418 protein-coding genes, 6 tRNA genes, 1 other RNA gene, 15 pseudogenes and 4 riboswitches (1 of these 444 running past the window's edge) are annotated in these 437,640 nt (G+C 60.1%); of the genes and pseudogenes, 192 read left to right on the top strand and 248 right to left on the bottom strand.

Going from position 1 to position 437,640, the window contains the following annotated elements:
* Positions 1-59: 59 nt before the first annotated feature.
* Positions 60-1,148, top strand: a complete 1,089-nt coding sequence (locus tag K9B32_RS02755) for a citrate synthase/methylcitrate synthase (RefSeq protein WP_224560343.1) — start codon at positions 60-62, stop codon at positions 1,146-1,148.
* A gap of 57 nt (positions 1,149-1,205) precedes the next feature.
* Here the strand turns inward: K9B32_RS02755 and K9B32_RS02750 are convergent.
* The 5 genes and pseudogenes from K9B32_RS02750 to K9B32_RS02730 form a co-directional block, all read right to left on the bottom strand.
* Positions 1,206-1,674, bottom strand: a pseudogene (locus K9B32_RS02750) (SRPBCC domain-containing protein).
* Between the two features lie 73 nt (positions 1,675-1,747).
* Positions 1,748-3,376 (bottom strand): CTP synthase, encoded by a 1,629-nt coding sequence (locus tag K9B32_RS02745; protein ID WP_224560342.1) that lies wholly within the window; start codon positions 3,374-3,376, stop codon positions 1,748-1,750.
* A 140-nt stretch (positions 3,377-3,516) separates the two neighbouring features.
* A complete protein-coding gene (gene secG, locus K9B32_RS02740; protein WP_224560341.1) occupies positions 3,517-4,029 on the bottom strand; it encodes a preprotein translocase subunit SecG in 513 nt (170 codons plus the stop codon).
* 107 nt (positions 4,030-4,136) lie between these two features.
* Positions 4,137-4,907, bottom strand: coding sequence for a triose-phosphate isomerase (tpiA, locus tag K9B32_RS02735; protein ID WP_224560340.1), 771 nt, complete (start codon positions 4,905-4,907; stop codon positions 4,137-4,139).
* 194 nt (positions 4,908-5,101) lie between these two features.
* Positions 5,102-5,986 (bottom strand): alpha/beta hydrolase, encoded by an 885-nt coding sequence (locus K9B32_RS02730; protein ID WP_224560339.1) that lies wholly within the window; start codon positions 5,984-5,986, stop codon positions 5,102-5,104.
* A gap of 216 nt (positions 5,987-6,202) precedes the next feature.
* On the opposite strand from K9B32_RS02730, the gene parE reads away from it, so the two are divergent.
* Positions 6,203-8,275, top strand: a complete 2,073-nt coding sequence (gene parE / locus K9B32_RS02725; RefSeq protein WP_224560338.1) for a DNA topoisomerase IV subunit B — start codon at positions 6,203-6,205, stop codon at positions 8,273-8,275.
* Positions 8,276-8,280: 5 nt separating this feature from the next.
* On the opposite strand, the gene K9B32_RS02720 is transcribed toward parE, so the two are convergent.
* Together K9B32_RS02720 and K9B32_RS02715 are read right to left on the bottom strand one after the other, a co-directional pair.
* The gene (locus tag K9B32_RS02720) at positions 8,281-8,736 is read right to left on the bottom strand and encodes an OsmC family protein (RefSeq protein ID WP_224560337.1); all 456 of its coding nucleotides are present in this window, start codon (positions 8,734-8,736) and stop codon (positions 8,281-8,283) included.
* A gap of 3 nt (positions 8,737-8,739) precedes the next feature.
* A complete protein-coding gene (locus K9B32_RS02715) occupies positions 8,740-9,357 on the bottom strand; it encodes a GntR family transcriptional regulator (protein ID WP_224560336.1) in 618 nt (205 codons plus the stop codon).
* Between the two features lie 206 nt (positions 9,358-9,563).
* Here K9B32_RS02715 and K9B32_RS02710 point away from each other — a divergent pair, with 206 nt between their 5' ends.
* Positions 9,564-10,742, top strand: a complete 1,179-nt coding sequence (locus tag K9B32_RS02710) for an AI-2E family transporter (RefSeq protein ID WP_411969672.1) — start codon at positions 9,564-9,566, stop codon at positions 10,740-10,742.
* Here the strand turns inward: K9B32_RS02710 and K9B32_RS02705 are convergent, their stop codons facing one another.
* The gene (locus K9B32_RS02705) at positions 10,743-11,201 is read right to left on the bottom strand and encodes a GNAT family N-acetyltransferase (protein ID WP_224560335.1); all 459 of its coding nucleotides are present in this window, start codon (positions 11,199-11,201) and stop codon (positions 10,743-10,745) included.
* Between the two features lie 120 nt (positions 11,202-11,321).
* On the opposite strand from K9B32_RS02705, the gene K9B32_RS02700 reads away from it, so the two are divergent.
* Complete coding sequence (locus tag K9B32_RS02700) at positions 11,322-11,732, top strand: hypothetical protein (protein WP_224560334.1); 411 nt, start codon at positions 11,322-11,324, stop codon at positions 11,730-11,732.
* Here K9B32_RS02700 and K9B32_RS02695 read toward each other — a convergent pair.
* The 3 genes from K9B32_RS02695 to K9B32_RS02685 form a co-directional block, all read right to left on the bottom strand.
* Complete coding sequence (locus tag K9B32_RS02695) at positions 11,729-12,865, bottom strand: DUF2336 domain-containing protein (RefSeq protein ID WP_224560333.1); 1,137 nt, start codon at positions 12,863-12,865, stop codon at positions 11,729-11,731. The genes K9B32_RS02700 and K9B32_RS02695 overlap by 4 nt on opposite strands.
* Positions 12,866-12,965: 100 nt before the next feature.
* Positions 12,966-13,568: a flavin reductase family protein gene (locus K9B32_RS02690; protein WP_224560332.1), complete on the bottom strand. Its 603-nt coding sequence runs from the start codon at positions 13,566-13,568 to the stop codon at positions 12,966-12,968.
* Positions 13,568-14,152 carry a nitroreductase gene (locus K9B32_RS02685; protein WP_224560331.1) on the bottom strand — a complete coding sequence of 195 codons (585 nt, stop codon included), beginning with the start codon at positions 14,150-14,152 and terminating at the stop codon, positions 13,568-13,570. Before K9B32_RS02685 ends, K9B32_RS02690 begins: the two co-directional genes overlap by 1 nt.
* Positions 14,153-14,265: 113 nt before the next feature.
* Here K9B32_RS02685 and K9B32_RS02680 point away from each other — a divergent pair, with 113 nt between their 5' ends.
* Positions 14,266-15,363, top strand: coding sequence for a hypothetical protein (locus K9B32_RS02680; RefSeq protein WP_224560330.1), 1,098 nt, complete (start codon positions 14,266-14,268; stop codon positions 15,361-15,363).
* Between the two features lie 86 nt (positions 15,364-15,449).
* Here the strand turns inward: K9B32_RS02680 and thrS are convergent, their stop codons facing one another.
* The 5 genes from thrS to K9B32_RS02655 all read right to left on the bottom strand — a co-directional run bounded on the left by thrS (position 15,450) and on the right by K9B32_RS02655 (position 19,076).
* Positions 15,450-17,435, bottom strand: coding sequence for a threonine--tRNA ligase (gene thrS, locus K9B32_RS02675; protein WP_224560329.1), 1,986 nt, complete (start codon positions 17,433-17,435; stop codon positions 15,450-15,452).
* 122 nt (positions 17,436-17,557) lie between these two features.
* A complete protein-coding gene (locus K9B32_RS02670; RefSeq protein WP_224560328.1) occupies positions 17,558-18,082 on the bottom strand; it encodes a DUF1697 domain-containing protein in 525 nt (174 codons plus the stop codon).
* Positions 18,079-18,216, bottom strand: a complete 138-nt coding sequence (locus tag K9B32_RS02665; protein WP_224560327.1) for a hypothetical protein — start codon at positions 18,214-18,216, stop codon at positions 18,079-18,081. The genes K9B32_RS02670 and K9B32_RS02665 overlap by 4 nt, the downstream gene beginning before the upstream one ends.
* On the bottom strand, positions 18,213-18,617 hold the full coding sequence (yidD, locus tag K9B32_RS02660; protein ID WP_224560326.1) for a membrane protein insertion efficiency factor YidD: 405 nt from the start codon (positions 18,615-18,617) through the stop codon (positions 18,213-18,215). The genes K9B32_RS02665 and yidD overlap by 4 nt, the downstream gene beginning before the upstream one ends.
* 12 nt (positions 18,618-18,629) lie before the next feature.
* Positions 18,630-19,076: an iron-sulfur cluster assembly scaffold protein gene (locus K9B32_RS02655; protein ID WP_224560325.1), complete on the bottom strand. Its 447-nt coding sequence runs from the start codon at positions 19,074-19,076 to the stop codon at positions 18,630-18,632.
* Between the two features lie 307 nt (positions 19,077-19,383).
* On the opposite strand from K9B32_RS02655, the gene folE reads away from it, so the two are divergent.
* The 3 genes from folE to K9B32_RS02640 all read left to right on the top strand — a co-directional run bounded on the left by folE (position 19,384) and on the right by K9B32_RS02640 (position 21,575).
* Positions 19,384-20,004: a GTP cyclohydrolase I FolE gene (folE, locus tag K9B32_RS02650; RefSeq protein WP_224560324.1), complete on the top strand. Its 621-nt coding sequence runs from the start codon at positions 19,384-19,386 to the stop codon at positions 20,002-20,004.
* Positions 20,005-20,030: 26 nt separating this feature from the next.
* On the top strand, positions 20,031-20,489 hold the full coding sequence (hisI, locus tag K9B32_RS02645; RefSeq protein ID WP_224560323.1) for a phosphoribosyl-AMP cyclohydrolase: 459 nt from the start codon (positions 20,031-20,033) through the stop codon (positions 20,487-20,489).
* A gap of 114 nt (positions 20,490-20,603) precedes the next feature.
* The gene (locus K9B32_RS02640; RefSeq protein ID WP_224560322.1) at positions 20,604-21,575 is read left to right on the top strand and encodes a patatin-like phospholipase family protein; all 972 of its coding nucleotides are present in this window, start codon (positions 20,604-20,606) and stop codon (positions 21,573-21,575) included.
* A gap of 15 nt (positions 21,576-21,590) precedes the next feature.
* Here K9B32_RS02640 and K9B32_RS02635 read toward each other — a convergent pair whose 3' ends face one another.
* Positions 21,591-22,025 carry a CBS domain-containing protein gene (locus K9B32_RS02635; protein WP_007793817.1) on the bottom strand — a complete coding sequence of 145 codons (435 nt, stop codon included), beginning with the start codon at positions 22,023-22,025 and terminating at the stop codon, positions 21,591-21,593.
* A gap of 103 nt (positions 22,026-22,128) precedes the next feature.
* On the bottom strand, positions 22,129-22,893 hold the full coding sequence (locus tag K9B32_RS02630; RefSeq protein ID WP_224560321.1) for a rhomboid family intramembrane serine protease: 765 nt from the start codon (positions 22,891-22,893) through the stop codon (positions 22,129-22,131).
* Between the two features lie 296 nt (positions 22,894-23,189).
* Between K9B32_RS02630 and K9B32_RS02625 the strand changes: the two genes are divergently transcribed.
* The 7 genes and pseudogenes from K9B32_RS02625 (at position 23,190) to K9B32_RS02595 (ending at position 29,491) form a co-directional block, all read left to right on the top strand.
* A complete protein-coding gene (locus K9B32_RS02625) occupies positions 23,190-23,831 on the top strand; it encodes a PAS domain-containing protein (protein ID WP_224560320.1) in 642 nt (213 codons plus the stop codon).
* A 90-nt stretch (positions 23,832-23,921) separates the two neighbouring features.
* Positions 23,922-24,533: a PilZ domain-containing protein gene (locus K9B32_RS02620; RefSeq protein ID WP_037082881.1), complete on the top strand. Its 612-nt coding sequence runs from the start codon at positions 23,922-23,924 to the stop codon at positions 24,531-24,533.
* Between the two features lie 56 nt (positions 24,534-24,589).
* Positions 24,590-25,538: pseudogene (gene pip / locus K9B32_RS02615) on the top strand (prolyl aminopeptidase).
* 388 nt (positions 25,539-25,926) lie between these two features.
* Positions 25,927-26,532, top strand: coding sequence for a transglutaminase-like cysteine peptidase (locus K9B32_RS02610; RefSeq protein WP_224560319.1), 606 nt, complete (start codon positions 25,927-25,929; stop codon positions 26,530-26,532).
* Between the two features lie 234 nt (positions 26,533-26,766).
* Positions 26,767-27,516, top strand: a complete 750-nt coding sequence (locus K9B32_RS02605; RefSeq protein WP_224560318.1) for a hypothetical protein — start codon at positions 26,767-26,769, stop codon at positions 27,514-27,516.
* Between the two features lie 115 nt (positions 27,517-27,631).
* On the top strand, positions 27,632-29,101 hold the full coding sequence (locus tag K9B32_RS02600) for a serine hydrolase (protein WP_224560317.1): 1,470 nt from the start codon (positions 27,632-27,634) through the stop codon (positions 29,099-29,101).
* A 111-nt stretch (positions 29,102-29,212) separates the two neighbouring features.
* The gene (locus K9B32_RS02595) at positions 29,213-29,491 is read left to right on the top strand and encodes a hypothetical protein (RefSeq protein WP_007793839.1); all 279 of its coding nucleotides are present in this window, start codon (positions 29,213-29,215) and stop codon (positions 29,489-29,491) included.
* Here the strand turns inward: K9B32_RS02595 and K9B32_RS02590 are convergent, their stop codons facing one another.
* Together K9B32_RS02590 and K9B32_RS02585 are read right to left on the bottom strand one after the other, a co-directional pair.
* The gene (locus K9B32_RS02590; protein WP_007793840.1) at positions 29,492-29,929 is read right to left on the bottom strand and encodes a DUF1489 family protein; all 438 of its coding nucleotides are present in this window, start codon (positions 29,927-29,929) and stop codon (positions 29,492-29,494) included.
* Between the two features lie 59 nt (positions 29,930-29,988).
* Positions 29,989-31,395: an L-serine ammonia-lyase gene (locus tag K9B32_RS02585; protein WP_224560316.1), complete on the bottom strand. Its 1,407-nt coding sequence runs from the start codon at positions 31,393-31,395 to the stop codon at positions 29,989-29,991.
* A gap of 185 nt (positions 31,396-31,580) precedes the next feature.
* Between K9B32_RS02585 and K9B32_RS02580 the strand changes: the two genes are divergently transcribed.
* Together K9B32_RS02580 and K9B32_RS02575 are read left to right on the top strand one after the other, a co-directional pair.
* Positions 31,581-32,345 carry a DUF599 domain-containing protein gene (locus K9B32_RS02580; protein ID WP_224560364.1) on the top strand — a complete coding sequence of 255 codons (765 nt, stop codon included), beginning with the start codon at positions 31,581-31,583 and terminating at the stop codon, positions 32,343-32,345.
* The gene (locus K9B32_RS02575) at positions 32,346-33,332 is read left to right on the top strand and encodes a heparan-alpha-glucosaminide N-acetyltransferase (protein ID WP_224560315.1); all 987 of its coding nucleotides are present in this window, start codon (positions 32,346-32,348) and stop codon (positions 33,330-33,332) included.
* On the opposite strand, the gene K9B32_RS02570 is transcribed toward K9B32_RS02575, so the two are convergent.
* Entirely contained in the window at positions 33,333-33,725 is a 393-nt protein-coding gene (locus K9B32_RS02570) for a MerR family transcriptional regulator (protein ID WP_007793852.1), read from the bottom strand.
* 77 nt (positions 33,726-33,802) lie between these two features.
* The gene (gene mgtE, locus K9B32_RS02565; protein ID WP_263490463.1) at positions 33,803-35,215 is read right to left on the bottom strand and encodes a magnesium transporter; all 1,413 of its coding nucleotides are present in this window, start codon (positions 35,213-35,215) and stop codon (positions 33,803-33,805) included.
* A gap of 167 nt (positions 35,216-35,382) precedes the next feature.
* Here mgtE and K9B32_RS02560 point away from each other — a divergent pair, with 167 nt between their 5' ends.
* Positions 35,383-35,877, top strand: coding sequence for a peptide deformylase (locus tag K9B32_RS02560; RefSeq protein ID WP_224560314.1), 495 nt, complete (start codon positions 35,383-35,385; stop codon positions 35,875-35,877).
* A 275-nt stretch (positions 35,878-36,152) separates the two neighbouring features.
* Complete coding sequence (locus K9B32_RS02555; protein ID WP_224560313.1) at positions 36,153-36,521, top strand: hypothetical protein; 369 nt, start codon at positions 36,153-36,155, stop codon at positions 36,519-36,521.
* Positions 36,522-36,583: 62 nt separating this feature from the next.
* On the opposite strand, the gene lipB is transcribed toward K9B32_RS02555, so the two are convergent.
* Positions 36,584-37,303: a lipoyl(octanoyl) transferase LipB gene (gene lipB, locus K9B32_RS02550; RefSeq protein WP_224560312.1), complete on the bottom strand. Its 720-nt coding sequence runs from the start codon at positions 37,301-37,303 to the stop codon at positions 36,584-36,586.
* A gap of 170 nt (positions 37,304-37,473) precedes the next feature.
* Between lipB and K9B32_RS02545 the strand changes: the two genes are divergently transcribed.
* The 10 genes from K9B32_RS02545 to K9B32_RS02500 all read left to right on the top strand — a co-directional run bounded on the left by K9B32_RS02545 (position 37,474) and on the right by K9B32_RS02500 (position 47,020).
* Positions 37,474-37,558, top strand: a tRNA-Leu gene (locus tag K9B32_RS02545).
* Between the two features lie 526 nt (positions 37,559-38,084).
* Positions 38,085-38,963, top strand: a complete 879-nt coding sequence (locus K9B32_RS02540; protein ID WP_224560311.1) for a DMT family transporter — start codon at positions 38,085-38,087, stop codon at positions 38,961-38,963.
* Positions 38,964-39,060: 97 nt separating this feature from the next.
* Entirely contained in the window at positions 39,061-39,768 is a 708-nt protein-coding gene (locus K9B32_RS02535) for a hypothetical protein (protein WP_224560310.1), read from the top strand.
* Positions 39,769-39,852: 84 nt separating this feature from the next.
* Positions 39,853-41,862 carry an acetyl/propionyl/methylcrotonyl-CoA carboxylase subunit alpha gene (locus K9B32_RS02530; protein WP_224560309.1) on the top strand — a complete coding sequence of 670 codons (2,010 nt, stop codon included), beginning with the start codon at positions 39,853-39,855 and terminating at the stop codon, positions 41,860-41,862.
* A gap of 97 nt (positions 41,863-41,959) precedes the next feature.
* Positions 41,960-43,228 (top strand): hypothetical protein, encoded by a 1,269-nt coding sequence (locus K9B32_RS02525; protein WP_224560308.1) that lies wholly within the window; start codon positions 41,960-41,962, stop codon positions 43,226-43,228.
* Positions 43,229-43,362: 134 nt separating this feature from the next.
* Positions 43,363-44,490 carry an S-(hydroxymethyl)glutathione dehydrogenase/class III alcohol dehydrogenase gene (locus tag K9B32_RS02520; RefSeq protein WP_224560307.1) on the top strand — a complete coding sequence of 376 codons (1,128 nt, stop codon included), beginning with the start codon at positions 43,363-43,365 and terminating at the stop codon, positions 44,488-44,490.
* 104 nt (positions 44,491-44,594) lie between these two features.
* Positions 44,595-45,173, top strand: a complete 579-nt coding sequence (gfa, locus tag K9B32_RS02515) for an S-(hydroxymethyl)glutathione synthase (RefSeq protein WP_224560306.1) — start codon at positions 44,595-44,597, stop codon at positions 45,171-45,173.
* Between the two features lie 100 nt (positions 45,174-45,273).
* The gene (locus tag K9B32_RS02510) at positions 45,274-45,741 is read left to right on the top strand and encodes a YaiI/YqxD family protein (RefSeq protein WP_007789639.1); all 468 of its coding nucleotides are present in this window, start codon (positions 45,274-45,276) and stop codon (positions 45,739-45,741) included.
* Positions 45,738-46,571 carry an S-formylglutathione hydrolase gene (gene fghA, locus K9B32_RS02505; RefSeq protein WP_224560305.1) on the top strand — a complete coding sequence of 278 codons (834 nt, stop codon included), beginning with the start codon at positions 45,738-45,740 and terminating at the stop codon, positions 46,569-46,571. Before K9B32_RS02510 ends, fghA begins: the two co-directional genes overlap by 4 nt.
* Before the next feature lie 134 nt (positions 46,572-46,705).
* Positions 46,706-47,020: a DMT family transporter gene (locus K9B32_RS02500; protein WP_224560304.1), complete on the top strand. Its 315-nt coding sequence runs from the start codon at positions 46,706-46,708 to the stop codon at positions 47,018-47,020.
* 44 nt (positions 47,021-47,064) lie between these two features.
* Here the strand turns inward: K9B32_RS02500 and K9B32_RS02495 are convergent, their stop codons facing one another.
* The 7 genes from K9B32_RS02495 to crcB form a co-directional block, all read right to left on the bottom strand.
* Positions 47,065-47,460, bottom strand: a complete 396-nt coding sequence (locus tag K9B32_RS02495; RefSeq protein WP_224560303.1) for a DoxX family protein — start codon at positions 47,458-47,460, stop codon at positions 47,065-47,067.
* Between the two features lie 126 nt (positions 47,461-47,586).
* Positions 47,587-49,119 (bottom strand): acyl-CoA carboxylase subunit beta, encoded by a 1,533-nt coding sequence (locus K9B32_RS02490; protein ID WP_224560302.1) that lies wholly within the window; start codon positions 49,117-49,119, stop codon positions 47,587-47,589.
* Positions 49,120-49,151: 32 nt separating this feature from the next.
* Positions 49,152-49,607, bottom strand: a complete 456-nt coding sequence (locus K9B32_RS02485; protein WP_224560301.1) for a hypothetical protein — start codon at positions 49,605-49,607, stop codon at positions 49,152-49,154.
* Between the two features lie 70 nt (positions 49,608-49,677).
* Positions 49,678-50,463, bottom strand: coding sequence for an ATP12 family chaperone protein (locus K9B32_RS02480; RefSeq protein ID WP_224560300.1), 786 nt, complete (start codon positions 50,461-50,463; stop codon positions 49,678-49,680).
* An 8-nt stretch (positions 50,464-50,471) separates the two neighbouring features.
* Entirely contained in the window at positions 50,472-51,125 is a 654-nt protein-coding gene (locus K9B32_RS02475) for an HAD-IA family hydrolase (protein WP_224560299.1), read from the bottom strand.
* The gene (locus tag K9B32_RS02470; RefSeq protein ID WP_224560298.1) at positions 51,122-52,117 is read right to left on the bottom strand and encodes an RluA family pseudouridine synthase; all 996 of its coding nucleotides are present in this window, start codon (positions 52,115-52,117) and stop codon (positions 51,122-51,124) included. The genes K9B32_RS02475 and K9B32_RS02470 overlap by 4 nt, the downstream gene beginning before the upstream one ends.
* 90 nt (positions 52,118-52,207) lie before the next feature.
* Complete coding sequence (gene crcB, locus K9B32_RS02465) at positions 52,208-52,585, bottom strand: fluoride efflux transporter CrcB (protein WP_224560297.1); 378 nt, start codon at positions 52,583-52,585, stop codon at positions 52,208-52,210.
* 119 nt (positions 52,586-52,704) lie between these two features.
* Between crcB and K9B32_RS02460 the strand changes: the two genes are divergently transcribed.
* The 5 genes from K9B32_RS02460 (at position 52,705) to K9B32_RS02440 (ending at position 58,062) form a co-directional block, all read left to right on the top strand.
* Entirely contained in the window at positions 52,705-52,974 is a 270-nt protein-coding gene (locus K9B32_RS02460) for a hypothetical protein (protein WP_224560296.1), read from the top strand.
* 111 nt (positions 52,975-53,085) lie between these two features.
* Positions 53,086-53,173: riboswitch (glycine riboswitch) on the top strand.
* 3 nt (positions 53,174-53,176) lie between these two features.
* A riboswitch (glycine riboswitch) is annotated at positions 53,177-53,257 on the top strand.
* A 74-nt stretch (positions 53,258-53,331) separates the two neighbouring features.
* Entirely contained in the window at positions 53,332-54,468 is a 1,137-nt protein-coding gene (gcvT, locus tag K9B32_RS02455; RefSeq protein WP_224560295.1) for a glycine cleavage system aminomethyltransferase GcvT, read from the top strand.
* Between the two features lie 24 nt (positions 54,469-54,492).
* The gene (gcvH, locus tag K9B32_RS02450; protein WP_224560294.1) at positions 54,493-54,855 is read left to right on the top strand and encodes a glycine cleavage system protein GcvH; all 363 of its coding nucleotides are present in this window, start codon (positions 54,493-54,495) and stop codon (positions 54,853-54,855) included.
* A complete protein-coding gene (gcvP, locus tag K9B32_RS02445) occupies positions 54,855-57,719 on the top strand; it encodes an aminomethyl-transferring glycine dehydrogenase (RefSeq protein WP_224560293.1) in 2,865 nt (954 codons plus the stop codon). The genes gcvH and gcvP overlap by 1 nt, the downstream gene beginning before the upstream one ends.
* A gap of 70 nt (positions 57,720-57,789) precedes the next feature.
* Positions 57,790-58,062 (top strand): DUF982 domain-containing protein, encoded by a 273-nt coding sequence (locus tag K9B32_RS02440; protein ID WP_224560292.1) that lies wholly within the window; start codon positions 57,790-57,792, stop codon positions 58,060-58,062.
* Positions 58,063-58,126: 64 nt separating this feature from the next.
* On the opposite strand, the gene K9B32_RS02435 is transcribed toward K9B32_RS02440, so the two are convergent.
* The 9 genes from K9B32_RS02435 to K9B32_RS02395 form a co-directional block, all read right to left on the bottom strand.
* Complete coding sequence (locus K9B32_RS02435) at positions 58,127-58,909, bottom strand: alpha/beta fold hydrolase (RefSeq protein WP_224560291.1); 783 nt, start codon at positions 58,907-58,909, stop codon at positions 58,127-58,129.
* A gap of 330 nt (positions 58,910-59,239) precedes the next feature.
* The gene (locus K9B32_RS02430; protein ID WP_224560290.1) at positions 59,240-59,857 is read right to left on the bottom strand and encodes a LysE family transporter; all 618 of its coding nucleotides are present in this window, start codon (positions 59,855-59,857) and stop codon (positions 59,240-59,242) included.
* Positions 59,858-59,991: 134 nt separating this feature from the next.
* A complete protein-coding gene (gene sufA / locus K9B32_RS02425; RefSeq protein ID WP_224560289.1) occupies positions 59,992-60,384 on the bottom strand; it encodes a Fe-S cluster assembly scaffold SufA in 393 nt (130 codons plus the stop codon).
* Between the two features lie 135 nt (positions 60,385-60,519).
* Entirely contained in the window at positions 60,520-60,900 is a 381-nt protein-coding gene (locus K9B32_RS02420; protein WP_224560288.1) for an SUF system Fe-S cluster assembly protein, read from the bottom strand.
* 11 nt (positions 60,901-60,911) lie between these two features.
* Positions 60,912-62,153, bottom strand: coding sequence for a cysteine desulfurase (locus tag K9B32_RS02415; RefSeq protein ID WP_224560287.1), 1,242 nt, complete (start codon positions 62,151-62,153; stop codon positions 60,912-60,914).
* A 12-nt stretch (positions 62,154-62,165) separates the two neighbouring features.
* Positions 62,166-63,440 (bottom strand): Fe-S cluster assembly protein SufD, encoded by a 1,275-nt coding sequence (gene sufD, locus K9B32_RS02410; protein ID WP_224560286.1) that lies wholly within the window; start codon positions 63,438-63,440, stop codon positions 62,166-62,168.
* A gap of 23 nt (positions 63,441-63,463) precedes the next feature.
* Positions 63,464-64,219, bottom strand: coding sequence for a Fe-S cluster assembly ATPase SufC (gene sufC, locus K9B32_RS02405; RefSeq protein ID WP_088694461.1), 756 nt, complete (start codon positions 64,217-64,219; stop codon positions 63,464-63,466).
* Between the two features lie 72 nt (positions 64,220-64,291).
* Positions 64,292-65,761 carry a Fe-S cluster assembly protein SufB gene (sufB, locus tag K9B32_RS02400; RefSeq protein ID WP_224560285.1) on the bottom strand — a complete coding sequence of 490 codons (1,470 nt, stop codon included), beginning with the start codon at positions 65,759-65,761 and terminating at the stop codon, positions 64,292-64,294.
* 143 nt (positions 65,762-65,904) lie between these two features.
* Complete coding sequence (locus tag K9B32_RS02395; RefSeq protein ID WP_224560284.1) at positions 65,905-67,071, bottom strand: cysteine desulfurase family protein; 1,167 nt, start codon at positions 67,069-67,071, stop codon at positions 65,905-65,907.
* A 203-nt stretch (positions 67,072-67,274) separates the two neighbouring features.
* On the opposite strand from K9B32_RS02395, the gene K9B32_RS02390 reads away from it, so the two are divergent.
* A complete protein-coding gene (locus K9B32_RS02390; protein ID WP_007789602.1) occupies positions 67,275-67,952 on the top strand; it encodes an alpha/beta hydrolase in 678 nt (225 codons plus the stop codon).
* Here K9B32_RS02390 and K9B32_RS02385 read toward each other — a convergent pair.
* A pseudogene (locus tag K9B32_RS02385) lies at positions 67,949-68,471 on the bottom strand (GNAT family N-acetyltransferase). The gene K9B32_RS02390 and the pseudogene K9B32_RS02385 overlap by 4 nt on opposite strands.
* Positions 68,471-69,583 carry an anhydro-N-acetylmuramic acid kinase gene (locus K9B32_RS02380; RefSeq protein WP_224560283.1) on the bottom strand — a complete coding sequence of 371 codons (1,113 nt, stop codon included), beginning with the start codon at positions 69,581-69,583 and terminating at the stop codon, positions 68,471-68,473. Before K9B32_RS02380 ends, K9B32_RS02385 begins: the two are co-directional and overlap by 1 nt.
* Before the next feature lie 116 nt (positions 69,584-69,699).
* Between K9B32_RS02380 and tyrS the strand changes: the two genes are divergently transcribed.
* Positions 69,700-70,956: a tyrosine--tRNA ligase gene (gene tyrS / locus K9B32_RS02375; protein WP_224560282.1), complete on the top strand. Its 1,257-nt coding sequence runs from the start codon at positions 69,700-69,702 to the stop codon at positions 70,954-70,956.
* Positions 70,957-71,008: 52 nt separating this feature from the next.
* On the opposite strand, the gene K9B32_RS02370 is transcribed toward tyrS, so the two are convergent.
* Entirely contained in the window at positions 71,009-74,398 is a 3,390-nt protein-coding gene (locus K9B32_RS02370; protein ID WP_224560281.1) for a DUF3971 domain-containing protein, read from the bottom strand.
* Positions 74,399-74,517: 119 nt separating this feature from the next.
* Here K9B32_RS02370 and K9B32_RS02365 point away from each other — a divergent pair, with 119 nt between their 5' ends.
* The 5 genes from K9B32_RS02365 (at position 74,518) to K9B32_RS02345 (ending at position 79,282) form a co-directional block, all read left to right on the top strand.
* Positions 74,518-74,991: a peroxiredoxin gene (locus K9B32_RS02365; protein ID WP_224560280.1), complete on the top strand. Its 474-nt coding sequence runs from the start codon at positions 74,518-74,520 to the stop codon at positions 74,989-74,991.
* On the top strand, positions 74,988-75,812 hold the full coding sequence (locus K9B32_RS02360) for a ferritin-like domain-containing protein (RefSeq protein WP_224560279.1): 825 nt from the start codon (positions 74,988-74,990) through the stop codon (positions 75,810-75,812). Before K9B32_RS02365 ends, K9B32_RS02360 begins: the two co-directional genes overlap by 4 nt.
* Positions 75,813-75,909: 97 nt before the next feature.
* Entirely contained in the window at positions 75,910-77,208 is a 1,299-nt protein-coding gene (locus K9B32_RS02355) for a M23 family metallopeptidase (protein ID WP_224560278.1), read from the top strand.
* A gap of 106 nt (positions 77,209-77,314) precedes the next feature.
* Positions 77,315-78,853, top strand: a complete 1,539-nt coding sequence (locus tag K9B32_RS02350; RefSeq protein ID WP_224560277.1) for a DEAD/DEAH box helicase — start codon at positions 77,315-77,317, stop codon at positions 78,851-78,853.
* A 6-nt stretch (positions 78,854-78,859) separates the two neighbouring features.
* Positions 78,860-79,282 (top strand): NUDIX domain-containing protein, encoded by a 423-nt coding sequence (locus K9B32_RS02345; protein ID WP_224560276.1) that lies wholly within the window; start codon positions 78,860-78,862, stop codon positions 79,280-79,282.
* Between the two features lie 4 nt (positions 79,283-79,286).
* Here the strand turns inward: K9B32_RS02345 and K9B32_RS02340 are convergent, their stop codons facing one another.
* From K9B32_RS02340 to K9B32_RS02310, 7 genes are read right to left on the bottom strand one after another with little or no spacing between them, the layout of a single operon-like run.
* Positions 79,287-79,604: a TfoX/Sxy family protein gene (locus K9B32_RS02340; protein WP_224560275.1), complete on the bottom strand. Its 318-nt coding sequence runs from the start codon at positions 79,602-79,604 to the stop codon at positions 79,287-79,289.
* Between the two features lie 3 nt (positions 79,605-79,607).
* A complete protein-coding gene (locus K9B32_RS02335) occupies positions 79,608-81,242 on the bottom strand; it encodes an NTP transferase domain-containing protein (RefSeq protein WP_224560274.1) in 1,635 nt (544 codons plus the stop codon).
* Complete coding sequence (locus K9B32_RS02330; RefSeq protein ID WP_224560273.1) at positions 81,239-81,943, bottom strand: XdhC family protein; 705 nt, start codon at positions 81,941-81,943, stop codon at positions 81,239-81,241. Before K9B32_RS02330 ends, K9B32_RS02335 begins: the two co-directional genes overlap by 4 nt.
* Positions 81,943-82,272 carry an XdhC family protein gene (locus K9B32_RS02325; RefSeq protein WP_007789581.1) on the bottom strand — a complete coding sequence of 110 codons (330 nt, stop codon included), beginning with the start codon at positions 82,270-82,272 and terminating at the stop codon, positions 81,943-81,945. The genes K9B32_RS02330 and K9B32_RS02325 overlap by 1 nt, the downstream gene beginning before the upstream one ends.
* On the bottom strand, positions 82,269-83,531 hold the full coding sequence (locus K9B32_RS02320) for a vWA domain-containing protein (RefSeq protein ID WP_224560272.1): 1,263 nt from the start codon (positions 83,529-83,531) through the stop codon (positions 82,269-82,271). The genes K9B32_RS02325 and K9B32_RS02320 overlap by 4 nt, the downstream gene beginning before the upstream one ends.
* Before the next feature lie 3 nt (positions 83,532-83,534).
* Positions 83,535-84,464, bottom strand: a complete 930-nt coding sequence (locus tag K9B32_RS02315; RefSeq protein ID WP_224560271.1) for an AAA family ATPase — start codon at positions 84,462-84,464, stop codon at positions 83,535-83,537.
* Positions 84,465-84,486: 22 nt separating this feature from the next.
* Positions 84,487-84,981 (bottom strand): flavin reductase, encoded by a 495-nt coding sequence (locus tag K9B32_RS02310; RefSeq protein WP_037081966.1) that lies wholly within the window; start codon positions 84,979-84,981, stop codon positions 84,487-84,489.
* A 170-nt stretch (positions 84,982-85,151) separates the two neighbouring features.
* Here K9B32_RS02310 and K9B32_RS02305 point away from each other — a divergent pair, with 170 nt between their 5' ends.
* The 4 genes from K9B32_RS02305 (at position 85,152) to purB (ending at position 88,832) form a co-directional block, all read left to right on the top strand.
* Positions 85,152-86,234 carry a branched-chain amino acid ABC transporter substrate-binding protein gene (locus K9B32_RS02305; protein WP_224560270.1) on the top strand — a complete coding sequence of 361 codons (1,083 nt, stop codon included), beginning with the start codon at positions 85,152-85,154 and terminating at the stop codon, positions 86,232-86,234.
* Positions 86,235-86,272: 38 nt separating this feature from the next.
* On the top strand, positions 86,273-86,953 hold the full coding sequence (gene rpe, locus K9B32_RS02300) for a ribulose-phosphate 3-epimerase (protein WP_224560269.1): 681 nt from the start codon (positions 86,273-86,275) through the stop codon (positions 86,951-86,953).
* Positions 86,925-87,461 carry a hypothetical protein gene (locus tag K9B32_RS02295; RefSeq protein ID WP_224560268.1) on the top strand — a complete coding sequence of 179 codons (537 nt, stop codon included), beginning with the start codon at positions 86,925-86,927 and terminating at the stop codon, positions 87,459-87,461. The genes rpe and K9B32_RS02295 overlap by 29 nt, the downstream gene beginning before the upstream one ends.
* A 63-nt stretch (positions 87,462-87,524) precedes the next feature.
* The gene (purB, locus tag K9B32_RS02290) at positions 87,525-88,832 is read left to right on the top strand and encodes an adenylosuccinate lyase (RefSeq protein WP_224560267.1); all 1,308 of its coding nucleotides are present in this window, start codon (positions 87,525-87,527) and stop codon (positions 88,830-88,832) included.
* Positions 88,833-88,838: 6 nt separating this feature from the next.
* On the opposite strand, the gene K9B32_RS02285 is transcribed toward purB, so the two are convergent.
* On the bottom strand, positions 88,839-89,327 hold the full coding sequence (locus tag K9B32_RS02285; protein WP_224560266.1) for a low affinity iron permease family protein: 489 nt from the start codon (positions 89,325-89,327) through the stop codon (positions 88,839-88,841).
* Positions 89,328-89,396: 69 nt separating this feature from the next.
* Positions 89,397-90,200, bottom strand: a complete 804-nt coding sequence (locus K9B32_RS02280; protein ID WP_224560265.1) for a DUF2189 domain-containing protein — start codon at positions 90,198-90,200, stop codon at positions 89,397-89,399.
* A 159-nt stretch (positions 90,201-90,359) separates the two neighbouring features.
* Here K9B32_RS02280 and K9B32_RS02275 point away from each other — a divergent pair, with 159 nt between their 5' ends.
* The 7 genes from K9B32_RS02275 to K9B32_RS02245 all read left to right on the top strand — a co-directional run bounded on the left by K9B32_RS02275 (position 90,360) and on the right by K9B32_RS02245 (position 96,330).
* Positions 90,360-90,917, top strand: coding sequence for an RBBP9/YdeN family alpha/beta hydrolase (locus K9B32_RS02275; RefSeq protein WP_224560264.1), 558 nt, complete (start codon positions 90,360-90,362; stop codon positions 90,915-90,917).
* Between the two features lie 455 nt (positions 90,918-91,372).
* Complete coding sequence (locus K9B32_RS02270) at positions 91,373-93,667, top strand: putative bifunctional diguanylate cyclase/phosphodiesterase (protein WP_224560263.1); 2,295 nt, start codon at positions 91,373-91,375, stop codon at positions 93,665-93,667.
* 231 nt (positions 93,668-93,898) lie between these two features.
* Positions 93,899-94,663 carry a phosphoribosylaminoimidazolesuccinocarboxamide synthase gene (purC, locus tag K9B32_RS02265; protein ID WP_007532892.1) on the top strand — a complete coding sequence of 255 codons (765 nt, stop codon included), beginning with the start codon at positions 93,899-93,901 and terminating at the stop codon, positions 94,661-94,663.
* Positions 94,664-94,696: 33 nt separating this feature from the next.
* Complete coding sequence (gene purS / locus K9B32_RS02260) at positions 94,697-94,939, top strand: phosphoribosylformylglycinamidine synthase subunit PurS (protein WP_007789552.1); 243 nt, start codon at positions 94,697-94,699, stop codon at positions 94,937-94,939.
* Positions 94,940-94,958: 19 nt separating this feature from the next.
* Positions 94,959-95,204, top strand: a complete 246-nt coding sequence (locus tag K9B32_RS02255; protein ID WP_224560262.1) for a hypothetical protein — start codon at positions 94,959-94,961, stop codon at positions 95,202-95,204.
* Between the two features lie 8 nt (positions 95,205-95,212).
* Positions 95,213-95,884 (top strand): phosphoribosylformylglycinamidine synthase subunit PurQ, encoded by a 672-nt coding sequence (gene purQ / locus K9B32_RS02250; protein ID WP_224560261.1) that lies wholly within the window; start codon positions 95,213-95,215, stop codon positions 95,882-95,884.
* Between the two features lie 47 nt (positions 95,885-95,931).
* The gene (locus K9B32_RS02245) at positions 95,932-96,330 is read left to right on the top strand and encodes a hypothetical protein (protein ID WP_224560260.1); all 399 of its coding nucleotides are present in this window, start codon (positions 95,932-95,934) and stop codon (positions 96,328-96,330) included.
* Here K9B32_RS02245 and K9B32_RS02240 read toward each other — a convergent pair whose 3' ends face one another.
* Positions 96,331-96,537: a DUF1127 domain-containing protein gene (locus tag K9B32_RS02240; RefSeq protein WP_224560362.1), complete on the bottom strand. Its 207-nt coding sequence runs from the start codon at positions 96,535-96,537 to the stop codon at positions 96,331-96,333.
* Between the two features lie 139 nt (positions 96,538-96,676).
* On the opposite strand from K9B32_RS02240, the gene K9B32_RS02235 reads away from it, so the two are divergent.
* The 4 genes and pseudogenes from K9B32_RS02235 to K9B32_RS02215 all read left to right on the top strand — a co-directional run bounded on the left by K9B32_RS02235 (position 96,677) and on the right by K9B32_RS02215 (position 101,281).
* Positions 96,677-98,095, top strand: a complete 1,419-nt coding sequence (locus K9B32_RS02235) for a PLP-dependent aminotransferase family protein (protein WP_224560361.1) — start codon at positions 96,677-96,679, stop codon at positions 98,093-98,095.
* A gap of 118 nt (positions 98,096-98,213) precedes the next feature.
* Positions 98,214-98,670: pseudogene (locus K9B32_RS02230) on the top strand (acyloxyacyl hydrolase).
* Positions 98,671-98,793: 123 nt separating this feature from the next.
* The gene (gene purL / locus K9B32_RS02220) at positions 98,794-101,028 is read left to right on the top strand and encodes a phosphoribosylformylglycinamidine synthase subunit PurL (RefSeq protein WP_224560257.1); all 2,235 of its coding nucleotides are present in this window, start codon (positions 98,794-98,796) and stop codon (positions 101,026-101,028) included.
* A gap of 19 nt (positions 101,029-101,047) precedes the next feature.
* The gene (locus tag K9B32_RS02215; protein ID WP_024312746.1) at positions 101,048-101,281 is read left to right on the top strand and encodes a BolA/IbaG family iron-sulfur metabolism protein; all 234 of its coding nucleotides are present in this window, start codon (positions 101,048-101,050) and stop codon (positions 101,279-101,281) included.
* A 22-nt stretch (positions 101,282-101,303) separates the two neighbouring features.
* On the opposite strand, the gene K9B32_RS02210 is transcribed toward K9B32_RS02215, so the two are convergent.
* Positions 101,304-102,455: a hypothetical protein gene (locus K9B32_RS02210; protein ID WP_224560360.1), complete on the bottom strand. Its 1,152-nt coding sequence runs from the start codon at positions 102,453-102,455 to the stop codon at positions 101,304-101,306.
* Between the two features lie 285 nt (positions 102,456-102,740).
* On the opposite strand from K9B32_RS02210, the gene grxD reads away from it, so the two are divergent.
* The 3 genes from grxD (at position 102,741) to K9B32_RS02195 (ending at position 105,741) form a co-directional block, all read left to right on the top strand.
* On the top strand, positions 102,741-103,076 hold the full coding sequence (gene grxD / locus K9B32_RS02205; RefSeq protein WP_007532908.1) for a Grx4 family monothiol glutaredoxin: 336 nt from the start codon (positions 102,741-102,743) through the stop codon (positions 103,074-103,076).
* A 143-nt stretch (positions 103,077-103,219) separates the two neighbouring features.
* Entirely contained in the window at positions 103,220-104,425 is a 1,206-nt protein-coding gene (locus K9B32_RS02200) for a multidrug effflux MFS transporter (RefSeq protein WP_224560359.1), read from the top strand.
* Between the two features lie 35 nt (positions 104,426-104,460).
* Positions 104,461-105,741 carry a multidrug effflux MFS transporter gene (locus K9B32_RS02195; RefSeq protein ID WP_224560256.1) on the top strand — a complete coding sequence of 427 codons (1,281 nt, stop codon included), beginning with the start codon at positions 104,461-104,463 and terminating at the stop codon, positions 105,739-105,741.
* Between the two features lie 82 nt (positions 105,742-105,823).
* On the opposite strand, the gene K9B32_RS02190 is transcribed toward K9B32_RS02195, so the two are convergent.
* From K9B32_RS02190 to K9B32_RS02145, 10 genes are all read right to left on the bottom strand, one after another.
* Positions 105,824-106,420 (bottom strand): LysE family translocator, encoded by a 597-nt coding sequence (locus tag K9B32_RS02190; RefSeq protein ID WP_224560255.1) that lies wholly within the window; start codon positions 106,418-106,420, stop codon positions 105,824-105,826.
* Positions 106,421-106,659: 239 nt separating this feature from the next.
* Positions 106,660-107,484 carry an inositol monophosphatase family protein gene (locus tag K9B32_RS02185; RefSeq protein ID WP_224560254.1) on the bottom strand — a complete coding sequence of 275 codons (825 nt, stop codon included), beginning with the start codon at positions 107,482-107,484 and terminating at the stop codon, positions 106,660-106,662.
* Between the two features lie 29 nt (positions 107,485-107,513).
* Positions 107,514-108,398, bottom strand: coding sequence for a tRNA 2-thiocytidine(32) synthetase TtcA (gene ttcA / locus K9B32_RS02180; RefSeq protein WP_224560253.1), 885 nt, complete (start codon positions 108,396-108,398; stop codon positions 107,514-107,516).
* A 59-nt stretch (positions 108,399-108,457) separates the two neighbouring features.
* The gene (locus K9B32_RS02175; protein WP_224560252.1) at positions 108,458-109,387 is read right to left on the bottom strand and encodes a glutaminase; all 930 of its coding nucleotides are present in this window, start codon (positions 109,385-109,387) and stop codon (positions 108,458-108,460) included.
* Between the two features lie 170 nt (positions 109,388-109,557).
* Positions 109,558-110,175 (bottom strand): 30S ribosomal protein S4, encoded by a 618-nt coding sequence (gene rpsD / locus K9B32_RS02170; RefSeq protein WP_007789529.1) that lies wholly within the window; start codon positions 110,173-110,175, stop codon positions 109,558-109,560.
* 265 nt (positions 110,176-110,440) lie between these two features.
* The gene (locus K9B32_RS02165) at positions 110,441-111,955 is read right to left on the bottom strand and encodes an ATP-binding protein (protein WP_224560358.1); all 1,515 of its coding nucleotides are present in this window, start codon (positions 111,953-111,955) and stop codon (positions 110,441-110,443) included.
* A 93-nt stretch (positions 111,956-112,048) separates the two neighbouring features.
* Positions 112,049-113,176, bottom strand: a complete 1,128-nt coding sequence (locus K9B32_RS02160) for an MFS transporter (protein ID WP_224560251.1) — start codon at positions 113,174-113,176, stop codon at positions 112,049-112,051.
* Positions 113,177-113,283: 107 nt separating this feature from the next.
* A complete protein-coding gene (gene murI, locus K9B32_RS02155) occupies positions 113,284-114,084 on the bottom strand; it encodes a glutamate racemase (RefSeq protein ID WP_224560250.1) in 801 nt (266 codons plus the stop codon).
* Positions 114,065-114,895: an RNA methyltransferase gene (locus K9B32_RS02150; protein ID WP_224560249.1), complete on the bottom strand. Its 831-nt coding sequence runs from the start codon at positions 114,893-114,895 to the stop codon at positions 114,065-114,067. The genes murI and K9B32_RS02150 overlap by 20 nt, the downstream gene beginning before the upstream one ends.
* Positions 114,896-115,062: 167 nt before the next feature.
* Positions 115,063-115,593 (bottom strand): hypothetical protein, encoded by a 531-nt coding sequence (locus tag K9B32_RS02145; protein ID WP_224560248.1) that lies wholly within the window; start codon positions 115,591-115,593, stop codon positions 115,063-115,065.
* Positions 115,594-115,779: 186 nt separating this feature from the next.
* Here K9B32_RS02145 and K9B32_RS02140 point away from each other — a divergent pair, with 186 nt between their 5' ends.
* The 3 genes from K9B32_RS02140 to K9B32_RS02130 all read left to right on the top strand — a co-directional run bounded on the left by K9B32_RS02140 (position 115,780) and on the right by K9B32_RS02130 (position 118,244).
* Positions 115,780-116,991, top strand: a complete 1,212-nt coding sequence (locus tag K9B32_RS02140) for an NADP-dependent isocitrate dehydrogenase (RefSeq protein WP_007789520.1) — start codon at positions 115,780-115,782, stop codon at positions 116,989-116,991.
* 78 nt (positions 116,992-117,069) lie between these two features.
* Complete coding sequence (locus K9B32_RS02135; protein ID WP_224560247.1) at positions 117,070-117,516, top strand: GNAT family N-acetyltransferase; 447 nt, start codon at positions 117,070-117,072, stop codon at positions 117,514-117,516.
* A 107-nt stretch (positions 117,517-117,623) separates the two neighbouring features.
* Entirely contained in the window at positions 117,624-118,244 is a 621-nt protein-coding gene (locus tag K9B32_RS02130; protein WP_224560246.1) for a glutathione S-transferase family protein, read from the top strand.
* 11 nt (positions 118,245-118,255) lie between these two features.
* Here the strand turns inward: K9B32_RS02130 and K9B32_RS02125 are convergent, their stop codons facing one another.
* From K9B32_RS02125 to recA, 4 genes and pseudogenes are all read right to left on the bottom strand, one after another.
* Positions 118,256-119,107 carry a GyrI-like domain-containing protein gene (locus tag K9B32_RS02125; protein ID WP_224560245.1) on the bottom strand — a complete coding sequence of 284 codons (852 nt, stop codon included), beginning with the start codon at positions 119,105-119,107 and terminating at the stop codon, positions 118,256-118,258.
* A 200-nt stretch (positions 119,108-119,307) separates the two neighbouring features.
* Positions 119,308-119,822 (bottom strand): annotated as a pseudogene (locus K9B32_RS02120) (IS110 family transposase); the annotation flags it as partial.
* Positions 119,823-120,217: 395 nt separating this feature from the next.
* Positions 120,218-122,878: an alanine--tRNA ligase gene (gene alaS, locus K9B32_RS02115; protein ID WP_224560244.1), complete on the bottom strand. Its 2,661-nt coding sequence runs from the start codon at positions 122,876-122,878 to the stop codon at positions 120,218-120,220.
* Positions 122,879-123,032: 154 nt separating this feature from the next.
* Positions 123,033-124,121: a recombinase RecA gene (gene recA, locus K9B32_RS02110; protein WP_224560243.1), complete on the bottom strand. Its 1,089-nt coding sequence runs from the start codon at positions 124,119-124,121 to the stop codon at positions 123,033-123,035.
* Positions 124,122-124,362: 241 nt separating this feature from the next.
* On the opposite strand from recA, the gene K9B32_RS02105 reads away from it, so the two are divergent.
* Entirely contained in the window at positions 124,363-125,307 is a 945-nt protein-coding gene (locus K9B32_RS02105; protein WP_224560242.1) for a carbohydrate kinase family protein, read from the top strand.
* Between the two features lie 28 nt (positions 125,308-125,335).
* Positions 125,336-126,262: a pseudouridine-5'-phosphate glycosidase gene (locus K9B32_RS02100; protein WP_224560241.1), complete on the top strand. Its 927-nt coding sequence runs from the start codon at positions 125,336-125,338 to the stop codon at positions 126,260-126,262.
* A gap of 29 nt (positions 126,263-126,291) precedes the next feature.
* Here the strand turns inward: K9B32_RS02100 and K9B32_RS02095 are convergent, their stop codons facing one another.
* Together K9B32_RS02095 and cckA are read right to left on the bottom strand one after the other, a co-directional pair.
* Positions 126,292-126,708 (bottom strand): hypothetical protein, encoded by a 417-nt coding sequence (locus K9B32_RS02095; RefSeq protein WP_224560240.1) that lies wholly within the window; start codon positions 126,706-126,708, stop codon positions 126,292-126,294.
* 79 nt (positions 126,709-126,787) lie between these two features.
* Positions 126,788-129,388: a cell cycle histidine kinase CckA gene (cckA, locus tag K9B32_RS02090; RefSeq protein WP_224560239.1), complete on the bottom strand. Its 2,601-nt coding sequence runs from the start codon at positions 129,386-129,388 to the stop codon at positions 126,788-126,790.
* 287 nt (positions 129,389-129,675) lie between these two features.
* Here cckA and K9B32_RS02085 point away from each other — a divergent pair, with 287 nt between their 5' ends.
* Positions 129,676-130,689 carry a flagellar biosynthetic protein FliO gene (locus tag K9B32_RS02085; protein ID WP_224560238.1) on the top strand — a complete coding sequence of 338 codons (1,014 nt, stop codon included), beginning with the start codon at positions 129,676-129,678 and terminating at the stop codon, positions 130,687-130,689.
* A gap of 72 nt (positions 130,690-130,761) precedes the next feature.
* Here the strand turns inward: K9B32_RS02085 and dksA are convergent, their stop codons facing one another.
* The gene (gene dksA / locus K9B32_RS02080; RefSeq protein WP_024312771.1) at positions 130,762-131,181 is read right to left on the bottom strand and encodes an RNA polymerase-binding protein DksA; all 420 of its coding nucleotides are present in this window, start codon (positions 131,179-131,181) and stop codon (positions 130,762-130,764) included.
* 272 nt (positions 131,182-131,453) lie between these two features.
* Here dksA and K9B32_RS02075 point away from each other — a divergent pair, with 272 nt between their 5' ends.
* The 4 genes from K9B32_RS02075 (at position 131,454) to K9B32_RS02060 (ending at position 135,343) form a co-directional block, all read left to right on the top strand.
* Positions 131,454-131,951, top strand: a complete 498-nt coding sequence (locus K9B32_RS02075) for a SixA phosphatase family protein (RefSeq protein ID WP_224560237.1) — start codon at positions 131,454-131,456, stop codon at positions 131,949-131,951.
* Positions 131,952-132,029: 78 nt separating this feature from the next.
* A complete protein-coding gene (locus K9B32_RS02070; protein WP_224560236.1) occupies positions 132,030-133,505 on the top strand; it encodes a YcjX family protein in 1,476 nt (491 codons plus the stop codon).
* Complete coding sequence (locus K9B32_RS02065) at positions 133,502-134,581, top strand: YcjF family protein (protein WP_224560235.1); 1,080 nt, start codon at positions 133,502-133,504, stop codon at positions 134,579-134,581. The genes K9B32_RS02070 and K9B32_RS02065 overlap by 4 nt, the downstream gene beginning before the upstream one ends.
* Before the next feature lie 210 nt (positions 134,582-134,791).
* Positions 134,792-135,343, top strand: coding sequence for a hypothetical protein (locus tag K9B32_RS02060; RefSeq protein WP_224560234.1), 552 nt, complete (start codon positions 134,792-134,794; stop codon positions 135,341-135,343).
* Positions 135,344-135,394: 51 nt separating this feature from the next.
* On the opposite strand, the gene folK is transcribed toward K9B32_RS02060, so the two are convergent.
* The 3 genes from folK to folP are packed head-to-tail and all read right to left on the bottom strand — an operon-like array spanning position 135,395 to position 137,143.
* Entirely contained in the window at positions 135,395-135,913 is a 519-nt protein-coding gene (gene folK, locus K9B32_RS02055) for a 2-amino-4-hydroxy-6-hydroxymethyldihydropteridine diphosphokinase (RefSeq protein WP_224560233.1), read from the bottom strand.
* Positions 135,906-136,274 (bottom strand): dihydroneopterin aldolase, encoded by a 369-nt coding sequence (folB, locus tag K9B32_RS02050; protein ID WP_016554164.1) that lies wholly within the window; start codon positions 136,272-136,274, stop codon positions 135,906-135,908. Before folB ends, folK begins: the two co-directional genes overlap by 8 nt.
* Positions 136,271-137,143, bottom strand: a complete 873-nt coding sequence (folP, locus tag K9B32_RS02045; RefSeq protein WP_224560232.1) for a dihydropteroate synthase — start codon at positions 137,141-137,143, stop codon at positions 136,271-136,273. The genes folB and folP overlap by 4 nt, the downstream gene beginning before the upstream one ends.
* Positions 137,144-137,234: 91 nt before the next feature.
* Here folP and K9B32_RS02040 point away from each other — a divergent pair, with 91 nt between their 5' ends.
* Positions 137,235-137,861 carry a DUF922 domain-containing Zn-dependent protease gene (locus K9B32_RS02040; protein ID WP_224560357.1) on the top strand — a complete coding sequence of 209 codons (627 nt, stop codon included), beginning with the start codon at positions 137,235-137,237 and terminating at the stop codon, positions 137,859-137,861.
* 292 nt (positions 137,862-138,153) lie between these two features.
* On the opposite strand, the gene K9B32_RS02035 is transcribed toward K9B32_RS02040, so the two are convergent.
* Positions 138,154-138,474 carry a 2Fe-2S iron-sulfur cluster-binding protein gene (locus K9B32_RS02035; RefSeq protein ID WP_007792212.1) on the bottom strand — a complete coding sequence of 107 codons (321 nt, stop codon included), beginning with the start codon at positions 138,472-138,474 and terminating at the stop codon, positions 138,154-138,156.
* Positions 138,475-138,670: 196 nt separating this feature from the next.
* Positions 138,671-139,039: an Hpt domain-containing protein gene (locus K9B32_RS02030; RefSeq protein WP_224560231.1), complete on the bottom strand. Its 369-nt coding sequence runs from the start codon at positions 139,037-139,039 to the stop codon at positions 138,671-138,673.
* Between the two features lie 467 nt (positions 139,040-139,506).
* Between K9B32_RS02030 and K9B32_RS02025 the strand changes: the two genes are divergently transcribed.
* On the top strand, positions 139,507-146,001 hold the full coding sequence (locus tag K9B32_RS02025; protein WP_224560230.1) for a hypothetical protein: 6,495 nt from the start codon (positions 139,507-139,509) through the stop codon (positions 145,999-146,001).
* A gap of 148 nt (positions 146,002-146,149) precedes the next feature.
* On the opposite strand, the gene K9B32_RS02020 is transcribed toward K9B32_RS02025, so the two are convergent.
* The 5 genes from K9B32_RS02020 to K9B32_RS02000 form a co-directional block, all read right to left on the bottom strand.
* Positions 146,150-147,465 (bottom strand): IS1182 family transposase gene (locus K9B32_RS02020; RefSeq protein ID WP_224560229.1). Its coding sequence is split into 2 segments (ribosomal slippage): positions 146,150-146,208 and positions 146,208-147,465, totalling 1,317 coding nucleotides; the frame shifts between segments, so codons are not numbered across the junction.
* A 142-nt stretch (positions 147,466-147,607) separates the two neighbouring features.
* Positions 147,608-148,216 carry an ABC-type transport auxiliary lipoprotein family protein gene (locus tag K9B32_RS02015; protein WP_224560228.1) on the bottom strand — a complete coding sequence of 203 codons (609 nt, stop codon included), beginning with the start codon at positions 148,214-148,216 and terminating at the stop codon, positions 147,608-147,610.
* A gap of 22 nt (positions 148,217-148,238) precedes the next feature.
* A complete protein-coding gene (locus tag K9B32_RS02010; RefSeq protein WP_224560227.1) occupies positions 148,239-149,609 on the bottom strand; it encodes an MCE family protein in 1,371 nt (456 codons plus the stop codon).
* Positions 149,610-149,618: 9 nt separating this feature from the next.
* On the bottom strand, positions 149,619-150,464 hold the full coding sequence (locus K9B32_RS02005; RefSeq protein WP_224560226.1) for an ABC transporter ATP-binding protein: 846 nt from the start codon (positions 150,462-150,464) through the stop codon (positions 149,619-149,621).
* A 9-nt stretch (positions 150,465-150,473) separates the two neighbouring features.
* Positions 150,474-151,643, bottom strand: coding sequence for an MlaE family lipid ABC transporter permease subunit (locus K9B32_RS02000; protein ID WP_224560225.1), 1,170 nt, complete (start codon positions 151,641-151,643; stop codon positions 150,474-150,476).
* Positions 151,644-151,742: 99 nt separating this feature from the next.
* Here K9B32_RS02000 and dgcA point away from each other — a divergent pair.
* Positions 151,743-152,725: pseudogene (gene dgcA / locus K9B32_RS01995) on the top strand (N-acetyl-D-Glu racemase DgcA).
* Here the strand turns inward: dgcA and K9B32_RS01990 are convergent.
* Together K9B32_RS01990 and K9B32_RS01985 are read right to left on the bottom strand one after the other, a co-directional pair.
* A complete protein-coding gene (locus K9B32_RS01990; RefSeq protein ID WP_224560224.1) occupies positions 152,677-153,897 on the bottom strand; it encodes an MFS transporter in 1,221 nt (406 codons plus the stop codon). The pseudogene dgcA and the gene K9B32_RS01990 sit on opposite strands and share 49 nt — an antisense overlap.
* Before the next feature lie 160 nt (positions 153,898-154,057).
* Complete coding sequence (locus K9B32_RS01985; RefSeq protein ID WP_224560356.1) at positions 154,058-154,864, bottom strand: UDP-2,3-diacylglucosamine diphosphatase; 807 nt, start codon at positions 154,862-154,864, stop codon at positions 154,058-154,060.
* Between the two features lie 246 nt (positions 154,865-155,110).
* Here K9B32_RS01985 and K9B32_RS01980 point away from each other — a divergent pair, with 246 nt between their 5' ends.
* Both K9B32_RS01980 and K9B32_RS01975 read left to right on the top strand, forming a co-directional pair.
* Positions 155,111-157,423 (top strand): NADP-dependent malic enzyme, encoded by a 2,313-nt coding sequence (locus K9B32_RS01980; RefSeq protein ID WP_224560223.1) that lies wholly within the window; start codon positions 155,111-155,113, stop codon positions 157,421-157,423.
* Positions 157,424-157,554: 131 nt separating this feature from the next.
* Positions 157,555-158,631, top strand: coding sequence for a DUF2865 domain-containing protein (locus K9B32_RS01975; RefSeq protein ID WP_224560222.1), 1,077 nt, complete (start codon positions 157,555-157,557; stop codon positions 158,629-158,631).
* On the opposite strand, the gene bluB is transcribed toward K9B32_RS01975, so the two are convergent.
* Both bluB and K9B32_RS01965 read right to left on the bottom strand, forming a co-directional pair.
* On the bottom strand, positions 158,591-159,328 hold the full coding sequence (gene bluB / locus K9B32_RS01970; RefSeq protein WP_224560221.1) for a 5,6-dimethylbenzimidazole synthase: 738 nt from the start codon (positions 159,326-159,328) through the stop codon (positions 158,591-158,593). The two genes, K9B32_RS01975 and bluB, sit on opposite strands and share 41 nt — an antisense overlap.
* Positions 159,329-159,367: 39 nt before the next feature.
* Positions 159,368-159,550, bottom strand: a riboswitch (cobalamin riboswitch).
* Between the two features lie 25 nt (positions 159,551-159,575).
* A complete protein-coding gene (locus K9B32_RS01965; RefSeq protein ID WP_224560220.1) occupies positions 159,576-160,409 on the bottom strand; it encodes a TolB family protein in 834 nt (277 codons plus the stop codon).
* Positions 160,410-160,638: 229 nt separating this feature from the next.
* On the opposite strand from K9B32_RS01965, the gene K9B32_RS01960 reads away from it, so the two are divergent.
* From K9B32_RS01960 to K9B32_RS01950, 3 genes are all read left to right on the top strand, one after another.
* Positions 160,639-162,552 carry an LTA synthase family protein gene (locus K9B32_RS01960; RefSeq protein ID WP_411969671.1) on the top strand — a complete coding sequence of 638 codons (1,914 nt, stop codon included), beginning with the start codon at positions 160,639-160,641 and terminating at the stop codon, positions 162,550-162,552.
* Between the two features lie 81 nt (positions 162,553-162,633).
* Positions 162,634-163,158: a DUF1003 domain-containing protein gene (locus K9B32_RS01955; RefSeq protein WP_007792901.1), complete on the top strand. Its 525-nt coding sequence runs from the start codon at positions 162,634-162,636 to the stop codon at positions 163,156-163,158.
* Positions 163,159-163,290: 132 nt separating this feature from the next.
* A complete protein-coding gene (locus K9B32_RS01950; RefSeq protein WP_224560218.1) occupies positions 163,291-164,166 on the top strand; it encodes a hypothetical protein in 876 nt (291 codons plus the stop codon).
* Positions 164,167-164,344: 178 nt separating this feature from the next.
* Here the strand turns inward: K9B32_RS01950 and K9B32_RS01945 are convergent, their stop codons facing one another.
* A complete protein-coding gene (locus K9B32_RS01945) occupies positions 164,345-165,718 on the bottom strand; it encodes a class II 3-deoxy-7-phosphoheptulonate synthase (protein ID WP_224560217.1) in 1,374 nt (457 codons plus the stop codon).
* A 290-nt stretch (positions 165,719-166,008) separates the two neighbouring features.
* Here K9B32_RS01945 and K9B32_RS01940 point away from each other — a divergent pair, with 290 nt between their 5' ends.
* Positions 166,009-167,337, top strand: a complete 1,329-nt coding sequence (locus K9B32_RS01940; protein WP_224560216.1) for a TadE/TadG family type IV pilus assembly protein — start codon at positions 166,009-166,011, stop codon at positions 167,335-167,337.
* 6 nt (positions 167,338-167,343) lie between these two features.
* On the opposite strand, the gene gor is transcribed toward K9B32_RS01940, so the two are convergent.
* The 3 genes from gor to rpiA form a co-directional block, all read right to left on the bottom strand.
* Entirely contained in the window at positions 167,344-168,729 is a 1,386-nt protein-coding gene (gor, locus tag K9B32_RS01935) for a glutathione-disulfide reductase (protein ID WP_224560215.1), read from the bottom strand.
* A gap of 109 nt (positions 168,730-168,838) precedes the next feature.
* A complete protein-coding gene (locus K9B32_RS01930; protein ID WP_224560214.1) occupies positions 168,839-169,426 on the bottom strand; it encodes a DUF2059 domain-containing protein in 588 nt (195 codons plus the stop codon).
* Between the two features lie 17 nt (positions 169,427-169,443).
* Entirely contained in the window at positions 169,444-170,142 is a 699-nt protein-coding gene (gene rpiA, locus K9B32_RS01925; RefSeq protein WP_224560213.1) for a ribose-5-phosphate isomerase RpiA, read from the bottom strand.
* Between the two features lie 191 nt (positions 170,143-170,333).
* Between rpiA and K9B32_RS01920 the strand changes: the two genes are divergently transcribed.
* Positions 170,334-171,035 carry an HAD family hydrolase gene (locus K9B32_RS01920; protein ID WP_224560212.1) on the top strand — a complete coding sequence of 234 codons (702 nt, stop codon included), beginning with the start codon at positions 170,334-170,336 and terminating at the stop codon, positions 171,033-171,035.
* A gap of 58 nt (positions 171,036-171,093) precedes the next feature.
* On the opposite strand, the gene K9B32_RS01915 is transcribed toward K9B32_RS01920, so the two are convergent.
* Positions 171,094-172,968 carry a murein L,D-transpeptidase gene (locus K9B32_RS01915; protein WP_224560211.1) on the bottom strand — a complete coding sequence of 625 codons (1,875 nt, stop codon included), beginning with the start codon at positions 172,966-172,968 and terminating at the stop codon, positions 171,094-171,096.
* A 399-nt stretch (positions 172,969-173,367) separates the two neighbouring features.
* Between K9B32_RS01915 and fumC the strand changes: the two genes are divergently transcribed.
* Together fumC and K9B32_RS01905 are read left to right on the top strand one after the other, a co-directional pair.
* Positions 173,368-174,759: a class II fumarate hydratase gene (gene fumC, locus K9B32_RS01910; protein ID WP_224560210.1), complete on the top strand. Its 1,392-nt coding sequence runs from the start codon at positions 173,368-173,370 to the stop codon at positions 174,757-174,759.
* Positions 174,760-174,918: 159 nt separating this feature from the next.
* Entirely contained in the window at positions 174,919-176,526 is a 1,608-nt protein-coding gene (locus K9B32_RS01905) for a fumarate hydratase (RefSeq protein ID WP_224560209.1), read from the top strand.
* A 7-nt stretch (positions 176,527-176,533) separates the two neighbouring features.
* Here K9B32_RS01905 and K9B32_RS01900 read toward each other — a convergent pair whose 3' ends face one another.
* Positions 176,534-176,749 (bottom strand): hypothetical protein, encoded by a 216-nt coding sequence (locus tag K9B32_RS01900; RefSeq protein ID WP_224560208.1) that lies wholly within the window; start codon positions 176,747-176,749, stop codon positions 176,534-176,536.
* Positions 176,750-177,097: 348 nt separating this feature from the next.
* On the opposite strand from K9B32_RS01900, the gene K9B32_RS01895 reads away from it, so the two are divergent.
* A complete protein-coding gene (locus K9B32_RS01895) occupies positions 177,098-178,168 on the top strand; it encodes a GGDEF domain-containing protein (protein WP_224560207.1) in 1,071 nt (356 codons plus the stop codon).
* 120 nt (positions 178,169-178,288) lie between these two features.
* Here K9B32_RS01895 and K9B32_RS01890 read toward each other — a convergent pair whose 3' ends face one another.
* Complete coding sequence (locus tag K9B32_RS01890) at positions 178,289-178,900, bottom strand: pyridoxamine 5'-phosphate oxidase family protein (RefSeq protein ID WP_224560206.1); 612 nt, start codon at positions 178,898-178,900, stop codon at positions 178,289-178,291.
* Positions 178,901-178,949: 49 nt separating this feature from the next.
* Positions 178,950-179,903, bottom strand: coding sequence for an alpha/beta hydrolase (locus tag K9B32_RS01885; RefSeq protein ID WP_224560205.1), 954 nt, complete (start codon positions 179,901-179,903; stop codon positions 178,950-178,952).
* A gap of 45 nt (positions 179,904-179,948) precedes the next feature.
* Between K9B32_RS01885 and K9B32_RS01880 the strand changes: the two genes are divergently transcribed.
* A complete protein-coding gene (locus K9B32_RS01880; RefSeq protein WP_224560204.1) occupies positions 179,949-180,416 on the top strand; it encodes a MarR family winged helix-turn-helix transcriptional regulator in 468 nt (155 codons plus the stop codon).
* Positions 180,417-180,418: 2 nt separating this feature from the next.
* Here K9B32_RS01880 and K9B32_RS01875 read toward each other — a convergent pair whose 3' ends face one another.
* Entirely contained in the window at positions 180,419-181,609 is a 1,191-nt protein-coding gene (locus K9B32_RS01875) for a low temperature requirement protein A (RefSeq protein WP_224560203.1), read from the bottom strand.
* Between the two features lie 23 nt (positions 181,610-181,632).
* Positions 181,633-182,007: a gamma-butyrobetaine hydroxylase-like domain-containing protein gene (locus K9B32_RS01870; RefSeq protein WP_224560202.1), complete on the bottom strand. Its 375-nt coding sequence runs from the start codon at positions 182,005-182,007 to the stop codon at positions 181,633-181,635.
* Positions 182,008-182,141: 134 nt separating this feature from the next.
* Between K9B32_RS01870 and moaA the strand changes: the two genes are divergently transcribed.
* Entirely contained in the window at positions 182,142-183,188 is a 1,047-nt protein-coding gene (gene moaA, locus K9B32_RS01865) for a GTP 3',8-cyclase MoaA (RefSeq protein WP_224560201.1), read from the top strand.
* A 21-nt stretch (positions 183,189-183,209) separates the two neighbouring features.
* On the opposite strand, the gene K9B32_RS01860 is transcribed toward moaA, so the two are convergent.
* Entirely contained in the window at positions 183,210-183,980 is a 771-nt protein-coding gene (locus tag K9B32_RS01860; RefSeq protein ID WP_224560200.1) for an SDR family oxidoreductase, read from the bottom strand.
* Positions 183,981-184,183: 203 nt separating this feature from the next.
* Here K9B32_RS01860 and K9B32_RS01855 point away from each other — a divergent pair, with 203 nt between their 5' ends.
* The 6 genes from K9B32_RS01855 to K9B32_RS01830 are packed head-to-tail and all read left to right on the top strand — an operon-like array spanning position 184,184 to position 187,031.
* Positions 184,184-185,092 (top strand): DMT family transporter, encoded by a 909-nt coding sequence (locus K9B32_RS01855; protein WP_224560199.1) that lies wholly within the window; start codon positions 184,184-184,186, stop codon positions 185,090-185,092.
* 7 nt (positions 185,093-185,099) lie between these two features.
* Complete coding sequence (mobA, locus tag K9B32_RS01850) at positions 185,100-185,732, top strand: molybdenum cofactor guanylyltransferase MobA (RefSeq protein ID WP_224560198.1); 633 nt, start codon at positions 185,100-185,102, stop codon at positions 185,730-185,732.
* Positions 185,732-186,247: a molybdopterin-guanine dinucleotide biosynthesis protein B gene (mobB, locus tag K9B32_RS01845; protein ID WP_224560197.1), complete on the top strand. Its 516-nt coding sequence runs from the start codon at positions 185,732-185,734 to the stop codon at positions 186,245-186,247. The genes mobA and mobB overlap by 1 nt, the downstream gene beginning before the upstream one ends.
* Before the next feature lie 21 nt (positions 186,248-186,268).
* On the top strand, positions 186,269-186,601 hold the full coding sequence (locus K9B32_RS01840) for a hypothetical protein (protein WP_224560196.1): 333 nt from the start codon (positions 186,269-186,271) through the stop codon (positions 186,599-186,601).
* A gap of 59 nt (positions 186,602-186,660) precedes the next feature.
* Positions 186,661-186,807: a hypothetical protein gene (locus tag K9B32_RS01835; RefSeq protein ID WP_224560195.1), complete on the top strand. Its 147-nt coding sequence runs from the start codon at positions 186,661-186,663 to the stop codon at positions 186,805-186,807.
* The gene (locus K9B32_RS01830; RefSeq protein WP_224560194.1) at positions 186,789-187,031 is read left to right on the top strand and encodes a GNAT family N-acetyltransferase; all 243 of its coding nucleotides are present in this window, start codon (positions 186,789-186,791) and stop codon (positions 187,029-187,031) included. Before K9B32_RS01835 ends, K9B32_RS01830 begins: the two co-directional genes overlap by 19 nt.
* Before the next feature lie 105 nt (positions 187,032-187,136).
* On the opposite strand, the gene K9B32_RS01825 is transcribed toward K9B32_RS01830, so the two are convergent.
* Positions 187,137-189,389, bottom strand: a complete 2,253-nt coding sequence (locus K9B32_RS01825) for an OmpA family protein (protein WP_224560193.1) — start codon at positions 189,387-189,389, stop codon at positions 187,137-187,139.
* 322 nt (positions 189,390-189,711) lie between these two features.
* Here K9B32_RS01825 and K9B32_RS01820 point away from each other — a divergent pair, with 322 nt between their 5' ends.
* From K9B32_RS01820 to K9B32_RS01805, 4 genes are all read left to right on the top strand, one after another.
* The gene (locus K9B32_RS01820; RefSeq protein WP_224560192.1) at positions 189,712-190,488 is read left to right on the top strand and encodes an ABC transporter substrate-binding protein; all 777 of its coding nucleotides are present in this window, start codon (positions 189,712-189,714) and stop codon (positions 190,486-190,488) included.
* Between the two features lie 113 nt (positions 190,489-190,601).
* Positions 190,602-191,405 (top strand): ABC transporter permease, encoded by an 804-nt coding sequence (locus K9B32_RS01815; RefSeq protein ID WP_224560191.1) that lies wholly within the window; start codon positions 190,602-190,604, stop codon positions 191,403-191,405.
* Positions 191,402-192,232 carry an ABC transporter permease gene (locus tag K9B32_RS01810; RefSeq protein ID WP_224560190.1) on the top strand — a complete coding sequence of 277 codons (831 nt, stop codon included), beginning with the start codon at positions 191,402-191,404 and terminating at the stop codon, positions 192,230-192,232. Before K9B32_RS01815 ends, K9B32_RS01810 begins: the two co-directional genes overlap by 4 nt.
* Positions 192,233-192,390: 158 nt before the next feature.
* Entirely contained in the window at positions 192,391-192,657 is a 267-nt protein-coding gene (locus K9B32_RS01805) for an usg protein (RefSeq protein WP_224560189.1), read from the top strand.
* 18 nt (positions 192,658-192,675) lie between these two features.
* Here the strand turns inward: K9B32_RS01805 and K9B32_RS01800 are convergent, their stop codons facing one another.
* Positions 192,676-193,398: a DUF2270 domain-containing protein gene (locus K9B32_RS01800; RefSeq protein WP_224560188.1), complete on the bottom strand. Its 723-nt coding sequence runs from the start codon at positions 193,396-193,398 to the stop codon at positions 192,676-192,678.
* A 125-nt stretch (positions 193,399-193,523) separates the two neighbouring features.
* Here K9B32_RS01800 and K9B32_RS01795 point away from each other — a divergent pair, with 125 nt between their 5' ends.
* The 4 genes from K9B32_RS01795 (at position 193,524) to K9B32_RS01780 (ending at position 196,076) form a co-directional block, all read left to right on the top strand.
* Positions 193,524-194,339 carry a class I SAM-dependent DNA methyltransferase gene (locus K9B32_RS01795; RefSeq protein ID WP_224560187.1) on the top strand — a complete coding sequence of 272 codons (816 nt, stop codon included), beginning with the start codon at positions 193,524-193,526 and terminating at the stop codon, positions 194,337-194,339.
* A gap of 239 nt (positions 194,340-194,578) precedes the next feature.
* Positions 194,579-195,262: a glutathione S-transferase family protein gene (locus tag K9B32_RS01790; protein ID WP_224560186.1), complete on the top strand. Its 684-nt coding sequence runs from the start codon at positions 194,579-194,581 to the stop codon at positions 195,260-195,262.
* Entirely contained in the window at positions 195,259-195,591 is a 333-nt protein-coding gene (locus K9B32_RS01785; RefSeq protein WP_224560185.1) for an ArsR/SmtB family transcription factor, read from the top strand. The genes K9B32_RS01790 and K9B32_RS01785 overlap by 4 nt, the downstream gene beginning before the upstream one ends.
* 8 nt (positions 195,592-195,599) lie before the next feature.
* Positions 195,600-196,076: an SRPBCC family protein gene (locus tag K9B32_RS01780; RefSeq protein WP_224560184.1), complete on the top strand. Its 477-nt coding sequence runs from the start codon at positions 195,600-195,602 to the stop codon at positions 196,074-196,076.
* 293 nt (positions 196,077-196,369) lie between these two features.
* Here K9B32_RS01780 and K9B32_RS01770 read toward each other — a convergent pair whose 3' ends face one another.
* Positions 196,370-197,185, bottom strand: a complete 816-nt coding sequence (locus K9B32_RS01770; RefSeq protein ID WP_224560182.1) for a class I SAM-dependent methyltransferase — start codon at positions 197,183-197,185, stop codon at positions 196,370-196,372.
* A gap of 111 nt (positions 197,186-197,296) precedes the next feature.
* Here K9B32_RS01770 and K9B32_RS01765 point away from each other — a divergent pair, with 111 nt between their 5' ends.
* The 4 genes from K9B32_RS01765 to K9B32_RS01750 all read left to right on the top strand — a co-directional run bounded on the left by K9B32_RS01765 (position 197,297) and on the right by K9B32_RS01750 (position 201,477).
* Positions 197,297-198,430 carry an ABC transporter substrate-binding protein gene (locus K9B32_RS01765; protein WP_224560181.1) on the top strand — a complete coding sequence of 378 codons (1,134 nt, stop codon included), beginning with the start codon at positions 197,297-197,299 and terminating at the stop codon, positions 198,428-198,430.
* Between the two features lie 97 nt (positions 198,431-198,527).
* The gene (locus K9B32_RS01760) at positions 198,528-199,664 is read left to right on the top strand and encodes an ABC transporter substrate-binding protein (RefSeq protein ID WP_224560180.1); all 1,137 of its coding nucleotides are present in this window, start codon (positions 198,528-198,530) and stop codon (positions 199,662-199,664) included.
* Positions 199,664-200,731, top strand: coding sequence for a FecCD family ABC transporter permease (locus K9B32_RS01755; RefSeq protein WP_224560179.1), 1,068 nt, complete (start codon positions 199,664-199,666; stop codon positions 200,729-200,731). Before K9B32_RS01760 ends, K9B32_RS01755 begins: the two co-directional genes overlap by 1 nt.
* Positions 200,725-201,477: an ABC transporter ATP-binding protein gene (locus tag K9B32_RS01750; RefSeq protein WP_224560178.1), complete on the top strand. Its 753-nt coding sequence runs from the start codon at positions 200,725-200,727 to the stop codon at positions 201,475-201,477. Before K9B32_RS01755 ends, K9B32_RS01750 begins: the two co-directional genes overlap by 7 nt.
* Positions 201,478-201,509: 32 nt before the next feature.
* Here K9B32_RS01750 and K9B32_RS01745 read toward each other — a convergent pair whose 3' ends face one another.
* The 4 genes from K9B32_RS01745 to K9B32_RS01730 all read right to left on the bottom strand — a co-directional run bounded on the left by K9B32_RS01745 (position 201,510) and on the right by K9B32_RS01730 (position 205,467).
* The gene (locus K9B32_RS01745; RefSeq protein WP_224560177.1) at positions 201,510-202,334 is read right to left on the bottom strand and encodes an ATP-binding cassette domain-containing protein; all 825 of its coding nucleotides are present in this window, start codon (positions 202,332-202,334) and stop codon (positions 201,510-201,512) included.
* A 10-nt stretch (positions 202,335-202,344) separates the two neighbouring features.
* Positions 202,345-203,181: an aliphatic sulfonate ABC transporter permease SsuC gene (gene ssuC, locus K9B32_RS01740; protein ID WP_224560176.1), complete on the bottom strand. Its 837-nt coding sequence runs from the start codon at positions 203,179-203,181 to the stop codon at positions 202,345-202,347.
* Between the two features lie 114 nt (positions 203,182-203,295).
* The gene (gene ssuD / locus K9B32_RS01735; RefSeq protein ID WP_224560175.1) at positions 203,296-204,471 is read right to left on the bottom strand and encodes an FMNH2-dependent alkanesulfonate monooxygenase; all 1,176 of its coding nucleotides are present in this window, start codon (positions 204,469-204,471) and stop codon (positions 203,296-203,298) included.
* A 30-nt stretch (positions 204,472-204,501) separates the two neighbouring features.
* Complete coding sequence (locus K9B32_RS01730; RefSeq protein ID WP_224560174.1) at positions 204,502-205,467, bottom strand: aliphatic sulfonate ABC transporter substrate-binding protein; 966 nt, start codon at positions 205,465-205,467, stop codon at positions 204,502-204,504.
* A gap of 250 nt (positions 205,468-205,717) precedes the next feature.
* On the opposite strand from K9B32_RS01730, the gene K9B32_RS01725 reads away from it, so the two are divergent.
* On the top strand, positions 205,718-206,587 hold the full coding sequence (locus K9B32_RS01725; protein ID WP_224560173.1) for an NAD(P)-dependent oxidoreductase: 870 nt from the start codon (positions 205,718-205,720) through the stop codon (positions 206,585-206,587).
* Positions 206,584-207,285 (top strand): DNA alkylation repair protein, encoded by a 702-nt coding sequence (locus K9B32_RS01720; protein WP_224560355.1) that lies wholly within the window; start codon positions 206,584-206,586, stop codon positions 207,283-207,285. Before K9B32_RS01725 ends, K9B32_RS01720 begins: the two co-directional genes overlap by 4 nt.
* A gap of 69 nt (positions 207,286-207,354) precedes the next feature.
* Here K9B32_RS01720 and K9B32_RS01715 read toward each other — a convergent pair whose 3' ends face one another.
* Entirely contained in the window at positions 207,355-208,344 is a 990-nt protein-coding gene (locus K9B32_RS01715) for a substrate-binding domain-containing protein (RefSeq protein ID WP_224560172.1), read from the bottom strand.
* A 51-nt stretch (positions 208,345-208,395) separates the two neighbouring features.
* A complete protein-coding gene (locus K9B32_RS01710; protein WP_224560171.1) occupies positions 208,396-209,376 on the bottom strand; it encodes an NAD-dependent epimerase/dehydratase family protein in 981 nt (326 codons plus the stop codon).
* A 131-nt stretch (positions 209,377-209,507) separates the two neighbouring features.
* Here K9B32_RS01710 and K9B32_RS01705 point away from each other — a divergent pair, with 131 nt between their 5' ends.
* Positions 209,508-210,332 carry an ATP-binding cassette domain-containing protein gene (locus tag K9B32_RS01705; RefSeq protein WP_224560170.1) on the top strand — a complete coding sequence of 275 codons (825 nt, stop codon included), beginning with the start codon at positions 209,508-209,510 and terminating at the stop codon, positions 210,330-210,332.
* Positions 210,333-210,371: 39 nt separating this feature from the next.
* On the top strand, positions 210,372-211,367 hold the full coding sequence (locus K9B32_RS01700) for an ABC transporter permease (RefSeq protein ID WP_224560169.1): 996 nt from the start codon (positions 210,372-210,374) through the stop codon (positions 211,365-211,367).
* A gap of 17 nt (positions 211,368-211,384) precedes the next feature.
* On the opposite strand, the gene K9B32_RS01695 is transcribed toward K9B32_RS01700, so the two are convergent.
* The 3 genes from K9B32_RS01695 to K9B32_RS01685 all read right to left on the bottom strand — a co-directional run bounded on the left by K9B32_RS01695 (position 211,385) and on the right by K9B32_RS01685 (position 213,121).
* Entirely contained in the window at positions 211,385-211,873 is a 489-nt protein-coding gene (locus K9B32_RS01695; RefSeq protein ID WP_007533095.1) for an Lrp/AsnC family transcriptional regulator, read from the bottom strand.
* Positions 211,874-211,940: 67 nt separating this feature from the next.
* Positions 211,941-212,591 (bottom strand): uracil-DNA glycosylase family protein, encoded by a 651-nt coding sequence (locus tag K9B32_RS01690; protein ID WP_224560168.1) that lies wholly within the window; start codon positions 212,589-212,591, stop codon positions 211,941-211,943.
* Positions 212,585-213,121, bottom strand: a complete 537-nt coding sequence (locus K9B32_RS01685) for a thermonuclease family protein (protein ID WP_224560167.1) — start codon at positions 213,119-213,121, stop codon at positions 212,585-212,587. Before K9B32_RS01685 ends, K9B32_RS01690 begins: the two co-directional genes overlap by 7 nt.
* A gap of 106 nt (positions 213,122-213,227) precedes the next feature.
* Between K9B32_RS01685 and K9B32_RS01680 the strand changes: the two genes are divergently transcribed.
* The gene (locus tag K9B32_RS01680; RefSeq protein WP_224560166.1) at positions 213,228-214,763 is read left to right on the top strand and encodes a sensor histidine kinase; all 1,536 of its coding nucleotides are present in this window, start codon (positions 213,228-213,230) and stop codon (positions 214,761-214,763) included.
* A 184-nt stretch (positions 214,764-214,947) separates the two neighbouring features.
* Here K9B32_RS01680 and K9B32_RS01675 read toward each other — a convergent pair whose 3' ends face one another.
* Both K9B32_RS01675 and cobT read right to left on the bottom strand, forming a co-directional pair.
* Positions 214,948-215,328, bottom strand: a complete 381-nt coding sequence (locus K9B32_RS01675; RefSeq protein ID WP_224560165.1) for a diacylglycerol kinase — start codon at positions 215,326-215,328, stop codon at positions 214,948-214,950.
* Between the two features lie 118 nt (positions 215,329-215,446).
* The gene (cobT, locus tag K9B32_RS01670) at positions 215,447-216,463 is read right to left on the bottom strand and encodes a nicotinate-nucleotide--dimethylbenzimidazole phosphoribosyltransferase (RefSeq protein WP_224560164.1); all 1,017 of its coding nucleotides are present in this window, start codon (positions 216,461-216,463) and stop codon (positions 215,447-215,449) included.
* Positions 216,464-216,602: 139 nt separating this feature from the next.
* Here cobT and K9B32_RS01665 point away from each other — a divergent pair, with 139 nt between their 5' ends.
* From K9B32_RS01665 to K9B32_RS01655, 3 genes are read left to right on the top strand one after another with little or no spacing between them, the layout of a single operon-like run.
* Entirely contained in the window at positions 216,603-217,385 is a 783-nt protein-coding gene (locus tag K9B32_RS01665) for an adenosylcobinamide-GDP ribazoletransferase (protein ID WP_224560163.1), read from the top strand.
* An 18-nt stretch (positions 217,386-217,403) separates the two neighbouring features.
* Positions 217,404-217,619 carry a DUF1289 domain-containing protein gene (locus K9B32_RS01660; protein WP_224560162.1) on the top strand — a complete coding sequence of 72 codons (216 nt, stop codon included), beginning with the start codon at positions 217,404-217,406 and terminating at the stop codon, positions 217,617-217,619.
* Positions 217,616-218,317 carry a TIGR02281 family clan AA aspartic protease gene (locus tag K9B32_RS01655; RefSeq protein ID WP_224560161.1) on the top strand — a complete coding sequence of 234 codons (702 nt, stop codon included), beginning with the start codon at positions 217,616-217,618 and terminating at the stop codon, positions 218,315-218,317. Before K9B32_RS01660 ends, K9B32_RS01655 begins: the two co-directional genes overlap by 4 nt.
* A gap of 30 nt (positions 218,318-218,347) precedes the next feature.
* Here the strand turns inward: K9B32_RS01655 and K9B32_RS01650 are convergent, their stop codons facing one another.
* The 3 genes from K9B32_RS01650 to K9B32_RS01640 form a co-directional block, all read right to left on the bottom strand.
* Positions 218,348-219,109 carry an ABC transporter permease gene (locus tag K9B32_RS01650; RefSeq protein ID WP_007799433.1) on the bottom strand — a complete coding sequence of 254 codons (762 nt, stop codon included), beginning with the start codon at positions 219,107-219,109 and terminating at the stop codon, positions 218,348-218,350.
* Positions 219,106-220,032, bottom strand: a complete 927-nt coding sequence (locus K9B32_RS01645) for an ABC transporter ATP-binding protein (protein WP_224560160.1) — start codon at positions 220,030-220,032, stop codon at positions 219,106-219,108. The genes K9B32_RS01650 and K9B32_RS01645 overlap by 4 nt, the downstream gene beginning before the upstream one ends.
* Before the next feature lie 388 nt (positions 220,033-220,420).
* Complete coding sequence (locus K9B32_RS01640; RefSeq protein WP_224560159.1) at positions 220,421-221,752, bottom strand: extensin family protein; 1,332 nt, start codon at positions 221,750-221,752, stop codon at positions 220,421-220,423.
* A gap of 287 nt (positions 221,753-222,039) precedes the next feature.
* Between K9B32_RS01640 and K9B32_RS01635 the strand changes: the two genes are divergently transcribed.
* Both K9B32_RS01635 and K9B32_RS01630 read left to right on the top strand, forming a co-directional pair.
* The gene (locus tag K9B32_RS01635) at positions 222,040-223,086 is read left to right on the top strand and encodes a sensor domain-containing diguanylate cyclase (RefSeq protein WP_224560158.1); all 1,047 of its coding nucleotides are present in this window, start codon (positions 222,040-222,042) and stop codon (positions 223,084-223,086) included.
* A gap of 110 nt (positions 223,087-223,196) precedes the next feature.
* Entirely contained in the window at positions 223,197-223,616 is a 420-nt protein-coding gene (locus K9B32_RS01630) for a DoxX family protein (protein ID WP_224560157.1), read from the top strand.
* Between the two features lie 58 nt (positions 223,617-223,674).
* Here the strand turns inward: K9B32_RS01630 and K9B32_RS01625 are convergent, their stop codons facing one another.
* The 6 genes from K9B32_RS01625 to K9B32_RS01600 all read right to left on the bottom strand — a co-directional run bounded on the left by K9B32_RS01625 (position 223,675) and on the right by K9B32_RS01600 (position 229,838).
* Complete coding sequence (locus K9B32_RS01625; protein WP_224560156.1) at positions 223,675-225,084, bottom strand: pyridoxal phosphate-dependent decarboxylase family protein; 1,410 nt, start codon at positions 225,082-225,084, stop codon at positions 223,675-223,677.
* Positions 225,085-225,229: 145 nt separating this feature from the next.
* Positions 225,230-225,472: a hypothetical protein gene (locus K9B32_RS01620; protein WP_224560155.1), complete on the bottom strand. Its 243-nt coding sequence runs from the start codon at positions 225,470-225,472 to the stop codon at positions 225,230-225,232.
* A gap of 72 nt (positions 225,473-225,544) precedes the next feature.
* Positions 225,545-225,739: a hypothetical protein gene (locus K9B32_RS01615; protein ID WP_224560154.1), complete on the bottom strand. Its 195-nt coding sequence runs from the start codon at positions 225,737-225,739 to the stop codon at positions 225,545-225,547.
* Between the two features lie 161 nt (positions 225,740-225,900).
* Positions 225,901-226,059: a hypothetical protein gene (locus tag K9B32_RS01610; protein WP_007799420.1), complete on the bottom strand. Its 159-nt coding sequence runs from the start codon at positions 226,057-226,059 to the stop codon at positions 225,901-225,903.
* A gap of 128 nt (positions 226,060-226,187) precedes the next feature.
* Positions 226,188-227,849 carry an alpha/beta hydrolase gene (locus tag K9B32_RS01605; protein ID WP_224560153.1) on the bottom strand — a complete coding sequence of 554 codons (1,662 nt, stop codon included), beginning with the start codon at positions 227,847-227,849 and terminating at the stop codon, positions 226,188-226,190.
* A 168-nt stretch (positions 227,850-228,017) separates the two neighbouring features.
* On the bottom strand, positions 228,018-229,838 hold the full coding sequence (locus K9B32_RS01600; RefSeq protein ID WP_224560152.1) for a methyl-accepting chemotaxis protein: 1,821 nt from the start codon (positions 229,836-229,838) through the stop codon (positions 228,018-228,020).
* Positions 229,839-230,157: 319 nt separating this feature from the next.
* On the opposite strand from K9B32_RS01600, the gene K9B32_RS01595 reads away from it, so the two are divergent.
* The 4 genes and pseudogenes from K9B32_RS01595 (at position 230,158) to K9B32_RS01580 (ending at position 231,702) form a co-directional block, all read left to right on the top strand.
* Positions 230,158-230,544: an acyl-CoA thioesterase gene (locus tag K9B32_RS01595; RefSeq protein WP_007799415.1), complete on the top strand. Its 387-nt coding sequence runs from the start codon at positions 230,158-230,160 to the stop codon at positions 230,542-230,544.
* Between the two features lie 85 nt (positions 230,545-230,629).
* Positions 230,630-230,860: pseudogene (locus K9B32_RS01590) on the top strand (hypothetical protein); the annotation flags it as partial.
* Between the two features lie 70 nt (positions 230,861-230,930).
* Complete coding sequence (locus K9B32_RS01585; protein ID WP_224560151.1) at positions 230,931-231,377, top strand: SRPBCC family protein; 447 nt, start codon at positions 230,931-230,933, stop codon at positions 231,375-231,377.
* Complete coding sequence (locus K9B32_RS01580; protein ID WP_224560354.1) at positions 231,370-231,702, top strand: ArsR/SmtB family transcription factor; 333 nt, start codon at positions 231,370-231,372, stop codon at positions 231,700-231,702. The genes K9B32_RS01585 and K9B32_RS01580 overlap by 8 nt, the downstream gene beginning before the upstream one ends.
* Before the next feature lie 28 nt (positions 231,703-231,730).
* On the opposite strand, the gene K9B32_RS01575 is transcribed toward K9B32_RS01580, so the two are convergent.
* The 3 genes and pseudogenes from K9B32_RS01575 to K9B32_RS01565 all read right to left on the bottom strand — a co-directional run bounded on the left by K9B32_RS01575 (position 231,731) and on the right by K9B32_RS01565 (position 233,044).
* Positions 231,731-232,084 (bottom strand): DMT family protein, encoded by a 354-nt coding sequence (locus tag K9B32_RS01575; protein ID WP_224560150.1) that lies wholly within the window; start codon positions 232,082-232,084, stop codon positions 231,731-231,733.
* Between the two features lie 153 nt (positions 232,085-232,237).
* A pseudogene (locus tag K9B32_RS01570) lies at positions 232,238-232,402 on the bottom strand (MBL fold metallo-hydrolase); the annotation flags it as partial.
* A gap of 23 nt (positions 232,403-232,425) precedes the next feature.
* Positions 232,426-233,044 (bottom strand): annotated as a pseudogene (locus K9B32_RS01565) (MFS transporter).
* Between K9B32_RS01565 and K9B32_RS29015 the strand changes: the two are divergent.
* Entirely contained in the window at positions 232,958-233,179 is a 222-nt protein-coding gene (locus K9B32_RS29015) for a hypothetical protein (RefSeq protein ID WP_224560366.1), read from the top strand. The pseudogene K9B32_RS01565 and the gene K9B32_RS29015 sit on opposite strands and share 87 nt — an antisense overlap.
* A 65-nt stretch (positions 233,180-233,244) precedes the next feature.
* Here K9B32_RS29015 and K9B32_RS01555 read toward each other — a convergent pair whose 3' ends face one another.
* Both K9B32_RS01555 and K9B32_RS01550 read right to left on the bottom strand, forming a co-directional pair.
* Entirely contained in the window at positions 233,245-233,571 is a 327-nt protein-coding gene (locus tag K9B32_RS01555) for a hypothetical protein (protein ID WP_224560149.1), read from the bottom strand.
* Between the two features lie 82 nt (positions 233,572-233,653).
* Positions 233,654-234,312 (bottom strand): annotated as a pseudogene (locus K9B32_RS01550) (dihydrofolate reductase family protein).
* A gap of 178 nt (positions 234,313-234,490) precedes the next feature.
* Here K9B32_RS01550 and uvrB point away from each other — a divergent pair.
* Positions 234,491-237,346, top strand: coding sequence for an excinuclease ABC subunit UvrB (gene uvrB / locus K9B32_RS01545; RefSeq protein ID WP_224560148.1), 2,856 nt, complete (start codon positions 234,491-234,493; stop codon positions 237,344-237,346).
* 395 nt (positions 237,347-237,741) lie between these two features.
* Here uvrB and K9B32_RS01540 read toward each other — a convergent pair whose 3' ends face one another.
* Positions 237,742-238,068 carry a hypothetical protein gene (locus K9B32_RS01540; protein ID WP_224560147.1) on the bottom strand — a complete coding sequence of 109 codons (327 nt, stop codon included), beginning with the start codon at positions 238,066-238,068 and terminating at the stop codon, positions 237,742-237,744.
* Positions 238,069-238,213: 145 nt separating this feature from the next.
* On the opposite strand from K9B32_RS01540, the gene K9B32_RS01535 reads away from it, so the two are divergent.
* Positions 238,214-238,417 (top strand): hypothetical protein, encoded by a 204-nt coding sequence (locus tag K9B32_RS01535; protein WP_224560146.1) that lies wholly within the window; start codon positions 238,214-238,216, stop codon positions 238,415-238,417.
* 432 nt (positions 238,418-238,849) lie between these two features.
* A complete protein-coding gene (locus tag K9B32_RS01530; protein WP_007533154.1) occupies positions 238,850-239,062 on the top strand; it encodes a cold-shock protein in 213 nt (70 codons plus the stop codon).
* Between the two features lie 473 nt (positions 239,063-239,535).
* On the opposite strand, the gene dusA is transcribed toward K9B32_RS01530, so the two are convergent.
* The gene (dusA, locus tag K9B32_RS01525; RefSeq protein WP_224560145.1) at positions 239,536-240,564 is read right to left on the bottom strand and encodes a tRNA dihydrouridine(20/20a) synthase DusA; all 1,029 of its coding nucleotides are present in this window, start codon (positions 240,562-240,564) and stop codon (positions 239,536-239,538) included.
* Between the two features lie 164 nt (positions 240,565-240,728).
* On the opposite strand from dusA, the gene K9B32_RS01520 reads away from it, so the two are divergent.
* Both K9B32_RS01520 and K9B32_RS01515 read left to right on the top strand, forming a co-directional pair.
* Positions 240,729-241,424: a fumarylacetoacetate hydrolase family protein gene (locus tag K9B32_RS01520; protein ID WP_224560144.1), complete on the top strand. Its 696-nt coding sequence runs from the start codon at positions 240,729-240,731 to the stop codon at positions 241,422-241,424.
* A gap of 11 nt (positions 241,425-241,435) precedes the next feature.
* Positions 241,436-241,963 (top strand): gamma carbonic anhydrase family protein, encoded by a 528-nt coding sequence (locus K9B32_RS01515; RefSeq protein WP_224560143.1) that lies wholly within the window; start codon positions 241,436-241,438, stop codon positions 241,961-241,963.
* A 35-nt stretch (positions 241,964-241,998) separates the two neighbouring features.
* Here the strand turns inward: K9B32_RS01515 and K9B32_RS01510 are convergent, their stop codons facing one another.
* Genes K9B32_RS01510 through K9B32_RS01500 form a run of 3 tightly spaced genes read right to left on the bottom strand, consistent with a single transcriptional unit; the run spans position 241,999 to position 244,131 of the window.
* Positions 241,999-242,397, bottom strand: coding sequence for a Fur family transcriptional regulator (locus K9B32_RS01510; protein WP_224560142.1), 399 nt, complete (start codon positions 242,395-242,397; stop codon positions 241,999-242,001).
* On the bottom strand, positions 242,394-243,209 hold the full coding sequence (gene znuB / locus K9B32_RS01505; protein WP_224560141.1) for a zinc ABC transporter permease subunit ZnuB: 816 nt from the start codon (positions 243,207-243,209) through the stop codon (positions 242,394-242,396). The genes K9B32_RS01510 and znuB overlap by 4 nt, the downstream gene beginning before the upstream one ends.
* Positions 243,202-244,131: a metal ABC transporter ATP-binding protein gene (locus tag K9B32_RS01500; protein ID WP_224560140.1), complete on the bottom strand. Its 930-nt coding sequence runs from the start codon at positions 244,129-244,131 to the stop codon at positions 243,202-243,204. The genes znuB and K9B32_RS01500 overlap by 8 nt, the downstream gene beginning before the upstream one ends.
* Positions 244,132-244,232: 101 nt before the next feature.
* On the opposite strand from K9B32_RS01500, the gene znuA reads away from it, so the two are divergent.
* On the top strand, positions 244,233-245,219 hold the full coding sequence (znuA, locus tag K9B32_RS01495; protein WP_224560139.1) for a zinc ABC transporter substrate-binding protein ZnuA: 987 nt from the start codon (positions 244,233-244,235) through the stop codon (positions 245,217-245,219).
* Between the two features lie 77 nt (positions 245,220-245,296).
* On the top strand, positions 245,297-246,502 hold the full coding sequence (zigA, locus tag K9B32_RS01490; protein ID WP_224560138.1) for a zinc metallochaperone GTPase ZigA: 1,206 nt from the start codon (positions 245,297-245,299) through the stop codon (positions 246,500-246,502).
* Between the two features lie 220 nt (positions 246,503-246,722).
* Here zigA and K9B32_RS01485 read toward each other — a convergent pair whose 3' ends face one another.
* The 10 genes from K9B32_RS01485 to K9B32_RS01440 form a co-directional block, all read right to left on the bottom strand.
* Entirely contained in the window at positions 246,723-247,034 is a 312-nt protein-coding gene (locus K9B32_RS01485; RefSeq protein ID WP_224560137.1) for an RcnB family protein, read from the bottom strand.
* Positions 247,035-247,199: 165 nt separating this feature from the next.
* The gene (locus K9B32_RS01480; protein ID WP_224560136.1) at positions 247,200-248,813 is read right to left on the bottom strand and encodes a glycoside hydrolase family 43 protein; all 1,614 of its coding nucleotides are present in this window, start codon (positions 248,811-248,813) and stop codon (positions 247,200-247,202) included.
* 99 nt (positions 248,814-248,912) lie between these two features.
* Positions 248,913-249,944: an L-glyceraldehyde 3-phosphate reductase gene (gene mgrA, locus K9B32_RS01475; protein WP_224560135.1), complete on the bottom strand. Its 1,032-nt coding sequence runs from the start codon at positions 249,942-249,944 to the stop codon at positions 248,913-248,915.
* Positions 249,945-250,011: 67 nt separating this feature from the next.
* On the bottom strand, positions 250,012-251,145 hold the full coding sequence (locus tag K9B32_RS01470) for a Gfo/Idh/MocA family protein (RefSeq protein WP_224560134.1): 1,134 nt from the start codon (positions 251,143-251,145) through the stop codon (positions 250,012-250,014).
* Between the two features lie 8 nt (positions 251,146-251,153).
* Complete coding sequence (locus tag K9B32_RS01465) at positions 251,154-251,915, bottom strand: sugar phosphate isomerase/epimerase family protein (RefSeq protein ID WP_224560133.1); 762 nt, start codon at positions 251,913-251,915, stop codon at positions 251,154-251,156.
* 42 nt (positions 251,916-251,957) lie between these two features.
* Positions 251,958-254,423: a beta-mannosidase gene (locus tag K9B32_RS01460; protein WP_224560132.1), complete on the bottom strand. Its 2,466-nt coding sequence runs from the start codon at positions 254,421-254,423 to the stop codon at positions 251,958-251,960.
* Positions 254,424-254,545: 122 nt separating this feature from the next.
* Positions 254,546-255,631: an ABC transporter ATP-binding protein gene (locus K9B32_RS01455; protein ID WP_224560131.1), complete on the bottom strand. Its 1,086-nt coding sequence runs from the start codon at positions 255,629-255,631 to the stop codon at positions 254,546-254,548.
* Positions 255,632-255,634: 3 nt separating this feature from the next.
* Complete coding sequence (locus tag K9B32_RS01450) at positions 255,635-256,570, bottom strand: carbohydrate ABC transporter permease (protein ID WP_224560130.1); 936 nt, start codon at positions 256,568-256,570, stop codon at positions 255,635-255,637.
* Positions 256,563-257,465, bottom strand: coding sequence for a carbohydrate ABC transporter permease (locus K9B32_RS01445; RefSeq protein ID WP_224560129.1), 903 nt, complete (start codon positions 257,463-257,465; stop codon positions 256,563-256,565). The genes K9B32_RS01450 and K9B32_RS01445 overlap by 8 nt, the downstream gene beginning before the upstream one ends.
* A 214-nt stretch (positions 257,466-257,679) precedes the next feature.
* The gene (locus K9B32_RS01440) at positions 257,680-258,915 is read right to left on the bottom strand and encodes an ABC transporter substrate-binding protein (protein WP_224560128.1); all 1,236 of its coding nucleotides are present in this window, start codon (positions 258,913-258,915) and stop codon (positions 257,680-257,682) included.
* Positions 258,916-259,369: 454 nt separating this feature from the next.
* Between K9B32_RS01440 and K9B32_RS01435 the strand changes: the two genes are divergently transcribed.
* Together K9B32_RS01435 and K9B32_RS01430 are read left to right on the top strand one after the other, a co-directional pair.
* Positions 259,370-260,410 carry a LacI family transcriptional regulator gene (locus tag K9B32_RS01435; protein WP_132592874.1) on the top strand — a complete coding sequence of 347 codons (1,041 nt, stop codon included), beginning with the start codon at positions 259,370-259,372 and terminating at the stop codon, positions 260,408-260,410.
* Positions 260,411-260,491: 81 nt separating this feature from the next.
* Positions 260,492-261,049 carry a cysteine hydrolase family protein gene (locus tag K9B32_RS01430; RefSeq protein ID WP_224560127.1) on the top strand — a complete coding sequence of 186 codons (558 nt, stop codon included), beginning with the start codon at positions 260,492-260,494 and terminating at the stop codon, positions 261,047-261,049.
* Between the two features lie 60 nt (positions 261,050-261,109).
* Here K9B32_RS01430 and gndA read toward each other — a convergent pair whose 3' ends face one another.
* A complete protein-coding gene (gene gndA, locus K9B32_RS01425; protein ID WP_224560126.1) occupies positions 261,110-262,561 on the bottom strand; it encodes an NADP-dependent phosphogluconate dehydrogenase in 1,452 nt (483 codons plus the stop codon).
* A gap of 125 nt (positions 262,562-262,686) precedes the next feature.
* On the opposite strand from gndA, the gene K9B32_RS01420 reads away from it, so the two are divergent.
* The 3 genes from K9B32_RS01420 to K9B32_RS01410 all read left to right on the top strand — a co-directional run bounded on the left by K9B32_RS01420 (position 262,687) and on the right by K9B32_RS01410 (position 264,306).
* Entirely contained in the window at positions 262,687-263,475 is a 789-nt protein-coding gene (locus K9B32_RS01420; RefSeq protein WP_224560125.1) for a helix-turn-helix domain-containing protein, read from the top strand.
* Positions 263,476-263,544: 69 nt separating this feature from the next.
* Positions 263,545-263,943, top strand: a complete 399-nt coding sequence (locus tag K9B32_RS01415) for an SRPBCC family protein (protein ID WP_224560124.1) — start codon at positions 263,545-263,547, stop codon at positions 263,941-263,943.
* Between the two features lie 9 nt (positions 263,944-263,952).
* Entirely contained in the window at positions 263,953-264,306 is a 354-nt protein-coding gene (locus K9B32_RS01410) for a VOC family protein (protein WP_224560123.1), read from the top strand.
* On the opposite strand, the gene K9B32_RS01405 is transcribed toward K9B32_RS01410, so the two are convergent.
* The 13 genes from K9B32_RS01405 to K9B32_RS01345 all read right to left on the bottom strand — a co-directional run bounded on the left by K9B32_RS01405 (position 264,307) and on the right by K9B32_RS01345 (position 276,480).
* Positions 264,307-265,026: a PAS domain-containing protein gene (locus K9B32_RS01405; protein ID WP_224560122.1), complete on the bottom strand. Its 720-nt coding sequence runs from the start codon at positions 265,024-265,026 to the stop codon at positions 264,307-264,309.
* A gap of 185 nt (positions 265,027-265,211) precedes the next feature.
* Positions 265,212-266,147 carry a lipid A biosynthesis lauroyl acyltransferase gene (locus tag K9B32_RS01400; RefSeq protein WP_224560121.1) on the bottom strand — a complete coding sequence of 312 codons (936 nt, stop codon included), beginning with the start codon at positions 266,145-266,147 and terminating at the stop codon, positions 265,212-265,214.
* 4 nt (positions 266,148-266,151) lie between these two features.
* Positions 266,152-267,180: a zinc-binding dehydrogenase gene (locus tag K9B32_RS01395; protein WP_224560120.1), complete on the bottom strand. Its 1,029-nt coding sequence runs from the start codon at positions 267,178-267,180 to the stop codon at positions 266,152-266,154.
* A 54-nt stretch (positions 267,181-267,234) separates the two neighbouring features.
* Positions 267,235-268,521 carry a beta-ketoacyl-ACP synthase gene (locus tag K9B32_RS01390; RefSeq protein WP_007788356.1) on the bottom strand — a complete coding sequence of 429 codons (1,287 nt, stop codon included), beginning with the start codon at positions 268,519-268,521 and terminating at the stop codon, positions 267,235-267,237.
* An 11-nt stretch (positions 268,522-268,532) separates the two neighbouring features.
* Complete coding sequence (locus K9B32_RS01385; protein ID WP_224560119.1) at positions 268,533-269,729, bottom strand: beta-ketoacyl-ACP synthase; 1,197 nt, start codon at positions 269,727-269,729, stop codon at positions 268,533-268,535.
* Positions 269,726-270,208 (bottom strand): 3-hydroxyacyl-ACP dehydratase FabZ family protein, encoded by a 483-nt coding sequence (locus tag K9B32_RS01380; protein ID WP_224560118.1) that lies wholly within the window; start codon positions 270,206-270,208, stop codon positions 269,726-269,728. The genes K9B32_RS01385 and K9B32_RS01380 overlap by 4 nt, the downstream gene beginning before the upstream one ends.
* A gap of 114 nt (positions 270,209-270,322) precedes the next feature.
* On the bottom strand, positions 270,323-270,601 hold the full coding sequence (locus tag K9B32_RS01375; RefSeq protein WP_007533215.1) for an acyl carrier protein: 279 nt from the start codon (positions 270,599-270,601) through the stop codon (positions 270,323-270,325).
* A gap of 171 nt (positions 270,602-270,772) precedes the next feature.
* On the bottom strand, positions 270,773-271,753 hold the full coding sequence (gene cbiB / locus K9B32_RS01370) for an adenosylcobinamide-phosphate synthase CbiB (protein WP_224560117.1): 981 nt from the start codon (positions 271,751-271,753) through the stop codon (positions 270,773-270,775).
* Positions 271,750-272,751 carry a threonine-phosphate decarboxylase CobD gene (gene cobD / locus K9B32_RS01365; RefSeq protein ID WP_224560116.1) on the bottom strand — a complete coding sequence of 334 codons (1,002 nt, stop codon included), beginning with the start codon at positions 272,749-272,751 and terminating at the stop codon, positions 271,750-271,752. Before cobD ends, cbiB begins: the two co-directional genes overlap by 4 nt.
* Positions 272,748-274,055, bottom strand: coding sequence for a cobyrinate a,c-diamide synthase (locus K9B32_RS01360; protein WP_224560115.1), 1,308 nt, complete (start codon positions 274,053-274,055; stop codon positions 272,748-272,750). The genes cobD and K9B32_RS01360 overlap by 4 nt, the downstream gene beginning before the upstream one ends.
* Positions 274,052-274,894: a uroporphyrinogen-III C-methyltransferase gene (gene cobA / locus K9B32_RS01355; protein ID WP_224560353.1), complete on the bottom strand. Its 843-nt coding sequence runs from the start codon at positions 274,892-274,894 to the stop codon at positions 274,052-274,054. Before cobA ends, K9B32_RS01360 begins: the two co-directional genes overlap by 4 nt.
* Before the next feature lie 141 nt (positions 274,895-275,035).
* The gene (locus K9B32_RS01350; protein WP_224560114.1) at positions 275,036-275,986 is read right to left on the bottom strand and encodes a nucleoside hydrolase; all 951 of its coding nucleotides are present in this window, start codon (positions 275,984-275,986) and stop codon (positions 275,036-275,038) included.
* Between the two features lie 74 nt (positions 275,987-276,060).
* Positions 276,061-276,480, bottom strand: a complete 420-nt coding sequence (locus K9B32_RS01345) for a cobalamin biosynthesis protein (RefSeq protein ID WP_224560113.1) — start codon at positions 276,478-276,480, stop codon at positions 276,061-276,063.
* Positions 276,481-276,608: 128 nt separating this feature from the next.
* On the opposite strand from K9B32_RS01345, the gene K9B32_RS01340 reads away from it, so the two are divergent.
* Positions 276,609-277,364 carry a TSUP family transporter gene (locus K9B32_RS01340; protein WP_411969673.1) on the top strand — a complete coding sequence of 252 codons (756 nt, stop codon included), beginning with the start codon at positions 276,609-276,611 and terminating at the stop codon, positions 277,362-277,364.
* Between the two features lie 141 nt (positions 277,365-277,505).
* On the opposite strand, the pseudogene K9B32_RS01335 reads toward K9B32_RS01340, so the two are convergent.
* The 5 genes and pseudogenes from K9B32_RS01335 to cobU form a co-directional block, all read right to left on the bottom strand.
* Positions 277,506-277,691 (bottom strand): annotated as a pseudogene (locus K9B32_RS01335) (transporter); the annotation flags it as partial.
* A complete protein-coding gene (gene cobO / locus K9B32_RS01330) occupies positions 277,688-278,320 on the bottom strand; it encodes a cob(I)yrinic acid a,c-diamide adenosyltransferase (protein WP_007788375.1) in 633 nt (210 codons plus the stop codon). The pseudogene K9B32_RS01335 and the gene cobO, both read right to left, overlap by 4 nt.
* A gap of 1 nt (position 278,321) precedes the next feature.
* A complete protein-coding gene (cobN, locus tag K9B32_RS01325; protein WP_224560111.1) occupies positions 278,322-282,089 on the bottom strand; it encodes a cobaltochelatase subunit CobN in 3,768 nt (1,255 codons plus the stop codon).
* A 9-nt stretch (positions 282,090-282,098) separates the two neighbouring features.
* Positions 282,099-283,148 carry a cobalamin biosynthesis protein CobW gene (gene cobW, locus K9B32_RS01320; RefSeq protein WP_224560110.1) on the bottom strand — a complete coding sequence of 350 codons (1,050 nt, stop codon included), beginning with the start codon at positions 283,146-283,148 and terminating at the stop codon, positions 282,099-282,101.
* 5 nt (positions 283,149-283,153) lie between these two features.
* Positions 283,154-283,678 (bottom strand): bifunctional adenosylcobinamide kinase/adenosylcobinamide-phosphate guanylyltransferase, encoded by a 525-nt coding sequence (gene cobU / locus K9B32_RS01315; protein WP_224560109.1) that lies wholly within the window; start codon positions 283,676-283,678, stop codon positions 283,154-283,156.
* Between the two features lie 128 nt (positions 283,679-283,806).
* A riboswitch (cobalamin riboswitch) is annotated at positions 283,807-284,204 on the bottom strand.
* Between the two features lie 247 nt (positions 284,205-284,451).
* Between cobU and K9B32_RS01310 the strand changes: the two genes are divergently transcribed.
* Positions 284,452-286,242 (top strand): chloride channel protein, encoded by a 1,791-nt coding sequence (locus K9B32_RS01310; protein WP_224560108.1) that lies wholly within the window; start codon positions 284,452-284,454, stop codon positions 286,240-286,242.
* On the opposite strand, the gene K9B32_RS01305 is transcribed toward K9B32_RS01310, so the two are convergent.
* On the bottom strand, positions 286,239-287,693 hold the full coding sequence (locus K9B32_RS01305) for a cobyric acid synthase (protein ID WP_224560107.1): 1,455 nt from the start codon (positions 287,691-287,693) through the stop codon (positions 286,239-286,241). The two genes, K9B32_RS01310 and K9B32_RS01305, sit on opposite strands and share 4 nt — an antisense overlap.
* A 567-nt stretch (positions 287,694-288,260) precedes the next feature.
* Here K9B32_RS01305 and K9B32_RS01300 point away from each other — a divergent pair.
* Both K9B32_RS01300 and K9B32_RS01295 read left to right on the top strand, forming a co-directional pair.
* Positions 288,261-289,259, top strand: a complete 999-nt coding sequence (locus tag K9B32_RS01300; RefSeq protein WP_224560106.1) for a glycine betaine ABC transporter substrate-binding protein — start codon at positions 288,261-288,263, stop codon at positions 289,257-289,259.
* A 146-nt stretch (positions 289,260-289,405) separates the two neighbouring features.
* Positions 289,406-289,753, top strand: coding sequence for a hypothetical protein (locus tag K9B32_RS01295; RefSeq protein ID WP_224560105.1), 348 nt, complete (start codon positions 289,406-289,408; stop codon positions 289,751-289,753).
* 7 nt (positions 289,754-289,760) lie between these two features.
* Here K9B32_RS01295 and K9B32_RS01290 read toward each other — a convergent pair whose 3' ends face one another.
* Both K9B32_RS01290 and K9B32_RS01285 read right to left on the bottom strand, forming a co-directional pair.
* Positions 289,761-289,916 (bottom strand): entericidin A/B family lipoprotein, encoded by a 156-nt coding sequence (locus tag K9B32_RS01290; RefSeq protein ID WP_007788385.1) that lies wholly within the window; start codon positions 289,914-289,916, stop codon positions 289,761-289,763.
* Between the two features lie 93 nt (positions 289,917-290,009).
* The gene (locus tag K9B32_RS01285; protein WP_183721624.1) at positions 290,010-290,951 is read right to left on the bottom strand and encodes a LysR family transcriptional regulator; all 942 of its coding nucleotides are present in this window, start codon (positions 290,949-290,951) and stop codon (positions 290,010-290,012) included.
* A gap of 72 nt (positions 290,952-291,023) precedes the next feature.
* Here K9B32_RS01285 and K9B32_RS01280 point away from each other — a divergent pair, with 72 nt between their 5' ends.
* From K9B32_RS01280 to K9B32_RS01265, 4 genes are all read left to right on the top strand, one after another.
* Positions 291,024-291,185, top strand: coding sequence for a hypothetical protein (locus tag K9B32_RS01280; protein WP_224560104.1), 162 nt, complete (start codon positions 291,024-291,026; stop codon positions 291,183-291,185).
* Positions 291,186-291,270: 85 nt separating this feature from the next.
* A complete protein-coding gene (locus K9B32_RS01275; RefSeq protein WP_224560103.1) occupies positions 291,271-292,083 on the top strand; it encodes a class I SAM-dependent methyltransferase in 813 nt (270 codons plus the stop codon).
* 336 nt (positions 292,084-292,419) lie between these two features.
* Positions 292,420-292,647, top strand: coding sequence for a hypothetical protein (locus K9B32_RS01270; protein WP_224560102.1), 228 nt, complete (start codon positions 292,420-292,422; stop codon positions 292,645-292,647).
* A 183-nt stretch (positions 292,648-292,830) separates the two neighbouring features.
* Positions 292,831-293,985: a glycosyltransferase gene (locus tag K9B32_RS01265; protein ID WP_224560101.1), complete on the top strand. Its 1,155-nt coding sequence runs from the start codon at positions 292,831-292,833 to the stop codon at positions 293,983-293,985.
* 721 nt (positions 293,986-294,706) lie between these two features.
* Here K9B32_RS01265 and K9B32_RS01255 read toward each other — a convergent pair.
* A complete protein-coding gene (locus K9B32_RS01255; protein WP_224560100.1) occupies positions 294,707-294,880 on the bottom strand; it encodes a hypothetical protein in 174 nt (57 codons plus the stop codon).
* A gap of 483 nt (positions 294,881-295,363) precedes the next feature.
* Here K9B32_RS01255 and K9B32_RS01250 point away from each other — a divergent pair, with 483 nt between their 5' ends.
* On the top strand, positions 295,364-295,561 hold the full coding sequence (locus K9B32_RS01250; protein ID WP_224560099.1) for a hypothetical protein: 198 nt from the start codon (positions 295,364-295,366) through the stop codon (positions 295,559-295,561).
* Between the two features lie 295 nt (positions 295,562-295,856).
* Positions 295,857-296,876 (top strand): GlxA family transcriptional regulator, encoded by a 1,020-nt coding sequence (locus K9B32_RS01245; protein WP_224560098.1) that lies wholly within the window; start codon positions 295,857-295,859, stop codon positions 296,874-296,876.
* A 15-nt stretch (positions 296,877-296,891) separates the two neighbouring features.
* Here K9B32_RS01245 and K9B32_RS01240 read toward each other — a convergent pair whose 3' ends face one another.
* The 7 genes from K9B32_RS01240 to K9B32_RS01210 all read right to left on the bottom strand — a co-directional run bounded on the left by K9B32_RS01240 (position 296,892) and on the right by K9B32_RS01210 (position 307,150).
* A complete protein-coding gene (locus K9B32_RS01240) occupies positions 296,892-298,223 on the bottom strand; it encodes a diguanylate cyclase (protein WP_224560097.1) in 1,332 nt (443 codons plus the stop codon).
* Positions 298,224-298,407: 184 nt separating this feature from the next.
* Positions 298,408-299,238 (bottom strand): response regulator, encoded by an 831-nt coding sequence (locus K9B32_RS01235; RefSeq protein ID WP_224560096.1) that lies wholly within the window; start codon positions 299,236-299,238, stop codon positions 298,408-298,410.
* 146 nt (positions 299,239-299,384) lie between these two features.
* A complete protein-coding gene (locus K9B32_RS01230) occupies positions 299,385-301,898 on the bottom strand; it encodes an FAD-dependent oxidoreductase (protein WP_224560095.1) in 2,514 nt (837 codons plus the stop codon).
* Between the two features lie 207 nt (positions 301,899-302,105).
* Entirely contained in the window at positions 302,106-302,369 is a 264-nt protein-coding gene (locus K9B32_RS01225) for a hypothetical protein (protein WP_224560094.1), read from the bottom strand.
* A gap of 121 nt (positions 302,370-302,490) precedes the next feature.
* Positions 302,491-305,031, bottom strand: a complete 2,541-nt coding sequence (locus tag K9B32_RS01220) for a mechanosensitive ion channel family protein (protein ID WP_224560093.1) — start codon at positions 305,029-305,031, stop codon at positions 302,491-302,493.
* An 80-nt stretch (positions 305,032-305,111) separates the two neighbouring features.
* Positions 305,112-305,669 (bottom strand): DUF924 family protein, encoded by a 558-nt coding sequence (locus K9B32_RS01215; protein ID WP_224560092.1) that lies wholly within the window; start codon positions 305,667-305,669, stop codon positions 305,112-305,114.
* Between the two features lie 41 nt (positions 305,670-305,710).
* Positions 305,711-307,150 (bottom strand): MFS transporter, encoded by a 1,440-nt coding sequence (locus tag K9B32_RS01210; protein ID WP_224560091.1) that lies wholly within the window; start codon positions 307,148-307,150, stop codon positions 305,711-305,713.
* 345 nt (positions 307,151-307,495) lie between these two features.
* On the opposite strand from K9B32_RS01210, the gene K9B32_RS01205 reads away from it, so the two are divergent.
* Positions 307,496-308,608, top strand: coding sequence for an acetate/propionate family kinase (locus K9B32_RS01205; RefSeq protein WP_224560090.1), 1,113 nt, complete (start codon positions 307,496-307,498; stop codon positions 308,606-308,608).
* An 11-nt stretch (positions 308,609-308,619) separates the two neighbouring features.
* Here K9B32_RS01205 and K9B32_RS01200 read toward each other — a convergent pair whose 3' ends face one another.
* Positions 308,620-309,276: a CBS domain-containing protein gene (locus tag K9B32_RS01200; protein ID WP_224560089.1), complete on the bottom strand. Its 657-nt coding sequence runs from the start codon at positions 309,274-309,276 to the stop codon at positions 308,620-308,622.
* 288 nt (positions 309,277-309,564) lie between these two features.
* Complete coding sequence (locus tag K9B32_RS01195) at positions 309,565-310,719, bottom strand: amidohydrolase (RefSeq protein ID WP_224560088.1); 1,155 nt, start codon at positions 310,717-310,719, stop codon at positions 309,565-309,567.
* A gap of 165 nt (positions 310,720-310,884) precedes the next feature.
* Between K9B32_RS01195 and K9B32_RS01190 the strand changes: the two genes are divergently transcribed.
* On the top strand, positions 310,885-311,670 hold the full coding sequence (locus K9B32_RS01190) for an IclR family transcriptional regulator (RefSeq protein ID WP_224560087.1): 786 nt from the start codon (positions 310,885-310,887) through the stop codon (positions 311,668-311,670).
* 226 nt (positions 311,671-311,896) lie between these two features.
* The gene (locus K9B32_RS01185; RefSeq protein WP_007788424.1) at positions 311,897-312,256 is read left to right on the top strand and encodes a response regulator; all 360 of its coding nucleotides are present in this window, start codon (positions 311,897-311,899) and stop codon (positions 312,254-312,256) included.
* An 86-nt stretch (positions 312,257-312,342) separates the two neighbouring features.
* On the opposite strand, the gene K9B32_RS01180 is transcribed toward K9B32_RS01185, so the two are convergent.
* The 10 genes from K9B32_RS01180 to K9B32_RS01135 form a co-directional block, all read right to left on the bottom strand.
* Positions 312,343-314,004: a phosphoethanolamine transferase gene (locus K9B32_RS01180; RefSeq protein WP_224560086.1), complete on the bottom strand. Its 1,662-nt coding sequence runs from the start codon at positions 314,002-314,004 to the stop codon at positions 312,343-312,345.
* Positions 314,005-314,175: 171 nt separating this feature from the next.
* A complete protein-coding gene (gene glpK / locus K9B32_RS01175; protein WP_224560085.1) occupies positions 314,176-315,690 on the bottom strand; it encodes a glycerol kinase GlpK in 1,515 nt (504 codons plus the stop codon).
* A gap of 150 nt (positions 315,691-315,840) precedes the next feature.
* Positions 315,841-317,565 (bottom strand): ABC transporter substrate-binding protein, encoded by a 1,725-nt coding sequence (locus tag K9B32_RS01170; protein WP_007788432.1) that lies wholly within the window; start codon positions 317,563-317,565, stop codon positions 315,841-315,843.
* A gap of 78 nt (positions 317,566-317,643) precedes the next feature.
* On the bottom strand, positions 317,644-317,925 hold the full coding sequence (locus tag K9B32_RS01165; RefSeq protein WP_007788434.1) for a DUF2160 domain-containing protein: 282 nt from the start codon (positions 317,923-317,925) through the stop codon (positions 317,644-317,646).
* 16 nt (positions 317,926-317,941) lie between these two features.
* Positions 317,942-318,769 carry a carbohydrate ABC transporter permease gene (locus tag K9B32_RS01160; RefSeq protein ID WP_007788435.1) on the bottom strand — a complete coding sequence of 276 codons (828 nt, stop codon included), beginning with the start codon at positions 318,767-318,769 and terminating at the stop codon, positions 317,942-317,944.
* A gap of 14 nt (positions 318,770-318,783) precedes the next feature.
* A complete protein-coding gene (locus K9B32_RS01155; RefSeq protein WP_224560084.1) occupies positions 318,784-319,650 on the bottom strand; it encodes a carbohydrate ABC transporter permease in 867 nt (288 codons plus the stop codon).
* Positions 319,651-319,652: 2 nt separating this feature from the next.
* A complete protein-coding gene (locus K9B32_RS01150; RefSeq protein WP_224560083.1) occupies positions 319,653-320,723 on the bottom strand; it encodes an ABC transporter ATP-binding protein in 1,071 nt (356 codons plus the stop codon).
* 11 nt (positions 320,724-320,734) lie between these two features.
* On the bottom strand, positions 320,735-321,811 hold the full coding sequence (locus K9B32_RS01145; protein ID WP_224560082.1) for an ABC transporter ATP-binding protein: 1,077 nt from the start codon (positions 321,809-321,811) through the stop codon (positions 320,735-320,737).
* A 41-nt stretch (positions 321,812-321,852) separates the two neighbouring features.
* Positions 321,853-323,370, bottom strand: coding sequence for a glycerol-3-phosphate dehydrogenase (glpD, locus tag K9B32_RS01140; protein WP_224560081.1), 1,518 nt, complete (start codon positions 323,368-323,370; stop codon positions 321,853-321,855).
* Between the two features lie 212 nt (positions 323,371-323,582).
* On the bottom strand, positions 323,583-324,401 hold the full coding sequence (locus K9B32_RS01135) for an AraC family transcriptional regulator (RefSeq protein WP_224560080.1): 819 nt from the start codon (positions 324,399-324,401) through the stop codon (positions 323,583-323,585).
* A gap of 109 nt (positions 324,402-324,510) precedes the next feature.
* Here K9B32_RS01135 and K9B32_RS01130 point away from each other — a divergent pair, with 109 nt between their 5' ends.
* On the top strand, positions 324,511-325,722 hold the full coding sequence (locus K9B32_RS01130; RefSeq protein WP_224560352.1) for an MFS transporter: 1,212 nt from the start codon (positions 324,511-324,513) through the stop codon (positions 325,720-325,722).
* Positions 325,723-325,904: 182 nt separating this feature from the next.
* Here K9B32_RS01130 and K9B32_RS01125 read toward each other — a convergent pair.
* Positions 325,905-326,012: pseudogene (locus tag K9B32_RS01125) on the bottom strand (IS630 family transposase); the annotation flags it as partial.
* Between the two features lie 212 nt (positions 326,013-326,224).
* On the opposite strand from K9B32_RS01125, the gene K9B32_RS01120 reads away from it, so the two are divergent.
* The 3 genes from K9B32_RS01120 to K9B32_RS01110 are packed head-to-tail and all read left to right on the top strand — an operon-like array spanning position 326,225 to position 327,633.
* The gene (locus K9B32_RS01120) at positions 326,225-326,698 is read left to right on the top strand and encodes a DUF1348 family protein (protein ID WP_224560079.1); all 474 of its coding nucleotides are present in this window, start codon (positions 326,225-326,227) and stop codon (positions 326,696-326,698) included.
* Positions 326,699-326,701: 3 nt separating this feature from the next.
* Positions 326,702-327,283 (top strand): TetR/AcrR family transcriptional regulator, encoded by a 582-nt coding sequence (locus K9B32_RS01115; RefSeq protein WP_224560078.1) that lies wholly within the window; start codon positions 326,702-326,704, stop codon positions 327,281-327,283.
* Entirely contained in the window at positions 327,280-327,633 is a 354-nt protein-coding gene (locus K9B32_RS01110) for a helix-turn-helix domain-containing protein (RefSeq protein WP_224560077.1), read from the top strand. Before K9B32_RS01115 ends, K9B32_RS01110 begins: the two co-directional genes overlap by 4 nt.
* Before the next feature lies 1 nt (position 327,634).
* Here the strand turns inward: K9B32_RS01110 and K9B32_RS01105 are convergent, their stop codons facing one another.
* From K9B32_RS01105 to K9B32_RS01065, 9 genes are all read right to left on the bottom strand, one after another.
* On the bottom strand, positions 327,635-328,402 hold the full coding sequence (locus K9B32_RS01105) for an SDR family NAD(P)-dependent oxidoreductase (RefSeq protein WP_007788449.1): 768 nt from the start codon (positions 328,400-328,402) through the stop codon (positions 327,635-327,637).
* A 405-nt stretch (positions 328,403-328,807) separates the two neighbouring features.
* Positions 328,808-330,067: a glycerate kinase gene (locus K9B32_RS01100; protein WP_224560076.1), complete on the bottom strand. Its 1,260-nt coding sequence runs from the start codon at positions 330,065-330,067 to the stop codon at positions 328,808-328,810.
* A 36-nt stretch (positions 330,068-330,103) separates the two neighbouring features.
* A complete protein-coding gene (locus K9B32_RS01095; protein ID WP_224560075.1) occupies positions 330,104-331,759 on the bottom strand; it encodes a GMC family oxidoreductase in 1,656 nt (551 codons plus the stop codon).
* A gap of 12 nt (positions 331,760-331,771) precedes the next feature.
* Positions 331,772-332,551: a 3-ketoacyl-ACP reductase gene (locus K9B32_RS01090; protein WP_224560074.1), complete on the bottom strand. Its 780-nt coding sequence runs from the start codon at positions 332,549-332,551 to the stop codon at positions 331,772-331,774.
* Positions 332,548-334,053 (bottom strand): GMC oxidoreductase, encoded by a 1,506-nt coding sequence (locus K9B32_RS01085; protein ID WP_224560073.1) that lies wholly within the window; start codon positions 334,051-334,053, stop codon positions 332,548-332,550. The genes K9B32_RS01090 and K9B32_RS01085 overlap by 4 nt, the downstream gene beginning before the upstream one ends.
* A gap of 19 nt (positions 334,054-334,072) precedes the next feature.
* Positions 334,073-335,188 (bottom strand): ABC transporter ATP-binding protein, encoded by a 1,116-nt coding sequence (locus K9B32_RS01080; RefSeq protein ID WP_224560072.1) that lies wholly within the window; start codon positions 335,186-335,188, stop codon positions 334,073-334,075.
* A 4-nt stretch (positions 335,189-335,192) separates the two neighbouring features.
* Complete coding sequence (locus K9B32_RS01075) at positions 335,193-336,137, bottom strand: carbohydrate ABC transporter permease (protein ID WP_224560071.1); 945 nt, start codon at positions 336,135-336,137, stop codon at positions 335,193-335,195.
* Entirely contained in the window at positions 336,134-337,087 is a 954-nt protein-coding gene (locus K9B32_RS01070; protein WP_224560070.1) for a carbohydrate ABC transporter permease, read from the bottom strand. Before K9B32_RS01070 ends, K9B32_RS01075 begins: the two co-directional genes overlap by 4 nt.
* Before the next feature lie 80 nt (positions 337,088-337,167).
* The gene (locus K9B32_RS01065; RefSeq protein ID WP_224560069.1) at positions 337,168-338,427 is read right to left on the bottom strand and encodes an ABC transporter substrate-binding protein; all 1,260 of its coding nucleotides are present in this window, start codon (positions 338,425-338,427) and stop codon (positions 337,168-337,170) included.
* A gap of 347 nt (positions 338,428-338,774) precedes the next feature.
* Here K9B32_RS01065 and K9B32_RS01060 point away from each other — a divergent pair, with 347 nt between their 5' ends.
* Complete coding sequence (locus K9B32_RS01060) at positions 338,775-339,818, top strand: LacI family transcriptional regulator (RefSeq protein ID WP_224560351.1); 1,044 nt, start codon at positions 338,775-338,777, stop codon at positions 339,816-339,818.
* Positions 339,819-340,017: 199 nt separating this feature from the next.
* Here K9B32_RS01060 and K9B32_RS01055 read toward each other — a convergent pair whose 3' ends face one another.
* Genes K9B32_RS01055 through K9B32_RS01035 form a run of 5 tightly spaced genes read right to left on the bottom strand, consistent with a single transcriptional unit; the run spans position 340,018 to position 345,965 of the window.
* Complete coding sequence (locus tag K9B32_RS01055) at positions 340,018-341,529, bottom strand: aldehyde dehydrogenase family protein (RefSeq protein WP_224560068.1); 1,512 nt, start codon at positions 341,527-341,529, stop codon at positions 340,018-340,020.
* On the bottom strand, positions 341,523-342,302 hold the full coding sequence (locus K9B32_RS01050) for an enoyl-CoA hydratase/isomerase family protein (RefSeq protein WP_224560067.1): 780 nt from the start codon (positions 342,300-342,302) through the stop codon (positions 341,523-341,525). The genes K9B32_RS01055 and K9B32_RS01050 overlap by 7 nt, the downstream gene beginning before the upstream one ends.
* Complete coding sequence (locus K9B32_RS01045) at positions 342,295-343,908, bottom strand: acyl CoA:acetate/3-ketoacid CoA transferase (RefSeq protein WP_224560066.1); 1,614 nt, start codon at positions 343,906-343,908, stop codon at positions 342,295-342,297. The genes K9B32_RS01050 and K9B32_RS01045 overlap by 8 nt, the downstream gene beginning before the upstream one ends.
* 9 nt (positions 343,909-343,917) lie before the next feature.
* On the bottom strand, positions 343,918-344,922 hold the full coding sequence (locus K9B32_RS01040; RefSeq protein WP_224560065.1) for a Gfo/Idh/MocA family protein: 1,005 nt from the start codon (positions 344,920-344,922) through the stop codon (positions 343,918-343,920).
* Complete coding sequence (locus K9B32_RS01035; protein WP_224560064.1) at positions 344,919-345,965, bottom strand: LacI family DNA-binding transcriptional regulator; 1,047 nt, start codon at positions 345,963-345,965, stop codon at positions 344,919-344,921. The genes K9B32_RS01040 and K9B32_RS01035 overlap by 4 nt, the downstream gene beginning before the upstream one ends.
* A 258-nt stretch (positions 345,966-346,223) precedes the next feature.
* Between K9B32_RS01035 and K9B32_RS01030 the strand changes: the two genes are divergently transcribed.
* Positions 346,224-347,390 (top strand): dihydrodipicolinate synthase family protein, encoded by a 1,167-nt coding sequence (locus tag K9B32_RS01030; protein ID WP_224560063.1) that lies wholly within the window; start codon positions 346,224-346,226, stop codon positions 347,388-347,390.
* A 1,233-nt stretch (positions 347,391-348,623) separates the two neighbouring features.
* On the opposite strand, the gene K9B32_RS01025 is transcribed toward K9B32_RS01030, so the two are convergent.
* Both K9B32_RS01025 and K9B32_RS01020 read right to left on the bottom strand, forming a co-directional pair.
* Positions 348,624-348,700 (bottom strand) — tRNA-Arg (locus K9B32_RS01025).
* 50 nt (positions 348,701-348,750) lie between these two features.
* Positions 348,751-349,056: an ETC complex I subunit gene (locus tag K9B32_RS01020; protein ID WP_224560062.1), complete on the bottom strand. Its 306-nt coding sequence runs from the start codon at positions 349,054-349,056 to the stop codon at positions 348,751-348,753.
* A gap of 337 nt (positions 349,057-349,393) precedes the next feature.
* Here K9B32_RS01020 and K9B32_RS01015 point away from each other — a divergent pair.
* Together K9B32_RS01015 and K9B32_RS01010 are read left to right on the top strand one after the other, a co-directional pair.
* Positions 349,394-349,470 (top strand) — tRNA-Pro (locus K9B32_RS01015).
* A gap of 224 nt (positions 349,471-349,694) precedes the next feature.
* Positions 349,695-350,333 (top strand): outer membrane protein, encoded by a 639-nt coding sequence (locus K9B32_RS01010; protein WP_224560350.1) that lies wholly within the window; start codon positions 349,695-349,697, stop codon positions 350,331-350,333.
* A gap of 59 nt (positions 350,334-350,392) precedes the next feature.
* Here K9B32_RS01010 and K9B32_RS01005 read toward each other — a convergent pair whose 3' ends face one another.
* Together K9B32_RS01005 and K9B32_RS01000 are read right to left on the bottom strand one after the other, a co-directional pair.
* A complete protein-coding gene (locus K9B32_RS01005; protein ID WP_224560061.1) occupies positions 350,393-350,872 on the bottom strand; it encodes a DUF192 domain-containing protein in 480 nt (159 codons plus the stop codon).
* Entirely contained in the window at positions 350,872-351,450 is a 579-nt protein-coding gene (locus K9B32_RS01000; RefSeq protein WP_007535143.1) for a cold-shock protein, read from the bottom strand. The genes K9B32_RS01005 and K9B32_RS01000 overlap by 1 nt, the downstream gene beginning before the upstream one ends.
* Positions 351,451-351,645: 195 nt before the next feature.
* Here K9B32_RS01000 and K9B32_RS00995 point away from each other — a divergent pair, with 195 nt between their 5' ends.
* The 3 genes from K9B32_RS00995 (at position 351,646) to K9B32_RS00985 (ending at position 353,571) form a co-directional block, all read left to right on the top strand.
* The gene (locus K9B32_RS00995; protein WP_224560060.1) at positions 351,646-352,086 is read left to right on the top strand and encodes a VOC family protein; all 441 of its coding nucleotides are present in this window, start codon (positions 351,646-351,648) and stop codon (positions 352,084-352,086) included.
* A 156-nt stretch (positions 352,087-352,242) separates the two neighbouring features.
* On the top strand, positions 352,243-353,301 hold the full coding sequence (locus K9B32_RS00990) for a YcbK family protein (protein WP_224560059.1): 1,059 nt from the start codon (positions 352,243-352,245) through the stop codon (positions 353,299-353,301).
* A gap of 195 nt (positions 353,302-353,496) precedes the next feature.
* Positions 353,497-353,571: transfer RNA gene (locus K9B32_RS00985), tRNA-Glu, on the top strand.
* 98 nt (positions 353,572-353,669) lie between these two features.
* Here the strand turns inward: K9B32_RS00985 and K9B32_RS00980 are convergent.
* Complete coding sequence (locus K9B32_RS00980; RefSeq protein ID WP_224560058.1) at positions 353,670-353,870, bottom strand: hypothetical protein; 201 nt, start codon at positions 353,868-353,870, stop codon at positions 353,670-353,672.
* A 229-nt stretch (positions 353,871-354,099) separates the two neighbouring features.
* Between K9B32_RS00980 and K9B32_RS00975 the strand changes: the two genes are divergently transcribed.
* The 3 genes and pseudogenes from K9B32_RS00975 to K9B32_RS00965 form a co-directional block, all read left to right on the top strand.
* Positions 354,100-354,648: an alpha/beta fold hydrolase gene (locus K9B32_RS00975; protein ID WP_224560057.1), complete on the top strand. Its 549-nt coding sequence runs from the start codon at positions 354,100-354,102 to the stop codon at positions 354,646-354,648.
* A 117-nt stretch (positions 354,649-354,765) separates the two neighbouring features.
* A tRNA-Glu gene (locus K9B32_RS00970) sits at positions 354,766-354,840 on the top strand.
* 179 nt (positions 354,841-355,019) lie between these two features.
* Positions 355,020-355,563, top strand: a pseudogene (locus tag K9B32_RS00965) (dihydroxyacetone kinase subunit L); the annotation flags it as partial.
* A 29-nt stretch (positions 355,564-355,592) separates the two neighbouring features.
* Here the strand turns inward: K9B32_RS00965 and K9B32_RS00960 are convergent.
* From K9B32_RS00960 to K9B32_RS00950, 3 genes are all read right to left on the bottom strand, one after another.
* Positions 355,593-356,924: an NAD(P)/FAD-dependent oxidoreductase gene (locus tag K9B32_RS00960; RefSeq protein WP_224560056.1), complete on the bottom strand. Its 1,332-nt coding sequence runs from the start codon at positions 356,922-356,924 to the stop codon at positions 355,593-355,595.
* A 108-nt stretch (positions 356,925-357,032) separates the two neighbouring features.
* Positions 357,033-358,259 carry an adenylate/guanylate cyclase domain-containing protein gene (locus K9B32_RS00955; RefSeq protein ID WP_224560055.1) on the bottom strand — a complete coding sequence of 409 codons (1,227 nt, stop codon included), beginning with the start codon at positions 358,257-358,259 and terminating at the stop codon, positions 357,033-357,035.
* A gap of 121 nt (positions 358,260-358,380) precedes the next feature.
* Positions 358,381-359,145: a TIM barrel protein gene (locus K9B32_RS00950; RefSeq protein WP_224560054.1), complete on the bottom strand. Its 765-nt coding sequence runs from the start codon at positions 359,143-359,145 to the stop codon at positions 358,381-358,383.
* Positions 359,146-359,363: 218 nt separating this feature from the next.
* On the opposite strand from K9B32_RS00950, the gene K9B32_RS00945 reads away from it, so the two are divergent.
* Positions 359,364-360,305: a lytic transglycosylase domain-containing protein gene (locus K9B32_RS00945; RefSeq protein WP_224560053.1), complete on the top strand. Its 942-nt coding sequence runs from the start codon at positions 359,364-359,366 to the stop codon at positions 360,303-360,305.
* Between the two features lie 295 nt (positions 360,306-360,600).
* On the opposite strand, the gene K9B32_RS00940 is transcribed toward K9B32_RS00945, so the two are convergent.
* From K9B32_RS00940 to K9B32_RS00930, 3 genes are all read right to left on the bottom strand, one after another.
* Positions 360,601-360,852 (bottom strand): hypothetical protein, encoded by a 252-nt coding sequence (locus tag K9B32_RS00940; protein WP_224560052.1) that lies wholly within the window; start codon positions 360,850-360,852, stop codon positions 360,601-360,603.
* A gap of 93 nt (positions 360,853-360,945) precedes the next feature.
* Positions 360,946-361,470: a DUF992 domain-containing protein gene (locus K9B32_RS00935; RefSeq protein ID WP_224560051.1), complete on the bottom strand. Its 525-nt coding sequence runs from the start codon at positions 361,468-361,470 to the stop codon at positions 360,946-360,948.
* A 286-nt stretch (positions 361,471-361,756) separates the two neighbouring features.
* Complete coding sequence (locus tag K9B32_RS00930; protein WP_263490459.1) at positions 361,757-362,140, bottom strand: substrate-binding domain-containing protein; 384 nt, start codon at positions 362,138-362,140, stop codon at positions 361,757-361,759.
* A gap of 47 nt (positions 362,141-362,187) precedes the next feature.
* Here K9B32_RS00930 and K9B32_RS00925 point away from each other — a divergent pair, with 47 nt between their 5' ends.
* Positions 362,188-362,817, top strand: coding sequence for a Gfo/Idh/MocA family oxidoreductase (locus K9B32_RS00925; RefSeq protein WP_224560050.1), 630 nt, complete (start codon positions 362,188-362,190; stop codon positions 362,815-362,817).
* Positions 362,818-362,913: 96 nt separating this feature from the next.
* On the opposite strand, the gene K9B32_RS00920 is transcribed toward K9B32_RS00925, so the two are convergent.
* Entirely contained in the window at positions 362,914-363,180 is a 267-nt protein-coding gene (locus tag K9B32_RS00920) for a hypothetical protein (protein WP_224560049.1), read from the bottom strand.
* 683 nt (positions 363,181-363,863) lie between these two features.
* Between K9B32_RS00920 and K9B32_RS00915 the strand changes: the two genes are divergently transcribed.
* A complete protein-coding gene (locus tag K9B32_RS00915; RefSeq protein ID WP_037452364.1) occupies positions 363,864-364,295 on the top strand; it encodes a hypothetical protein in 432 nt (143 codons plus the stop codon).
* Between the two features lie 57 nt (positions 364,296-364,352).
* On the opposite strand, the pseudogene K9B32_RS00910 reads toward K9B32_RS00915, so the two are convergent.
* The 8 genes and pseudogenes from K9B32_RS00910 to K9B32_RS00875 form a co-directional block, all read right to left on the bottom strand.
* Positions 364,353-364,717 (bottom strand): annotated as a pseudogene (locus K9B32_RS00910) (IS5 family transposase); the annotation flags it as partial.
* Between the two features lie 510 nt (positions 364,718-365,227).
* Positions 365,228-365,303: transfer RNA gene (locus K9B32_RS00905), tRNA-Lys, on the bottom strand.
* A 124-nt stretch (positions 365,304-365,427) separates the two neighbouring features.
* Positions 365,428-366,339 carry a PhzF family phenazine biosynthesis protein gene (locus K9B32_RS00900; protein WP_224560048.1) on the bottom strand — a complete coding sequence of 304 codons (912 nt, stop codon included), beginning with the start codon at positions 366,337-366,339 and terminating at the stop codon, positions 365,428-365,430.
* A 65-nt stretch (positions 366,340-366,404) separates the two neighbouring features.
* Positions 366,405-367,154: an NUDIX hydrolase gene (locus K9B32_RS00895; RefSeq protein WP_224560047.1), complete on the bottom strand. Its 750-nt coding sequence runs from the start codon at positions 367,152-367,154 to the stop codon at positions 366,405-366,407.
* On the bottom strand, positions 367,151-368,260 hold the full coding sequence (locus tag K9B32_RS00890) for an endonuclease/exonuclease/phosphatase family protein (RefSeq protein ID WP_224560046.1): 1,110 nt from the start codon (positions 368,258-368,260) through the stop codon (positions 367,151-367,153). Before K9B32_RS00890 ends, K9B32_RS00895 begins: the two co-directional genes overlap by 4 nt.
* A 68-nt stretch (positions 368,261-368,328) precedes the next feature.
* On the bottom strand, positions 368,329-369,357 hold the full coding sequence (locus K9B32_RS00885; protein ID WP_224560045.1) for an ABC transporter ATP-binding protein: 1,029 nt from the start codon (positions 369,355-369,357) through the stop codon (positions 368,329-368,331).
* Positions 369,345-371,039 carry an ABC transporter permease gene (locus K9B32_RS00880; RefSeq protein ID WP_224560349.1) on the bottom strand — a complete coding sequence of 565 codons (1,695 nt, stop codon included), beginning with the start codon at positions 371,037-371,039 and terminating at the stop codon, positions 369,345-369,347. Before K9B32_RS00880 ends, K9B32_RS00885 begins: the two co-directional genes overlap by 13 nt.
* Positions 371,040-371,045: 6 nt before the next feature.
* On the bottom strand, positions 371,046-372,023 hold the full coding sequence (locus tag K9B32_RS00875) for an ABC transporter substrate-binding protein (protein WP_224560044.1): 978 nt from the start codon (positions 372,021-372,023) through the stop codon (positions 371,046-371,048).
* Between the two features lie 161 nt (positions 372,024-372,184).
* Here K9B32_RS00875 and K9B32_RS00870 point away from each other — a divergent pair, with 161 nt between their 5' ends.
* Positions 372,185-373,243 (top strand): aldo/keto reductase, encoded by a 1,059-nt coding sequence (locus tag K9B32_RS00870; RefSeq protein WP_224560043.1) that lies wholly within the window; start codon positions 372,185-372,187, stop codon positions 373,241-373,243.
* Positions 373,244-373,268: 25 nt separating this feature from the next.
* Here K9B32_RS00870 and K9B32_RS00865 read toward each other — a convergent pair whose 3' ends face one another.
* Both K9B32_RS00865 and K9B32_RS00860 read right to left on the bottom strand, forming a co-directional pair.
* Entirely contained in the window at positions 373,269-374,489 is a 1,221-nt protein-coding gene (locus K9B32_RS00865; RefSeq protein WP_224560042.1) for a PLP-dependent aminotransferase family protein, read from the bottom strand.
* A gap of 196 nt (positions 374,490-374,685) precedes the next feature.
* Positions 374,686-375,156, bottom strand: a complete 471-nt coding sequence (locus K9B32_RS00860) for a YidB family protein (RefSeq protein ID WP_224560041.1) — start codon at positions 375,154-375,156, stop codon at positions 374,686-374,688.
* Positions 375,157-375,307: 151 nt separating this feature from the next.
* On the opposite strand from K9B32_RS00860, the gene K9B32_RS00855 reads away from it, so the two are divergent.
* Both K9B32_RS00855 and K9B32_RS00850 read left to right on the top strand, forming a co-directional pair.
* Positions 375,308-375,565 carry a GlsB/YeaQ/YmgE family stress response membrane protein gene (locus tag K9B32_RS00855; RefSeq protein WP_224560040.1) on the top strand — a complete coding sequence of 86 codons (258 nt, stop codon included), beginning with the start codon at positions 375,308-375,310 and terminating at the stop codon, positions 375,563-375,565.
* A 92-nt stretch (positions 375,566-375,657) separates the two neighbouring features.
* Positions 375,658-376,245: a class I SAM-dependent methyltransferase gene (locus K9B32_RS00850; protein WP_224560039.1), complete on the top strand. Its 588-nt coding sequence runs from the start codon at positions 375,658-375,660 to the stop codon at positions 376,243-376,245.
* Positions 376,246-376,294: 49 nt separating this feature from the next.
* Here the strand turns inward: K9B32_RS00850 and ilvC are convergent, their stop codons facing one another.
* The 3 genes from ilvC to K9B32_RS00835 all read right to left on the bottom strand — a co-directional run bounded on the left by ilvC (position 376,295) and on the right by K9B32_RS00835 (position 379,072).
* On the bottom strand, positions 376,295-377,314 hold the full coding sequence (gene ilvC, locus K9B32_RS00845; RefSeq protein ID WP_224560038.1) for a ketol-acid reductoisomerase: 1,020 nt from the start codon (positions 377,312-377,314) through the stop codon (positions 376,295-376,297).
* Positions 377,315-377,362: 48 nt separating this feature from the next.
* Entirely contained in the window at positions 377,363-378,013 is a 651-nt protein-coding gene (locus tag K9B32_RS00840; RefSeq protein WP_007802125.1) for a TetR/AcrR family transcriptional regulator, read from the bottom strand.
* A 153-nt stretch (positions 378,014-378,166) separates the two neighbouring features.
* Positions 378,167-379,072 carry an AraC family transcriptional regulator gene (locus tag K9B32_RS00835; protein ID WP_224560037.1) on the bottom strand — a complete coding sequence of 302 codons (906 nt, stop codon included), beginning with the start codon at positions 379,070-379,072 and terminating at the stop codon, positions 378,167-378,169.
* A gap of 186 nt (positions 379,073-379,258) precedes the next feature.
* Here K9B32_RS00835 and K9B32_RS00830 point away from each other — a divergent pair, with 186 nt between their 5' ends.
* Complete coding sequence (locus K9B32_RS00830; protein WP_007802131.1) at positions 379,259-380,305, top strand: NAD(P)-dependent alcohol dehydrogenase; 1,047 nt, start codon at positions 379,259-379,261, stop codon at positions 380,303-380,305.
* 39 nt (positions 380,306-380,344) lie between these two features.
* Here the strand turns inward: K9B32_RS00830 and K9B32_RS00825 are convergent, their stop codons facing one another.
* Together K9B32_RS00825 and K9B32_RS00820 are read right to left on the bottom strand one after the other, a co-directional pair.
* Positions 380,345-381,616 (bottom strand): NAD(P)/FAD-dependent oxidoreductase, encoded by a 1,272-nt coding sequence (locus K9B32_RS00825; protein WP_224560036.1) that lies wholly within the window; start codon positions 381,614-381,616, stop codon positions 380,345-380,347.
* A 131-nt stretch (positions 381,617-381,747) separates the two neighbouring features.
* A complete protein-coding gene (locus K9B32_RS00820; protein WP_224560035.1) occupies positions 381,748-382,212 on the bottom strand; it encodes an Lrp/AsnC family transcriptional regulator in 465 nt (154 codons plus the stop codon).
* A 160-nt stretch (positions 382,213-382,372) separates the two neighbouring features.
* Here K9B32_RS00820 and K9B32_RS00815 point away from each other — a divergent pair, with 160 nt between their 5' ends.
* From K9B32_RS00815 to K9B32_RS00800, 4 genes are all read left to right on the top strand, one after another.
* Positions 382,373-383,092: an aspartate/glutamate racemase family protein gene (locus tag K9B32_RS00815; RefSeq protein ID WP_224560034.1), complete on the top strand. Its 720-nt coding sequence runs from the start codon at positions 382,373-382,375 to the stop codon at positions 383,090-383,092.
* Positions 383,093-383,157: 65 nt separating this feature from the next.
* Complete coding sequence (locus K9B32_RS00810) at positions 383,158-384,075, top strand: helix-turn-helix domain-containing GNAT family N-acetyltransferase (RefSeq protein WP_224560033.1); 918 nt, start codon at positions 383,158-383,160, stop codon at positions 384,073-384,075.
* Between the two features lie 60 nt (positions 384,076-384,135).
* Positions 384,136-384,753 carry a TetR/AcrR family transcriptional regulator gene (locus K9B32_RS00805; protein ID WP_224560032.1) on the top strand — a complete coding sequence of 206 codons (618 nt, stop codon included), beginning with the start codon at positions 384,136-384,138 and terminating at the stop codon, positions 384,751-384,753.
* 70 nt (positions 384,754-384,823) lie between these two features.
* On the top strand, positions 384,824-386,053 hold the full coding sequence (locus K9B32_RS00800) for an MFS transporter (RefSeq protein ID WP_224560031.1): 1,230 nt from the start codon (positions 384,824-384,826) through the stop codon (positions 386,051-386,053).
* Here the strand turns inward: K9B32_RS00800 and K9B32_RS00795 are convergent.
* Entirely contained in the window at positions 386,039-386,455 is a 417-nt protein-coding gene (locus K9B32_RS00795; protein WP_224560030.1) for a winged helix-turn-helix transcriptional regulator, read from the bottom strand. The genes K9B32_RS00800 and K9B32_RS00795 overlap by 15 nt on opposite strands.
* Before the next feature lie 117 nt (positions 386,456-386,572).
* Between K9B32_RS00795 and K9B32_RS00790 the strand changes: the two genes are divergently transcribed.
* On the top strand, positions 386,573-387,460 hold the full coding sequence (locus K9B32_RS00790) for an SDR family oxidoreductase (RefSeq protein ID WP_224560029.1): 888 nt from the start codon (positions 386,573-386,575) through the stop codon (positions 387,458-387,460).
* Positions 387,461-387,505: 45 nt separating this feature from the next.
* Here the strand turns inward: K9B32_RS00790 and K9B32_RS00785 are convergent, their stop codons facing one another.
* Positions 387,506-388,270, bottom strand: a complete 765-nt coding sequence (locus tag K9B32_RS00785) for a pyridoxine 5'-phosphate synthase (RefSeq protein WP_224560028.1) — start codon at positions 388,268-388,270, stop codon at positions 387,506-387,508.
* A 425-nt stretch (positions 388,271-388,695) separates the two neighbouring features.
* Between K9B32_RS00785 and K9B32_RS00780 the strand changes: the two genes are divergently transcribed.
* Positions 388,696-389,385, top strand: a complete 690-nt coding sequence (locus K9B32_RS00780) for a MerR family transcriptional regulator (RefSeq protein WP_224560027.1) — start codon at positions 388,696-388,698, stop codon at positions 389,383-389,385.
* Positions 389,386-389,401: 16 nt separating this feature from the next.
* Here the strand turns inward: K9B32_RS00780 and K9B32_RS00775 are convergent, their stop codons facing one another.
* On the bottom strand, positions 389,402-390,529 hold the full coding sequence (locus tag K9B32_RS00775; protein ID WP_224560026.1) for an ATP-dependent RecD-like DNA helicase: 1,128 nt from the start codon (positions 390,527-390,529) through the stop codon (positions 389,402-389,404).
* Between the two features lie 146 nt (positions 390,530-390,675).
* Here K9B32_RS00775 and K9B32_RS00770 point away from each other — a divergent pair, with 146 nt between their 5' ends.
* Genes K9B32_RS00770 through K9B32_RS00760 form a run of 3 tightly spaced genes read left to right on the top strand, consistent with a single transcriptional unit; the run spans position 390,676 to position 392,361 of the window.
* Positions 390,676-391,056, top strand: a complete 381-nt coding sequence (locus tag K9B32_RS00770; protein WP_224560025.1) for a hypothetical protein — start codon at positions 390,676-390,678, stop codon at positions 391,054-391,056.
* A gap of 10 nt (positions 391,057-391,066) precedes the next feature.
* Positions 391,067-391,582, top strand: a complete 516-nt coding sequence (locus K9B32_RS00765; protein ID WP_224560024.1) for an RNA polymerase sigma factor — start codon at positions 391,067-391,069, stop codon at positions 391,580-391,582.
* The gene (locus K9B32_RS00760; protein ID WP_224560023.1) at positions 391,579-392,361 is read left to right on the top strand and encodes an anti-sigma factor family protein; all 783 of its coding nucleotides are present in this window, start codon (positions 391,579-391,581) and stop codon (positions 392,359-392,361) included. Before K9B32_RS00765 ends, K9B32_RS00760 begins: the two co-directional genes overlap by 4 nt.
* A 3-nt stretch (positions 392,362-392,364) precedes the next feature.
* Here the strand turns inward: K9B32_RS00760 and K9B32_RS00755 are convergent, their stop codons facing one another.
* The 3 genes from K9B32_RS00755 to nthA are packed head-to-tail and all read right to left on the bottom strand — an operon-like array spanning position 392,365 to position 394,014.
* The gene (locus K9B32_RS00755) at positions 392,365-392,736 is read right to left on the bottom strand and encodes a nitrile hydratase accessory protein (RefSeq protein WP_224560022.1); all 372 of its coding nucleotides are present in this window, start codon (positions 392,734-392,736) and stop codon (positions 392,365-392,367) included.
* Positions 392,723-393,382, bottom strand: coding sequence for a nitrile hydratase subunit beta (nthB, locus tag K9B32_RS00750; RefSeq protein WP_224560021.1), 660 nt, complete (start codon positions 393,380-393,382; stop codon positions 392,723-392,725). The genes K9B32_RS00755 and nthB overlap by 14 nt, the downstream gene beginning before the upstream one ends.
* Positions 393,379-394,014, bottom strand: a complete 636-nt coding sequence (gene nthA / locus K9B32_RS00745) for a nitrile hydratase subunit alpha (protein ID WP_224560020.1) — start codon at positions 394,012-394,014, stop codon at positions 393,379-393,381. Before nthA ends, nthB begins: the two co-directional genes overlap by 4 nt.
* A 99-nt stretch (positions 394,015-394,113) precedes the next feature.
* Here nthA and K9B32_RS00740 point away from each other — a divergent pair, with 99 nt between their 5' ends.
* Positions 394,114-395,394, top strand: coding sequence for an SDR family oxidoreductase (locus K9B32_RS00740; protein ID WP_224560019.1), 1,281 nt, complete (start codon positions 394,114-394,116; stop codon positions 395,392-395,394).
* Positions 395,394-395,870: a DUF2269 family protein gene (locus K9B32_RS00735; RefSeq protein WP_224560018.1), complete on the top strand. Its 477-nt coding sequence runs from the start codon at positions 395,394-395,396 to the stop codon at positions 395,868-395,870. Before K9B32_RS00740 ends, K9B32_RS00735 begins: the two co-directional genes overlap by 1 nt.
* Here the strand turns inward: K9B32_RS00735 and K9B32_RS00730 are convergent.
* Positions 395,862-396,455: a LysE family translocator gene (locus tag K9B32_RS00730; protein WP_224560017.1), complete on the bottom strand. Its 594-nt coding sequence runs from the start codon at positions 396,453-396,455 to the stop codon at positions 395,862-395,864. The two genes, K9B32_RS00735 and K9B32_RS00730, sit on opposite strands and share 9 nt — an antisense overlap.
* A gap of 161 nt (positions 396,456-396,616) precedes the next feature.
* Between K9B32_RS00730 and K9B32_RS00725 the strand changes: the two genes are divergently transcribed.
* The gene (locus K9B32_RS00725) at positions 396,617-397,465 is read left to right on the top strand and encodes an aldo/keto reductase (protein ID WP_224560348.1); all 849 of its coding nucleotides are present in this window, start codon (positions 396,617-396,619) and stop codon (positions 397,463-397,465) included.
* A 33-nt stretch (positions 397,466-397,498) separates the two neighbouring features.
* On the opposite strand, the gene ilvN is transcribed toward K9B32_RS00725, so the two are convergent.
* A complete protein-coding gene (gene ilvN / locus K9B32_RS00720; protein ID WP_016554457.1) occupies positions 397,499-398,071 on the bottom strand; it encodes an acetolactate synthase small subunit in 573 nt (190 codons plus the stop codon).
* A gap of 26 nt (positions 398,072-398,097) precedes the next feature.
* A complete protein-coding gene (locus tag K9B32_RS00715; protein WP_224560016.1) occupies positions 398,098-399,891 on the bottom strand; it encodes an acetolactate synthase 3 large subunit in 1,794 nt (597 codons plus the stop codon).
* Between the two features lie 345 nt (positions 399,892-400,236).
* Between K9B32_RS00715 and K9B32_RS00710 the strand changes: the two genes are divergently transcribed.
* Positions 400,237-402,327, top strand: coding sequence for an ATP-binding protein (locus K9B32_RS00710; protein WP_224560015.1), 2,091 nt, complete (start codon positions 400,237-400,239; stop codon positions 402,325-402,327).
* Positions 402,328-402,341: 14 nt separating this feature from the next.
* Here the strand turns inward: K9B32_RS00710 and miaA are convergent, their stop codons facing one another.
* Positions 402,342-403,232, bottom strand: coding sequence for a tRNA (adenosine(37)-N6)-dimethylallyltransferase MiaA (miaA, locus tag K9B32_RS00705; RefSeq protein WP_224560014.1), 891 nt, complete (start codon positions 403,230-403,232; stop codon positions 402,342-402,344).
* A 1-nt stretch (position 403,233) separates the two neighbouring features.
* Between miaA and serB the strand changes: the two genes are divergently transcribed.
* Positions 403,234-404,124: a phosphoserine phosphatase SerB gene (gene serB, locus K9B32_RS00700; protein ID WP_224560013.1), complete on the top strand. Its 891-nt coding sequence runs from the start codon at positions 403,234-403,236 to the stop codon at positions 404,122-404,124.
* Complete coding sequence (locus K9B32_RS00695) at positions 404,121-404,687, top strand: GNAT family N-acetyltransferase (RefSeq protein WP_224560012.1); 567 nt, start codon at positions 404,121-404,123, stop codon at positions 404,685-404,687. Before serB ends, K9B32_RS00695 begins: the two co-directional genes overlap by 4 nt.
* Before the next feature lie 124 nt (positions 404,688-404,811).
* Here the strand turns inward: K9B32_RS00695 and K9B32_RS00690 are convergent, their stop codons facing one another.
* The 5 genes from K9B32_RS00690 to K9B32_RS00670 all read right to left on the bottom strand — a co-directional run bounded on the left by K9B32_RS00690 (position 404,812) and on the right by K9B32_RS00670 (position 410,084).
* The gene (locus K9B32_RS00690; RefSeq protein WP_007802189.1) at positions 404,812-406,407 is read right to left on the bottom strand and encodes a DegQ family serine endoprotease; all 1,596 of its coding nucleotides are present in this window, start codon (positions 406,405-406,407) and stop codon (positions 404,812-404,814) included.
* A 188-nt stretch (positions 406,408-406,595) separates the two neighbouring features.
* Positions 406,596-407,525 (bottom strand): protease modulator HflC, encoded by a 930-nt coding sequence (hflC, locus tag K9B32_RS00685; protein ID WP_007802191.1) that lies wholly within the window; start codon positions 407,523-407,525, stop codon positions 406,596-406,598.
* Positions 407,526-407,528: 3 nt separating this feature from the next.
* Positions 407,529-408,608 (bottom strand): FtsH protease activity modulator HflK, encoded by a 1,080-nt coding sequence (gene hflK / locus K9B32_RS00680; RefSeq protein WP_224560011.1) that lies wholly within the window; start codon positions 408,606-408,608, stop codon positions 407,529-407,531.
* Between the two features lie 153 nt (positions 408,609-408,761).
* On the bottom strand, positions 408,762-409,277 hold the full coding sequence (locus K9B32_RS00675; RefSeq protein WP_224560010.1) for a dihydrofolate reductase: 516 nt from the start codon (positions 409,275-409,277) through the stop codon (positions 408,762-408,764).
* Between the two features lie 12 nt (positions 409,278-409,289).
* Positions 409,290-410,084: a thymidylate synthase gene (locus tag K9B32_RS00670; protein WP_224560009.1), complete on the bottom strand. Its 795-nt coding sequence runs from the start codon at positions 410,082-410,084 to the stop codon at positions 409,290-409,292.
* 260 nt (positions 410,085-410,344) lie between these two features.
* On the opposite strand from K9B32_RS00670, the gene cmoA reads away from it, so the two are divergent.
* From cmoA to K9B32_RS00640, 6 genes are all read left to right on the top strand, one after another.
* Positions 410,345-411,106: a carboxy-S-adenosyl-L-methionine synthase CmoA gene (cmoA, locus tag K9B32_RS00665; protein WP_224560008.1), complete on the top strand. Its 762-nt coding sequence runs from the start codon at positions 410,345-410,347 to the stop codon at positions 411,104-411,106.
* 14 nt (positions 411,107-411,120) lie between these two features.
* On the top strand, positions 411,121-411,867 hold the full coding sequence (locus tag K9B32_RS00660) for a methyltransferase family protein (RefSeq protein WP_224560007.1): 747 nt from the start codon (positions 411,121-411,123) through the stop codon (positions 411,865-411,867).
* A gap of 57 nt (positions 411,868-411,924) precedes the next feature.
* Positions 411,925-412,294, top strand: a transfer-messenger RNA (tmRNA) gene (gene ssrA / locus K9B32_RS00655).
* Positions 412,295-412,420: 126 nt separating this feature from the next.
* Positions 412,421-412,930 carry an SspB family protein gene (locus tag K9B32_RS00650; protein WP_224560006.1) on the top strand — a complete coding sequence of 170 codons (510 nt, stop codon included), beginning with the start codon at positions 412,421-412,423 and terminating at the stop codon, positions 412,928-412,930.
* Between the two features lie 50 nt (positions 412,931-412,980).
* Positions 412,981-413,175, top strand: a complete 195-nt coding sequence (locus K9B32_RS00645) for a DUF4169 family protein (protein WP_224560005.1) — start codon at positions 412,981-412,983, stop codon at positions 413,173-413,175.
* A 97-nt stretch (positions 413,176-413,272) separates the two neighbouring features.
* A complete protein-coding gene (locus tag K9B32_RS00640; protein ID WP_224560004.1) occupies positions 413,273-413,491 on the top strand; it encodes a ribbon-helix-helix domain-containing protein in 219 nt (72 codons plus the stop codon).
* Positions 413,492-413,685: 194 nt separating this feature from the next.
* On the opposite strand, the gene K9B32_RS00635 is transcribed toward K9B32_RS00640, so the two are convergent.
* The 3 genes from K9B32_RS00635 to K9B32_RS00625 all read right to left on the bottom strand — a co-directional run bounded on the left by K9B32_RS00635 (position 413,686) and on the right by K9B32_RS00625 (position 420,169).
* On the bottom strand, positions 413,686-417,429 hold the full coding sequence (locus K9B32_RS00635) for an AsmA-like C-terminal region-containing protein (RefSeq protein WP_224560003.1): 3,744 nt from the start codon (positions 417,427-417,429) through the stop codon (positions 413,686-413,688).
* Between the two features lie 184 nt (positions 417,430-417,613).
* Positions 417,614-419,026: an FAD-binding oxidoreductase gene (locus K9B32_RS00630; RefSeq protein WP_224560002.1), complete on the bottom strand. Its 1,413-nt coding sequence runs from the start codon at positions 419,024-419,026 to the stop codon at positions 417,614-417,616.
* A gap of 108 nt (positions 419,027-419,134) precedes the next feature.
* Positions 419,135-420,169 (bottom strand): aldo/keto reductase, encoded by a 1,035-nt coding sequence (locus K9B32_RS00625; protein WP_224560001.1) that lies wholly within the window; start codon positions 420,167-420,169, stop codon positions 419,135-419,137.
* Positions 420,170-420,265: 96 nt separating this feature from the next.
* Between K9B32_RS00625 and K9B32_RS00620 the strand changes: the two genes are divergently transcribed.
* Together K9B32_RS00620 and K9B32_RS00615 are read left to right on the top strand one after the other, a co-directional pair.
* Positions 420,266-421,168 carry a LysR family transcriptional regulator gene (locus tag K9B32_RS00620; RefSeq protein WP_224560000.1) on the top strand — a complete coding sequence of 301 codons (903 nt, stop codon included), beginning with the start codon at positions 420,266-420,268 and terminating at the stop codon, positions 421,166-421,168.
* Positions 421,169-421,332: 164 nt separating this feature from the next.
* Positions 421,333-422,427: an AbrB family transcriptional regulator gene (locus K9B32_RS00615; RefSeq protein WP_224559999.1), complete on the top strand. Its 1,095-nt coding sequence runs from the start codon at positions 421,333-421,335 to the stop codon at positions 422,425-422,427.
* On the opposite strand, the gene K9B32_RS00610 is transcribed toward K9B32_RS00615, so the two are convergent.
* Entirely contained in the window at positions 422,387-423,274 is an 888-nt protein-coding gene (locus K9B32_RS00610) for an AraC family transcriptional regulator (protein ID WP_224559998.1), read from the bottom strand. The genes K9B32_RS00615 and K9B32_RS00610 overlap by 41 nt on opposite strands.
* A 33-nt stretch (positions 423,275-423,307) precedes the next feature.
* Between K9B32_RS00610 and K9B32_RS00605 the strand changes: the two genes are divergently transcribed.
* Positions 423,308-423,715, top strand: coding sequence for a DUF2000 family protein (locus tag K9B32_RS00605; protein WP_224559997.1), 408 nt, complete (start codon positions 423,308-423,310; stop codon positions 423,713-423,715).
* Positions 423,716-423,765: 50 nt separating this feature from the next.
* Here the strand turns inward: K9B32_RS00605 and K9B32_RS00600 are convergent, their stop codons facing one another.
* The 4 genes from K9B32_RS00600 to K9B32_RS00585 all read right to left on the bottom strand — a co-directional run bounded on the left by K9B32_RS00600 (position 423,766) and on the right by K9B32_RS00585 (position 430,189).
* A complete protein-coding gene (locus K9B32_RS00600; protein WP_037084427.1) occupies positions 423,766-424,431 on the bottom strand; it encodes an OmpA family protein in 666 nt (221 codons plus the stop codon).
* Between the two features lie 194 nt (positions 424,432-424,625).
* The gene (locus tag K9B32_RS00595) at positions 424,626-425,621 is read right to left on the bottom strand and encodes a flagellin (RefSeq protein WP_224559996.1); all 996 of its coding nucleotides are present in this window, start codon (positions 425,619-425,621) and stop codon (positions 424,626-424,628) included.
* Positions 425,622-425,870: 249 nt separating this feature from the next.
* Positions 425,871-429,026 (bottom strand): efflux RND transporter permease subunit, encoded by a 3,156-nt coding sequence (locus K9B32_RS00590; protein WP_224559995.1) that lies wholly within the window; start codon positions 429,024-429,026, stop codon positions 425,871-425,873.
* Positions 429,023-430,189, bottom strand: a complete 1,167-nt coding sequence (locus K9B32_RS00585) for an efflux RND transporter periplasmic adaptor subunit (protein WP_224559994.1) — start codon at positions 430,187-430,189, stop codon at positions 429,023-429,025. Before K9B32_RS00585 ends, K9B32_RS00590 begins: the two co-directional genes overlap by 4 nt.
* 411 nt (positions 430,190-430,600) lie before the next feature.
* Between K9B32_RS00585 and K9B32_RS00580 the strand changes: the two genes are divergently transcribed.
* Positions 430,601-433,081 carry an ATP-dependent helicase gene (locus K9B32_RS00580; RefSeq protein WP_224559993.1) on the top strand — a complete coding sequence of 827 codons (2,481 nt, stop codon included), beginning with the start codon at positions 430,601-430,603 and terminating at the stop codon, positions 433,079-433,081.
* Between the two features lie 105 nt (positions 433,082-433,186).
* Here the strand turns inward: K9B32_RS00580 and K9B32_RS00575 are convergent, their stop codons facing one another.
* Both K9B32_RS00575 and K9B32_RS00570 read right to left on the bottom strand, forming a co-directional pair.
* Complete coding sequence (locus K9B32_RS00575; RefSeq protein WP_224559992.1) at positions 433,187-433,534, bottom strand: hypothetical protein; 348 nt, start codon at positions 433,532-433,534, stop codon at positions 433,187-433,189.
* Positions 433,535-433,624: 90 nt separating this feature from the next.
* Entirely contained in the window at positions 433,625-434,026 is a 402-nt protein-coding gene (locus K9B32_RS00570) for a DUF488 domain-containing protein (RefSeq protein ID WP_224559991.1), read from the bottom strand.
* A gap of 343 nt (positions 434,027-434,369) precedes the next feature.
* Between K9B32_RS00570 and K9B32_RS00565 the strand changes: the two genes are divergently transcribed.
* The 3 genes and pseudogenes from K9B32_RS00565 (at position 434,370) to pncA (ending at position 436,751) form a co-directional block, all read left to right on the top strand.
* Positions 434,370-435,842 carry a sensor domain-containing diguanylate cyclase gene (locus K9B32_RS00565; RefSeq protein ID WP_224559990.1) on the top strand — a complete coding sequence of 491 codons (1,473 nt, stop codon included), beginning with the start codon at positions 434,370-434,372 and terminating at the stop codon, positions 435,840-435,842.
* 5 nt (positions 435,843-435,847) lie between these two features.
* Positions 435,848-436,008 (top strand): annotated as a pseudogene (locus K9B32_RS00560) (glucose/galactose MFS transporter); the annotation flags it as partial.
* Positions 436,009-436,124: 116 nt separating this feature from the next.
* Positions 436,125-436,751 (top strand): bifunctional nicotinamidase/pyrazinamidase, encoded by a 627-nt coding sequence (pncA, locus tag K9B32_RS00555; protein ID WP_224559989.1) that lies wholly within the window; start codon positions 436,125-436,127, stop codon positions 436,749-436,751.
* On the opposite strand, the gene K9B32_RS00550 is transcribed toward pncA, so the two are convergent.
* Positions 436,752-437,000, bottom strand: a complete 249-nt coding sequence (locus K9B32_RS00550) for a DUF2164 domain-containing protein (protein ID WP_224559988.1) — start codon at positions 436,998-437,000, stop codon at positions 436,752-436,754. It lies immediately after the preceding gene.
* A 132-nt stretch (positions 437,001-437,132) separates the two neighbouring features.
* Here K9B32_RS00550 and K9B32_RS00545 point away from each other — a divergent pair, with 132 nt between their 5' ends.
* Positions 437,133-437,640 carry the 5' portion of an AzlC family ABC transporter permease gene (locus tag K9B32_RS00545; protein ID WP_224559987.1) on the top strand. 209 nt of this gene lie beyond the right edge of the window, so only the first 508 of its 717 coding nucleotides appear in the window; the start codon lies at positions 437,133-437,135; the stop codon falls past the right edge of the window.

Raw genomic sequence — 437,640 nt, 5'->3', positions numbered from 1 at the left:
GAGGAAAAGCCCGCAAATGCTGGTGTTTACCCCTTGTGTTCTTTCATTGGAGAAGCACCATGAAGAACGGTTTGGAAGATGTCATCGCGGCTGAAACGCAACTCTCCGATGTGGACGGCGAAGCGGGCCGCTTGATCATCCGCGGTGTGTCGCTCGATCATCTCGTGTCTACAGCAACCTATGAAAGCGTTGTCGCCCTCTTGCTCGACGGACTAACGGAGCGGCACTTTGCTCTAGCAGATCTCGACCGGCGGTTGGGCGAAATGCGGGAGCGCCTGTTCGCGCACGTGACGACGCTCGATTCGGAGTTGTTGGCTTTGCCGCCTGTGGAAGTCATGCGGGCTCTCATCGCTCGCCTGCAAGATGGCGAGGATTTCGAGGCCGCCCTTCGATTGCTGGCTGCGCCTGCCGTCTTCCTGCCGGCGATCCTCCGTCTGCAGGCTGGCAACGGCCCGGTAGCGCCGGACGGCTCCCTTTCTCAGGCGACCGACATCCTGCGCATGCTGACCGGCCAATTGCCGAGCGCGGAACAGACGGCTGCACTCGATGCCTATCTGGTGACCATCTCCGACCACGGACTGAATGCCTCGACCTTCGCATCGCGCGTCGTCGCCTCGACGCGCGCCGGCCTGACCTCATCGGTGCTTGCGGCGCTGAGCGCCCTCAAGGGACCGCTGCATGGCGGCGCCCCTGGCCCTGTGCTCGATATGTTCGACGCGATTGGAACCAACGAGAATGCACGCGACTGGCTCGGCCAGGCACTGGACCGCGGCGAACGCCTGATGGGCTTCGGCCACCGCATCTACCGGGTGCGTGATCCGCGCGCCGATGCCCTGAAGCAGGCTCTTCGGTCGCTCGTCTTGGCCGCGCAGGTCGATCGCGAGCGGATCGACCTTGCTGAAGCTGTCGAGCACGCGGCGCTCGCAATCCTCAAGGAGCGCAAGCCGAATCGTCCGCTTGATGTTAATGTCGAATTCTACACGGCGTTGCTGCTCGATGCGCTTGGATTTCCGCGAGAGGCCTTCACCGGCGTATTTGCGATCGGCCGGACGGTAGGGTGGATCGCGCATGCGCGCGAACAGGCACTCGAAGGTCGGCTTATCCGGCCGCGTTCGGTTTATATCGGGCCGCTGCCGCGAGCGGCGTGATGGTCGACACAACATAGCCCGGCGGCCCTGCCTGCTGAGCTGTCGTCGCAACACATTCTATCCCGTCACATATGCCGCCAGTTGCTCCAGTGTCTGGCGGCAGCCCATTTCGTTGTCTTCCAAGCATATTCTAATCGGAATGTGCTCGGTGACCATGGTACCTCTGTGCCGTCCGCGGTCGGTCGCATATGGGTGCGGATCGTCATTTCGCCTGGAAGGCCGAATCGTCGGAATTGAATACCGTCTTCCAGACGACGGGAGAGTTCGAGATGAGCTGCGCAATTTTCTCGCGGAACAGGTCGGTCTTCTCCGAGGTTTTGCCCTCCATGTCGGTCTCTCCGTCCGGATAGACGAGCGACAGGCTCAAGGCGCCGCCTTCCCTGCCCTCGAGCTCATGTACAATGCCGCGCATCTCGCCTGGCGGCAGCCATATAGCCACGGCCTTGGCATCGAGGAAGGCCGCATAGACCGCGCTGGGCGGTGCGTGAATGATCTGGGAAACAGTCGGTCTGCGATCTTGGCTCATCCGACGCAAGATACCGACGGCACGCCAATTGAAAAGACCGCCGCGCCGATATGGCGAGGCGGTCTCTTATTGATCAGACCAGGCGACTCTGCTCGGTCGCCGCTTCGATGAAGCTTGCGAATAGCGGATGCGGATCGAGTGGGCGGCTCTTAAGCTCAGGATGGTACTGGACGCCGATGAACCAGGGATGATCCGGATATTCGATCGTCTCTGGCAACACGCCGTCCGGCGACATTCCCGAGAAGACGAGACCGCAGTCTTCCAAACGATCCTTGTAATCGATATTGACTTCGTAGCGGTGGCGATGGCGCTCGGAAATATCGGTCGAGCCATAGATCTCGGAGATCTTGGTGTCCTTCTTCAGCGTAGCCTTGTAGGCGCCAAGGCGCATCGTGCCGCCGAGATCGCCCGATGCCGTGCGCGTCTGCAGCTCATTGCCCTTCACCCACTCGGTCATCAGGCCGACGACCGGCTCCTTCGTCGGGCCGAATTCGGTCGAAGACGCGCTATCCACGCCGGCAAGGTTGCGGGCTGCTTCGATGACGGCCATCTGCATGCCGAAGCAAATGCCGAAATACGGCACCTTGCGTTCGCGCGCAAAGCGAGCCGCATGGATCTTGCCTTCCGAGCCACGCTCGCCGAAGCCGCCGGGAACGAGAATCCCGTGGACCTTCTCAAGGTAAGGCGCCGGGTCTTCCTTTTCGAAGACCTCCGATTCGATCCATTCGAGCTTCACCTTGACGCGATTGGCGATGCCGCCGTGATGCAGCGCTTCGATCAGCGACTTATAGGCATCCTTGAGGCCGGTGTACTTGCCGACGATCGCGATCGTGACTTCGCCTTCCGGCGTGCGGATCCGGTTGCAGACCTCTTCCCACGGATCGAGGCGCGGTTTCGGTGCCGGCTCGATGCCGAAGGCTGCCAGCACTTCGTTGTCGAGGCCTTCCTTATGGTAGGCGATCGGAACGTCGTAGATGTTGGCGACGTCGAGCGCCTGGATGACGGCGGACGGGCGGACATTGCAGAACAGCGAGAGCTTACGGCGTTCCGCTTCCGGAATTTCGCGGTCGGCGCGGACCAGCAGGATGTCGGGATGAATGCCGAGTGCCTGCAGTTCCTTGACGGAATGCTGCGTCGGCTTGGTCTTCAGCTCGCCTGCGGCCGGAATATAGGGCATCAGCGTCAGGTGGACGTAGATCGCCGTGCCGCGCGGGAGGTCGTTGCCGAGCTGGCGGATCGCTTCCATAAAGGGCATGGCCTCGATATCACCGACCGTGCCGCCGATCTCGCAGATGACGAAGTCGTAGTCGTCATTGCCTTCGGTGACGAAATCCTTGATCTCGTTGGTGACGTGCGGAATGACCTGAACGGTTGCGCCGAGATAGTCGCCGCGGCGTTCCTTGTCGATGATGTTCTTATAAATGCGGCCAGTGGTGATGTTGTCGGTCTTGGTCGCCGAACGCCCGGTGAAGCGCTCGTAGTGGCCGAGATCGAGGTCAGTTTCGGCACCGTCATCGGTGACGAAGACTTCGCCGTGCTGGGTCGGGCTCATGGTGCCCGGGTCCACGTTCAGATAGGGGTCGAGTTTGCGAAGCCGCACCCGGTAACCACGGGCCTGCAGCAACGCTCCGAGTGCCGCGGCCGCAATTCCTTTACCGAGAGAGGAAACCACGCCGCCAGTGATGAATACGTATCGCGCCATGGGATTCACCGGATACCTTTTCAAAAACGATTCCACCAGCCCAAAAATTCATTTCCAGAATTTTTGGCGCCAGCGTGGAATCTGAACAAAAGAAAACCGGCAGACCCGAAGGCCTGCCGGCGGTTTATGCTGTCTGCCGCTTACTGTCCGCTTGGGACGGTGGCGGGCGCCGGAGCGGCAGGCGTGGTGGCCTGCGGTGCTGCCGGAGCAGTTTGAGTGGACGGGGCCGTTTCGGCAGGTGCCGGGGCTGCGGGCGCGGTTGCTGCCGGAGCCGGAGCGGATGCGCCGCCCGTCGGAACGCCGTTGTTGCTCTGCGGGGCCGGAGCTGGTGCGACCGGAGCGGTGTTGCCGTTCTGGCCGCCGAGCGAATCGAGGATGCCGTTGCCCTGCCCGCTCGTCGCCGGAATACGGTTCAGAATATCCGTCGGACGGCTCTCATAGCGGTTGAGGATGCCGAGACCAAGCGATGTGATGAAGAACAGCGCCGCCAGGATCGCGGTCGTGCGCGTCAGCGCATTGGCCGTGCCGCGGGCAGACATGAAGCCCGAACCGCCGCCGATACCGAGGCCGCCGCCTTCGGAGCGCTGGATGAGCACGACGCCTACAAGCGCCAGCACGATCATGAGATGGATGACAATCAAAACGGTCTGCATGGGTCCAGTCCTGCCCACACGCGCGGCGGGCATAAAGTAAAATTCTGGCGCTCTTTACATGAGGTCATCCGCTATTCCAAGCCCTTCGGCTCGGAATATACACGGCTCTAAGCAAGCAACGCTTCGTATGCGCCGTAAATGGCGAGGAAGTCGGTCGCTTTCAAGCTCGCGCCGCCGATCAGGGCGCCATCGACGTTCGCGACGCCCATCAATTCTCTCGCATTGCTTGGCTTGACCGAGCCGCCATAGAGGATACGGATCTCCTTGCCGGCATCGCCAAAGCGGGCGACGAGCTCGGAACGCATGAAGGCGTGAGCCTTCTCGACGTCTTCCACGGTCGGCGTGACACCGGTGCCGATCGCCCAGACGGGCTCGTAGGCAATGACCGTATTCACCGGTGTCGCGGTATCCGGCACCGAGGCGGAAAGCTGACGCTTGATAATGTCGAGGGTCTGGCCGGCCTTGCGCTCGTCAGCCGTTTCACCGATGCAGACGATCGCCGTTAGTTCCGCGGCGAAGGCAGCCTCTGCCTTGGCACGAACAAGATGGTCGGTCTCGGCGTGGTCGGTGCGCCGCTCCGAATGCCCGACGATGACGTAGGTGCCGAAGCAATCCGCAATCATCTCGGCCGAGATATCGCCGGTGTGGGCGCCCGACGGATTCTGGTGGCAATCCTGCGCGCCGATTGCGAGCGGGCTATCTGTGCAGAGCGCCGTGGCCACATAAAGCAGCGTCGCCGGAGGGCAGATCAGCACCTCCACCTTCGCGGAAAGTTGCCCCTCAACACCTTCAGCGATCGCCTTGATCTGGTCGAGGGAGGCACGCGTGCCGTTCATTTTCCAGTTTCCCGCCACGAGCGGGCGCACGTCAGGTGTCATGCCAGCCTTCCAATCTTCCACGTATCGAGCGGCCTTAGCAAAAGCAGGGATCAATGAAAAGGTTTCGCCCCTTTCGTTAAAGGAAATAACGGCTTTTTGTCGCGCAGATGCTTAAAATTTGGGGCTGATGTTGCTGAAAATCATAAAGCGGGACGCGGTGTATGTCATCCGGCCTCCTGTCTTCGGAGCGACCGTCAGGAACCCAGTATCCAGTTTAGCGTACGGCGCCAATCGATCATGCGGATCGGCGTTCCGTGATTGCCGGTCTGATAGAGCGTGAAATGCGTAGGGTAACCTGCCTTCAGCAACTTCTCGAAGAGCGTCTGCTGGTCTGTCGCCGCATAGACGGGATCGCGGCTGCCATGCGCGAACCAAAGCGGCAGCCTGGCCTTGAAGAAAGGACTTTTGGCAAAATCCGGATCGGCAACGCCACTCAGGATCACCATCCCCTTGAGGCGCTTTGCGCTATCCGGATCGCGGCTGATACCCCAGCAGACCTGGCTGCCCATGGACGCACAGGCCAGGATGACCGGCTTACCGGGCGATTGTTTGGAAACGTAACCGATCAGACCTTCAATCGCGGCCACTCCATCGCTGTCGAAGCTCTTGACCGACGGCGAGTAGTAGACGCCGCCGTTGCCGGCCACTAGGTTCTTCAAGCGATTGAAGTTTCCGCCGAAGCTGTAGTCGTTGGCGCCGAGACGCCGGTCGCCGTTGCGTCCGTGAACGAAGATGACCGTAAATGCGGCTCCCGAGCTTTGTCCCACCCGGGTGACATCGAGCCGTTGGCCGCCAAGCTGCAACGTCTCATCCGATTGCTGCTTTCTGATGCCGAGAGACACGTATTTTTGTTGGGCACGTTTTTGGGGTATCTGATCGCGGCCGTTGATGTCGCGCATCTCGTCGTACTCGATGACATCGAGCGAGCCACCGTTGCTCGTCTCCAGCACATTTTGTGTGGAAAAGAGATCGTCCTTAAAGGGCGGCAGCCGCTCAGCGGCCTGGCCGCTTGTTGACGCCGCTAGGAAAAAGGCCGCAATTGCGGCGATAATGGAACAATGACTTGTGGACATTCGCATGCGCATGGTTCCCTGAGCCTTGTGGCCGCTTGCCATTCCACGCCCATCAACGCAAACCAATTCCTGAGAAAGTCCGCCGGATGGGCGGCGTCGCGTAACAAGGCGCTTTCTGGCAGAATCTGCCTGATTCGCAAACGTGACATCAAATGCGGTGATTTTGGGTCAGGCATGGCATAAGCCGCCTGCCCTAAACAGGACGAAGATCTGAACGACCCCATGGACGATAGCAACGACCTCTTTTCCGGACTGCCCCTGACACCGAAGCAGGAGGAGGCTCCAAAGCCTGCCGAGCCGCCAAAGGCAGCGCCCGCCGAGGCCGCTGCTGCGGTTTCGCGTCCGGCGCCCGTGAGCTCGACATCCGACGACTACGGTGCGTCCTCGATCCGCGTTCTCGAGGGACTCGAGCCCGTTCGCATGCGTCCGGGCATGTATATCGGCGGCACCGACGAAAAGGCCCTGCACCATCTGTTCGCTGAGGTGATCGACAACTCGATGGACGAAGCGGTCGCCGGCCACGCCAACTTTATCGAAGTGTATCTCGACCGCGAGGGCTATCTGACAGTCAGCGACAACGGACGCGGGATACCCGTCGAAAACCATCCGCAGGTTCCGGGCAAGTCGACGCTCGAAGTCATCATGACCAAGCTGCACGCTGGCGGCAAGTTCGACGGCAAGGCATACGAGACATCCGGCGGCCTCCACGGCGTTGGCGTTTCTGTCGTCAACGCGCTTTCCGACGTGTTGGAAGTCGAGGTTGCGCGTAACCGGAAGCTATACCGCCAGCGCTTCTCCCGCGGTTTGCCGCAGGGCGAACTGGAGGAACTCGGCGACGTCCATAATCGTCGCGGCACGCGTGTTCGCTTTCACCCCGATCCGCAGATTTTTGGCGAGCACGCGAAGTTCGACGCGGGGCGCGTGTTTCGTATGGCACGCTCCAAGGCTTACCTCTTTGGCGGCGTGGAAATCCGCTGGAGCTGCGAAGAAGGTGTGCTTCCGCAAGGCTCGGAGATACCTGATAAGGCGGTCTTCCACTTCCCCGGCGGCCTGAAGGATTACCTGCAGGCGACGATGGGCAAGGAATTCACTGTCACTCGCGAGATATTCGCAGGCAAGACGGAGAAAACCAGCGGTCACGGCTCGCTGGAGTGGGCGATCACCTGGTACGGTGGCGATCCTCAGGTCCATTCGTACTGCAATACCATCCCGACACCCGAAGGTGGCACGCACGAGGCAGGCCTTCGTATCGCGCTGACCAAGGGCCTGAAGAACTATGCCGATCTGACGCAGAACAAGCGCGCCGCCCAGATCACCACCGATGACGTGATGATCTCGGCCGTCGGTATGCTGTCGGTATTCATTCGCGAACCTGAATTCGTTGGCCAAACGAAGGACAAGCTTGCGACCGTTGAAGCTCAGCGCATCGTTGAAAACGCACTTCGCGATCCGTTTGACCACTACCTCGCCGACAATCCGAACGAAGCAGCCAAGCTGCTCGATTGGGTCATCGAGCGCGCGGAGGAACGCCTGCGCCGTCGCAAGGAAAAGGAAGTCAACCGCAAGACGGCCGTGCGCAAGCTGCGTCTGCCCGGCAAGCTTGCTGATTGCGCACAGAACACCGCCCAGGGTGCCGAACTCTTCATCGTCGAAGGCGACTCGGCAGGCGGCTCGGCCAAGCAGGCGCGTAACCGTGCCAACCAGGCGATCCTCCCGCTACGCGGCAAGATCCTCAACGTCGCCAGTGCCGGCCGCGAAAAGCTTGGCGCCAACCAGCAGCTGGCTGACCTCGTGCAGGCGCTCGGCTGCGGCACACGCTCGAAGTATCGCGAAGAAGACCTTCGCTACGAACGCATCATCGTGATGACCGACGCCGATGTGGACGGCGCTCACATTGCATCGTTGCTCATCACGTTCTTCTATCAGGAGATGCCCGAGCTGGTCCGTGGCGGTCACCTCTTTCTTGCCGTGCCGCCGCTTTACAAGATCACCCAGGGCGCGAAGTCGGCTTATGCCCGCGACGACGCGCACCGGGCCGAGTTGATGGAGACCGAGTTCAAGGGCAAGGCCAAAGTCGAAATCAGCCGCTTCAAAGGTCTCGGCGAAATGCTGCCGGCGCAGCTCAAGGAAACTACCATGGACCCAAGCAAGCGCACGCTGTTGCGCGTGGTGATTGACGAGGTGGATTTCGAGGGCACGCGCACGGCGGTCGACGACCTGATGGGAACGAAGCCGGAAGCTCGATTCCGGTTCATTCAGGATCGTGCTGCCTTTGCGGAAAACCTAGATATCTAGAACGTCTAGTCGAGGCGTACGGTAATCTCCGTCTTCACGGAGTTGGCGAGGAAGCACAATTCGTGCGCCTCGTGATGCAGTTTTTCTTCGAGTTCACGGCTCGGATTGTCGCTTGAGTAAGTGACCTGCGGCCGAAGCTCGACACGGCTCACCATCGTTCTGCCCTGCACGGTTTCCATGAGGCCGGTTGCTGCATCGACATAGCTGTCGACCATGATGCGCTTCTTGGAAGCAAGCCAGAGGTAGAACAGCATGTGGCAGCTCGACAGCGACGCAACGTACGCCTCTTCCGGATCCACATTCTCAGCCACGGCATAGGGCAGCGGCACATTGTGTGGCGAAGCGGAGGCGGCGACGGTGGCACCGCCGTCGAAGCTCCATGTGTGTCCGCGGCTGTATCGTCCGTCGATAAAACTTGCCGCGCCCCGCTCCCACGCAACCTCTGCGGAAAACGTCGTCATCTGTCATTCTCCTTCGCGCGTCAGGCGCGCCGTTGTCATTTGCAAATGATCCGACAATGCTTGCAGCGCTGCGGCTTCGTCGCGACGTGCGCAGGCTTCGATGATGGCGTGATGCTCGGTATGGAGGATGACGCGCTCATCGGAGCCTTTCGGCTGCCTCGAGTAGGCGCGACGCGATTCACGTCGCAGTTCGTCGATCATAGAAAGAAGGCGGGCATTGCCGCATCGCCCATAGAGCGTTCGATGAAAAGCGACATCCAGCTCTTCCAGGGTAGCAGGGTCCTCCTCTTCAACCAGATCTTCATTGAGACGCTGCGCCTTGCGCAAGTCGCTATCACCGAGGGTCGGCAGCGCTCCACGCAGTGCCATACTTTCCAACGCCGCGCGGATATCGGCGAGCTCGCGCGCCTGCTCTTCCGTCAAACCGGCGACAGCTAGGCTTCGATCCGGCCGCCGGTCGAGCAGGCCCGACGCCAGCAGTCGATCAAGCGCCTGACGCACCGGCTGCCGGCTGACACCAAATCGCTGCGCCAGGAGCTCTTGCTTCAGGACTGTTCCTGGCTGCAGGCGCCCGCCTTCTATTTCACGCCGCAGCGCCGTTGCAATCGTGTTTGTATCCATGGATCCAAACTATCTGGTGAAATGAATTTTGGCAACGCTGTTGCAGGATTTCTGTCATATTGATTGCGGAGAATGGGGCTAAGGAGCGTAGTATAGATCGCCGGGGATCTCGGGTGCGCCAGTCGACGGCATAAATCCGTCATTGTGCTTGCGCGCGAGGGACGCATGGCCCATATCCATAGTCAAAACAGGGGGAAAAGAACGACGTGAGCCTTCCGAACAACAATATCCAGCGCGAGTCGCGATGGCTCGGCCCTTCGGGCCCTGCCCGCACGCCGTTAATTCCCTCGATCTCTGCAGCGCGCTGGCTGCTGGTTCTCGTTGTCGCGGCTGGCGTTTACTTCTTCTACGGCTTTGCCGTCCCCGTGCTTGCGGCGCTAGTCATCGGTTTTGCGAGCTGGCCGCTTTACCGCCGATTGCTCGAGCGTGTCGGCGGAAACACAACAATCGCTGCCACCATCGCGATTGTACTGATCGTCACGTTCTTGGTTTTGCCCATCGTTTTTGCCGTGACCTACACGACAGGCGAGGTGCGGGAATGGGTCGCCTGGGCTGTGCATGCAAACAGATCGGGCGCGCCGACGCCGCAGTGGATCATCGCCCTGCCCTTCGCTGGCCCTTATCTCGACGAGTTGTGGACCAAATACATCGGCAGCCCCGGCTCCATGGGTGAGGTCATCCAGGCTGTCAGCGGCGCCAACATCGGCAACATCTATCGGGCGATTCTCGCCGCAGGCGGCGGCGCCTTCCACCTGCTGCTGACGCTGCTTTTTATGCTGATTGCGCTGTTCTTCGTCTACCGCGATGGTTCCGCCTTCTCGCAGCAGATCGATATGCTTGGCGAGCGCATCCTCCCCAACCGCTGGGAGCGGATATCCCGGGTCGTACCGGCAACGATCAGCTCGACCGTTATGGGCATGACACTGATCGCTATCGGCGAAGGCATCGTGCTTGGCGTCGCCTATTGGATCGCCGGTGTCCCTTCACCTGTCACGCTCGGCGTCCTGACTGGCATCATGGCCTTGATACCGGGTGGTGCGCCGCTTTCCTTTACGCTGGTGTCCGTCTATCTGCTCGCCAGTGGCTCACACGTTGCCGGCGTCGGTCTTTTTGTTTGGGGAACGGTCGAGCTGTTCATTGTCGACAAGACGCTGCGCCCCAAGCTCGTCGGCGGCCCGATCAAATTGCCATTCCTGCCCACGTTCTTCGGCCTCGTGGGCGGCGTGAAGACCATGGGCTTCCTCGGCCTCTTCATCGGGCCGGTTCTGATGGCCCTGATTGTCGCGATCTGGCGAGAGTGGATGCACGAGGTTCACGATGCGGAAACCGGGCCACAAGTGATGATCGACGAACAGACCCCGCCAGCGTCTCGCGCGGCTGAGTGATCAGGCGAGCCGCTTTTCCATGAACAGGCTGAGTGGGTCCGGCAGGTAGCTGCCGAACGGCTCGATGTCGACATAGCCATATTTGCGGTAGAGAGCGATTGCCTCCGGCTGGTAGATGCCAGTTTCGAGCCGAACGGCCCAAAGTCTCTTTTCAGTTGCGGCTGCTTCGAGCTCCTTCATCAGCTTGCTTGCCACCTTCAAGCCACGCGCGGCCGGGTCAACGAACATGCGTTTGATCTCCGCCGTTCCGTCGCCAACCTCGACCAGCGCGCAGCAGCCGACGATTGCGTTATCGTTGCGGGCGACGAAGAAGCTGACGGTCGGCCTTTCCAACGTCGAGATGTCGACGAGGTGGTTGCTCTCTGGTGGATACAGCGACTGCGCATAGGTGTCGGACATGTCGAGGAGACGGAGCACGCCTTCCTGGCGCGGTGGTTCCAGAGCAATCGTGATGGACACGGGATTTTCCTGTCTTGGCGCGCGCTCCCGCATGACGAAAAGTTAATGCTGGGGCGCCTTCATTCCGTTGGAATTACAGTCTCTAAGAGGCAGAGTTTTCAATATTCATAAGGCGATATTATGCAAGCGGTATTGGTTGCAATGACCATCTTAGGGTGCAACGACTCGGTTACAAAATGCAACTTCATCGCCACGGTCGAGAAACAGTGGCAGACAGTTGCGATGTGCGACGCTGACTCGGAGAGGCAGCTGAAGCACTTTACAAATATAAGCTACCCAACAGTCATTGCCGTTTGCGAGCCGCCGAAACCCGCTACGCCCCCGGACACACGAAGGGCTGTCGTAGAAAACATACCAAAACCGCCCGCACCAGCTGAAACACAAGGCCGGTTGTCGGTCTTCGCTGATCGGGTGGCAGGCCAGGTACGTGCACATCTACCATCCGGCAGCGATATGAAAACAGTGCTGGTTTCACCCGTCCATTTTGTCTCGGGAGGCTATTCCTGGGTCGCGAAACGGCTTTACCCCTAGGCCGCCGCGAGAGATGCTACCTGAGCGTACGTGCGCGCATGCTGCCGCTGCTCCGCCATGTGCAGCCTCTCGACCATCTCGAGAAGTTCTTGGGCAGCACCGTGCGTGCCATGCCAACGGAACTTCTCGAGCAGCTTGCCGCAGACGTCGCCCAGCATGGCGGCGGAAAGATTCTTCGAAGCTTCCCGCCACAGCAGCGTTGCCTCGACGAAAATCACGCTGATTTCGCGGGTAAGGCCGGCCGATTCGTAGAGGGCACGCACGGCGTGCATGCGCCCGGTTGCAAGGATGGAGCGAACGCGTCGCTCGTCACAACCCGTAAGGTTGACAATTGCGGCCGCGAAGAACTCCACCTTGCCGGAGCAGAGGGCGTGTATCAGAAAGGACGGCGTCAGCTGGCCGCTTACCCGCAAATGTTCGACAAGGTCTGAAATCTCGCGCGGCGTAAGCTCGCCTGCAATCGAGACGACAGCGGCTTCGTTGGCCTCCCGGCTGATCCGATGCCGCCGGCTCGGATCGATCGTCGCTTGCGCCAATGGTAGATTGACGAGGGCGACGCTGACATGCTGCGTCAACAACTGGCGAGCGTCCGCAGTCAAATCCCCACGATCCAGCAGCAGATTGCGGATCTCGCAATGGTGGCCGAGACGCTCGGCGATTCTCTTGAGCGAGTAAGGTGCGATCGCAGCTCCTTCGTTTTCGAGAAGGCAGATGATGGTCTCTTCTTCGCCAATTTCAGCAAGTGCGGCGGCGACTGGCCGTGAGATCGTGCCACGCGCTGCAATCAGCATTCGCGTAACGTCGCTACCGCCGGCAGCAAAATCCACCAGATCGGAATCCGACAGCAAGGGCGAGCATGTGACGGCGTGGCATGCAATTTCGGGCTGATCCGCTGCGAGCGAGAGAATAACGGCGCGCGGTGCATCCGGCGACCACGAGATCGCCTCGGCAAGAGCCAGCCTGACCTTGGGGGACGGGTCGTCGAGCAGGAAAGTCATGGCCATCTCGGCGGCCGCGCGTTCTGCTGCAGCCATCTCGGACTGCAAATAGGCTCTGCCGAGGGCATTGGCCGCACGGGCCCTGTCTCCGGCCTTGGCGGTTTCCGCCCAACGAAGAAATGCTTCTACGATCACCCGTGTGCCCCATGCCCGAATGCGATTCTCTCGCACTCCAATCAGTGAGATTACGCTACGGGCAAAAAGTTTATGATTGGTTCACCATGTTCGTTAAGCTTCAAAGCTGCGGCCGAAACATTTCGAATACGTCGCAGCCTTCGCTGTAGTCCATGTAACCCATGCGCGCGATCGGCCTAGCGATCGTCATATCGAGGCGGCCGTCGCGAATGATTGTTTCGTCGATTCGGATGCCGATAACCTGGCCGAAGACCATGATGTTCTCGGAATCCCCGCCGGTGAGTGACTTCGGCACAAGGGTTTCCGTTACCTTGCATTCGAGAACGGCAAAGGCTTCGGCGACATAGGGCGCATCCACAAGATCACCCCTCCTTGCCGTCAGACCGGCAAGCGCAAACTCGTCGACGCCGTAGTCGACGGCCGCCGACGAAACGTTCATCTTCTCCACCAGGTTCCGGCTCACGAAGTTGCAGGTGAACTCGCCGGTTTCGATCGCATTCCTCTGGCTGTGCTTGAGACCGGCAGAGGAAAACATCACGAGTTTCGGGCGGTCGGAGATCGCATTGAAGAAAGAGTACGGCGCGAGATTGATCGAGCCATCACTTCCCTTGCTGCCGATCCAGCCGATTGGACGCGGCGCGACAATCGCCTTGAAGGGATCATGCGCCAGACCGTGCCGGTTCGTATCGGTGTTATAGAACATCAGTCCTCTCCGCCAACCCAGGTGACCGTCTCGGTCAACTCCGGACGCGGGCGTTCGATGGCAGGAAACGTCGTCGAGCCCATGTGAATAAAGCCTGCGATCTTCTCGCCCGGCCCGACGCCGAGGAGCTCGTAGGCGCGTTCGTCGTAGGCGAACCATTCGGTCAGCCAATTGGCAACCCATCCATGGGCATTGGCGGCAAAGATGATGTTGAGGCAGACTGCGCCGGCAGACATCAACTGCTCCCACTCGGGGATCTTGATGTGCGGGCCGGCCTTGCTGACGACGGCAACGACGACAGGAGCGCGCGTGAAACGGGTACGTTCCACTTGTATCATTTCATCAGAAAGCTCTGGCTTGGCCTCGAGTGCAAGCTTCAGAAGCTCTTCGCCGATCCGGGCACGCTCTTCGCCGCGATAGACGATAAAGCGCCAAGGCGCGAGCTTGCCGTGATCAGGCACACGGGACGCCAGGCGCAAAATCTCTTCGATCTCGGCCTTGTCGGGCCCCGGCCCGCACATCTGAAACGCGGGAATAGAACGGCGGACACCGAGATAGTCGATCAGCTTGATATCGGATTTCATGCGGGAGAGGCTTCCATTTTCATGACAGCATTTCGGATGGGTCTTGAATTTGCCATCGCGTTGGTCTTGAAGTGGCCTCTGTGATTTCAGATGTCAATTGGTTCGCACGACACATGGTTGGCATTTCGCCATATGCACGCATAAGCCTGGCCTTGGCTTTCACCGCTCTACTGCCTTTAAGCAGCCAGGCGCAGGATGCCTTCCAGACCTTCAAGCAGTTGGATACGACGGCGAAGATGCCGAAGCTGAATGCCTTTATCGCGCCGGGTACGGCGCCGCAGGGTTCGAAGCTGCACGAGGTCGCCCTTGAGGCAAAGCTGACGGCCAATGGCGATGCGGTTCAGGACGGACTATCCTGGTATGTGTTTAGCCCCATGACGGGCTCCGATGGCAAGCTGCCGCTGATCGCATCCTCACAGGGTGGCTCGGCGGACTTCCAGCTCGCGCCAGGAGATTATTTCGTCAATGTTTCCTTCGGCCGCGCTGGTGTTACCCGCAAGCTAACGGTTCCCGAAGACGGTCAGGTCGACAAGCAGACGATGGTGCTGGAAGCCGGTGGCTTGCTGTTGAACGCCGTATCGGGCTCAGACGTGCGCATTCGGCCGGATCAGCTCAGTTTCTCGATTTATTCCGCTGAGGTGCGTGAGGACGGCGAGCGCGGTCTTGTCATGGCTGACGTGCCGCCCAACACCGTAGTTCGTCTCAATGCCGGGACCTACCACATCGTCTCCGAATACGGCGACACCAACGCATCGATCCGTGCTGACATCCAGGTGGAGGCCGGCAAGCTGACAGAAGCAACGATCCAGCACAAAGCCGCGCAGATCACCTTCAAACTCGTATCCGATGCTGGTGGCGAAGCGATTGCCGATACTGCCTGGTCGATCCTGACCGCCGCTGGTGATAGTGTCGGCGAGAGCGTTAGCGCCTTCCCGACGATGGTCCTTGCCGAAGGCGAATACTCTGCCGTCGCTCGAAACAAGGACAAGATCTACCAGCGCGATTTCAAGGTTGAGGCTGGCAAGAACACCGATGTCGAAGTGCTGATGAAGGACGTACAACCCGAAGCGCCGACCGAAGCCGCTAAAACGGTGCAGGTTCAGCCCGATCAACAGCCGCCAACGGGTGACGCCTCGCCGAGGACGCAAGCGCCGCTGCCCTCCTACGACCAATTGCAGAGCGGCGCCGGCACCGGCGACGACGTGGAGTAATCGGCTTTCAGAGTATCGCAGACAAAGAAAAACCGCCCTGTCCTGTTAAAGACCGGGCGGTTTTGTATTTTAGGGCTGGAGGCAGCTCAGGCTGCCTTGGCCTTCCTGGCTTCCGCCTTCCGGCGGATGTCTGGTGGCGTGGCTTCGAGCCCGAGGCTTGCAATCGCCTCGTCAAGCGACATCGAAGTCTGCTCCTGGCTGCCGAGACGGCGGATATTGACGGTGCGCTCTTCCGCTTCCTTCTTGCCGCAGACGATGATGACCGGAACTTTCGTAACGGAATGTTCGCGGATCTTGTAATTGATCTTCTCGTTACGGAAGTCAGTCTCGACCGTCAGGCCGACGTCGCGAAGTGCTGCCGCAACTTCGACGCCATAGGCATCGGCCTCGGAGGTGATCGTCGCAACAACCACTTGCTGTGGCGATACCCACAGCGGCAGGTGTCCTGCGAAGTTCTCGATCAGGATGCCGAGGAAGCGTTCCATCGAGCCGCAGATGGCGCGGTGGATCATGACCGGCTGCGTCTTTTCCGAGTTGCTGTCGATGTAGAACGCACCGAAGCGTTCCGGCAGGTTGAAGTCGACTTGCGTCGTGCCGCACTGCCATTCCCGGCCGATCGCGTCCTTCAGCGTATATTCGAACTTCGGACCGTAGAACGCGCCCTCGCCCGGCAGGATGCCGGTCTTGATGTTGTTCGACTGCTGCTGGATCGTCTCCAGCACATCAGTCATCACGCTTTCGGCGCGATCCCAAAGGCCGTCCGAACCAACACGCTTTTCGGGGCGCGTCGAAAGCTTGATGGTGATCTCGTCGAAGCCGAAGTCCTTGTAGACGGACAGGATCAGATCGTTGATCTTCAGGCACTCGGCTGCCATCTGCTCGTCGGTGCAGAAGATGTGCGCGTCGTCCTGCGTAAAGCCACGCACGCGCATCAACCCATGCAGAGCGCCCGACGGCTCGTAGCGGTGAACGGTACCGAATTCCGCAAGACGGATTGGCAGTTCGCGGTAAGACTTCAGGCCGTGCTTGAAGATCTGCACGTGGCCGGGGCAGTTCATCGGCTTCAGCGCGAAGACACGGTCGTCATCCGTATCGTCGCCGGCAACCGTGACCTTGAACATGTTGTCGCGGTACCAGCCCCAGTGGCCGGAAGTTTCCCAGAGTGACTTGTCGAGCACCTGCGGCGCGTTGACCTCCTGGTAGTCTTCAGCGAGGCGGCGGCGCATATAGGCGACAAGCGTCTGGAACATGCGCCATCCCTTACCGTGCCAGAAAACGACGCCCGGACCTTCTTCCTGGAAGTGGAAAAGGTCCATTTCGCGGCCGAGGCGGCGATGATCGCGCTTCTCGGCTTCGGCAAGCACGTGCAGGTAATTGTCGAGATCTGCCTGCTCGGCGAATGCCGTGCCGTAGATGCGGGTCAGCATCGGATTGTTGCTGTCACCGCGCCAGTAGGCGCCGGCCACTTTCATCAGCTTGAACGCCGTGCCGATCTGGCCGGTGGACGCCATGTGCGGCCCGCGGCACAGGTCGAACCAGTCGCCCTGGTAGTAGATCTTCAGATCCTGGCCTTGGGGAATCGCATCGACGAGCTCGACCTTGTAGCTTTCACCCTTGGCGGCGAAAACTTCCTTGGCCTTCTCGCGCGACCAGACTTCTTTCGTGAACGGCGCGTTGCGAGCGATGATCTCCTTCATCTTCTTTTCGATCTTTGGCAGATCGTCCGGTGTGAAGGGCTCGTTCTTGGCAAAGTCGTAGTAGAAACCGTTCTCGATGACCGGGCCGATCGTTACCTGCGTGCCGGGCCAGAGCTCCTGCACGGCTTCCGCCATCACGTGGGCTGCGTCATGCCGGATCAGCTCCAGCGCGCGGCCGTCGGTGCGGGTAATGATTTCAATCGCGCCTGCCGTCACCGGATCGGAAAGGTCGCGGACCTGGCCGTCGATCGCAATCGCGACTGCCTTCTTGGCAAGTGACTTGGAAATGGATTCTGCGACATCGTTACCGGTTGCGCCAGCATCGTAGCTGCGCACGGAACCATCGGGAAATGTCAGGGAAACGGATTGGGACATCTAGAATTCTCCTTGTCCAGTCCCGCCAACGAATGCGGGTGGTTGCAATGAAGCGCTTCGTCCGCACGAATGCGCCGCCGCCTGATACCGAGATTTGCCGATTGAGTAAAGAAGAAGCCGGTTCAGCCGATCATTTCCGCAAGGCCGCGAACCGTGTTCCAGTTTCGCAGCGTGCCGACGCCCATGCGCTTGGTCGTCAGTGCCGAAAGCAGCTTCCATTCGCTTGGCTTTCCGGCAAAATCGATCCAGAGATCACCGCCGGTGAGCGCCAGACGCTGCCTCGGATCGGCATAAGGGCGAAGCGCCTCGATGGTGGCGGGGTCGAGCGGTTTGCGCATCACACGGACGATCACCTGGCTGCCCTCACCGTCCAGAAATGGATTGGACTTTGCAAGTTTCAACCAGTCGGTACCTTCGCGCACGATAATATCGACGGGCTTGCCGAACCTCGCTTTGAACGCGGCTTCCAGCCTTGCCTCAATGCCCGCCAGTGGCAAGGCGTCCGCCTCGAACACGATATTGCCGGTCGAAACCAGCGTCCTCGGATCTCGGTAACCGATATTTTTGGCCATGTCGCGAAGGTCGGACATCACCACGCGGCGACCGGGCGCAAGCACGATACTATGCAGCAGCGCAACGTAGATCATGCTTTCCAGAACTCCGCGTCGCCGCTCTTAGGAAGATCGTCAAGGTTATGCTTGAGGGCTGCATCGATGCGCTTGTGGAAGGCATCGGCGACATCGTGACGACCGCGAAATACCCGAGATGCGCCCTGCGTCATCTCTCTGCTGCCTTGCGCCCCAACGCGAGGTAGCGCCACGGTGTCCACCAGTGTAAGTGCTCGCCGAGCTTCTCGGGAACCGGGTCGAGTCCGCTGGTGCCTCCGGGTCCACAACGCCCGACGCGAAACAGTGTCATCCATCCACCGCTCCACAACCCGTGGCGCGCAACTGCCTCATAACCGTACTCAGAGCAAGTCGGAATGTGGCGGCATGAATTCCCGATGAAACCAGAGAGCGTCAGCTGATAGGCGCGAATAAAGCCCACTCCGACCAACCTCCCCGGTGTCTTGCGGAACGGGCCGGAGTAATTGCGGGAGTAGGAGCGTGCGGGTCTACGGGGCGCGGCGGCGCCACCCTCGTCCTCGTCGTCATCGCGATTGATCGAACAGAATTCGCACATCGGCTATGCCGCTCAGGCCTCGACCGTTTCGGCGCGCTTGGCCTCGATCTGGCCAATTGCGTCAACAACGGCATCGAAGGTCAACATTGTGGAGGCATGCCGCGCTTTGTAGTCCTTGACGGGGCGGAGATAGCGCATGTCCTCGAAACGGCCTTCCGGCCCCTCGCCGTCCGCCTTCAACATCGCCAGCATATCCTCTCGCGCCTTGCGTAGCTCACTCGCATCGGCGCCGATTACATGGCGCGCCATGATCGAAGAGGATGCTTGTCCAAGCGCGCAAGCTTTGACGTCATGCGCAAATCCGGTCACGGTGCCGCCGTCCATTTTCAGCCAGATTTTGACCTTGGAGCCGCAAAGCTTGGAATGCGCCTGGGCGCTGGCGTCCGCGTCCGGCAGGCTGCCGATCAGTGGAATGTTGCCCGCAAATTCGAGGATTTTGCTGTTGTAGATATCGTCCATCGTGGATTCCGCTCCAGAATTCATGCGGATCGGCGCCTCAAAACTCATTGTAGCACAAAAGAAAAACACAGCGTGTCGTGCCGGGAGACTTACATAAGGATGCCGTTTTCCTATATGTATGTCGGTCGAAGGCCAGAAAAATGCAATGGCCTCGGCTAAGTTTGATTGGGAAACCGTGCCGGACGGGCAGCAATTCAAGCCCTGAAAGCCCCGGAGCCTGCCAAAGGTGCATGAATTCCCTTGAGTGGAATTGCCAGTGGCTAGTCCGAAAGACGGTCCGCAAAAGCGGATCAGGAGACTGTTGCATATGGACGCCATCATAAAGAATTTTCCGCAGGCCCCCGCCGATCTAGAAGCCGATCGGCCAAGCCAGAGAGAAGCCGAGGACGCCGTCCGCACGCTCCTGCGTTGGGCTGGCGACGATCCGTCGCGTGAAGGCCTGCTGGATACCCCGGCGCGCGTGGCAAAAGCCTATCGCGAACTTTTCGCCGGCTATGATATGGACCCGGAAGACGTGCTTGGCCGCACCTTTGAAGAGGTTGCCGGCTACGACGACATGGTCCTGGTCAGAGACATTCCCTTCTTCTCCCATTGCGAACACCACATGGTTCCGATCATCGGCAAGGCGCATGTCGCTTACATTCCCGACGGCAAGGTCCTTGGCCTTTCGAAGATCGCGCGGGTCGTCGAAATCTACGGTCGCCGCCTGCAAACGCAGGAAACCATGACCGCCCAGATCGCAAAGGCCATCGACGACACGCTCGCTCCCCGCGGCGTCGCCGTCATGATCGAGGCCGAACATATGTGCATGGCGATGCGCGGTGTACAAAAGCAGGGCTCGACCACATTGACGACAACATTTACCGGAACGTTCAAAACTGAGCCGGCTGATCAAGCCCGATTCATGTCTATGGTCCGGGGCCGCTGAATACGGCTTCGATTAAGAAAGCCGCGATGATGCCGTTTGCGTTCAATACACCGTCCGACGATAAATCAGAACTCGAGGACGCGGGCGATTTCACGCCGCGGTTTGACGATCGGGGTCTGATCACCGCGATCGTCACCGATGCTACCGATGGCGAATTGTTGATGGTGGCGCATATGAATGCACAGGCTCTCGCCCTGACCATCCAGACCGGCAAGGCGCATTATTTCAGCCGCTCGCGGGGTAAGCTCTGGATCAAGGGCGAGACTTCTGGCAACACCCAGATGGTCAAGGAAATCCGGACGGATTGCGATCAGGATGCCATCTGGCTGAAGGTCGAGGTCGCTGGCCACGATGCCACCTGTCATACCGGCCGCCGGTCCTGCTTCTATAGAACCGTCAACCTCGAAGAGGGCAAGCCGATGCTCGAGATTGTCGATGATGAGCTCCAGTTCGATCCCAATGAAGTTTACGGAAAAGACTCTTAAAAGCCGAAAATTGCCTCTTATTGGGCCAAAATCTACGCCTATATACGAATTGGAAAGGGACGCGGGCCACTAATATAGTTCGTTTTTGATTGTTTGCCGGGAGGGAGGCGAGCCATGCTGAATTGGGGTTTGTACCGCCAAAGCTCCGAGGTAGGCACGTCCAACACCAGCACCCCGACAGCGCCAGACATGACCGCTCCCGCCATTCCCGCGCCTGCGCCCAAAAAAACCAAACTTGCCCTTGCACTGGGAGGAGGTGCCGCGCGCGGTTGGGCGCATATAGGTGTCCTACGCGCCTTGGACGAGGAAGGCATCGAGATCGGCATGGTCGCCGGAACCTCGATCGGAGCCTTGGTCGGCGGCTGCTATCTAGCCGGCAAGCTTGATGAACTGGAAGGATTTGCACGTTCGCTGACAATGCGGCGCATTGCCAGCCTGCTCGACCTGACGATCGGCGGCAGCGGCTTGTTCGGCGGCATGCGGCTGACAAAGCGCATGCAGGAACATCTGGAGGGCCTGAACGTCGAAGATCTGGACCGGCCGTTCGTGGCCGTCGCTGCCGAGGTCAACACCGGGCACGAGGTCTGGATCGCCAATGGATCGCTGATCACGGCGCTTCGCGCCTCCTATGCCCTCCCCGGTATCTTCGAACCCATTCGCAGCAACCAGCGGACGCTTGTCGACGGCGCCTTGGTCAATCCGGTTCCCGTTTCCGTATGCCGCGCCTATGAGCAGCCGCTCGTGGTTGCGGTCAACCTGAACTACGATCTCTATGGTCGATCAGCCGTCGTCCGGCACAATGCCACCCTCTCGCCATCCGAAGTGCACCGGCGCGAAGAGGCGCCCTATGCCAGGCTCGGCATGACCGGTGTGATGGTGCAGGCGTTCAACATTATCCAGGACAGGATTGCGCGTGCGCGCCTTGCAGGCGATCCGCCGGATATATCGATTCAGCCGCGCCTCGGCGATATCGGCTTGTCAGAGTTCCACCGCGCCGGAGAAGCGATCGAGCGCGGCTACGAGGAAGCTAAACTGCGGCTTCCTGAATTGAAACGTATGCAGGAAATATTCGCCGGCTCTCTCTAGGCGCCGGCGAAGCGTTCAGCCGGCGATGTAGGCCTTGATCTGCTCTGCTTCCAGTTCGACTTCCGCGATCCGGGTTTTCACGACGTCGCCGATCGAGATGATACCCGCGAGCTTGCCATTCGTCTCAACGGGAACGTGGCGGAACCGGCGGCTTGTCATCAGCCCCATCAGATCGTTCACGGTTGAATCTTCATGGCACCGGTAAACCTTTGCGGTCATCAACGAGCCAACGGGCTGATCGAGACAGGCGGCTCCCCCCTTGGCGATCGCGTGCACCACGTCGCGCTCCGTGAAAATCCCGGAAATCTTGTTCTCCATCCCAACAATGACAATGGCGCCGATCTTTTTCTTGCTGAGAATCACAGCCGCTTCGGAAACGGTCGTGTTCGGCCCGGCGGTTACGACATCCCTGCCTTTTGTATCGAGTATGGCTTTGACTGTATTGGACATTTTGAACCTCCTATGTCGAAAGTGAAGCACTTCTACTGATCACAGGCATCCGCGGCGGTTTCTCCTCCCATTACGGATCAGTTCGAATGGTGCACTCCAACTCTCAAGATTGCAATATATCCGATGTTTCTGAAGTTGGCGGCTCCTCGGGCGGCTTCCGGTCAAAAAGACTGAAGAGAATGAAGCCGAAAATGAACCCTCCGATATGGGCGTCCCAGGCGATTGCCTGCGACCCGTCGCCGATCAGCGGGACGCCGACGGCAATTAGCAGATTGCCCACGAACCAGAAGAGAATGAATGCGACGACCGTGCGGCTGTGAAACGCTTCGAGCATCGAAAGACGCGCATTGAGATGCGCCGGTCGGGCAATCCGCTGTTCCGGTGGGAATGCAAAGCGGCAGGCGGCGCCCATCAGGCCGGACACCACGCCGGACGCGCCGATCAGCAATGTGGCCTCCCCCCAATTCAAGGCCGCATGGAGAGCGGCCGACGCGATCGCGGATAGCACCCAGAAGGTGACAAATCGGAACGCGCCAATTCGGCGCGCCACCGGCGTACCAAAGGCCATCAGCCATAGCCCGTTGAAAACGATATGCTCTATGCTGCCGTGAAGGAGCGAATAGGTGATCGGCGTCCAGAGAAGTTGCGGGCCCTGCTCCGACAACGGCGTGATGTACCGCAACGGAATGAAGCCGAAATTGAAGAACAGCCAGTCGAGACCGTTGCCAGATAGAAACAGTGATTGAACGGCGTATATCAGCCCCAATAGCGCAAGTGCTGCGAGCACCGAGCCTGGAAGGTTGAAGATGGGTGACCGCGGTGCCGGAGGCTCCATCGCCGCTTGCGGCTCGACCGAGTGCTCGTTCATCTTCGTCCTCGCTTGATTGCGGCACAGCCTTACAGGACGAAAGGTCAAAAAAAAAGCCGTCCGGCAAAGACCGAACGGCCTTCGAGCGTCTAGGGATAGACCCGTGCCCGACAGTCCGTGCTGAACTTCCCGAAGGCAGGAAGCGATGAGGAAACACTGCCACGGCACGGCTGGCGGCTCAATCGAAACCCTTCCTTAACCTTAACCGCCGCGAGTTGGCACGAAATACGCACGGCATCAGACTGCACGGCCATGACGGCTGTGTTTTGATCCAAAGTGAAACAGCCGGTGCCGTAATGCGTCTCAAAACCACGATCGACCTATTCGAATATTGGAATCGCATCCGCGGCCAAGACCTTGCGCCGTTGAGATCGCAGGTCGAGCCAACGGATTTGCGGCAGATTCTATCAAGTGTGTTTCTCCTCGAAACAACCGACACAGGTCGCGTCGCGTTCCGTCTTGCCGGAACGCGTATTTGCGATCTCTTTGGCCGCGATGTCGGTGGCGCCCCGTTTTCCGAGCTCTGGGCGTATGGGAATGACGACATCGAGCCCACAGCGGTCGGCGTCATGACGCACGCGATCCCCGCGCTGCTCAACGCCACGGGTTTCACTGCGGCCGGTCATCGTGCCTGCTTCGAAGTGATCCTGCTGCCGCTACGCTCCGACAACGGCGAATGCGACAAGCTGCTGGGTGCCATCGCTCCTGCGGCCGCGTTAAGCTGGCTCGAAGTCGTGCCGCTCCAGTTCCTCGCTCTCGATCGCAGCAGATTGCTGCACGAACGGCTTGGCGGCGATGAGGAGCCTAATGACACGGAGCTTGAGGACAAGCACACGCTATACGCGCGTCCACCCTCGATCGCCGATACAATGCGACGCGTCATGTCTGGTCTATTTGTTGAAGCCGACACTCCCAGTGTTCCGGTTCGACACAACTGATTGCGTGTGTAGAGGACGAACCTGAACAACCTTCTGTTAAGGGATTGCGGGTAATGATCGGGCGGTTGTATTTTATGAAGAAGCCCTTTGATGCACGCGTTCCAGCAAGTTCAGACGCAACGGACTGCGCCTCGCCTCGAACAAGGTGCCTTTCAACGCGTACCTATTAACATGCAGGGCCGGTTGATGCTGGCGAATTACGAGGAATTTGAGTGCCTGGTGATCGACATGTCGCCGGGCGACATGTACGTGACTTGCCAGGGACGTCCGCGCGCCAGCGAGCGTGTTGTAGCCTACATCGACCACCTCGGACGCGTCGAAGGCTATGTGCAGACGGTCGATGGTCGTGGTTTCTCCATGTCGATCCATGCGACCGAACGCAAGCGGGAGAAGCTCGCGGCGCAGCTCACCTGGCTTGCAAACAAGCATGAACTCGGTCTTCCTGAAGACCGGCGTCACGATCGCCTGACGCCGCGCGAGACCAAAACCGAAATCACGTTGGAAGACGGCGCCCGCTACAGCTGCCGCATCATGGATTTGTCGCTCTCCGGCGCCGCAGTCGATGTCGAGGTGCGTCCGCCGATTGGTACACCCCTTCGCCTCGGCAACATGCGTGGCCGCGTCGTCCGTCATTTCGTAGAAGGCGTCGCGATCGAGTTCCTGTCGATCCAGTCACGCGAAACGCTTCGCGAGTTTCTTTGATTGCTGTCATCAGTGCGTCGCGCACATGATGCGTGGGGCTGCCGGAAGGGTGGCGCATGACGAGTCTCTATCCTGAAATAGAACCCTACGACCACGGCTTTCTCGATGTGGGCGACGGGTAGTGGATCTATTGGGAGGCCTGCGGCAATCGGAATGGTTTGCCGGCGCTCTACCTGCATGGAGGCCCCGGCTCCGGCTGTTCGAGGTTCGCTCGTCGCTACTTTGATCCCTCTTTCTATCGCATCGTCCTCTTTGACCAGCGCAATTGCGGCCGTAGTCTGCCAAGCGCTGCCGATATTATATGAGCACCGAACTTCACGCGAACGCCACCTGGCACTTGGTCGAGGACATCGAGAGGCTGCGAAATCATCTCAGGGTGACACGCTGGTTGCTGCTCGGAACCTCCTGGGGGTCGACGTTGGCACTTGCCTATGCTGAGAGCTATCCCGCGAGCGTTCGCGCGATGGTGCTTGCAGGGGTTACCACCACGCGGCGACTGGCTCGTGCATGGAATGGGCAGGCTCTTTCCCGCGGAGTGGGACCGCTTGCTGAACGCACTTCCTGCCGATTTCAGGGAACTCGGCGTACTTGAGGGGTATCACCGTCTTCTCAACTCGCCCCGGATAGACGTCCGCCTTGAGGCCGCGCGCAATTGGCACGACTGGGAGGCGGCTTCGATCCTCCTCGCTGATCCCAAGGGGCTCCCTCGCCGCTGGCAAGATTCCCAGCTACCTGCTGATACGGGCTAGGATCATTACACATTACTTCCGCAATCTCGCCTGGCTGGACGACGGCGTCCTGCTGCGTGATGCAGAAAGACTGGCGGGCATACCTGGTGTGTTTGTTCAGGGGCGGCTAGACCTAGAGGCGCCACTCGTAACGGCATGGGAGCTCTGGAAAGCCTGGCCGCAAAGCACGCTTGTTGTCGTGGAGAATGCCGCCCATTCGGCATCGCACGAGGATTTGGCGGGCACAATCGTCGACGCGACAGACGCTTTTCGCTAAATTTCTCAAAAATAATTCTGGCACCGAAGCTGAAATCGCTGGGGCAATCGGCCACTTTTGGCGCTAGTTCCTCGGTTTCAATCGAAGCGCAGGCCAGCACCGCGACCGGCTTGGATGGTAAATAAAGTCCTCCAGAAACCTCCAGTCTGGTCGCGCCGTTAATAATTTGTCCCAGAACGCTCCGATCACACGCCGGACGCCTTTCCGGGGAAGGAACAATTTTAATCAAAATTAGCGCGAAACCGGTTCGAATTTTAGGTGTATTCGATTTTGTTTTTAGTCGATTTCTCTGCGTGTTTGAATAAACTAAGCCATTAATTTAACTGCGTAATTTTGCGCTGAATAAAAGCGTCTGTGTCAGGTTCTTCTCACAACGGGGAGACGACAAATGACGATAGCAACTTTCATCAAAGGCAGTTTGGCCGTCGGTGCGATATTGATTGCGATGGCGGGTTCGGGACAAGCGAGCCCCCTCAACATGACGGTCCTTGGAAATGCGAGCCCGCCGATCGGCGCCTATCAATTCTGCAAGGAGATGCCCGCCGATTGCGCCAATGCGGCCGGTGATCAAGGCGAACTCCTTCTGACGGAAGAGCGCTGGAAGACGATCCTTAAGGTGAACTACCAGGTCAATTCGTCGATCACGCCGCTGACTGACAAGGAAATCTACGGCGTTGAGGAGCGCTGGGCCTACCCTCGCACGGCTGGCGATTGCGAGGACTATGCGCTGCTGAAGCGCAAGATGCTGATCGAGGCCGGCTTTTCGCCTTCCGATCTATTGATGACCGTGGTCCTGCAGCCGAATGGCGAAGGCCATGCGGTGCTGACGGTCCGCACCGACCGCGGCGATTTCATTCTCGATAACATGCGCAACAAGGTCATGCTTTGGGCCGACACAGAATACACGTACCTGAAACGTCAGTCCGCCGACGATCCGACTCGCTGGGTCAAGCTGCAGGATGGTCGCGCAGTAGCGGTCGGTAGCGTCAAGTAAGCATGCTGTCGCCGGATAGATGGCGACAACCATACGGTTCCGGTCGTCCCCCGCATCCCCGTCCCTGACCGGCGCCATAGAACCGCTCCCGCTGTCCCGGGAGCGGTTCATTTTTATCCGGCTTCATGTGCGTTTAACTATCTGTTAACTGTGATGGCCGGATCATTGCCGAAATAATCAACGGCACCGGCGACTCCTGTTCTTTTCGCGGCGGTCTGACATCCGAAGGCCGCCATGAACCATACAGGTACTGCCCACGAGATTGAGGAGTCGCCGCTCCTTTCGACGCGCTTCATCGTCCGTCTTACTGTCGTTGTCGCCTGCATTGCGGCATTGACGCTGATCATCAGTTTCGGTGGTCGCTGGTTTGGGGGCCGCATTTCCCTCGCCGGCAATACAGATTCGACCGCTCCGATCACCCTGACGATCGGCCGCGATACCCTCAGGCTTCCCGAAAACACACTGCGCTTCCCCAGCCAGCGGAAAGACGGCCTATCCGAACGCGCGGACCTCTATCTCACATGGCCGGAAATGCAGGGCTACAGCAAGGAGCATCGCGAGCGTTTCGACGACATTGCCCGGTCGTCGGGACTGATCTTCCTCCGGATCGCGCAGAGCACGATGTCGCGAGATATGTCCGGACGCCTCGAGCCGATCTACTCGCATCTGATCGAGGGTGACGGCGTGCCCTTTGCCAATGGCATGACGCTGCACCGCCTGCGCGCAGACGCAGGCTATGCTGGCGAAGTTCTGTTGACCGCGCCACGCGCCGGCGCTCCGGATTACGTCGTGCGTTGCGCCTTGCCAGCGACGCCTCAAATGGCCACCAGCGGCGATTGCCAGCGCGATATAAAAGTCGGTCGCGATTTAACTGTGCTTTACCGCTTCTCAAGCGCGCATCTGCCCGATTGGGACCATATTGACGCCGCTATTCGCCATTTTGTGGAGGCGCGACTTGTGAACGCTTCTGCGACACGTCGCTAGAATGATCCGATGTGGCGAAAGAAACGATTAATCATAACGGATTGGTAACCCCGGACGGATAATTTGCGGAGAGAACGATCGCGCCGGGAGGCGGGCGATCTTTCCAGTATCCGAAATGCAAGCGAAGAGTAGAATAGTGCTAAGGTCAGTCTCCTCCGTATCTCCATCGCGATCCCGCAATTTTCTGATAAGAGCGATTACGGCGCTGTCTCTCGCGGCCGGTATCGTCATGGCCGACTCGATCGATGCCGATGCGGAGGCTGCCAATTCGAAATATGCGGGCATCGTTGTCGATGCAAAGACCGGCAATGTTCTCTACAGCGAGAATGCGGATCGTCTGCAGTATCCGGCGTCCCTCACCAAGATGATGACCCTCTACCTGACGTTCGAAGCGTTGGAACAGGGTCGCATCCGTCTGGACACATCGGTTCCCTTTTCCGCACACGCTTCCGCTCAGGCGCCGACAAAGCTTGGTGTGCGCCCCGGCGGTGCGATCACCGTGGAACAGGCAATTCTTGGCCTCGTGACGCTTTCCGCCAATGACGCTTCTACGGCGCTTGGCGAGTTGCTTGCCGGCTCGGAAGAGCGCTTTGCACAGGTGATGACGGCCAAGGCGCACGCCCTTGGCATGACACGCACGACCTATCGCAATGCCAACGGCTTGCCGAACACCGCCCAGATGACGACCGCGCGCGATCAAGCCCGCCTCGGTATCGCACTTCGCCAGCATTTTCCGCAGTATTACGGCTATTTCTCAACGCAGAGCTTTAAGTTCGGCAACCGTGTTATCCGTAGCCACAACCGTCTCGTTGGTTCCGTGCGCGGCGTCGATGGCATCAAGACCGGCTATACACGTGCCGCTGGTTTCAACTTGGTGAGCTCCGTTCAGGTCGATGGCAAGTCGATCGTTGGCGTTGTTCTCGGCGGTGCTTCGACCCCTGCCCGCGACAATCAGATGCGCAAGCTCATTGCAGCCTATCTGCCGAAAGCATCCAGCCGCGGCGGCTCCTCCGATCTGATCGCCCAGACCGTGCCGCAACCTGTAGCGCCTGTCGCTGAAACAGGCGTTGCTTCAGCTGCGCCTGAAGTCAGCCTGCCGCACACCGCACCGACCCCGGACACTCGCTACCAGCCGGCCTCCGCGCAGGTCGCCTATGCCGATGTTGCCAAGTCAAAGTCCGACAATCCGCTGCTCCAGCAGGAAATGCCGGCCCCGAAGAAGGTCAAAACCCAGGCTATCAAGCAGGCATCTGTCGCCACGCCGACGCCGGCACCTGCCTATGTGCCGCCGGAACAGGGCGACACGACTGTCGACGAACTGACGACAGCATCGACCAAGGAGCCGCAGCTGGCTGGCTGGGCCGTCCAGATTGGTGTTTCCGCCAGCAAGGAAGGCGCAATGGATCTGCTCGACAGCGCCAAGAGCAAGGGTGGCAAGGCCCTTCGTTCCGCGAAGCCTATCGCGGTCGCTAACGCCGGAAGTTACCGTGCACGCTTCGGCGGCTTTGATGACCAGCGTGCTGCTGTGAACGCCTGCAATGCCCTGAAGCGGGCTGGTGTGAAATGCTGGGCCACGGCCCAATGATCAAAAGGACTGCCGCCTGACATGCACGGGCGGCAGTCCAAGACGTCGTGATCGGTGTGTTTGATCCGACGGAGTTCTGAGACTCGGTTTGTAATGCGTACGAGGATGAGAATGGCGATCAACGAGAATATTCCGGAGTTTCCGCCACACGGCCGGGTAACCGGCAAGAATCCGCGAGCCGGTTTGCACCCGCTACATGAAGCGGCCTTGCGACTGGCGGAAGTGGGGTTGCAGCGGCAGAAGCCAAAAACGGCAAAGACCAAAGATCTAATTAACCTGCTGCTGTGCCATGGCGCGCGGGCGTGGCGCTGCTCGCAAGCGGAAGCCAATATCCACCTTCACGTCACCTGCCCGGAAGGACGAGCACCGGTAACACTGCGCCTGCGCTGATCAGAGCAGGCCGAGTTCAGAAAGCTCGCGGCGAAGGTCTGCGGGCATTTCCGCAATTCCCTCGCCCAGGCTGTTCAGATCGCGCGGCACGTCCTCTTGCGGATAATAGCGCCAGCCCTGGAACGCTCGTTTCGGCTGTACGGCCGTTTCGATGACTTCAGGCCCCAGGACAAGATGGCATCGTGAGATTCCTTCGCCATCTGTAAAAGTCTGGATGTCGAGCAATTTCTGGCGCGCCTGAACCTGCCCCTTGATGACCCAATAAAGTGAACCGCCTTCGAGCAATTCCTCGACCCGCTTCGGGACCATCCTCGTCGTATGGACGGAATGAGGCTCAAGCCCGGCCGCGATCGCCCGCAGAGAGCGTTCGGCGACCCATTCGCGCAGATCGTCAATCGAGTCCGCGCCTACGCATAATTTAATGAGATGCAATGCCATGCCGCCGTTGAAATCCTTTTATCGGGCAGCGTCAAGCGGCAAGTCGCATGTCCACAAAGTCAACATTCCACGACGTTGACGGCAAGCCCGCCAGTGGATGTCTCCTTGTACTTCTCGCTCATGTCGTTGCCGGTCTGCCGCATGGTCTCGATGCAGGCATCGAGCGGAACGAAGTGCTTGCCGTCTCCCTTGATCGCCAGCGACGCGGCCGTAACTGCCTTGACTGCGCCGAGAGCATTTCGTTCGATGCAGGGAACCTGCACGAGGCCAGCGACGGGGTCGCAGCTCATACCGAGATGATGTTCCAGCGCGATTTCGGCGGCGTTCTCGATCTGCTCGGGCGTACCGCCCATGACGGCGGCGAGGCCGGCAGCTGCCATTGCGGCTGCAGACCCCACCTCTCCCTGACAGCCGACTTCCGCGCCGGAAATAGAGGCGTTGTGCTTGATGATCCCGCCGACAGCGGCGGCGGTGAGCAGATAGTCGCGGATACCGTTCTGGTCCCAGTCGTCGTGGAAATGCTCGTAATAACGGATCGTTGCGGGGATGACGCCCGCGGCACCATTCGTCGGCGCCGTCACGACGCGACCCCCCGCGGCATTTTCCTCGTTCACGGCCATGGCGTAGACGCTCAGCCAATCGTTTGCGAGTAGCGGGTTGATGCGATTGCTGCGCCACTCTTCCTGCAGCTTGTCATGAATCGCGCGGGCGCGGCGGCGAACGTTCAGTCCGCCCGGCATGATACCATCGACCTTGAGACCGCGTTCGATGCAGGAACGCATTGCTTCCCAGATGCGATCGAGGCCGGCGTCCAGTTCCTCGCGGCTCCGCTGCGTTTCCTCGTTGGCACGCTTCATCTGCGCGATCGAGAGGCCGGAGCGCGCAGCCATATCGAGCATCTGCTTGGCTGACGCAAAAGGATACGGAACCTTGAGTGAATCAGAGGGCGTCTTCTTCTTCGCGCGCATCTGCTCGAGTTCGGTGTCAGTCACGACGAAACCGCCGCCGACGGAATAGTAGATGCGCTTGATCAGCATCCGACCGTCTTTGTCGAAGGCGGAGAAGGACATACCGTTGGCGTGTCCGGGCAGCGGCTGCTTCTTGTCGAAGATCAGGTCGTTCTTCGGTTGGAAGCCATAGCTCGGATGGCCGGGCGGCGAGATCCGGCCGGTACGCTCCACCTGATCGATGATGCCGTCCATCTTGTCCGGATCGACGCTGTTAGGCTGCTCGCCCATCAGTCCGAGAATGACGGCCCTGCCCGTTCCATGTCCGATCCCGGTATGCGCGAGCGAACCGTGCAGGCTAACCTTCATGGACGCAACCTGAGCGCCCGAGGTCGGCCGCGGCCAATCGTTGGAGAGAATCAGATCGAGGAACCGATTGGCGGCAGTCATCGGACCCATCGTGTGCGAGCTGGAAGGCCCGACACCGATCTTGAAGACGTCGAAAACGGAAAGGAACATGACTGCGTCCTGTAAAGTTGTTGCGCAAACCTACGCCACCGGCCCTCGCGATCCCCGCGATGGACCGACATAGCATTTCACGCGTGCGACATCTGTAAAACGAAGCGCGGCGGCTTGCCAGTCATTGCAGCATGCGCCCGCATCTGTAGAGTGGCGCGGCGACGGGAACCTGATTCAATATAATGATGACGACAGCGGATTACATTGCACTGGTGTTCTTTGCGGCGATCTGGTTCTGCTATGCGCGCCTGCTGCAAAGCTCGAGCTTCTTTGGCAGGACCAGCCTCACGCACGCCATGCGGGAGCGCCGGCGCGAGTGGATCTACAATTCGCTGCGGCGCGACCTGAAGATGATCGACACTCAGATCATGGCCGGCCTGCAGAATGGCACCGCTTTCTTCGCCTCGACGTCGATCTTCGCCATCGGCAGCTGCTTTGCGCTGCTGGGCGCAACGGAGAAGGTCGACGCGGTCTTCGCCGACCTGCCTTTCGTCTTTCATAGTGGGCATGCCGTCTTCGAAATGAAGGTCGGCGGCCTTGCAGCGCTTTTCGGATATGCCTTTTTTAAGTTCGGCTGGTCGTATCGCCTCTTCAACTACTGCACGATCCTTTTCGGCTCGATCCCGATGATGCGCGACACCGAACAGGATGTGATTGCCGCCGAGCGGGCGGCGGAACGCGTCATCCGCATGAACATCATTGCGGCGGGTCATTTCAACGAGGGGCTGCGCGCGATCTTCCTCTCGATCGGTTACCTCGGTTGGTTCATCAACCCCTATGTTTTCATGCTGACGACGACGATCGTGATCGTCGTCCTGACCAGGCGGCAGTTCTTCTCTGAGGCGCGTCTGGCGATTATGGACGCCAAACCGCCATCAAATCTCCACCTTTCTCCTATTCCCCGCGCCAAGCCGTCGAACGATGGCAACGACTCATCCGAGGGATTGTGAATGAAGGCTCCGGCGACGGAAACACATGCGAGCGTCAAGCCGCCTCGCATCGGCTTGCTGGATACGGCACGCGGTGTCGCCCTGATGGCGATGGCGACCTATCATTTCACCTGGGATATGGAGTTTATGGGCTACCTTACCCCAGGCACCGCTGAAACCGGCTGGCTAAAGCTCTATGCCCGCGCGATCGCATCGACATTCCTGTTCATCGTAGGGGTCAGCCTGGTCCTCGCCAACACGCCGGAAATTCGCTGGCGGTCGTTCTGGAAGCGGTTTGCGATGATCGCCGCGGCCGCGCTTGCGATCTCCGTCGTGACGCACTTCATCTTCCCGAATGAATGGATATTCTTCGGTATTCTGCATTGCATCGCCACTCTCAGCCTGCTTGGCCTTGTCTTCCTGCGTCTACCACTGCCCGTCACCATCGTTGCGACGGCCGTCGTGACTGCAGCATGGGTGGTGGATACCTGGATCGCGCCGGATCTATTGCGTTCGCCGATCTTCAATCCGCGTTACCTCGCCTGGATCGGCTTGGCCGAGATGCCGCAGCGATCGAACGACTATGTGCCGATTTTTCCCTGGGGCGTGCCCTTCCTGCTTGGCATGACGGCGACCCTGCTTGCCATGAGGACGGGGCTGCTTGAGAGGCTTGCCGGGGTTGGTACAGGGTCAAGCTTGCCGGCGAAGGCCGGGCGCCATAGCCTCGCCTTCTACCTGGTTCACCAGCCGGTGCTGATCGCGATTGCCTACGGGCTGTCCTTGGTAATTCCACCTGCGAAACCGGATCCCGTCGAAAGCTACCTGAAGCAATGCAATGCTTCATGCACGATGCAGGAAGGCGTAGCGCTATGCCGCAGCTTCTGCCAGTGCACGCTTGATAAGCTGCAGAAGGAAAATCTCTTCACGGAATTCCAGTCCGGTGCCGTCAAGCCGGATGACGGGCGAATATTGGCACTGGCGAGCGAGTGCAGCGTCGATGCGCAATAATCAGGTGCCGACGCCGATGTCGGCGAGACGCCCGAGGCAGGCCTCTTCGATGTTGTCGAGTTCGGTCAGAGTGTCGTCGATATCCTTGCGCTTCTGGCGCAGATCTTCGCGCTTCTCATCGACGCGCTTCATCAGGAGCTTGAGCTGGCCCAATTCGCCCGGCGGCTCTTTATAGACCTGAATGATCTCGCGGATTTCCGCGATGGTGAAGCCGATACGCCGGCCACGCAGGATTTCCTGGATTAGACGGCGATCCGCCGGACGGAACAGCCGCGTGCGTCCACGCCGCTCGGGATGGATCAACCCTTCGTCTTCGTAGAACCTGAGCGTACGCGTCGATACACCAAACTCGCGCGTCAATTCGGTTATGCTATAGTACTTGCTGACCGGCATGGGCTCCCCACCATTAAGGAAGGTGATAATATTGACTTTTACGTAATAGTCAATTTCTGCAGCGAAATTCGAGCCGGCTAAATTCCAAACCACCATGTGGCGATGCCGAGAAAAGCAAAGAAACCCGTGCAATCGGTCACGGTCGTCACGAAAACAGACGACGCAATGGCGGGGTCTGCGCCAACCTTATCCAGCAGCAATGGCAGCAGAATTCCGGCGAGTGCAGCCGCAAAGAGGTTGATGATCATTGCCGCGCCGATCACGAAACCAAGCTGGTAATTGTGGAACCACGTTGCGGCAATCATGCCCATGATGACCGAGAAGAGCGCGCCGTTGGCGATGCCGACCCCTGCCTCCCTGCGGATGATGCGCCCGGCGTTGTAGATATCGATGTCACCAGTTGCCAATGCGCGGACAGTGACCGTCATCGTCTGTGTTCCCGCGTTGCCGCCCATGGAAGCAACGATCGGCATCAGTACCGCGAGCGCGATCATCTTCTCGATCGATTCGTCAAATAGCCCGATAACGCTTGCAGACAGCAAAGCCGTTCCAAGATTGATTACGAGCCAGAGAAAGCGCGAACGTACAGTCGAGAGCACATTGTCGGACAACTCTTCGTCGCCGACGCCGCCGAGGCGCTTGATGTCTTCGTCGGCTTCCTCGTGAATAACGTCGACCACGTCATCGATCGTGAGTACGCCCACAAGCCTGTCGTTCTCGTCAACGACGGCGGCGGAGAGAAGATCATACTGTTCGAAAAGCTGGGCGGCTTCTTCCTGGTCCATCTCCGCAGGGATCGGATGGTTCGTCTCCCGCATGATGGATTCGATTTTGGTCTGTCGCTTTGTCCGCAGGATCTTGTCCAGATCGACGGCGCCCAGCAGTTTGAATGTCGGGTCGATGACGAAGATCTGCGAGAAGGAGTATGGCAAGTCTTCCTCGTCGCGCATGTAGTCGATCGTCTGGCCGACTGTCCAAAACGGTGGCACCGCGACGAATTCCGTCTGCATACGGCGTCCAGCCGAGCTTTCCGGATAGTCGAGCGCGCGCCGCAGCCGCACGCGTTCTGTAAACGGAAGCTGCGCAAGGATCTCTTCGCGGTCCTCGGTGTCGAGATCCTCAAGGATGTAAACAGCGTCGTCGGAATCGAGTTCGCCGATTGCCGCTGCAATCTGTTCGTTCGGCAGCTGGTCGACGATCTCACGGCGAATCGTCTCGTCGACCTCGGTCAGCGCCGTCATGTCGAATTCGTCGCCCAGGAGGCGAACGAGCGCGAGGCGCTGGTCTGGCTGCAGCGATTCGAGAAGGTCGCCTATTTCGGATTCGTGCAGGCGGGCAACGTGTTGGCGCAGGAAGATGGTATCGCGATCGGCGATCGCTGCGCCAACCAGTGCGAGGAAATCGCCTCTGACGTTGCCGTTTTCATCATAGATGTCGGCGTCGCCGCTGTCTGGCCGCGGGCGGACGAGCTCTTCTGCGTCGTTCGTCATGATTTGCCGCCCTCGCATCCGGTTGAAGTTCAACGACTAAGCGCCGAAACATGTAGCTTCGTGCTAGCTGAAAGCTCGAAGCCCGTCCAGCCGCAAAAGCCTCGCCTGAGTGACAATGCGCGTGCGCGGCGATAGTTTCGGCGCATCTGAAATCAGGAACCTCGCCAGTGGCTGTCCGCCCCATATTGCGCTTCCCCGACGTCGGTCTCAGAACCGTTTGCGAGCCCGTCGAAGTCTTTGACGAACGATTATACAAACTCGCAAATGACCTGTTGGATACTATGCGGGCCGCTCCCGGTGTCGGTATCACCGCCGCACACATCGGCGTGTTCCTTCGGGTCGTCGTGATCGAGTTCAGCCGTGACGACGGGCCACGCTATTATGTCAATCCGGAGATCATGATTGCGTCCGACGAGACGATTCGCCATGTTGAAGGAAGCATCTCTATGCCTGGCATGACCGACGAGGTCGTGAGGCCCAAGGCAATCCGTGTGCGATACCGTGATTTGACCGGCGCCGAGCATGAGGAAGACGCGCAGGACTTCCTCGCAGTCTGCATCCAGCACGAGATCGATCAACTCGACGGTGTCTTTTGGACACAGCGCCTTTCCAGGCTCAAGCGGGAGCGGCTGGTCAAACGGTGGGACAAGTCGCGCAACTAACAGCGGCATGAAGGCTTTTTAGAACATCCCGGTTTAAGCTCTTAATGTCTCGTCTTTTGATTGCACAAATACCGACGCCACCCGTCCTGGAATAGGAAACAATGTTCCATCACAAAATTGTCAAATCCGGTCGCGTATCTGTGATTTCATTTGATAAAACGCCGGCAGTTGTGTGATTTTTTTGCCCGCATTCTTGCCGCAATTCGAGCGCGAACTCACTCTTGCCGAGGGTCTGGTGTCGTTGTCATTGCAATGACGAATTGAGGAGATTTACCATGCGCTTCAGATTTGCTGCCGCCGCTTCCATTCTCGCCCTCGGCCTGGCAAGCGCCGCCTTCGCCCAACCGCAGTACTCAACCGACTACAGTAACGATAGTGACGGGTTTGCGCCGGTCCAGATGGTACCGAAAAAGCCGGTCCACTATGTCAATCGCAAGGCGCCGGAATACTCTTCCGACTACACGAATGACAGTGATGGATTCGCCCCGAGCCGGATGTCGTCGGCCGTCGACAGGACGACAACAGCCAGCATCAAGTCGCTGCCCGACTGCGATTACATGAAGACGAACTCCAAGGTGCATACGGCCGGTGGGGATAGCGGAGCGTCACATTCGGACGCCTGCCGCGACATCGGTGACAAATAGCAACCTAACTACAAAGGGCCGGTCACCCGACCCTTTGTGCTCTCCTCGCGAGGGCTTTTGCGTCAGCTATCGTTGACCATATCGCCGAAGACCGATTCGAACGCCTGCCGGAGCTGGATGTCGACGTCAGCCATCATGACCGGCAGGCCGAGATCGACGAGGCTTGTAACGCCATAGGCCGAAATTCCACATGGAACGATTCCACTGAAGTGGTCGAGATCGGGTTCGACGTTCAGCGACAGCCCGTGAAATGTTACCCACTTCCGCAGCCGGATGCCCAGCGCCGCAATCTTGTCTTCAGCCATCGTGCCATCGGGCAGAGCCGCTTTGTCCGGCCTGCGCACCCAGACGCCAACACGGTCCTCGCGCCGCTCGCCGCGGACGTTCATCGATCCCAGCGTACGAATGACCACCTCCTCAAGCGCGGCGACGAAGGCGCGCACGTCCTGGCGCCTGCGCTTCAAGTCCAGCATGACGTAAGCAACGCGCTGGCCAGGCCCGTGATAGGTATATTCGCCGCCGCGTCCCGTGGCGAAGACGGGGAACCGATCGGGCTGCACAAGGTCTTTGGCATCCGCGCTGGTTCCCGCAGTATAGAGAGGCGGATGTTCCACGAGCCAGACGAGCTCGTCGCCGCCGTCTGCAATTGCCGCGACCTCGCGTTCCATGTTTTCCACAGCCTCCGCATAGGGCACGAGGCCGTCGGCGATCCGCCATCGGATCGGCCGCGAGCCTTCATGGGGCAACATGGAGAATTCAAGATCGGTACGTAGCATGGCCATTCCTTGTCGCTTCTGCTCGATAGCAGCATTGCGAAGGCTATATGGCCCCGTTTTAGGGGCGATTCAAATGCTGTGATCTGTTTTGAAAAAATCTGTCATATCGCCCTTGTGTACCCCAAACGCTTTTGCTACATGCTGCCCCGCCGGCACAAATCGGCGCCTACCACGATGCGGTCGTGGCGGAATTGGTAGACGCGCAGCGTTGAGGTCGCTGTGGGGCAACCCGTGGAAGTTCGAGTCTTCTCGACCGCACCAACCATCCCTGCGATGGTTATTAAGAGCTCTTCTCTTTCATCTTCGACAGGAGATAATCTCGAGCGCACTATTGAAGCGACTTGTGGAAGAGCCCTCCCCAGCGCGAAGCTGGCATTCGCTTCACCCCCCATTCGGTCGAGGCTCGCTTCATGACTGCCGAGTGTTCGAGCCGGCGCTGCTGAGCGCGATGTCCCTGACGACCTTGTTGTTGGCCGCTTGATGCTTTCGCCGATGTTGGCACCACGCTCCATTTCGCAGGCCTTCAACAGCGAATCAATGAACACTTATCGGCGCTGCCCCTAAAGCGCGCGGAAGGCTAACTTCGTCCTCGCTGATCCGGTCACTTCGAAATCCCGGGCAGACCAGCGCAACGTTCGCATCCGCAAATTGCTGCTCCTGGCTGCAGGGCTTCTTGCGCCCCTTCACCCGAACCGTGACTTTCTGTATAGCCCCTTGGACCTGATATAGAATCTCACCGATGCGCAATCCTCCCGAACACCAAAATCCTCTCCAGGGAATGGCCCTCATGGCGGGTGCCATGCTCGTGCTGCCGGCGATGGATGCAATCGCGAAATACATGGCGACCTTCGAGGCCATGTCGCCGGGACAGGTGACATTCTACCGCTTCTTCTTCCAGCTCGTCTGCACGCTGCCGTTTCTGTTCGTGATCTTCGGCCGCAAGGCGCTTCATGCCAAACGCCCCTGGATGAATCTGTTGCGCGGGGTCCTCCACGGAGCGGCGAGCCTGCTCTTCTTCGTTGCCGTGAAATACATGCCGCTCGCAGACGTGTTTGCGATCTATTTCGTCGAACCCCTCATGCTCACCGCGTTGTCGGCGATCTTCCTCGGCGACAAGGTCGGCTGGCGCCGGTGGATGGCGATTGTCGTCGGGTTCGGTGGCGCAATGATCGTCATCCAGCCGAGCTACGAGATCTTTGGTCTGAAGGCGCTCTTGCCCGTTTTTTGCGCCTTCCTGTACTCGCTCTATCTCTTTTTGAACCGGGCGATCGGCGATGCCGATTCACCGCTGACGATGCAAACGATGGCGGGTATTGGCGGTACGGCCTTCATGGCGGCCGCATTGATCGTGGGAAATGGGATTGGCGTCGGTGATTTCCACCCCTCCTTGCCTTCCTCTGCGTTGGCGCTCGCTCTGCTGCTGATTCTTGGGACGATTTCGGGCTATGCCCACATGGTCATCGTACGCGCTTTCCGGCTGGCACCTTTGTCGCTGCTGGCACCGTTCCAGTATTTCGAGATCATTTCCGCAACTGTGCTCGGCTACGCGCTCTTCGGCGATTTCCCGAACTTCTCCAAATGGATCGGTATCCTGATTATCGTCGCGTCCGGTCTCTTCATCATCTGGCGGGAGCGCGTGCAGACGCGATCGTTAAAAACGTCGTGACCGGTTGAGTGCGCCGTTAACACTGCTTCTTGAGGGATCATAAATTCGCTCGCGCTAGAACGACCTTCGGCCTCATGATGAGGTCTGGAGACAAAAGATGAGCGAATTCCGTCTCGCTTTTCCGGCATGTGTGATCGCCGGAAAGCATCGGCTGACGGCCGAAGATATCAGTCTGCTGCGCAAGCACACCTTCCCGGAAGGCATCCGGACCGCGGACGACGTGGTCGCCATGCTGGCGCTGAACAATTCCTGCCCCGAAAAATGCCCGGAATGGAGCTCCTTCTTTGTGGAGCAGCTCGCTGGTTTCATCGTCAACTACACCTATCCTCAAGGGTCACTTGACGAGATAAACGTGGCCTGGCTCATGCGTATGGTCGCGACCGACGGCGTGGTCAACTCGGCGCTAGAGCTCGAATTGGTCCTGCACGCAATGGAGATCTCGGCGAACGTGCCGGATGAACTGCGCGCCTTCGCACTCGACCAGCTGCGTCTTGCGCTAACAGAAAACGTCGGCGGCTACAGGCTGTGTCGCGCAGTGGATCGAAAGGGCATCACGCGCCAGGATATCGATTACGTCATGCGGGTTCTGCGCGGCCTTAGCGATGCCGGCGTCATCAACGCACCGCCCCTCACCTGGAGCGTTATGATGCTGATTGCGGAGGAAACGCTGCCAGCCGCAAATCATCCACGTTGGGCCGCTATTCTCTCAGCGCTTCAGCTCGTGGACTATGCCGAGGCCCCACGTCGCAGCCGGTGGCTCAGGATCGTGGATGACAGCTTCGGCATTGAAACCGCGGTCGCCTGACACCCCCCGATATTCTTTCGGCTGATTGTGCGTTCCGGTGTTTATGCGTAAAACTCCGGAACGCATGTTTTGGGTGGAGTCTCCATGTTCAAGAAAATCCTGATCGCGAATCGCGGCGAGATCGCTTGCCGCGTTATCAAGACCGCGCGCCGTATGGGAATTGTGACGGTAGCGGTCTATTCAGATGCGGATCGGGATGCACTCCACGTGGAAATGGCTGATGAGGCTGTTCACATCGGCCCTGCGGCAGCCGCCGAAAGCTATCTCGTCGCGGATAAGATCATCGCAGCCTGCAAGCAGACCGGCGCCGAAGCGGTCCATCCCGGCTACGGCTTTCTCTCCGAGCGAGCGTCGTTTTGCGAGGCACTGGAGAAAGAAGGCATTGTCTTCATCGGTCCGAAGCCGAAGGCCATTATGGCGATGGGCGACAAGATCGAATCGAAGAAGTTTGCCAACGCCGCCATGGTCTCCACCGTCCCCGGTTATCTCGGCGTCATCGACGATGCGTCTCACGCAGAAAGGATCGCCGCCGAGATCGGCTATCCCGTTATGATCAAGGCGTCTGCCGGCGGCGGCGGTAAGGGTATGCGCATTGCGTGGAACGAAGCGGAAGTGCACGACGGTTTCAACCGGGCACGTTCCGAGGCGAAGAGTTCCTTTGGTGACGACCGTGTCTTCATCGAAAAATACGTTGTCGAGCCCCGCCACATCGAGATTCAGGTGCTCGCCGACGCGCACGGAAACGTCGTTTATCTCGGCGAACGCGAATGCTCGATCCAACGCCGCAATCAGAAGATTGTCGAAGAAGCCCCCTCACCCTTCCTCGATGCCAACACCCGCGCGGCGATGGGTGAGCAATCGGTCGCGCTTGCCCGAGCTGTGGAATATCAAAGCGCCGGCACGGTCGAATTCATCGTCGATCGTGACCGCAATTTCTATTTTCTGGAAATGAACACGCGCCTGCAGGTCGAGCATCCGGTTAGTGAACTGGTCACGGGTATCGACCTCGTGGAGCAAATGATCCGCGTTGCGGCCGGCGAGAAGATACCGTTCGTGCAAGGTGACATAAAGCTGAACGGCTGGGCGATTGAGAGCCGGTTGTATGCCGAGGATCCCTATCGCAATTTCTTGCCCTCAATCGGTCGTCTGACGCGATATCGGCCGCCTGCGGAAGGCAAGTCCGGGAGCGCCATCGTGCGCAACGACACCGGCGTTTTCGAAGGCGCCGAGATTTCGATGCACTACGATCCGATGATTGCGAAGCTCTGCACCTGGGCACCGACGCGCCTGGAGGCGATCGAAGCGATGGGCGAGGCCCTCGACGGTTTCGTTGTCGATGGAATTGAACACAACGTCCCCTTCCTTGCCGCGCTGATGAAGCACCCCCGCTGGCGCGAGGGACGTTTATCGACCGGTTTCATCGCCGAGGAGTACCCGGATGGCTTTGCGCCGATGGTGCCCGATGCAGACCAGCAAGCGATTCTCGCGGCGGTCGCCCTTTCGGCGTCCGTCATCGAGGCCAACCGTCGAGAGCGCTTCGCCGACCGCTTGCGCACTCCCGGCGGTGCGACACGCGATGGTTGGACCGTCAGGCTCGGTGACAGCTACGTCGATGCGCGTTTGGTTGACGGGCTAGTGACGATCCCTTTCGATATGGACATCGAGATCGGCGGCAAGATTTCCAACGTTGTCACCGATTGGAGACCTGGCGACGCCGTTTGGCGCGGCAAGGTCGCGGGCCAAAACGTGATTGCGCAAATCCGCCCGGTTCTCAACGGTCTCCGGCTGGACTGGCAGGGAATATCCCTGAAAGCCAAGGTGCTGACGCCGCGCCATGCCGCGCTAGAGAAGCTGATGCCGGTCAAGCTTCCGCCGGATACATCGAAGCTGTTGCTCTGCCCTATGCCTGGTCTCGTCGTTTCGATTGCAGTGGTCGAGGGCCAGGAAGTCAAAGCTGGTGAAACGCTTGCCGTGGTCGAAGCGATGAAAATGGAGAACGTGCTGCGCGCCGAACGCGATGTTGTCGTCAGCAAAATCAACGTCAAGCCCGGAGAGAGCCTTGCCGTCGACGCCGTGATTCTCGAGTTCGCCTGACGACCGCCGACGCTTCTTGCCGTCCCGCCGGTTAGGTTTTGTTAACGGCTGACTGCCTATCGTGAGCCGCCTGGCAGGATGCCGGTGGAGGTAGCAAATGACGACGCTGCAATCGGCGATCCTCTTGCTGGTCATAAATCTCGGCCTTCTCTGGCTTTTCTTGCGGGTTCCGTTAGGGCGCAGAACCATTTGCCTTAGCCAAACCTATCGATGCACCCCCGATACACTCTGGAAGGCGATGAATCCCGCCGGCCCGGATGCGTCCTGGCACCACTCGGTCATCAGCAGTCGTGCGCTTGCCGATCGGTGTGGTGTCGTGGAGCAGGCCTACCGACATCTCGACAAGAACGGTGCGCCCTCGCGCCGGCTTCTTGCATTGGACCCGTTGCCATCAATGGCGAGTAATGTCCACGGCTTCCAGGCTCGCATCATCGATGACAGCACGCTGGATCCCACATTCTGGAACCACTACCGGGAGCGGCGCATCATTCGGCCAACACCGGATGGTGCTCTGCTGGAGGTCGAACAGACGGACCGGTACCGCGGGCTGGCTTTCCTCATGTTTCGCTATTTCGTTCTGCGCCGGGAAATGAAGACGCTTGATGGATGGTTGAAGACAGGCGAATCGCTGCCACAGGGGTACTTTGAGCGACCGCTGGTCCAAGGCGGTCTTGCAGTGTTGTCGACGCTGCTGCTCTGGCCCTTCCTTGGGCTCGATGCAGGTGGCCTGATGCTCTCGACGTTCCTGACGCTTGTCATTGTATTGCATGAACTGGGGCATATGGCGGCCTATCGCATGTTCGGTCATGCATCGGTCAGGATGATCTTTGTACCTCTGCTTGGTGGCATCGCTGTCGGCGGGAGGCCGTACCGGTCGGTATTCGAGGTGGCAACTTGTGCCCTGATGGGCGCGGGAATGTCGGCCTTTATGGTCCCGATCCTTGCGGTCACCACGCAGCTTTCGGATGTTGGCCTGCTGCCCTCGGCGTCACGCGGACCTCTGCTTATTTTCCTGTTGATCCTCGGCACTTTCAACCTGCTGAACCTACTGCCGATGCACCGTTTCGATGGAGGTCAGGTCCTCCGGCAAATCTTTCGCACGCGAAGGTCGCAGATGGCGGCCAGTTTCGTTGTGACGCTCTGCATTCTCGGCATTGGATTCGAGATCGGTTTGCCCGCGAACATGCTGACGGCGGGCCTGTTCGTCTTCGTGCTTGTCAGCCTCGTCAGTGGCGGTTCGGTGAAGCCGCGCCAGATGCTTGACGAGATGAAGGATGGCGAGCGTATGCTCGTTGCCTTTGGCCTCTACGCGGCTATCGCAGTACATGGCTATGCCATTATTTTCGCAACCGAAAAGCTCTTCTGACGCAAGCCGCACAGCGACCGGCGCAATCAGTGTGTTCGGGGCGGAAATTCAAACTGTCAGGCGGTTTTTTCTTGAGCCGCAGACGCAGTGCGTGCAATGGTCCGCGCAAATCAAGTCATTAGGAGGAATTCGACATGGACGTTCGCGCCGCCGTTGCCGTTGAGGCCGGAAAACCGCTCGAAGTGATGACCGTTCAGCTGGAGGGGCCACGGGCCGGCGAAGTGCTGGTCGAGGTCAAGGCGACGGGCATCTGCCACACCGACGATTTCACTTTGTCGGGCGCCGATCCGGAAGGCCTGTTTCCGGCCATCCTCGGCCATGAGGGCGCCGGCATCGTCGTCGATGTCGGCCCGGGTGTGACCTCGGTGAAGAAGGGCGACCATGTCATTCCGCTCTATACGCCGGAATGCCGTGAATGCCCGTCCTGCCTGTCGCGCAAGACCAACCTGTGCACCGCGATCCGCTCCACGCAAGGGCAAGGCCTGATGCCGGATGGCACCTCGCGCTTCTCGATCGGCAAGGACAAGATCCACCACTACATGGGCTGCTCGACCTTCGCCAATTACACGGTGCTGCCGGAGATTGCCGTTGCCAAGGTCAATCCGGACGCCCCTTTCGACAAGATCTGCTACATCGGCTGCGGTGTCACCACCGGCATCGGTGCGGTGATCAACACCGCCAAGGTGGAGATCGGATCGACCGCCATCGTCTTCGGTCTCGGCGGCATCGGCCTCAACGTCATCCAGGGCTTGCGGCTTGCCGGTGCCGACATGATCATCGGCGTCGATCTCAACAACGACAAGAAGGCCTGGGGCGAGCGCTTCGGCATGACGCATTTCGTCAATCCGAAGGAGGTCGGCGACGACATCGTGCCCTACCTCGTCAACATGACGAAGCGCGGTGCCGACCAGATCGGTGGCGCCGACTACACCTTCGACTGCACCGGCAACACCAAGGTCATGCGCCAGGCGCTGGAAGCCAGCCATCGCGGCTGGGGCAAGTCGGTGGTCATCGGCGTGGCCGGCGCCGGCCAGGAGATCTCCACCCGGCCGTTCCAGCTGGTCACCGGCCGCTCCTGGATGGGCACCGCCTTCGGCGGCGCCCGCGGCCGCACTGACGTCCCAAAGATCGTCGACTGGTACATGCAGGGCAAGATCGAGATCGATCCGATGATCACCCACACCTTGCCCCTCGAAGACATCAACAAGGGCTTCGAGCTCATGCATTCGGGGACAAGCATCCGAAGCGTGGTACTTTATTGAGGAGAAGACGACGGAATGCGGCACGACTTTGAAATGGCCTGCGGCTTTTTCGCAAATTGATCCTGATTTGGGAGCCGTGGGCAGCTAAAGAGGAGGAGCTGAACATGCCAAGTCAAGTATCGATACACCCCGCCCTCGACGGCGGCGTGAAGAAAGGCCAGGCAAATTTCAATGGCGGCACGCTGGTCTGCGCTTGCACCGACCGCGCCGTGAAGGTCGCGATCAGGGGCACCATCGCCCACAATCACGCCTGCGGCTGCACCAAATGCTGGAAGCCGAAGGGAGCGGCCTTTTCAGTCGTCGCCGTGACCCCGCATGAAAACGTCACCGTGCTGGAGAATGGCGACAAGCTGCAGATCGTCGATCCGGATGCGCTGATCCGGCGCCACGCCTGCAAGGCCTGCGGCGTCCATATGTACGGACCGGTGGAGCGCGAACATGCGTTCAAAGGGCTCGACTTTATCCATCCGGAACGCTTCCAGGAAGGGGGCTGGCCGGAGCCAACATTCGCGGCCTTCGTCTCGTCGATCATCGAATCGGGCACCCCGCCTTCGGCGATGGCAGGTGTTCGTGGTCGCCTGAACGAACTCGGCCTCACGCCCTATGACTGCCTGAATCCGACGCTGATGGATATCATCGCAACCTGGGTGGCCAAGAAGGCAGGCACGCTGAAGGAAGTCTGATGTCTTGAACGAAGGGCAGCCGTCGGACTATGAGACCCGAACGAACCGCCGCTACGCGCCCCTCAGGGCCGCGTAGCGTTTCAGCCAAAGATTGAGATTCATGATTTATGTCGATGCAGACGCCTGCCCCGTGAAGCCGGAAATCCTCAAGGTCGCCGAGCGCCACGGCATCGAAGTGACCTTCGTGGCCAATTCCGGTCTGCGCCCTTCGCGCGACCCGATGGTGCACAATGTCATCGTCTCGGCCTCGTTCGATGCCGCCGACAACTGGATTGCCGAACATGCCGGCGCCGGTGATGTGGTCGTCACCGCCGATGTCCCGCTAGCGGTCCGCTGTGTGGCGACCGGCGCCCTTGTCAGCGGTCCGACGGGTCGCGTCTTCGACAACACGAATATCGGCATGGCTAGCGCCATGCGCGATCTCGGCGCTCACTTGAGAGAGACCGGCGAAAGCAAGGGTTACAATGCTGCCTTCGGCCCGAAGGATCGCTCCCGCTTCCTCGAAACTTTCGATCGCCTGTGCCGCCGGGCAAAGGCGCCTACTCCAAGAACGGACGATAGAGAATGAACATCATTTCACAGACGACCGCCTTCGGCGGCATGCAAGGTGTCTTCACGCACCAATCCGACGCCTGCAAGTGCGACATGACCTTTTCAGTTTTCGTTCCCCCAAAGGCCATCAAAGAGCCCTGTCCTGTTGTCTGGTACCTCTCTGGCTTGACCTGCACGCATGCGAACGTCATGGAAAAGGGCGAGTATCGACGCATGGCTGCCGAACTCGCCTTGATTATCGTCTGCCCGGACACAAGCCCGCGCGGCAATGACATACCGGATGAGCTCACCAATTGGCAGATGGGCAAGGGTGCGGGTTTCTATCTTGATGCGACCGAAGAACCATGGTCGCAGAACTACCAGATGTACACCTACATCACCGAAGAGCTCCCGGCCTATGTCAGCCAACACTTCCGCATGGACATGAGCAGGCAGGGCATCTTCGGCCACTCGATGGGCGGGCATGGCGCAATGACCATTGCACTCAAGAATCCGGATCGGTTCAAGAGCTGCTCGGCGTTTGCGCCGATCGTGGAACCCTCGACTGCGGACTGGTCGGCTCCGGCGTTTGAAAAATACCTCGGAGCTGACCGCGCAGCCTGGCGCAAATACGATGCCTGCGCCTTGGTAAGCGACGGAGCACGTTTCCCTGAATTCCTGATCGACCAAGGGAAGGCTGATGGTTTCTTGGAGAACGGGCTGCGTCCCTGGCTGTTCGAAGACGCCGTCAAGAATACCGATATCAAGGTCACACTGCGCATGCATGAGCGCTATGATCATTCGTACTATTTCATCTCGACCTTCATGGACGATCACCTGAAGTGGCATGCCGAGCGGCTTGCCTGAGGCACGCGCAAGAAACGGGTGGTAGGTCCGCCATGACGTTTCCTACGTGAGTTGAAGCGTTCCCAAAGTCCCGGGCGCTTGATCTGGCCCCTGGCGCATCGGGAACGTCTTCGCTCTGAGGATAGAGACTTACGATGGCTTGGACTCTGCTTTTTCTTGCCGGACTTTTCGAATGTGGCTGGGCGATCGGTTTGAAATATACCGACGGTTTCACGCGTCTGGTACCGACCACTTTGACCGCCATTTCCATGATCGTCAGCGTCGTGCTGTTGGGCATTGCCGTCAAAACGCTGCCGATTGGGACGGCCTACGCTATTTGGACGGGTATCGGTAGCGTTGGCACCGTGTTGCTCGGTATCTGGCTACTCGGTGATGCCGCCACTACCCCACGTCTGCTCTGCATTTCAATGATTGTTGCGGGGATCGCCGGCTTGAAGGCCACAGCATGAGCCGCAGCCGCGGCCGGTAAAACCGGTCGCGGCATTTATCGCTGTTAGGCGGCCGCCTTGCGCTGGTCGATCGACAGAGCACCAGCTCCGGCGAAGAAGATGAATAGGAAGATGAAGCAGAATAGAATTGCAGCGTCGCCACCATTCAGTGCCGGCCAGAACGCCTTTGGTCCGTGCGCCATGAAATAGGCGACCGCCATCTGGCCCGACAGGATGAAGGCGACCGGCCGTGTGAACAGACCGATCAGCACCATAAGGCCACCGACGACTTCGAGCAGAGCGGCGACCAGCATCAAGGGCGGCAGCGGGCCTTCCATTTGTGCAGCTGGGAACGCGAAAAGCTTCATCGTTCCGTGCTCGATAAAGAGCAGTGCCGTAATAACGCGCAAAGCGGCGAGCGCATAAGGCTGATATGCGCTCAGCCGTTCAAAACTCGACATGTAGACTCTCCTTTTGAGTAAAGACAGCGGAGCGTTAGCTGCTTCGCCAAAAGGAATGAAGACACGGATCGCTGACAGACGATCACGTCTTCTTGATTTTCCTTAGCTTTCCCCAATATAGTCTCCTCAAAGCGGAATATTGTCGTGCTTCTTCCAGGGATTGCTCAGGTCTTTGTTGCGAAGCATCTTGAGGCCGCGCGCCAAGCGGCGCCGCGTAGAATGCGGCATGATCACCTCGTCGATATAGCCTCGCTCAGCTGCCACAAATGGTGAAAGGAATCGGTCCTCATACATCTTCGTGTGTGCAGCGATCTTTTCGGGATCGGCGATATCCTTCCGGAAGATGATCTCGACTGCACCCTTGGCACCCATGACCGCGATCTGAGCCGTTGGCCAGGCATAGTTCAAGTCGCCCCTCAGATGCTTGGATGCCATGACGTCATAAGCTCCGCCGAACGCCTTGCGCGTAATCACCGTCAGCTTCGGCACCGTCGCCTCTGCATAGGCGAATAACAGCTTTGCGCCGTGCTTGATCAGTCCGCCATATTCTTGAGCGGTACCCGGCAGGAAGCCGGGCACATCCACGAACGTTACGATCGGAATGTTGAAGCAGTCGCAGAAGCGGACGAACCGTGCCCCCTTTCGCGACGCATCGCTGTCGAGCACACCGGCCAGCACCGTTGGCTGGTTTGCCACGAAGCCGACGGTCGAGCCCTCGATCCGACCGAAGCCGCAGACTATGTTTTTGGCGAAGCTTGCCTGGATCTCGAAGAAATCACCCTCGTCCACTGTCTTCTGGATCAATTCCTTGATGTCATAGGGTTTGTTCGCGTTGGCCGGCACCAGCGTATCCAGCGATGCATCGATGTCTGTCACCGGCTGGTAACATTCGATTTCCGGCACTGGCGAGGTGTTCGATTGTGGCAGAAGGTCAATAAGTCGGCGAACCTGCAGCAACGCCTCGACATCATTGTCGTAGGCGCCGTCGGCAATCGAGGACTTCGTCGTATGCACAGAAGCGCCGCCGAGCTCTTCTGCGGTGACGGTCTCGTTGGTGACTGTCTTCACCACGTCCGGGCCGGTCACGAACATGTACGAAGTGTCGCGGACCATGAAGATGAAATCAGTCATTGCGGGCGAATAAACGTCGCCGCCGGCGCATGGTCCCATGATAACCGAGATTTGGGGAATGACGCCCGACGCGAGCACGTTGCGCTGAAATACCTCAGCGTAGCCGCCAAGCGCAGCGACGCCTTCCTGGATGCGAGCACCGCCGGCATCGTAGATGCCGATGATCGGCGCCCTGTTTTTGAGCGCCATATCCTGCACCTTCATGATCTTCTCGGCATGCGCCTCGGAGAGCGAGCCGCCGAACACCGTGAAATCCTTGGCGAAAACGAAGACGGTTCGTCCGTTCACCGTGCCCCATCCGGTGACGACGCCGTCGCCGGCAATCCGCGTCTTGTCCATGCCGAAGTCGCTCGATCGATGCTCGACGAACATGTCGAACTCCTCAAAGGAGTCCTCGTCGAGGAAAAGATCAATTCGCTCGCGCGCCGTCAGCTTGCCGCGCTGATGCTGCGCGTCGATACGCGCCTTGCCGCCACCGAGCCTTGCAATCCCTCGGCGACGTTCGAGTTCTTCAAGAATTTCCTTCATAGATACTCCTCACCGCGGATATCGCGGCCGGTTCAAGCGCGTCCGGCGCTTAGCGAGAAAGCCGAACGAATGCGGGCGGCGATGTCCTCGGCAAGGATTTCGTCGGCGGCCGCGGGACTGTTGGAGAAGCTCGTGACCTCGAACGAGCTAACGGCAATGACCGATCCGTCTTCGACCGAAGCGGCATCGATGCTGACCTTCGCGACATTCCGGCTCTTATCGAGGCCCTGGCCCTTTTCGACGAACAGGATGCGGATCGTCAGCACGACGCGTGGATAGACTTCGGTCCGCACCGTAGCGTTGATCGCCGCATTTACCCGATCACCGACACCGGCAAGGATTGCCGGCGGTATCTTCTGCGGGCTGACAACGACAGCGCTTCGGACGTCATAGACTGGGCCGGGTTGCTCCTTTGCGAAGAGCGAGCAGGACGCCAGGGCGATGCAGATCAGCGCAACCCGAAAAAAGCACGACTTGAGCCAGTTCATTAAAAAAATCCGCATCCGCCCCCGATAGAGTCGCAGATTTTCGCGATAACTGACATCAAAGCAATATGTTTCAGCCCTTCATGGCCAAAAAAACGTCCGCAGCGGCCTTGAAATCCTCGAAGCGCTTCTCCCGCCGTTCTTCGGCCTCTTCGTCGCTGCCCCAATGCTCGATTGTCCAGTCTTCGTCGAGATGTGCGAGCGACCAGACTTTCTTCGCCGATAGGACACGTTCGGCGAAGGCAAGCGCCAGCAGCGCCGAGCCGGTCAGCGTTGTGATGGTATGTAGGGCGGCGAGGACCGTGGCCGTGTCGTGCCGCCTCAACGCCGCGGAAAACGCGGAGATGGCTTCCGGTGGTTGATCGTGATGCATGACACCCTCGATCAGAATGAAGCGCGCGCCGAGCGAATTAGCGGCCCAATCGAGCACTGGATCCCAAAGCTCTTTCTGACGCTCGACGAGTTCCTGCGGTGCATCGGCGCGATAGCAGAGAAGATCACTTGAGGAGAAGCGCAGAATGTCTTCAAAGACGGCCTGCGTATCGGTTGCAACCCCGTCGATAGCGGTGTTGACGAGCCGGGTCACGGGCATGGTTGAAGGGTCGATGAGCTCGGCTTGTGCCTCCCATTCTCGCAAAAGAAGTTCTGCAAGCGGCTTCGTCGCGACAACAAGCAGCTTGCGGGCTGGCGTCCGGATTGCCTTGCCATCCAGTTCGATCGAGAATCCTTCGTCGAGTTCCCGGATTGTGACTGTCTTATAGAAGCGCTTCGGCAATGGCTTCTTCATCTGGATCTGGGCGCGACGGATTGGGTCTGGATGACTCAATCCTTCAGCTTGGTCGTTCAACAGATCACGCATGCCTCACCTCAGGAAAAGTGCTTCAAAATATCGCTCGGGTGGCGAACAATGCTGTCGGCACCCGCAGTCACCAGATCGTCCACGCTGGCATAACCCCACGACACACCTACCGCCTTCGCGCCCGCGGCCTTCGCCATCTGCATATCGTAGATAGCATCACCGATGACGATGGCATCGGCGGGATTCATGCCGGTCTCGCTGCAGCACTCCATTACCATAGCTGGATGCGGCTTCGATGGGCAGTCGTCCGCAGTACGCGAAACGATAAAATGTGGTGCAAGACCATGTTTTTCGAGAATGTGGATAAGACCGCGACGCGACTTGCCGGTTACCGCGCCGATCAGAATGTCATCGTTCCGCGCCAATTCATCGACCAGCGGCTTGATGCCGTTAAAGAGCGGCACGTCCATTCCAGGTTCGTCACGGACACCGGTATAGATCGTCCTATAATGCGCCGTCATCGCGATCGCCTCATCGTCGACATCAGGCTTTCCACGCATCCGCGCAATCGCGATATCCAGCGTCAGTCCGATGATCGACTTCGTCGACGCGACACCGGGCCTGTCATAGCCGAAATGCACGAACGTCCTTGCCATCACCTCATGGATCAGCGCGGCGCTGTCGACTAGCGTTCCGTCGCAATCGAAAAGTGCCAGTTTCATTCGTCATTGGCTCCGTCGGCAGAGCGCTCATCAAATCCCAGCAGGTTCCAGGTCTGGACCATATGCGGAGGCAACGGCGCGGTTATGCGCAAGCGTCCACCGGACGGATGCGGGATATCGATGTGACGTGCGTGCAGGTGCAGTCGCTTTTGAACGCCGCCGGGAAAATCCCAATTCGGATCATCGTCGAAATATTTCGGGTCGCCGATGATCGGATGACCAATATGAAGGGCATGAACGCGAAGTTGATGCGTACGGCCGGTATAAGGCTCCATTTCGAGCCAAGCCAGCCGCTGCGCCGCCGTCTCAATGACACGGTAGTACGAGACGGCATGGTCGGCACCGTCCTCCCCGTGCTTCGCGATCCGCATCCGGTCGCCGTCTGGCGTCGCTTCCTTGACAAGCCAGGTCGAGATCTTGTCCTCCTGCTTACGCGGGACGCCCTTTACCAGCGACCAGTAGGTCTTTTTGGTATCGCGCTCCCGAAAGGCGGCCGTGAGCTTTTGTGCAGCGCCGCGGGTACGTGCCACGACGAGCACACCCGATGTGTCCCGGTCCAGACGATGCACCAGACGTGGCTTCTCGCCTTTCGGACTGGTCCAGGCTTCGAGCATCTTGTCGATGTGGCGCGTCACGCCCGAGCCACCCTGAACCGCGAGGCCGGCGGGCTTGTTGAGGACAATGACCTTGTCGTCCTCGTGCAGCACCATCCGCGACAACAATTCGAAATCGCCGGAGTGCTTGAGATCGCGGCCAGCGATCGGTCCGGTTTTCACCTTGGCGTCGACATCAAGCGGCGGCACGCGCACCATCTGTCCGGGCTGCACGCGGGTATCGCTCTTCACACGCCCGCCGTCAACGCGGACCTGCCCGGATCGGAGAAGCTTCTGAAGTGGGCCGAAGCCGAGGCCCGGGAAATGCACCTTGAACCAGCGGTCGAGCCGCATGCCCGCCTCATCAGGCTCCACTTTTATGTGTTCGATACCCGCCATACGTCATCTTTCGGAAAATGGTCTTCCGCGCACTGCGCGGCCTTTGCGGCTGGCTTTAGAGCATTTTTTCCGAAAACGGAAACCGTAATCTCACAAGATTGCGCGCATGAGCGCCAGTCCGGCGATTACCCCGGCCAGCGACAGGCCGACGCTTGCGACGATATAGACAGCGCCCGAGACAACTGCTCCACGCTCGAAGAGCGAAATGGCATCGAGCGAGAATGCCGAGAAGGTCGTGAAGCCACCGAGAAAGCCGGTGATCAGCAGCAGGCGCAATTCCGGCGATGCATCGAAGCGTCGAATGATCATTTCGGCGAAGACGCCAATGACAAAGCAGCCGACGACATTGACGATCAGTGTTCCCCACGGAAAGGCCGGGCCTGCGAGCCTGAGAGCCCACTGGCCGACGTAGTACCTGAGGACGGAACCGATTGCGCCGCCAACGGCGACAAGTATGGCCTGAATCATGAGTCGTCTCTGTTTTACCGCGCCGGAAATTCCAATCATCTCCGGACAAGATCAAGATGCATAAAATGCCAGCGGTTAATTTAGCCAGTTAGGAACGTGCGACGCCTTATTCTGACCGTATGACAGTCTTGATAGGCACGATAGCTGCGAGCACCGCAGCCGCAGCGTTTGATACGCTCCGGATTCCGCAGCGCGTGTCCGCAAGCACCGCTGCGAAGGAAGCTCGCCGCGCAGCAGACCGCCAGATGAGGACGGCCAGCGGCCAAGACATCGAAGAAGCGGCCAACATCATTCAATCGACGGAAGTTGCGCTGGATCTAATGACGATGGGGCAACGGCAGCCACAGGCTGGGTTGAAGCAGGCATTGAAACTCTACAGCGACAGCTGAGCATCGCCTGCTTCCTCCCTCCGTCGCGCTATACTCAAGTCCACGCGACAAAAATTTGTTCGGCGGCGACATTCCCCCTTGCCAAGTACAGCCCTGGCCAGATAATTGCCCTCGACCTTGTTGGGAGAAGCTGGTCGTCTACGACCGGTGCCGAAGGAGCAACCGCCCCGGAAACTCTCAGGCCAAAGGACCAGCAAGGGGCAGACGGAACTCTGGAGAGAAGCGTTTTCGAAACGCTCGCCGAAGGGATAACAATCTCAGGCACAGGGACAGAGGGGGCTCGAAATGCAAGGCGCAACCGCGTCTGAAGATTTGAGCCCGCGCATGGAATTCCAGGCGCAAACCCCGGAGGCGTCGTTGGACGATACTGCTGCCCTCAAGAAAACTCCGCTTCACACGCTGCATCTGTCGCTTGGCGCCCGCATGGTGCCCTTCGCAGGCTATGACATGCCGGTACAATATCCGGCCGGCGTCATGAAGGAGCACATCCAGACCCGCACGTCGGCCGGTGTCTTCGATGTGTCCCACATGGGCCAGGTCGTCATCAAGGCAAAGTCCGGAAAATATGAGGACGCCGCGCTTGCGCTCGAAAGCCTCGTTCCGGTCGATATCCTCGGTCTTGCCGAAGGTCGCCAGCGCTACGGTTTCTTCACCGATGGCAACGGCGGCATTCTCGACGACCTGATGATCACCCATCTCGACGACCATCTCTTCGTCGTCGTCAACGCCGCCTGCAAGGATGCCGATCTTGCTCACCTGCAGAAGCATATCGGCGACACCTGCGACATCACGTTGCTCGATCGTGCGCTGATCGCCCTGCAAGGACCGCGCGCCGTCGAAGTGCTTGCGGAACTCTGGGCCGATGTCGCGGCAATGAAGTTCATGGACGTGCGCCATTGCCGGCTGCATGACGTTTCCTGTCTCGTCTCCCGCTCGGGCTATAGCGGCGAAGATGGCTTTGAAATCTCGATCCCGGGAGACAAGGCGGAGGATGTCACCAAGCGGTTGCTTGAGCATCCGGACGTGGCGCCGATCGGCCTCGGTGCCCGCGACAGCCTGCGCCTCGAGGCAGGCCTCTGCCTCTATGGCAACGACATTGACACGACCACCACGCCTGTGGAAGCTGCGCTCGAATGGGGTATGCAGAAGGCGCGCAAGACGGGCGGCACCCGTGCAGGCGGTTTTCCTGGCGCAGACCGCATCTTGGCCGAGCTTGAAAAGGGTGCTGCCCGCCGCCGTGTCGGCCTGAAGCCTGAGGGTAAGGCTCCGGTTCGCGGCCACGCCAAGCTCTTTGCGGATGCCGAAGGCAAGACGGAGATCGGCGAAGTGACCTCGGGCGGCTTCGGCCCCTCGGTCGAGCATCCCGTCGCAATGGGCTACGTCACGGTCGCCCAGGCGGCCGTTGGAACCCAGGTCTATGCCGAAGTGCGCGGCAAGTACCTGCCGGTCATCGTCAGTGCCCTCCCCTTTATTACACCGACCTACAAACGCTGAAACATTTTTCCGGAGAGAACAATCATGCTGAAGTTTACCGAAGAACACGAGTGGCTGAAGATCGAGGGCGGCGTCGCGACGGTCGGCATTACCACCTACGCCGTTGAACAGCTCGGCGACCTCGTCTTCGTGGAATTGCCGGAAGTCGGCGCCACCTTTTCCAAGAATGACAATGCCGCAACCGTTGAGTCCGTGAAGGCTGCTTCTGACGTCTATTGTCCGCTTGACGGCGAGATCACCGAAGTCAACCCGGCGATCACCGCCGATCCGTCGCTGGTCAATTCCGATCCCCAAGGCGCTGGCTGGTTCTTCAAGCTGAAGCTCAAGAATGCCGCTGATGCCGACGGCCTGCTCGATGAAGCGGCCTACAAGGAGCTCACTGCGTAATGACGACGCCGACCGAATTCCAGTTTACCGACTACCAGCCCTACGACTTCGCCAACCGTCGCCACATCGGCCCGTCCCCGGCCGAAATGTCGGATATGCTGGAGGTGATCGGCTACGGCAGCCTCGACGGGCTGATCAACGCCACAGTACCACCCTCCATCCGCCAGAAGGCGCCTCTCGTCTGGGGTGCGCCGATGACGGAACGCGAGGCGCTCGACAAGCTACGCGAGACCGCCAACAAGAACAAGGTGCTCGTCTCACTGATCGGCCAGGGCTATTACGGCACCATCACGCCGCCGGTCATCCAGCGCAACATCCTGGAAAACCCGGCCTGGTACACGGCTTACACGCCCTACCAGCCCGAAATCAGCCAGGGCCGCCTCGAGGCGCTGCTGAACTACCAGACGATGATCTGCGACCTCACCGGCCTTGACGTCGCCAACGCCTCGCTGCTCGATGAAGCGACCGCAGCCGCAGAAGGCATGGCGATGGCCGAGCGCGTCTCAAAGTCGAAGGCGAAGGCCTTCTTCGTCGACGCCGCCTGCCATCCGCAGACGATCGAACTGATCAAGACCCGCGCCGAGCCGCTGGGCTGGAGCGTCATTGTCGGCAACCCCTTCACCGATCTCGATCCGGTCGACGTCTTCGGTGCCATTTTCCAGTATCCGGGCACGCACGGCCACGTGCATGATTTCACCGGTCTGATCTCGCGCCTGCACCAGACCGGCGCCATCGCCATAGTCGCTGCTGACATCCTGGCCCTGACGCTGCTCAAGTCGCCCGGTGAAATGGGCGCCGACATTGCCATCGGCAATTCGCAGCGCTTCGGCGTTCCTGTCGGATACGGCGGCCCGCATGCCGCCTACATGTCGGTCAAGGACGCACACAAGCGCTCCATGCCCGGCCGTCTCGTCGGCGTCTCCGTGGACGCGCGCGGCAACCGTGCCTACCGCCTGTCGCTGCAGACCCGCGAACAGCATATCCGCCGCGAGAAGGCCACGTCGAACATCTGCACCGCGCAGGTCCTGCTCGCCGTTATGGCCTCGATGTACGCCGTATTCCACGGTCCCAAGGGCATCAAGGCGATCGCCCAGCAGGTCCACCAGAAGGCCGTGCTGATGGCCAAGGGCCTGGAAAAGCTGGGCTATACCATCGAGCCCGAGACCTTCTTCGACACGATCACTGTCGATGTCGGTCACATGCAGGGCGTCATCCTGCGCGCCGCAGTCGCCGAAGGCGTAAATCTGCGCAAGGTCGGCGCTACGAAGATCGGCATGAGCCTCGACGAGCGCACCCGCCCGGCGACGCTGGAAGCCGTCTGGCGCGCCTTCGGCGGTAACTTTGCTGTGGGCGATTTCGAGCCGAGCTATCGTCTGCCGAAGGGCCTCGCCCGCACCAGCGAGTACCTGAGCCATCCGATCTTCCACATGAACCGCGCCGAAAGCGAGATGACCCGCTATATCCGCCGGCTGTCCGACCGCGATCTGGCGCTCGACCGCGCGATGATCCCGCTCGGCTCCTGCACGATGAAGTTGAACGCGACGGCGGAAATGCTGCCGATCACATGGCCCGAGTTCTCGGATATCCACCCATACGTTCCAGTGGATCAGGCGCTCGGCTATCGCGAGATGATCGACGACTTGACGGTGAAGCTCTGCGCCGTGACAGGCTATGATGCCTTCTCCATGCAGCCGAACTCCGGTGCGCAGGGCGAGTATGCCGGTCTGCTGACGATCCGTAACTATCACATCGCCAATGGCAATGGTCACCGCGACGTCTGCCTCATCCCGACCTCCGCGCACGGCACCAACCCTGCCTCCGCTCAAATGGTCGGTATGAAGGTCGTGGTCGTCAAAGTTCGCGAGAACGGCGATATCGACATGGATGATTTCCGCGCCAAGGCGGAGCAGTATGCGGAAAACCTCTCCTGCTGCATGATCACCTACCCCTCGACGCACGGCGTCTTCGAGGAAACCGTCAAGGAAATCTGCGACCTCGTGCACGAGCACGGCGGCCAAGTCTATCTCGACGGCGCCAACATGAACGCCATGGTTGGCCTATCCCGGCCCGGTGACATCGGCTCGGACGTTTCGCACCTCAACCTGCACAAAACCTTCTGCATCCCGCATGGCGGCGGCGGTCCCGGTATGGGCCCGATCGGCGTCAAGGAGCATCTGGCACCTTTCCTGCCAGGACACCCGGAAACGGATGGCCGTCCGGGCGCGGTCTCCGCGGCTGCTTTCGGCTCTGCCTCAATCCTGCCGATCTCCTGGAGCTACTGCCTGATGATGGGCGGCGAAGGCCTGACGCAGGCGACCAAAGTGGCGATCCTCAACGCCAACTACATCGCGGCCCGCCTGAAGGGTGCCTACGACGTGCTCTACAAGTCCGAAGCCGGCCGCGTGGCGCATGAGTGCATCATCGACACCCGCCCGCTGGTGGACAGCGCTGGTGTTACGGTCGACGACGTCGCTAAGCGCCTGATCGATTGCGGCTTTCACGCGCCGACCATGAGCTGGCCGGTTGCAGGTACGCTGATGATCGAGCCGACGGAATCGGAAACCAAGGCCGAGCTTGACCGCTTCTGCGAAGCGATGCTGGCGATCCGTCAGGAGGCCCGCGACATCGAGGAAGGCCGCGCCGACAAGGCCAACAACCCGCTGAAGAACGCGCCCCACACCGTCGAGGACCTTGTCGGTGAGTGGGATCGTCCCTACAGCAGAGAACAGGCCTGCTTCCCGCCCGGCGCCTTTCGCGTCGACAAATACTGGTCGCCGGTCAACCGTGTCGATAACGTCTTCGGCGACCGCAATCTGGTCTGCACCTGCCCGCCGGTCGAAAGCTACGCGGAAGCCGCTGAATAATATGCAAACGGCCTTCCCCTTTTCAGGGAAGGCCGTTTCACGAATATCTGAGAATGAAGGTCTGCGCGCAATGCCAAAAGACGACAGCGATTCTGTGACGCAGGCTCCGTGGCCAAGGCCGGTTCTGCTCGCTCTTGAAGTGCCGGGCAAATACGTGACCATCGCAACCACACAGGCCGCCTCCTGGGCGATGATCGAGGATTGGCCGACCGAAGACGGTCCGGCACTCGACAAGGCATTATTGGTGTGCGCCGACGTCATCAAGGGCAAACGCACCAACGACGACGCTCGCAAAGCCTTCATAGCCGCCGCTGTCGAGGCCGGCATCGACATCAAGAGCTGACCGCTCGCCCGCTCGGGCGGGCTTTCATTGTGTCGGCGTAAAGACCGAGCAGTGGAGATTTCTGCTATGCCCTCTGCTGCCCTGCGGCTTCCAGGATCAAGCTGGCAATGGCGTCCGGGTGCGAAATCAGTGACAGATGGCTCGATTTCAGTTCGACGGTCTTGGCGCCCATCCGCTTGGCCATGAAGCGCTCGAGGTCGGGATCGATCGTTCGATCTTCGGTCGACACGGCATACCAACTGGGCTTCGAGCGCCATGCAGCCTGTGTCGTCTTACCCGCGAGAAGCGCCTTGTGGAACGGTTCCTGCACCGCATAGAGCACTTTCGCCTTCGCCTCAGGGAGATCTCCGGCGAAATCACGCAGGAATGCCGCTTCGGTCAGTCGTCCCTCGTCTCCATCGAAGACGATGCCCGCTGAAGCCGGCGGTGTCGGAAATGTCTTGGCAAGGGCCGTATAGTCTTCGCCGGCGTCAGGCGCACGCGCGGCCACATAAACAAGCGCCGATACGCTCGGATGCACCCCCGCTTCGGTAACCAACATGCCGGAGAACGAATGCCCGACCAGAACCGTCGGACCATCTTGTCGGTCGAGTACGCGCTGCACGGAGGCGACGGCTTCGGGCAGTGTCGTTAGAGGATTCTGCACGGCCGTCGCATTGAGCCCCGCAGCCTGCAGCCGAGCAATGACCTCGGTCCAGCAGGAACCATCGGCAAACAGTCCGTGTGCCAAAACGACGTTTCGCGCTTTCACCGGGGCAGCAGGCGCGGCGATACCACGGGTAGAGATGAGGGAAGCTGCCGCGCCTGCGACGAGTGCTGCTGAGAATGTCCGTCTGTTCATCATCATGATCAGTGCTCCCTGAGCGTTGAATTGTCCGCAAAGCAGGCGCGCGTCAGCTCTGGCTGCGCATGCAACCATGCGGCCTGCAAAACTCGTTTGAAGTGGCTTTTCTTGTCGATGCCGCACCAGCACCGTTGGCGCTGGACAACTCTTCGAAGGGGCCTTTGCGAAGCGCATCGTGCGATGCAGCCCGTTCGCAAATGAACCTATTCAGGAAGCGCCAACCGGTCAACCTACCCTGCACTACACATAGGTATAGATCACGCTGCCAAGGCTGACAGATTCGCTCTGCGCGGCCACAACGGCACGCAGGATCAAGCGCCCTGCCATGACGCTTTAAAGTAGCGAGTAGACTGCTGAGGCGAGTGCGACAAACCCGAAAAGGATCAGAAGATAGCTCGTTCCTCGCGCGACCTTCGTTGTGAAATCCTTGGGCAGTTTTTCCCTAGCAAGGTTCACCGCGCTGCTTAGAAAGAACCACCAGCCAAGTGATCCGCAGAATACTCCACCAACGATGACTGCCGAGCTGAAACGCCGTGTCTCCTCTGTCAGCCCAAAACCGGCAAAGAGAGCGCCGAAGGAGAGGATGGTCGCCGGGTTGGAGATCGTAAGCAGGAAGGTCGCCAGCGTCGTGCCGATAAGTCCGCTTGCCCTCACATCTGCGGCCTGAACTGGATCGTGGGTCAATCCGCGATAGCCGAGCCCGAGCAATAGCAGCCCTCCGCCGAATGCCAATGGCAGGGTGGCGGCCGACATCAACTCTTCAAAAACGGCAATGCCGGTTACCGCGACAAGGGCGTAACTGGCGTCGCCGACCGCCGTCCCGAACCCGCAAGAGAAGCCTGCCAGAAAACCGCGCTCGAGCGTGCGGTTGATGCACAGCATCCCGATCGGCCCAAGTGGCGCGGTGATGATGACGCCCAGCAGAGCGCCTTTCAGGAACAGCAGTAGCATTCTTTCGTCGATTCCCTTCCGCTGGCGCGTTTCACGGGCCCTCCGTACCGGGCCTTAAAGGGCAGTCGCGACGAGGTAAAACAAAAAGCCGCCAAAGCCGGCGGCCTCATCAACAATTCAGGGGATTGTGACAATCAGTGTGCCGGTATGACGGCGTTGCCTTGGGCGGCAAGCGCCGCGAGGTCCGCTGGCTTCAACTCGACGGATTCGCCACAGCCGCAGGCTGACGTCTGGTTTGGATTGGTAAAGGTGAAACCGGAGCGTAGCGTTGTGCTCTCAAAGCCCATTTCGGTGCCGAGAAGGTAGAGCACGGCGGACGGTTCGACCCAAACCTTCGCGCCATCGCGCTCGATCAGGTCGTCCTTCGCATTCGGTTCCGTCACGAGGTCGATGGTATACTCCATCCCTGCGCAGCCGCCCTTCTTGATCCCGACGCGAATGCCCTTGGCCTCCGGTCCGGAGTTTTCGAGGATCGCTTTCACGCGGTTCGCGGCGGCTTCCGTCATACTCATTACTGCAAAGCCCATCGGCTTCTTCTCCTTCCGCGCGCGGATTCAAGGTCCGGCGTTTCACGATTCAAATGTAGTGCCAGCAGCTTAACCGATCAATACCAGCCTGCCGTATGATCCTGTCCGAAAAGTCTGCAACTTTCCGGGATCATGCTAGTACCAGCCGACGGCGACCTGCGCCTCTTCCGACATTCGGTCCGGTGTCCACGGCGGATCGAAGGTCATTTCGACCGCGACGCCGGATACGCCCTCGACCGCACCGACAGCATTTTCGACCCAGCCGGGCATCTCTCCGGCGACCGGGCAGCCGGGCGCCGTCAGCGTCATCATGATCTTCACCATGCGGTCGTCTTCGATGTCGATCTTGTAGATCAGCCCGAGCTCGAAGATATCGGCAGGAATCTCAGGATCATAGACCGTCTTGAGCGCCGAAATCACATCATCGCTGAGGCGCGCCAGTTCATCGGCCGGAATGCTGGAATGCACGATGCCTTCGCGCACGTCGATCTTCTGTTCGCTTTCGTCCAGGCTCATACGGACACTCCTTAAGCAAAGAACTTGCGCGCATATTCCAGCGCATCGGCCAAGGCGTCGACCTCGGCGCGTGTATTGTACATCCCGAAGGACGCCCGGCATGTGGAGGTGACGCCGAAGCGTTTCAAGAGCGGCATGGCGCAATGGGTTCCCGCGCGCACCGCAACCCCCTGACGGTCGATCACCATCGACACATCATGCGCATGCAGACCAGCAAGCTCGAAGGAGAAGATGCCGCCCTTGCCCGGCGCGGTGCCGAAAACGCGCAGCGAATTCACCGCCTGCAGGCGCTGCGCGGCGTAAGTGGCAAGATCCGCCTCATGGCGCGCGATCGCCTCGCGGCCAACCTTCTCCATGTAGTCGAGCGCGTAGCCGAGCCCGATCGCCTGCACGATCGGCGGCGTCCCGGCTTCGAAGCGATGCGGCGGATCATTATAGGTCACGGTATCTTCCGTCACCTCGAAGATCATTTCGCCACCGCCCTGGAAGGGCCGCATCTCGCGAAGCCGCTCTTTCTTGCCGTAGAGCACACCGATCCCGGACGGGCCATAGAGCTTGTGGCCGGTCATCACGTACCAGTCGCAATCGATGTCCTGCACGTCGACAGGCATATGGACGGCGCCCTGTGACCCGTCGACCAGAACCGGAATGCCGCGCCCGTGCGCGATGCGGCAGATCTCCTTCACCGGAACCACCGTGCCGAGCGCATTCGACATATGCGTGATGGCGACGAGCTTGGTGCGGTCGGTCAGGCTTCTCTCGAAGTCCTCGATATGGAAGGCGCCCTCGTCATCAACAGGCACCCATACCAGCTTGGCGCCCTGCCGTTCGCGGATGAAATGCCACGGCACGATGTTGGAGTGATGCTCCATGATCGAGATGACGATCTCGTCGCCCTCTCCAAGCTTCGGCATGCCCCAGCCATGGGCGACCGTGTTGATTGCCTCGGTCGAAGACTTCGTGAACACGATGTCGTTGACATCGGGCGCGTTCAGGAAGCGCCGGACCTTTTCGCGCGCGCCCTCATATGCGTCGGTCGCAGCGTTCGAAAGGAAATGCAGACCACGGTGAACGTTCGCATATTCGTTCGAATAGGCGTGCGAAATCGCGTCTATGACTGCCTGCGGCTTCTGAGCGGAGGCGCCGTTGTCCAGATAGACCAGCGGCTTGCCGTAGACTTCCCTCGCAAGGATCGGAAAATCCTTGCGAATGGCTTCGACGTCGTATGTGGTGGCCGGAACTATCTTGTCCATGACGCTATCCGATCAGGCGTGCTTTTCGAGCCAGGCCGAGATGACGCCTTCCAGCGACGCGACCAGCGCTTCGTCTTCCAGTTCTTCAACGATCTCGGCAACGAAGGCGTTGACGAGCATTGCGCGCGCCTTGTTCTCCGGAATGCCGCGCGCCATCATGTAGTAGAGATGGTTGTCGTCAATGTCGGCAACGGTCGCGCCGTGACCGCACTGAACGTCGTCAGCGAAGATCTCCAGTTCCGGCTTCACCGAAAATTCGGCGTCGTCGGACATCAGAAGCGTATTGCAAGCCATCTTGGCGTCGGTCTTTTGCGCGTCCGGAGCAACGCGGATCATGCCTTGGAAGACGCCCTTGGCGCGGTCGAAGACGACGTTGCGGATCACTTCCGTGGAGCCCGTATGCGGAACGTTATGGCCGAGAACCATGGTAACGTCCGTATGCGTTTCACCGCCAAGCAGGTTGATGCCGCGAAGCGTCAGATCGGCGCCCTCGCCCGTTACCTTGATGTGCAGCTCCTGGCGAACGAGCTTACCGCCGGCATTGATAACGAAAAGCTTCAGCTTGGCATCGGCACCGAGATCGACCCGGATCTGGCCGAGGTGCGTATCCTCTGCCCCCTGCTGCTGGATAATGATCCAGGTGAGCTCCGTACCTTCTCCAACCGTGATGTCACTGACGTGCGACACGAAAGCGGCCTCGGAGGTCACCGCAAGGTGACGTTCGATGACCGTCGCTTTCACGTTTGCGCCGAAGCTAATCGGCAGGCGGGTATGCGTTTGGCCGCCAGCATGAACGAACTGGATTTCTAGCGGTTCCTCAAGCGCAGTTTCAGCGGCGACGTCAATGACGTAGCCATCCCGCACGAAGCTGCCGTTGATGCGGCCGATCGCGTCATCACTGCCGAATGCGCCGAGGCCGGTGGCAGCCGTGCCGTTTGAAAGCTGAGCCGCATAGCTCGAAATATCGAGGCCATCGACCGAAGCCTTGAGATCCGGCACACCCTGAATAACCGAAAGAACCGAGGATTCTTCAACCAGCGGGTCGCGGGCTTCCGAGCCAGCGTCGCCGGCCTGTTCCGGAATGGCGCGCAACAGCGTCTTGAGATCAGTATAGTGCCAGGCCTCGATGCGGCGCGTCGGCAGGCCGGCCTTCTTCAGGTCGTCAAGCAGCCTGTCCCGGATGGCGATGACCGAACCGTCTCCCGGTAGCTCGCCGACCTGGTTGTTGAAAGCCTCGATGAGCGCCGCTTCCACGGCGGTCTGGCGGCTCGTCGTCTGCATGTTCATGAGACCCGTCCTTTCCGCCTAAATCAGGCTGCCGCACCGATGATGTCGGCGTAGCCGTTGGCTTCCAGCTCATGCGCCAGCGTCTTGTCGCCCGACTTGATCACCTGCCCCTTGTAGAGAACGTGAACGGTATCCGGAACGATGTAGTCGAGCAGACGCTGGTAGTGCGTGATGACGACGACGGCGCGATCCGGCGAACGCAGCGCGTTGACGCCATCGGCAACGATCTTCAGCGCGTCGATGTCGAGACCGGAGTCCGTCTCGTCAAGTACGCAAAGCTGCGGCTGCAGCAGCGCCATTTGCAGGATTTCGGCGCGCTTCTTCTCACCACCCGAGAAGCCAACGTTCAGCGGGCGCTTCAGCATTTCGGTGTTGATCTGCAGCTTGCCGGCAGCGTCCTTGACGAGGCGCATGAAGTCGGGGGTCTTCAGCTCTTCTTCGCCGCGCGCCTTGCGCTGTTCGTTCATCGCAACCTTGAGGAACTGCATGGTGGCCACGCCCGGAATTTCGACCGGATATTGGAAGGCCAGGAAGATGCCCTTGGCCGCACGCTCGGCAGCGTCTAGTTCCAGGATGCTCTCGCCGTTGTAAAGGATGTCGCCTTCAGTGACTTCGTAGTCTTCGCGCCCCGACAGGACGTATGAAAGTGTCGACTTGCCGGAGCCGTTCGGACCCATGATGGCAGCAACTTCACCGGCCTTCACCGTGAGGTTCAGTCCGCGAATGATCTCGGTGCCGTCTTCAGCGATGCGGGCGTGCAGGTTCTTAATTTCAAGCATGGTTTTGTCCCATAAAAAGCAATCGGAGAAAGGCGCGATCCGCGCGCCCTCGCGCATTCATGTCGTATTGCGTCAGCCGACGCTGCCTTCGAGCGAGATGCTGATAAGCTTCTGCGCCTCGACGGCGAATTCCATCGGTAGCTCCTGCAGGACTTCCTTGACGAAGCCATTGACGATCAGCGCGATCGCCGCTTCCTCTGGGATGCCGCGCTGCAGGCAATAGAAAAGCTGGTCTTCCGAGATCTTCGAGGTGGTTGCCTCGTGCTCGAACTGCGCCGTGGAGTTCCTCGCCTCGATATACGGAACCGTATGGGCGCCGCACTTGTCGCCGATCAGCAGCGAATCGCACTGGGTGAAGTTGCGAGCGTTGGACGCCTTGCGGTGCGCCGATACCTGGCCGCGGTAGGTGTTCTGCGATACGCCGGCCGCAATACCCTTGGAGATGATGCGGCTCGACGTATTCTTGCCGAGGTGGATCATCTTCGTGCCGCTGTCGACCTGCTGGTGGCCGTTCGAGACGGCGATCGAGTAGAACTCGCCGCGGCTGTCATCACCGCGCAAGATGCAGGACGGGTACTTCCAGGTGATCGCGGAACCGGTCTCGACCTGCGTCCAGGAGATCTTCGACCGGTCGCCACGGCAATCGCCACGCTTGGTGACGAAGTTGTAGATGCCGCCCTTGCCCTGGGCATCGCCTGGATACCAGTTCTGAACGGTCGAATATTTGATCTCGGCATCATCGTGAGCAACGAGCTCAACGACGGCGGCATGCAGCTGGTTTTCATCGCGCTGCGGCGCGGTGCAGCCTTCGAGGTAGGAAACGTATGCACCTTCCTCGGCGATGATCAGCGTGCGCTCGAACTGGCCGGTGTTCTTCTCGTTAATGCGGAAGTAGGTGGACAGCTCCATTGGGCAGCGAACGCCCTTCGGAACGAACACGAACGAACCATCGGTAAAGACGGCCGAGTTCAGCGTCGCATAATAATTGTCGGTCGTCGGAACGACGGAGCCCAGATATTTCTGCACCAATTCCGGATGCTCGCGGATTGCCTCCGAGATCGACATGAAGATCACGCCGGCCTTCTTCAGCTCTTCCTTGAAGGTCGTGACGACGGAAACAGAATCGAAGACGGCATCGACGGCGATCTTCGGCCTCTCGACACCAGCCAGGATTTCCTGCTCCTTGAGCGGAATACCGAGCTTTTCGTAGACCTTGAGAATTTCAGGATCGACTTCGTCAAGCGACTTCGGGCCAGGCGTGCTTTTCGGCGCGGCGTAGTAGTAGATGTCGTTGAAATCGATCTTCGGATAGTCGACGCGCGCCCAGGTGGGTTCTTCCAGCGTCAGCCAACGCTTGTAGGCCTCGAGACGCCATTCGAGCATCCATTCCGGCTCCTGCTTCTTGGCGGAAATGAACCGGATGATGTCTTCGGACAGGCCCTTGGGTGCCTTGTCCATTTCGATGATGGTCTCGAAACCGTATTTATACTGATCGACGTCAATCTCGCGGACGCGATCAACCGTTTCCTGGACGGCGGGCATGTCATTCTCCAATCTCGCCGGAGAAAAGGTCCGGCAGCTTGTCGTTCGGGCAGTATCGTTTGCCCCGTATGTAGGTGGCCAAAAGGGACTTTTCAGCCCGAATGGCAAGCGGAAAATTGCGTTTCCGCAAATTTATGAAGCGGTCACGCCGCCTGCCCGGCCAGCTTGCGCCGAGCGGCTATTTTCGCAAAGACCGAAATCGCCTTGTCGATCTCGTCCTCGGTCGTTGCAAAGCCCAACGAAATGCGCAAAGCACCGAGCTTGGGGTCACGCCCCATGGCAACCAGAACATGGCTTTCGCCGACCTTGCCGGACGAGCAGGCGGACCCGGCAGAGAGCGCCACACCTTCGAGATCGAAGGCGATCTGGCCAGTCTCGGCCTTCAGCCCTGGAAGCGTGAAAAAAGTCGTGTTCGAAACACGTTGGCCTTCGGCGCCGTAGATGACCACGTCAGGCGCAGCGCCTCGCATTCCGGTTTCCAGTCGATCACGTAGAGCCGACGCGGCTTCATTGCGCGCATCTAATTCCGCAACAGCTGCGTCGGCAGCAGCGCCGAAGCCAATCACCGAAAGCGAATTCTCTGTCCCCGAGCGGTGACCCTTCTCCTGGCCGCCGCCATGGATCAGCGGCCGCGGCATCAGGACTTCGCCACGGGTGATCAGCGCACCGGCGCCTTTCGGGCCGCCGATCTTATGCGATGAGACGATCATGAAGTCGGCGCCAAGCGCGTTGGTATCGAGCTTAAAACGACCGGCCGCCTGCACCGCATCGACGACAAGCAGGCCACCATGCGCCTGCACGATTTTCGCAACGTCAGCGATCGGCTGAACGATACCGGTCTCGTTGTTGACCAGCATGACCGCGACCATCGCCAGCCCGGTCGCCTTGTTATGCGCCGCAAGCAGGGCGCCAAGCGCATCGAGATCGACGACGCCCGCCTCTGTCACCGGAATTTCCGTCGTCCGTTCCTTCGGGAACCGCCCACCTTCGCGAACTGCAGGATGCTCAACCGCGGAATAATAGAGCTGACCGATTGCCAGCGACGTCCGCCCCATCCTAAATTCCGGCGTCAGCACCATATTGGCCGCCTCGGTGGCGCCGCTCGTGAAGATCACATGCGCAGGATCGGCGCCCGCAAGCGTTGCCACTTGGCGCCGCGCACTTTCTATGGCTGCGCGGACAGCCCGGCCCTCGCCATGCACCGAATTCGGATTGCCGAACAGATCCATCGCACGCAGAACCGCGTCGCGCGCATGCGGATGCAGCGGCGAAGTCGCGTTCCAATCGAGATAAAGGCGTGGCGGCGCCATGATCTTTGTCCTGCGCTTTAAGCTTGCACGACGCCTCGGCTCATTTTCCTTGAAATTTCGGCCGGGCTTGCCTTATGACACATCCCACAATGCGTGGATCGCCATGCAAGTTTCGAATTGTTCTAAACTGCGTTTTAGAAAAGCTGACAACGTTCGTCAAGTCTGCGCAGCGTGAACGCGAAGAAATAAACGCCGGAGTACCGATGCCCGAAGTCATTTTCAACGGCCCCGCAGGCCGCCTTGAAGGCCGCTACCAGCCCTCCAAGGAAAAAAGCGCGCCGATTGCCCTCATTCTGCACCCGCATCCCCAGTTCGGTGGCACGATGAACAACCAGATCGTCTACCAGCTCTTCTACATGTTCCAGAAGCGCGGGTTCACGACATTGCGCTTCAACTTCCGGGGAATCGGCCGCAGCCAGGGTGAGTTCGACCACGGCGCCGGCGAGCTTTCGGATGCCGCCTCCGCGCTCGACTGGGTGCAGAGCCTGCATCCCGATTCGAAGACGTGCTGGGTTGCCGGCTATTCCTTCGGATCGTGGATCGGCATGCAGCTCCTGATGCGTCGTCCTGAAATCGAAGGCTTCATGTCGATCGCGCCGCAGCCGAACACCTATGACTTCTCGTTCCTTGCGCCCTGCCCGTCTTCCGGCCTCATCATCAATGGCGAAGCCGACAAGGTCGCGCCCGAGAAGGATGTAAACGGCCTGGTCGAGAAGCTGAAGACGCAGAAGGGCATCTTGATCACGCACCGCACGGTGCCCGGTGCCAACCACTTCTTCAACGGCCAGGTCGAGACCCTGATGAGCGAGTGCGAGGACTACCTCGATCGCCGCCTGAATGGCGAACTGGTGCCGGAGCCAGCCGCCAAGCGCATCCGCTAGGCTGACCGCATCCCGGCGGTCAATTCGAACGTCGGGCAAGACAATCCGTCGATGATCATTGGCATGCGGCTTCGCATGCCGATTTTCGTTAGGACATGCTGGGATGCGGCATTGTCCGGATGGGTGAACGCGATGAACTGTTGCGCGAAGTTCCGTCCAAAGAACCAATCGGCAAGCCCGCCGGCAATCTCCGTCGCATAGCCCTTGCCCCATTCCTGCTGCCGAAGCGAATAGTCGAGTTCGAAATCCTGCCGTTCGCCGCCAAATAGCGAGAACCCCGCGCGGCCAATGAAGCGGCCGTCATCGCGACTGAGATTTGTATTTCGTGGTTGCGTCCCGCGCCTGCTCGCCGAACCAGCCGCGCAACCGCTCCTCAGCCTTTTCACGCGACCACGGAGCAGCACCCGAAAGATATCGCGTCGTCTCGATCGTCGAGTGAAGCTCCTGGAGCAGACCCGCATCGTCAGGGTCCCACATGACCGCGACCAGGCGCGGTGTCTCCAGAATGACCTGTTGCATCACGGTTTCACCACGACACCGCCGCTGACAGGCGCATGCACACCCGTCGTCCCCGGAAACGTCAACGGCAGGCCATCCAACGACCTCACCGCCAGATAGGCCCAGGCTTCGGCCTCCATGGAGTCGCCGTTGAAGCCCGCCTCCTCCGCCGTTATCACCTTCGCGCCATGAGCAATGTCTTTCAAATCCTGCATCAGCACGCGATTGAGGCGACCGCCACCGCAAACGACATAAAGCGTCGGCGTCACCGGGAGGTGACCGGCGGACTTGATGATCGAAGCGGCAGCGACGTAAGCAAGCGTGCGCGCACCGTCGGCAAGTTCTGCATCTGCTCCCGATGGTGGCGGAAAGTCATTGCGGTCGAGTGAGCGTCGTTTCTCCGTGGTAAAGAACGGGCTGTTCAAATATCGATCCGCCAGTTCCGCGACAATCCGACCTTCCGAGGCAATCATGCCGCCCTGATCGAACGGTACGCCCGCATGCGTCTCCACCCACTGGTCAATCAGCGTATTCCCAGGCCCGCTATCGTATCCGACGATGAGACCGTCCGCGCCGATATAGGTCAGGTTGGAAATCCCGCCGATATTGACAAAGCAGACCGGCAAAGCCGCGTTCGTGACGTTGGCGGCAAGTGCTGCATGATAGACCGGAACCAGTGGCGCACCCTGGCCACCATGCACCATGTCGTTGACACGCAGATCGAAGGCCACCGGAATGCCCGTCTCGCGCGCCAACAGCGCCCCATCGCCGATCTGCACCGTCAGCGCCTCGTCCGGACGGTGCAGCACCGTCTGCCCGTGAAAGCCGATGACATCGATCGAAGCCGTATCGAGCGTATTCGCAGCCAGAAATTCCCTGACGGCAACTACATGACGTAACGTCAGTTCACACTCGATCGCGGCGAGATCACCCGGCCTTTGCTCACGTTGGGTAATGGTCTTCGCTTGCTCCAGTACCAGCTTCAACCGATCACGGAAGGCTGGCTCATAGGGAACGCCGAGAAACGGCCCGCGCTCGACGACGGCCCGGCCATCGGTACGTAGCAGCGCCACGTCGATACCGTCCATCGATGTTCCGCTCATCAAGCCGATCGCGGTCCTGATCTTCTCCATGACGCCTCGCTGGAAGATTCCTGCCAAATGGTGACTGTTTGGCAAAACAGTGCTAAACGCGCCGCGTCACTTCAACAATAGCCAATCCGAAAATCCGCACCCGAGAGCAAAAGGTCATGTCCGAGTTCAAATCCGATTTCCTCCGTACGCTGAAAGAGCGCGGCTTCATTCATCAGATCTCCGATGAATCGGGCCTCGACGAACTCTTCGCCAAGGAAACGGTAACGGCCTATATCGGCTTCGACCCGACTGCGCCCAGCCTGCATGCGGGTTCGCTCATCCAGATCATGATGCTGCACTGGCTGCAGGCAACTGGTCACCGCGCTATTTCACTGATGGGCGGTGGCACAGGCATGGTCGGTGACCCCTCCTTCAAGGACGAAGCCCGCCAGCTGATGACGATCGATACCATCGAGAACAACATTGCTTCGATCAAGCGGGTCTTCTCAAACTATTTGACCTACGGCGAAGGTCCCAAAGATGCACTGATGATCAACAACGCCGAGTGGCTGCGTTCCATCAACTACCTGGAGTTTCTACGAGATGTCGGCCGGCATTTCTCGGTCAACCGCATGCTGTCCTTCGACAGCGTCAAGATGCGGCTTGATCGCGAGCAGTCGCTGTCGTTCCTCGAATTCAACTACATGATCCTGCAGGCCTACGACTTCGTCGAGCTCGCCAAGCGCTACGACTGCCGTCTGCAGATGGGCGGTTCCGACCAGTGGGGCAACATCGTCAACGGTATCGACCTCGGTCACCGCATGGGGACGCAACAGCTCTACGCCCTCACCTCGCCGCTGCTGACGACGTCTTCGGGTGCCAAGATGGGCAAGTCCGCGACCGGCGCCGTCTGGCTCAACGCCGACATGCTCTCGGCCTATGATTTCTGGCAGTACTGGCGCAACACCGAAGACGCCGACGTCTCGCGCTTCCTGAAGCTCTACACGACGTTGCCGATGGACGAGGTCGCACGCCTCTCGGCGCTCGCCGGCTCCGAGATCAACGAGGTCAAGAAGATCTTGGCGACTGAGGTCACCGCGATCCTGCATGGCCGCGCGGCGGGCGAACAGGCCGCCGAAACCGCCCGCAAGACCTTCGAGGAAGGTGGCCTTGCCGAAAACCTTCCGTCGGTCGAGGTGCCGGCTGCCGAGCTCGACGGTGGCATCGGTCTGCTGTCGCTGATCGTCCGCGCCGGCCTTGCCGCCTCGAATGGCGAGGCCCGTCGTCACGTTCAGGGCGGTGCGGTGCGCATCAACGATCAGGCTGTCAGCGACGAGCGCAAGGTTGTCGGCAGCGGCGAGATCACCGCCGATGGCGTCATCAAGCTCTCGCTCGGCAAGAAGAAGCACATCCTGATCCGCCGCGCGGCATAAGTTCTAGCAACATCAGAAAGGGAAAGCCGGCCTCGCGCCGGCTTTTTCGTGCCTATTGGAATTCGAAGATGTTGCGGAACACGCCGGGGGCGATGATCGACAGCGGATTGACGATCAGATCGGGCGCTTCCAATTTCCCTGTCAGCTTGAACGTGATGCCGATCAGTCCGCGATCGGTGCCGTTGCCTAGGATGATACCGATCAGGGGTAATTCGGCAAACAGCCTGTTGAGGCCATAGGCAGGCATGAAGGTGCCCGTCATGTCCATCCTGCCGCGCGGGTCACGTACTATACCCTGGAACACGGCACCGACCTGATCACCGCGCACCACGCCGTTCTCAATGCCGATCACGCCGTTTTGCGAAACAATGCGGGCGAAGCCGCGTTGGAAGCGCTGTGCCGAGGTGTCGATGTTCCGCTTGACCGCCGAATTCAGGCTCCGCTGCTCCTGACCGACCGGCGTCGAGACGATTGAATGCAGGCGCTGCTCGTTGACCAGAGAAAAGCGCCTAATGTCGATAGAGCCATCCCAGCGGTCGCCTGCGCCGAGGCGGATCTGCAGATTGAGCAAGCCACCCATCATATGCTGATAGAGGTCGGCGAAGCGCGAAACAGAGCCCGCATCCCCGCTGGTGACATTGATAACGCCATTGCCCTTGGTCTGGGCAACGAACGCCTCGCCGCTGTCGGTGACACCGGTAAAATTCAGTGCCTGTAACCTGCCATCTGCGGAAACGTACAGCATGTCAGCATTCCGCATCTTCTCGTCGTTGAAGCCGATGATGCGACCGAGCTTGGCCCGAACCGATACGCTACCGCTGCTGTCGGTGTCGCCTCCTCCACCGCTGGACTTCAATCTGGCGATGATCGGGCGAGCATCGGCGCTGTTGCCTGATACGGAGACATCAAGCCCGCCCTTGCTGCGCTTCACCGAAACGGCAAAGTCATCCAGCGACGACAGTTTGACACTGTCGAAATCCGCCTTCATGAGATTGCCCTTGCCAATGACAAGCGAGCCATTTGCTCCGAAGCCGTCGCCCTTGAGGACGAAGTTCTTCAACTCCGTGTTGTCGACGGGCCCGGATGCCTCGAACGTAGCAGTCGCGCCGATACCGCTTCCCTTGGACCAACCGATCCATGGGAGAGACAACCGCGCCCTTCCAAGATCGACCGAGACCTGCTGTCGGTCGTGATCGATGCGGTTGAGCTCGATGTCTATGCTGCCATCGATGATTTCGTTGAGACCGGGCAGCACCTTTTCTCGCTGATCGTTGTTGAGCGTGGCGGTAATGGTCTGCTGTGGCCGAACGTCCGAAGATTTGTCCGTCGGCTCGACAAGCTTGATGCCGGCGGGAATGCCGTCGATCAGCCCCTTTCCGTCAACGCTCACCTGCTTCGGATCGGCGTTAAGCACCCCGCCAAGATCCGTGATCTTGCGGCCCGAAATCGGTTTGGCGATATCGAGATCCTGCAGTTGCAGCACAGCCTTCCATTCGGCCGGCGGAGGATTCTGCGACGAGATCAGCCCGAGGCGCGCCTGCACGTTCGCCGACACCTTGCCCTTGAGGTCCTCAGGCACGAAGCCCGCGCGCTGCAGTATCTGTACTGGCTTATAGGTCAGCAATTCGCCGACCGCGTCGGCCGCGCCGGAAATGGGAAGATTGAGTTCGGCCATGAGCGGCTTGTCATAGGTCGACGGCAGGACAAACGTTCCCTCGCCGACGTTTACCGATCGTCCCGAGGGGAAGAACGCCGTCCCGCTCTTGATGGAGATCGTCGCACGCGGACCACTCAAGTCAAAATGCGCATTCGTATCACGGATCGGCGGGATGTCGCCGGCCACATTCATTCGCGTGCCAGCGATGTCGAAGGCGATGCGGATTTGGTGCTCGTCGAGTTTTAACCCCTTGCCGACAGCCTCGTCCAAGCGTCCAGATGGAATGAAGACGGAAATCGACGCGTCACTGACGGTTCCCCCGAAGAGGTTGCGTTCAACCCATTCGCGGCCCTTCGACGCCATCCAGAATGGCCACAACTGCTTGACCGCCGTTGTCTGCAACTGTTGCGACTGACCGGCGAAGCTGATCTCCGGTGACGCGTCGCCGAAACGGACGTGCAACGAGCCGAAGAGGCCGCCGGCTGGGCTCGAAACCTGCATGTTCGCAAATTGCAGTTCGCGGCTGTCAACGAGGTAACGACCAGTCGCCTTTATGTCGAAGGCAAGTGGTTGCTCTCCGGATCCAACTGGCGCTGCGGTGCCGCCGCTGACGAGCAGATCGATGCCGAAGCCCTTTCCTGCGGAGGCATCGATCTTGTCCAGGTCTATGAGGGCACCGCTGAGCGGCACGGATGTTGGACCGAACTGAACACGCGACTTGGCAATCTCCAGCGTCTGCTTCGAGAAGTCATAAGCGAGGTTGATGCGGCCGCCGCTCAGTTCCTGCTGGTCGCCATCCATATAGAACTGTCCCGGCTTCAGTTCGATCGAGGCGCCTAGCGCCGGTGGGGCCTGATCGCCGGTACGAACGGCCGAGATCGTCAAGTCACCAGAGCCATCGATGCCTTGCCGGATCTGGCCCTCGACGTTCCGCTTGAGCGTGAACGGTCCCAGATCGACGCCCGCGACCTGCCCCGTCAACTTCGAGGTGCGTCCGCTGGCCCGTTCTGTGACGACGCTGAGCGTTGCCGGCCTGCCGTTGATCGCGATCTCGCCATCCAGCGCCAGCGCGCCCTGGCGTGTCCTCGAGAGGGCCAGGTTGTCAACCACGATCGAGAGCGGACCGTTTGCGGTATCGGCGAGCTTGATGTCGATGCCCGAGAGCTTGACTGACCGCGTTCCGCCGCGCTCCACGAAACTGTCGATCATGTCGAGCTGAGCAAATGCAGCTTCCATCGCGGCCGGGATTTCGTCGATCCTGACATCATCGAGCTTGAGCGGTTTTCCGGACGGCAGAAACGCCGTGTCGAGCGCGATATCCTCCGCCTCGATCTGCGCGATCGCTATGCGACCACGAAAGAGTTGCAGCGGGTCGAGCGCCATGCGCAATGCATGCGTCGTCGACAGGTGCTGGCCACTCTCTTCGTCGATCATGTTGACGTCGCGCGCCTCAAGCGCAAGGCGCAGGTTCGATGTGAAACGGATGACCGTAGAGCCGACCTCGGCCCGATAGCGCGGTCCGATGGCCGAGTTGAGCGCAGCCTGCGCTTGTCGCGAAAGCGGCGCGTCGAACATGCCGCTTTCCACCGTGAAGATAATTGCCGCGAGCACGAACAGAATAACGGCAACGCAGCCACCCGTGACACCGGCCGTCCTGCGCATGCGCGAACGTGTCGGCGGGCAACTGACGATGATGGGATCTTCGGCCTGCGCCGAGGGAAGCTCATGCAGTGCGACGATATCTTTCTTGCGGAATGTAATTTTCTCGCCGCGGATCGCCGACATGCGTCTCGCCTAACTCCCTAATTTGTGGTCTGGACCAGACTGGCTGGACGATTGTTCGTCCAATATATATCTGGCAAATCACCTGTTATCCATAAACCCGGCAAAAGAAAGGTCTCTCCATGACGGATATCAGCATCGGTACGACGGCGCCTGACTTTGATCTCCCGCGTGATGGCGGAGGGCGCATTTCGCTTCGTGATTTCCGTGGAAAACCGCTGGTGCTTTTCTTCTATCCCAAGGACGACACGACGGGATGCACGGCGGAATCGCTCGCCTTCACAGCACTTGCGGATGAGTTCGAAAAAGCTGGCGCTGGCGTCATCGGCATGTCTCCCGATTCCGTGAAATGCCACGACCGATTCATCAAGAAGCACAACCTTACGGTTGTCTTGGCGTCTGATGAAGAAAAGACGACGCTTGAGGCCTATGGCGTGTGGAAACAGAAGACCATGTATGGGCGCAATTTCATGGGCGTGGAGCGAACGACCTTTCTAGTTCGCGAGGATGGGACGATCGGCACGATCTGGCAGAAGGTGAAGGTGCCCGGCCACGCAGAAATCGTGCTTGCAGCCGTTCAGAACCTGTCGCGATGACGCCTCGCTCCATCACATCCCTGCGCGGCGGCGCGATCGACGCTATCCGCGCGACCGATCTCAATGAGAAGACGACGCTTGCTCAGGAGACTGCCACGCGTTGGTTTGATCGCAAGCTGTCTCTGCGTTCGCCCCTCGACGCGCCGTTGCCGGACAGACCGGGCCGTCCGCACAAGCCAGATCTGATACCGCCAACGCAGGTCGAAAAGCGTTCCTTGCATACGGTCAAGGGCCGCATCGCGCTGCTGCATGCTATTGCCCATATCGAACTCAACGCTGTCGATCTGGCGCTAGATATCGTTGCGCGATTCGCCACCCAGCCGGTGCCGAACTCTTTCTTCGACGGTTGGATGCAGGTTGCCTTCGAGGAAGCAAAACATTTCCGCATGGTGCGCGCCCGCCTGGGAGACCTCGATGCAGACTATGGTGACCTGCCCGCCCACGACGGCCTGTGGCAGGCGGCGCACTCCACAAGAAATGACCTGACGGCGCGCCTCGCCGTTGTCCCGCTCATCCTCGAGGCCCGCGGGCTGGACGTCACTCCGTCGCTACAGGCCAAGATGCGCGAAACCGGCGATCTGGAGAGCGCAGCCGTACTCGATGTCATTTACAACGATGAGAAGGGTCACGTCGCGATTGGCGCCAAATGGTTCCGTTTTCTCTGCGCGCGCGAAAGGCGAGATCCGGCACGAACATTCCACGAACTGGTACGCGCCAATTTCCGCGGTCCGTTAAAGCCTCCCTTCAACGACATCGCGCGGGCCGAAGCCGGCCTGACGCCGTCCTTCTATCGGTCGCTGACATCGACGAGCAACGCCTGATCTCATAGCGACAGCCATGCTGACCTAAGTAAATATTAACCATAATCATGCGTAATTGCGGCAATTGAGGCATCGGCCGTCAATTGGGAGATTCTCCGTGACGCATGCACAGCACAGCCGCGTATTCGGTCAGAAAAAACAAGAGCATATACTGATCCTGGCAAGCGGTGACCGGGTCCGCCACCTGACTGTCAGGCCGTGGATGGCGGCAATTGCCTTCTGCTTCGTCGGAGTCTTTGCGATCGGCTATCTCCTGGCGACCTCTTATCTCGTCCTGCGCGACGACCTGATCGGCGCGACAATGGCAAGGCAGGCGCGCATGCAGCATGACTACGAAGATCGCATCGCCGCTCTGCGCGCTCAGGTCGACCGGGTTACGTCACGTCAATTGCTCGATCAGCAAGTTGTCGAAGACAAGGTCGACAAACTGATGGAGCAGCAGCTGGCGCTTACCTCACGCCACGGCAAGCTCGGCTCGCTTCTTGATCGCGCAGAGAATTCAGGGCTGGGCGGCAAAGAGACGACGACGCTTCAGTCTTACGCTTCCGAAGCAAAAGACAAGCACGCCTCGCTTTCCGGTGCCGTTCAGGCAATCGAAAATCAGCTTGCCGGAGCTGACAAGCCGGCCGACGTAACGACCGACAACGCTACGCTCGCCGATGTCCCGGCACAGGAAACCGTTGGCGATCGCGCCGACCGCGTTTTCTCCAAGGTGACGCTGTCGTTGAAAGACATCGAGCAGAAGCAGCGCAATCGCATCGCGCAATTGACGAGTGACGCGGGTGGTGCTGCCAATGCCATATCGAAGGTCCTGACGCGTTTCCGCATTTCGGTACCGGCCGAGCGCACGAAGCAGGATGACAGCGCAGTCGGCGGACCGTATGTCGAGCCTGCAGGCGCGGATGATTTCGATAGCTCTTTATCACAGCTTGACGATGCCCTCACCCGCCTGGAGATCGTACGGAGCACGGCGGAATCGCTGCCATTCCAGAACCCGGCCATTGGCAAGGAGATCACCAGCTCGTTCGGCAACAGGCGTGATCCGTTCCTCGGGCGGCTGGCACTGCACTCCGGCATTGACTTTCGTTTTGCGCCCGGTGAGAAGGTTCGCCCGACAGCGCCTGGCAAGGTGATCGCGGCCGGCTGGACCGGCGGCTACGGCAACATGGTTGAGGTTGACCACGGCAACGGCATCTCCACCCGTTATGGTCACATGTCGGAAATCCTGGTGAAGGTCGGCGACAAGGTCGACCGCAATGACGTGATCGGCCTCGCAGGCAGCACCGGCCGGTCTACCGGTACGCATCTGCACTATGAGGTCCGCCAGGACGGTCGGGCAGTCGACCCCATTTATTTCATGAATGCGGGCTTGAAGCTTGCCAGTTACATGAAGTAACTACGTGCACTAACCACGTCTTTACCTGTGCACTAGCCGCAAGGCCTGTATTCCTTGACTTAAGGGCAGTTTCGGCTTATGTCGCGCTGCATTGCGGCACGCAATCATGCCGACTCAATCAGAGTACGGCCGAACCGGAACGGAAACAGTTTTCCCTTTGACGACATTTGCTGATCTTGGCTTGAGCCAAAAAGTGCTTTCCGCTGTGACCGACGCGGGCTACACGACGCCAACTCCCATCCAGGCTGGTGCGATCCCTTTTGCGCTTGAGCGACGCGATATTTGCGGGATTGCGCAAACGGGAACAGGCAAGACTGCATCCTTCGTTCTGCCGATGCTGTCGCTGCTGGAAAAGGGCCGTGCCCGCGCTCGTATGCCGCGCACGCTGATCCTCGAGCCGACCCGCGAACTCGCGGCGCAGGTTGCGGAGAACTTCGAAAAGTACGGCAAGAATCACCGGTTGAATGTCGCGCTGCTGATCGGCGGCGTGTCTTTCGAAGATCAGGATCGCAAGCTTGAGCGCGGCGCCGATGTTCTGATCTGCACGCCCGGCCGCCTGCTCGATCACTTCGAGCGCGGTAAGCTTTTGATGAGCGCTGTCGAAATCTTCGTTATCGACGAGGCCGACCGCATGCTCGACATGGGCTTCATCCCCGATATCGAGCGTATCGCAAAGCTCATTCCGTTTACCCGTCAGACGCTGTTCTTCTCGGCGACCATGCCGCCTGAGATCCAGAAGCTTGCGGATCGCTTCCTGCAGAACCCGGAACGCGTCGAAGTCGCCAAGCCGGCGTCGACGGCAAAGACCGTAACGCAGCGTTTCGTCGCCTCGCACGGCAAGGACTACGAGAAGCGCGCCGTTCTGCGCGACCTTATCAAGGCGCAGACCGATCTCAAGAACGCGATTATCTTTTGTAACCGCAAGAAGGACGTTTCCGAGCTCTTCCGGTCCCTGGACCGCCACGGCTTTTCCGCCGGCGCTCTGCACGGCGACATGGACCAGCGCTCGCGCATGGCCATGCTGCAGAACTTCAAGGACGGCAACCTCCAGCTTCTCGTGGCTTCCGATGTCGCCGCTCGCGGTCTCGACATTCCTGACGTCAGCCACGTTTTCAACTTCGATGTTCCGATCCATTCCGAGGATTATGTTCATCGCATCGGCCGCACCGGCCGCGCGGGCCGTTCCGGCGATGCATTCACCATCGTTACCCGCCACGACCAGAAACACGCCGACGCGATCGAAAAGCTGATCGGCGAGAAAGTCGAGTGGTTGAACGGCAACCTTTCCGCCTTGCCGCCTCCTGAGCCCGGCCGCGAGGACGATCGTTCCCGCCGCAAGGGTCGAGACAAGGACCGCAGTCGCAGCAAGGGCCGTGGAGGTCATAAATCTGATATCGCCGTCGCAGATAATGACGTCGAGACGATGGAAACAGCAGCACCAGCAAAGGTCGAAAGCGTGAAGCAAGAGCGCAAAGCAGAACAACACAAGCCGCAGCACAGCACGCGCGCCGCTCGTCCTTATCCGGCAAACGATGACAATCGCGACCGCCGCCGCTACCGGGACCACGACGACGGCCCGACGCCTGTCGGTTTTGGCGATGAGATTCCAGCCTTCATGCTGATCACGGCCAACGCCAAGATCTAACGAATCATGGGCACGCCGGGCATCGATTTTCCGGGCGTTGGCGTTGGTCTAGTGATTTTGCGTGATCGCAAAATCCTCCTTTACAAACGTATCCGCGCGCCCGAGGCCGACCACTGGAGCATTGTGGGCGGCAAGGTCGATCATATGGAGCCGGCCGAGCAGGCGGCGCGACGTGAAGCGGAAGAAGAAACCGGCCTATCGATCGGCCGCGTCAGTCTCCTTGGCCCAGCAGAAGTCATTAGCAAGGCGGATGAACAGCACTGGGTCTCCTTGCTCTATATTGCGTCCGAGTTCGACGGCGAACCGAAGCTCACTGAGCCGGAAAAGCTCTCGGACTTCGGCTGGTTCAGCCGCTCCGACCTCCCGCAACCGCTCTCCGCGTTCGCGGCCGCCGCCATGGACAGGCTGAAAGCCGACGAACTCCTCTAGGGTTTCACTCCGCCCGGAGCGCTGCCTCATAGGCAAGCCGCACCCATCGCGCCATGAGGTCGGGGTCGTCATAGGCATCGTCCGGGATCGACCAGTATGGCATCTTCACCGGACTTCCCTTCTTGCCTTCGTAGGCCCATTGCGTCGCCCCGGCTGCAGCGAATTCGGCCGCGCTCTGCTCGTCGGCTTTCAGCAGCATCTCGCCGCGCACCTCGACCGCAACAATCCGCCCCATATGGTAGATGCCCTTGCCACCGAACATCCGTTTGATCGTGACGGGGCCAAGCCCCTGAAACATTTCTTCGATCGCCGCCGCATCCATCCCTTAGCCCTTCAAAACTCCGCCCGCCGCGATGACGGCCTCCGGCGTATCCACATCCAGATGCGCAGCATCACCGATTTCGATGTCGGCCACAGGCACGCCCGATGTCTCAATGATGTGCCGCGCACCGACGTCACCCTCCAGCCGCAAGACCTCATCGTACAGCGATTTCGGTATAATCACAGGATTGCCGCGCTTACCGTGCGACACGGCACGGATGATCGACTGGCCATGCGATCGTCGGAACGCCAGGATCAGCTTATCGAGATCGCTGCTAGAAACGCCCGGCATGTCGGCCAACATGACTAAAGCTCCATCCGCGTCCCGCGCTTGCTCGACGGAAAATCCTGTCGCGAGCGACGAGGCCATGCCAGAGGCGTAGTCCGGATTGTGAACTGTCATCGCATTCAGCCCGGACAGCGCCGCTTCGATGTCGTTTTTGCGATGTCCCGTCACGACGATGACTGACGACGCCCGACTGCCGATCGCCGTCCTCACCGATCGCCTGACAAGCGGCACACCGTCAAACTCCGCGAGCAGCTTGTGTGGCCGGCCCTCGCCCATTCGGCTGGCCTTGCCGGCGGCAAGAACGATGGCCACGACGTTATCCGCGGGGACCAATCGCGCCTCCTGTTCACGAAGGCTTGGCCGTGCCTGGATTTCCATCAGAAGACCTCCGACACCCATGCCGCTGATGTCGAGTGCACTTGGCTCTTCACCCGCCAGGATCCGATCGAGCACCCAGTCGAAACCATTCTCTTTCGGGCTGCGCGCGCATCCCGGCGCCCCAATCACCGGGATATCGCCGATGCGGCCGAGAACGAGCAAGTTACCGGGATCGACAGGCATGCCGACCTGCACTACCTCGCCTCCAGCCTGTCGAATCGCCTCGGGAATCACGTCCTTCGCATCGATCACGGCAGACGCGCCGAAAAGAATGATCAGCTTCGGTGCTTTGTCGGGCGCACCCGATGCGTCTCGGAGTGCCTCTGCAACCGGCTCCACACGATGAGCAACCCGCACCTCTCTAACGAGATGACTGCCGGATGCGATGAGCCGGCGGGAAAGCACACGCGCCGTCTTGTCCATCACCGCCGGCTTCAGCGACGGCAGCTCCGTCGCAATCAATGAGACAGATCTGCCGGCAAAGGGTTTCACCTCGAATGCCGACGTCGCCCGCAGCACTTCGCATGCGGCATTGAGTTTCCCGCCTGAGACAGCGAGCGGAATGATCTTGAATGTTGCGACCATGTCGCCGTTCCGGACAGGCAAATGGTCGTTGAGGCAGGCGAGCGTTATGCCGGGATCGATCCTGTTCAGACGATCGACGGCACTTCGGCTTGCGACGAACAGCCCGTCGACCGTCGAATACACGTTTACGCGCCCTGTGGACGCCTCCGAGAAGCGCAGGTGGTCGGGAGTGACAGCCCTCGCAAGTCGTCCCGCCGCGTCGTCCTCACCGACGTCCCCCGGCTCGATGCGCGCCGCAATGACATGTTCTATACCCTCGCGGCGGAGCCTGTCGATGTCAGCGGTGGCGATCCTGTGCCCTTTGGGCAAGCTGCCGTCTGCAAGCTTCACCGCATGCCCGAGGACCACACCGTCGGCATCATCGATCGAAAAAGACCCAAACTTCATTTCCTGTCACCAGCCGGTGAAATGTCGCGGGTTCGCAACGTCTGTACGATTTCCGCGAGAATGGCGACCGCGATTTCTGCCGGGCTCGCCGCACCGATATTGAGCCCGATCGGTGCACTGATCCTGGCAAGCGCGGCTTCGTCCACACCATCGGTACGCAACCTCTCCAGGCGCGTTGCATGCGTTTTGCGGCTACCGAGCGCACCGACGTAGAAACAACCGATCCGCAACGCCTCGGCAATCGGGAAATCGTCGATCTTCGGGTCATGCGTAACCGCGACCAGCGCCGTATAGGCATCCAGCGGACGATCCTTGAGTACGTCCACTGGCCAATCCGCCGTCAGATCGATGCCGAGGAATCGTTCGGGTGTAGCGAAAGCCGTGCGCGGATCGATGATCCGAACATCGAAGCCGGCAAGAGAGGCCATCTGTGCCAGAATTTGGCTGATGTGGACGGCGCCGATGATCACGATATGGGCCGGCGGCAGATGCGCGTTCAGAAAATAGCGGTACCCATCGACCTCGATCGACGTCGATCTGCCCGAGCGGAACGCAGCTTCAACGGCAGGCACCAACCAAGGCTTCACGGAATCTCCCTCTAGGACGACGCTATCGTTGCCGTTCTCAAGATCAGTCAGCAGTATCGCGGCCCGGCGAGCGCGTCGGGCGCCATTGAGACGCGCAAGATTTGCGGCATCCATCAATCGAGCCTTTCGACATAGACGCGAATGCGGCCACCACAGGAAAGGCCGACCCGCCACGCGGTTTCATCCGCGACGCCAAACTCGAGCATCTTCGCCTTGCCGTCGGCGATCACGTCCAGGGCCTCGGCAATGACGGCACCTTCGACGCAGCCTCCTGACACGGAACCTTCGAAATTGCCGTCTCGGTCGATCACCAGATGGCTCCCCGCCGGTCGTGGCGCCGATCCCCACGTCTCGATCACCGTGGCAACAGCCACGTCTCGCCCGCCTTTCCGCCAGCCTTCTGCCGTCATCAGCGGATCAAGGTCAAAAGATGTCCCTGTCATGCGATGCCTTTCAATGTTTCGAGGTACCGGCGCGGGTCGTACGTGGTCGACCTAGTCGCGCCGAGTGCTTCCACGAGGTCGCTCAAGGATGATAGATTGTGAACCGGTCTGAATTCGTCAACATGCGGCAGCATTGCGCGCACACCACGTGCTCGCGGCTCGAAGCCATCGAAGCGCAGCAACGGATTGAGCCAGATCAGTCGCCGGCAGGAGCGGTGCAGGCGGTCCATCTCGGCTGCGAGCAGCTCCGTTCCCTCGCGTTCCAGGCCATCGGTGATAAGCAGCACCACCGCGCCCTGCCCCAGCACGCGCCGGGCCCACAGGCGATTGAATTCCTTTAACGTTTCACCGATCCGCGTTCCTCCCGACCAATCCTTTACGGCCGTAGCGCATTCATCCATCGCCTCGTCAGGGTCCTTGTGTCGCATTTGGCGGGTGACGTTCGTGAGGCGCGTCCCGAAGAGGAAGGTATGCACCCGTCGACGCTTCTCCGTCAGCACATGCAGAAAATGCAGAAAGATGCGCGTGTACTGGCTCATGGAGCCGGAAATATCGGCGAGAACGACCAAGGGCGGCTGGACCTCCCGGATTTCACGGTATCGCGGAAGAATGAGATCGGCCCCGCCGCGCAATGCCGCCCGCATCGTCCCGCGCGGGTCGACATGCGAATGAACGTGCGACGGCCGAAAGCGCCGAGTGCGCACCTTGTCCAGAGGCAACTGCAGTTTCGTGAGCGCCTTCTTGGCGGCGGCAATCTCCATCGCTGACATTTGGGCGAAGTCCATCCGCCGGAAGACCTCGCTGCCCGACATGGTGAAGCGTGCGTCTATCTCGATGTCGGGCTCATCACGCGGCCGCCTATTGTCCCTTCGTTCGCCGAGCAAGGCGTCGGCGGCGCGGCTTTCACCGGGCCTCGCCTTTTCCTTGTCGCGCGTGTCCGGCACGCGTGGTGACATCATCGCGATCATCTTTGCGACGAGATCTCGCGACTGCCAGAAAAGCCGAAAGGCCTCGTCGAAGACCGCCTTGTCTTCATGCCGCTTGACGAAGACGGACGAGAGTGCGGCGTGAAATTCCTCCCGCGACCCCATGCCGATTGCCTCGACCGCCTCGATCGCGTCGACGATCGCCGCCGGCCCGATCTTCATGCCGGCCTTCCGCAATGCTCTTGCAAAGAAGACGATATTGTCTGCAAATCGACCGTGGCCGACCGGAGGCGGTGGAACGGAGATCCCATCCTGTCCGCTTCTCGGATCCATGCGTTATCCTGCCGCCTGCAGCTCGCTCTTGACATCTGCCAGCACCTTTGCGCCGTCGCTGCTTTGAATGCGCGCAATGTCGTCCTGGTATTTCAGCAGTGTTCCGATCGTGTCGGAGATGGTTTCCGGATCGAGCGCCAGCCGGTCGAGTTCCGTCAGCGCTGTCGCCCAATCGATCGTCTCGGCAACGCCCGGGTTCTTGAAAAGATCCAGTGTCCGAAGCTTCTGCACATAGGCGACGATCTGTGTGGACAGGGCGGCATTGCAGCCCGGCACCTTGCGTCGAATGATTTCCAGCTCCTGCGCGGCATCGGGATAATCGACCCAGTGGTAGAGGCAGCGCCGCTTTAGCGCGTCGTGGACCTCGCGCGTCCGGTTCGTGGTGATGATGACGATCGGCGGCTGGGCGGCCCGGATCGTGCCGAGCTCGGGAATCGTTACCTGAAAGTCGGAAAGAACCTCCAAAAGGAAGGCCTCGAATGCCTCGTCGGTACGGTCTAGCTCGTCGATAAGGAAGACTGGTGACCGGCCATCCAGGCTCGATAGAGCCTGAAGCACCGGCCGGCGGATCAGGTAGCGTTCGGAGAAGATGTCCGACTCGATCCTGTCCCGGTCGGTAAGCCCGGACGCCTCGGCGAGGCGGATTTCCAGCATCTGCGCCGGGTAATTCCATTCGTAGACGGCCGAGGCAATGTCCAAGCCTTCGTAGCATTGCAGGCGGATCAACGGCCGCCCCAGGGCTTTTGATAGGACCTTGGCGATCTCCGTCTTCCCGACACCGGCCTCACCCTCCAGGAAGAGAGGACGCCTCATCTTCAGGGCGAGAAAAAGCACCGTGCCAAGTGCCCGCCCCGCCAGATAGTCCTGATCGCCCAGCATCGCGATCGTCTCGTCGATCGACGACGGCAGCGGCAGATGCGCTTGATCCGACATGTCTTCTCCCTTTTTCAGGAAGTTATAGCGTGTGATAGTCGCGGTTCATATAGAGAAGCGCGGGCTTGGCCTCGTTGTAGCGGACCGCCACGACCTCACCGAAAATGATATGGTGCGTCGACATTTCCTTGATTTCGCTCACGCGGCAATCGAAGGAGGCAAGGGCGTCGTGAAGAATGGGTGCACCGGTGACGAGCTTGTCGAACCGGCCCGTCGCGAAACGTTCGTCGTTGCTGAGCTGGGTGCGGCCGGAAAAGGCATCGGCAAGCGCCTGATGATGCGCGCCCAACGTGTTCAGGGCGAAGATGCCGCTCCGGAAGAAGATGTCGTTCTTAGGATTGCTGTTGTTCAGGCACACAAGAACGGTTGCAGGGTCATCAGAAACGGAGCAAGCGGCGGTGATCGTCACGCCGCGGCGCTCCTCGCCGATTGCCGTCGTCACGAGCTGCACATGGCCTCCAAAGCGGCTCATCGCATCTCGGTAGAGGCGCGGATCGATCGGTTGTTTATTCAACAAAGGCATTCTCCATCCGGCGTCACCGGCTTGCTGTTTCCTGTAATATGAAGGTGATCGGTTACCTTTTCTACAAAAGCCAGGCGAAAAGCTTCCCGATTGTGCGTTTTTCTTTGACGATCGATGTCGGACGGATAAAAGAGCAGGACAAACGACAGGGACCTGCAGCTTTTATGAATACTTTGCGTGGCCTAGCACTTCTGCCGATGCTGCTCCTTGCGGCCGCAGAATGTCATGCCGCGGGTCTGATAGTCGGTGTCGTAGCGCCACAGAGTGGCAACCTCGCGCCAATCGGCGCGCAGATCATTGCCGGCGCGACTGCCAAGGTCCAGCAGGACGGTAACACGATTGTCACGGTCGGAGAGACTTGCGAGGAAAACAGCGGCGCGGCAATCGCCGACGCACTGATCAATGCCAAGGTCCAGGTGGCAGTCGGGTTTCTCTGCAGCGAAACGCTCGAAGGCGCGCTGCCGAAGCTCAAGGACGCAAATATCCCCGCGATCACGGTCTCCGTGCGTTCACGCATTCTCATGGAAGATGCCCTGAAGAATGGCTGGCCGCTCTACCGGATGGCGCCAGCCGATGGCGCCGAAGCGGAAAAGATCATCGAGGCGATCGTGAGCGAGTGGGCAGCCTCGCCGATCGCGCTGATCGAGGATGGCACCATCCATGGTCGGGAGCTTACGGAAACGATCCGCAACGCACTCGAGGAAAAAGGCCTCAAGCCGGTCTTCACCGACACCTATCGACCAGGCCAGGAGCAGCAGGTCGCTCTCGTGCGACGACTGAAGAAAGCCGGGGCAACAAAAGTCTTTGTCGGCGGAGATCGTAGCGACGCTGCCATCATCGCACGCGATGCCGCGGCGGAAAAAGTTCACCTCGATATTCTTGGTGGCGACGCCATGCGCGCTGCCGACCAGCCGCTTGCACTCGCGGATGGCGTTCTCGCCGTTGTTCTGCCTGATTATGCCGCGCGCCCGGAAGCGAAGCCGGTGGTCGACGCGTTTCGCGCGAGTGGCGTCGAGCCGGAGGGCTATGTGCTGCCTGCCTATGCGGCGGTGGAAATCGCCACGAAGGCAGCCCAGGATGCCGGCGCGGACGACAGGCCCATCGCGCAGCACATCGGCGGCAGCTCCTTTGAGACGGTCATCGGAAAAATTGCCTTCAACGCCGGCCATGAACTGGCCGACAATCCCTACCGCATGCTGCAGTGGCATGCCGGTTCGTTCGTGCCGCCAAGCACCCCGATCGAATAGATCTGACCCTGCGGCATGCGTTCTACGGAGAGACTTCAATGACTACGCCCATTCGCATCGCGCCATCCGTCCTTGCTGCCGATTTTGCTAAACTCGGCCAGGAAGTGCGCGACGTAACGGCCGCCGGAGCCGATTGGATTCACCTCGACGTCATGGACGGTCACTTCGTGCCGAACATTTCCTTCGGCCCTGACGTCATCAAGTCGCTGCGTTCTTATACGGATGCAGTGTTCGATTGCCATCTGATGATTGCGCCGGTCGACCCGTACCTTGAGGCCTTCGCGAAAGCCGGCTGCGATCGCATTACCGTCCATGCTGAAGCCGGGCCACATCTACACCGCTCGCTTCAGACGGTGCGCGGGCTGGGCAAGAAGGTCGGCGTTACCATTAATCCAGCAACGCCGCTTTCGGCGATCGAGAACGTGCTCGACGACATCGACCTGATCCTCATCATGTCGGTGAACCCCGGTTTCGGCGGGCAGAAGTTTATCCCTGCGATGGCGGACAAGATCGCCGCAGCGCGCTCACTGATCGGTGACAGACCGATCGACCTTGAAGTGGACGGTGGAGTGACGGTTGAAACCGCACCGATCATCGGCAAGGCTGGCGGCAATGTTCTCGTGGCCGGTTCGGCGATTTTCAAAGGCGGTTCGCTCGAGGCCTACAAGACAGCGATCAGCGCTCTGCGAAATGCCGCCGAAGGTCAATCCAAGTCGTGATGAAAGCAGGCCGCCCTTGATTTCCGAGCGCCTCCGGGCGGCTCGCCCGCCCCTCCCCGACCTTTTCGTGGGCGCCATTCTCTGGGGCACCCAGATGCTGGCATCGGCAATGGCCGCGCTCTATCTCAGAAATGGGATGGAGACGGCACATGTCCGCGATCTCGCAATGCTTTATTTTGCGGGCGGTTTGCTGGCCTGGCCGTTCATGTTGCCCTTGGGCCGTTTCCTTGCGCATCGACGATCCCTGAAGACACGCTTTGCAGCATTCTTCGGTGCACTTGCCGCCGGGACCATCTTGATGACGGCCTTTCTCTTCGCCATGGACTACCGGGTCTTCTACTCCGCGTGGCACGCCTCTTTTGGATCCCCCACATGGGTGCTCCAATTCGTCTTTACCGGAGCCAGCGCGGTCTATCAGTTTGCCGTGCTGGGAATTCGCCTGTTTCTTCCGCTCGGCCTTCTCTGCCTTTTCGGCACGAGTATTGCGCTTGCCAAACGCATGCGTTGAGATTGCCGCCTGTCTTTGCTACAGGGGCGCCAGCATTCTTTTTATGAACGAAAGCAGGAAGCCATGATCCCGCGCTACTCCCGACCAGAGATGGTCGCCATCTGGTCGCCCGAAACCAAATTCCGCATCTGGTTCGAGATCGAGGCTCACGCCTGCGATGCACTCGCCGAACTGGGCGTCATCCCGAAATCCGCTGCAAAGACAATTTGGGAGCGAGGCGGCGCTGCGACGTTCGACGTTGCGCGGATCGATGAAATCGAAGCCGTCACCAAGCACGATGTGATCGCCTTCCTAACGCACCTTTCGGAAATCGTCGGCCCCGATGCCCGCTTCGTCCACCAGGGGATGACCTCTTCAGACGTACTCGACACGACGCTGAACATCCAGCTCGTCCGTGCAGCCGACATTCTGCTTGCCGATATGGACCGCCTGCTTGCGGCACTCAAGGCACGCGCCTTCGAATACAAGGACACCATCCGCATCGGCCGTAGCCACGGCATTCACGCCGAGCCGACGACGATGGGACTGACGCTGGCTCGCTTCTATGCCGAGATGAGCCGCAACCGCGCGCGTCTCGTGGCTGCGCGTACCGAAATCGCCACCGGTGCGGTTTCGGGCGCCGTCGGCACCTTTGCCAATATCGACCCACGCGTCGAGGAACACGTCTGCGCCAAGCTGGGCCTGATCCCGGAGCCCGTTTCGACCCAGGTCATTCCGCGCGACCGCCATGCGATGTTCTTCGCGATCCTCGGCGTCATCGGCTCCTCCATCGAAAACGTCGCGATAGAGATCCGCCACATGCAGCGGACTGAAGTGCTGGAAGCCGAGGAATACTTCTCGCCTGGCCAGAAGGGTTCTTCTGCCATGCCGCACAAGCGCAATCCGGTTCTGACCGAAAACCTCACCGGCCTAGCGCGCCTGGTGCGCATGTCGGTCGTTCCGGCCATGGAGAACGTCGCCCTGTGGCACGAGCGCGACATCAGCCATTCCAGCGTTGAGCGCGCCATCGGTCCCGACACGACGATCACGCTCGACTTCGCCCTCAACCGTTTGGCCGGCGTCATTGAGAAGCTTGTGGTCTATCCGGACAACATGATGAAGAATCTCGACAAGTTCCGTGGCCTCGTGCATTCGCAGCGCGTACTTCTGGCGCTGACGCAGGCTGGTGTTTCGCGCGAGGATGCCTACCGGCTCGTTCAGCGCAACGCGATGAAGGTTTGGGAACAGGGCAAGGACTTCCTCGAGGAATTGCTCGCCGACGCAGAGGTCCGTGCCGCGTTATCCGAAGAAGAAATCCGCGAGAAGTTCGATCTCGGATACCATACCAAACACGTAGATACGATCTTCCGGCGCGTTTTCGGCGCTGCCTAAGTTGGACTACCGGGACGGCGCCTTTGTGGGCGCCGTTTTCCGTTTCGGCTTCCGGGGCTTCGCCGATGTCCTCTTTTCGTTCGTCTCATCAGTGGAATTTGTCGCTTTCGGCGTTCCGTTTGTCCGACCCTCGCGCACTCCCTTTGCGGCCTTGGCGACAAGGCGGTCCAGGTGCTTCAGGTCCTCGTCATCGAGGTGCTCGATCCCGATGAACTTGTTCTCGGCGTGGCTCGTCAGAATAATCTCGTCGAGCTTGGCCTGGACAGCGCGAGCATCCCTCGTCTGCGCATTCTGCAACACGAACACCATCAGGAACGTAATAATGGTCGTTCCCGTATTGATGACCAACTGCCAAGTCTCTGAGAAATCGAAAAGTGGCCCCGTCGCTGCCCATATGGCGACGAGCGCCACGGCGAGGACGAAAGTCGCTGGCTTCCCTGCCCATTCAGACGTCTTGCTGGCAAAGCGGGTAAACAGATGTTGCGGCGCAGCCATATGTGACCTCCCTGGGGTATCCCCTCAGGGAAACTCCAAGGGAGGTGGTGCAGTTCCAGTCCGTAGCCGTCAGACAACCGGTGGTGCCACGAGCTTCCTATAGAGGTGCCAGCTGGCATGGCCGAGCACCGGCATGACCAGGGCAAGCCCGACGAACAGTGGGATCGTGCCAACCATGAGAGAAACGGCGATGATCAGCCCCCAGCAGAAGACCGGCACCGGGTTGGCGACAGTCGCCCTGACCGATGTCTCCATCGCGCAGACGAGCCCGACGTCCCGATCCAGCAGCAAGGGAAAGGTCACGACGGTCGTGGCCAGAACGATGATGGCAAAGCTTAGACCAAGCAGATGCCCCCATATGATCAGTTGCATCCCCTCAGGCGTGCCGAAGATCTCCGAGAGGAATACTGAGATCGACCGCGGGAAAACATCCCCAAAGACGTTAGAATAAAGCGTCTGCGCAGCGACGAGCCAGACGACGAAGAATCCGAACAGCAGCAATCCGCCGGCAATGATCGATGGGAACGCCGGCGATCTCGTCACCTCAAGAGCATGTCGCCACGAGGTGTCCATACCGGCTTCACGCCTGCGGCTGATTTCGTAGAGCCCGATCGCTGCGATGGGGCCGATCAGCGCGAAACCTGATATCAGCGGGAAAATCATCGGCAGGAGGTTGGCACTTGATGTTGCGAGCGCAAGAAAAATGCCGGCAATCGGATACATCAAGCATAGAAATACATAGTGGGATGGTTTTTCTCGGAAATCGTCGAGCCCGCGCCGTAGCGCATCGAGGACATCCGCAACGCTGATCTTGTTAACGACCGGGCGTGTATAGACATCGCTTGCACCCGACATGACATGGAATGCCGTCATGGCTTTCTCCTCCTCAGCCAAGATAGCCGGCAGCGAAAGGATCGGCGACAACGCCGCTACGAGACGCAACCGGCACTGCGGAAAAACATAACAAATTTCCCGGCCTTGTCCCACCCCTCCCTTGACATCGCCGCCAGGCTTTCTCACATCCGCGCCATCATGAAAGCTTCAGACGCCGAAATCCTCATCATCCCCGGTTATACGAATTCCGGTCCCAACCATTGGCAAAGCCGCTGGGAGGCCAAGCTCAGCACCGCTCGCCGTGTCGAACAGGCCGAATGGTCGAAGCCGGTCCGCGACGATTGGGTAAAGCGCATCGCCGAAGAGGTGAACGCTGCGACGCGACCAGTCATACTGGTCGCGCATTCGCTTGGCATTCCGTCTGCCATCCATGCCATTCCCCATTTCCGCAACAAGGTGGCAGGGGCATTCTTCGTTGCACCGCCCGATGTCGCCAATCCCGCGATACGGCCAAAGCACCTGATGACATTCGGCCCGTATCCACGAGATCCATTGCCTTTCCCGACGATCACGATCGCGAGCCGCAATGATCCTTTCGGCAGCTATGAGCATGCCGACGACATCGCTGCCAGCTGGGGATCGCTCCTCATCGACGCCGGTGAGGCCGGGCACATCAACAGCGAGTCCGGCCACGGACCATGGCCGGAAGGAACAATGGTGTTTGCCCAGTTCCTGAGCCGCCTAAAGCCCTCCTAGAGGCGCTCGATCCTCGCCACCAGCAACCTCGCAGCATCGCCGCTAAGCAGGATGCCGGCTCGACCGCCCGTGCCGCGAAAAGACAGAAACCAGACAAAAAGGTCAAGACCAGTCGACCACCACTCCCTGGAGATCCGCTGACTGTTTGCGACTATCCGTTAGTCGCCCTCGCCGCGAATAAAGAGGACGCCCGCTAAGCCCACAAGAACTATGCATTGCAGTATGAACATTGGCCATTCTGGAGACATGTTGGTCCTCCCCCAATCAACGCGATATAGGGCGCAGTCAGCCAAGTGTATGCACGTTGCGGAAAAGTTACACGCATATAGAGCGACACACAAAAGTCGATAGAGGCTACGTGTTTGTTTTTAATAGAATATTATTTTTATGACATTAAGGGCTATTTAATTCAATGAATGCAAAATACATACACGCTAGAAGAGCGAGTATGCAGATTGAAGCAAGCGACTCCCGATAAGCGGGTTAAATCGAAGACCAAGGTCGAAGCCGCAGCGTTTGACGGCGACACGGCGCCACTGAACGGTGCCGAACTCTTGGAACGAGAGAGCCGCTGGAATTATGCGCTTGTCGGATCGGGTCTCGGCGTCTGGGACCACAACCTTCGTCTTGGCAAACGCTATTATTCCGATACCTGGAAGATCATGCGCGGCATGGCGCCCGACGAGGATGCAGACGGCGACTACGACACGTGGATCGAACTCATCCACCCCGACGACCGGGACTTTGTCGTAAAGGCCGTCGATCGGCAAAATGCCGGCGATCCCGACTATCAGATCTTCGAGTATCGCGAGCGCCACAGGGATGGCCACTGGATCTGGATCGAGTGCCGGGGCGCGTGTGTTGAATGGGACGAAAACGGTATCCCTGCCCGGCTCGTCGGCACCGATACCGACATCACCGCGCGTAAGGGGGCGGAGGAACGGCTTGCGCACGTGTCGCGGCGCCTCGATCTCGCCCTTGATATCTCCGATATTGGGGTTTTCGAGGCTGACATCGAGAATGGAACGGTCGATTGGGACGACCGCCTTCTGGCGATCTACGGCATTACCGACACGTCGCCGGCCAACACTGGCAACGCCTGGGAGGCCTCGCTGCATCCCGACGACAGGGACCGCGTACTGGCAACGATCGGTGAGTGCGTCACCAATAACACCGATTTCCAGCACGAATTCCGCATCATCAGGCAGGACGGCATCGAGCGCGTCATTCGCGCAAAAGCGGCCTTCTTTCTTGATAGCGACGGGCGTCGCAAGCTGATTGGCGCGAATTGGGATGTTACCGCCGAAGTTAGGCTCAATCACGAACTGCAGCGCGCCAAGGATCTCGCGGAAGCCCGAAACAGGGAGCTCGAAAGCGCCAAGGAGAACATCGAGCACCTGGCGTTGCACGACTATCTCACTGGCTTGCCTAATCGCCGATACCTGGACCGTATGCTGGACGAATGTTCCGACGAATGTCGCCGGAACGGCCTGTCGCTCGCGATCCTCCACATCGATCTCGATCGCTTCAAGCAAATCAATGACACTCTCGGCCACCGCGCCGGTGACGCGATGCTGAAGCATGCAGCGAAGGTGCTGAAGGAAAGTGTCCGTTCGACCGATTTTGTCGCCCGTATTGGTGGCGACGAATTCGTGGTCCTCTGTACACTCGATGTCACGCCGAAGAAGATCTCCAATCTGGCGGAACGCATCATCCGCGAGCTCTGCAGGCCCATTCGCTACGAGGGGCATGATTGCCGTTTCGGGGCCAGCATCGGCATTGCCACAGAAAGCAGTCCGGCGCTCGATGCCAAGCAACTTCTGCTCAATGCGGATATCGCGCTCTACCGCGCAAAAAGCGGCGGACGCAATCGGCACGAATTCTTCTCGACCGATGAGCGACGCCGCATCATCGCCAGCAAGCATTTGGCGGACGAAATCCTACTGGGGCTGGAACGGGGGGAGTTTGTTCCGTTCTACCAGTTGCAGTTCCATGCCCGTACGCTCGATGTTGCCGGCGCCGAGACGCTGGCTCGCTGGCAGCACCGGGAGCACGGTTTGCTGGCGCCCGATCGTTTCCTGGCGATCGCCGAGGATCTGGATGTCGTCTCCACGATCGACGGACTCATCCTCGAGCAAGCGCTGGCTGACCGGAAGCGATGGGAGGATGAGGGGCTCCTCATCCCGAAAATTGCGGTCAACGTATCGTCGCGTCGCCTTGGAGATCCAAACCTGGCGAAGAAGCTTCGCGGCTTGAAGATCGAACCACGCGCGATTTCGTTCGAGTTGCTTGAATCGATCTCGCTGGACGATTGCGACGACGCCGTGATCGCCAATCTCCGACACCTGCGCCGCCTTGGCATCGACATAGAAATCGATGACTTCGGCACGGGCCATGCGTCCATTGTCAGCCTTTTGAAGCTGAGTCCGAAAACCTTGAAGATCGACCGCGAACTGATCCGCTTGCTACCCCATTCAGCAGAGCAGCGGAAACTGGTCCGCTCGATCATCGATATCGGCCGTTCGCTCAACATTCTGGTCACGGCGGAGGGGGTCGAGACGATGGACCACGTCCGTATTCTTTGTGACCTCGGTTGCGATATGCTTCAGGGCTACGCGCTGGCCCGTCCGATGCCCGCGCTGCAGATAGCGCCTTTTGTACGCGCCGCGTCTTGGCGGGGCGTGGAAGGCCCTGCCCGCGGTCTCCAGCAGGATCTGCGTAAGTCGGTCAACGGCTCCGGCCAGAGATAAAGGCCTGCATGACGTTCCCGACAGGGACGCCTCACATTCCGTTGATCGCAAAAAACCTGTAGACTGCTTTGCAGAAAGTCTTCGATTCTCTTAGCGGCACTCCGGCAATCCCGGATTCCGGGGAAGGAGTGACAGGCGGATTGTGAAACCCTCGCTTTTCCTTTAAGGGGACGCCACGAGATCGATCCACTCGCGCTATCCCAAGAGCGCCAACGATAGAGAACAATTGCAATGAACCGTCGCCGCCGTATTTACGAGGGCAAGGCAAAGATTCTGTATGAGGGCCCGGAACCGGGCACGCTGATCCAGTTCTTCAAAGACGATGCCACCGCCTTCAACAAGAAAAAGCACGAAGTCATCGATGGTAAGGGCGTTCTGAACAACCGCATTTCGGAATATATCTTCAGCCATCTGAACAAGATCGGCATTCCGACACATTTTATTCGCCGCCTCAACATGCGCGAGCAGTTGATCCGCGAAGTGGAAATGATTCCGCTCGAGATCGTTGTACGCAACGTTGCCGCCGGCTCTCTGTCCAAGCGCCTGGGCATCGAGGAAGGCGTGGTTCTGCCGCGCTCGATCATCGAGTTCTATTACAAGTCCGACGCGCTCGATGATCCGATGGTCTCGGAAGAGCACATCACGGCATTCGGCTGGGCAAATCCCGCCGAGCTCGATGACATCATGGCGCTCGCCATTCGCGTCAACGACTTCATGACCGGCCTTTTCCTCGGCGTCGGCATCCAGCTTGTCGATTTCAAGATCGAATGCGGCCGCCTGTATGAAGGCGACATGATGCGCATCATCCTCGCCGATGAAATTTCGCCGGACTCCTGCCGTCTGTGGGATATCGATACCCGCGAGAAGATGGATAAGGACCGCTTCCGCCGTGACATGGGTGGACTTCTCGAAGCCTATTCGGAAGTTGCGCGCCGCCTCGGTATCATCAACGAGAACGAACCTGTGCGCGGCACCGGTCCGGTGCTCGTGAAGTAAGACATTCAGGCCAAGCAAGACAGGGAAGATAAAGTGATCAAGGCTCGTGTAACCGTCACGCTGAAGAACGGCGTTCTCGATCCGCAGGGCAAGGCCATCGAGGGCGCCCTCGGCGCGCTCGGATTCGATGGTGTCGGCCATGTCCGTCAGGGCAAGGTTTTCGACGTCGAACTCGAAGGCGCCGACAAGGCTAAAGCGGAGAGCGACCTTAAGGCAATGTGTGAGAAACTCCTCGCAAATACGGTGATCGAGAACTATAATATTTCCGTCGACTAATCTGGTCGTGGAGCGCCCGATGGCTGAATCGACGCAAGAGCTCATGCTTGAGTTGTTGACGAAAATGCACGAGCACATCGACACACTGGATGCGTCGCTTGACGACATCCGGAGCGAAATGCATTGCATGCGCGACACAATGAGCTCGATGCAGCAGGAAATACACAGTATTTACGGTGTCCTCGGCCGGCACGAAGGCCGGCTGGAGCGTATTGAAAAGCGTCTCGTCCTTCGAGAACTTGCAGAAGCACAAACAAGGTTTTAGCCGCAGTCATGAAATCAGCCGTCGTTCAACTTCCGGGTCTCAATCGCGATCGCGACATGATCGCTGCACTGACGAAAATCTCCGGTCACGCACCGGTGACGATCTGGCAAACGGAAACGGACATTCCGGACGTCGACCTCATCGTCATCCCTGGTGGCTTTTCCTATGGCGACTACCTTCGTTGTGGTGCCATCGCCGCGCGCATGCCTGTGATGCAGGCAATCATCGAAAAGGCGAACAAGGGCGTCAAGGTTCTGGGCGTATGCAACGGCTTCCAGATCCTCGTCGAGGCAGGTCTGCTGCCCGGCGCGCTGATGCGCAACGCCTCGCTTAAGTTCGTCTGCCGAGAGATCAAGCTCGAAGTCGTCAATGCCGACACCGATTTCACCCGTGCCTACTCCAAGGGCCAGGTTATCCGCTCACCCGTTGCGCATCATGATGGCAACTATTTCGCCGACGCCGAAACCCTGGCGAAGATCGAGGGCAATGGTCAGGTGGTCTTCCGTTACGCGGAGGGCACCAATCCGAACGGCTCGATCAACGATATTGCTGGCGTCCTGAACGACAAGGGCAACGTCCTCGGCATGATGCCGCACCCCGAAAACCTCATCGAAGCAGCACACGGCGGTTCCGACGGCCGCGGTCTGTTCGCTTCTGCCCTCGAGGTAATTGCTGCTTAACCTTCGGCACGTAAGAGGCCATTCATCCGGTCCATTGGAGCAAGTTGATGCGCCCTCGCCTTACGACGACACGTGCTTTCGCGATTGCCGCAACGGCGGCGCTGGTCGCCTCCTGCCAGTCAAACACGCCGGCGAAGGGGCCTGATCGCAGCGCGCTTTCCACCATGGAGCGCGTTGCTCTTGGTGCGAACGCCTGCTGGTTCAAATCGGGCGATGCCGCCTTCGCAGCCTACAAGTTAGCGCCGGAGCTGAATTCCTTCTCCGGTCGTCCGCGCATTCTCGTCGTGCACAAGGGAAGCCCGGAGAGCCGTCCATTGCTCGTCGTTCAGGCTGAAGGCACCCCCTCCAAGCTCGATGCCTTTGGTCCGATGATGCAAAGCGCCACGGGACCGCGGATCGTCAAGGACGTCACCCGTTGGGCATCCGGCGGCAAAGCTTGTAGCTGATCAATCCCAGAAGAATGACTTATTGGCTTCCCTGCGTGCATCCGCACGCGTAACGCCGATGTCTATTAGCTCGGCGTCTGTCAAATCGCGCAACACCCTGCGGCTCTGGCGCTTCTGATGCCACGACAATAGCCGATGCCATACGGACTGCAGCAAGGCTTGAGCGCGCGATGCGCCGCCTGAGTCTTGCCGAACGCGGTATTGCATCGATTGCACCTGAGAAGACAAAGGTGCAATCGGGGACTCGCTCTCTGGAACGGCAGACATATCATTCTCCAAACGGAATTGTATCTGTCATTCAGATAATCTTGACGAATGAAGGGTGACAATATAGAGAATTGTCATGATGACAACTTGGCTCCCAGACGTTTCGCGTGGTTCCGGCCCGGTTTACCTCCGGATTGCGGACAGCATTGAATCTGCCATCGCCAGCGGCACATTGCCTGCAGGCAGCAAGTTGCCGCCGCAACGAAACCTCGCCTACGACATTGGCGTAACAATCGGGACAATCGGCCGCGCATACGCGCTGGTGCACGAGCGCGGCCTCGTCGCCGGAGAAGTTGGCCGCGGAACCTATGTGTTGGATCGCGCCGAAACCGCACCCGGCAATCAGCCGGACCCGTTGACCATTGCCCTTGGCGGTACGCGTGCGATCGATGCTCCCGCTGGCAAGATACGCTTTGACACCACGGCGGCTCCGGATCTCGGTCAGGGTAAGATCATCGGCAGGGTGCTCGCCGCGATTGGCGAGGAGCAGCTTTCTGAAATCTCGTCCTATTCCCGTGTCTTCCCGCAAAATTGGTACGAGGCTGGCCGGCGTTGGCTCGCCAGAAACGATTGGACGCCTGAAACGGAAAACATCGTCCCTACCCTTGGGGCGCATGCGGCGGCTGTTGCGGTCATCTCGGCTGTGTCATCGCCTGGTGACAAGATCGTATTCGAAGACCTGAGCTACACGCAGGTCAGTCGCAGCGCGCGCATTCTCGGTCGCCGCACCATCACTGTCGAGTCCGACGAGAATGGTGTGATCCCCGATGACTTCGAGCGCCTCTGCCTTCAGCAGCATCCGAAACTTGCGTTCCTGATGCCAACCGCACACAATCCTACGCTGGCGACGATGCCCCGCGACCGCCGGGCACGCATCGCGGAAATTGCGCGCCGGCACGGGGTCTGGCTGATTGAAGACGATCTCTATGGTGGCATGACTGGAGACGAAAATCCCCTGCTTGCGTCGCTCGCACCCGATCGCACATTCCTGATCAGTGGCCTTTCGAAATCGGTGGCTGCCGGAGTGCGTGGCGGCTGGGTTGCCTGCCCACCACATTTTGCCCAGCGGATCAAGGTGACGCACAAGATGATCACTGGCGGGTTGCCTTTCATCCTGGCTGAGGCTTGCGCGCGTCTTGTTGAAAATGGCCAAGCACACGAGATCCGCAAGGCAAGCACGGCGGAATTGTCGGTCCGCGAGGGCCTCGCACGGGAGCAACTGCGAGGATACGACTTCGTATCGCATCCGCATGTGCCTTTCCTATGGCTAAAGCTGCCGGATCCCTGGCTCTCCGGAACGTTCAAGAACGCCGCCTACAGAGATGGCGTGTTGATCGATGACGAGGACGAGTTCAAGGCGGCTCGAGCCGAGAAAGTCTATCACCGCGTACGCATAGGCTTCTCCTCGCCCCGTAACCGCGAAGACTTGGTTGCGGGATTGATGATATTGCGACGCCTGCTAGAAAGCGGCGGTGCCGGGTATGATGGCGAGATTTGAGACTGCAGCAGATGGGCCGCAGGGCAAAGACGACGACGGCAGGCAAAAGCCGCTGACGATGATCGATGGTACGAAATTCGGACTATGAATCTGGCGTGAGTCGGACGAGGTAATCTGAATGGCGATCGAATTTCGGAAGACTATACCGAGTTCATCAATTGCACTTCTGGCGGCAGTTGCCAGTATCTCTGCCATTCCGGCTCATGCTGGAGGGCAAGTCTTTGACGAGTTGCGTTCGGAGCATCCGCATCAGTACAAGGCGGTGGTGAATTGGCACATCAGGAGAAGCCACTCAAGTCTTTGCGGGTCTCTCTGGACGACGAATTTCAACGAGAAGGTCTTTGCCGAAGCCGGTTTTGGCGGCGCCTGGCACAACGGGGAACTGGAAGGCAACACGGATGGCGCCAACCTCGGCTGTCGGTCCTTTCTCACGAATATTTAGGCGCCGGTTATCGTTTCGATCAGCATTGGAACGTGATCGCCCAAGTCGTCCATTCGTCCCATGCCAATCTCTGCGACGGTCCGAACAACGGCCTGACGCGCGCCCCGGCATTCAGGTCGGCTACAAGTTTTAAGCGGCGCAGTTGGCTCCCTGCATACCCGCTGTCTGTTAACAGCGGCCATTTTCCTGTCGCGCGTTTCATTCACTTAGGCTAAAGACACCGCAATCGCGCAACGGCAGGGACTTCCGAGAGCTCATGACCATTTCCAATACCCGCCCGATCACCCCCGAACTGATCGCCGCCCATGGCCTGAAGCCAGACGAATATCAGCGGATATTGGACCTGATCGGCCGCGAACCGACCTTCACGGAGCTCGGCATCTTCTCGGCCATGTGGAACGAGCACTGCTCCTACAAATCCTCCAAGAAGTGGTTGCGCACGTTGCCGACCAAAGGCCCACGCGTCATCCAGGGACCCGGCGAAAACGCCGGTGTCGTCGACATCGACGACGGTGACTGCGTCGTCTTCAAGATGGAGAGCCACAACCATCCCTCCTACATCGAGCCGTATCAGGGCGCGGCGACGGGTGTCGGTGGCATTCTGCGCGACGTCTTCACCATGGGCGCCCGCCCGATCGCAGCGATGAATGCGCTGCGTTTCGGCGAGCCGGACCATCCGAAGACCCGCCACCTCGTCTCCGGCGTTGTGTCCGGCGTGGGCGGCTATGGCAACTCCTTCGGCGTACCGACCGTCGGCGGCGAAGTCGAATTCGATGCCCGCTACAACGGCAACATTCTGGTCAATGCCTTTGCCGCAGGTCTCGCCAAGTCCAACGCGATCTTCTTGTCAGAAGCCAAGGGCGTCGGTCTCCCGGTCGTCTATCTCGGCGCCAAGACTGGCCGCGATGGCGTTGGCGGTGCGACCATGGCGTCGGCTGAATTCGACGAATCCATCGAGGAAAAGCGTCCGACCGTACAGGTCGGCGACCCGTTTACCGAAAAGTGCCTGCTGGAAGCCTGCCTTGAGCTGATGCAAACCGGGGCCGTCATCGCCATTCAGGACATGGGCGCCGCAGGCCTCACCTGCTCGGCCGTCGAGATGGGCGCCAAGGGCGATCTCGGCATCCTGCTCGATCTCGACACCGTACCAGTGCGTGAAGAGCAGATGACGGCCTACGAAATGATGCTGTCGGAGAGCCAGGAGCGCATGCTCATGGTCCTGGAGCCCGAGAAGGAAGCCGTCGCAAAGGCGATCTTCGTCAAGTGGGGCCTCGATTTCGCGATCGTCGGCAAGACCACCGACGACCTGCGCTTCCGCGTCGTGCACCAGGGCGAGGAAGTCGCCAACCTGCCGATCAAGGATCTCGGTGACCAGGCGCCGGAATACGACCGTCCGTGGCGCGAGTCAGACAAGCGCGCACCGCTGCCCGCCAACCTCGTTGCCGCACCGGCTGACTACGGTCAGGCGCTGTTGCAGCTCGTTGGCTCTCCCAATCAATCGAGCCGCCGCTGGGTTTACGAACAATACGATACGCTGATCCAGGGCAACTCGCTTCAGCTTCCGGGCGGTGATGCCGGCGTCGTTCGTGTCGAAAACCATGCGACCAAGGCTCTCGCTTTTTCCTCTGACGTCACGCCACGCTATGTCGAGGCAGACCCGTTCGAAGGCGGCAAGCAGGCGGTCGCGGAATGCTGGCGCAATATCACGGCAACCGGCGCAGAGCCACTGGCAGCCACCGACAACCTGAACTTCGGCAATCCCGAGAAGCCCGAGATCATGGGCCAGTTCGTCCAGGCCGTGAAGGGCATCGGAGAAGCCTGCCGGGTTCTCGATTTCCCCATCGTGTCGGGCAATGTCTCGCTCTACAATGAAACCAATGGTGTTGCGATCCTGCCGACACCGACGATCGCCGGCGTTGGCCTTCTGCCCGACTGGAAGAAGATGGCGCGTATCGGCAGCGCTTCGAATGGCGACAAGGTGATCATGATTGGTGCGGACGGCAGCCATCTCGGTTCCTCGGTCTACCTGCGCGATGTTATTGGCAGCACTGAAGGCCCCGCTCCGGAAGTCGACCTCTTTGCAGAGCGCCGCAACGGCGACTTCGTGCGCTCGGTCATCCGCAACGGCCAGGCAACGGCCTGCCACGACATCTCTTCGGGCGGCCTCGTACTCGCTCTCGCCGAAATGGCGATGGCCTCCAGCAAGGGCCTCAAGATCAGCCTCGGTGAATGCAGGGGCGCGCCGCATGCGCTGCTGTTCGGCGAAGATCAGGCCCGGTACGTTCTGACGGTGCCGGCGGATGTCGCAAACTTCGTCTGCGCCAATGCCGAAGGTGCGGGCATAGCCTTCCGCCGTCTCGGCACGGTCGAGGGTAACAGCCTTGTCGTCGACGATCTGCTGTCGCTGCCGATTCAGCAATTGCGCGACGCCCATGAATCATGGTTCCCTGATTACATGGAAGGCCATGGCACGCTCGCTGCCACGGAATAATGCGCAAGGAGTAACGATCATGCCTATGAAACCCGGTGACATCGAAGACATGATCAAGGCCGGCATCCCCGGCGCCAAGGTAACCATTCGCGATCTCGCCGGCGACGGCGACCACTATGCGGCGGAAGTGGTCGCAGAAGCCTTTCGCGGCAAGAGCCGCGTGCAGCAGCATCAAATGGTCTATGAAGCCCTCAAGGGAAACATGGGTGGCTTACTGCATGCCCTGGCGCTGCAGACATCGGCACCTGATTGATCTCGAATGCAAAATTGCCCGGTCACAAGCCGGGCATTTTGTTGTAGCCGAATTCGGCAAAGACTGAGCCCGACCGTGGACCGGCGGTCAGCAGCGTGAAGTCGAAGGGAGCCCGCAAGTCCGGCCCCAGGACGTACTGCCGATGCACGCGCAGGAAATCCTTCTTGATCTTCCGGTAATGCTCAACAGTCAGCATCTGCTTAACGCGGATGAAGACCATCTTGGCTGGGCGTAGATCGCCATGCCCGCAAACGGCCACCACCGGCACTTTATAGAAATGGATTGCGTCAGTCAGGCACTGGACATCGAGCCAGTAAACGTTGTCGCATCGCGCAATCAGGCCCACCCGTAACCGCAACAATTGCGCGGGACGTAACAAAGCACACTGAAGGATTGCTGACCCGAGCGTCGCAAAGATCACCCTCTTGCCGGAGAAAATATCCGGATGTCGCTCGAGCAGTGTGCCGATCACATGCGCAGCAACGCTGGAGCCCATGCTGTGAGATGAGATGACATACTCGTCCGCCGTCTCCGACAAGGCTGCCCGGGCGGCAGTGGCGCAATGATCGAGCCATTGATTGAATTCTGGATGGCTCATCCGAGCAAGAGCCACCGCCATGCGCCAGTCCGCGAAAAGATGCAATGTGTAGAAACGTTCGGCAAAAGGCAGAAACGCAAAGATGAAGAAACACAACGCCAGTGCCACGCTCCACAGAAGATGAAGGGCGGGCAACTCCGTACCGATCGGTATAACAGCGATCGTCGCACTGAGCGCAAAGCCCAGTATCATCATCAGAAACGGAAAGATGAAGAACAATCCGAATCGCCAGGCATGCCTGAAATAGCCCGCCATCCCCCCATATGCGATGACCTGCAAAGCGCTCCGAAAACCTGAGAGGATCTGTGCCGCCCGGCTGCCAGCTCTAAGCTTTTCCACGAGAGCGTCGTGGTCGAAGACATGGATACGGCTGTTGGTTTCCCAGCCATCTGCGCTCGCCCTCACCTTGAAGCTCGTTGAATCCGGTCCGTACTCCGGTTCAGCTGTCAGCACCGAGAAATCCCAAACAGCCGCACTTTGCTTTGCTGAGCGTTCGTAGCGAGCGATGTGAGCACGCCCGTCAAGTGGCTCGAACCCCGGAAAATGGAGAACGACCCTTTTCGAAATCACTGTCATTATTCTCTTTCTTTGCCGCGGGCACGGCAGATAATTGCTGCGCCGCCATCGGTGAGAATTGTGGCGAAATCCGGGTGATTTCCCGTGACAAACGCGCGCCACTCGTACCTCGTCGTATCGCTTCAGTAGAGGGCGTAACGCAAGCGCAACAATCCGCCGTCTGCAAACCGATAGGGTGCTCTTTTTTTGCCGGCGCCTGCTGGAATTCCGGCGATCACATGCTATCTAAGCTTAACGATTGAAACGGCGGGCCTTTAACTCGCCTGTGGAAAGGATTAGGTCCCTATGAGCGGTATCAACGAATTCATCGACAACGAAATCAAGAGCAACGACGTCGTCCTGTTCATGAAGGGCACGCCGCAGTTTCCGCAGTGCGGATTCTCCGGCCAGGTCGTGCAGATTCTCGATTACATCGGCGTCGACTACAAGGGCATCAACGTGCTCGCTGACTCCGAAATCCGCCAGGGCATCAAGGATTATTCAAACTGGCCGACGATCCCGCAGCTCTACGTGAAGGGCGAGTTCATCGGCGGCTGCGACATCGTCCGGGAAATGTTCCAGGCCGGTGAGTTGCAGCAGCACCTGCAGGAACACGGCGTCACCGTTCGCGGCGCCGCCTGACCTGTCCGGTCACCGGGCGTCCGCCCGGTTTCCAAATCTTGTATTTTGAGTCCGAGGCGCTGTGCTGAACAGCGCCTTGGCCCGTTTATGGGAATTCCATTGTGACAGATTCATCACAAGCCGCGCACGCGGGCCAATTGCCCATGGGCAAAGGGGAGTTCATTGCGCTCGCCGCCTTCCTGATGGCGGTCAATTCGCTTGCGATCGACATCATGCTTCCGGCGCTTCAGCAGATCGGCGCAAGCCTCGGCGTCGAAAGCGAAAATCACCGTCAATTCGTCGTTTCTGCCTATCTGCTTGGTTTCGGCTCGGCGCAACTCTTCTACGGCCCCCTCTCCGACCGCTTCGGCCGTCGCCTGCCGCTCCTGATCGGCCTCGTCATCTATATCTGTTCCGCGCTCGGGATCGCGCTGGTTCCGTCCTTTGCGGGGCTGCTTGCGCTTCGTTTCGTTCAGGGCATTGGTTCGGCCGCCACCCGCGTCATCACGATCTCCATCGTTCGTGATATCTACGGCGGCCGGCAGATGGCGGAGGTCATGTCGCTGATCATGATGGTCTTCATGATCGTCCCCGTCATCGCGCCGGGCAGCGGCCAGATCATCATGTTCTTCGGCAGCTGGCATCTGATCTTCGTATTCATCGCTGTCATGGCCGCACTGATTTCGGGCTGGGCCTATCTTCGCCTTCCCGAAACCCTGCATCCCTCGAACGTTCGCCCCTTCACCGCCCGTTCGGTGATCGGTGGCTTCAAACTCGTGCTGACAAACCGGATCGCACTCTGCTACACGATCGCCAGCACCTTCATCTTCGGCTCGCTGTTCGGCTTCATCAATTCCGCGCAGCAGATTTACGTCGGCATCTACGGTCTAGGCGTCTACTTCCCGTTCGCTTTTGCCGGCGTCGCCGTCTTCATGTCGCTCTCGTCATTCCTGAACTCGCGGCTTGTCGGGAAGTTCGGCATGCGGCGGCTGTCGCATGGTGCATTGGCCGGCTTTATCACGATCAATACCATCTGGCTTCTGGCCCTTCTGCTGGGCCCGCACCCGATGCCCTTCCCGCTCTTCATCGGCTTCTTCGGCCTGGCGATGTTCCAGTTCGGCTGGATTGGCTCCAACTTCAATTCGCTTGCCATGGAACCGCTCGGCCATGTTGCGGGAACGGCTTCGTCCGTCCTCGGCTTCATGAGCACGGTCGGGGGCGCGCTGATTGGCGCCGGCATCGGCCAGGCTTTCAATGGTACCGCGCTGCCGATGGTCGCAGGGTATTTCACGGTCTCGATCATCGGCCTGATCTTCGTTTTGATCGCAGAAAAGGGGCGTCTCTTCCAGCCGCATAATCCCGCGGTCTGATCGGGTCACCCGCCTCGTATTTCAGGATTTCCATTATGACGCCACTGCATAAACCACATGTTGAAAATCAGGGCTCCGGCCGAATAGGCATGGGCTTCGTCGAATTTGTCATCACCATCGCCATCATGACCGCCAGCGTCGCCATGGCGATCGATAGCATGTTGCCGTCCCTGCCCGCGATCGGCCATTCATTCGGCGTTATCAACGCCAACGACGCGCAGCTCGTGATCGGCGTCTTCTTCCTTGGCTTCGGCGTTTCGCAGATCATCTTCGGCAGCTTGTCGGATACGTTCGGCCGCCGGAACATCCTGCTTGGAGGCTTGGCGGTCTACGTGCTCGCCATGTTCGCCGCTGCTGCCACAGGCAGCTTTGAAATGCTGTTGGTCATGCGTTTCGTTCAGGGCCTCGGCGGCGCAGCCGTCCGCATCACCACGATGGCGATCGTCCGTGACTGCTTCGGTGGCCGCGAAATGGCGCGCGTGATGTCCTACGTCATGATCGTCTTCATGATCGTTCCGATCGTGGCACCTTCCGTCGGTCAGTTGATCATCACCTATGCCAACTGGCACTGGATATTCATCCTGCTCGGCCTCGTTGGCGCCATCCTGTTTCTCTGGGCACTATTGCGTCTCAAGGAATCTCTCCCGAAGGAAGAACGTATCCCCCTGTCGGTCGGCTCCGTCGTCGACGGCTTCAAGACCGTCCTGACCAACAAGATCACCTGCGGCTACATGATCGGCCTGACCATGTTCACCGGCGTCATCAGCGCCTATGTGATCTCGGTCCAGCAGGTCTTCGGCGAGGTCTATGGTCTCGGCGACTGGTTACCGATCGCCTTTGCGGCGACGGCGGGAGGTATCGCGGTAGCAAACTTCGCCAACGGCTTCTTCGTCCGCAAGTTCGGCATGCGCCGCATCTCGCACGTCGCCATGATCCTGTTCACGATCGTTTCAGCGATCGGCTATGTCAAAGCACTCGGCGGTCGCCCCGATTTCGCCTTCGCCTATGCGCTCTTCACGATCTTGCTGATGATGTTTGCGGTCATAGCCACCAACTTCACGGCGATCAGCCTGGAACCGATGGGCAATCTGGCCGGCACGGCAACCGCCATCACCGGCTTCGTGTCGACGACCTTCGGCGCGATCCTCGGCGGCACCGTCGGCCAGCTGTTCAACGGCACGGTCCAGCCGCTCTTCGGCGGCTTCGCAGCGTTCGGTGCGATCAGCATCGCGGCAACGCTCTGGGCGGAAGGCGGCAAGCTCTTCACGCATCCTGGCGACAGCCCGCAGCTCGATCCCGGCGCCGGCCACTTCTAGAAGCCAACCGGTCTGTCTCTCCCCTTTGAACGCATAGCGTATCGCCCGCAACATGCCGTTGCGGGCGCCACTGCCTCAGGAGTTAGCGCCACACCAGAACAACCGATACAGCCAGCGCTGATGCCATGGCGATATTGAAAAGCTTGGCCGAACGTTGTGCCCGGAGAAGTTGGGCCATGAGTGCGCCCAGGACAAGCCATAGCAGCCCGGCCGGAAAAGCCGCAGCAGCAAACAGAGTCCCCATCCATAGGACGCCGCTGGTTTGGGCATGCTCCTGGGACACAAGATAGGTGCTGCCCGCACTCACGGCGACCAGCCACCCTTTTGGGTTCAACCACTGGAACAGAAAAGCCTGCAGAAATCCCGCCGCCTGTGCCGGGCTATCCGCCTCAAAAGTGCCGGCATTGACGATCTTCCAGGCAAGCCACAGCAGGAACAGAGATCCTGCCACCTTCATCGCCGTTACGATCGTTGGTACAGCGGCGACAATTTCTCCGACACCGAAGGCACTTAAAACGATCATCACTCCCATGCCCAGTGACGCACCGAGCGGACAGCCAATGCCTCTCAAAGTGCCGACGGTCGCACCGGTGGACAGGATCATGGTGTTGCTTGGCCCCGGCGTGACCGCCGCGATGAATGCAAACAGCAGGAAGGCCAGCGCCTGAGCGGTATCCATCGTCCCTCTCCACCTGGTTCTCGAAAGACGAAAAAACCTCTAGGCCTGGCGCACACTCTTGTCTTGTATGTTTGTGTGCATGCTAGCGGGCCAGCTTCTCATAAGGAAACCGAATAGAGCGACGGCAGCCGATATGATGCGGCGCACCGTAAGTCCAAGCGCGCAGACTACCTGCCACTTCTGCACAAGACGTATTTCACGTCTTCTCCAAGGGAGTCGCGAGGTTCGCTAGCCTGGCGCTAGACCGTGAAAACCTCACGCCGGAGGATATCCCAGCTCTGCTTGTCAGGCGCAATCAGCAAACCACCGCTGATGTGATGCGGCAGGTAGGGCGAGCCGTCAAAACGCGCTGCATAAGCACCGGCCTCGATGCTGACAAGCGTGCCTGCAAGATGATCCCAGGGCATGAGCTTGTTATACATGAGATAGTGCACATGACCGCTCGCAAAAGCACGGTATTCGTGGGCCGCGCAGCGATAGTTGGCAAGAAACCGAACCTTGGCGAGGTTGCCAAGGATCTCGCCACGCTTGGGTTTCGGCAGGAATCCGGTCGATGCCATACCGACCATCTCCTCCAGCGCGACAGGTGCTGCAACCGAAAGCCGTTCCGCCTCCCCGTCAGGACGCCGAAGCCATGCGCCACTGCCCTTCTCTCCGATCACCCAATCGTCGCCCATCGGGTCGTAGATGATGCCGGCAACCGTTTCGCCCTTGGACACCACGGACGCCATGACACCGAAGGCTGGAATGCCCGATGCGAAATTGAACGTCCCATCGACGGGATCCACGACGATAGCAAGATCCGCTCCCTCGAGCTTGCCGAGCAGCGACGGATCTGCGGCGACCGACTCCTCGCCGATGAACAGGGCATCTGGCCAGAGCGTGGCTGCTTCCGCCTTGATCATCCGCTCGGCCTGCAGGTCGGCCTCCGTCACCAGATCCGTCGCCTCGCTCTTGGCGCGCACGTCATCGCTCCCAAGTCGACGGAAACGCGGCAATATCTCTGCCTTCGCCGCCCGCCTCAGAAGATCGGCAAGCGTCGCTACATCTATCGTGGAACTCATGGGCTTTCCTTCTTTGGCGTGAGCGCCGACTATTCGCTCTTCGGCGCGGTCTCTCCGGCCATCAGGCCGGCGAAATCGAAAAGCTTGGGATCAAGCAGATGCGACGGGTTCACATGCGCGAGCGCCCGCAGCATCGTATCCTTGCGGCCCGGCATGCGCCGCTCGATATCGGCGAGCATCTCCTTCATCGCATTGCGCTGCAGCCCGTCCTGGGAGCCGCAGAGATCACAAGGAATGATCGGGAACTGCATGGCCGCCGCAAACTTCGCCATGTCGTCTTCGGCGCAATAGGCGAGCGGGCGCAAAACCATGAGATTGCCCTCATCATTCAGCAGCTTGGCCGGCATCGAGGCGAGCCGCCCGCCATGGAAGAAGTTCATGAAGAACGTCTCGAGAATATCCTCGCGGTGGTGGCCGAGCACCAATGCGTCACAGCCCTCCTCCTTGGCGATCCGGTAGAGATTACCCCGCCGCAGACGCGAACAGAGCGAACAATAGGTCGCGCCCTCCGGAACCTTTTCCTTCACGATCGAATAGGTATCGCGATACTCGATGCGGTGTTTGACACCGATCTTCGTGAGATAGTCAGGCAGGATATTCTTGGGAAAGTTCGGCTGCCCCTGGTCGAGATTGCAGGCGACCAGTTCCACCGGAAGCAGGCCGCGCCACTGCAGGTCGAGCAGAAGAGCCAGCAGCCCATAAGAGTCCTTGCCGCCAGAGAGGCCGATCAGCCAACGCTTCTGGCCCTTCAGCATCGCAAAATCGTCGAATGCCTGCCTGACGTTGCGCAGCAGCCGCTTGCGCAGCTTGTTGAACGACACCGAGTTCGGCGCATCGGCAAAGAGTGCGTGTGCGACGGCGCCGTCCGCGGTCGGCGTTTCCAGCTCATCGACGATGTTGGCTGCGATGTTCATTCTCTCGTCCAATCAGAGTCTGCCTCCGCCTTAGCAGAAAGCGCCACGACAACCCAGCATCAATCGCCGAAAACCGACCATCCAGTCCGGGCAGCCAGCATTTCGAGCGCGACAGCGCCGAGCTGCGAGTTACCGACCTCGTTGAGACCCGGAGACCAGACCGCAATCGAGGCAATTCCGGGCGCCACCGCAAAGATGCCTCCGCCAACACCGCTCTTGCCGGGAAGGCCGACATGGTAGGCGAAGTCGCCGGAGCCGTCATAATGACCGCACGTCAGCATGAGCGCATTGATGCGCCGGGCCCGCTTCGGCGACACGACCGAGTGGCCGGTCATCGGATTGCTGCCACGTGCAGCGAGGAATAGCCCCGCCTTCGCCAGCTGTTCGCAGGTCATCGACAGGGCGCATTGATGGAAATAGACGCCGAGTACGTGATCGACTGGATGGTCGAGATTGCGATAGGCCCGCATGAAGTTGGCGAGCGCAAAATTGCGGTATCCCGTCTGCGTCTCGGACTTTGCGACACGGTCGTCAATCGTCACCGACTCATCATCCGCGAGATAGCGAACGAAGCGCAGCAACTCGCCGATCGCCTCGCGCGGCGCATGGCCGGCCATGACGACATCGGTCACGGCGATTGCGCCCGCGTTGATGAAGGGATTGCGCGGAATACCCTGCTCATGCTCGAGCTGGACGATCGAGTTGAACGCCGAGCCCGAAGGTTCGCGGCCGACGCGCTTCCACAGTCCCTCACCGACCTTGCCAAGTGCAAGCGTCAGCATGAAGACCTTTGAGATGCTCTGGATGGAGAACGGGACATCCGCATGGCCGACGCTGTAGACCTTGCCGTCTATCGTCACCACGCTCAGGCCAAACTGACTCGCGTCGACCTTGGCGAGTTCCGGAATATAGTCCGCAACCTTGCCCTCGCCGATACGGGGTGCCAGCTCCTTGTGGATGCCGTCGAGAACTGCCTGCAAGTCCGTCATCGTATCTCCCCAGATAACAAAAAAGCCGCCCCAAGAGGCGGCTTTTCCGTATGCGAAAACGCCTCGCATCCTACTGCGCCACACGTCGAAGACGCGTAAAGGACGCAGTAGCCCTTAAAGAGACGCATAAGCCTTTCCGACAATCGAAACTCGATTGTCGGGGCTATGCGTTAACGCGAATAGAATTCGACCACCAGATGCGGCTCCATGACGACCGGATACGGAACGTCGGAGAGCGAAGGAACGCGGGCGAAGGTAGCAACCATCTTGTTATGGTCGGCTTCGATGTAGTCCGGAACGTCGCGTTCAGCCAGAGCAACCGATTCCAGAACGGAAACGAGCTGCTTCGACTTCTGACGAACTTCGATGACGTCGCCAGCCTTGCAACGATAGGAACCGATGTTGACGCGGACGCCGTTCACGGTCACGTGGCCGTGGTTCACGAACTGGCGGGCAGCGAAAACGGTCGGAACGAACTTGGCGCGATAAACGATCGCGTCCAGACGGGACTCCAGAAGACCGATCAGGTTTTCCGAGGTGTCACCCTTGCGGCGGGCGGCTTCAGCGAAGATTGCACGGAACTGCTTTTCGCGCAGGTCACCGTAGTAGCCCTTGAGCTTCTGCTTGGCGCGCAGCTGCACACCGAAGTCTGAAAGCTTGCCCTTGCGGCGCTGACCATGCTGGCCCGGGCCGTATTCGCGGCGGTTCACCGGGGACTTCGGACGGCCCCAGATGTTTTCGCCCATACGGCGGTCAATCTTGTACTTAGACGATTCGCGCTTGCTCATCGTATTTCCTTTCAGAAAGTTAGAACGGTCTGCTACCAAACCGCATGAAGGAAACACGCCCTCCTTTGATCTTCTTTCGAAGATCCGACAGGATCATCCCATTACGCGAACGGGACAAATCCACGGGACATGTTAAATGAAACACCGGACATCTCTGCCCGGTGCTGGCGCGGTGTTTAGGGCGAAGTCGCTGGAATGTCAATCACAATCCATACCCAGCAGCTTGCTTTCTGACAGGCGCAACGTCTCACCTCGAGCAGCGTCGCTATTCCGCCGCGGGACGGACGTCATCGGCGTCGGCCGCATTTGCATCGCCAGGCGCCGTTTGGCAGTTCATGTCGGGAAAGGCGACAATCCGTTTGCCCGAGAAATCCGCGTGCACCACAATGGTGCCTTGCTCCTCGAAGTACCCCAGCAGACGCCTTGCCCGCCGCGCCGAATGGGTGCCGTAGGCTCGCGCAATCCGGGCGTCCGACGGGCATGGCTCACCGCAGACGGCAGCCTTTGCAATCATCAGAAAGACGCCCTGCAGATCGTCGGTGACACTGGCCGAAAGCGACAGTGCTGTCGCCCAGGCTTCCGTTTCGGCCGTTGCAGCGTCCACCCCGGAGCGCGAAATCGCGACGCGGCGTCGGAACTCAGGAAGAGACATCGGAGAACCCGCAACGCGGCGCATACGAAGCCGCACGAGGAAGTCCTGATACAACACCGAATCCGTTCGAAATCCGGACCCCGGGTCGTCCAGGATCTCGTGGAGCACAGCCGTCAGCCGCTCCTCGCGCTCTTGCGTCGATAGCTCGGGCTGAGCTGCGCGAGTCTCGGAGGGAGGAGCCGAGGCGGCAGGCGCCGAACGCGACAATTCGGCGAGAATATCTGTAGTTGGCCGTGGCGCTGCCGGAGCGCGACGAACGATTGGCCTCTGAAACTCTTCTGGATCCGGGGTGAAGATCAGATCCTCGACGTCCTGTGGCGCATCCGGCAGCGGCATGAGCTTCGGGCTTGACGAGCGTGCCGAAGTCTCGACGTTGCCGATCTGGATCGGCAACGGGCGACGCGACAAGGCCGGCCCGAGCGCAACGAAATTACCACGCTTCAGATCGCGGAACATTTCCGCCTGACGACGGTCCATGCCGAGGAGATCGGCCGCACGCGCCATGTCGATATCGAGAAAGGTGCGGCCCATCAGGAAGTTCGAGGCTTCCGCGGCAACGTTCTTCGCAAGCTTTGCCAGACGCTGCGTTGCGATCACTCCGGCAAGACCACGCTTGCGGCCGCGACACATCAGGTTCGTCATGGCGCCGAGTGACATCTTGCGGGCATCTTCGGAAACATCGCCGCCGACCGAAGGCGCGAACATCTGCGCCTCGTCGACCACGACAAGAACCGGATACCAGTATTCGCGGTCGGCATCGAACATGCCACTGAGGAAAGCTGCCGCCGCCCGCATCTGCTGCTCGATATCCAGCCCCTCAAGCGTTAGAACGCAGGAGACGCGATGCTGGCGGATACGATTGGCAATGCCGGCCAATTCGGCCTCGGTCCGCTCGCCATCTACGACGACGTGGCCGAACTTGTCCGACAGTGTCACGAAATCGCCTTCAGGATCGATGATGACCTGCTGCACCCACTGCGCCGATTGCTCCAGAAGCCGGCGAAGCAGATGCGACTTACCGGAGCCGGAATTGCCCTGCACCAGAAGACGGGTAGCCAGAAGCTCCTCGATATCGAGCGTGGCCGGATTGCCTCCCGACGCCGTTCCCATATCGATACCAACCTGCAATGTCACATTCCTCTTTCAATTCGAACACGGCGTCCTAGCAGGTTTGGCCGTGTCTTTGGCAACACGCCCGCACAAACCCACAGGAGAAAAACGTCAGAACCTAGCCTTCAGCATCCGCGTGAACACCAGGCTGATCGCGAGCGGCACCAGCAACACCGCCAACCCGACGCGCAACCCCGACGCCTCCGCGATGAATCCGATCAGAGGCGGTCCGATCAGAAAGCCGGTGAGCGCCATGAAAGACAGGATCGCGACATTGGCAGCCGCCGGCCGATCCCGGAGGCTCGCCGCAGCGGTAACCGCCAGCGGAAAGCCGACCGACGCACCGATCCCGACCAGCGCAAAGCCAGCCAGCGTCACCAGGCTATGCCAAGCAAAGACGACAATCAGCATGCCCGCAAGAGCAGCCGCCCCGCAGCCTCGGGCTAGTGAAATCGCGCCAAAGCGCTGCTTCAGATGGTCGCCGCTGAAGCGCCCGGCCGCCACCATAAGGGCGAAGATCGTATAGCCGATACCGGTCATCATGCCATCGGCCTGGAAGACATCCTTGAGATAGACCGCCGACCAGTCCGCAATCGCCCCTTCGGTCATGGTAATGCCGAAGACGAAGGCACAGATCCCAAGCAGGGTCACACTCGGCGGTTTGAACGGCGCGTGCGGCGGAGCCGAACCGGCTTCGCGATCCGGCGGCAGGCGCAGACTTGCCGCGACAGCAAACGGCAGCACGATAAAAGCCGCCGCCAGGATTGCCCATTCGGCCGGCGCGGCAACCGCTACCATCGCGGAACCAAGCAGGCTGCCCACCATGATGCCAAGGCTCCAGAAGCCATGGCAGCGGTTCATAATGATCGAGCCGGTATCCTTTTCGGCACGATCCGCCTCGACATTCAGCCCGAGCTCCAGCGTCGACATCGCAACGCCAAGCAAGGCCAGCGCGATGAACAATTCAACCGGCGTGCGCGAGAAGGCCGGAAGGCAGACAATTACCGAGAAGACGAAAAATCCCGCAATGACCGCAGTCTTGCCCCCAATGCGAGAGACCACTCTTCCCGCAAAAGGCAACGTCGACAGAATGCCTACCGGCATGCCGAGCAGAGCCAGCGCAAGATCGGCCGGACCGAGCTCCAGACGAGCCTGGATTTCGGGGATGCGCGGCAACCAGCTGCCGAATGCGATCGGCTGCAGGAAAAAGATAGCCATAACGAGCTTTTGGAAGGACATGCGGAGCCTGGCGGGACGAATCACATCTCACAGTCTGCGCAGTCGCTTGGTTTTGCGATAGCCCTTGTTGCATCAAGACAAGACCGGCGTCGCGCGTGCGCCTGATGTCAAGCCTTGAGGCCAAATCCCTGCATCAGTCGCCGCGTCGCAAAATCGGGATTGCCTGACGTGAAGACCGCGAAGTCGAAACTGTCGGGGTGCAGGCCATCGGCGACCTGGGGCACAAGGCTGCGGGCACGCCGCGCGATTGCCTCCGCGGGATCGAGCCAATCGACTGGCCAGGGTGCGAGCCGCCGGAAGACATTGGCCATGAAGGGATAATGCGTGCAGGCAAGCACCACGATATCGGTCTTCGAACCGTCCTTCTCCACGAAGCATTGGTCGATCTCGGACAGCACGGCCTCGTCGGATACCGCATCGCCGCGGATATAAGCCTCCGCCATCCGCGCCAGATTTTCGGACCCGACCAGGCGCACGTGACACTGCTGCGCGAAGGATTGGATAAGGTCGCGCGTGTAGGCACGCCTCACCGTACCAGGGGTCGCCAGGACGGAGACGAGCCCCGAGCGTGTCCGCTCGGCGGCCGGCTTGATCGCCGGCACCGTGCCGACGAACGTCACCTGCGGAAAGGCCGCACGCAGATCGGCGCCAACCAGCGTAAAGGCCGTGTTGCAGGCTATGATGCAAATCTCAGGGGCATAATCCACAAGCAGCCTGGCGAACAGGCCGATGATCCGCTCCTTCAGCGCCTGCTCTTCCCAGCCGCCATAGGGAAAGCCGGCATCATCGGCGATGTAGATAAAACCGCGCTCCGGCATGAGCACGCGCGCTTCGCGCAGCACGGTCAGCCCTCCGATGCCGGAATCGAAGACCAGAACCGGTTTCAGCTCATTCGGCGCGGCTGTCATCTTCCGACTGTTCCTTGACGTCTACGGGTGGCCGGCTCCCGCGCGGATATTTCCGCGAGAAGCGGTCGAGGGAGGAGATCACACCGCGCAACACACTGATTTCCTGCTCTGTGAAGGCGCGGCGGGACAGGACTGCGCGCAGGTTGTCCACCATTTTCGGCTTTTTCGCGGGCGGATGGAAATAATTGCGCGCCTCCAGTGCCTCTTCCAACTGGTCGTAGAGCCCGAATAGCTGTTCCTTGGTGGATTGCGTCTGCGACATCGCCTGGAAGGGAACGGCCGCGACATCCTCCATGCCCGACTTCATCCACTCGTAGGACATCAACAGCACGGCTTGAGCGATGTTGAGCGACGCGAAAGCGGGGTTGACCGGAAAAGTGACGATCTCGTCGGCAAGCGCCACCTCCTCGTTATTGAGCCCCCAACGTTCACGTCCGAACAGGATGCCGGTGCCCTCGCCCGCGCGGAATTTTGCTCGTAGCGTCTCTGCTGCGACAACAGGCGAGCGAACTGGTTTGAAGCCGTCCCGCTCGCGCGCCGTCGTCGCGTAGACGAAGTTCAAGTCGGCAATCGCCTGCTCCAGCGTCTCGAATACTTTGGTGCCTTCGATCACATGATCCGCCTTCGAAGCGGCAGCCTGAGCTTTGTCATTCGGCCAGCCATCGCGCGGATTGACAAGCCTGAGATCCGCCAGGCCGAAATTCGCCATGGCGCGCGCCACCATTCCGATGTTTTCTCCCATCTGCGGTTCGACGAGAATGATAACCGGGCCTTCTGTGAGAAGTCGCCGCTCGCTGTTCGTGCCTGCCATGACGCTGGATCCTTTTGCTACGGGCGGAATAGCCAAGCCAGGCTGAAACGGCAAGGGTCAAGCGTCCCGGCGACGTTAGGACATCCCTCGGGCTCGTCGGCGCACAATGTCCAAGGCTGGCGCGAAGGCCATTTCCGGGAAGGGTGCCCGGCCGAGCGTCACCGCCATCACTGACCCTTGGCGATCTGCACCATCGTGTTCTTGAGCGAGTTCGGTGGTTGCCCAGGATCCCCCTCAGTGACGATGTCATCGATCACAGCCTTGCCGGTCTCGTCGAGCATCTCGAACCGCACGGTGGTCACTGCTTGCTTGTCCGACCCGTCGTCCATGCATGTCGCCTTCTTGAAAGTGACAATCACTTCCGTCGCTCCGTCGGCGGCCTGCTTTGGCGTGTAAGTCAGATCCTCGAGAGGACATGCATCCTCGCCGTTGACGATCACGTCGTAGTCGAAAGGCGAAATGCCGTCCTCATCGGCAGCCGGGTTTTGGATGGCTGCCTGGTATTTGGTCACGAAGTCCTTGCTGTATAGCCGCGAAAGCTTGCTCGGATCGAAGATGTCGATCCAGTCGCTATCCGCGCCCGACCAGTTTTTGATCGTCGCGTCCATGATCTCCTTGACCGGCGCCGTGACGTCGCCAGCAAGCATCGGCGAGGTCGAACCGACAAGGACCGCTAGGACAAGGGAAATCTTCTTCATGACGAATATCCGGGCAATGGTTTTGCGGCGGAGACTAGCCATTTTCCGCCGCTTGGCAATGCCCGCAAAAACACCGCCCTCTCCTGCTTCCGGCTTTGCACTCCCGGCGCACAATGCTATAGCGCTCGGGATTTCACATCACCCACCCGGGACACCGGTCCCTTCTTAGCTTAACGAGGCAGATACATGAAGAAGATCAAGGTCGCCAATCCCGTCGCCGATCTCGACGGCGATGAAATGACTCGCATCATTTGGCAGCTCATCAAGGATAAGCTGATCCATCCGTATCTCGACCTTGAGATCGATTATTTCGACCTTTCCGTTGAAAACCGCGACGCCACCAATGATCAGGTGACGATCGATGCAGCCAACGCCATCAAGAAGCACGGCGTCGGCATCAAGTGCGCGACGATCACGCCTGATGAAGATCGCGTCAAGGAATTCAACCTGAAGCAGATGTGGAAGAGCCCGAACGGCACGATCCGCAACATTCTCGGCGGCGTCATCTTCCGCGAACCGATCATCTGCCAGAACGTTCCGCGCCTGGTTCCCGGCTGGACGAAGCCGATCGTCGTCGGCCGTCATGCCTTCGGCGACCAATACCGCGCCACCGATTTCAAATTCCCCGGCAAGGGCAAGCTGACGATCAAGTTCGTCGGCGAAGACGGCCAGGTCATCGAAAAGGACGTGTTCGACGCCCCAGGCGCTGGCGTTGCCATGGCTATGTACAACCTCGACGAGTCAATCCGCGAGTTCGCCCGCGCCTCGATGATGTACGGCCTGATGCGCAAATGGCCGGTCTACCTGTCGACCAAGAACACCATCCTCAAAGCATACGACGGCCGCTTCAAGGACATCTTCGAAGAAGTCTATCAGACCGAATTCAAGGATCAGTTCAAGGAGTTAGGCATCACCTACGAACACCGCCTGATCGACGACATGGTCGCTTCGGCGCTAAAGTGGTCGGGCGGTTACGTCTGGGCGTGCAAGAACTACGATGGCGACGTCCAGTCCGACACGGTTGCCCAAGGCTTCGGTTCGCTCGGCCTCATGACCTCGGTACTGCTGACGCCGGATGGCAAGACAGTCGAAGCCGAAGCCGCGCACGGCACGGTTACCCGCCACTACCGCCAGCACCAGAAGGGCCAGGAAACCTCGACGAACTCGATCGCCTCGATCTTCGCCTGGACACGCGGCCTCGCGCACCGCGCCAAGCTCGATGACAATGCCGAACTCGCAAAGTTCGCCGCAACGCTCGAGAAAGTTTGCGTCGATACGGTCGAAGCCGGATTCATGACCAAGGATCTGGCTCTGCTCATCGGTCCCGATCAGCCGTGGCTCTCCACCACCGCCTTCCTCGACAAGATCGATCAGAACCTGCAGAAGGCGATGGCATAAGCCAGAAACAATAACGGAATGGGCGGCGGGGATTTCCCCGCCGTTTTCGTTTCAGCGACAAGTAGGGGAACAACAAGCATGACCACAGCAATTCGTCCGCTGCAGCCATCCGACCGGGCCGCCTGGGAACAGCTGTGGGCCAGCTATCAGCGCTTCTACGAGGTCGTCATTCCGCCGGAGACGACGGATCTGACTTGGGGTCGTTTCCAGGATCCGGCCGAAGATATGCACGCGCTCGGCGCCTTCGACGAAGGCGGCCGCCTCGTCGGCATCGTCCACGCCATCTTCCATCGCTCGACCTGGCTCCCGAAGTGGACCTGCTACCTGCAGGACCTCTATGTGGACGACACACAGCGCGGTTTCGGCACCGGCGCGGCTCTCATCGATGCCGTCGCCGATCTCGCCCGTGAGAATGGAGCTGGCCGGCTCTACTGGATGACGCACGAAACCAACACCACGGCGCGAAAACTCTACGACAGGATCGCCGAGCGATCCGGCTTCATCCAATATCGCAAGGCACTTTAAATAGTTGCGGACTTTGCCCTGGACCTCTCTGTCCTATCTTCCTGATGGCCGGCCTTAATACACCGCGTTCAGATCCCGGAGCGTAAAAAGAAAATGAGGAGGAGTGCATGGCAGACGAACTGGTATTTTATACGAACCCCATGTCGCGTGGTCGCATCGCTCGCTGGATGCTGGAAGAGACAGGCGTACCCTACAAAACAGAGATCCTGACCTTTGGCGGAACCATGAAGTCGCCGGAGTACCTTGCCGTCAACCCGATGGGCAAGGTTCCCGCGGTCCGGCACGGCAAGACGGTCGTGACGGAGTGTGCGGCGATCTGCGCCTATCTCGCTGACACCTTCCCCGAAGCAGGCCTCGCTCCAAGGTCGGATGAACGCGGCAGCTACTATCGCTGGATGTTCTTTACCGCCGGACCGCTCGAAGCCGCAGCGACCAACAAGGCGTTGGGCTTTGAAACCCCGCCCGACAAGGCCCGAATGGCGGGATACGGCAGCTTCGCCGATGTGATGAACACGCTGGAGAGCGCCGTCAGTGCCACACCTTACGTTGCCGGAGATCGCTTCACGGCAGCCGACGTCTACGTCGGCTCACATATTGGTTGGGGCCTGGGATCCGGCACCATCGAGAAGCGCCAAACCTTTGTCGACTATCTCGGCCGCGTCACCGATCGCCCGGCCTACAAACGGGCCGTCTCAATCGATGACGAGGCCATGAAGGCCGCAAAGTAGCGACCAGAGGCTTAGGCAAGCGGCATGTGGATGTCGGTCAAGAGTTCGGTCGGCGGTACATCGCGTGGGTTGTTGAGATACTCCTCGAACATCACGCTGTCGCGAAGCTGCCGGCCTGAAGCGGGCAGCCATTCCGCATAGAGCCACTGATAGGCCCTGTGCATGTCGGCATAGGGCCCCCTATGACGCAGCACGGCATATTCCCCACCGTCGAGCGTACGATGTTCGAATGGCGGTGCAGCGGCGATCTCGTCTTCCATCGTCACGCACGCGATCGATCGCAGCCTTTCGGCCGGCACGAGATCGGGATCATCGAGATAGACACCGATCATCCGCATGGTGGGCTTGGCAAGCCCGCGCGCATACAGCGTGCCAAACAAGGTCTCGAACGCCTTGCCGATCTGCATGTACGAGCCGATGTGCGGCACGCCAAGCAACTGAATTTGCTCAATCTTCCGTAAGGTAACATCAAACATGGCTGCAGTCTTTCCGTTAGGTGAGGGTTCGAAGGCTTTATGGCTTCCCTCTTTCCGGTATTGAGCTGGTGGCATGCCGTAGACCGATTTGAAGATACGGTTGAAGGACTGGAGGTTGGGATAGCCTGATCGCTTTGCGATTTCCCCGACAGAAAGACCCGTGCGCACGATGTCGCCGGCGGCGCGATGCAAGCGCAGCCGCTTGACGGTCGCCGCGAGTGTTTCGCCGTAAACCGCCCGATAGATCCTGTGCCAGTGGTAGCTCGACATGCAGGCAATCTCGGCAAGCCTGTCCATGTCGAGCTCTTCGTCGAGATGATCATGGATATAGGCCGATACCCGTCGCAGACGGTCCTCGTAAAGGGCCCATGCCGTTTCGCCATTCATGTCTGAACCTCGTGCAAATCGATCGGCTGCAGAAAACCATACTGCGATTTGACAAATCTTGCGGACTTGACGAATCCGCAATCGGCATAGGGGGCGATCTTATTGATCGCTCCCCTGCCACACCACCCGGCATGCGGGTCCGCACCGGGCGGTTCGAGGGATTGAGGTTATGCGAGCCTGGGCATTCCGAGTTGGTCGGCCGGCAGCGACTGGTCTCCCGCTATTCGCTCCAATAGTGGTTCGATCCTGCTCATCCCAGAGGCTGCGACGATGCCAAATTCCATACCAAACCCGCGAATGGCATTGGCGAGCTGTGTCCGGTGGCGAATAAGTCTCTCTCGCATGCCGACCAGCATCAAGGCTGCCTGCTGGTCGGCGGTTTTCACCGGAACGAACCGCATAGTGGGGCGGCTCATCGCCTCGCACAAAGCTTCGGCATCCGCCGCGTCATACTTGCCGCGTTTCACATACGGCTTCGCCAACTGAGGCGCGATCAATTTTACTTCGTGCCCGAAGGAGCTTAATAACTCGCCCAATGATGAGAGCCTCCGCATGCTTCAAGTGCGATGGTCGTGGGCGCCGCCTTCCCGAAGAATTTCACCATCTCCTTACGCGAAAGCTTCTTGCGCAGGATTGGTTGCTCGACTGCATTCACGCCATGCAATTGGAAAACGTTCTTTGACGTATCCATGCCAATTCGGATAATCTGCTCCACGGACGGTCTCCCTCGATTAAGCTTTCAACGAACTCACCCTGGCACATCGCGATGCCGTTGGGAGCCGTCCACCCCAACAGGTAAGAACGCACTCCTTCACTGCACGACCGCCGGATTTACGCCGCCGACCCTTGGTCATAAGAGCTTCGCGGTTCATTGCCCGCTCGCCCTGGTCGGCACCGCCTCATATCCGGTTCTTGTTCATCGGCCCGCAGTTGCGATCCACGCTTCCTCCCCACGGTCGTTCGCCCTTCCGCAGTTGCGCTTCTCTTCGCTCGCCATGACCAGCTTACGGTGGGACTTCCACCCACAAGAGTGCGGTCATGCTGGGCGCACAACGAAAAAGCGGGGACCAGCCCCGCCTTCCAAAGAGTTTCGCGCGAACTCTAGTTCGCTCAGCTTGCCAGCGCGACCGCCACAGCCTCGATCGCCTCGTCGGCCTTTGCCCCATCCGGCCCGCCCGCCTGGGCCATATCGGGACGACCGCCGCCGCCCTTGCCGCCAAGTGCAGCCGACGCGACGCGAACGAGATCGACGGCACTGAACCGGCCCGTCAAGTCCGGGGTCACCGCAACGACTGCGCTCGCTTTGCCGTCCTCGCCCACGCCGATCAGTGCGACGACGCCGGAACCGAGGCTCGCCTTGCCATCGTCGGCAAGCCCCTTGAGATCCTTGGGATCGACGCCCGAGATCGCCTTGCCGAGGAACTTCACACCAGCGACCTCACGGACCGAATCGGCAGAACCGCCCTGCCCGCCGCCCATTGCAAGCTTGCGCTTGGCGTCCGCCAATTCGCGCTCGAGCTTGCGGCGTTCATCCATGAGCGCCTCGACGCGAGCGAGAACATCGGCCGGCTGCACCTTCAGCGACGTCGCGAGCGACTTGATGCGCTCATCCTGTTCCGCCAGGTATTCGCGCGCGGACTCGCCGGTGACCGCTTCGATACGGCGCACGCCGGCGCCAACTGCGCTTTCGCCCAAAACGCGGATCAGACCGACCTGACCGGTCGCGCCGACATGCGTGCCGCCGCAAAGCTCGATCGAATAGGGCTTGCCCGCCTTGGCGCCACGCACACCCTGGCCCATGGCGACGACGCGCACTTCGTCGCCGTATTTCTCGCCGAACAATGCCATGGCGCCTTCGGCAATCGCGTCGTCGACGCTCATCAGGCGGGTCGTGACCGGCGAGTTCTGCAACACGATCTCATTTGCCATGTCCTCGACGACCTTCAGCTCATCAGCCGTCATCGGCTTCGGATGCGAAACGTCAAAGCGCAGACGCTCGGGTGCAACCAGCGAGCCCTTCTGTGCGACATGCGTACCCAACACTTCGCGCAGCGCCTCGTGCAGAAGGTGTGTGGCCGAGTGGTTTGCACGCAGGCGCGAGCGACGCGCATGGTCGACCGTCAACGCAACCGGCTCGCTCGCCCTCACCGTGCCCTCGACAACGGTGCCGATATGGACGAACAGGCCCTCGCCCCTCTTCTGGGTATCCGTGATCTCGATCTTGGCCGTATCAGAGGTAATGACGCCCGTGTCACCCATCTGGCCGCCGGACTCGCCGTAGAACGGCGTCTGGTTGACGACAATCTGAACCTTATCGCCAGCGGACGCAGAAGCGACAGAAGCACCGTCCTTCACGATGGCCTGAACGACGCCTTCTGCAGTCTCGGTGTCGTAGCCAAGGAATTCCGACGCGCCGTGCTTTTCCTTGAGTTCAAACCAGATCGTCTCTGTGGCCTTGTCGCCGGAACCAGCCCAATGCGAACGCGCCTCGGCCTTCTGCCGCTCCATCGCGTCGGTGAAGCCTGATATGTCGACGCCGATTTCGCGGGCGCGAAGCGCATCCTGCGTCAGGTCGAGCGGGAAGCCATAGGTGTCGTAGAGCTTGAAGGCCGTCTCGCCGTCGAGCATGTCGCCCTTGCCGAGCGTCGTCGTGGCATCCGAGAGCAGTGACAGGCCACGCTCAAGCGTCTTGCGGAATCGGGTTTCCTCAAGCTTCAGCGTCTCGGAGATCAGCGATTCCGCGCGTACGAGTTCGGGATAGGCGCGACCCATCTCCTGAACGAGCGTCGGCAGCAGTTTCCAGATCAGGGGTTCCTTCGCGCCCAGCAGCTCGGCATGCCGCATCGCGCGGCGCATGATGCGGCGAAGCACGTAGCCGCGGCCTTCGTTCGAGGGCAGCACGCCGTCGGCAATCAGGAAGGCAGAAGAGCGCAGGTGGTCGGCAATGACACGGTGGCTCGCACGACGCTCGCCCTCAGCCTTTACGCCCGTCACTTCCTCGGAAGCCTCGATCAGCGCGCGGAACAAGTCGATGTCGTAATTGTCGTGCTTGCCCTGCAGAACAGCCGCGACGCGCTCCAGCCCCATGCCCGTGTCGATCGACGGCCGCGGAAGGTCGATGCGCTCCTCCTTCGTGACTTGCTCGTACTGCATGAAGACGAGGTTCCAGATCTCGATGAAACGGTCGCCATCTTCCTCAGGCGAACCGGGAGGGCCGCCCCAGATATGATCGCCGTGGTCATAGAAGATTTCCGAGCATGGGCCGCACGGGCCCGTATCGCCCATCGCCCAGAAATTGTCGCTGGTCGGGATGCGGATGATCTTTTCGTCCGACAGCCCGGCAATCTTCTTCCAGAGGTTAAAGGCCTCATCGTCCGTATGGTAGACTGTGACCAACAAGCGCTTGGCGTCGATAGCAAATTCCTTGGTGATCAGGTTCCAGGCAAGCTCGATCGCCCGCTCCTTGAAGTAATCGCCAAACGAAAAATTGCCGAGCATCTCGAAGAAGGTGTGATGGCGCGCGGTATAGCCGACATTATCTAGGTCGTTATGCTTGCCGCCGGCGCGGACACATTTCTGGGCGGTCGAGGCCGTCTTGTACGGCCGCTGCTCCAGGCCGGTGAAAACGTTCTTGAACTGCACCATGCCGGCATTGGTGAACATCAGTGTCGGATCGTTGCGTGGCACCAACGGGCTCGACGGAACGATTTCGTGGCCGTTCTTCTTGAAGTAGTCGAGGAAGGTCGACCGGATATCATTCACACCGCTCATGCTATGCCCTTCAATGCTGCCGGAAGGCAGGTCAAAACTTAAATCCAGTGGCTTTTATCGCTCGCCTTAACCACTGTCCAGCAGACAAACAAAACCGGCCGCATTCTGATCAAGGAATGCGGCCGGTTTTGAACTGTTTGAAACCTTCAGACGATTAGCCGTCTGCGGCCTCGTCTCCGTCATTGGCATCAGGGCCGCCATTTTGCAGGAAGCGGTCCGCAATCAGACCGGCATTCTGACGAAGCGCTGTTTCGATTTCACGCAGCAGATCCGGATTGTCGCGTAAGAAAAGCTTCGCGTTCTCACGGCCCTGGCCGAGGCGCTGGCTGTTATAGGAGAACCAGGCGCCCGACTTCTCGACGATACCGGCCTTGACGCCGAGGTCGACCAGTTCGCCGGTCTTCGAAACGCCTTCACCATACATGATGTCGAATTCGACCTGCTTGAAGGGAGGCGCCATCTTGTTCTTGACGACCTTGACGCGGGTCTGGTTGCCGATGACCTCTTCACGCTCCTTGACCGCGCCGATGCGGCGAATGTCGAGGCGAACGGAAGCGTAGAACTTCAACGCGTTACCGCCGGTCGTCGTTTCCGGCGAGCCGAACATGACGCCGATCTTCATGCGGATCTGGTTGATGAAGATGACCATGGTGTTCGACTTCGAGATCGAAGCCGTCAGCTTGCGCAGCGCCTGACTCATCAATCGCGCCTGGAGACCCGGCAGGTTGTCCCCCATCTCGCCTTCGATTTCAGCGCGCGGCGTCAGCGCAGCCACGGAGTCGACGACGAGGACATCGACGGCACCGGAGCGGACCAATGTGTCGGTGATCTCAAGTGCTTGCTCGCCGGTGTCCGGTTGCGAAATCAAGAGGTTCTGCAGATCGACGCCAAGTTTGCGGGCATAGACCGGATCGAGCGCATGTTCTGCGTCCACGAAGGCGCAGATGCCGCCCTTCTTCTGTGATTCCGCAATGGTCTGCAGCGCGAGCGTCGTCTTGCCCGAGCTTTCCGGTCCGTAAATCTCGATGATGCGGCCCTTCGGAAGGCCGCCGATGCCGAGCGCGATATCCAACCCGAGAGAACCTGTCGAAACCGTTTCGATCTCGATGACATTCTCGTTCGAGCCGAGCTTCATGATTGAGCCCTTGCCGAACGACCGCTCGATCTGTGAGAGTGCCGCTTCAAGTGCCTTGCTTTTGTCCACCGATTTGTCCTCTACAAGCCGCAATGTATTCTGTGACATTCGATCCACCTTTAGGTTATTGAAGCCGCTCAAGCAATGTCGCCGCCGATGTCGATTTTGTACCGCATTTGTTCTCATTGTGCAAGCACCGTTCAAACAGTTGAAAGAAAAAGGTAAAATAGCCTGTGTTCTACTTTTGTTTTAGTAATGGAAAGCAACGGCTTAAAGATAGGGCGCTCGCCGCCAACCTGCTAGCGACGGCGGGACGATTCGTGTCTTTTGGCGGATGCAGGGCGATTAAATGAAGCAGAAGATTCTTGTCCTCGGCGGAGCCCATATCGACAGGCGCGGACGCATTTCCGGCGACACGGTGGCCGGTGCCAGCAATCCGGGGTCATGGTTCGAGGAGCCAGGCGGCGGCGGCTTCAATGCAGCGCGCAACCTGGCCCGGTTGGGCTTCGACGTGACGATGATTTCGCCCCGTGGCGGCGATCCGATCGGCGAGACGGTCAGCGAGGCGGCCGATTTCGCAGGCGTTCATGACCGCCCCTTCGTTTTCCTGGATCGGAAGACGCCCAGTTACACTGCAATCATCGAGAACGATGGAAACCTGGTGATCGCGCTTGCCGACATGGATCTCTACCGCATGTTCATGCCGCGCCGGCTCTCGATCCGTGCCGTCCGCGATGCCTTTGCTGCGACTGATTTCATCCTCTTTGACGCCAACCTGCCGGCAGAGACGCTGGCATCGATCGTCGAGCGCGCTAAGGCTCTCGGCAAGCCGGTGGGCGCGATCGCAATCTCGCCGGCGAAGGCGATCAAGCTGAAACCGTGCATCGACGGGATAGACTATCTTTTCCTCAATGAGGCTGAGGCCACCGCATTGACTGGCGAACGGCCCAATGACCCGTCGCATTGGCCGTCACTGCTGGGTGACATCGGCCTGCGTGGCGGCGTCGTCACGCGCGGTCAACGCGAGATGATCGCCTTTGCTGATCACCGCGTCGTTGCCCTGCAGCCGGTAAACCTCGAAGGCGTCGCAGATGTCACGGGCGCCGGCGACTCGCTCGCGGCCGGCGTTATTTCCGGGCTTATGCGCGGAATTCCCCTGGCCGATGCCGTCCGGGAAGGCGCCGCTGCCGCAGCTCTTACGGTACAGTCCCCGCACGCCGTCAATGAAAACCTCTCCCCGGACTTGGTGAGGGAGACACTTTCCCTTGTTCCACCGGCGAGAATTTTGCATTGAAGGCAATACCGACGAAATGGAAGAGACAATGACGAAACCGACCTCCCCCCTCCTGCCGATCGCCTATTCCAAGGAAGTCGCAAGCGCCAAGCAGCGCGGCGCGCCGATTGTGGCGCTCGAATCGACCATCATCACGCATGGCATGCCCTACCCCGGCAATATCGAGATGGCCCGCAGCGTCGAGGCGATCATTCGTGAGCAGGGTGCGGTCCCGGCAACGATCGCGGTCATTCACGGGACGCTGCATATCGGCCTCGAAGCCGAGCAACTGGAGCAGCTGGCGCAGGCCAAGGATGTCCTGAAGGTCTCGCGCGCCGATCTCGCCTTCGCGATCGCCGAGCGTCGTCATGGTGCGACGACCGTGGCAGCTACGATGATCGCCGCCGAGCGTGCCGGCATCAAGGTCTTCGCCACCGGTGGCATCGGCGGAGTCCATCGAGGCGCCGAAGAAAGCTTCGATATCTCCGCTGACCTCGAGGAACTCGGCCGCACCGGTGTCATCGTCGTTTGCGCCGGCGCCAAGGCAATCCTGGATATTCCGAAGACTCTCGAGGTGCTGGAAACCGCGGGCGTGCCTGTTGTCACCTACGAGAGCGAGGAATTCCCCGCCTTCTGGTCGCGGGCGTCGGGATTGCGCAGTCCGCTGACGCTCAACAGCCCTGCCGCAATCGCCAATTTCCAGACGGTGCGCGAGCAGCTCGGCATCGAGGGTGGCATGCTGATCGCGAACCCCGTTCCGGAGGCCGACGAAATCCCCCGGGAGGAAATGGAGATCTACATCGAGCGTGCGCTCGACAGCGCCGAACGCGACGAAATAAGCGGTAAGGAGGTGACCCCTTACCTGCTCAGCACGATCTTTGACCTGACCGACGGCCAGAGCCTGAAGACCAATATTGCCTTGGTCGAAAATAATGCGAGATTGGCGGCAGAAATTGCCGTCGCGCTGGCGGGATGATCGTTTGAGGGGGGCGTTCCAGCGCCTCCCTAACGGCCGACTCCGCAATCGTCATTTGAGCATTTCGCCCTTCGCATGACGGGCAAGAGCCAGCCACTGAAAGAAGTAGAAGCTCCACAAAGGGCGGAATAAGCGAACAATAGAACAACCATTTTTTTCGCGGACAGCAGGTCGGTATTCGCGCTGTAAAAGACTGACAAGCGGACAAGGAAAACTGCCAGCCACAAGCAGATCCAAACCAAGTACAATCGTGAAAACCACGACCAAAATTGCTCGCTGAGGAGCTGGCGTTCGAAAGCGTAATGCAAAACGCCTATTGTGGCGAAAAGACCGATGCATGCATCGCCGACCATCCTGAATTGCGATCGCGGCACGCCATCAAAGCCGGTCAGGATCGCCCAGACATACGACACGGCCACTAGGATGGCAAAGAGCTTCCAGCGCATTTTCTCCTCCAGGTTGCGATTTCGTACCAAACAATCGCTGAGGATGCGTTCAAAAAATGGCTAAAACTCTAGGTATCGACTAGCTGTCGAGCGTCTCCTTCACGACGACGGCAAGCTGCTTCAGGGAGAACGGCTTCGGCAGGAAGCCGAACTTCGAATCCGGCGGCAGGTTGCGTGCAAATGCATCCTCGGCATAGCCCGAAACGAAGATGAACTTCAGGTCAGGATAATTCTTGCGCAATTCGCGCAGCAGCGATGGACCATCCATCTCCGGCATCACCACATCCGAAACGACGATGTCGACCTTACCTTCGAGCTCGTCCATGATATCGAGCGCTTCGACGCCAGATCCGGCCTCGTAAACCGTGTAGCCGCGGGTCTCGAGCATGCGCTTGCCGCCGCGACGCACTGCTTCCTCATCCTCGACCAGCAGAATGACGGCAGATCCGGTCAGATCCTCGGGTTGCTCCGCCGGGGCTGGCGCCTGTTCGGCGCGCGCGCCGATAGCAGGCGTGACGGCATCACCTTCCGCGGCAACGGCTGGCTCGACAATGTGGCGCGGCAGGAAGACGCGGAAGGTCGTACCCTTGCCGACTTCCGACTCCGGCTGAATATAGCCACCCGACTGCTTGACGATGCCGTAAACCATCGCGAGACCAAGGCCCGTTCCCTTGCCGACCTCCTTCGTCGTGAAGAAGGGCTCGAAGATCTTGTCCATGATCTCAGGCGCAATGCCGGTCCCGTTGTCCGAGACCTCGACGAGGACCATGTCCTCGTGCGGCATATAGGAGTAATTGAATGCTGCGACCTCTTCCGCCGTCACGTTCTTCGTGCGAAGCGTCAGCTTGCCGCCCTGCGGCATGGCATCGCGCGCGTTGACGCAGAGGTTGATGAGCACCTGCTCGAACTGCGACAGGTCAGTCTTAACAGGCCAGAGATCGCGGCCATACTCGACGTCAAGCTTCACATTCGTTCCGGATAGCAGCCGGTCGACCAGCATCCTGAGGTCGCCCACCACATCGGTCAGGTTAAGCACCGTCGGCCGCATCGTCTGCTTGCGCGAGAACGCCAGCAGTTGCCGAACGAGCACGGCGGCACGATTGGCATTGCGTTTGATTTCCATCAGGTCGGCAAAGCCGGGGTCCGCGGGCCTTGCCTGCAGCAGCAAATGATCGGACGATAGCAAAATGGCCGTCAAAACATTGTTGAAGTCGTGCGCAATGCCGCCGGCCAGCGTGCCAACCGCGTTCATTTTCTGCGTCTGCGCCATCTGCGCTTCGAGCGCCTTCTGCTCCGTCACCTCCACGGCATAGACGATCGCTGCCTCTTCCGGCGCCTCGTCGCTCTGGTCGATCACCGCATTGACGTAGAAGCGGAAATGGCGGGCTTCGTCCGTTGGCGTGCGCGAGTCGATCGGCGGGATATCGCCCTGCCGGTCCTTTGCCGCCGCAAGCGCCTGCTGCAGCTTCGACTTGTCGCTGTCCTGAACAATGACTTCGAGCAAAGCGCCGTTCTCCACGTCATCGCGAGAGACGATGCCGGAAAACAGCTTCAGGAACGGCGCATTGGTCCGCAGGATGCGGCCTTCGCCGTCCACCGAGGCAATCGCCATCGGCGTGTTGTTGAAGAAACGGGTGAACCGCATCGCGGCCACCGAGGCTGACTGATCGCTCTCGCCGCTCTTCTGACGCGTAAGCACAATCGAGCGGCTTTCTCCGGGCGCACCATCGCGCATCGACGTCACGCTGTGGACGATCTGCGCCGGCAGGCTCTGACCGTTCATCTTTTTCAGGTCGAGATCAAGCGTCACGGTCTTCTTCAAGCCCGGATCGGCCTGCACCGATTGAATGAGCGCAAGTCCCTCACCCGCAACGAAGTCGCCGATCGTTACCGAACCGGGGACGAATTTGGTGAGATCAATGCCGAGCCATTCCGCCAACGTTGCGTTGAGATAGAAAATCTCACCTTTGCGCCCGGCGGAAAAGAACCCGGCCGGCGCGTGGTCGAGATAGTCGATCGCATTCTGCAATTCCTTGAAGAACCGCTCCTGATCATCGCGCTCCGAGGTGATGTCGCTGATCTGCCAGATGTGGAGCGGCTTGCGTCCAATCTCCTCGCTGTGGAGAGCCCGCGCTTTCAGGCGATACCAATGCGCCCCGGCGCCGTTCGTCGAGGGGCCAAGCGATCGCAACAGGCGGAATTCCTCGCTGCCCTCCCGACCCTCACGCAGGCCGTTGGAGAGACGATAGAGCGCCTCGTTCGACTCTCGATGACGCGACAGGAGCGCTTCAAGTGTCTGAACCTCCGTCGACTTGCGAGCACTGGTCAGTTCGCCGTAGGCCGCATTCGCATAAACGATGCGACCCTTCTCATCAGTGATGAGCGACCCATCGGGGTGGCTGTTTAAGAATGCGCGCGCCAGGCTGTCGGACTGCCGCTGCGGCATGACTTCGATAAAACCGATCACCGACGACACGAGGAAGAAGATCCCGACCATGGCAAGCACGCCGAGAACGCCGAGCACCATTTCGTTGTCGAGGGAACTTTTGAATACAACGAACGCAGCGGCTGCGCCGATCAGCACAAGCGCAAGCAGAATGATCCGCAAAGCCGTGCCCGTGCGGCCCCCGCGGTCCAAGAGCGGTTCGCTATAATCGTCGGCCTGACGCGGTCTCGTCATCTATTCCCTCGCATGGCCTGCCGGGCTTCACTCATAACAGGGAGACAAAGCAGGAATCAGGCGCCTTTTCCTTCTTACCAATTTGCAGTCTCTGCAAAAACACCGGTCTCTGTGAAGACTGATTGAATTCACAACGAAGAGCGCCAATTTCGCCATTAAAATGCGTTGTTAAGAAAGCATGTTCGAATTCCACTTCGGGTTGGCATGACTGGACAAGGCCATCGGGACTTGTCTACGAAGTGGTGAAGTCGCCATGTGGTTCAAAACCGCGAAGGGAGTAAGCCAAGATGTTCGATGATCTCATGGGAGCCTATGGGAGCCGCTTCCTTCTCGCCGCCGGTGGCGTCGGCATAGCTCTATTGCTGCTGATTGTCGTGCTCTGGATCATGCGCAGCCGCGCGCCTTCGCCCTTTGTGCGCGGCGGCCGCAATCGCCAGCCGCGGCTGCAGGTTCTTGATGCGGCGGCTGTCGATGCACGCAGACGCCTCGTCCTCGTTCGCAGAGACGACGTCGAACACCTTATCATGATCGGCGGACCGACCGATATCGTCATCGAGAGCCGGATTGGCGAAGCTGCCGACAAGCTTGCATCGCCCGAGACGGCGAATCAATCAGCTTCGGCTCCGGCCCCAGTTCCTGTCCCCGTGATACCGCCGCAGCTCGAAGCGACGCCCGAGGCGCCAGCGCCTGTTCGCATCGCACCGGCTGAGCCCCAGCATGCGCTGCCGGCCCACATCCACCCGCCGGTCGAACCCTACGTGCCCGAACGCGCGCCGATCGAAGCCCGCCCCGAGCCGGTTATCGTCGCCACGCCGCCCTCGACTCCGCCTGTTTTCAACGAACGTGAACGTGCGCCGCGCCCGGCGCCGTCCTTCGAGCCCCGACCGGAACCGCGTCACACGCGTGCGCCGATCGAGGCCTCGGTTGCCGCAGACATCCTCGATTCCGCCCGCCAGCGCGTGTTGCCGCAACAGCGAATCGAACCGCAGGACACCCCGCCCTCCGTCCGGAGCACGCCCGCGCCCGTACAACCCTCGTCGGCATTCGTGGAAGTTGGCACGCTGACACCTGCTGCGCAGCCGAGCGACTTCCAGCGCATTCTCGAGGAAGAAATGACGAGTACACTTGCCGCCGAGCGCATCGTGCCGGCGCCACAGGCGCCTGCCGCAAGACCCGCTCCGCCGCCCGGGAACCTGCCGCGCCGGGACCCTGAGATGGCGCCGCTTACCGGAGCCGATGCCGCCCTTCAAAACGAGGTTGCACGCATCTTCGGCGAGATGAGCGTTAATCGCGATAAATAGTGGACCAACTGAACAAAGCGAAAGGGCACCGCAGCTTCCGCGGTGCCCTTTTTGTTGTCAGCATGTCGGGACTCATTCGTCCCGGTAGACCTTTTCTCGGCGCTCGTGCCGTTCTTGGGCCTCGATCGAGAGCGTTGCGATCGGTCGAGCATCAAGCCGCTTGAGGCCGATTGGCTCGCCGGTCTCCTCGCAATAGCCGTAGGTGCCGTCTTCGATACGTTGCAGTGCTGCGTCGATCTTGGAAATCAGCTTTCTTTGGCGGTCGCGGGCACGCAGTTCGATAGCCCGGTCGGTTTCGGACGATGCCCTGTCGGCAAGATCCGGGTGGTTTGCGCTTTCCTCCGCCAGGTGGTCGAGGGTTTCGCGCGCCTCTCTGAGAATATCATTCCTCCAGGCGACCAGCTTGGCTCTGAAGTAAGCCCGCTGATTGCCGTTCATGAACTCTTCCTCTTCCGAGGGTACATAGTTGCTAAGATCGATCTTCTCACTCAACGCGATTCTCCTGAAGAACATCTCATCTGGCGGGTGTATATCGCGAGCACTACCGATGATTCAAGCCAAATACGCTAGGTAAACAGTTTTTTAAATCTGTCATATTTTTGAGCTAACAGACTATTTTCTCACCATTATTCCGCCGGGCGCATATTCCCCTCCTGGTAACCCCGCACTTTCCTACCTCGGATTTGGCGGCAACACCTGCCGCCACGGTTGACGCGCGGGCCGCTCACCCGCTACTGAAAAAGTCCCTTCGACGTGGATTTCCTATGGCCGCAATCACGCCTCCGCCCTCCCGGATTTATCTGCTGCGACACGCCGAAGCCGCCTGGGCCGCGCCCGGCCAACGTGATTTCGACCGCCCCCTGAGCCAGAAAGGCTATGCGGACGCCGAGATCGTCTCCGACAAGGCGGCCGACAAGGGTTATAGGCCGGATCTGCTTCTGAGTTCGACAGCGGTGCGTTGCCGGGACACGGCCGATGCGGTGCACCGGGCGATGGGCTCGACGCTCGACCTCCGATTCGTCGACGAACTTTACAACGCCTCACCGGACATCTATCTCGAGATCATCGATGCGCAAGAAGCGGTCGGCTCGGTGATGCTCGTCGGCCACAACCCGACCATGGAGCAAACGCTGGAAGCGCTGATCGGCCACGAGGCGCTTTGTCAGGCACTGCCGACCGGCTTTCCGACAGCCGGTCTTGCGGTTTTGGACTATGACGGCAGGTTGGCAGGCTGGCGCCTCGTTGATTTCGTGATCGACTAAGGTCTTTTCGCGGAACGTCTTTTCGCGTCGACTTGCGGTTCCTATATGGCTTGTCACGATTAGAACCGGAATTCCGCCTTGGCACCCAGCCTGACCTCCTTCTCCGACGACGCACGCATTGCCCTGGACAATCTTGCGGACCGGGCATCGGGCCTTATCAATCCCACCGTGCGCCTTGGCGTCACCGGCCTCTCGCGTTCCGGCAAGACCGTCTTCATTTCCTCTCTGGTGCACAATCTTCTGCACGGCGGCCGCCTGCCGCTCTTCGAGCCTGTGCAGTCCGGTCGTGTCTCGGCGGTGCGGCTTGAGCCGCAACCGGATGATGCCGTGCCGCGCTTCCAATACGAAGATCATATCCGCTCTCTCGTGAAAGATCGCGTATGGCCCGATTCCACCCGGGCGATATCCGAATTGCGCATCACGCTCGAATATCAAAGTGCCAGCGGCTGGAACCGTCTCTTCTCGCCGGGTCGGCTGTCGATCGATATCGTCGATTATCCCGGCGAATGGCTGCTTGACCTGCCTTTGCTCGGAAAGAACTACCGCACGTTCTGCGAGGAGACGATCGCCTTGGCGGGGACGGGCATTCGTGCAGAACTCTCGCGTAATTGGCTAGCCCTCACCGGCGCCACGGACGTTAACGCTCCGGCAGACGAAATGCGCGCCCGCGACCTCGCGACTTCTTTTGCCGATTACCTCAAGGCCTGCAAAGCCGACGAACGCTCGCTCTCCACACTTCCGCCTGGCCGCTTTCTGCTGCCCGGCGATCTTGATGGCTCGCCCGCCCTTACCTTTGCGCCGCTCACGCCTCCGCCGGAGGCCAAACCACAAAAAGGATCGCTTTGGGCGATGATGGAGCGGCGCTACGAGGCCTATAAATCGGTCGTGGTGAAGCCTTTCTTTCGCGAGCATTTCGCCCGCCTCGACAGACAGATTGTGCTCGTCGATGCGCTGCAGGCCATCAACCGTGGCCCAGAGGCAGTACAGGACCTCGAGCGAGCCCTGACGGACGTTTTGGCGTGCTTTCGTCCGGGCACGAATTCCTGGCTGTCGTCATTGCTTGGTCGCCGTATCGATCGCGTTCTCGTCGCGGCAACGAAGGCCGACCACCTGCACCATGAAAGCCATGACCGGCTCGACGCCCTTACCCGCCGCCTGGTCGATCGTGCCGTGCATCGCATTGGTATTGCAGGCGCAGGCATTGACGTCATGGCACTTGCCTCGGTCCGCGCCACGCGCGAAGCGACCGTGAAACACGACGGCCATGAGCTCCCGGTTATTGTCGGTATACCGATGAAGGGCGAGGCCATCGGCGGAGAATACTTTGACGGCCTCAAGAAGACGGCGATATTTCCCGGCGACCTGCCGGAAGATCCGGAGAGCCTGTTCGAGCGCATAGAATCTGGAGACCGTAACGTCGCCCTGCCCGATGTCAGTGTCGTACGCTTTCGCCCGCCACATCTTGAAGAGACGGGCGGTGGCATAAAGCTTTCGGTCCCGCATATTCGCCTCGACCGTGCCATGCAGTTTCTGTTCGGAGATCGCCTCGCATGATCAAGCCACCATCCGAACATCCAGTACACCGCGCGCCAGCCGCCTTTTCCTATGAGGAGGACGCACCGGCGCGGCCGACGAGCGAAACCAACCGTGGTCAACGAAGACCGGGTAGCTTCACGGACGATATCGTGTTGACCGCTGACGAGGACGATCCTTTCCTCTATCCCGACAAGGATGTCCCTCCAATTCCGGTCGCGGTCCCGCGCAAGCGCGGCACCTCGTTTGCGAAAATCGCGGCGGCCGCGTTCGGCATTCTCTTTTCGCTTGCCTTCGGCCTTTGGACCGACAGCCTTATCCATAATCTCTTCAGCCGCGCGGATTGGCTGGGCTATGCCGCCCTTGCAGCCCTTGCAATCGGCATTCTGGCGGTGATCGCCATCGTTATCCGTGAGACAGCCGGGATAATGCGCCTGACTGCCGTGCAGGCGATTAAGACGGAAGCTGAGGCCGCCATGGTGGAGACCAAGCCGGCGAAGGCGCGCGCGCTGGTCAAGCGGCTGGAAACCCTGCTCTCCGGCAAGCCCGAGACGGCCAAGGGCCGCGCGACGCTGAAAGCGACAGAGGGCGATATCATCGACGCGCCGCATCTCATCGCGCTCGCGGAACGGGAGCTTCTGGCACCGCTCGATCGGCAGGCGCGGGCCCTCATCGTCAATGCATCGAAACGGGTATCCATCGTCACCGCCGTCAGCCCGCGCGCCATCGTCGACCTGCTTTACGTACTTTATGAAGCTGCCCGACTCGTTCGCGCGATGGCGGAACTCTACGGCGGTCGGCCGGGTACGCTCGGCATGGTCAGGCTCATGCGAGACGTTCTGGCGCATCTTGCCGTGACCGGCTCGATCGCGGTTGGCGATAGCCTCGTGCAACAAGTGCTTGGCCATGGACTGGCGTCGAAGCTGTCGGCGCGCCTCGGCGAAGGCGTCATCAACGGCCTGATGACCGCCCGCATAGGAATCGCTGCCATGGATCTCTGCCGCCCCCTTTCCTTCCATGCCCTCAAACGTCCGGGAATCGGCGACTTCATTGGGGATCTCGCGCCGTCCATGACATTACGTGATAAGAATTCCTGAGAATTGACAGTTTTGTCGCGCTTACCATGCGCCAAACGACATGTGGAAATACTTCCCATGAATTCAACGCGCTAGCGCCATGGTCTCGCCCTCCGCCAGCTGAGAAACACCCTGCCATTCAGCGCTTTTTGGCTAGCAGGAAACCAACCATTAACCATTATTCGGCAAAACTTGGCAGCAGTTAAGCGATGGTGTCGCTAGGGAAAATCCATGTACTCGCGCAAGTTTCTTCTTCTTTTCGGGCTCGCTGCGGTGGCGCTGTCACCGGTCGCCGACATGGCTCCGTCCGCAACAGCGGCAACACGGGACAAAGCCTTCTTCGAGTCTGTCGCCGGCACCTGGCGAGGCCCCGGCGAGATCGTTGCCGGCAAGTATAAAGGCACGAAATTCACCTGCAATCTCGTAGGCGAACCGGTGGGCGGGGGCGGTGCGGGCATCAAGCTCGACGGAAGCTGCAGGGTCGGCGTCTTCAAACAACCGATGACCGCGCTCATCACCCAGTCGGGCAACTCCTACAAGGGCAAGTTCCTTGATGGCGCCGATGGTAAAGGACTCGACGTCGTATCGGGTGCCGTGACGCAGGATACCGTGGTCGTCGGGCTCAACCGCTCCAAGCTGAACGGGGCCATGATCGCTCGTGTACGAGACGACAAGACCATGAACGTTACCGTTTCGGTCAAGGTCGAAAGTCAGATGATCCCTGTTATTGGCCTTACGCTCACGCGCCAAGTCGACGAAATCACCGTCGGCTCTGTCGAATAGGTTCTCAAGACTGATTTCCGGAAGCGGCGGATTTCCCGCCGCTTTTGCTTTTCAAGCCGTACGCCACCAGTCAGTGCTTAGCTCGGCCACGTCGATCCCCTGCACATCAGCCTTGGCAAGCCAGTCGCGAATGGTTGCGCCGTCGACCAGCAGATCCGGCGCGAAGTCGGCCAGCGGCATCAGCACGAAACCGCGATCCGTCATCCGCGGGTGAGGAAGCTCCAGCCGCGGCGCGGACTGCACCGCATCGGCATAGGTCAGAATATCGATGTCCAGCGTGCGCGGCCCCCACCGCTCGCTGCGCTCTCGTTTCATCCCCCGTTCGATGTCCAGACAGACATCGAGAAGCGCCTCCGGGTCAAGCGTCGTCTCGACGGCGGCGCAAGCGTTGAAAAAATAGGACTGATCGGTCTTGCCCCAAGGCGGCGTACGGTAGAGCCGCGACACGGCTACCACCCGGCAATCGGATCGCTGGTCGAGCGCTCTCAGTGCGACGGCCATCGCATGGACAGGCTCGCCGAGATTGCCGCCAAGGCCAAGCGTTGCGGTCTTGAAAAGGGACTCACGCAAAGTGTTCGACGCTCACCTGGACGAAATCCAGAACGCCCGGCACCGGCGCGTTCGGCTTGCGGACCGTGATTTTTGCACGCCTGATCTGCGGAAACGTCGAACAAAGTCCTTTTGCGATATCAAGCGCAAGGGCCTCGATCAGGTAGCGACGCTTGCCCGTGACGATCTCCTCGATCACGGTGAAGGCAATGCCGTAGTTGACCGTGTCATTGATGGAATCGCTCTCCAGGGCATCGCCGGCGACGACGTCGAGTTCGGCATCGACAAAGAAACGCTGGCCGAGGAACTCCTCTTCATCATGAACGCCGTGGCGGGCAAAGAAGGCGCAGTTCTGAAGCGTGATTGTGTAAGTGGTGCTCATGGCGAGTGTCCTTGCTCCAAGCTATAGCGCGCCGCGAGCATAGCATCAGCGATGGCCAGAGCGTCCCTGTTGATTGCGACATCGTGTACACGAAAAATGACCGCTCCGGCGAGACGCAGCAGCACGGTCGTCGCTGCCGTTCCCCCGTCCCGATCGGCGGCTTCTCTGCCCGTGACGGCGCCGACAAAACGCTTGCGTGATGTCCCGGCAAGCAGCGGTAGTCCAAGGCGGTGAAGTTCGCCGAAACGCGCCATCAGCTCGATGTTCTCGTCAGTATCTTTCGCAAAGCCGAAGCCCGGATCCAACACGATGCGATCCTTCGCAACACCTGCGGCCGCTGCGATTTCGAGCGAGCGCTCAAGGAAGAAAAACTGGTCGGCGATCACATCGGGAAGCTTCTCCCTTTCTCGGCCGGTATGCATCAGGCACAGGCCTGCACCGGTATCGGCAGCGATCTTTCCGATCTCCGGTTCCTTCTGCAGCCCGAACACGTCGTTTATAACATGCGCTCCCGCGCTGACAGCAAGCCGGGCCGTCTCGGCCCGATAGGTGTCGATCGAGATCAATGCATCCGCCTTGCCGCGTAGCGCCTCGATGACCGGCAACACCCGTGCCTGCTCTTCCAGGGGAGTGACGACATCGGCGCCGGGACGTGTCGATTCGCCACCGATATCGATGATCTCGGCTCCCTCCTCAGCCGCCTGGAGCGCATGCGCAACGGCGGCATCAACCGTCTCGTATCGCCCGCCGTCCGAGAAGGAGTCCGGCGTCACGTTGACGATTGCCATGATCACCGAACGTGCACCCAGCTCGATCTCACGACCATGCCCGACGCGCCAGAAACTGCTCCGAAGCTGTGCCAACGGCATTCATCCTATCGATCGAAAAAGCGTCAACGATATTGCGCTAGGGGTGCCTATGCCCCAAGCTCCAGCAAACTTCAACATGAGTATCTGTAGAATGCTTTCCGTACCGCGTTATATGCCCCTCCTGCTCGGCTTTTCCATGGCCGTCTTGGTGTGCGCGCCGGCCTCTGCCGCCGTCATCGCGACCAAGAGCTACTCCTACTTCACGATCGGGGGCAAAACCGCAGATCAGCTGGATCAACAGCTGAGTTCCAACGGACCGACGGCTAGCGGGTCGTCGGCCCGCCATCCCGGCGCGACCAAAATCCGCTTCGGCGGCGATGCCACCTATGTCCAGACAGAGGGCAAGTGCAAGGTTGGCAATGCCAAGGTGACGGTCCATACGCAGATCATCCTACCGCGCTGGACCAGCCGCAAAGGTGCCAGCAAACAGCTCTCTATGATCTGGGATGCACTCTCGAGCGACATCAAGCGCCACGAAGAACGTCATGCCGAGATCGCGCGAAACCAGGCGCGCGTCATGGAAAAGCAGATTCTCGCCCTGCCTCCACAACCCAATTGCGAACGCATGCAGGAGCTCGTTACCGAGGTATCGACGCGTGGCATCGAGGAACACGATCGGCTGCAGGCCCGATTCGACCGAGTCGAAGCCGCCAATTTCCAGAATCGCATGATGAGGTTGCTCGACCACCAGCTAAAGAAATCCAGCGGCGCAAGGTAGCTGATTCTTAGGTCAAAAACGATCACAGAAGTTTATCCGCGTAACAAAACTTGTGTGAAACTGCAGTCGCCCCAGTGTTTTAGTGGTTATTTCTCGGTCTAGCTAAATCAACTACAACGCGGTAATATTCAAACATTCGAAAGTTCAGGTCCGTAAGCCCGAACTTTCGCTCCTGGGTTCTCCTGGCGCGTTGCGAAGCCGCGGATGATCCTCCCTCGTCCGTAGGTAATGCGCCTACCTCGCCTCGCTCGTCTAACGGCCAGCGAGGCTTTTTTTTGGGAAGTGCAGTGGATCAGGCCTGCCGCTCGGGCACGTGAACGATGAGCCCATCCAGGGCTGCCTTCATTCTGATCTGACAGGAGAGCCGCGACGTCGGACGCACGTCAAACGCGAAATCGAGCATATCTTCTTCCATGGCCTCAGGCGGACCGACGCGCTCCGTCCACTCGTCGTCGACGTAGACATGACAGGTCGCGCAGGCACAGGCGCCGCCGCATTCGGCCTCGATGCCCGGCACCGAATTGCGCACGGCATTTTCCATAACGGTCGATCCCTGATCGACATCAAGATCGAAGCGCGTGCCGTCGAAGGCGACAATGGTCAGTTTGGGCATAATGATTTCCGGTAGTCGTCAGTGGGAGGGTCTGGATTTTTCTTCCAACAAATCGTCGAGGCAGTCAACATCGACCGCCCGATACCTTTCATTCCAGATTGGGAAGCAACGCGCTTGTCAAAATGCGCCATGCCGACAGTCACAAAAAGACCCGCTGCCCCGAAATGGATCAGCGGGTCTCGTATGACCCTACGGCTCAGCGGCAAAGCTTGAGGATAAAGTTCTCGGCTTCGATCACCGCGATACCGACCGCTGCCATCCTGGCCGCATCGCCACAATTGCCCTCGAGCGCCTCCGCAGCTGCATGAACGCGAAACGCGCCCACGGCGCCGGCGGCACCCTTGAGGCGGTGCGCTGCGGCCTCGACGATTTCCGCGTTACCGGACGATATCTCCTGCAGGCAAGCTCGTGCCTGCCGTGCAAACATCTGCAGAACTTCGATTTCCAGGCTCTTGTCGCCCATTGTCTGGTTTGCCAGATGCACCAGATCTACCGGACGCTCCTGCGAAGGGCGTGGACCCTTGCAATTGTCGGGTGCCGCAAACGCAATACTGACTGCTGCCATGTGCCAATTCTCCCGTCGTCTATCCCGCCGTTTCATCATCGTGCGGGTGCTGGGTGGGCATCGCGTTAAATTCCGGCACATTCAGGGCGGATTTCTCGGGTTATGGTTAACGTCCGTTAAACACCCCTAACTCTTTGGTTTTTAAAGCCACACATTTATTAAATGATGTTAACAAGATATTAATGCTAGGGGATTTGACCGGTTGCGTTAATTGTCTAGCAGTCCCGGATGTGTCACTACGATACTACTGGGCGAGCTCTCTGGCACCTGCCTTTGCTCGCCAAGTGGATAATGGTAATGTTTTGATACCGTCTGTATGAAAAAGCAGCTATCCACTCTGAAATGATATGCTTATCCGTCCTCGGCAATGTGGGCGGGCGAGCTCAGAGGCTAAGGTTTTGTTCGGGCTCGGCGGGAAGCCCGGATGCGTTGTTGAACCGGCTGGGATGTAACGAGGCGTAACGTAAATGGCGAACAACAAGTACAACGAGTCGATCGAGGACAAGGCGTTCAAGGCGTTGGACGAAGCGCTCCAGATCGACTTCGCAGAAGACGATACGCTGTCTCGCAACGGCAAGACCGACGCCCCGGAGGCCAAATTGTCCGAAACACCAAGTGCCCGCAGTCAGCAAGCCTCCAAGGAAGCCAAGCGCGCGCGCCCTGCCAACACGCCTCGCCAACCCGAACAGCCGTCCCGTGCGCCGTCCTTCGCCGCCAATGACGCCAACCGCGTATCTCCAGCTTCGCTGCTGAAGTCCTTGGAGAACGGATCCAGCCGATCAGCTATCCGCAACGCAACCATCGTGTCGCTTCTCTGGATCGTCGCAGGGCTTGGCCTGATGGCCCTGCTCTATTCGCCCCAGATCTGGCAGATCCGCTCCCTGGCCGATCTTCTGGCGCTTCCGGGCGTCATCGCCGGCTTCATCGGCATCATCGTGCCGGTGCTGCTGTTTTATGCCTTTGCCGTCATGATGGCCCGTGCCCAGGACATGCGCAACGCAGCACGCTCCATGGCCGAGGTGGCACTTCGCCTATCTGAACCGGAGACTGTCGCTTCCGAACGCATCATGACCGTCGGCCAGGCCGTTCGCCGCGAAGTCTCGGCGATGAACGAAGGCATCGAGCGTACGATCGCGCGCGCTTCGGAGCTTGAGACCCTGGTCCATTCCGAGGTCAACGCGCTCGAGCGCAGTTACGCCGACAATGAATTGCGCGTGCGCGGCCTCGTGCACGAGCTTGGCTCGGAGCGCGAAGCGATCGTCAACCACGCCGAGCGTATCCGCACGTCCATCGCCGGCGTGCACGACCAGCTCAAGGAAGACTTGTCGCTAGCGACGGAAGAAATCGCTGTACGCCTGGCAACCTCGGGCGAAGCTTTCGCCTCGATGATCGACACGCGCGCGGCCGCCATCACCGAAAAGTCGGAGTCGGCGATCCAGTCGCTCGGCACGCTTCTTGCTGCAAAGACGGATTCGCTGCTGCAAACGCTGACGTCCTCAGGATTCGCGCTCACCAACGAATTCGATACGCGGCTGGATTCACTCACGTCGAGCCTCAGCGAACACGGAGATCAGATCCTTCGGCAGTTCGAGACGCGTGCGTCGACGATGGACAGCAACGCCGAGAAGCTCAACGCCGCGCTGAACGACCGCGCCCGTCAGCTGAACGAGATCCTGATCGCCCGCACCCGCGAGATCAACGAGAGCCTGACCGGGGGCGAACGCACGATCAGTACCACGCTGGACGACGTTCTCTCCAAGCTCAACAGCGCGCTTGACGAGAAGGGCTCTAGCTTCCGCCAGAGCCTGCAGTCGAGCGTCGACGACACCATCATGGACCTCGATCTGCGCTCCGGCTTTTTTGACGAGAGGCTGCAGGCAACCGTCGCGCAGCTCTCGACCTCGTTCGATGAGCGCGTCGCGGAATTCGCCAATGCCTTCGACAAGCGCGCCGGCTCGCTCGACACCAAGCTCATGGAGAGCCTCAACCGCATCAACGACACGATGACCGGCGGTTCAGACTCGCTGAACGGCATCCTGAGTTCGAGCATCGAGCGCCTTGGCGCGTCGCTCACCGACCAGTCCTTCGCACTGGCCACCGCCCTCGCCACCAGTCAGGAAGTTATGGAAAGCTCGCTGGCGGGCAAGGTTTCCGAGGTCACCGAGGCCATCCATACGCAAACGACGGGTATGACGTCGGCGCTCAGCCATGCCACTTCCGAGATCTCGCTGGCGCTCGCCTCGGGTACGTCGGAACTGCACAACAATCTCGCCGCACGCGCGACGGAATTCCGCGACACGTTGCTGTCTACGACCTCCGATCTAAGCTCTGCGGTCTCCGCGGGAACCGAGCAGATCACCTCGGCCTTTGGCCGTGCCGACGAACTGAATGCGATGATCTCCAGGCGAGCGGCCGATATCACGCAGGCGCTCGACTCCGCGCATGAGCGGATCGACGGCGTGATGGCCGATCGCGGCGGTGCGCTGACTGCTGCCCTCGCCGACAACCAGGACCGTTTCGAGAGCACGCTTGCAAGCCGCTCGGAAGCAATCATCAGCGCGGTCTCCGGCAGCCATGAGCGGCTTGCCGACACGCTCGACGACAAGGCAATGACGCTGGCCATTTCGCTCGATGAGAGCCAGAACCGCTTCGAGGATACGATTGCCAAGCGTGCCGAAGCGATTGCCGCTTCGATCGCCAGCGGCCACGAGAAGCTTGCCGACACTCTTGATGACAAGGCAATGGCACTCGCAATTTCCCTCAATGAGGGGCAGGCCCGCCTTGCCGATACCTTAGGCCTTCATGTCGACGCAGTCGCAAACCAGCTCGCCGGCAGCCACGAAAAGCTCAGCGAAGTGCTTGACGACAAGACGGTGGCGCTCGCCATTTCGCTCAATGAAGGCCAAACGCGGCTTGCCGATACCCTTGGCCATCATGCCGAGACGATCGCGAACCAGATCGTCGGCGGCCACGAGAAGCTCACAGAGGCTCTCGACGATCGGGCCATGGCACTTGCCATTTCCCTCAACGAAAGCCAGACCCGTCTCGAAGACACGCTCGGCCACCACGCCGAAACGATCAGCAACTCGCTTGCCGGCGGACATGACCGGATCACCGAGGCGCTCGACGACCGCGTCATGGCGCTCGCCGTATCCTTGAACGAAGGCCATAGCCGCATCGAAAATGCGCTTGCCCGCCGCGTCGATACCATCGCGAATTCGATTGCCACGGTTCAGGACCGTCTTTCGGACACGCTCGACGAGAAGGCGATGGCGCTCGCTATCTCCTTCAGCGAAAGCCAGAGCCGCTTTGACGACGCGCTGGAAGCGCGCACCAACGCGTTGCTCGACACGGTGGCCGGAGCCGAATCCCGCGTTGCCGGGGCCCTCGTCGACAAGTCGGATGCAATTCGCAGCGCCTACACGGAGAGCCAGGAACGCCTCGAGCGTTCGCTGAGTGACCACGCATCGACGCTTGCTGGCACGCTCTCGAGCGGTGGAGACCGCATCGAGCAGCTGACCGGCAACGCCGCTGCCCGCATCGAGTCCAGCCTGAGCAATGCGCATCAGCGACTGGAGACATTGCACGGCGATGCTGCATCCCGCATCGAAGGCGGCCTTGCCGCGGCGCATGATCGCTTCGAAGCGCTGACCGGCAATGCGGCCACACGCATCGAAAGTGGTCTGGACTCGGCTCACGAACGCATCCGTGCGACGCTGACCGATCGCGAACAGGCGATCAATCTCGCGCTCAGCGACGCTCACGCCCGTATCAGTGACACGCTTTCCGACCAGGCAACAACAATCGGAGCGTCGATCGCCACCAGCGTCGGCATGTTGGAAATGTCGCTGGAAGACCACGAGGTCTCGCTTCGCCAGACGATCGACAACAGCGGCCGCGCTCTCGAAGACCGCCTACGTGACAGCACCGGCCATATTGCCGGCCGCTTCCAGGAGGCTGCAGGCGAGATCTCACGCTCGGCAGAAACCTTTTCCTCGCAGCTCGACCAGTCGATCGAAGGCATGACCGGTCGCTTTGCGGAAACCGGGTCGCGTGTCGAGGCCGGCCTTGCCGCCCTCGAAAACCGCATTCGTGACGGCGTCGGCGGCGTAGCCGAGCAGGTCGACGCCGCTGGCGGTCGCCTCTCCAACACTTTGTCCGACGGTATTTCGCGCCTTGGGACGCTCGGCGAAGAGGCTACGGGTCGCATCGCGGCAGCGCTCGACCACAGCGCCGCAAAGTTTGCGGAGACGATCGATGGCCGCACGGCCAATCTGACTTCGGGCATTGACACCCGCACAGCGAGCATTGGCGAGGCAATGGAGCGTGGCAGCGCCCGCATCGAGGAGCGCCTGTCGACGATGGACCGCGCTCTGACCGTTGGTCTCGATGCAGTCAATCGCACGATTGAAGGCAAGGCTGCCGGCCTCGCCGCTTCGCTGCGCAGCGCCGTCGCCGAGACAACGCAGGGCATGGACGACGAAGCGACCCGCGCCGCCGAAAACCTCGGGCGTACCGGACAGCAGTTTGCCGAAGGCCTCGAGGCCAAGAGCAACGAGTTCAGCCGTGCAATCGAGGAGCGGTCCGAACAGATCGTCGGTCGCGTTTCCGAGGCACAGAACCGCCTCGCCGGCCAGGCAGCGGCCGTCGCTCAAACCTTCTCGGAGGCAGGCAACGCAATTATCAACAAGGTCGCGGAGGCGGAAACCCTGGTCAGCGGTCAGGTTGGTGCCATTTCCCGCGCCCTTGGCGACGCCCAGGCGACCTTCGAAAGTCATGGCGCGGGCATCCGCACGACGATTTCCGATGCAAGCCAGGAAATCACCTCGACCATGGCAGAGGTCGAACGTGCTCTAGAAGCTCGCGGCAATGCCATCCGTTCAAGCATCGAGGACCGCACACGCGAAATCGACTCGACGCTGACCGATGTCGATAAGGCGCTCGAAGCGCGCGGCAGTGCAATCCGCACGACGCTCGACGACCGGACCCGCGAACTCAATTCGATGCTTGCCGGCCGCTCGACAGAGCTGTCGCGCATTCTCGACGAAACGGCACGGCCGCTGATCGACCGTTATGCCGAGGCTGGCAAAGACGCCGCCGCGCGCATCACGGCGGCGACCGAGCGCAGCACCGAACGCCTGCGCAGTGAGAACGAGGCTCTGATCAGCGCGATCGCCGCACGCACAGAGAGCGCATCCTCGGCCGTCGACGCGATGGAGAACAGCCTGCTTGCCAACGTCAACAAGCTGATCGAACGCCTGTCGGATAACAGCTCCGCCATGGGCCAGATGATGAGCCGTGCGGCCGAAGATCTGGCGGCGGTCGATGGTCGCCTCGGCGATACGACGTCGCGCTTCACCGAGTCCGCATCGAAGGCCGCCGAAATGGTTTCCGCCTCGACCCGCCTGCTCGAAGGCAAGGTCGATCGCCTGTCCGATATTTCCGGCCAGACGCTTGCCCAGGTCGGCGGCATCATCGGGCGGTTCGACGAGCATTCAAAGGTGCTCAGCCAGGCATCCGGTCTGCTTGCCGCGGCTCAATCGAACCTTGTCTCGACGCTTGAGGATCGCGAAACCGCACTGCAGAATCTTTCCGTTGGCCTCGTCCAGCGCTCGGAGGAGATCGAAAAGACCATGCGTTCGCTGGGAGGCATGGTCGAATCCGCCTTCGACCGCGCCGAGCAGCGCTCCAACCAGGTCAGCGGTACGCTGCGCGAAAGCGTGCAGTCCTCGTTCTCCGACATCGGCCGGGTTCTTTCCGAAACCGAAAAGCGTGCAGAGGAAGCGGCCGCGACCATGCGCGCCGCGCTCGTCAAGGCCGGAGAAGAGGCCAACGCGACAATCGACGGTGCTTTCGGCAATGCGGAGCGTCGATCCGGCGAGCTCTCCAACCGCTTGCGCGGTGGCCTGACAGCATCTCTGTCGGACGTGGAGCGTATGCTGGGCGAGGCAGGTCGCGCATCCGACGGCGCCGCCCAGACCATGCGCGAGTCGCTTCGCGAGGCAGTCGAGGAGGCGGTATCCCGCTTCTCCGGTGCGACCGAGGAGATCCGCCGCTCGGCCGGCGACATCCGCAAGGAACTCGATATGACCCGCAGCGAGCTGAAGCGCGGTGCATTCGACCTTCCCGAGGAAGCCAAGGAGAGCGCCGCTGCCATGCGTCGCGCCGTCGCCGAGCAGATCAAGGCCCTGCAGGATATCTCGCACATCGTTGGCCGTTCGACACAGCAGCTCGAAATCTCCGAACCCGCGCCGCGGGCCATTCCTCAGCCTCAACCCGCGCCACGTCCGGCCCAGCCGGCCATTACCCAGCAGGTACCCCAGCCCACCCCTCCGGCAGCACCCGCCTCGGCACCGGCCGTAACACCCTCGCCGATCGAAAACTTCGGCCTGCGCGGCTCGCTGACGCCTCCGACACCTGCGGCCGCGACGCCGCAGCGGGCGCCCGTTGCCGCCCCGGCTCCAGCCTCGCCTGCAACCGGCGGCTGGATCAGCGACCTCCTGCGCGGAGCATCGCGCGAAGAGGCTGCCGAAGAAGCTCCGGCCAGGCAACCAGCGCCCCGCGCTGAGGCTGCCGCGGCAGCACCGGCCCGCACGACCGATAGCCGCAACCCGCGCCATGTCGTCGAGTCCCTGAACTCGCTTTCGGTGGATATCGCTCGCGCGATCGATCATGATGCGTCGGTCGACCTGTGGCGTCGCTATCAGCGCGGCGAACGGGACGTGTTTACGCGCCGCCTCTACACGCTGAAGGGCCAGCAGACCTTCGACGAGATCAAGCGCAAGTACGATCGCGAGCCGGAGTTCCGCACCGCCGTCGATCGCTACATCACCGACTTCGAGAAGCTGCTTGCCGACGTCTCTCGCGGCGACCGCGACAAGACGATCACGCAGTCCTATCTGACCTCCGATACGGGCAAGGTCTACACGATGCTTGCTCATGCCGCGGGACGACTGAGCTAAGACGCCTAGGCAAAAAAGAAATGGCCGCCCAAAGGCGGCCATCAGACTGCTGACAAACCCGTCGATATTTTCGGCGGGTTTTGTTTTTTGGAGGTTGGTTGTTTTAAGTTGGGTTCTGAGGCGGGGCGAAGTTGGCGACCTCTGGCCCTCATGCCATGGCTGGTCTGGGTGGCTTGGTGAGCGCCATGGCGATCTTCTTGATGTTTGGGCGGCTGCAGCCAGCAGGCACTGGCATGCGACGCGGGTGAGACTTCGAAAGCGGGCATAGCGGTGGCCGTGAAGCTGCTTGGCATCGGCAAAGGAGCGCTCGACCGTCTCCTTGCGACGCTTATAGATTGCCTTGCCCCAAGGCGTCAGTCGATGGGCATCGGTGCGCTCGCGGGCGTCGGCCCAGACATGGCGGGTGATGGTGCGCACTGCCTTGGTGTTTGATGTGCAGGAGGCGAGCAGCGGACAGGTTTGGCAGATCGCCGGGTCGGATGTGTAGTGCCGATAGCCATGGCGGTCGGTGGTGGTATAGGCGAGCAACTGCCCCTCGGGGCAGCGATAACCGTCCGTCTCAGGCTCGTAGACGAACTTGGACTTGCGCATCATGCCATCCAGCCCCTTGGCGATGCCGGATGTGGCATAGCCGGCATCCAGGCCAACCGCGCCGACCTCGAAGCCAAACCGCTCACGCTGGCGGTCGAGCCGGTCGAGATAGACGATACTGTCATGCACATTGGCGGGCGTCACATGGGTGTCGGTGATGATCGCAAGCTTGCCATCCACCGTGCGGTGATCGAGGTAGAAGAAGCCCTTCGGCTTGCCGTCGCGCACCATATAGCCGCTGTCGGGATCGGTGCGCGACACCTTCGTTTCCTTCACCTGCGGCTCACGCTCTTTGTCCTTCAGCGGCTTTTGCCCGTGCAGCGTCCGCTCCGCCTCGATCGCCCGGTCGAGATCGGCCCAATAATCGGCCCGCGACTTTTCAATCATCGCAAGATCGTATTTGCCCTTGTTGGCATTCGCCTTCAGATGCGTCGAGTCGGTATAAAGCACCGTGCCATCGACCAGCTGGTGGGCGATCGCCTGGCTGACGATATGATCGAAGATATCCTGCGCCACACGCGTGTCGTTGAAGCGCCGCCGGCGGTTCTGCGACAGCGTCGAGGCGTCAAACACACCATCCGTCAGCTTCAGCCGCAAGAACCAGCGATAGGTGACGTTGACCTCGATCTCGCGCACCAACTGACGTTCCGAGCGTACTCCGAACAGGTAACCGATGAACAGCGCCTTGAACATCAGCGTCGGGTCCAGCGGCGGGCGACCGTTGTCGGCGCAGTAAAGCCCGGCAACACGATCATGGATGAAGGAAAAGTCGATCACCGCATCGATCTTGCGAAGCAGGTGATCCTTCGGAACAAGCTGATCGAGCCTCACCATCTCGAGAGCCGTCTGGCCGGGAGCAGGTTTCTTCAGCATGCCCAAATGAATCATAAACCCCTGGGCGAAGCCAGGGGTTTGTCAGCAGTCTGATGGCCGCCCAAAGGCGGCCATTTTCGTTTCAGGGCACTGTTTATGCTCGCATCCCATTGAAGCGCCACGCCAACCCCGACATGGACGATCAGATCGACTGCAGCGTCCAGTTGACGATCTCGGCCGATACTCCTGCGAACGCGCGATCGAGGCCCTTCACAAGACCATCGTTCGATCCATCGACAGACACCTCTTGTCTGAACACCTTCTGAGCTCTTACAGAACCGTTGCGGTCGTTCAGGATCTTGGCTGAAATCTCCACCACCGCGCGGCTGCCGCCGGTCGTGTCGATCTCGAAGGAGCGGATATCTGTCACGAGCTGATAATCGATCGCAAGCCCCTGGCCGGGGACGCCGACGCCACCGAGCTTGCCGGAGTTCTCATAGGCCTCGACCAGTTTCGCCTGAACCATGCGCGGCAGCTTGTCGCCCCATTGCGCCTTAGAAAGGTACTGTATTTGCGACGGAGCCACCCGAATGACAATCTGCTCGCTGTCGATCGCCTTCAGCGCGGTCGGTTGCTGCACCAGGATCTGCCGGCCCTTTGCCGCCGGTCCACTGCCGGTCGCCGACGCTGAGAGATCGTAAGTGTCGTTCTTCGCAGTCGTCCCACAGCCCGCAAGGCCTGCCAATAGCGGCAACGCGATCGCGGCTATCAATACCCACGAACGGCGCTGCAACACATCCGATACGGCCATATGCGCTCCCCTAATATCCCTGTTAACGCCGCGTCCGGCCGTCATATTGCTTTACAGTATCCCCGCCGAAGATCAGCCGCTGCGGATTGCGGTCGAAATCGCTGATCGCATTACTAAGGTTTTGCACGGTGGAGCGCGTGTCGTTGATGAGCGACTGCATGTCGCGCAGCCCACCGCTGGAAAATTTCTGCAGATTGTCGGCAATCGGGCCAATCCGCGAGTTGAGGTTGTCGGCAACCTTCTTGAACGAGGTAAGCGTGTCACGCGCCTGCGCAAAAAGCGACTGCGTATTATCTGTCCCGAGCAGTGCATCCAGCTTGATCAGAATACCGTCGACGCGGGTGGACGCCGAGTTCAGCTTGTTCGCCATCTGCGAAACGTCCTGGATAGTCTGATCAATGTCCTTTTGCCGAGCCGAAACGGTGTTCGCGACATCCTTGATCGATGCGACGGCAGCGCGTGCATCTTTCGTCGCCTGCGAGATGTCGTCGACGGATCCCTTGACCTTCGCCGGGTCGATTTGTGCTACCAGTGTGTCCACCCGATCGAGCGTCGCCTGTGCCCTCTTGCCGAGGTCGTTGTAGGTCGTCGCTGTCTCCTGGAACTTCTGGATCGCCCCCTTGAAGTCGCCCGACGCATCGGCGACATCGCGGCTGACCTTCTCGGCATTGCTGAGAATGGTATCGATCTTCTTCGCATCGACGGCCTTCACGAGGGCTTCGATCGCCTCCAGCGTCGAGTCGACACGACCCGAGACCTTGCGAACCGTATCGGACAGTTGCCCGACACTTTGTAGGAATGAATCAATGTTGCCGGAGTTCTTTGCTAACGCGTCGGAGAACGTCTCGGCGTTCTGTAATGTCTTCGTCAGCGGCCCACGCGCGTCCTTCACAAACCCCTGAACCTGCCCGATGGCATCGTTGGCGCGGTCGAGAATCTTGTCCGCCGTCGCCAAAAGGTTCGTGACACTCGATTGATCCGCGACGATCACCGCTCGCTTTCCGGTGTCGAGCGATTGCTGAAGAATATTCTTTTCGCCGATCTTGCCGCCCGACAATTCGATGTAGGCCGCACCCGTCAAGCCCTGGATTTCAAGGATCGCTTTCGTCGACGGATAGATCGGTGCATCGACCCGCACCTCCGTGAACGCCAGCGAAAAACTTGGATCGTCCGCATCAATCGACAGCGATTTGACCGAACCCACCTGAATACCGTTAAACCGCACAGGCGAGCCGACGCTCAATCCGTTCGCGGAGCCCGGAATGCGGACGATCAGCTCAGCCATGGGCCCGCCACGCCCATATTCGGCCATCCAGTAGACGAAGCCGAACGCTGCCGCGATAACGAGCACCGTGAAAAAGCCGACAATCGTGTAGTTCGCTTTTGTTTCCATCGTATCCGCTCACTTCCCGCGGCTATCTTGCGCCAGGCTGTCGTCGCCGGAATGGCCGTTCTGGGGCACGATCGAACGCGCCCGCTTGCCCTTGAAATAAGCCTGAACCCACGGATCATCGAAGGTCAGCATGTCGTCGATCGTTCCCTCGACCAATACCCGCTTCTTGCCAAGCACGGCAATGCGGTCGCAGACGGAGAAGAGGCTGTCGAGGTCGTGGGTGACCATGTAGACGGTCAGACCGAGTGTGTCCCTAAGCCTCGCGATGAGCTCATCGAACTCCGCTGCCCCGATCGGATCGAGGCCCGAGGTCGGCTCGTCGAGGAACACCAGTTCCGGGTCGAGCGACAGGGCGCGCGCCAGCGCCGCGCGCTTGATCATGCCGCCCGAAAGCTCCGACGGGTATTTGTCGGCGGCATCCGCCGCGAGCCCGACCAGCCGGATCTTGAGTTGAGCCAGTTCGTCCATTAGCGATTGGGGCAGGTCCAGATACTCACGCATCGGCACCTGGATATTCTCCTTCACCGTGAGCGAGGAGAATAGCGCGCCTTGCTGGAAAAGCACACCGAGCCGCATGTCGAGCGCATTGCGCTGCGGCTCGTCCAGTTCATCGAAGTCCTGACCGAGGATCTTGATATTACCCGAGCGGCGCGGCAGCAACCGAAGCACTGTCCGCATCAGGACCGACTTGCCTGTTCCCGACGCGCCGACAAAACCGAGGATTTCGCCGCGATAGATATCGAGGTTCAGATTATCGAGAACGACCTTCGACCCGAAACCCACGGTCACGCCGCGCGCAGACAGCACGACATCCCGTCCTTGATCGTTTCTGGTCTCTGTCTGCTGTCCGTCCACGTACGATCCCTAGAAATTGATGGCCGCATAGAACATGGCAAAAAGCCCGTCCATGAGGATAACGACGAAAATCGCCTTCACCACCGACGCGGTCACGTGCTGGCCAAGCGACTCAGCACTGCCGCCTACCTTTAAGCCTTCAACCGCCGCAACGATACCGATAACCAGCGCCATGAATGGCGCCTTGATCATCCCGGACAAGACCGTCGATAGCGTGATCGCTTCATGCAGGCGTGCGATGAAATTCGCGAAGGTGATGCCGGAATAAGCCCAAGCGACCACGGCTGCGCCGGCGAGCGAAGCAAAGTTCGCAATCACAGTCAGCAGCGGCAATGCGACGGTCAGGGCAACCAGGCGCGGGAAGATGAGCACCCCAACAGGATTGAGCCCCATCACCTTCAGCGCATCGACCTCCTCGCGCATCTTCATCGAGCCGATCTCGGCGGTGATGGCGCTGCCGGACCGGCCGGCGATCATAATTGCCGTCAGAAGCACGCCAATTTCGCGAAGCTGCAGGATGCCGACGAGGTCGACGACGAAGACTTCGGCGCCGAAATAGCGGAGCTGAAAGGCGCCCTGTTGCGCAATGATCGCGCCGATCAGGAACGACATCAGCAATATGATCGGTACCGCGCGTACACCCATATGGTCGATCTGGTTGACGATCGACGCCGGCGAGACGCCGCTGCCGCGCCCGAATTTCATCTGCGCGCCGCGCACAGCGGACCCTAGGATATACATGGCGGCGGCGAGATTGTTCCAGATATCGAAGGTGATCTTGCCGATCGGGGCGAAGATCTTTTCCTGCCAGGTTGCCTTTTGCTGAGGTTCCTGCTCCCCCTGCGGGGGCTCCTCGGAAAACTCGGCAATCATTTCGTCGATATGCGAGTTGCTGCCTTCGAAGTGCACGGTGCCGCCGGCGCCCTCTACCTGCTTCTTCAGGCGGCAGAGCAACCAGACACCCGCCGTGTCGATATCCGTCACGCCTGACAGGTCGAGGGTCACCTCGCCTCTTCGACCGGCAGTGAGCTTCTCGAAGTCGCGCAGAACGAGGTGCAGATTAGCGCTTCGCCAATTTCCCTCGAGCTGAACGTGCTGGCCCGAACCATCGGCGTGATCGTCCACATGCAGAGAGGCAGCGCTACGGGTTTCCGACTTCAAAACGCTTGTGTCTTTCAAGGCTTACGGCGACATTGCCGACTCGCGAACTAACGGTTCGCCGCTTCGGATCAATATACCCAAGCCACACCAAATTTCCATGCGCGCAGGATTGCAAATATGCCACGGTCACTTGAAATTCAGACGGAATCCTTTCCCATATCAGGCACATTCACGATCTCGCGCGGCGCCAAGACATCGGCGGAGGTGATCCTGTGCACCATACGCGACGGCGGCGCGGTCGGTCGGGGCGAGTGCGTTCCCTATCGCCGCTATGGAGAGACGCTGGAAAGTGTCGCCGCTCAGATCGAAGCTGTAAGGCCACTAATCGAAGGTGGCCTGACTCGCCCGGAACTGCAGCGCGCAATGCCCCCGGGAGCCGCGCGCAACGCACTCGATTGCGCCCTTTGGGATCTGGAAGCCAAGCGCTCCGGCAACTCGGTCGTCGCTGCACTGCGTCTTGCAGCGCCACAGCGGTTGACGACAGCCCCACGATATCGCTCGGCGAACCCGATGTCATGGCCGCCCAGGCGCGTGCAAACGCCGATCGCGCCTTGCTGAAGGTCAAGGTGGGCACCGGCGACGATGAGAGCCGTATCCGCGCCGTTCGTCTTGCCGCACCCGATGCGGCCATCATTCTCGATGCCAACGAGGGCTGGCCGGAAGACACGCTGGAGCATCATCTCCGTGTCGCAGCCGAAGCTGGCATAGCCCTCGTCGAACAGCCGTTGCCGGCCGGCAAGGATGAGCTCCTCGCCGAAATCCGCCGCCCGCTGCTCGTTTGCGCCGACGAAAGTGTCCACCACACCGGCGACCTCGCAAGCCTTCGCGATCGCTATGACGCGATCAACATCAAGCTCGACAAGACAGGCGGACTCACCGAGGCGTTGGCAATGAAGAAAGAGGCGCAGCGCCTTGATTTCGAAATCATGGTCGGCTGCATGGTCGGCACATCGCTGGCGATGGCGCCGGCTGTACTGCTGGCGCAGGGCGTCGATTTCGTCGATCTCGACGGACCGCTGCTGCTTGCGCGCGACCGTGAACCCGGTCTGCGCTACGCCGCCTCTCTTGTCTGGCCGCCGGACGCCGCGCTTTGGGGCTGAAGATAGTAGGCGACGATGACAAGGCCTAGCCCGGCCAGCGCCACCAGCGCCATCACATAATAGCTTGCGAGCCCGAGCAAGGCGTAGACGTAGCCGGAAGCAATCGTCATCAGCCCCATGAACATGCCGTTGTAGAAGAAATAGGCGCCCTGCGCCGACGACTCCTGGGTCTCTTGCACGCAGGCCACGATCCGCCGTTGGACGCCCGTGTGCACGAAGGCATAGGTGCAGGAATGCATGCACTGGAGCAGAAAGAAACCCCAAAATCCCCAATGCATCGGAAACAGGATCCAGCGACAGACGCTGACCGCCGCCCCAAATCGAATGAGCGTCCAGGCACTGAATCGACGGCTGAGCCGCCGGGACAGAAAGAACACGGTCACCTCCGCAGCGACGCCGGCGCTCCACAGGACCGCGATCTGTGTGCCGGAGAAGCCGAGATCGCGCCAGTAGAGCGACGCGAAGGCCTGCAGAACCGCGTGGCTCGACTGCTGGATCGCGACGCCGATCAGCAAGGCCAGCAAATGCGGCTGTCGCAGCGAACTTCCTGTCGCAGCCGAGATATCGACGGGTGTGCCACGCCGGCGCGTCGGGCCTATCCGCGGGCAATAGATCGCCATCACCACGGTCATTATGAAGCCGAACGTCATCACAGGGAGCACCATCTCGCCACCCCAATAGCCGATCAGTTCCCCGCCGATCAGGGTGGAAACGATAAACGCGATCGAGCCCCAGACCCTCATCGAGCCATAATCCAGACCCCAGCGCCGGACGCCCGAAATCACGATCGATTCGACGACCGGGACGTAGCAGGCGAAGGTCGCTCCCTGGATCGTATAGACGATCAGCACCGGCCAGAATGTGTTCGTCCAGTAGAGCGCGATCGCCGTCAGCAGCGATAGGCAACCTGAAAACAACAGCACATCCGCCCGCTCATTCATCCGGTCGGCATACATCGCGACGATCGGAGCGACGAGGACACGCACGACCATCGGCACGGCTAGGATGACGCCGATCTCATGGTCGTTGAACGCGTGCAGCGCAAGCCACATCGGGAAGAACGGCAAGGCCACGCCATTGACGAGCAAAGGCGCACAGTAGGACAAAGCACTGAGAAGCCGGAAGCGCGGTGGCGCCCCCTCACTTGCTGGAGGATTTTGAGCGGGAATCATGGGGTGACCTGCAGGAAACTGAACGTTGCCTATCACGTCAACCTAAGGGCGACTATGGCAAGAAATTGCCCATCTGAAACGTTTTAGAAAATAAACAGGCCTGTCGCAAAGACACAACGGGCTAAACTGATCCATGGAATTGGGGATCGAAAGGCCGCGTTCAGGCGGCCTGCTGCGCCACGTCCTTTTCGTGATGGCCGATCGCCATCGGGATCGGCTGCATGCCGCTCGTTGCACGCCACTCGATCAATTCAAACGTGCCGTCCTGATGCTCGGCAATCGCCGTGCAGCTTTCGACCCAGTCGCCGGTATTGATGTAACGGATGCCGTCCATTTCCTCCATCACCGCGTGGTGGATATGGCCACAGATCACGCCGTCGGCACCGTGCTTGCGAGCTTCTTCGGCGACGACCCGCTGGAACTCGCCGATGAAGTTGACTGCGTGTTTGACCTGCAGCTTGGCCCATGCGGAAAACGACCAATAGGGCATGCCCATCCGGCGGCGGATGGCTGCCAGGCCGACATTGATCATGATCGCCATGTCGTAGGCCCAGTCGCCGAGATAAGCGAGCAGGCGCGCGTTGCGGACGACGACGTCGAACTCGTCGCCATGCAACACGAGGTATTTCTTGCCGTCGGCCGCCTCATGCATCATCCGCTCAGCAACCTCGATGCCGCCGAAATGGGTGCCCGGAAAATCGCGAAGGAATTCGTCGTGATTGCCCGGGATATAGATGACCCGCGTGCCCTTGCGCGCCTTACGCAGCAGCTTCTGGACCACATCGTTGCAATCCTGCGGCCAGTACCAGCTACGCTTCAACCGCCAGCCGTCGACGATATCGCCGACAAGAAAGATGGTATCCGCCTCGTGATGCTTGAGAAAATCCAGCAGGAAGTCCACCTTCGCGGCCTTAGAGCCGAGATGCACATCGGAAATGAAAAGCGTACGGAAGTGCCGCGTATCCATATTGTCCCTCACAAGCATCCTGCTCATGTCCCATCGTTCACCTGCCCTTCCAAAACCAGAGTCGTGTTTCAGGAAGATGACATGTCGGCGCTACGGTTGATTTTCCCGGTTTCCATCGAGCCTCGCCGCGGCCGCGGCAGATTTGCGCTGTTTTCGCATTTCGAACGGAAATTCCGACTGTTCCGCCACCCCGTTTGATGTATTGAAGGCAGTTCAAAGACAGCATGCGGCAGCCCGGAGGCGATGATGGATCATCAGGAAAAGTCCAAGACGGAAAAGAATCTGGCAGGTGGAAGTCTCGACGAGCAGGCGCTCTACTTCCATCGCTATCCGCGTCCGGGCAAGCTCGAAATCCAGGCCACCAAGCCGCTCGGCAACCAGCGCGACCTGGCACTCGCCTATTCTCCGGGCGTTGCAGCGCCCTGCCTGGCGATCCGCGACAATCCCGAGACGGCCGCCGACTATACGTCTCGCGCAAATCTCGTAGCGGTCATTTCCAACGGTACGGCCGTTCTCGGCCTCGGCAATATCGGCCCGTTGGCATCGAAGCCGGTCATGGAGGGCAAGGCCGTCCTCTTCAAGAAGTTCGCCAACATCGACGTCTTCGACATCGAGGTCGATGCATCGAGCGTCGAGCAGATGGTGTCGACCGTCGCCTCGCTTGAGCCGACCTTCGGCGGCATCAATCTCGAGGACATCAAGGCGCCGGAATGTTTCGAGATCGAGCGTCGGCTGCGTGAAACCATGAAGATCCCGGTCTTCCACGATGACCAGCATGGCACCGCCATCATCGTTGCCGCCGCCATCCTCAATGGTCTGGAACTGGCGGACAAGAAGATCGACGAGGTCAAGATCGTCGCCTCGGGTGCCGGTGCTGCCGCCCTTGCCTGCCTCAATCTCCTCGTCACGCTCGGCGCCAAGCGGGAAAACATCTGGGTCCATGACATCGAGGGCCTCGTCTACGAAGGCCGCACCGAATTGATGGACGAATGGAAGAGCGTCTACGCGCAGAAGAGCGACACACGCACGCTCGCCGAAAACATCGGCGGTGCCGACGTCTTTCTTGGACTTTCCGCCGCCGGCGTGCTGAAGCCGGAACTGCTGGCGCAGATGGCCGAAAACCCGCTGATCATGGCGCTCGCCAACCCGACGCCCGAGATCATGCCCGATCTCGCCCGCGCCGCGCGCCCCGATGCCATGATCTGCACCGGCCGCTCCGACTTCCCGAACCAGGTGAACAACGTTCTCTGCTTCCCCTATATTTTCCGCGGCGCGCTCGATTGCGGCGCAGTGACGATCAACGAAGAGATGAAAATGGCGGCCGTGCGCGCCATTGCAGCACTTGCGCGCGAGGAGCCTTCCGACGTCGCCGCACGCGCCTATTCGGGTGAAACGCCGGTCTTCGGCCCGAACTACCTGATTCCCTCGCCTTTCGACCCCCGCCTGATCCTGCGCATCGCCCCGGCCGTCGCGAAGGCAGCCGCCGAGAGCGGTGTCGCCCTGCGCCCGATCAGCGACTTCGACGCCTACCTCGACCAGCTCAACCGTTTCGTCTTCCGCTCCGGTTTCATCATGAAGCCGATCTTTGCCGCGGCGAAGAATGCCGAGCGCAAGCGGGTGATCTTCTCCGAAGGCGAGGACGAGCGGGTGTTGCGCGCCGCACAGGTCCTGCTGGAAGAAGGAATTGCCAAACCGATCCTGATCGGTCGCCCGCAAGTCATCGAGACTCGCCTAAAGCGCTACGGCCTACGCATTCGTCCATTGGCCGATTTCGATGTCATCAACCCGGAAGACGATCCACGCTTCCGCGAATATGTCGATCTCTACTTCTCGCTCGTTGGACGTCGCGGCGTCATTCCGGAGGCAGCGCGTACCATCGTTCGTACCAACACGACTGTCATCGGCGCCCTGGCCGTGAAGCGGGGTGAGGCAGATGCGCTCATCTGTGGGCTGGAAGGCCGCTACGAGAAACATCTGCGCGACGTTCGCCAGATCATCGGCAAGCGACACGACGTGTGCGACTTCTCGGCGCTCAGCCTGCTGATCTCGCAGCGCGGTGCCACCTTCTTCACCGACACCTACGTCACCTTTAATCCGACTGCGGAAGAGATTGCGGAGTCCACGGTTCTTGCCGCCGAGGAAATCAAGCGCTTCGGCATCACGCCGCGAGCTGCCCTCGTATCCCATTCGAATTTCGGTTCGCGTGAGTCCGAGAGCGCGACGAAGATGCGGGCCGCTCTCAAGCTCGTGCGTGAGGCGGCGCCGGATCTCGAAGTCGACGGCGAAATGCACGGCGAAAGCGCGATCTCCGACGCCCTGCGCAAGCGCGTCATGCCCGACACGACCCTGCACGACGAAGCGAACCTCCTGGTTTTCCCGAACCTCGATGCAGCCAACATCACGCTCGGCGTCGTAAAGTCGATGATCGACGGGTTGCACGTCGGGCCGATCTTGCTCGGTGCAGCCCTGCCCGCGCACATTCTGGCGCCGTCCGTCACTTCCCGCGGCGTGGTCAACATGGCCGCCCTCGCTGTCGTGGAGGCTTCACAGCCGGCGTGATTTGCCGCAGATCGAGAAAATGCGGTAGGATTCCGACCGCAGCTCGTTAAGACAAACGAGCTAGCAATGAAGGCGCGGCGAAAAAGCCGCGCCAGACGACCCTGCTATTTGCTCATCGATGGGACGATGCCTTGAACCGCTGGATTCTGTCACTCATAGCCGCATTTACTTTGACCGGCCCGAGCTACGCCCAGATGCCGGCAATCTGTGGTGATCTGCGCGCCCGCCTTGCCGACCTGCCGCAGATCATCGGCAGCACGCCCGAGGTGCGCAAGTACGCCAGCGCTATCGCAGAACAGAACCTTGAGCTTCGCAAGGTGCGCAGCGATCTGCGCCAGAGCGGCTGCACGAGCGGCAGCATGGTGGTGATCGGCGACGACGACGGATACTGCGGGGAACTCGAGCGTGCAGAATCCAAGATGGTCGACAATATCCGCTATCTCCAGCAGCGTCGCGACGAGCTGCGCGGTCAAAGCGAGGATGTCCGCACGAGGAACGAACTTCTTGCCGCGCTCGATGACAATGGCTGCAACGAGGAACAATGGCCCGCCGACAGCGCCGAAGGATATGCGCCGCCACCAAGTATCGAAGATCAGGCGCTGCGAAGCGACACGTTCATTCCGTTGGGTGGTGATCCCAGCCGGCGCCGCGATGGTCTCCCGGGCATGTCGCCGCTCTCTCATCTGAACACCGTCTGCGTGCGAAGCTGTGACGGCGGCTTCTTTCCGTTGAGCTCGAACGCAACATCCCAGGACTTTGCCCGCGATGCCGACACCTGCTCGAAGATGTGTCCCGGCATCGACACCGAGCTCTTCTATCACGACGTCTCCAGCACCGAGACATCGCAGATGATCTCCGCGGCGACAGGCGCGCCCTACAGCGCCATGCCGAATGCCTTCGCCTACAAGAACCGCAAGCCCGGCGAAAAATCGTCCTGCAGCTGCGATCTCAACGCCTACTACGAGCGGATGCGAAAAAGCCAATCCATCAGCGAACCGCCGCAGGGGTCGATCACCACGATCGAAACCAAGAAGCCCGAGACCAAGAGCCCGACCGCCGCACTCGCGGTTCCGCAGCCACAGGTGCCTGACAGGCCTTACGACCCGGCAAACAAGGTCCGTCAGATCGGCCCGCAGTTCCTGGCGGGCGACCAAGGCACGATCGACCTCAAGAACCCGGCAAAGCCAGGTCCCCAACCGCAGCAATAGTAGCCGCCCAGTCTGCAGACTTGCCCCAACGATCCATAAACACAAGCTCCTCCAGCGGTAGGCGCTGGCGCCAACCTTTGACCGCCAGTTCCGGTTGGTCATAGAGCTGATCGACGTAGCCTAGGCACAGCCAGGCAACGATCTCCACCCGCTCGGGAACGCCGAGAATCCCCTTGATATCGGACTCGTGAAAGATGCTCACCCAGCCGACCCCGACACCTTCGGCGCGCGCTGCCAGCCACAAATTCTGCACGGCGCAGACCGTTGAGTAGGAGTCCATTCGCCGGTTGTGGGTTCGTCCGAGAACGACATCACCGCAGCGATCGGGATCACAGGTGACGCAAATGCTGAGCGGTGCGGCTCGGATGCCCTCCAGCTTCAGCGACCGGTAGAGCTGCTGTCGCTCCCCCTGAAACATCTCGCCGGCCTCGCGATTAGCGCGATCGAACGCCTGCCAAACCGCCTCCTTCATCCGCTGATCGCGCACCAGGATGAAGTTCCAGGGCTGCATGAATCCGACAGACGGCGCGTGGTGCGCAGCCGTCAAAAGCCTGCTGACGACGTCGTCGGGTATGGGATCCGGGAGAAACTCCGAACGCACGTCACGGCGCGTCGAAATCGCCCTGTAGACGGCGTCACGGTCCTCGGTCGAAAAGGCTGCAGCTCCCGACAGGGAGCTTGAATGGTCTGGTCGCATCGTCAATCCCCAACAACACAACCGCCCGCCGTCCACGCGGGTCAGTCTATGATGTCGGGCCGGTCTTCTGACTTGGCGTCATCCGACTGCCGCGCCTTCCCGGTACTGGACCAGTGGCGTGTTGCGGCAGTCGTCAGCCTTACAGCGTTGGGCACGTTTCGGTCTCTCACCGAATTCCCGATTCTCCCGCCTGAGACGGGCACCCGACGGACGGTCTATGCCGGCAAAAATCACGCGATGCAATCCCTCAAGAAGAGACCGGGTAGTAACGCACATAGGCGAACTCATCGCCCGACGGCGACCAGTTCGGCACGTTGATCGTTCCCTGCCCGCCGAAGAGATCGAAGAGTGTTGTCAGGTTGCCCCCATCCATGTCCATCAGCCGCAGCCGTACATTGAGATCGCGCGGGTGGTCGAAGACGTCGGGATCGTAGGAAAGGACCAGGACTTTATCGTTGTTGGGCGAAGGATGAGCAAACCAATTCCCATAATTGTCGCTGGTGATCTGCTCGAGGCCGGTCCCATCCGGGTGAATGCGCCAGATCTGCATGAGGCCTGTGCGGCTGGAATTGAAGTAGATCCATTGGCCGTCAGCGGAGTAGTCCGGCCCGTCATTGCGCCCCTCGCCGTGCGTCAATCGCTTTTCTTCGCCGCCATCCACGGAAATCGTGTAGATATCGAACAAGTCGTTGCGGATGCCGCAATAGGACAGTTGCGTCCCGTCGGGCGACCAGCCGTGCCAATAGGATGGCTGATTTTGCGTCACCAGACGCGGCGCGCCGCCTTCGGCGGGTAACACATAAATCGTCGACTTACCGAACTCAATCTTATCGGAAATGACGATCTGACGGCCATCAGGCGAAATGCCATGATCATTGTTGCAGGCCGTGGCAAAGCCGGTATCGACCTTTTCGACCTTGCCCGAACCGTCAAGCGCCAGACGGTACAGAAGACCGTCACCGTTCAGCAGAAGATAGCTACCATCGGGTGAAAAGTTCGGCGCCTCCACGAGTTGCGTGGTTTGCCAGACGACGCGCGCCTCGCGTGTCGTGATGTTGTAGATCTCGACGGAACTGCGCAATCTGAATCCTCCTGACATCGACCTCCGTCAGACCTACGACGGCCCGCCACGCAGCACAAGCAAATGCACCACGCCAGCTTCCACTGGACGTGTCTCTTGGGCGATCGGCGCCTTATCCACCACTCACAAATGCGGGAAACCTAACGGTTCATCTAGCATTCATGACGAGGATGTGACAGTTCGGTGAAGCTTTTATGACGTTGGAGTTTTCCGGTTGATCGCGTTGGTAATGAGGTCTGCAGCGGCAGCGCGCTTTGCGTCGCTTTCCACCGATTTCGGAGGAAGCGTCCGGTCGCCTGCTATACGCACAGCGCTCGGCGTCGCTCTTTGCGCCCTGCTTGCTCTCTTTGCTACGGCCGCGGTCGAGATAATTGCCCGCGATGGGCTGACCGACGTGCGCGAATTCCTGACATCGCCGGCGCGTCCCGGAATGACGACCGTTGTGATGTTGACTGTCCTGATGCTGTCGCTCGATGCCGCCTTGGGAAGACAATTCATTTCGGCGTTGATCGTTCTACCGCTGGTCTTCGTTCCCGCCATTGTCTCCAACCAGAAGCAGCATTACCTCACGGACCCCCTTTATCCATCCGACGTTCTTTTCGGGCGCCAGATCATGGAACTGCTTCCTGTCATGGTGCGCGACCGCCCCTGGACTGCTGTTGCGATGGTTGTCGGCATTGCCCTTTCCGCTGGCGCGATTGTCATCCTCTGGCGCTTCGCCTGGCGCAACTTCCCGAAACTCTCAAGGACCTCTCGCCTCCGCCACCTGTGCGTCGGCCTCCCCGTTATCGCGGCTTTCGGGTCATTAATGGACTATTCCCAGTATTCCTTCATCCGCGACCGCCTTCAGGTGGTTCCGATGATGTGGGACCAGAAGGAAAACTACCGCAGCAACGGCTTCATCCTCGCCTTCATCTTCAATATTCCGATGGCCGACGTTGCAGCACCGGCCGGCTTCGGTACGCAGGCGCTTGATGCTATCCCCGGCCGGAACTACGGCTATCTCAGCGGCCCACGAGAAAAGCCCGACGTGATCATGCTGATGAGTGAATCGTTCTGGGATCCGACCCGACTGAAGACGCTGAGCCTGTCGCCCGATCCCATGCCGACTATTCGCGCCGAGCAGTCTGGCCATGTATTCTCACCGGAGTTCGGCGGCATGACCGCCAACGTCGAATTCGAGGCGTTGACAGGCTTTTCCAATGCCTTCCTACCATATGGCAGCATCCCCTATCAGCAATACATTCGTCGCGATGTTCCCTCGCTCGCCACGTTCTTCCGCGGCGAGGGCTATGCGGCGCGCGCGCTGCATCCATTCAGCGGCTGGTTCTGGAACCGCAACGAAGTCTACAAGGACTTCGGTTTCGAGCAGTTCCGCTCTGAAGAAACCATGCCTGCGATGGAAAAGAGGGGTATCTTCGCTTCGGATGAGTCGCTCATGAAGGAGATCATGCGCGAGGCCGACGGTATTGATCGTCCGTTCTTCTTCTTTGGTGTCACCCTGCAGGGACATGGTCCCTACGAGCCGAACCGTTACGTACACAACACCGTCGACATCAAGGGCAACCTGAACGATGCGGACCGGGCCACGCTGGCCACCTACACGCAAGGGATCAAGGAAGCCGACGACAGCCTCAAGATGCTGATGAATTGGGCCGAGAAGCGCGATCGCGAGACGATCATCGTCCTCTGGGGCGATCACCTTCCGCCGCTCGGCAACGTCTATATGGCGACCGGCTACATGCCGGACCAGGTTGCCACGCGTAAGGCATCGGTCAGCGTCATGAAGCAGGAACACGAGACGCCGCTCGTCATCTGGTCCAACAAGAAAGGCAGCAAGAAGGACGTCGGCACGATCAGCCCATCGCTGCTGCCCTACCATCTCTTGAAGTTCGCAGGCTTCGAGCATCCCTACTACACGGGCTTTCTCGGCCGCGTGCGGAAGAAGTACAGCGTCATCGATCGCTACCAACTAATTGCGCGTGACAACACGCCGTCGCCCGATTGGGTCCTGAAGCCGAAGAACCTCGATCCTCTCGTACGGGACTATCGATATCTCCAGCACGACATCATGTTTGGCAAGGCTCAGACGCTCGGTCGCTTCTTCCCACAGCATGCCTGGCTGTATGCGCAAGGCACGTAAGAGAGCGGCACAAGCCCGCATTGCAATTTGAAAACATTACGGAATACTGGCGCCCGAGCGATCTAGCATTCGGAGTTAGCCATGCATAATCTATCGGACTTCATCCACCATCACTTCGACAAACCTGTTGACGAACTCGGTGAGATCGAGAAGCGCGTTCTCGCAAAAGCCCATGAGCGTAAGATAATCTCGACCGATATCAATGCGGCCTTGCAGGCGGAATCATCCACCGGACAGCGCCTGGCGGATTCGATTGCCCGCGTCGGCGGCTCATGGTCGTTCATTGTCGCCTTCTTCCTGTTCCTGGTCTTCTGGTGCGTCGTAAACACGGTCGTACTACTCACACGCGCCTTCGATCCCTATCCCTTTATCTTCCTCAATCTCGTGCTCTCGATGCTTGCCGCAATCCAGGCTCCCATCATCATGATGTCGCAGAACCGGCAAGCAGAGCGCGATCGCTTCGAAGCGGCGAAAGACTACGAAGTCAATCTCAAAGCTGAACTGGAAGTTCTTTCTCTACATCAGAAGATAGATATGCGCGTGCTCACCGAAATTGCAGCACTGCGCGAAGACATCGAGCGACTGAATCAGCGTCTGCCCAGTTGATGGAACGATCGGGGATCGCTTGAATTTAACTATACCGACCGATTAACGATCCGCTAGCCAAGTCTCGCATTGAAACACCATCACAAATGTAAGAGGAGCAATTGGAACCAATCCGACCGACCGTACGAGACGATGCTCACTGGCCGACTGCATACACGCGATGAAATTCTTCATCATCCCCTGTTTCTGTCGATCGAACGCCAGATAGCGCGCCATCTTATCGGCATTCACAAGCGCGCTCCTCGTCTTGCCCGCCTCGCCGCCTCGCATCAAAAGTGGCTGCTGACACAAACGCTGTTCGCCATGCATACCGGACGCGATCGAGGCAATCCCGTTTCAGGGCTCACGGCCGGTCGCATGATGCAGGTCGCCAAGGAATTTGACCTAGCCAGCAAAAATACCGCGGCCTCGTTTCTTGCCGAACTCATCGCCTACAAATTTCTACGGGATGCTCCTGATGAAACGCCCGATCGGCGCCTCCGTCGCCTCGAAACGACCGAACTCAGCGAGGAGGCCATGGCCTCCTGGTTCCAGGGGCATATGGCCTGCCTCGACCAACTCGATGGCGGCAATCGTGCAAACCTGACTGCAGACACCCCCCGGCTCTTTCATCTCGCGCAGCCGCGTGCTGCGCGTGCTCTCATCCAGGAGCCGATCTGGAAGGAGCCACGGAGCAGTATCGGCCACTTTCTTTGGTCCGATGTCGGCGGCCTCGTGCTGCACGATCTAATCAGTCGCCTCCCCGACGACGCGCGGGAACACGACCGCATTCTGCTCAAAGGCGTGAGCATCAGCGAAATCGCCAATGAATTCGGCATCTCCCTCACCAACCTGAAGCGGATGTTCAAGAAAGCCCAAACCGATAACCTGCTTGGCTGGGAAAGTCCCCGCAACCGCGGTGCATTGTGGCTCTCGCGCACATTCATCGAAGACTATTTCCACTGGCAGTCCGCGAAGTTCGCCGAATTGGACAGCGCCATCCACTGGGCGGCCGGCCAAATCCCCTAGCACACACCACCAATAGTCGCATAGCTGCCGATGCCAGATGGCGGTCTGGCCGCAGACGCTCGGCATCAAGACCGGCGAGGCCGACGTGCGTGCTACCTGACGCCTTCTGCCAACAATCAGTCCTTGCCCAATAAAAAAGCCCGGCATCAGCCGGGCTTTTACCGTCCATCTTGTCTGATCAGCCGTTGACGGCCATCCGCTTTTCGTCGCGGCCACCCTTCATGCGCTCGGCCAGCAGGAAGGCAAGCTCCAGCGCCTGATCGGCATTGAGACGCGGGTCGCAATGCGTGTGGTAGCGATCGTGCAGATCCTCAGCCGTCACCGCGCGGGCGCCGCCTGTGCATTCGGTCACATCCTTGCCGGTCATCTCAATGTGGATGCCGCCCGGATGCGAGCCCTCGGCGCGATGGATCTGGAAGAAGCTCTCGACTTCCGACAGGATCCTCTCGAACGGGCGGGTCTTGTAGTTGTTCAACGTGATCGTATTGCCGTGCATCGGATCGCAGGACCACACGACCTTGCGACCTTCCCGCTCGACTGCGCGGATGAGACGCGGTAGATGCTCGGCAACCTTATCGTGGCCGAAGCGGCAGATCAGCGTCAACCGGCCCGCTTCATTCTGCGGATTGAGGATGTCGATCAGGTTCAACAGATCGTCGGCCTGCAGCGACGGGCCGCACTTGAGGCCGATCGGGTTTTTGATGCCGCGGCAGTATTCGACATGCGCGTGATCGGCCTGACGCGTACGGTCGCCGATCCAGATCATGTGGCCTGACGTCGCGTACCAGTCGCCGGATGTAGAGTCGACGCGGGTCAATGCTTCCTCGTAGCCAAGCAGCAGCGCTTCGTGGCTGGTGAAGAAATCCGTCTCGCGCAGACTCGGATTGTTTTCCGAGGTGATGCCGATGGCCTTCATGAAGTCCATCGTTTCGCTGATGCGGCCGGCAAGCTTGCGGTAGCGCTCGCCCTGCGGGCTATCCTTGACGAAGCCCAGCATCCACTGATGCACATTCTCCAGGTTGGCATAGCCACCCATCGCGAAGGCGCGCAGCAGGTTCAGCGTGGCAGCCGACTGGCGATATGCCATGGCCTGACGCTCCGGGTTCGGGATGCGTGCTTCCTCAGTGAACTCGATGCCGTTGATGATGTCGCCGCGGTAGCTCGGCAGCGATACGCCGTCCTGCGTCTCAATGCCGGAAGAGCGCGGCTTGGCAAACTGGCCGGCGATGCGGCCAACCTTGACGACCGGCAGCTGCGCACCGAACGTCAGCACGACGGCCATCTGCAGGAAGGCACGGAAGAAATCGCGGATATTGTCTGCACCATGCTCGGCGAAGCTCTCGGCACAGTCCCCGCCTTGCAGGAGAAAACCGTTGCCTTCAGCAACGTTGGCGAGATGCTTCTTCAACCGGCGTGCTTCACCTGCAAAGACGAGCGGCGGATAGGATGCGAGCTGGGCTTCCGTTGCTGCCAGCGCCATCTGGTCCGGATAGTCCGGAACCTGCTGGATCGGTTTTTGCCGCCAACTGCTCGGAGTCCAATTCTGTGCCATCTCACTCACCTGTTTCCGCATCCGGTCCGTCCGGATGTTCCGTCCTAAAAATGTTGCGCGGCTTATAAACCTTTAGCGCCATCTTGCATAGCGGCGTTCCGCTCTTTGGCGTTACTGATTCAATCGACCAACAACAGGCGATATAAAGGAATTCCGCGGCGCGTTTTCAAACAATAGGCGCGCAATTTAACGGTCGAGAAACCAAGACAGTTTGTATCTAATTTAGGCTTATACCTTAGAAACACCCTCAATTTTGATGGCGCGTCATGATGACTCCCGCTTGAGCACCGATGGCATGGTGGAACCGTGGGATTGATTTCGTGCGCAGCTTGTATCGTTTCTGCACTGACCGTTCCGGCAATTTCGGTCTATTGACGGCTATTCTGATGGTGCCGCTCATCGGCTCCGCGGGCGTGGCCGTCGACTTCGCCCATGCGCTGAGCTTGCGCACGCAGCTCTACGCGGCCGCCGACGCCGCAGCGGTCGGCGCAATCGCGGCAAAGTCAGCCGCAACAACCGCCGCAATGAAGATGACAAGCGATGGCCCGATCTCGGTCGGAAAAGACGATGCGCGAAACATTTTCGTCGCGCAGATGCAGGGTGAACTGACGGCAAGCGATGTAGCCGTTGACGTTCAGGTGAGCCGCGCGTCCAACAAGCTCAACTCCTCTGTGACCTTCACCGCACAAGTCCCGACGTCGTTCATGCAGATCTTTGGCCGGCAAAGCGTAGAAATATCTGGCACCGCCACGGCCATGTTTCAGACGGCTTCCTTCATGGATTTCTACATCCTGCTCGACAACACGCCGTCGATGGGCGTCGGCGCGACACCGGCTGATGTCGCTATCATGGAACAGAAGACTCCGGATACCTGTGCCTTTGCCTGCCACATCGTGTCGGAAGCTGGTGTCGAGGACAAGAACAGCTATTACAATATCGCCCGCAACAATGGCGTCACCTTACGCGTCGACGTGGTTCGCCAAGCTACGCAAAAACTGACCGAAACGGCCAAAAACGAACGCCAGTCCGACAACCAGTTCAGAATGGGTGTCTACACGTTCGGCAAGAAGGCGGAAGACGCGACCCTGACCACAATTTCAGCGCCGATTACGGACCTCGACAAGGTCGCGACATACACGAACGCTGTCACTCTGATGTCGATCCCGAGACAAGGCTACAACAACGATCAGCAGACGAGCTTCGACAACTCGCTGACACAGATGAACAAGATCATTTCAACGCCGGGAGATGGCAGCACCGAGGCCCAGCCGCAGAAGATTCTGTTCTTCGTGTCCGACGGCGTCGGCGACAGCAAGAAGTCGAACTGCACGAAACCGAAGACCGGCGAGCGTTGCCAGGAGCCAATCGACATTTCCTTCTGCAAGTCGCTGAAGGATCGGGGCGTCAAGATCGCAGTACTCTACACTACCTACCTGCCGCTGCCGAAGAACAGCTGGTACAACACGTGGATCAAGCCTTTCCAAAGCGAAATCCCGACGAAGATGCAGAGCTGCGCTTCGCCCGGTCTCTATTTCGAAGTCACGCCTACACAGGGGATCACGGACGCCATGCAGGCGCTGTTCCTGAAGGTCATCCGCATGCCCCGCATCACCAGCTGATCGGCGTTAAACGCGAACGCCGTCCCGAATGCGATAGTTCGGCGCATACATTGTGACGAGCTCTTCGGCTGCCGTCGGATGCACCGCCATCGTCCGGTCGAAATCGTCCTTGGTGCAGCCGGCCTTCAAAGTGATGCCGAGGATCTGAGCCATTTCTCCGGCATCGTGGCCGAGGATGTGCGCACCGACGACCTTGCGACTGGAAGCGTCGACAATCAGCTTCATGATCATCTTCTCGCCCCGCCCCGACAGCGTTGCCTTCAGCGGCCGAAACTGCGCCCGATAGACCTCGAGCTCCTTGTAGCGCTTGCTCGCCTCTTCCTCGGTCAACCCGACGGTACCGATCTCTGGCTGCGAGAATACCGCCGTTGCGATCGTCTCGTGATCCGGCTTGGTCGGGTTATCCTTGTACTCGGTCTCGATGAAGCACATCGCCTCGTGGATCGCCACCGGCGTCAACTGTACCCTGTCGGTGACATCGCCGAGCGCGTAGATATTCGGGACGCTGGTGCGCGAATATTCGTCGACGACCACCGCCCCACGCTCGTCGGTCTTCACGCCGGCGGCTTCCAGGCCAAGGCCTTCCGTGTTGGGGATGCGCCCAAGCGCCAGCATGACGACGTCAGCCATCAGCGTGCCGTTCTTCAACGTCTCGACCGAAAGACGGCCGTTCTCTTTCGAAACCTTCTGCAGCGCGTCGTGGCAGAGAATGCGAATGCCCTTGGCGGCCATCGCCTCGTGCAGCCCCCTGCGAAGGTCCTGATCGAAGCGCGACAGGATCTCGGCGCCACGGTAGATCAGCGTCGTCTCGACGCCGAGGCCGTGGAAGATATTGGCAAATTCCACCGCGATGTAACCGCCGCCGGCGATCACGATCGACTTCGGCAGTTCTTCCAGATGGAAGGCCTCGTTCGACGAAATGCAGAGGTCATTCCCCGGCAAGGCCGCATGCGGGTTCGGCCGGCCACCGGTCGCGATCACGATCGTCTTGGCGGTCACCGTCTTGCCGGTGTTGATCAGTCGAACCGTGTGGGCATCGACCAGCTCGGCGCGCGTTTCCAGGATCTCGGCGTTGGCGCCCGCAAGCCCCTTCTTGTAGAGCCCTTCCAAGCGCGCGATCTCGTTGTCCTTGGCGGCAATCAGCTTCTTCCAATCGAACGAACTCTCGCCGACCGTCCAGCCGAAACCGGCGGCATCCTCAAAGTGCTCGTGGAACTGAGCCGCGTATACGAAAAGCTTCTTGGGCACGCAGCCACGGATCACGCATGTTCCGCCGTAGCGGTACTCCTCTGCAATCGCGACCTTCTTACCAAGCGAAGCTGCAACGCGGGCGCTTCGCACGCCGCCTGAGCCCCCGCCAATGACAAAGAGATCGTAATCGTAGGATGTCATGAAAAACTCCGGCTGGAATCGGCTGTGAGGTGAAGGTGATATAGTATCGACTGTCGCAAAAACAAAAGCCCGGACGATGCCGGGCTTTTTAACACTTATCGACGTCCGCTTACGGCTTCGGCTTTGCAGCCGGCGTCGCAGCCTTCGGCGCGGCCGTTGCGGCTGGGTTGGCCGGATCAGCTGCCGGTGGCGGCGCCTTGATGACCTTGCTAAGCTCGGTGCTCGTCTGCTTCTGCAGGTCGCGAGAAATTCCCTGCGCCCAGATGTCGGCAGCCTTGACCGTCTCGCGCGATGCGATCGGGCCATCCTTCAGCAGCTTCTTGCCAACCGGCGAGTTGTAGAACTCGGCGATCGCGTTGAGTTCCTCGACAGAGAATGCCTTGGCATAGGTCAACGCGGCTTCCTTTTCGAGGTCGGCGCGACGCGGAGCAAGGGCAAGGGCCTGCTTGTCGACCTCAGCGGTGATCGCGTCTTGGTAGTTCGGCGAATCCTGGATGAGATCGGCCTTCAGACGCTCGGCGAGACCCGGCAGGATGTTGTCGAACTGTGCGGTGGCGCCGATCGCATCGATGGCAGCGCGCGCCGCCTTCAGCTGCTCCGGAGAAGCCTCCTGCGCGTGTGCAGCAGAGCCGAATGCGACGCCCGAAAGAATAACGGTCGCAGCAGCAAAACGGCCAAGACCTGCAAATTTAATCATGAGTTTCAATGCTCCTGTTACCTGTTCGCCCGCAGCGTGCGTGCACCTGCTGGACCCGCAATGATCGCAAGTGCCGCTATATTGAGAAAAAGCCCGTGTTCAACGACTCCGGGTATTGAATTCAGCTCGTTGGAAAGCGCCTCTGCATCAGGAATGCGGCCAAAAGATGCATCGATGATGTAGTGGCCGCCGTCCGTCATGAAGTCTTCGCCACCTGATTGGCGCAGCGTCAGGCTGCCGCTCAACCCCAGTTTGGAGGCCTTCTTTTCGATTGCCATGCGTGTGGAGACCAACCCAAACGGATTTACCTCGATCGGCAGTGGAAATGCGCCGAGCGTCGCGACCAGTTTGCTTTCGTCGGCAATGACGATCATGCGCTGAGATGCCGCAGCAACGATCTTCTCGCGCAGTAGCGCACCACCACCACCCTTGATGAGCGTCAGGTCAGAATCGACCTCATCCGCGCCATCGATCGTCAGATCGAGTTCCGGCAGTTCATCGAGTGACTTCAGCGGCACGCCGAGCTCGACGCAAAGCCTTGCCGTGCGTTCGGACGTTGGCACTCCTTCGACCTTGAAACCGGCTGAAACCTTCTCCGCGAGCAGCCGAACGAACTCCTCGGCAGTGCTCCCGGTTCCGATTCCAAGTCGCATGCCGTATTCGACATGAGCGAGTGCGGCCTCAGCGGCCTTGATCTTCATTTCGCGGGCATCCATGCGCCGCTGACTCCGATTATTGCGTTGGATGTGCTGTTTACACGGCTCGCTTGCCAAACGAAAGCCAAAATAGCGTAATGATTTTCGAAAAGCCGTGGGCATCTGCAACTGGTCGTCTTTGCCGCGAAACGTTGCTTTTGCCGTCCTCATCACCTACTGCCTGATAACATCATTTCTGAAAGGCGGAATCCTTGACCCCTGCCCTCGTTGTATTCGATCTCGACGGAACACTGCTCGATACTCACTCCGATCTGGTCGAAAGCATAAACCATACGATTGCCGAGCTCGGCATGGCGCCAGTCAGCTATGACGACCTGACGCACCTGGTCGGATACGGTGCCAAGGTCATGATCGAGCGGGCTTGCAACCTTCGGGGGCACGCGTTGCAGCCTGAGCAACTCCCATCTCTACTCGACCGGTTCATCACTCACTATTCCAACAACATGCCTGGACACACGGCGCCCTACCCGGGCCTAGTCGACGCAATGGACCAACTGAAGAGCGCCGGCTGCAAGCTTGCCGTTTGCACCAACAAGCTCGAAGGTCTGGCGCGCAGCCTGATCGAGAAGCTTGAACTCACCCACTATTTCGACGCCATCACGGGCGGCGATACCTTCACGGTCAGAAAGCCAGACGCCCAGCATCTCCTCGGAACCATCGAGCGCGCCGGCGGCGAAGCCGGCAACACCGTCATGATCGGCGACAGCGCCAACGACATTCTCGTTGCCCGAAATGCCGGCGTGCCCTCGATCGCCGTGCCGTTCGGCTATTCTGACGTCCCCGTCGAGACACTTGGGCCGACCCGTGTGATCACACATTTCAAGGAGCTCACGCCTGCGCTCGTGGACGAGTTGATCGCGGATGCTGCGAGACCGACTGCCGCAGTAGGCTGACACAAACGAAGAAAGGCGGCTCAACGGCCGCCTTTCTCGTATCGTCCTCTCGGCGCGGTCAGATCTGCGCGCCACGGGCTTTCGTCGTGGCATCGAAGGCCTTTTGCACATAGGCGTCACGGCCGTACACATCGTCGAAATATTGCACGACGCCATCCTTGTTCGGCCAGGCCGTGAAGTAGGCCACGTAGACCGGTATCTTCTGCGGAACCTGCAAGGCGTGGTTCTTGCCGGTCGCGATTTCCTTGCCGATCTGGTCCACCGACGTGTTCAAGACAGCCGCTGCCATCGCACGCGGCTCAGCAAGACGGACGCAACCATGGCTGAGGGCCCGCATGTCGCGCTTGAAGAAGCTCTTCGAGGGCGTGTCATGCATGTAGATGGCGTGGGCGTTCGGGAACAGGATCTTGAGTTCGCCAAGCGCATTGTCGTCGCTCGGCGGCTGGCGCACGGAGACGTTGGTCGTCGACCCGTACCAGTCGACGCTGGACGACGCCACGGCGCGACCGCCAACGGTTACCTCATAACCCATCCGGTCCAGATAACTCGGATCCGAGCGCAGACGTGGCAGCATCTCGTTGATGATGATCGACTGCGGCACGCCCCAGAACGGGTTAAACTCGACTGTCTCGATCTGATCCTGGAAGAAAAAGGTCTGGTGCGACGGCTGACCAACGACGACCCGCATCGACAACTGTTCCTTGTTGTCGTTGTGGTAGTAAACCATGTAGGCAGGCTGGTTGATGAAGACGTAACGCGAGCCGAGATCGGCTGGCAACCAGCGCGCCTGCTCCATGGCGACGATCAACTTCTCGACCTTTGAAGCATTGCTGTCGCCGCCGATCATGATGCGAACCGTCGCTTGGCCGACGACGCCGTCCGGCTTCAGTCCATGTTCCTTTTGGAAACCTTCGACGAGCGCAACGATCTCCGGCGAATACTCGGTGCTACCCGCATATGCGGCAAGCGTTGCCGCATGCTCGGCCTTCAGCGCAGCCGAACCGTGCTTGTCGATCGCCTTCACGATGTTCGGGATTTCGGAAGAGTTGTCGCCGGGACGAAGCAACCCATTCAGGGCGATATCGATGCGGTCGTCACCTGCGTCTTCGGCCCTCAGCTTCGTCAATTCACTTTCGAGCGCAACAAACTGCGGACCATCCGGCGTGCGGCTTCTGAGATAAGCGGCGGTATCCGGGCTCATACGGGCGAGCTTGAGAACGGGGGCAAGGTTCACGTCCTTGCGCTTGAAATCATGATAGCCGGACAGCTTGTTCGGATCGACGCGGCCGCGAATGGTGTCCTGCACATACGCGAGCACCTTGGCAGAAAGCTCCAGCTCGAACTGCGTCAGGGCGCGGTCGCGGATTGCTGGATCCGGATTGGCCGGATCCTCAGTCGGCACCTGCAACGCGTAGTCAGCCGGGTCAAGACCAACCGACGCCGCATCCGCCAATACGGCCATCGCCGCCTTGGCGCGATTGTTGACATCTGTTCCGGTGAGCCAAACCAGCGGGTTCTTCACGTCGCCGTAATAGACCTCAACGGCCTTGGCAACTTCGACAGGGGCGCGCACCTTTGCCTCGATGAGGAAGCGGCGCTGGACCGATGGCATGGTCTCGGTCGCAGCCGACGCGTCGGCGACTGCTCCGGTGACGACAGGATCCGTGAATTTGCCGGTATCGACGAGGCGCATCGCATCGGGCTGGTAGGTATAGTAGCGCGGGCTCGATACCTTCGGCAGAGGTGCATCCGGCGCCGACTGAAGGAACGAGGGAATGGACGGCCTCGGATTGACAATCGTGCTCTGGGTCCGAGCGCGATCCCCGCGGATCATATCCATCAACGTGTAGGCATGCGCGGGCGCGACACCCATCGCAGCCATACCGCAGGAAAGCGCGAGTGCGGAAGCCGCACCTTTCAAAAGGAATGTCATGCTTTTATCCAGTCCCAGTGTCATGCTGTCTTAAAATCGCGGGCGAGACCCGCCTCAGAACTCGTTTCATCCGGCGCGAGCGTCACATGGCAGAAAGCAGGCGCCGCCGCCAGCCTCAGCCAACTCAACCTACAGTAACGCGACAAACTCTTCCGTTGATCCGCAGCTCACACAAAATTATGAAATTATTGGTTAATTTTTTACTTTATTTTCGGCTTCAGACACAGTGGCCAAAAAGCCGCTGAAAGATAAAAAATCAGCCGTGTCTAAAAGATCACTGATCCTAGCAAATAATATGAATTGCCCATTCATGTTTTCATTTCTGGACGGTTTTCTTCGGCCCGTTTCGGACCTATAAGACCGCATCTTTGAGAGGCACCGCGACAGAAAGGCATGGCCATGACCTCCACCCGCACCGAAACAGATACGTTCGGCCCGATCGAAGTGCAAAATGACCGATATTGGGGTGCGCAGGCGCAACGCTCGCTCGGCAATTTCAAGATCGGCTGGGAAAAGCAGCCACTTTCGATCGTCCGCGCCCTCGGCATCGTGAAGCAGGCAGCGGCCCGCGCAAACATGGCGCTCGGCCAGCTCGATCCTGCGATCGGCAACCCTATTGGGGATGCGGCACAGGAGGTTATCGACGGTAAGCTCAACGACCATTTCCCTCTGGTCGTCTGGCAGACGGGCTCCGGCACGCAGTCGAACATGAATGCCAACGAGGTGATCTCCAACCGTGCGATCGAATTGCTGGGCGGCGTGATGGGCTCGAAGAAGCCGGTGCATCCGAACGATCACGTCAATATGAGCCAGTCGTCGAATGATACTTTTCCGACGGCGATGCATATCGCCTGCGCAGAGCAGATCGTGCGCCACCTGTTGCCGAGCCTGAAGCACCTTCATGCCGCGCTCGACATGAAGGTCACCGAGTTCAGCCACATCATCAAGATCGGCCGCACGCATACGCAGGACGCAACGCCACTGACGCTTGGCCAGGAATTTTCCGGCTATGCGGCGCAGGTTGGCTCCGCGATCAAGCGCATTGAATTGACGCTCCCCGGTCTTTGTGAACTGGCCCAGGGCGGCACCGCGGTCGGGACGGGCCTCAACGCGCCGATCGGATTTGCTGAGAAGGTCGCCGACGAGATTGCCGAGATCACCGGCCTGCCCTTCGTCACCGCCCCGAACAAGTTCGAGGCGCTCGCCGCTCATGACTCGATGGTCTTCAGCCACGGCGCGATCAATGCGGCCGCCGCCGCTCTCTTCAAGATCGCCAACGACATCCGCCTCTTGGGCTCCGGCCCGCGCGCCGGCCTCGGCGAACTCGCCCTTCCCGAAAACGAGCCCGGCTCCTCCATCATGCCCGGCAAGGTCAACCCGACGCAGTGCGAGGCTCTCACCCAGGTTTGCATTCATATCTTCGGCAACAATGCTGCTTTGACCTTCGCCGACAGCCAGGGCCACTTCGAACTCAATGTCTACAATCCGATGATGGCCTACAATTTCCTCCAGTCGGTACAGCTGCTCGGTGACGCCGCCGTCTCCTTCACCGATAATTGCGTCGTCGGCATCGAGGCGCGCGAGGATAACATCAAGGCTGGCCTCGAGCGGTCGCTGATGCTGGTCACGGCGCTCGCCCCGAAGATTGGCTATGACAATGCTGCCAAGATCGCCAAGACTGCGCACAAGAACGGTACCACCCTGAAGGAAGAAGCGCTGGCAAGCGGCCTCGTCACCGTCGAGGAATATGACGCGATCGTCCGCCCCGAAACGATGATCGGCCCGAAGTAAATCCGCGGTCGAGCCTGATCGAAATAGCTGACACCGCCGCACTCACGGCGGTGTTTCCACAGGTTTCATGACCAAAACAGACAAGTTTTAGAATTATTGCAATTGCGAAGATGCCCGAATAGACCATCTGCGATTTCGGTCCGCATGAAAGGTCCTTCGATGGCTGACGATCTTTTCCCCCTCAGCGAAGACTCCACTCCATACCGCAAGATCAGCAGCGACTATGTCTCTGTCGACAGCTTCAAGGGACAGGACGTCCTGACCGTCGAGCCAGAGGGCATTCGCCTGCTTGCCGAAACAGCCTTCGCCGACATCAACCATCTCTTGCGGCCCGGCCACCTCAAGCAGCTCGCCTCGATCCTCGATGATCCGGAAGCAACCGACAACGACCGCTTCGTCGCCTACGATCTCTTGAAGAACGCCAACATCGCGGCCGGCGGTGTGCTGCCGATGTGCCAGGATACCGGCACGGCGATCATCATGGCCAAGAAGGGCCGCCGCGTCTGGACCGAAGGCGGGGACTATTCGGCCCTGGCCAAGGGCGTCATGGACGCCTACGAGAAGAAAAACCTGCGGTATTCACAGCTCGCGCCCATCAAGATGTTCGAAGAGAAGAACACCAAGAACAATCTCCCGGCGCAGATCGACATCTATGAGGAAGGCACCGATACCTATGATTTCCTGTTCGTCGCCAAGGGCGGCGGCTCTGCCAACAAGACCTTCCTTTACCAGGGTACGCCGTCGCTGTTGACGCATGACCGCATGATCGACTTCCTCAAGGAAAAGATCCTTACGCTAGGTACGGCAGCCTGTCCCCCCTACCATCTGGCAATCGTCATCGGTGGCACATCCGCCGAGATGAACCTTAAGACCGTCAAGCTCGCCTCGACACGCTATCTCGACGATCTGCCGACCGAAGGTTCGGAAAGCGGCCATGCGTTCCGCGATGTCGCGATGGAGAAGGAAATCCACAAGCTGACGCAGCAGATGGGCGTCGGCGCCCAGTTCGGCGGCAAATATTTCTGCCACGACGTGCGCGTCGTTCGCCTGCCGCGCCACGGCGCTTCGCTGCCGATCGGCCTTGGCGTCTCCTGTTCCGCCGACCGCCAGGCGAAGGGGAAGATCACCCGCGAGGGCATCTTCATCGAGCAGCTGGAGACGGATCCGTCGAAATATATGCCTGAGATAGACGAGTCGAAACTGTCGGAATCGATGGTCCGTATCGACCTCAACCAGCCGATGTCCGGCATTCTCGCCGAGCTCAGCAAGCATCCGGTCAAGACGCGTCTGTCGCTTACGGGAACGATTATCGTCGCACGCGACCTCGCCCACGCCAAGATCCGCGAGCGGCTGGAAAAGGGCGAAGGCATGCCCGACTACATGAAGAACCATCCAGTCTATTACGCCGGTCCGGCCAAGACCCCGGCAGGCTATGCCTCCGGCTCCTTCGGCCCGACCACAGCCGGTCGCATGGATTCTTATGTCGACCAGTTCCAGTCTTTCGGCGGCTCTATGGTGATGCTTGCCAAGGGCAACCGTTCCCGCGCTGTGCGCGAAGCCTGCAAGAAGCACGGCGGCTTCTACCTCGGCTCCATCGGCGGACCGGCCGCGCGGCTGGCTCAGGACTGCATCAAGAAGGTCGACGTGCTGGAATATCCGGAACTCGGGATGGAAGCCGTCTGGAAGATCGAGGTCGAAGACTTCCCGGCTTTTATCGTTACCGATGATAAGGGCAACGACTTCTTCCAGGAATTCAACCTCGGCTGACCCGACCTCAATGGATCGCCGCGGTTGCCCCATGGTCGACCGCGGCGTTATCGCTTTGGCTCTCGGAGCCCGCAGTACTGAATACCTCCTCTGCCGTCACACTAGCGCGGATGTCATTGCGGAAGACCCCATCGAAGAAGCCGTTCTGCTGAATCAGCGCCACAGACCCAGCGATAACGGCGGCGGCGAGTACGATGGGTGAAGTGTGACTGGACGTTTCCATGCTCTCTGGCCTTCCAGTGGAGCCCCGGGTTCCGCTGGGAAGGAACGTGCGCCTTTTCAGCGACGCACAACAGAGCTTCCAATCGACACCGACTGTCAACAATTTGGAGACGATCAAAAGCAACCAAAACGGCTTGCGGGATTTTAATTTCGCGTTATTCGCGCATAAGGCGCAACGGTCGTTACATCGACAAAAATTCTCAGATAAAATCAATGCGATAAGCAAATATGGAGAAGATCGGCCAAATCTCACATGTAATCATTGGTATATCCCCCCTTAATCATTTCCCAATATTTGTAAGCTAACAAATTAAAGACTGCATTTGACATTCAATTGAGGAGTAGTCGCATGACGACGGCCGCAGCGCCAACGAGGGCGCAGGTTCCTGACGTGGCAGGTCAGATCACGTTCGCCATGCGCTCCATGGGCGTTGCGCCAATCCCGCGCAATTACGAGCTCTTCTACGAAGCCTACATCGGCTCTAACCCGGCGCTGACGCGGGACCTGGCAGCCCTCGGCAGCCAGGCAACGCAGGAGGAATTGGACGCCCTCGGTGCGCAATATTTTGCGCACAGCCCCGCCCGCGTGTTTGATGACGCCCATGGCCGCATCGCCGCCGAGCTAGAGACGCTGCTGCGCGTCCTGCGCCAGGAGCAGATATCGCTGGAAAGCTACAACAAGCTGCTTGGCGAAACCTACAAGCGGATCAGTTCGAAGAACCACACAAGCGTAGAGCTTATCGAGAACGCGCTCACCCTGCTGACCGAGGCAACTGGCGACACAATGGCGCACGGCGAACGCACGGTCGAAAACGTCGTCCAGCGTTCACAGGAAATGGATCAGGTCCGCAAGGAACTCGACGAGTACAAGCGCATCGCCAACACCGATTCGTTGACGCGCCTGTCGAACCGTCGCGCCTTCGACGACCGCCTGTCGGCCGTCTTCAACAATCCGACCATGCGCCCAGTCACCGCGCTCGTGCTTGCCGACATCGACAACTTCAAGAAGATCAACGACACCTATGGTCATCCGGTCGGTGACAAGATCCTTGCGACCGTTGCCTCGGTCATCCGCGCCAACGTGCGCCGCGACGTTTTCGTCGCCCGCACCGGCGGCGAGGAATTCGCCCTGATCATTGAGGGCAACACTTCCGAGGAAGTGATGGGCACGGCCGAGCGCATCCGCCGTACGCTGGAAACGACCCCCTTCACGAACTCGCGCACGAGGATCAATTACGGACCTGTTACCGTGTCGGTCGGCGTCTGCATGGCATCCTACGCGGAGGACGCCGGCGAGCTTTACCATAAGGCCGATGTTGCGCTTTATGGCGCCAAGAATTCGGGCCGCAACTGCAGCGTCCTCTTTGAAGACGGCATGCAGAAAGACTTCACCAAAAGCTGGCTGATCTACAAGGGATAGGTCTTGGGCGACACTGCCCTGGCCTTCCCGGTCACAGTCGATTGTCCCGATCACTCGTCGCTAACGCAGGCAACAGCGATCGATGGCCTGCATGCGAGCCCGTTGGAAGACCTACTGAAGTTACCACATCGTCTTGGCCGCACGCTCCGGCCATTCGCGATCATAGGTCTCGTAGTCGAAATCCCCCGTCGCCGCCTTCAGCATCAGTCCCGGCGTCGGCAAGCTCTTTGGATCAACGAAGGTTTCCGGATTCCAAAGCTCGGAACGGATCAGCGCGCGGGCACACTGGAAATAGACCTCGTCGATTGTGATGACGATCACCGTCCGCGGGTACTTGCCGTCCATCACAAAGCTGGACACGACCGCTTCGTCGTTCGTCACAACGCCGCGCCCGTTGACGCGCATCGTGATATTCGAGCCGGGAATAAGAAACATCAGCGCCAGGCGTGGGTCGCGTACGATGTTAGAGAGCGAATCGACGCGGTTGTTGCCGCGCCAGTCAGGCAGATGCAGCGTTCTGTCATCAATGATGCGCACGACGCCGCCGATATCGCCTCGCGGCGAACAGTCGAGCCCCTCGGGTCCCACCGTCGCAAGCGCCACAAAAGGCGAGGCCTCGATCATCTCTCGGTATAGCGGCGTCAGGTAGTCCGTCACCTTGGCCACGGACGCCCGCGTCAGCCCGCCAGCATAGATGGCCGCGAGTTCTTCCAGGGTTTCGATGATTTTCATGATTGACCTGCCGCGTTGTTGTCGCAGCCTTTAGCTGCCTAACGTGACGCTACAATGACGTGCGCCGTGCGGAAAGGTCGAAAAGTGGAATGATCTCAGCATCTTTGCCGGAAGTAGCGCTGGCAAGAAAGTCTGTGATCGCCTCCAGAACGGGCGCCGCGCTGACAATCCGGCGATGGCCGAACCCATTCGCCCAGTGGAGCCTGACGTCATTGCTCGCCGCCGCGTAGCGGCGCGCATGCTTGGCGCCCACTTCCTTGTCGTCCTCCGCATGGACGACCAGCACCGGACGCCGGATCGCTCCGGCCGCCCTGCCCGCATCGAATTCCTCAAGTCTCCGGCCGGCGACACAACGTACCTCGTTCTCCAACGCTTGCTGCGCGGGCTTCGCAAGCCCGATCATCTTGCCGAAATCCTTGAAGAGCCAGTGCATCTCGCTCGGCGAGCCGATGAGCACCAGCCTTTCCGGCAGCACGGCGGCAGTCCCGGGCAGCATGCCAGACGCAGCCACCATCAGCGCAGCGCCACCGAAGGAATGGCCGAGTGTGGCGTCGAATGCACCGAAGCGACGTTCAGCCGCAGCGATCGCCTTCACCGCCATGCCCATATGGAGGGACCGCCCTGGCGCGCGTCCGTGTCCGGGAAAATCGACGACGATCACCTCGGCGCCGGTCGCCACCAGCGTCTCGACAAGGTCGGCCATGTATTCGCCGCTCGATCCCCAGCCGTGCGTCACGAGGTAACGCGGCCGGCGTCCCAGCGCACCGCCATTCAGCCGATACGCATGGGCCCGGCCGCCGCCGGCAAGGGGAAGCACGAATCGCTCTGCGCTGGCAAGCTTTGCCGCACCGGCTGCATGCGCCGCCTTCGCCTTCTCGCCCTTAGGTCTGCGCGACGGCGTCAGGCAGAACAGTCGAAACGCCGCCTTTCCAGCCATGCGCGGCGAAACCGACTGCAGCAGGGAAAATCCGAGGCGGGTGACCTTCAGCGTAAAGTTTGTCATAGTGGGAATCCAACAATGTTCAACACTGAACAATAAAGTACAACGATGAACAAAAATCAATCCCTACCCTGGGATCATCCCCGTTTTCGCAGCTGGATCGCCGTCGCCCGCGCCTGCCAGCTCATGCAGCAGTCACTCGGTCGCTCGCTATCTGAACTCGATATCAAGACCCCGCATCTCGATATTCTGATCAACCTCTACCGCTTTGAAGGCATCTCGCAGCAGGAATTAGCCCGCAAACTGCTGGTCGGCCGCTCGAACATGAGCATGCTGCTGCCGCAGATGGAAATGCGCGGGCTGATCGAACGGCGTGGCGATGCGAAGGACAAGCGTGTGCTGCGGCTCTTCCTGACTCAGGAAGGCCGCGAAGTCACGGAGAAGGCCATGGTCATTCAGACCGACCTTATCGAGCGCGTGCTGTCACCAGAACCGATCGAGCAATGCATGGCGATGGCCGATTCGATGGAGCGGATTATCCGCGTGCTGCAGCACGACCTTATCGACGAAGACTGACCCTAGTGCACGGTATGGCCAACCGAATGCCCCGCTAGGGACTTGTACTCCCAGGCGGCCACCACGATCAGTACCGCCGTCGCGAGCATACCGGCGAGGTAGACCTCGATGAACGGCGCAATGAAGGCGAGCAGGATCAGGAGGACAAGGCCGGCCAGATGCGAGAGCGGCAAGCGCCCGCTGGTCGCCCCCTTGAACCAGAGGTTGCCGGCGAGAAATAGCCCGGAGCCACCAAGCACCGAGGCCATGACGCCGAGATTGCCGGTCTCGTGCGGATGCGAGAACATGAACTCGACTGTGACGGCGTGAACGATGATGCCTGCCAGGATCGGGATATGGGCATAGGTAAAGGCCTGCCGCGCCAAGCTTCCCGGCGTTTCGTCGTGTTCGATCCGATGCGCCGCCCTCTCGTGGCCGAAGCGGAAATAGAGCCACCACATCGCCACCGTTCCGACAAATCCGGTCCCGAAGACGACTGCGGTCAACGGCGAAAACGGCATTTCCGAGAATGTCCGGCCCGAAACCAGCACCGCTTCGCCAAGGCAGATGATGACGAAGAGCGCGCAACGCTCGGCCATATGTGCCCCGGATACATCCCAGTCGGAAGCAGTGGACTTGCCGAGCCCCGGTACGGCAAAGCCGCTCGCCGGCCCCGCATACTCGATCGCAAGAGCGACCAGCCACGCAATCATCCGCGCTTCATGTTCCAGGAAGCCACCGGCGATCCAGAATATGCCGGAAACGATCAGCCAGGTACTGATGCGGAGAAAATTGCGGTAGTTGGAAGCGCTCGCCTCCTTGACGGCATATGTGGTGAAGAGCGAGCGACCGACCTGCATCAGCACGTAGGCGCCCGCAAAGAGCAGCCCCTTGTCGCCGAAAGCCTCGGGGATGGAGGCAGATAGAACAAGGCCGAGCAGCATCAGCACGACGAGCATGCCCCGAACGGGCATCTTGTCGGGATCGAGCCAGTTCGTCACCCAGGCCGTGAAGATCCAGACCCACCAGACCGCAAAGGTCATCAGGCCAGCCTCAAGAGCGCCGAGTGGAGTATAATGGGCCGCAAGCGCATGCGAGAGCTGCGAGATCGAGAAAACGAAGACGAGATCGAAAAACAGTTCAAGAAAGGTGACCCTGCTCCCGCCTGGACTGCCCTTCGCGCGCAGCCAGTTTCGTTTGTTCATTCCCGCCATGCTTCCCCCTGCGCAGTTGTCGTTCAGCGTGGTTTTTCTGAGGTGTCGCGGTTCATGCCCTTCTCGCGCAGCTCTTCTTCATAGGCAGCAAACAGCTCTTGGCCACGCTCGCCAAGTTCGCGCAGATAGGTCCAGGTAAAGATGCCGGTATCGTGCATATCGTCGAAACCGATGCGCACCGCATAATTGCCGGTCGGTGTCAGAGAGAGGATCGCGACATTGCGCTTGCCAGGCACCGTCACCCTCTGTCCCGGCCCGTGCCCCTGCACCTCCGCGGATGGAGAAAGCACACGCAGCATCTCGGCGGAAAGATCGAAGCTCTGCCCATCGTTGAACGTGACAACGAGGTGCTGCCGGTCTTTCGAAACTCTGAGTTCAGTCGGCCATATATCGCTCATGATCCCATTCCCCTTCAAAATCACGAGTAGGCAATGCAGCGTGGCGAGGCAAGTTCAATTTGCCGTGCCGAAGAAGCGTTTCCCTTGACGCGGCAATAACCTATACGCACATTAGTAGCATTGCGGAGGCATTCGTGAACAGCAACGTCGGAACGACAGGCAGCGCATCGCCACTGGTCGCAGAGGCAAAACCAATGGTCGACCCCTTCAAGCGGGCCGTGACCTATCTGCGTGTCTCCGTCACCGACCGCTGCGACTTCCGCTGCACCTACTGCATGGCCGAGCACATGACCTTCCTGCCGAAGCAGGAGCTTCTGACGCTCGAGGAACTGCACCGGCTCTGTTCCGCCTTCATCGCCAAGGGTGTGCGCAAGCTCAGGCTGACCGGCGGCGAGCCGCTGGTGCGCAAGAACATCATGTATCTGGTGCGCGAGCTCGGCAAAGAGATCGGCTCGGGCCTCGACGAACTGACACTGACCACCAACGGCTCGCAGCTCTCTCGTTTTGCCGACGAGCTCTACGATTGCGGCGTGCGCCGCATCAACGTCTCGCTCGATACGCTTGATGCGGACAAGTTCCGCCAGATCACCCGCTGGGGCGACTTCCACAAGGTGATGGAGGGCATCGAGGCGGCCCAGAAAGCCGGCCTCAAGGTCAAGCTCAATGCGGTGGCGCTGAAGGATTTTAACGACGTCGAAATGCCCGAAATGATCCGCTTCGCGCATGGCCGCGGCATGGATCTGACCGTCATCGAAACCATGCCGATGGGCGAGATCGAGGAAGACCGCACCGACCGCTACCTACCGCTGTCGAAGCTGCGCGCCGATCTCGAACGGCAGTTCACCTTCTCGGAGATCGGGTACCGCACCGGCGGCCCGGCCCGCTATGTCGAAGTCATGGAGACCGGCGGTCGGCTCGGCTTCATCACGCCGATGACGCATAATTTCTGCGAGAGCTGCAACCGCGTGCGGCTGACCTGCACCGGCACGCTCTACATGTGCCTTGGCCAGAACGACGCCGCCGATCTGCGCGCTGCCTTGCGCGCCACGCCAGACGATGGGCTGCTCTATGCGGCGATCGACGACGCGATCTTGCGCAAGCCGAAGGGCCATGACTTCATCATCGACCGCACCCACAATCGTCCCGCCGTTGCCCGCCACATGAGCGTCACCGGCGGGTGACGCTCACCGGATTCGTGCAGCTTACGTCCGGTTGATCGAAACCCCGCCATCCGCCAGCATGGACGTTCCTGTTACGAAGCTCGCCAGATCCGATCCCAGGAAAAGCGCTGCCGTGGCGATCTCCTCCGGCTGCGCCAGGCGCTTGAGCGCATGCAGCCCATGGATGAAGGCGACGAGCTCCTTATCGGGATTCTCGAAGTTGGCCGGATTCATCGCCGTATCGGTTCCGCCGGGCAACAGCGCGTTGACACGGATATTCTTCGGACCCAGCTCCGCCGCAAGCACCTGCACAAGACCGGTCAGTCCCGCCTTACTGGCCGCATAAGCACCCATGCCGGGCATCCCTGCCGTATGTCCAACGAACGTCGACGTGAAGACGATCGATCCGCCGCCGCGCGCGATCATCGCCGGTACCTGGTACCTCGCCGCCAGAAAGGCGCTGGTCAGATTAACCGCAAGCATCTCATTCCAGCCGTCGAGCGAGAGCTCGGCCACCGGTGCGGATTCGCCGGTGCTGCCGGCATTGTTGAAGGCGACATCAAGCCCGCCGAAGCGCTCCACCGCCACCTCGACCAGCCGCCTGTTCAAGGCCTCCTCGCGCACGTCGCCGGCGACCGCAACCGCCTCGCCGCCCGCATCCCCGATCTCTTCCACCAGCATCCCGAGTTTGGCCTCGCGTCGCGCCGCGACGACCAGCCGCGCGCCTTCCGCGGCGAAGAGCTTAGCCGCTGCCCGGCCGATGCCGGAACTCGCGCCTGTGATGATCGCAACCTTGCCATCCAGATATCTCATGTCGGAACCTCCACTTGTTGTTGGCGGTATTCCAAATTTCAGACATCGGGGCTGGCAGCCACCCGTTTCCCGCCGCGTTGGCGCACGCATGGTCTGCATTATTGTGCACTGCGCAATCGAATTATCTCGACTGTGTCTTCCGTTCGATTCCCATCTCGCCTGGCACCCTCTAAAAGGACGTGTACGAGAATCGGAATATCGACATGCCGCGGTCCCGCAATACCCAGGGCGCCATCTACATGAGTTCGGCCATGGCCGGATTTTCCTGCAGCGACGCACTTTCCAAGTCAGTCATTACCTACATGAATGCAGGCCAGATCATGTGCCTGCGCGGCCTCTTCACCAGCATCTTTGTCTATGTCATCGCGCGCTACATGGGTGCATTGCGGTCGTGGCGCATTGTGCTCAAGCCGATGGTCATCGTCCGCGTCATTTGCGAGATACTGGCAGCGGCCACTTACATTACGGCACTTGGCATGATGCCGATCGCGAACGCGTCCGCCATCCTGCAATCGCTGCCGCTGGTCGTGACCTTCGGTGCGGCGCTGTTTTTCTCGGAACCGGTCGGCTGGCGTCGCTGGTCGGCCATTCTTGTGGGACTGCTTGGCGTGCTGATCATAATTCGACCGGGACCGGACGGCTTTACGGCGGCGGCACTTCTCTGCGTCGGCAGCGTCCTCACCACGGCCGGCCGCGACCTAGCCACACGCGGCATCGGCTCCGAGATCCCTTCGCTGATGATCACCGTGGTCACCGCCGTCTCCGTCACGATCGTCGGCGCGTTGCTGACGCCGTTGCTTGGCGGATGGGAGCCAGTCAGCCTGACTTCGCTTTCGCATCTGCTGCTTGCCGCCATTCTCGTCCTGATCGGCTACCAGTCCGTCATCATGGCGATGCGAACGGGCGAGATCTCCTTCGTGGCGCCGTTCCGCTACACAAGCCTGATCTTCTCGACATTGCTGGGCTTCGTCTTCTTTGCGGAACTCCCCGATCTCTGGACACTCACCGGCGCTGCCGTCGTCATCGCGTCCGGCCTCTATACGTTCTATCGTGAGGCCAAACGCCATGTACCGCCGGTCGCCCAGGAGTCCGAGCCGAGAACACCTGTCTGAGGCAATCATGAACGATTTTTCGCTGGATAGATCCAATATACCAGGCGTCGTCCTGGCCGGGGGGCGCTCGTCGCGGATGGGCCGCGACAAAGCCTCCGTGCGGCTCAGCGGCCGCACTTTGCTGGAGCGTGTCGTCGAACAGCTTGAGCCGCAGGTGAGTACCCTTGCCGTCAACGCCGACGCGACGCCGGAAAATTGCCGCCACCGGTTCATTCCTGATATAGTTCCCGGCAAAGCGGGACCGATGGCTGGCATTCATGCCGCGATGGCCTATGGCGCGACGCTCGGAGGTGTTACGCACGTGGCAACGGTATCGGTCGACAGTCCATTCTTCCCCCGCGACTTGGTCGATTGGCTCGCCGCCGCTATCGATGCGCCCGAGAAGATTGCCATCGCCGCCTCGGAAGGCCGCAGCCACCCGGTGTTCGGCTTGTGGCCCGTCGATCTTGCCGATGATCTGAAAGCCTGGATCGCTACCGACGAGAAACGCCGTGTGCGAGACTTCCTCTTACGGCATGACGTTACGGAAGTTACCTTTCCGCTGCGCCCGACGCGGGCGAGCCTTCTCGATCCGTTTTTCAATGTCAACACGCCGGATGATCTCGCCGAGGCGGAACGCTGGCTGAAGGTGCTCGTCTGATGGAAAAACCGAAAATCTTTGGCATCGCAGGCTGGAAGAATTCGGGCAAGACCGGCCTGGCCGTCCGCCTCGTCGAGGAGTTTACCCGCCGCGGCTATAGCATTTCGACGATCAAGCACGCCCATCATGATTTCGATATCGACAAGGTCGGCGCCGACAGCTACCGCCACCGACAGGCCGGCGCACACGAAGTCACCATCGTTTCAGGTACACGCTACGCCATCATGCACGAATTGCGCGGTGCCCCCGAGCCGACATTCGAAGAAATCCTTGGCCGGATTGCACCTTGCGACCTCGTGCTGATCGAAGGCTACAAGCGCGAGCCGATCCCGAAGATCGAAGCCCGGCGGCTGGAAGCTGCCAGCCAGGAGCCTCTTGCATCGACGGATCCCTTCATCGCCGCCATCGCGGCCGATCACCCGATTGCCGAAGGCTTTCTGCCGGTATTCAATCTTGATGATACACAGGCGATCGCAGACTTCATTTCGGGGATGGTGGAACTGCCTGCAAAGTAGGAAAGCTGTTGCGAGGGAGCAATGACCTACTATGGCACCGAAAAACAGCAGCGACTGCAGCGCCAATCCGACGAGGCACAGGCGAGGATTGCGGCCACACCTGGTCTCGTGCAGGCAGGTCGGTTCTTCTCGGTCGACAATTTCGACCTCATTGACTGGGCTTTTGTCGATGAACGTCTCGCGAAGGACGGCGTCTTTGGCTTTCGCATGATGCCGACGACGCGCATCGAAGACATCCGTCAGAAGCTCGGATCGGACTACCGTGTTGACGTGTGGAACGTCTGTAGGCGGACCGCACGATGGCAGTCGCCGCTTGCACCCCAATCCGCGCTGCCGACCTACCCAATGGGCTAATGTGCCTCGGGCTTTCGGATCGGCACGAGGACAAGACGATTCGGCGTATACAGACCTGCATGACGGACAACGGTATCGCGCCGCTCTCCGCTTACATGCTCCTTGGCAAGATCGTGCCGGCCGTGACGGTCGCCCTCGCAGACGGAGATGGCAATATCGTCGCCACAGCTCACGCGAATATGCGGCATTGGCCTGGGTCGGCTTGATAACGGTAACGGCAGATCAGCGTGGAAAAGGGCTCGGCCGCCTTGTCAACGCTCTGGCGATCATGGCCGCATTCGAAACGCTGGGCGCAGATGAAGTGGTTGAGTTCGTTCGTGCCGACAACGCAGTTTCGCGCCGCATGATAGAATCCTGCGGCCTGCAACTCGATCCGACGATCCTTTGCGGCCTCGCAACCCCGGCCGTTGACGCCCGTTTTACGACCTAGTGTTAGAGCTTCGGTCATGCCCGCATGGGCCCACGGCGAAGACAGTATCCGCAATGAAAAAGCCGCCGGTCTTCCGGCGGCTTTCGATCAGTTCGGCCTCTCGGTTCAATTGCGCGAGGCGACTGGGCGTACGAGTGCCGTCACGCGACGGATGGTAACACGGCGGTTTTCCTGGTTCGGCCCCTGCGTGTTGACCTTGAGGTAACGCTCGCCGTAGCCCTGTGTTGCCAGGTTTTCAGGCGGGATGCCGTAGACGTCAGTCATGACGTTCGCCACCGACTCTGCGCGCTGGTCCGACAGGACGAGGTTGCTCTGGTCGGAGCCGACAGCGTCCGTGTGACCTTCGATCAGGAAGGTTTCCGACGGGTCCTTGCGCAGCACCTCGTTGATCGCATCGGCAACTTTGCGCAGACTGCGCGCCTGGCTCATCGGGATCTCGGCACTACCCGTCGCAAAGGTGATCGTATCGAGGTCGATACGACGAACCTTGTCGCGGATACGGGCCGAATACTTCACCTCATCCAACGAGTAGACACGCTCCACCGGCTCCACAGGTGGTTCGCGCAGGAAGTCGTAATAGTCGCGGTCGTCGTCGCTGCTCGTGTCCATGATGTAGTCATCAAGCGGAATGCGCAGGCGCATCGGCGGCAGATCGCGGCCCGGATCCTCGAAGTAGCCGCGGTCCGGATCTTCATAGAGATCGGGCGAATAGTAGAGCACGGACTCACGCCCGCGATTGTCGACGCGCGACCGCTGAATGATGTCGCCATAACGGTTACGGATCGTCACGATCTGATAGCCGTCACGGTCGATCGTCTCGCGGTAACGGTCCCGCGGCAGCTGCTCGTAGATCGGACGTTCGCCATCCCGCAGGAAGCGCCGGTCGTCATCACCGCGAATGATCGTCTGGTTGTTGATCTGGATGATCACGCGATTGTCGTCGCCGCGCTCGCCGAAACGTGCGCCTTCCGGCTGTTCGAACTGCGGACGCCTGTCGAGACGCCGGCCCTGTTCGCTGGTGACGGCTTCGATCCTGATCGGGGCGGCCTTGGCGCCTTCTGTTATGATCTGGGCGTCAGCATCGGATTTCGGAACGCGGAAATTCTGCTCCTGGCCACGCTGCCTGTCACGATCGCGACGGGACTGGATGCCACCGGAGCGGTCGGCGTCCTTGTCGCTATCGAGAACGGCGGCACCGTTCTCAACCGGCAGAACGACGGTCTCCGTGCTCTTGCTCGGATCCGCGGCAATTTCCTTGCGACGCTCGAGTTCCTTGGGCGTGATCTTCTCCGGTGCCGGGATAGCCTGCTCGGCCTGGCCCGTTGCCGGCTGATCGGTTGGTGCGCCGTTCGGCTGAGCCGGGATTTGTTCGCCCTGCTGGGCCGGAGCTTGCTCCCCCTGCTGAGGTGCGGGCACCTGCTCGCCTTGCTGCTGGGTCGGCTGTGTGCCACCAGGCTGGGCCTCTCTCGCAGGCTCCTGTGCGGGAACTGGCGGCTTTTCGGCTGTCGGAGCTTCCAGTGGCTTCGGAGCCTTTTCGGGCGCCGGCGATTCCTGTGGAACGGGTGTCTGTTCCGCTGTCGGCTTCTGCGTTTCCTGCTGCTGCGTTTCAGCGGCGGCCGGCTTCCTGCGGGGCTTTACCGGCTGTTCGGAACCTTCAGTCGCCTGCTGTTTGCCTCCCTTACCCTTGGGCTGCGACTGTTCACCCTGTGGCTGAGCCTGCTCCTGCCGCGGGGCGACCTGTTCTGTCTGGGGCTGCGGCGCGGCCTCCTGTTGCGATGGCTGTTTGTCGCGCTTATTTCGACGCGGCTTTTCCTGGTTGTCCGCGGGCTGCTGTTCCTGGGCCGGAGCTACCTGTTCCTGCGGAGCGGCGGGCTCTGCCTGCTCGGCAGCGGGCTGGCGCTTCTTGCGCGGCTTTTCGACGGGAGCTTCTTCCTGCTGCTGAGACTGCTGTTCGGCGGCAGGTTCTTGCTGGCGGCGCGGCTTCTCGGCCGGTGCTTCCTGTTGCTCGGGCTGCGCCTCGGCTGCCGGCTCAGGCTGCTTGCGGGGCTTTTCGGCAGGCGCTTGCTGCTGTTGCTGCGGCTGCTCGGCAGGGGCTTCCTGTTGTTGTGGCTGCTCCTGGGCCGCCGGCGCCTGTTGCTCGCCGCCACCATCGTGTTGTTTCCGCCGCTTCTTCAGAATCTCTTCGTCCGAAGGTGCCGCATCCTGCGCAACCTCGAAGCCGCCCGCGACTGCCTCCGACGCCGTGCGAACCTGCTCAACGCTGGCAACCGCGGCAAAAGAATGCACCGGGGGCATTACAAGCGACAGCGACAACAGCGGAAAGGCGGCACTGGCAAACAATCTGGATTTCATTCCCATAGGAGCTCCTCGTTGACTTTATGTTCTTGAGACGCAGTCGTGGCCACGTCCGATTTTGAGGCAATCACCCGCGGCGAGAACCGCGCGAGGACTGCATTTGTTCCACGAGTTTTAGGAACTGGACTATTAACCCGGTATGAATGTGGCAGTGCGGCATTGTTCATCTTCGCCATAGTTGACCCTTCGCCGCGCCCCTCCGATTCCAGTTGCAATTCCATTGAAAAAGGGTTGAGTATCGCGTCAAGGCAGTGCCCAGCACCGCCCTGCTCAGCCGCCGTCCAAAAGAAGAACACGAGCGGCAGCACCAACAGAGAGGACTAACATGCGTATCTCCACCCGTATTCTCGCCGCCGCTTCCGTCGCCGCGATGTCTCTTTTCGCAGGCGCCGCTATGGCTGATGGCGAGAAGTATGTCATCGGCACAGACTCGACCTATCCGCCCTTCGAATATGTTGATGCCAGCGGCCAGTTCCTGGGCTTCGACATGGACATCGCCCGCGCGCTCTGCGCCGAGATGAAGGCCGAATGCACCATCGTCAGCAGTGACTGGGATGGCATCATTCCCGCGCTGCAGGCCAAGAAGTTCGACATGATCATCTCGTCCATGTCGATCACGCCGGAGCGCTCGAAGCTCGTCGACTTTACCAACAAGTATTACAACACCCCGCCGGCAATCGCCGTACCGAAGGATTCGACCGTCACCGACGTTGCCGGCCTGAAGGGCAAGACGATCGGCGCGCAGACCTCCACCACCCACTCGAACTACGCTGAAAAGCACCTGCCCGATACCGAGCTGAAGCTCTACCCGACAGCAGACGAGTACAAGCTCGACATCGCGAACGGCCGCGTTGACGCCGTCATCGACGACATCGTCGTTCTGTCACAGTGGGTCAAGTCGGATGCCGGCGCATGCTGCAAGATCCTGACGCCGCTCCCGGTCGACAAGGAAATCAACGGCGTGGGTGCAGGCATTGCCGTGCGCAAGGGCGACGACGCACTGCGTGAAAAACTAAACACGGCGATCGCTGCGATCCGCACCAGCGGTGAATACAAGAAGATCCAGGACAAGTACTTCGACTTCGACGTTTACGGCGAATAAGAAAAGCTGTAGGTCGCCCATAAAGCTGATGGCGGAAGGCTTGCTCTTCCGCCATTTTTGTTTGACAAGAATGGAAAGATCAAAGCGGTACAAACCGCGAGGGGAAAACTGGCATGGGCGGATTATTTTCCGCGCTAGGCTCATTTTGGGCCTGGATTGGTTACATCTTCGATCCGCTTTGCGGACCCGCAGGACTCTTCACCTGGTTCGGTTCTTCGACGATCCTGGCCTGTGGCGACACTGGTTGGGGCGATGAGATCGCCGCCGGTCTGAAAGTCACCGTTGCGGTCGCTCTGGTTACCCTGCCAATTGGACTTATCATCGGCTTTCTCGTGGCGCTGGGCCAGCAATCGGAAGAGAAATCGGTCCGTCTTGCTGCCGGCATCTACACCACGATCTTCCGCGGCCTGCCTGAACTGCTGACGCTGTTCATCATCTATTACGGCATGCAGATTCTGATCCAGTCCATCCTCGCCTCCATGGGCTACGACGGCCGCATCGAAATCAACGCCTTCTTCGCCGGGATGATCGCCCTTTCGGTCGTATTCTCCGCCTATTGCTCGGAAGTGTTGTTGTCGGCGTTCCGCGCCATTCCGAAAGGCCAGTACGAAGCCGGCGACGCGCTGGGCTTTCATCGCGGCCGGACCCTGCTCCTGATCGTGCTGCCGCAACTGGTGCGCATCGCCCTTCCCGGCCTCGTGAACCTTTGGATGATCCTGCTCAAGGACACATCCTATGTCTCGATCATCGGCCTTGCCGATATCCTGCGCCAGACGGGTGTGGCTGTTAAGGTCACCAAGCAAGCGTTTCTGTTCTACGCGGTCGCCTGCGCTCTCTATCTCGGCCTTGCCGTCATTTCCTCCTTCGGCCTCAGCTACATCGAGCGGTGGGCCAGGCGGTCGGAGATCAGTCGATGAGTCACGCCCAGACCCTCATTCCGGCACAGCCGGCGCCGAAGCAAGCGCACAAGCCGATCACGGCCACACGCGTCACCGGCTACGCTGTCATCGCTCTCTGGATCGTGCTCGCCGCCGCGCTGATCGCAATGGTCGTCAGTGGCTGGGATCCAGAGAAGTTCATGCGCTATGGCCCTCGCTATTTGCATGGCCTGTACACGACGATTGCACTGGTAGTGATCTCAGTATTCTTCGGCGCGATCGTGTCGTTGCCGTTGGCCTTTGCCCGCATGTCCAAGAACAGGTTCATCAACGGCATCGCCTACTGCTACGTTTATGTGTTCCGCGGCACGCCCCTGCTAGCCCAGCTCTTCCTCATCTATTATGGCCTTGGCAGCTTCCGTCCGCAGCTGGAAACCGTCGGACTATGGTGGTTCTTCCGCGATGCCTGGTATTGCGGCCTGTTTGCAATGACCATCAATACGGCCGCCTATCAGGCTGAAATCCTACGTGGCGCCATCCAGAGCGTCGCGCGCGGCCAGCACGAAGCCGCAGCCTCGCTCGGCATCCACAAAGTCATCGCCTTCCGCAAGATTATCTTGCCGCAAGCTCTGATCGTCGCCTTGCGACCCTACGGCAATGAGATCATCCTGCTGATCAAGGGCTCGGCGGTCGTCGCCATCATCACCGTCCTCGACCTGATGGGTGAGACGCGTTACGCCTTCTCGCGCACCTTTGACTATCAGACCTACCTCTGGGCGGCGATCTTCTACCTCAGCATGGTCGAAGCATTGCGCCACCTCTGGGGCTGGATCGAGCGTCGCCTCACCCGCCACCTGAAACGCTGAGAACCTAGCAGCACTCACCAACGATAGCTGCTAACGATTTGAAATTATAAAACAAATCCATAAACCGCTGGCAATTCGTCAAGCTTCGGTTAAGCATGTGATGGTTCCATTTCCAAGATCGCTAATAGCGATCGTTTGGAACCAGAAGCGAGACGACGATGCACAAGGACATGGAAAGGCAGCTTCAGGGCTACGGCCTCACGACGGCTCAAATCATCTACCGGATGCCGGATCACCAAGCGATCCTTCAGACCTACATCTGGCAGGACTACGATCTTGCTCCAGACTTTCCCGAGATGCGCGGCTTCCTGAAATTTTGGCAGGAAAAGCTGGACGGGCCGTTGCACTCGGTGCGCTACATACACCGAAAACTCATCTCGGCCACCGAATGGCGCGCCCTGAGAGGCGAATTCATCCTAAACTGACTGCGTAGCAAACGCCGGTCAGACATGAGCCTCCCCCTGGACGAATTCGTCTTCGTCCATCTCGCGATGCAGTGTGCCGTACAGGATGCCCACATAGGCCAAGCTCACAATGCAAAGTACGGCCCAACCCGGGATCGGGCCAAGCGCCGCGTTGTCGATGACATAGCTCCATGAATGCGCCTGCGTCAGCGGATTTCCTTCGGTTTGGAGTTTGGGTGTCGTAATCTTCAGGCACCATGCGAGAAGCAGGATGAGGTACATCCAGCAATAATTTCTCCGCAGTCGGCGTTTCACCGCCCCGGGATAGCTCAACAGAAACTGCGGCTTGCGCAAACTCTTGGCGATGGCCCCGGCCCAATCGGGCCTGGCGTCACCATTCGGCGCAAGAACCTGCGCGAAATAGCCCCGCTCCAGCTTGCGTACACGGGAGCGATAAATGTCGAAGAAGCGGTAGCGGCGCGCTTCGATGAGCAACAATAGGGTTATCAGCATCATCCCGAAAAGCAGCACGCCATGGTGTGACGTGGGCGTTGACAGAGAGACTGAAAGCAGTGCCGCCGCGACTGTGATTGCCCAATTCGATGTTCGGTCGATGCGATCCCGCCAGCTTATCATGCGGCCGAGCTCGCCGCGATAATAATGGCTGAGCGTATTGGTGATCTCGCCTGGAGTGGCCGGGAGCGTCGGTCGCGGACTATCCATCTCCTTCTCAAAACTTGCCTTGCTGATTTCGGCGACCATGGCATTTCCTCCATTTTGTTCTTATCCATTAGGGGATGCTTATTCTGCGCCTCGGACGTCGCCATTGCAAAAGACATTCAGTCGCCTTAGACGCAGCTCTGGAATAAAAACGATGGTGAATTGCTATGGCCAAGAAGATCGACGAAGACGCACTCGCGGAAGCCTACGAACGGGCTCTTGCCCTTGAGAAGGCAGGTGATGTCGATGCAGCCGTGAAGGCCTATGAAGAGGTTCTTGCCATCGATCCCGACGATCATGGCGGTGCGGCCGTGAGGATCGCCTCCATGGGACGCGGTGAGACCCCGACCAAGGCGCCAGACGCCTATGTCGAGACCTTGTTCGATCAGCATGCCGAGGTCTTCGAGGACGTTCTGGTGGAACAGCTCGGCTACCACGTGCCGATGATGGTCCGCCAACGCCTGCAGGACCTGAACCTCGGTCCCTTCAAGCGTATGCTCGACCTCGGCTGCGGCACCGGCCTTACCGGCAGCGCGCTCGGCGATCTCTGCGAGGACATGACCGGCATCGATATCTCCGAAAACATGGTCGAGATCGCCCACGAGAAGGATCTCTACGAAACGCTCTTCGTCGCAGAAGTCGAAGACTTCCTCGATGACAATGACGAGGATCCATTCGACCTCATCACCGCAACGGACGTCCTGCCCTACCTCGGCGCACTGGAGCCGCTGTTCTTCGGCGCGGCAGAGAACCTCAATCCTGGTGGCCTCTTCATTTTCTCCTCGGAGGAACTGCCCGAGGCATCTGCGAAAGGCGAACCCTACATAGTCGGCCCCCACCAGCGCTTCCTGCATTCGGCGGCTTACATTCGCGAAAGGCTCGCGGCGACCGGATTCGAACAAGTCGAGATGAGGGAGATCAACGTCCGCATGCAGGAAGGTCATCCGAGCCCGGGCCATCTGGTGATCGCGCGCCTCGGCTGATGTCTGCAGCGAAAGAGTTCCGCGACGCATCAGTTGCAAACGCAATCAATGATTGCGTTGCGTTGCGTTGCTAGACGAATGACGTGGGATCTTGGCAATCGTTCGAAGCGGCTGGGCAACGGGCCAATACCTCCTCCGCCGATAGTTAACCAATGACGCAACTTTTCCATTGAACCCACATCGACGAGCTGATACTTAGCCAATCACGCAAGTTTTTAACAACGTGAAAGGCTGGCCGCATGTCGCTTTCCCTCCACAGTCACCCGCTTGCTTCCTTCTGCCACAAAGTCTTGATCGCGCTTTACGAGAACGCCACCCCCTTCGAGGCCGTTCATGTCGATCTCGGAAACGAGGCATCGAGGGCAGCGTTCCTCAGCATCTCGCCACTCGGGAAGATGCCAGTGCTGCGCGACGAGGCGCGCGACCGCACGATCCCCGAAACGACAATCATCATCGAGTATCTCGATCAGTACTATCCGGGCAGGACGGCCCTCATCCCAGACGATTTCGACAAAGCGCTCGAAGTCAGGCTGTGGGATCGTTTCTTCGACCTGCATGTGCAGGATCCGATGCAGCGAATCGTTGGCGAACGCCTGCGTGGCGACGGCGATCCAGCCCGTGTAGCCGAGGCTGAGACGGCGCTTCGCAAAGCCTACAGCATGATCGAGCGGCATCTCGGCGAATACCCATGGATTGCCGGGGACAGCTTCACCATGGCCGATTGTGCCGCAGCGCCTGCCCTCTTTTACTCCGAGACACTGGTTCCCTTCGTGGACCAACCGAAGCTGCAAGGCTACTATAACAGGCTTCTGACGCGCCCTTCCTTTGCGCGCGTCCTGGAAGAGGCGCGCCCCTACTTCAAGTTCTATCCCTACCGCGAACGCCTGGCTGCGCGCTTCCGGCCGGACGAAGCCGCCGAATGATGCACGAACCCGCCGCGCTCGATCAGATGTTCCACGCGCTGTCGGACCGCAGTCGGCGCGGCATGGTCGATCGCCTCGGCCAGGGGCCCGCCTCGGTATCGGAGCTCGCGGAACCTCTATCGATGGCGCTTCCGACCGTTATGAAGCACCTCGCGGTTCTGGAAAAAAGCGGCCTCGTCCACTCGGAAAAGAGCGGCCGTGTGCGCACCTACCGCCTGCAGAAAGATGCACTGGCGCAGATGGAGCACTGGCTTGCCGCGCGCAAGGCGAGCTGGAACAAAGCCTTTGACCGCCTGGACCAGTTCCTGGCAGACGACCAACCGGAGTGACGACCGAGATGATGAAATATTCCGCCATGCACGAAACCTTCTCGATCGAGCGAAAGATGCGCGCGCCGGTCTCACGCGTCTTTGCCGCTTGGGCCGATCCGGAAGCCAAGCGCCAGTGGTTTGCCTGCCACGACGAATGGGTGCCCCTCGAATACAGCCTCGACTTCCGTGTCGGCGGCCGGGAGCGGAACCGCGTCGCCGACAGCGACGGCGTTCCGCATGCCTATGAGGCGTGCTATCTCGATATCGTGCCGCAGGCCCGCATCATCTATGCCTATGACATGAGGCTCGCCGAGACGCGCATTTCGGCATCGCTGGCGACAGTTACATTCGAGGCGACTCCATCGGGAACAACCATGCTCTTCACCGATCAGGTCGTTTTCCTCGATGGCTACGCCGACGGCGGCTCACGGCGGCAAGGAACCGAGATTCTGGTCGATCGCATCCAGGCCCACGTCGAGCGAGACGGCAGCGCCGCACACTAAATATTGGACCGCTTTCATGCTATAGATTGGCGACTTAACAATCCCACGGCTGCAAGTGAGGCGGTATGGCTGCTGAGAAGCGATCTTCACAAGGTGGAACCGCACTAAAGCGTCGGCACAAATTCAATCCCAAGCGCGGCCCCAGACCACAAGTCCTGGCCAATGCCAACCGCACGGTTGCTTGGGCAGCTTCATTGGTCGTCGCTGCTTTTGTCGTGCTCGTCACCCTCAACGCATTGCTGTTCTAGCCGCCTCACGAAACTGTGCCCGCTGTTGCGGTTGCTTGGCTGTCTTCAGCCGGCCGGTTTACGCGCGCTGATGGCAAAGCGATGCTGGATTCCGCGCGACAGCGCCTTCAGATAATTCCAGTGCTTCGCCTGGCTCCTGTGGATTTCGCGCAGGTTCGCGTCGATCGTCATCCCTTCGAAGCCGGCGTCGCCGAGCATGCCTGCGACCAGATCCGCCCGTGCCCCTTCCGAAAAGTGAACGCGCGAAACGATGTCACTGTGATTTTTCATGAGCTCGGGCGGTGCATGCGGCGGATCGGCCTTGAGCAAGCCTGCCCTCTCCATGGTCCTCGCGAGTGCCTTCAGAACGCGTTCTACCCGGCTGACATTCACGAAATCCCCATCGACGATCAGGATCGTTCCGCCCGGTTTCAAAACACGCATCCATTCGGCGAAAGCCGCCTTCGGATCCACCAGCGTCCAGACCAGATGGCGCGTTATGATGACGTCGTAGGTCTCGTCGGGCTCCATCGTGTTCTCGACATCGGCCATTCTAAACGAAATCGAGCGCCCCCTCGCCTTTGCCTTGGCGCGCGCTCGCTCCAGCATCGGCTCGGCCCAATCAAGCCCCGTCACCTTGAACCCCAGATCGTCCATCAGATGGGAAATCACGCCGGTACCGCTGGCGAGGTCGAGCGCCAGCCTGCCGTCGCCCGGCCCCAGATGCTTCAGAATCAGGCGATGCCAGGCAAGGCGCTCTGGCTCGGAGAAAATCTCGTGCCCGGGAGACAGATCGAAGGTCGCCGCGCGTGCTGACCAGTAAGCCTTGATCTCTTCGCGAAGTCCATAATTGTGCCCGCCTGCAATTCCCGTTTCACTCATGCTGATGCCAATCGCCATTTCAGTTTGAAATCGTTCTAATAGATATAACTTGACTACTTAAGTCATAAAATAATAGACGACGAAAAGTTTTCCGCGGGGGTATACTTTTCGATGCGACTTACAGGCAAAACAGCAGCGCTTGCAATGGGCTTTCTCATCTCCGCGGTCCTGCCCGCCCTGGCCGACAAGATCACGATCAAGGACGTGACCGGCCGAAGCATCGAAGTGAACGCGCCCGTCAACCACATGATTCTTGGCGAGGGGCGGCAGATCTACTTCCTGGCTGCTCTCGACAAGGAGGCGCCTTTCGAGCACGTCGTCGGCTGGCGCGACGACCTGCCCAAGGCAGATCCCGAATCCTACCAGGCCTATCTGGCGAAGTATCCTGACATCGCCAAGTTTCCGACCTTTGGCGGCATGAAGGACGGCACCTTCGATGTCGAGCAGGCCGTGGCGCTCAAGCCCGACGTCATTTTGATGAACGTCGATGCCAAGACGGCAACCGAAGAAGCCGGCTATATCGAGAAGCTCGCCAAGGTCGGCATCCCGCTGGTCTACATAGATTTCCGCGAAAAGCCGATGGAAAACACCGAGCCCAGCATGCGCATCATGGGCCAGCTGATGGGCAAGGAGGCCGTTGCCGAGGACTTCATCAAGTTCCGTGCCGACAGCATCAAGCGCGTCACCGACGTCCTCGAAAAGAACACTCCGGCCAAGCCTGTCGTGTTCGTCGAGCGCGCCGGCGGCTACTCCGACGATTGCTGCATGTCCTTCGGTGACGAGAATTTCGGCAAGATGATCGAGATTTCAGGCGGAAAGAACATGGCCAAGGACATTATTCCGGGCACGTTCGGCACCGTCAATCCCGAGCAGATCATCGCCTCCAATCCAGACCAGATCATCATTACCGGCGGCAACTGGGACAAGTATGTTCCGGGCGGCGCCTGGGTCGGCGTTGGCTATGGCGCTAACCTCAAGGAAGCGCACCGCAAGCTCGAGGCCCTGACCAAGCGCCCTGCCTTCACCGACGTCAAGGCCGTCGAAGACAAGAACGTTCACGCCATCTGGCACCAGTTTTACAACAACCCCTACCAGTTCGTGGCAATCCAGGAGATCGCAAAGTGGCTGCATCCGGATCTCTTCGCCGATCTTGATCCCGAAGCGACGTTCAAGGAACTGCACGCGCGCTTCCTGCCGCTGGAATACAAGCCGGGTTACTTCGTTTCGTTGAAGGACGACCAGTAAGATGCGACCGGCGGGACCACCGAAGGTGCGCCGGCATAGCAAGACGGGGCCGCACGTATGCGGCTCCGTTATTTCTTTTTCAGATTGAGAGGTGTCCATGCGGCTCACGACACTCCGGCACATTACCGTCCTTGCGCTTGCGCTCCTGACCACGCCCGCCCTGTCTGCGGAAATCACCGATGTCACCGGTCGCACGGTCGAGATTGACCTGCCAGCCAAGCGCGTCATCGTTGGCGAGGCGCGTCAGATCCATGTGATTGCAGCGCTCAAGGGTGAGCAGACCTTCGATACTATCGTCGGCTGGCGCGACGACCTCATCAAGAAGGACCCTGATAGCTACAAGGCTTATGCCGAACGCTTCCCGCAGATCGAGAAGCTGCCGCGTTTCGGCTATGTGCCGCAGGGCGATTTCAGCCTCGAAACAGCGATCTCGCTCTCACCGGATGTGATTACGCTCAATCTCGAGGCGGAAAAGTCCGCGAAGGAGAGCGGATTCGAAGAGAAAGCGGCAGCCGCCGGCATCAAGGTGATCTACCTCGATTTTCGCATCGATCCCGACAGAAACAGCGAGACTTCCATGCGGATTTTAGGCCAGCTCTTCGGCGCGGAGGAGCGTGCAAAGGAGTTCATCGCCTATCGCCGCGCCGAGATTGCGCGCGTGACCGACAGGCTTGCGACCGTCAAGGATCTCAAGCGAGCGAACGTCTTCATCGAACGCGCGCCTGGCATTTCCGGCGAGAACACGTGCTGCCGCACCTTCGGCCCGGTCAATTTCGGCGCCATGGTCGAACAGGCGGGCGGCCACAACGTTGCCGCCGACGTTATCAAGACAACGTTCGGCGATCTCAATCCCGAACAACTTGTCGTTTCGGATCCGCAGCATGTCATCGTCACCGGATCGAACTGGGCAGCCGAGTCCGACATCAACCAGTTCGTGCCCGTCGGGCGCGGCGCCGATATGACGCTGGCCCGCGAGCGGCTGGCAAATCTCATGACCCGCACGCCCTTTCCGGAACTGAAAGCTGTTAAGGACGGCAACGTGCATGGCGTCTGGCACCAGTTCTATGGTGCGCCTTACGAGTTCTTCCCGATTCAGCAATTTGCCAAATGGTTTCAACCGGATCTCTTCGCTGATCTCGATCCCGAGGCCAACTTCGCAGAATTCCACAAGAGGTTCCTGCCGGTGACGTACCAGCCGGGATATTTCGTTTCTCTCGAAAAGGGCTCCAACTGATGGCCTCATTCAGTCAGGTCCGCGTTGAAGCGACAGGGCGCGAGCAATATCGCGCCCTTGCGTTTCGCCGTATCCTCATCCTCGTCGGGCTAACCGCAGCGCTCTGTTTCAGCATCTCGGCCGATATGGCGCTCGGGCCTGCCAACTATGCGCTTTCGGATGTGCTTTCGGCTCTCTTTGACCCTGCAGCGGCTGCCAACCAGCTTCGCGTTATCATCTGGGATATCCGCATGCCGATCGCCTTGATGGCGGTGACCGTCGGTGCTTCGCTTTCCGTGGCTGGTGCTCAGATGCAGACGATCCTTTCGAACCCGCTGGCTAGCCCCTTCACGCTCGGCATTTCCGCCGCCGCGAGCTTCGGCGCCGCCCTGGCGCTTGTCGGCGGCGTTGCGATCTTTCCGGGCGCGATCGAATACATGGTGCCGTTGAACGCATTCCTGATGGCGATGGCCGCTGCGCTCTTCATTCACTTCGCCTCGACGATGCGCGGCGTGAGCGTCGAAACGATCGTACTGCTCGGCATCGCCCTCGTCTTCACCTTCAATGCCGCGCTGTCGCTATTGGAATATCTCGCCTCTGAACAGGCCTTGGCCGCCGTCGTCTTCTGGACCATGGGCAGCCTGACCAAGGCGACTTGGGCAAAGGTCTATTTCACTGCTGCCGTGCTCGTCGTCACCGTGCCGCTCTTCATGCGGCAGGCCTGGGCGTTGACGGCCCTGCGGCTCGGCGACGACAAGGCGGCCAGCCTCGGCATCAACGTCCGCCAGCTCCGTCTACAAACCATGATGATCGTCAGTCTTCTGGCCGCCATCCCAGTGTCGTTCGTCGGCACCATAGGCTTCGTCGGGCTCGTCGGCCCGCATATCGCCCGCATGGTTGTTGGCGAGGATCAGCGCTTCTTCCTGCCGGGTTCGGTCATCTGCGGTGCTCTTCTCCTGTCGGTGACATCGGTCGTCAGCAAGATCCTGATCCCAGGTGCGATCCTGCCGATCGGCGTGATTACGGCGCTCGTCGGCGTACCGTTCTTCTTCGTTCTCATCTTCAGCAATAGGAGGCGCGCATGGTAGCCCTGGCTCTCGCAGATGTCGGGGCCTCCTACGGGCGCACGACCGTTCTATCGAACGTGAGCATCGACGACCTGAAAGGCGGCAGCGTCACGGCCATCATCGGCCCCAACGCGGCCGGCAAATCGACGCTGTTCAAGCGCATCGCGGCGCTGGTGAAAGGTCCGGGACTGGTCGAGCTTTCCGATACCGAACGTGGATCACGGACGATCTGCTACATGCCGCAAGATACAGGCGTCAATGCCGTCCTGACCGTCTACGAGTCGATCCTTCTGTCAGCCAAGCAAGGCAGCAGCTGGCGGGTTGCCGACGACGAGCTTGACGGCATCGATGAAATCCTGAAGGCCCTCCGTATCGAAAATCTGGCCTTCCGTGGTCTCGGCGAACTCTCCGGAGGCCAACGCCAACTCGTGTCTCTCGCGCAGGCGCTGGTACGCAGGCCCGAGGTCCTGCTGATGGACGAGCCGACCTCCGCGCTCGACCTCCACAGGCAGATCGAAGTGCTGAGCTTTATCGCCGACCTTGCCCGCCGCAACGGGATGATCGTGCTCATCGCGCTCCACGACCTCAATCATGCGCTGCGCTATTGCGAGAATACGATTGTCATCGCCAATGGAGCAATGGTGGCGAGCGGACCAACATCAGACGTCATCACCGACGCCATGCTTCGCGACATCTACAAGATCGACGCCCGCATCGAGCGCTGCTCGCAGGGCACGCCGATGGTGATCGTCGACGGCGCAATCTGAGATCGCCCGTCGCATATCATGACCGGCGCCGTTCAGTGGGCGGTTTCCGTCCCCAAGATCGCCGCCAGCAGCCGCCCTTCGAGCTCTGCCAGCGCAGGGTTGCCATGTCGGCGCGGGTGCGGGTAGGGAATCGCCAGATCAAGCTCGACGCGCCCCTCTTCCAGCACGATCACACGATCGGCGAGATGCACCGCCTCGCTGACGTCGTGCGTGACCAGAACTGCCGTAAAGCCTAGCTCCCGCCAGACGCGATTGAGCAGTTCCTGCATGCTGATCCGTGTCAACGCGTCGAGCGCGCCGAGCGGCTCGTCCAGTGCCAGCACGCCGGGCTTGCTGATGAGTGCCCGCGCCAGCGCCACGCGCTGCCGCTGCCCGCCTGAAAGACGCGCTGGCCATTCGTTCGCCTTTTCGGCAAGCTGCACCTCGCCGAGCACAGCCTGGGCCTCCCTGAGGGCAACGCGCTTATCGACCCCATCGCCAAGGCCGACTACTACGTTTTCGGCGACGCTCAGCCAAGGGAGCAGACGAGGCTCCTGAAACACGATCCTCGCGTTTGCTTCGGCATCAGCGCCATCGGCGTTCTCGAAATGCAGTTCGCCGCTCGTCGGCTCGTCGAGCCCCATCAGAATGCGCAACAGCGTACTCTTGCCGCAACCGCTCTTGCCGATGACCGCGACGAACTGCCCGGCAGGAATGTGGAGGTTGATTCCGCGCAGCACGCGATTGCTGCCGAAACTCTTCTCAAGTCCCTTCAGCGTGATCGCAGCAGCCCCACTGCCAGCCGGCGTCGCACGATCGGTCTCGTATTCGAGCTCATCCGCAGCCCCTTGAAAACGCTCATGCGCGATGATGGTCATGGCGCCTCTCCTACTTCTGGTAAACCGGGTTCCATTTGAGCGCCCGGCGCTCCAGCGCACGGGCAACGACATCGGCAAGCTTGCCGAGAATGGCGTAGATCACCAGCGCCAGCACGACGATGTCAGTCATCATGAACTCGCGGGCGTTGTTCGCCATGTGACCAATACCTGATGAGGCCGCGATTGATTCCGACACAATCAAGGTCAGCCACATGATGCCGAGCGCATAACGCAGCCCGACGAAGATCGACGGCAGCGCGCCAGGGAAGATCACCTTCCTGAATAGGGTCCAGCTTCCCATGCCATAGACGCGACCCATTTCGATCAGGTCACGATCGACGTTGCGAACGCCGTGATAGGTGTTGAGATAAATGGGAAACAGCACGCCGAGCGAAGTCAGGAACAACTTGGATTCCTCGCCAATCCCGAACCACAGGATGACCAGCGGGATCATGGCGAGATGGGGGATCGTGCGCAGCATCTGCAGCGTCGTATCCGTCAGTTGCTCCGAGATTTTCGAGACGCCGTTGGCGATCCCAAGGAGGAAACCGATCGAGCCCCCTACCAGCAGACCAGCAAAGGCGCGACCGGCACTGACGAGGATATCGTGCGGCAATTGTCCGGTGATGGTCGTCGACCAGAAGGCAATGGCCACGTCGGCGGGTGACGGCATGATGCGGGAGGAGATCCAGCCGGCCGACGAGGCCAGTTGCCAGGCGGCAATAATTGCCACCGGGACGAGGAAGGGCAACAGCTTATCCCGCCCCGGAAGCGACACACGGAGGCTTCCCTTGCGTTCAACGCGCTCGGTCAGCGTCCGCCCAATCAGCGTATCGAAAGTCGACATGAAGGTTTTTCCTCGCTTCTGCTTGCTTCACCCGAGCTTCCGGAGAGGCATGGTAAGTCGGTGCGTCGTCAATGAAGAAGCGCCGCCCGAGAGCGGACGGCGCCAATTGGCGGATCAGGAGCCGGAGACCACTTTCAGGTTTCCACCATGGCTGCCGCCGCCGAAAACCTGATGCTTGCCGAAATCGGTCTGGAAGCCGTGTCGCTGCTCTTGGCGCGTGATCCCGAGTTCGGGGAATAGCAGCTCGGCAACGCGGTATGCCTCCTCTAGGTGCGGGTATCCCGACCCAATAACGGTGTCGATGCCAACGTCCTGGTATTCGCGCAGACGCGCGGCAACGGTTTTCGGCGAGCCGACCAGCGCTGTTCCTGCCCCAGCGCGCACCAGTCCGACACCGGCCCACAGGTTCGGCGACACTTCCAGCTTGTCTCGCCGGCCGCCGTGCAATGCCGCCATGCGCTTCTGGCCGACGGAATCGGATTCGTTGACGAAACGCTCCTGCGCCTCGCGAATCGTCTCATCGTCGAGTTTCGAGATCAGGCGATCGGCAGCTGCCCATGCCTCCTCGTCCGTTTCGCGGACGATGAAATGCAGGCGAATGCCGAAGCTGACTTCGCGGCCCTTTTGCGCGGCAGCGGCACGCACCTTCTGAACCTTTTCGGCAACCTGCGCCGGTGGTTCGCCCCATGTCAGGTACTTGTCGACGCGGCCGACCGAAAAATCGATGCCGGCATCCGAGGAACCACCGAAGTAGAGCGGCGGCCGCGGATTCTGCACCGACGGGAAGCCCAGGCGCGCGTTCGTGGCCTTGATGTACTTGCCGTCATAGCTCGCGACACCCTTCTCCAGCAGCTCTTCGAAAACCGTGAAGAATTCATCGGCATGGGCATAGCGCTCGTCATGCGCGAGATGAATTCCGTCGCCGGCAAGCTCCGCCGGACTGCCGCCAACGACGATATTGAGCAACAGCCGTCCGTTCGAAATGCGGTCCAGCGTCGTCGTCAGGCGCGCGTAATATGCCGGCGATGCCGTGCCAGGACGAATTGCCACCAGAAACTGCAGCTTCTCGGTCTTTGCGGCGAGTGCGGCGGCTGTCACGAAGGACTCCTCGCAGGCAACGCCCGTGGGCAGAAGGACACCAGAGTAGCCCAAGCGATCGGCTGCCTGGGCGATTTGCGTGAGATAGCCGATCTCCGGAGCGCGCGTCTGTTCGTTCGAACCGAGATAGGCGCCGTCCCCCGAGGTCGGGATGAACCAGAGGAAATTGATGGGGTCGTGTTTGCCGGTCATGGATGTGATGCCTTCTAGTCAGAATGGAAATCAGCTTGCCTTGGCGCGCCAGATAATATCGCCGGTGTTCAGTTGCTTCGGGACGATGCCGAGCTTGTAGAACTCATCGGCCAGGCCCTGCTGGTAGGCCGCGGCCGCATCCGTGATGGCGGATACGCTGCCAAGATCGGCGCCAGCACGCGTCAGCGTCACGCGCGTTACCTCCTGCGGCACGCCGGTAATTTCGGAGAGCTCCTTGATTGTCTGATCGAGATTGCTCTGTGCAGACCGCCCGACCTGCTTAAGTTCATCAAGCACGTCGGTGATGACTTGCCCGTTTGCGTCGGTGAACTCGGCATTCGCGAGGAAGAAACTATAGGAGTCGACAATGCCCTCGGCCGTCGTCAGGACCCGCGTTTCAGGGTCGACTTCAGCAATCGCGAGATATGGGTCCCAAATCGACCAGGCGTCGATGCTGCCATTCTTGAAGGCAGCCGCCGCATCCGCCGGGCTGAGATCCACGCCCTCGATGTCCTCAGGCGCCAGGCCCGCCTTACGCAGGGCCTTGACCGCAACGTTATGGGCGCTCGAACCACGCTTGAAGGCAACCTTCTTACCCTTCAGATCTTCTAGCGCATGGATCGGCGAGTCCTTTCTGACAAGGATTGCCGAGCCTGCGGGACTGCCTCGATAGAGGCCCACATAATAGAGATGACCGCCAGCCGCCTGGGCGAAAAGCGGAGGCACGTCGCCGGTCGCACCGAAATCGAGCGCGCCCGCGCCGAGTGCCTCGAGCAGCGGCGGACCGGAGGTGAATTCCGACCAGCTGACGGTGATGCCTCGGTCGGAAAGCCGCTTTTCCAGCGCGCCGCGCCGCTTGGCCAAAGCGAGTACCCCGTTCTTCTGCCAACCGATGCGAAATTCGGTTGCTGCCGCACGCGCGCCCTTGATGCCGGGTAACAATGCCGTGGCCGCCGCGGCGCCGAAAAGCCCCAGTGTGTGACGTCGTGAAATCATGGTTGTTCCCTCTTTGGAAGCCGGCAGGTTTCACCGCTTCAAGTTTCGATATTCCAATTCTGATAAACTCTATAAAATCAATCGACATTTATATTTATGATCTTTCGGCCCTCACGGGATTATCCGGACCAGTAATCGCCGCTTTCGGGGAAAATTTTTCCACCTCAAGGTCACTTGCGTCCCACCCGACTTTCCGCGCGCCGTGCTTTCGGCTAATCCTCGTGCCCTGCGTTCACGAAAGGATAGGCACATGGCAAAAGTCGCATTCATCGGTCTCGGCGTGATGGGGTTTCCCATGGCGGGCCATCTCAAGGTGAAAGGCGGCCATGACGTCACAGTCTATAACCGGACCGCAGAAAAGGCGGCCGCCTGGGCAGAGAAATTCGGTGGCAAATCGGCGCCCACTCCCGCGGAAGCCGCCAAGGACGCGGATTTCGTCTTTACGTGCGTCGGTAATGACGATGATCTCCGCTCAGTGACAATGGGTGAGAATGGCGCTCTCGAGTCGATGAAGCCGGGTGCGATCCTGATCGACAACACCACCGCGAGCGCGGAAGTCGCCCGCGAGCTTTATGCCGCGGCGAAAGACAAGAGCTGTGGCTTTATTGACGCCCCGGTCTCCGGCGGGCAGGCAGGCGCGGAGAATGGCGTTCTGACGGTCATGTGCGGCGGTGACGAAGCCACGTTCGAGAAGGCGAAGCCGGTGATCGATGCCTACGCCCGCATGGTCGGCCTCATGGGACCGGCTGGCGCCGGTCAGTTGACCAAGATGATCAACCAGATCTGTATCGCCGGCCTCGTCCAGGGGCTCGCGGAAGGGATTCATTTCGGCAAGCGCGCCGGCCTCGACATCGAGAAGGTTGTCGAGGTTATCTCCAAGGGTGCCGCCGGCTCCTGGCAAATGGAGAACCGGCACAAGACGATGAACGCGGGCAAGTACGACTTCGGCTTTGCGATCGACTGGATGCGCAAGGATCTCGGGATCGTCCTGAGCGAAGCGCGCCGCAACGGCGCGAAGCTGCCGGTCACCGCCCTTGTCGACCAGTTCTACGGCGACGTGCAGGCTATGGGCGGCAACAGATGGGATACGTCCTCACTGTTGGCTCGATTGGAGAAATGATCGGTCCTTCCTCCAGCGCCGCAGAGCTGATTGCGCACCTGCAAACGTTGCGCTCGGAGGAAAACATCGCCGGGATGGCCAGTTTCGGTATTGTTACCGAAACGGCGCTCGGAATATCCAATCCAGATCTCCAAAAAATCGCCAGAGCGGTCAAGCGAAACCATGGTCGCGCCCTCGAGCTTTGGCAGAGCAACATCCGCGAAGCCCACCTGCTCGCTCTTTACACAGCGGAACCCAGGAAGCTGACATCAGACACTGCGCGAACCTGGGCCGATGATTTCAACTCGTGGGAAATCGTTGACTGCGCTGCGGACCTCTACGTGGAAGCTCGTCTCGAGGCGCTTGTCCCCGAATTCGCAGCCGATGATCGGGAGTTCGTCCGACGAACCGCCTTCGCGATGATTGCCGGCGCCGCCGTGCACCTGAAGACAGAGCCGGACGAGATGCTGTTGGCATGGCTTCCGCTCATAGAGGCACATGCTGGCGACCCGCGCAATTTCGTGCGCAAGGCGGTGAATTGGGCGCTGAGAAACATCGGCAAACGCAACCTCCACTGCCATGGTCCTGCGCTCAGGCTTGCGGAGAGCCTTGCCGCGTCGGACGACCGGACGGCTCGTTGGATCGGCAAGGACGCCGTCCGGGAACTGACCAGCGAGAAGGTCATTGCCAGGCTGGAGCGGACATCGGCAGCCCGGTGACCGCCGCATTCGTCTGTCAAAGAACAGCGGGCGGACGACCGCCGTCCACCCACTGTCCCTCCTGCCCAACTATTTCTGGATGCACGTGTCGACGGTATCCTTCGTGCACTCGTCGAGACCCGTAAAGACAGGGTCGTCAACCGGCTTGCCGGCGATCAGATCCATCATCACCGATGGGGCCTTGTAGCCCATTTCGAATGGCCGCTGCCCAACAAGTGCCGTCACGAGGCCCTCCTTGGCAATCGCGACTTCATCGCCGATCGTGTCGGCCGCACCGATCACGAACTCGTTCTTGGCGATCTTGTCGGCCATTGGCTTGAACAGATCGCGGTAGGGCTGCGGCGCGCCGAACAGCGGCCAGCCGCCCATGATACCGAAGGCATCGAGATCCGTGTTGGCCGCCAGAATGTCGGTCATGGCCTGAACGCCCTTAGCGCCGTCGTCGTTCGTGAAGACCGGGCAGCCGGCAACTTCCGTCCACCCGCCCTCGCCTTTCAGCGCGGTCAGGCCTTTCTGGCCCGTCAGGGTGTCACGCATCCCCTGGGCACGACGCAGAATGTTGTCGGCACCCGGGTTGCCTTCGATCGTGCAGATCTTGCCGCCCTTCGGCTTTGCCTTCTTGATGTACTCGCCGATGCGCGCACCCATCAGATAGTTATCGGTGCCGAGATAGGTCTTGCGCAGTGCTGAATCCTCTGCCGCGAGATCGGCGTCGAGCGTCATGACAGGCACCTTTGGGTTTGCCGTTTTCAGCGTCTGCGCGATCAGCTTGGCGTTCGACGGAGAAATGGCGATCGCCGCCGTTTCCGCCTTGCCCAGTACGTCCTGAACGATTTGCGCCTCGCCGGCTTCATCGGAAGTCGATGCGGGACCGGTGTAGAAGCATTCATATTCGGAGTCCGGATTTTCCTTGTTCCACTTCTGGCAACCCTGGTTGATCGCCTCGAAGAACGGGTTGTCGAGGCCCTTCACCACGATGACCAACTGTTTCTTGGCCGCCAGGGCCTGTCCGGCCGTCAGCGCCAGCACCGCGGCCGTAAGCAATAATGCCTTCCTCATAGCTTCTTCCTCCCATTGAAAAAATGGCGGACACCATCGCCCGCCACATGATCAACCCGGATACCAGACGATGCGAGGATCCTCCTCCGAACGCACATACCCCCAGGCCGAGTCGATAAGCATTTCCAGATCGTAGACGGGCCGCCATCCGAGCAGATATTTAGCCTTGCTGTTGTCCATCCAGTTCGAATGGAACTGGCTCGGTATGTCGACGGAGCCGAGGCCGCGTGTGCGCGCAAGGTGGGCGGCAACCTCGCCGTAGTCGACGGGTCGATCCATGCAAATGTTGAACAGTTGACCTCTCGCGCGTGGATTGTCGAGCGCGGCAAGGATCGCCGCAACAAGGTCGTCGACGTGAACGAAATTGCGCTTCAAGGGGAGGCCATCGGCATCACGCAACAGCGGAACCGTCTGCTCCCGGACATGGCGCGCGGCGTCGCCCGCCGGAACGAGCGTCTTCCAGTCCGGTCCGCCGAAAACATCATTACCGAACGACAATGTGAACTTGAAATCGTCCTTCTCCATGATCCATGGCGCCCGCAGACAGCAGCCATTGATGCCATACTGGATCTTGAACTGCTCCAGCATCACCTCTTCCAGTACCTTCGATAGCGCATAGCAACCGGGATAAGCCTGGTGTGGCGTAGCTTCGGTGATTGGCGCCTCATGGCGATAGAAAAAGTGGCCTATCCCCGCATCGCCGCCGATGAGAATGAATTGGCGCGCAGTAGCGCTTGTCCTGAAGCCCTCGAGAAGCCAGAAAAGTCCTTTGACGGTGACGTCCATGACGCCATCAGGCGTCTCCTTGCATGTCGCGAGATGCACGACATGCGTGACATCAGCAAGCGCACGCGTCACCACTTCGCGATCGCTGATCGAGCCGCGCACCGCCTCGACACGTTCGGTTTCTGGGCACAAGCGGTTATGACAAAGCGCGCGAATGCGCGCCTTCGAAAATCGCGGATCGTCGAGCAGCCCAGCGATGAAGTGCTGCCCGACCTTGCCCGTTGCACCGGTGACAAGGATCAGCATGCTCTCCTCCATCAACAGCTAATATACAGACACCTCCGCGCGTCAACGAAATTGTACTATAAAACGAATAATTGTAGCGGAGACCGTAAATTAGCAGCATCCGATTGACGGTCTCGCGCGGTTCTGGGTAAATGTCGAAAGCGCTCGCAGGGAGGAAACTGGCGGGTGAAATCGCGGCTGAAACACGGTCGCGGCTTTGGGAGGCTAGACAGCTGGTGGCAGTTCTCGAGCTCGCGAACATCTCGAAACATTTCGGAGCCATACAGGCGGTCAACGACGTGTCTTTTTCGCTGGAGGCGGGAGAGGTCGTTGGGTTGATGGGCGACAATGGCGCCGGCAAATCGACGCTCGTGAAAATGATTGCCGGCAATTTCCGTCCAAGCCACGGAACGATGCGGCTCGACGACGAAGACCTAATCCTGCATCGGCCGGTAGAAGCCCGGCAGCGGGGCATCGAGATCGTCCACCAGGACCTCGCGCTCTGCAACAATCTGACGGCGGCCGCCAACGTATTTCTAGGCCGCGAGATGCGCCGTGGTTTCGGGCCCTTACGCATTCTCGACTACAAAACAATGTACAAGCGCGCCGGCGAAATCTTCAACGAACTGAAATCCGAGACGCGGCCGCGAGATCTGGTCAAGCAGATGTCGGGCGGCCAGCGCCAGGCCGTCGCGATCGCCCGCACCATGTTGGCGGAAGCAAAGCTCGTGCTCATGGACGAGCCGACGGCCGCCATCTCCGTGCGCCAGGTTGCCGAGGTCCTTGCTCACATCCGTCAACTGCGTGATCGCGGCATCGCGGTCATTCTGATCAGCCACCGCATGCCTGATGTCTTCTCGGTTGCTGATCGCGTGATCGTCATGCGGCGCGGGCGCAAAGTTGCCGACAAACCGATAGCGGCGAGTTCGCCGGAGGAAGTCACTGGGCTCATAACAGGCGCAATCGAACAGGTGTGATTAGCGCACGGTACCACCTAATGTAAGCGAAGGTCGACCATGGCAATAACTCTCGATCAGACGATCGCGCAGAAGCAGCGCAACTGGCTCTCGTCCATTTTCGCGAGCCAGACCTTCTGGGTCCTCCTAGCCGTTATCGTCGCCTGCATTTTCCTCTCCTTCGCCACGAGCTCCTTCGCCACGCCCACCAACCTGTACAACATCACGCGCAACGTCACGTTTGTCGCGATTATTGCTCTCGGCATGACGCTGGTCATCGTCACCGGAGGCATCGACCTATCGGTTGGGTCGGTGCTTTGCCTCTGCAGTATGGTGCTGGCGGTTACCATGCATGCCGGCTACGGCATCGGAACGGGCATTGCCGCCTCGATCGGCACGGCGCTGGTGATCGGCGCATTCAACGGCATCCTGATCGCTTATCTCGGATTCCCGCCGTTCGTCGTCACGCTCGGCATGCTGTCCATTGCCCGCAGCCTCGCAATGGTGGCCTCGAACAACACCGTCGTCTTCCAGTTCGGCCCGGATCACGACAAGCTGCTGGCGCTCGGGGGCGGTGCATGGCTCGGCATCGCCAATCCTGTGCTTTACATGGCCGTGCTGGCGCTTCTGACCGGCTTCGTGCTGCGCTGGACGCGCTTTGGCCGCTACGTCTTCGCCATCGGTGGAAACGAACACGCCGCGACGCTGACCGGTGTGCCAGTCAGGAAGATCAAGGTCGCGGTCTATATGATCTCGGCTTTATCAGCCGGTGTTGCGGGCATCGTCCAGACCGGCTGGCTTGGTGCGGTAACCACAAACATCGGCGCGGGCATGGAATTGCAAGTGATTGCCGCAGCCGTGATCGGCGGCGCAAACCTCGCAGGCGGCGTCGGCACCGCCTTCGGCGCCATCGTTGGCGCCGCATTGATCGAGGTTATCCGCAACAGCCTTGGTCTCTTGGGGATCAACGCCTTCTGGCAAGGCACCTTCATCGGCGGCGCGATCGTGCTTGCGGTTCTGTTCGACCGGCTGAGGAACCTTCGCCAGAGCGAATAACAGATGGCCGCCGTCTGTTAGTCCTCGTTCGACTTGGCGTTGTCGAGGATCATGTAGTCAAGCGGCAGCTGCGTCGAATACTTGATCTGCTCCATGGCGAAGGCGGACGAAACATCGCGGATCTCGATCTTCGCGATCATCCGCTTGTAGAAGGCGTCATAGGCGGCAATGTCAGGCACGACCACGCGCAACAGATAATCCACGTCGCCACTCATGCGATAGAACTCGACCACTTCGGGGAAATCGGCAACGACTTCCGAAAAGCGCCGCAGCCACTCGATCGAGTGCGTTGCCGTGCGAATCGAGACAAAGACCGTGACCTTCGTGTTGACCTTTTCCGGATCGAGGATGGCGACGCGACGCTTGATCACGCCGTCCTCTTCCATCTTCTGGATGCGCCGCCAGCACGGTGTCGTTGAAAGCCCGACCTTCTTGGCGAGATCGGCAACGGCCAAGGTCGAATCTTCCTGCAAAAGGCGCAGGATCTTGCGGTCAAGACGGTCCATACAACAAAGCCCCTTCGAATTATTTTCTCTGTATAACGCGATTCCGGCAGTTTGAAAGAATTTTGTTTCAGCGCAGCAATGCGGTAACCCGCTCCCGCAGCACGGGCAGCAACTCTTCCTCGAACCACGGATTGCGCTTGATCCAGCCGGTGTTGTGCCAGCTCGGATGGGGCAGCGGCAAGATGCCAGGCAAGCGCGGACGCGCCAGCGTCGTCTGCCAGGCCCGCACCGTCTCGGTCATGTTCTCGCGACGCTCCATGGCCATGTGCCAGGCCTGCGCATATTGGCCGATTGCCAGCACAAGTTCGATCTGCGGCATTGTCGAGATCACCCGGCTCCGCCAATGCGGTGCACATTCCCGCCGCGGCGGCAGGTCGCTGCCCTTGGCGTCATAGCCGGGAAAACAGAAGCCCATCGGCACGATGGCGAAACAGTCACGATCGTAGAACGTCTCCCGATCGACCTGCAACCAGTCGCGCAGGCGATCGCCGGACGCATCGTTGAACGGAATGCCGCTCTCGTGAACCTTGAGGCCCGGTGCCTGCCCCGCGATCAGTATCCTCGCCTTCGACGATATCACTGCGACCGGCCGCGGCTCATGCGGCAAACGAGTGTCGGCCCCGCCAAGCGGCGCGTCCCGGCAGATACGACAGGCGGCGATCTCTCGCCGAAGAATATCGAGCGCCCGCTCCTCAGGAGCTTTTTTCTCGATCACCATCCGAGCAATCCCATGGTGCCGCGGGCATCTGGTCGCGGCGCATGGTCCCGTACGCTTCGAGGCATCTCGAACGTGCCCGCCCAGAGCCCGGCCTTCTCTGCCTTTGCCCACGCCTCCTCGTCACCATAGGCTCCATAGGATACCGCCATGCCCCGGCGAACCATATCGGCGTTTAAATCTACGCCGCCGGCATGACAGACCACTAGCAAGCGATCGAAACGGTCCCGCTCGGTTCCGCCACATTGCGTGTCGGTCGGCGCGACAAGAGCCTGCAGTGTCCGCTTCGCCTCCTGCCCGCAGGCCCATGCACTGCCTGCCCGTTCGCATGTCTGGCTGAGTTCGGGCGCATCGATGCCGTAAAGCCGCATCCGCTGCTTGCCGAGGTTCAGGCTATCGCCGTCAGCCGCACGAAACTGGCCGGAACGGACAGTTTCGGCGTGATCGTTCAGCTTGGCCGCAATCAGCCACAGGAATGCAAGCAGAGCCAGCGCGGTCACGCCGTCGCGCATCACTCGCAAACCGCGTGTCACGCTTTCGCCTCCTTAAAAAACAAATCCTTGGCAAAGATGGCTAACATCATCTTAAGAATTGCGGTCTAGGGTGTAGTCACCCGCGGATCAAGTTTCAACGTGCACAATGAGTACTGGCGTTAGCACATCGACCGATAAGAATATCGTCGACAAATCACGCAGTCACCGAAACAAGCCAGTGTCGAAGGCTGTTCGGCTGACGCGGGAGCGCCTCCAGTCGAGCCACGCGGCAAGTGGCGCATTCGATCGCGACGTGCTGGTGATGTACATAAATGCCGTCCTCCAGGGCGCATCGATCGTACCGCTCTTTGTAACGATCATCGCCGCTCTCGGCGTCTATTTCACGGAAAACACTCAAATCTTTCTGTGGGCGCTGCTGACGCTGACGGCCCATGCCACAAACGTGTTTCTCGCGCGCCGCGCCCGCGGGCAGGAAATCAATACGACGACGGCGCGCAAATGGCGCCGTGTTCTCTTGCTTGGGCAATTCATGGCTGGCTGCTGCTGGGCTGTGTTCGCCCTGCAGGATTGCACCACCTGCGAACCGTCGAGCTTCCTGCTCTACAAGGGCGCCACGCTGCTCATTGCGCTCTCTGTTACAGCAATGTCGAATTTCATGCTGACGCCGTCAGTGCTCATTACCTTCGCGCCGGTCGTCCTCGGACTGATCGCCAAGGCCGGCCTCTCCCGCGAAATCCTCGAGATCAGCCTGACGGCCATCTTCACCACGACGGTCATCCTCTTCAACTACATCAGCGACCGGCTCTTCCAGTCCAACCTGAAGATCCTCGCCTATCAGGCCGAGAAGGACGATCTGATCGCCGAGCTCGAAGTCGCCAAGTCGATGTCGGATGAGGCCCGCCGCCGGGCGGAGGAGGCCAACCTGGCAAAGTCCCGTTTCCTCGCCTCCATGTCACATGAACTGAGAACGCCGCTCAATGCCATCCTCGGTTTCTCGGAGGTCATGTCCGCGGAGGTGATGGGGCCGCTCAACAATCCGACTTACAAGGAATACACCAGCGACATCCACCGCTCCGGTGAACATCTGCTCAATCTCATCAACGAGATCCTCGATCTCTCACGCATCGAGGCCGGCAAGTACGAGCTAAGCGAGGAAGCGGTTTCGCTGCTGAATATTTCGGAAGACTGCATCGGCATGATACAGCTGCGGGCCCGCGGCAAGAACATCACCATCTCGCAGCAGTTCGAGCCTGAATTGCCAGCCGTTTGGGCTGACGAGAAGTCGCTGCGCCAAGTCATTCTCAACCTCCTTTCAAATGCCGTAAAGTTCACCCCGCAGGCGGGCGAAATCCACGTCAAGGTCGGCTGGACGGCGGGCGGCGGCCAATACATCTCCATCAAGGACAACGGTCCCGGGATTCCCGAAGAAGAGATCCCGGTAGTCCTCTCCGCCTTCGGCCAGGGCTCGATCGCGATCAAGAGCGCCGAACAGGGCACCGGCCTCGGCCTGCCGATCGTTCAGGCGATCCTTGCCAAGCACGACGGCCAGTTCATCCTTAAGTCGAAGCTGCGCGAAGGCACCGAAGTCATCGCCATCCTGCCGGCCAAGCGCGTGCTGCAGACCGTCCCGGCCGTCGAGGATGCCCCGGCGGTCTCACGCAAGCGCAGGAGCTTTGCGTAAGACGGGTTGTTTGACGATACGCCAGAATTCATCGCTTATCGCAAAATCCTCATCGAGGCTGTCGGCGATCGAAATTTCCGATGCCTTCGGGGTATATGCCATCGAAAGGTTATAAGCTGCAGCCGCAAGGTGTACTTGCGCAGTAGCAACAACCGATTACATCAGGAGGTTGAAACGGACGAGCTCATCCAAACAGCAGATGCTTCCCGATCGTGAACAACAGGAACACGCCGCATGCCGCGATCATGCAGACGACGGCAAACGATCCGAGATCCTTGGCGTGCTTGCCAACCATCGAGATCTCCGGCGAAATCCTGTCGATCACCTCCTCGATCGCCGTGTTCAGCGCTTCGACGGCGAAGAGGGCGAGAAACAGCACAATGGTGATGATCAGCTCTGAAAGCGTCGCGCCAACAGCCATCAAGAGGATCAGCGAAACCGCGAAGAACAGTAGTTCCTGCCGAAACGCAGCCTCCTTGATCAGCCGCCGGAAGCCGCCGATCGAATAGCCGGCGGCTGCCAGGAAGTGGCTGATGCCGGTGAGTTTTGTCACGGCAGGTTTCATCAAGTGCCCTCGTCGTCCATCGATGGCGGCCGTTGCCGCCACCAGTCAGAATTGCGAATACCGGTTCACGGTCCCCGCGGCAAGAACTCTGTCATCAACCTGTCACAAACCTGAAAGCTCAGTGCTTGTTGCTGACGCCGGCCTGCGAGAACGTTGCCATGCCGGAATGGCAGGCCGCTGCAGCCTTGACGATGCCGGCTGCCAGGGCCGCACCCGTGCCTTCGCCGAGCCGCATGCCGAGCGCCAGAAGCGGCGTCTTACCGAGCATCTCGATGGCCCGCAGGTGTCCCGGCTCGCCGGAGACATGGCCGATCAGGCAGTGATCGAGCGCCGAAGGATTGGCCGCCTGCAGGATCGCGCCAGCAGCGGTCGCCACGTAGCCGTCGATCAAAACCGGGATCTTCTCGACGCGCGCGGCAAGAATGGCGCCTGCCATCGCCGCAATCTCGCGGCCGCCAAGCCGGCGCATGATCTCCAGCGGATCGTCGAGATGATCGCTGTGCAGCGCGACCGCTTTTTCGACAGCCGCAATCTTGCGCTCCAGCATATCGCCTTCCGAGCCGGTTCCCGGACCGACCCAGTCGCGCGCGGTGCCGCCGTAAAGCGCATAGTTGATCGCCGCTGCGATCGTCGTGTTGCCGATCCCCATCTCGCCGATGCAGAGAAGATCCGTGCCGCCTGCGATCGCTTCCATACCGAAGGCCATCGTCGCTGCACAGTCACGTTCGGACAATGCGGGTTCCTCGGTAATGTCGCTCGTCGGATAGTCGAGCGCCAGATCGAAGACCTTCAGGCCGAGATCATAGGCGACGCAGATCTGGTTGATCGCCGCGCCGCCGGCCGCGAAATTCTCCACCATCTGCTGCGTCACAGTAGGCGGAAACGGCGTGATGCCCTGCTTCACCACGCCGTGGTTGCCCGCAAAGATCGCCACCAACGGCCGGTTCACCGCCGGTGCCTTGCCCGTCCAGGCGGCAAGCCAGAATGCGATTTCCTCGAGCCGCCCAAGTGCACCCGGCGGCTTCGTCAGCTGCGCATCGCGTTCGCGCGCGGCCGCGAGTGCCCTGGCGTCCGGCCCCGGCAGATCGCGCAGTAGTGCCCGGAAATCGTCGAATGGCAGGCCTGAAACGCTCATGAATGCGGTTTCCTTGTCTTGGTCGGTAGCTTGTCTTTTCGCTGCAAATCAGCTTCTTTCGTCGCCACTCTCTTAAAGGCAGGCGCGGAGGCGAACAACTCCAAAAGCGCTGCATATGGTCGCGGGGTCGGGCTGCACAATGAACATTGGAAAATACGCGACCGACGTCGCCCGCGCCGTTGCCTTCCTCAGCCACATTCCGATGCCGCCTTCAGCCTTCGCCGATTTCAACGGCAAGCTTGATAGAGCCTCCCGCGCCTTTCCGGTCGCGGGCATTGTCGTCGCACTCCTGCCTGCGCTTGTCTTCCTCGTGATGCTTTGCCTGCGCGCAGACCGGCTGATGTCGGCTTTCGCCGCGCTCGCCGTCCAGACGGCATTGACCGGCGCGCTTCACGAGGATGGCCTGGCCGACTGCGCCGACGGCCTCGGCGGCGGGCGTGACCGCGAGCATGCACTCACGATCATGAAGGACAGCCGCATCGGCACCTTTGGCGCAATCGCCTTGATCCTGTCGTTTGCGCTTCGAGCAGCGGCACTCGCCGCAGTCGCACGAGCAGCACCGCCGCTGGCCGCAGCACTCGCTATTCCGGCGATAGCCTGCATCAGCCGTGGCGCCCTCGTTTGGCACTGGCATCGGCTGCCATCGGCAAAACCCGATGGCGTGGCCGCCGCCGCAGGACGACCGAACGAAGGCGCGATGCACATGGCGCTGGTTACCGGCGGCCTTCTTGCTGCTCTGCTGCTCTGGCCGAGCCTCGATCTCCTCCCCCTCGTCTGCGCGCTTCTTGCCTGTGGCTTGTCGGTCATGGCCTTCACCGGGTACGTCCGTCACAAGCTCGCCGGCCATACGGGCGATACACTTGGCGCCGCCCAGCAGATTTCGGAAATCGCCGCCGTTTGCGCCCTTGCTATGGCTTTGTGAAACCTCGATATAGATGGCATGCAAACACCCTGCATCCATGTCTGCTCCATCGATCCGGCAACCGGCCTGTGCATGGGTTGCGGCCGTACGCTTCCCGAGATCGGCGGTTGGATGTCCTTCTCCGACGAGGAACGCCGGCAGCTGATGGCCGTATTGCCCGCGCGGCTTGCCGCAGGCCGACTGGCAATCCCGCCACAGCCGACGATGCAGGTGACAGCGGAGCAGCGTGCATGAACCGTCTGACGATCGTCCTTGCGGTGATTGGCCTGGGCCTCGCCGTCCTCATATTCAGCGACGACACGAGCCGGATCTTCGGCATGCGGACCGACGATTTCGGCCGCTTTGTCTATCTGCTTCCGATCGCGCTGATGCTGGCCGCCGGCTTTTGGGCGCGGCGCACCCGCGCGAGCGAGACTTTGCGCAACCTGGTGATCTGGCTCGTGCTGATCCTTGGTCTTGCGACCGTCTATCTCTACCGGCAGGAGGCGCTTGGCGTCGGCAACCGTCTGCTCGCCGGGCTCGTGCCGGGCCGCGCGGTGGTCGTGACAACCAGCGAGGGCGGCCAAGAGGTGATCCTTCACAAGCTGCTGAACGGACACTACGAAGCGTATGTTACGATCAACGGCCAGAGCATTTCGATGCTGGTCGACACCGGCGCCAGCATGATCGCGCTTTCCCGCGAGGACGCGGAGCGGGTGGGCATCATGCCCGACAATCTCGATTATTCAATGAGCGTCATGACGGCCAATGGTCGCGCCCGCGCAGCCCGTGTCACGCTCGCCGAGGTAGCAATCGGCCCGATCGTACGCCACAACGTTCCCGGCAGCGTCGCGCAGGAGGGCAAGCTCGACCAGAGCCTCCTCGGCATGAGCTTTTTGTCCACCCTCGGGTCTCTGCAGATCCAGACGGACGAGCTGCGGATGCGAGACTAGGGACGGCCCTGCACCTCGCGCCGGTCCCTGCTAGCTCCGCAGCCTGTATCCCGTCTTGAAGATCCAGCCGAGCGTCCCGAGGCAGATCGCCAGGAAGATCGAGATCATCCCGAGGCTCACCAGCGGATTGACGTCGGCGATGCCAAAGAAGCTCCAGCGGAAGCCACTGACGAGATAGAGCACCGGATTGAAGTGGCTCACCGCCTGCCAGAACGGCGGCAGCATGCTGATCGAATAGAAGCTGCCGCCAAGGAACGTCAGCGGTGGCACGACGAGCATGGGGATCAGGTTCAGCTGCTCGAAGTTGGTCGCCCATATGCCGATCATGAAACCGAACAGGCTGAACGTGATCGCCGTCAGCAGGAAGAACAGGACCATCATCACCGGATGCTCGATCCTCACATCCACGAATATATTCGCGGTTAGCAGGATGATAATACCGATCATCAACCCCTTTGTCGCCGCAGCCCCGACATAGCCGAGCAGGATCTCGCTCATGGCCACCGGCGCCGACAACACTTCGTAGATCGTCCCGGTGAACTTCGGAAAGTAGATGCCGAAGGAGCCATTGCTGATGCATTGGCCAAGCAGCGTCAACATGATCAGCCCAGGAGTGATGAACGCGCCGTAGGACACGCCCTCGACTTCCTGGATCCGCGAGCCGATCGCCGCGCCGAAAACGATGAAATAGAGCGAGGTCGAAATGACGGGTGAAACGACGCTCTGCAAGAGCGTCCGGCGTGTGCGCGCCATTTCGAAGAAGTAGATGGATTTGATGGCTTCGACGTTCATTTCGCTCCTCCCACGAGCGCCACGAAGATGTCTTCCAGCGAGCTCTGCTGCGTCGAAAGATCCTTGAAGTGAATATTGTGCTCGCCGAGCCGCGTCAGCAGCGTGGCGACGCTCTCCTGCTCGTTTTGAGCATCGAAATCGTAAATCAGGCGGCTGCCGTCTGCGGCGAGCGAAAGACCGTTGCCGGCGAAGCACTCCGGCAGCTCTTGCAGCGGCTCGTTCAATTCGAGAATGAGCTGCTTGCGGCCAAGCTTCGCCATCAGCGCCGTCTTGTCTTCCACCAGCAGGAGCTCACCGCCGTTGATGACGCCGACGCGATCGGCAATCTCTTCTGCTTCTTCGATGTAGTGCGTGGTCAGGATGATCGTGACTCCGGAGCGCCGCAGCTTTTCGACGACGTGCCACATGTCCTTGCGCAGCGTCACATCGACGCCCGCAGTGGGCTCGTCGAGGAAAAGGATTTCCGGCTCATGCGACAGCGCCTTGGCAATCAGCACCCGTCGCTTCATACCGCCGGACAGTTGCCGCAGCATGTTGTCTTTCTTGTCCCATAGCGAAAGATCGCGGAGCACCTTCTCGATATGGGCCGGATCGGGTCGCTTGCCATGCAGCCCGCGCGAGAAGCTGACGGTGTTCCACACCGTCTCGAACTGATCCGTGGTCAGCTCCTGGGGAACGAGCCCGATCATCGAGCGCGTCGCCCGGAAATCCTTGACGACGTCATGACCGTCAACGGTCACCATGCCGCCGCTGGGATTGGTAATGCCGCAGACAATCGAGATCATCGTCGTCTTGCCCGCCCCGTTCGGCCCGAGCAACGCCAGGATCTCGCCCCTCTCGACATCGAGGTCGATGCCCTTGAGCGCTTGAAATCCATTGGCATAGGTCTTGGTGAGATTTCGGATGGAAATGATCGGGGCCATAAAGGGCTCTTCTGACATCTGCGGCGGGAGTTGCTGGGGCGCTATATATCCGCTTTGAGTAGCTTTGACATCCCGGCACAGATGAACAGAGTATTCACTTGCGTGAAAACGCGCCTGAAAGAAAAAACATTCGCGCCTGTGGAAAACTCCAGAGCGGCAAGATGTCATCAGCCGGTGATATTCTTCAGCCATAAAGACGGCGAGGCAAGCAAGCGCTCTCCGTCCCGCCGCACCCCTTGCGGAGAGCCGCCTGAGCGATCTCGTTACGCTCCCTTTGCTTCCTCGACATGCAGTGAAGTGTATCCAGTCATCAAATGACCTGACCCGGCTGGGCGGAGCCGCCCGCGCCGCGTTCTCCTTGGGCCGGCCTTCGAGCCGGCCTTTCCTTTCAATCGCAGTAGACCCTGCCGCTCTGGCGTGCCCTGAGATCGAAGTGGAAATGGTTCCAATGCTCCGGATTGCTACCGGGTCCGAGCACTGTGTTGAAATATTTACAGCTGTCGCTGCGCACGGCCTGCAGCAGCCTGCCTTCGCGGAACGAGAACAGCCCCTTCTTGCGCACGTCGATCGCATGGCCGCTCTTCAGGACGAACTTCCCGACATCGATTGCGTTGCCGCGGGCATGCTCAGACATCGGATTGTAGCGCTGGCGGCTGTTGTTCATGCGGCGGCAGCTGTAACCACCGAGCGGCTGAATGGTCTTGATGCCGGACCAGTAGCGAAACCGAGCGGATGGCGCGAGCTCGTTCTTGACCCATTTGGCGAAGGCGAGCGTTACCTGGCAATTCAGCGTCACCGCCGGGCGGACGCCGATATTGCCGGACAACCCCTCCAGGGAGATCGGGTACGGCACCTGGCAGGCCGGCCCGTTCGAGATCGGCGGCTTCTCGGAATAGACGACGCCCATCCGCTTCAATTCACGGCGGCAGGCAAGCTCCGAGGCCGGCATCACGCTCGGATCTACGGGGGCGGCCGGTTCGCTCATCATTGGCGCGGTCGGGTTGTTCGGTCGCAGCATGGCGACCTCCTGCTCCTCGTTCTCCTCAGGCACGCGCGCTGGCGCAACCACCGGCCTTCCATCGTTCCACACAGGCGCGTTGCCCATCTGCGCCTGCGCTGTGGGCGCCGGGATCCGCACACGATTGAGCTGGGTCGGATTATCGGTACCGATGCCATCGACGACGGGCTGATCGGATTGGCCCTCGGCGATTTGCTGCTGTTGCTCCTCGGCGAGGCCGACCACAGGCTCGGCTCCAAGCTCGGCGTCCATATTGACGCCGCCCTCGGGCACGGTGAGCTGCTGCGTGCCGCCCCAGGTCGAAGGCTGATTGCGAAGAGAGCCGGCGGCGCCCTGCGCGCCCGCCATTGCCTCGTCGCTGTCGATCATCGGCAGCCGCCCGGAGTGTGCAGGTGCCTGACGCGTTTGCGATTGGCTCTGGGCGCGGTGTTGTCCCGTTCCGGCAAGATTGGGTGTGTTGAGGTAGTCGACGGATCCCGCAGCATCACTAACCGGGGCATTTGCTACCGGATAGGCTTGCTCAATCGGTGCCGTTTGCATCCGCGCCGCAGCGACGCGACGCGCAGGCGGAGAAATCGACCCTACCCGTGTGCCGTTGTCCACATCACCAGGCGGAATAAGGCCATCGGTCGAACACGTCACCAGAGCCGTCGAGAGCAGCACTGGCAGCCCGTATTGCCGAAGTATGGAAACAAACGCCATGCTCTCATCGCTTCCGAGGAACGGCAGGGATCTAAAACGTACGCCGAAATTTAATGAAGAACGGTGAACGAAAGCTTACCTGGATTGCTGCAGCCCGCGTCCTGAGCCCGATATAAAGCCGGAACAGCACACGCAGGTCCAAGGGAAAAACGCTTGCCCGGACGCGCAGATGTTCCGGTTTGGGCATCGTTTCGTTCGACAACGCAACTTGCTGCACAATGCACAGAACGAAATCTTAAGTCATTCCAACGATTGTAGGATTTGGATCGTCAACCGTTGGGTCGGGCATGAAGCTCCTCGCTACTTTCGCCAAAATCGCGGCTCGCCTGGCACCATTCCCGCGTGGCAGCCAGGCTGTGGTAGAAGCGCTCCAAAGTGCCGTCGCAGAAAAAGAACAGCAGCTCGAACAGCAGGCGATTGCCCTCGCCCACAGCCGCAAGATATTCGATCGCTCATCGGAAGCCGCACGGATCGGTGTGTGGGAATGCAGCCTGCCGGACAACCGCCTTGTCTGGACCAAGATGGTCTATGATCTCTTCGACGTGCCATACGAGGTCGATCTCGATCGCGCGGAGATCTTGAAATGCTATTCCAAGGATTCGCTGGCTGAACTTGTGCGGCTGCGCAGTCACGCGATTGAGGAGCGAAGCGGCTTTACGCTCGATGCCGAGATCGTGACGCCGAAGGGCAATACCCGTTGGATCCGTATCACGGCCACCGTCGAATGTGAGGGCGATGTCCCTGTCCGCATCTTCGGCATGAAACTCGACATCACGGCCGAAAAGATGATGTTCGACCAGATTCGCTATCTCGCGGAATTCGACATCCTGACCGGCCTACCGAACCGCGCGCAGTTTCAGTCTGCCCTGCAGCGTCTAGCCCAGCACGCTGTCGGCGAAACCGCCGCAGCCCTGCTTCTCATTGATCTCGACGGCTTCAAGGGCATCAACGACACCTTCGGCCACCAGGCTGGCGACGAGTGCCTCAAGGAAACGGCCAAGCGGCTGCTGGCAGCGTGCAAGGGAACGGACCTCGTGGCCCGCATTGGCGGCGACGAGTTTGCTGTCCTTGCCAGCGGCTGCGACACCGCCGAAAGCGTCGCCAAGCTTGCTGAGACCGTCGTCCACTGCCTCAACCGCTCGGTCGAACGGGACGGGTCCAGAATGCATGTCGGTGCGTCCGTGGGCGTCGCCTTCTTCGATCCATCAATGAACTCCGACATCTTCGTTTGTGCCGACTCCGCGCTCTACAAGGCCAAGACTGACGGCAAGAACCGCTTCCAGATCCACGGGGCTCCCGCCGGTATCGACAATCCAAAAATGGACGCTGCCTAGCCTCCTGCTCACCCCGCGGGCTCAGGAGGTAAGGCTGACGAATCCTCGTCTCTGGTCTATGATGCGAGCACGCTGTCTCGGATCGTTGGTAGCGCGGCATGGAGGTTCGTATGGCAGACGGCAAATCCTCGATCGGCACAGGAGTGATCGATATTGCGCTATTGATCGGCCGGCTGCTTCTCGCCTGGATCTTTCTGCATGAGGGCGTCTCGCTGGCGTTGAATTTTTCGGGCGCCGTCGAGATGGCTGCACAATTCGGCTTGAGTGTTCCACTGCTTGTGGCAACGATCGCTCTCCAGATCGGCGCTGGCCTGTCCATCGCCACCGGGCTTTTCACTCGCATCGGCGCTTCCGCCTTGGGCCTGTTTTGCGTCGCCACTGCGACGCTCTTCCACACCAACTTCAGCGATCAGAACGAGCTCCTTCATTTCGAAAAAGACCTCGCCATTGCAGGCGGCATGTTCGTGCTCGCCGCCGCCGGAGCCGGCGCTCTCTCGATTGACAGTTGGCTGAGGGCGCGCGGGCTGTAGTGCCGGGGTGCGCTGGACACCGCCCTGTCGCAACCACGACAAGGCAGTCACCATACGGTCACACGGCGTCCCGCCGCTCTGCCCGATAGGCTCTCAAAATCGCGGCGACCGCCTTCGCCACTTCGGCAGCGTTCGTCTGGTAGTTGGTAACAGACAGTCGCATGACCTGCCCGCCGCGCCATGTCGCTCCGCCGGCAAACAAAGCGCCCTCGCGCTGCAAGGCGCCGATCGTTCGTCTGGTCAGGTCGTCGGCCTGTTCGGTCGGCAAGTCCGCTCCGAAGCGCACGATCACTTGGTTGAGCTGAACATCGTTGCCGATTGTAATTCCCGGCTCGTCAGCGAGCGCCAGCGCCACGCCGGCAGCTGCGTCACACGCTCTGTCGATCAGGGTCTCGATGCCGCTACGCCCGAGATGCCGGATCATCGCCCATGTGGCAAAGCCCCGCGCCCGCCGCGACAGCTCCGGCACATAGTGCGAGGGATCGCGCTCGCCCTCGCTGGCAAGCGGCAGATAGCTCGCCGAAATGGTCATCGCCCGCCGATGCGCCAGTTCGTCACGCACGATCGCATAGCCACAATCATACGGCGTCTGCAGCCATTTATGCCCATCGGTAGCCCAGCTGTCCGCCTGCTCCACGCCGGCGGTCAAATGACGCCGCCGCGCCGAGGTCTGCGCCCAGAGGCCGAACGCCCCGTCGACATGCACCCATGCGCCCTTCGATTTGGCGATCGGGATCAGCCTGCCGAAATCATCGCAGGCGCCAGTATTGATCTGCCCTGCCTGGAGGATCGTTGTGCAAGGGCCGGAGACGTCAGCCATGGCCTGCTCGAACGCCGCTGGTACGATGCGCCCCTGATCGTCCGTCGGGATCCGTACCACGCGATCGTGGCCGAGGCCGAGAAACTGCAGCGCGGAGAACACCGTCGTATGCGCATCATCGCCGATCAGCACCGTGATCGGCGGTGCTCCGAACAGTCCGTTGGCATCGACATCCCAGCCGGCCTGCAACAGCACCTCGCCTCGAGCAGCCGCAAGGCAGGTGAAGTTCGCGACGGTCGCGCCGGTGACAAGGCCGACAGAACAGCCCGCCGGAAGTCCAAGCAGCTGAAGCAGCCAGCGTGCGGCGACTGTTTCAACGGCCGCCGCCGAAGGCGACGCCGTATGGTTGCCGGCATTCTGTCCCCAGGCGCTCGTCAGGAAATCAGCGGCAACTCCCATGGGATGCGAGCCGCCGATGACCCAGCCGAAGAAGCGCGCTCCGGTCATCAAGTGCAATCCAGGTTCCGCCGTCGCCACCAGCTCGTCGAGTACGTCGATCATCGGCGACGACAGTTCAGGCAGCGGGGCGCCAAAGGCCCCTACGGCGGCGGCATAGTCCCGCAACGGACTATGGGGACGGCTGTCCGTCGTGTCGCGAAAACGTGCCGCATGAGCGGCGGCGATCGAGAACAATTCCTTAGTGCTCACGGCATCCGCCTCCCCGCCTATGCCGCGCGCCTCCCAAATACGCACGCAACATCGCTGCCCAAGCCCGCGGTGACGGAGAATAGCCTGAACCTTATGCCAGTGCCAGCCCGGCGCTCACATCGCGCAACGGTGGCGCCCGAGAACATCAGCCCCCGGCACTGCGACACGCAGTCGGGCTAAAGTCGTTGCCGGATAAGCGAGCCGCATCGCGCTTCTCGTTGCCGTACAGCTCGTTCATGATCTTGGCAACTTCGACGGCGTGGCGTTCCGTCAAGCCATGCAATATCTGTCCGCCGAAGAATGCGGGCTCTTCAGTCTGGTTGTCCCACACGATCCAGAGATCGAGTGGGTCGCAAATCACGTCGTAACGTTGCTCGGTACTACACATGGGTAAATTGCCTCAAGAACCCTACCCGATTAAGCCCCTGACTCTTAACGTGCTCTTGCTTCGGACGACCAATTAGCGCGAGCGATTTCTTGTCCCGATGATCGGGAAGCCCAAAAAATACCAGGACAAGGCTGTTCCCAAACCCACCGGCGCGATCGCACCGATGTTGCCGCCACGCAGCAGGCAGGCCAGGAGCCCCGCGACCACCCCGACGATCACCAGATCGATCAGACACGGCCGCGACTCGGATGATGATTTCTCTCCCATGATCTCGACTTAGGTCATCCGCCGATGTTGACAAAGGCCTCGCGGTTGCGATGCCTAACAAAGCCTGAATGTCAGCCTCGACACCTCTCCGAGGGAGGTCCAACGTGCCGATTCGAAGCGCCCGCCGCCGCTGACGCGGTATAAATCTGGCACTTTCTCAATTATCGCGCAGGAACGCTGCCCGTGACGATCCGGTCTGTCTTCATCACCTGCATCTGCGGCCAGTTGGACGCGGCTTCACTCGCCGGACGACTGCCGACCGCCAGAATTGTGATCAAACCAGCCACGATAGCAGTAAGAAGCAATCCGCTGTAGGTCATTGTTTCGAGCCTCAATGCTGTGGTTTCCCAGCCACTGCGGCGCAAACTGATACGAGACGCTAAATGAAAAGCTAACAAGCATGGTTAATGCACAGCGTTTCCCGGTTTAGGACGCTGACTGTGGATAACTAGCCTTCCACGCCTGCCTGCACCGATCGGGCCTCGAACAGCCGTTTCAGCGCATCGATCGTCTCGGCATCAATCTTCGCGTCCGTCACGGCAACCCAACCGTCGATATAGTGTTGCGGAGCATAGACGTGGCCGTATCCCATCGGAGAGCTCGTTGCGATCGCCAAATCGACGAGCAATTGCAGCATCGTCAGCGCGGGAAACCAGCGCAGGCTCGGCGAAACGTCCGGCCCGCGCGGACGCCTCATCCAGGCCGGTTCCCGATAGAAAGAATAGGGATCGAAGAACGTCACGGCATCACTGGCATACTGCAGATAGACGATGCGAATGGGTCCCCAGCTTGCGCCGGGAATATCCAACTGGTTCGTCTGGTTGGTGAACCGGATGAGAGACCCGTCGCGGAACTGCGGCAACCACGCAGGCGATTGGGGATTGCGTGCCGCCGTCACGTCTCGCCACATCCTGCTTTCAAAAGGCGGCCCGCTCCACAACGCCCCCTGAAATGGATCCGCCACGATGTCGAAGAGATCGGCCGAGACCTGCGAATTCAGCGCTCCGAGGCTGAGGCCGTGCAGGTAAAGCTTCGGTCGCTCGTCCCGTGGCAAGGTCGTCCAGTAACCGTAGACTTCCCGAAACAACGCCCTGGCGGACGCCGAACCGTATTCCGGCTCGACCAGCAGCGACAACCAACTCGTGAGATACGAATACTGAAGCCCGACGCTCGCCACGTCGCCGTGATGCAGATATTCGAGCGTATCCATTGCCTCCGGATCGATCCAGCCAGTTCCCGTCGGAGCAATGATGACGAGGAGCGAGCGTTCGAACGCGCCTTGGCGCTTCATCTCTTCGAGCGCGAGCTTTGCACGCTCTTCAATCGTTTCCGCGTTGTTCAGACCCACATAGGTACGCAGCGGCTCGCGCGCCGGCGTCTTCCAGAAATCGCCGATCTGCGCGGCTGTCGGGCCCGACGCAATGAAATTACGGCCCTGGCGCCCAAGTCCCTCCCAGGTGACAAGCGAGGCAGCGCTTCCGGTCTTTGCCGGATCACCTGGCATAGGGACGCCGTCTTCCAGAAGCGCATCGACCCTTTGGAATGAACTATCGGCTAGATGCAACGCTGCACGCAACAGCACGCCGTCAACGACAGACCAGAAGAGTGCGATCGCAAGGACACCCCCGGTCACTTGAGAAACGCGGCGCGGCACGAAGCGCGATAGCCATTCCGACAGGAACAGACACGTCAGCCGGAACAGCCGACCGATCAGAACCGCAATGAAGAAGGCGACGATTGCGACAAAGGCGACGCTGAAGGGCTCAGCCGTATCGACCCGCTCCATGTGCCATAAGTCGCGGATCGAGTTCTGCCATCCCGCAGCGCGCCACAGGACGAGCACTGACAGCACAATACCAAGTCCGCAAACGATCAAGTTGCCGGGCAGCCTTCGTCCGGCCGGCATCGGCAGCTCTAGGTATTTCCAGAGCCAGGTAAAGGTTATCCCGAACAGATACCCAACGGCGGCGGCGATGCCGGATAGCGCGCCTTGAACAAAGAAGGATCGTGGCATGAGGCTCGGCGTCAGCGACGAGGCAAAGAAGATGAAGCCAAGTGCCAACCCCGGCGTCGAAAGCGATGCGAATAGGCGCAGCAGCAAACGTCTCATGCGTTCCTCTCATGCTTCTCGCGCCGATAACGACCGGCCCTGCACCACGGCATGCACCTTACTATCTGAAAGCGCAAATTCAAGGGACGCAACGGGCAGGTAGGCATCACGAAAAAGGTCCCCCGTGGCGTCGCCCGGGAGACCTTGACCTATTTGTTAGTCAGCTAATCAGGCAGCGCGGGCAATCCGTCCCGCGCTGCTGCCACCGGCGGCGCGCAGCCTGAAATTGGCCAGCAAGGTGCTCAGCTGCCGGCTTTCTTCGGCCAGCGTCTGGCTTGCGGCCGTCGTCTCCTCCACCATCGCGGCATTTTGCTGCGTCATCTGATCCATGTGGTTGACCGAGGTGTTGATCTCGTTGAGTCCCGTGGCCTGCTCGCGCGCTGCAGTCGCAATCGAGGTCACGTGATTGTTGACGCGATTGACCAGTTCCTCGATTTCAAGCAGCGCATCACCGGTGGAACGCACCAGCGTCACGCCGTTGCCGACCTCGCTTGCCGAGGTGCTGATCAATACCTTGATCTCCTTGGCGGCATTGGCGGAGCGTTGCGCAAGTTCGCGCACTTCCTGTGCTACCACAGCAAAACCGCGTCCCGCCTCGCCTGCACGCGCCGCCTCGACGCCGGCATTCAGCGCGAGCAGGTTCGTCTGGAAGGCAATCTCATCGATGACGCCGATGATCTGGCTGATCCGGTTTGATGAGTCCTCGATGCGGTTCATCGCGGTGACCGCATTGCGGACGATCTCGCCGGACTTGCCGGCGCTGGTCTTGGTTTCCGCCACCATCTCGCGGGCTTCGGCCGCACGTTCCGAAGCGGTCCGCACGGTCGCGGTGATCTCGTCGAGCGCCGCCGCCGCCTCCTCCAGCGCGGCCGCCTGTTGCTCGGTGCGCTTCGACAGATTGTTCGTGGCTTCACTAATGTCGCTGGCGCTGTCGTTAACGACACGGGTCGATTCCGCAATCGCATGGATGACGCCGTTTAGCGCATCGACGGCCGAGTTGAAGTCGGAACGCAGCTTGGCGTAGTCGTCGCCGAGATCGCCGATAGACACGGTGAGGTCGCCGGCAGCCAGTTTCTCAAGTCCCGCACCGAGCGACTGGATGGCAAAGGTCTGGCGATCCGCTGCCGAGCGCCAGTTGGCCTCGTTGCCGCGACGCTCCTCCTCGATCTGCAGCTGGTGCCGGCTCTCGCGATCGCGCATCAAGGCTCGCTCGCGGACGGAATCACGCAGCACAAGCAGAGACTTCGCCATGGCGCCGATCTCGTCGCGCCGGTCGTGGTCGACGATGTCGACGGCGTCGCGCTCATCAGCAATGGCGTTCATCGCGCCCTTGAGCCGAGCAATCGGAGACGTCACGCTGCGCACGATGCCAAAAGCGACGCCGAGGATGACGATCGCGCCGATAAGGCAGGCGCCGGCCGCCCAGATGGCGTTCTGGCGATAAAGCGCCGCAAGATCGTCAGCGTAGACGCCGGTGCCGACGACCCAGCCCCACGGCTCGAAGCCGACCACGTGCGAATATTTCAGAACCGGATCGGCCGCGCCCGGCTTCGGCCAGTAGTAGTCGACGAAGCCTTCGCCGCTCTTCTTCACGGTATTGGCGAACTCGACGAAGATGAACTTGCCGGTCGGATCCTTGTTCTGGGACAGGTCCGTTCCGTTCAGCTCCGGCTTGATCGGATGCATGACCATCGTCGGATGCATGTCATTGATCCAGAAGTAGCCGCTACCGCCGTAGCGCATGGCCGAGATCACGTCCTTTGCCGCGGTCTGCGCCTGCTCCCGCGTCATGACGCCGGACTGTTCCAGCTTGAAGTATTTCTGGAAGATGGCGATCGCCGTCGCATCCATTTGCGCAAGACCATGCTTGCGCTCGCTCTCCAGCTTCGCGTGCGAATAGTTGAGGAAGAAGGTGATGGCGAGAACCAGAATGGTCAGCGCCAGCCCCACGAGAGAATAGAGGCGGGTGGAAATCTTGACGTTACGCATTGAGCCCCGGCAGTTCAGAATTTGAGAATAGTCAAATACTGCTATGCGGGCCTTACCGGATCGTGAATTTTAATTAGAGTTGACTCAACTGCCCTAGGGTGAGCGTTTTCGTCAGCAGCTCAAATTGCCGTGCAAATCATTGATCTATATCGGCAATAGGCGGTTACCACAGATCGCGCTAGGTAATTTCTCATAGAACTATGGTAGCAGATGCGGCGACGAACCTACCGCCTCTGGACAGCGCTGCGTTTCGCTTCAGAGGCATCTGCGCTACGGTCCTTTCGGAATCGCTATCTATCTTGCCGAACAGGAGCCTTGCATGACCGACAACGCCAAGCCGAACGGCGCGCTGACCCTTCGCACCGTTGCCATGCCCGCCGACGCCAATCCGGCAGGCGATATTTTCGGTGGCTGGGTCATGGCGCAGATGGACCTTGCCTCGGGCATCACCGCGTCCGAGCGCGCCAAAGGCCGTGTCGTCACGGCTGCCGTCAAGGAGATGGCCTTCGCCCTGCCGGTGAAGATCGGCGATACGCTCTCGGTCTACACAACGATCGAGGCCGTCGGTCGCACCTCCATCACGCTCTCGGTCGAGGCATGGGCAACGCGCGCCCGCTACAACAACATGGAACAGGTTACAGCGGCGACCTTCATCATGGTTGCGCTCGACGAGAGTGGAAAGCCGAAGCCGGTCCCCGCGGAGTAAGCCATGGAAACGGTCGCCTCGCCCGAGGTCCTTCTCCACATCAAGGTGGTGATGGGGATGGTGATCTCGCTGAGCCTTGCGCGGCTTCGGCACGCTCGCCCTCACCTATGCCGTCGATATCGTCGACACCGCGATCAAGGGCACTGGTCACATCCACTCCATCGGCTGGGAATATCCGGCGCGCAATATCGTCTATGTCATCCTCTGCGTCATTGCCGCATGGACGGCCAAACGCCGCTTTCACGCGGCCTTTGTCTGGCTCAATCTGGCCTGTCAGGTCAGCTTTATCTTCCGCATTTATGACGTCCTGGGATAGAGATGCGCAACTTTTTGGTTGCCAATCAACCACAGATATGAGATTAAAAGGCAACCAGGAGGTTGCTGATATGTCTGACCGCATCGAGAAGATCATCGAACTGAATGCACCAGTCGAGCGCGTCTGGAAAGCCATCACCGATCATCGCGAATTCGGCGAATGGTTCCGCGTCCAACTGGACGGCCCCTTCGTGCCGGGCGAAAATTCGACAGGTAACATCACCTATCCCGGCTACGAACACATTCGTTGGCAGGCGACCGTCAAGCGCATGGAGGAGCCCGAGCTCTTTTCCTTCACCTGGCATCCCTACGCCATCGATCCCAATATCGATTATTCCGGCGAAGCGCCGACTCTCGTCGAGTTCCGCCTGGAGCCGACGCCGTCTGGTTCACGACTGACGGTCACGGAATCGGGCTTCGATAAGGTCCCGCCGCACAGGCGCGAGGAAGCCTTGCGTATGAACGACGGCGGCTGGGCCGAGCAGATGAAAAACATCAAGGAATACGTCGATCGCTAACGTCGAACTCCATCGCGAGAGCGCGGCGAGCCTGTTTGCCGCCCTCGGAGATCCGACGCGCCTGTCGCTGCTGACGACCCTCAGCGACGGGCGCGAACGCTCGATCGCAGGTCTTTCGGTCGGCACCGTCCTCACCCGCCAGGCAGTGACGAAGCATCTGCATGTGCTGGAACAGGCGGGCCTCGTCCGCTCGACGAAGGTCGGGCGGGAAAGCCACTACGCGTTCCAACCAGATCGGATCGGCGAAATGCGCGCCTATCTCGACAGCGTCTCCCGGCAATGGGACGACGCGCTCGAACGCCTGCGCGCCTTCGTGGAGCGGTAGGCGTAGCGCGCCAGCCAGCCTGTCAGCCCTAACCGCGGAAAATGAAGGATGCGCCGATCGCGATCAGGGCGAAGCCGATCACGTGGTTCCAGGTCAGGCTCTCGCCGAGCCAGAAGACCGAGAAACCCGAGAAGACGAGCAGCGTGATCACTTCCTGCATCGTTTTGAGCTGCGCCGTCGAATAGACGGCCGAACCGATACGGTTGGCCGGTACGGCAAGGCAGTATTCGAAGAAGGCGATCGCCCAGCTGACGACGATGGCGATGAACAGCGCCGCGCCCTTGTGCTTGAGATGCCCATACCAGGCGAAGGTCATGAAAATGTTGGAAGCGAAAAGCATGACGACCGGCCAGACAGCGGCCGGGTTGAAGGCAAAGTGCATGGGTGATTCCCGACGTTGAAACTCGCGACAGCATGTATCGCCAAATTTCCGCTCCGCAAGAGGCTGCACTAACTTGCCGCTTCACGCTTGCCCAGTAGAGTGCGCTTCCTGATGCCGGTCACCGTCTGACCCGAGTTGAGCTCCAACAAGCGGTCAGTACTCCCAGGGGCCTGGTACCCAACGAAAGTGGTCGCCGTCAACCGCCACATGGCAGACGGACGGAAATGACAGGTGAGTGGCCACCAGCGACTCGCGGTTCGCCGCCAACGCCCGCAGAAGACGGACCCGGACGCGGGCCGCCTCCTCGGGGTCGTGCTGACGCCGATAGGCGGCTCCGCCGATCATGCGCTCACCCCGTGCGGCCCTTCAGCCTCCCCCGTGCCGAACCCACGTCCTTCTTCTCGAAGCCGAAGCCGGCAAGCAGCGCGACGTCGATAGCGACCCTCGCCGCGACGATCAGCAGCGCGTAGGCATAGTCGCCATCCCAATGCACAGCCGACCCGGCCTGCAGCGTCGCGTTGCCCGAGGCGAGCAGATTGCCGAGTTGATAGGCGAAGCCCGGGAAGGTGCCGCGCACCTCATTTGGCGACAATTCGTTTAGATCCACCGGCACGATGCCCCAGGCGCCCTGCACGAAGAACTGCATCAGGAACGCACCGATCGCGAGGAGCACCGGTCCCGGCGCATAGACCCAGAGCGGCGCCACCGGTGCGGCAATCAGCGAGGCGATGACGATCGCCTTCTTGCGCCCGATCCTCTGCGACAGCGCGCCGAAGAACAGGCCGCCGCAGATTGCGCCGATATTGTAGCCGATGGCGATCGCACCCGTCGTGTAGCAAGCAGGATTGCCACCGAGACGGCAGGAACGTCGGTGTGGAACTCCTCGGCGATATATTTGAGAACGAAGACCAGTATGAAGAAATCGAAGGCATCGAGCGTCCAGCCGAGATAGCTGGCGATGACGGTGTTGCGCTGCTGCGGGGTGAGCGCGCGGACATCATTGTTCCTCCGTCCGAAAGCGGCGGCGAGGCGGGCAAAATCCGGATGCCGTCGAAGGAAGGGATCGCCCGGGGATGGGCGAGGTCGAAGCTGTGACAGGCAGCCTCGTCTAACGTCAGCATTGCTGTCCTGGTTCTCGCCTGCGACAGTTTGACTGTCGCTCAGCACTCAGCGGCCAGTTTCTCGCGAATACGATCCGGCCCGCCCGTCATACGTCGGGCAAATGGACGGTCCGGGTCAACGACGCGCCAAAACGGAGCGCTGCCATCCTGGCTAATGCGTATCAGATGCTGCTGCACCGTCACCGGGCAGCACGCATCCGCGCCGTATTTCACCGCGAGGACGCGCCTGACCTCCGCCAGATCCGACAGACGCCCCGCTTGAGCCGCCCGCAATGCGTCGACGACCATCCTTTCGCTCGGGATCAGCATCCGCTGCTCAAGGTTCCTGCCCTTGCGCCGCATTTTGATGACCGGAACGTCCTCCATGACTTACCTCCATATACGCCTTCGATTGACGCGAAGAGCAACGGCGAGGCGCCGTTCTCCGCATGCGGCACTGAATGGTCGCTCACGTCAGGTTCTTTCTCCGCTCCAGTTCGGCGGCGCTCGGCTGTTCGAACTCGAATGAGCCGGGCACGATGTCGCCGCTACGAACGTATTTGTTAGTGGCGACGCCGGAACCCAAACCCGCGAACCGACGAGTTTCATCGCGCCAGCAAAGGCGCCGTCGCCGAACAGTCTCTTGCCCTTGCCGAGCACGACGGGAAAGAAAGAAATATGCAATTCGTCGACCAGGTCGTTCTTGAACAGCGTCTGCAGGAAATCGGTCGATCCCTGCGTCAGGAGATCCGGGCCATCGCTGCTCTTCAACGCCCTGAGCGCGCCAACCGCGTCGGCCCCCAGCACTTGGCTGTTCCGCCAGCTGGGCCTGAACTCCGGATTGCGGGTCGCGACGTATTTGGTGATTCGGTCGAACAGCGGGCCGATCGGGTCGTCGGCCGCCACATAAGGCCAGTGCGCGGCGAAGATATCGTAGGTCTTCCGGCCGAGCAGCAGATCGAAAGGATTGGCGAACATCTCGCCCACGGCCTCTCCCATCGCCTCGTCGAAATAAGGCGCGGCCCAGCCGCCACACCTGAAGCCGCCGATCGGATCCTCGTGCGGACCGCCCGGCGCCTGCATGACGCCGTCGAGACTGACGAATGCACCTGTAATGATCTTCCGCATCTCTCTCCTTGGCGAGAACGTTCACTGCCCCAAGGACGGTCGACCGCGGGTGGTGCCCGACCACCGGTTGAGATAAAAAATCAAACGCCACTGGTTGCCAAATCCGAACGATTCTTTTGTTTCCCTTTTGTACTCTTTGCCTCTTCACTTTCGCAGTGAGTCTCGCCATATTCCGGCCATGGCCAAAGCTCCGAAGAAATCTCCCGCCCCGAATGGCTTCGAGGAAGCCCCACAATCGTCTTTTGAAGGTGCCCCTCTAGAGGGTTCCGTCGCCGACTGGGTGAAGCAGCTGGAGGCCGATGCCGAGGCGTCAAGCGTCGAGACGCAGCGCCAGATCGCCTCGAAGGCCGGAAAACACCGCAAGAAGGTGGAGATCGCGGCCTCCAAATCCGCACGCGGCACCTCGATGGGCGGCTCGACCGATCCGAAGACCCGCGCCGCCGCCGGTCTGAACCCCGTCGCAGGCATGGATACGACGCTGGAGGAGGCCGCCTCGCTGCAGGCCGGCACCGCCGTCACCGCCACCGTCGACGCCCTCGCCAAGCTGATCGAGAGCGGCAACCCGCTGCACAAGAACGGCAAGATCTGGACGCCCCACCGCCCTGCCCGGCCGGAGAAGTCCGAGGGCGGCATCTCGATCCGCATGGACTCGGAATACCAGCCTGCCGGCGACCAGCCGACCGCCATCAAGGACCTCGTCGAGGGCCTGGAGAACGGCGACCGTTCCCAGGTGCTGCTTGGCGTCACAGGCTCCGGCAAGACCTTCACCATGGCCAAGGTGATCGAGCAGACGCAGCGCCCGGCTCTGATCCTCGCCCCGAACAAGACGCTCGCCGCCCAGCTCTATTCCGAGTTCAAGAACTTCTTCCCGGACAACGCGGTCGAGTACTTCGTCTCCTACTACGACTACTACCAGCCGGAAGCCTACGTCCCGCGCTCCGACACCTATATCGAGAAGGAATCCTCGATCAACGAGCAGATCGACCGCATGCGCCATTCGGCGACGCGCTCGCTGCTCGAGCGTGACGACTGCATCATCGTCGCCTCGGTCTCCTGCATTTACGGTATCGGCTCGGTCGAGACCTATACCGCCATGACCTTCCAGATGAGTGTCGGCGACCGGCTCGACCAGCGCCAGCTGCTCGCCGACCTCGTTGCCCAGCAGTACAAGCGCCGCGACATGGATTTCCAGCGTGGCTCCTTCCGCGTCCGCGGCGATACCATCGAAATCTTCCCGGCTCACTTGGAAGACGCGGCCTGGCGCATCAGCATGTTCGGCGACGACATCGACGCGATCACCGAATTCGACCCGCTGACCGGCCAGAAGACCGGCGACCTGAAATCGGTGAAGATCTACGCCAACTCGCACTACGTCACCCCGCGCCCGACGCTAAACGCCGCCATCAAGTCGATCAAGGAGGAGCTGAAGCACCGCCTCGTCGAACTGGAAAAGGCCGGCCGCCTCTTGGAAGCCCAGCGCCTGGAACAGCGCACCCGCTACGATCTCGAAATGCTCGAGGCCACCGGCTCCTGCCAGGGCATCGAGAACTATTCGCGCTATCTCACCGGCCGCGACCCCGGCGACCCGCCGCCGACGCTGTTCGAATACGTCCCCGACAACGCCATCGTCTTTATCGACGAAAGCCACGTCACCATCCCGCAGATCGGCGGCATGTATCGCGGCGACTTCCGCCGCAAGGCGACGCTCGCCGAATACGGCTTCCGCCTGCCCTCCTGCATGGACAACCGGCCGCTGCGCTTCGAGGAATGGGACGCCATGCGCCCCGACACGATCGCCGTCTCGGCAACGCCGGGCGGCTGGGAGATGGAACAATCCGGCGGCGTCTTCGCCGAGCAGGTGATCCGCCCGACCGGCCTGATCGACCCGCCGGTCGAGGTCCGCTCCGCCCGCAGTCAGGTCGATGACGTGCTCGGCGAAATCCGCGAGACGGCGGCCAAGGGCTACCGCACCCTCTGCACAGTGCTGACCAAGCGCATGGCCGAGGACCTGACCGAATACCTGCACGAACAGGGCGTGCGCGTCCGCTACATGCACTCCGACATCGACACGCTTGAGCGCATCGAGATCATCCGCGATCTCCGCCTCGGCGCCTTCGACGTTCTCGTCGGCATCAACCTTTTGCGCGAAGGTCTCGACATTCCCGAATGCGGCTTCGTCGCCATCCTCGATGCCGATAAGGAAGGTTTTCTCCGCTCCGAGACGTCGCTGGTCCAGACCATCGGCCGCGCCGCGCGTAACGTCGACGGCAAGGTCATCCTCTATGCCGACAACGTTACCGGCTCAATGAAGCGGGCGATGGAGGAAACCACCCGCCGCCGCGAAAAGCAGATGGCCTACAATGCCGAACACGGCATCACGCCGGAGAGCGTCAAGGCGAAGATCTCCGATATTCTCGACAGCGTCTACGAGCGTGACCACGTGCGCGCCGACATATCGGGCGCCTCGGGCAAGGGCTTTGCCGACGGCGGCAACCTCGTCGGCGGCAACCTGCAGGCGCATCTCAACGCGCTGGAAAAGCAGATGCGCGACGCCGCCGCCGACCTCGACTTCGAAAAGGCCGCCCGCCTGCGCGACGAGATCAAGCGCCTCAAGGCCGCCGAACTCGCCGTCATGGACGATCCGATGGCGCGCGAGGAAGCCCGCTCGCAGGAAGGCAGCGGCAAGAAGAGCGGCAAGCCGGCCGCCGGCGCGGGATCGCTCTTCGCCAAGCCCGGCCTCGACGACATGGCCCGCGACGTGGCCGATCCCGCCGGTAAGAGCCTCTTCCGCCGCAACACCCTCGACGAAATGACCGTCGGCCGCACCGAAAAGCCGGTCACCGGCCACCTGCCGGAAAAGCCTGATGCCGCGAAGGGCACAAAGCGCTTCTCACCGCTGCTGGAAAGCCAGCCGGACCGCGACGACGTCCGCCCGCTGGTGCGCGGCAAGACGGGGGTCGGGAGCTATGAGGATCCTGCCGAGCAGAAGCGCAAGGGCCGTACGAAGGGGAAGACGGGACGGCCTGGGCGCTGACCACCCTTCCCATCCCCGCCCCTCACCCCGATGCCATCATTCCCTCCGTTCCGTCGCGGATACATCGCAAGGCGTTGCGGCGAGGCGGGACCGGCGCCGCGTGCGGAAGAAGGACGTGAGCTTCCGCATCAAGGTCCGCAGAAAATGGTCCCTGCGGGGACGGCGGCCCGCGCGAATGCGGCGTCGAGTTGAGCCCCCGACGAGCCTGTGTGGCACACATGACCTCCGGGGAAAGCGCAGCGTCCTCAGGCAAGGCTGCAGAGGGACCGGAGCTGCGGGCATAAACCGCTGAACGGGGCGCTCCACAGCGCCATTTTGCACTTTTCAGATGAGGCTCTTTCGAGCGCCCCGTCCGAACCCTGCCGCCCGCAAGGGCCGGCTAGCCAAGGCAAGGATCAAACCACGGGTGAAACCAGCCGCGTGAAGGCAAAGCCGCTGACCGGATCTGCAGGGAAACGGGCGAAGGGACGCGGAGCGAATGGGAACGCCGCATCGGCGACTACGGCACGCTGGCGCTGCGCCTGCGCACCACCGAGATGCACGGTCTGCCGGCAACAGTCTGCGACGTGCGCAACTGCCGCCGCAAGAGATCCTGCCTGCTCGTCTTCACCCACAACAGGATACCGCTCTGCTACACTATGCTGACCGAGGAGGTGCAGGGCTGTCACCAGGCGGTGATCGAGATCGTCCGCCACGCCCTGCCCGCTCACCATCGCGGTCATGCCGGCCTCGACGCGATCCTCAGGATCCCGGCGCAGCGGCGGGCCGGTGCCGTTCGTGCCGCTTGGGCGGCCGCACCGCGTCCCATTAAACTTGCGTCAACCCCTGCATGGCATATCTGCCTCGGCAATGCGAAAGGAGACATGCATGGCATTCGTAGGCTTCAAAAACACCCACAACAACGCGATCTATGTCAATCCGGCGCAGGTCCTCTACGTCTCCGCCTTTGAGGAAGATGTCACCATCATCGCCTATGCCGTCGCCGATGCCGGCGGCAAGCCGGTGGTGTCCCATGTCCGCGGCAGCGCCGATTTCGTGCAGCACAAGCTCGGCGGCGCGGCTGTCCGTTAGGATTGCACCTCCTTGCAGGTACGCACGAGGAAGGGAAAGCGCCGCGGCGGTGCCGTTCCGGCACAGTTTCCGGAAACGGGACAGCCGCGGCTGTGCACGGTTACCATTCGTCAAGTGTCTGAATCTTTGGCCATTCCCGGTACGCAGAATCGCATGCCACAATATTGCCGCTTGCCTTTTGCTTCGAATGCTGTCACCAAATGCGGCTCTCGGGCATTTGCATGCCGGTGACTGGACTGATGTGGTAACGCCTTCCGGCAGGAAGGCAGCGTGGGGGACACCTGCGTGCGTAGACGTTCTTTCCCCGTTCGTGAACTACTCGACTGACCCTTCGTGCGTTGATTTTTCGATGAGCGCGCGCGAAAGCTAAAGCCGTCCATTTCCTCTCGGGGGGATGGATACCAGACAGACTAAGGGAAAAGGACTATCCCAATGGCCACCAAGGGCACCGTAAAATTCTTCAACCAGGACAAGGGTTTTGGTTTCATCACGCCGGAAGGCGGCGCAAAGGACGTTTTCGTCCACATCTCCGCGCTGCAGGCTTCTGGCATCCAGTCGCTGCGCGAAGGCCAGCAGGTCACCTTCGACACCGAGCCGGATCGCATGGGCAAGGGCCCGAAGGCCGTCAACATTTCGGCCAACTAATCCAAGTTTCCTGTTTCGGCAGGATGGAACGGCGCTCCGCAAGGGGCGCCGTTTTCGTTTGCGGGATGGCAAAGGACGCTCGCAAGGTGGCGCGCCATCACACTTGCGGATGCCTCCTGCCCATCTGGCGCCACGGCCGCAGTTGCACCCGTCTCCGGTCCGCTCCCCGTTGGCCTTCCACGGACATGCTGTCGCAGACGCAAACATCCCCGCTCCCGACAACAGTGCGATACTCGCTCCGAAGATCCGCGCTTCATTCCCGCACACCGGGGGAACAGGTGCGGACCAAGCCGCTGGAGATGAGAGGGAGCGTGTGTACACAAACGGCGAAGAGGCTTCTTCCGCGCAAGGGCGTGTCGCCTGTTTTCTTTAACTGGCGTGGGAATGCCATCTCGGACAGAGTCTGGCTCAGCAGCCAGGGCACAGCGTCGCCGCCTGCCGCTCGCCGGACACCGGCGCATTGCAGGATCGAGCTACGCGCCGACCGCTTCCCGTGCGCCTTCGAAATCCACGGCCGCAAAGGCGGCTGCGATCACCTCGGGCCCCGCCCCTGCCTTAACCGCATCGGTCGACAGGATCTGTCGGTAGCGCCGCGCGCCGGGCAGCCCGGTAAACAGCCCGACCATGTGCCGCGCCACCTGCTGCAGCCGCCCGCCGTTGGCGATATGGCGCTCGGCATAGGCCATCATCCGGTCGCGGATATCGCCCCAGTCGGCTGGGTCGGTGATAGCGCCATAAAAGCGATGATCGACATCGGAAAGAATGGCGGCGTTCTGGTAGGCCGCGCGGCCAAGCATGATGCCGTCGACGTGGTTCAGATGATCGGCCGCCTCGTCCAGCGTCTGGATGCCGCCATTGACGCCGATGAAGACATCCGGCCGTACCTCTTTCATGTGGTAGACGATCTGGTAGTCGAGCGGCGGAATCTCGCGGTTCTCCTTCGGCGACAGGCCCTTCAGCCAGGCCTTGCGGGCGTGGATCCAGATCGCATCGGCACCCGCATCGAGCACCCGGTCGAGAAGATCGGGCAGCGCCGTTTCCGGATCCTGCTCGTCGACGCCGATCCGGCACTTCACGGTGACCGGCACGTCAGTCACCGCCTTCATCGCGCGGACGCAGGCCGCCACGATCTCCGGCGTCAGCATCAGGCAGGCGCCGAAGGTGCCGGACTGCACCCGATCGGAGGGGCAGCCGACATTGAGATTGATCTCGTCGTAGCCGTAGGGCGCGGCGATCCGCACCGCCTCGGCAAGCTTGGCCGGATCCGACCCGCCGAGTTGCAGCGCCACCGGATGTTCGGCTGTATCGAAGGACAGCAGCCGCTCGCGCGGCCCATGAATAATCGCATCGGCCACGACCATTTCCGTGTAGAGCAGCGCATTGCGGCTGATCTGCCGGTGGAAATAGCGGCAATGGCGATCCGTCCAGTCGATCATCGGCGCAACCGCGAAGATCGGCCGGCCTGTTTTCAGGGCCTCGGCATAGAAATTGGATGTCGTCATGTCGCGCTCATAGCGCAAAGGCGGGTGAAACGCCAGTTTTCCCCGCGCAGGGCAGCAATGTCAGGATCCAAGGCAACAATGACTGTCGCTTTGACGAACCACGCTTCCCCCTTTGGTTGCTTTCCGTCTAAGATGCCAGGACTCACGAACAGCAAGAGCTCGCAATGTCCCTTCCCGCGACCGTCATCCCGCTTCCGCAACCTGCCTTGCTTCCCGTCGAAGGCACGGCCGAACTCTTCCCGGTGCGCCGCGTCTACTGCGTCGGACGCAACTATGCCGACCATGCGATCGAAATGGGGCATGACCCGAGCCGCGAGCCACCGTTCTTCTTTCAGAAGAATGCCGACAATCTGCTGCCTGAAGGCAAGGATTTCCCCTATCCGCCTCTGTCAAGCGATGTGCATTTCGAGGTCGAGTGCGTGCTGGCGCTGAAGGCCGGCGGCCGGAATATCGCCGCCGACAAGGCGCTCGACTGCGTCTACGGCTACGCCGTCGGCATAGATTTCACGCGTCGCGATCTGCAGGCCGAGGCGAAGAAGCTCAGCCGTCCTTGGGAAGTCGCCAAGGCCTTCGAATATTCCGCACCCGTATCGCCGATCGTCCCGGCAAGCAAGCTCGGCCACCCCTCGGCGGGCCGGATCTGGCTGGATTTGAACGGCAAGCGCGTCCAGGATGGCGATCTCAACCAGATGATCTGGAAAGTGCCGGAGATCATCGCCGAACTGTCAAAGCTCTTCATCCTGGCGCCAGGCGACGTCATCATGACCGGCACACCGGCGGGCGTCGGCGCCGTCAAGAAAGGCGACCGCGTCGATTGCGGCATCGACGGCATCGCCACGCTGTCGATCAACGTGGCCTGAGGGGAGATGTTATGCCAGTCTATGCGCTTGGCGAATTGACGCCGGACCTGCCGCCATCAGGCACCTACTGGATCGCGCCTGACGCCCATGTGGTCGGCCAGGTCGCGATCGCTGAGGATGTGGGCATCTGGTTTGGCGCGGTGCTTCGCGGCGACAACGAGCCGATCAGCGTCGGCAAGGCGACCAACATCCAGGAAGGCGCGATGCTGCACACGGATCCGGGCTTTCCCGTGACAATCGGCGAGGGTTGCACCATCGGTCATCACGCCATCGTCCATGGCTGCACGATCGGCGACAATTCCTTGATCGGCATGGGCGCCACAGTGCTCAACGGCGCCAAAATCGGCCGCAACTGCCTGGTTGGCGCCAATGCGCTGATCACCGAGGGCAAGGAGTTTCCCGACAATTCCTTGATCGTCGGTTCACCGGCACGGGTGGTCCGCACGCTCGACGAAGCGGTCATAGCGGGGCTTCGCCGCTCCGCCAAGAAGTACGTCGGCAACTGGCAGCGTTTCGCGCGCGACTTGCGCCCTCTATAACCGTCAGAATAGCAGACCCACGCCGGTCACGTGTCCTAAGCAGCGCAAGCCTCGCACAGACCGCGGATCTCGATCGTGGTCTTCTCTGCCTTGAACTTCTTGCTGCGCGTCCAAGCCATCAGGCGGTGATCGACCTCGTGGTCATGGAATTCCATGACATGTCCGCAGCTCTCACAAATAGCGAAGGCGACGATGCCGTGGCTGTGGCAGTTCTGGTCCGGATGCGCGCAGGCGACGAAGGCGTTGATACTCTCGAGCCGGTGCACGACACCATATTCAAGCAGCTTCTCCAGCGCCCGATAGACCTGCAGCGGCGCACGAAAGCCGTGGTCGCGCAGCTTGTCGAGGATCGTGTAGGCGCTGAGCGGTCCGTCTGCCTTCTCGAGCACCTCGAAGACGAGAGCCTGGTTTTTGGTCAAAGCGGGTGCGTTCATGAATGTGGTCCTTCCAAGGCCTGCCCGCGCCCGCGCTTCGGCAGCAGGCTCAGGACGAAGAGGATCAGGGCTGCGACGACGATCGACGGGCCGGAGGGCGTGTCGTAGGTCAGCGAGCCGAACAGACCGCCGACCACGGCAACGGCGCCGATCAGCGAGGCGAAGATGGCCATGACCTCGGGCGTCGAGGCGAAACGGCGCGCCGCGGCCGCCGGGATGATCAGCAGCGAGGTGATCAGCATGATGCCGACGATCTTCATGGCGATGGCGATGACGACGGCCATCAGCAGCATGAAGAAAAGCCGGGCCCGCTCCGGCTGCAGCCCCTCGGCCTCGGCAAGCTCAGGATTGACGGTGGAGGCGAGCAACGGACGCCAGAGCCAGGCGATCGCCGCCAGCACAAGGATGCCGCCACCCCAGATCATGACGATATCAGCCTTCGAGACCGCGAGGATGTCGCCGAACAGGAAAGCGATGAGGTCGATGCGCACCCAGCTCATGAAGGCGACCATAACGAGACCGATCGCCAGCGTCGCATGCGAGAGGATCCCGAGCAGCGCATCCGCAGACAGCGCCTGACGCTTCTGCAGGAACAGCAAGAGGATCGACACCGTCGCGGCGACGAGGAAGACGGCAAGCGTCAGGTTGAACTGCAGAAGCAGCGAGAGCGCAACGCCGAGCAAGGCCGAGTGGGCGATCGTATCGCCGAAATAGGCCATGCGTCGCCAGATGATGAAACAGCCGAGCGGGCCGGTCGTCAGCGCCAGCCCGACGCCGGCAAGGATCGCGCGGACGAAGAAATCGTCAAACATGGCGTTCTCCTGCAGGCTGCCTGTGATCATGATCATGGCTGTGATCATGACCGTGATCACCAGCATGATGATCACCGGCGGCATGGGTATGGTCGTGACCGTGGCCGGCGTGGTCGGGATGGTGGCCATCGTCGGGATGGCAGTGATCGGTCACCGAACCGTCCGAATGCAGCACCCGGCCATCCGGTAGATGTGTGTGATCGTGGTGATGACTATAGACCGCGAGTGCCTGCGCCGCGCGGCTACCGAACAACCGGACATATTCGGCACTCTGCGTTACGGCCTGCGGCGTGCCGCGGCAGCAGACATGACCGTTGAGGCAGATAACGGTGTCCGTCGCAGCCATGACGACGTGCAGGTCGTGCGAAATCAGCAGGATGCCGCAGCCGGTCGTGTTGCGGATCGATTGGATCAGATCGTAGATCGCGATCTCGCCCGAGAAATCGACGCCTTGGACGGGTTCGTCGAGCACGAGCAGATCGGGCTTGCGGGCGATTGCGCGCGCCATCAAGGCCCGCTGAAACTCGCCGCCCGAAAGATGCTGTACTTCCGCACCAAGCATATGTGACAGTCCGACCGCGTCGAGTGCGGCGGCCATATCACGGTCGGAGAGCGGCCCGGTCAGCGTCATCAGCCGGCGAACGGTAAGCGGCAATGTCCAATCGATCGCCAGCCTCTGCGGCACATAGCCGACCTTGAGGCCGGCGGCGCGTTCCACCTCGCCCTCGTCGGGCTTCAGCACGCCGATCGCCGTCTTCACCGTCGTCGATTTGCCCGAGCCGTTGGGGCCGATCAGCGTGACGATCTCGCCGCGCGAGACGGAGAAATCCACACCGCGCACGAGCCAGCGGCCGTTCCTTTGAACGCCGACATTAGAAAGCGACACCAATGGCTTCGCTTCGGAATTTGCGGGAGAGAACATCATTTTTCCGAATGTGCTGTTGCGATCTGCTATTGCACACGTTATAGCATAACGCAATTGATGTAATAACATTACATTAGCAATTCAAGCGGAGCACACCGATGAAATTCGCGATGGCCCTTACCCTGGCAGTCCCCGCCATGCTGTTTGCCGAGGCGGGCAGAACGGCGGATGCGCCTGTCGTCGTGACCTCGATCAAACCGGTGCACTCCCTCGTATCGGCTATCATGCAGGGCGTCGGTACACCCGAGCTGATCGTCGACGGCGCCGCCTCGCCGCATACCTACAACATGAAGCCGTCGAACGCGCGCGCGCTTCAGAATGCCAAGGTCGTGTTCTGGGTCGGCCCCGGACTTGAAGCGTTTCTGGAGAAACCTGTCGAGGCGATCGGGTCCGATGCAATCGTCGCCGAGCTCGATAAGGCGCCGGGCCTTACGAAGCTTAAATTCCGGGAAGGCGGCGCCTTCGAGCCGCACGATGACGGTGACCACCACGATGAAGATCATCATGACGGCGATGGGCACGATCATGCCCATGCGGACGCCGACCATGACCACGATCATGGGGCTTTCGACACCCACCTCTGGCTCAATCCGCAAAATGCCAAGGCGATGGCAGCCGAGATCACCACGACCCTCGTCGCGGCCGACCCCGCCAACGCCCTCACCTACCAGGCCAACGCCAAGACGCTGGACGACAGGCTCGACGCGCTGGACAAGGAAATCACCGGCATCGTGTCACCGGTCAAGGACAAGCCGTTCGTCGTCTTCCACGATGCCTACCAGTATTTCGAGAACCGCTATGATGTGCGGGTCGCGGGCTCGATCACCGTCAGCCCCGAAACGATCCCCGGCGCGGAACGTATTGCGGAGATCCGCAAGAAGGTCGGCGAACTCGGCGCCACCTGCGTTTTCGCCGAACCGCAGTTCCAGCCGCGATTGGTCGATGTCGTGATCGAGGGAACCAAGGCGAAGGCCGGTGTGCTCGATCCGGAGGCAGCCACGCTCGACGCTGGGCCAGATCTCTATTTCAGCCTCATGCGCGGCATCGCCAACAGCATGAAGGACTGCCTCTCGCGAGAAAGCTGAGAGGCGGCGAAGGCGGACCTCGCAGTCCGCCTTTTTCATCACAAGGCATGTAATTGTATAACATATCAGAGGCATGAATGGATACGAAGCTTCCCGTAACGGTGTTGTCGGGCTTTCTTGGCGCCGGCAAGACCACGCTGCTCAACCACATCCTTGGAAACCGGCAGGGGCTGCGTGTCGCCGTGATCGTCAATGACATGAGCGAGGTGAACATCGACGCCGCCCTCGTGCGAGACGGCGGCGCCAACCTGTCGCGAACCGACGAACAGCTGGTGGAGATGACGAACGGCTGCATCTGCTGCACGCTGCGGGACGATCTGCTGAAGGAGGTCCGCCGCTTGGCGGAACAGGGACGCTTCGACTATCTCCTGATCGAATCGACCGGGATTGCCGAACCTCTGCCGGTCGCGACCACCTTCGAGTTCCGCGATGAGAATGGCGCAAGCCTCTCCGACATCGCCAGGCTCGATACGATGGTCACGGTGGTCGATGCCGCGAACTTGCTCTCGGACTATGCATCCGCAGACTTTCTGACAGATCGCGGCGAGACCACAGGTGACGGCGACAATCGCACGATCATCGATCTGCTCGTCGAGCAGATCGAATTCGCCGATGTGATCATCCTCAACAAGATCGGCACAGCGACGACGGCTGAGCGTCAGGCCGCGCGCCAGATCATTGTCGGGCTCAATCCCGACGCAAGGTTGATCGAGACCGACTTCGGCCAAGTGGAGCTCGGTGAAGTGCTCGGAACGGGACGCTTCGACATCGACCGCGCCGAAACGCATCCGCTCTGGTACAAGGAGCTGCACGGCTTCTCCGAACATGTGCCGGAGACCGAGGAATACGGTATCCGCTCCTTTGTCTATCGCGAAAGGCGGCCCTTCGACCCTGTCAAGCTACAGCGCTTCTTCGACACCGCCTGGCCCGGTGTCGTCAGAGCGAAAGGCTTCTTCTGGCTAGCGACGCGCCCGCACCATGTCGGTGAAGTCAGCCAGGCCGGGGCACTCCTGCACACGGGCAAGATGGGGCTCTGGTGGGCGTCGGTGCCGCGTGAGCGATGGCCGGACGATGAACGCTTCCTGACGGCCATGTCGCCCTACCTCGACCCCGTCTGGGGCGACCGCCGGCAAGAGATCGTCTTCATCGGTAGCGATCCGATGCACGAGGATTGGATAAGGCAGCAGCTCGACGGCTGCCTTGTAGAGGACGAGACCTTTGCGCCGGAAAAGTGGCGCGGGCTGCCGGATCCCTTTGCGAGCTGGGGAGAGCGCGGAGCGTGACGACACAGGCTCCCAAAGCCTATCGCTGCCGATGTGAGGAATGTCAGCCTCTTCCACCGATCGAGGGATTGGCCGCGCCGCAAGCAGTGGAAGCGGAGGCAGGCGCCATCAGTCGGCTGGCCGCCGTCGTGCAGCGGCTCCTGGACTCACGCAAACAAGCACCCGATTGAATCAGAAGGGCGGCATCCAAGCCGCCCTTTCCCGATATTGGCGTTGCCGCTTAGCGAATGACGATATTCGCGATCAGGCCGTTGACCGAGCCGATGAGCAGGAAGTCGTCATCGACCTGCACCCACCGATAGCCGCGCGGCGGAGCCGACAGGCGGTAACGATGATAATCGCGCACCTCGCGCATATGGCGGCGCTCCGCCGGCGTCATGCGATGGCCGCGGCTCCACTTGTACTTCTTAACGTGAACGTCGCGCTCCACGACAACCGGCCGACGATGATCCTGGGCGCTCGCTTCGGTCGTTGCCAGCAGCGGAGCGGCAATCACGGTAGCGGCAAGAAGGAGGGTGGTGAGCTTTTTCATTGGGAGGTTCCTCGTGTTGAACACGCCCCGAACCTAGGCCCCAAGAGATGAACCGAAACTGAAACTTAAGTTAAACTTCTGTAATCATAACACACACTTAAAAGCATATGCTAAATTAATAAATGTGACATCGCCCGGCATTTTCGGGCGATGTCGGTGCCTCTATCAAAGCTCTTCGTAGTTGAACCAGTCGAAGTCTGCCGTTCTTGCGCGGCCCGACGTATCGAAGGCGAAGACCCCGGCGAAGGCGCCCGTAAACGAGCCGTGCTCGCCGCGCCCGCCTTCATCTGACACGATGCCCGCATCGAGCACGGGACCGATCGGCTGCCATGCCCCCTTGCCCTCCGTCTGCCAGAAGAACTGCAGGTCGTTGTCCCTGATCTCCATGGAAAGCTGCACGCGCCCCTCCGCCGGAATGGCGACGCCGCTGCCTGCCGGGAAGCTGAGGCGGCTGTGTGGGTAATCGCCGTCACAGGAAAAGATCGTAACGCAGCGCCCTAGCTTTTCATGCAGGGTCACGGCGATCGCATGGAACTTGTGCCTGTTGTAATAGTGGGTCAGGCCGGCAACCTGCTGGTAGGTCTCGGGATGAAACTCGACGACCGTTTCCGCCCGAAAGCTGTGGTGCTCCTGGCGGCGCGCGACGAGAGACTGCTCGAACCACGAGCCGATGCTTTCGCGGGCGATCAGTCTGAGGTGCCCCGGACGGTCGGTCAGGTTGAAGATGCGCTCCGGCTTTGGCGTGCGTAGCCACTGGAAGTCAGCAGGCAGGCTGCCGCCATCGAAGCTGTATTCGCTGCGCATGCGCTTCTCGACGGGCACGGCGCCAGCCAGTCCCGGCACGGTGACATCTGGAACGATCGTACCGTTTTCAAGATAGAGCCAGCCATCCTCCTTCCAGACGCACTTCTGCAGGCTGGTTTCGCGGCCGAGCGTGCAGCGACGCTTCGGCGGCACCGGCCGGCCGCAGAGATGCGTGTGATAGACCTGACCGTCCGGCGTTTCGACATATTGGCCGTGCCCTGCCCGCTGCAGAATGGCTTCGGGATGATCCTTCGACGTGATGAGGTGCTTGTTCGGATGCATCTCATAGGGACCGTCGATCGTGCGCGAGCGGGCCATCGTCACGGCATGTTCGTAACCGGTGCCGCCCTCGGCCGTCGTCAGGTAGTAATAGCCGTTGCGCTTGAAGAGATGCGGCCCTTCGACAAGCCCCAGCGGGCTGCCGGCGAAGATGTTCTTGATTGGCCCCTTCAACGATTGTGTCACCGCATCCCATTCCTGCATCAGGATACCGTCGAACGCCGGCGACTTCGGCGCACCGCCGAAGCTCTCGGTGCGATGGTTCCACTGCATGTTGAGGAACCACTTGCGGCCGTCCTCATCATGGAACAGTGATGGGTCGAAGCCGGAAGAATTCACGTAGACCGGCTCGGACCATTCACCCTCAATATCAGGCGAAGTCACGATGTAGTTGTGCGCGTCCTTGAAGTTGCCGTCGAAGCGCTTGACGTCGGTATAAACAAGCCAGAACAGCCCATCGGCATAGGACAGACAGGGCGCCCAGACGCCGCAGCTGTCGGGATTGCCACGCATGTCGAGCTGCGACTGACGCTCGAGCGGCCGCCGCACCATCGTCCAGTTCACGAGATCGCGCGAATGATGGATCTGGACGCCGGGATACCATTCGAAGGTCGAAGTAGCGATGTAATAGTCGTCCCCGACGCGGCAGATGGACGGATCCGGGTTGAAGCCCGGCAGGATCGGGTTGCGGATCATTGGTGAAATCTCCTCCCTGAAATATGTACACAGCTTGCGGCACGTACATCAAAACTCAATAGAAAAAACGCCCGGAACGTGTGTTCCAGGCGCTTGCGTTTATTCGCGTTCCGCAGACTTGGCCCAGAGATTGATGTCGGCCTCGCGGGCGTAGCCATCGATCTCCTTGAGTTCCTCGGCGGTGAAGTCGAGATTGTCGAGCGCCTTGACGCAATCGACGATCTGCGACGAGCGGCTGGCGCCGATCAGCGCCGACGTGACGCGGCCACCGCGTAGCACCCAGGCAATCGCCATCTGCGCCAGCGTCTGGCCGCGGCGTTCCGCGATCTCGTTGAGCTTGCGGATGTTGTCGATGATCTGAGGACGAATGAAGTCCTTCTTCAGGAAGTGGTTCTGGGCCGCACGGCTGTCCTGAGGGATGCCGCCGAGGTACTTCGTCGTCAGCATGCCCTGCGCCAGCGGCGAGAACACGATCGAGCCCATGCCGACGTCGTCGAGCGTATCGAGCAGCTTGTCGTCCTCGACCCAACGGTTGAGCATGGAATAGCTCGGCTGGTGGATCAGGCAAGGCGTGCCGAGATCCTTCAGGATCGCTGCCGCCTCACGGGTACGCTGCGAACTATAGGACGAGATGCCGACGTAGAGCGCGCGGCCCGAGCGGACGATATGGTCGAGTGCGCCGCAGGTTTCCTCAAGCGGCGTATCCGGGTCGAAGCGGTGCGAATAGAAGATATCGACATAATCGAGGCCCATGCGTTTCAGGCTCTGGTCGCACGAGGCGATCAGGTATTTGCGGCTGCCCCACTCGCCGTAAGGACCGGGCCACATGTCGTAGCCAGCCTTGGACGAGATGATCAGCTCATCGCGCAGACCTGAAAATTCGGTGCGAAGGATTTCGCCGAAGGCGGTTTCGGCGCTGCCTGGAGGCGGGCCGTAGTTGTTGGCGAGGTCGAAATGGGTAATGCCAAGATCGAAAGCGGTGTGGCACATGTCGATCTTGCGGTCATGCGGCGTGTCGCCACCGAAATTGTGCCAGAGGCCGAGGGAGACGGCCGGCAGCTTCAAGCCTGAACGGCCCGTGCGGTTATACTTCATCTTTGAATAGCGGTCGGAAGCCGGTTGCCAGCTCATAATTCTGATCCTTTAAGCGAAAAGGCGCGGGCTCGTCGCCCGCGCCGGACCATAGTCCTTTGGACGCTTACTTCAAGAGCGCCAGTGCCTCTTCGATGCCGAGCGCGGCCGGCTGCGTGCAGGTCGTCGTCAGCTCGATGAAGCGGCCTTCCTCGCCCGACTTCAGGATCGAAGTCATGACGTCGACGCCGTGCAGCGTGCGATCGAGCGAGCAACGCGCATCGCGGCCCTCGATGATCGCCATCGCCATGTCGGCGAGACCTGCCGTACGATAGTTGGCGCGCGGTCCCTGCGGGCTTTCCTGGTTGAAGATGCCGAACGGATGCTCCCAGCCGTCGAGCGCCTTGATCTCCTTGTCGCGGCCGCTCGCCTCGACGACGCCGCCGAAAAAGTTCGGGTCCGGGACATAAAGCGAACCGTCCGTGCCGTAGAGCTCCATATTGGCATGGCGGTGAGACCAGACGTCCCAGCTCGCCGTCAGCGTGACAGTCGCGCCGCTGACGAATTCGAGGATCGCCTGGATCGTCGTCGGCGTCTTGACCGGGATGATCTCGCCATGACGCGGCTGGCTGGTGATCGTACGGGTGTCGGACGCCATGGAGGTCATGGCACCGACGCGCTTCACCGGACCGATCAGGTTGATCAGGTTGGCGATGTAGTAAGGGCCGAGATCGAGGATCGGACCGCCGCCGGGCAGGAAGAAGAAGTCCGGGTTCGGATGCCACATCTCCATGCCCGGGCTCATGACATAGCACGCACCCGAAGTGACGCGGCCGATGCCGCCTTCGTCGATGTACTTGCGGGCAAGCTGATGCGCGCCGCCGAGGAACGTATCCGGAGCGCAACCGACGGAGAGGTTCTTCTCCTTGGCGATGCGGCGTAGCTCTTCACCCTGCTCCAGGGTGAGAACCAGCGGCTTTTCCGAATAGACGTGCTTGCCGGCGTCGAGGATCGCCTTCGAAACCGGGAAATGCGCGTCGGGGATGGTCAGGTTGACGATGACGTCGATCTCGTCATTGCCGAGAAGCTCGTCGATCGTCTGTGCCTTGACGCCGTATTCCTCGGCGCGGGCCTGGGCGGCCTGCACGTTGATATCGGCACAGGCCAGAACCTTGAGGCCCTTGAAGAGCGGGGCCAGCGAAAAGTAGGTGGTGGAGATGTTGCCGCATCCGATGATGCCGACGCCAAGTTCCTTGATCATGATGTGCCTCAGTATGTCTTGAAGGATGCGATCGAGCGGGTGATCAGGCGATCGACATCGGCCGGATTGTCGTGCTCGACGACGTAGTGCTTGGTCTTGGTGCCCTTGAGTGCTGCGACGAGCTTTGCCCAAGGCAGTGTGCCGTGGCCGACGTCAGCCCAGCCATCCTCGTTCTTGTTCTCGCCTGCCGGCGCAATGTCCTTAACGTGAGCCGAGGTGATCCGAGACCCGAGCTTTTCGATCCAGGCGAACGGATCGGCACCGCCACGAACGACCCAGGCGATATCGGCCTCCCAGGAAATATCAGGCGCGCCTTCGAAAATGCGCTCGATCGGCAGCGAGCCGTCGGCCAGCTTCACGAACTCAAAGTCATGGTTGTGCCAGCCGAACTCATAGCCCGCATCCTTGTAGGGCTTGCTCATTTCCTGCAGACGCTTGCCGAATGCCAGCCAGCCGGCACCATCGGTCGGGCGCTGATCGGCGGCCAGGTGGGGCGCATAGATCGAGTCCATGCCGAGGATCTTGGCAATATTCAGCGACTTCTTGACTTCGCCGTCGAGGAAATCAGGGCTGAAATGGCCGCTGGCCATGACAAGGCCGTTCTTGTCGAGTTCCGCACGCAGGCCCTTCAGGCCGGCATCGTCGAGATCCGCGTAGATGCCGCCAAAGCCTTCGACTTCCTGATAGCCGGCCTTGCCGAGCTTTTCGAAGATCGCCGAATAGGGCTGGAAGTTACGGGCGCTGTAAAGCTGAAAACTCAGTTTCGTCATCATTCCTCCTCGGGCCTCGTGCCCATTGCATTTCAATCAGGATCAATCCACGGATTGGCAGGATTGCAGGTCATAGAAACGGAAGTCCGGCAGGGCACCGCCCGCGAGCGGCGTGGCCGGGGTGAAGGTGATGCGGCGCGTCTCGCCCGCCGCCAGATCGAAGGCATTGTCGGAATACTTGCCGCCGGTGTCGGTCTCGATCATCACGAAGAGCGCCAGTCCCTTGGCGGTGACGTTGAGACAGATGGAGCCGTCTTCCTCGACATATTCGTGCGTCACCATCAAGCCTGCCGGCTCCAGCTCCAAAGCCTTGTAGGTGCCGTGGACATAGTGCCCCTCGCCGCCCATACCGTTCGACGCCGTGAAGCGCCAGGCAAGCAATGTACCCGCCGGTAGATCCGCCACGTCGATGGTTGCGGCGGTCACTGCCGCATCAGGCGTGCAGACCGCCTGAACATCCTTCAGGTGCTTGCGCTCGCCCTTCATGTCGAGGACCGAGATCGACAGATCAACGCTGACTTCGGCCAGCGTGTCGTTGACCAGCGAAAAGCGGATCGTCTTTTCGTCCTCATCAGGGATTGCCGCGACAGCGACGGGCTGGAAGAAGCGCTTGACGAGATAATGCATCGCCTTCCAGCGACCGCCGTAGTCAAGGCTCGACCACGAGGCAACCGGCCAGGTGTCGTTGAGCTGCCAGTAGATCGTGCCCATGCAATGCGGCTTCAGCGAGCGCCAGTATTCCACCGCCGTCTTGATCGCGAGACCCTGCTGGATCTGGCTGAGATAGACGAAGTTCGGGAAATCCTTCGGGAAGCGGAAGTAGCGGAACATGGTCCCGGCAATGCGCTCATTGCCGCCGGCATTCTTCTGGTGCAGCTCCATGACCGGCGACGCGACGTTCATATCCTTGGCGTCGGCATAGGTCTTGATGACGGGCAGCGACGTATAGGACTGGAAGCCGAATTCCGAGCAGAAGCGCGGGCGTACCGTGCGATAATTGTCGAACGACTTATTCTCGTGCCAGACAGACCAGTAGTGCATGTCGCCGGAGCCGTCGGCATGCCAGGCATCGCCGAAATCGAGATAGCCGGATGCCGGGCTCGACGGCCACCAGATCGCATCGGGAACCGCCTTCTTCATCGCCTGCTCGATCGTGCGGTTCAGACGGTCATAGGAAACGAGGTAGCGGTCGCGGTCCTTCCTCGATTCCTCGAACCAGGTCAGTGCGCCGACCAGCTCGTTGTCGCCGCACCACAGCACGATCGACGGATGCGATGAGAGCCGACGGACCTGATAGTCGACCTCGAGCGTGACGTTGTCGAGGAAGTCCTCGGTCGAGGGATAAAGATTGCAGGCGAACATAAAGTCCTGCCAGACCATAAGGCCGAGCCGATCGCACAGATCGTAGAAGTGGTGGTGCTCGTAAAAGCCGCCGCCCCAGACGCGGATCATGTTCATGTTGGCGGCCTTGGCCGACTGCAGCAGATCCTCGGTTTGTTCAGGGCTCGACAGCGAAAACAGCGCATCGGCCGGGATCCAGTTGGCGCCGCGGCAGAAGATTTCGCGGCCGTTGACCTTCAACGCGAAGCGACTGCCGGCAGCATCGGGTGTCGTGATGAGTTCGACCGTGCGAAGGCCGATCTGCTTGGTCACCGCATCCGTCGGCAAATCGACCGTCAGTGCATACAGCGCCTGCTCGCCGCTGCCGGCCGGCCACCAGAGCCGCGGCTTGTCGATCTCGAAGACATGATTGACCACCGTCTCGCCGGCACCAACGCCGACGTCGAGACGAACGCGCTCACCATCAAGCGAGAAATGGACCGGCACGATGCCGGGGTTCTTGGCAAACAACGTCGCGCTGACCTGCAGATCCACGGAACCGTTGAGATTGTGCACCTGCCGCGTCGTGACATGCTCGATGCGAGCCGTATCGAGCTTGCGCAACGCGATCGTGCCGTAGAGCCCAAGGGGTGCAATCGCAATGTTCCAGTCCCAGCCGAAATGGCACTGTGGCTTGCGCAGCATGTTGCCGTTGGGGATAGGCGAATTGCCTGTCGAATAGGGAATATAGAAGGGCTGCCTAGCCTGCCGGTCGGCGCCAGCCGCAATGCTCGAATGCAGGACGACGCGAATAACATTGTCGCCGGCCTTCAGCTGGCCGCCGACGTCAGGTCGATAGCGCCGAAAGCTGTTATCTGCAAGCAGAACCGGCGAGCCGTTGATGAAGACGGCAGCCACCGTATCGAGATAGTCGATATCGAGATACCAGTCGCCATCCGGCTCCGACAGCGTGAAGCTACGCTCGAGCTGCCAGTCGCGATGCGCGACCCACTGAACGACTTCCTCGTTACGGCCGAAATATGGATCGGGAATGAGCTCGGCGGCATGCAGGGCCGTGTGCACATCGCCCGGCAGCGTAATCGATGTCGTGACTTCGCCATCGGCTGAAGTGAGCGTCCACGATCCTGATAGGTCGAGGTTAAACCCATTTGTCGGCAAGAATGTCATAGTATTATCCCGATCGGGCCGCGCTTGGGAATGCCCGCACCCGCGAGCCGCAGCCGAACTTGGTGGCCAGATGGCCGATTGGACGAACGGACGGAACCGAAGCTCCGCCCGCATTGCGGTTTCTAAAGGCGAAGCTCGCTCTCGGCATCGAAGATCGACGCCAGCGACATGTCGAAGCCGAGCTTGACGGCCGAGCCCGGGCTGAAGCGACGTGAGCCATTGATGCGCACCGACATCGTGTGGCCGGCGTGCTTCAGCCAGAGCAGGTTATCGGCGCCCATCGGTTCCTCGATGTCGACGGTCGCATCGTGAACCTCAGCACCGAGATTCTCGTTGACCTTCACATGTTCCGGACGAACGCCGAGGATGACCTTGCGCCCGGCCTGCAGCACTTCGGGCGTTTCATAGTCTGCGACAGAGAAATTCACGCCGTTGGCAGTGAAGAACGTCTGCTCGCCCTGCTTGGCGATCTCGCCGTGCAGGAAATTCATCGACGGCGATCCAATGAAGCCGGCAACGAAGAGATTGCGTGGCCTGTTGTAGATCGTTGTCGGATCGGCGAGTTGCTGGATGATGCCGCTCTTCATGATCGCGATGCGGTCGGCCAAGGTCAGCGCTTCGATCTGGTCGTGCGTGACGTAGATCATCGTATTGTTCAGCGACTGGTGCAGACGCTTGATTTCGACACGCAGTTCCGAGCGCAACTTGGCGTCGAGGTTCGACAACGGTTCGTCGAACAGGAACACGTCCACATCGCGCACCAGGGCGCGGCCGATCGCGACGCGCTGGCGTTGGCCGCCCGAAAGTTCGGCCGGCTTGCGCTTCAGGAGCGGCTGGATCTGCAGGATCTCGGCGGCACGCGCAACGCGCTTGTCGATTTCCTGCTGCGGCACCTTGGCAACCTGAAGACCGAAGGACAGGTTTTTCTCGACGCTCATCTGCGGATAGAGCGCGTAGGACTGGAACACCATACCGATGCCGCGGTCCTTGGGCTCCTCCCAGGTGACATTCTTGCCCTTAATGAAGATCTGACCGTCCGACGCATCGAGCAGACCGGCGATGCAGTTCAGCAAAGTGGACTTGCCGCAGCCTGAAGAGCCGAGCAGCACGAGGAATTCGCCGTTGTTGATTTCGAGATTGAGGTCCTTGAGCACACTGACCGCGCCGAAATTCAACGAAAGATCTCTGATGGAAACGCTCGAATTCATGGATCAGCCTTTCACTGCGCCGGCGGCGATGCCACGGACGAAAAGTCGTCCCGACACGAAATAGACAACGAGCGGCACCAGACCCGTGAGGATCGTTGCGGCCATATTGACGTTGTATTCCTTCACGCCTTGGACAGAATTGACGATGTTGTTGAGCTGCACGGTCATCGGATAGGTGTCAGGCCTTGTGAAGACGACACCGAACAGGAAGTCGTTCCAGATACCGGTGACCTGCAGGATCATGGCGACGACGAAGATCGGCAGCGACATGGGCAGCATGATCTTGAAGAAGATCTGCCAGAAGCCCGCCCCGTCGATTCGCGCAGCCTTGAAAAGTTCCTGCGGCAGCGATGCAAAGTAGTTGCGGAACAGCAGCGTCAGAATCGGCATGCCGAAGATGCTGTGCACGACAATCAGGCCCGTCAGCGTTCCGTAGATGCCGATCTCGCGCAGCACGATGACGATCGGATAGATCATGACCTGGTAGGGAATGAATGCACCGACGACGAGGATCGAGAAGAAGAGTTCTGATCCCTTGAATCGCCAGTTGGCGAGCGCATAGCCGTTGACAGAGGCAATGGCGATCGAGACGATCACCGAAGGAACAGTGATGCGCACCGAATTCCAGAAGCCGCGCGAGAGGCCATCGCAGTTGAGACCCGTGCAGGCGGTCGCCCACGCCTTTACCCAGGGCTCGAAGGTGATTTCGAGCGGCGGTGCGAAGATGCTGCCAAGCCGGATTTCCGGCATGCCCTTCAGCGACGTGACGATCATCACGTAGAGCGGAAGCAGGTAATAGGCCGCGGCGACGAAAAGCGTGCCGTAGAGCATGATGTTGCGCGCAGAGATCACCCGCTTCGGCTTCGGGCCGCTGGGGCCGGAGACGGATTTGTCGGAGATGCGACCATCGGCAGTCTTGAGAGCAATAGCATCAGGCACGTTTACGCCCTCCGAATTCCAGATAGGCCCAGGGGATGATGATGATCGCAACGGTGACCAGCATCATGGTCGAGGCAGCAAAGCCCTGCCCCAGATTCTGAGCCTGGAACATGTAGTCGTAGACGTATTTCGCGGGCACCTCCGACGCGATGCCGGGACCGCCGCTGGTCTGCGCCACCACGAGGTCATAGACCTTGACGATGCCGCTGGCGATGATGACGAGCGTCGTGATGAAGACAGGCCGCATCATCGGAATGACGATGAAGAGATAGGTCTTCCACATCGGGATGCCGTCGACGCGCGCAGCCTTCCAGATGTCTTCATCAATACCGCGCAGGCCGGCGAGCATCAGGCACATGACAAGACCCGTGCCTTGCCAGAGGGCGGCAATCAGGATGCCGTAGATGACGATGCTTGGCGTATAGAGCGGGTCAAAGGTGAAGCTCGTCCAGCCGAGCGAGCGCACCACCGACTGGACACCGAATTCGGGGTTGAGCACCCACTGCCACACAAGGCCCGTCACAATGAAGGACAGGGCGAACGGATAGAGAAAGATCGTCCGGAACGTATTCTCGAATCGGATCTTCTGATCCATCAGCGCCGCCAACACGAAACCGATCACCAGGCTGAAGATAAGCGAGAGAACGCCGTAGACAGCGAGGTTCTCTATGGAGACGATCCAGCGCGGAGCAGCCCAAAGGCGCTTGTATTGATCAAAACCGACGAAGCTCAACCGCGGAAGGAGCTTCGAGTTGGTGAATGAATAGAACACCGTCCAGACCGTGCCGCCGAGAAAGATAACAAGGGCGGTAAGGATCATGGGGATGGATGCAATCTTCGAATTCAGATTGCGCAGTAGCTGATTTGGCCGGCCTGCTTTCGCTTGACCCGTCATTGTAATTCCTCCTGAATCGCAATTCCTCTGTGATCCAGAGCGGCGAACCGTCTGCCGGTCGCCTCCTCTTCTCACTCCCGTACCGAGACCGGACGATCGCGCATCAGCGCGTGTCAGTCGCAAGCGCTGCCGTCACCCGGATCACGATGGGAGTTCCAGGCAAATCCGGCTCCGTCAGACGGAGCCGGATCGCAACAGCAGCGGAATGCGACGATCAGTCGGCAGAAGCGATGATTTCAGCGAAGCGCTTCTGAGCGGCTTCCGGCGTCATCGACGGATTTGCGAAGAACTCGGAGAACAGGTCTTCCTTCTGCTTCTGGCTGTCCGCCGACAGAAGTTGGTCCGTGCCTTGGATCACATTGCCCTTGGCCAGGATGTCGAGACCTTTCTTCATGCAATCGTTGGCGGCGGCAAGGTCAACGTCACCGCGAACCGGCAGCGAGCCCTTCTTCAGGTTGAAGGCAACCTGCGTCTTGGGATCGAGAAGCGTCTTGGCGAGGACATCCTGCGCCTTCGACTTGGCTTCATCCTTAAGCAGCGGGAAGTAGAAGGCATCACCACCGGTAGAGATGATCTCGTTCACGCCGAGGCCCGGAAGGCAGGTGTAGTCGGTACCGGCTTTCTGGCCGGCCACCTGGAACTCACCCTGCGCCCAGTCACCCATGATCTGGCCACCGGCCTTGCCTGTGATGACTAGGTTGGTTGCCTGGTTCCAGTCCTGGACGTTGCTGCCCTTCGACATCTTGCGAGCGTCGTCGGCAGCCTTGAAAACCTTGGCGATCTCCGGACCGGCGGCAGCTTCCGCGTCCTTCTCCTTGAACACCTTGTAGAACGTGTCCTTGCCGGCGATGGCAACCATCAGCACGTCGAACGCGCCGGCAGCCTGCCACGGCTGACCGCCAACGGCGAGCGGAACGATGCCGGCCTTCTCAAGCGCCGGAGCGGCAGCGACGAATTCGTCCCAGTTCTTCGGCACTTCGACGCCGGCCTTCTTGAAGGCTGCATTCGAAAGCCACAGCCACTGCCAGGAGTGAATGTTGACTGGAGCGCAATAGATCTTGCCGTCGATCGTGCAAGAATCGAGCAGGCTCGACGGACGAACGATGTCCTTCCAGTGCTCGGCGGTGGCCACGTCGGTCAGGTCGCGCATCAGACCAGCCTGGACCAGTTCCTCGGCCTGCCGGCCATGGTTGAACTGCGTTGCACCCATCGGGTCACCGCCGGTGATGCGGCTGATCATGATCGGACGCGCAGTACCGCCGGAGCCGGCGATTGCACCGTCGACCCACTTGTTGCCGGTTGCATCGAATGCCTTTGCGAGCTCCGCCACGGCAGCAGCTTCGCCGCCCGATGTCCACCAATGGGTGACTTCAAGATCGGTCGCGCTGGCCGCACCGAGCGGCAGCACTACGGAAGCGGCAAGTGCAGCCGCCATCAAACGAAAATTCATGAGTTCTCCTCCCTCACTGAAACGTTGCCGGAAAAACTTAGTTCAATCGATATTTGGGTGCAACAGCTCGCCTCCAAAATTTTCTTTTCGAGGGGCATTTGCTACCAATGACTGTTGAGATGCTCGCATTTTCAACACCGTGGCGCCATTCTAGCCAACAGATTGAGCATTTGCACACACCTCTTATCATATTGATATATAGATATATAATCGCCTTATTTAGCCTGCGCAACCAAGATTTTTGTTCGCAGCCGCAAAAAATCCGAGCAAAATCGACAGATTCAACCAAAAAGAGTAGTGGCCGCAACGCCATGATAAAAAGCTCTCGACATTTCTACTGTATCGTTACAGATTTTGCTCCTTACGGGAGGAGCAGCTATTGCGTTCTTTGTGCTTACAGCGCTTCGAAAAGACTCTATAAGCGGGACCAAAACGCGCAGGACGGCCTAGAGGGATGGAAAACAAAGCGAATTTCGCAGGAGTGGCCTCCGAGGCAACTCGAGAGCGGCCGACACTGAAAACGATTGCCTTCATGACCGGGCTCGGCGTGACGACGGTGTCGCGCGCCCTCAAGGATGCCCCTGACATCGGCGCGGAAACCAAGGAACGGGTTCGCATGGTCGCCCGCCAGCTTGGCTATCAGCCGAACAGGGCCGGCGTGCGCCTGCGAACCGGAAAGACCAACGTCATTGCGCTGGTCCTCAGCATCGATGAAGAAATCATGGGCTTCAGCAGCCAAATGGTGTTCGGCATCTCGGAAGTGCTGACGGGCACGCCCTATCACATCGTCGTCACGCCGCATTCCCACAGCAAGGATCCGATGCTGCCGGTGCGCTACATCCTGGAAACGGGATCGGCGGACGGCGTCATCATCTCCCGCATTGAGCCCGACGATGCGCGGGTCCGGCTGCTGGCCGAACACAACATGCCCTTTGCCACGCACGGGCGCACCGATGCCGGCCTTACCCACCCCTTTCACGACTTCGACAACGAGGCGTTCGCCCATCAGGCCGTCGAGAAGCTGGTCGGCAAAGGCCGCAAGCGCATCGCCCTTCTCCAGCCTCCAAGCAAGCTCACATACTACACGCACATGCGCATCGGATTTCAGACGGGACTGCATGACTACGGCGCCGAGGAAGTGCCGTTGCGCGTCACGATCGACAACCCGCTGGAGGAAATCCGCAATGCCGTCGAGGTGATGATGCGCGCGCCGAATGCGCCGGATGGAATCGTTTGCTCCGCCGGAAGTGCCGCCATCGCCGTCAACGCCGGTATAGAGGCCGCTGGCAAGCGGCTTGGCCGGGATGTCGACATGGTCTCCAAGGAATCGGCGCCGATCCTCAACTGGATCCGTCCGGAGATCATCACCGCCTATGAGGACGTCCGCCACGCCGGACGGGAGATGGCGAAGGCGGTTATCGCCCGCATCGACGGCATCGAACCGGAGTTGCTGCAAAGCATCAGCCAGCCCGTCTGGTCGCGGAAAGTCAAGTAGACCATCGCCATCGCCATCGCCGCGCCACCTCTATCCGATGGCGGCAGAGGTATAAGCAATCACAGCGGAGACGCACTGGATATGACTACGGCACTGCTGATCATCGACGTTCAAAACGCCATTCTCGCGGGAAAATGCAGCCCCGAGCGTCAACCCATCATCGATGCGGCGCTGAATGAAACGGTTTCACGGCTCCAGTCACTTCGTGCCGAGGCCCATCGCCTGGGGGCACCGGTCGTGCTCGTCCAGCACGACGGCGATCCCGGTCACCGCTTGGCGGTCGGCACAGACGGCTGGGCCATCCGGCCGGAACTGTCTCCTGCCGAAGGCGATACCGTCGTTCACAAGAAGAGCTCGGACTCGTTTTTCGAAACGGATCTTGCCGACCGATTGGCGGAACGCAACGTGACGCATCTGATCGTCGGCGGCTGTATGACTCAATTCTGCGTCGACACAACGGTCAGGCGTGCAGTGTCGCTGGGCTATGATGTCACGCTGGTTGGCGATGGCCATACGACGGCCGATTCTGATACGCTGAACTTCGCCGATATCGTCGCGCATCACAATGAAACGCTCGACGATTTCGATGCCGGCAGTGCCCGCGTCCTGGTTCGCCCGATGGCGGACATTCGCTTCTGAAGCGACACTTTTCAGGTCTGAGACCAGCCGGGCGTACCCGGCTGGCTTCATCAAGCAGTTTTAGAACGTTGAAGCACCACTGCCCCACGGGCCGTGGTGGAAGTCCTTGCCGTCGAGGCGATCGAAGCCATGCGCGCCGAAGAAGTCGCGCTGCGCCTGGATCAGGTTGGCGGTTCCGCGGCCCTGGCGATAGGCATCGAAGTAGGTCAGAGCCGAGGTGAGCGCCGGAACCGGCAGACCGGCCTGCAGGGCAGCACCAACCACGCGGCGCAGCGCCGGCAAAGATTCCTTGACCATCTCGGAGAAAGCCGGCGTTACGATCAGGTTGGCCGCATCCGGAGCCTTGGTGAAGGCAGAGGTGATTTCGTCCAGGAACTGCGAACGGATAATGCAGCCAGCACGCCAAATCTTGGCGATGACAGGCATCGGCAGCGACCAGTTGAACTCGCGCGAGGCTTCCGCCATGACGGCGAAGCCCTGTGCATAGGCGCCGATCTTGGCGGCAAACAGCGCCAGTTCCAGATCCTTGTTAAGTTCAGGTCCGTAGGCGATCGGGAACTTGTATTCCGGCTTGCCGAAGATCTTTTCGGCCGCCTCGCGCTCAGTCTTCATCGACGACAGGCTGCGGGCGGCAACGGCAGCCTCGATCGCGGTTGCCGGAATGCCCATGTTCTGGGCTTCGATCGCCGACCACTTGCCGGTGCCCTTCTGGCCGGCCTTGTCGAGGATCATGTCAACCATGGAACCGCCGGAAACCGGATCGGTCGCTGCCAAGACCTTTTCGGAGATCTCGATCAGATAGGAGTTCAGGCGGCCCTTGTTCCACTCGCCGAAGATCTTACTGATCTCCTGCGAGTTCTTGCCGAGACCGTCGCGCAGAATGCCGTAGATTTCGGCGATCATCTGCATGTCGGCATATTCGATGCCGTTGTGGATCGTCTTGACGAAGTGGCCGGCACCGTCATTGCCGAGCCAGGCAACGCAAGGGTCGCCGTTGTACTTGGCGGCAATCGAGGTCAGTACCTTCTCGACGCGCTTCCAGGAGTCCTCGGTGCCGCCGACCATGATCGAAGGACCATGACGCGCCCCTTCCTCGCCGCCCGAGACACCCATGCCGATGAAGGTCAGGTCGGTGTTCTTCAGGCGGTCGAAGCGGGCGATGGTATCGCGGAAGTTGGCGTTGCCGGCATCGATCATGATGTCGCCCTTGGACAGATACGGGCGCAACAGTTCCATCTGCTGATCGACGGCCTCGCCGGCCTTGATCATGATGATGATCGGACGCGGCGGGCGGATTGCTTCGACGAACTCTTCGATCGTCTTGCAGGGAATGATCTGCTTCTTCAGATCGCCGGCGCTCTCGTAGAATTCATCCGTTTTCTCAGGAGTGCGGTTGAAGACAGCAATCTTGTTGCCTTTTTCCGCAATGTTGAGCGCCAGGTTGGAACCCATGACGGCAAGGCCGATCAGCCCGATTTCTGCCTTTTCCACGATACACCTCCGATGAGTCATTTTGGACCGGTGTTGTGGCACTCTCTGGCTCAAACGGCAAGTTCGATTCGGCTTCGAAACGGCCTCGTATTGCCCGCATTACAAGCTAAGCCATATTCTCTCTTAGACGCAGGGGAAGAAGATTGATGGGCTGTACAGCACGACAGGAGGCCGTCTTTCTGGCCGCACGCGCGGGCCTTTACAGGGAGCGCGCGCCTTCGCCTGCGCTTGAGGCGCATTTTTTCTGCCTGTGGTCGCACGATATCCATGATGGCCCCAATCGCAGAATTGCGATCGTTCCGGACGGTTACTGCGACATCGTCTGGATGGGTGGCAGGCTTCTGGTCGCCGGGCCGGATCGTAGCAGTGCCTTCCCGTCCCTCGCCGGCGGCGAGAGGATAGTGGGCGCGCGCTTTGCCCCGGGTGCGGCGGCTGAATGGCTCAAAGTGCAGCTCTGCGACATCGTTGGCCAATCTATTCCTCTGGACGATTTCTGGGAAGCGGCGGCGCTGAGATTGAATGAATTGCTAGGCGCCTGCGCCCATTCGGACGAACGGCTGTCGCAGTTAGAAACAGCACTTGAGAAGGAGGCCGATAAACGTGCGGCGCCGGCAAGGGACATCGCCTCGGTATTTGCGCGGGCAAGTGACATTTCGCCGTGCGGGAACGTCACCGATCTGATGCTCGACGACCTCTCCATCGGCGTGCGCCAGCTTCGCCGCCGTTGCTACACCCATTTCGGCTACGGACCGAAGACGCTCGCCCGAATTCGCCGCTTTCAGGGCATGCTCAGCCTTTGCCGCAGGAAGAAGGCCCTCCCGCTCGCAGCGCTGGCAGTGGCGGCCGGCTACTCCGATCAGGCGCATATGACCCGCGATGCACGCGAAATTTCCACGCTGACGCCCATGCAGCTTCAGCAGCAGATAGCCGGCTGAGTGTCCGTTTTCTTCAATACGAAGCCGACTGTTCTGCTATCTCCATTTCGAGCAACACAGGAAATCGCCATGTCTACGATGCCCGCAAGGATCATCCACCGCTCCATCGACCGGAATTGGCGCGACGTCTATGCTTTTGCCGCCGCACCTGAAAACATGCCGCTCTGGGCGTCCGGACTTGCCTCAGGGCTGGAGCGGAGCGGCGATGACTGGATTGCCACCGGCGCGCTCGGCACGGTGAAGGTCAGTTTCGTCCCGCACAACGAGTTCGGCGTCATCGACCATACAGTGACGATCGAGAGCGGGCTGCGGGTCTACAACGCGCTGCGGATCGTGCCGAACGGCGATGGCTGCGAGATCATGTTCACGCTGTTGCGCATCCCGGGCATGACGGACGAACACTTCGAAGCAGATGCCGCCCATATCGCGAAAGATCTGGCGGCATTGAAGGTATTGATGGAAGCATAGGAGGCGATCGTGGCTGCAGCAGTGGACAACCGACGCATTGACTACGTCGAATTCAACGTCGGCAATATAGAAGCCTCTAAGGCATTCTACGGCAAGGCTTTCGGCTGGTCCTTTACCGACTACGGCCCACAATACTGCGAATTCGATGACGGGCGGCTCAAGGGCGGCTTTACGACGCTGGGCACGCCGCGGACTGGCGGACCTCTCGTCATCCTCTACGCGGACGATCTTGAAGCCGCCCTTTCAAGCGTGGAACGTGCCGGTGGAACCATAGTGAAGCCAATCACCGGGTTCCCTGGCGGACGCCGGTTTCACTTCAGTGATCCGGATGGATATGAGCTTGCCGTTTGGACGAAGAACTGATCAAACGACAACGGTCGACGCCTTGGCTCCTGTATGCTGCAGGATGATCAGAGCCCCGATCACAATTCCTGAAGAATCCCGCAGTGGCGACATGCGGCAGCGAACCGTCTTTACGGCGTCGCCGTCGCCACGCTCGTAAGCGTAGTCGCTCCCGCGCCCGGCAAAACAAGCGTCGAGCCTTGCCTTCGCGCCCTCGTGAAAGCGCTTCTCACCAATAAACTCGATCAGGTGGCGACCGATCATATCGATCGGCTTCCTGCCGAGATAGGTCGAGTTGACGGTGTTGGAATAGAGATAGCGATAATCCCTTGTCAGCACCGCGACACGGTCCGGCATGGCATCAAGGATCGCAGCGTTCAAGAAGTTGCCATTGTCAACGTTCGGCGTAAACGCAAGGGGGGCAGCCACAGGCCGCCGCTCGACCGGCGGCATCCGCCAGCGGGGCGCTGCGCCGCCGAAATACTTTTCCATGAGCTCAGAAAGCAGTGCGACATAGCCGCGAACCGACTCGCTGTCTTCGGCATACTGGTCGATAAGGCAGCCGACGAACTCGAGCTGCGTATGAACTTCGAGAATATTTGCGGCTGGGTATCCGAGGATTGCGTCGACAAGAGGCTCGATTGAGCAATCGAGCATGTTCACACGCGCATCATCGCCTGCAGCAATTGCAGCATCGATCTGCGCACAACACAATGAGAACGCCCGAAAAAGCCCTAGCAAGACGCCTCCAATGCATTCCCTAAGAGAATGCGACCGAGAGATCGGCTGAGCTTTGCGTTACGGAAGTTGAAACCGCTGGCGCCTAGCCACTCGCCTTGATGGTAATCGGTAACATGACGCACGTTCATATTCAATGAACGCACGCCCCTGTTTTTCAATGATAAGATGTAGGGATCGGGTAGCGTTTACTTCAGTACGTCGTGTTTTATCTTCCAGCGGTCGTGATACCAGAGCCACTGCTCGGGATACTCCCGCACCCAGCTTTCCACCTTGTCGTTCAGGAGTTGTGCCGTCGCGACCATATCGAGATTACCGTTGGCATCTCGAGGCATCTCAAGCTTCGGCTCGATTTCCAGGCGATAGCGATTGCCCGGAAGCCGGATGCAGCGTGCCGGATAGACCTCGCAATTGAATTGACGGACAAGCTTTCCGAGCAATGGATTGGTTTTGACATCGAGCCCGAAGAACTTCGTCTTCAGGCCCTTACGGAACTTCTGGTCGACCAGGACACCAACGCCCTGCCCGGCCTCCAGTTGCCGCGCCAGGGCAAACGACGAGCCGGCATGAGACGGCACCAGCTTGCCCATGCGCGCGCTGCGAAAATCGAAGACTCTCTGCGCGACATAGGGGTTGTTCGGCGGGCGGAATAACACAGACACATGGAGACCAAACGCCGCGCCGGCCACTGGCAGCAGCTCGAAATTGCCCGTGTGCCCTGTGAAAACGATAAATGGGCGCGGATTTTCGAGCAGATCGATAAAAATCGGTATGCCGGAAACCTCGACCCGGCCCGGCTCCTGGCGTTCATAATCGAAATCGAATAGGCGGTCGAGAAACACATACTCGGCGGCGAGACGTCCCATATTCCCCCAGCTCGCCGACGCAATCTCCTGGATCTCCGCCTCGCTTTTCTCAGGAAACGCATTGCGAAGGTTGGTGAGCATCAGCCGGTGGCGGCTTACGCGCGGGCCGAGCTTTCGCATCAGCCCATCCGCAAAGTTGACCGCACCGTCAGCTGGAAACAGCTTCAGGAAGTTCAGGAAACCAAACATCATCTGCGCGATCAACCACTGGCGAAAGTGGGTAACCGCAAGGACGATCCGAGTGATGAAGAGCTTCAAGGGCTCAATCCATCTTGAGGATGATCTTGCCGAAGATCTGGCGCGATTCCATCCGCTCCAATGCGCGATCGATATCGTCGAATCCGACTTCAGTGTCGATGACAGGATGGACCAGTCCGCGCCCCATCTTCTGCATGGCATCAGCCATGTTCTCCATGCGGCAACCAAAGGAGCCGAGCAGCTTCAGCTGTTGCTGGAAGAGCATCATAAGGTTCATCTCTGTCGAGACACCCGATGTCGAACCACAGGTGACGAGGCGACCGCCGCGCTTCATGCAGAGCATCGAACCTGCCCATGTGTCCTTGCCGACGTGCTCGAAAACGACGTCGACGCCCTTCTTCTTGGTCAGCTTGCGGACAACACCCTCGAAGCGGTCGGTGCGATAGTTGATAACGTGATCGGCGCCGAGCGCCTTGGCCTTCTCGATCTTGTCGTCGGAGCCGACAGTCGTGATGACGGTGCAGCCGATCTTTTTGGCCAGCTGGATCGCCGCCGTGCCGATGCCGGAGCCGCCCGCATGAACCAAAATGGTTTCGCCGGGCTCAAGCTTCGCATTGTCAAACAGCATGTGCTCGACCGTTCCAAAAGTTACGGGAGCAAGTGCGGCGCCAATCGCGTCGACGCCGGGAGGAGCCGGAACGAGCAGGCGCGCCGGCAGGTTCACCTTCTCCTGCGCGAAGCCATCGAGATGGAACCCGTGAACGCCGGACACATGTTCGCAGAGATTATCGCGCCCTTCACGGCATGGACGGCAGAGGCCGCAGGTGCGCGCACCGTAGATCGAGACCAGCTGACCAGGCAGCACGTTGGCAACGCCCGGTCCGATCGATTCGACAACACCCGAAGCCTCGGCGCCGATGACGAGCGGCATCTTGCGCTTTGCAAAAGCCATGCCGCGCCAGCCCCAGACGTCGATGTGATTGAGAGCGACCGCCTTGACACGCAGCGTAACCTCGCCTGCGCCCGGGGCCTCGGGCTCCGGCAGGTCGGTGATCTCAAGCTTGCGATCGTCAATCAGTTGCAAAGCGCGCATGGCAAAGTCCTTCGCCGCGAGGGCGTTCTATCTCGATGTTTTGTCGCGAACCGATTAAGCCGGTTCGAGCGCCATGACAAGGCTGGCGTTCTGCCCGCCGAAGCCGAAGGAATTGGAAAGCACGGCACTGACCTGGCTCTCCCGCTTCTTGTTCGGCACCACGTCGATAACGATCGAGGGATCGGGGTTGGTGTAGTTGATCGTCGGTGGCAGCGTGCCCGTCAGCATCGTCTGCAGCGAGAAGACCGCTTCCACCGCGCCGGCGGCCGTCAGCGTGTGGCCGATCATCGATTTGTTCGACGACAATGGAATGGATGCCATCCGCTCGCCGAACACGGCCAGCATGGAGGCATATTCCATTTTGTCGTTTTCAGGCGTCGAGGTGCCGTGGGCGTTGATGTAGCCAATATCGCCCTCTCCCATGCCGGCATCGGCCAACGCGGCGCGGATCGTCGCGATCGCCGGTCCGCCATCCGGAGATGAACGGGTACGATGGAAGGAGTCAGCCTTTTCGCCAGCGCCCTTCATGATGCCGAGAACTTTCGCGCCCCGCGCAACAGCCGCCTCGAGCGACTCCAGCACCAGGGTAGCGGCACCTTCGGCGATAACGAAGCCGTCGCGATCCTTGCTGAACGGCTTGGAGGCCTTGGTCGGCGGATCGTTCTGTGTGGAGAGAGCCGAAAGCAGCGAGAAGCGGATGAGTGCCTCTGCGCTTACCGAGCCGTCGGTCGCCACAGCAAGCGCCCGCGACGTGCGGCCCTGGCGGATTGCTTCGATGCCGAGCTGGATCGCAGTCGCGCCCGATGCGCAGGCGGTCGACAGCGTCACCGGCAGGCCGCGCGTGCCGAAGCGATCAGCAAGGCGTTCGGAAATTGCACCAAACAGCGATGCCTCGTGGAAAGCAGCATCCGGCCGCTGGCGCATCGCAGCGAGGAACCGGTCATAGGCGTCTCCGGCGTGGTCGGCCGGCGGCGAACGGTCTGCGAGTTCGAAACGCGCACTCCATTCCGGTTCGATCGGCGGCGCAGCCAGGAACAGCGGTCCATCAAAATCACCGCTGATGCCAGCATCGGCGAGCGCTTCGATCGTGGTTTCCCGGGCGAACGCATAGGAGCGTTCGACGGCGTTTGCGACCGGAATGTCGATGAAATCGACGGTGCCAGCGATACGGGTCGAAAGCCCCTCGGTCGGAAAGCGATTGATCGCATGAATGCCTGAGGTACCGGCCGTCAGTGCCGACCAGTTGTCCTTCAGGCCCTGCCCCAGCGAGGTAATGATACCGACACCCGTCACTGCGACGATCGGGCGGCCGAGATGATCCTTGTAAGCCGAATCTTTCATTTGCACACTCCTCACGCTTCCGCGGCAAGAACCGCGACACCTTCGCCGCGCTGATGACCGACTGTCGTAACGATGGCTGCCTTGGTCGCGGCGCCCATCGGCTTTTCGTGGGTTGGGTCGAAGACCGGGACCTTCGCCTTGCTGTCGACCGCCAATGCCGCCAGCGCCAGACCGAGCGTGAAATGCGCCTCAAGTCCATGGCCGGTCACACCGCCGAAACCGCGGATAGCCGCGCCTGGCAGATGACGTTCGAGAACGGCCTTTTCGCGCCCGGCCAAGTCGGGAATGCCTGTCGAGCCGGAGAAGATCGCCGTGCTTTCCGGCGAAACGTCGACTGCGGCTGCCAGCAATCGCTCGAGGCGCTTCTCGAGACTGCCGGGGTTGCGATTGCCACGATCGCCTTCGATGGAAGACATCGACGCGTAGATATGCGCGCCGCGTGCCTCAGCATGGGCGCGCGACTCCAGAACGAGGAATGCGCCGAGGGAGCCGGAAATGACACCGCCCTGATCGCGCGACCAGAGCGGCTGCCATTCGTTGCGGCTGTGGACGTTGATCGCTTCGAACAAGAGCACCATGTCCAGACGCTCCGCCGAGAAGGCTCCGCCAACCAGGGCGTGCGTCGATTCACCCGACTTGATGCGATAGAAGGCCGCTTCAACAGCAGAAATGCCTGCAGATTCCTCACCCATGAAGGTTCGCGAAGAGCCCGTTACCTTGTGAACGATGGAAATGTTGCCGGCGAGCAGATTGGACAACTGCGCCAGAAAGAGCGTCGGACGCAGCTCCGTCGTCAGCTTCTCGTTCAGGAGAACCTCACGGTCGTTGCGCTTCAGGCCCTCGTCGACGATCAGCGTATCGACGTTAATGTCACGCTCGCCGCCGCCAGCCGCGACGATCATATCCATGGAGCCGCAGGCTTCCGCATCGTCCTTGAAGCCGGCGTCATCGAGGGCAAGGCCGGCTGCGAAAACACCGATGCGCTGCCAGTTTTCCATCTGCCGCTGATCGCCTCGCTTGGCGATCTGCTGCGACCAGTCGATCTCCGGAAGCGGATGAACCGGATACGGCTTGAACTTCTCAAGCTCGACCACTGTCTGCGGCGCACCTTCGGCATTGAGCAGCGCGATATGCGGCTCCTTGCCGACGCCCTGACACGTTACAATGCCGACGCCCGTGATCACGACATCATTGTGAGCCTTGCTCATCCATTCACTCCCTGCGCAGCAATCGCATCCATCAGGCCAACTTCCCCGGCCCGCTTCTTGACGATCTCCCCGAGCGGAACCTCGCTGAAAGGCATGGTCCGCAGCTTCAGCTGCGCGTCGCAAACCTTCTTGCCGCCGCTTGTGATCTTCGCCTTGGTTACCGCAAATCCAGAGCCGTCGTGCTCCAGAAATGCCTCGATGTCCAGCACCGCCTCCGGTTCGACGAAGGTACGCATCTTGGCGCCGTCGACGGACATCAGGAACGGCATTGCAGCAAAATCAGTTGCCGCCAGCACGAGCATGCCGGATGCCTGCGCCATCGTTTCGATCAGCAGCACGCCGGGAACCAGCGGCATACCGGGAAAATGACCTTCGAAGACCGGGCTTTTCGCCGGCACGATCGAGCGCGCCTTCAGCGTCCCCTTATGAAGGTCGACCGCCTCGATGCGGTCAATCATCTGGAAGTATTCCAGTAGCATCGAATCCTCCGGCCACAAGGGCACCTCGCCCTGAGGCTAGGCCTACTTAGGAACGAAACCGCCCGGCCGCCATGGTTAACAGCGGCAGGGCGGAGAAAAAGATGACGGTGCCAATCAGGCCTTGGCGGCGCGCAACTCGTCGATCTTGGCACAGAGGTTCTTCAGAACGAAATATTCTTCCGTGGAAACCTTGCCTTCGTTGACTTCCTGAGTCCACTTCTCGAGCGGGATCTTGATGCCGAATTCCTTGTCGATCGCAAAGACGATATCAAGGAAGTCGAGGCTGTCGATACCGAGGTCGTCAATCGTATGGCTCTCCGGCTTGATCGTATCACGATCGATCTCGCTGGTTTCTGCAATGATGTCGGCAACTTTATCGAATGTAGCGGTCACGCCTTTACCTCTTGAAATGACGATTTAACCCTCCTCATAGGCAAATCCATTTCAAAAAGCCAATGCTTTCCGCCGTCTCGGCACGCAATTTGCAGGATCAGTGTTGCCTAAACAGCAAAGCTTAACGACGCGTTTACCACGGCGCGTTAGCGAAACTCTTCCCGTTCGGGCCTAGAGCAGGAGCAGGAAAAGAACGAGCGCAGTGGCAGCAAGGATCGAGCAGCTGGCATAAAAGACCGAGACACCATCTTCGATATCGACCACAGTTGCCGTATCGCGCCCGCCGCCGTTGATCATCGGCTCCATGACGACAACCCCGGAATAGACGCGCGGCCCGGCGAGTTGCACATTCAGAGCCCCGGCCATCGCCGCCTCTGGCCGCCCGGAATTCGGCGAGCGATGCAGGCCGCCGTCGCGGGCCGCAACGCGCATCGCCTCCTGAAAGGCGGTGCGCCCCCGACGCAACCAGGCTCCGGCAGCGATCAACAGAATCGAAAAGCGCGCTGCCGGCCAGTTGGCGAAGTCATCCAGTCGCGCCGCAGCCCAGCCGAAATCGGCATATCTGTCGGACTTGTGGCCGATCATTGAATCCGCCGTGTTCAGCATCTTGTAGGCGAAGAGGCCGGGCAAGCCGAAAACGGTGTACCATAGGGCTGGCGCAACCACACCATCTGAGAAATTCTCGGCCAGGCTCTCGATCGCGGCACGGCAGACGGCGGGCTCGTCGAGTGTTTCCGGATCACGCCCCACGATTCGCGAAACGGCCAGCCGGCCACCACTGATGCCTCCGGTTTTCAGTCCTGCGGCAACGGCCTCCACATGATCGGCAAGGCTCTTCTGCGCCATGAAGACGGCAACGCAAATGACTTCCAAGAGGATCCCGGCCAGACCGAACAGCGAGAAGAACCAATGCAGCACAAGACCGGCGACGGCACTGAAGATCAAGAGACCGGCGATCGACCAGACGCCGTTGCGCCGGCGTTCACGCTTGTGGAGCTCATCACGATTGAACATCTGGTCGACACGGGAGATCGTGTTTCCAAACAGCACGACCGGATGCTGCAGCCGCATCCAGAGAGCATCCGGATCACCGACGATCCTGTCCAGCAAAAGGGCCAGAACCAGCACGAGAAGGTTATGGTCAAGCATCATGATGTGTAACTCTGCAGGGCATCGGAAAGCCGCTGGTCGCCAGCCGCATCGGCGGCGAGACCGAAACGCAACCAGCGTGGCTCATAATCGAATTTGCGGACCAGAATATGATGCTGGCAGAAATGCCGGTGCAATTCGGCCGCCTGGTCGTGGTCGACAAGGGCAAAGAGATCAGTCCCGCCGACGATGCGTAGACTGCCTTGCCTGAGAACTGTGCGCAGCGCGCCGGACCTTTCCGATAGCCGACGCTGTATCGGGGCGACATCCGATGCGAAAAGGTCTGTTGCGATCGAAAGCGCCGGACCTGACACCGCCCATGGCCCAGACAGCTCTTCGATGCGCTTCATGATCGGCTGCACAGCCACGGCAAACCCCAGGCGCAACCCTGCCAGTCCAAAGAACTTGCCAAACGAACGGAAAATGAGGACATTCGGCAGCCGTGAGGCAAAGGGTGCCAGGCTCAGCTGAGGGCCTGCATCCCCGAAGGCTTCATCCACAACGACAACACCTCCCCTGGCCTTCATCTCTTCGCTGAATGCGACGAGCCTTTCCGGAGCGTAGGCACGACCATCGGGGTTGTTCGGATTGACGATGACGACAATTGCGTGATCCGCTCTGACGTCATCCAAACCGGCGACCAGATCAACAGAATGACCTGCCATCTTGAAGGCGCGCTCATACTCACCGTAAGTCGGAGCCAGAATTGCGACCCGCCCGGCAACCTCAAAGAGCCGCGGCAATAACTGGATGGCGGATTGCGTGCCAGGAACAGGAAGTGGGAGGATGTCGCCGCTGCGATAATAGCTCTGCGCCGCGGCGCGCGCTCGATCGATTAGGTCTCTGTCAGGCAGACGGTGCCAGGCGCGTATCGGGACATCGGGCAGCGGAACCGGGCACGGATTGATCCCCGTCGAAAGATCAAGCCAATGCTCTAACTCGCCGCCGTAGATAGCGGCCGCAGCCGTGATGCCGCCTCCGTGAACGATCGGGGCGTTCATCCAGTCACCTCGGCAAGGTCGATCAGGTGCATGTAAGATCCGGCGATCTGCCCACGCTGGAGGCCCGCTCGCCCGAGGTCGTTGCCCAACGCGTCCGTCACCTGAAAGAGGCGATCGGCCGCCCCCTCGGAAACCACCGCCGAATAATGAAACTCGTGTGCCGTCATGGGCTGTTCGAAGTAGGCAGCGCTCAGCGGTTTCACGCGCCGATAGCCAAGGTGACGTTTGCGCTCCTCGTAACTCGTGACGACAGGCAACAGGCCGAGCATCTCGTGACGCTTGCCGGTGCCGTCGACCAGCCCTTCGCCGAGAACCATGTATCCGCCGCACTCACCGTAGATTCGCACGCCCTTGCCTGCTGCATCGATAAGCTTTGCCCTGAAATTGCGCGCAGCGGCGATCCGCCCCGGATGCAGTTCAGGATAGCCGCCCGGAAGATAGATCGCGTCCGCCGTCGGATCCGGGGCCTCATCGGCAAGCGGTGAGAAAAAGGTGATTTCCGCACCACGCCGACGCCAACCGAGAAGCATGTGCTCGTAGGAAAAAGCAAAGGCGATGTCGCGGGCCACGGCGATCCTAGTGCCGAGCGGCGGCAACCGGGCGATGTTTGCGGGAGACGGACGGTTGAGCCCCTGGCGAGCAATGCGTAACAGGAATTCGAAATTGCATTCTTCGGATACGGCATCCGCTGCATGTTCAATGAAACTCTCGAGCGCCTGATGCTCTCCTGCTTGGACAAGACCGAGATGCCTTTCGGGAAGAGCAATGTCATTGTCACGGCGGACGACGGCGACGATCGGCATGCGGATCGCTTCGAGCGCCTTGCGAAGCATCATCTCATGGCGCTCGCCGCCAACCTTGTTGAGGATCACGCCGGCGATGCGCACATCGGCCCGGAAGCCCGCGAATCCTGTCACCAGTGCCGCCACCGACTGCGACATATGCGAGGCGTCGACGACGAGCACCACGGAAAGACCTAGCATGGCGGCAAGGTCCGCTGCGGTTCCCTTCCCGTCTGTCGCACCGTCGAAAAGCCCCATCATCGCCTCGATGACAAGGATGCGGTCGCCGGAGCGATGCAAGGTCGCATTGGCGGAGATCAATTCCGGGCGCATCGCCCAAGGATCGAAGTTGAGACAGGCAACGCCGCTCGCCGCCGAATGAAAGGCAGGGTCGATATAGTCGGGGCCCGCCTTTCCGGGGGCGATCGCGATACCGCGCTTGCGAAGCGCGCGCAGAAGTCCCAGCGTAACCGTCGTCTTGCCCGATCCGGAGGAAGGGGCTGCAATCAACAAACCGCTCATGCCGTCTCCCTACTGTTCGAGTCCCGGAACGGATCAAGGCGCAACCTGCGTCCTGCGAGCGCACCCAGCCAGTCGAGCGACTGCCTGAGCCGCACCACCTCCCCGACCACGACGATTGCCGGCGGCTCGAGCCCCGACGCCGCAACAGCTGCAGGTGCCTCGCCAAGTGTCGTCTCAAGTACCTGCTGATCGCCCGTCGACGCGTTGCAGACGAAGGCGACCGGCTCTTCGGGGGAGCGCCCCGCTGCGATGAGATTCCTGCTGATCTGCGCGATATGTTTCATCGCCATATACATGACGATTACAGGCGAGGCTTTGCCAATGGCTTCCCAATTGATGGCATCCGGCACGATGCCCGAAGAGTCATGCCCCGTGAGGAATGTCACCGCATGGTTGACATCCCTGTGCGTGACCGGAATGCCGGCATAGGCCAATCCGCCGATGCCGGCGGTGATGCCCGGAACGATGCGAAACGGAACATTGTGCTCGACCAGCGTCAACGCTTCCTCGCCGCCACGTCCGAAGACAAAGGGATCGCCGCCCTTGAGACGCAGGACGCGCTTTCCGGCACGAGCGAGTTCGACAAGCCGCAACGAAATGTCCCGCTGCTTGGCGGACGGCTTACCACCACGCTTTCCGGCATATTCCAGCAGGGCGTCGGGCCGTGCGAGCTTCAGGCAGTCGGCGTTCACCAGCGCATCGTGAACCACCACGTCCGCCTCTGCCAGACCCTTGGCTGCAAGAAGCGTCAGCAATCCGGGCTCGCCCGGACCTGCGCCAACAAGCCAGACGCTGCCCGGCTCAAGAGCCGGCAGATGTGAAAACGCAGCTTCGATCATTGGCATGATCTATGCTCCGCCGGTGGCAAGGTCAACGCCGCTGATCGGGCCACGAGAAAGATGTGAAAAGGCACACCCTCTCCAACCCCTCTGCTGGCCCACGGACGCAACAAAGATCCGCGCTCGGCCGGCCACAGGTTCTCACGCGCGCAAAAGTGTATCGCGTATGAGATCGATCACCTTTTCGGAGTCGATGCCGGTGCAGACGATCTGGCTCGGCAGGCCATCCCAATTGCCTGGCGGGAACCGGCGGCCGTCCGGTTTCACGATCGTCTGTCCATCGGCAATCCCGCCGCAAACCACGCGCACCGGACCGCGGATGGTCGAGAACAGCTCGGGTGCGACGATGTAGACGCAAGCGCAGCTGTCGTGAACCATCATGCCGTCCTCGACGGCGTGCTTGTAGAAATCGATATAGTCCTGCGAAAGATCATTCAGCAGCTTGACGGCGCTGTCGCCCTTGGCCGCAACCTCGGCGAGGTAGCTGCGGCTCATCGTCGTGGTCGCAGTCACGTCGAGGCCAATGACGGCAACCTTCCAAGGCGCGGTGAGGACGATGTCGGCCGCTTCCGGATCGCCATGGATGTTGGCTTCCGCGACCGGCGACACGTTGCCTGGAACATAGAAGTTGCCACCCATGATGACGACGTCCTTGACGAGACCGGCAATCTCCGGATCCTCCCTGAGCGCCATCGCCAGGTTGGTCATGCGACCGACGGCAACCACGCGGACCTCGCCCGGATTGGCGCGGACGGTATCGATGATGAAGCGGTGCGCAGGACGCGGATCGAGCGGCAGACCGACCGTTTCGGGCACCTCGATGTTGCCGAGGCCGTTCTCGCCATGCACGACGGTCGGCCACGCCCCCTCCCTACGCTCCGGATCGATCGTCACGCTCGCCCCCTTGGCGACGGGAGCAGAAATATCCCATTCGCGCTTCAGGAACAGCGCGTTGCGCGTCGTCGTCTCCACCGATGCGTTGCCGAAGACAGTCGTGATTCCAATCAGATCGATTTCGGGATGGCGGTGCAGGAAGAGCAGCGCCATTGCATCATCGACGCCCGGATCCGTGTCATAAATGACCTTGTGCATGAGTGTGCCTCTTTTCGTTATTGTCGCAGGGCAGCCGGACGGCGCCGCGAAGTCGGCGGCCACCATAGCGTCCGCTAATCTTTCTGCAACAGGGCACACGCAATCGCTGCGGTGGCGCGTCGCGACTTGATCTTCGGGACAACGAGCTCCGCATGCGTTCCAATCGCGGCCAACGCCGCCGATTCGGCGACGCCGTGACACCCCACCCGAGCGAAGACGATCGCCGAAGGATTTTTCAGCCGCGACGTCTCTTCCTCGAGCCGCGCGGCAGCGAAGAACAAGAGCGGTACGCCAAGGTGGCGCGCTACTCCAAGGATCGCGGATTCATTGCTCCGCGTATCGATCGATGCGACGGCCGCCAGCGTGCCAGCGTCGATGCCCGCCGCCGCCAACGCCGCAATGGCAAGCTCCTGAACCTCACCCTCCGGCGTCCCACGCTCGCACCCGAGGCCGATCACGTACCGGCGCGTTTTATCGAATCCAATTCCACTCATGTGCGACAATGAAACCCGCCCCTGTGCCCCTCAAGCCATTGCAGCATGGGGCGGGAAATGCAACATGCGCCGCGTACCACAGTCCAGAGTTTCCCTCCTTGTCCGATCTTGCCCCCAATCTGCTTTTCATGCTGGCCGCAGCCGGCTTCCTCGCTGGATTTGTCGATTCCATAGCCGGCGGCGGAGGCCTGATCACGGTCCCGGCAATGCTGATCGCGGGTATTCCACCACTCCAAACACTCGGCACCAACAAGGTGCAGTCGGTATTCGGCGCAGCCTCCGCGACGATCGCCTATGCCCGAAAGGGGCATGTTCATCTGCGCACACAGCTACCGATGGCGCTGATGGCGGTCCTCGGTGGCGCTCTCGGCGCCGCATTGGCGACGATCGTGCCTGGTGACGTACTGCGGGCGATCATGCCGGTCCTTCTGGTGGCAATCGCGCTGTATTTTGCGTTGAAGCCAAATCTGAACGACGTCGACAAGCATCGCCGCATGACGCCTTTCGTCTTCGGCCTGACGCTGGTGCCGGCCATCGGATTTTACGACGGTGTCTTTGGTCCCGGCACCGGCTCCTTCTTCATGCTGTCCTTCGTGTCTCTTGCCGGTTTCGGTATGCTGAAGGCAACGGCGCACACCAAGCTCTTGAATTTCGGCTCGAATGTAGGCGCCCTCATCATCTTCGTTTCCTTTGGCGCAATCCTTTGGAAAATCGGCCTAATGATGGGTGTCTGCCAGTTCCTGGGGGCGCAGCTCGGCTCGCGGCTTGCGATGCGGACCGGCGCGCGTTTGATCAAGCCGCTGCTCGTCGCCGTCTGCATCGCCTTCACGATCAAGCTTCTCTCCGATCCCGCCAATCCGATCCGACTCTGGCTGGAGATCTGACATTTAACTCGATTACCTCCCACGTCATTGAGGGAGCCGCGCCGCCTCTCCATGATCGCGATGCCTGGATAGACCGGGCGCCAACAGGAGATGATCGATGCCGAACGCTAACATCGCAACCTGGAACGAGACGGACGCAACCTTGCCTGAAATGCTGGAGAAAGGCTGCCATTGTCCGGTTGCAGCGCCAATGGCGCTGATAATGACAACGATGACCACGGTGCGGATCAGGGTGGCGAGATCGGAACTGATGACAGCGACGCCGATCTTGGCGAAGATCGCAGTCAATGCTGCAAAGGCCGCCGAAAGCACCGCCCAGAAAATCAGAACTCCACGCCCGGCTGCCCCTTGATGCCCGAGCGGAACGGATGCTTGATCAGCTCCATCTCGGTAACGAGATCGGCGATCTCGATCAGCTCGTCCTTGGCGTTGCGCCCGGTCAGGACGACATGAGTCATATACGGCTTCTCGTTTTTCAGGAACTCCACCACCTCGTTGATATCGAGGTAGTCGTAGCGCAACGCGATGTTGATCTCGTCGAGTAGCACCATCGAATTGCGCTCGTCGCGGATCAGCTCCTTCGCCTTCTCCCAGGCGGCACCGGCGGCAGCCACGTCGCGAGCGCGATCCTGTGTCTCCCAGGTGAAGCCCTCGCCCATGGTATGGAACTGGCAGATGTCGGAGAAGTGCTTCTCGATCAGGTCGCGCTCGCCGGTCCACATCGCGCCCTTGATGAACTGCACGACAGCGGAGGGCTTTCCATGCGCGATATGGCGGAAGATCATTCCGAACGCCGAGGAGGACTTGCCCTTGCCTTTCCCGGTATGGACGATGATGAGACCCTTCTCATCGGTCTTTGAGGCCATGATCTTGTCGCGGGCGGCTTTCTTCTTCGCCATCTTCTCGGCGTGGCGTGCGTCGTCGTGGCCAGTCGGCTCAGTGGTTTCGGCAGTCATCTCAATTTTCCCCGGATGCAAGCTTGAATGTGTCTGAAAGATCGAACCGCGCCGAATTGCTTCGCGGCGTCCAAAGGTGCCGATCGATGGCCTCGAGCAGCCGCTCCTTCATGTCGTCGAAGGCGGCGGGGTTTTTCTCGACCATGAAATCACGCACCTTCGGATCGATCACGAAGGCCTGATAGACGGCTTCGAAATGATGATTGCCCACCGCTCCCGTCGTCGCGGCAAAGGCGAAAAGATAATCGACAGTCGCAGCGATCTCAAAGGCTCCTTTGTAGCCATGGCGCATAACGCCATCGATCCACTTCGGATTAACCACGCGGCCACGCACCACACGCCCGATCTCGTCTTCCAACGATCGGATGACCGGCTTTTCCGGCCTCGAATGATCGTTGTGGTAGATCGATGGCCGATCACCCGCCAGCATTTCGGCTGCAGCCGCCATCCCGCCCTCGAACTGGTAGTAGTCGTCGCTGTCCAGAAGGTCGTGCTCGCGATTGTCCTGGTTCTGGACGACAGCCTGGATCGAGCGCAGGCGCTCTTCGAAGACGCCACGCTCCGCCCGACCCTCTTCGCCGGCACCGTAAGCATAGCTACCCCACACGAGATAGGCTTCGGCCAGATCGGCGCGACGCTCCCATCCCTTTTCATCGATCAATGCCTGCAAGCCGGCGCCGTAGGCCCCCGGCTTTGAGCCGAAGATACGATAGCCGGCGCGACGACCCGCTTGCGTCGCGTCCAGACCGGCAGCCTCGAGCCGCGCCGCCTCTCCGCGTATGCGCTCGGCAATCGGATTGTCCACCGGATCCTCGTCGAGCGCGCCGACCGCACGGATCGCCTTGTCGAACAGCGCGATCTGTTCCGGAAAGGCATCTCGGAAAAAGCCGGAAATGCGCAACGTCACGTCGACACGCGGGCGGCGCAGCAGCGCCGGCGGAATGACTTCGTAGCCGGTGACGCGCCGCGAGGTCATGTCCCAGACCGGTTTCACGCCAATCAGGGCCAGAGCCTGTGCAATATCATCGCCGCCGGTGCGCATGTTCGAGGTGCCCCAGGCGGTCAGTCCGAAGGACACCGGCCATTCGCCGTGATCCTGCACATAGCGGCGGATCAGCAATTCGGCGGACTTCCTCCCTAGCTCGTAAGCGGCCGGCGTCGGAACCGCGCGGCTGTCGACCGAGTAAAAGTTTCGCCCAGTCGGCAGTACATCCGGGCGTCCTCGCGTCGGCGCACCCGACGGCCCGGGCGCCACGAAACGGCCGTCGAGCCCCCGGAGCAGACCTTCGATCTCGGCAGCCCCGCAGGCCAAAATGGCGGGCTTGAGCCGCAGTCCGATCTCCGCAAGCACCGCGCCTGTGGCCTCCCAATCCTCCGGGCAAACGAACTCGCCTGCGACCAGCCTTGCCGCAAGCAGTTCGATCCGCTCGACAGTATCGCCGTTCGTTCGCCAGATCGCGTCTGTGGTATCAGCAAGACTATCCGGAAGCGTCCCGGCCCAAGGCTCGGCCAAGTCGCAGTCGAGAGGGTCGAAATCCAGGCCGATATCTGCGGCAATCGCCCGCTGGAGGCTGCGGTCGCCGTCCTGGCCGAGGCCCCGCGGGACCCGAGCCAATGCCACGGTCAGATCGGTCAGCAGTCGGCCCTGAGGCGAGACGCCGAACACATGCAGGCCATCGCGAATCTGCATCTCCTTGAGGTCGCAGAGATAGGCATCGAGCTTCTTCAGCGCTTCGGTTTCGCTCTCGCCTTTGTTGATACCGGCATCGCGGTCGAGACCTATGTCCGCCACGAGGTCGAGAATCTGCTTGCTGAGAAGCCGAATGCGGCGCGGATCGCCACCCGACGCCTCGTAGTATTCGTCGACCAGCGCCTCCAGATCCTTCAGCGGCCCGTAGCTCTCGGCACGTGTCAGCGGCGGTGTCAGATGGTCGATGATCACGGCGCCAGCGCGACGCTTCGCCTGAGTGCCCTCGCCGGGATCATTGACGATGAAGGGATAGAGATGCGGCATCGGGCCGAGGATGGCTTCCGGATAGCATTTCTCGGAGAGCGCCAGCGCCTTGCCTGGCAGCCACTCGAGATTGCCGTGCTTGCCCATGTGGATGACGGCGTGCGCGCCGAACTCGTGGCGAAGGAAAGCGTAGAAGGCGAGATAGCCGTGCGGCGGCACGAGATCCGGCGAGTGATAGCTTTCCTTCGGATCGATGTTGTAGCCCCGCGCCGGCTGGATGCCGACCAGCACCTCCCCAAGCCGCATGAACGGCAGCGCAAAAGCGCCGTTCAACACATAGGGATCGGTCTCGGGCGCACCCCAGCGCGCACCGATTTCATCCTGAATCTTTTTGGGAAGACTTGCGAAGAAAGCTTTGTAACGACTCAAGGAAAGCACTTCTCGGACAAGCTTCCCATCCGTGCCGGAATTTGTCGGGCCTTCCATAAGCCGCCGGATCAGCGCGTCGCCATCATCCGGCACATCCGCCACTCTATAGCCGGCGGCGCGCATTGCCTTAAGCACCTCGACGGTGCCCGCAGGCGTGTCCAGCCCGACGCCATTGCCAAGCCTCCCATCGCGGTTTGGATAGTTCGCCATGACAAGCGCAATGCGCCGGTCACCGGCGGATGTCGTGCGCAGCGTCGCCCAGTTAGCAGCAAGCCGGGCCGTATAGAGCATCCGCTCGATATCGGGCTCGCTACCGACAATGTTGGCCTCGACCCTCGCGTCGTAGCGAGCCGCGGATTTGAAGGAGACCGCACGGGCAAGTACCCGTCCGTCCACTTCAGGCAGCGCAACATTCATTCCAAGATCGCGCGCGGAAAGCCCCTGCGAGGAGGTGGCCCAGGCCTGACGCGATGAAGCCGAAAAGATCGCCTGAAGCACGACCGCGTCGTTGGCTTCCAACACGGTCGGTTCACGATCCGCGCCCGGCGCAGATACGGCAAAGCCCGTCGTGTTGATCACCACTTCGGGTTTGATGAGGTCAAAGACACTTTCGAGAATGCCCTTCGACACCGTGTCCTTGAGACTATAGGCAAACACCGGCAGCGGCCGGATGCCTTCGGCCAGCAGCGTATCGATCAAGGCTTCGACAGGCCTGGTCTCGCCGCTCTGCACGAGCGCCCGATAAAAGCTGACTGCAACGACAGGCGAATGCGACGCCCCCTGCAGGAACCGAAGCCGCTCATCGCATGCCGCTTTCCACTCCTCGACACCAACGACGCCCTTGCCCGGCCACCAGATCCCGGCCTTCATCAGCGGCGATGCCGCTTCGGGCTTTTCACTTCCTGAAAGCATCGCGCCGGCATAAGCGAGAAACGCACGTGAATTGGCGTCGCCACCTTCGATGAGATAGGCCCAGAGGGCATTTAAATCTTCAAGCGGAACATTCGAAAACGGCGACAAACCCGCGTCCGGCTTCGAATCTCCCGGCAGCACGGCGATAAGCGCGCCATGGCGCGCTCCCGCCGCATGAAGCGCCTCGAGTGCATAGTGGAAATAGCTTGCGCCACCCAACGCCCTGACGACGATCAGCTTCGCATGCCGGGCCGTCCGCTCGATATAGGCGTCGACCGACATCGGATGCTTCAAGCTCATCAGGCTTGCCAGCCGCAGCCCGAAGCCAGCGGCCGCCTCGTCATACGCGGCCGCCACTGCAGCAAGTTCGGTGTCGGCCGCCGACAAAAAGAGGACATCGCCCGGAGACTGACCAAGATCGATCGCCTCCTCGCCGTCACTTATCGTTCCCTGCTGTGCCAGGAGCAGATGCATTGGTCTGCCTTATGCCAGCGCTTCTATCGCCTTGCGAACTGCCGCTTCGTCCATCTCGTGCAGGCCGATGACGACCAGGCGAGTACCGCGCGCTTCGCCGGGCGCCCAGGCGCGATCGAAATAGTGGTCGATGCGGCTTCCGACCGCCTGCAACTGCAGACGCATCGGCTTGCCGGGAACATCGACGAATCCCTTGAGGCGCAGCACGTCATGCTGGCCGATGATCGACTTCAACGCGCCCACGAAGGCGGCAGGATCGGCAACGGGGCCGAGTTCCACGACAAAGCTGTCGAACTCGTCGTGGTCGTGCGGTAGGCCGTCCTCGTGCTCGAGTTCATGTTGGGACTTGCGGTTGATCACATCGTCTTCGGTACCCACGCCGAGCCCGAGCAGCACGCTCGCCGGAACCTCGCCATTGCGCGCCTCGATCATGACAGGCTTGCGGGCAATACGGGAAGCGACCTCGTCGCGCACGCGACCGAGGCCTGCCGCATCGAGAAGATCGGTCTTGTTGAGCACGATCAGATCGGCGCAGGTCAGCTGATCCTCGAAAAGCTCCTCGATCGGGCTTTCATGGTCGAGCGACTCGTCCTCAACCCGGCGGGCCTCGACGGCATCGTGGTCGTCGGCAAAGCGGCCGGCAGCAACGGCGGCGCTATCGACTACGGTGACCACGCCATCGACGGTGACCTGTGTGCGGATATCGGGCCAGTTGAAGGCGGCAACGAGCGGCTGCGGCAGCGCGAGGCCGGAGGTTTCGATGACGATGTGGTCGGGGCGCTGTTCGCGTTCCAAAAGCTTCGTCATCGTCGGAATGAAGTCGTCGGCAACCGTGCAGCAGATGCAGCCATTGGTGAGTTCGATGATGTCGTCCTCGGTGCAATTCTCGGCGCCGCAGCCCTTGAGCACCTCGCCGTCGACGCCGAGATCGCCGAACTCGTTGATAATCAGCGCGATCTTCTTGCCGTTCGTATTGGAAAGCAGATTGCGGATCATCGTCGTCTTGCCGGCGCCGAGAAAGCCGGTGATCACGGTCGCCGGGATTTTCTGCTGGTTCATGAAATTCAACCCTTCATCTTCAGCGGCAGACCTGCCGCGATAAAATACACATCCGCGGCTTCAGCCGCGATCATTTGATGCAAGCGGCCGGCATGATCCCGGAACTCCCGCGCCATGCGGTTTTCCGGAACGATGCCTAGACCGACCTCATTGGAAACGATGACGAGGCGCGCACGCGCCTTAGGCACGTAGGCGGCAAGCGAGGCGAACGCCGCCCCCATGTCGCGCTGCGCCATCATCAGATTGGTGACCCAAAGCGTCAGGCAATCGACAAGGATCGCCCGCCCCTGGCCATCGATCGCCCGCAGGCATCCGACAAGATCGAGCGGTTCTTCTTGGGTATGCCAGAGATCGCCGCGGTCGGCTTTGTGCTTGTCGATCCGGACGCGCATCTCGTCGTCCCAAGCCCGGCCCGTTGCCACATAATGGCGCTCCAGACCGGTCGAAACGACCAACTGCTCGGCAAAACGTGATTTTCCAGAGCGCGCACCGCCCAAGACGAAGGTCGCGCCGGATGATATCGGGTTCATGGAAAGTACTGTCCGATCTGCGGAAGTCTTCCGCGAGAAGCCGGAGCGGCTGCAAGACGCAGCCGGAAAGTCTCTCTTTCAGCCATGACAACCTCCGTGCTGGCAGCGGGCATCGCCCAGGAATGGGCTGTTCGCCCGGCACGATTGGCAGGTCTCCTGGCTCGCGGATTTTAGCTGCGATCGGGGCAGACCGGAAACCGGTCGCCCAGATCGTGCCAGCGGATCTTCCTCGCCTTCCCGGCTGCATTTCATGAAAAGGCGGACGATTCGTAGACGTTAAGAGGCGTCCAGCCCCGGTTGATCATGATGCACTGCCAGTGACTTTTCCGTCGCCGCTTCCGCGCCGCCCGCCTGCACTATTGCAGACCGTCAACCACGGGGAACCAACGCCGGACGGAAAACCCTGACCGCTCTACAGTCGCGGGGTCGGCTATGATGACGGTGCCCGGATTGGGTCCACCGCTTCACATTCCCTTTTCATCCGTACCGATTCAACCGGTCCGGAACCATCCGTTGTGAAGTCATCGTTAGGCAAGGCCACTGGCGAAGTCAATCGTGAGCCATCACTCACGACAACGACATTGCATGCCTCGGGCCGCGGTCTAGACGACCTTCTCTACCATATTTATCGTCTTTTATCAGTGGCTTACGTCACAAATAATTGTTGCCAGCGCCGGTCTTTTGCCGCAATTGCATCGCAAGCGGGTCGCGCCACCGATTGCCCTTCCCCTCACCGCACTTGACCGCGCCAGCGCCCGCCTAGTTTCCCTGCCATGCTCCTGAAAGTCGATATCCGCCGCTTCGGCCCGTTTCACACCCTTCTCGATATCGGGCGGATGCGCGCTCTGCTGCGGCGGAGCGAAATGGGGATGGTTATCGCCGGCGCGATCGTCGGGGTGATCTCCGGGCTGGCTGTGACAGGCATGAGCCTGGCCTCCCGTGCAATGCACAGGCTGATCTTCGGAATCAGCGACGTCGAGAGGCTGAGCTCCTCGCAGATCGATAACAAGTTCCTGCTGCTGACGGCACCGGTTTGCGGCGGCATCCTGCTCGGGCTTTTGCTGTTCATCCTCGCCAAGACCCGTAAGAAGCCGATGGTGGACCCGATCGAGGCAAACGCTCTGCATGGCGGTCGGCTATCGCTCACCGACAGCATTCTGGTGGCCGTCCAGAACCTAGTTTCGAACGGATTCGGCGCTTCGGTGGGCCTGGAAGCCGGCTACACACAGCTGGCGGCCGGTCTGGCCTCGAAGCTTGGCCTGAAGTTGCAGCTTCGCCGGTCGGACCTGCGCGTTCTCGTCGGATGCGGCGCGGCCGGTGCGATTGCCGCGGCCTTCAATGCGCCGCTGACCGGCGCCTTCTATGCCTTCGAGCTCATCATTGGCACATACACCATCGTCTCGCTGACGCCGGTCGTCGTTTCCGCACTGGTCGCGACCCAGGTCGCGCGGCTGCTGGCCGGCAGCGATTTCCTGATCGATGTTGGCGAATTCGGCTCGGTCATGCCGGCGGACTATGTCCCGGCTCTGCTGCTCGGTGCCGTCTGCGCGGGCGTTGGCATTCTCATCATGCAGGGCGTCGCCTCGATCGAGGAACTGGCGCGCCGGAGTTCCATCGCAACACCGCTGCGCCCTGCCCTTGGCGGCATCGTCGTCGGTCTCCTGGCCCTTATCACGCCGCAGGTCCTGTCAGCGGGACACGGAGCGCTGCACCTCAATCTCGGGCGCGATGTCGCTATTCCGGTCCTCATTGGGCTGCTTCTCCTCAAGGCCTTCGCCTCCGCGATCTCGATCGGCTCGGGTTTCAGAGGCGGCCTCTTCTTCGCGTCGCTGTTCATGGGGGCGTTGCTCGGCAAGCTATTTGCCTATTCCGCACCCTATTTCGCCCATGCGACGCTGACACCCGTCATCTACGCGGTCGTCGGCATGAGTTCGCTCGCAGTCGCCGTTATTGGCGGCCCCCTGACGATGACGTTCCTGGCGCTGGAGATCACCGGCGACTTTCCGATCACGGCGCTTGTCCTTGCGGCCGTCATCACTTCCTCACTCGTCGTGCGCAGCACCTTCGGCTACTCCTTCGCAACATGGCGCTTCCACCTGCGTGGCGAGAGCATTCGCAGCGCCCACGATGTCGGCTGGATTCGCAACCTAACGGTCGGCCGGCTGATGCGCGCCGATGTGAAGACCGCCAACGCCACTCTCTCGATCGACGAGTTCAAGGAGCGCTTCCCCATTGGTTCGGCGCAGCGGGTCGTCCTGGTGGACGACACGGGCAAATACAGCGGCCTGGTGCTCGTTCCGGATATTTACGCGAACCTGACCGACACCGACGACACCGGCAAGGATCTCAGCGAATTCATCCGCTACAAGAACGATTTCCTGCAGCCGCAGATGAACGCCAAGCAGGCAGCCGCCATCTTCGACAAGACCGAAAGCGAAGCGCTGGCCGTCGTCAACAATCTGATTGAGCGCAAGGTTGTCGGGCAGCTGAGCGAGGCCTATACGCTCCGCCGCTATAGCGAAGAACTCGATCGCCGCCGCCGCGAAATATCTGGCGAGATCTAACCGAAGAGCTTGTCAAGCCAGCGCCGGTCAAGACAGGCTTCCAACTCGGCCGCAATGTCGTCAAGGGCTTTTTCGACGCCCCCCCGGTAATCGTTCGTTTCGCCCGAAAGACCGAAACTTCGCAGCAAATTGGCACGATAAATGTCACTCGTGAAGAGCCCGTGCAGATATGTGCCGGCAATCCGGCCGTCTGCGGATACTGCACCGTCCGGCTTTCCATCGATGATCGCGAACGGCCGGCCGCAATCCTCTCCGACGGTGATGCCGAGGTGGATCTGATAGCCTGCAAGCGGCGCGCCGTCTTCCACCGCCACGGCGACGCTGTTCCGCACCGTCTTTTCCGGTGCCATCTCCGTCTCGACATCCAGTAGGCCGAGACCGGTAGTCTCCACCGCATCTCCCTCGATGCCCAAGGGGTCGCGGACCTTACGTCCGAGCATCTGATAGCCGCCGCAAATGCCGAAGACCCGGCCACCCCGTTTCACATGGGCCAGGAGATCGGCATCCCAACCCTGCGTGCGCATATCCGCCAGGTCTGATATCGTCGACTTCGAACCGGGCAGGATGACCAGACGGGCGTCCGACGGCAGCCGCTCGCCGGGGCGGACAAAAACCAACTCGACATCCGGCTCCGCAGCCAGCGGATCCAGATCGTCGAAATTCGCGATGCGGGAAAAGACCGGTACGGCAATCCTCAGCGCAGCCTTACCGCCTCGTGCCAGGCGCTCCAGCGCCACCGAGTCCTCGGCCGGCAATTGCGAAGCGTGTTTGAGCCACGGCACCACACCGAAGCATGGCCACCCAGTATGATCCTCTACAGCATCGATCCCTGCATCAAACAGCGAAACGTCGCCGCGGAACTTGTTGATGATGTAGCCGGATATCATTGCCCGGTCTTCCCCGGATAGGATCGTATGTGTGCCGACCAGCGAAGCGATCACACCGCCCCGATCGATATCGCCCACCAGGACGACGGGCACACCGGCGTGTGCCGCAAATCCCATATTGGCGATATCGCCGGCCCTGAGATTGATTTCGGCAGGTGAGCCGGCGCCTTCCACGATTACAAGGTCTGCTCTGATCGAAACTTCGGAAAAGCTGTGCATCACGTAGTCGAGGAGTGCGGGCTTGAGCTTTTGATAGTCCCGCCCTTTGGCCTGCCCCCAGACCTTGCCTTGGACGATGATCTGGCTGCCGTATTCGGATTGCGGCTTGAGCAACACAGGATTCATGTGCACGGAGGACGGTACCCGCGCGGCGAGCGACTGCAGCCATTGCGCCCGGCCGATCTCACCACCGTCATCAGCGACAGCGGCATTGTTTGACATGTTCTGGGGCTTGAAGGGACGGACCGAAAGGCCGCGATTGGCAGCAAGCCGGCAAAGCCCCGCAACAAGAACGGTCTTGCCGACGTCGGAGCCGGTACCCTGGAGCATGATGGCCTTGGTCATTGTCGCAGAACTCCGGAGAAATTCGCCTCGGCCTACAACGACGTCAAGGTTGCGGTCAATCGCAGGCGCCGAAAATGCGAAGGCCGCGTCAACCGTTGAAGGTTGCGCGGCCTGCCGAAATACGCTGGCGCATTCGCCCACACACGGCGAAGCTCACGTTCCCCGGGACGCACTACCTGATCCGGAGAAGCAGCGGTGTCCCCCGCTACGCAACAACAGATAGCGCCACATCGTTACCGGAGGGTTAGCAAGCCCTTAAGCAAAGATGAATTTTGGCATTTTCTGACTTTTCTTCTCGATCGAGGCGCCGCTGACAAAGCTACCAACACAATCTCTGAACGCTCGCGCCAACCTTTTGGTGAGACTAGCATTAACGATATTAAATCAGATGTTTAGACTTCACGCCTCAAGCACAGAAGACAATTGATTTCCGCAGCCGAACGCGTAGGCTGCCTTCCAAGGCGCCAAGACGAGCGCCACAGCAAAAGCCCGGACAACAGCACGAGGACCTCCGCAGGGTGTGGAACGCCTAGGTTGTGGCCGCTGCAGCAAGAATGGGAACGCAAGATGAGATTTCTCTGCACGTCAATCCTGCTCGCCGCAGGAGTTTGTGCAGCCGCCGCTACCGCGCAGGCTGCCGAATGCGGCAACGTCGCCATCGCTGAAATGAAATGGGCTTCGGCCGGTATTGCCGCCAACTTCGATAAGTTCATTCTCGAGAAGGGTTACGGCTGCTCGGTCAAGATCGTCCCGGGGGACACGATGCCGACTTTCCTCTCGATGAACGCAAAAGGTGAGCCAGATATCGCGTCCGAGTTCTGGATCAATTCAGTGCGCACCGAACTCGATGGCGCAGTCAAGGAGGGCAAGCTGATCCAGGCGGCCGAAATCCTCTCGGAGGGCGCCGTCGAGGGCTGGTGGATACCGAAATTCATTGCCGATGCCAATCCGGATATCCGCAGCGTAGAGGACGCACTCAAGCATCCCGAACTTTTCCCGGCACCGGGCAATTCCTCGCAGGGCGCGGTCTATAGTTGTCCCGTCGGCTGGAGTTGCCAGATATCGACTTCAAATCTGTTCCGCGCGCTGGGAGCCGACAAGAACGGGTTTCAGCTTGTCGAAACCAGCAGCCCGCAGGAACTTGATGATTCCATCGCAGCCGCATTCCAGAAAAAGACCGGTTGGCTTGGCTACTATTGGGCCCCGACAGCCATCCTCGGCAAATACGACATGACTCTCCTCAGCTTCGGCGTCGGTCATAACAAGGCAGAATGGGACAGCTGCACATCGGTCCCTGGCTGCGCTCGACCGCAGGTGAACTCCTACCCAGTCTCCAGGGCCTACACGATCGTGACCAAGAGCTTCGCCGATCGGGCCGGGTTGGCGATGGATTATCTCAAGGTCCGCTCATGGGACAACACGACGATCAACGAAGTGCTTGCCTGGCAGGATGAGAACCACAAGAGCAACGAGGAGGCCACGATCTATTTCCTCCAGAACTATGCCGCCCTGTGGACCAAATGGGTTCCTGCCGATGTCGCCCAGAAGGTCAAGGCCGGGCTTTAAGGCGAGCCCGCCGGACGATAGATCCGCGCATAAGAGTGAACGCGCGACGAGAACGTCTTCCCTGTGGCGTTGTGGTTTTCCTATAAGCAGCGACTGTTTGTGCCCAAATCGTGCCAAGTCGTTTGCCCCAGACCAGGAGAATAGAGATGACACCCGCTCCATTTCCAGACCGAGACACGATCGCCTCAAAGTTTGCGAACCTCGGTGAACAGGAGAAAGCCTACATTGTCCTGTTGATGGAAACCGCGGCACAGGATGAGAACCTCATCGATGGCCTCCATCGCCACCTGGACAACGCCGCGAGCGCATCGTTCCTGAACACATTGAAACTCGATCACCTTGGGAAATGGATTGGCGAGGCAGCACCCGCTCGCCTGCAGATACGCCTCATGGAGGCCGCGAAATCAAGCCAGCATCCCGCCTATGCAGCTTTCCGGACCGGGCTTTCGCGTTCCGGCGGGCTCAAAAAGGCCTACCCGCCGGCAGCGATCTGACGCCGTATTACCTCGTGGCCGCGCGACCGACCGAACGACCTGCATCCTGAGTCGCGTTTACGGCATTTGCCGTGTCGCGACCGATGCCGCGAATCGTGTTTCCACACGAAGAAAGCACGAGCAGTATTGCGAGGGCGGAGCCGATTTTAGCCATTGTCGTCATTATGAAATCCTTCCTTCTCAATCGTCCGGGCGCGGGAGGTTTCCACCACGCGCGTTAAACCCCGGAGGAAGAAAAGAGGTCCCCGCTTAGTTGTCAAGCAGCAACGGCTTTTGCTTTTTCGGCAAAGGCAAAGCGGATACTTTCGGCCACAGCCCGCATCGGGCTGTTCATCTGCGATGCGGTGAGCAGCCTGATGTCGAAGGAACCAAGCTCGGGCAATCCTTCCTGCAGGCCGAGGATCGCCATCTCATCGGTGACATAGGAACGGGGCAGCGGCGCGATTGCCAGGTCGGAAACCACAGCTGCTCGTTGCGCCATCGTGTGGCCGCTGAGAAAAGCGACACGATAACCGCGCTTCATGCGCTCAAGTTGCGACAGTGCCTCCGAGCGCCAGATGCAGCCATCTTCCCAGATCGAGATCGGCAGCGGATCGCGACGATGCGCCGTACCGCACTTGGCGCCAGCCCACACCAGCCGCTCGCGAAATACGATCTCGCCGTCAGTCGGCAGTGGACGCGTCGCACAATTGATCAGCGCCAGATCCAGGCGTTGCTCTTCAATGCGCTTCTTGAGGCCGATGCTCATGTCAATGGTGACGTCGACCATAATGCTCGGGAAACTCTCGGCGAAGCTTTTCAGGATGCGCGGCAGCAGTCGTTCACCGATATCCTCCGGCGCACCGAGCCGCACCACGCCGCTTAGTTCGGGCATGATGAACCGCGAAACCGCCTCGTTGGACAAAGCGAGAATGTTGCGCGCATAAGACAGCAGCACCTCACCATGCTGGGTCAGGCTGACGGACCGCGCATCCCGCAGGAAAAGCGTGGCGCCGAGCTGCTCCTCCAGCTTCTTGATCTGCATGGAGACCGCCGACGGTGTCCGGTAGACGGCCTCCGCGGCAGTGGAAAAATTGCCGGTCTCTGCTATGGCAACGAAGGTGCGCAGCACGTCGTTATCAAGCAAGGGAATGGGACGGCGAAAGGGAATGCTCATCGTCACATCTTTCAATTTTTCTGAATTTGAATTCCATATCATTTTGTTTGATTGAAAGTCAACCCGACAATATCCTTCCTTCGTAGCGGCTAGTACTGATGAAAGGAGGCCGCGATGAACACTCTCAACGCTATCTTTGACATCTTCTACGCATTCAGATCACGCCAGATCTCCCGCCAGACGCGCGATCGCACACGAGATCAGTTGGCGCGGCTGCCGAGACATCTCGCTGATGATCTCGACCTGCAAGCTCTTGGCATGACCGAGCCTCGCTGAGACGCGAGACCCCAGCAGCGTCTTCAAAGACACGGTCAAAGGTTCTAATATACGCTCCGCGGCGCGGCTACGGAGCGCAATGACCATGGCGATGAATGACGCGTGTTTCCAAGGTGATATCCCTGCAGCGTATGATCGGTACCTGGTACCGATCCTGTTTGACCCTTATGCGGCCGATCTGGCGCAGCGCCTGGCGCCGCTTCATCCGCACCGCGTTCTCGAAGTCGCGGCGGGGTCTGGCGCTTTGACGCGTGCGCTATCGTCGGCGCTTCCGCACGCCGAAATCATTGCCACCGATTTGAACCAAGCCATGTTGGATGTCGCCGCATTGAGACATTCCGGAGGGCATGTCGCATGGCAACAGGCCGACGCCTTGAGCCTGCCCTTCCCCGATCAGACCTTTGACGCCGTCACAAGCCAGTTCGGCGTCATGTTTTTTCCCGACAAGCACCGCGCCTACCGCGAAATCCTCCGGGTGCTGAAGCCGAAGGGGACGTTCCTCTTCAACACCTGGGACTCCGTGGAGAACAACGACTTCGCAAAGGCCGTCAAGGCTGCGACGGATGCGCTGTTTCCAGACGATCCGCCGGATTTCTTCCGGCGGACACCGCACGGCTACTTTGATGCCGAGGCGATCCTGTCGGAACTCGAGCGGGCCGGCTTCCAGTCGGCGACTTTCACAAAGGTCGACAAGACTGCCCGTGCATCCTCGGCAAGGGATGTGGCGACCGCCTTCTGCCGGGGTAGCCCGCTCCGCATGGAAATCGAAGCCCGCCAGTCGAAAATCGATGTCGTTGCCCGCGTGGCCGATACACTTGAACAGGTTTTCGGCAAGGGACCGATCGAGGGCCGGATGTCCGCGTTTGTGTTCACCGCCGAGGCCCCGCGCCAGACCTAAGCAGCTCGGCGCCCCGTTTCCATGTCGCAGAAGCCACCGTGGCTTTCGGCAGGGTATCGACTGCGTAGCCAGGAAGCGGCCCACGTGACGACGCAACACTGTCGGAACATCCTGTGTGGAGCGACGTTCCTTCTATGCAACGCACCCTTTGTCGTTGCATAGACTGCGTTTCCCTCAACTGCAGTCCCCAGAGGCCCGGCGCTGTCCAAACCAGCACCGGGCTTTTCTCTCTTTGCTCACCATTCACCCTTTAGATAATTAAGAGACACCTAAAATAAATCTTGAAATCGCCGTCTCGCTAATGATGATGCTTGCCGTCGACCAGGAGGGGTATCGATGTCACAGTACCAGGAAACGCGGCGGTTCAAATGCACCGGCGACGCTGGAAATCCCTGCATCGTCATCGAACAGATCAAGATTGCTGATGAAGCCGTTGCCAGCCCAAGAACAGACTATATGACGGTGGATGGCGATGTCGCCAATCGCCTCGACAAGAAGCACTTTCTGATCCTGATGAAGGGCGAGGTCGTTAAGATTCAGAGGGCTCTAAGGAAAAAGCACTGAGCTGCTACTAGGCGGCGTTGCCCTCGCGGCGCGGGCCGACGTCGTGGTGGGTCCCTGCTACCTCGGAATGGACTGAGATGTTGCTGGGCACATGTCATCAGCGCGTCATGTGACGGTGATGTCTTAACGCACCGAGCGCTGAGATTCGTTTCCATTCGGCGCTGTTCACCGTTGGAATGACCGATGCTGTGTATCATTGCCGTCGCCAGTGCCCTGCTGGCAGTCAATACCCTCAGCCTTATGATCGCCGGATGGCGGATTCGGTCCCGCCAAGACAAGGCGCCAAGCATCTCTGCGCGCCCTTCAGTCTCGATCGTGATACCTCTTTGCGGAGTGGAACGGTTCTCGCGGGAGACACTCCAAAGCGCACTTAGCCTGGATTGGCCCGACTACGAAGTCATCTTCTGCGTTGCCGACAGGACCGATCCCATCATTGGTGTAGTCGAGCACACCCTCCGAACAAAGCCGCTGACAAAGGCGAAAATCCTTGTCGGAGACGACCGCATCAGCGCAAATCCGAAACTCAACAATTGCGTCAAGGGCTGGAACATCGCGTCCCATGAATGGGTTGTACTTGCCGACTCCAACCTCCTGATGCCCACAGACTATCTCGCACGCCTGCTGGCATCATGGCGGCCCGATAGCGGACTTGTCTGCTCGACGCCACTTGGGTCCCGTCCCAATGGGTTTTGGGCGGAGGTCGAATGTGCGTTTCTCAACACTCACCAAGCGCGCTGGCAGTATGCCGGTGAGGCGCTTGGATTCGGCTTCGCGCAGGGCAAGAGCATGCTATGGCGCAAGAAGATGCTCGACGCCCACGGAGGCATCCAGGCACTTGCGGCTGAAATCGCCGAAGACGCCGCCGCCACAAAGCTGGTGAACAGCATGGGTCTCAAGGTACATCTCGTCGCCGGGCCGTTCGAGCAGCCCCTGGGCAGACGGACCTTCCGCGAGATCTGGGCAAGGCAATGCCGTTGGGCGCGGCTAAGGCGCGTCACCTTCCCGCACTTCTTCGCGCCGGAGATCCTGCTTGGTGTGGTGCCCCCGTTATTGCTGTGCATGAGCGCTGCCTTCGTATCTGGGACTAGTCTTCCCGCAACAGCTTTCGCGGTTTTATGCGCCGCCTACACACCGGAGCTTATCCTTACGGTCCGCAAGAATTGGCACTTGTCCCCGCTGTCACTCGTCGCAATGGTTACGCGCGATGCCTTGCTTCCAATTATCTGGACGAGGAGCTGGTTGGCAGGGAGCTTCGATTGGCGCGGGAACAGGATGGTGATCGGATCGCAGGAGTCGCGTCTCGAAGCTGGCGTGGCTGGATCGACCGCAAGCCCCTAACAACGGCGGGCGCATTCGATTCGGGTGTCATATGTGAGGCTGCCCACTTGGGAGCTGGAATGCTCCGAAATTGAACTCAGGTTGGCAACTGGGCCGAAGTGCCCTTATCCGCGAAATCGGCACTATGCTTCCGATCCGCTTGTCGGGACAAATTATTGCGATTCTGCCGATGCATTGAAAGCATTGAAGAAATCTGCGCGAGCCAAAAATACGCGATTCTGTGGCGTGCCTCAGGACCTGTTTCCTAGTGCTTCTAACGCCCGGAAGTATCTTCTCATCGCCTTGCGATCCCGTACTGAAGGACGAAAATGTAGCGGCAGAATGCCAGCCTCCGATATCTTAGAGAAAATCACCGCCATCGCTCGCTTTGGGTGCCTCCGCGCGGCGAGATAGGTCATGATTTCGGCCCCGGAGATACACTGTTGGCGAAAATTCCTAACGCTGGAAAGCTTGAGGCCATCGCAAGGCAGCAAACACTTGTGACCAATGTAGCCCCTCGTGCTTCGTGACCACGTTGAATTTGCAATCCATCCTGAGCTGGACGTAGGACCCCGTCCATAGACTGCCGCGGCCGCAGTTCCTCTCACGGGAACGTTCGGTTGTGTGTAGATCGCGTCGCTGGTCGTCTGTTGCCACTGGAGTCCCCCGGCGAGCATCACGGTCAGTTGCCGGCCGGCTTTACGGTAATCGAAGGCTTCAGGTGAAGCAGGTTCGTATACACTCAGTTACTAGAGATGAGATAGCCGGTAGACACATCTGCCGCCACATTGTCGGCACTGCCGAAGAGCAGCGTAGCCCAAATCGCAGTTACACAAACCGCGGCAACTAGAAGCAGCACTTCCATCTTCGTCGTGAACGAAGGGGGCTTCCTTTCTGTATCAGTGTTCGTTTCCATGACTGTTCTCCGAAACTGGGAGGGTAACGGCAGCGCCATGACGTCGGTGACGTCGATGACGTCGGTGACCTAGAGTAGGCGCACCCAGTGTTCCGCGCAGCTATCCCTAAGGATGGTTCACCTTAGCGATAGGTCGGGTTTCGGCATGAAATCCGCCTGAGCGGATCGGTCAGACGATAGAGTTTCTAGTCCGGATCTCGCATCCCGGTGCCGGACGAATGGGCCAATTTAACTTGGCTACACTCAACCACTGTCGCCACATTGCGCGCTTTCGAGCCGCGAGCGACGAGCGAGGCGTAAAGGAGTGCGTCGCTCTGAGGTGGGTTCGTCAACGAGCGCGCCCCTGTTTGGCCGGCGCGCGCCCGCCCTCATCATTCAAAAACACTGATGATATCCATAAACTCTATTCGTTTGATTGATGGGAGCAAAACACCCATATTCTCGTCATGAAACAAGCGTCATCCGACGAGGAAAGGAACGGACATGACGACGATTACCTTCAGACACACCAAGACGCCTTCAAGCGAAGCCCACCTGCATATTGTCGACTATGCCCGCAAGCTTGTACATGCATGGCATCAGCGACAGGTTGCCCGCGACATTGAATCCATGCCTTTCGATATGCGCAAGGACATTGGCTGGCCGTCGGCGGATGACGCGGATGAACGCAAGGTCATGTAATGAATCCGACATTCCTCCCCGTGTGAAAGCGGCGCCTCGCCTTCGTGCAGCGCCGCTTTCTCCGTCTTACGGCCACCTTGTTAAATCTTGAATTTCAGACACATATATTTTCCGCAATCGCCTTTTTTGAACTTTTGAAGACAGCGATCGTCATTTGACCTTCGTCAATTTCAACAATGTCGCAAATTTGCTCTTTGCGGCCGCATTTATCCATGAGAATGTCGCTTTCAGGATATCGAAACGACGTATTCCAAGCAACGAATAGTGCATTCGACCTCGAGCACGGATTTGTCTCATGACTAAGATGTCGCATAAGCAACGCTCTCTCGTCTTCTTCATGGTTCCGCAGTTTACGATGCTGCCTTTTTCAGCGGCAATCGATACGCTGCGCATCGCCAACCGTATGCTCGGCTACCAGGCCTATACCTGGCGGCTGACCTCGGTTGATGGGCAAAAGGTCTATTCTTCCTGCGGCATCGGTATCGAGGCAAATACGTCGCTTGCGGACGAGCGCCGCAATCTCGGTGGCGAGCACCGTCCGAGCATGGTGCTGGTCTGTTCCGGCATCGATGTCGAAGACTTCAATAACAAGTCGGTCAGCGCTTGGCTGCGCGAATCCTACAATCGCGGCGTCGCCGTCGGGAGCCTCTGTACGGGCGCACATATCCTCGCCCAGGCGGGGCTGCTGAATGGCAAGCGCTGTGCGATCCATTGGGAAAACCTGCCTGGCTTCTCCGAAGCTTTTCCGCAGGCCGAGGTCTACGCCGATCTCTATGAAGTGGACAGCAATCTCTATACCTGTGCTGGCGGCACTGCTTCGCTGGATATGATGCTGAATTTAATCGGCCAGGATTTCGGCGAAACGCTGGTGAACCGGGTCTGCGAGCAGCACCTGACCGATCGCGTGCGCAGCCCCAACGATCGCCAGCGCCTGCCGCTGCGTGCGCGCCTCGGCGTCCAGAATGCCAAGGTTCTTTCCATCATCGAGCTGATGGAGGGCAACCTTTCCGAACCGCTCTCACTTCTGGAGATCGCCGATGGCGTCGACCTGTCACGCCGGCAAATCGAACGGCTGTTCCGCCAGGAAATGGGGCGCTCGCCGGCCCGTTACTATCTGGAAATAAGGCTGGATCGCGCCCGCCATCTGCTCGTGCAGTCCTCCATGCCGGTTGTTGAAGTGGCTGTCGCCTGCGGCTTCGTTTCCGCCTCGCACTTCTCCAAGTGTTATCGCGAACTCTATCATCGCTCGCCGCAACAGGAGCGTGCAGAGCGCAAGATGACGATGGCAACCGCACGCCAGGCGATTGCGGCGTGATGTCAGCCGGGGCGGCTATTGAGCCGCCTCCTCCGTCATGCGCGCGTCGGAATAGACCTGATTACGACCCTTGTGCTTGGCCATATAGAGAAACTGGTCGGCGGCATTCAGATAGTTGTCGAAGGTCTCGTAGTCGGAAATTTCGGCAACGCCGATCGACACGGTGACGGAAAGCTCTTCGTCATCCGCCATCACCTTCAGACGTGAGATATCTGACCGTATCTCGTCACACAGCTTGCTCGCGGCAATCGAACCCATCATCGGGAACAGGATCGCGAACTCCTCTCCGCCAAGGCGCGAAAGCAGGTTGTCGCCCCCCTCGAAGATCGTCCCCAGCCGATTTGCGACCGCCTTCAGCACTTCATCTCCGATCTCATGACCGTAGGTGTCGTTCAGCCGCTTGAAATGATCGATGTCCAGCACAGCAACGGCGGCCGTAGCCTTCTGACGCAGGCAGTCATTCACCAGCTTCGGCCCGAGGTCGTAGAAATAGCGGCGATTGTAGAGCCCGGTCAGATAGTCGCAGGCCGCGGCTGCCCGAAGCTGCTTCAACTGTGTCAAGGTCTCGACGTTATTGGCGATCCGGCACTGCAGTTCTTCGGCCACGAACGGCCTGTAGAGAAAATCGGATGCGCCGGCCTTCAGAAAGCTCACAGAAAGCATGCGATCGCTCGAGGATGAGACCCCGATGATCCGCAGCCTGTCCGAGCCGAAGCGCCGCCGTATCCGCCGCGTCAATTCGTAGCCGCTCATGTCGGGCATATGATGATCCGTGACCACAACCTCGATATCGTCGTAGGCTTCGAGCGCCGCGAAGGCTTCGAGCCCAGAAGCCGCTTCGACAACTACGTATTGGTGCGCTTGGAGCAGCCCGACAAGGGCCTGGCGCGCGGAATCAACATCGTCGACCACAAGAATCCGCGTTTTCCTGTTCGACAATACCCGTCTGACGCTGGCGACAACGTTATCGAGCGCGAACTCATTGTCCTTCAGCACGTAATCGATGACATTGCGTTCCATGATGCGATTGCGCGTATCGAGGTCGAAAGTGGCGGTGAAGACAATGGCCGGAATACCAGCCTGTATGGTGCAGTCGAGCGCTTCACCGTAGGGCGCGTCCGGCAGATTAAGGTCGACAATCGCCATTGTGTAATCGCCTGGCGACTGGGCGATAGTCTCGTTCAGCACTTTGAGGGAGGAGCAAGGCTTGACGTTCAGCCCGAGTTCCACATGAAGCCGGTGGCACAGAACGGCGGAAAACATGCGGGAATCTTCAACCAGGAGTACCCACTGACCACCAAAGCGTGGCCCGGCCCCATCCCGATGGAGATCCTCCTGGAACGCCATTCACCCCTATCCCCCAGAAAGCCGCAGCGGTCCGAATCGACCATCTTCTCGACTTATGTGAAGATAACTCACACAAACACGCCTGAGAAGATATCGGGACTTGGCAATACCTGAAATTGCAGAAATCTCGACCTCAAACGGGTGACAGCGCCTCCGCCTACCATCGTCGGGCGGAGGCAGCGCGTCAGGCAACGGCACGCTCCTTGCGCATCGACTGTATTTGCAGCAGCGTGTCCAGGTTCTGGTTGACGCGGCAGTAGAACTCCTCATCGATGAACGGCCGCAGCATGAAGTCGTTGCCGCCAGCCTTGAGGAAGCGCGCCGACAGCAGCCGGTTCGTCGATGACGACACCCCGATGATGCGGAGTTCATGTGAGCCGATGCTGGCGCGGATGCGCCGGGTCAGCTCGAACCCATCGATATCCGGCATGTTGTAGTCGGTGATCATCAAACCGATGTCGCGGTTCGCCTTAAGAATCTCGAGCGCCTTGGCGCCGCTGTCTGCTGTGCTGACCCGGAAATTGTAGCGCTTGAGACGGCTTGACAGCAGGGCACGAGCCGTCGGGCTGTCGTCGACGATCAGAACGTGGTGACGATGATTGGTGAGGAATCGGCAGATCGATTCCGCAAGCAGGTCGACTGCAAAGACATTGTCCTTGAGGATATAATCGACAATGTCCTTGGCCATCAGTTTGTCGCGCATGCCTTCCTGGAAGGTGCCAGTGAAGACGATGGTCGGGATGCTGAGATCGACCAGATACTCTAGGGCCTCGCCGTTCTCAGCGCCAGGCAGGTTGATGTTGGAGATGGCGAGCGTGATCGGGTCGGTCGACTTGTCGTAGGACAACTGCAGCTCTTCGAAATTCCGGCAGATTTCCACGTCGATATCGAAGAGCTCCTTCAGCCGCTTGCCTATCATCGACGTAAATACGTTCGAATCCTCGGCCAGAATAATGCGCACATCAGCGAACATGCCTCCGGAATATTGCATTCCCGAAATACCCAAAAACGCCATTTCGAAACCTTTTGATGAAACTCCTGTCCCCGGCTGAAATCGGTACAGTACCCGGTTTGAATAAGTATTAATCGACCGCCTTCGCTGACTAACAAAAAGGCGGCCGAAAGGGCCGCCCTGATATTCTTCAAAACATGCTTAAAAGACTATGCGCGCAGCGCCGCATTGTCCGGATCGAAGGGGCTCTCGCCGACGACGGTCGCGTTGTACGTCGTGCCGAGGATCTTGATCTTAAGCTTCGTGCCTTCCTTTGCGTAGTCCGGCCGCAGCATCGCCAGCGCAAGCGAACGATTGATACGGAAGCCGAACGTGCCGTTTGTCGCACGCCCGACAAGTTCGCCCGCCTCGTTGTAGATCGCTTCCGAACCGCGGGCATCGACATCGTTGCCGGTCTCGACGACGAGGGTTGCGAAGTTCCACTTCAGACCCTTGTCCTTGTAGGCCAGCAGCCCTTCGCGGCCAAGGAATTCCTTCTCTGGCTTGATGAAGCGATCGAGTGCCGATTCATAGGCGTTGTACTCGATCGACATCTCGCGCGGGATGAGGCGGTAGGACTTCTCGACCGACATCGACAGCATCGCGCGAATACCGAAGGGCTTGATACCGAATTCGGCGCCGGCTTCCATCAGCTTGTCGAAGATGTAGTTCTGCATCTCGATCGGGTGGTGCAGTTCCCAGCCTAGCTCGCCGACGAAATTGACGCGCAGCGCATGTGCGCTCGCAACGCCGATCGAAATCTCCTTGCCGGAAAGCCACGGGAAGTCCTTGTTCTCAAGGCTCGTACGCGTGAGCTTCTTGAGCAGATCACGTGACTTCGGACCGGCAAGCACGAGCACGCCGAGCCGCTGCGTGATCTGCTGCAGACGAACGGAGCCGTCGGCGGGTGCGAGCTTGCGCAGATAGTCATGGTCGTGCGCTTCATAGGCGCCCGCCGAGACAAGATAGAAGCGGTTCGGAGCCCATTCGTAGACGGTGAACTCGGCACGCACGCCGCCGTGAACTGTCAGCATATGGCAAAGAGCGATGCGGCCGCGCTTCTTCGGGATGGCGTTGGCGAAGATCGATTCCAGCCAAGCGCGCGCCCCGGGGCCGGAGACTTCCATCTTGGCGAAGGCGGACATGTCGAGCACACCGACGTTCTTGTGCACGTTCATGACTTCGTTGCCGACATGCTCGAAGTAGTTCGAGCGACGGAACGACCACCGCTCGAGGATGCGACCGTCCTCTTCCGGGTCAGAGTGATTATGGTTGGTGAGAACATCCTCACCGACGCCGATCTGATCCTTCGGCAGGTCGTAGCCTTCGGGCGCAAACCAGTTGGCGCGCTCCCAGCCGTAGACAGAACCGAAAACAGCCCCCAGCTTTTTCAGGCGGTCGTAGACTGGCGTCGTCTTCAGCGGACGGGCGCCGGCACGCTCTTCATCAGGATAGTGCATGGTGAAGACATTCGCGTAGGCCTCTTCGTTCTTGGCGATGAGGTAGCCTTCGGTCGCATAGGGACCGAAACGACGCGGATCGACGCCCATCATGTCGACGGTCGGCTCGCCATCGACGATCCATTCCGCCAACTGCCAACCGGCGCCACCGGCAGCCGTGATCCCGAAGGAGTGCCCCTCGTTGAGCCAGAAATTGCTGAGGCCCGGTGCGGGACCGACGATCGGGTTGCCATCAGGCGTATACGCGATGGCACCGTTGTACACTTTCTTGATGCCAACCTCGCCGAAGGCCGGGACGCGGGCAATGGCAGTCTCGATATGCGGCATCAGGCGATCAAGCTCTTCCTGGAAGAGTTCGTATTCGCTCTCGTCCGATGGGCCGTTGACGTAACAGACCGGTGCTCCATGTTCATATGGCCCGAGAATAAGGCCGCCGTTTTCCTCGCGCATGTACCAGGCGCTGTCGGATTCACGGAGCACGCCCATCTCCGGCAGCCCCTTGGCTTTGCGCTCGAGGATGGCCGGATGCGGCTCGGTGACGATGTACTGGTGTTCGACCGGGATGACCGGAATGTTGATTCCGACCATCTCGCCGGTCTTGCGGGCGAAGTTGCCGGTACAGCTGATGACATGCTCGGCGGTGATCTCGCCCTTGTCTGTCGTCACCTTCCACAGGCCGTCCGACTGCTGCTCGATCGCCGTGACCGTGGTGTTGCGGTAGATCGTGGCGCCGCGATCACGCGCGCCCTTGGCGAGCGCCTGCGTAAGGTCGGCGGGCTGGATATAGCCGTCGTCTGGGTGCTGGATCGCACCGAGCAGACCGTCCGTCTCGCAGAGCGGCCAGATTTCCTTGACCTGTTCCGGTGTCAGCACTTCGACCTTGACGCCGATCGTTTCAGCGATGCCGGCGTAGTACATGTACTCGTCCCAGCGATCCTTGGTGCGTGCCAGGCGGATATTGGAGACCTGGCTGAAACCGACATTCATGCCGGTCTCCTGCTGAAGCTCCTGATAAAATCGAACGGAATACTTGTGGATCTGGCCGACCGAATAGCTCATGTTGAACAGAGGCAGCAGGCCGGCGGCATGCCACGTCGAACCGGAGGTCAGTTCCTTGCGTTCGATCAGGACGACATCGTCCCAGCCCTTTTTGGCAAGGTGATAAAGCGTCGAAACGCCAACGACGCCGCCGCCGATGACCACTGCGCGCGCATGTGTCTTCATGGAGAATTACCCTCTGTTCTACTAACCTGTCCGACGAATGCCGCCGACGGAAATCGCCTTTGCGAACTATGCAGCGAGGCCGGGTTTGCCAAATGCCTGTTTACGACATGGGAAAAGCTTGCCGCGACTGCGTGCAAATAGGCAAGCCACAAAAGGCCTTTGGCCGAAAATCCGTGGACAAAAAGTTCGATCAGAGAGGACCGTCGTTCACTTTACGACGGCAGATCCCTTGATGATGTCGATTGTTTCGCCGCCATCGAGACCGATCCGATCACCGTCAGGCGCGGTGATGAAGCAGCCCGACCGGCAGAACGTCTCCGATGCGCCGGGATCGAGCACCATCTGCATCTTGTTGCCGCCCTCGGTAAGGACGATCACAACAGCGGCACTGTCGGTGTTGGTAATGGAAGCTGCGTGAGTTTGGCCTGGGGCCACGAGTGAAAGAAACAGTACGACGGCAAATCTTGCCATGCAGTGCGGCGCGGATGAAGCGCCCTCCCTTGGAGCGTCTCGGCGCTGCTGCCCCCAACAACGAAAACCCGATTGCAGGCGTTATAAAGCGACCGCTCTGAACGATCGCTGAACAACCCCTTCACCCCTTGAGATTGCCATCAGCCGCCTTGCCGCGCAACCGGCGCACCGTGCCGGCCTCCTCGCCCAGTTCGCTCGTCTCGGAAACGTCCTCGGCCGGCGGCTTGCCTGCGTTGGCCGCTGCTCCAACCTGCTCCGGCTGTCGATGGAAAACGATGTCGCTCTGCGGAAGAGGTATCTCGATACTCTCCTCCCTGAACCGCTTCAGGATCGCGATGCGGAGATCATTCCTGACCTTCAGGCCATCACCCATGTCGGCAAGCATGAAGCGAAGCTCGAAGTCGAGCGAATACGGCCCGAAGCGGAGGAATTCCACATGCGGTTCGGGATTGCGCAGGACCACGGGCACCGCGTTGACGAGCTCCAGCAGGATATCCATGACCTTCTGTGGGTCGGAATCATAGCTCACCGAGACCGGTATCTCGGAGCGTCCCATCTTGTTGCGATGGGTCCAGTTGCCGACAGACGCGTTGATCAGCTCGGAATTCGGCACGATGATCGACTGCTTGCGGAATGTCTCGATTTCGGTCGCGCGCACGGAAATCCGCTTTACGATACCTTCAGCAGCGCCGGAGACCACGTGGTCGCCAACCTTGAATGGCCGCTCGACCAGCAGGATCAGGCCGGAGACGAAGTTCGACACGATGTTCTGAAGGCCGAAACCGATACCGACCGAAAGTGCCGAGGCGACGAGTGCGAAGCTCGAGAGGTCGATGCCCGCGGCGGAAACGCCGACAATCGTCGCAAGACCAACGCCGAGATAGCCGATACCCGTCTTGACCGAGTTTCGAACGCCAAGGTCGACATGGCTGCGCGCCATGACGTTGCCGTCAAGCCAGCGCTGGATCCAGCGTGTCAGCAGGTAACCACCGGCAAAAAGCAGGATGCCGGTCATGATCCCGACCAGCGAAATGCTGATACCGCCCAGCCGGACCTCCGTGAGAAGGCGATAGGCGATGAGTTGAAGATCCTGGATGTGGAAACCCCACAGGAGCAGTACCAACGGGATCCCAACCATCAGCGCGATGGCGGAGATACACATGCCGACCAACAGTCCCGCCTGATCGATGGCGACCGGACCAAGCTTGAAGCGCTTTTGGAGGAAGCGACCAAGCGATGTCTCACCGAAGGTTTCGCTGCGCGAAATCGCCTTCCCCGACAGCAGACCAATATAGGTCGTGACGATGATTGCACCGGTGATGATCAACTGTGTTGCGACGAAGCGCGCAAGCCCGACATAGCCGGTCAACGCCGTTATGATCAGACCTGCACCCAGCACGCGCAGAATGATCGCCATGCCGCGGGGCCAATGGCGTCCCGGCGCATCGGGATCCCCGTTTCGCGCCAGCATCGGTCGGCCGAAAGAAGCTGCGATCAGGATGAAACCAATGATCAGGGCCGCGATCAGACTCTTGACGACAGTCAGGACGAGCGGAGACCCCATCGCTTCGCTGATGCTGCCGAAGAGGTAGTCAAGCGCATTGACGACCGCCATCGCAAGCAGGCAGGCGCCGATCGAGCTCGCACCGCGGTTGGAAAGCCTGACAAGACGCCAATGCGGCTCCCTCGGCGCGAACACCGCATTGGTGAAGCGCCTGACGAAATAAATCAGCCCGATCGATCCGAAGAGCGCGCCGATGATCGGCGCGATATCCGGCCTCAGAACGTTGAAACTATTGAGGAAGAAGTAAGACGTCACCAAGAGGGCAGCAAGCGCAAACGTGCGGATCAGCGTCGACCAGAAAGCGATGGAGAGACGGTTGATATAGGAGGGCTGCTCGTCCGTCTCCTTGCGCTGAAGGTAGCGACCAAAAATGCGGTAGCCGCCAGACAAGAGCACCATTGCCGTCACGAGGGACATGAAGATGGCCGCAAAGAATGCGAAAGCCTTGAACTTCAATACGAATCCCAGCCAGCTGCTCAGCGCCTGGACGAATTCCGAGCCTTCCTGGACGAAGGCGCGTGCTGCATCGTCGAGAACGGAAAACGAAATGTCGGTGCGCCGCAGCAAGGTGGCGGCAAAAAGCTGACGGCGGGTTTCGGCAATGCGGTTGCCGAGCTTGCCGATGGAGGCGGACAGGGTTTCGGCATCGCCCGTAACGGCGTTGATCTGGGCGCGCTCCGCCGTCAGGGCGTTACGCTCGGTCGTGACGATCTCCGCCTCCGCCGGCTGACCTTCCTTCGGTGGATCGCCGAGCTCGGTCAGGCGGTTTTTGATCTGGTCGAGCCGCGGTCTGAGGCCAACGGATATGTTGAGAACCGAGCGGCCAAGTTCGTCGGTCTTTCCAGCGAGAACCACCAGCGCGTCGTCATCGTCACTCTTCTGCTTGACGCCATCCTCCAGCGAAGCGAGGTCTTGCTTTGCCTTCTCGATCGCTTTTGAGGCCTGCTCGATTGAGCTGTCAGCGACAGACGCCTGCTCGGTCGCTTGCGGCGGCTGCGAGGCCTGCGGTGCGGGCGTCTGGGCGCTCGCAAGGTTCGCGCCCACGCCCGCCAGCGCTGCGACTAGGAGAATGCGAAGCAAGAGTCGTGTCGGCCGCAAAATATCCCCGCTCGGGTTTGCTGGATCAGATTGGATTCCAGCTTTTCATAAGAAAGAAAGGCGACAGAAAGGCGACGCGATCAGAAGCCGGTGCCCGGCTGCGCCAGATATTCCAGCTCTGCCGTCGTCGATTGCCGCCCGACGAGGGCGTTTCGATGTGGAAATCGACCGTACACTTCAATCACCTCCCGGTGGCGAAGCGCATAGTCGATATATTCCTCATCGCCAAGCACTCTGAACAACGCCACGGCACGCTCCTGCTCGTCCAGATCTTCGCAATGCTCGAAAGGCATGTAGAAGAACGTCCGGCATTCCGGGCTGACTTGCTGGTCCGCTCCAGCTTCCAGCGCAAGCTTTGCCTCGCGTAGCGCAAGCCCGTCGGTGGCGAATGCAAGCGGTGTCGCGCGATATATGTTGCGCGGAAACTGATCGAGCACGATCACTGCGGCAAGCCTGCTGCTCGGGGTCGAGCGCCATTCCTCCGTCACGCCACGCGAGAGTGCAAGATGGGTGTCACGGAAGCGCTGACGAATATCCCGATCAAGGTCCAACGTCGCCTTGAACCATTGATCCCGCCCACACTCTTCGAACCAGAAGTCGAAGACCTCCTGAGGCGTGCAAACATATCCGAGTTCCATGTTTCCTCCCGACAAAGGCCGACCGATTGCAAAGCGACCGACTATTTCGTGCCGATCTTGTGACCCGACACCTCGGCGCCGGCATCCGGCGCCAACTGCAGGAAGCGCAGTGACGATATGATGCCGATTGCTCCCACGACAAGAAACGCCCAGCGGAAATCGATGAGCCCCGGACCTTCGACGCTACGCAAAGCGACAGAGATGTTCAGCGTCGCCGCCGCGATCGCGACGCCAAGCAACATCGAAACTTGCTGCAGCATGCTTGAGAGCGTCGAAGCCGAACTGCGTTGTGCCGGATTGATATCGGCAAAAGCCAGGGTGTTCAGCGCAGTGAATTCCATCGACCGCGAGAGACCCGCAATCATCAGCAACGCGTAGATCATTGCGCGTGGCGTCTCGGGCACGAGAAAGCCGCAAGCCGCAATCGACAGCGCAGCAATCATCCCGTTGAAGAAGAGCACGGTGCGAAATCCAAGCTTGGCAAGCAGCGGCGTCGTCACCGCTTTCATACCGAGATTTCCAAGGAAGTAGACCAGCAGATAAGCACCCGCCTCGATCGAGCTCAATCCGAAACCGAGTTGGAAGAGGAGCGGCAAGAGGAACGGCGTGGCATTGATCGCGACACGGCTCGCCGTCCCGGCAGAAAGGGTCGCAATCGCATAAGTCTGCACCTTGAAGGCGGATAGATCGAGCAGCGGATTGCCGACCTGCAGGAAGTGTCGCGTCGCCATGACCGACAGCACAATGCCGGCCGCGAGCATCAGCAGGATCGGCAGCAGGCCACCATCCCATTTCACGGAAAGTTCGAGCGCCGCCAGCAGGAAAGTCAGCCCGCCAGCGCTGAGAGCGAACCCGAGCGCATCGAGCCGGCCGGCATTTTCTTCGCGCTGTTCCGGCACGAAGCGAAGAACCAGCGCCATGCCGAGCACCCCGATCGGAAGATTGATGAGGAAATTCCAATGCCAGCTTGCATAGGTCGTTATGAAGCTGCCAAGCAGCGGGCCGATAACGGGAGCCGTCAGCGCAGGCCAGGTGATCAGAGCGATCGCTTGTACGAGTTCCGATTTGCGAGCATTTTTCAGGACAATGATGCGGCCGACCGGCGTCATCAGTGCACTGCCCGCGCCCTGCACAGCGCGTGCCACGACAAATTCGGCAAGCCCGTCGGACAGCCCGCAGAACAGCGAGGCGATCGTGAAGACAGCAATGGACGCCATGAAGACGCGCCTTGCGCCGTATCGATCCCCAAGCCATCCCGAAAGCGGGATGAATGCCGCCATCGTCAGCATGTAGACGGTGATACCGATACTCATCGAGACCGGTTGAACCCCGAAACTCGCGGCCATCTGCGGCAGCGACGTGGTGACAATAGTGCCATCGAGAATCTGCATGAAAAACGAAACGGCAACAACCAGTGCTACGATCTTTGCCCTGCGGATGCTCTCCGCATCGTCCTTCTCTGTCGTCTGCCTAGCTGTCATTGATCTGCCGGTGTGAATTGGAAGCAATCGGATAGAACGGGCGGAAGCCGGACTCGATGCGTGCCGAACAGCACTACCGCTAGATAGGCCGATCAGCGCAACGCGGAAAGAGAAAATCCTGAAATCTCAAAGGATTTTGATCGCCGAGAGGCCGCCCAGGCACGCCGCAGGCAACTCGTTCCACGCGAAATTTCGAAGCAGAAACAATTGACAGCTACATCTTCTGCGACCACCGTGGCGCGCAGGGGCAGCGTCAACATCATTTCAGCGGCTGCGCGGTGACACCCGCCCTCCTGACACAACATCGCCTCACCATTCACGTGACCGGACTCGGAGCACAATTCGATGATCGACACGCTGCTTGTTCTCAACACCGGCTCATCGAGCCTCAAGTTTCAGATTTTCGAGGATCAGACCCTAAACGTGCTGATGAGCGGCAAGGTCACCGGCATTGGTGACACGGCTGAGATGTGTGCCAAGCTCCCCGATGGACAAGAGACGCGAACCTCCCTGCCCGCGGATACCAACCACGATTCGGCCCTCAGCGCCGTAGTAAACCTCATCGGCGGACACGACCACGCCTGGCACATAGCGGCCGTTGTGCATCGCGTCGTCCACGGCGGACAAGCTTTCGTAGAGCCTGTCATTGTCACGCCCGAGGTGATGCGTCGCCTCGAAGCGCTGATCCCGTTGGCGCCGCTTCACCAGCCGCACAACCTCGCCGGCATCACCGCTTCGGCCAGACTGGCAAGCGGTGCGCCCGATATCGCTTGCTTCGACACCGCCTTCCACGCCGGGCACGACAAATTGACCAGCAGCTTTGCCTTGCCAAGGGACATGCGCGACAAAGGCATCCGCCGTTATGGTTTCCATGGACTTTCCTACGAATGGATCTCGCAGGTGCTGTCCAAGGACTATCCGGACCTCCATGCCGGCCGCGTTGTCGTCGGCCACCTTGGCAACGGCGCCAGCCTCTGCGCGCTGAGGAACGGCATCAGCGTCGACACCACGATGAGCATGACCGCGCTCGATGGCATACCGATGGGAACGCGCAGCGGATCGATCGATCCCGGCGCCGTTCTCTATATGCTTCAGGATCTGAATCTTGACGTCGAGACGGTCCGGGATATCCTTTATGAGCGTTCCGGTCTGAGGGGATTGTCCGGCATCAGCAACGACGTCGAGACGTTGCTTCGCAGCGACGATCCGCAAGCCGCCTTTGCCCTCGAATATTTCGCTCTGAGAACGGCACAGCATGCCGCGATGATGGCCGTCTCCATGGGGGGCATCGATGCCTTTGTCTTTACCGGCGGGATCGGCGAGCACGCCGGTCCGGTCCGCGAGTCAATCCTTGGAAGGCTCCGCGTCCTCGGCGATTTCAAGACGCTCGTGATTCCGACAAACGAGGAGCGCCTCATGGCAACGCACGCCAAAAAGCTCCTCTGCTCGGCAGCCTGAGGAGGCTCCGATCAGGCCAGGGCCAGCTTGTCGATAAAGCCGCTGACCCCCTTGACGTTCTCCACCAGCACACGGATGGCGCGGCGCTCCAGTTCGCTGGATACCGTCCCTTCAAGTATTGCCCTGGAATCATGAACCGATACCTTGATCGCATCGGTGTCGAGACCAAGGTCGCCCTGCAGTCGCGCGCGAATCGCACGAGCGAGGGCATCGTCACCACTTGCCGTTCTTGCCGCCGGCGCCGCAACGATGCCCTTAAGGAGATCGATGCGGCTGACGATGCCGAGAAGGCGCTTGCCACTGACGACGGGAACGCGCTTGATCTTGTGCTGAAACATGACCTCGGCGACGGCCGCCGCCGGTGTTTCCGGCGTAACGCTGATCACGCTCGCGGACATGACGTCAAATACCCGCCAGCTGCGGCTACGGATGTAGTCGTCGAAATCGACGAGCGACGTATTATCAGGATTGCCGGCCGATCTACCACCGCCGAACTCGATGCGTCGCATGAGATCGCCCTCCGTCAACAGGCCACAAAGGTTGCCATCGTTGTCGATCACAGGCAGGCCGCTGATATCCTTGGCTACCATCAGGTCGATTGCCTGATGCACGCTGCTGTCGGCGCTGATCGTCGTGATGTCGGTGTTCATGATGTCTTGAGCAAACATGATAATCCCATTGCACTCTGGAGGAAGTCTAATGGTGCCTGTCTGATGCCTGGCGCTAACAGCGCACGCATCTGCCACGGAAAATATTGCGCAAATCAGCGCGCAAGTCGATCAGGGATCGCGATCTTAATTTCAACCTTAGAGATCAGTTTTAGATGTTGCGCAAAATAGTTGCAGTGGCATAGCGCGGACGGATCGGTCGTGAAGCGGAGGCGCTGCGCCGGATGCGGGACCTTCGCCTTTCTCCAATCGTCGGCCGGAGAGTTCAATGGCTGCTATGTGCCTCTTTCAGCCGAGAACGTTCCTGATGGCTCGCATGAAGACCCGAGAACCGGTGGCAATCAGCTCATCGGGAAAGTCGTAGTCGGGGTTGTGCAGTCGGGGATGATCCTCGCCTGCCCCGAGGAAGAACATCGCAGCCGGCGCCACGGTGCGGAACAGACCGAAGTCTTCCGACGCTTTCATCGGCAGCAGGCTGCTTGCGCTATCATGGCTGACACCCTCGTCATCCAGCGCGCGCCGCAACTCCGCAACCGCTTCGGCGGAATTGTAGCACTGGTGAAACACGTCCTCATAGCTGATCTCGACCCGTAGCTGTCCGGCCTTCGCCTGCATCAGCACAAGTTCCTCGGCGCGTGAAACCAAGGCAGTCATCGCTTCATCCGTCAGCGTCCGTAAGGTCGCCCAGATTTGCGCCTCACCGGGGCTTACGCCGAAAGCCGGCTCACCGAGACGCGCATGTGTGACCGTGATCAGCGAGTAATCCGGTCCGAGCGGCTGATTGTTGCCCAATGCCGTCAGATCACCGAGCAGCCGGGCCAGCACGAAAGTCGGTGCAATGCCCTGCTCCGGATAGGAAGCGTGCGATGTCCTGCCCTTCAGAACGATCTTCATTCCCCGCGACGCACAATTGACCGGTCCCTCCTTGAGAAGGACGTGGCCAAGCGGGATCCCCGGGAAATTGTGAAGCGAGAGCGACATATCAGGCGTCAGCGTCGCAAACTTCGGATCCGCAAGCACCGCCGCTGCGCCTGCACCGTTTTCTTCGGCCGGCTGAAACATCAGGATTGCGCGCCCTCGCGCGGGCCGCATCTGCCCGAGCCCCTTTGCGAGTGCGACCAGGATCGCCATATGGCCATCATGGCCGCACAGGTGGCCCTTGCTGGGTACGGTCGAGCGGTGTGGTATGTCGGCGATTTCCTCGATCGGCAGGCCATCCAGTTCCGCACGGATCATGATCGTAGGACCTGAAATCACCCCCTCGTAAACCGCTGCAAGGCCATGTCCGCCGATGCCTGTAATGATCTGATCGGGTCCTGTTACGCTCAGCTTTTCTGTCACCCGCAAGGCGGTTTGTGCCTCCTCCCCAGAGACTTCCGGATTGCGATGAAGTTCTCGCCGAAACATCTCGATTTCGCTGAGCTCTTCATTCGTCAAAAACATCGTCGACATCCTCGGAATACACGTGGCCTTTACTGCGCGAAACGCGCGAGGCTCGAACCTAGCCTGTCCGTTTTTCGTCGTCGATGGCGAAGTTCGCTGCATAACCCCCCGCTTTTCCGCAACTTCACATTTGTATATGTAAGTTGGTATTCACAGGAGAAGTTCATGGAAGCAGAAGACCCCGATCGGTACCGTGCTCCGGCACTGGACAAAGGGCTCGATATCCTTGAGCTATTGGCCGGCGTCGAGGAAGGGCTGACCCAAGCGGAGATCGCCAAACGCCTCGATCGCAGCCCTAACGAATTCTATCGCATGCTCGATCGCCTCGTCCGCCGCGGCTACGTGACCAAGCTTGAGGGTGATCGGTTCACCCTCACACTTAAACTCTTCGGCCTGTCCCAATTGCATGCGCCAACCCGCCGACTGGCGTCCTTCGCCACACCACTGATGCGCGACCTCGCGCAACGGACCAAGCAGGCAAACCACTTGGTTGTCTTTGACCGCGGTTCGGCCGTGGTGATCGCCCAGCACGAGGCGCCGGACTATTGGGGTATCTCGATCCGCGTCGGCTCGCATATCAGCCTTTTCGACACCGGTTCCGGCCATGTGCTTCTCGCCTTCCGAAGCGATGAAGAGCGGAAGATGATGATCGCGGAGCATGCACGCAGCCGCGAAGAGGTGAAACTCGGCCCGGAATTTTACGAGCGTCTCGCCCATATCCGCGAGCGCGGGTACGAGATGATGGCAAGCGCGCAAACTGCAGGCGTCCACAACCTTTCGGCGCCGATCCTTGGGCCAGACGGGCGCTGCATTGCAGCTCTGACCTGTCCCTATATTGCACTGGTCAATGCGCCAACTGCACCCGACATCGCCCAAGCGATCACCATGGTCCTGAAGACGGCGGGCGAGCTTTCGCTGCTGGCCGGCTCTGACGTCAGAACACCGGCATAGGCTCAAGAGCTCTTCAAGAGCGCATTTCGGCTAGTCGCTTGCCGGGGGACCGTCTTGGAGCGCTCGTCACAGCATTTTTTGAACGCGCCCCCACGCAGCTTTAAGGCCACTGTCAGCTAGCGGCCCCATTAAAAATCCTGGCGACGCTGTGCGATGCCCCCAAGCAAAACCATCATCATGGCTGGGCAGCTGCCGCAAGGCAGGCAAGCAGCAGGGGAGATGACGCATGAATGTACTATTGGTTGAGGATAACATCCTACTGGGAGACGCCGTGCGCGATCACATCGCCGCCGACGGTCATTCGGTCGATTGGTGCCTCAACCTCGCGGAAGCGACAGAAGCGGCCGGAACCGGCAGCTACGGAGTAATCCTGCTCGACCTGCGGCTACCTGATGGCAACGGCCTTACTCTGCTGAAGGCGCTTAGAAGACAAGCGAACGCCGTCCCCGTCATCATTCTGACGGCGCACGATCAGACCTCAGATCAGATCGAGGGCTTGCAAAGTGGCGCAGACGATTTCCTGGTGAAGCCCTTCGGGCTTTCCGAACTCTCCGAGCGCATGAAAGCCGCAAACCGCAAGCACTGAGAGCTGACTTGGCCGCCAGAAAGAGGCGACCGGCAGAACGCTCTCGGGTAGCTACTGTGGCAGCACAGCTGAACCCGGCTCTCTCATCACTCGACGCTCGCGACCTTATCCGTCTTCCGCCGACACGCGGCGAAAACATCCAGATGCGGATCATACACCTTGGTCGCCACGTCCATCAGCCCAAGCACGCTATGGAAGAGGTTGTCATGCGAACGGGAGCCATCCGTCTGCTTGGCCATGCAGCTGATGTCGAAGCCGGCGGACTTGGCGAGATCGTCGCCCACCCAGGCAAGGAACGGCACATGCGTCTGCTGCGACGGCGCCAGGATGTAGGGCGCACCATGCAGGTAGATGCCATTCTCACCAAGCGATTCCCCGTGATCCGACACGTAGATCGCTGCACCAGCAACTTTGTCGGCATGCTGCTTGAGCTTGTCGATGACAGCCGAAACGACGTGATCCGTGTAGAGGATCGTATTGTCGTAGGCGTTGGTGATCTCTTCGGCCGTGCAACTGCCAAAGTCATTGGCCCTGCAGTCGGGAACGAAGCGTCGGTACTCTTCGGGGTAACGAGCGAAGTAGGCTGGCCCGTGACTGCCGAGCTGGTGCAGGACCAAGACGCTGTCGCCCTTCACGTGATCGAGCCAATCGTCGACCTTGTCGAGAAGGATGGCATCGAGGCACTCACCGTCCTTGCAAAAGCGTGGATCGTTAGACTGCGGCAGCGAGGTATAGGCGACGCGGTCAGTCACGTGATAGCTGCCGGTATCGTTGTCCAGCCAGGACACGTCGACCTTGGCGTGGCTCAACACATCGACAAGGTTCTCGGTCGCGAGCCCCTTTCGATGGGTATAGGCCGTTCGCGGATAGATGGAAAACATGCAAGGAATCGAGATTGCCGTCGCGGTACCGCAGCTGCTCGTATTCGGGAAATAGATGACGTTCTGCTTTTCGAGTTCCGGATTGGTCTTGCGTTGGTAGCCCCCCAGCGAGAAATCATCGGCACGCGCCGTCTCGCCCGCGACGATAATCGTCACGCGAGGCTTGTTGAGGCCGGCAGTGTTCACCCGGTGCGCATCCGTGCCGAGCGGTGCGGCGACCACATGCGCATCCTCCTCGGACGAAACGGCAAAGCCAATGGTGCTGGTGATCGGCGCAAACGGATTTAACCTCTCGAGGATGTCCCTATGAGCCCGCCCGACGCCCGCAAAGGCCCGATAATCGCCGAATCCGACTGTGGCGAAGACCGCCAGGCAAGCCAGAATCACGCCCGTATTGTGAGCAAGCTTGGACAGCACGGGGCGATGCCGGATACGCAGCCACATGATAAGAAGCGACGGCACGATCCCAGTGAGCAGCATATGAAGCACAAAGCGCGCCGTTATCAGATGCCCCGCCTCCGCGCCCGTCGACACTGCCGCGTTGCGGATCATTTCCTTGTCCACGATCACACCGAACTGATCGGTAAACCAGGAGCCGGCAGCCGCTGCGAGCACAAAGAAGATTAAAAACGGCTTGGTGACATATTTGGCCGAGAAAGCCGTGATAATTGCCGTGCTGATCGCTGAAATGCCGATCACAAAAAGCACGAATGACAGATGATCGGCAGCGAAATCACTGTAAGCGGCGATCCAGAACGAATGATTTGTCACCAAAAGAAGGTAGAGGGTCGTCACAAGGCAAAGCGTCACGCTGCCGATTGCGGGCCGCCAGTCGATCAGGCGGGCCTTGGTGGCACTTTCTTTCAATTGGTCGTCTCCGCGTCCAGATTTGGCGTCGACGGAACCAGGATTGGATCATGGGTCGTTCATGGCCGCCGATAGTATTTGCCAGCCATGGCCGTGTTTTCTGACAGTCACCTGAACGCTTGAAGCGAAGCGTCGCAGCCGCATCTAAAGAGCGGGCATACATTGAGCGGTTCAGGCCAGCGGATTGCCGTATTGCGCGCCGGATAGCGTCCGCGACACGGCATTGCGCCAGCCGGCGATCTTCGTCTGCCGCTCGGCCTCCTCCATCGAAGGCTGGAACCGCCTGTTGCAAGCCCAGGCCTTTCCAAATTGCTCGTGGTCCGGCCAGACCGCCGCTCTCGAACCTGCGAGCCAGGCCGCGCCCAGCGCCGTTGTCTCCAGAACAGCGGACCGGTCCACCGGATTGCCGACCACATCGGAAAGGCGCTGCATCGTCCAGTCAGAGCTGGCCATGCCGCCATCGACGCGCAGGACCGTCTCGATGTGATGGCCGCCCCAATCCTTCCGCATCGCGATCAGCAGATCGAGCGTCTGGTAGGCCACGGATTCGAGCACCGCATGCGCCAATTCGGCCGGGCCGCTGTTTCGGGTCAAGCCGAAAATCGCACCCCGCGCCTCCGGATCCCAATAAGGAGCCCCGAGCCCTGTAAAGGCCGGCACCACATAGACTTGCTGATTGGGATCGGCCCGCGTCGCCAGCGTGCCGCTCTCCGATGCCTGTGAAATAAGGCCAAGCCCGTCGCGGAGCCATTGCACGGCTGCACCGGCGATGAAAATCGAGCCTTCCAACGCATAGGTCGTCTTGCCGCCGAGCCGATAGGCGATCGTCGTAATCATCCGGTTGCTGGATACCACGCAGTCCCGCCCTGTGTTCAGCAGGGCAAAGCAGCCTGTCCCATAGGTCGATTTCATCATGCCGGGCTTGAAGCAGGCATTGCCGATGGTGGCGGCCTGCTGGTCGCCGGCAACACCTAGGATTGGGATGGCTGCGCCAAAGACTTCCCGATCGGTGACGCCGAAATCGTCCGCGCAGTCCTTGACCTGCGGAAGCATGGCTGCCGGAATCCTGAGAAGGCCAAGAAGCTCCTCGTCCCACCGGCCCTCCGTTATATTGAAAAGCAGCGTTCGCGAGGCGTTGGTGGCGTCCGTGGCATGAACGCGTCCGCCGGTCAGATTGAAGATCAGCCAGCTGTCGACAGTGCCGAAACACACTTCGCCAGCCTCGGCACGCTCCCGCAATCCGTCAACATTATCGAGCAGCCAGCGCAGTTTCGTTCCGGAAAAATAAGGATCCAGTAGCAGACCCGTCTTGGCGCTGAAGAGCTTCTCGTAACCGTCAGCCTTGAGACTGTCGCAGACTTCAGCCGTGCGCCGGTCCTGCCATACGATCGCCTTGTAGAGCGCCCTGCCCGACTTTCGCTCCCAGACAACGGTCGTCTCGCGCTGGTTGGTGATACCGATTGCGGCGATATCGGCCGCTGGAACGTTGGCGTTTGCCAAAGCTTTCCGTGCCGTATTGACCACCGTGGTATAGATCTCATCCGGGTCATGCTCGACCCAACCTGGTTGGGGATAGGATTGCTTGATCTCCTCTTGTGCAGACGAAATCATCTTCATCCCGGCGTCGAAGACGATCGCGCGCGAGGACGTCGTGCCCTGGTCGATCGCGAGAATATGGCCGCTCATTGTCTTCTCCGGCGCAATAGTTCGCCCAGCCGCCGCGACTGCGCCAGCTCATGCGATAAGTCGTTCCCTAGAGGTGGTTGGTGCCGACGGCGACTTTGCGCCGTCGGCATTGCTGTTGGCCGGGCCTCGTACCCGACCAAAGGCAGCCGATCAGTTCGACTGCCAGCTCTTGACCAGTTCGTCGTAGTTGACGGTAACCGGCTTTTCCTTCTCGTTCTCGATCTTCAGCTGGGGAGCGAGGTTGCCCTTGGCGACTGCGTCCTTGTTCCAGTATTCGAGATCATGCTCTTCGGCGAGCTTCGGTCCGATATCGCCCTGAACCTTGGCGCGCTCCAGGCGTTGCAGGACCTTTTCCTGCTCGGCGCAAAGCGAATCCATGGCTTCCTGCGGGGTCTTCGCGCCCGACGACGCATCGCCGATCGCCTGCCACCAAAGCTGAGCAAGCTTCGGATAGTCAGGAACGTTCGTGCCGGTCGGCGACCACTGCACGCGGGCCGGCGAGCGGTAAAACTCGACCAGACCGCCGAGCTTCGGAGCGCGTTCGGTGAAGCTCTTGTCGCGAATGGTGGATTCGCGAATGAACGTCAGACCGACGTGGCTCTTCTTGACGTCGACCGTCTTCGAAGTGACGAACTGCGCATAGAGCCATGCAGCCTTGGCGCGATCGTCAGGCGTGGACTTCATCAGCGTCCAGGAGCCGGCATCCTGATAGCCAAGCTTCATGCCGTCCTTCCAATAGACGCCATGCGGCGACGGGGCGAAGCGCCACTTCGGCGTGCCGTCCTCGTTCACAACAGGCAGACCCGGCTTGACGAAATCGGCGGTAAAGGCCGTGTAGGTGAAGATCTGCTGTGCGATCTCACCCTGAGACGGGACCGGGCCGGACTCCGAGAAGGTCATGCCCTGGGCCGCTGCCGGAGCGTAGGCCTTCATCCAGTCCAGGTACTTCTGGATGGAATAGACCGCTGCCGGGCCGTTGGTGTCGCCGCCGCGTGCAACACACGAGCCGACCGGGCGTGAGTTCTCATCGACCTTGATACCCCACTCGTCGACCGGCTTGCCGTTCGGGATACCCTTGTCACCATTGCCTGCCATGGAGAGCCAGGCATCAGTGAAACGCCAACCGAGCGACGGGTCTTTCTTGCCATAGTCCATATGGCCGTAGACCTTCTTGCCGCCAACGTCGCGGCCGGTGAAGAACTCGGCGATGTCCTCATAGGCAGACCAGTTGACCGGAACGCCGAGATCGTAACCGTACTTCGCCTTGAAGTCGGCCTTGTTCTTCTCGTCGTTGAACCAGTCGTAGCGGAACCAATAGAGGTTCGCGAACTGCTGGTCCGGCAGCTGATAGAGCTTGCCGTCCGGAGCCGTGGTGAAGGACTTCCCAATGAAGTCGTCGATGTCGAGGTTCGGGTTGGTGACGTCCTTGCCTTCGTTGGCCATCCAGTCCGTCAGGCTGCGTGCCTGCTGGTAGCGCCAATGCGTACCGATCAGATCCGAGTCGTTGATGTAGGCGTCGTAGATGTTCTCGCCGGACTGCATCTGCGTCTGCAGCTTTTCGACGACGTCGCCTTCGCCGATCAGGTCATGCGTGACTTTGATACCGGTGATGGCCGTAAAGGCCGGCGCCAGGACCTTCGATTCATACTCATGCGTGGTGATGGTTTCGGAAACCACCTTGATATCCATGCCGGCGAACGGTTTCGCCGCATCGACGAACCATTGCATTTCCTTTTCCTGGTCGGCGCGGGGAAGCGTCGAGAGCTCGCCGACCTCCTTGTCCAAAAAAGCTTTCGCCTCGTCCATGCCGGCATAGGCGGAGCCCGCCATGGCCAGCAACATGCCTGCTGTTGTCGCTAGTAAATGCTTTCGCATAATATCCTCCCAGGGTTGCGATTGCAGTCTTCACGTTTCAGGCGGCCAGTACCCCCGGCCATCTGTCTTTCCTTGCCGTCACACGTAGCGAAAGACGCCGATGGCGTAGACTACGGAGAGGGCAAGAGCCCACCACAGGTTGGGTCCGACAAGACCCAGCCATGCGAGATGAATGAATGCCGCGCCAAGCAGCGATACGAAGAGCCGGTCTCCTCGCGTGGTTTCGAACCTGAGGATGCCCACACGCGGCGAACCGCCCGGCGCGAAATACTCCCAGACGCTCATGCCAACCAGCAGCATGAGAATCGTGAGGAAAAACAATGCGGTCGGCAGCGTCCACGCCATCCAGGAAAAGTTCATGTGTGGTCCTTCCTTGTCAGACGCGGCCGAGCGCGAAGCCCTTGGCGATGTAGTTGCGTACGAAGTAGATGACGAGCGCACCAGGAATGATGGTCAGCACACCGGCTGCCGCGAGCACCCCCCAATCCATCCCTGCAGCCGAGACGGTGCGCGTCATGATCGCGGAAATCGGCTTTGCGGCAGTGGTTGTCAGCGTGCGGGCAAGCAGCAGTTCCACCCACGAGAACATGAAGCAGAAGAAGGCCGCGACACCGATGCCTGAGGCAATCAGCGGCATGAAGATCTTCACGAAGAAACGCGGGAAGGAATAGCCGTCAATATAGGCCGTCTCGTCGATCTCCTTCGGCACGCCCGACATGAAACCTTCCAGGATCCAGACCGCCAGCGGCACGTTGAACAGGCAGTGGGCGAGTGCCACCGCGATGTGAGTGTCGATAAGGCCGAAGGCGGAGTAGAGCTGGAAGAACGGCAGCGCGAAGACCGCCGGTGGTGCCATACGGTTCGTCAGCAGCCAGAAGAACAGATGCTTGTCGCCCAGAAACCGATAGCGCGAGAAGGCGTAGGCCGCCGGCAGCGCCGCCAGGACTGAGATCACCGTATTCATCACGACGTAGATGATCGAATTAATGTAGCCATTGTACCAGGACGGATCGGTGAAGATCACGCTGTAGTTGCGCAGCGTCGGGTTCTGCGGCCAGAGCGAAAAGGCGCCCGTAATCTCGGCGTTCTCCTTGAAGCTCATATTGATCAGCCAGTAGATCGGCAGCAGCAGGAAGATGATGTAGATCGTCGAAACGACCCAGGAGAAGTTGCCCGCAGGCTTGTATTTCATTGTCTGAGCCATGGTCCTCTCCTTTCTCATGCGTTCGCGTCGCTGCTGGTCATGACGGTGTAGAAGATCCACGACAGCAACAGGATGATCAGGAAATAGATGATCGACATTGCCGCTGCGGGACCGAGGTCGAACTGGCCGACGGCCATCTTCACCAGGTCGATCGACAGGAACGTGGTCGAGTTGCCAGGGCCACCGCCGGTGACGACGAAAGGCTCCGTGTAGATCATGAAGCTGTCCATGAAACGCAGCAGCACGGCGATGAGCAAGACGCGCTTCATCTTCGGCAGCTGGATGTAGCGGAAAACGGACCAGCGCGACGCGCCGTCGATCTTTGCCGCCTGATAGTAAGCGTCCGGGATCGAAACGAGGCCGGCATAGCAGAGCAGCACGACGAGGCTTGTCCAATGCCAGACGTCCATGACGATGATGGTGATCCACGCATCAAGGGGGTCGCGGACATAATTGTAGTCAAACCCCATAGCCTCAAGCGTATGACCAAGCAGGCCGATGTCGACACGACCGAAAACCTGCCAGATCGTGCCGACCACGTTCCACGGAATGAGCAGCGGCAGCGCCATCAGCACGAGGCAAACCGGCACGCCGATCCCCTTCTTCGGCATGTTGAGCGCGATGAAGATGCCGAGCGGGATCTGCAACGCCAGAATAATCAGCGAAAAAACCAGGTTGCGCTGCAACGCTGCCCAGAAGCGGTCGGAGTGAAGCGTCTGCACGAACCAGTCCGTACCCGCCCAGAAGAACTCGTTGTTACCGAACGTGTCCTGCACCGAGTAGTTCACAACGGTCATCAGCGGAATGACGGCCGAGAAGGCAACCAATACCAGAACCGGCAGAACCAGAAACCAGGCTTTGTTGTTCCAGGTCTTTTCCATGCTCAGCCCTCCCTGCCGACGCGCCAGGAATTGGCATAGATGTTGATCGCAGCCGGATCGAAGGTCACCCGCGCATCCGCCGGGATTTCAGAATCCTCCGTCACGATGATGGCGATCGGCTGACCGGCAAATGTCGCCCGTACGACCTTCTGCCGTCCAATATCCTCGACCCTGTTGACAGTAACCGGCATCCCCTCGCGGCCGAGATCGATGAACTCCGGACGGATGCCCAGCTCGATCTTTGCACCAGCGGCCGTTTGCGGCGCATAGTCCAATGACAGTGTTTCGCTGCCCATGCGGACCGCGTTACCCTGCAGCTGGACCGGCAGAACGTTCATGCCCGGCGAGCCGATGAAGTAGCCGACGAATGTATGGCTCGGCCGTTCGAAAAGTTCTGCCGGCGTGCCGATCTGGACGATTTCCCCCTCGTACATGACGACAACCTTGTCAGCGAAGGTCAGCGCCTCCGTCTGGTCGTGGGTCACGTAGACCATGGTGAAACCGAACTGCTTGTGCAGGCGCTTCAACTGCGAACGCAGCACCCATTTCATGTGCGGGTCGATAACGGTCAACGGCTCGTCGAACAGGATTGCGTTGACGTCGTTGCGCACCAGTCCGCGGCCGAGCGAGATCTTCTGCTTCTGGTCGGCCGTCAGGCCCTGTGCCTTGCGTTTTGCCATCCCACCGAGATCGATCATCTCGAGAATGTCGCGAACGCGGCGATCGACTTCCGGCTCGGCAACACCGCGGTTGCGCAGGGGAAAGGCCAGATTGTCGTAGACGGTCATGGTGTCGTAGATGACCGGGAACTGGAACACCTGCGCGATGTTGCGCGCCTGCGTGGAAAGGTTCGTTACATCGTTGCCATCGAAGAGGATGCGGCCATGCGATGGCTGCAGCAGGCCGGAAATGATGTTGAGCAGCGTCGTCTTTCCGCAGCCGGACGGTCCGAGAAGCGCGTAGGCGCCGCCGTCCCTCCATTCGTGATCGACTTCGCGCAGCGCGTAGTCCGTGTCCGACTTCGGGTTCGGCCCGTAGGCGTGGCGGATGTGGTCGAGCGTGATGCGTGCCATGTCCTTCTCCCTTACGCCTTTGCGCCAGTTGCAATAGCGCGACCGTCGGTGCCAAAAGCCATGACGTGACGCGTGTCGAGATAGACGTCGACCTCGGTGTCCGGATCGATGTTGTGAATGCCGTGCGCGAGCATGACCCAGCGCACACCATCGAAATCCAGGTGCACGAAGCTCTCGGAGCCGGTGATTTCCGAGATCTGTGTGCGAGCCTGGAGCCGTGCGGCGGCCGGGGTCTGCGGCGAAAGACCGAGGTGGTGCGGATGGAACGCAATGGTGACCGGGCCATCGGCCATTCCGGCCAGATGTGCAGGCACCGGCAGCATCGTCGCATCCTGCCTTTGGAACACTCCACCTGCCTTTACCACATCAATGAAATTGAGCGGCGGATCGGCGAAGGTCTTTGCTGTGACAAGATCGAACGGGCTTCGATAGACTGAAATGGTCGGTCCGAATTGGGTCACACGGCCTTCCGAAAGGGTCGCCGTGTTGCCGCCGAGCAGAAGCGCTTCGGAGGGCTCCGTTGTGGCATAGACGAAGATCGCGCCAGACTGCGCAAAGATCTTCGGCAGCTCAGCCCGCAATTCTTCGCGCAGCTTGTAGTCGAGGTTGGCGAGCGGCTCGTCCATCAGCACCAGGCTGGCATTCTTGACGAGCGCACGCGCAAGCGCCGTGCGCTGCTGCTGGCCGCCGGAGAGATTGAGTGGCGTCCGGTCCAGATAGGGCGTGAGGCGCAACAGATCGGCGGCCTTGCGCACTTCCCGGTCGATCGTCGCCGCATCCTTCCCAGCAATCCGCATCGGCGAGGCGATGTTTTCGTATACCGTCAGGGCCGGATAGTTGATGAACTGCTGGTAGACCATCGCGACATTGCGCTTCTGCACCGGCATGCCGGTCACATCCACGCCGTCGAAATGGACCGAACCACCCGTCGGACGATCGAGCCCGGCCATCAGCCGCATCAGCGACGTCTTGCCGGACAGCGTCGGCCCCAGCAGCACATTCAGTGTGCCTTTTTCAAACGCAAGATTGGTCACGTGGATATGATTCTCCCCACCCACCATCTTTGCGGCGTTCCGCAATTCAAGCATTCCGGTTCCCGTGCCTCCTCAACAGCGGGGACATTACCGCTTCAACCAGCCATCTGTGCCGGTCGCGCGGCCATGTACTCCTCCAACAGCGCAGCCTGTTCCTTGTTCAGACGCAGGCCGTCCTTCGTTCTTCGCCAAAGCACATCGTCCGCGCTTCTGGCCCATTCGTGATTGATGAGATAGCGAACCTCTACCTCGTAGAGATCGCCACCGAAACAGTGTCCCAGGTCCTCGGTGCTGGCCGCCCGTCCAAGAAGAACCGACGCCTTCGTGCCGTAGCGGCGCACCAGTCGGCGCGCATGCCGGTCGGCCAGGAACGGATAGCGGCCCTTCAGCTTCGCGACTTCAGCCTCATAGCCGGTTGCTGCGAAATCGCCGCCCGGCAGATGGCTTTTCGCTGTCCACGGCGCACCTTTGGCGCCGATCGCCGCAGCAATCTTTTCCAACGCGTGTTCGGAAAGCCGCCGATAGGTCGTGAGCTTGCCGCCGAATACGTTGAGCAGCGGGGCGCTTTCCCCCTCGCCTTCGATTTTCAGCACGTAGTCGCGGGTTGCCTCCTGCGCCTTGGAAGCGCCGTCGTCAAACAGCGGCCGCACGGCCGAGTAGGTCCACACGATGTCTTCCGGCCGCACCGGCTCCTTGAAATATTCGCTCGCCGCGTTGCAGAGATACGTCGTTTCTTCCTCGGATATCTTCACATCCTTCGGATCGGCCGAGTAGTCGCGGTCAGTCGTACCGATCAGCGTGAAATCCTGCTCGTAGGGGATCGCGAAGATGATGCGGTTGTCCGGATTCTGGAAGAAGTAGGCTCGAGCATCGTCGAACTTCTTCTTCACCACGATGTGGCTGCCCTGCACGAGGCGCACATGGTGAGCCTCGTTTTGCCCGAAAGCCGCGCGAATAACGTGATCGACCCAGGGACCGGCTGCATTCACCAGCATCCGCGCCTGAAAACTGTTCCCGTGCCCGCTGACGGTGTCGATCGTTTCGATCAACCACATCCCATTTTCACGTCGCGCCGAAACGACCTTCGTCCTCGGCATGATCAGCGCGCCGCGGTCGGCGGCGTCCCGCGCGTTGAGGACGACCATGCGCGCATCGTCGACCCAACCGTCCGAATATTCGAATGCCTTTGTGAAGAGCGCTTTCAACGGCTTGGCGGCCGCATCCCGACGCATGTCGAGAACCGCGGTCGGCGGCAAAAGTTTACGACCGCCGAGATGATCATAGAGAAACAGCCCGAGGCGGATGAGCCATGCCGGTCGGATGCCGCCCTTGTGATAGGGCAACACGAAGCGCATCGGCCAGATGATGTGCGGCGCCATCGCCCAAAGCACTTCGCGCTCCATCAGCGATTCGCGCACCAGACGAAACTCGTAGTGCTCGAGATATCGCAGGCCGCCATGAATGAGCTTGGTCGCGCCGGAGGACGTGCCCGAAGCGAAATCGTTCATCTCTGCAAGCGCGACCGAATAGCCACGTCCGACCGCGTCACGCGCAATCCCGCAGCCGTTGATGCCACCGCCGATGATGAAAAGATCGTGAATCTGACGGCTCACGTTCCCCCTCCGAGCCAGAATATACCGCATCGCAAAAAGCATGCGCAGTTGCGAAAGTAAAATCAGTTAAAACGAAGATTATTCGAATGTCAAACGAATGTTTTTCGAATTTTTGAAACCCACAGATTTGCCGTGAACGTCAACGTCATATCGGTGTCCGGCGCAGATAGCGCGCCGTCTGCTAAACCGCGAATCCCTCCCCCGGAAAACCCTCAATATTGTTCGGGTGCTCTGAAATAGGCGCGCGGAGCAGCCCCCAGCATCCGCCTGAACATGGTGGTAAAGGCGGAGACGCTGTCATAGCCGAGGTCAAGGGCAACGGCTGTAACAGCCTCCCCGGCTGAAAGGCGTGGCAAGGCAGTAAATACCGCTGCCTGCTGGCGCCACGTCGAGAGACTGATTCCCGTTTCCTTTCGGAAGAATCGGGTAAAGGCGCGCCGGCTCATAGCGAGCCGCTCAGCCCAGTCGTCGATAACCAGCCGGGCACTTGGATTTTCCATGAAGCCGCGGCAGAGGGCGGCCAGGCGTATGTCGGACGGAAACGGCAATCCCAACGGCCTGTCGGGAAGCCGCAGGACTTCCTCGAGCAACAGGGCCATGACAAGATCATGCCGGGCGCTTTTGGCCTCCGGCGGCGCGACGGCCTCGATGATCAGTGCCCTGGCAAGGTCGGTCAGCGCAACGACGCGGACGACCGTTGGCGGGTCGGCCAGAGCATGAGGCGCGACATAGGCGGACAGCATGGCAACGTCGCCGAGCATGTCGACGGTATGGACAAGCCCGGCCGGTATCCATAGCGCATGCTGTGGCGGCACCATCCACCGCCCCTGTACTGACGACACCATGACGACGCCGGCGCGGGCATAGACGAACTGCGCACGACTATGGCTATGCGGTTTTACATGGTAGCCGGCCGGATATTCCGCGGGGATGGCATAGACCGGCTCGGAGGCCGCCTCGATGGCAGCAAGTCGTTCCACATGGAGCGTGGCCAGCTCGCTCACCGCCAACCGCTGTCCGGATTTTGTCATTTTTGGCCCACTCGCGAAACGGCAAGACCAAAACACGAAAGCGGGACAGCAGCAAGTCGGCTATCTCCGAATCGTCAAAGGACGGAGTAGAATCGTGACAAACAGCGCAATGACGGCAGAGAGGCACTCTGCGGAACAGACGGTTTTCGGCATCATCATGGCCGTGAGCTTCTGCCACCTCCTCAACGACACGATGCAGTCGCTGATCCCTGCTCTTTATCCGATGATCAAGGACGGCTACGGTCTCGACTTCACGCAGATCGGCTTCCTTGGCCTCGTGTTCCAAGTTACTGCATCGCTTCTACAGCCGCTGATCGGCATCTATACTGACAAGCGCCCGTTGCCTTACTCGTTGACTGTCGGCATGGGCTTCACGCTGATCGGCCTGGTGCTGCTTGCCTACGCGCACGCCTATTGGGTGCTGCTCATTGGCGCCGGCGTCGTCGGCCTCGGCTCGGCGGTGTTCCATCCGGAATCCTCACGCGTTGCCCGGCTGGCTTCGGGCGGACGCCATGGTCTTGCCCAATCGCTGTTTCAAGTTGGCGGCAATTTCGGCTCGGCGATCGGTCCGCTGTTGGCAGCCTTCATCGTGCTGCCGCGTGGCCAGCATAGCGTTGCATGGTTCTCGCTTGCAGCGCTGACCGGCATGATCATCCTGTGGCGCGTCGGTGCCTGGTATGCGGACCACCGCAAGAACAATGCCGGTCGCAAGGCAGTGGTACCTGCCGCAAATGTCCCGCGCGCGAAGGTTATTGCCTCGATCGGCGTCCTGGCACTGCTGGTGTTTTCGAAGTACATCTACATGACAAGCCTTTCGAGCTACTACACCTTCTATATGATCGAGCGCTTCGGCGTGTCGGTACAGCACGCGCAGATTCTGCTGTTCGTATTCCTCGGCGCCGTCGCCATCGGCACGGTCGCCGGCGGTCCTGTTGTCGACTGGTTCGGCACCAAGTTCGTGATATGGTTCTCGATCCTCGGCGCCCTGCCCTTCACGCTTGCCCTGCCTTATGCCGACTACAGCTGGACGGTCTTCCTGACCTTCCTGATCGGCGTCATTCTCGCCTCGGCTTTCTCGGCCATTGTCGTCTTCGCCCAGGAGCTGGTTCCGGGACGCGTCGGCATGATCGCCGGTCTGTTCTTCGGCTTTGCCTTCGGTATCGGCGGCATCGGCGCAGCGGGCCTCGGCATGGTGGCCGACCACATGGGCATCGAGTTCGTCTACAAGATCTGCTCGTATCTGCCGCTGCTTGGCCTGCTCACCATCTTCCTGCCCGATATTGGCAAGGGCCGCCGCCACGCCACCAAAGCGGCCAAGTAAGCGAACACGCGCAGCGCACGAAACGACAAGGGCGGAGATCACATTCTCGGCCCTTTCAGCCCTCAGTGAGCTGGCCTGCAACTAAAGCGTGGCGCAGTTAATCCGGCTCATACCCCTGCTCCCCCGAAAAAATCAGACATTCGTCGACGGAAAACAGACCGACGTTTCATCGCGGGCGGCCTCGTTATTGCATCGAAGCTGCGTGCGACGCGCAGTAAGGTCTTGAGTTTGGAGAATACCATCTCGATGGGGTTGAGGTCGGGTAAATAGGCCGACAAGAACAGCAGCCATGCCCCGCCCCTTGATCGGTTGCGCGCTTTCAGGACCAGCCTCCTGCAGTGGTTGGCACGTGCTGGGTTGCCTGCTTTCCAACCCGAAAACTCTCAATTCGCACGGAAAAAGATGGAGTGCTTGGCAATCGCATTGACTCTGCGCGCAGCCTATTGTACTGATTGCCACACTGTTTACCGATTGGTACAGAAAGCACTAGGAGATCTAAACCATGCCTGAACGGCGCCCGCCACTCCCCCCCTTCACCCGCGAGACCGCAGTTGCCAAAGTCCGAGCCGCAGAGGATGGATGGAACAGTTGCGATCCCCACAGAGTGTCACTCGCCTATACGGTTGACAGCTATTGGCGTAATCGCGCGGAATTTGTCCAAGGGCGCGAAAAGATCGTCGAGTTCCTGACCAGGAAATGGCGTAAGGAACTCGAGTATCGGCTGATCAAGGAACTGTGGGCCCATGACGGCGACCGCATTGGGGTTCGCTTCGCCTACGAATACCGCGACGATGCCGGGAACTGGTACCGGGCATACGGCAACGAGAACTGGGAGTTCGACGAGAATGGCTTGATGCACCACCGCTATGCTTGCATCAATGATATGCCCATCAAGGAATCCGAACGTAAGTTCTTCTGGGATCGGTCTGGCCCCAGACCTGCTGATCACCCGAGCCTTTCGGAATTGGGACTGTAACACATGCCAAAGATCGTCGCCGAGCGCTCGGACGCAATTCCTTCTTTGGCCGAGGTCTTTCGGGAATATGGTTTCGAGGGCGCAAGTCTCTCGACCATCACCGAGAAGACGGGGCTCGGCAAGGGCAGCCTCTATCACTTCTTCCCCGGTGGAAAGGAAGAGATGGCCGCAGCCGTGCTCGGCGAGATCGACGAATGGTTCGAGACGCAGGTCTTCGAACCGTTACGGAGCGCGGATGATCCGCGCTCCGCTATCTCCGAGATGTTTAGCTCGGTTTCCAGGTATTTTCGCTCCGGCAGCCGAGTGTGCCTTGTTGGTGCGTTCGCACTCGATAATGTTCGCAACCGGTTCAGCGCTCAGGTCAGGGACTACTTCGCCGAATGGCATAGTGCGCTTGCCTCAGCTCTCACGCGAGCCGGATGCCCCGAGCCTGATGCCACTTTGCTTGCCGAGGAGACAGTCGTTGCCGTTCAGGGGGCTTTGGTGGTCGCCAGGGCACTCGACGAACCTGAGGTCTTCGAACGGACCCTTCAGCGGGTCCAGTCCAGACTTCTTGCTGCGACCAGTAGAGGAGAGCAGAGATGAAGAATCACCGAAATAAATTCGTCATCCTCGCACCCTGGCGGGTTAAGCGCGCCATGGATTTCATCCAGCTGAACCTGGCGACCTCGCTTCGGCTCGCTGACATCGCGCACGCGGCGGGGCTCAGTCCAATGCACTTCGCTGCGGGGTTCCGGTCAGCGACGGGCTTCAGTCCACGCGCCTATCTGCGGGAACGTCGGATAGAGCGCGCGAAACCGAAGCTGATCAGCGACAACCTGAGCATCGATGAAATCGCGATCGATGTCGGATTTCGATCGCGGACCCATTTTATCACAGTGTTCCGACGCCAAACGGCGCATCCTCCGGCACGCTGGCGGCGTTGCGGCGCCTGATTTAGATAGCGGTGAACCCGTTGTCGACGAAGAGATGTGCGCCATTGACGAACATCGACTCGTCGCTCGCGAGATAGAGCGCGGCGCGCGCCACGTCCTCAGGCTCGCCGATCCGACCCTGCTGAGCGGCAATGGCAGCGTCCGACACATCAACGCCGAGGGCCTGCAATTCGCTCACCTCGCGTAACCCATGCGGCGTGCGGATAAAGCCGGGGCAGACGGCATTGCAGCGAATGTTGCGATCGCGGAACTCCACGCCGATTGCTCGCGCAAACATATGCACGGCGCCCTTCGTCGTGTCGTAAAGCACCTCCATCGGCGTCGCGGCCACTGCCGAGATTGACGACGTGCAGACGATGGAACCGCCGCCGGCGGCAATCATCCCCGGCAGCACGGCCCGTGTCATCAGGAACATGGACCGAACGTTCACCGCATGCAGCCATTCCCACTCCTGAAGTGTCGTTTCCAGGAACGGCTTGATGACGATCGTCCCGGCGTGGTTGAAAAGCACGGTGACCGCGCCGAAGCTTTCCTCCACACCCTTGACCGCCTGGATGACTGCCGCCTCGTCGGATACGTCGGCTACCCAGTACTCCGCCACATGACCGGCAGCGCGGATTTCCTCCGCCGTTTGGCGCGCTGCCGCTTCATTCCGGTCAATGATCGCCACCTTGGCGCCCTCGGCGGCAAAGAGACGCGAGGCCGCTCCACCCATGCCCGTCGCGCCACCGGAAATGATTGCAACTTTCCCCTTCAGCCGGTCGACCATGACCACTCCCCTTGTTTGTTTGTTCCGCCGTCGCTCACTCTAGCTTGAGGGAACGCCCAAGCATCCAGTGTTGAAGGGAGTCCCATCCAATGTCCAGACATACGGCACGCCGGGTCGTTAACCTTACCAAATAACCAACAGAACAGCTTTCGGTTGTCTCAACGCGCGACACCGGGCATTGGTATTTCCAGCGGCTCACCATCAGCCGCGGTCCGGAAGGGGTCCGGATCGATAGAGCCCGCCCCCGAGGGGCCTGGGGCGGGCTTCCTCAAACACAACAAAGACATAAGTGTCGCCGGATCGTGCCGCACAGACTTGCAGCATACTGACTTGGTGCTGCGGGACTTCACGCAGGACGCCGCCAACCGGCACACGCCAAGGCTGATCGGCCTCTCGCTGCAGCCCCTACGTTACAAGAAAAGCGCGGAAATCATTCACGTTGGTACCCGTCGGTCCGGGTACAAAGAGATCGCCGGCGAGGTTGAAGGCCGACCACGCATCATGACCCGCAAGGAAAGCGCGCGCATCGCCGCCGGCGCTCCTGATGCGCGCCACCGTCCCGCCGTCGCAAAAGGCGCCGGCATTGTCTTCGGAGCCGTCGATGCCGTCGGTATCCGCAGCCATCGACACGATACCGTCAACACCTTGAAGATCGATTGCTGCGGAGAGAAGAAGCTCGGAATTTCGCCCACCCTTGCCGTATGCTCCAGATCCGATACTGACGGTGGTCTCCCCGCCAGAAAGCAGCACGAAAGGCTTTGGAGCCGGAGGCCTTGCGGAGAACTCACGAGCGAGCGCCGCATGCATCCGGCCGATATCCTTCGCCTCTCCTTCGATCGAATCCGAAAGAATGAGGGGGTACACGCCAAGGGATCTCGCCCGATCGGCAGCCGCCTCCAAGGACACGCGCGCCGAGGCAATCACATGAACCTCGTTGTTGGCGAATACGTTGTCGCCGGCGGCTGGCGCCCTCGTATTCCGGATACAGTCGATTACGCGCGCCGGGAGATCGATCCGGTAGTCCCGAATCACTCGGAGCGCCTCCTCCGCATCGCTGTTGTCTGGAACCGTTGGCCCTGACGCAACGAAGGCCGGATTGTCTCCCGGGACATCTGATACAACGAGGCTGACTACCCTGGCCGGGTAGGCAAGGGCGGCAAGCCGTCCTCCCTTGATGCGAGAGAAATGCTTCCGCACGACGTTCATGCCTGAGATGGGAGCCCCCGAGGCCAGCAGTGCTTCGCTCAAGGCGCTTTCGTCGGCGAGAGTAAAGCCAGTCGGCGGTGCCGGCAGGAGGGCTGAGCCGCCGCCGGATATCAGCGCAATGACCAGATCGTCGGAGGTCAGCCCATGCACATGGTTTATCAGCGCCTCTGCCGCAACGAGGCCAGCCCTGTCCGGGACGGGATGAGCCGCCTGCAGAATTTTGGTCGACCGACAGTCCGCGATTGGCCCATACCTGGCAACAGCGAGACCTTCGAACGGATAAGACCAGGCACGCTCGAATGCAGCCGCCATTTGGCTCGCTGCCTTCCCGGCTCCGATAACAATTGTCCGGCCTTTTGGCAGATCCGGCAGGTGGCGCACCAATGCCTCGTAGGGGTCGGCAGCCTTGACCGCCTCATGAAACAGGGTTTGCAGGAAAGCTCGTGGATCGGAAATCAAACCCTACTCCATTTTTAAAGTTCGGTGCGCGACCACTTAGCTGACGATCGCCCTCGCCCTCGGTCGCGTTTCGTTGCGCTCGTGAGCAAAGATCGCTGCAGGCAGCGGCGGCAATCCCCGGATAAGGTCAGAGCCTCGTTCGCCAACCATTATGGTCGGTGCGTTGGTGTTGCACGATGGGACCCGCGGCATGACCGACGAATCGCACACCCGAAGCCCCTCGAGACCATGGACCTTGAGATCGAGACCGACAACAGCTTCCGGCCCCGTTCCCATCTTGCAGGTGCCAACGGGATGGTGATCGGTCTTCGCGTTGGCGCAGCCGTAATTGAACAGCTGCTCGTCGGTCATGACCTTCGGGCCCGGCAGTCGCTCGGCCAGGACGTAGGGCTTGAGCGCTGCCTGCCGCATGATCTCGCGGGCGATCTTCAATCCTTCCAGTGACATGAGCTTATCATGCGGGTCGGACCAGTAGTTCGGATCGATCAGAGGCGCAGCACTCGGGTCAGCCGCGGAAAGCCGCACCGTTCCGCGTGAACGTGGGTGCAGGTAGGCCGAGTTCAGGGTTACACCGGCATTCTTCAGGCGCTCGACCCCGGCCTCGATCCCGGATCCCAGGCCGAGATGGAACTGGATGTCCGGCGACCGCGCATCCGGGTCGGCATACCAGAACCCGCCGGTCTCAAAGAGGGAGGAGGCAACAGGGCCAGTTCGAAAAAGCACATACTGAATGCCCGCCCAGATCGTCCTGTGGAGCTTGGCGACGCCATCGTAGGTATGGTCACCCGTGCATTCGGAAATGACGAATAGATCGAGGTGATCCTGCAGGTTGCCACCAACGCCCGGAAGATCGTGGTGCACCTTGAGCCCTACCGATCGAAGATGGTCAGCAGGACCGATCCCCGACTGAAGGAGTAGCTTGGGGGATCCGATCGCACCCGACGATACAAGCACTTCGCGTTCGGCGCGAACGATCTCGGAGCCACGGTCGGTCGCTATCTCGACGCCGACGGCGCGATGGCCCTCCAGGACAATGCGCGCCACCCTCGCGCCCGTCCGGACCGCCAGGTTCTTCCGTCCTTTAATTGGGGAGAGGTATGCCAGCGATGCCGACGAACGGCGACGGTCGCGTTGCGTCAGCTGATAGAAGCCAACGCCCGCCTGCTGCCGACCATTGAAATCATGATTATACGGAATGCCGAGTTCCTGGCCGGCCCGTATGTAGGCATCGCAAATCGGCAAGGGAGAGGCAGGCATCGAGACACCGAGGGGGCCCCCGTAAGAGTGATAATCGTCAGCAAAGCGCTGATTGTCTTCGGCGCGCTTGAAGTACGGCAGTATGGAGCGATAGTCCCAGCCCTCACATCCATCCTCGCTTGCCCACAGGTCATAGTCTGCCGCGTTGCCGCGGGTATAGAGCTGGGCATTGATCGATGAGCCGCCGCCGATCACCTTAGCCTGCGTATAGCGCAACACCCTGCCCTTCATGTGCTTTTGCGGAACTGTCTCCCAGCCCCAGCTCGCAACGCCCTTCGTCATCTTCGCGAAGCCCGCAGGCATATGGAACAATGGGTTCCAGTCGCCTCCACCGGCTTCAAGGAGCAGCACATTAACGTCGGGATCTTCACTCAGCCGGCTGGCCAACACGCATCCCGCGGGGCCTGCTCCGGTAATGATGTAGTCGAAACGCATTTTTCTATCCTGTTACAAGCGAGGAATGGACAGGCCGCCATCGGCGTTAATCACCGTGCCGGTGGCAAAGCCGAAGTCGCCGGAAGCAAGCGCTGCGCAGATCTTCCCGAGGTCTTCGGCCTCGCCCCATCGCCTCATCGGCACCAGGCCACTTTCGATGAGGGCGTCATATTTCGATGTCACGCCGGCAGTCATGTCGGTCCGGATGATCCCAGGCCGCACTTCGAACACCGCGATTCCTAAATCCGCCAGCCGCAAAGCAAGCCCCTGCGAAAAGGCGGCAAGGCCCGCCTTGCTGATGCAGTAATCCAGTCGTTCCGGCGAGCTTGCCTCGGCGGAGACAGACGTGATGTTGATGATCGATCTCGGATGATGAGCCACACCTGTCACGAGCATCGCCTTCACGACGGCCTGCGTGAAAAACACCGTGCCCTTGAGGTTCGTCGCCATGATCGTGTCGAAGTTTTCTGGAAGCAAGCCTAGGAAATCGCCGCGAACCACAGCCGCCATTCCGGCATTGTTGACGAGGCAATCGATGCGGCCAAAGCTCGACAGGACTGCACGCACGGTCTCGTCATGCCTGGAGACGTCGGAAACATCCGCTTGCAGATAGACGGCATCCACTCCCAAGCCCCGAAGCTCGTCGACGACGTCTTGGCTCTCCTCCGCCCCCCCGACACCGGTGATCGCTATGTTGTAACCGACCTTCGCCAGCGCGATCGCGATCCCGAGACCGATGCCGCGGCGTCCGCCGGTGACTATGGCGACTGGCCTTTCAACCTGCTCTGTCATGCGCGCAAATCCTTCGATGCGATGTGGTCGGCGACCCGCAGCGCCTGACTGGCGACCGTCAGAGCAGGGTTCACCGCAGCCGAGGTCGGCAGGAAGCTGGCGTCCACTACAAAGAGGTTCTGGTGATCGTAGGAACGGCAATAAGGATCCAGCGGTGCGCTCGCGGGGTCGTTGCCGATCCTGACGGTGCCGCACTGGTGAGACGGCGTGCGCTTGTCGAACGGCTTTGAAAGAACGATCGGGAATCCGATCGACTTGAGGACCGCCTTCAGCTTCCAGACCAGGTCGAGATGCGCATCCCAGTTCGTCCTCTGCCACTGCAGAACGATGCGCTCCCCATCCACCCTCACGCGGCTTTCCGGGTGGGGTATATCCTCGCTCATTGCATAAAAGTCGATCGCATGGCCCGTAATGTTCTGGAGCAGCCATTCCGGTGCCCAGGGCAGCGAGCCCTTGAGTACCTTTGCCGAGATTCTGCCCAGCAGCTGAACGTTCCCGAGCGGTGGGCCGCCGTTTCCATCAGACAAATAGAAATCATTGAAACCGAAGGTTTTCTGATAGATCGACCTATTTCGATAGGTCGGCGAAACAGCGATCACCGCCGACGAATTGTGGTTCATGAAATTCCTCCCGACCTGATCGGAGGAATTTGCGAGCCCGTTCGGATGGCGCATATCGGCCGAACGCAACAGCAGCACGGCGGATTGAACGGCGCCAGCCGATAAAATGACCAGCTTTGGAGCGACAGCCAGGTCCTCGCCGTTCTTGCGGTAGTGGACGCGTTCGATCCTGCCGTTTCCATCAGCCTCGAGCTTCATCACCTTCGCGTTCGTCTCGAGGCGGACGTTCGGATATTCCAAGGCCTTGAGGAGAGCGGCGGTCTCCGCATCCATCTTCCCGTCGCGCGAATTCGGATGAGCATCCCAGGGTGTCTTGGCCTTTGACAGCCAAGCGTCGATATTCACCCCCAACGGCAGCGAAAACGGGTGCAGGCCTTTCGCCTTAAGTCGCGCTCTGACATCGGCAATAGGGGGCTCGTCGGGAACAGCCGGATAGTCGTAGTTGCTCGAGTGGGCAGGCTCCGTGGGATCATCACCGAGGTTTCCCCGAACCTCGTACATCCGTTCCGCGCGGCTATACCAGGGCTCCAGAACCTCATAGGGAAACGGCCATGCGGGCGAGACGCCTTCCCTGTGGCGGATCTCCTCGAAATCTTCCCGGCGATAGCGCGATAGCACCGCACCGTAGAACTTCGAATTACCGCCAACATTGTAGTAATTGCCGGGATTGAAGGCCGTACCGTCCGCCTCGTACCACATCTCCCTTGGACGAAAATGCCCACGCTGGAAAATGGCCCGTTGGTCGCGGTTCTCCGGGCGATCGGCAATGAAGTCGCCAGCCTCGAGGATCAGGATCTCGGCACCGGTTGCCGCCAGTCCGGCGGCAACGGTGGAACCGCCCACGCCCGATCCTATGATGATGATATCAGGTGTGCTGCTCATTTCGAAAATCCAGACCAGACTACGCTATGCGCGTCTGGCTTTGAGGATCGAAGAACACTGCCTTGTCGAGATTGAACGCCAGGCGGGCGCTCTGCCCCGGCTGAATTCGGGCATCCGCGCGCAGGCGGGCCACGACTTCCTTCCCACCGAGCTTCGTCACTGCGAACGTATCCGATCCCGCCGGTTCCACCACCTCGATCAGGCAGTCGCTTTCGGCTAGGGCCTTGGCGTTGCGGTCCGCGCCATCCGGGTCGGTCAGCGCCTCCGGTCGGATGCCGAAGACGATCTCCCGGCCGGCATGCGCCTCAAGCGCACCGTTGCCTGATGTGACCGGGAGCCGAACCGGTTCTCCGTGCGGACGCGCCAGCGATACTGTCAATCCCGCGGCCCCCTTCTCGATCGTTCCCGCGAGAAGGTTCATGGCCGGAGACCCCATGAAATCAGCCACGAACATGTTGGCGGGATTGTTGTAGATTTCCGCAGGCGTGCCAAATTGCTGCACCTCGCCATCCCGCATGACGGCGATTTTGGTTGCGAGCGTCATTGCCTCGATCTGGTCGTGGGTCACGTAGACGATCGTCGTGCCGGTCGCCTGATGAAGCCGCTTGATTTCGATACGCATGTCGACACGCAGCTTAGCGTCCAAGTTTGAAAGCGGCTCGTCGAACAGGAAGAGCTTGGGATCGCGGACGAGCGCTCGCCCCATGGCAACGCGCTGCCGCTGCCCACCCGACAGCTGGCTCGGCTTGCGATTGAGCAGATGGCCGATCTGAAGCACCTTGGCGACCTTGTCGATCGCCTCGTTGCGCTCCTCGACAGGTACGCCGCGCATTTCCATGCCGAAGGATATATTTCCGGCAACCGTCATGTTGGGATAGAGCGCGTAGCTCTGGAACACCATTGCGATATCGCGCTTCGACGGATGCAGGTCGGCGATGCTTCGACCATCGACGCGGATGTCGCCCGCGGTAATCGATTCGAGGCCGGCGATGGTGTTGAGCAATGTCGACTTGCCGCAACCGGAGGGACCAACCAGGACAAGGAAGCCGCCCTTCTCCAGTTCAAGGTCGATACCCTTGAGGATCTCCAATGAGCCGAAACGCTTCTTGAGACCGGATATTTCGAGGAAAGCCATTGGATTATCCTTTGACAGCGCCCGCCATCAGGCCACGCACGAAGTAGCGGCCGGCGAGAATGTAGACGAGGAGTGTGGGCAAGGCTGCGATCATCGCCGCCGCCATGTTGACGTTGTATTCGACGACACCCGTGGAGGTGTTCACGACGTTGTTCAGCGCCACGGTCATCGGCATGGAATCGCCCGTTCCCGCATAGGCCGAGGCAAACAGGAAGTCGTTCCAGATATTGGTGAATTGGTAGATGACCGTGACGACGATGATCGGCAGCGAATTGGGGAGCATGATGCGGCGGAAAATCTGGAAGAAGCTTGCGCCATCGACCTGCGCCGCCTTCACCAATTCGGTCGGAAAGGCCTCGTAATAGTTACGGAAGAAAAGCGTGGTGAAGCCGAGACCGTAGATGACGTGAACGGTGACGAGATTGACGGTCGGATTGCCGAAACCCAGCGATACGCCAATTTCGTTGCGCAACGCCGCCCCGAACCGGCCGAGACTGCCAAGGATGGTCGCCATGGGCAGAAGCACCGACTGGAACGGAATGAAGCAGGCAAACAGCATCAGGCCGAATACCAGCGTGTGGCCGGGGAAGCGCCACTTAGTCAGGATGTAGCCGTTGAGCGCCCCCATGATCGTCGAGATCGCCACAGCCGGGACGACCATCTTGATCGAGTTCCAGAAGTAACCCTTGATGCCGGCGCAGGTCAGACCGACGCAAGCCTCGCCCCAGGCCTTGAACCAGGGATCGATCGTCGGCGACTGCGGCAAGGCCAGCATATTGCCACTCTGGATTTCGTCCATCGTCTTGAACGAAGTCACAAGCATGACGAACAACGGCATCAGATAGATGACCGCGAATATGACCAGCAGGCCGTAGATGAAAATCCGACTGAACATTCTGGAGCGCGCCGCATTGGCCGCGTCGGAAATGGTCGAGGTGACAGCGCTCATCGCGATTTCTCCCGGAGCTCGGAATAGAGATAGGGAACGATGATCGCCGAGATCGTCATCAGCATGATCACCGCACTGGCCGACCCGACCGCCATCTCGTTCCGCTTGAACGTGTATTCGTACATGAAGTTCGACGGCAGCCAGGCCGAGCCACCCGGTCCGCCCGATGTCAGCGCCACAACAAGGTCGTAGGACTTGATCGCCATGTGGGCGAGCACGATGAAGGCCGATAGGAAGATGGGTCTGAGCAGCGGAATAATGATGCGCCGATAGAGCTGCACCGTGGTTGCGCCGTCGATCTGCGCCGCCTTCATGATCTCGCTGTCGATGCCGCGAAGGCCGGCAAGGAACATCGCCATCACGAAGCCGGAGGCCTGCCAAACGCCGGCGATCACGACCGTGTAGATCACGAAATCCTTGTTCTTGATCCAGTCGAAGTGGAAGCTCGTCCAGCCGAACTGATGCAGTGTCTGCTCAAGGCCAAGGCCCGGATCGAGGAACCATTTCCAGGCAACGCCAGTGACGATGAAGGAAAGCGCCATCGGGTACAGGAAGATCGGCCGCAGTATGCCTTCGCCGCGGATTTTCTGATCCAGCAAAATCGCCAGAAACAGTCCGAGCGCCAGGCATATACCGATGTAGAGGACGCCGAAAATGCCCATGTTGGTGATCGAGGTGTACCAACTGGAGGGCGGATCGCTTTCAAACGTCCAGCGCCAGAGCCGTTGATAGGCGCGCGGCCCGGTCAGGGCGTAAGACGGAAACGTCTTGGAATTGGTAAAGGACAGATAGACCGTCCAGATGATGAAGCCGTAGACGAAAACAAGCGTGATGGCGAAACTCGGCGCGAGCACGATCTTCGGCAGCGCGTCCTGCAGGCGCGCGCGGATTGAAATTGGCGTTCCCTGGTGTCGCGCAAGAACGGTTTTATCTGTAGTGATGGTGCTCATGGGTTCATCTCCTCCGACGATGTCGTCCGTTGCGGAGCCTTCCCCGCCACGAGGGCGGGGAAGACCGCGGGAGGCCTTGGTTACTTGGCGTCCTCAATTGCCTTGACGAGTTCTTCGACCGCCTGATCGGAGGTCTTGATCTGGCCATGCACGAATTTGGAGACGACGTCCTTGTAGGCATTGGCGACTGCCGGGGGAGCGCCATAGCCCTGCGCCAGCGACCCGAACAGCGTGCCGCCTTCGTTCGCCTTCTTCAGGTCGGCGATACCCTTCTTGCCACAAGCATCGAAGTCGGTATCCGGCACGTCGGTACGAGCAGGAACCGAGCCCTTGACGACGTTGAATGCAGACTGGAAGCTCTTGGAAAGAGTTGCCGTTGCAAGCGCGACCTGGGCCGCCTTGCGATCGTCCGGCACATTGAACATGCCAAACATGTCGGAGTTGTAGATCACGCTGCCGTCAGTGCCCGGGAAGCGGTAGCACAGGAAGTCCGTATTCGGCGTCTTCTTGGCCGCTACGAATTCGCCCTTCGCCCAGTCGCCCATGACCTGAACGAGTGCATCGCCCTTGATGACCATGGCCGTTGCGAGGTTCCAGTCACGTCCGGAGAAGTTCGGATCGACGTAGGTGACCATCTTCTGGAGATTGTCGAACGACTTCTTCATCGTGTCCGACTTCAGAGACTCCTCGTCGAGATCGTTCATGGCCTTCTTGTAGAACTCGGGCCCACCCGTCGACAGCACGATGGAGTCGAACATCGTCGCCTCCTGCCAGTTCTGGCCTCCGAGCGCGAGCGGGGTGACACCTGCCGCCTTGGCCTTGTCGAGCAGTGCAATCAGGTCGTCGAAGGTCTTCGGCTCGGTACCGCCGATTTTGTCCATGACGGCCTTGTTGATCCACAGCCAATTGACCGAGTGAACGTTGACCGGAGCGGCAACCCACTTGCCGTCATACATCGAGAACTTCTGCAGTGCAGCCGGGACCGACTTGTCCCAGCCCTCTTTCACCGCCGTCTCGGTGAGGTCGCCCATGACACCGGCCTGTGCGTAGTCGAGAACGGTATAGCCGAGCATCTGAGAAGCCGTCGGATAGGTGCCCGCAGCAACCATGGCCTTGAGCGCGGTCATTGCCGCGTCACCACCACCGCCAGCGACCGGCACGTCCTTCCAGGCAAACCCTTCCTTTGCCAGATCCTCCTTCAGGACATTGAGGGCCGCGGCCTCGCCGCCCGATGTCCACCAATGCAGCATCTGCACTTCTTTCACGTCGGCGGCCTTGGCGGCGCCGAGGCCAGCTACCGTCATTGTCACCAAAGCAGTCGTCATCAAAAACTTGCGCATCGTTTTCCTCCCGGTTTGCAAGTTCACAAAAGCGGAAAATCCGCGTTCAAAAGCCCGTGCACACTCCCCGCACAAAGGCCCTGGCTATCACGGCGAAAACGCCGCTTGCGTTAATTTAAAACGTTATAAACTTAACCAAGTCAAGTCACACGTGCCGCCTTTCCACGTTCGAGAAAACATAAGTTACCATATGTTTTTGTTTGTTTTTTAGCATTACCTGCATAACAAGCGAAACTGAGCAGAAAATTTAAAACGTTTCCAGTCCAGCATTGCATCGGCTTGGCTGTCGCGTTAGTGTCCGGCAATCCGACCCCTTTGGAGAAAAGCCGAGCGTGTCTCGCATCGCAATGCCGCCCACGAACAGATCGACCCGCAGGAGCGGCAAACCAACGCTGCGTACGATCGCGGATATGGCAGGCCTTGCCGTAACCACAGTGTCGAGGGCGCTGTCGGACGACCCGGTGATCAATCACGAAACCCGCAAGCGTGTCCGCGAGATCGCGATTCAGGTCGGCTATTCCCCCGATCGCGCCGCCCAGCGCCTGAAGACCGGCCGCACAAATGTCATCGCCATCCTGCTTGAGCCGCACGAGGAAATCCTCGGCTATGGCACCTCGATCATGTCCGGCATCGCCAAGGCACTGCAGGGCACCGCCTACCATCTGATCGTCATGCCCAACCTGCCGCACACAACCAACATCGAGGCGGTCAACTACATCATGCGCAACCACATGGCCGACGGCCTGGTGATGTCGCGCACCGAACCTTTCGACCCACGCGTGCGGTTGCTGATGGAGCACGATTTTCCGTTCGTCACCCATGGCCGTACCGAACTTTCGACCCCGCATCCTTATGTCGACTACGACAATTTCACGTTCGCCTACGAGGCAACCAAGCGGCTGATCGCCAAGGGGCGCCGCAAGCCGGCTCTGATCAGCGGCCCGATGCAGTTCAGCTTCGGCAGCCATATCCTGCATGGCTTCATGACCGCCGTTCGCGAAGCCGGCTGCGCCTATGAGGTCATCTCCGAGATCGACCTCGATCATCCGGCAGGCGCCATTCGCGACCGCATCGCCCGACGCCATCGGGAACCCGACCCACCCGATGCATTCACCTGCGGCGGCGAAGTCTGCGCGCTCGCCACCGTCACCGGCATGAGCGACTGCGGTCTCACACTCGGCGTTGAATACGACATCGTCGCCAAGCAGACGTCCCAGCTCCTCTCCGCCATCCAACCGAAGGTGGAGACCATCTATGAGGACCTGACGGCCACCGGCGAGCAGATCGGCAGCATTCTGAAGAAACGGATCAGCGGCGAGACGGATATAGACCAGTTGCAGGTACTGCTGACGCCGCAGCCACCCCTTTCCGTTGAAGCTGGAAGCAGCTGACAGCTGCGTTCTCGAACTCCGACCAGAAGTAGCGCCGGCCAAACGCCAGGCCGCATCCCCACCCATCTGGCACAGACCCAATTTGGCCCAGTCCTGGAGCGCGGGAATGAGGAAGCGAAAGGCACGCCAGTTGCCACCAGCGAACGTCGATCCAGCCATTTGCTCTCTCCGTTCTCCCACTTGAGCTTCCTCGGCAGTCTTACCGCGGCATCCACCAGCCAGTGCGGCCGCCGATATGCATGTTGAGCGTCTTGGTTTCGGTGTAATCCTCCACCGCGTGACGGCCGAGTTCACGACCGAGCCCCGATTGCTTGTATCCTCCAAACGGCAGCTCGGAAGCCCCGTCCATGAAGGTGTTCATCCAGATCGTCCCGGCTCGTATCTTGCGCCCGACAGTCAGGCAGGTATCGAAGTCGCGGCTCCAGACCCCTGCCGAAAGACCGTAGTCGATGGCGTTGGCGACCTGGATTGCCTCCGCCGTGGTTTCGAACGTGAGAACGGACAGGACAGGACCGAAGACCTCCTCGCGCGCAACCGCCATTCCGGGCGTCACCGCCTCGAGGATGGTCGGCGCCATGTATTGCCCCATGCCCAGGTCAAGTTTTTCGCCGCCATGCGCGACTTGCGCGCCGCTGCTGGTTGCGCCGGCCACGTAACCGGCAATCTTCTCCAGATGCTGCGGCGTGATGATAGCACCAACTTGCGTGGTTGGATCGAGCGGATCGCCAACTTTGACGTCCTTCGAGAGGTCGGCAACGCGCCTGACGACATCGGAAGCGATGCTCTTGTGCAGGATGAGACGGGAGCCTGCATTGCAGCACTCACCGGCATTGAAATAAGCACCGAAAACGGCCGCATCGATGAACGCATCGAGATCCGCATCGGGGAACACGATCTGCGGGTTCTTGCCGCCCAGTTCCAGCGAGACCTTTTTGAGTGTCTGTGCGGCATTCGCCATGGTGAGTTTGCCGACACCGGTGGAGCCGGTGAAAGACACCATGTCGACCTCCGGATGGGACGTCAGGACTGCTCCGACCTCCGGTCCCGTACCGGTGACAATATTGACAGCGCCGTCCGGAACGCCGGCTTCCTGGAGGATTTCGCCAAGCACAAGCGTCGACCCCGAGGTCAACTCCGACGGCTTGACGACGGTCGTGCATCCGGCTGCTAGGGCAAAGGGAAGCTTCTGGCCGACGATCAGGAATGGAAAGTTCCAGGGAGTGATAATCGACACCACACCGATCGCTTCGCGCAAGACAATGCCAAGCGTGCCGTCTCCAAGCGTGTTGTAGCTCTCGCCGTGCAAATTGCGCGCAAGGGCCGCCGCGTAGCGCCAAATGTCAACCGAGCCCGCGATCTCGCCGCGCACCTGGGAGATCGGCTTGCCGGCCTCGATCGCGTCCAGGAAGGCGAGCTCTTCCGCACGAGCAGCGATTAAATCAGCCGCCTTGAGCAAAATGGCAGACCGTTCGGAAGCGGTCATTCGCGGCCACGGCCCGTGATCGAAGGCCTTGCGAGCGGCGAGGATCGCGCGCTCGGCATCCGCTTTGCTGCCAGCCGGGAAACGGCTCACAACGACGCCATGGCTCGGCGCAACGCGCTCGATCAGCTGGGCGGACCCCGCTTCCCACTTGCCATCGACCAGCATCTTGAAGTCGCGGGTCTTGTGGTCGCTAAGCGCCTTTGGATTGACCAGAACCGTCATTACCATTCTCCCTTGAATTTGGCCGGGCGCTTTTCGCTGAAAGACGCGACGCCCTCCTTGAGATCGGCGGTCTTCGCGACCAGGATCGAACCCAGCGCTTCGACGGCAGTGCCGTTGTCCTCGCCATTTGCCGAAGCGATCATCAGCTTCACGATCTCCAGCGCGGCAGGCCCTCTCGACGCGACCCGTTGCCCATACTCCTTCGCGGCATTGACGGCGTTGCCGCTCGATGTGACCGCATCCACAACCCCGAGCACACGGGCTTCCTCGGCAGTGAATATCTCACCACCCAGCGCCATGCGGCGAACCACCTGCGCGCCGAAGCGCTTCACAAGGCGTTGCGTGCCGGACCAGCCGGGGACCATGCCGAGGCCCGTTTCCGGCAGTCCGATTTTGATGTGCTCTTCGGCAATGCGAATGTCGGCGACACCAGCAAGCTCCAGCCCGCCACCGAGAGCGTGGCCATTCAGGGCTGCGATCAGCGGCACCCTGAGGGTCGCAAGTCTCTCGAACACTCGGTGTCCATGGCGCACCCAGGCATGGCCGAATTCCTGCGGCTGCATTCCGCCCCACGCCTTGATATCGCCACCAGCCGAGAAGCCCTTGCCCTCGCCTGTCAGGATTGCCACTCGCACGTCGGCGTTGGCCTCGACTTCGTCGGCGGCATCCGCGAGCGCCTTTAGCATGTCCAGATCGAGCGCGTTCAGCTTCTCCGGCCGCGATACCGTCATGATCGCGACGTGATCCTCGACCTGGATCCTGACGGTGCCGCTAGCCATTGAAGACACCCTCCAGAACGCCGGTGCTCTTCTTCGCCAGAGACAGGCCTATATTTGCTTCGCCAAAAAGCTTCGCATCCATAACCTTGAGGTCCTTCGCTACGATCAGCGGGAATTCGGATTGATCGAGGATGTGGCTCTGCAGGTCGATGCCCGGTGCGATCTCCGTCAGAACGACGCCTTCTGGCATTAATGTCATCACGCACCGCTCGGTGACATAAGTGATGTCTTGGCCCTGCTCGATCGCCCGCTTACCAGAGAAGGTGACATGCTCGACCTCGTTTACGAGCTTCTTCAGCTTGCCTTCCTTCTCGATCACCAACTTGCCGTCGATGATGGCAAGCTTCGCCCCCGCATTAAACATGCCGGAAAATACGATCTTCTTCGCCCGCGCCGTGATATCGACGAAGCCGCCGGCCCCCGCTGTCACGTGGGGACGGAACGAGAGCTTCGAGACGTTCACGGAACCATTCTTGTCGATCTCAAGGAAAGACAGCAGCGACGCATCGAAGCCAGCGCCCTGAAAGTAGGTGAACTGATATGGCGACGGCATATAGGCATCGGCGTTCGATGCGCAGCCAAACGCGAAGTCCAGCAAAGGGACGCCGCCGACGGCTCCCTGCTCTATGACCCAGGTGACTGCGCCGTGCAGCCCCTCCTCAAGCAGGATGCGCGGCACGTTGGCAGAAATGCCGAAGCCTAGATTCACGCAGCTGCCCGCCTGCAGCTCCTGTGCAACGCGGCGCGCGATGACCTTCTGGATATTGAATTCCGGCACGCGAAAACTGTCCAGCGGCCGAAAGATTTCGCCTGAGATGGCCGGATCGTAGAGCGTCTGTGTGGTTTGCTTCTGGTCCGGATCGACGATGACATAGTCGACCAACATGCCAGGTACACGCACGTCATGCGGCTTCAGCGAACCTTCCTTGGTAATCCGCTTGACCTGGGCGATGACGATGCCGCCATTATTGCGGGCAGCAAGCGCCTGATCTAGGCCACCGAGATAGGCGCCTTCGTGCTCATAAGTAAGGTTGCCGCGCTCGTCCGCGGTTGTCGCACGGATGATGGCGACCTGCGGCGCAATCGACGGGAAGAACAGCCAGTCCTCTCCTTCGAACAAGACACGCTTGACTACGGGCTCCTCTGCCCCAAGGTCGTTCATCGCGCAGCCCTGCCTCTTTGGGTCGACGAACGTGTCGATACCAACCTTCGTCAGAACGCCGGGGCGTTTAGCAGCAGCCTCCCGATGAATATCGAACATGATGCCCGAAGGAATATTGTAGGCCGGAATCTCGTTGCTCGTGATCATCTGCCAAATCAGCGGTGGCTCCGCGCTGGATGGACCCGATGGATAGGAGCCGCCGACGATCTTCTTCAAAAGCCCCTTCTTGGCAATGTGGTCGACGCCCCTGATGCCGCTCATGTCACCTGCCGCAATCGGATGCAGCGTTGTGATATCCCGCGGATGACCGGTGGTGTCGAAGCGCTCGCCAATCGCCTTCAACATCAGGTCGGGGCAGCCGAGGCCGCTCGATGACGACACAGATACGACTGCTCCGTCGGGGATCAGTGCGGCAGCTTCGGCGGGAGTGATGTGCTTGCTCATTGGGATTACTCAAAGTCCTGTTTCGATTTTCACGGCAGAACCGCTTTTGGTCGCCTCGACAACGGCAAGACCTGTCGCGACCGACCAGATGCCATCCTCCGCCGTCGCCGAAGGACGGCCCTTGCCGGCCACCGCACCGTGGAAGGCTTGCAGTGCAGTTTCGTAGAGATTGCTCGCGTTGGTCGGCAGTTGCTGTTCGCCATCCGCATTCCTCAGCGCCACCGTCCCATCCGGACGCTGCGTCATAACGTTGCGGCCGACGAGCGAACCTTCGGTGCCGTGCACCTCAAACCCCGTCTCGGCATATTTGGTGGTGAAGGCATCGTGAAACTGCGCGAGGATACCGTCCTCGAAACGCATCACGCCCATGACGCCATCTTCGACGCCAGGCTTTCCCATGCCCGCCGCCTGCGAAAACGCGACTACCTCCACCGGATTACGCCCGAGAACAAACCGCAACGTGTCGGTGTCATGGACCGTGATATCCAGAATGACGCCGGCACCGGCTTCGGGCTTATCGAGCCGCCAGCCCTGCAGGTGGGCCGGCAGGTAGACGGCATGAAAGACGCGGGCGGCCAGTGGCTTGCCGATTTTTCCGGCGGCAATTGCGTCTCGCATGGCAATGTGAGTGGAGGCATTGCGAAGATGGTGGTTGGTGGCGAGCACGACGCCGGCCTCCTTCGCCGCCTTCGCCATGGCGTGCGCATCTTGTAACGACATCGCCAATGGTTTCTCGCAAAGAATATGCTTGCCGGCGCGGGTCGCAGCGATCGCCTGGTCGCGATGAAGTTCGTTGGTCGTCGAAATGTAGACCGCATCGACATCCGGATCGTTCACAAGGGCATCGACATCTGCGACATGCCTCGGGATCCCGTTTTCCTTCGCATAGGACCGGCCGCGCTCCGCGCTCGAACTCATGACGGAGACGATATTGCCGCCGGTCGCGCGGATAGCGCTAATCACCCATTCGCGCGCGATGGTGCTCGCGCCAATCAGCCCCCAACGAACCGTCATGCCATCTTTCTCCCTGCCTTCTTCTGCGCGGCACCACAGCTCTCGCGAACGACAAGCCGGACGGCGGTCGTGATGCTTTCGGGCTCCGCTTTGCCGGCATTGATCTGCTTGAGGAGAAGCTGCGCTGCGCGTCTACCCATACTCTGAGGATCAACGGAAATGGTCGTGAGAGCCGGGACTGCCGTTTGCGCCTCGATCACGTCGTCGAAGCCGACGACAGCGAAGTCCCGACCGGGCTCCATGTGACGCGCGCGCAAGCCATCGCACACACCGAAGGCGACGGCATCATTGAAGCAAACCGCCGCCGTTGGCCGATCGCCCATCGCCATCGCCCGTCCGATCGCGTCGACACCGCCCGCCCTTGAGGGCGCTGACGAGACGACCAACTCTTCATGAAAGCCGAGGCCCGCCGCCTTCATGCCGCCCGCATAGCCCCCCAGACGCTCTTCGAAGACCGCCGTATCGGGAAATCCGCCGAGAAACGCGATTCGCGTGTGCCCTAGGGATGCCAGGTGCTCGACCGCCGCTGAGGTCCCGCCCTGATTATCGGAAACAATTGACGAAACCTTCGCACCAGGCAGGCTGCGAACAACGACAACGACCGGAATATCGGCAGCAACGAGCGGCTTGAGATCGGCCGCTTCGGTAGCGCGCGCCGGAGAGACGATGAGGCCCGAGATTCCATGTTCCCTCATCGAGGCAACGACTTCTCGCTGCCGGTCGATGCTCTCGCTGGTATTCGAGAGGAACTGTACGAAGCCGGCAGACTGCACGACCATATCGACGCCAACCGCAAGTTCGGCAAAGAAGCTGTTGGTGAGGTCGTTCACGACAACACCGATGATCTTCGATTTCGCACTTGCTTGGCGCAGATTCGCTGCCCCACGATTATAGACGTAGCCAAGCTCACGCATCGCTGCATTGACCTTGGATCGCGTCCCCTCATTCACGAGCGACGACCCTTGCAGCACCAGAGACACCGTCGACTTCGAGACGCCGGCGGCCTTGGCGATATCAATGACGGTCACCCGCCCCTTGGTCATGAATTCCTCCCGGCGCTCTCGCCAACTTGGACGCTACATAATTGGAACGTTCCAAATATGTCAAGCGCAATCTTCATCTGACCGCGACGGCGAAAATCAGATCAAAAAAGCAATTATCATTCTGATTAGACTACATTTATTTTATTCGAAACAACCTCATTTCGCGTGCCATCTACGGAAACTAAAGAACCGGAGAAACACTCTTGCAATTTGGAACGATCCAAACTATTGCGTCACTAGCTGTCGAGGAGGATCACAATGAGCTTGTCTTTAAATCTGCCGAACACCGACGGTTCCGCCAGCGAATACCGTCTTGTAGGGACGCCGATCGAGCGGCCGTCCGCGCCGCCCAAGTTCAACCGGATTGCCTATGCGGCCGCTCACGTTGTGTCCGACCCGCGAAAGGACTTCGATCCCTGGGGTCGTCCGGCGATTGACTGGGACACAACAATCGCCTTTCGCCGGCACCTGTGGAGCCTCGGCTTCAAGATCGCCGAAGCGATGGATACCTCCCAGCGCGGCATGGGCCTTGATTGGGACGGCGCGCGGGAACTGATCCGGCGATCGTTGGTGGAGGCTCGGACCGTTCCGGGGGCTGACCTTGCATGCGGCGCCGGCACCGATCATCTCGCTGCATCCGATGCGCGATCGATCGACGATGTCATCAAGGCGTATGAGACTCAGATCGAGTTCGTGGAAAAGAATGGCGGTCGCGCCATCATGATGGCCAGCCGCGCCCTCGCCCGCGTGGCGTCCTCTCCTGACGACTACGCCAAGGTTTATGGCAGAATTCTCTCCCAGGCCAAAGACAAGGTCGTCTTACACTGGCTCGGAGACATGTTCGATCCGAACTTAGCAGGCTACTGGGGCAGTGCGCAGTTTGAACCGGCGCTCGAGTGCGTTCTCAGGATCATCAATGAGAACAAGGAGAAGGTCGAGGGGATCAAGATTTCGCTGCTCGACAACGCCAAGGAAATACAACTGCGCAATCGGCTTCCGGAAGGCATCCTTTGCTTCACCGGCGACGATTTCAACTATGCGGAGCTGATCGAAGGCGATGGCCGCCGCTATAGCCATGCCCTCCTCGGCATCTTCGATGCCGTTGCACCGTCAGCGTCGAAGGCATTGGCCTCACTTGCAACAGGTGATGCCGCTACCTTCCGCTCGGTGATCGAGCCGACTGTTCCGCTCTCCCGCAAGATCTTCGAGGCGCCGACGCAGTACTATAAGGCCGGTGTCGTCTTCCTCGCCTGGCTGAACGGCCACCAGAGCCATTTCAGCCTTCCTGCTGGATTGCAATCGGCGCGCGGCATCAATCACTATGCCGATATCTTCCGGCTTGCCGACAAGGCAAACGTCCTCGACAAGCCAGAGCTTGCCACCGCACGCATGAGGCATTTTATGGGCGTATTCGGCATTGAATGAACCGTCGAGGAGGGCGAGTACGTTTTGTACGTATGCGGCTCATGCCGCCTCGGGGCAACTTTCCTCCGGGGCGGCTCAAGCATCCATCGAGGCAGCTCAACTGTCTGTGGGCGCGTCGCGCGCCGTGGCGACCTGCCAGAGCGCTATGGCCCGCGCATGAGTCTGCGGCCTAACTAATTGCCGGACAATCGTTTCAGTCACGACGACGTACCCCGGAGGCACGCGAATCCTAGGGGCCATCCACGTTCACACCAACATCAACTATCGGACCTATGGGGCGATAATGTCACCAACGACTTCGACAGGGCAGCCCCTTGCCCGCGCAGCGTCCACCGTGCAAACCCATCGTCTGGCGGTCATGAAACAACACTCGTGAGTTCGTTTCTGAGGCAGCGCCGATTTGGGTCGGAGCGCGGCGCTTTAATTATGATACTCGCGGACCGCCCTGGCGAAAGCGGCGAGCTACCCGCCGCCCCAGTTTAAGGGCCTTATTTGGGGATTGCACTCGTGGTCAGGCGACGGCCGCCAAGATATCCGTTGTTGGTTTTGGGTGGCGCCGCCTTTGGGGTCGGATCTGGCTGGATTGGCTTATCTCAGTAGTAGAGCAGGCGACTGTTAACCGCCTTCCCGTACCTCACTTCTTCTTTAGGGCGCTTTGGCTGTCCTTGACCTGAGAACCTAAAGTGGGCGGGGCGCTTTTAGCGGCGGCCTTTTCCCTCTTAGGCTTCCTGGTTTCCTTGTTGCTTCGTACCTGACCCTTGGCCATTGGCGTAGTCTCCTCGTGAAAACAGAGCTAGCTGTCATTGGCCGCTGAATAGCAAGAGAAATCGGGAATGGAGGGCAGCCGCTCACCATCGTCGGATCGCCGCTGGGAACAAACATAATGCTATCAGGCTATTCCGTGCCGCAGGCAATTCACAACTTCGCGAGAGTTACTTTAAGTTCGTCGAGAAACCTGGACTCCTGCTCCAGAAGTATTCTCTCGCTCACTTCCGGTGGATACTCTTTTGTTTCGACTATGTCTCGTAGATAAAAGCCATCGGGTCTTGGTCCTTCATCAGATTCGGGTGGGGGGCGACGCAAAGGGCAGCCCTTACACCCGGAGCGCAAATAAGCGGAAGCTTGCGATTGCAGGCGCTGAGAAACTGAACGAGAACATTCTTACCCCTCACTGGAACTCAGCGAGGGGAAAACACAAAAAGATTGAGCTAAATCAATCGCTTGCAAAATTGATGGCGACCCCTGCAGGAATCGAACCTGCGACAACCTGCTTAGAAGGCAGGTGCTCTATCCAGCTGAGCTAAGGGGCCGAGTGACCCAGGCTTCATGCCTTGGTCAAATCAGCGTGCATGAAAGCGGATCAATGCGTCCATGGCTGAGTCCGCGTATAGCGGAAATTATCAGGGTAAGCCACAGTCTGGCGTTGCGGATCCTTAGGAGCGATGACCCGATACTCGATGCCGTTGCGCTTCGCGTAAGCTTCAGCGAGTTCCTGCGTTTCGAAGGTCAGCTTCAGCTGCTGGCGCATGTCCGAGGAAGACGTGTAACCCATGATCGGATCGATGGTACGCGGCGTCTCCTGATCGAACTCGAGAACCCAAATTTTTGTCTTTGCCTTGCCGGACTGCATCGCGGTCTTGGCTGGACGGTAGATCTTGGCAGACATTGCTGCAACGCCTCCGAATTAGCGGGCTTTCGCACTCGAAACTTCACTCTGCCCCACATCCGAGGCTTCTCTTCATCCAAACTATCGCACAAAGAGATGAATTTTGCTTACCGACGAATCCCTTTCTTTTCAAGAAAAAAGCCAAGGCGGCGGAGCGCTGGATTTCCGATGGTTTTCCGGCAGCCCTCCTCTTTTCGCGATCACTAGATAACTCGTGCTCATATCAACCACTCCGCACAGCAAGCTGAACGATGGGGGGCTTACACCAAGCATGGGGATACGCGATTTATGTATTGCGGGCGCGAGGCGAACCGTGTATTGCCCTCCCTCGTCGGCACGGAGTGTAGCGCAGTCTGGTAGCGCATCTGGTTTGGGACCAGAGGGTCGGGAGTTCGAATCTCTCCACTCCGACCATTTTTCTCTCAATTCACGGCATGACCAACGAACGCGGCCTGGCCTCCGAGCGAGAATTGGTGCGGCTTTTGCCTTTTCCCCGCTAAAGCACATGTTCTTGGCACGCTCCGCAGCAACAATGGCACCAACGCGCGAAAATTGCGCAGAAACCCCTTGTTAAGGCTGCACAAGGTATCATTCACCATATTCAGCTGCACTTTGTTAACGTTACGGGGAATCTCATGATGTTGTCTTTGCGGATTTCGCTCACTCTCGTCGTGACCGCACTTGCCCTGCCGGTCTGCGCAGCGGACCTTGCACCCGATGTCCCAGGGATGCCCGTTGCACCTGCCCCAGTTTTCAGCTGGACCGGACCCTATGCAGGCCTACGCGGCGGCATAGGTTTCCTGAACAGCGATTTCAGCATACCCGGCGCCAGTTCTTCCGAGGATTTCAACGGCGGCTTGGTCGGTGGCTTCGTCGGCGCGAACTATCAGATGGATACCATCGTCGTCGGTATTGAAGGCGACCTTTCTTACAATTGGAACAAGAAGGATCTGACCGTCTTTGGCACGCCAACAGAGGCAGGTACAGATCTCTCCGGCTCCGTCGTCGGCCGCGTCGGCTATGCCGTCGACCGCGCCCTGATCTTCGCCACAGCGGGCTGGGCCACCACGCGTGCCACCATCGATACGCCTGCCGGCGATGCGGACAAGACCTTCAACGGCTGGACGGTCGGTGCAGGCCTCGACTACGCCTTTACCGACAACCTCTTCGGTCGGGCAGAATATCGCTACAACGATTACAGCGACGAAGAGATCCAGGGAGCCGACGTCGATCTCGACGAGCAAATCGTTTCGGCGGGCCTCGGCGTCAAGTTCTAGCCTTCACGCAGGCTGCAGAGATCACACGGCAAAGAACAGGCGCTCCGATGGGCGCCCTTCTACTTCTTCCTTGTGGTCGTCGCGCTCATCGCCTTGTCGCCAGGCTTAATGCCGAGCTTGGCTGTCACGCCGGCATTGAGTTCGATCACGTACTTCACCTCCGTCATCGAATCGATGATGTCTCGTGAGTACGGCACCGCGTTCTGCTTTATGCTGCGAACCGTGCCCGTCGAATCGACAAACAGCATATCGAGTGGCAGGATGGTATTTTCCATCCACATCTGCACCCGCCGCGAAACGCCGAAATCGAAGATCATGCCGGCGTCTTCGGCCATCTCCTTGCGATACATGAGGCCACGCTGGCGCTGTTCGTTGGTGTCGGCGATCTCGACGATGAAGTTCAGTCGCTTGCCGGAAGCCGTCTGAATGATCAACGGTTCCTTGTCAAAGGTCATCGGCTCTTGGGAAAGAGCCGGAAGGGCTATGATGAAAAAAAGCGCCGCGAGGGCGCTTCTGATCCAATGGGCAGACATCCGCATCAGTGCGCGCGGCTCACCGGGCTCGGCACGTCTGGATGGATCTCGGCAGCCATCAAGCCCTTGTCGCCATCGCCGTAGCGCACGAGCACAACCTGACCCGGGCGCAACTCGGTGAGACCGAACCGGCGCAACGTTTCCATGTGGACGAAAATGTCTTCCGTGCCTTCGCCGCGCGTCAGGAAGCCGAAGCCCTTTGTGCGGTTGAACCACTTGACCAGCGCGCGCTCGAGCCCGCTCGTCGCCGTCACCTGCACATGCGTGCGAACCGGCGGCAGCATCGAAGGATGTACGGCCGTCGACTGGTCCATGGAGAGAATCTTGAATGCCTGATAGCCGCGTTCACGGCGCTGGATCAGCGCGACGATCCGTGTACCTTCGAGAATTGTCTGGTAGCCGTCTCGGCGCAGGCAGGTCACATGAAGAAGGACATCCTGCATGCCGTTGTCCGGGACGATGAAACCGAAGCCCTTGGCCACGTCGAACCACTTGACGACGCCAGTGATTTCAATGAGGTCGACCGCTTCCCCCGCGAGTTGATCGAGGTCGGTGAATTCCTTCGATGAAATCCTGTCAGCCATGTCGCCAGCCCCTCAATACGCGTCACACTGTTACGGTTAACTGATTCTTGAGATCAAGATTAACATGTTGGTAACGGATTAGCGCAAGTCCTACTTTTCGATTATTCCCAATTGCCGATCATACCCCGCTGTCTTGCCCGAAGCTGGTGTTCCGCCACATATGAATCCAACGCCCCGCATTAGAGAGGAAATAGAATGCGTTATCTCCACACCATGGTCCGCGTGAAAGATCTGGACGCCTCCCTGCATTTTTACACCACGCTCTTCGGCCTCGAAGAAGTCAGGCGCACAGAAAACGAGAAAGGCCGCTTCACACTCGTCTTTCTTGCAGCTCCCGGCGACAAGGCCGAGGCCGGCGCCAAGGGCGCGCCCTGCCTGGAATTGACCTACAACTGGGATACCGAAGACTATACCGGCGGGCGCAATTTCGGTCATCTCGCCTATGAGGTCGACGACATCTACGCCATCTGCCAGAAGCTGATGGACAGTGGCATCACGATCAACCGGCCGCCGCGCGACGGCCACATGGCCTTCGTGCGCTCGCCGGACGATATCTCCATCGAGATTCTGCAGAAAGGTGGCAGCCTCCCGACGGCAGAACCTTGGGCTTCGATGGGCAATACCGGCGCCTGGTAAGCCGAGGCTTTTGCGAGGCTTGCGGCTTTTGCGATTTCGGACCTGCGTGTCCGCATCGCGCTTGCCGCAGGCTAATGGTGCAGGCACTCTCCAGCCGACTCAAGGCGAACGACGCGATTTTGGCGCTGCTTTCGCCATCCTCTGGAGAATGCTCGCGTGCTCGCTGTTGAAAAGCGGTTACCTTTCGGACCTACCCTGCTGATCGTCACATCGGCGACGCTGCTGCTCACCGGCTGCATGTCGGACAAGAAGGCTGCCGATGCCGCGGCCGTCGTCGCCCCGGTCGAACCGGCAGCAGTAGCGCAGCAAGCCGCCGCAACCACCCCTGCCCAGCCCGGCTATCGCGATCCCATGGTGGCGAATGTATCGGGCTCTCAGCCCGCGCAGGCTCCGAACGCGCAGCCTATGGCAGCAGGATCGGCCGTTTCTGCTCCCGCCAATATCGGCGGCTTGGCAATGCAGTCAACCGGCATCAACGCGCAGGCGATGAGCATCTTTTCGGTACGCACGCTGCCGCAGAACAATCCGACCTCGACCCAACTGCAGCCGGCCGGTGGCAACGCCTACGGGCCGGTTGGTGTCAGCCCCACGCGCTCGAGCGTGTATAGCAGCCAGGTTCCGGTCGATCAGTCCCAGCAAACACAGCAGGGCCAGCCGCTATTGCCACAGCAATCCTCACAGAACACGAGCGCCCCGGCGCACAGCGCCTCATTCTCGACGGGAGCCCTGGCAGGCCAGACGATGAATGCGCTCTACAGCGCGCCCAGGCAAAACTTGCTCGGCAGTCTTTCCGGATTGCTGCAAAAGGCCTCCCTGCCCGGCATGACGCGGATTGCGCCCAACGGCCTGCATCTTCAAAACGACAAGGTGGAAGTCGGCTGCTTCAAGCCGAACCTGCTGAACGTGATCAAGGCGGTCGAAACGCATTTCGGCAAACCGGTCGTCGTCACCTCGGGCTACCGCGACCCGGACCACAACCGCATGGTCGGCGGCGCCGAAGAATCCATGCACAAGACCTGTGACGCGGCCGACATTCAGATCGACGGCGTGTCGAAATGGGATATCGCAAGCTATATCCGCTCGCTGCCGGATCGCGGCGGTGTCGGCACCTACTGCCATACCGACTCTGTCCACCTCGACACCGGAAAGAACCGGGATTGGAACTGGGGTTGCGGAGGCAGGACTGCTCCGGCGACCATCGCGCACGCCCTGTGACGCTGCTGAGGCGTTCATAACGCCACGTAAGTTTGCTGGATGAATTGCGAGCACCGACCGATATTATTTTGATTCGGCTGTAATAAACGGCATTTCGCACCCGCAAAATATTCCTGTCATTATTCTGAAAAAAAATCGAATTTGCCGCTTGCGGGATTCAAAGTGCCTGACTATAAGGGCGCCACCACGAAGGAAGCGCCCTTCGTCTATCGGTTAGGACACCAGATTTTCATTCTGGGAAGAGGGGTTCGACTCCCCTAGGGCGTGCCACATCAAATTCTCCATTCAATGTTTTCAATACCTTATGAGCGGCATTTACTAACGCCGTTCCCTGCTAGCAGATTTTCGTTTTTCGTCCGTTCTCATGGTCACTTCACCTTGCCCATGGCCCTCTTAGCCAGCTTCTTCTGGTTGATGTCTGCCACGTAGCGGACTCTTGATGACCAACCGGACATATGTTGATCGGCGGCGGCCCCAATGAACTTGCCCATGTTCTGGCTGTACTCTTCGTCTTTGGCCTTGTTGCCGGAAGAGCCGTTTGTCGTCACGTTGACGTTAATCCCGCCCATGTTGATCCCGCCCGCTTCCGAGGGAATAACTCGGCTCCCGCTGCCAATCGCGCCACCGTCCGCAAGGGTTGGCACGCGCCGCGAGTTGATGGCATCCAGAAGAGCACGACGTCGAGCAACCGCTGCGGCGTTGACGACGTATCCCCCCGTTGCTGAGTATTCCAGCCCTCTTTTGGAGTCTCGTAGCCCGGTCTTGCGTCCGTCAGTGTCCGTCGAATAAAATGGCGCAATGGCTAAGCAGGTCCTCTTCGTTCAAGGAGCAGGCGAAGGCGTCCACGACCGCTGGGACAACAAGCTGGTGGCGAGCCTCGCGCGCGAGCTCGGCGAAAGCTATGCCATCCGCTATCCCCGAATGCCCGGCGAAGACGATCCTAGCTACTCAGTCTGGAAGGCTGGCTTGGCGAAACAGTTCGACTCGCTGGAGGACGAGGCAATTCTCGTAGGTCACTCGTTCGGCGGCACCATTTTGATCCATGCGCTTGCCAAGCAGCCGAAGCTGAGATTCGGCGGGTTGTTTGTCATCGCTGCGCCATTCTTCGGTGAAGGCGGATGGCATAGCGATGACATGGGTGACTGCGGCGACGTCTCAGAACGCCTTTCGCCCGGCATTCCCCTCTATCTCTATCATAGCATTGACGACGCGGAGGTGCCCGCTGCCCATGTTCACCTCTATGCGAAAGCGATTCCGCACGCCGTGGTTCGGATGTTCGAACGCAAGGATCACCAGTTCAACAATGATTTGAGCGACGTCGCGCGGGACATCCGTTCACTGTATTAAGCTGAGGGCATCGGTTCGCGCCGGCCAAGCAAGACCAAAGAAGTCGTCGCCATCTCCACTTTCACAAAGCTCGAACGTCTTGTCGACTGCCTGTTCGTTCCTATTTGTTTGCCTGATGCGCCCTTCGTCTATCGGTTAGGACAACAGATTCTCATTCTGTAAAGAGGGGTTCGATTCCCCTAGGGCGTACCAGACCTCTCGATTGTGGATTGCACTCCAGGTGGCACGTACGCGACACTTGCGCGATTACACTCGTCACGTTTGCGGATCATACCTCGCGATCCGTCTAGGTCATAAAAATCAGCCTAACGCTGCACAATCCGCTCAATTTCGACGCGACGACAAGCAGACCCGCGTTTTCTGACGACGCTTGCGAGCATCTGATTTCTCTCGAGAGCGAATTGAACCGCCTGGATAGCCGCGTCGGCGACGGCGATACGGGCTCCACCGTGGCGACCGGCGCGCGCAGTATTCTTTCCCGCATCGACACGCTGCCGCTGAAGGATCCCGCAGCCTTGATGGCCTCGGTCGGTGAGATCCTGAGCACCAGCATGGGCGGCTCGAGCGGCGTGCTGCTCTCGATCTTCTTTACAGCCGCATCCAAGGCCATGGCGGAAAAGGCTGATCTCGCTGCCGCCCTGCTTGCGGGGCTCGATCGGATGACGTTTTATGGCGGTGCCGGTGTCGGCGACCGTACGATGGTCGACGCACTGGCTCCGGCGCTTGCTGTCTTAACATCAGGCAATGTCGCCGGAGCGGCAAAGGCTGCGGCGACAGGTGCCGAGTCGACAAAGGCAATGCGAAAGGCAAAGGCCGGTCGCGCCTCTTATGTCGGTGAGAAGGATCTGGAGGGCGTGCCGGATCCGGGTGCCATCGCTGTGGCAAGCGTTCGAGGTGGCGGCAACGTTGATATAAACGGGCGGAAGAGCGTTACCTCCGTGCAATCAGAAGCCGCTGATCAGTTCTACCTTCGAGCCGTCAGTAAAGCGCGAGAGTCGGAACGCGCTCGCGTCCACGACAGGCGCCCTGCCCGTGACGATATCAGCCATCAATCGTCCAGCTGCCGGCCCAATTCCGAAGCCATGCCCAGAAAACCCGGTAGCAATGTGGAAGCCGGGAATGGCGTCGACCGCCGAGATGACAGGCACGGCATCCGGCGTAACATCGATGTAGCCACCCCAACGCTGCGCGATTTCCACCTTCTCGAACACCGGAAACGCCCTCTTCAGGCCTGCGAGTGCACCCTGCGTCAACTTCTTCGAGGGCACTGGATCGAGAACCCGGTGATACTCGAACGGACTTGCGTCATCCATCGACCAGCGCCGCGGAATACGCAACTCGTCGAAGAAGCGGCCAGCAAGGCGGAAGGAAAGCGACTTCCACTCCGACCTCAAGGCCGGCAGGAACGCTGAAGCATAGCGGAACGAGGCCGGCACGATATCGACGATGTTGTCGTGTCCGCAGGCGACGGTATAACCACCGTCCTGTCGCTTGCGGATCGCGAAATCCTTCGCCCAGATGGTTTGTTCCGGGCCACCTTCCAGCGGCTTTGTACGCATCACGCTGTTCAGCACCTTGAGCTGCGGCAGGTCGATGCCGAACCGACCGGCAAGCAGGCTGGACCAGGCCCCGCCAGCCAGAACCACAGCCTTGCAGGCGATCGCGCCACGCTCCGTCACTACGCCGCTGACGGCGCCCGCCGCGGTCTCGATGCCGCGTACGGCGCATTCCGTCAGAATGGTCGCTCCCTTGTCGCGCGCCGCTTCGGCGATCGCCGGTGCCGCCTTCTGCGGCTCCGCGCGGCCGTCAGCCGGAGTGTAGAGGGCGCCGGCGATGTCCAACCTGGCCCCGGGAACAGTCTCGGCGAATTCCCGCGCCGTCAGCATGCGGGATTCGATCTCGTAGCCGTCCAGATTGGTGCGCCAGCGCCCGTGGTCGGCCAGTTCCTTCTCGTTGGCGCAGCTGAAGATGATGCCGGCGCGCTTGAATCCCGCATCGCGCCCCGTGCGCTTGTCGAGGCCATCCCAAATCCTCAGCGCCTCGGCCATCAGCGGCACCTCGCGCGGATCACGCATCGAAATCCGCACCCAGCCCCAGTTCCGGCTCGTCTGTTCCTTGCCGATCCCGCCCTTCTCGCAGAGCGTGACGCGCAAGCCACGTTCGGCTAGCTCCAGCGCCGCAGAACAACCGATAATGCCGCCGCCGATCACCACGACGTCGCACTCTTTCGGAAGTTCCTCGTCACCATGGACGGGAACGACATACGGACCGGGCATGAGGGATTGTCTCCTGGCAAGGATTCAAGATCGTTCGACTATGGTAGCCCTACAACCCCGCCACGCGTTTAGAAACCCTGCCCACGCTTTGTCAGATACCTGCCACTCTCAGGATTGCTTGAAGGCAAAGACATCGACGGGCTCGCCCAATCCCCTGAGAGGGAATGAGCCGAGGCTTTCCATGCCCTCCTCGCACGTCGCCATCTCGACGAAGGCTCTGGAAAATAGTACCGGACGCTTGATCTCCTTCGTCAAGCTTTCCAGGCGCGAGGCGACGTTGACCGCGGGTCCGATGACCGTAAAGTCGAGCCGCCGGCGCGAGCCGATGTTGCCATACATCACGTCCCCTACATGCACGCCGATGCCGTAGCGCAGCACCTCGCGACCATCACGCCCATTCTGCTCGTTCAGGGCGGCAACAGAGCCCTCTGCCTCCTTGATCGCCGCCAGCAGATTCCTGCAGGCCATCGGATCGGCCAGCGGGAAGATCGCCAGCATGCCGTCGCCCATGAACTTGAGTATCTCGCCGCCATGTTTTTCGATCGGCTCCGACATCGCGTCGAAATAGCCGTTCAGCAAGTCGATCACGTCGTCGCGAGGCCACTGATCCGAGATCGTCGTGAAATCGCGCAGGTCACAGATCAGGATTGCCGCACCGACGGTCGTACCGCTACCGCGTGTCGTCGCCCCGGCAAGGATCTGTCCGCTGGCATGGGGACCAACGTAGGTTTCCAGCAAAGTCCGCGCGAGAATGTTTTTGATGCGAATCTCGGTGACAAGCGTCAAAGCAGGCAAAATGTCCTTGAGGAAGACGATATGTTCCTCTGCAAAGCCGCCAGGCCGATCGCTGGAAAAGGTCGCAATGTGCCGTTTGCCAAGCGTGTGTTCCATTGGCCAGGCGATATACTCTGTGAGCCCGTCACGTATCAGTTCGTCATAGAACTGATGGTGGCCGTCGCCGTCACGCATCGTCTCGAGGTTCTTGCGGACTTCAGTCGCGCCGCTGAAGATCTCGTTCACGGGGCTGTTGCGGAACTGCGGTGTGTTCTCGACACCGTAACCGAATGTGTCGATCTTGGCCTCGGCCAAACCGGTTTTCCAAAGAATACGTGCTCCGAGCCATTGCGGATGAAGCGTCCTGAAGTGCAACGATGCGCGCGCGACAGGTACACCCTCGTCCCGCAGCCGCTGGCACATTTGCACGAATATGTTGTCGATGAAGCGCTCGTCGCGCGTTTCAGTGACCAGCCAATCAATGATCTTTCGCCGACGCGAGGGCCACACGCCTTCGCTCTGGTCCATGAAATACAAAGGCACGTCGGAAAGGGATTGCATGGCTATGCTCCACAAACACAGTCGCCTCCCGATTGAGGGAAGACATTACTCATCCACTAGATGGTGCACGACACGTCAGATTAAAATAGCCGAGACAATCCGAGTATGAATCGTGCTGTTTTTAGCCGAGCATACGCCGGGTCTCTGCAATTGTCGCTGCGCTCGCCGCCAACGGCCGATATTCCAGCCCGATCGCACCGCCGTAGCCATGTTCGACGAGCCAATCGACGCGCCGCTTAAGGTCGATATCGCCGCTGCCCGGCTCGTTCCGTCCGGGATGATCGGCGATATGGATGTGGAAAACCCGGTCGATGTTGCCGCCAATCACATCGGCCGTCTCCTCTCCCATGACGGCGGAATGATAGACATCGTAGACGATGCCGATCTCCGGACGCCTCGTCGCCTTTGCGATCTCGATGCCTTCGACGGTTGAATGAAGGAAATAGCCAACGTGATCGATCAACGTGTTGAGTGGCTCGAGACCAAGGCGGACCCTGCTGCCCTCGAGAATCTCGCCAGCGGCGGTCAGGGTTTCGATCAGCGCCGCCTTCTGCTCTTCGCGAGACTTGCCGGGAAGGTCATCGCCCGCCTGCGCAATCAACGTGTGGGCACCAAGGCGCCTGGCCGTTTCCACCGAACCTTTCAAGCCTTTCAGGAACGCGTCCTTATTGGCACGATTGGTAAGGGCAATCATCGGTTCTGCAACAAAACTACTGAGTTCTATACCGGTTTCCGTCAGCGCCCACTCGATGCTGCCGATATCCTTGTTCGTCCACTTCCAGAATTCGACGGCCTCCACGCCATGTGCGTGCGCAAGCCGGATCCTGTCCGCAAAGTTGTCGGCTTCGGCTGCGAACAGCCATTCGATGCAAGCGGAAAGTCTCATGGCGGCCTCGCTCAATCGGGAGCTTTTCTTCCTGACAATAGTCGAGCAGCGGCGACAGGCATATGGCAAAAACCTTCCATGCTCCGTTTCTGTCTTGACGTCATATTCAGCATTGCTAACGTGCAGGTGCGTATTAATCTCCCAACTCCGCCCGTCATCATTGACGGGCGTATCTTTTCCGGCTCGACGTAGAAGACAGGAATTGCGGCAGAGGGACGATGGCTGCTGTGGGCGTATCGTTTGGCAAAGCAGGCATCGTAATGGTGGTAGCCGGCTTTCTGCTGGCGTTTCCACGGATGGCCCATTCCCAGCCGCCTGCCGCCATATCGCATCGCGTCTGCGTCTATTCGCTTGCGGTACCGAACTCCGGCGAGCGCCTTTGCATCACACGCGAAACATATGGCCGCGATCTCTGCGTCGCGATCGATCACTTCGCGCGGGAAAACCACCTACCGCCGGACTATTTCGCCCGCCTGATCTGGCGGGAGAGCCGCTTCAGGGCGGGCGCCATCAGCCCCAAGGGCGCGCAGGGTATCGCACAGTTCATGCCCCATACGGCCAGGCTGCGCGGCTTGAGGGATAGTTTCGATGTTCTCGAATCCCTCAAGGAATCAGCCCGATATCTCGACGAGCTGCGAACACGCTTTGGCAATCTCGGCCTTGCCGCCGCAGCCTACAATGCCGGCGAGCAGGGACTTGCAGACTATCTCGATAAAGGCCTGCTGCCCTTCGAGACGCGCAGCTACGTCCTTGCCATTACTGCGAATACGATCGAGCAATGGAAGAACAACCCTCCTGATGAGGCCGCTCGATTTCTGACCTCGAACAAGCCCTTCATCGATGGCTGCATCGAGCTTGCCAGCAAGCGCCGGCTGACCGAAACCGCCTCGGTTCAACAGGGGCCGTGGGCACCGTGGGGCGCGCAGTTTGCGGCACATAACAACGACGCAGCCGCCCTTCGCTTGTTTTCGGCGGTCGCACGTCAGCTTCCCGCATCGCTCGCGGGTGAAGAGCCGGTCATCGTACGCGTGCGTGACCGCAGCTTCGGCTTCAGGCCGCGCTACGCAGCCCGTATCGGCAGGCAGACCCGCGCCGAAGCCGACAAGGTCTGCGTGACCGCCCGCGCGGCCGGAGCGGCCTGCACCGTTTTTCGAAATTGAGACAGTTTCGAATATGGCAGCGAAGACTTTTCTAGCGCGGCCATGAACATTGGCGCGAGTTGTGCGTTTCCCCCGCGGGAGGAAAGGCCATGCACAGCACATCAAACAGACAGATCAGAAATCCGGGGCCGCGGGGTCGGAGTATCGTCAACCAGGGCAGACGCACCGGCGCCGATTCCGCAGAAGAGCGCAAGCTGCACAAACTCCTCAAACGCCACGCCCCTGAACAAGATATTCAGCCGAGTGGCACCAGTAAGCCACCGAAACTTCGATAGCGGCAGCCGAACCGAAAGTATCAGTCGGTCAGGAAATCCGGGGCGGTCTGCTGATAGGTCAACTTGAGTGTTCCATCAGGCTGAACCACGTATTTCTCGAACGTTCGGTAACCCCATTTTCCCAGGAACGTGTTCTTGATCACCGTTCCAGGTGGGTATGGTGAGTGCGCGACGCGTCCATAGGTCAGGCTTCCAGGTATGGGCTCAAGCGGCGGCACAGTTGTGTTGCAGCCGGCAAGCGCCATTGTAACGAGTATCGCGGCATATCTCACGGTTTCCTCCTATGCCGACCCCCAAAAAGCTGGCCGCATGAGAATGCGGCCGGCTTTATGCACGATCGCCGAGCGATTGCCGGCGAGACACCGTTAGCCTTGCGGCGTCAACGTCATGGACGTTCCGGTAGCAGCAACATTGATGCCGAGCTGGCCGGTTACGCTCAGCGTCTGCAATTGGACCGAGCCGCTAGTGCCGCCAACGAGGATGTTGGCACCGACACCAGCAACAAGCGTCGCTTCAGCCGATGCGCCTTGATAAAGGCCACCCAGCGAACCGCGATGGTATCCCGTGGTCGGTGCAAACACCGCCCATACAATCCGGCCGCGCGTGGTGAACCCGACATCGACGCCCAACTTACGGATCGCGCCGGTGTATCGATCCTGCGCCTCGCTACCGAAGGTCGGGCTGAAGACGCAATCGACCGATTTTGCCGAACCGAGGACGTAACCGACACCACCACCGACATCGCAAGTAAGTATCCCGATCTTGACCCCGTCACGCACGTCGGCCTCGGGCGCTTGGTAGGTGGTCGCCAAATCGGCCGCGATAACGCTTGAGGCCAAGGCTTGCGTCAGGGATGCGGCAGCAACAACGGTTGCGATCTTCTTCATCATTTTCTCCTTGTATTGCACGGAGATAGATAGCGTATCGCTGCAGTTTACCAATGCCGCTGATGCATGGCTGCCCTTCGTATCTTGCAGCCTAAATGAAGCTATGCGGGAAGCATCCACGCCGTCGCGACCGGCACGACACTGCCTACCTGTTCGCCAAAACAGCGCGATCATGGCGAAGCACAAAGGCGTCGCCGTGATCCCGTGTGCTCAGACTGTGATGCAGTCCGAGCTCGTTGAGGTTTTCGAACTGAGCCATGTTCTGCTGCGTCACGAGCTGGAACGGGATCTATACCTCGCGCTCCAGTTTCTCGCCTCTTACGGCCTTTAGGGCTGCGTCAATCGATCCCTTGCCCTGCCCCTTCGCGTCCTGGAAGACGGTGACCTTCAGGTCTCCAGCCTTCATTGCCTGCAGGGCCTCAGGTGCGTCGATGCCGGCGACGAGGATCTTGTCGGTCGACGCACCTGAGTTCTTGAGTGCGGCGATCGCACCCAGCGCCATTTCGTCATTGTTGGCGATGACCGCATCAAATTCGAGACCCGAGGTCAGCCAATTCGAGACCAGATCGGCACCGTTGACGCGGCTCCAGCTTCCGACTTGCTCCTGAACCACGTTAAGGACGCTGCATTCGGGCCCGCTCGCGGCAAGTCTGGAGGCTGCCGAGGCAATCATTCGAGCGGAAAGTCGCAGCCGGCAAGCGTCTCGTGCGGGTCGGCTTCATGCGACGCCTCGATGCCGGTTACATCGAGATGAAACAGGCGCTCGCCTCCGGTGAACTTGCGCGACCGCTTTTCCTGCATTGCGTTCACCGAAACGCCGTCGGCCCCGACTATCTTGCATCCGAACTGGTGATCGCCAATTCCGCCGGGCACGAGTTCAACATCGTGCGGTATCTACTCGGCGAAGACATCACCTCGGCGATTATCGCAAGCCCTCCGGCCACCCGCAACGCCCCGAGCAGGCAGCCGCAGTTCATTTTGCTACAGACCGAATCCGGCGTCGTGATCGATATCGAAGTCTTCACGGACGCGCAGCATGGCTACGACGTGCGGACTGAACTTGTCTGCGAGGATGGAACCGTCGCTCTCGACCCGAGCCCGACAACCACGTTCCGCTCCAAAGGCTACGACCGATTTCGAACACCTGCCGATTGGCCGCCACGGTTCCGGCAGGCCTATCGGGCGCAGTTGGAGACCTGGACGGCGGGCAATCTCACGCAGACGCCCTTGGGCTCACGTGCATGGGACGGCTACATGGCGATGCTGGTGACAAAGGCTTGCCTGCAGGCCTGGAAAACGGGAACCTGCGCGGCAGTCCAGATTCCCGAAAAGCCGTCTCTTTATCGGTAACGGGACAACCTGGCGAAAATCGGCTGGCAGGCGGCGCTCCGGACGGGGAAGTCATAAAGGGACGAGAAAAGCCCCGCTTAACGCGAGGCTACTTCTCTATCGGCAAACCGTTCTGTACCTGGTGATGTAGTGGTTGTGGCTTCGGTGCTGGTAAGGCACCCTCCAGCATACGTCGCGGTAAGCGTAACGCGGCCGGTAATCGTCACGGTACCGCGGGCCGTATCGGTAGTAACGAGGCGGTGGCGGATCGTCATAATACCTCGAGTCGCCGGAACCGAACTCGAAATAGATACCTTGCGCTTCGGCAGGAGCGCTCACCAGTAGTGCTGCGAGGCCGGCCACTGCGATAATCAACCGTTTCATGGTCAGTCTCCTTTCTCTGGAGATTCAACGCACCAGACCCGTGTATGGTTCGCGCGTTTGAGGTCTGATAGGACCTAAGTCCTACGACGGACTTGCCTCTTGATGGAAAAACAGCAGAAGAAAAGCCCCGCGGTGTTGGCGGGGCTCTTTAGTATCGGGACATCTCAAAACAACGTGCCTAAGGCGGCACGACCTGAAAAAACGCCGCTGGTTCGTTTCTGTTCCCGACCGTTGTTCGTAATGTCTACGGAGATCGCTCTATTAACCCCCGCCACGTCGATGAGTGCGCGCAACTGCTTCTCGTCTCGGACTCCTTGGCGATAAAACTCGATGATGATTGAGGCGGTCCGTTCGGACTCAACCGAGACATGGTGGTTCCTCCCTCCTCCAGAGGCAGAAAGGAGCCCCGCAGGAAGCGGGGCAAATGACAGGGACATTTGGAAAGGCCAAGGCGCAGTGTGCGAATCGCCTTGGAACTCTACCTGGAACGCGACGCTAGACTGTTGGTTCCCAATTACCTCGCATGGTCTTCACGCAATGTGGCTTAGGGTCCGGACTCATAGCAAGCCGCCGGCGGCGAGGCAGACGGCAACCCCTTGCCAGAAGATTCAAAGCGGCGAATTGCTAGGATAGGAGACAACGAGTAGAATCTTAGACGTTAATTCGACCATAGGGAGTGGGCAATGAGCAGACTGTTGATCCTGTCGGCTGGCGCCGTCCTGGCACTAGCGTCCGTGGCGTCCGCTGCGCCGGCTATGCAACCGCTAAAGATCTCCAAGGAATGCAGCCAGTACACCGGCGATACCCCAAGCTTCTGCACCATTACGGAATCGAACCTCGCGGCGATCCCGGCGGGCACCAAGATCTTATATTATGGGCCGGTGACCGGCAGTCCCCTTTTCGGCAGCAGCACAGCGGTTATTGCCGTCGGAAACGGAGACACGGCGGTCGGGTACTGCGTCACCTACGACACCGCCAGCCCGATGCAAGGAACCTGTGCGTTCCATGCCGGCAGCGGAACGCTTGCCGGATTCCAGGCGGTCGTCAAGGTCACGGTCGACGACAAGCAGATCTATCACTGGGACGGGGGCTACCTACTTGGCGCCGCCAAGTGAGAACGAAAGAAATGCTGCTCTCGTCTGGCTGTTTGCCGTGATTCGTGCCCTGACTCGTAACCAGTAGGTGACAGTGGCGGCGAGGCAGACGGCCGCAAGGAAGTTCGTCGCTGATCGATCGTACCGGGTGGCTATGCGGCGGAAGTCTTTGAGCCGTGCGAACATGCGCTCGATAGCGTTGCGATCGCGATAGAGGAACGGCGAGAATCGGTTCTTCCAGCGCCGGTTAGCGTTCGGCGGAATGTTCGGCATCGTTCCTTTGCCCTCGACCTTGTGGCGGATGGCATTGGTATCATAGCCCTTGTCGGCATGCAGGATCGGGCTCTTGGGCATCTGCTCAGAAGCAGCTCGCCAGCCGTGCAATCGGCGACCTGGTCGCCGGTCAAGAGGAAAGCGATTGGGCGGCCCAGGCCGTCGATCAGGACCGCCGTCGATGGAATCGTCTTTACCAGGCTGTTGAGGGTCGGAGCGAGTTTATCGAAACGTGATGGAATGCTGGAAAGCGATACAATCTGCAACGTGGATGCTCGTAGGAAAGATGATGCATTTGATGACGGTTCTGCTGGCCGTCTCTGCCATTTCCAGTTGCGCTAACTCAATAAGAGGGAGCCTAAGCCCTCGTGAAGCTGTTGTGATCATGCATAAATAGCACCGAGACTGTTTACACCCTCTACACCCGCTTCAGAAACACGATGGCCACCGGACTTCCGTCGCGCTGGCAGAACCATTGGAGCGGGAGTTTCAGGGCAAAGCGCGCGCTGCGCAGCTTGACGTGCGAAGCGATGAAGCCCTGGAGAGCCGCTGGAACGAGATTGAGCCCGCCGCATTCCGGAACAGGAACGGAACGCGAATTTGCCAACCGATATACTGAAAAACTGGGCAGCCGAAAACTTCCGCCGCATTCCCAATTAAGTAATGATTTCAAGATGTTTTGGTGGGTGATGTAGGGCTCGAACCTACGACCCGCTGATTAAGAGTCAGCTGCTCTACCAACTGAGCTAATCACCCGTAACCGCCGTGTTGCGCGGTGTGAGGGGGCGTATAAACAGGATCGTTCGGCTTGTCTAGCGCCTGCTCGAAAATTCTTTGGTTAAATGCGAAGATTTTTGCGCATGGCCGAAATGCAATGAAATCAAAGGTCCAGCGTTCCGCTTGCGATACGCACCGCCTGCCCGCCAATCCGGGCATTCGAGATCGCTCCGCCTTCGATATCCATATGCAGATGGATCAACGATGGTCGGCCCATTTCCACACCTTGCTCGACCATCACCCCATGGTGTCCGTCCGTCAGGCGATCGAAATGGTGAATGGTGCCGGATAGCGCGGCCACTGCCGCCCCCGTAGCCGGGTCCTCCACGATCCCCATGCCGCTCGCAAACATCCGCGCATGGAACTTCGCGGAATGGTTTACGCCGCCCCGACAGTAGATATAGGCGGAGGCAAGCGCGCCATCGACGAAGGGAACCGTCGCTTCCCAAAGTTGCGGGTCGAAATCCATTCGCTGCGCCGCGCCGATGTCGTGGATGGGAACCATGAGGAATGGCACTCCCGCACTCCAGAGCGATGGCACGTGGTTCTCAAAGCCGATTTCCGTCGTCTTCAGCGACAGCGCATTGGCAATTCCAAGCTTGTCGAGCGGCATGGTGATCTGCTGCGACTTCCGCGGCAGGTCGAACTCGGCAAAGCTCGCCTCGCCCTCCCGCAGCCGAACCGCACAACGCACCGGCCCGACATTCTCCTCCAGTACCGAAACGAGATCGATGGTAGACTTACCGTGTGCATACTCGGCAAGAGCGATCGCTGTGCCGACCGTCGGGTGTCCCGCAAAGGGCAATTCGCGACCGGGCGTGAAGATACGAATCCGCGCCGTGTAGGCTGGATTGTCTGCGGGCTGGACGAAGACCGTTTCCGAAAGATTCGTTTCCTTGGCGATCGCCTGCATGGCGTCATCGCTGAGCTCGTCACCATCGAAGATGACGGCGAGCGGGTTACCGGCGAGTTTGCGGTCGGTGAACACGTCGTAGACGCTGTAGCTGCGCGCCACATCGGCCTCCTTGTCTCGGTCCTCGTTTCGCCAACCTGCCCGACCAGAAGACCGAGCGCAAGGCGTTAAGCGCCTCGCCTTTCTCCAAAGTACCAGTCGATGACCGGGAGCATCGCAATGTTGTAGGGGTACGCCTTGGGATCGGCCGAACGTATCGCAACCGCGCCGGCAATCTCCTTGTCATCGGCTACCAGCATGTGTGCGTGGATCTTCTCAATCATCTCATTCGCGGTCAGATCGAAGCGAAAGAGACGCAGCACCGTTACGGTGCGCCTGACATGGCTTGCATAGTACCGATCGCCCGCCTTGGCATCATTGAGGTCAAGCCCCGTCTCCTCAAGCACCTCGCGACGCATGTTGCCCTCGACGTCGCAGCGGTCTCCGGAAACATCCTCGGGCTCCAGAGAGCCGGCGGCGAAATACACCTGGCCGGGATTGGCTGTGTGGCTTCCCATGCGGATCGCTACCAGCGCGCCATCGGATGTCTCCAAAACAGGATAGGCAAACAGGTGGATGCCACCCTGCCGGCTCGCCTGACGGCGCCACCACATAAATGTCGAAAACGGTATGACGTGGCCTTCGGCCGCTATACTCCCGCTATCGGTCAGCGCCAGCCGCATCTGAAAGACCATTCGGCCATCGAATAGCGCCGGGTTCGCAGCAGTTTCCTTTTCCCAGTTTTCCCGAATCGCCTCACGTTGCGCGAGATAGAAGGGATGGTCTCCCGACAGGACGCGGAGATCCAGACCGGCAATCGGAAATACGGTCTGCTCCGGCGGCCAGCCGGCGAAATCCTCTGAAAAATGAATGTTCATATCAAATCCAATGTCATGACAACGGGGCAATGGTCGGAGGCTTTCGGTCGATCCCAGCCCGTGCGGGGATAACGCTCGACCTCCTGGCCGGGCGGAAAGACGGTGCGATAAGGCTGACCAGATCGGATAATCTCCGGCAGGCGGTCAGCATTGGATCTGGCGAGTGCGTCCGACAACCAGATGTAGTCGAGCTGACACAGCCATTGCTGCTCGGGCCCGCGAGCATGGTAGAGCGTCCAGCGATCGAGCGGATCACGCCGGCGGACGACGTTCTCGGCAAATCCGTCATGACTGAAAACATCGAGTGCGCTGACGCTCTCGTCTCGATGCTCGAAACGGTACCCTGTGCGGCGCCGTCCTATGACGTCGACGCGCTCCTGATAGTCGTTCATATCGCCGCAGATGACGAACCGCTTGTCATCGATGCGACCGCCGAAGCGGTCCTCGATAATACGGCGCACCGCCAGCGCCTCGGCCCGCCGCACGGGCATCGTGCCGAGCCTGCTGTCGACGCCTTCCGTGCGCGGTCCGTCCATCGATTTGAAGTGGACCACATAGAGCGACAAAGGCACGCCACCAATCTCGAGGTCCAGTTCCAGGCAGTCGCGCTTGAAGAGCTTATCGTCGATGCGGTTGGTCAGCGCCAGTTGATCGTTGAAAAGCCCGAAATCGCGATAAGTGAGCATCGCATGGCTCTTGATCTGCCTGAGCTCGATCTTCTGCCCGTCGCGCGTCTCTTCCCGCATCAGCACCGCAACGTCGATCCCGCGGCTGTCATTCCCCTCGACCAGATATTTTTGTCGGTAGCCGTTGCCGACCATCCGGAACAGATAGCCGTATTCAAAGGCCTGCAGCGCCTCCATGTTGTCGACCTCCTGCAGGCACAGAATGTCAGCATCGGCATCCGCGATCGCCAGCGCCGTCATCTGCCGGGTATCATCGGTCGAGGAAATCACCCGTGCCTGCTCGAGCTGCTGGTACACACCTTCGCTACGCACATCGAAAAGCTTGATCACCCGATCCTGGCGCAGCTGGTTGCGGAAGCCGGTGAAGTCGAAACGCGTCATGAGATTTTCGACGTTGAAAGTGGCGAGGCGAAGCGACATCGAGCATTTCCAGTTGACGTTGCACCATTAGTAGTGGCTAGCGCCTGCTTCGGAAAGACGTTTTGAAATCAGAGGCGCCACGCGGCCCGCGCCACCGCCCGCACGCTTTCGCCAACCTGCAGCCGCTCCCGGCTGAAGGCGCGAAGCACCTGCCCGTCCCCAAGCAGCAGCTTCACGGCATAGCGCTCGCCTTCGTAGAGAATGGATTCGACGCGTGCCGGGATTCCCTCACCCGCGATAAAGACATCCTCCTGCCGCACCAACACATCCGCCTTTGGCCGATCATCGGCCTTGTCGGAGAACAACGGTTCGAGGGCGCACCAGTCGAGCAGTCTAATGTCACCAGCTGGAGACGGAAGCGAGAGAATTGCGCCGCGACCGATCAACCCTCCAACCAGCCGGCCCTCCGGCTGGGCATAAATCTCAGCGGGAGGCGCCGCCTGCAGAAGGCGTCCTTCGGACATGACGGCAACGTCTGTTGCGAGTGCCATCGCCTCGCTCTGGTCGTGCGTGATATAGATCATCGTCGCAGCAGAGCGCTGGTGGAACTCGCGAAATGTTTCCTCCATCTCCTGTTTCAAGTGCCGGTCGAGATTGGCAAGCGGCTCGTCGAGCAGCACGACGTCAGGTGACGACACGAGGCAGCGCGCCAGTGCCACCCGCTGTCGCTGGCCACCGGACAGATCGGCGGGACGGCGCTCAGCGTGATCGGCCAGCCTGACCGTCGCCAGCGCCTCGCGGACCTTGTGCTTGTAGGCCTCGCCGGAAATACCGCGCACCTTCAAGGGATAGCCGACATTGTCCGCGACACTCATATGCGGCCAAAGTGCATAGGATTGAAACACCATCGCCATATTGCGCCGTTCCGGCGGCAGCGACCGGGAGGCGTCTGCAAGCAGCCGCTCGCCAAGATGGATAGAGCCATCCGTCGGGGCCTCGAAACCCGCGATCATCCGCAGCACCGTCGTCTTGCCGCAACCCGACGGTCCAAGCAGCGCCAGAAAGCCGCCGTGCCGCACCTTCAGGGAAAAATCTGCAACGGCCGCGCGCCCTGTGCCGAAATCCTTGGCCAGACGATTGAGGATCAGTTCCGCCACGGCACGACTCCTCGTGGCAAACGTTTTGCCATCAGCTCCAGAAGCAGCATCATGACAACGACCATGAAGACGACGAGCACCGAGAGCGCCGATGCCAGATCGGAGCTGCCGCTATCGTCGAGATTATAGATTGCCACGCCAAGCGTCTGCGTCCCGGCAGACCACAGGAGTGCGGAGATAGTGAGCTCATTGCACGCGATCAGGAAGACCAGAATGACCGATGCTCCCGTGGCGGGGGCGATCAATGGCACGATGATATCGACAAGCCGCCGGAAGAAGCCCGCTCCCGCAAGCCGTGCCGCCTCCTCTAGCGCCGGATCGAGTTGATGAAACACACTGACGACGGGCTTTAGGCTGACAGCAAAGAAGCTCGAGAGATAGGCGATCAAGATGATCCAGATCGTCCCGTAAAGTGTCACGTGCAGGATGGGAATCGGCGCGGCAAATACGAGAATGAAGGACACGGCGATGACGATGCCGGGCAGCGAATAGGGAATCTCGATCAGGCTGGAAACAATCCGGCTCAAAAGGTCTCTGCGTCGCGTCAAGGCGTAAGCCGCAAGCACGGTGACCACCTGGAGACACAATGCCGTCCCCGCAGCGAGAGACAGCGAGTTGACGAACGCTGTCCGCGTGACCGCTTGCCGTAAGAGGATTTCGTGGAACGCGTTTGCCGACATCGTCTTGATGGTGAGCGGCACGCCATAGGCCGGCACGAGCGCACCGGCCAAGAGAGCGAAGAATGGTGCTGCCAGAATGAAGAAAAGGCAGAGCCAAAGTAGCGGCTGCCAAAGGAACTTCCAACCGCCCAATTCGAAGGCCACGCTTGCGCCCGAGAGCCCAAGCACGCGGTAATCGCGTCCGCGCAAGGCGCGGTCCTGAATGGCAAGTCCGGCAACGGAAATGATCGCGATGATCGCCGAAAGCAGCGCCACGTCGCCGAAAGTCCGGCTGGTGAAGGCCGAGAATTTGGTAAAGATCAGCGTCGGAAGCGTGTAGATTGAGGCGGGTATGCCGAGGATTGCCGGAATGCCGAAATTGCCGGTGCAGGAGACGAAAGAGATTGCAGCTCCGGCAATGATGCCGGGCAGCGAAAGCGGCAGGATGATGTCGCGGAAAACCCGAAGACTACTGGCTCCGGCGAGACGCGCCGCCTCGACGCCATCGCGGGGCAGTGCCATCAGGCCGGCCCGGAGAGCGAGATAAACGAGCGGCGCATGCTGCACGCCGTAGAGCAGCGATATGCCGCCAACCGAATAAAGCGGCTGCGACGATCCGAGCGGAGGTGCAATGTGCAGCGCCTTCAGCAGCGGGCTTGACGGCCCGGACATCTGCACCCAGGCAAGCGCCGTCACCTGCGGCGGGATCATCATCGGCAGGACGAACAGAAAGCTCAGCAGGCCTTTACCGCGAATATCCGTCAGCGTCAGCAGGAACGCAAAAGTGCAGCCGATGGCAAGCGAGATCAGCGTCCCAAGAATGGCTGTGACGAGCGTGTAGTAGGTCGCCGACCAGAGCGCGGGATCGCGAAGTACCGCGCCAAGGCCGCCATTTGAGAGCGCGGCAATGCCTGCAATCGCGAGCCGCGCCAACGGCAGTACGCCGAGGATCAGGACGATGCTGACCACAAAAGGAAACAGCCAGACTGGCTGGCTGTTTCCGGGACGAACATATCCGTGCAGCAACGATCAGTTCGATCCGTAGATGCCGGAGAAGGTCTTGAGGTCCTGGTCAGTATTCTTCAACGCCTCGGCGGCATTGATCGGCAGCACCTTGATGCTGTCGCGAGCAGGAAAACCTTCCGGCAGCTTCATGCCGTTGCGAGCCGGGATGTAGCCGAGCTTGAGAAAGCCTTCCTGCCCCTTTTCAGAGAGTACGTAGTCGACGAATTTCTTCGCGGCATCGGCGTTCTTCGAGCTGGCGAGAATACCGACTGGCTCCGTTACCGCCGAAACGCCTTCGGTCGGGAAGACAACCTCGACCGGCGCACCCTTGGCCTTCTCGCGGATCGGCATGTAATCGACGATCATGCCGAAAGCCTTTTCGCCGGAGGCAACCGACTTGAGGACCGCACCGTTACCGCCGGCAGCCGTCGCGCCATTGGCGGCGAGATCCTTGTAGAAGTCCCAGCCAAGACCATCGACTGCGGCCAGCGTCTGCGCGTGAATGAGGGCTGCGCCAGATGTCAGCGGGCTCGGCATGGTCACGAGACCCTTCGCTTCAGCCTTGGTCAGATCCCTCCAGCTCGTCGGCTTGAACGCGGCAGAAGTATTATAGACGATGCCGGTGGTGATCAGCTTCGTCGAATAATAGTAGCCGTCGGCGTCGTAGAGCGCGGCGTCATAGCTTGCGGCTTCCGGCGAATTGTAGGCGAGCAGCTTACCGGCTTCCTTCAGGCGCTCGAGCGTCACTATGTCGGCAATCAGCAGAAGGTCGGCAACGGGATTGCCCGCCTCGATTTCCGCCTGCAGCTTGGCCATGATCTTCGGTGTGCCATCGCGCACCCAGTCCACCTTGACGTCAGGATTGGCAGCCATGAAGCCATCCACGGTCGCCTGTGCATCTTCGTTCGGCTGGCTCGTGTAGAGAACGAGATTGGCGGCGGATGCCGGGATTGCAAGCAAACTCGCAGCGAACAGCGCGGCGGCGGAAACGATCGTCTTCATGATGGATCCTCGGTGACGGGAGAGCTGTTCCTTAGCCACCGCGGATAACATGATTGTGACAGTCGTCTTCGTGGCGCTGACACGCATCGCGCCCTTGACCCACTTGCCCCGCCCCTATCTTCTACCGCAAGTTTTGACTCAAGCATTTTGGGAGGACGCATATGGAATACCGCCTTCTCGGCCGCTCCGGCCTCAAGATTTCGACTGTAACGATGGGCACGATGACGTTCGGCGGCCAAGGCTGGGCCAAGATGGTTGGCGATCTCGGTGTCGCCGAAGCGCGCAGGCTCGTCGACATGTGCCTCGACGCCGGCGTCAACCTGATCGATACAGCTGACGTCTACTCGCAGGGCGTCTGCGAGGAAATTCTCGGCGAGATCATCGGCGGGCCACGCAAGAACGGTGTTCTGATCGCCACTAAAGCGCGCTTTCGCATGGGAGACGGCGTAAACGACACCGGCTCCTCGCGTTATCATCTCATCAGCGCGTGCGAAGCGAGCCTTCGGCGCCTGAAGACTGATGTCATCGACCTCTACCAGCTTCACGAATGGGATGGACAGACACCTCTCGAGGAAACCATGGAGGCGCTCGACACGCTCGTCCGCCAGGGCAAGGTCCGCTATGTCGGCTGCTCGAATTTCTCAGGCTGGCACATCATGAAGGCGCTCGGCGTCAGCGAGAGGGAAAAGCGGGAACGGTTCGTCAGCCAGCAGATCCATTACACGCTCGAAGCGCGTGAAGCAGAATACGAATTGCTGCCGATCAGCATAGACCAGGGACTGGGCGTGCTTGTCTGGAGCCCGCTCGCTGCCGGCCTGCTTTCCGGCAAACATCGTCGCAACCAGGCCGCACCGGAAGGTTCGCGTCAATTTGCCGGGTGGACAGAGCCACCGATCCGAGACGAAAACCGCCTGTGGAATATCGTGGAAACGCTGGTGGCGATCGCCGACCAGCGCAGCGCATCGGCAGCACAGGTGGCACTTGCCTGGCTGATTGGCCGCAAGGCCGTCACGTCAGTCATCATCGGTGGCCGCACCGAAGCCCAGTTCAAGGACAATCTGGCCGCAGCAGACCTGAAGCTGACCGAAGACGAGCGTAAGCGCCTCGATGCGGTCAGCCTGCCGCCCGTGCTTTATCCGTATTGGCACCAGCTCAATACGGCAAGCGATAGGCTGAGTGAGGCCGACCTCGAATTGTTCGGCCCGCACTTGAATCGTTAGTTGGTTCTGAAAAGTCGGCGGCCGATCAGCCGCCGATTTCTCCAGCGATCAGCGCGCCGAGGCGGCCGATCCCCTCTTCGATCATCTGATCGTTGGCGCAGGAGAAGCTGACGCGGAAGGTATTCTCACCCGAACCGTCGGCGAAGAATGCCTTGCCGGGGACGAAGGCGACCTTGGCCGTTTCCAGCGACTTGGCGAGCAGCTTCGCGCCGTCCATGCCCTTCGGCAGCGTCACCCAGATGAACATGCCGCCTTCCGGCTTGGTCCAGCTCGTTCCGGCCGGCATGTATTTCTCCAGCGCCGCCAGCATCACATCCCGGCGATGGCTGTAGACCGACTTGATCTTGGCGACCTGAGCATCGAAACCGCGCTCGGCGACGTGCGCGATCGCCATCTGATTGATCGTCGAGGAATGCAGGTCAGCCGCCTGCTTCATCAGCACCAGCTTGCGGATGACAGGAGCATTGGCAACGATGAAGCCTACACGAAGGCCCGGCGCCAGCGTCTTCGAGAAGCTGCCGCAATAAATGGTGCGCGTGTCGTTGATATGTCCCTTCTTCGCGATTTCCGTCGCCAGGATCGGCGCGATCGGCGTCCCATCGTAACGCAGCGACTGGTACGCTGCGTCTTCGATGACCGCGATATCGAGCTCCTCTGCCAACGCGAGCACCTTTTCTCGTCCGGCCTGATCGACAGTTTCGCCCGTTGGGTTGGCAAAGTCGGCCGAGAGATAGGCGAACTTCACCTTGCCGCCGGCAGCAGCCGCCTGCGCCTTGTACGAACCGGGCGTCCGGTTGCCGTTCGGCGACAGCTGGTCATAGGTCGGCTCGTAGGCGTTGAAGGCCTGCAGCGCACCGAGATAGGTAGGCCAGGTAACGAGCGCCGTGTCATCAGGCGAAAGGAAAAGCTTGCCGAGATAATCCAGACCCTGCTGTGAACCAGAAACGATGAAGACGTTATCGAGGTCGCAAGGGATGCCGATGGCGGCCATCTGCTTGATCAGCCATTCGCGGAGCGGCTTGTAGCCTTCGCTGACGGAATACTGCAGCGCCGAGTTTACGGCGGAGCTATTGAAGATATCGGCGTAAGCGGCCTTGAATTCCTGATCGGGGAAAAGTGCCGGATCCGGGATGCCGCCGGCAAAGGAAATGATATCAGGACGGTCAAGAAGCTTGAGAAGCTCGCGAATCTCCGATGCGCGCATACGTGAAGAACGCGTCGCGAATATGCTTTCCCAATTCAACATGGGCATTTCCTCGTAATTTTTTGTCTTTAGGCGACAGAACCACGCAACAAATGATAAGTCAACATTACTGACCTATTTGTTTGTCACGGTGATAAGTCTGGGCGCCTTTTAGTCCAAAAAATCAGAGACAGCGACCGGAAAAACGCCAGGGAAGCCCCGCTCCCCTCGGGAGCGGGGCTTCCCTGCAAGCATCGGCTCACTGGCGGAAAAGCGATGCGATCTGCTCTTGTGTCGGCAGGTGGCCTCGCGGCGTGAGCTTGTCGACCACCCCAGGTAGGACGGTCGACAATTGGTTTAGCAACTCCTGCTCGCTGATTCCCGCTTGACGTGCGAGATCGCTAATCGTCTTGGAGCCCAGCGCTTCATTGAGGCTGCCCGGCGCGATCGGCTTGTTCTGCCCGGGCTGGACCCAGGAATCCACCGTATCGCCCTGCCCGGCTTCCGTCAGCTTGCCGAGAAGGCCACCGAGGCCACCCAGACCGCCGAGCCCACCCAAAAGCCCGCCGTCACCGGTCTGTGGACTAGCCTGCGGATTGGCCTGCTGGGCGGCTGGATCGGTCTGGCTGCCCGCACCACCGAGAAGCTTTCCCACCAACAGCGCTCCAAGAGCAATCATGATCGGCTTTGATATATTTCCGCCTGGAACGGCGTCATCAAAGATACCCATGCTATCCTCCTTTTCGGTTTCTTCATTTCACAGAACAACAACTGTAGAATGAAAGCATAAGGTTCTCGCGAACCTTGAATTCCCCGACGAGCTATTTAGCTTAAACGGGAAGATGGCCTGAATATTCAACCAATCAAGGAGGGGATGGCAGATGTCAGTAATCGGTTGGATTATCCTTGGACTGATCGCAGGATTCATCGGCAGCAAGATCGTCAACAAGTCAGGCGCGGGCATGCTGATGGACATCGTCCTTGGCATCGTCGGTGCAATCGTCGGCGGCGTCATCTTCAGTTTCTTCGGTGCGTCGGGCGTGACGGGCTTCAATATCTACAGCCTTGTCGTCGCCGTCATCGGTGCCGTTGTGGTTCTCTGGCTCTACCACGCCGTCAGCGGGCGCCGCTCCATCTAGTTCGCTATTTCTTCATCGATCGAATATCCGCCGCCTCAAAGGCGGCGGCATTGTGCGTGTAACTCCGGCCTTGACTCATCGGGCGAACGATCATGGCAGACAAGAGTACATCTTCATTCTACGACGACAACGCGGCCAGCTACGCCTCGCGCGAGCGCATTTTGCCTATTCGACGGCTGGATGCCTTTCTCTCGCTGTTGCCTCCGGGCGCAGCCGTCCTGGATTTGGGGTGCGGTGGCGGTCAGGACAGCGCCTACATGCTGTCGAAGGGCTTCGACGTGACGCCGACAGACGGATCGGCGGCAGTCGCAAAGCAGGCAGAGACGCTTCTCGGACATCCTGTTGCGGTACTGCGCTTCGAGGATTTGGACGAGGAAGAAGCCTTCGACGGCGTCTGGGCCGAGGCCAGCCTGTTGCATGTCCCGCGCGCAGCCCTTCCCGAGGTGCTGGAACGGATCCGCACGGCGCTGCGGCCCGGCGGCACCTTCCATGCCACCTTCAAGGCAGGCGAGGCTGAGGGGTACGACGGCTTCGGTCGATACTATAATTACCCGTCGGCGGAGCTTCTGTCGGAAATGCTGAGCAATGGCGGCTGGCACAACATTGTCATCAGCGAAGGCGACGGCACAGGCTACGACGGAAAGCCGACCCGCTGGCTTGCGGTGCGGGCGCAAAAATAAAGGCCGGAGCTTTCGCCCCGGCCCTGCTAAGACAGCAGTCTGAAACCGCTTAGTTGACGGACTTGTCGACCAGCTTGTTCTTGCCGATCCACGGCATCATGCCGCGAAGCTTGGCGCCGACTTCTTCGATCTGGTGGCTGTCGTTCATGCGGCGGATGCCCTTGAAGCGCGAACCGCCTGCCTTGTACTCCTGCATCCAGTCGGACGTGAATTTGCCGGTCTGGATGTCGTGCAGGACGCGCTTCATTTCAGCCTTGGTTTCAGCCGTGATGATGCGCGGGCCGGTGACGTATTCGCCCCACTCGGCCGTGTTGGAGATCGAGTAGTTCATGTTGGCGATGCCGCCTTCATAGATCAGGTCGACGATCAGCTTCACTTCGTGCAGGCACTCGAAGTAGGCCATTTCCGGCGCATAACCGGCTTCGACCAGGGTTTCGAAACCAGCGCGGATGAGCTCGACGAGACCGCCGCAGAGAACGACCTGTTCGCCGAAGAGGTCGGTTTCGCACTCTTCGCGGAAGTTGGTTTCGATGATGCCCGAACGACCACCGCCGACGCCGCAGGCGTAGGAGAGAGCCAGTTCAAGCGCATTGCCGGAAGCGTTCTGGTGAACGGCAACGAGGCAGGGAACACCGCCGCCCTTTTGATATTCGCCGCGAACCGTGTGGCCCGGGCCCTTCGGCGCGATCATGACGACGTCGAGCGAAGCCTTCGGCTCGATCAGGCCGAAGTGAACGTTGAGGCCGTGCGCAAACGCGATCGCAGCGCCATCACGGATGTTGCCTGCAATTTCGCTCTTGTAGATATCGGCCTGCAGCTCGTCCGGGGTCGCCATCATGATCAGGTCGCCCCACTTGGCAGCGTCGGCAACGGTCATGACCTTGAAGCCGTCAGCCTCTGCCTTCTTGATGGTTGCCGAACCGGCCTTCAGGGCGATCGCAACGTTGGCATGGCCGCTGTCCTTGAGGTTCAGGGCGTGTGCGCGACCCTGGGAACCGTAGCCGACGATGACGACGTTCTTCGACTTGATGAGGTTGAGATCTGCATCACGATCGTAATAGACGCGCATTGTTCTTTCCTTCCCTTTGCTTGTCCTGTGACTGTTGTAAGAGTGGGGTCAGCCGACGAGCGGCATCTCCGCCAAAACCTTTTCCGTGCCGTAGAGGCGCAGGAAGGCGGAAACCGCCCTCTCCGCCTGACGCGCAGTATCCTTGAGGCCCGGCTCGCCGAGCAGCATGCGAACATGCAGATCGGAAACAATCAGGCCATAAAGCGTGTGATATGCCTCGTCGGCATCATGGAAGCGCAGCAGACCGGCGCGCTTGCCGGAATCGATCAGCCCCATGGCGCGGCGATCGATCTGGCGGCGACCGCGCTCCAGAAGCAGCTTGCCGAGCTTGGAGCCGTCGCGATGCGACTGGCCGATGGCAAGACGGTTGAGCGCCAGAGAGACGTCGCCGGCGAGAACCTCAAGCAGATCCTTCGAGAAGATGACAAGGTGGTCGTGCAGGCTGGCCGACGTCAGTCGCTCGCCGTTGCGCTCGAACGTGCGCACCTTGCTGGCCTGGTAGGCGATCATGGCAGACAGCAGTCCGTCACGGTCGCCGAACCACTTGTAGAGGCTTTCCTTGGAGCAATTCGCGGCGCGGGCAACGCCCGATGTCGTCAGCGCCTTCTCGCCGCCATCGACGAGCAGCCGCAACGCCTGCTCTAGAACGGCGTTTTGGCGCGGCGAAAACTCGCTGGGCTCCAAATTATCGACGGACACAGCCTCACTCCCGACAAGTACCGTACGGTACGGTTCGCAAGCTTTATGCTGCAAAGCTCGATGCGCGTCAAGCGGCATCTAGGGAAAAATTCATGCTGCAGCGCACTGCCTAACTATGCCTGCGCCAAGCTCAGGCAATTCGCTTACACAGACTCAAGCACCATCAACCGGTTCACGCGCTGCCTCGACGTCTCGTACGGGAGACAGACCGTAAACTCGGCTGTATTCGCGGCTGAACTGCGACGGACTTTGATAGCCGACCCGATGCCCGGCGGTGCCGGCATCAAGACGCTCGACCAGCATCAGACGGCGTGCCTCGTGTAGCCGCAGCTGCTTCTGGTACTGCACCGGCGTCATTGCCGTGATCGACTTGAAATGATGATGGAAGGACGACACGCTCATATTGACCTGCTCGGCGAGATCCTCGATGCGCAGCGGGCGCGCGAAGTTCTGGCGGAGCCAGGCAATGGCTCGTGCGATACGGTTGCCGTGACTATCAGCGACCGCGATACTGATCAGTCGGCCGCCATCTGGGCCCGTAAGCACGCGATAGAGGATTTCCTGTTCGATCAGCGGCGCCATCGCTGCGATATCCTTCGGACTATCGAGCAAGCGCAGCAGCCGCACCGTTGCATCCAGAAGCTCCGGCGTCGCGACATTGACTGCGATCCCGCGGCCCCGTCCCGGCATGGCTGGCCGTGGCATATCGGCACGACTCAGCAACTCAAGAACCTTTTCGCTGTTGATGGCGAGCGTCAGACAGAAGTGCGGAACCTCCACGCTGGCCTCGACCACGCGCCAGATGACAGGCAGATCGAGCGAGGTCAGAAGGTAATCGCCAGCGCCATAATTGATAACGTCGGTTCCGAGACGAAGGCTCTTGGAGCCCTGGATAACCAAGGCAATACAAGGCCGGTAGCTGCCGTGGCACGGCGCGCTCGGCGAATGCCGGCGGCTGATCCCCAGGCTCTCGATGGCAGTGCGGACTTCGCCCTCGTCGCCGGCATATCGAGCGGCAATCGAAGCGATCTCCTGATAGGGATTGAACGGCAAGGTCATGCGAAAGAAACCTTTATCTGCAGCGCCGGCGGATGTGCTCTATCTAGGGTAGGTTCGAGCCCCCGAGAATAGCCCATCCCCTCAATTTTGCAGGATCGTGCAAAAAGCTCGGAGGATCGCTCTACCGCACCTGAGACGTTCCGATGCATTTTCGGCCATCCGCCCAGCAACCAAAGGAAGTCCCGGATGCCTATTGCAAAAGGCTATGCTGCCACCGACGCGTCGAAGCCGCTAACACCCTTCACCTTCGAGCGTCGCGACCCCAATCCTGACGATGTCGTGATCGACATCAAGTTCGCCGGCATCTGCCATTCGGACATCCACACCGTCCGCAACGAGTGGAAGAATGCGGTCTACCCGATCGTGCCGGGTCACGAAATCGCTGGTATCGTCTCGGCTGTCGGCTCTGCCGTGACCAAGTTCAAGGTCGGCGACCGCGTCGGTGTCGGCTGCTTCGTCGACAGCTGCGTTGGATGCGCAACCCGCGACGTTGACCGCGAGCAGTATATGCCGGGCCTGGTCGGCACCTATAACAGCGTCGAGGCCGACGGAAAGACGCCTACCCAGGGCGGCTATTCAGACTCGATCGTCGTCAAGGAAGGCTACGTGATGTCCATTCCGGACAACCTTCCGCTTGACGCTTCCGCCCCGCTGCTGTGCGCCGGCATCACGCTCTATTCGCCACTTCGCCACTGGAATGCCGGCCCCGGCAAGAAGGTCGCCATCGTCGGCATGGGCGGCCTTGGCCACATGGGCGTCAAGCTCGGCGCCGCCATGGGCGCGGATATCACCGTCCTCTCCCAGAGCCTTTCCAAGAAGGAAGACGGCCTGAAGCTCGGCGCCAAGGAATATTACGCCACCAACGACCCGGCGACCTTCGAAAAGCTTGCCGGCGCCTTCGATCTTGTGATCTGCACTGTTAGCGCCGAAATTGACTGGAACGCCTATCTCGGCCTGATCAAGGTCGATGGCGCCTTCGTCGTGGTCGGCGCGCCGGAAAACCCGATCCCGGTCGCTGCCTTCTCGCTGATCCCCGGTCGCAAGAGCATTTCCGGCTCGATGATCGGCTCGATCAAGGAAACCCAGGAAATGCTGGACTTCTGCGGCGAGCACAACATCGTCTCCGAGATCGAGAAGATCAACATCCAGCAGGTCAACGAAGCCTACGAACGCGTTCTGAAGAGCGATGTTCGCTACCGCTTCGTCATCGACATCGCCTCGCTGGCTGCCTGACAAACGCAAAGGGCGGCCTTGCTTGAGCCGCCCTTTTTGTTATGTGCGATCGTCGTCGCGCATCGTTTCCTTCTGAGTGATGAGCCGCGCGCTGTGCTGACCGCTCAGGTAGATCCAGAGCCAGCTCCAGGCCACAGCAAAGCGCGAACGCGTCCCGATCAGGAAGTAGATATGGGCGATGCCCCATATCCACCAGGCGATCCAGCCTTTCAGTTTGATGCAACCGAAATCGATGATCGCGGCGCTCTGGCCGATCGTCGCAAGACTGCCCTGATGTCTATAGCGAAACGGAGCGGGCGCCGGTTTTGCCGCTAGGCGCGCGCGGATCACCTTTGCGGCATAGGCACCCTGTTGCTTGGCAGCCGGCGCGATCCCTGGAACCGGGGCGCCGCTTTCCTGAATGACAGAGGCCGTGTCGCCGACGACAAAGACATCCGGAAACCCCGGCGCCGTCAGATCCTTCTCGACGATCACGCGCCCTGCCCGATCTGCCGGCACATCGAGCCACTTGGCAGCGGGCGACGCCTGTATGCCTGCAGCCCAGACGATCGTGCGGCTTGGGATGTGTCCTTCGCTTGTCTCGACGCCTGCTGCCGTGCACTCCAGGACGCGCTCGCCGATATGCAGTTCGACACCGAGTTCTTCAAGCGCCTTGCTGGCATAGGCCGAAAGCTCTTCGGCAAAGGTAGGAAGCACGCGCGGCCCCGCCTCGACGAGCACGACCCGTGTCTTGCGCGTATCGATATTGCGGAATTCGCGCGGCAAGGTATTGCGCGCAAGCTCGACAATGATCCCGGCGAGTTCGACACCGGTCGGCCCTGCACCGACAATCGTGAAAGTCAGAAGCGCATCACGGATAGCGGGATCGGTTTCGGTCTCCGCCCGCTCGAATGCGAGCAAAACCCGCCGTCGGATCGTCGTGGCATCCTCCAGCGTCTTCAGCCCTGGCGCAACCGGCTCCCAGTCGTCTCGCCCGAAGTATGCGTGCGTTGCTCCCGTCGCTAGAACAAGGCTGTCATAACGCAGAGTCATGCCGCTGCGTAAGGCAACTTCCTTTACGGCAGTATCGATACCAACGACTTCACCAAGTAGCGTCGTCACGTCCGGCCGGTCACTATAGAGGTGGCGAATCGGCCAGGCGATATCCGAGGTCGAAAGGATTGTCGTCGCCACCTGGTAAAGTAGCGGTTGGAACAGGTGATGATTGCGACGGTCGACTAGGGTGATGCGGACGCCCGCTCCCTTCAAATCGTTTGCCAACTGCAGTCCGCCGAAACCGCCACCGACAACGACAACGTGGTGCTCGCTCATGACTTGCCTTTCCGTGCCATTGCGCTACCGCAAATGTCGTCGATTGCCCGCGGCTTTCAACCTCTCTTTGGGTATAGCTCGCCTGCGTCCAGCGGTTGTCGCGGAGGTCGAATTCAGAGAGTGAAGACAACTCAGTCTGCGTAAACAACCGGAATCGATGTCCCGCTTTTCAGCAACTCCATCGAGATGGACGCGGACACATCGAAGAGTTCGATCTTTCGAACGATCTGCTTGTAGATCACATCGTAGTGCTCGACGCGTGGGAGCACGATCTTGAGAATGTAGTCGTGGTTCCCGGTGAGCCGATGCGCCTCGACGATCTCGGGAATGGCGCTGATCGCCCGACGAAATGCTTCGATCCATTCGTCGGTGTGGTGTGCCGTCTTGATCAGCGCAAACACCGTCGTCGGGACCCCCATCTTCTCGCGGTCAAGCACCACGATCCGCCGCGCAATGTGGCCGCTCTCCTCCAGCCGCTGGATGCGCCGAGAACAGGCCGAGACCGATAACGCGACCTTCTCCGCGAGATCCGTCACCGAAATGCCCGCATCGGCTTGCAATAGTTCGAGGATTCGACGGTCGCGATCATCCAGCATCGAGTCTTCCCAGAGTCATGATTTTATTTTGCACGATACTGAATTTTGACGCAAAAATACAGCGCCAACGGAGAGCTTGATACAAACAAAGCAAACCATTTGCGCGATGATCGATGCATGATCTCGCCAATAGGAAATTCCAGACGGGAGCATAACAACAATGCAGACAATCGGACTGATTGGCGGGATGAGCTTCGAAAGCTCGGCGGTCTATTATCGCTTGATCAATGAAATGGTGCGCGAGCGCCTCGGTGGGCTCGCCTCGGCCGACCTCCTGATGCACTCCGTCAATTTCGACGAGATCGTCGCCATGCAAAGGGCGGGCGACTGGGACGCCGCTGCCAACCGGCTCGGCGACGTCGCGCTGCATCTGCAGATAGCCGGCGCGCGCTGCATGCTCATCTGCACGAACACCATGCATCTCATCGCCGATGAGGTCGCCTCGCGTATCTCCGTTCCCCTGATCCACATCATCGACGAGACCGCGAAGTCCCTGAAGGCCGCCGGACGCAAGCGCCCGCTGCTGCTCGCCACGCGATACACGATGGAGCACGGTTTCTATGCCGATCGCATGAAGAGCCTTGGCATCGACGTCGTCGTTCCCGAAGCCGCCGACCGGACGTCCGTTCATGACATCATCTTCAATGAGCTCTGCGCCGGAAAGGTGCTCGACAGTTCGCGTGACAAGCTCATGCAGATTATCGAGCGCGAGCGGGCCAAGGGCGCCGACAGCATTGTTCTCGGCTGCACGGAAATCTGCCTCATCCTCGACCCGAAGCATCTGCCCCTGCCCGGCTTCGACACGACTGAGATCCATGCCAGGGCGGCTGTCGAGTTCGCGCTTGGCGACGAATCGGTCGAAGAGATCGCCGCCGCCTGAGCGACAAATTAGTTGACTAAGTCAATTAATTGCAGGACAAAATCTCCTATCAGGAGGTATTGTCTATGTCCGACTCTGGCTTGATCGACGTCGCCCGCGACTTCAATCGCTTCTACACGAACTTTCTCGGCGTCTTGAACCGGGCCTATCTTGATACGGAGTTCACGCTCACCGACGCACGCGTCCTCTTCGAGATCGGCTCTCGCAAAGGTATAAGCGCGGTCACTCTTGCCCGCGACCTGCACCTCGACCCCGCCTATCTCAGTCGAATCCTCAAGCGCTTCCGAGCCGACGGACTGATCGAAACAAAGGCCGATCCCAGCGATCTACGCAGTCAGATCATTATGGTCACCACCAAGGGGCACGATCAGTTCGAGGAACTTGGCAGGCGCTCAAATGCTCAGATCGCGGAGCGCTTCGACAACCTCGCCGAGGGCGAGCCGCAAAGCGTTGTAACGGCAATGACAGCCATCCGCTCGCTACTCGATCCGGACGCCTCACCTCCTCCATTGGTCATCCGCACCCACCGGCCCGGAGATATCGGCTGGATCGTCCAGAGCCAGGGCAAGGCCTATGCCGAGGAATACGGCTGGGACATGCGCTTCGAGGGCCTTGTTGCAGAGGTCGCCGGCAAGTTCCTGGCGAATTTTGATCCGTCGACGGAGTATTGCTGGATTGCCGAGCGTGGTGGCATCAACGTCGGCTCCATTCTCGTGACCAATGGCGGCGACGGCGTTGCGAAGCTGCGCCTGCTCTATGTCGACAAAGCGGCACGCGGCCTCGGGCTCGGCAAGATGCTGGTGGACGAATGCATCCGCTTTGCCAGGGCAAAGAAATATCGACAAATCTCGCTCTGGACGAACGACATCCTGCACGCTGCGCGCGGCATTTACTTGAAGGCCGGTTTTCGCCTTGCCTCAGAAGAGAGACACCGGATGTTCGGGCCCGAGGAAAACGGTCAGATCTGGATTCTTGATCTCTGATTTGCTGCGTCGCGAAAGTTTCACTTGATTTGGAAACGATCATTTCCTAATTAGGTCACCATGAGTATGGCGACCTTCACTGAACCCACCCGCACACGCGGAAGACCGCGCAAGTTCGATCGCGATTCAGCATTGGACAAGGCGCTGCAGGTTTTTTCCGAGCGCGGCTATCATGCTGCGTCGATCAGCGAACTCACAGAGGCGATGGGCCTTGCCTCCGGCAGCGTCTACAAGGCTTTCAAGGACAAGCGGGGCATATTCCTCGCAGCCTTCGACCGGTATCGCACGGTGCGTCGCGGCCTGCTGGATGCCCGCATGGCGAAAGTCGAAACCGGCCGCGACAAGATTCGGCAGGTCCTGACCCACTATGCCCTCTCCTCCCACGGCACCTCCGGGCGGCGGGGCTGCCTGGTCGTCGGCAGCGCGAACGACCTTGCGCTTTTCGACGAGGCCGCCGCCGAACGTGTCGCAGCCGCCTTTGCGGCCAACGAAACCCTGATCGCCGACCTCCTCCGCCTCGGCCAAAGCGACGGCTCGATCTCCCGCGAGATCGATATCGCCGCCACTGCCCGGACACTTCTGTGCGTGACCAAAGGAATGCGCGTCGTCGGCAAGACGGGGCGCAATGAGGACGACATGGCCGCTGTCGCCGAGACAGCAATGAAGCTTCTTGTGTGAACCGGGTTGCGATCGACCCGCCTCAGCACGCAACCTTTTTTAATCATCCGATAGCCCACCGGAGCCCATTATGAGCCTTTTGACCACCACGCGGGAAACCGTCGCGCCACAGACGATCTCGCCGTTGATGACGTTTCTTTTCGCTGCCACGTGTGGGCTGGTTGCCGCCAATCTCTATTACGGCCAGCCGCTCGCCGGGCCAATCAGCACATCCCTCGGCTTTACGCCGGCGGCAACCGGCCTGATCGTCACCCTGACGCAGATCGGCTACGGTCTCGGACTGCTCTTGATCGTTCCACTCGGCGATCTGCTGGAAAATCGCAGACTTGTGCTGACACTCATCGCCACCTCAGCCGTCGCTTTGGTCGGAGCCGCCTTATCGTCAACGCCCGCGATGTTTCTCCTCGCCTCGTTGTGCATCGGCCTCGCCTCGGTCGCCGTCCAGGTGCTCGTTCCCTTTGCCGCCCACATGGCGCCGGACGCAAGCCGTGGCCGCGTCGTCGGCAACGTCATGAGCGGGCTGCTCTGTGGCATCATGCTGGCGCGCCCCTTCGCCAGCTTCCTTGCCGAGGCGACTTCCTGGCACATGGTCTACGTCGTCACCGCTGCCTTGATGATCGCGCTCGTCGTCATTCTAAGGGCCAACCTGCCGGTGCGTGTTCCTCACACCAAGCTGAGCTATGGCAAGCTGGTTGCCTCTATGGCGGATCTCGCCCTCCATTCACGCGTTCTGCAGCGTCGCGCACTCTACCAAGCCGGCATGTTCGGTGCTTTCAGCCTGTTCTGGACCACCACGCCTCTGCTTCTGGCCGGCCCTGAATTCGGGCTGACGCAGAACGGCATTGCCTTGTTCGCGCTGGCCGGTGCTGCCGGTGCCATCGCTTCGCCGATCGCCGGACGCCTGGCCGACCGCGGCCTGACGAAAGCTGCCTCTACGCTGGCGATGCTGCTTGGAATGTCGGCCTTTGTCATCAGCCACTTCGCGACGGACGGTTCGCCGACGGCGCTGCTGTTGCTGACGGCGGCGGCAATACTTCTCGATTTCGGCGTAACGACCAATCTTGTCTGCGGACAGCGTGCAATCTACGCGATCAGCGCCGAGCATCGCAGCCGTCTGAACGGTCTCTACATGGCGACGTTCTTTGCCGGTGGAGCGATCGGATCGGCCGTGGGCGGCTGGGCGTACGCCACCGGTGGTTGGACGATGACAGCCTGGATCGGCTTCTGTTTCCCGGCCTTCGCGTTCCTTCTCTTCCTGACGGAAGGCCGCGGCACGCAGATAGCCTCAGACGTTGGCTGAGTCGAACTTGAGCCGTGCGGCGCGAACCGCATCATGGTTTTCTTCCGCCCAGTTCAGCAGCAGTGCGAGGGTGCTGTAGAGCGAGCGGCCAAGATCGGTCATGCGATACTCGACACTCGGCGGCTTGGTCGGAAACACCTCCCGCTCGATGTAGCCGTCACGCTGCAGATCTCTTAGCGTCTGCGTCAGCATGCGCTGCGAAATGTCAGGGATCATCCGCCGCAACTCGCCGAATCGGTACGGACGCTGCGACAGCGCCTCGAGCATCAGCGTCGACCATTTGCCGCCGATCTGCTGCATCATGTCCCGGACCGGGCAATTGCTGAAGTCGAGCTTGCTGAGATCGACGTCTCGACGAATGCCGGGTGCCTTGTTCTTCAGGTTGACGACGGCGCCGCTCATCCTTGGTTCCCTTTTGGTAACGTAGAGCGAAAAAACTGCCTTCTTTACAGCTCGCAGTCAATTCCTATTCTAGAGCTACTCTCTTTTTGAGACCGTCATCGAACCTAGAGGAAAGACATGAGCGAGACCATTCTCATCACCGGCGCCGCCGGCCAGCTTGGCCAGAGGGTCATCCATCACCTGCTCGAGACCGAAAAGGTTCCTGCTGCAAACATCATCGCCGCAACGCGCGACCCCGCCAAGCTCGCAGATCTCGCCGCCAAGGGCGTGGTCACCCGCCAGGCGGACTTTGACGATGCCGCCTCGCTAGAAACCGCCTTCACGGGCGTCGATCGGTTGCAGATCATCAGCACCGATGCACTTGCCGTCCCCGGCCAACGTCTCAAGCAGCACAAGGCAGCAGTGGATGCGGCCGTGAAGGCCGGCGTGAAGCACATCGCCTACACGTCGATGCCCTCGCCGGACAAATCGCTGGTCACTTTCGCACCGGATCACCTCGGCACCGAGAATGCCATCAAGGCGACGGGCATCCCCTACACCATCATCCGCAATGCCTGGTACATGGACAACTATCTCCATGGCATGCCGCACAATCTCCAGTCGGGAAGCTGGTACACGGGCAGCGGCGAGGGCAAGATTTCGAATATCTCTCGCGAAGACTGCGCACGGGCGATCGCAGCAGCTCTTGCCTCAGGGACGAAGGAAAGTGCGACCTATACGCTGACCGGAGCGGAGTCTCTGACAGCAAACCAGATCGCAGCGACCGTCACCGATGCGGTGGGAAAGCCATTGAAGGCCGTTAGCGTCACCGATGCGCAGCTTGGCCAGGGTATGCGCGGGGCGGGTCTTCCCGATTTCGTCGCCGACATGCTGGTCTCCGCCGATGCCAACATCCGCGCGGGCAACTTCGATCTGGTAACAGCCGACTATGAGAAACTGACCGGCAAGAAGCCTGAGACACTCAGGGACTTCTTCATCGCGCACAAGACCGCCCTCATCGCCTGAGTCGGTCAAGAAGGCCCGCTTCGCACCACCGGAGCGGGTCTTCGCCTATTCGCGGTCTTGGATCGTCTGGCCGCACGCCCGGCAGAACCGCCGAACGGTTTCCGCCATGCCGAATTCGAGCGCGTCCGCCGTCAATCCATGCCCGATGGACACCTCAGCAAGTTTTGGAATACGCTTTACAAGCGCAGGCAAATTCGCCACCGTCAGATCGTGCCCCGCATTGACACCCAGGCCGATCGCCAGCGCCGCATCCGCTGTCTTGCCAAGCGCCTCAAGGATTGGCCCTGCCCGTTCGGGCGCGTCGTAGCACCCGCCATAAGGACCCGTATAAAGTTCGATTCGGTCAGCGCCGACCGCCTTGGCGATAGCAACGGCCTCGGCGTCCCCATCGCCATCGGCGAACAGCGATACGCGCGTTCCCATCTTCTTCAGCCGCGCGATGACGTCTGTCAGGAAGTCGCGGTGCTTGCGGAAGTCCCAGCCATGATCCGAGGTTGCCTGTGAGGGATCGTCAGGAACCAGCGTGACCTGCTCAGGCGCGGCGCCGACACAAAGTTCGAGGAACTCATCGGTCGGATAGCCTTCGATGTTGAACTCGGCAGCCGGAAATTCATCATCGATCAGGTTGCGGATGACAGGCAGGTCGGAGAAACGGATGTGCCGCTGGTCAGGCCGCGGATGCACGGTCAATCCGCTCGCGCCAGATTGCAGCGCGATCCGCCCAAGCCCTTCGACGCTTGGCCACGGCAGATCGCGGCGGTTACGCAGCATCGCGACGGCATTGAGATTGACGGAAAGCGTGGTCGGCATGGCAGGATTCCAAATGAAGCGAAGGATGATCGTTTCTAGGCCAATGAGTCGGTATGGGCCAACGAGATTCGTACATGAATGCATGTGAATCTGTGATGACGCGAGTGTTTCACCCGCCGGCGCGACGCCGAAAGTACATATGGTTCGGTCCTCGCACTTTAGACGATCAAGCGTTTCTCCAACGCTGATTCCTCACGAGAATCGCCTTCACCTGGCGCAACTTTCTGTCCAGATTGCCCTGCAAATTAAAAGTCACTAATTTTGATACTAACAAAATACGTCAATCACGGGTAACGTAAGCTCACAACATCGAAGAGAACACCGCCAGTTGCTTCGATGCCTGAACAGGAACGATAAGAGGGAACCCCACTCAACCGCACCCTTTTGCAATTTGCAGACGCACAATGAGCACAATGGGAGGGACCATGGCAGAAGGTTACAAGCAGGGGTTCACCTCAGACCTAGCGACACAAACGCGACCGCGGCACCGTTTCCTCCCGTCAGCGGCTCTCCCCCCCGCCGATTTGCCCCGCGGAAGAGTACCGATCGCCGACATGGCCAATGCCTTCGGCGTGACCCATCGAACCCTGCATTTCTATGAGGAAAAAGGACTAATTTCGGCCAGCCGAATCGGCCTGATGCGCGTCTATGAGCCGGGCGACGTTATGCGCATGGCCGTCATCAACGCTTGCCGCGAGGCCGGCATGGCGGTTGCCGTGATCCAGGATCTGATGACTGACCTCATCGAGGCCGACTCGCAGGAGGCTGCCGAGGCTCTGTTTCGCGATGCGCTCGTGACCCGCAAACGCGAACTCAGCGCGGAAATGTCCACATTGCATCGACAGATGCAGCAGGTGAGCGATTTGCTCGACCGCGAGGCGACCGAGGATCAACCCCTCAACGACAATCAAAGCGGATCGGCACTCACGGATCAGGAGTTGCGGTGTCTCGCACTGATGGCGGCAGGGCTTTCCACGCAGCGCATTGCACGCACCCTCGACCTTCGAGATGACACTGCACGATCACTTGAAGCCGGCATCATCCAGAAATTCCACGCCAACAATCGCTTTCAAGCCATAGCCAAGGCCGTCATGCTCGGCGTCGTCCAAGTCTGACGCTCCGGAAAATCGCCTAACGCACGATCGTCAAGGTTTCTGCTGCGCGCGTGATCGCCGTATAGAGCCACCGTTCGCGTGTATCGCGGAATGCCCAGCTTTCATCGAACAGCACGACGTTGTTCCACTGCGAGCCCTGCGCTTTGTGAACCGTCAGCGCATAGCCGTAGTCGAATTCGTCGTATCGCTTGCGCGTGTTCCAGGGAATTTCACCCTCGACATCCTCGAAGGCCTGCTTCAGCAGTTTGATCTTTGCCGCGCCGCGATCCATGTCGTCGTCTTCAGGCCGGATCAACAGGTTGATGCCGGGCTTCGTCGTCTCCTTGGACGAGGTCATCACCTGCCAGAGCGAGCCGTTGAGCAGGCCCTTTGCCGGATCGTTGCGCAGGCAGACCAGCTTGTCGCCCGTTTGCGGGTATTCGGCCGTAAAACCCTTCAACTCGCGAAGCCGCTGATTGTATCGGCGTCGCGTGCGGTTGGTGCCGACGAGCACCTGATCGGCATCGAGCACCAGCGACTGGTTCACCTCGCCCTTGGAGATGACCTGCGCGGTGCCATAATCGCCGTAGCTGACTTCGTTGCCCTCACGAACCTGCATTGCGAGCTGGATGATCGGATTGTCGCGAGCCTGGCGGTGAATGTCCGTCAGCAGATAGTCCGGCTCCTGATTGGTGAAGAAGCCGCCGCCGGAAACAGGAGGCAGCTGGCCGGGATCGCCGAGCACCAGAATCGGCGTTCCAAAGCTCATCAGGTCCCGGCCCAGCGCCTCGTCCACCATCGAGCACTCGTCGACCACAATAAGCGCAGCCTTGGCAACCGGGCTCTGCCGGTTGATGGAGAACATCGGAGCGATGGAGGTCTTGCCTGTCTCCTCGTCCTCGACAGCCTCCTCGCCGCGCGGACGATAAATCAGCGAGTGGATCGTCTTCGCGTTGCTGGCGCCGCGCGACCGCAGCACTTGAGCCGCCTTGCCTGTAAACGCGGCAAATAGCACATCACCATCCACATGCTCCGCAAAGTGCCGCGCAAGCGTCGTCTTGCCCGTACCAGCATAGCCGAACAGGCGGAAAAGCGGCGACCGCCCTTCTTTCAGCCATTTGGAAACGGCCTTGAGGGCTTCATCTTGTTGCGGAGCAAATTGCATCGTGGATCGACTTGGCAGGATTCGCCTGACATAGGCAACCCTGAAAATCTGGGCGAGCGGGCGATCACAATGGAATAAAACCGACGCCGATGGTGTCTCATGTCTGTCAACGCAATCAAGCGTGCCAACACGTGAGGAGAGACCCCATGAAATCCGCAAAGATGCTGATCGCATTTGCCATTGCATCCGCCGTCGCAACGTCCGCATTTGCGGCCCCGCCCGTCAAGGCGGTGAAATCTAGCAAGGGCGAGGTTCTTGCCGGCGAAAACGGCATGACTCTCTACACGTTCAAGAAGGACAAAAAGGGCGTTTCCAATTGCTACGACGATTGCGCCAAGAACTGGCCGCCGCTGATGGCCGCTAGCGATGCGAAGCCAGAGGGTGCATATTCGATTGTCGAACGGAAAGACGGCAGCAAGCAGTGGGCCAAGGACGGCATGCCGCTCTATTTCTGGGTGAAGGACAAGAAGATGGGCGATATCACCGGTGACGGCGTCGGCGGCAACTGGGATCTCGTCAAGCCGTGAGCGAACCGATTTGAAGACACCAGGGCAAGATACCTTCGAGGGCCAGATCCTGGCCCTCCTTCCCTCGCTGAGACGCTATTCCCGCAGCCTCACCCGCTCCGACGCGGACGGGGAGGATTTGCTGCAGGACTGCGTGGAGAAAGTACTGGCCCGCCGCGGACAGTGGCGAGGGCTGAACCTGCGCGGTTGGGTGTTGACGATCATGACGAATCTCTATCGCAATGGCCGCCGCCAGACGGATCGCGCGCCGTTCGTCGAACTCGACAACGCTGAGGATACCGTATCGGTGGATCCTGTTCCCGATCCCCTCGAACGGTCGCGGCTGGAGGACGCGCTAAACAGCCTTTCGGAGGAAAACCGCTCGGTGCTGATGCTGGTCGTCATCGAAGGCTATACCTATCAGGAGGTCGCGACCGCGCTCGACATCCCGATCGGCACGGTTATGTCGCGCCTGTCACGCGCGCGCCAACGGATTGGAGAGCGCATGAAGGCTGACAATGTCATTACGCTTCGGAGACCGAAATGAACGAGATCAACCAGACCGTGACCGAAGCGGATCTTCATGCCTATGCCGACGGGCAGCTTCCCGATCAGGCACGCGCGCGCATCGAAGCGTGGCTCAGTGACAATCCGGACGATGCAGCCAAAGTGGCGGAATGGACGGCACGAAATGCCGATATCCGGTCGCTCTTCGCAGCTTATGAAAAATCCACGGACGCGGATATAGGGCTCGTCACTGGCCGCAGACACCCCGCAAACTGGCCGAAGCGCTTGGCGACGATGGCGGCGATCGTCGCGATTTTCGGCCTTGGCGCGTTGAGCGGCCACTACGGCCCGACGCTGTTTGAAAGGCCGGATCTGCAATTGACGGAACTCGAAACGCTTCCCAACGAAGCCCGCAACGCCTTCCTGGTTTACGCCGGTGAGGTCCGTCATCCTGTCGAGGTCTTTGCCAATGAGGAAGCTCATTTGGCGACCTGGCTCGGCAAGCGGCTAGCTGTTCAGGATCTCAAGGTTCCGAACCTGCAGGAGCTCGGCTTCAAGCTGGTCGGCGGTCGCCTGTTACCCGTCGATGGCGGTCCCGGTGCGATGTTCATGTACGAGGATCAGGCTGGCGAACGCCTGACGGTCCTCGTCGGGCGCAACGCCGATAACAGATCGACCAGCTTCCGCTTCGCCTCGTCCGGCAATATCGAAACCTTCTACTGGATCGATGGCGAACTCGGCTATGCCGTGACCGGCGAGGTCTCGCGCGATGTGCTGAGAAAGGTCGCGGAGGAATGCTACAGGCAGTTTCCGTCCTGATCCTCAGTGCAGCGGATCATTGGCAAGCTCGATCGGCTTGCCATGGGGCGTAGCCTCCGCCGCCCGCTGCCAGCTTTGCTGCAGATCGAGGATCATGTCGGCGTCGGCCACGCCGAGTTTGACAAGGAACGCCGAAAGCGCCGCTACCCAGCAATCGAAATAGTCGCTGCCGACTTCGGCGCGGCCGGGCTGATGCAACTCCCGCGACAGGGTCTCCGCCCATTCGCTCCACGTAAACAGGCCGCGCTCGTGCAGATGCACCGTCATGGCGAAGGCCTCCGCAGCCCAGGGCTCGGGAAAAACCGGCTCGCCATCGGAGGATTTCGGCAGTTGCGGCGACTGCGCCAACGGCGAGCGCGTTTCACACTGGCTCAAGATAGCTCTCCCAGGCATCGATCGACACGCTGAGCGTCGGGTCGGCACCTTCGCCCCAGATCTCGCCGCCATCGAACACGACCGTATAGACCCATTGCGGGTTTTCGCCCTTTCCATGGGCATTGTCGTCGGGAAAGATGAACGAGCCCTGCACCGCCTCCACAACGCCGGTTTTGTCGCGTGCATAACGCGGCAGCCGTGTATGTGTGGTCGGATTGAAATTCCTGGTTCGGACCCTGTCCCCGGCGCCAAAGCGGGGCGGCGTTGTCACCGACCGATCACAGGGACCACCCTTTGCTAGCACGCCCGCCACCATGTCGGCCTTCAGGACGCGCTTCGGTGTCGCGCCATCCGTTTGCTTGTGGCCACCAGCGATCTCTCCGGCGGTGACGAAACCGTGCCGCTCAAGCAGCACCTCCAGCGCCCGTGTCCAGATCTCGTAGTAGCTCGCGCCAAGATAATTCGCCGGCGGAATGTTTTCGCGGGCATGCCGACTCTCGTCGATATTCCAGGCGCCAAACGCGCCACTGGAAAGCGTAAGTCCAAGCGCCCGTTTCTCCCACTCCGCATGGAAATACGGCTCGTTCTTCTCGGGCGCGACTGGGCCGAAGCCCATCTGACCGCCAAGGTCGTGCGGGCCGTTCATGGAGCAACTCCCGCCACAGCCGCGAGACCCGTCCCGATCATCGCGTCGCGGCTGACGAGATCGGCAAGCTGCTCCTCGCTCCACCCTTCTGTGCCTTTCGGTTGCTCGGGAACGACGAGATAACGCAGCTCCGCAGTCGAATCCCAAACGCGGATCTTCTTATTCTCCGGCAACATCACGCCGAACTCAGCTAGCACGCCCCGCGGATCGATGACCGCCCGCGAGCGATAGGCGGGGGCCTTGTACCAGACCGGCGGCAGGCCAAGCACGGACCACGGATAACAGGAGCAAAGCGTGCAGACGACGAGATTGTGCGTGTCGGCGGTGTTAAACACCGCGCGCATGTGCTCACCCTGACGGCCGGTATAGCCGAGGCTCGCGATGGCGGCCGTCGCATCACGCCGCAACCACTCGGCAAATTCAGGATCACTCCAGGCCCTGGCAACGACGCGCGCTCCGTTGCGCGGACCGACCTTTGTCTCGTAGGTCTCCACGATCGCGTCTATCGCCGCCGGATCGATCAGCCCCTTCTCCGTCAGAACCGTCTCAAGCGCCCTCACCCGCGCCTGCATGTCGCTATAGCGGTTATCGTGGTGGTGGTCGTGGTCGTGATGATGATCGTCGTCGTGCACGAGATATCCTCCTCCGCCAATCTGCAGCTATCTTTATGCTCTCGCGCGCGTCTCGCCAAGGCCTCTTGCCGATGCAACTTTTCGGTTAAGTTCGATGCCATGAACATCCTGATTCTCGGCGCGACAGGCTTTATCGGTTCGGCGGCAGCAGCCCGCCTGCTGGCTGACGGACATAGTGTGACGGGCCTCGGACGCAACCCGTCGCGCGCTCGTCTGAAATTGCCGGATATCAGATGGATAGAGGCCGATCTTTCGAAAATGCTGCACGCGGAGGATTGGCGCGCCGTCATTGAAGGTCATGACGCCGTCGTCAATTGCGCGGGCGCTCTGCAGGACGGCCTTGCCGACGACCTGGCGGCAACGCAACAAAAGGCGATGCTGGCGCTATACGCCGCCGCACAGCAAACGCGCCCTCTCATCGTCCAGATATCCGCACGGACGAACGGTGCCGCCGGCGGTCTGCCCTTCCTGGCAACGAAACGGCAGGCTGACAAAGCGCTCGCCGCAAGCGGCGTGCCTCATGTCATCCTGCGCCCGGCCCTCGTCCTCGGCCGCAACGCCCATGGGGGTTCGGCCCTGCTGCGCGCTCTCGCCGCCCTGCCCTTCAGCATCCCGCTGGTTCATGCAGCAAGTCCGGTTGCAACAGTAGCACTTGACGACGTCGCGGCGGCGTTAAGGAGCGCTGTCGCGGGACATCTCCCATCTGGCACTGACGCGGATCTTGCATCGACCGAGCAATTGACGCTCGCCCAACTCGTTACCCTCCACCGGCAATGGCTGGGTTTGCCGCACGCAGATGTGGTATCCCTGCCTGCCGTCGCTGCCGGACCGGCCACCTGGGTCGCAGACGCTGCCGGTCGCCTTGGATGGCGGTCGCCCTTGCGCTCCACAGCCATGACCGTCATGGCGGAAGGCATCCAGCCAAGCGCCGACAGTGACCCGGGCATTGCTACAGCGTCGGCGCGGGACATCTTGCGCATGAACCCGGCCGGCGTGCAGGATCTTTGGTTTGCCAGGCTCTATCTCCTGAAGCCGCTGATGATCGGTACTCTGTCGATATTCTGGCTGCTGTCGGGTTTTCTGCCCTTGCTTGATATTGGGCGCGCCGCCACGCATTTCCTACCGCTGCTGCAGGCCGGCCCTGCCGTGTCGCTGGCCGTCCTCACCTGCCTGATCGATATGCTGCTCGGCGCGGCTGTCCTTGTCCGGCCACTCGCCCGCAGAGCTATGCACGGGATGATGTTGGTCTCGCTGACCTATCTTGCCGGTGCCACCATCGTCGAACCTTCTTTGTGGCTCGATCCGCTTGGCACTTTGGTCAAAGTCCTGCCGTCGCTGGTGCTGACGCTGGCCGCCCTCGCTATTCTGGATGAAAGATAATGCTCGAACAGTTGCTACTGTTGGCACATGTGATCGGCGCAACTGTCCTGTTCGGTACGGGCGCCGGCATCGCTTTCTTCATGGCGTTCGCACACGGCACGCGGGATCCTAAGCTGATCGCTCATGTCGCGGGAACCGTCGTCATCGCCGATACGCTGTTTACGGCGACAGCCGCACTTCTCCAGCCGGTGACAGGTTATCTGCTGGTGCGACTGATCGGCTGGGATCTGACAGAGGGCTGGATCGCCCTCTCATTGCTTCTCTACGTTTTTACCGGCCTTTTCTGGCTGCCGGTCGTCGGTATTCAGATCCGTATGCGAAATCTCGCCCGTGCTGCAGCTGCGGCGCGCGTGGAGTTGCCCGCAGCCTATTTCCGGCTTTATCGCATCTGGTTTGCCTTTGGATTTCCGGCATTCTTCGCAGTTATCGGCATCCTGTGGCTGATGCTCAACAAACCGACGATCACACTATTTTAGCATCGGCCAGAGGCTGAGCACCAACAACACGGCCATGGTGATGTTGAACCATTTGAGCCTCACAGGATCCGACAGCCAATCGCGCAGCGCCGAGCCGAACCCTGCCCAGGTCGACACGCTCGGCACGTTGACCAGAGCGAAGGCGAAGCCGACAATCAGGACACTCGCCAGATAGATATCCGGGATGGTATAGGTTGCCATCGCGGTTACGGCCATGACCCATGCCTTCGGATTGACCCATTGGAAGGCTGCCGCCGACAGGAACGACATCGGCTTCACGCCGCTTTTGCCTTCGCTAAGTGTACGCGATGTCGCGATCTTCCAGGCGATCCAGGCAAGATAAGCGCCGCCAGCAAACTTCAGCGTCGTATAGAGCGCCGGCACCGTGTGCAGCAGCGCTCCAAGTCCAAATCCTACGCCGATCAACAGAACGAAGAACCCTGCTCCGATACCCAGCATATGCGGAACGGTGCGGCGGAAGCCGAAGTTCACGCCGGATGCGAAGAGCATCATGTTGTTGGGGCCCGGCGTTATCGATGTCGTAAAGGCAAACAGAACAAGTGCCAGAAATGTATCCAGCGGCATGAGACCTCCCAGAGGCCCGCGATTGCTTGGACGGGCTCGATTGATTTAGGTCAACATAGCTGACCCAAATTCGCCGTTCCACGCAATCATTGTCATGGTGACAGGATTGGTTGAAAGATTGCGGAGCCGTCCAATCTTTTTCGAAAGCGGAAATGACCATCATGCGAAACGACGCTATCCCAACCATCCAACTTCCGAACGGTGCAGAGGTTCCAGCCCTCGGTCAGGGCACCTGGAACATGGGCGAGAATCCCACCGAGGCGAAGCGGGAAATAGCAAGCCTGCGCGCTGGCCTCGATCTTGGTATGACGCTCATCGATACCGCGGAAATGTATGCCGAAGGTGGCGCGGAGAAGATCGTCGGCGAAGCGATCCGAGGGCGACGGGATGAGGTCTTTCTCGTCAGCAAGGTCTATCCCTGGAACGCCAGCCGCAAGGGAACGATCGACGCCTGTGAACGCAGCCTATCGCGCCTCGGCACCGACCGGGTTGACCTCTACCTGCTGCACTGGCGCGGCGATCATCCTCTCGTGGACACCGTCGAGGCATTCGAAGCGTTAAAGACATCCGGCAAGATCGGCGCCTGGGGCGTATCCAACTTCGATACGGATGACATGGAGGAATTGCTGACCGTTCCCGCGGGGCGCAATGTCGCCGCCAACCAGGTTCTCTACAACCTGTCGCGCCGCGGCGTTGAATACGAACTGCTGCCTTGGTGTCAGGAGCGTCAGATCCCGCTCATGGCCTATTCGCCGATCGAACAGGGACGCATCCTGCATCACCCGGAACTGATCCGCATCGCCAAGGCTTATCAGGCAACGCCGGCGCAGGTGGCGCTTGCCTTCCTGCTGGAGCGCGACGGCGTGATCGTTATCCCGAAGACGTCGAGCGCTGCCCGCGCCGCCGAAAACCGAGACGCCGTCTCGCTCGACATTACCGACGAGGATTGGGCCGCGCTGGATGCCGCCTTCCCGCCTCCGGCAAGAAAAAGACCGCTGGAGATGCTCTGATTCCAGCGGCCTTGACGGTCACTGCACGGTGACTTACATGCCCTGCTGGCCGCGGTTCATCGCGGCAATGCCGGTACGGCAGACCTCGATCAGGCCGAGCGGCTTCATGATCGAGACGAACTGGTCGATCTTCGAGGACTTTCCGGTAATCTCCAGGATGAAGTGATCGACGGTCGCGTCGACGACCTTCGCATGGAAGGCATCCGCGAGACGGAGCGTTTCGGCACGGGTCTCACCCGTGCCGACGACCTTGACGAGCGCCACTTCACGCTCGATCGGACGCTCCTGACCGAGTTCGCGGGCGCGAACCGTCAGATCGACCACCCTATGAACAGGAACGATGCGCTCAAGCTGCGCCTTGATCTGTTCGAGCACGTGCGGCGTGCCGCGCGTCACGATGGTAATTCGCGACAAGTGCGCCTGATGCTCGGTTTCGGAGACGGTCAAGCTCTCGATGTTATAGCCACGGCCAGAGAACAGGCCGATGACGCGGGCAAGGACGCCCGGCTCGTTGTCGACGAGGACGGAAAGCGTATGGCTTTCGGCGGCAGCCGTCTCAGGCGAGATGAAGTAGGCAGAGCCCGTCGGCTGAAGGTGTGCATTCATGATCGTGGGTTTCCTCTACCTTGATATCAAACGAGCTGACGGCCCTTGGCGTCGATCGCATTGGCGACCGCCTCGTCCGTGGCTTCATCCGGCAGCAGCATCTCGTTGTGAGCCTTGCCCGAGGGGATCATCGGGAAGCAGTTGGCGAGATTGGCGACGCGGCAATCGAAAATGACCGGTTTCTTCACGTCGATCATTTCCTGGATCGCACCGTCCAGATCTTCCGGCTTGTCGCAACGCAGGCCAACGGCACCATAGGCTTCGGCGAGCTTGACGAAGTCAGGCATCGCTTCCGTATAGGAATTCGACAGGCGGTTGCCGTGCAGCAGCTGCTGCCACTGACGAACCATGCCCATGTACTGGTTGTTCATGATGAAGATCTTGATCGGCGCCTCATACTGGATGGCCGTCGACATTTCCTGGATGCACATCTGGATCGAGGCGTCGCCAGCAATGTCGATGACGAGGCTTTCCGGATGCGCGATCTGAACGCCGAGCGCTGCCGGCAGGCCGTAGCCCATGGTGCCGAGGCCGCCCGACGTCATCCAGCGGTTCGGCTTCTCGAAGCCGTAGAACTGTGCCGCCCACATCTGGTGCTGGCCGACTTCGGTCGTGATGTAGGTGTCGCGATCCTTGGTCAGCGCATAGAGGCGTTCCAGCGCGTATTGCGGCATGATGACATCATTGTTCTTGGTATAAGCGAAGGAATTGCGCGCGCGCCAGCGGGTGATATCGGCCCACCAATCGGCGATCTGGCTCTTCTCCGGCTTCTTCGGCAGCGCCCGCCACAGGCGGACCATATCTTCCAGAACGCTTGCGACGTCGCCGCGGATGCCGAGATCGACGCGAACATTCTTGTTGATCGAGGACGGGTCGATGTCGATGTGGATCTTCTTCGAATTCGGCGAGAAGGCATTGATGCGGCCGGTGATACGGTCGTCGAAGCGGGCGCCGATACAGACCATGACGTCGCAGTCATGCATCGCCATATTCGCCTCGTAGGAGCCGTGCATGCCGAGCATCTTCAGCCAGTTCTTGCCGGAAGCCGGATAAGCGCCGAGGCCCATCAACGTCGAGGTGATCGGGAAATCCGTCAGCTCGACAAGCTCGCGCAGCAGCTTGGTGGCCTCGGGGCCGGAATTGACAACACCGCCGCCGCTGTAAATGACCGGACGTTTTGCGCTCGCCATCAGCTCAACGGCCGCGTGGATCTGGTTAAGATCGCCCTGGACCTTTGGCTGATAGCTCTTCTGGATCGCATGGGCTGCCGGCGGCGTATAGGTGCCGGTCGCAAACTGCACGTCCTTCGGAATGTCGACGACAACCGGGCCCGGACGGCCGGACTGAGCGATGCGGAAGGCTTCATGGATGATCGCAGCCAGATCATTGACATCCTTGACCAGCCAGTTGTGCTTGGTGCAGGGGCGTGTAATGCCGACCGTATCGCACTCCTGGAAGGCATCCGAGCCGATCAGCGAGGTCGGAACCTGGCCCGTCAGGCAGACGAGCGGGATGGAATCCATCAGCGCGTCCTGCAACGGCGTGACGGCATTCGTCGCACCAGGGCCCGAGGTAACGAGCATGACGCCGACCTTGCCGGTGGAGCGGGCATAGCCTTCAGCCGCATGGCCGGCACCCTGCTCGTGGCGGACGAGAATGTGCTTGATATCGTCCTGCTGGAAGATCTCGTCGTAGATCGGCAGCACTGCGCCACCCGGATAGCCGAAGATGTGCTCGACGCCGTTGTCCCTCAGTGCCTGGAGGACGATCTCCGCTCCCGTCATCCGATTGCCTGCTGCCTGATTGTCCGTGCCCGTCATGTTTGTTTTCCGTTTTGACTGCTGGGATTTGAGTTTTGTGGTCCGGAAGCCCGAATTTCGGACATAAAAAAAGGCCCCTGAGGGAGCCTGTCATCTAGCGCATGGGTGGCTATCGCCGGATGGTTACACCACCCTGCCCATGCGCCTTCCCACCACGATAAGAGCTACTGCGATTTTCATGGGGCGAAGTGATAGACAGAAAATTTCGCATCGTCAACGCATGCCGCAATAAAAAATCGAGCAGGGTCGTACCGCCCGAACGTGTGCGTGAAGGCCGACCCTTGGCAAAAAGACTTTCTTAAACGTTCGCTCATATCCTCTTTTGCTACCGCAGGGAGTAGCCCTTTGCTGAACAAGGACTTGCACACCTCAAGCAAGGCAGGCGAGCATGACCGCCGCGATGACCAGACCCCGGGCAACCGTTTTCTCGGTCGTGTTGTTGCGTGTAGCGGGTCTCGCGCCACCATCGCCGCAGTCGCCGAAGCTGGCGGCACAGAGTTGGCCGAACTGTGGTCGGTCGGCAGGTTGATTTCGATCAGCGTTGGTCGAAACCGCGTGGTCGCCCTCGTCTACTCCATGAACACCGGCGGTCACAGCTGGGGTGAAGGAGAGGACAACTACTTTCAGATCGAAACCGAACTGCTCGGCGAGGTCCGCGTCGACGAGGATGGGCGCGAGCAGTTCTCGACCGGCATCTCCCGCTATCCCTATCTCGGCGCCATCGCCCATCGCATTCGCGCAAGCGACCTGATGCGGATCTATGATGCCGGCACCGGAACGACGGCCGTCATCGGCAAGCTTACGCAGGACGAGAGCATCGACGCTGCAATCCACATCCCCTCCATGCTGTCGAAACACTTCGCCATCGTGGGCTCGACCGGCGTCGGCAAGTCGACCGCCGTCTCACTGCTCTTGCAAAAGGCAATCGAAGCCGATCCAAAGCTGCGTGTCCTGATCCTCGACCCACATAACGAGTTCGCCGCCGCCTTCCCGAAGCACTCCGTAGTCATCGACACCGATACGCTCGATCTACCTTTCTGGCTGATGAAGCTGGAGGAGTTCGCCGAGGTCGTTTTTCGTGGTCGCACGCCTATTCCGGAAGAAGTCGATGTTCTGCGAGACCTGTTGCCGGAGGCAAAGCGTGCCTTCCGCGGCAGCGACACCTCGCTCGTCCGTCGTACGACGGAGAAAAGTTCGATCACGGCCGATACGCCGGTTCCGTATCGCATGGCGGACCTGCTCGCCTTGATCGACGAGCGCATCGGTCGGCTCGAGGGCCGTGGCGAAAAGCCTCTCCTCAGATCGCTGAAGATGCGTATCATCGCCGCCATCAACGATCCTCGCTACCACTTCATGTTCTCCAGCAACACGATCAGCGACACGATCATGGAGACGGTGGCGGAAATCTTCCGTATTCCTGGCGATAGCCGACCGATCTGCACCTTCCAGCTGTCCGGCATCCCGTCCGAGGTCGTGAACTCCGTTGCCTCGGTTCTCTGCCGCATGGCCTTTGAAATCGCATTGTGGAGTGACGGCGCCATTCACATGCTTGTGGTCTGCGAAGAAGCGCATCGCTACATTCCGTCGGACCCAAATCTCGGCTTTTTCCCGACCAGGCAGGCTATCGCCCGCATCGCCAAGGAAGGCCGCAAATACGGCGTGTCGCTGGGGATTATCACCCAGCGCCCCGGCGAACTCGATCAAACGATCCTGTCGCAGTGCTCGACGCTCTTTGCCATGCGCCTAGCCAATGATCGCGACCAGGAGATCATTCGCTCGGCGATTCCCAATTCGTCGATCTCGACGACCAGTTTCATTTCCTCGATCGGCAACGGCGAGGCGATTGCCTTCGGTGAAGCGATCAGCGTTCCGATGCGAATGCGCTTCTCGCGCGTCGAGGAGCGCTACTTGCCCAAGGCCAATGGCGCCAATGTGAAAGTCAGCGAAGAGGAACCTGACAACGTCGACCTGCGCAAGATCGTGACGCGCATGCGTGCCGTCAGCGGTCCCGATATTTCGGCGTTCCAGCAAAGCTATTCCGCCGCGATGCCGCCCAGCGGTCCTTATGAGGACGAAGACGACTATGACGACCTCGACGGGCCGGCAGCACCATCTTCCTACCCGTCGGTACCAATGGCTGCCCGCATGCCGGCAACACCGCCACTTGCCCCGATCGAACCCTATCGCCGCGATATGCTGCCGGGAGCAGGCTCGCAGCGTGAGTCCCTAGCCGCCACACCGCGCTCAACCGCTGCGGTGCCGGAAACGTCGATCGACAGTCGCCTCGAGGCTCTAAGACGCGAAATCCGCGGAGAACCGTCAGCGGGACAAGGCGACAAGCCAACTGTCGCAGGGAGCGTTCGTCGCGAACCCGGCATGTCCCTCCGTGACAGCATACTGAAAAAGCCTCTCAGCAGCCTGAACGATAAGGACTAACGCCGCTCGCGGCTTTACGGCAAGCGCTCCCAGCTCTCATCCATCTGGTTGCGAAACCAGGTCATCTGCCGTTTGGCATATTGCCGCGTCGTCGCCGCACCCCGCTCCAGCACTTCGTCGCGGGTCAGCTTACCCTTCAGCATCGCCGCAATCTGCACCACGCCAATCGCCTTCATCACAGGCATGTCGGGCGACAGCGAAAGGGCGAGCAGGGCTTTCACCTCATCCTCTGCCCCCTGCTCCAGCATCTTTTCGAACCGGCCGTTGATCCGCTGGTGGAGCACGCTCCGCTCCGGCTGCACGACGATCTTGCGCGCCGTCGATGGGTCGACGATCACAGGCCCCGCTTGCGCCTGAAAATCGACGATCGAGCGGCCGGTCGCCTCGAGAACCTCCAGCGCCCTTGCGATCCGCTGTCCATCCTGCGGACGAAGACTGCCAGCGACCGTGGGATCGCGCTCTAGCAGCTGTCGATAAAGTTCGTCAGGCCCTTCTTCCTGCAGGCGTGAACGGAGGCTGTTGCGCACATCCTCCGGTATCACGGGCATGTCTGAAAGGCCGCCGGTCAACGCCTTGAAATAAAGGCCGGTTCCGCCAACAAAAATCGGCTTTCGTCCCTCGGCACGAAGACGCTCCAGCAGATCCCTAACATCACGCAGCCAAGCGCCCGTCGAATAGGCACGGCTCGCCGGAACATGGCCGTAGAGGTAATGCGGCACGCCCTGCATATCTGCTTGCGAGGGCCGCGCGGTCAACACGCGCAACGTATCGTAGACCTGCATGCTGTCGGCATTGACGACGACGCCACCGTGCTCTCTCGCCAATTCAACGGCAAGCGCGGACTTGCCGCTGGCGGTCGGCCCGGTTATCAGGATCGCGTTCACTGCGCTCAGAAGGTTTTCCATCATGGCCCTCGTTGCCACGCTTGTTGCCAATCCGTCAAATCCTGTTCTCACGCCCCTGGTTGCCGAGCAGGCGGCAGACGCCGTGGATGCTTCCGGCCTCTACTGGCTTGCCGATGGAATCGCCTGCGATATCGTGCTGAGGGACGGGACGGCCGTGGAGGCCGCTCGAGCCAGCATTCTCGCCGTCATCGACAGTGCTGCTATCGACCTCGTCGTCCAGGATGCCGAGACGCGCCGCAAGAGACTTCTGATCGCCGATATGGACTCCACCATGATCGGCCAGGAATGTATCGACGAGCTCGCCGCCGAAGTGGGACTGAAGGAGAAGGTCGCCGCGATCACTGCTCGTGCCATGAACGGCGAGATCGCCTTCGAGCCGGCCCTTCGCGAGCGCGTCGTGCTGTTGAAGGGATTGCCGATCGGTGTCGTGGACGAAGTCATTGCCAAACGCATCACACTAACCCCGGGCGGCCCCGAACTGATCGCCACCATGAAATCGAAGGGACATTATACGGCGCTTGTCTCTGGCGGCTTCACGGTCTTCACCGGACCCATCGCAAAGACGCTCGGCTTCGACGAAGACCGGGCGAACGTACTTCTAGAAGAGAACGGCGTCCTCTCCGGCCTCGTCTCTGAACCTATCCTCGGCAAACAAGCCAAGGTCGATGCACTGAACGATATTTCAGAAAAGCTCGGCATTTCGCCAGACGACGCCATCGCAGTTGGCGACGGCGCAAACGATCTCGGGATGCTTCAACTTGCCGGATCCGGTGTCGCGCTGCACGCCAAGCCGACCGTTGCCGCGCAAGCGAAAATACAGATCAACCACGGCGATCTCACCGCCCTACTTTATATCCAGGGCTACCGCAAAACCGATTTCGTAACGCCATGACAGTGATCTTAACGACGGACCGCCTGCTTTTGCGCAATTGGACCGAAATGGACCGACCGCTCTTCCACGAGATCAATTCCGATCCTGAAGTGATGGAATTCTTCGCCTTTCGTCGCGATCGCGCTGAAGCAGATTCGATGCTGGAAAGTATTCGCGATGCCATTGCGACTTCAGGGCTTGGCTTCTACGCCATAGCCCTGAAGGAAACCGATGAGCCGGTCGGCTTTTGCGGTCTCTGGAAACCCGAACTGGAACCGTTCCTTGCGGCGGACACGATCGAGGTCGGCTGGCGTCTTGCGAAGCGGCATTGGGGCAAGGGATATGCAACGGAAGCGGGAGCGGCGGCACTTCGCCATGGCTTCACCCAGTTCGATCCTCCCGAGATCGTCTCTTTCGCAGTGGCGGACAATCATCGTTCCACCGCGGTCATGCGCCGACTGGGCCTGCATCACGAACCGGATCGTGATTTCGACCATCCCCGCGTTCCCGACACGCATCCACATCTGAAACGCCACGTTCTCTATACGATCAGCCGTCAACAATGGGAGCGTAGAATCGGCTGACGCCAACTGCCGACGCACGTCAGGCATATGGAAAATGTGGTCCGTTTGCCTCCGTCGCCGACGCAGGCTTCGAAAGTGAAGCGTTTGGAAGATTTCACGAAGGGATAACCAAGCCCTAGTCTCGCTATTCCATCGGCACTGCGACGAAGCGCAAGTCGCCATTCGCCGACGCGATCATCATCTGCGCATTGCGCCGGCCTTCCTGCTTCAGCGACTGCACCTTAGCAGCAACCGCTTCAGGCGAGCGCATGAATTCCTGCGCCACCTCAACGATCACGTCGCCAGGCTTCAGGCCCTTTTCCGCCGCCAGAGAGCCCGGCGCAACCTCGGCGACGAGCACGCCATCTACGCTTTCAGCGATACCGAAGGTTTTGCGGGTCTCCGCGCTTAGTTCCGACAGCGACAGGCCGAGCACGTTCTTCGGATTCGTTGCATCGGGTGTCGCCTGATCCGTCTTGCCCTTGCCATCTGGCATAGGCTGGCTCTGCTGATCACCGGGCTCATCCATGTCCTGGTTTTCATCAGGATCCGGATTGATGACCCCGCCCTTGTTGTTGGAGTCGGCATCGTTCGAGGCAGCCTGATCGCTGTCTTCGAGACGGCCGAGCGTTACCTTCACGGTCTGCTCCTTGCCATCGCGAAGAACGACGACGTCGACTTCCTTGCCCACCGGGCTTTCCGCCACGACGCGCGGCAGGTCACGCATCTCGTTGACGGGCTTGCCGTCGAATTTCAGGATGACATCGCCTGCCTTGATCGAGCCATCATCGACCGGACCACCCTTGATGACGCCTGCCACCAGCGCACCTTTGGCGCTCGTAAGACCGAGGCTGTCGGCGACATCGTCTGTAACCGGCTGGATGCGCACGCCGAGCCAGCCACGCCGCGTTTCGCCAAACTCGCGCAACTGCTCGACGACGCCGGCCGCCAACTCAGACGGCACCGAAAAACCGATACCGATCGATCCGCCGCTCGGCGAAATGATCGCCGTGTTGATGCCGATCACCTCGCCCTTCATGTTGAAGAGCGGGCCGCCGGAATTGCCCTTGTTGATGGCCGCATCCGTCTGGATGAAGTTGTCGTAGGGGCCGGCGTTGATGTTGCGTCCGCGTCCCGAAATGATGCCGACAGTCACGGACCCGCCGAAGCCGAACGGATTGCCGATCGCCATAACCCAATCGCCGATGCGCATCACGCTGGAATCGCCAAATTTCACGGCCGTCAGCGGTGTCTTCGGCTCAACCTTCAGGACGGAAAGATCGGTCTTCGTATCGGTTCCGATCAGCTTCGCCTTCAGCTTGGTGCCGTCGGCGAAATTGACTTCGATATCGTCTGCGCCTTCGATAACGTGGTTGTTGGTGACGATGTAACCTTGCGGATCGATGACGAAGCCAGAACCCAACGAGTTGACGTTGTGGTTGCCGCCCTTGTTACCCTTTTGCTTGTTGAAAAAGTCGTTGAAGAACTCCTGGAAAGGCGAGCCGTCGGGCGCGCGCGGCGCCGGACCAACGCCCTCATCGTCCTTGACATTTTGCGACGTCGAAATGTTTACAACGGCATTGAGGAGCCCTTCGGCAAGATCGGCAACAGATGCAGGCCCGTTCATCGGCGGCGTGCCCTGTGCGTGGACTGCGCCTGTGAATCCAATATTAGCCAGAAGTGCGGCGCCGGCCAGGAGAGCGAGCGATCGTCTGAAGGTCGGGCGGTTCGTCGGGGCCATCAAGCATCCTCATTTCAAATAAAACGCACTCTGAACACCAGCATAAGGCGGAATGATGGAGGGTGAAATCACCTTTTCGCGAAATCCCGCGCAATATGTCCGCCACGCTCGCGAACATCATGTCGCAACGCAGAAAGGGCCGGCAAAGCTGCCGGCCCTTGGTATTTCTGCACGTCCCGATGCGTCGATCAGTTCGTCGGCGCGGTCGGCATCGCCGGCGCCGGTGCGTTTCGTGGCGCGCCGTTTGCGTCGTTGAAGAAGCGGAAGAACTGCGAATTTGGCGAGATCACCAGCGTCGTGTCCTGCGAAGTCAGAGCCGTCGAGTAAGCTGCCATTGAGCGATAAAACTCGAAGAATGCCGGATCCTTGCCGAAGGCATCCGCAAACAACCGGTTCCGCTCGGCGTCGCCTTGACCGCGCAGGATTTCGGAATCGCGTTGCGCCTCGGCGGTGATCTCGACCACCTGCCTGTCTGCGATAGCTCGGCGGCGCTGGCCCTCTTCCGTACCCTGTGCGCGCAGGAGTTCAGCTTCGGCAAGACGCTCGGCGCGCATACGGTCATAGGTCTTCGGCGCAACCTCACGCGTCAGATCCGTCCGACGGATGCGGACGTCTTGGATGTTGAGGCCGAGGTCTTCGGCATCGCGATGCAGATCGTCGCGAACCTCAAGCATCATTGCCACACGCTCTTCCGACAGTGCAGCATCGAAGTCGCGCAGACCGTAGACACGGCGAAGCGAAGAATCGAGCTGCGTGCGAAGGCGCGCTTCCGCTGCCTCGCGATCGCCCGAGACCGTTTCTCGGAACTTGCGCACGTCCCTGATGTCATAGACCACGAAGGCATCGACATCGAAAGTCGCGCCACCCCGAACCTGGACACGAATGTTGTCGAGGTCGAAGCGAAGCGCCTGCCTTTCGACGATCTGAACGCGGTCGGCATCCATGAAGGCAAACGGCAGCTTGAAGTAGATGCCCGGCTCAGTCTTCACCGACTGGATCTGGCCGAAGCGGACAACGATTGCCTGTTCACGCGCGTTCACCACGAAGACCGAGGAGTAGAGCGCGATCAGGATGACGGCGAGGATGCCGAGGATGACAGGAAGCCTGTTTGATGTCATGGCTCAACCTCCCTGCTGTGCCGGCTTGCCGATCTCATTGAGCGGCAGATAAGGCACAACCCCCTGCTTCTCGTCGATCACGACTTTCTTGGAATTCTTCAGAACCTGCTCCATCGTTTCGAGGAAGAGGCGCGTACGGGTTACGTCAGGCGCTTTCGCGTATTGTTCGTTGATGAAGGAGAAGCGCTGGGCCTCACCTTCCGCCTCCTTGACGACACGATTCTTGTAAGCCGCTGCCGCTTCGCGGATTTGGGCGGCGTCACCGCGCGCCTGACCAAGCTTCTGGTTGGCGTATTGATTGGCCTCTTCGACCAGTCGCTGCTTGTCCTGGTCGGCACGCTGCACCTCTTCGAAGGCATCGGCAACTTCGCGCGGCGGTGCCACGTCCTGGATCGTCACGGCGCCGATGGAGATACCAGCCCTGTAGCGGTCCATGGTTCCCTGGACGATGTTGGCGACTTCTGTCTCGATCGGCTGACGATTGTCACGGAATGCGTCCTGGGCCGGACGGCGACCGACGACTTCGCGCATGGCGCTTTCGGCGACCTGCTGCAGTGTCTCAGCCGGATTCTCGACGTTAAAAAGATATGCCTTCGGATCGCTGACCGTGAAGAAGACGGAGAACTGGACGTTCAGGATGTTCTGGTCACCGGACAGCATCAGGCCGCTCGGCGAGGAGGAGGACGTCGATGCCGCACCGATGTTCTGCTGCTGCATCGTCACCTTTACGATTTCTACGGTCTCCATCGGCCACAAATGGAAATGCAGGCCGGGTGTGGAAATCTCTTCCTTCGGATTACCGAAACGCAATTCGACGCCGCGCTCGTCCGGCTGGACGATGTAGATGCACTGGAAGAGCCAGAACACGACCAAAATCGCCGCCACAATGACGAGTACGCCGCCATTGAACCCGCCGGGTACAATGTTGCGAAGCTGATCTTGGCCACGCCGGATAATGTCTTCCAGATCGGGCGGGCCGCCCTTGCCACCGCGCGGGCGATTGGGCCCTTGCCCCCATGGTCCCTGATTGTTACCGCCGCCGCCCCAAGGGCCGCCGCCGCCATTCTGATTGCTCCAGGGCATCAAAACCTCGTTATTCGTTAAACTCCCGATCGCCCAACCCACGGGGGCGGCGGATACTGGCGATCGTGACCGTTATAAGTATCGCCGCATCTGCTTTCAACGCAACATGAGGAACTTGACGATATTTATTGGAAAATAGTTGGTTTTCAGCGGCTAGCGCCGGTCATAGATAATGAATTTCGTGGGATAGCTATCCTTGTCGCCCGCCGGCAGGTCGATCGTCTCCGTCGCCCTCCAGAGCGACGGGTCAATCACGGGAAACAATGTGTCGCCGTCAACAGAGGTTTCGACGTGTGTAACGCACAGTCGATCAGCTAGATCGACGGCCTGCGCATAAATCTGCCCACCACCGATAATGCAGATTTCGCCCTCGCCTTTCTGGCGCGCAATTTCCTCGGCAAGACTGACGGCTTCGGCCAGCGAACCGGCCATGTGCACATCGGGTTGATCTATCGCCCCTGCCTGCCTGGAGATAACGATATTTGCTCGGCCCGGCAGCGGCTTACCGATGGACTCATAGGTTTTCCGGCCCATGATGACAGGCTTGCCAAATGTTAGAGCTTTGAACCGCTTGAGATCGGTCGAGAGCCGCCATGGCATGTCGCCATCCCGCCCGATGATACCGTTGTCGGAAACGGCAACTACGATGGTCTTGCGAATTTCAGACATCAAACTCTCCGATCAGACGGCGATCGGCGCCTTGATGCTGGCATCGGCCTCATAGCCGATCAGCTCGAAATCATCGAACGTGAAGCCGAAGATGTCCGTGATCTCGGGATTGATGCGCATGAAAGGCAGCGGCTTCGGCGTACGGGTAAGCTGCAGCTTCGCCTGCTCGAAATGATTGTGATAGAGGTGCGCGTCACCCAGCGTATGCACGAAATCCCCGAGCTTCAGGCCCGTCACCTGCGCCACCATCATGGTCAGCAGTGCGTAGGATGCAATGTTGAAGGGCACACCGAGGAAGATGTCCGCAGAACGCTGGTAGAGCTGGCAGGAAAGCTTGCCGTCCGCAACGTAGAACTGGAACAGGCAATGGCATGGCGGCAGCGCCATGTCATCCACCTCGGCGGGATTCCACGCCGAAACGATATGCCGGCGTGAATTCGGATTCTTGACGATGCCGGCGACGAGGTTGGCGATTTGATCGATACGGCCACCATCGGGAGCCGGCCAGGAGCGCCACTGAGCGCCGTAGACCGGCCCGAGGTCGCCGTTTTCGTCGGCCCATTCGTCCCAGATCGAGACGCCATTGTCCTTGAGGTAGCCGATATTGGTGTCGCCGCGCAAAAACCAGAGAAGTTCGTGGATGATGGACCGCAGATGCAGTTTCTTCGTGGTCAGAACCGGAAAGCCTTTCTGCAGGTCGAACCGCATCTGATAGCCGAATACGGAACGTGTGCCCGTGCCCGTGCGGTCCCCGCGATCGGTTCCGTGTTCCATCGCATGCTTCAGGAGATCGAGATACTGCTTCATCGTCCGCCGCCGATTCTGTTCCTCACCTATTTAGGCGCTTTGACCATCGAAACCAATCGCCGCGCTGTCATTATCCCGGCAAATCTCCACCCCTACCTGCCAGGATGCAACCCGCGACGCGGAGCACTTTCAGGTTATCGTCAGCTTCACATGTCTCCCTGTATTCGGCGCGGGGGCGCTCCACGGGGAATCATCATCAGGATGCTGGCGACAATGTCGCCGACCACCCTTGGGGCCAGCCGCAAGTTTTGGGGGAAATGATGGCCGAGAGCCCAGTACGATTGCAGCTGCGAGCAGAGCTGCGCGACGAAGTATTCGCCCAGCAGAATCAGCCCATCGGCGACTTCACATTCAATGCGAAGGTCGCCGATGTTTTTGACGACATGGTCAGCCGATCCGTGCCGTATTACGAAGAAATGCAGCGGATGGTCTGCGAGCTAGCGCAGGACTACGCCAAACCGAAGACCAATCTCTACGACATTGGCTGTTCAACGGCGACCACGTTGCTCACCCTCGACCGAGTGATCGATCCGACCGTCAATTTCATCGGCGTCGACAATGCGCCTGACATGCTGGAAAAAGCCGCACAGAAAATCCAGCTTGCAGACACGCAGCGACCGATGGATCTGAAAGTCGTCGATCTTCACCAGGGTCTCTACATGGACAACGCCAGCGTCGTCACGATGCTGCTGACGCTGCAGTTCATTCGCCCGCTGTTTCGCGAGCGCGTGATGAGGATGATCTTCTCCGGCCTGAACGATCAGGGTTGCCTGCTGCTTGTCGAGAAGTTGACCAGCGAGGATACCGCCTTCAACCGCCTGTTCATACAGCACTATTACGACTTCAAGCGACGAAACGGCTACTCCGAAATCGAGATATCGCAGAAGCGCGAAGCACTCGAAAATGTGCTCATCCCCTATCGACTTGAAGAGAACATGCAGCTTCTGAAGGAAGTCGGCTTTCGCAGCGTCGAGGTCTTTTTCCGCTGGTACAATTTCTGCGGCATCATAGCCGTCAAGTGAGGCTGGGGGCCAACGTGAAAGCAACCATGATCCACATCGGGAACTTCTTCTTCAAGTACCGCAACCAAGTGTTTCCGGTCATAATCGTCGCCTTGTTCCTGATGTCACCGCCACCGGCGGAAATTGGCGGAAGCGTTGCGGCCGAGCGTGTCAAGGACGTGATCGCGCTTCTGATCGTGTTTGCCGGCCTGGCCCTGCGGGCAACGGTGATCGGCTACGCCTATATCCGGCGGGGCGGTTTGAAGAAGCGCGTCTACGCCAGCGACCTCGTGACGGAAGGCATGTTCGGCGTTTGCCGCAATCCACTCTATGTCGGAAACATGCTCCTTTACGCAGGTGTCTTCCTGCTGCATGGAAATCCGACCGTCGTGATTGTCGGCATAGCTCTCTTCATGTTCATCTACCAATGCATCGTCTATGCCGAAGAAGCGTTCCTCGAAGACAAGTTTGGAGATGCATATCGGGCCTACTGCGCGGACGTCCCTCGCTGGATGCTTCGTTTCGGCAATTTTGCGCTGGCGACCCATGGAATGGCATTCAACGTGAAGCGAGTAATCGCGAAGGACTATTCGACTGTTTCTGCCGCGCTGTTGGCTGTTCTTCTGATCGAGATCTACCGGGTTGCAGGCGCAGCCAATGCGTTGCCCCTCCCCTACATCTCTCTTCTTGGCTTCTTTACTGTCGTCGTCGGAGCCGCGACCGGAATGGTCAGCCTGCTTAAGAAGCGTGGCGTCTTCAATGATCCGAAGGCCATCTCCTAGGGCCGTTAGCGAACTTCTTGCTTTCCTGCCTCACTACGGCACGGTTTTGTGACGAGGCCTCTTCCCATACGAAACGGAAAACACTATATCAGCCGTGCCGGTCTTCGGGCCGGCTATGGCGATAAATGAGCGGTGTAATAAACCTATTGGACCCGGGGGCGGTACCCGGCGCCTCCACCAAAAACCGGCGGGCTGCCAAATAGATGGCCGGCTTTTGATGGGGGCGAAACAGGATCGACAAGGGTGTAAAGATCGTCTTTTTGCTCGGCATTGTACCGCCGTTATCGGGCTAAAATTGTAGTTGCAAACGACAACTATGCGGAAGCTCGTCTCGCTGCTTAATCGCGGTGTGACACTTCAAATAAAGCCCTAGTGGTTCGCACCTCTAGGCGGGGTCCGAAGGCACCTGGCAACAGAAGCCTTCACCTTCTCCCTTGCGCGCAAATCATGTATGGTTTGGTCAAGCATGACTCGGCTCAGGCCTTTTCCAGGGCGTCTCGGCATGCCATACAGCCTTGGGAAACGAGTCCGAACCAAAGAAAGACAGGAAAGTATGGGGCAGGATCACATCCGTTACGACATTCTGGCACAAGACGCACTGCGTGGCGTCATCCGCAAGGTTTTGTCTGAAGTTGCCGCGACGGGCCGCCTGCCGGGCGAGCATCATTTTTTCATTACCTTTCTCACGGGCGCACCAGGTGTTCGCATCTCGCAGCACCTGAAGGCGAAGTATCCGGAGCAGATGACCATCGTTATTCAGCACCAGTTCTGGGAGTTGAAGGTCACTGAGACGACCTTCGAGATCGGCCTTTCCTTCTCGGATGTTCCAGAAAAACTGTTCATTCCGTTCAACGCCATCCGTGGCTTCTACGATCCCTCCGTCAACTTCGAGCTGGAATTCGACGTACCTCTGGCTGACGGCGACGAGCTTCCGGACGCCGAAATCACGGCTTATCCGGTCTCGGCCGAGAAGGCCGAGGAAGCGCCCGCCGGCAAGGCGGATGGCGAGGAAAAGAAGCCTGGTTCGGTCGTCTCGCTCGACGCCTTCCGAAAGAAGCAGTAAAACGGAGGGAAGCAATTGCTTCCCTTTTTCAATTCCGATCGAGGCCAGCCGTGACCGCCGAAGTCGTCAACCTCCGTCAGTTCAAAAAGAAACAGGCCCGCGCCGAGAAAGAGAAACAGGCGGAGCAAAACCGCATCTCCTTCGGCCGCACCAAGGCCGAAAAGCAGCTCACGAACGCGCTCAACGAGAAAGCCGAACGCTCTCATCAACAAGGCCGGATCGAGACATCCGAAGACGACGAATGAGCGTCCGGAGAAACGAAAAAGATTCCGAAATCAATCGACTGGATAGCTTTCCGGAATCATATCCTCAGCAGCTTGAATCGAATTTTGAAGCCTTGCGATGATCCGCAAGCACTCAGCTACTCTGCACGGACACCGCACCAGCCTCTCTCTGGAAGACGAATTCTGGATTGAACTGAACACAATCGCCAAGACGCGCGCCATTCCGCTCGCAGTCCTTATTTCCGACATAGACGATCAGCGGCAACCCGAAAGCAACCTCTCTTCAGCACTCCGTGTCTACGTCCTTCTTTGGCTGAAATCAAAGCGCGACGGCTAGATCATTTCCCTGGTTCCGGCAGGCCGGGCCCGAATGTACGGATTGTCGCATCGTAAGGGAAGCCAGGTTCACCCACGCCCTTCGAAATCACATTCTTTGCCAGAACCGCTCCTGGCCGAAGAGATAGTTTATGCCGGCACAGAGGTGGGCAGGCTCCCATCGCAATGCTCACGAAAGGGTACTCCCGCAATCCACTACTGCGGCATCTGCACACCGGGCAGCCCCGGTACCGTTCCAAAATTGAGCGAGTTCTCAGGGGGGACGGCAAGCTGCTCTTGAGCTCGTCGCGCGGCATCCGCGGCTGCCTTCTCTTGCGCCGCCCTGGCGCGCGCTTCAGCATCGGCTTTCGCCTTGGCTTCTGCCTCAGCCTGCGCCTGCGCTTGCGCTGCTTGCCTCTCACGCTCGGCCTGAGCGGCCAAATCCCTCAGCCGCTGCTCTTCAGCTCGTCGCTGGACCTCAAAGGCGGCAGCCTTCTGGCGCTCTGCGTCATTGAACCTGTAGAGAGCGACTTCGCGGCGCAGTCGCTGCTTTTCCAGGACGTTCGACTGCAAACGCTCGACGCGTCGGCGTTCACGCTCGAAGGCGCGCAGCGACAGGAAACCGGTGATATCTGTGACGTCCATCGTACGGCCAGGCGACGCAAGCAGCCCCGAAAAGTCGAGGCGTATCGCAGGCTCCGCGCCGGGAAGCACCTCGTTGCCCGGATTCAGCGCAATATTGAGCGACGCGTTGATGCGCTCCTGCGACAGGTCGATCTGGCCGTTGCCAACAACCGTTGCCTGATCGGTCGTCACGGCGACGTTCTGAAAGCGCAGAACCCCATCCGTCACGTTGAACGGAATAGCGGTCGGCGGCAGCTTCGCCTCGCCGTTGTTAAGCAATGTCTCGACGATCGGATGGACTTTGCCGGCGTTCAACTGATCCTGCATCGGATCGGTCGCAGCCAGTAACGGCGCCAGCATGCCGAGATTGAGCCCACGCACGCTGATATCGCCGAGCCGAAGTTCGCCGGATCCATTCAGCGAACCGGCTATATCCTTCATCGACTTCCCTGAGGCTTCCAGAGAGAGTGCCAGCCCGAACTTGCCATTTGCGACGGGAGCTCCATCGCGCGGCCACACAACCCCGGCGAGGTCCGCGTCCGCCAGAGCCAGCTTTGTCTGGAAGAAGCCTGTACCATCGGCATTGGTAAACAGCAGACTGCCGTTCAGGCTGCCGGCATCCCAGCCGCCCTTGATGTCGTTCAGTTGCAGCTCGTCGCCCTTGTAGGCCACAGTAGAGGTGAAATCCGAAATCGGGCCCGACCAGCCAGGCCAGAATTGCTTGGCGGAAAGCTTGAGATTGACGTCCATGTCCTTGAAGACTGGCAGGCCCAGCGCTGCGGCCGACAGGTCGCCCGTCGCTGCATCCGTCATTGGGCCGTAGACCGCTTCTCCGAGCCAAGCGGCATCAGCCTTGGATAGCGCCAATTCGCCCGTCGCCGTTGTCTTCTCCGCTTTGCGGTCGACGGTCAGCGCACCCTTGAATTCGTTGTCAGCGGCATGTCCTGCGATATTCGCAAAAGCAATCTTGTCGCCATCAATGGTCGCGTTCGTCGTCAGCTTGAACGGCAAGCCCGTACCCATCTGCGGCATGGCGATGCCGTTCATCACAAGATAGGGATCAAGGTCCGCACTCTCCAGTGATACCGCAAGCTGACCGTTCATGAAGGCTTGCGGGCGGACATCCACCTTACCGCCAGCAGTAAACGAGGTACGGTCAGTGGCAAACGTCAGCTGCGCGTCGGCGGGATCCGTGCCCTCAGCCTGTACCTTCAGGGTCAAACGACCGTTGGCGTCCGCATCGACTGGCAAGGGATCAAGACCGGCCTGCCCGAACAAGATCGAAGTGGTGCTGTTTTCAAGCGTCGCCTCGAGGCTCGTGGTGCCCTTGCCCGTCAGCGCCAAAAGATCCGACATGCGGTAGTCGAGATTGACACGGCTACCATTGCTCACCCCGGCCAGCGTCAGGGTCAGGCCGTCGCCCTCGTCTCCTCCAAGCGTCAAGGCGCCGCGCAGCGCAGTATTGGTGTACCAGGCAGCATTGCGCACGAGCCTATCCATGACCGGGTGCTGCGGCAGATGCTGTTTGAGCATGGTGAAGAATGAGCCCGGATCGGCCGATTTGAAAGTGATTTCCCCAGAGCCCTTGTAGTCGAGCAGCGATCCCTCGGCGCGACCGGTCGCGGTCACCTCAGCACCTGCCAGATTCTTGACGGAAAGCTTCTCGACGGCGAGAGCCCCATCAGCAATGGCAAAGCTTGTCTCGACATCGGTCGCTTCGACGCCAAAGGCACTAAACTTGTCGGCCTTGAGCCGCGCGTTGATTTTGTGATCAAGCACGTTGTCACCGGCATCCTGACCCGTGAACAATCCGGTCAGCGCACGCAGCGCATCCAGATCGAGCGCGTCGCCGGCAAGCGCCACATCCAGCGTCGGCGCCTGGTTGGTCAGCACCTGGCGGTCGAGCGTGCCCTTGAGCGTCGCCTGCCCAACGGCAATTTCCAGGTTGTCGAAGGTCTGCCGGTCGTGCGTAAGATTGACGTCGGCGGAAAAACCCGCCTGTCGCAGTTGCCGGATCGCAGGATCGACGGAGCCGGCAAGCCAGGCCGCAAGGCCTGTGGGCTGATTGGAGGCGACCGTGATCTGCCCAACAAAGGATGCCTGCCCCTGCAGATTGAGCTTGCCTTGACCCTCCACCTTCGTACGACCGGGGAGCGTGCCGACCACGTTGTCGATCGTCCAGCCCTTGCCAGCGGGTTCGACATCGAGCTGAATGTCGCGGATTGTCGTGTCTCCGGCAACAATCGCCGGCAATCGAACACTCGCCTTTCCTGGCACCTGCGGCACCGGCACTTGCGAAATAATTTGGATCATCGCGTTCAGTCGCTGCCGGGCCGAAAGGCCGGGATCACGGTTGGTCTTGCCGTTCGCCCCCTGATTGCCGATACGATTGACGTCGATCTGCTGGCCATTCGCAATCAACAGGAATTGCGGCTTGCTTCCCGTATCAAGCGTCGCCTCTCCGGTGACGACGTAGGGATCGTCCGTAGGCCCGACCTCCAGACGATATTCCGGTATCCGAATGCTTTCGTTGGTAAGTTCGAACTTCCCTTTCAGTCGCGGAGGGACATCAGCCTTGTCGGTTTTCTTGCCATTCCGGTTCTCGATCGATGCGGAGACCGTTCCTTGATAGTTCGGTCTGCGGTCGACGAGCTTCAGCTCACCGTCAAGATCAACGGTGACCGGCTGCCTGTCGGGCTGCAGGCGCGTGCGCATCCGCAGGATTCCGTTCTCGTCAGGCTGATTGCTGGCAATGGTGAAGCTGCCATGCTCGCCGTCGAGTGCCGCATCGCCTTCGATCCGCCACGGTCCGGCAAGCGACTTGGCCGACATTTCAGCATTGAGACTCGCGATGTGCCGCGACCGCCCCGACTGATCGTCGATGAACTGGACATCACCGCCGCTGACATGAACGTTCTCGAGAACGACTGTCCTGGCTGGGATTTCAGGCTGGCTTCCGCGCGTCCAATCGAGCGTGCCGTCCTTCAGAAGTCTGAGCTTCACCTTCGGGTTGACTACGCGCATGTCGAAGATCAACGCTTCGCCCGAGAGGAATGGCGCAAGTTCGGCGTCCATGGAAAACTGCTCGATCTGCACAATCGGCGACCCGTCAAGCTCCTGCCCAACGCGCACGTCATGCAGTGTCACGGAGGGAAACGGCAGCAGGCGCGCATCCACCGCACCATGCACGACGACCTTCTTGCCGATGATCCGGCTCGCCTGGTCCTCGAAATTCTTTCGGAAGTCGGTCCAGTCGATAAACAGCGGCGCCAGCAGCGCCACGAATAGCGCCACGACAACCACTCCGCCCAAAAAGACGAGGAACCGGCCTACCAACTCAACAATTCTCCATTCGGAAATCCATCGCGGACACTAGAACATGATACCGAAAGCTGTGAAGCAGCTTTCGGGCAACATCATGCTCTATTTACTTGATTTGGAGATGAATTCGCCTCATCGCCAAATCATTCCCTGCAGCGCCGATCCCGGCTGATCGTCAGGCGCGACGGAATGTCCGTTTTCAGGCACGATGGAATATCTTGCCGGGGTTGAAGATATCGTCCGGATCGAGGGCCGCCTTGACTTGCCGCATCAGGTCGACCGTACCGCCGAGCTCCTCCTCGAGGAATGCCATCTTGCCCTGGCCGATGCCGTGCTCGCCGGTGCAAGTACCATCCATTGCCAGAGCGCGAGCGTTAAGCCGACCGACAAAGGCTTCGGCGACAGCAATGCCCTCCTGCGTCTTGTCGTCGAACAACAAAAGCACATGGAAGTTGCCATCACCGGCATGACCGACGATCATCGCAAGCAGACCATGCTCCTCGATGTCGGCCTGCGTCTCGCCGATGCAATCGGCAAGACGCGAAATCGGCACGCAAACATCCGTCGAGAGCGCGGCCATTTCAGGTGCCAGCGCCCGTGAGGCCCAGTAGGCATCGTGCCGCGCTTTCCAGAGCTTGCTGCGTTCCTCGGCGTTGACTGTCCACGAGAACGGGCCGCCTCCGCATTCAGAAGCGATCTCGGCAAACTGCTCCGACTGCAACGCAACCGTCTCATCCGTGCCGTGAAACTCCAGGAAGAGCGTCGGCTTTTCCTCATAGCTCAGCTTCGAGTAGGCGTTGCAGGCGCGGATTTGCAGCGCATCGAGGAGTTCGATGCGGGCAACAGGGATACCCATCTGTATGGTCATGATCACCGCATCGCAGGCAGCCCGGACGGTCGGAAAGGCGCAGACGCCACCGCCGATCTTCTGCGGGATGCCCTGCAGCCGCAGCGTCACGGAGGTCAGGATGCCAAGCGTGCCTTCCGCCCCGACGAAAAGCCGGGTCATGTCGTAGCCGGCGGACGACTTGCGGGCGCGCCGTGCGGTGCGGATTTCTTCTCCGTTTGCAGTCACCGCCGTAACGGCAAGCACGTTGTCCTTCATCGTGCCGTAGCGCACGGCGTTCGTTCCCGACGCGCGCGTCGAGGTCATGCCGCCGATCGAGGCATTTGCGCCCGGATCGATCGGGAAGAACAGACCTGTATCGCGAAGATAAGTGTTGAGCTCCTCGCGCGTCACGCCCGGCTCGACGGTGCAGTCTAGATCCTCGGCATTCACTTCAAGAATCCGGTTCATCCTGCTGAAATCGATTGATATTCCGCCATTTGGAGCATTGACCTGCCCTTCCAGCGAAGAGCCTGTGCCGAAGCCAATGACCGGCACCTTGTGTTCGGCGCAGACTTTGACCGCCGCCTTCACATCGTCGGCACTCTCGGCAAAAAGCACGCCGTCGGGCAGTTGCGACGGAATGTAGGTCGTCGTGTGCGCGTGCTGTTCGCGAATGGCTTGGCCGGTCTGGAAGCGCTCGCCAAAGCGCTGTTTCAGAACGCCGAGAGCAGCTGCAATGCCAACCTCATTCCGTGTTCCGGTTCTTGCGTCTTTGAGCGCCATCTCTTTGATCTCCTTCACCTTCGCTGCCGGGAGGCAGGTTGGTATGAGACAAGAGACGGCGCCTGTCTAGTGCAGGACTAGCGAGAATGGTCCTGTGCCGAGCACCGTTCAGACCAACGGCGGATTGAGCCGTGAAAAGGCCTCCTGCCTGCGGTACGGAAAGTACGGATAGGGCGCGGTCACTGCACTCGCCTTATCGAGCCTTTCCACCTGCTCCTTCGATAGCGACCAACCGACAGCACCGAGATTCTGTCGCAGCTGCGCCTCGTTCCGCGCGCCGATGATGACACTGGCGACAGTCGGGCGGCCGATCAGCCAGTTGAGCGCGATCTGCGGAACGGTCTTGCCTGTCTCTTCCGAAACTTCGAACAGCGCGTCGACGATATCGTAAAGCTTCTCGTCGTCGACCGGCGGCCCGTATTCCGCCGTCTGGTGCAGACGGCTACCCTCCGGCAGCGGCTGGCCGCGCCGGATCTTACCGGTGAGACGACCCCAGGCAAGCGGACTCCAGACCAGCGCGCCTACGCTCTGGTCGGCGCCAAGCGGCATCAGCTCCCATTCGTAATCACGGCCAGCCAGCGAATAGTAGACCTGATGCGCGACATAGCGCGGATAGCCGTGACGCTCTGCAATCGCGAGCGACTTCATCAGTTGCCATCCTGCGAAATTGGAAACGCCGACATAGCGGATCTTCCCCGCCGTTATCAGCCCGTCCAGGGTCGCCAGCACCTCCTCGATAGGCGTCGAGGCGTCGAAGGCATGAAGCTGCAGCAGGTCGATATAGTCTGTACCCAGCCGCTTCAACGCCTCGTCCGTCGAGCGAGTGAGACGCGCGCGCGAGGTTCCCCAATCCGCCGGGCCATCGCCCATCGGCAGGGCGATCTTGGTCGAGATCAGCACGGCATCTCGTCGACCGGCGATCGCCCGGCCAAGGACTTCCTCGGAGGCCCCAGCCGAATAGACATCCGCCGTATCGAAGAGATTGACGCCCGCTTCGAGCGAAATGTCGATCAGGCGCCGGGCTTCGGCGGCGTCCGTATTGCCCCATGCACCGAAGAGCGGACCCGAGCCTGCGAACGTTCCAGCGCCAAAGCTCAAGACCGGCACCCTGAGGCCGGATGCGCCGAGATTTCTGTATTCCATGGTCAGTCTCCCGTTGTGGACTTCAGAAGAGATAGACACTGAATTTACCATGATATAGATTGCCGGAAGGAAAGACATCCATGAATTGAATTCATCATGAGCCGACAAGACATCAATCGCTCCGGCGAAATGGAAGTCTTCGTACGCGCCGTCGAACTCGGCGGCTTCACGGCCGCGGCCCGCGCTTGCCGCATGACGCCATCTGCAGTCAGCAAGCTTGTCGCGCGGCTTGAGGCACGCCTCGGCGCTCGCCTCGTCAATCGTTCGACCCGGAAGCTGCATCTAACGCCGGAAGGCTCCGCCTTTTACGAGCGCAGCGTTTCTATTCTTGCAGACATAGCGGAGGCCGAACGCTACGCCTCCGCCGGCGAACAGGCCGCGGGTCCCATTCGCATTAACACCAGCGCCTCCTTCGGCCATCATGTCCTTGCGCCGCTCGTCTCCGAGTTTCTGGCGCTCAATCCCGCCGTCACTCTCGATATCTCGCATACAGACGCCATCGTCGACCTCGTCGAGGATCGAACCGATGTCGCGATCCGCGCCGGACCGCTGAAGAACTCCAGTCTCATTGCGCGCAAGCTCGGCGTCACCCGGAAAGTCATCGTGGCATCGCCGACCTATCTGAAGCGCGCCGGCGAGCCGAAATCTGTTGCGGACCTGAAACATCACCGCCGCATCGGCTTTTCTTATGCGCGCAGCGTCCAGGGCTGGCCCCTTCGCGAGGACGGAGAAACCGTCGCGTTGCCGATCTCACCCGGCGTGCAGGTGGGCGATGGCGAAGCGATGCGATATATGGCACTGTCGGGCGCAGGCCTAGTCCGCCTCGCCACCTTCACAGTTCGCGCCGATATCGAGGCCGGGCGGCTGGTCCCGGTTCTCGAGGAGATCAACCCCGGTGATATCGAGGAATTCTACGCCGTCTATATCGGCCAGGGCGGTCCGTTGCCGGCCCGCGTGCGAGCGCTACTCGACTTCCTGGCGGAGCGTGTCAGCCTCTAACGCTGCGAGATCTATAGGATTTCGCAATTGACCCCTTCCCCGGCTGGCGCCTATATCGGCGCATTGCCCTCCGGTCTCTCCGGGCGGCCTCTTTTGCCAGCCAGTGCTGCTCCCTTGCTTCGCCTGATCGCGGTTCCAGCATTGGCAAGACATGCATGGGAATCATGCCGTTGTACGACGCCAGCCGCTTCTTTCGATACGCCAGCCTGCCGCGGTGGATACTCTTGCTCAGCATCTCGACCCTGCTTGTCGTCGGGCTCGAAATGCTTGGCCTGCCGGCCTCACTCCTTATCGGCCCGATGGTGGCGGCAATTATCCTTGCTCTCTCCATCGGCCAGGGATCACTTCGGGTCCCACGCTGGCCACTCCTCTTCGGACAGGCGCTCGTCGGATTTCTTATGGCGCGCGCCATCACCGTCGATATCCTGAAGACGATGGCGACCGACGCACCGCTCTTTCTCGCGATGATCCTTTCCGTCATCGTCGCGGCGGCCGGCCTTGGCTGGCTGCTGACACGCTGGCAGGTCTTACCGGGAACGACGGCGGTTTGGGGTTCCTCGCCCGGTGCGGCTTCCGCGATGGTCATCATGTCCGAAGCCTACGGCGCCGATGCCCGTCTCGTCGCTTTCATGCAGTATTTGCGTGTGGTCTTCGTCGCCGTGGCCGCTTCGGTGGTCTCCCGCCTATGGGTTGCCGCAGATGGTGGCGAACCGCCGGCAATCATCCTCTTCCCACCGGTCGACTGGCAGGCGCTTGCCGCGACTGTCACCCTGACCTGCCTGTCTGCCTATGTTGCTGTTCGTTTTCGTATCCAAGGCGGCACAATCACCGTGCCGTTGGTGCTCGGTTCGCTGCTGCAAGGCTTCGGTCTGCTGACGATCGAGCTTCCGTTATGGCTGCTGGCGATCAGCTATGCCCTGATCGGCTGGAACATCGGTTTGCGCTTCACCCGCGGCATTGTCATGCACGCCGCCCGCGCCCTTCCCCGCGTTGCTGCCTCCATCCTTTTGCTGATGTCGATCTGTGGCTGCATGGCCTTTGCCTTGCACAAATTCGCAGGCGTCGATCCGCTCACAGCCTATCTTGCAACCAGCCCCGGCGGCGCCGATTCCGTCGCCATCATCGCCGCATCGAGCGATGTCGACGTGCCCTTTGTGATGGCCATGCAAACCGGCCGCTTCCTAGTGATCCTGTTTACCGGCCCAATGCTGGCACGCTTTATCGCGCGCCGCTCCGGTCTTGCGGAGAAGCCCGTCTGAGGCTCGCCCATTGGCCGGGCGTCATGCCGTAGGCCTTCTTGAAGTGCCGGGTCAAATGGCTCTGGTCTGCAAATCCGGTCGCAGCAGCAACATCACAAAGTCCTTCGCCCGCCCCGATCATGGCACGCGCATACTGCAGGCGCCGCATGAGGAGATAGCGATGCGGGCTGGTTGCAAAGGCAGCCCTGAAATGCCGCGCGAGGGAAAAGCGGTCCAGGCCGGTAACAACCTCCAACTCGCCCGACCGCACAGTCTCTGTCGCATGCGCTTCGAGATAGTCCCGCGCCAATCTTGCGCGCTGCCACGCCACGCTTCCGAGCGGCCGCTGTGGTGTCCTTGCATGCTTGGCAAGTCCACCGGCAACACGCGAAACGAAGTCGTCGACGAACAGCTCATCGAGCTCGCGATCCAGTTCGCCAAGCGCTGCGAGCAACGTGCCGACTAGGATGGGATCCCAGATCACCGGTTCATCGACGAATGGCAGCCCGATCTTCTCCTCGTCTAGGCATTCGAGCAGCAACGCCGGTTCCAGATAGAGCATGCGATATTGCAGCCCGTCATCGGTGCCCGCACCACCATCATGCTCTTCATCAGGGTGGAGCACGAGCACCTGTCCTGGCATGCTGAAGCGCCGCTCTCCGCGATAGGAAAAAGTCTGCACACCCTTGATCGTGACGCCAAGCGCATAGGTATCGTGGCGATGGGGCTCGAAGGCATTGCCTGAAAATTGCGCCTCGATCCGCTCGATGCCGGGAAAAGCCGGCGCAGTCACGATCCCGTCTGCGCCGCGCTCCGTGCACAAACGTTCAAGACCCTCGAAGGCATGACTGTTTACATCCTGGTCCAACGCGACTTTCGAACCCGCATGAAAGAGACTGGAATGTTTGATACCAAAATTGCGATCGTCCTGCGAAACAATCTTGCATCCTGGCAGAAGCTGAACGTGACCGCCTTCCTGATGAGCGGCATTGCCGGACAGAACCCCGAGATCATCGGCGAGGCCTACAAGGATCGCGCCGGCAATCTTTACCATCCGCTCTCCATTCAGCCGATCATCGTTCTATCGGCCGAGGGCGAGACCCTGTCGACGATCCACCGCCGCTCTTTGGAGCGCGGCGTGACCTCTTCGTTGTTCATCGAGGAGATGTTCGCAACCGGCCACGACACCGCCAACCGAGCCGTCTTTGCTGAATATGCACCTGACGATGCCAAGGTCGTCGGCATCGCCATCCGAGCCGCGAAGAAGATTGTCGACAAGATCACCAAGGGCGCGACGATGCACCAATAACGAAAACGGCCGGGCGTTGGCCCGGCCGCTTCTCACGACTGCAATGTGGGTCAGCTCTGGGTGACAGGCGCGATCTGGATTTCGACGCGGCGGTTCTGGGCGCGGCCGGCTTCCGTGGCGTTGGAAGCGATCGGTTGCGACGGGCCGAAGCCAACGGCCGAAACGCGGCGCGGATCGATGCCCTGGGTGCCGAGATAGTCGGCAACCGACATCGCGCGGCGCTGCGACAGATCCTGATTGTGCTGCAGGCTGCCGGTGGAATCGGTGTGACCGTTCACGTCGATCAGCGTGCGGTTGAACTTGCGCAAGACAATCGCGACAGAGTTCAGCGTCGGATAGAAGCCAGCCTTCACGGCGTCCTGATCGACATCGAACGTGATATTGGACGGCATGTTCAAGATAATGTTGTCGCCGCGGCGGGTGACCGAGATGCCGGTTCCCTGGAGCTGGGCGCGCAGTTCGGATTCCTGCTGATCCATGTAATTGCCGATCGCACCACCCGCGAGCGCACCAACGCCGGCACCGATCAGCGCGGCGTTGCGACGTCCAACCGGCGAGCCGCCGACAGCCAGGCCAGCAAGCGCGCCGACGCCGGCACCCAACAGTGCCCCGCCTGACGTGTTCGACATCTTCTGCTCGCCCGTATAGGGGTCGGTCGTGGTGCAAGCACTAAGGTAGGTTGCGGCAACAGACAAAAGTATGAATTTCTTGATCATGGACAGGTGTGTCTCCAGTTCGGCGTTGATGCGACCAGTATTAAGGATTGCGGCAACAAGATGAAGCAGGCGCTTCAGATACTGGAAATTAGGCAAAATGCACAGCGACTGCGGATCGCAAGCCACAGCGACAGGCTGAGTGGCCATGTCGCCCAGCGGATTGCCCGCGACACGTCCTTTATCAAGCCGACCCGTTAGAAGTTCTGGAAGAGCTGGCGAACCTTGTCATAGCTGGCGTTAGCGATGTTCAGCGACTGCAAGCCAAGTTGCTCTTGCGTTTGCAGGGCCCGCAGCCGGCTCGACTGCTCCTCCATGTCGGCATCGATCAGCCGGCTGATGCCGCGGGCGTAGGAATCGTCTAACGACTGCGCGAAATCGCTCTGGATGCCGATACGCTTTTCGAGTGCGCCAAAGGCCGAGCCGACCGTCGTCATCTGGTTCAGCATCATGTCGACGACGGTGATCATCTCCTTCACCTGCGCCTGGGTCGTAGTGCTTGAAACCCCAATCTCGACCTGCCCTGCCGTGTTGCCGGCGCCCTTCATTATCACATAGTTTTGCGAAGCACCGGCCTCGGTGGCAAAATACTGCGACGTGAGAGCGCCGTATTCCCCCGATCCCGTCGTGCGATCATCGATCAGATAGCGCGCGTCCTTTGAGCTTGTCGCCCCAACTGGTGCCAGGTCGACCTCATAGCTCAGCGTGTCAATTTTGACGCTTCCGTCAGAATAACGGATGAAGGACGAAGGGATCTGTCTGGGTTTCGACGGATCCGAGGAATCGTCGATCGCCACCCAGTTGTCGCCGTTGAAGGTCGCCGACTGCGCGACCGACCGCAGCTGATCCTTCAGGTGAGTAATGTCTGTATTGATCTTGTCCTTGTCGACGCCGGACTCGGTTGCCGCGACGAGCTTTGCCTTGATCTCACTGACGAGATCGATCGCGTTGTCGACGGCATTGTAGGCCGTGCCCATGGTCGCGGCCGCGAGGCCAAGGGCGTCACGAATGGCCGACTGGGCTTTCTGATCGGTTTTCAGCGTCGAACTGATCGCCCAGTAGGCGCCATTGTCGGACGCTCTTTCCACTCTGAGGCCGGTGGACACCTGCCTCTGGGTCTTGGTCATATCGCGACCGATGTCACGCAAAACATAAAGCGCGGCATCCACCGAAGTGCGCCGATAAATGCTCAAGGTACTGTACTCCGAACACAACAATACACTGACACACACACAAACCGCACCGCGAACGCTCATGTCCGGGGGCGCCCCACACCGGCGCCGGAGCAGCCCCCCGAAACGCTGGAGGACCTATCGGTTTCTGCTCGAATGATTGCCGCTCATGCTTAAAAAACATCTAAGGTTCAGAGGAAATTCATCCAATCCTACAACTTTTCATAAACTATAAGTCGCAGCATTTGCCGGCGAGGGCAGCGGGCTTGCTTACTCCGCCGCCTCCAGCCGCCCTGCCTTAGTCGCAGGGCGCGGACGCGCGGCGTGCGCCATTTCTTCGTGGAGGCGCTCCTCTTCGTGAGCATGCGGCTTCGCAAAGCGGGCGATGAGCAGGTAGGCGACCGGCGTGATGTAAAGCGTCACCAGCGTCGCAAAGCCGAGCCCCCCGACAATTACCCAGCCGAGCGCAATACGCGCTTCCGCGCCGGCGCCATGCGCAAAGACCAGCGGGACGCCGCCGAGGATCGTCGCGATCATGGTCATCATCACAGGGCGCAGGCGCAGCGCACACGCCTTCTCGATCGCCGTGCGCACATCTTCGCCGCGATCGCGCAGCTGGTTGGCGAATTCGACGATCAGAATGCCGTTCTTCGCCATCACACCCACAAGCAGCACAAGGCCGATCTGGCTATAGATGTTGAGGCTCGACCCGGTAATGATCAGCGCGAAGACGGCGCAGGCGAGCCCCAGCGGCACCGTCGACATGATGATGACCGACGACAGCACGCTCTCGAACTGAGCGGCTAGAACCAGGAAGATGATGACGATGGCAAAGCCGAAGGTCAGCGCCATTCCGCTCGAGTTTTCTTCCAGCGTCGCGGCCTCAGCAAGAGGGACGAGACGAGCGCCGGCCGGCAGGACCGATTTCGAGATCTCGGTCACTTCCTTGACCGCATCTCCGAGTGAAAGACCGTTCTTCAAGCCAGCGGTGATTGCCACCGACGCAAGTTGCTGTTCGCGGTTCAGCTGCGGCGCGACGGAACTCTCTGTCAGCGTGGCAATCACCGACATCGGCACGATCTTGCCGTCACCGGTCTTGAGGAAGACGTTCTCGAGATCCGTCGGATCGTCCAGCGGCCGCGTGTTCGATGTGAGCAACACAGGATAGGATTCACCCTTGACGAAGACATCGACGACCGAACGCCCCTCGAGCAACGACTGCATGGCTGTCGAAAGGCCGGTAATGTCGATCCCGAGATCGGAGGCGCGCTCACGGTCGATCGTGACCGACACCTGCGCCTGTGTCGGCTCGTTGGTCAGTCGCGGCGTATCATAGTGTCCCGTGGCATCGAGTGCGTGGACCAGTTCTGCAGCCGCAGCTGTCAGAACCTCGTGGTCGTTGCCGACCAGTGCCATCTGCAGCCCGCTGCCGGCGCCACGGATACGCAGGCTGTTGGACTGGATGGCATTGCCACGCAGCGCCGGCACCCTGGCAGCCGCCTTGTTGATATCGGCAACGATCTCGGCCTGCGTGCGGTGACGCTCACCCCATGGGGCCAGCGTCAGCACCATGAAGCCGCTATTGACCTGCCCGCCCTGTCCCGAGATGGAAAAGACGTTGCGGATATCGCCACTGTCGACGAGAGGCTGAAGATATTCCTCGACCCGCTGCAGCTTGTCGCGCGTATATTCGAGGCTGGAACCCTGCGGCGTTGTCAGGCGCATCATCACCAGGGCCCGGTCTTCGTTCGGCGTCAACTCGCTCCGAACCGTTTGGAACGCGACAACAGCCGCTCCCGCGAAAAGAACGGATGCGACGATGATCACGAGCGGCGCATTCAGGCAGGCATGCAACGACCACCGGTAGGTATCAGCAAACCAGGTGCCGAAACGGCCGAGAAGTCCGTGGTCCTCGAGCATCTCCTTCGTCAGTATCCGCGACGCCAGCATCGGACATAGAGTCAAGGCGACGATGGACGAGAGGCCAACCGAGAAAGCGAGCACGAAGCCGAATTCGCGGAAGAGCCCACCCACCTGCCCCGGCAGGAAGGAAAGCGGAATGAAGACCGCCGCAAGCGTCGCGGTCGTCGCGATCACAGCAAAGAACACCTCGCGCGTACCAAGCACGGCAGCTGCTCGCGGCCCCATGCCCTCCGATCGACGGCGTACAATATTTTCGAGAACGACGATCGCGTCGTCCACGACGAGACCGGTCGCCAGCACGACCGCAAGCAGCGTCAGGATGTTGATCGAGAAGCCAACGAGATAGACGGCCGCGAGCGTTCCGATGAGGGCCACCGGCATGCTGACGGCGGGGATGATCGTCGCGCGCCAGTCCCTGAGGAAAAGGTAGATCACGCCGGTAACGATGACGACGGCCAGGATCAGCGCGAGCACGACCTCATGGATCGCCCCCTGGATGAAGACGGCGTCATCGCTGGTAATAGCGATCCGCGTGCCCTCGGGAAGCGTCTTCGAAAGCTCGGCAACGGCGTCCTTGATGCCGTTCGAAATGTTCAGCGTATTCGACTGCGCCTGGCGGATAATGCCGAGGCCGATGCCGGGAACGCCGTTGGAGCGCAGGGCCGTCTGTCCGTCGCGCGGCCCAAGCGTGACGTTCGCCACATCGCCGAGTCGCACGTGGTTCTGCAGGATAACGTTGGAAAACTCTTCCGGTGTCTGCAGGCTTGCCATCGCACGCACGACGATCGTCTGCGTTGGGCTCTTCAACGATCCGGCCGGCATATCGAGGGCAGCGCTCGACAGCGCCTTCGTCAGATCACCAACCGTCAGCCCGCGACTGGCGAGTTCGCTCTGGTTGACGTCGACGCGGAAGACCTTCTCCTGGTCGCCATAGGTCTCGACATCGGCAACGCCATCAACGGAGGCAAGGCGATCGATAACCTGGTTTTCGACGAGAAGGGTCAGGTCGTCCATGTTGAGCTTGGACGAGGTCACGGCAAGACGCATGATCGGCTGCGAATCGGAGTCGGCCTTGACGATCTGCGGCGCGTCCGCCTCCTCCGGCAGACGATCGGCTATACGGCCGATGGCGTCACGCACGTCGTTTGCCGCAACAGCGAGGTCAACCGAGTCGGAAAATTCGAGCGTCACACGGCTCTGGCCGAACTGCGAGCTCGATGAAATCGACTTCAGGCCGCTGACGCGTGCCGCCGCCCCCTCGATGACCTTCGTCAATTCCTGATCGACCGTCTGCGGCGAAGCGCCGTCAAAGGTCGTGCGAACGGTGACGATGGGCCGGTCGACATCTGGCAGTTCGCGCACTTCGATCCCGGCATAGGCCGCGAGGCCGGCAACGATCATGAGTGTATTGAATACCAGCGCAAGGATCGGGCGCCGGACAAACAGCGCGGTAAATGTCTGCTTGCCGGAAGCCGGCTTCTCCTGCATCTCGATCACGTTCATTGCGTGGCAGGCTCCGAGCTCGACGCGACGTCGCTTGCGATGCGCACTGCCCCGCCCTCAAGGACGCGCTGCAGCCCCTCGATAACAATAGCGTCGCCGTCCTTCAGGTCGGCTTTAACAAGGATAAAGTCGGGATTGCGCTGCACGATGCTGACGCGGACCTTTTGGGACTTGCCGTCGACAACATGCCAGACGAAGGCACCCTGAGAGTCCCACTGTACCGAAACGGGGTCCACCGCCGGATACTGATCACCCGCGAATTTCATACCGACATTGAAAGACATGCCGGCCCGCAATTCGTCCGACGCGTTGTCGATCCGCGCCCGCACGCGCAGTGTCCGGCTGGCGGCGTCGATGCGGTTGTCGATCGCCTCGACCGCTCCCGAGAAAGCTCGCCCGGGCAGCGCAACAGAGGTCGCCTCCACCGGGTGACCTGCGGTGATCGTGTTGGCAAAGCGCTCCGGCACCCAGTAGTCGACGAGAATCTCCGTCCGGTCGTCGAGCGTGGCGACCGGCGTTGTCGTCGAGACGTTATCGCCGACATTGACAGCGATGATACCGACGATGCCATCGATAGGCGCGACGATGTTGCGGCGCTCGAGATTGAGCTCGGCGGCCTGCAGCTGCAGGCGTGCGCCCTGCTCAGCGATCTCTGCGTCGAAGACGTCCATGCGCGACACGCTGGACTTGATGTTGTGGTAGAGGCTGGATTTCTCGATGGCGCTCTTCAGCGCCACATCAGCCTGACCGCGAGCAATGACCTGCTCTTCGCTGTCGAGCTTCGCGAGAACCTGCCCCTTGGTGATCCTGTCGCCCGACTTGATGAGGATTTCGCGGATCGTACCGCTCGCCTGCGGCATCACCACGACGGAGCGGATCGCATCCCCCGTGCCGATGGCGCTCAACCGATCATTGACGACGCCACGAACAACGGCTTGCGTGGCGACCAGAACGGGCGCATTGGCTCCGCCACCGCGGCGCCTTGATTGTCCCTCTCCGCTGACCACAGGCTGCGGTGCAGCTTCGCCGGGCGCCAACTTGGAAGCCTCAGAAAAGCCGGCCTTGCGCAGCGTCTCGCCGGCCCCCGGCACAAAGTAAACCCATCCAGCAAAGCCGGCAGCAATCACGACAAGGCAAACTATAAACTGCTTCCAAAATGCCATTCACGTCTCCAGAGGGACTCGAGGCTCGTCCAGGGTCTATCGAAAGAGGCGTTTCGCAGGACAAATTGCCGCGTGTCTGCGACAATATTGTCTCTTTGCTGATCACCGGCAAGCGAATTGGTCCCGCATTACTGAATTGTAATATCAAGACTGAGTTACTGGCAGAACGTTCGCCACTCGTTTCCCGCACGCGTCGCAGAGTTTCTTCGCCGAGGACAAATAACGGTTTTGTTTTCTGACGTTTATGCGAGATGCCGTACCGCCTAGGATAAAACTTGCAGCCACATCCGGCAATTCGCCGCCGTTGCGGCCCTCCCAGGCCGGATACAAGCTGAGGACAGTCGCCCGGACAGGAATGAAAGCAGAACATCTTTTCTGGTCTTTCCATCCCGAATCACTACATTACGCGCCATGAGCAATAGTTTCGACGATATCCCCTTCTTCGACGAAGAGCCGGATGAGCCGCCGCGCAAGCAGCCGGCCCCTGCCGCTCCGGCCAGCGGAGGGCTCGCCGCCCGCGCCATGGCCGCTCGCGATGGCGGCAAGCGCCCCGATTACCTTTCCGGCCTGAATCCGGAGCAGACCGAAGCCGTCGAAACACTCGAAGGTCCCGTTCTCGTGCTCGCGGGCGCAGGCACCGGCAAAACGCGCGTTCTGACGACGCGCATTGCCCATATCCTCAACACCGGCCGTGCATTCCCCTCACAGATCCTTGCTGTCACCTTCACCAACAAGGCTGCCCGCGAGATGAAGGAGCGTATTGCCGTGCTCGTCGGCGGCGCCGTCGAGGGCATGCCATGGCTCGGCACCTTCCACTCGATCGGCGTCAAGCTTCTACGCCGCCATGCCGAACTCGTCGGCCTGCGCTCCGATTTCACGATTCTCGATACCGACGACGTCGTTCGCCTGATCAAGCAACTCATCCAGGCGGAAGGCCTCGACGACAAGCGCTGGCCCGCCAAACAGTTTGCCGGCATGATCGACACCTGGAAGAACAAGGGCCTCGGCCCGAGCGACATCCCCGAGGGCGACGCGCGCGCCTTCGCCAATGGCAAGGGCCGCGAACTCTACATCGCCTACCAGCAAAGGCTTTCGACGCTGAACGCCTGCGATTTCGGCGACCTCCTGATGCACCCGATCGCGATCTTCCGTAGGAACCCTGATCTTCTCAAGGAGTATCACGGCCGCTTCCGCTACATCCTCGTCGACGAGTATCAGGACACCAACACCGCCCAGTACATGTGGCTGCGGCTGCTTGCGCAGCGCCCCAAGGGCGAACCGCAGAACGTTTGCTGCGTCGGCGACGACGACCAGTCGATCTACGGCTGGCGCGGCGCCGAGGTGGACAACATCCTGCGGTTCGAGAAGGATTTTCCGGGCGCCAAGGTCATCAAGCTGGAACGCAACTACCGCTCGACGGCACATATCCTTGGTGCGGCTGGCCATCTGATCGCTCACAACGAAGGTCGCCTCGGCAAGACACTCTTCACCGACCGGAGCGATCCCGAGGACATCAAGGTCCAGGTGCACGCCTCCTGGGATTCCGAGGTGGAAGCCAGGGAAATCGGCGAGGAAATCGAGCAGCTTCAGCGCGGCGATGCCAAAGGCAAGCGGCATCTGCTGAACGACATGGCAATCCTCGTGCGCGCCTCCTTCCAGATGCGCGAATTCGAAGACCGCTTCGTGACGCTGGGCTTGAACTACCGCGTCATCGGCGGCCCGCGCTTCTACGAGCGCCTCGAAATCCGCGATGCCATGGGCTATTTCCGCCTCGTCGCACAGCCTGCCGACGACCTCGCCTTCGAGCGCATCATCAACACCCCGAAGCGCGGCCTCGGCGATACGACGGTACGCGCCCTTCACGATTACGCCCGCGCCCGCGATATCCCGATGCTGGCGGCAGCCGCCGACATGATCGAAACCGACGAGCTGAAGCCGAAGGCACGCAAAGCCCTCTTCGACGTCGTTCAGTCGTTCCGCCGCTGGCAGGAAATGCTGGAGAACACGCCCCATACCGAGCTTGCCGAGCAGATCCTCGAAGAGTCGGGCTACACCGACATGTGGAAGAACGACAAGTCGGCAGACGCGCCAACCCGTCTTGAAAACCTGAAGGAACTCATCCGCTCGATGGAAAGCTTCGAGTCGATGCGCGGCTTTCTCGAGCACGTCTCGCTGGTGATGGACGCCGAGCAGAATGAAAATCTCGACGCCGTCTCGATCATGACCTTGCATTCGGCCAAGGGCCTGGAGTTCGACACCGTCTTTCTGCCGGGCTGGGAAGAAGGCCTGTTCCCGCACCAGCGTTCGCTCGATGAAAGCGGCCGCGCCGGTCTCGAAGAGGAACGCCGCCTCGCCTATGTCGGCATCACCCGCGCAAAGCGGCGCTGCCACATCTGGTTCGTCTCGAACCGACGCATCCACGGTCTGTGGCAATCGACGATCCCGTCGCGGTTCCTCGATGAACTGCCGGACACGCATGTCGAAGTGGCGGAAACCGAGCAGAGCTACGGCGGCTATAGCAGGGGCAGCTACGGTCAGTCCCGTTTCGACAAGGCCGATCCCTTCGCCAACTCCTACTCGACGCCGGGCTGGAAGCGTGCCCAGCAGAACAAGACGGACGCCACCCGCGACAACTGGGGTACCCGCTCCGGCCCTGCCGTGGAGCGTATCGGCTACGGCGAAAGCGGCCCGCGCGGCCGCACCATCGACGGCGAGCTGGTAGCGAAATCCACGGCAACGGAACCCTCGAAGTTCAAGACCGGCGACCGCGTCTTCCACCTGAAATTCGGCAACGGCAATATCATCGAGATCGAGGGCAATAAGCTTACGATCGATTTTGACCGGGCTGGCCAGAAGAGAGTGCTCGATGGGTTTGTGGATCGGGTTTCATAGGTTTCATCTTATAACAGGACGGATTCACAAGAATCTCAATCTGATTGGCCTGCGGACATCGTGCAGCGTCGATGAGATCGAGAGTATAAGACGGCAACATCCCGCTCACCCCAGGATCGGCATCGACCCCAGCCCCAGAATATCATTGAGCAATGCCAGCCCGATCCCGGCCGCGACGACCGCGATGCCGATCAGAAACAGCCGTCTGGCCCGATCGTATTTGGCAGCAATCAGCGAGTCCCGGGCCAAGAGGTCGGCGAAGACCTTGACCTGCAGAGCTATCCCCACCGTCAGCAGCACCATCGGAAAGATGTCGATCCGGCTCCAGTCGTTTGGATTGGAGACCCAGCGACTGATGAAGCTCAAGGAAAAGCCAAGGATGATGCCGGCCGCCGTCAGCGAGCCGTTGCGGAACGTCGCGTCGATCTTCTCCTCTGGACCGGGCTCGGTCATGGCTTGGGCTCCGGGTAATCCCCTCGCACAGAAAGGCAGAAATTCCCGGAGTCAGCAAGGCCGCGGCTCACAGCATGCCTACGAGGGGCGCTAGGCGCAGGCTTCCGCGGCAAACGTTGCGTTCCGCTCTTCAAGCAGGCGCCGCAACACGCTTCGATGGCATCGGCTCTCGTTCTCGCAGTAGCAGCCGATCGAAAAATGGCTGGCATGCGAAAGCGTGGCGAGCAGGTCGAGCACATGGCTTGCCTCCGGCACTTTCATTTCCTTGGTGAAGCTGCGCACGAAGGCCATCCACTCAGCATCGGTGGTTGCCGCCTTCGCTTCGGTCACCAGGGCCTGGCTCGGCGAAAGGATCGGTAGCCAGACGTCATAGTAGTTGCGGCTGGAGAATTCCTCCTTCGGTACGCCGCGCGGCGGTCGGCGGACGGTGCCGATGCGCACGCCCTCGCCTTCCGCCCGCGGCGACCCCAGTTGCACGACGCTGATAGCCATTCCGCCCCTCCATCAACCTGTCACGATGTCTACGGATCCCGAGCAAGGAAGATCATCACGAGCATGACGAGGCAAAACTTCACCGTCGCCACTGTCGCCTGCCGCCTGATACTTTGAACGCTACTCACCATTGTCACTCTTTCGTACCTTCGAAGCCGCGACCTTTTCTGCAAAAGAAGATTGGCGGGATCGCGGGCGTCAATGGCTCCCCGCGTGAGAGCGGTCAGAATTGCGGCGGAACCACCAACAACGCCGCGTCAAGCGAAGGTTAACGAATCACTCTTAAAGATCGATCAAATAGTGCTGCGCCTCCAAAGGTAACGCCAAAGCCGAAAGTCCTGTCATGAGCGATTCTGATATCTTCGATCTTTCACCAATCGCGATGTGGATCGAGGATTTCAGCAGGGTCAAGGCACAGTTCGATCGCTGGCGCGCCGAAGGCGTCGAAGATGTTCGCGCCTATTTGAGGGACGATACCAGACGTGTCGCGGCCTGCTCGCAGCTGATCCGCGTGTTGCGCGTCAACCGCAAGACACTGGAACTCTTCGAAGCCAACGACCTCGATCACCTCGTCGAGAACCTCGGCTTGGTGTTCCGCGACGAGATGCTGGAAAGCCATGTCAACGAATTGGCCGAGCTATGGGAAGGCAAGACCGAATTCACCGGCAGTGCCGTCAACTACACGCTGTCCGGACGCCGGCTTGATATCCAGTTGCGCGGCTCGGTGCTGCCGGGTCATGAGCAGTCGCTCGCGCAGGTGATGCTGACTACGGAAGATGTCACCGCTCGCGAGGAAGCCCGCCGCAAGGAGCGCGAGAACCGCCGCTACGCCGAAGGCATCTTTGAGCACTCGCCGGTCTCGCTTTGGGTCGAGGATTTCAGCCAGATCAAGCTGCTGCTGGAGAATGTCCGCGATCGCGGCATCGACGACTTCCGGGTCTTCACCGATGTCCATCCCGAGTTCGTACGTCAGTGCATGAGCGAGATCCGGGTCATCGACGTCAACCAGGCGACCCTCGATCTGTTCTGCGCGCCTGACCGCCACACGCTTCTGCAACGCATCGAAGAAGTCTTCCGCGACGATATGGAGAAGCACTTCCGCGAACAGCTGATCGAACTGTGGAACGGCAGGCTTTTCCATCAGCGCGAAGTCATCAACTACGCGCTCGATGGCTCGGAGCGCTATGTCCTCCTGCAATTCTCCGTCCTTCCCGGCCATGAAGCAGACTGGGCACTGGTGCAGGTGGCGCTCACCGACATCACCGCGCGCAAGAAGGCGGAAGCCTATCTCGAATATCTCGGCAAGCACGACGTTCTAACCAAACTCCGCAATCGCGCCTTCTATGTGGACGAGCTGAACAGGCTCGAGCGCAAGTCATTGCGCCCGATCTCGGCCGTCATTATCGATCTCAACGGCTTGAAGGAGGCAAATGACCAGCTCGGACATGATGCCGGCGATGCGCTGTTGCGCCGCCTTGGCGAGGTCTTAAACGGCGCGGCCGCCCAACCCAATCATGCCGCCCGCATCGGCGGCGACGAATTTGCAGTACTGATGCCCGGCGCCGACAAGCAGGCGGTCGCGACAATGGTCGAGACCATCGGGGAACTCCTCAAGATCAACAACCAGTTCTACTCCAATGCTCCGCTCAGCATTTCGCTCGGCGTCGCGACAAGCGAGCCGGGGGAAACGATGGAGTCAATGGTGCGGCGTGCCGATATTGCCATGTACGCGCAAAAGCGTGCCTATCACGCCGGCCGCAAGGCGGAAGAGCAAGGCAGCGCCACCACGAACGAAAAGTCCGCCTCGGCGGCTTGAACTAGACGAGTCAGGGCTCTGGAATCCCCTGCCTGGCCATTGCTGGCAGCGCGCTGCTGTCGTTGGGACAAGGCGCCCTTGCCGACATCATCGGCATATACATCTCGCCTACCTGATGCCGGTTCCGTGCTATGCTTGTATCGCCTTTTACGGGCTGAAGGGTACCGACCGACCCGACCTTTTCAAGGCTCGCTTCGCCGGCCCTGCGGCGAAGCGTCTCGACGCTTGCGCCATCCCTCGGCCCTTGGCATGGTGCAATGCAAAATCGAGGGAGTCGCACCGATGAAAGCCTTGCTTCTAGTCGATATTCAAAATGGCTTTTGCCCGGGCGGCAACCTCGCGGTCCCTGACGGCAACGAGGTGGTTCCCATCGCAAACCGCCTGATCGAGAGCGGCAAATACGACCTGATCGTCGCCTCCCAGGATTGGCACCCGCCCGGCCACGGCAGCTTTGCCTCCTCCCACCCCGATAAGAAACCATTCGAACTCGGCACACTTTCGGGCAAGCCGCAGATGATGTGGCCGGATCATTGCGTGCAGGGCACGGCGGACGCAGAACTGCATCCGGACCTCAAGATGGGCAAGATCGATCTTATCCTGCAGAAGGGCGAGAATCGCAATGTCGATAGCTACTCGGCTTTTCGCGACAACGATCAAGACGCGCTCACCGGGCTCGCCGACTTTCTCGAGGGCCTGGACGTGACCGAACTAGACGTCTGCGGTCTCGCGACCGATTACTGCGTGAAGTTCTCGGCATTGGATGCGACCGAGATGATGCCGGGCGTGCGGGTTCGCTTCGTCGAAGACGCCAGCCGCGGCATTACACCCCAAGGCGTTGCGGCCGCGATCGAGGAAATGCGTGCGCGTGGCATCGATATCGTGACCAGCCGGCAAATTCTGGAAGGCTGATCACTCCGTCGCGTTCCGCTGCAACTGATAGACGTCCTCGGAAAAGTCATCCATGCGTCTGGCAAGCGCGACCTGCGCGTCTTCGAGCCCCTTCTTATAGTAGGCGGCGCCAACTTCCTTTGCAAAGAACTCAAGAACGAACTCCGCTCTGAGAAGGCCGATCGGCTGGTCCAGCTCGCTGTCGAAATAATGCTGGATCCGCGCAAGGAGCTCGGTCTTCTCTTCCTTCGAAAGTTCGATCTGATTCATGTTCTCTCCCCGAACGGCGATCGGTTGCGAATGCATCGTTCAGCGAAATCGATCGTTCAATCAAGGAAATTTGCTTGCGGCAGATACCGCCCCTCCTTAGACGAGGGCAAAATTCCAGAAGGATTGTCGCCGATGAGTCGCGCTGATTTTTTCGACGGTTTGCGCGGTGGCTCAGCCGTTGCACTGGCCTCGGCCCCATTCGGGGCTTTGTTCGGAGCGCTGGCGGTCGATAACGGCATGTCGCTCGCCGAAACGACCTTCATGAGCGCCACGGTCTATGCCGGCGCAAGCCAGATGGTCGGCATCGAGCTTTTCGGCCACAACGTCCAGGCATGGCTGATCGTCGCCTCCATCCTGGCCGTGAACTTTCGCCACGTGCTCTATTCGGCGGCACTCGCGCCCTACATCAAGCATTTCTCACCGATCCAGAAGTTCTTCACCTTCTTCCTGCTGGTCGATCCGCAGTTTGCGGAAACGGCAAAACGCGGCGAATCAGGCAAGCCGGTCACGTTTGTTTGGTATCTCGGCTTTGGCATCATCATCTATGTACCCTGGGTTTTAGTCAGCTTGCTCGGCGGCATGCTCGGCAGTTACATCGGAGACCCGAAATCGATCGGCCTGGACATCCTGCTGCCGGCCT

The organism is Rhizobium sp. 3T7 (assembly GCF_020166565.1).
Classification (GTDB): domain Bacteria; phylum Pseudomonadota; class Alphaproteobacteria; order Rhizobiales; family Rhizobiaceae; genus Rhizobium.
Note: the sequence above shows the minus strand (reverse complement) of the source record. Positions and strands in the feature narration are given on the sequence as shown.

Bases quoted from the DNA above. Each gene is read 5' to 3' on its own strand.
- K9B32_RS01615 (WP_224560154.1), bottom strand. From the start codon at position 225,739: ATGGGAGAGAAATCATCATCCGAGTCGCGGCCGTGTCTGATCGATCTG.
- K9B32_RS00960 (WP_224560056.1), bottom strand. From the start codon at position 356,924: ATGCCCGGTCCGTATGTCGTTCCCGTCCATGGTGACGAGGAACTTCCG.
- K9B32_RS02140 (WP_007789520.1), top strand. From the start codon at position 115,780: ATGAAGAAGATCAAGGTCGCCAATCCCGTCGCCGATCTCGACGGCGAT.
- K9B32_RS01040 (WP_224560065.1), bottom strand. From the start codon at position 344,922: ATGACGGTTCGTTGGGGGCTGATTGGCGCGAGCACCATCGCGCGCGAA.
- ilvC (WP_224560038.1), bottom strand. From the start codon at position 377,314: ATGCGCGTCTATTACGATCGTGATGCAGATCTCAACCTCATCAAGTCG.
- K9B32_RS01285 (WP_183721624.1), bottom strand. From the start codon at position 290,951: ATGATATGGAATTCAAATTCAGAAAAATTGAAAGATGTGACGATGAGC.
- ilvN (WP_016554457.1), bottom strand. From the start codon at position 398,071: ATGAATGCACACCTTCAGCCGACGGGCTCTGCCTACTTCATCTCGCCT.
- K9B32_RS00855 (WP_224560040.1), top strand. From the start codon at position 375,308: ATGTCAGTAATCGGTTGGATTATCCTTGGACTGATCGCAGGATTCATC.
- K9B32_RS00930 (WP_263490459.1), bottom strand. From the start codon at position 362,140: ATGATTGCCTCGGCAGCCTCCAGACTTGCCGCGAGCGGGCCCGAATGC.
- K9B32_RS01955 (WP_007792901.1), top strand. From the start codon at position 162,634: ATGCATAATCTATCGGACTTCATCCACCATCACTTCGACAAACCTGTT.
- K9B32_RS01770 (WP_224560182.1), bottom strand. From the start codon at position 197,185: ATGAGTGAAACGGGAATTGCAGGCGGGCACAATTATGGACTTCGCGAA.
- K9B32_RS02590 (WP_007793840.1), bottom strand. From the start codon at position 29,929: ATGGCATTGCATCTCATTAAATTATGCGTAGGCGCGGACTCGATTGAC.
- K9B32_RS02245 (WP_224560260.1), top strand. From the start codon at position 95,932: ATGCGCCCTCGCCTTACGACGACACGTGCTTTCGCGATTGCCGCAACG.
- K9B32_RS00915 (WP_037452364.1), top strand. From the start codon at position 363,864: ATGAGCAGACTGTTGATCCTGTCGGCTGGCGCCGTCCTGGCACTAGCG.
- K9B32_RS01980 (WP_224560223.1), top strand. From the start codon at position 155,111: ATGGATCATCAGGAAAAGTCCAAGACGGAAAAGAATCTGGCAGGTGGA.
- K9B32_RS02395 (WP_224560284.1), bottom strand. From the start codon at position 67,071: ATGGCGCCGCCACGCCTTTATCTCGATTGGAACGCGACTTCGCCGCTG.
- K9B32_RS01430 (WP_224560127.1), top strand. From the start codon at position 260,492: ATGACTACGGCACTGCTGATCATCGACGTTCAAAACGCCATTCTCGCG.
- K9B32_RS01080 (WP_224560072.1), bottom strand. From the start codon at position 335,188: ATGGCTTTCCTCGAAATATCCGGTCTCAAGAAGCGTTTCGGCTCATTG.
- parE (WP_224560338.1), top strand. From the start codon at position 6,203: ATGGACGATAGCAACGACCTCTTTTCCGGACTGCCCCTGACACCGAAG.
- K9B32_RS00810 (WP_224560033.1), top strand. From the start codon at position 383,158: ATGTCCGACTCTGGCTTGATCGACGTCGCCCGCGACTTCAATCGCTTC.
- K9B32_RS00835 (WP_224560037.1), bottom strand. From the start codon at position 379,072: ATGACCTTGCCGTTCAATCCCTATCAGGAGATCGCTTCGATTGCCGCT.
- dusA (WP_224560145.1), bottom strand. From the start codon at position 240,564: ATGACGACATCCAATTTCTATGCCGAGGCCCTGAAAACAGGCCGGCCG.
- K9B32_RS02690 (WP_224560332.1), bottom strand. From the start codon at position 13,568: ATGTTCTATAACACCGATACGAACCGGCACGGTCTGGCGCATGATCCC.
- K9B32_RS01005 (WP_224560061.1), bottom strand. From the start codon at position 350,872: ATGCGGATGTCTGCCCATTGGATCAGAAGCGCCCTCGCGGCGCTTTTT.
- K9B32_RS00980 (WP_224560058.1), bottom strand. From the start codon at position 353,870: ATGGGCGGGATTAACGTCAACGTGACGACAAACGGCTCTTCCGGCAAC.
- K9B32_RS01470 (WP_224560134.1), bottom strand. From the start codon at position 251,145: ATGATCAAGGAACTTGGCGTCGGCATCATCGGATGCGGCAACATCTCC.
- folB (WP_016554164.1), bottom strand. From the start codon at position 136,274: ATGAGCACCACTTACACAATCACGCTTCAGAACTGCGCCTTCTTTGCC.
- K9B32_RS02745 (WP_224560342.1), bottom strand. From the start codon at position 3,376: ATGGCGCGATACGTATTCATCACTGGCGGCGTGGTTTCCTCTCTCGGT.
- serB (WP_224560013.1), top strand. From the start codon at position 403,234: ATGGCCCTCGTTGCCACGCTTGTTGCCAATCCGTCAAATCCTGTTCTC.
- K9B32_RS02160 (WP_224560251.1), bottom strand. From the start codon at position 113,176: ATGTCCTTCCAAAAGCTCGTTATGGCTATCTTTTTCCTGCAGCCGATC.
- K9B32_RS02190 (WP_224560255.1), bottom strand. From the start codon at position 106,420: ATGGATACCGCTCAGGCGCTGGCCTTCCTGCTGTTTGCATTCATCGCG.
- K9B32_RS01150 (WP_224560083.1), bottom strand. From the start codon at position 320,723: ATGGCACGCATCACGCTCGACCACATCCGCCACGCCTACGGGCCGAAC.
- K9B32_RS01205 (WP_224560090.1), top strand. From the start codon at position 307,496: ATGATCGACACGCTGCTTGTTCTCAACACCGGCTCATCGAGCCTCAAG.
- K9B32_RS00790 (WP_224560029.1), top strand. From the start codon at position 386,573: ATGAGCGAGACCATTCTCATCACCGGCGCCGCCGGCCAGCTTGGCCAG.
- K9B32_RS02145 (WP_224560248.1), bottom strand. From the start codon at position 115,593: ATGAAGAAGATTTCCCTTGTCCTAGCGGTCCTTGTCGGTTCGACCTCG.
- K9B32_RS02470 (WP_224560298.1), bottom strand. From the start codon at position 52,117: ATGGCGGGTATCGAACACATAAAAGTGGAGCCTGATGAGGCGGGCATG.
- K9B32_RS01235 (WP_224560096.1), bottom strand. From the start codon at position 299,238: ATGGCGTTTTTGGGTATTTCGGGAATGCAATATTCCGGAGGCATGTTC.
- K9B32_RS01210 (WP_224560091.1), bottom strand. From the start codon at position 307,150: ATGACAGCTAGGCAGACGACAGAGAAGGACGATGCGGAGAGCATCCGC.
- fumC (WP_224560210.1), top strand. From the start codon at position 173,368: ATGACCTCCACCCGCACCGAAACAGATACGTTCGGCCCGATCGAAGTG.
- cobN (WP_224560111.1), bottom strand. From the start codon at position 282,089: ATGCATCTGCTCCTGGCACAGCAGGGAACGATAAGTGACGGCGAGGAG.
- K9B32_RS01610 (WP_007799420.1), bottom strand. From the start codon at position 226,059: ATGACCTACAGCGGATTGCTTCTTACTGCTATCGTGGCTGGTTTGATC.
- K9B32_RS02150 (WP_224560249.1), bottom strand. From the start codon at position 114,895: ATGGCAGGCACGAACAGCGAGCGGCGACTTCTCACAGAAGGCCCGGTT.
- gndA (WP_224560126.1), bottom strand. From the start codon at position 262,561: ATGACTCATCGGAGGTGTATCGTGGAAAAGGCAGAAATCGGGCTGATC.
- K9B32_RS02440 (WP_224560292.1), top strand. From the start codon at position 57,790: ATGCCAAAAGACGACAGCGATTCTGTGACGCAGGCTCCGTGGCCAAGG.
- K9B32_RS02460 (WP_224560296.1), top strand. From the start codon at position 52,705: ATGACAGTCTTGATAGGCACGATAGCTGCGAGCACCGCAGCCGCAGCG.
- K9B32_RS02540 (WP_224560311.1), top strand. From the start codon at position 38,085: ATGGCGGGTGCCATGCTCGTGCTGCCGGCGATGGATGCAATCGCGAAA.
- K9B32_RS01855 (WP_224560199.1), top strand. From the start codon at position 184,184: ATGCCGCGGTCCCGCAATACCCAGGGCGCCATCTACATGAGTTCGGCC.
- K9B32_RS01090 (WP_224560074.1), bottom strand. From the start codon at position 332,551: ATGACAGAGCAGGTTGAAAGGCCAGTCGCCATAGTCACCGGCGGACGC.
- sufA (WP_224560289.1), bottom strand. From the start codon at position 60,384: ATGGGCTTTGCAGTAATGAGTATGACGGAAGCCGCCGCGAACCGCGTG.
- mgrA (WP_224560135.1), bottom strand. From the start codon at position 249,944: ATGAGCTGGCAACCGGCTTCCGACCGCTATTCAAAGATGAAGTATAAC.
- pncA (WP_224559989.1), top strand. From the start codon at position 436,125: ATGAAAGCCTTGCTTCTAGTCGATATTCAAAATGGCTTTTGCCCGGGC.
- K9B32_RS00805 (WP_224560032.1), top strand. From the start codon at position 384,136: ATGAGTATGGCGACCTTCACTGAACCCACCCGCACACGCGGAAGACCG.
- K9B32_RS00925 (WP_224560050.1), top strand. From the start codon at position 362,188: ATGCGACGCCTCGATGCCGGTTACATCGAGATGAAACAGGCGCTCGCC.
- K9B32_RS01075 (WP_224560071.1), bottom strand. From the start codon at position 336,137: ATGAGCGCTGTCACCTCGACCATTTCCGACGCGGCCAATGCGGCGCGC.
- secG (WP_224560341.1), bottom strand. From the start codon at position 4,029: ATGCAGACCGTTTTGATTGTCATCCATCTCATGATCGTGCTGGCGCTT.
- K9B32_RS01120 (WP_224560079.1), top strand. From the start codon at position 326,225: ATGCCTGAACGGCGCCCGCCACTCCCCCCCTTCACCCGCGAGACCGCA.
- hflC (WP_007802191.1), bottom strand. From the start codon at position 407,525: ATGACATCAAACAGGCTTCCTGTCATCCTCGGCATCCTCGCCGTCATC.
- K9B32_RS02060 (WP_224560234.1), top strand. From the start codon at position 134,792: ATGTACTCGCGCAAGTTTCTTCTTCTTTTCGGGCTCGCTGCGGTGGCG.
- K9B32_RS01945 (WP_224560217.1), bottom strand. From the start codon at position 165,718: ATGGCACAGAATTGGACTCCGAGCAGTTGGCGGCAAAAACCGATCCAG.
- K9B32_RS01135 (WP_224560080.1), bottom strand. From the start codon at position 324,401: ATGACAAAATCCGGACAGCGGTTGGCGGTGAGCGAGCTGGCCACGCTC.
- K9B32_RS01295 (WP_224560105.1), top strand. From the start codon at position 289,406: ATGACACCCGCTCCATTTCCAGACCGAGACACGATCGCCTCAAAGTTT.
- K9B32_RS01820 (WP_224560192.1), top strand. From the start codon at position 189,712: ATGCGTATCTCCACCCGTATTCTCGCCGCCGCTTCCGTCGCCGCGATG.
- K9B32_RS02350 (WP_224560277.1), top strand. From the start codon at position 77,315: ATGCCGACTCAATCAGAGTACGGCCGAACCGGAACGGAAACAGTTTTC.
- K9B32_RS02255 (WP_224560262.1), top strand. From the start codon at position 94,959: ATGGCTGAATCGACGCAAGAGCTCATGCTTGAGTTGTTGACGAAAATG.
- K9B32_RS02390 (WP_007789602.1), top strand. From the start codon at position 67,275: ATGCCCGAAGTCATTTTCAACGGCCCCGCAGGCCGCCTTGAAGGCCGC.
- K9B32_RS01300 (WP_224560106.1), top strand. From the start codon at position 288,261: ATGAGATTTCTCTGCACGTCAATCCTGCTCGCCGCAGGAGTTTGTGCA.
- K9B32_RS02235 (WP_224560361.1), top strand. From the start codon at position 96,677: ATGACAACTTGGCTCCCAGACGTTTCGCGTGGTTCCGGCCCGGTTTAC.
- K9B32_RS01240 (WP_224560097.1), bottom strand. From the start codon at position 298,223: ATGGCGTTCCAGGAGGATCTCCATCGGGATGGGGCCGGGCCACGCTTT.
- K9B32_RS01165 (WP_007788434.1), bottom strand. From the start codon at position 317,925: ATGAACTTTTCCTGGATGGCGTGGACGCTGCCGACCGCATTGTTTTTC.
- K9B32_RS01415 (WP_224560124.1), top strand. From the start codon at position 263,545: ATGTCTACGATGCCCGCAAGGATCATCCACCGCTCCATCGACCGGAAT.
- K9B32_RS02075 (WP_224560237.1), top strand. From the start codon at position 131,454: ATGGCCGCAATCACGCCTCCGCCCTCCCGGATTTATCTGCTGCGACAC.
- K9B32_RS01535 (WP_224560146.1), top strand. From the start codon at position 238,214: ATGGCATTCGTAGGCTTCAAAAACACCCACAACAACGCGATCTATGTC.
- K9B32_RS01530 (WP_007533154.1), top strand. From the start codon at position 238,850: ATGGCCACCAAGGGCACCGTAAAATTCTTCAACCAGGACAAGGGTTTT.
- K9B32_RS01985 (WP_224560356.1), bottom strand. From the start codon at position 154,864: ATGGATACGCGGCACTTCCGTACGCTTTTCATTTCCGATGTGCATCTC.
- K9B32_RS00740 (WP_224560019.1), top strand. From the start codon at position 394,114: ATGAACATCCTGATTCTCGGCGCGACAGGCTTTATCGGTTCGGCGGCA.
- cckA (WP_224560239.1), bottom strand. From the start codon at position 129,388: ATGACGAGACCGCGTCAGGCCGACGATTATAGCGAACCGCTCTTGGAC.
- K9B32_RS00860 (WP_224560041.1), bottom strand. From the start codon at position 375,156: ATGGGTATCTTTGATGACGCCGTTCCAGGCGGAAATATATCAAAGCCG.
- nthB (WP_224560021.1), bottom strand. From the start codon at position 393,382: ATGAACGGCCCGCACGACCTTGGCGGTCAGATGGGCTTCGGCCCAGTC.
- K9B32_RS00625 (WP_224560001.1), bottom strand. From the start codon at position 420,169: ATGGAATACAGAAATCTCGGCGCATCCGGCCTCAGGGTGCCGGTCTTG.
- K9B32_RS00630 (WP_224560002.1), bottom strand. From the start codon at position 419,026: ATGGCGCTCAAAGACGCAAGAACCGGAACACGGAATGAGGTTGGCATT.
- cbiB (WP_224560117.1), bottom strand. From the start codon at position 271,753: ATGATGCTTGACCATAACCTTCTCGTGCTGGTTCTGGCCCTTTTGCTG.
- K9B32_RS01795 (WP_224560187.1), top strand. From the start codon at position 193,524: ATGGCCAAGAAGATCGACGAAGACGCACTCGCGGAAGCCTACGAACGG.
- tyrS (WP_224560282.1), top strand. From the start codon at position 69,700: ATGTCCGAGTTCAAATCCGATTTCCTCCGTACGCTGAAAGAGCGCGGC.
- K9B32_RS02520 (WP_224560307.1), top strand. From the start codon at position 43,363: ATGGACGTTCGCGCCGCCGTTGCCGTTGAGGCCGGAAAACCGCTCGAA.
- K9B32_RS01010 (WP_224560350.1), top strand. From the start codon at position 349,695: ATGTTGTCTTTGCGGATTTCGCTCACTCTCGTCGTGACCGCACTTGCC.
- K9B32_RS02495 (WP_224560303.1), bottom strand. From the start codon at position 47,460: ATGTCGAGTTTTGAACGGCTGAGCGCATATCAGCCTTATGCGCTCGCC.
- K9B32_RS01930 (WP_224560214.1), bottom strand. From the start codon at position 169,426: ATGATTAAATTTGCAGGTCTTGGCCGTTTTGCTGCTGCGACCGTTATT.
- K9B32_RS00690 (WP_007802189.1), bottom strand. From the start codon at position 406,407: ATGGCCCCGACGAACCGCCCGACCTTCAGACGATCGCTCGCTCTCCTG.
- grxD (WP_007532908.1), top strand. From the start codon at position 102,741: ATGAGCGGTATCAACGAATTCATCGACAACGAAATCAAGAGCAACGAC.
- sufC (WP_088694461.1), bottom strand. From the start codon at position 64,219: ATGCTTGAAATTAAGAACCTGCACGCCCGCATCGCTGAAGACGGCACC.
- K9B32_RS01510 (WP_224560142.1), bottom strand. From the start codon at position 242,397: ATGAACGCACCCGCTTTGACCAAAAACCAGGCTCTCGTCTTCGAGGTG.
- K9B32_RS02685 (WP_224560331.1), bottom strand. From the start codon at position 14,152: ATGAAATCCGATATCAAGCTGATCGACTATCTCGGTGTCCGCCGTTCT.
- purC (WP_007532892.1), top strand. From the start codon at position 93,899: ATGAACCGTCGCCGCCGTATTTACGAGGGCAAGGCAAAGATTCTGTAT.
- K9B32_RS01555 (WP_224560149.1), bottom strand. From the start codon at position 233,571: ATGGAGGACGTTCCGGTCATCAAAATGCGGCGCAAGGGCAGGAACCTT.
- K9B32_RS00890 (WP_224560046.1), bottom strand. From the start codon at position 368,260: ATGTCGCTTCGCCTCGCCACTTTCAACGTCGAAAATCTCATGACGCGT.
- K9B32_RS01155 (WP_224560084.1), bottom strand. From the start codon at position 319,650: ATGGAAAAGACCTGGAACAACAAAGCCTGGTTTCTGGTTCTGCCGGTT.
- K9B32_RS00715 (WP_224560016.1), bottom strand. From the start codon at position 399,891: ATGACGGGCACGGACAATCAGGCAGCAGGCAATCGGATGACGGGAGCG.
- K9B32_RS01680 (WP_224560166.1), top strand. From the start codon at position 213,228: ATGAGTACTGGCGTTAGCACATCGACCGATAAGAATATCGTCGACAAA.
- K9B32_RS02125 (WP_224560245.1), bottom strand. From the start codon at position 119,107: ATGAATGGCGAAACGGCATGGGCCCTTTACGAGGACCGTCTGCGACGG.
- miaA (WP_224560014.1), bottom strand. From the start codon at position 403,232: ATGGAAAACCTTCTGAGCGCAGTGAACGCGATCCTGATAACCGGGCCG.
- K9B32_RS02510 (WP_007789639.1), top strand. From the start codon at position 45,274: ATGATTTATGTCGATGCAGACGCCTGCCCCGTGAAGCCGGAAATCCTC.
- K9B32_RS01760 (WP_224560180.1), top strand. From the start codon at position 198,528: ATGCGGCTCACGACACTCCGGCACATTACCGTCCTTGCGCTTGCGCTC.
- K9B32_RS01225 (WP_224560094.1), bottom strand. From the start codon at position 302,369: ATGGCAAGATTTGCCGTCGTACTGTTTCTTTCACTCGTGGCCCCAGGC.
- K9B32_RS01455 (WP_224560131.1), bottom strand. From the start codon at position 255,631: ATGAATTCGAGCGTTTCCATCAGAGATCTTTCGTTGAATTTCGGCGCG.
- K9B32_RS01585 (WP_224560151.1), top strand. From the start codon at position 230,931: ATGTCTGACCGCATCGAGAAGATCATCGAACTGAATGCACCAGTCGAG.
- K9B32_RS01305 (WP_224560107.1), bottom strand. From the start codon at position 287,693: ATGACCAAGGCCATCATGCTCCAGGGTACCGGCTCCGACGTCGGCAAG.
- cobW (WP_224560110.1), bottom strand. From the start codon at position 283,148: ATGAACCAGCAGAAAATCCCGGCGACCGTGATCACCGGCTTTCTCGGC.
- K9B32_RS02065 (WP_224560235.1), top strand. From the start codon at position 133,502: ATGATCAAGCCACCATCCGAACATCCAGTACACCGCGCGCCAGCCGCC.
- cobT (WP_224560164.1), bottom strand. From the start codon at position 216,463: ATGAGCGTTTCAGGCCTGCCATTCGACGATTTCCGGGCACTACTGCGC.
- K9B32_RS02340 (WP_224560275.1), bottom strand. From the start codon at position 79,604: ATGGATGCGGCGGCGATCGAAGAAATGTTTCAGGGGCTTGGCCCCGTC.
- K9B32_RS00830 (WP_007802131.1), top strand. From the start codon at position 379,259: ATGCCTATTGCAAAAGGCTATGCTGCCACCGACGCGTCGAAGCCGCTA.
- K9B32_RS01665 (WP_224560163.1), top strand. From the start codon at position 216,603: ATGAACATTGGAAAATACGCGACCGACGTCGCCCGCGCCGTTGCCTTC.
- fghA (WP_224560305.1), top strand. From the start codon at position 45,738: ATGAACATCATTTCACAGACGACCGCCTTCGGCGGCATGCAAGGTGTC.
- uvrB (WP_224560148.1), top strand. From the start codon at position 234,491: ATGGCCAAAGCTCCGAAGAAATCTCCCGCCCCGAATGGCTTCGAGGAA.
- K9B32_RS01030 (WP_224560063.1), top strand. From the start codon at position 346,224: ATGAGCTTGTCTTTAAATCTGCCGAACACCGACGGTTCCGCCAGCGAA.
- K9B32_RS01065 (WP_224560069.1), bottom strand. From the start codon at position 338,427: ATGCGCAAGTTTTTGATGACGACTGCTTTGGTGACAATGACGGTAGCT.
- K9B32_RS02420 (WP_224560288.1), bottom strand. From the start codon at position 60,900: ATGAGCCTGGACGAAAGCGAACAGAAGATCGACGTGCGCGAAGGCATC.
- K9B32_RS01825 (WP_224560193.1), bottom strand. From the start codon at position 189,389: ATGGGAATGAAATCCAGATTGTTTGCCAGTGCCGCCTTTCCGCTGTTG.
- K9B32_RS01600 (WP_224560152.1), bottom strand. From the start codon at position 229,838: ATGCGTAACGTCAAGATTTCCACCCGCCTCTATTCTCTCGTGGGGCTG.
- K9B32_RS02360 (WP_224560279.1), top strand. From the start codon at position 74,988: ATGACGCCTCGCTCCATCACATCCCTGCGCGGCGGCGCGATCGACGCT.
- K9B32_RS00605 (WP_224559997.1), top strand. From the start codon at position 423,308: ATGTTTGATACCAAAATTGCGATCGTCCTGCGAAACAATCTTGCATCC.
- K9B32_RS00895 (WP_224560047.1), bottom strand. From the start codon at position 367,154: ATGAACATTCATTTTTCAGAGGATTTCGCCGGCTGGCCGCCGGAGCAG.
- K9B32_RS02330 (WP_224560273.1), bottom strand. From the start codon at position 81,943: ATGGATGCCGCAAATCTTGCGCGTCTCAATGGCGCCCGACGCGCTCGC.
- K9B32_RS00865 (WP_224560042.1), bottom strand. From the start codon at position 374,489: ATGTTGAATTGGGAAAGCATATTCGCGACGCGTTCTTCACGTATGCGC.
- K9B32_RS02095 (WP_224560240.1), bottom strand. From the start codon at position 126,708: ATGCGCTGGAAGCTCTTTGCCATCCTAGTGGCCGTGTCGTATGTCTGG.
- K9B32_RS01750 (WP_224560178.1), top strand. From the start codon at position 200,725: ATGGTAGCCCTGGCTCTCGCAGATGTCGGGGCCTCCTACGGGCGCACG.
- K9B32_RS01915 (WP_224560211.1), bottom strand. From the start codon at position 172,968: ATGACATTCCTTTTGAAAGGTGCGGCTTCCGCACTCGCGCTTTCCTGC.
- K9B32_RS01060 (WP_224560351.1), top strand. From the start codon at position 338,775: ATGCCGCCCACGAACAGATCGACCCGCAGGAGCGGCAAACCAACGCTG.
- K9B32_RS01755 (WP_224560179.1), top strand. From the start codon at position 199,664: ATGGCCTCATTCAGTCAGGTCCGCGTTGAAGCGACAGGGCGCGAGCAA.
- K9B32_RS00920 (WP_224560049.1), bottom strand. From the start codon at position 363,180: ATGAAACGGTTGATTATCGCAGTGGCCGGCCTCGCAGCACTACTGGTG.
- K9B32_RS01705 (WP_224560170.1), top strand. From the start codon at position 209,508: ATGTCGAAAGCGCTCGCAGGGAGGAAACTGGCGGGTGAAATCGCGGCT.
- K9B32_RS00600 (WP_037084427.1), bottom strand. From the start codon at position 424,431: ATGATCAAGAAATTCATACTTTTGTCTGTTGCCGCAACCTACCTTAGT.
- rpe (WP_224560269.1), top strand. From the start codon at position 86,273: ATGACTACGCCCATTCGCATCGCGCCATCCGTCCTTGCTGCCGATTTT.
- K9B32_RS01380 (WP_224560118.1), bottom strand. From the start codon at position 270,208: ATGCTACTGGAATACTTCCAGATGATTGACCGCATCGAGGCGGTCGAC.
- K9B32_RS01185 (WP_007788424.1), top strand. From the start codon at position 311,897: ATGAATGTACTATTGGTTGAGGATAACATCCTACTGGGAGACGCCGTG.
- rpiA (WP_224560213.1), bottom strand. From the start codon at position 170,142: ATGGATGCCCGCGAAATGAAGATCAAGGCCGCTGAGGCCGCACTCGCT.
- K9B32_RS01035 (WP_224560064.1), bottom strand. From the start codon at position 345,965: ATGACCAAGGGGCGGGTGACCGTCATTGATATCGCCAAGGCCGCCGGC.
- cobU (WP_224560109.1), bottom strand. From the start codon at position 283,678: ATGAACCCGATATCATCCGGCGCGACCTTCGTCTTGGGCGGTGCGCGC.
- K9B32_RS01130 (WP_224560352.1), top strand. From the start codon at position 324,511: ATGACGGCAGAGAGGCACTCTGCGGAACAGACGGTTTTCGGCATCATC.
- K9B32_RS01290 (WP_007788385.1), bottom strand. From the start codon at position 289,916: ATGACGACAATGGCTAAAATCGGCTCCGCCCTCGCAATACTGCTCGTG.
- K9B32_RS02430 (WP_224560290.1), bottom strand. From the start codon at position 59,857: ATGCTACTGCTGTTCCTGAAAGGCGCTCTGCTGGGCGTCATCATCACC.
- K9B32_RS00670 (WP_224560009.1), bottom strand. From the start codon at position 410,084: ATGAAGCAGTATCTCGATCTCCTGAAGCATGCGATGGAACACGGAACC.
- zigA (WP_224560138.1), top strand. From the start codon at position 245,297: ATGGATACGAAGCTTCCCGTAACGGTGTTGTCGGGCTTTCTTGGCGCC.
- K9B32_RS02605 (WP_224560318.1), top strand. From the start codon at position 26,767: ATGAACCATACAGGTACTGCCCACGAGATTGAGGAGTCGCCGCTCCTT.
- hisI (WP_224560323.1), top strand. From the start codon at position 20,031: ATGATGCCGTTTGCGTTCAATACACCGTCCGACGATAAATCAGAACTC.
- K9B32_RS01265 (WP_224560101.1), top strand. From the start codon at position 292,831: ATGCTGTGTATCATTGCCGTCGCCAGTGCCCTGCTGGCAGTCAATACC.
- K9B32_RS01800 (WP_224560188.1), bottom strand. From the start codon at position 193,398: ATGGTCGCCGAAATCAGCAAGGCAAGTTTTGAGAAGGAGATGGATAGT.
- gcvP (WP_224560293.1), top strand. From the start codon at position 54,855: ATGACGACGCCGACCGAATTCCAGTTTACCGACTACCAGCCCTACGAC.
- K9B32_RS02580 (WP_224560364.1), top strand. From the start codon at position 31,581: ATGACGACAGCGGATTACATTGCACTGGTGTTCTTTGCGGCGATCTGG.
- K9B32_RS01070 (WP_224560070.1), bottom strand. From the start codon at position 337,087: ATGAGCACCATCACTACAGATAAAACCGTTCTTGCGCGACACCAGGGA.
- K9B32_RS02365 (WP_224560280.1), top strand. From the start codon at position 74,518: ATGACGGATATCAGCATCGGTACGACGGCGCCTGACTTTGATCTCCCG.
- K9B32_RS00640 (WP_224560004.1), top strand. From the start codon at position 413,273: ATGATCCGCAAGCACTCAGCTACTCTGCACGGACACCGCACCAGCCTC.
- K9B32_RS01645 (WP_224560160.1), bottom strand. From the start codon at position 220,032: ATGGCCCCGATCATTTCCATCCGAAATCTCACCAAGACCTATGCCAAT.
- K9B32_RS01540 (WP_224560147.1), bottom strand. From the start codon at position 238,068: ATGACCGCGATGGTGAGCGGGCAGGGCGTGGCGGACGATCTCGATCAC.
- K9B32_RS01630 (WP_224560157.1), top strand. From the start codon at position 223,197: ATGGCAGACGGCAAATCCTCGATCGGCACAGGAGTGATCGATATTGCG.
- K9B32_RS01340 (WP_411969673.1), top strand. From the start codon at position 276,609: ATGCTGGCCGCAGCCGGCTTCCTCGCTGGATTTGTCGATTCCATAGCC.
- K9B32_RS02200 (WP_224560359.1), top strand. From the start codon at position 103,220: ATGGGCAAAGGGGAGTTCATTGCGCTCGCCGCCTTCCTGATGGCGGTC.
- K9B32_RS00935 (WP_224560051.1), bottom strand. From the start codon at position 361,470: ATGATGAAGAAGATCGCAACCGTTGTTGCTGCCGCATCCCTGACGCAA.
- cobO (WP_007788375.1), bottom strand. From the start codon at position 278,320: ATGACTGCCGAAACCACTGAGCCGACTGGCCACGACGACGCACGCCAC.
- K9B32_RS01045 (WP_224560066.1), bottom strand. From the start codon at position 343,908: ATGAGCAAGCACATCACTCCCGCCGAAGCTGCCGCACTGATCCCCGAC.
- K9B32_RS00815 (WP_224560034.1), top strand. From the start codon at position 382,373: ATGCAGACAATCGGACTGATTGGCGGGATGAGCTTCGAAAGCTCGGCG.
- K9B32_RS01420 (WP_224560125.1), top strand. From the start codon at position 262,687: ATGGGCTGTACAGCACGACAGGAGGCCGTCTTTCTGGCCGCACGCGCG.
- K9B32_RS00850 (WP_224560039.1), top strand. From the start codon at position 375,658: ATGGCAGACAAGAGTACATCTTCATTCTACGACGACAACGCGGCCAGC.
- K9B32_RS01110 (WP_224560077.1), top strand. From the start codon at position 327,280: ATGAAGAATCACCGAAATAAATTCGTCATCCTCGCACCCTGGCGGGTT.
- K9B32_RS01250 (WP_224560099.1), top strand. From the start codon at position 295,364: ATGACGACGATTACCTTCAGACACACCAAGACGCCTTCAAGCGAAGCC.
- lipB (WP_224560312.1), bottom strand. From the start codon at position 37,303: ATGGCCATGCTACGTACCGATCTTGAATTCTCCATGTTGCCCCATGAA.
- K9B32_RS01085 (WP_224560073.1), bottom strand. From the start codon at position 334,053: ATGAGCAGCACACCTGATATCATCATCATAGGATCGGGCGTGGGCGGT.
- K9B32_RS02010 (WP_224560227.1), bottom strand. From the start codon at position 149,609: ATGGAAACAAAAGCGAACTACACGATTGTCGGCTTTTTCACGGTGCTC.
- purB (WP_224560267.1), top strand. From the start codon at position 87,525: ATGATCCCGCGCTACTCCCGACCAGAGATGGTCGCCATCTGGTCGCCC.
- K9B32_RS00590 (WP_224559995.1), bottom strand. From the start codon at position 429,026: ATGAACGTGATCGAGATGCAGGAGAAGCCGGCTTCCGGCAAGCAGACA.
- K9B32_RS00875 (WP_224560044.1), bottom strand. From the start codon at position 372,023: ATGAAGACGATCGTTTCCGCCGCCGCGCTGTTCGCTGCGAGTTTGCTT.
- K9B32_RS01715 (WP_224560172.1), bottom strand. From the start codon at position 208,344: ATGAGGAAGGCATTATTGCTTACGGCCGCGGTGCTGGCGCTGACGGCC.
- K9B32_RS01940 (WP_224560216.1), top strand. From the start codon at position 166,009: ATGGCATGGTGGAACCGTGGGATTGATTTCGTGCGCAGCTTGTATCGT.
- K9B32_RS02610 (WP_224560319.1), top strand. From the start codon at position 25,927: ATGACGATAGCAACTTTCATCAAAGGCAGTTTGGCCGTCGGTGCGATA.
- K9B32_RS02280 (WP_224560265.1), bottom strand. From the start codon at position 90,200: ATGACGGCATTCCATGTCATGTCGGGTGCAAGCGATGTCTATACACGC.
- K9B32_RS01885 (WP_224560205.1), bottom strand. From the start codon at position 179,903: ATGACAAACTTTACGCTGAAGGTCACCCGCCTCGGATTTTCCCTGCTG.
- K9B32_RS02305 (WP_224560270.1), top strand. From the start codon at position 85,152: ATGAATACTTTGCGTGGCCTAGCACTTCTGCCGATGCTGCTCCTTGCG.
- K9B32_RS01350 (WP_224560114.1), bottom strand. From the start codon at position 275,986: ATGCACAAGGTCATTTATGACACGGATCCGGGCGTCGATGATGCAATG.
- cobA (WP_224560353.1), bottom strand. From the start codon at position 274,894: ATGATCGAAGCTGCGTTTTCACATCTGCCGGCTCTTGAGCCGGGCAGC.
- K9B32_RS01575 (WP_224560150.1), bottom strand. From the start codon at position 232,084: ATGCACTTTGCCTTCAACCCGGCCGCTGTCTGGCCGGTCGTCATGCTT.
- K9B32_RS01695 (WP_007533095.1), bottom strand. From the start codon at position 211,873: ATGGACCGTCTTGACCGCAAGATCCTGCGCCTTTTGCAGGAAGATTCG.
- K9B32_RS01460 (WP_224560132.1), bottom strand. From the start codon at position 254,423: ATGACATTCTTGCCGACAAATGGGTTTAACCTCGACCTATCAGGATCG.
- K9B32_RS02240 (WP_224560362.1), bottom strand. From the start codon at position 96,537: ATGCAATACCGCGTTCGGCAAGACTCAGGCGGCGCATCGCGCGCTCAA.
- ssuD (WP_224560175.1), bottom strand. From the start codon at position 204,471: ATGACCGGCAAACACGACCCCATCAATTTCCTCTGGTTCATCCCGACC.
- K9B32_RS01485 (WP_224560137.1), bottom strand. From the start codon at position 247,034: ATGAAAAAGCTCACCACCCTCCTTCTTGCCGCTACCGTGATTGCCGCT.
- K9B32_RS02680 (WP_224560330.1), top strand. From the start codon at position 14,266: ATGGTTGGCATTTCGCCATATGCACGCATAAGCCTGGCCTTGGCTTTC.
- K9B32_RS00975 (WP_224560057.1), top strand. From the start codon at position 354,100: ATGGCTAAGCAGGTCCTCTTCGTTCAAGGAGCAGGCGAAGGCGTCCAC.
- gor (WP_224560215.1), bottom strand. From the start codon at position 168,729: ATGACATCCTACGATTACGATCTCTTTGTCATTGGCGGGGGCTCAGGC.
- K9B32_RS01280 (WP_224560104.1), top strand. From the start codon at position 291,024: ATGAACACTCTCAACGCTATCTTTGACATCTTCTACGCATTCAGATCA.
- K9B32_RS02285 (WP_224560266.1), bottom strand. From the start codon at position 89,327: ATGGCTGCGCCGCAACATCTGTTTACCCGCTTTGCCAGCAAGACGTCT.
- mobA (WP_224560198.1), top strand. From the start codon at position 185,100: ATGAACGATTTTTCGCTGGATAGATCCAATATACCAGGCGTCGTCCTG.
- K9B32_RS02640 (WP_224560322.1), top strand. From the start codon at position 20,604: ATGCTGAATTGGGGTTTGTACCGCCAAAGCTCCGAGGTAGGCACGTCC.
- cobD (WP_224560116.1), bottom strand. From the start codon at position 272,751: ATGAACGCCCCGATCGTTCACGGAGGCGGCATCACGGCTGCGGCCGCT.
- K9B32_RS01465 (WP_224560133.1), bottom strand. From the start codon at position 251,915: ATGACGAAACTGAGTTTTCAGCTTTACAGCGCCCGTAACTTCCAGCCC.
- K9B32_RS01195 (WP_224560088.1), bottom strand. From the start codon at position 310,719: ATGTTTTTGACGAATGAAGAGCTCAGCGAAATCGAGATGTTTCGGCGA.
- K9B32_RS01895 (WP_224560207.1), top strand. From the start codon at position 177,098: ATGACGACGGCCGCAGCGCCAACGAGGGCGCAGGTTCCTGACGTGGCA.
- K9B32_RS00675 (WP_224560010.1), bottom strand. From the start codon at position 409,277: ATGTCTGAAATTCGCAAGACCATCGTAGTTGCCGTTTCCGACAACGGT.
- gfa (WP_224560306.1), top strand. From the start codon at position 44,595: ATGCCAAGTCAAGTATCGATACACCCCGCCCTCGACGGCGGCGTGAAG.
- K9B32_RS02755 (WP_224560343.1), top strand. From the start codon at position 60: ATGAAGAACGGTTTGGAAGATGTCATCGCGGCTGAAACGCAACTCTCC.
- crcB (WP_224560297.1), bottom strand. From the start codon at position 52,585: ATGATTCAGGCCATACTTGTCGCCGTTGGCGGCGCAATCGGTTCCGTC.
- K9B32_RS02625 (WP_224560320.1), top strand. From the start codon at position 23,190: ATGCGTCTCAAAACCACGATCGACCTATTCGAATATTGGAATCGCATC.
- K9B32_RS02730 (WP_224560339.1), bottom strand. From the start codon at position 5,986: ATGCGAATGTCCACAAGTCATTGTTCCATTATCGCCGCAATTGCGGCC.
- K9B32_RS02325 (WP_007789581.1), bottom strand. From the start codon at position 82,272: ATGACAGGGACATCTTTTGACCTTGATCCGCTGATGACGGCAGAAGGC.
- K9B32_RS02135 (WP_224560247.1), top strand. From the start codon at position 117,070: ATGACCACAGCAATTCGTCCGCTGCAGCCATCCGACCGGGCCGCCTGG.
- K9B32_RS00945 (WP_224560053.1), top strand. From the start codon at position 359,364: ATGGCTGCTGTGGGCGTATCGTTTGGCAAAGCAGGCATCGTAATGGTG.
- K9B32_RS00585 (WP_224559994.1), bottom strand. From the start codon at position 430,189: ATGGCATTTTGGAAGCAGTTTATAGTTTGCCTTGTCGTGATTGCTGCC.
- K9B32_RS01690 (WP_224560168.1), bottom strand. From the start codon at position 212,591: ATGGTGATCGAGAAAAAAGCTCCTGAGGAGCGGGCGCTCGATATTCTT.
- K9B32_RS01520 (WP_224560144.1), top strand. From the start codon at position 240,729: ATGTCCCTTCCCGCGACCGTCATCCCGCTTCCGCAACCTGCCTTGCTT.
- K9B32_RS01595 (WP_007799415.1), top strand. From the start codon at position 230,158: ATGACCGACAACGCCAAGCCGAACGGCGCGCTGACCCTTCGCACCGTT.
- K9B32_RS01515 (WP_224560143.1), top strand. From the start codon at position 241,436: ATGCCAGTCTATGCGCTTGGCGAATTGACGCCGGACCTGCCGCCATCA.
- K9B32_RS00620 (WP_224560000.1), top strand. From the start codon at position 420,266: ATGAGCCGACAAGACATCAATCGCTCCGGCGAAATGGAAGTCTTCGTA.
- K9B32_RS02335 (WP_224560274.1), bottom strand. From the start codon at position 81,242: ATGAAGTTTGGGTCTTTTTCGATCGATGATGCCGACGGTGTGGTCCTC.
- gcvH (WP_224560294.1), top strand. From the start codon at position 54,493: ATGCTGAAGTTTACCGAAGAACACGAGTGGCTGAAGATCGAGGGCGGC.
- K9B32_RS02530 (WP_224560309.1), top strand. From the start codon at position 39,853: ATGTTCAAGAAAATCCTGATCGCGAATCGCGGCGAGATCGCTTGCCGC.
- mobB (WP_224560197.1), top strand. From the start codon at position 185,732: ATGGAAAAACCGAAAATCTTTGGCATCGCAGGCTGGAAGAATTCGGGC.
- alaS (WP_224560244.1), bottom strand. From the start codon at position 122,878: ATGAGCGGTGTGAATGATATCCGGTCGACCTTCCTCGACTACTTCAAG.
- K9B32_RS01310 (WP_224560108.1), top strand. From the start codon at position 284,452: ATGCTCCTGAAAGTCGATATCCGCCGCTTCGGCCCGTTTCACACCCTT.
- K9B32_RS01860 (WP_224560200.1), bottom strand. From the start codon at position 183,980: ATGAGATATCTGGATGGCAAGGTTGCGATCATCACAGGCGCGAGTTCC.
- K9B32_RS01635 (WP_224560158.1), top strand. From the start codon at position 222,040: ATGAAGCTCCTCGCTACTTTCGCCAAAATCGCGGCTCGCCTGGCACCA.
- K9B32_RS02320 (WP_224560272.1), bottom strand. From the start codon at position 83,531: ATGGATCCGAGAAGCGGACAGGATGGGATCTCCGTTCCACCGCCTCCG.
- K9B32_RS01655 (WP_224560161.1), top strand. From the start codon at position 217,616: ATGAACCGTCTGACGATCGTCCTTGCGGTGATTGGCCTGGGCCTCGCC.
- tpiA (WP_224560340.1), bottom strand. From the start codon at position 4,907: ATGACACCTGACGTGCGCCCGCTCGTGGCGGGAAACTGGAAAATGAAC.
- K9B32_RS00785 (WP_224560028.1), bottom strand. From the start codon at position 388,270: ATGCCGACCACGCTTTCCGTCAATCTCAATGCCGTCGCGATGCTGCGT.
- K9B32_RS02345 (WP_224560276.1), top strand. From the start codon at position 78,860: ATGGGCACGCCGGGCATCGATTTTCCGGGCGTTGGCGTTGGTCTAGTG.
- K9B32_RS01790 (WP_224560186.1), top strand. From the start codon at position 194,579: ATGTCGCTTTCCCTCCACAGTCACCCGCTTGCTTCCTTCTGCCACAAA.
- K9B32_RS02100 (WP_224560241.1), top strand. From the start codon at position 125,336: ATGACGAAACCGACCTCCCCCCTCCTGCCGATCGCCTATTCCAAGGAA.
- K9B32_RS01785 (WP_224560185.1), top strand. From the start codon at position 195,259: ATGATGCACGAACCCGCCGCGCTCGATCAGATGTTCCACGCGCTGTCG.
- K9B32_RS02490 (WP_224560302.1), bottom strand. From the start codon at position 49,119: ATGAAGGAAATTCTTGAAGAACTCGAACGTCGCCGAGGGATTGCAAGG.
- K9B32_RS02025 (WP_224560230.1), top strand. From the start codon at position 139,507: ATGGCGAACAACAAGTACAACGAGTCGATCGAGGACAAGGCGTTCAAG.
- K9B32_RS02370 (WP_224560281.1), bottom strand. From the start codon at position 74,398: ATGTCGGCGATCCGCGGCGAGAAAATTACATTCCGCAAGAAAGATATC.
- K9B32_RS00955 (WP_224560055.1), bottom strand. From the start codon at position 358,259: ATGCAATCCCTTTCCGACGTGCCTTTGTATTTCATGGACCAGAGCGAA.
- K9B32_RS00730 (WP_224560017.1), bottom strand. From the start codon at position 396,455: ATGCCGCTGGATACATTTCTGGCACTTGTTCTGTTTGCCTTTACGACA.
- cmoA (WP_224560008.1), top strand. From the start codon at position 410,345: ATGGCCGAGAGCCCAGTACGATTGCAGCTGCGAGCAGAGCTGCGCGAC.
- K9B32_RS01500 (WP_224560140.1), bottom strand. From the start codon at position 244,131: ATGTTCTCTCCCGCAAATTCCGAAGCGAAGCCATTGGTGTCGCTTTCT.
- K9B32_RS01875 (WP_224560203.1), bottom strand. From the start codon at position 181,609: ATGGCGGGAATGAACAAACGAAACTGGCTGCGCGCGAAGGGCAGTCCA.
- K9B32_RS02275 (WP_224560264.1), top strand. From the start codon at position 90,360: ATGAAAGCTTCAGACGCCGAAATCCTCATCATCCCCGGTTATACGAAT.
- K9B32_RS02630 (WP_224560321.1), bottom strand. From the start codon at position 22,893: ATGAACGAGCACTCGGTCGAGCCGCAAGCGGCGATGGAGCCTCCGGCA.
- hflK (WP_224560011.1), bottom strand. From the start codon at position 408,608: ATGCCCTGGAGCAATCAGAATGGCGGCGGCGGCCCTTGGGGCGGCGGC.
- K9B32_RS02600 (WP_224560317.1), top strand. From the start codon at position 27,632: ATGCAAGCGAAGAGTAGAATAGTGCTAAGGTCAGTCTCCTCCGTATCT.
- K9B32_RS01710 (WP_224560171.1), bottom strand. From the start codon at position 209,376: ATGCTGATCCTTGTCACCGGTGCAACGGGCAAGGTCGGGCAGCACTTC.
- K9B32_RS02720 (WP_224560337.1), bottom strand. From the start codon at position 8,736: ATGACGACGTTTTCCGCAGAGGTTGCGTGGGAGCGGGGCGCGGCAAGT.
- glpK (WP_224560085.1), bottom strand. From the start codon at position 315,690: ATGAGCGGCCATATTCTCGCGATCGACCAGGGCACGACGTCCTCGCGC.
- K9B32_RS01720 (WP_224560355.1), top strand. From the start codon at position 206,584: ATGATCGGTCCTTCCTCCAGCGCCGCAGAGCTGATTGCGCACCTGCAA.
- K9B32_RS01055 (WP_224560068.1), bottom strand. From the start codon at position 341,529: ATGGTAATGACGGTTCTGGTCAATCCAAAGGCGCTTAGCGACCACAAG.
- K9B32_RS02215 (WP_024312746.1), top strand. From the start codon at position 101,048: ATGCCTATGAAACCCGGTGACATCGAAGACATGATCAAGGCCGGCATC.
- K9B32_RS02015 (WP_224560228.1), bottom strand. From the start codon at position 148,216: ATGGCCGTATCGGATGTGTTGCAGCGCCGTTCGTGGGTATTGATAGCC.
- recA (WP_224560243.1), bottom strand. From the start codon at position 124,121: ATGTCACAGAATACATTGCGGCTTGTAGAGGACAAATCGGTGGACAAA.
- K9B32_RS01890 (WP_224560206.1), bottom strand. From the start codon at position 178,900: ATGAAAATCATCGAAACCCTGGAAGAACTCGCGGCCATCTATGCTGGC.
- K9B32_RS00550 (WP_224559988.1), bottom strand. From the start codon at position 437,000: ATGAATCAGATCGAACTTTCGAAGGAAGAGAAGACCGAGCTCCTTGCG.
- K9B32_RS01810 (WP_224560190.1), top strand. From the start codon at position 191,402: ATGAGTCACGCCCAGACCCTCATTCCGGCACAGCCGGCGCCGAAGCAA.
- K9B32_RS00800 (WP_224560031.1), top strand. From the start codon at position 384,824: ATGAGCCTTTTGACCACCACGCGGGAAACCGTCGCGCCACAGACGATC.
- K9B32_RS01190 (WP_224560087.1), top strand. From the start codon at position 310,885: ATGGAAGCAGAAGACCCCGATCGGTACCGTGCTCCGGCACTGGACAAA.
- K9B32_RS01170 (WP_007788432.1), bottom strand. From the start codon at position 317,565: ATGCGAAAGCATTTACTAGCGACAACAGCAGGCATGTTGCTGGCCATG.
- K9B32_RS02380 (WP_224560283.1), bottom strand. From the start codon at position 69,583: ATGGAGAAGATCAGGACCGCGATCGGCTTGATGAGCGGAACATCGATG.
- K9B32_RS00820 (WP_224560035.1), bottom strand. From the start codon at position 382,212: ATGCTGGATGATCGCGACCGTCGAATCCTCGAACTATTGCAAGCCGAT.
- K9B32_RS01440 (WP_224560128.1), bottom strand. From the start codon at position 258,915: ATGAATTTTCGTTTGATGGCGGCTGCACTTGCCGCTTCCGTAGTGCTG.
- K9B32_RS00995 (WP_224560060.1), top strand. From the start codon at position 351,646: ATGCGTTATCTCCACACCATGGTCCGCGTGAAAGATCTGGACGCCTCC.
- K9B32_RS01650 (WP_007799433.1), bottom strand. From the start codon at position 219,109: ATGAACGTCGAAGCCATCAAATCCATCTACTTCTTCGAAATGGCGCGC.
- K9B32_RS01020 (WP_224560062.1), bottom strand. From the start codon at position 349,056: ATGTCTGCCAAGATCTACCGTCCAGCCAAGACCGCGATGCAGTCCGGC.
- K9B32_RS02620 (WP_037082881.1), top strand. From the start codon at position 23,922: ATGCACGCGTTCCAGCAAGTTCAGACGCAACGGACTGCGCCTCGCCTC.
- K9B32_RS02665 (WP_224560327.1), bottom strand. From the start codon at position 18,216: ATGACGCAGGGCGCATCTCGGGTATTTCGCGGTCGTCACGATGTCGCC.
- K9B32_RS01390 (WP_007788356.1), bottom strand. From the start codon at position 268,521: ATGAAAGATTCGGCTTACAAGGATCATCTCGGCCGCCCGATCGTCGCA.
- K9B32_RS01435 (WP_132592874.1), top strand. From the start codon at position 259,370: ATGGAAAACAAAGCGAATTTCGCAGGAGTGGCCTCCGAGGCAACTCGA.
- sufB (WP_224560285.1), bottom strand. From the start codon at position 65,761: ATGCCCGCCGTCCAGGAAACGGTTGATCGCGTCCGCGAGATTGACGTC.
- folE (WP_224560324.1), top strand. From the start codon at position 19,384: ATGGACGCCATCATAAAGAATTTTCCGCAGGCCCCCGCCGATCTAGAA.
- K9B32_RS01480 (WP_224560136.1), bottom strand. From the start codon at position 248,813: ATGATCCGCAACCCGATCCTGCCGGGCTTCAACCCGGATCCGTCCATC.
- K9B32_RS00570 (WP_224559991.1), bottom strand. From the start codon at position 434,026: ATGGCTATCAGCGTCGTGCAACTGGGGTCGCCGCGGGCGGAAGGCGAG.
- K9B32_RS00650 (WP_224560006.1), top strand. From the start codon at position 412,421: ATGGGGCAGGATCACATCCGTTACGACATTCTGGCACAAGACGCACTG.
- K9B32_RS00825 (WP_224560036.1), bottom strand. From the start codon at position 381,616: ATGAGCGAGCACCACGTTGTCGTTGTCGGTGGCGGTTTCGGCGGACTG.
- K9B32_RS02575 (WP_224560315.1), top strand. From the start codon at position 32,346: ATGAAGGCTCCGGCGACGGAAACACATGCGAGCGTCAAGCCGCCTCGC.
- K9B32_RS02500 (WP_224560304.1), top strand. From the start codon at position 46,706: ATGGCTTGGACTCTGCTTTTTCTTGCCGGACTTTTCGAATGTGGCTGG.
- murI (WP_224560250.1), bottom strand. From the start codon at position 114,084: ATGACAGCCGCGCCGAATGAGCTGAAACCGGTTCTGGTCTTCGATTCC.
- K9B32_RS01270 (WP_224560102.1), top strand. From the start codon at position 292,420: ATGTCACAGTACCAGGAAACGCGGCGGTTCAAATGCACCGGCGACGCT.
- K9B32_RS01730 (WP_224560174.1), bottom strand. From the start codon at position 205,467: ATGATTTCACGACGTCACACACTGGGGCTTTTCGGCGCCGCGGCGGCC.
- K9B32_RS01385 (WP_224560119.1), bottom strand. From the start codon at position 269,729: ATGAGCAAGGCTCACAATGATGTCGTGATCACGGGCGTCGGCATTGTA.
- K9B32_RS02485 (WP_224560301.1), bottom strand. From the start codon at position 49,607: ATGAACTGGCTCAAGTCGTGCTTTTTTCGGGTTGCGCTGATCTGCATC.
- K9B32_RS01870 (WP_224560202.1), bottom strand. From the start codon at position 182,007: ATGAGCGATATATGGCCGACTGAACTCAGAGTTTCGAAAGACCGGCAG.
- K9B32_RS01200 (WP_224560089.1), bottom strand. From the start codon at position 309,276: ATGTTTGCTCAAGACATCATGAACACCGACATCACGACGATCAGCGCC.
- K9B32_RS02130 (WP_224560246.1), top strand. From the start codon at position 117,624: ATGGCAGACGAACTGGTATTTTATACGAACCCCATGTCGCGTGGTCGC.
- K9B32_RS01990 (WP_224560224.1), bottom strand. From the start codon at position 153,897: ATGATTCCCGCTCAAAATCCTCCAGCAAGTGAGGGGGCGCCACCGCGC.
- K9B32_RS02175 (WP_224560252.1), bottom strand. From the start codon at position 109,387: ATGACGGACTTGCAGGCAGTTCTCGACGGCATCCACAAGGAGCTGGCA.
- purQ (WP_224560261.1), top strand. From the start codon at position 95,213: ATGAAATCAGCCGTCGTTCAACTTCCGGGTCTCAATCGCGATCGCGAC.
- folP (WP_224560232.1), bottom strand. From the start codon at position 137,143: ATGCCGTTGGCACAGCTTCGGAGCAGTTTCTGGCGCGTCGGGCATGGT.
- K9B32_RS01700 (WP_224560169.1), top strand. From the start codon at position 210,372: ATGGCAATAACTCTCGATCAGACGATCGCGCAGAAGCAGCGCAACTGG.
- mgtE (WP_263490463.1), bottom strand. From the start codon at position 35,215: ATGACGAACGACGCAGAAGAGCTCGTCCGCCCGCGGCCAGACAGCGGC.
- K9B32_RS02085 (WP_224560238.1), top strand. From the start codon at position 129,676: ATGTTCGATGATCTCATGGGAGCCTATGGGAGCCGCTTCCTTCTCGCC.
- K9B32_RS01805 (WP_224560189.1), top strand. From the start codon at position 192,391: ATGCACAAGGACATGGAAAGGCAGCTTCAGGGCTACGGCCTCACGACG.
- K9B32_RS00770 (WP_224560025.1), top strand. From the start codon at position 390,676: ATGAAATCCGCAAAGATGCTGATCGCATTTGCCATTGCATCCGCCGTC.
- sufD (WP_224560286.1), bottom strand. From the start codon at position 63,440: ATGAACATGCAGACGACGAGCCGCCAGACCGCCGTGGAAGCGGCGCTC.
- K9B32_RS01160 (WP_007788435.1), bottom strand. From the start codon at position 318,769: ATGGCTCAGACAATGAAATACAAGCCTGCGGGCAACTTCTCCTGGGTC.
- K9B32_RS02315 (WP_224560271.1), bottom strand. From the start codon at position 84,464: ATGTCGGATCAAGCGCATCTGCCGCTGCCGTCGTCGATCGACGAGACG.
- K9B32_RS02570 (WP_007793852.1), bottom strand. From the start codon at position 33,725: ATGCCGGTCAGCAAGTACTATAGCATAACCGAATTGACGCGCGAGTTT.
- bluB (WP_224560221.1), bottom strand. From the start codon at position 159,328: ATGCGACCAGACCATTCAAGCTCCCTGTCGGGAGCTGCAGCCTTTTCG.
- K9B32_RS02635 (WP_007793817.1), bottom strand. From the start codon at position 22,025: ATGTCCAATACAGTCAAAGCCATACTCGATACAAAAGGCAGGGATGTC.
- K9B32_RS02030 (WP_224560231.1), bottom strand. From the start codon at position 139,039: ATGGCAGCAGTCAGTATTGCGTTTGCGGCACCCGACAATTGCAAGGGT.
- ttcA (WP_224560253.1), bottom strand. From the start codon at position 108,398: ATGAACATCGCAGCCAACATCGTCGATGAGCTGGAAACGCCGACCGCG.
- K9B32_RS00780 (WP_224560027.1), top strand. From the start codon at position 388,696: ATGGCAGAAGGTTACAAGCAGGGGTTCACCTCAGACCTAGCGACACAA.
- K9B32_RS01255 (WP_224560100.1), bottom strand. From the start codon at position 294,880: ATGGAAACGAACACTGATACAGAAAGGAAGCCCCCTTCGTTCACGACG.
- K9B32_RS02185 (WP_224560254.1), bottom strand. From the start codon at position 107,484: ATGAGTTCCACGATAGATGTAGCGACGCTTGCCGATCTTCTGAGGCGG.
- K9B32_RS01275 (WP_224560103.1), top strand. From the start codon at position 291,271: ATGGCGATGAATGACGCGTGTTTCCAAGGTGATATCCCTGCAGCGTAT.
- K9B32_RS02525 (WP_224560308.1), top strand. From the start codon at position 41,960: ATGACGACGCTGCAATCGGCGATCCTCTTGCTGGTCATAAATCTCGGC.
- K9B32_RS02035 (WP_007792212.1), bottom strand. From the start codon at position 138,474: ATGCCCAAACTGACCATTGTCGCCTTCGACGGCACGCGCTTCGATCTT.
- K9B32_RS01765 (WP_224560181.1), top strand. From the start codon at position 197,297: ATGCGACTTACAGGCAAAACAGCAGCGCTTGCAATGGGCTTTCTCATC.
- K9B32_RS01115 (WP_224560078.1), top strand. From the start codon at position 326,702: ATGCCAAAGATCGTCGCCGAGCGCTCGGACGCAATTCCTTCTTTGGCC.
- K9B32_RS02475 (WP_224560299.1), bottom strand. From the start codon at position 51,125: ATGAAACTGGCACTTTTCGATTGCGACGGAACGCTAGTCGACAGCGCC.
- K9B32_RS01605 (WP_224560153.1), bottom strand. From the start codon at position 227,849: ATGAGACGTTTGCTGCTGCGCCTATTCGCATCGCTTTCGACGCCGGGG.
- K9B32_RS01230 (WP_224560095.1), bottom strand. From the start codon at position 301,898: ATGAAGACACATGCGCGCGCAGTGGTCATCGGCGGCGGCGTCGTTGGC.
- K9B32_RS00580 (WP_224559993.1), top strand. From the start codon at position 430,601: ATGAGCAATAGTTTCGACGATATCCCCTTCTTCGACGAAGAGCCGGAT.
- K9B32_RS02435 (WP_224560291.1), bottom strand. From the start codon at position 58,909: ATGATGATGAACAGACGGACATTCTCAGCAGCACTCGTCGCAGGCGCG.
- K9B32_RS01245 (WP_224560098.1), top strand. From the start codon at position 295,857: ATGACTAAGATGTCGCATAAGCAACGCTCTCTCGTCTTCTTCATGGTT.
- K9B32_RS00735 (WP_224560018.1), top strand. From the start codon at position 395,394: ATGCTCGAACAGTTGCTACTGTTGGCACATGTGATCGGCGCAACTGTC.
- K9B32_RS02715 (WP_224560336.1), bottom strand. From the start codon at position 9,357: ATGGATACAAACACGATTGCAACGGCGCTGCGGCGTGAAATAGAAGGC.
- K9B32_RS00565 (WP_224559990.1), top strand. From the start codon at position 434,370: ATGAGCGATTCTGATATCTTCGATCTTTCACCAATCGCGATGTGGATC.
- K9B32_RS01815 (WP_224560191.1), top strand. From the start codon at position 190,602: ATGGGCGGATTATTTTCCGCGCTAGGCTCATTTTGGGCCTGGATTGGT.
- K9B32_RS01640 (WP_224560159.1), bottom strand. From the start codon at position 221,752: ATGGCGTTTGTTTCCATACTTCGGCAATACGGGCTGCCAGTGCTGCTC.
- K9B32_RS01360 (WP_224560115.1), bottom strand. From the start codon at position 274,055: ATGAGCGGTTTGTTGATTGCAGCCCCTTCCTCCGGATCGGGCAAGACG.
- K9B32_RS00725 (WP_224560348.1), top strand. From the start codon at position 396,617: ATGCGAAACGACGCTATCCCAACCATCCAACTTCCGAACGGTGCAGAG.
- K9B32_RS01050 (WP_224560067.1), bottom strand. From the start codon at position 342,302: ATGGCTAGCGGCACCGTCAGGATCCAGGTCGAGGATCACGTCGCGATC.
- K9B32_RS01880 (WP_224560204.1), top strand. From the start codon at position 179,949: ATGAACAAAAATCAATCCCTACCCTGGGATCATCCCCGTTTTCGCAGC.
- K9B32_RS01675 (WP_224560165.1), bottom strand. From the start codon at position 215,328: ATGAAACCTGCCGTGACAAAACTCACCGGCATCAGCCACTTCCTGGCA.
- K9B32_RS00775 (WP_224560026.1), bottom strand. From the start codon at position 390,529: ATGCAATTTGCTCCGCAACAAGATGAAGCCCTCAAGGCCGTTTCCAAA.
- K9B32_RS02585 (WP_224560316.1), bottom strand. From the start codon at position 31,395: ATGTTCCTTTCCGTTTTCGACGTCTTCAAGATCGGTGTCGGGCCTTCC.
- K9B32_RS01215 (WP_224560092.1), bottom strand. From the start codon at position 305,669: ATGGAACTCGGATATGTTTGCACGCCTCAGGAGGTCTTCGACTTCTGG.
- K9B32_RS01840 (WP_224560196.1), top strand. From the start codon at position 186,269: ATGACCTACTATGGCACCGAAAAACAGCAGCGACTGCAGCGCCAATCC.
- K9B32_RS01395 (WP_224560120.1), bottom strand. From the start codon at position 267,180: ATGCGCGCTTTGCAACTGATTGACGATCGCAAGCTTGAGATCACCGAC.
- K9B32_RS01105 (WP_007788449.1), bottom strand. From the start codon at position 328,402: ATGGTCGACCGGCTGAAGGGGAAAGTTGCAATCATTTCCGGTGGCGCG.
- K9B32_RS02655 (WP_224560325.1), bottom strand. From the start codon at position 19,076: ATGGACGATATCTACAACAGCAAAATCCTCGAATTTGCGGGCAACATT.
- K9B32_RS02195 (WP_224560256.1), top strand. From the start codon at position 104,461: ATGACGCCACTGCATAAACCACATGTTGAAAATCAGGGCTCCGGCCGA.
- K9B32_RS02670 (WP_224560328.1), bottom strand. From the start codon at position 18,082: ATGATCTACGTTGCGCTGCTGCATAGTATCGTGCTTGCGCCCGGTCGC.
- znuA (WP_224560139.1), top strand. From the start codon at position 244,233: ATGAAATTCGCGATGGCCCTTACCCTGGCAGTCCCCGCCATGCTGTTT.
- K9B32_RS02555 (WP_224560313.1), top strand. From the start codon at position 36,153: ATGCGCTTCAGATTTGCTGCCGCCGCTTCCATTCTCGCCCTCGGCCTG.
- K9B32_RS01745 (WP_224560177.1), bottom strand. From the start codon at position 202,334: ATGACCATCATCGCGCATGAGCGTTTTCAAGGGGCTGCGGATGAGCTC.
- rpsD (WP_007789529.1), bottom strand. From the start codon at position 110,175: ATGAGCAAGCGCGAATCGTCTAAGTACAAGATTGACCGCCGTATGGGC.
- K9B32_RS02535 (WP_224560310.1), top strand. From the start codon at position 39,061: ATGAGCGAATTCCGTCTCGCTTTTCCGGCATGTGTGATCGCCGGAAAG.
- K9B32_RS02040 (WP_224560357.1), top strand. From the start codon at position 137,235: ATGCTTTCCGTACCGCGTTATATGCCCCTCCTGCTCGGCTTTTCCATG.
- K9B32_RS01345 (WP_224560113.1), bottom strand. From the start codon at position 276,480: ATGAGTGGAATTGGATTCGATAAAACGCGCCGGTACGTGATCGGCCTC.
- K9B32_RS01660 (WP_224560162.1), top strand. From the start codon at position 217,404: ATGCAAACACCCTGCATCCATGTCTGCTCCATCGATCCGGCAACCGGC.
- purL (WP_224560257.1), top strand. From the start codon at position 98,794: ATGACCATTTCCAATACCCGCCCGATCACCCCCGAACTGATCGCCGCC.
- thrS (WP_224560329.1), bottom strand. From the start codon at position 17,435: ATGTCCCAATCCGTTTCCCTGACATTTCCCGATGGTTCCGTGCGCAGC.
- K9B32_RS01900 (WP_224560208.1), bottom strand. From the start codon at position 176,749: ATGGAAACGTCCAGTCACACTTCACCCATCGTACTCGCCGCCGCCGTT.
- K9B32_RS01950 (WP_224560218.1), top strand. From the start codon at position 163,291: ATGCTCACTGGCCGACTGCATACACGCGATGAAATTCTTCATCATCCC.
- K9B32_RS00575 (WP_224559992.1), bottom strand. From the start codon at position 433,534: ATGACCGAGCCCGGTCCAGAGGAGAAGATCGACGCGACGTTCCGCAAC.
- K9B32_RS00695 (WP_224560012.1), top strand. From the start codon at position 404,121: ATGACAGTGATCTTAACGACGGACCGCCTGCTTTTGCGCAATTGGACC.
- K9B32_RS02210 (WP_224560360.1), bottom strand. From the start codon at position 102,455: ATGACAGTGATTTCGAAAAGGGTCGTTCTCCATTTTCCGGGGTTCGAG.
- K9B32_RS01835 (WP_224560195.1), top strand. From the start codon at position 186,661: ATGACGGACAACGGTATCGCGCCGCTCTCCGCTTACATGCTCCTTGGC.
- K9B32_RS01095 (WP_224560075.1), bottom strand. From the start codon at position 331,759: ATGCGTTTCGACTACATCATTACCGGAGCAGGCCCCGCGGGATGCGTG.
- K9B32_RS00760 (WP_224560023.1), top strand. From the start codon at position 391,579: ATGAACGAGATCAACCAGACCGTGACCGAAGCGGATCTTCATGCCTAT.
- K9B32_RS01780 (WP_224560184.1), top strand. From the start codon at position 195,600: ATGATGAAATATTCCGCCATGCACGAAACCTTCTCGATCGAGCGAAAG.
- yidD (WP_224560326.1), bottom strand. From the start codon at position 18,617: ATGTGCGAATTCTGTTCGATCAATCGCGATGACGACGAGGACGAGGGT.
- K9B32_RS00615 (WP_224559999.1), top strand. From the start codon at position 421,333: ATGCCGTTGTACGACGCCAGCCGCTTCTTTCGATACGCCAGCCTGCCG.
- K9B32_RS01445 (WP_224560129.1), bottom strand. From the start codon at position 257,465: ATGACGGGTCAAGCGAAAGCAGGCCGGCCAAATCAGCTACTGCGCAAT.
- K9B32_RS00795 (WP_224560030.1), bottom strand. From the start codon at position 386,455: ATGAGCGGCGCCGTCGTCAACCTGAAGAACAAGGCACCCGGCATTCGT.
- K9B32_RS01725 (WP_224560173.1), top strand. From the start codon at position 205,718: ATGGCAAAAGTCGCATTCATCGGTCTCGGCGTGATGGGGTTTCCCATG.
- K9B32_RS02700 (WP_224560334.1), top strand. From the start codon at position 11,322: ATGCAAGCGGTATTGGTTGCAATGACCATCTTAGGGTGCAACGACTCG.
- K9B32_RS02415 (WP_224560287.1), bottom strand. From the start codon at position 62,153: ATGGACAAGATAGTTCCGGCCACCACATACGACGTCGAAGCCATTCGC.
- K9B32_RS02295 (WP_224560268.1), top strand. From the start codon at position 86,925: ATGCCGCCGAAGGTCAATCCAAGTCGTGATGAAAGCAGGCCGCCCTTG.
- K9B32_RS02105 (WP_224560242.1), top strand. From the start codon at position 124,363: ATGAAGCAGAAGATTCTTGTCCTCGGCGGAGCCCATATCGACAGGCGC.
- znuB (WP_224560141.1), bottom strand. From the start codon at position 243,209: ATGTTTGACGATTTCTTCGTCCGCGCGATCCTTGCCGGCGTCGGGCTG.
- K9B32_RS02595 (WP_007793839.1), top strand. From the start codon at position 29,213: ATGGCGATCAACGAGAATATTCCGGAGTTTCCGCCACACGGCCGGGTA.
- K9B32_RS02480 (WP_224560300.1), bottom strand. From the start codon at position 50,463: ATGCGTGATCTGTTGAACGACCAAGCTGAAGGATTGAGTCATCCAGAC.
- K9B32_RS01620 (WP_224560155.1), bottom strand. From the start codon at position 225,472: ATGTGTAGTACCGAGCAACGTTACGACGTGATTTGCGACCCACTCGAT.
- K9B32_RS00870 (WP_224560043.1), top strand. From the start codon at position 372,185: ATGGAATACCGCCTTCTCGGCCGCTCCGGCCTCAAGATTTCGACTGTA.
- K9B32_RS01905 (WP_224560209.1), top strand. From the start codon at position 174,919: ATGGCTGACGATCTTTTCCCCCTCAGCGAAGACTCCACTCCATACCGC.
- K9B32_RS01000 (WP_007535143.1), bottom strand. From the start codon at position 351,450: ATGGCTGACAGGATTTCATCGAAGGAATTCACCGACCTCGATCAACTC.
- K9B32_RS00950 (WP_224560054.1), bottom strand. From the start codon at position 359,145: ATGAGACTTTCCGCTTGCATCGAATGGCTGTTCGCAGCCGAAGCCGAC.
- ssuC (WP_224560176.1), bottom strand. From the start codon at position 203,181: ATGTCGACTTTCGATACGCTGATTGGGCGGACGCTGACCGAGCGCGTT.
- K9B32_RS01145 (WP_224560082.1), bottom strand. From the start codon at position 321,811: ATGCTTGAATTGCGGAACGCCGCAAAGATGGTGGGTGGGGAGAATCAT.
- K9B32_RS01960 (WP_411969671.1), top strand. From the start codon at position 160,639: ATGAGGTCTGCAGCGGCAGCGCGCTTTGCGTCGCTTTCCACCGATTTC.